Raw genomic sequence first — 461373 nt, 5'->3', positions numbered from 1 at the left:
AAATAAACATGGTCACTACTATCTTGTTGCATTTGTTGATAAATAGCTCTAGCTACAATATCTCGCGGAGCTAATTCAGCCAATTTATGATGGTAGGACATAAAACGAGTTCCTGATTGATCTCTTAAAACAGCTCCTTCTCCCCTTAGTGCTTCAGAAATTAAAAAATTAGGTACTTCTGCTAACTGTAAAGTAGTTGGATGAAACTGAATAAATTCTAGATCCATCATCTCAGCTCCAGCCCGATAAGCCATAGCAACTCCATCTCCAGTAGCTCCTTTAGGATTAGAAGTAGCTGGATATAATTGTCCTGCACCACCAGTAGCCAAAATAACTGCTTGAGCTAAATAAGCAGTTAATCCTTCTTGTTGGTCATAAACTAAAGCCCCATAACATTCTCCGTCAGTAACTAATAGATCAATTACAAATCTTTCCCTTTTTATATTTACTCTAGCAAGGTCTAAGACCTCTTGGGCTAAAAAACTTCTTAACTCTCTTCCCGTTGCATCTCCTCCGGCGTGTAAAACTCTTCTGCAACTATGTCCCCCTTCTTTAGTTAAAGCCAGTTCCTTAGCTTGTTGATCAAACTTCATACCTGATCTAATTAATTCTTTAACTTCTTTTCTTCCTGTGGTTACTAGCTCTTTAACTGCTTTAGGATTACATAATCCTGCTCCTGCTTGCAATGTATCAGCAATATGTAACTTAACAGTATCATAATTACTAATCGCAGCTGCAATTCCACCTTGTGCTTTTTCTGTATTACAATCTTTTAAATCACCCTTAGTAAATAACATTACTTCTCCTTTAGATGATAACTCTAAAGCACTAACTAGACCAGCTATTCCAGTCCCTACAACTATAAAATCTGTCTCTACTTTCTTTATATTATCTAAATTAAAATTAACTAGATATCGTGGAATCATTATTTCCCCTCCACTAATTACTAAGTTCCAACATTTTATCTAATGCTGACTGAGCCTTCAATCTAATCTCATCATCTACAGTTATTTGATATTTCATCTCCTCTAATGCACAAACTATATCCTTAAGAGAAGTCATCTTCATATTTTGACAGATTAATGCTTTGGTTAATAAATAAAAATCTTTATCAGGATTATTTTGCTTAAGATTATATAAGATCCCCATTTCAGTCCCTACAATGATTTTTTCATCATTAGATTCTTTAGCAAACTCCAAAATTTGAGCAGTACTACCTACATAATCAGCTAACTTAACCACTTCTGGTTTACATTCAGGATGGACAATAATCTTAACTTGGGGATGAGCATTCTTAACTTCTGTTATATCCTTAGGTCTTACTCGATGATGGGTTCTACAATAGCCATCCCATAAAATCACTTCCTTAGTGGTCCTATCTGCTACATACTGACCTAAGTTTTGGTCTGGGACAAATAAAATCTGCTCTTTATCAATTGCTTCTACAATCTCTACTGCATTAGAAGATGTACAGCAAATATCACTTTCAGCTTTAACTGCTGCTGAAGAATTTACATAACATACCACAGCTGCTTTAGGATATTGCTTCTTTTTCTTTCTTAATTCTTTTACAGTAATCATCTCAGCCATTGGACAAGCAGCATTTCTTTCTGGTAATAATACCTTCTTATGAGGAGCTAAAATTGCAGCACTTTCTGCCATAAAATCTACCCCAGCAAAAACAATTACCTCAGCATCAGTTTGAGCAGCTGTTCTACTTAATCCTAAAGAATCACCTGTATAATCAGCTATTGCTTGCACTTCATTTATTTGATAATTATGAGCTAATATAATTGCATTTTGTTCTTCTTTTAATTTATTTATTTTATTTATTAAATTGGCCTTCATCTGTGTGCCTCCTTATAATTAGTTTCGTTACTCATTTTACAATTATATTAGTGTAATGTCAAGTGTCTTTACAGGTGTTAATTAATGTTCATAAGTGACTATATTGCAAGTGAACTGTAGTGCTATAAAGTGGCGTTACGCCACTTTATTATTCAGTAAGTAAATAACCTCTTTCTTCTAACTTATCCTTTATCAACTCTAATACCTCTTGATTTAAAGCTTCAATAGTATGTAAATGAATCCCTTTTGTTAAAGAAGACAAAGCTTTTACTTTACTAGTTTGGTACTGTTGCAAGAAAGAATCTAAATCTGACTGGGATTGAATTGTTAATAAACCTCTTAACTGACCATAAATTGGATGTTCAATAATTACATCTTTAATCCTACCCCCATACTTAATTATCGTTGCTAATTCTTCTTTTATCTCTGTTACTGAATCATCATGTTGACAAGCAATTGTTAACTGAGGTAAATTATTTCTAGTTTCATCTTCAATTATATAACCTTGTGAAGTAGCTAGTATTTGTTCGCCCTTGGCCCTAAGTAAAGCTACATCTTGTACAATCACTTGGCGACTAACATCAAATTCTTTAGCTAAAGTTGATCCAGTAATTGCTTGATCGCTTCCTTGCAACCTACTTAATAATTTTTTTCTTCTTTTACCCGCTGACATCATTATCACCTCTATAAAAATCATAAAACAGGGGATAAAATTATCCCCTGTACATATATTCTCTTTAGCCTCTTAAAATCCTGGAAAATTATTCTCGAGCAAAAGATTGGCATTTAGTAGTTTTAGCCCGTCTAGCAAATTGACCATTATCATCTGCTGTAACTTGTATCTCATCTAAGCCACACATACCATCCGCATTATGAGCACAACTATCTACAATGCAATTAATATTAGCCATCCTAACACCCCTTACTCAAAATCATCAGGATTTAAATCACGGTTTTTTTCGAATTGGTCAACATCTTTTACTTGACCTAAAGTACCATTTACTAAGCCTGGTAAAGCTTCTCCTGCTTCTACATCGTCTGGACTAATATCTGTAATCCTCTCTTTATCTCTCCATTTAAGCTCCTTTTTATTTCTTGGTTTCTTACCCATTAATCTACCTCCCTTATATAGTTTCTAATTTTAATATTCCCCTATAGTCCAAAAATATCAAAAATAGTCTCCGTTAATTATTTAGTTGAAATATAAAGATTACCATCTGTTTCTAAAGTTGCTAGTATAACTTCTTGGGGATCATTAATATTTCTCTTCTGTAATTCATTTAATAACCACTTTTTATCTAACTTGGATTTTTCCAAACCTTCTTGATTAATTATTCCATCATCAATTAAAACTCTAGAAATTCCTTCATACTCCGTTTCTATTCCTAAATCTTGAGGAGTTACACCTCTTTTTTGTGATTTAGGTAAGACAGTTAATTGGCCCGAATTTTCTAAAACTGCAAATTCCACATCTGAAATATTAAAAATTCCATTCTCTCTTAACTGAGCTAACAGATCATGAATTGTATAACGTGAACTACGCATCTCTTCTACCATTATTTCACCATTTTTTATCAAAATAGAAGGATTACCATTAATCAACTCACGCATAAAACTACTTTTTAATGTAAAATATGAAATTATAATTTCAATTCCTGCTAAAGTAAAAATAGGAATTAGGCCTTCTAATATAGATGCATCTTCAGTTTCAATAACTAATACACCTAGTTCAGCTATCATTATAGAACCTACTAAATCAAAAGGTGTTAACTCTCCTACTTCTCTCTTACCCATTAATCTCATTGCAAGCAAAATTACAAAATAAATGAATAATGTCTTCCAAAATGTATTCATTTAAATTCCTCCTTAGATTTATTTTTCCTAATTTATAAAATTTCATAACATAATTTTCATAAAATTAATTATCAAAAAATTAAATAAGTACCGGGATATCCCGGTACTTATTTATTAGATCCACTTAATTAAACCTAATTCATGTTTAGTAGTTAATAGTTCATCTTGAGGAATAACTCTAAAAGTATATTTATAATCTCCACTACCTACTAATTGAGATAACTCTAATGTTAAAGAATATTTATAGATATTATCCGATACTTTCTCTTCTAAATCCATTACAAATATTTGTGGTTGCTCTAATTTTTCAGCTACTATATATAACTCAACATCTATATCATCTAATTCTAAACTAGCTAAATCGACTTCTATAGAAAAATTAATATTATCCTCTACTTTATAAACTTCTTTTTTCTCTTTGTTTCGAACCTTAATCTTCAATTCTTCCCAATTCTCTTTTAAATCTTCTTTCCAATTGACTAATTCTTTAGCTAAAGCATACTCATTAGCTTCTACTTCATTTTTACGTTTAACAGCAGGCAGATATAATTTCTTTGTATATTCTTGTACCATCCTATCAGTACTATAAACTGATATATTAGAAATCATTGCTTCTTTCATACTTGCAATCCAATCATTAGCAATCCCTTGACTAATATTATCATAATAAAGTGGAACAATCTCCTCTTCTAATACTTGATATAAAGAATTACTATCTATTTGGTCTTGTTTTTCTTGATCATCATATTCAATCTCATAACCAATAGCCCAACCGTTCTTCTTATTATATCCTTCACACCACCAACCATCAAGTACACTAAAATTCAATCCAGCATTAGCAGCTACTTTTTGACCACTAGTACCACTAGCTTCTAATGGCCTTCTTGGATTATTTAACCAAATATCCACACCTTGAATTAGGTACCGGGCCAAATTCATATCATAATCTTCTAGGATTATTACTTTACCTTTAAATTCTTCACTTTGGCTAATCTCATGAATTTTTTTAATTAACTCTTGGCCCGGTACATCAGCTGGATGTGCTTTCCCAGCAAATATAAATTGAACTTCTTTTCCTGTCTTATTACAAATCTTATTTAATCTATCTAAATCTGCAAAGATTAATGTTGCTCGTTTATAAGTAGCAAATCTACGTGCAAAACCTATAGTTAATTTATCCTTATCTAATAAATTATTATCTAGCTTAGCTAAGGTATTATATCTCTTTCTCCTAGCTAGATCCTTCTCTCTTACATAATCAATCAATTTACTCTTTAATTGATTATGCACTTGCCAAAATTCTTTATTAGGTATATTTCTAACTTGCTGCCACATCTTTTTATCTTCAATCCTTTTTCTCCAATCACTAGGTAAATATTGGTCTAATAATTCTTCCCAGGCAGGAGCTAACCAAGTCAAAGTATGAATTCCGTTAGTAATAGCATCAATAGGATTTTCATCAGTGGGGATACCTTCCCAAATATCTTCCCACATCTGACTAGAAACTTCACCATGTAACTTACTAACTCCATTATTAAACCGGGCCAAACGCAAAGCTAAAACAGTTAAACAAAAACCATCATCTTTCTCCATATCATAGACACAACCTAAGTTCATAAATTCTTCTTTAGTTAGGCCTATTCTTTTCCAATATTCACTAAAATATTTTTCTTTTAATTCAAAGGGAAAAACTTCATTTCCAGCTGGTACAGGAGTATGAGTAGTAAATACACTACTCGCTGCTACAACCTCTAATGCCTCTGTAAAACTTAAACTTTCTTCTGTCATTAACTCTTCAATTCTCTCTAATCCTAAATAAACTGAATGACCTTCATTCATATGCCATACAACAGGGTCATATCCTAAAGCAGCTAATCCTTTTGTACCACCAATACCTAAAATAATCTCCTGCGATATTCTTGTTTCCTCACCTCCACCGTATAAGCGTGAAGTTAATTCTCTATCTTGGCTACTATTTTCTGCAATATTAGTATCTAACAAAAAAACCTTTATCCTACCAACATTTAACCTCCAAATTTTAATTAATACTTCTCTATTCGCTAATTTAACACTGACCTTTAAATCATTTCCTTCTTGATCTTGGACAGCAGTTATAGGTAAATAGGTTTCATCTAAAGTAGGATATAATGATTCTTGCCAACCTTTATCAGTGATCCTTTGTTTAAAATAGCCCTCATGATATAATAAGCCTACTCCAATTAAAGGTAGACCTAAATCACTAGCTGATTTACAGTGATCTCCTGCTAATACTCCTAAACCACCAGAATAGATAGGTATTGATTCATGAAATCCAAATTCAGTAGAAAAGTAAGCAATTACTTCATCCTCAGACCACTGAGGACTAACATCTTTAAACCAAGTATCATCAGTTGTCAAATAATCATTAAACTCACTTATAACTTGGTCATATTCAACAAGAAATTGATTATCACTAGCTAACTTATTTAATCTTTCTTGGTCAACCTTAGAAAGAAGTTTAACAGGATTCCTGTCAAACTCCTTCCACAATTTATCATCAATTTTGGAAAATAAAAGCTCAGCCCTATGGTTCCAACACCACCATAAGTTATAAGCTACTTCTTTTAATTTTTTGATTCTATTAGGTAATTTAGATTTTACTGAAAAACTACCGTGAAATTCCATTATTATCACCCACCTCTAGCATTCTATCAAACTATTACTCAATATTAAGTAGCTATAATCTCTATTTCTTCACACTCCCCCTTAATTTGCACTTGATGATCTTGGCTATAGACTTTATAATCGATTTCTGGAAAAATATTGTCCTTCCACTCCAACTCAGCTAACCAATCTTGGTCAACTGTTCCCGTTTTAATTTGATCATAGAGCTTAGATAAACGATGAATGTGTGCTTTAGTACGATATACAGCGTATTCTACAGTAGTTCCTGTCATCATTATAAATGCCCAATCACTACTTTGGGCCAATAACAATTCTCGAGCCATTTGATTTAAGGCACGTTCTGTACAATGAGCTGGATTATCAATATCTGTAGCTAATTCAATCATCTTTTCTGTCGCTTGGTGCAAATGACGATAAATCCAATCATTACTATCATCTAACCAGACATCATTATAACCATTAGCCCCCCAACTACACATCGGTGGCTGACATACCTGATTTTTAGGGTATTCCTCTAAATAATCAACAGGTGAAATCAACTTAACTTTATCTTGGTCACAAGCTGTCTTTCTAATTAAATAATTTAAGAAATCAGGACCTTCATACCACCAATGTCCAAATAATTCAGCATCATATGGTGATAAAATAACTGGTTTACGATCCATTAAATTATCTAGATGCTCTATTTGCTCAATTCTTCTAGATAAAAAATCACCAGCATGATTTGCAGTCCTCTCAAGAGCTACTTCGTAATCATAAGGCTCTTTATTATCTAAACTAGTCTTATCTCCTGTGATTTTATAATATTTAATACCTGTGTTCATTCTAATTCCATCTGGATTAATATATGGTTCAATATAATCTAGCGGAGCATCAAAACCTATATCACGATAAAACTCACGATAATTATGATCACCTGGGTAGCCTGACTTAGAACTCCAGACTTGACGAGAAGATTCTTGATCTCTAGCAAAAGCTGCTACACCAGATTCAGTATAAATAGGAGAAAAAACACCATATTTAGGTCTAGGTTTAGCATGTAAAATACCATGGGTATCAACTACAAAGAACTTAATTCCATACTCTTTTAGTATTTTATCAACCCCAGGATAATATGCACACTCTGGAAGCCAAATCCCTCTTGGAGCTTGCCCTAAATGTTTTTTATGCGTATTTATTGCTACTTCTATTTGTGCTCTAACAGCCTCTGGATACTGTTGCATTAATGGTAAATAACCATGTGTAGCACCACAAGTTATTATTTCTAAATAACCTAGGTCTTGAAACTTCTTAAATCCTTTAACTAAATTACAATCATAATAATCCGTAAAAATTTCTCGTGATTTTTTAAACCTATTTAAGTAATGATAAGCAGTTTTATTTAACTTAGGTCGATTTTTAGTTCTTGTTATCTCTTTATAAGCTAGCTCGATTAATTTATCAAGGTGCCTTAGATATCTCTTTTGTAATAAAGAATCTGTTAACATGGAAATTAAAGGCGGCGTCAAAGACATAGTCAATCTATAATCTATTCCATCTTTATGTAAACTCTCAAAATGATCTAATAAAGGAATATAAGTTTCAGTAATTGCTTCAAATAGCCACTTTTCTTCCATAAATTCTTCGTGTTCTGGATGACGTACATATGGTAAATGAGCATGTAATACTAGAGATAAATATCCTTTTTCTTCTCCCATAATTATCACTCCTAATTAATACATAATTTTTTAGTAAATAGATTAGTATAATTCAAATGAACTATAATTCTTTTCTAACTCAGCTTCAGATAATGCTAAAATATCAACTTCTTTCAGTTTATTAGCTACCTTTGATGAACTATAGTCTTCAGTACTATAAACACCAGATAACCAATAAATCTGTTTTACTTCTTCTTCTACAGTCATCCATCTTTTATCTAAAATATTGCTGATGGTATTACGAGGTTGTAAGAGTCTATTAGATGTCATGACTGTATAAAAATTACCCTGTCGATCTAATAAGCCTAATTTAACTTGATAAGTATGACCAGGATTTAAATCATTTAAATACCATTGTTTAGCTTTTAAATCGACTGTAACATGGTAGTTATTAGCTGTATCTAACTCAATTAACTTTAAAGTAAATGGTACCTGAGATAAGTTTTGATATCCAGCCTGTTTAGCTATATGCTCTAGTTGGTCTTGATTATAATTCCAATATAAATAAGCTGTTTGAGGATTTTTAACCTGCAGTACTAATTTATTATCCTGATAATCATTAGGCAACTGATAAATACTAGTAATATCTTTTGTTAATTTTTTCTCTTCTTGTTGTTTCTTTTGAACAGTTTGACTACTCTGTCCTCCACTACTATTTACCTCTCCTTGTTGCTGTAATTGATTAATACTAATTTCTTGTACTTCTGACATTAAATTCTCCCTCCTTAAATTATAACCTTATACTCTTAAGTCTACTTCTTCTCTGTCAGAAAAAGAATCTACTTCTTTCTTATCACCAGCTTCTAACTTTCGATATAAATTAAGATATTCTAAAGCGGAGTTTTTCCAACTATAATCTCCTTTCATAGCCTTTTTAACTAATTTGGCCCATACATCAGGTTGATTATGATAAAAATAAATTGCTCTTTGGATAGTATATAACATATCATGGGCATTATAATTAGTGAAACTAAAGCCATTTCCTGCCCCAGTTACTCCATTATAAGACTGGACAGTATCATTTAACCCACCCGTTTCTCTAACTACTGGAATAGTTCCATATCTTAAACTAATTAATTGACCTAGGCCACATGGTTCAAACTCAGAGGGCATCAAGAACATATCACTCCCCGCATAAATTTTACGAGCTAACGCAGCATCATATTTAATATTAGCTGCCATCTTATTAGGGTAAAGTTGACCTATTTCTCTAAACCTTTGTTCATATTTATCTGCCCCAGTTCCTAATAATACGAATTGTATATCTTCTTGTAATAATTCATCAATTACACAAGAAATTAAATCTAATCCTTTTTGATCAACCAATCTAGATACCACACCAATTATTGGTATATCATCACATTGTGGTAAACCCATTTGCTCTTGTAACTTTAGTTTATTCTTTCTTTTTCCTGTTAAATCATTTACATTATAATTAGCATAAATATGCTCATCAGTAGCCGGATTATAATCATCATAATCAATTCCATTAACTATCCCATACAAATCATCATCATTCATTCTCATAGTATAATCCAGTCCTTCTCCAAAATAAGGACTTTTAATCTCTTGGGCATAGGTCTTACTAACTGTATTAATAACATCTGACATATTAATGCCCATCTTCATATAATTGATGCAACCATCATGTCTTATAGCACCAGAATACCAATGATTAGAGTGTAAAGATAACGTATCTTCTAAAATACTTTTATCAAATATTCCTTGGTAGCGTAAGTTATGTATAGTATATACTGTTTTAATATCCTTATAGAAATCATAGATTTTATAATTCTCTTTTAACATCATACTTAATGGGCCAGTCTGCCAATCATTGCAGTGAATAATATCCGGTTGAAAATCAATCTTAGGCAACATCTCCAATACAGCTCGGCAAAAGAAAGAAAATCTGATATGCTTATCTTTACCTTCATACATTGTTGGAGAATCAAAGTAATTTTTATTATCAATAAAATAAGTCGTTACTCCATTATTCTCTAAACTATTAACTCCAACATAATCATCTCGCCAACCAACCTTAGTTCTAAAATGAAGCTTATGTTCTAGTTGATTTAAATATTCATCAGCAATTTGACTATATTCAGGCATTACTACTCGAATATCATGTCCCATACGACTAATTTCTTGTGGTAAAGAACCTGCAACATCAGCTAATCCTCCAGTTTTAGCAAAAGGAACTACTTCAGATGATACAAATAAAATCTTTAACTTATTTTTTTTCATGTTTATCCTCCAGACATTAAAAACATATAATTAGTATTAACTAAAATTAATCCATTATATATTTCTTGAAATCAATTAAATTATAATGCTTTATCCATTAAATGTCAAATATTATCCTGATATGGAAGTTTTAATTTTATTTTACATCCAAAGTATAAAATAAATCAATCTAACTATTAACAATTTAACTAAATTTTTATATAATATAAGTAGAAGATAGTAATTTAGTAGAAGGTCTCTCTTAAATACCTAAAGTATTGAGTAGCCGAGCAAGCAAAAACTTGTGAGGTGATCAGTATGTGCTATGAAGATAGCTTTTATTATGTAAAGTCTAAGCAATTAGAAGAAGAAGTAATGGCCCATCAGGCAGAATTAGAACAAAAAGCTAAAAAAAACAATTCCCAAAAAAATTAGACTGGAGGTTAGCCCTCCAGTCCTTTTTTATCCTGTTAATTTTTCATCATCTGAATCATCTATTACTCTTAACACAGCAGAATTTTCATTAAAATCATCTGTTTGATAATCTTCTTTTATTATCTTAATTAATTTTAAAGTATCTACCTCTTTTAAACACCTTAAAACCTCTGGCGATTCTTTTTTCTCAGCACCTAAGATAAGATACTTAATCCCTTCATTTCCTGACTCTAATAATGCTCTGGCAGCATTACTTCTTACAATTCCACTAGTATCATCAAGCATATAATAAATATAAGATAGAATTTCTGAATTATCTATCTTGCTTAATAACTTAACTATTTGAGCTCTAACATGACAATCTTGATCTTCAAGTGCTACTAACAAACTATTAAACACCCGAGGATAATCTAAAAACTGAGATAAACTTTTGGTAGCCCCTACCCTTATTTCAGGCTTAGAATGTTTCTCTAACAGCTCTAATAAGGGATCTATAATTTCTTCATCTCCAATCTCACCTAACAATTTAACAATCCAATTTAAATGTTTTGTTTCAGAGTCAATTAACTCTAATAATTTAGGCACACATTTAGAACCTAAATTATAAAAAGCTTGTCTTAAAGTTTGTTGGGTTGCTACTTCATTACAATAATCTAAATAATTTACTAAAGTTGTAACTGCTTTAGTATTATTTACCTTAGCTAATTCTTCAATCACTAAATTCTTTATTTCAAGATTATCATCATATAAAAAAGGAATTAAATAATCAACTGTTTGAGGGGTTTTATGCTCCATTAAAATTGAAATTGCCTGTTTTTTAACTTCGCATTCTGAATTGATAGATTTAGCTAACAGCTGTTTAAAAAAATCCCCTTCTATTATTGCTTTTTTTACCTTTAAATAAATTTTCTTTTCTAAATCCTTCTTTCCTTCTAAAAGCAACCTCTGTTTTATATGAATATCCTCTAACTGATCAACTAATGACAATCCTTGTTTAAGATTACTCCTTAACTTAGAAATTAAAGTATCATACTCAACTTCCTCTTCCTCTTTTTTAAATAACAAACTTAGCAACATAATAATTATTAAACCACTAATAGATAGTATAAAATAATTACTATCTTGAACTAATAATTCAAAATATGAAATATTAATTCCTCCCTTCCAAATAAGATACTACTTATTATCTTCGACAGGAATAGTATCTTCCCTTCAAAATCAAACAAATAATTAAAATTTATTAATAAAAATCTTTTATTTCTACTAAATCATTTGAATAATGTAAATAATATTATATAATTATATATTGAATACTAGATATTAGAGAAGGGAGAATCTACATATGTCACAAGAAAACTATATTCAAAATTTATTTGCAGAACGAATCGGAGGAAAAGAATTCGGAAAAGACAATGATATTTATAAGTTTGAGAAAATTAAGAGGGCCAAAAGACAAGCAAAGAAAGAAAATCCTGATGTGGAATTAATTGATATGGGGGTTGGAGAACCTGATTGGATGGCTGATGATAAAGTAGTAGAGATCTTATATCAAGAAGCCCAAAAGCCCGAAAATAGGTTCTATGCTGATAATGGCATCCAGCAGTTTAAAGATGCTGCAGTTAATTATATGGAGGAAGTATTTGGAGTTACTGGATTAGATAATGAAACAGAAGTAAATCATTCAATTGGTTCAAAACCAGCTTTAGCTATGCTTCCTAGTGCTTTTATTAATCCAGGAGATATTACAATTATGACTACTCCAGGTTATCCAGTTTTAGGAACTCATACCAAATGGTATCAAGGAGAAGTAGTTGAGCTACCGTTATTAAAAGAAAATAATTTCCTTCCTAACTTAAATGACTTAACTACAGAACAAAAAGAAAGAGCTAAGTTACTTTATTTAAATTATCCTAATAATCCTACTGGTGCATCTGCAACTCGGGAATTCTTTGAAGAAGTGATCGAATTTGCTAAAGAAAATAATATTGTAGTTATTCATGATGCTGCATATGCTGGTTTAGTATTTGATGATAATGAACCACTAAGTTTCTTATCAATTCCAGGAGCTAAAGAAGTAGGAATTGAGATTCAATCTTTATCTAAATCATTTAATATGACTGGTTGGAGATTAGCCTTTGTAGCAGGTAATGAAAAAGTAGTTAAAGCTTTTGCTACTGTTAAAGATAATAATGATTCAGGTCAGTTTAGAGCTATTCAAAAAGCAGGAGTCTATGCTTTAGAACATCCAGAAATAACAGAAAAAACGGCCCAAAAATATTCTAGACGCCATGAAATGTTAGCTGATGGCCTACAAGAACTCGGATTTGATGCTCAAAAACCTAAAGGTTCTTTCTATTTATATGTTGAAATCCCTAAAGGAACTAAAGGTGGTAAGAAGTTTGCAACTGCTGAAGATTTCTCTCAATTCTTAATTAAAGAAAAATTAATTTCAACAGTACCTTGGGATGATGCCGGAAACTTTGTTCGTTTCTCAGTTACTTTTGAAGCTGAAGATAAAGCTGAAGAAAAGAGAGTTCTTGCAGAAATCAAAGATAGATTATCTGATATAGAATTTGTATTTTAAGATTAAAATAACTATATAGATAATAACTCTAGTAGGGATACGATTTATCGTGTTCCTACTAATTTTTTATGATCCTAAATCAAAGAATTAATTTTGCCATGCATTAACGCAAGTGAAAATTATTTTGATTTAATACTTTACTGATAACTGATAACTGCACCTAAGAAAGGAGTATTTAGGAATGAAGAATGAAAATTCTTTTACAAAAGAAATAACCTATGCAGAAGACACTAATTTATCCTTTAGCTCAGGACTTAAAAAAGGAATTCCTATTGCCCTTGGCTATATTCCAATAGCAATAGCCTTTGGCTTAGTTTCTAAGTCAGCCGGAATACCTAACTCGATTAGTATCTTAATGTCTTTGCTGGTCTTTGCTGGAGCCAGCCAATTTATAGCAGTCAATTTATTAGCCTTACAGACTGGTTATTGGGAGATTGTAATGACTACTTTTATTATCAATTTAAGACATTTTTTAATGTCAGCTTCCATTTCTCAGAAGATTAATAAAGAAGTATCACAAAAATGGCGAGCTATATTGGCTTTTGGAATTACTGATGAAACTTTTTCGGTAGCATCCTTGCGACCTGAAAAAGAATTAACAGCAAAATTTTTATTAGGACTAAATTTAATTAGCTATAGTGCTTGGGTCTTAGGAACTGCAATTGGCGTCTTTTTAGGGGCAAGTTTACCAGAGGTAGTTCAAAATAGTATGGGTATTGCCCTTTATGTAATGTTTATTGGGCTACTTATTCCTAGTCTAAAAAAATCTAAAGTAATATTTGGAATTTTTATAATCGCTATTATAATTAATTCTAGCTTATATTGGATACCTTTGTTTAGTAACATATCCACTGGTTGGTCAATTATAATTACAACCTTATCTACAGCAATGATTGGAGCAATTATCTTTCCTACAGGAGTTGATAGAGAATGAGTTATCTAATATTATTGATAGTTGCCATGGGCATTGTTACCTATTTACCTAGAATGATACCCTTAGCCCTACTTAAAAATATTAAATTACCACCTTTTTTAAAGCGGGTCCTAGAATTCATCCCTTTCGCTGCTTTGAGTGCTCTAATCTTTCCAGGTATTTTAAACTCCACTAATAGTCAGACATCTGCAATTGTAGGAGGACTTATTTCTGTCCTATTGGCACTATTTGAAGTTCACTTATTACTAATAGTAGGTGGAGGAATCCTCGGGGTCTATTTGTGGCAGATAATTTAAATAATAAATAAAAAATCCTCCCCAACTAGGGAGGATTAGCTTTAGGTATTAACCACCTTATTATTAGCAACTTCTAAATCAATTTCATCTTCAGAAGAACCTACAATTACAGTAGCAGCACTATCTCCTGTAATATTAGTTACAGTTCTGGCCATATCCAAAATCCGATCAATGCCTGCAATTAAGGCCACTCCTTCTAAAGGTAATCCCACACTCTTTAAAGTTAAAGTTAACATGATTAATCCTGCTGAAGGAACCCCTGCTGTACCAATAGAAGCTAAAGTAGCTGTTAAAACAACCACCAATTGCTGGGCTATACTAAGGTCTAAACCATATACTTGAGCTACAAACAAGGCACAAACCCCTTGGTATAAAGCAGTTCCATCCATATTAACTGTAGCACCTAATGGTAAAACAAAACTAGTAATTTTATCAGATGCTCCCAAATTTTCTCGACAACACTTAGTTGTAACTGGTAAAGTTCCTGAACTACTACAAGTACTAAAAGCAAAAATTTGAGCACTAGAAATTCCTTTGAAAAACTCTGTTATTTTTAGTTGAGAGAAAAATTTAATTGCTCCACCATAAGTAATCAACCAGTGGATTAAACATCCGATATAAACAGCTATTATAACCTTTATTAAGGGCAGTAAAACAGATAACCCAAAAGATCCAACTACCGAAGCAATTAAAGCTAATACACCATAAGGAGCAAGTTCCATTACCATTGCTGTCATTTTATACATAGTTTCTGCTAAAGAATCAAAAAATTCTAATACTGGTTTACCTTTATCTCCAATTAAAGTAAGAGTAACCCCTAATACTAAAGAAAAAACAATAATTTGTAACATATTTCCTTGTTGTAAAGCCATAATAGGATTTTTAGGAACAATATTTAATAAAGTTTCACTTAAAGCAGGCGGTTCTTTAGCTTGCATTGTTACTTGACCTACATCCATATTTAAATTTACACCTGGCTGTAGAATATTTCCCATTAATAACCCGATTATTACTGCAAAAGCAGTAGTAACTAAATAAAAAGCTATTGTTTTTCCACCAATCCGCCCCAGACTTTTAGGGTCTCCTATACTAGCAGCTCCAACCACTAGAGAAGAAAAGACTAAAGGAATAATTACCATTCTAATTAGTCTAATAAATAGACTACCAAAAGGTTTAAGTGCTTTAGCCGTTGGCCCTAAAATAAAACCTAGTATAATACCTAAAATTAACCCAATTAAAATTTTAGTATGAAGTTCTAAATCAAACCATCTTTTAATCAATTTCATAATATAATATCCCTCCTATTTACTGAATATTATTATTATGAAATTAAAAATATGCCTTTCTGTGCTTCTTATTTTTGCCATAAAGGTAAACCAGTAGTTTCATGATAACCTCTTTTAAACGGCTTTCCTTCATACTCTTCAATTATAAACTCACAAGCAAAAACAATAGTTTCAGAAGCTAAATGGCCACCGTATAATTCTCCTTCTTCATCTCCTAATGAAATATGAGCATGAATTATTGGCTCACCATCCTTTAAAGAAATATTACCTAAGAAACTGATAATTTCTAATGGTTGATTAAATTCTTTTTCATTATACTGTTGTTTTTCTTGGTCATAATACGATAAAGTAGCCTGCTTAACAGCACCAATAGCAGATACTTTTCCTGCTTCAATTCCCTTTTCTTTAACCAGTTTTGTTAGTTCTGCCAATAAATCATCACCAGTCTCTAATCGCCCTTGATAAATATTAGTTACATTATATTCCCTTAACATAAAATCACCTCTGTTTATCTGCTTAATTTATCAACTGCTAAGATAGCATCTTTAACTAGACCAGGAGTTACTTCAAAGGGCATATTATGGATTGTTTCATCTTCGACACAACTAGCTTTAGCTACTTCTAATATACCTTCTTCAGTTGCTTGCTCAATTCCTAAATCAGCTAAAGTTGTTGGTAAACCAACCTCTTTACAAAAATTAATTACTTGTTCAATTACTCGAGGTGGCCTATCTTCTAAAACAAGCTGTACAATGGTAGAATACGCTACTTTTTCACCATGAGTTTTACTGTGTGTCTTCTCTAATACAGTAAATCCATTATGAATAGCATGAGCAGCTGCTAAGCCACCACTCTCAAAACCTAATCCACTTAATAAAGTATTAGCTTCAACAATTTTTTCTACAGCTTCTGTAACCCCCCCAGCTTCTACTGCTTTTTTAGCTGTTACTCCATAATCTAAGAGAGTTTCATAACATAATTGGGCCAAGTTTAAAGCTGCAGCAGTTTGACTTCCTCCAGCAATATTATCTACTCTCGTTACACTACAAGCTTCAGCCTCAAAATAAGTGGCTAAGGCATCTCCTATTCCTGCTATTAAAAACTCTACTGGGGCTTGAGCTATTACTTTTGTATCCATTATTACTAAATTAGGGTTAGATGGTAAAAATAAATACTCTTCAAATACACCTTCCTCAGTATAAATTACAGATAAAGCACTACAAGGTGCATCAGTAGCTGCAATAGTTGGTACAATAGCTACTGGTAAATTAGTATAATAGGAAACAGCTTTAGCTGTATCTAAAGTCTTACCGCCACCGATCCCAATTATAACCTCAGCTTCTTCAGCCTGGGCCAACTCCTTTAACCTATCTATTTCAGCTCTAGAACATTCACCATTAAATTTTCCTAATCGCAATTGCTCATCCTCTAATCCAACTTTAATCTGCTTAGAGAAAGAATCTAAGATAAATTCATCACAAATGGCTAATACATTATTTCCTAAATCCCCTACATACTTACCTAATTCTTTTAAAGTTCCTTTCCCTTGTATATACTTTCCTGGTGCAGTTAATATTTTTGCCATACTATCACTCCTTTCGAAAAATAGTTATCATATATATTATTAAACAAAATTCAAAAATTATCCTGCCTACTTCAAAAATAAAGTAGGACCAGCCTCACGGCTGGGACCTCTTGTCAAACTGCACGTACGGTTCTCCCGTATACAGCTTTCGGTCATTGTTGCTCCTTAACAGAGAGTAAGTTATCGTCTTTGTGTTGCCACAAATGTATATTTTACTCTTGTCTAAAGCACATCGGTAAGCAGTGATTCTAGTCCTAAATCTCTTAATATTTTATTAGGAAGGCGATAATTCTGTCCTTTCGCCTTCTTTCCTTCTATAAAACAACGTACTCTCATTCTTATCCAACCATCTAACTTTTTATATAGTCCTTTAACATTTCCTAGTAGAAAGCTATTACCCCAACCTCTAATAATTAAATTAAGTTCATCAATCATTACAGCTACTCCTATTGATCTATTCCTTTTGGTTTTCTTTCTTACTTTATCCTTGAAACTTTTAATAGAGCTCTCTTTTGGCATTTTATAATCACCATTATAAAATCTAAATTCTAGAAATTTAAACCCATCATCAAAATTCGTAATTACTGTTTTCCGAGGATGTAGTCTTAAGTTTAATTCATTTTCTATAATCTGGCGAGTTACTTCCAAAGCACGTTCTGCTTTAGCTTTACTCTTAGCCATAATTATAAAGTCATCGGCAAATCTAACTATCTTATATCCTCGACGCGTCATTTTCTTATCAAAGTGATGTAGGTAGATATTTGCTAAAAGTGGAGAAATTACGCCTCCTTGTGGAGTTCCCTCCGTTGTTTCTTCTCTTCCTTGCTCAGTCATGACACCTATAGTAAGCCACGACCTAATAATATCTAATATCCAACCATCACTTACTTCCTCTGCTATCAGCTCCATTAAAATTTCATGGTCTATTGTATCAAAGTAAGATTTGACATCTGCGTCTAATACCCAATTATAACCTTGTTCTTTATATTCTTCTACTTTCTTAATTGCATCTTCGGTTGACCTATTAGGTCTAAAACCATAAGAACAGTCGCAGAATATTTCTTCAAAGTGTATCTCTAGAATCTGTTTCACTGCTTGTTGGGCAATTCGGTCTTTAATTACTGGAATACCTAGTGGTCTTTGTTCTCCATTTCCTTTTGAGATATACGTTCTTAGAACTGGTTGTGGCTCATATCTATCTTCTGTTAACTGGCGATATAAAGCACTCATATTCTTAGTGTAATTTTCTCTAAATTCTTCAACTTCTACACCGTCAATCCCTCCACAACCACCATTATTCAAAACTTTCTGAGCTGCACAATGTAAATGTCTTTTCTTAGTCACTAAATCTTTTATACTATATAGCGAACTAATTTTTTTTTTCACCTATCCTACCTCACGACTTACCAGTTCTTCCTATCCTGTCTTAATATCTAAACCCCTATATTCGTAGCATTCCTAAGCACGTCTTCTAAGCTCTCGCCAATCGCACCTCTTAGTTTACTACTACTTAGGTCATGGTTTTTCTTAAATTCATCACGCTTCCAGTTATGATTTTCTGTCCGCTATTTCTTTTAAGACTTATTGTCTTTAACAATGTTTAAACCATTTTGATTTAAATACCATCAACACTCAATTCTAAACTTCAATAACCTGGCTATCCTTCACTGTAATCAACTTTCATTGATTTTTTTTTTTCACTACTATGATAGCTTCTGAACTCTAATATTTCATCGCTTTGACTTTCCCTATTCAGGTTATATCATCACTTATCTTTATAAATTTCTATAAAGACCATATTAGAGCATCCTCTGGTCACCTATGCTATATTCCAATCATTCCGACCATAATCACACTCATTAGCCTAACATATTCCTATGGTCTATAAGTTAGCCTTGGACTTCCCCATTATTTTGGTGAGTCGTCACTAATGAATGCCACCTTCGGTTCACATATTGTTCCGGACTGATTTTTCGCCTCAAACTCTTCAGATTACATCTCACGATGAACACCCTGTTACTGTTGGCTTCATATCCTGTTCTTTATTAACTTAGGTTGACGTTTGTTTTCTCCGTTTGCTCACCCATTTCGTCTGTGAGTGCCACAATATCTCAACCATATTATCCATTCTTCCAGAATAGGCAGGACTTACACCTACTATCATCATAGACTACAGAGCACACAAATTAACAGCCACCCCTTCTGGGATGGCTGAAACTTAGGCACCTAAATACTGCTCTATTCGATTATACTTTTCTTCTGTTGTATGTCCATCCCACTCTTTTCTATGCTCAGGTAAATGCCAACTAACTTGGCCTGTTGGCAACTCAATATAAACAACTGGATACTCTGGCTTGGTATAATCCATCCTAATTCCTGCTTCATATCCTTTTTCCAATGCTAAAGACATCGCACGTAAAACTGCTTTATTTCTAGCTTCATAATCTTTTCGATCTGTCTTCTTTATTTTTTGCAATGCTTCTTCTAAGGTCATTATCTTCACAATCCCTACTTTCTAAATTTGATAACATTACTCATTTACATATTAACATAAAATATATTTAACTTCAATAATACATTTACAAATTATTCTCTAAAATTTCACAAGCAATATCATAATCTACTACTTGAGGATTAGCTGCTAAAGCCTGTAAAATATCATTACTTTCTTGACTTAAAGCAGCTTGAGTTGCTAAATTACGATAATTAGCAGACTGTTGGATTATAGTCTTAATTTCTAATGAAACATTTGGTACTTGTAACGGTTTAATACCTGAAGAATTAATTACTGCTGGAACTTCTACAATCACTTCATCATCCACTCCAGAAATTAGTCCATCATTAGGAAGATTAACTATAAATTTCTTCTCTTGAGGTTGATTTAAAGCAGAGATTAAAGGAACAATTACATCAGAATACCAAATAGCCCCTCGCTGATAAATTAATTCAGGAATTTTAGTTAAATCCTTTTCTAAAGAGTTATTAATCTCATCTTGGGTAGCTAATAGTTCATTAGCCCGTAATTGTTCTTTATTTTTAGCCTTGTTAACCTCTTTTTTATGATGATAATAAAATTTAAGATAAGGTAGTGGAATAGCATTTAATTTCTTAATTAAATTACTATCAATCCCTAATTCTAATTTCTCCACTTTATTTATTAACTCCTCAATTTTATTCTCTCCATCTACATAAACTCCAGTATACCACCCTAAATGATTTAATCCCTGATATTCAACATCTATTTTAGCTGGATCTACTTCTAATAAATTAGCCATTTTTTGTATCATACCAACCGGTAAATCACAAATTCCTATTATATTAAGATTTGTTTTTTCTTCAAGAGCTTGCTGTACTATACTACATGGATTAGTTAAATTCATAAATAAAGCATCAGGAGCATATTTTTCCACTTCTTTAGCTAAATTCAACATAACCGGTACTGTTCGTAAAGCATTAGCAAATCCTCCTGGGCCAACCGTCTCTTCTCCAATAATATCATAAGTAAGCGGGAATTCTTCATCATCTGCTCTAGCCTTCATCCCCCCCACTCTAATCTGACAGAGAACAATATCAGCTCCAGTTAGTGCCTCTTGTCGGTCAGTTGTATAAGTTACATCAAAATCACAATCAGATTTAGCAATTAAATTTTGAGATAGCTGACCTATTCTTTCTAGTTTAGATTTCGTTCTACCATTTAAACAAACTTCATCAAAATCTATCCCTGCTTCATTATTAATTATAGCATCAAATAATAAAGGTGTATATAATCCACTTCCGCCAATAACTGTTAACTTAATTCCCATATTTCTAGCCTCCTATCTACTATCATTATCTTCTCGATGAAAGCTTAGTTCCCTGCATTATTTTTAAATTGATAGAAAATTATATCGATTTATTGTCTTCAACAAACCTCAATTCTGCTTTACTATTTAAAATAGTAATTACATTCATTTTAGTTCCTTCTAGTTCACAAACAAATATCACTCCTCGATGCTCCCTAATCTCCCTTTCTCCATTAGCAAATCCTATTAGTCGACTCCTCTTTACCCCTTCGACTATATTATGAATTGCTTTTTGACGACTAATTGCTTTTTGGCGCTGTTGGTATCTCTCAATAGCATGATCGGTAGCGTAAATATAATAATTCACTTTCTACCACCTCCTAGCTAAAAAATCAATACCTTAATCAATCTATATTCATTTATTAATTAAATTATCAATTTTTCCTAAAATAAAAAGAGCCCCTTTAAAAAGGACTCTTAGAAAATAAAGATTAACTTATTTATTCTTCATAACCTACCATAAATATCTGCCCTTGTATTAAATTAGTAATAAATTGTGCTATCTCTACTATTAATGTAGATCCTCCTGAAACTAAAAGTATTACACTCCATTCTCCTTTATTTAATAATGTAGTTTTAAATAAATCCTGGAAGAATGGAAAATATAATACTATCCAATGCAAACCAAAAGAAAGTAATACAGCCCCTAATAAGTATAGATTACTTAAAGGATTCATCCTTAATAGACTATGTTCTTCAGAGCGACAACTAAAGACAAAGAATAATTGAGCCATTACCAAATTAGTAAATGCCATTGTTCTTGCCTTAGCTAAAGAACCACTAAAGTTTAATCCAAATAAAAAGACTAATAAAGTACCCAAGCCGATTAAAATACCTTGGCCCATTATCTTCCACTTTAGTCCACGAGCAAAAACACTTTCATCTGCATCCCGAGGAGTTCGTTCCATAATATCATCGTCTGCTGGGTCTACTCCTAAAGCTAAAGCAGGTAATCCATCAGTAACTAAATTAACCCATAAGATTTGAATCGGTACCAATGGTAAGGGTAGACTTAATAATGAAGCCATAAACATGGTTAAAATTTCTCCAATATTACATGATAATAAGTATCGTATAAACTTACGAATATTATCATAAATAGCCCTTCCTTCTTCTATAGCAGCCACAATAGTAGCAAAATTATCATCTGCTAAAACTAATGAAGAAGCTTCTTGAGTTACATCAGTTCCTTTTTCCCCCATTGCAATCCCAATATCTGCTTCTTTAATTGCTGGCGCATCATTTACTCCATCTCCTGTCATAGCTACAATATCTCCTTTATCCTGTAATATATCAACTATCCTTAATTTATCTTGAGGAGATACTCGAGCAAATACTGCAATATTATCAATTTCCTGGGCCAAGCTTTCATCACTCATCTCATCTAATTCTAAACCTGTAACTACTCGATCTCCACTTTGTAATAATTTTAACTTCTTAGCAATAGCTACTGCTGTATCTTTATGATCTCCTGTTACCATCTTAGGACTAATACCAGCTCTTTTACAACGCAAAATAGCACCTTTAACCTCAGAACGTGGCGGATCCATCATTCCTACTAAACCTGTAAAGATAATCTTTTCTTCATACTTTTCTAAATTATCCCGATCTAATCTGCCCTTTATTTCTCTGTAACCAAGAGCTAAAACTCTTAAAGCCTGACTAGCTAAGTTATGATTAGCTGCCATAATTTCTTTTTTCTTCTTTTTAGTTAATCTTTTAACCTCTCCTTGATCTAAATAATGAGTACACCGATCAATTAAAACATCAGGAGCACCTTTTATATATAATTGATACTTATTTCTTTGCTTTGCTATGACAGACATTCTTTTTCTTGTAGAGTTAAAAGGAATCTCTAATCGTTCAGAGAAATCATCTTCTAAATCAGCTTTATCTAATCCAATCTTATCTCCTGCTAATAATAAAGCACCTTCTGTAGGATCACCAACAACCTCACGTTTTTTGTTATTATTTAACATAGCATCTTTAATTTCTTTTATTCTCTCAGATAATGAATTTGGCTTCTTAAGTTGGGCATTATTACAGACTACCCCTATTTCTAATGTTTTCTCTAAATTAGGCTGATCAAAACCTTCCGCTTGGCAATAATAGACCTTATTATTAGCATATATTTGCTCTACAATCATTTCATTTTTAGTTAAAGTTCCTGTTTTATCTGAACAAATTACTGTAGCACACCCTAAAGTCTCAACAGCAGGCAGTTTCCTAATAATAGCATTCCTTTTGATCATCTTTTGGACACCAATAGCTAAAGATAAAGTTACAATTGCTGGTAAGCCTTCTGGAATAGCTGCTACTGCCAAACTAACCCCAGCTAAGAACATCTTATAAATTGGTTCTCCTTTAAATATCCCTAAGCCTACTACAGCTAAACAAGCAATTAAACAAACAAAGACTAACCACTTACCTAAATCCTTTAGTCTTTTTTGTAAAGGTGTTAAATCAGTACTTGAGTGCTGCAATAAATCAGCGATTTGGCCCATCTCTGTACCTAAACCAGTAGAAGTTATTACTGCTTTACCTCTTCCTTTGGTAATTGTAGTTCCCATATGCAGCATATTCTTTCTATCCCCTACTGGAGTTTCACCTGATAAAACAGTAGATTCTTTTGTTGCTGGAACTGATTCTCCAGTTAATGAAGCTTCATTAGCTTCTAAATTAGTACCCTCAATAATTCTAGAATCTGCTGGAATTTTATCTCCTCTTTCTATAAGTATTATATCTCCTGGTACTAATTCTTTAGCAGGCACATCTTCTATATCACCATTTCTTAATACTCTAGCATTAGGAGCTGATAACTCTTTAAGTGACTCTAATGATTTTTCTGCCCTAAATTCTTGTACAAACCCCATAATTGCATTTAAAACTATAATCGCCAAGATTGTAATGGCATCAGCCATTTCTCCTAAGGCAAAAGATATTATTGTAGCTGCAATCAAGACTAAGACCATAAAGTCTTGAAATTGTTCTAATAATAAGCTTAGTATAGAATTGCTACCTTTATTAGGTAATTGATTAAATCCTATCCTATCTAGTCTATTATCAACCTCTTTATAATCTAAACCTGCATTTAAATCTGTATTTAATACCTTTTTCAATTCTGAGATTGATAAATTATATAGTCTATTCTCTCCTTTCACTAATTTTCCCCCTTTCTTATCTGGCTACTAATATAAACTATTCAGATTAACGAAAAAAAATAACCTAAAATAAAAATTAGGGATAACTCTATTTAGAGTTACCCCCTGTAACTAAATATATTTAGTTGCTTGGTAATATTAACTTATCTCCTGCATAAATTAAATCTGGATTTTTAATTTTATTTAATTTTATTAATTTAGACATCTTAATCTCTAGCCATAATGATAATTCAGATAAAGTATCGCCCCATTTAATTGTATATTCATAGTGGTTGCCTTCTCGTTCAATAGGAATAATTCTACCATCCTGTTCTAAAGCTACAACACCACGCTCTTTAATATAATCAATCACAATTTCATCTAAACTACCAGCTTCTTGAATAGTCTTAGCCTCTTTAAACATCCTATAACCATCACCACCAGCTGCCATAAAGTCATTAATAGCAACTTTATAATACTGATCTGGATCTATTGGATTATCATTAATCTGTAATGCTAATCCTCGTTTGCCTGCTGGTTGGGAAGGATTAAACATAAAAGATAAACCAGCTACCTGAGGGAATAATCCTTCATGAGCAGGATATTTTGAAATCCCATGTTCTATTGCTTCTAAAATAACCCTACCCTTTACCTTCTTAACTATAACGTAATTATTAAACGGTAGTACTTTAAGCACTTCTCCTTTAGTAATCTTACCCTGTGGAATAGAAGCTCTAATTCCACCACTATTAGTAATTGCTATATCTGCAACAACAGCTTCTAGCATAGCATTAGCAACTAAATCACCTAAATTAGTTTCTCCAGTTCTAATATCTTCTCTTGCTCCATTTAACTTAACTGCTGTTTTACCAATCACAGTAGAAGTGATTTCTTTATTCTTAGCTTTAATATCTGCAATCAATTGTAACATTTTCTTATCCTTTTTTACATTAGCTGCCTCTTCTTTAGTAATTAAATCTGCTCTTCCCTTCACTAACTTACCATCTTTAATAGTTAAATTTACCACACCTAAACTTTCTGTGTACTCTCCTGCCATTACAATTGGTGTATTATTGATAAGCTTACCTTTTTCTAGTTTGGTGTGACTATGACCATCAACAATTAAATCAATTCCTGGTACTTCTTGGGCCAATCTCTTACTAGTATATTTACTACCCTCACTTAAACCTAAATGAGTTAGTGCTATAATCAAATCTGGGTTAGACTTTTTCTTGATTAAATTAACCATCCCTTTTGCAGTTTTAATTGGGTCTTTAAACTCTAACCCAGCTACATTTTTAGGATGAGTTTTATAAGTTGTTTCTGGAGTAGTCAATCCTAAAATAGCCACCTTAACTCCATTAATATTTTTAATTTCACCTGGTTGGAATCTAAAAGCCCTTTGATTATCTGCTTTAACTATATTAGCAGAAATAATAGGAAATTCAGTCATCTTATTTAACTTAGCTAACCTATGATGTCCATAATTAAAATCATGGTTACCAGGAACTAATACATCATAACCTAATTTGTTATAGATTTTAGCGATACTTTTACCTTCATTTAAATTAGCAAAAGAAGTTCCATGAAAAGTATCACCTGCATCTAATAATAATACATTAGTTACTTCTTTACGAGCTTGTTTAACTATAGTTGCAATTTTTGCAAATCCCATTCCAGCATACTTACCTTCTTCTACATGAGCATGAGTATCATTAGTGTGGAAAATAGTTAAATCTATTGTCTTAGCCAATGCAACTGAAGAGACTAAACACAATACCAACAAGACTAAAAACACTGTCGACAATCTTTTTTTCACTCACTCCACCTCCACTTTTGGGATTCTTCTTAGTTATTATTTCTAGATAACTTTATGTAAATCCTGGAAAAATATTGTTAAATTTACACTAATGCTTGATTTAATATCATGAAATTAGTGGCTATACTTCCATATATTTAATTACATAGCATATTCATTTAATCTTATTACTTATATAATAGTATTATTTATACTAATTAAAAAATTTCTTAATCCAAAAAGAAAAGTCACCCCTTAAGGGGGACTAGATTCTAAATTACTTTTCCTTTAATATTTAATTCTAAACTTGTTAAATTCTCCCTTGTATTCTTCATCAGATATTTCAATATCAGTTACTTTACCAAAAGTTGGCCCTTGTTTAGCTATTTTAAGCATCTCTTTTACTTTATCTCTATCACCAGCAAAAACAGCTTCTACACGACCATCAGCTAAATTTTTGACCCAACCTGAAATCTCTAGTAGATTAGCATTTTGATTAATATAAGCTCGACAGCCAACTCCCTGTACTCTACCACTTAAATAAATACGTTTTCTAACTTTTTTAGACATACTATCCCCCTTATATCTGTTTATTTGGTATGTACGATATGTTACTTCTCTCCATAATTATTTTTTCCTGCAAAAAATTACTGATTCCTAAAATTGAAATAAGAGTTAACCTGTAAAGATTAACTCTTATTAAGTCAAATTATTTTTATTTTGGGTTAGCTGGTTCGATATCTATAGACTTACCTTTAATTGTCGTATTTTTCATAATCTTTAATACTTCTTTCCCATGCTCCTTAGGAACTTCCACAAAGGAATATCTATCATAAACATCAATCAACCCAACTAAATCACCAGAGATATTAGTCTCTCCAGCAATAGCTCCTACAATATCTCCTGGGCTTATATGCTGTTTTTTTCCTATATTTATAAATAACCTAACCATGCCTGGCTCTGCTCCAGTATTACCAAAGTATTCAACATTTTCTGTATCTGTTTGCGTTTCTTCTTCCCTAACTAACTTTAATAAAGCTGCTGCTATATCAATAGAAACATAATCCTCTTCAAGTTGTTCTTCAATTAACCTAGTTTCTTTAGTTAAATCATCTGCTTCTATGATATCTGCTACACTATCTAAAACCAACCCTAACTTAACTTCTTCTACATCACTAGCAGAAGGAATCTTCTTTCTTTTAATTTTAGTCTTAGTATACTTTTGAATTGATTTTAACTTATAAATCTCTTTCCCAGATACAAAGGTGAAGGCTTTACCTTTTCTACCAGCTCGACCTGTTCTCCCAATTCTGTGTACATAATATTCCTCATCTTGCGGAATATCATAATTAAATACCATCTCTATATCATTAATATCAATTCCTCGGGCTGCTACATCTGTAGCTACTAAAATTTCTATAGTAGCCGTTTTAAATTTGTTCATTACTCTATCCCTTTGGGGTTGACTTAATCCCCCATGTAATCCATCCACAAAATAACCTCTAGCTTGTAGCTGAATTACAAGTTCATCCACTTGCTTTCTTGTATTACAAAATACCAATGATAATTTAGGATCATACATATCAATTAACCTTGATAAAGCATTTAACTTATTACTTCTGTTAACCTCAAAATAGGCCTGTTCAATATTTGGAACAGTTAATTTTTTGTGCACTACCTTTACTATTTCAGGATTATGTTGATATTTCTTTCTTAATTTTAAAATAGGTTTAGGCATTGTAGCAGAAAAGAAAATAGTTTGTTTTTTTCCTTTAATACCATCTAAAATCGTTTCTATATCATCTCTAAAGCCCATATTTAACATTTCATCTGCTTCATCTAAGATAGCCATCTTCAAGTTATCAAACTTTAGAGTTCCTCTTCTCATATGATCCATTAAACGCCCTGGAGTACCAATTACAACCTGAACTCCCTTTTTTAAGGCTTTAATCTGCCGACCAATAGATTGACCACCATAAATTGGTAAAGTAGTAATCTTATTTTTATACTTTCCTAATCTCCCTAATTCTTCGGATACTTGAATAGCTAACTCTCTAGTAGGACATAAGATTAAAGCTTGTACATCTTTACTATTGGGGTCTACCTTCTCTAAAACAGGAATCCCAAAAGCAGCTGTCTTTCCTGTCCCGGTTTGAGCTTGTCCGATCACATCTTTTCCTGTTAGCAGATGAGGAATTGCTTGAGATTGAATTGGAGTAGCTTCCTCAAATCCCATATCCTCTACTGCTTTATTTATCTCTGGAGATAAATTTAATTCTGTAAACTTTTTCTTTTGCATTATAATTTCACTTCCCTTTTTAAATAACCATCTTATTTATTATATCATTATCTATAGTTTTTTCAAGTTATAACAAACTTTAGTAATAGATTCTCACAATTAACCATTTAATATTCACTTATTTATAAATCTATTCAAATAGCTCATTGGCTAATTCTTTAACCCTCTGTTTTTTATTATTAGTCTCTATTTGATCAATTATTAGTTTAACTACATCTCCTTCTTTAGCTTGCTTAGGAAGTACTGACTTAGGTAAATTAAAGGTTTGATTATTATACTCAATAATAACCTTATCTCCTTCAAATCTATCAATTATTAACAAATTTATTCCTCCTTGTTAAATAAATTATTATTAATAACTTAGATATTTAGAAACTAATTCTCCTTTAGAATTATATAATTTAGCCCCATCGCCATCATTATTCCAGATATACCAATCATCCCAGACTAATTTATCTTCTCCCGCAGTAGCATTTGGCCCTGCAACTACTTTTATAGTAGATTCTTCTTCTATTATTGTTCCAGCTGAAAAAACAAAATTTTGTCCTCCTGTAGTACTTACTAATCTCCAATGAGAAATATCTACTTTGTTACTTCCTTGATTCCTTATCTCAACTACTTCTTCTTCAAGACTTAGATAAGTTATTTTAACACTAGTTGATTTTGTAAGACTGGTATCTTCTCTAGCCTCAACATTAAAGGTTATATCTTCTCCATCACTTATAGCAATAATAGTTCCTTGTTTATCAGTACGATAGATATTGATCCCTCTCTGCTTAAGTCTAGCCACAACTTCAGTAGCTGGATGGCCATATCTATTATTATCTCCTGCAGAAATCACCGCATACTTAGGATTGACAGACTTTAGGAAAGAGATAGTAGTAGAAGAATTACTTCCATGATGAGGCACTTGCAATAGATCAGCTTGCAAATTAATATTTGTATCTATTAAATCAGCTTCTATTTTTGCTTCGGTATCTCCAGTAAATAAAAATGAGTTTTGTTTATATTTAATTTTAGTTATAACAGACCAATTATTTAAATCTTGATAATTATTATTTACTGGGCCAACTATCCTGGCCTGCAGATTGGAACTAGCAATTAATTTAAGACCTACTTGAGTTGCTATAATCTGCTTTCTTTTAGACTTAATTGCTTGTAATAAGTCTAAATAAGTTTCAGTTGTATGAGTAACTTGAGGTAGATAAATTTGACCAACCTTACAGTTATAAATTACTCTATCTAAACCACCAATATGATCCGCATGGGGATGGGTTCCAATTAAATAATCAATTTTTTCTATTCCCTGCTTCTCTATGTAATTAACTACTTTTGGCCCTTGATTATTCTTTCCGGCATCTATTAACATTACTTCTTGATTAGGTAACTGGATTAAAGTAGCATTACCTTGGCCCACATCTATAAAGTGAATCCTTAACTTATTATCTACAGTCAACTTTTTATCTTTAGCAATTAGTATTCCAGTTAGAGCTATAGTTAAATTTAAGACTATTATACTAACTAATAATCCTTTTTCTTTATTGCACATTATCTATTTTCCTTTCTTAATCTGCTATGAATTCTGATTCTAGTAGATTTATATAATGTTTCTAAGTTTACTTTATCTCCTCCTCATTTTTTAGGCTTTATTATAATTTTTATCTATAACTCTCTTTCTTCCTCCATAATATAAAAAATAGGCTATCATCAATTTTTTATAGGTTCATACTTAAAAGTTATTTTACCAATCAAACAATTGTCTTTAAAACTATATTTATGATTAAATTCTCTTTTCCTCTTTGATCTTGTTTATTAAAGCCATTCCTAGATCATTATTAATCATTAATTGTCCAATCTCTTGACTTAACTGTCTAGCTAATTCAATATCATCATCTGTTAATATTGATGTTTTATAGGTGCGAAATTATAAAACCCTGCACTAAAGTGCAGGGCCAACTTTATTTCAAAACTATAGTAAATCAGTCAATTAACTTTTCCTTGCCATGCTTTCATACCGCCAGGCATATTCTTAACCTTCTCATATCCGGCCTTAACTAATTTCTTAGCTGCCTTCTTACTTCTCATTCCAGAAGCACAAACAGTAATGATCTCTTTATTCTTATCTATCTTATTCAAATTACTTTCTATTTTGCTGACCGGAATATTCAGGGATTTAGGAATATGGCCTTGCTTATACTCTCTTTTTGTTCTAACATCTAAAATTTGAATCTGTTTATCATTTAGTTTTCCTTCTACTTCTCGGGGCGAAATATTCTCTATATTACTTCCAAATAAAAAGTCAAACATATTATCACTCCTTTGGGTGTCTGATTCTTAACTTAATTATCGAATAATCCCCTGCTTGTCCTCCTAATAATCTTCCTGTTTCCTCAGTTGGCAAAAGAAGCATATGGTCCTTTTTCAAAGAGAACATAATTCTGTCTCCCTTAAATATTATATTGTGTACCAAAATTTATATTTATATATCTTGATATTATGATATAATAATTTTACGATATTATCAAGGGAAAAATAATTACTTTCAATTGATTTTTGTGAACAAAGTTGTAGCTTAACTTTAAATAAGACAATGTAACTACCTTGTTCAATAAGATAGTTACTTAATATAGCTTTAGTTTATATTATTTGTTCGCTTTGAATTAATATTATTGGCTTTTAGCTGCATATATTATATTATTTTTTTCTTTTTTATCAATGCTTTTACATAATTTTTTCTTATGATATTATTATCTAGATAAGATATTTACTATTAAAGTTAGCTACAATTCTGTAATAAATTGATCATAAGCAACCGTACTAATACAAAAACCATCAGGACCTGTCGCATATTATCAATTCTCCATCATCTTTCCACTCTTTATAACTTTTTATTTCAGCTGAAATTTGATTAAAGACAATAGTAAAAGCTACTGCATCATCTGCAAAACCAGCTATGGGAATAAAATCTGGCACTAGATCAGTCGGTAAAACAAGATAGGCCAAACAAGCTATAATTAATCCTAAAGTACCATCATCAATATAATATCTTTGATCTGAATGATCCTTTAACATAGCAACTAATAACCGCACCTGGTCTAGAAATTCAATCTTACCTTGTTTTTTCTCTAAAAAAGTTTCTACCTTACTTAAAATTTTAGTAATACTATCATGTCCTGTGCCCCATTTATTAGCTAACTTGCCTAAAAATTTTAGTATCTCACCATCAGTAAATTTATCCATTACTAATCACTTCCTCTCATTAATTTTCTCTAAAAAGCGTTGACCATATTTTTTAAACTTAGTGGCACCTACTCCCTTAACTTTTAACATTTCTTCTCCCTTAGTTGGTAACTTATCAACCATATCACGTAGGGTACTATCATGAAAAATAATAAAAGGAGGCACCCCTTCTTCTCTAGCTATCTTCTTTCTTAATTTACGTAAATTATCAAATAATTGATTACTATTAGTAATTTGTTTAGTCTCTTGACGAACTTTATGCCATACTTGCTCCTGTTGTTGTAATATTGGATAAGCTTTGTTAGTCAATTTAGCTACTTGATATTTTCCTTCAGTTAACTTAATATACTTTTCTGCTACTAAGAATTTAATCAGATTCTTAATCTCTTTAATTGTATAATCTTTAATAATTCCATAAGTTGATAATTCATCCAAACCTAACTCTAAAATCTCTTTAGCTTTTGAACCTCTTAAAACCTTAGCTACTTTCGAAATACCATATCTTTCCTTCATTCTATAAATACAAGATAAAATTTTCTGTGCTTCAACGGTAATATCTACTAACTGCTGGTTATCAGCACAGTTACTACAATTATCACAATCATCAGCTATATTTTCTTCGCCAAAATAATTTAATATATATCCTCGTAGACACCGACCAGTATAACAATAATCAATCATCTGTTGCAACTTTTGCTGGGCCAAGGCTTTGCGCTTAGTAGATAGATTAGACTGTTGAATAAAATATTTAGGTAATCTAATATCACTAGGCGAGAATAATAAAACACACTCACTTGCTTCTCCATCTCGACCAGCTCGACCTGCTTCTTGATAATATGACTCTATATCTTGGGGCATATTATGATGGATTACATATCTTACATTTGATTTATCAATTCCCATCCCAAAAGCATTAGTTGCTACCACTATTTTAATCTGATCATACAAAAATTTATCTTGGGTTTCTTTTCTTATCCTTTTATTTAAACCAGCGTGATACTTACCTACTGCCAAGTCCTGGTGTTGTAAAAATTTATGTAGATTATCTACTTCTTTTCTTGTTCCAGCATAGATAATTCCTGCTTCTGTACTATTTTTAGCTACATACTCCTTAATAAAATCCCGTTTATCTTCACCTTTAATTACTTTAAAGGTTAGATTGGCCCGATCAAAACTAGTAATGAATGAATCTTCAATCGCTAAAATGTTACTAATATCTTCTCGTACATCTTCTGTAGCAGTAGCAGTAAAGGCTGCTACTACTGGATTACTAGGTAATTCTTCTAAAAAATCAGCAATCAAAAGATAAGCCGGTCTAAAATCATGTCCCCACTGAGAAATACAGTGTGCCTCATCAACTACTACTAAAGAGACTTCAATTTCTTCTAATAAGCTTAGAAATTGATTAGATTGTAACCTCTCTGGTGCTATATAAAGCAGATCATAGTCTCTACTTTTAACCTTCTTAATTCTAGTTTCTATTTCTGTCTTACTTAAAGAACTATTAATAAAGGTAGCATCAATTCCTACTGCCTGTAATGAATCAATTTGATCTTTCATTAAGGAGATTAAAGGCGAGAAAACAATCGTAATCCCTGCTAAACAAAGAGCTGGAATCTGAAAACAAAGCGATTTTCCTCCTCCGGTAGGCATGACTCCTAAGGTATTATTTTTAGTTAAAATACTAGTTATAATCTCTTCTTGGCCCGCTCTAAATGAATCATAGCCAAAATAATCCTGTAAAACTTGCTTTGGTTCTGTTAACATCTATCTGCCTCCTGTTTACTCTTGATTTATTTGGGCTAGTTTATGAGTCTTAATTAAATCTAAAACAGTATTCCTACTCTGATTAACTTCATTATTTAAAGCCATATAAAAAGCTCTAGCCTGGCCAACAAGATAAACCTTTTCTTTTCCTCTAGTTAACCCGGTATACAAAAGATTTCTATTAAGCATGATATAATGAGAAGTAGATAAAATATAGACTACTATTGGATATTCAGAGCCCTGCATCTTATGAGCTGAACAACAATAAGCTAAAGTAGTGTATTTAATAAAATCCTGCTTAGGATATTCTATCATTCTCTCTTCTAAACCATTATCTAATTTACAAATTACTATTTCTTCTTTATCTGCTGCTCCTTCTCTAGATATTTCAGTATCTTCCTTGGCCCTGTTTTCAATTCTTAAAACTTCTAAAGTATCACCATTTACAATATCTAATTCTTTCATATTCATTGTCTGCATCACTTTATCATGACGTTTAACCTTTTTGTATTTAGTCTCAATTAAATAATCATGAGGATTAAATTCTTCTTGGATTAATTCATTTATAGCATTAATACCTACTATCCCATTATACTGCGGACTAATAATCTGCAAATTACTAAAGTCTACCTCATCACCTTCTAATTCATCTTTAATTAGCCTTGTAATATAATCCAATATCTGCTCATTATCCTTTTTAACTGATCTAATATCCTGATAGTCAATTATCCCCGGGTTAGTTCCTTCCGCTATTTTATTGCAAACCGTTGCTATATGACTATTACTATCTTGCCTTTTAATCTCATCAAGCTCTACAAATAATCCGGCTATAAAGTCACTATTAATCATATTAATAACATCCCTAAAAATATTACCAGGTTGAACAGGAGGAATTTGAGCAACATCCCCAATCAAGACTAAAGTATGATCTTGATTTAATCTCTTCAGTAACATATGCGCTACAGAAGTCGATAACATTCCTGCTTCATCAACCATAATTACATCATAATTACTAAATTCAAGGTTATAACAAGCACTATGGATTGTATGAGCCCGTTTATCTGTTACTTCAATTATTCTTTTGGCTGCTTTACCTGTTGGGGCCAAGTTCAAGACCTTATCTCCATTCTCAGTAAACATATTAATAATCCCTTTAGATACAGTTGATTTACCGGTTCCTGCTTTACCAGTCAAGACTACTAACTTCTCTTTTAGGCATTGCTCTAGTATCTCTCGTTGTTGCTTAGCATATGTAAAACCTTGCTCTTGTTCTTGCTCTTTGATTAACTCTTTAATTTCTGCTGTAGCTAAATTAACAGTAGCAGACCTAGAGTTAATCCTCTTTAACTTATCATAAATATCAACCTCTTGTTGATAGCTTTTTTCAGTCGCTACACATAATTTTTCCTGTTTAGCTAACAAACTGAGATCTTGCTTACTATCCTCAGTTAATGGATCCAAATCATCTTCAGTAAATAATACAAAGTCCTTAGTAAATTTTTTAGTTACTAATTCACCATTTTCTTTAATAGTATAACTTATTTCTTCAAACTGATAGTAAGCTTTTAGGACCTGATTAAAGGCTTGTTCTATCTCTAATTCCTCTTCAATAGTCTCTATTAACTCCTCTAATCTAAAGTAAGTATGTCCCCCTGATTTAGCTGATAAATAATAAGTTAAAAAGCTATTAATACGATAATTACTGTCTTTTTCTAAGCCAATCTCTTGAGCTATTTGATCAGCCTTTTTAAAACCAATCCCTCTTAATTCAGTAATCAAGTAGGGATTTTGTTGTAGGAGATTAATTAATTCTTTACCATACTTTTCATATAACTTAAAAATCATATTTTCAGTAATCTCATACTTAACTGCAAACTTAATTACTTCTTTAATCTTCATTTTTTCTTGAAAAGATTCAATAATAGTAGCCGCCCTTTTATCACCAATGCCTGAGATAGTAGTTAGCTTCTCTGGAGTTTCTCTAAAAACATCTAACGTATCTAAGCCAAATCTATCTACAATTTTAGTCGCAAAATGTTTACCAATTCCTTTAAAAAATTTAGAACTTAAGAAATGAATTAATGCCTGTTTATCAGAGAAAGGTAACTCTTTACTTTGTACTACATTAAAATTTAACCCGTAATCATTCTTCTCAAAATAGCCCTTTAATTCAAGTTGAGTCCCAATAAAGACGGGTGAACTTGAGACACAGGTAAAATCTTCTGCGGTATCTATTCTAAAAACATTAAACCCATCATCCTTATAAACTATACTAGTTACTTCTCCTTCTAAAACCTCTAAATCTTCTTCACTAGCTCCCTTCTCTTCAATCTCGATATTATGCTTATTGACCGTAATCTGATGATTTTTATATTTATCATTCCATACTTTTTGACCTGTTGTACTAACTAGATTTCCTGGTCTTATTTTTTTAGTAATCTCAGTTGGTAAATTCCCCTTAAGGGTTAATTGTTCGTGATTATCTCTTATAATCGAGAAGATATAAAAATTATCTTTATCATAGTATATTTTATTAATCCGTCCCTTAATCATCAGCCAAACCTCCCCAAATGCTACTTTTTACTTAGTATACCACTAATCACCTCTAAAATAAATCTCTTGCTTTAATAATCCTCATTCCTTCTACACTAAATATAAAAAGGGCCAAGCTTGGCCCTTTTTATTGATAGCTTAGTAATTCTTTGATATCCTCCCAACTAATACCTTGTAGTGGACTATCATTATCTTCAATTATTTGTTCAAAAATATCTTTTTTTCGCTGCTTTAATTTTAACATCTTCTCTTCTACTGTCCCAGATGTTATTAACTTATAAATTAATACTTTATTCTCTTGACCAATACGATGAACTCTATCACTAGCCTGACGTTCTACCATTGGATTCCACCATGGGTCAACATGAACTACAATATCTGCTGCAGTTAAATTTAATCCTGTACCTCCAGCTTTTAAACTGATTAAAAATACCTTTCTTTTATAACCTCCTCTAACTGGGCCAAGCTTAAGTCTTTAGATTCTAACTTGAGTTTGAAATTGACCATTGAATCTGCCAGTAGCCCTTTTACAAAATACTTTAAATCAACTTCTTTTTGACTCAGTTCTTTACTTAATGTCACTAGTTTATTAAAATTAGCTTTTTGTAAAGAAGTAGAATCTAACTGTGAATAGTCTTCATTCAAAAACTTATAAGCAACTGCTACCTTATGTTTACAAATTGGCCCCCAATCATAAGGACAGCTACACTGACCAATAAAAACTAATTGATTATTACTTAATTCTAAACTAAGACTAATTCCATAGTGTTTACTTCCGATAACTTGAGCTTTGATATTAACTTGTTTTGGCCCACCAAAAGAATAGTTATAATTAATAACTCGACCTTGCTTATAATACTTCTTCCCTCGCTTATAAATCTTTCTGTCTACTTTATTCTGTAATTGATCGATTAATTTCATTATTTACACCTCAATCTAGCTTAATCTAAATTATTAAATCTTTTCTGAGGATCATCAAATTTCACTTTAGAACTATCAAAATCATCTGGCTTATATGCTCCTCCTAACCACTCTAAAATAAAATCATACTCTTCATGATTAGGATCATCTAATATCCCTACTAATCTCTGATAACCAGGAATACCACCACAATCTTCAGGCGGACATGCTCTATCACCAGCTAGACAAATAGGATAATCGATCTGTTTTTTAGCTAAATTAATCTCCTCTAACTCTATAAGATGCTCCCAGTAATCACCAAAATCATAAATATACTTTGCGCTACTTTCTTCTTTGATAAAGTAATCAGAAATTTTTTCTTCCCAACTGGCAAGAACATGACTATTAAAGTCTTCATCCGGGACACCTATCTCTAAGTTACCCTTATTTATCCTAAATCCATGTAAATGATAGTCAGACCAGCCCATAGCATCTTGAATCGCTACATGTAAATCCCAGAAAGTATAATCAGCAGGAACTTCTATTCTTCTCCAAATTAAAGGTTTCAATCCTGTTAGACTTACTTTAAAACGATAAACCTTATTATAAGATTGGCCTAATCTCTTCTTAAATTGATTTCGCAATTCATCAATTGGATAAACAAACTCTAATTTTAAAATAGGAATCCTATTATTCTCTTTATTTAACTCAATTATATTATGATTATCAGTCGGTATGTAATCAGCTATTCCCTGTTTAATAAATCTTTTTAAATAATTTATTGAAGAGATAATACTACGACTATATGTTTTAGTATATTTTATTTGGTCAATATTCTCTAAATATTCATTTAGATAAAATTCTTTTATTCCTTCAGCTTTAAAATTATCTTTAATAGCATCAAAAATCAATTGACCTAAATTTTTAAAATCTGGTTTCTTTAAACCATATAGAACAATAGCATACCTAGTTTGAACATTCATTAAAACTAAGGTCTTTCTTCTCTTAATAGTAATTAAATGAGCATGCCAATTATAAAAATCATCTCGTTTGGCTTCTAAACTTTCTTCAATCTCAAAATCAATCTCTTTTCTTAACTTTCCAGTACAATTAATTGTTAACATGTTACCCCCCTAAAAACTCATCTGTAGTTAATAAATTATCTTCCCTTTTATTATATCATCTTCTATTAATCTTAACAATACAGCTACAGAAAGCTTTGATCTAATGTTCTCTATTCTACCAGCTTCAAAATAATTTTCTCCTCCTAAAATGACTGCTCTAAGTAAAGAATACCGAGCCAAGCTTGGCCCGGTACAGAATAAATTTAATGATGTGTCTTCTCTTTTATTTCCTTAATTTTTTCTTCTGATAGCTGTGTTGCTTTAGCTATCTGTTTAATATCCATATTCATCTCTAATAAATTTTTAGCTGTTTCCAATTTTCCTTCTCTCTTACCTTCCTTTTTACCTTCCTTTTTACCTTCCTTTTTGCCTTCTTCTCGTAACTTCTCAGCAATAGTCATAATCTTTTCACTCCTTTCAGTAGAAATTTCTTTTGCTACCTCTTCTAGCTCCTCCTCAGTTAAATCATCCTTAGCACTCATAATATACTTAACCACCGTTTCGAAATACTCTAAACCAGTTTCTTTTTCCTCTAATTTATCTAAAACTAATAGTGCTTCTTTAAACCTTTCCTTAAAGTCATCACTAAATATTGCCCTAATTATTTCTAAAAATACTCTTGCCTTGGCTGTTCCTTTAATCTCTTCTTCACTATATGGCGATAAATCATATAACAAATACTCGAAATTAGGAATATATTTTTCTAATTCCTCTGGAATCTCTGTTAATAAACTAGATAAATTTAATCCAACGTTCCATTCCTGCCTACCATGATAGAAGACCATAGGGATGACTAATGGCAATTCTTCTCTTTCTGTCTGCTTTAATTTTAGTTCCCAGATCTTGATTACATATTTTAGCAGCTGAATACTTATCTTCTTATAGGTATAGCTCTTATGTTCAAATAGTAGATATATATATGCATCCTTATTATTTAAGCTGACTTTATATAGTATATCTGAAAATACTTCTTCTAGTTCCTTTTCAATAAAACTATCCTTCTCTAGTTCAATATCATCTAAGTTTATCAAATCCAATATCTCTGTGGGAAGATAATTATTCATAAAATCTTCTGCTACTTCTAAGTCGGTCATTGTTTCTTTAAAGAATTTATCATGGGGATTCTTTATTATGTCCATATCGACTCTCCTTTGTATAAAAACTGCTTCAATTTAATTATAACATACTTTTTATTTTACATAAACAGATACCGGGCCAACTTCCCAGCCCGGTATACAATAATATTAATTTCGAAAATAAACCCTTACATTAGACTGATACAGATTAATTTTAAAAGTCGCTAAATTGACTAAATATAGAACTCTAAGTAAAAATATTATTGTTTTTTCATAATATATCCTCTTTTTTTATTTATCTATACTTATTAAAATATTTATTACTATCAGTTTCAATTTCTTGATCTAAAAACAAAAATATGCCTCCTGGTAATCCAACAAAAATACTAACCATCCAATAATAAATTTCAGTGTTAATTTCTGCTAAAAATCCCATAGTTATAAATGAACAGTAACTAACTAAAACTATTATACTCCCATAGTTTTTTCTCTTAAAAGACAACAACAAACCTAAAAATGATCCAATAATAGTTGAAGATATCATTGTAGATCTCCAATTCCATGAATAAAGTATATCATTATTATATGATTTTATTACACTATTTACATAAAAGTATCCACCTAAACAAACTAATAAAACCCCAATTCCACCTAATATTTTAGCAACTTCATGAAAAAAAAGATAATTATCATTAATTAGTCTACGAAAACCATTATATTCACTATTTTTTAATTCAATTGATTCTTTGTCATAACCAATAGTTTCTCCACAATATGCACATACTTCCCAATCATCACCTACTTTTTTTCCACAACTTGAACAATATCCTTGTTTTTCTTTTGAAGCTTTTTTTCTACTCCGACCGATTAAAAAACTTAATATTATTATTACAATAATCCATGGTCCAACGGTTACAATTAATTTTGACATAATATACCTCCTTTATAAATTAATGAGTTTAATTAATCATTTCCACGATTTTGACCAAGTTTCTTAAAATTTTTTGTATTATATCCTTTTAATTAATCCTTAAAATCATTTATGTTATTTTTGCTTTATCAAAAGAAATAATTTATGTTTATCTTTATTTTAATTGTTAGATAATATTAACACATAGCTACATAGAAAAAGAAATCTAAAAAGTAAAATCGCCATATGGCGATTTTTACTTTAACTCAATTATATTTTCTAATTTTTATTCTTCTGTAGTAATAATTTCTTCTCCACATTTCATGCAAAATTTAACATTTGAATTCACTTCTTGACCACAATTAGAACACTCACTAATTAATTTTTCACCACATTTAACACAAAATTTTGCTTTTTCATCTATTAGTTCTTGACAGTTAGGACATTCCTTTTTATTATCTTCAATTACTCTATTACCACAATTAACACAATAGTTAGTATCTGCTGATACATTTTTACCACATTCTTCACATTTTATTTTTTTAGCTTCTAAAGCTGGGACTGATTTAGTAGTAGCAATTTGATTATCAACTGAAGAACTCCTTTTGGCTCCTGACAATCTATTTTGAATTCTTTCTCTCTCTTGTTCATTATATTTTTGATTAGATTTCACTTCTCGCTTTATATTTTCAGTAGTTTTATCTAATTCATCTATTTTTTCTTCTACACTCATATCTTTCATAACTGCCAAAGCTAATCCTGCTAATAAAGGAGAAATAAATAAAGCTAAGAGTCCCCACAATACTGGATTACGTCCTCTTTGATCAGCAAAATAAGCTACTACTACACAAAAAATTATCCAAAACAAAGACATATTAATATCTCCCTTCTTCAATTATATATAAATTTACCTAAAATATTATTAGAATATCTATTTTTATTAAGCCCTACTTTATTATTTTGATTAGCAACTACAAAATTTATATTTTCTACTAAATTATTAACTTCACCTGTTATGTTTAAATCAATAAATATTTGCTCTGTAGATAATAAAGCAATCATTTCATTTAAATCACCTACAAACTCCTCTAAAAACTCTTCTCCATTTCTAATACCTAATTGTTGCGGAGTATTTAATTCAATATCAATTGATTTAGAACTATAATTAACATTATATTCTAAAAAGTCATACTCCCCTTGAAATTGAGCTAGTTTATCTTTAAATTGCTGATAATTAGTAATTTCAGAGCGATAATTAATCATAGAAGTAGCTCTCAATATGAATTTACCATTTAAGTTTAATCTATAAAAACTTAAAATCTTGTTCCAAATATTGAACTTGATGATTAAATATATTATTAGTATCAAACTACTAAGTATTAAACCACTTATTATAATTTTTGTCACTAAAGCTTTAGTTAAAAACTGTCCAGCTAAATCAAGATTTGATATTTTAATACCAATTAAAATTCCTGTCCCAATTAATAATAAAGTAACTAATACCATTAAAAAGTTTTGTTTATTCATTTTAAACTTCCTTACTGCTATTTTTATTATTAACATCAAAACCACAATCAGGGCAAAAATCAATTCCAAAATTTAATTTGTTTTCACATTCAGGACAAGTTACTATAGCTTTTTCTCCACACTTAGAACAAAATTCAGCTTCCTCATCGATTAATGAATTACAATTATCACATTCCTTCTTTCCTTCTGGAATTACTTTGACACCACAATTTGGACAGAATTCAGAATCTACATCTAATATTTTATTACATTCATTACATTCCACCTTAGAATTATCTAATGCTAACTGTTCTTTAGGGCTAGACACCCTTCTTGGTTTGATATTACCATTATCAGTTAGATTATTTTGCAATTTTACTTTAGGATTTAGCCCATATTGGTTCTCTCCAGGTTTACTATCTTGTATTAAAAATACTAAAAGAATTATAGGACCTACAAAAGGAACAAAACTAATTAAGAACCACCAACCACTACGACCTGTATCATGTAACCTTCTTATATTAGCTCCTAACGATGGAAGAAATATTGCTACGCCATATAAACCAGCAAGACTAGGTTCTACAGCTGCAAGAATAAAAGCAACAATAAAACTGATAAGATTAAACATCCAATATTTCTTTCTTCTTATCCGACCACCAAATTCAGTATACTCTTTTAACACTTCTAAATAATAACTCATTAATTATTCCTCCTAACTTTAAAATAATTATACTTTAGCTAGATTGATAAAAATTATAAAAATAATCTATTATATTCCTACATAGTATTATTTATATAACAAAGTACAATTACCTTCATTTCTATATAAATATTTAAGATTTATCCCATTACTCGCTAAAAATTACATTATAATTACTTGATTCATGCAACTAAATATAAATCATTACCATCCAAGTTTAAGGTATCATAAATTTTGGTTATAGGAATTTCTTCTTTTATAGCATAATAGATAAAACGAATTAAATCTTTAAGAATATAATCTCTAGCTATTATAAGCGTATCACCTAAATTTATATCGTTAGGTGTTAGTACTCTTAAGATTTCTAAATAATTATAAGCTAAATAAACTATATGCCAAAATCTAATAACACCTTGTAATGATTTAATTCTATAATCATTTAATCCTAATGTGTTTTTAAAATAATAGAAACTAGTTTCTATATTCCACCTTTTGGCATAATACTCTAAAATAGTTTGAGTACTTAATTTTGTATCAGTGCTTAAAATGCACTTTGGCGAATCACTATTTGAAAAATCATTTTTCCAGCATAATAAAACAGTAGCATAGTCTATTTTACCAACTTTACCTTGATAGCGATAGACATAGTAATAATCGTCATCTAATTTAACAAAATCTAATTCGTCTTTTTCAATGTATTGATAGAAATCAGAAATTTTAATTGGTATGCCAGCAGGTTTGAGTGTGTAATTACTTCTTAATCCACCAATATAGTGAAATCCTTTAGATAATGAATATTCTATAAGATCTTTAGAAGTATACCAACTATCAGTAAGCACATACATCTTTTGTTTAGTATGGAATAGATACTTTTCCCATTGAGAAATAAGAAGCTGTTAAACAATGAGAATTAACGTATCCCTTTTCAACATGAGAATGATGAAGGTCTAGACCTTCGATATTTAGTTCTGAATTTTTAGGAGTTAAAGTATCATCTATTGTTAGAAATCCAACATCATCTTAATTAGCTTTTTTAGTAGTAAATTCAATACTATTTTTGATTCGAGAAGAATTAACTAATTCATCTAGCCAATTAGACTTATTTAAAAATCGTGAAATAGAGCTTTGATGACGATAATTAAATTCTTCTTTAGAAAGATTAGAAATATTTTTAGAACCATTACAATTAATAATGCCTGATGTTAAGTGCTTTATATGATTTAAATATGATTTTCTTAGAGATAAATTTAAATTATTTAAGTAGTTGGCAACATTAAATTCTTGTGATATAATTTTATCAGGCATAAGTATCATCTCCTTTGTTGATATTAGCGGTCACTAATATTATATCATAAGGAGATTACTTGTGCCTTTTTATATTATATGAAATTGTTAATATTAACAATTAGGTGCATAGAAAGAGATTATAATTATAGATATACTTATATGTTTTTAATTAAATATTAGGCTGTTAAACAAAAGATATTTCCAGTGATAATTTATTTTATCAATATATTTAAACCATTTAGTTAACCTCGTGTTTCCGACGAATTATCGCTTATTAACAGATATAAATCATGGAACTACTGACTCTATTTATAACTTTAATAACCAATGCAAATAAATATTGATTTAAAAAATTAATTTATTTTTTCAACAGAGAAATACAATAAAGTAGGACCAGCCTCACGGCGGGACCTCTTGTCAAACTGCACGTACGGTTCTCCCGTATACAGCTTTTGGTCATTGTTGCTCCTTAACAGAGAGCAAGCTATCGTCTTTGTGTTGCCTCAAATGTATATTTTACTCTTGTCTAAAGCACATCGGTAAGCAGTGATTCTAGTCCTAAATCTCTTAATATTTTATTAGGAAGGCGATAATTCTGCCCTTTCGCCTTCTTTCCTTCTATAAAACAACGTACTCTCATTCTTATCCAACCATCTAACTTTTTGTATAGTCCTTTAACATTTCCTAGTAGAAAACTATTACCCCAACCTCTAATAATTAAATTAAGCTCATCAATCATTACAGCTACTCCTATTGACCTATTCCTTTTAGTTTTCTTTCTTACTTTGTCCTTGAAACTTTTAATAGAGCTCTCTTTTGGCTTTTTATAATCACAATTATAAAATTTAAATTCTAGAAATTTAAATCCATCATTAAAATTCGTAATTACTGTTTTCCGAGGATGTAGTCTTAAGTTTAATTCATTTTCTATAATCTGGCGAGTTACTTCCAAAGCACGTTCTGCTTTAGCTTTACTCTTAGCCATAATTATAAAGTCATCTGCAAATCTAACTATCTTATATCCTCGACACGTCATTTTCTTATCAAAGTGATGTAGGTAGATATTTGCTAAAAGTGGAGAAATTACGCCTCCTTGTGGAGTTCCCTCCATTGTTTCTTCTCTTCCTTTCTCAGTCATGACACCTATAGTAAGCCACGACCTAATAATATCTAATATCCAACCATCACTTACTTCCTCTGCTATCAGCTCCATTAAAATTTCATGGTCTATTGTATCAAAGTAAGATTTGACATCTGCGTCTAATACCCAATTATAACCTTGTTCTTTATATTCTTCTACTTTCTTAATTGCATCTTCGGTTGACCTATTAGGTCTAAAACCATAAGAACAGTCGCAGAATATTTCTTCAAAGTGTATCTCTAGAATCTGTTTCACTGCTTGTTGGGCAATTCGGTCTTTAATTACTGGAATACCTAGTGGTCTTTGTTCTCCATTTCCTTTTGAGATATACGTTCTTAGAACTGGTTGTGGCTCATATCTATCTTCTGTTAACTGGCGATATAAAGCACTCATATTCTTAGTGTAATTTTCTCTAAATTCTTCAACTTCTACACCGTCAATCCCTCCACAACCACCATTATTCAAAACTTTCTGAGCTGCACAATGTAAATGTCTTTTCTTAGTCACTAAATCTTTTATACTATATAGCGAACTAATTTTTTTCCACCTATCCTACCTCACGACTTACCAGTTCTTCCTATCCTGTCTTAATATCTAAACCCCTATATTCGTAGCATTCCTAAGCACGTCTTCTAAGCTCTCGCCAATCGCACCTCTTAGTTTACTACTACTTAGGTCATGGTTTTTCTTAAATTCATCACGCTTCCAGTTATGATTTTCTGTCCGCTATTTCTTTTAAGACTTATTGTCTTTAACAATGTTTAAACCATTTTGATTTAAATACCATCAACACTCAATTCTAAACTTCAATAACCTGGCTATCCTTCACTGTAATCAACTTTCATTGATTTTTTTCACTACTATGATAGCTTCTGAACTCTAATATTTCATCGCTTTGACTTTCCCTATTCAGGTTATATCATCACTTATCTTTATAGATTTCTATAAAGACCATATTAGAGCATCCTCTGGTCACCTATGCTATATTCCAATCATTCCGACCATAATCACACTCATTAGTCTAACATACTCCAATGGTCTGTAAGTCAGCTTTGGACTTCTCCAGCTTTTTGGTAGATCGTCACTAATGAATGCCACCTTCGGTTCACATATTGTTCCGGACTGATTTTTCGCCTCAAACTCTTCAGATTACATCTCACGATGAACACCCTGTTACTGTTGGCTTCATATTCTGTTCTTTATTAACTTAGGTTGACGTTTGTTTTCTCCGTTTGCTCATCCATTTCGTCTGTGAGTGCCACAATATCTCAACCATATTATCCATTCTTCCAGAATAGGCAGGACTTACACCTACTATCATCATAGAATACAGAGCACACAAAAATACCGAGCCAAGCTTGGCCCGGTACAAAATAAATTTAATGATGTGTCTTCTCTTTTATTTCCTTAATTTTTTCTTCTGATAGCTGTGTTGCTTTAGCTATCTGTTTAATATCCATATTCATCTCTAATAAATTTTTAGCTGTTTCCAATTTCCCTTCTCTCTTACCTTCCTTTTTGCCTTCTTCTCGTAACTTCTCAGCAATAGTCATAATCTTTTCACTCCTTTCAGTAGAAATTTCTTTTGCTACCTCTTCTAGCTCCTCCTCAGTTAAATCATCCTTAGCACTCATAATATACTTAACCACCGTTTCGAAATACTCTAAACCAGTTTCTTTTTCCTCTAATTTATCTAAAACTAATAGTGCTTCTTTAAACCTTTCCTTAAAGTCATCACTAAATATTGCCCTAATTATTTCTAAAAATACTCTTGCCTTGGCTGTTCCTTTAATCTCCTCTTTCACTATATGGCGATAAGTCATATAACAAATACTCGAAATTAGGAATATATTTTTCTAATTCCTCTGGAATCTCTGCTAGTAAACTAGATAAATTTAAACCAACGTTCCATTCCTGCCTACCATGATAGAAGACCATAGGGATGACTAATGGCAATTCTTCTCTTTCTGTCTGCTTTAATTTTAGTTCCCAGATCTTTATTACATACTTTAGTAACTGAATACTTATCTTCTTATAGGTATAGCTCTTATGTTCAAATAGTAGATATATATAAGCATCCTTATTATTTAAGCTAACTTTATATAGTATATCTGAAAATACTTCTTCTAGTTCCTTTTCAATAAAACTATCCTTCTCTAGTTCAATATCATCTAAGTTTATCAAATCCAATATCTCTGGGGGAAGATAATTATTCATAAAATCTTTTGCTACTTCTAAGTCGGTCATTGTTTCTTTAAAGAATTTATCATGGGGATTCTTTATTATCTCCATATCGACTCTCCTTTGTGTAAAAACTGCTTCAATTTAATTATAACATACTTTTTATTTTACATAAACAGATACCGGGCCAACTTCCCAGCCCGGTACAAAATAAATTCTACTACAATTACTTTAAAAACATCTTAATATCATCCCTAAAGGACTACTATCATCTATAATATCCTTTATTTCATAAACTGAAATTGGAAAACACGGTAGTCCATAAAAATAAGGAGTAATTTCATATAATTGAAAATAAATTACTAATGTATTATCAGCTACATAATAATCCTGATCTTCTCTAATCCCTTCAAATTCTTCTAAAATAGGAATATCGCGATCTACAATATCCTTAGCAATAATCTGAGATAGCCGTTCTTGATAATTACTATCTGCTTTAAAAAGTTCTTTTAATTGATAGCTTTTCCCTGTATTTAGATCAAAGGTTAAGGACTTAACTATTGTTAAACCATGAGCACCACCAGCATAAGCGTAATTAATTAAAGATAGGCTTAAAACTCTATTTTGGTTATTTTTAATCTGATAAGTAGCATCAATTACAGTCATAGGATTTTCATAATAGCCCTGATCTCTAATCATCTCTTGAACTAAACTATAGATATCTTTATTTATTTTGCGCTGAATAGATAAATCCTTCATTCCTACTACCTTAGGATATAATACTTCTAACTTAGGTCTGATTAAACGTGAGGTCTTAATCTTAACTGGTAAATAACTATACTTATAATCTCTATTTTTCATAATACCCCCCTCTCTTAAAGAGATATATTCTTTATAGTCTATTCATCAAGTTAGGGGGAAGTTACCGAATTAATGGAAAATCATCATCTACTTTGAATATAAAGTAGATGCTTTCTTAGGTTCAAAACCAGCTTTAGCAGCAACTAAATAAGTAATATAATAGTGAAATTCTTTGTTCATAAGATACCACCTTCTTTAGTGCAGTAAATGAAGAAGGGCCAAAAGTTGGCCCGGTTAATTCGAAATAATACTATATACCTAAACTTTAACTGACAGAACAAAAGCTAAAAAATCTATATCTTCTATTCCATTAACTTATTTATGTAAATCAGAATAATCTGCTTTATAATAAACATGATAGTTTTCTTTATCTATTTCATACTTAGCAATCATCTTTTTAATCAAATTACTTGTAGCATTAGCACTTAAATTAGTTTCAACACAAACTTCGGCATCTCCTGATTTTACTCTAACTGGACTTACCATATTTTTATCACTATAAGCAAAGTACTTTCTTTTTCGCCCTTGCAAACTACTATCAGTTATAAAACTTAAAAAAGTTTCTTGCAACATTTCTTTCCAAGTTGTTAGCTTCTTCCCTGTTCCATGCAAAGAAAAACCATAACTACCATCATGTACTTAACTAATTTATCTGTTTGAGATTTATAAAACTCGATTTCTTCTAACTTATCTATATATTCTTTAGCTTTAGTAAATTCTTTTTCTTTATTTAATCGAGAAACTTCAACATTTATTTCCTCTTCAAGCCCAGTTAAAGTCTCTTGTACTAATTCTAAACCATAACCTATCTCTAAAGCTTTATCAGGCTTAATCAAAACTCTAAATAAAAATCATTCACCAATTATATATACCTTTTTTATAATTAATCTTCTTTTTCTAATTTCTTATTAGATACAATAATATTCAGTGAGCAAAATAATTATCTTTTACAATATCCTTTTTAATTTTTCAATTGAATATCTCTCTTCTCTTGCTATATCTATTTCAGAATAATAAACCTGATCCTTTACTAATTTATTAGCTAACTCTTGTTTTAAGATAACATTAACATTATTTTGTTTAGCTAAATTTTCACCTTGGCTAGTGATATCATCTGCAGTTGTAACTACAACTAACTCCTCTACTTCTTTATTTAAACTATTAGAATAAAGATTTCTACCTCCATATACTTCATTAATTGCTTTTCCTGAAAGTTTATTCTTTTTTAGTTGCTTACATTGAATCAAAGTTATTTTTTTATTTTTAATAGCTACTACATCAACACCGTTATCTCCAACTCTGATAGTAGGATAAACTTTATATCCTTTATGCTCATATAATTTAGCAACTAAAATTTCAAATTCATAAGGGCCAACTAACTCAGAAACATTCCCAATATTAATATAATCTACTTGCTCCATTTCATTTTCATCAGCTATTGAATTCCAATCAATAGTTGAATCACCAGCAGCAAAAAAGAAGTTAAGTAATAGATTCTTTTTATTTACTAACAATTTATTCAACTTTTCTTCTGGACTTTTTCCTTTAACATTCTCTGTTAAACATCTATTTATATACTCAACTTCTGACTCAAATTTATAATTATATTCTCTATCTAGAGTTAAAATAGGATAATAAACAGATACATCCTTTTTCTGACCAATTCTATATGCTCTATCAGTAGCCTGGTCTTCTTTAGCCGGATTCCATAATCTAGTATAATGAATAACATGATTTGCTTCTACTAAATCAATGCCAACTCCAGCAACTTCAGGAGATAATATTATTACATTAAATCCTTCACTCTTCCTAAAATTATCTAGTACTCTTTGTCTTTTATTTTGAGCTATATCTCCATTTAAAACACTAGGAGCAAAACCATACCAATAGTTTATAGTTTCAATCAATATTTTCTGCATCTTCTTAAATACAGTAAAAATTAACACTTTTTCATTCTTTTTCTTAATTGGATCGAGAATAGCTTTTATCTTTTTTAATTTAGATGACATTTCTATTAAATCTGAAATACTATTATCAGTAACATCTTTATCGATAAGACTTATATGACTACACAGTGCTACTAATTTTTGAATTAGAGGTAGATGATTTTCACCTTGTTGCCTTAGTTGATTCAACTCCCTAATCTTATTAAGTTCATTCTGGTTAGCTGGAATACCATACACTTTTATTTTCTTTTTAGGTAAATCATCTAATTCTCCTTTCTTATTTCTTCTCAGAAAATTCTGATCAATTTTATCTGTTAATTCATTATTTAATCTTTTTCTTTGCTCGTTTTCATCTTTTCCTAATTTAGATAATTTATTAACATACTTTCTCTTAAATTCTGTTCTAGCATTTAAGATTCCTGGCACAGCATAATCCATAATATTCCATAGATCTAATAGATTATTCTCAATAGGAGTAGCAGTACAAGCAATCTTAAAATCAGCATTTTGAGCTTTCACAGCAACACTAGTTTGAGTTGTAGCATTCTTCACTTTTTGAGCTTCATCACAAACCATTACATTCCAATGAATCTGTCCTAACTTTATATTATTAATTCTTAATGAATTATAGGAAGTAAATACTATATCTGATTGTTTTATTTTATTTACTTCTTTATCATCAATTCTTCCCCTAATCTTATAAGTATTAAAAAAGTCATTTGGAAAAAACTTTTGTATTTCACCTGGGTTGTTAGTACTATTATTATCCCAATCATTAATTAAAGTTGTAGGAGCTACTACTAGGCTTCTATTTAATTCATCCTTTTCTTTAATCCAAGCAATAAAGGTTAATAACTGTAGAGTCTTTCCCAAACCCATGTCATCAGCCAATAGTAATCCATTCACTTTATCATTTTTATACAAAAATTGAAGCTTTCTAACACCAACTTTCTGATGTGGATATAGATCTGCTTCTAAAATACTAGGAACTTCTAAATTCTTTTCTTCATCTTTAATATTAGGATTAATACTAATGTCTTTCTTTTCTAGATTATCTTCAATAATGGTAGTCATTTCTTTATTATCGTCTTCATCTTCTTGATCGATTTTTTTCTCTTCTTTTCTTTGTTTTCGTTTTTCTAATTTTGTTAAGTGATCTTCTAAATATTCTAAACTAAAAAACCTTATAAACCTACCATCAAATTTTATGACTTCTTTATCTTCTTGCTCTTTAACTAATTCTTTAATATTCTTGACAGTTTCAATATTTTTAATCTTATCTATATTGATTGTAGCTTGATTTATCTTATTTATTTCAGCTTTTAATTGGTCCTCATTTAATACCATATTATATTTTTTTCCTTCATTATCAGTAAACCCTACATCAATTACCTCAAGAGAATCTTCTTTAAGTTTTCTTAACTTATCTGCCATCTTCTCTCTATCTTTATATTTTAATTTAAAAGAATCTCCAGACTGAGAATATACCTTTGGAATTTCTGTTTCAACTTCTGCATCAAACCAACTATCATCCCTCTCCTGTCTATCAGAGATAGCATTAGCACGATAATTTAGATAACCAAAACCTCTAACTCGCGGGCCAAAGTTAGATAAATCTAAATTTTCATCTTCCCATAGTTCATTCTCACCCTTATAAAATTTTAGTTCATCTTCTCCAGATAAAGAGCGGTTTTCCTTAATCTTTTTTGCCGAATCCTTATTTTTAAAGATTACTTTTCTCTTTATTCCATCATCATCTACATTATAAAAATTTCTAACTTGATCTCCTCTATCAAACTTATCGACTAAGTCTTGATTAAAGCTATCATCTTTATCTTCAATTTTAGGATATATTTCTAATCCATCTTCCTTTTTATCAAAATCTATAGTTATTTCATCTACTATAATTGGTTTTTCTTCATTACTTAGTCTAGAATTTAATAAAATATTATTTTCATCTGCATAGTCCTTAATCTTTCCGAAAACTTCAAATTGTTTCATCATATCGCCATAATTATTTTGTTTTTTATTATAATCTCTAATGCTAGTTATCAACTCATAAATATCTGGTTGTAATACTCTATACTCTTGGTTATACTGGACTATATTATTTTTATAAATACAAATATCATAATTGGCTTTACTATCTTCAAAATAAAAAGAATACTTTACTTCCTCATCTTGAATAAAATTACCTACATTATCAACTTTAATATAACCTTGATATAAATCAGGTAAACCTAACATTTTATAATCATCTATAAGATCTCCATCAGCAAAATACAAATCATATATTTGATCATAATCAATTTTTAAATAACTATTATCTTGAGCTAATTCTAGATTAGTCATACTAAGTAAAGTGAAGATATTATCACTTTCAGGATCAATTTCAATTTTTTGATTATTTTCATGCAAAAATATTTTTATGCACTTATCATCAGAATAATTTACTACAAATTCTTGTTTTTCTTCTGAATTAAAATTAAGAAAGTCACGAATTATATCTCTAAGAGCCATTATAATCCACCTCACAAACTCAAGTTTTTGACAATATCATTTACAGATATTTCTTTACTTTGATATCTAGATTAATTTTATTTCTTACGGGAACTCTTTTTTACATATCCATGCGTTGAAAATCTATCAAAAAATCTTGGCTCCCATTTCTTATATCCACGATAATTATCCCTATGTTCCAATCTTTCTGTACATTCTTCTTCTTGTGTATCCTTTAATACCTCACTTACCATCTTCGTATTAGAGTAACCACATTCTTTATCTATTAAATTTTGAATGGTTAAATAATCTTTATTATACATATATAAAGCTCCACCACCAGCAAATTCAATAAAGATATGATTACTTGATTCCATCAATATTGCTTGGTCATATTTCTCAAAGTATTCTACTCGATAAAAATAATCAGAGTACTGTTTCCAAAAATCTAATCTCCGTTGGTCTCCAGAAATTTCACCAAAAGTTACAATTATATTTTTATGTGCCTTCCAACGTTTAAATAAATCACGAGCTTCTTGGTCAATATTAGCCCATTTAGCACTATTACTCCCATAAGGTCCACCTAAAGTATTACCTATTAACTTTAACCATCTCTCAAATATATTGCCGATACTATCAAAATTATTAATATCTTTGTTGTCTAATAAGACCTTTTCAAAGAGTTTCTTCTTTTTTTCCAATGGTATATAATCTTTGATTATTTGAATACATAAATCATTATTAATATTTCTTACTCCATTATCTAATATCTGTAACCAATAATAAGATAAAGATTGCTTTAATAAATTATTGTTATTATTCATTAGTAACTTAGATTTTAATTCTTCTATATCAGTTAATGACCGACAATCATTAACTTTGCTAACAATTTTAAAGAAAAACTCATTAGCATTATTAGATTTATATAATAAATTTTTAACAAATTCCATCTCTGATTTCCATTTGTTATTATTTTTAATTACTAAATTAATCAAATTATATAATTCTTTATCCTTAAATTCTTGATAATAACTACTCAATAATGCTTTTAAATGATAATAATATCTTCCTGGACCACTAAAGAAATCTTGAGCTTTAGAAATAAAAAGATTATATAATTTTGGATAATCTTCTTTTAAACTGGATAAGTAATAAGCAAGAATTTTATAGTGTCTTTGCCTCAAATTGCGATTTTCTCGTAGATGACCTAATGTTCTCTCATATCGATTTTTAGAAACACCTGTTGCCGTCAACCGTTTATCAGTTTCTTGTTCTATTCTCTTAGCTGTACGTTCTAACTTCTGTGGTTTATAGAATTTAAATTTAGGCAATGTATATTTTGATTTAGCCACTATAGTTACACCTCACTTATTTCTTAACTTCATGTAAAATTTCTTTAAGTATTTTTTCATTTTTTAATTCAAATTTAAATTCCACTCGACGACTTTTATCCTTAATAACATTGCCTGCTTTATCCTTTATTAAGTCCATTTCACTTCTACCAATTGCTGCTACAAAATCTTCTAAATCATCCTTATATTTACTCTGAACATTATCACTATAAATATACTTGACTACATTAAAGGCTCGAGCTTGACTTAACTCTAAATTATATAAATAACTACCTTGATTATCAGTATGACCTTCTATTACAATTCTAGATATATTCTTTTTGATTTGTTTATCTCCCAACAAAACTTTTAGATAACGTGGCACAAATTTTTGTAAAAACTCTTTTCCTTTAGGTTTTAAATTACTTTGGTCATAATCAAATAATATATTACTTTTTAATTTAATTACACCAGTTTTAGGATCAATTTGAATCTCATTACCAAACTCTTCAACCAGTTTAGTAATTACCATTTGTCGTAACTTAGTTAATTCTTTTATCTTATTTTCTTTCTTTTCTAGAGTTTGATTATAATCTAATATCTTATAAGTAAACAATAAAATAAATATAATTAAAATACTAGCCATTAAATCACTATATGATAGCCAATAATCAATTTCTTCATCTTTTGTTGTTTTCTTTTTTTTAATCGGCTTATTAAACATTATCTAGTTCGCTCCTTACTAACTTTCTCTAACTCATAAAGCATATCATTTAATTCTTCAAGGGTATCAGTAAATTGATTAATAGTAGCATTAAAGTTCTCTAAAACATTTTCAATATGGCTATCATAGTCTCCTAAAATGTTATTAACTCCACTTCGAACATTACTAGTATACTCTACAACCCCTTCTTCAAGTTCTTGATTTAAATTATCAAAGCTATCTTTATATGACTTCCATAAATCATGAGCTTGCTGTTGAGTAGAGGAGAAGTTCTTCAGTGATTCAATTAATTGATTGCTTTGCTGACCAAACTGATTTAATTGCTTTGAAATATGGTCATAGTTTTGATTGATATTATCTAAATAACCAAGTACATTATCTTCTAATTGTTCTACCGTACCATCTAAATCATCTATGGTACTAGCAACTGATGTATTAATATGTTGATAATGGTTTTCTAGATCTGAAATAGAATTTACTAAACGATTATTTATATTTTTAGATAGTTCATCAAACTCAGTCATATTATCTTCTAAACTATTTAAAATTGGATTTAAAGTCTTACTTACTACCTTTAGGTTACTAGTTGCTTGATTGAGATCTCTATTTAATTCTTTTTGTTGTTCAGCCATTTTATAATTATCTTCTAAAGTGGCTGCAATTAATTGATTAGATTTGCTTTGGTGTTCTATATAACCCTTAATATCAGTCATTATTTGCCCAAAACTCTCAATCGTTGATTCTTGAGTAGTAGAGAAATTATTCATTTTTTCTATTGATTTTTCTAATTCACCTACTATATGCATCACATTTTCATTGGTTTTCTTTACATTTGTTGCTGAATTATTAGTCTGTTCAATAACTTGTTGTTGATTATCTATCATCATTTCTACCTTAGAAATTGAGGCAGCAAAATTATTGAATAATGCTTCATTTTGGGCAGTAACATCGCTTAAAGAGTTAGTCAACTTACTTATTTCATCTTGCGTGGCATCACTAATTATTTCTCCAGTATTTTCTACTAATTTCTCAATAGCATTTTGATTAGTATTTTCAGATATATCTGCCAATCTTTCTGCCGACTCTCCCAGTTTTTCTAATGTTGGCCCTAAGTTTTCTTCCAAAGTAGCACTTATTTTTTGATCAACTACTTCTGCAAAATCTGTTGCCATACTTTCCATCGAAGCAGTCTGTTTTTCTAGTTCATTATATAGCTCTTTAACTCCATCCTCTTGAGTATTTTTAGGGAAAATTAAATCAAATTGACTAGCTAAAGAGTTTAATTCTGTAACAATATCACCAATAAATAATTTTTGAAAGAAAGTAACTAAAATAGAATAAGCAATTCCATATAAACTAGTCAAAAAAGATAGATTTACTCCACTAATCAAATTTTTAATACTATTCTGTGTTTGAGAAGCATTTCCTATTTTTAAGCCTTCTAATCCTTGTACTAACCCTAAGAATGTTCCAAAAATACCTAAAGCAATTAATAACTGTGGAATATAATTAAATAACTTGATATTAATTTTGTTAGTTATAAATGCCTCATCGAAAAAATAATCTGCTTCAATAGTAGCAAAATAATTGTTCTTCTGTTCTCCAATAGCATCGTCCTTAATTCTTCTGATAGTATCTTTATATTGTTCCCAAGTGTTCTTTAATTCTTCTTTATCTTGAAAATAATTATCAAGCTTTATAAAATCATTATGTGTAATTGAATTATTATCTTTATCAGCCTTAAATTCTTTTAAAAATTTAATTGCTTCTGTAATCTGTTTTTGTTTCTTATGTAAATTGAAATATAATCTTCCTCCTGTAATTAAAGTAACTCCTACAATCATAACAAACATACTTTGTACAATTATATCTGGTGGAAACTCAAGATATACCACAAAAAACCAAGTTGTTATAATAAATATAATACTAAAAAGTATTGTCCAGATTAATTTCTTCATTTCGTTCCCCTCCATAATTTAATAAACTTCTTTATTATTTATTTCAATTAATTCCTTAAAAATCCTGCAAAACTAATAGATATCTATAAGATAGCCCCTCCTATTATTAGAAGGGGCCAAACTCTAAAAACTATAATAAGTTAATAGAAAATTTAATCTCTTTATAGACTTGATTATTTTCTTGGTCAATCATCACTAGATAATAATCTTCTTCTCTACTATACTCTCGATTCTTAAGAGTAAATTTCTCTTTAAATGATCTTTGATTAGGTTCAGAAGAATTACTATCAGCTATAATAATATTTTCATTTGATATTTTTTCACCAGATTCATCAGTAAAATATAACTTCAAGCGCCTAGGAATTAATTTCTCTGCTACCTTTTCTGTCTGGAAAAAATCAAGGTAGGAAATATTATTAGTAAGTTCTCGTGTAATACTAGTTAATTTGACCTCAACTTTATTGACTTCATTATCACTTTCTTTACTTCTATCATTTCTAAATTGGACTACAGGAATAACTATCTCTTGAAGTGCAGCTCCACCATGGACATAATTTTGACCTGGCCCTTGTAGAGTAAATCTATTAACTCCTCGTGGTACAAGGGCCTGTAGATTACTATCCTCACCAAAGATATAATCTAAATTAACACTTAAAGTTCCATCAGGCTCTACCTGCTGGTCACTAATAATAAATCTTCTTTTGCGCTCAATTAAATCTGACTTTAACCGCTCAGTCTTATCACTAGACTCTAAAGCACGGCGACGATAAATAAAGCCATGATCAGCTGTAATATAGACATGAGTAGCACTTAAACTATGCTTCAAAATCCTTAAAATAGTATCTAACTGGGTAAAAGTATTCTCTACAGCAGAAAAGACTTCTTTTTCTGTAGTAGCATGGTCTCCTTTAGCATCTATCTCATTATGATAGATATAAACTACTTGAGTCCCTTTCATTCTTTCTCTTAGCTCACTCCGACTCAATTCGACTAACTCTTCGTAAGTTATAACAGTTGAATCAGGCTCTTTTTCTGCTAATATTTTTTCCCGATTCTTCAGTCCTTGTGAGCTGATTCCATCTACAGATATCTGCCCCTGCTGATTGATATTAAGCTCTTGATGAGGTAGTAGGCTGGCCATACCTAGCTTAGTATAGCTTGGTAAACTACCCTGCATAGCATATAGTTCAGTAGTTCCTTTTAAGCGATTATTAAGCTTTTGACTAAACTCTTGGGCAACTTCATATCGTAGAGCATCAGAGATAATTACAAAAGTACGTTCACTTTTATCAGCTATAAACTCTTGATAAAACTCCTGCTGTTGAGTAATCCCGCCTAATGGCCAAGACTCTTTTAGTTCTTGGTCAACACTATTAGACCAGTTGATAGATAATTCATGTAAGTAAGAGTTAGTATATAGATTTTCCACTTTATCTCTTAACTCTCGTAACAGACTCTTATTCTTGGCCTGATCATAAGTAGAATAGAATTTACGATAGGCCTGGTCAAATAAATAATATTTTTCAGTATACTTGTTAAAGAAATCTGTTGCTTTTATCTGCCTAATAGATTGTTCTTTAGCTTGTTTGAATAATTCTACTGCCCAATAGATTGCTTCATAGACTTCCTCAAATTCTGGATACCAGTGTTTAGTCCGCCGTAAAGAGATGATATCTTGATAACGCTTAAAGTCATCAATATCATTTAACAAGTTATCAACAATTCGATCAATAATAGCAGTATCAAAAGATTTAAAAGTATCACATTCTAAGAAGTCTTCTAGTTCCCAGTTAGTGATATACTCTTGCAAATTTAATTTAGTTTCAATTTCTGTACTTAAGTTATCATAAACTTCAGCCTGGCTACTGTGATTCATCCAGTGGTCAATAAATACAATACAATTATTATCTTTATAGGATAGATAATCTGACCACTCTTCTGGTAAAGTAACGTTTAAATCATGTTCTAGGTTGGTTACTGTTAATAAAGCCATTAAATCTGCTAAGTCTTTATCTTCTGCTAAATAACCATATTTATTTTCTATTAGCTCCCAGAATTTATCTTCATTAGCAAACTTCTTAATCTTTGTTAACCATTTATTCTGATCATTAGTTAGCGAATTCATTAATACTTTCTTGACTGCCTCTTCTAGGTCAGTTGCTTTCAACTTACAGACAGCAGAGATAATAGCAGTATCTAATTTTCGTTCTGTATAGTCTTCAATATCATAATCAAGTAGCCGATTATAACGTCGTTTATTATTGAAAAACTTCTTATACTTCTTAAATACTGGCCGCAAAGAAGGATCTTCAACTCCAAAGTCCTTCATAATGACTGTCACTTTATCAGCAGTAAAGTCATCTGCATAAGAGGAGATATCCAATAACCAGTCCTCTCGGTAATCAGGTTGGGGATAACTAGCATAGACTAAGTAATTAGACTCTTGATCTTTAACTTCTAGTTGATACTTAGTAGCAAATTTATTATCTCCAGTCAACTTCCAAATCTTAGCGTTAGCTACTTGTAGCCGATCTATATCTTCTTTAAAGTCACCTTCTGCATCATACCAGAAGATAATCTGACGATCCTTTTCTTCAGTTAATGGTTGATTAAATTTCTCAGTTAGTATCTTTTCTATCTGTTCTAACTCCAACTATCACACCTCCGTAACAAAGGGTTACATATTTGCTAGTATATCCGAAAACTTAGGATAATTCTCTTTGACACCATCATCTAAATCAATCTCTATCTGTTGATTGGCTATATGATTTAATTCCTTATCATACTCTGTTAACTCTTCTAAATCCTTCTCTAGTTTACTGATTCTTTTTTTAGCTTTTCCTTTTTCTCGGCTAGATACATCTGATTCTACTGTTCGCTCTAAACGAAGCTTTTCGGCCTCCATCTTCTTCTGTAATTCATGTAAGTAATCTACTCGAATCTTCGATACTGTTCCTTTATCATAACGGTGCATATACATTAAAGCATTAAAGGCTTTACCTCGACTATCAGACTGGAATAACCAATAGATTGGTCGTTTATTATACTTTCTGGTATGGTCTTTATAGAATCTAGACTTAGTAAGAAAGTACCTTCTGATTCTATCTCGTGGATTCTTTCTTCTCCCTGGTAGAGCATCAGCAATAAACTCTAGATTTTCTTCTAAGTGCTCTTCACCAAAAGTTACCTTCAAGAATTCGATAAAGCGAGTTACAATATCATCATCAAAGTATTCATCCTTGCAGATAGGGATAATACCTGCTTGATTAGGTTTGAAAGTTTGGTACTTACTCTCATCAAATTCTCCGCCGGCATAGGCTAGACCTTCTTCGTCTAAAGAATATCTACCTAGCATACAGCCAACTGCATAAGAAACAAAGGATTTAATATCTCGTTCTTTATCTGCCTTTCTGACTGTTATATCTTCTTCAGCTACTTCAGGATCTAGTTCATCTTCTAAACCGTAAATATCAATAAAGATTTCATTTAATTTCTCTTCGTTTTCTTTGAGTTGATAGAATCTATCTTCGGCTACTTCTTGCCAGTTATTGAAGGCTTCTTCAATTTTGGTTGTATCGTTTTTATGTTTTAGTAGTGGATGGCGTTTGAAGTCCCAAGAAGTTTCAAAAGAATCCCAGTCGGCTTTGGATATTTTGATGTTTTTCTCTACTAAATTATTTATATTTTTAAATTGACCTTGAGTATAATCTTTAATAACTGGTATTTTACCTATTACTCCAGAGCTAAAATTCAAAGTTGGATTCAATATATTCAATAAGTTATTAACTATATTTGTATTTAATAACCCTGCAAAAAATAGATACATACTTTCTTCACAAAAAAATGAATGCGATGAAACGTCAAAAAGCATTCCATCTTTAAAACATCTTACTCCAAAATTAGAAGTACTAATTAATGACCAAGTAATCCCCTTTTTAAAATACAAATCTTCACTTGGGCGTACATGACTTTTTAATTTCGACATTCGTGTTCTTGACTCTTCATCGAAGCAAATTGCCATTTCATTATTTCCATACCATTTTCTAAAGCTACCACCTTTATTATATGGTATCCATTTCACATTATTTTCTTTTATTGTCTCATAACTATTCTCCGAAAGAGAGAATTTGTTAATATCTATTTCACTCCAACACTTCACAAATTGTTTTGTATCACCAGTATGAATTCCTTCTCTTGGTTTTCCTAATTCAGACAAAGGAATTCCAGATTCAAATATTTCTATAATACAATTACTAATCCAATAAGCAATAGGGAAATCTGGTATCTTATCAAAGTCACTCATTTTGGATATATATTTATTACCTTTATTAAAATACTCTTGGTGCTTTTTGGAGGCAGTATTATACTTAATCAGCCTAATATATTTACCATTATACTTTCTTTTATTAATATTTCTAAATATAAAAGAAACTGTTTGAACAACTTCTCCTCCTATTTCTTCAAAAGCTTTTGGTCCTAAATGTACCATTGATTCAATTGTAATATTTTTTAATAACTTATTTCTTAAATTCCTAAAACTTTTTAAAAACATCCAAGAATGCATTGTTATCATAGCAGAAAACCCATTACTTTTTGTAAATGAAATACATTTTTCCATAAATACAGCAAATAAATCTTTTTTACTATTTTTAAAATGCTTTTTTAAGTACTTTTTTAATTTAGAATTAATATTCCTATTACCCATATATGGTGGATTAGTAACTACAACTTCATACTGTTGTCCCATTATCTGAGCCTGTTTAATCAAGCTCTGTAACTTATCCTTAATCTTGGTATATGACAACCCTAATTTATCTTTCAACATCTCAAGTTCTTCCTCAATAACCTGATCATCAATGAACTCAATATCTAAAATAGAACCATAATCCTTAGCATCTTCAAAAACATCTATCAAATAACTAATATTTTCTGCTCCACTCTGTTCAATCATCTTTCGTTCAGCCTTATCAATAGTATTACTTTCTTGAATAGCACAAATATTTAACTCTACTGGATCTCTGAATATTCTTCTATTCTTTTCTCTTGCTTTCATCATTACTGCAAAATAAGCTAGTTGAGCTGCTCGGTCATCTATATCTAACCCATACAAGTTATTCTCAAGAATCAGCTTTGGAATATCACTTCTCATATAACCAACTGACTGATAGATTTCATACAAGACATCAAAAGCATAAACTAGAATATGGCCACTACCACAAGCAGGATCTAATACTTTAATCTCTTCTGGTCTAACATCTCTATCTCTAATCTCTTCTAATTCTTCTTTAACCTCTGGCTCCTGCTCTGCCTCTTCTAAGTAGTATTCCCATTCTTCTTGTAGGTCTTCATTAGGATTAGATTCTAACCAATATCTCCCTAAAGAATTCTCTACCATATACTTAACTATCCATTTAGGAGTAAATAATTGAGTAGCAGCTGGTATCTCTTCCTTACTAATTTTGCTCTTACTAGCAAAGACTTCATCCTTCTTCTCTGAAATATAAAACTGATACAACCAGCCAATTATCTCTACTCCCTCTAACCAATCTTCTTCTTCTATCTCTGTTACTAGATCATCAATTACTGAACCTTCGGCCAGTAGATTATCTGGTAGTAACAGTTCTGTATAATCATTAATCTCTTCAAAAATAAAGGGCATAATCTGATGTAGTTCATTACACTGTTGGATTAATAAATACTTATATAACCCATCAGGATCATTATCATCCTGATACTGATAGACCTCTTCTCGATCAATATCTAAATCTACATTTAGAGCCTCTCGCATAATATCAGGGTCAGCCTTGGCCCCTTTAACTGACGATAAGACTCTAACTCCTGTCGGTAGATAATCGTTAACTTCCATATATCTAAGTGCTACAAAACGATTAAACCAAGTATACGCTACTTCCTCTATCACCTGCTGATAATCTTTTTCTTCTATCTCAGCAATTAACTCATTTCTCTGCTCAACTTCTTTCTGATTCAAGTGACGCTCACCAATAGTCAAAGCGTCACTACTACTTGCTGATGCTTCTTTGATTTCATTCTCGGTAATTCCAACTTGATAGGCCTTGTGAGCCACTTGTTCAATTAATTTATTTCTAGCCTGCACGGCAAAATTCTTAATTGCTGTCTTATCCAAAGCATATCCCTCCAGTTTTTAGATACTATCCTAGTCTAACTTGCTTATTATCCTTAATATGGCGCTTTAATTCATCTTTAATCTCAGCAACCACTTCTTCTACTTCTTCCTCTGACTTCACAAAAACTCTATCTTTTATAATATCACTTAATTTGACATCAACAGTCTCTTTATAAGTATCAGTTTCTTCAGCTATTTTTTTAGTCTGTCCAGTATCAGTAGTATCTTCTTCAGGACTATTATTTTCTTGCTCTTCTCGCTTTCTTCTTAGCTCTTCTACTTTACTATCTATTTGAGCAATAAACTTCTCTTCTAACTTCTTAGCCTTTGTTTCCATAGAAAAGATCTCTGTAAAGTCATTAGCATGATTTAATTCCTCTAATAAAGCAGCAAACTTTTCTTTTACTTCTGCTTCAAATTCATCTTGTAGATTATATCCTTCTAAGACCTTAATAACTCTATACTGACAGTTGTTTATGGTTTCAGCAATTGGAGTAGTCTCCTTTTCTAATAAAGCCGTTAATCCATCCTGAAACTCATTTCTTAAAATAGAAAGCTCATGGATTCTACTATATGGAGTCTCCATAGTTAAGATTTCTTGTAATTCTTCTACAATAGAGATAAGTTCCTTATCATTAACATAATTCTTATCTTGTTCATATATATCTAAAGCCTTTAAGGCTCTATCATAATACTTCTGCTGCTGACTATTGAAGAAATCTTTAATTTTGCTAACCTCTTCTTCATAATCTAATAATTGATCCTCTTTATCTGCTAAAGTATTGTAAAACTCAAAAGAATCATTTATCTCCATTAATTCTTCTAATAGACTATCTCCCTCTTCTAAAGTATCTTGGCCAGGATATGTTTCATATTCATTAGCTGGATTAGATTTATAATTATCTAATAGATCTCTAATAACATTTCGCTCATTATAAATTAATCTATCCTGTAGCTCTTCCTTCAAACCGTCTTCATCAGTTGGCAGACCTGACTCATAAAAGACTTCTCGACCTAACTTCTTGGCTTTATTGATTAATCGTTGTTCAACTTTTCTTCTCTTCCGCACAATTAATCTTTCTTTATGTCTAGATCTAGTTAAATATTTAATTAGCTTATTAGTTTGAGAATTTACATTTTGGCTACTATATAATAAATCAATCTCTTGAGCCTTTAATAAATCAATTACTAAAGCAGCAATATCAAATTCTTTCCAACCATAGGGCTTAGAACTGAATCTATCTACTAACTTCTTCATTGTTACCTTCAAGTTACGTTCATTCTGTCGCTCAATATAAGTTCTAACCTCTTCCAGAGCTATACTATTAGCTTGTTGACCACTAAAATTAATCTGTACTTCTTGACTATCTAATTTATCAAGTAAGCCTTGTTTACTTTTAACAAACTCTTCAATTAAATTAAGCTTATTATAGATAGTATCAATTAACCGTTCAAAACTCTGGTTAATATTTTCTACTGGGTCACTAGTCTGCAAATTCATCTTTTCACCTTTAACATAAAAATCAGCCTTCTTCAGATCAGACATAAGTAACTTCTTAATTCGCTTCTGTCTTTCTCTTAATTCTCTACTCTTAGCCGTTAAGATATCTTCCATACTTTCATTTTTAGCTGTTCCACTCTTCTTCTTCAAATAGGTACTTAGCTTTAAAGATTGTTCAATTTCAGACATTAAATTACTTTCACTAGGCAGTTTAATAATTACTTTATCATCTGCAGAAGTCTTAAGTTTTAATTCTTCTTCACTATTAAATTGAGAATAAGGAGTTAAAACCTGAACTCCAATTTCATTCTTTTGACGCCCCCGAGCCTGATCATCAACTAATTTATTAAAGCTAAAATTATACTCTGTAGAATAACTATATCTTTTATCTGGATAAATATCTTCAAATAATATTTCTCCTACTTTTTCTATTGTCTTTTTAACATCAATACTAGTACCTTTAATCTCTCTATTTACATCTTGTTCTTCATTAGTTAAGAACATATATTCTGGCCCATTTTTTTGAATTAAAGTCTCACTAACCAATCTATCTAATGACTCAGCTATTCTTTCTTGTAAAGCCAATTTATCTTCATCAATATTGCTAATCATTAAAGTAGCTATATTTTCAAGGTCTGAAGGAACTTCATCAATATAGCGAATCATAAATAATAACTTTAGTACTTCTACATCCTCTTCTGTTAAACGACTATTCTGTTTAGCTTTAGTAATTACTCGACTAATAGTTGAATCTAAAAAAGTTTCAATTGAATTATAAAAGGCTGAAAATGGAACTAATCTACCTAATTCATCTGTACCATACTTTTGAGCAGATTCCTGAAAAGCACTTAATAATGATCTCTCTCCCTCAGACAAATGCTTACCAGAAGCTCCATGTAATCGGACTTCCTCAAATACCTTCTGTAATAAATCAAATTGATACGGAATAAAAGGATATACTTGAGCAAAATCTTGAGCATTACTATAGTTTTTCATTTCAGCTGTATCACTAGAAAAAGTAATTAAGTTCTTTAAAATAGATTCATTCTCATTATATAGTAACTCCAAACTTTCTCTAGCACTGTCAGTCTTCCTTAAAATCCGTTTCTTAATTACTTCATCTACATTAGCACTAGATAGGCTTAATCTAGTATCAAATCGTCCTTGAATTTTAGAGAAATCACTACCTTTAACTTCAGTAATTGAATCCATATCCTGCTGTGAAGTAACTAATACCCAAGCTTTACCTCCACAATATGTACCCAAGTCTTCTACTACAGTCTGTAAGTTTAACATCAACCCTGTATCATCACCTATATACTGACCAATCTCATCTACTAAAAATACTACATGATGGTCACCAGCTTGCTCTTCAATATATTGATTTACATATTGAGCAAACTGCTCCACACTTAAACTATAATTATCTTCAGCATTATAATACCAGTTCTCTGCTGCCTTTTGACTCATATCAGTAGTGGCAACTAAAGCCTCAATAATTGCATCAGCTTCAAAGTAAGCATCTTGTCTTTTCTCTTCCCAACTAAAACCTACATTACTCTCAAATTCAGCTTTAAAATCTTCGTAAAAACCATTATCTACAAGTTTTCGTTCCATATCAGCTAACCAAGGAATACTACCACAAAAGCCCTGCATTTCATTAAATACCTTCATAAATACTTTAACTATTGCATCCTTATTAGCTTTGCTATCAGAAGAACTTTTAGAATCAATATTAAATAAGACTACATCAGTAGGAACTTGGCCTGCTTCCTTCATTTGAGCTAGTAGTTCTTGCTCAACATGTTTATCATTAAAAAATTCAACTGCAGGTTTGTTATCTACTTGTCTATTTTCTAACAAATAAGATAAAATTTTAATAAAATGAGATTTACCAGAGCCAAAGAATCCTGATACCCAAACACCCATTTTATCAGTTAAACTATTAATCCCCTGTTCATAATTATTATAAAACTCAGAAAAGTGATCTGCTAATTCATTAGTCACTACATATTCTTCTAACTCTTGTTTCATATTTTCTTCATCGGCTTGACCAACCTTAATAACACCTTTAATATCACGGTCAATATCCTTATAAAACATCTCTTTTAAATTCATCTAATCCCTCCTCTATCTTCTACTCAACCAATCTAAAAGCACGATAGTAATTATCATCTTTAATCTTTCCAAATAAAATTAATTCAGAACCACTATACTCACCAGGAAAGAACATAACTACTGGCACACTATCTAAGACTTGGTGTAAATTATTGAGTACAGTATGTGATCTAATTACGGGCCAAGCTTGGCCAACACCAGTTATAAATACAATTTGATCATCAGAAACCTTATCCGTAATATATTTCACCAAAGAATTACTACCACTACTGGTTAATCGCAAACTAGATTTAAGTCCATTTAGAGCTTTATCAGTTCCCCTACTCTCTTCCATCTTCATTATTTTTCTTAAATAACCTTTATCTTCTAATATATCTAACATTACATGATACAGATTAAATTCTATAATATCAGGATATATTTCTTTATTATTCATTTTCTCTTTAACAAATTGTACATGATCCCTAACTAATAATTCATCTTCTGGTTCATAGTCAAATACATAATATCCTACTTCATTACCTAATCCCTTTCCCTCCATAAAACTTTCTTCCTGAATCCGTGGCAATATCTCATCTAAACGATCATGAATCCGAGACATTCAACCCCTCCTTGTTATCTGATTTTAGCTAACATTACTTTTGCATATTCTTGATCTCCTAATTCATTTAAATGTTCAATCAGTTCTTGGTTCATAATTGGCTTAACTATTCTTCGTTCATCCTGATGATTAATAAATCCAGCTTCAAATAAAATTCTAACAATTGTCTGCTTTAATTTATAATATGTATAATCTTTCCACCCAGCTACTTTTTCACTTTGTTCACTTTTTTTATGAAAGAAGATATTAAAGTCTTTATCAGTTAGATATGGATCTTTAATTAAATACTTTTCTCTATATACCTCTCTCATAAATTCAAAAAATAATCGGTCATTTTTTAAAATGGTATATAATGTTATCTGCTTACTGGTATCAAGAACTCCATTTGCTAATTGCTCAAGCAAATATTCATCTACTACTTTAAGTCTTCTAATCATAGCTTTAGCAATAGTCTTTCTTCTATTTACGGTATCAACTTGAAATATATTATCTTCTACTGCTCTAGTCTTTATTTCTTTAGAAGTTAAATTTGGATTTTCTAACTTAAGTCTAGCAACCTTTTTGAACTCTATATACATAAAATCCGTAGATTTAATTCTAGTGCTATATTTCTTCATACACTATCACTTCCTTGTAACTTAATATTACTACATCTATTATTATAACCGAAATTAAGATTTTATTTAAAGACTAACACTACTATTCATACTTCAATACAAATAAGAATTTCCCTACCTAATATAATTAAAAACTATCATTATTCAACTGATATTATAAGATGAATTTAATATACTTTCTTCTTTTTTAAGCTAATACATAAGCATTAAAAAAAGGCCAACTCTTTAAAAATTGGCCTCAGATTAGAAAATACTATTACTTTATTTTATCTTTAATCTTTTTAACCTGTTCTAAAATTTCAATTATATCTTTTAATTCTTTTTTAGAATAATTTTTTTTTGCTGTTCCTCCTGAATGGATCCCCCTATTAGCCTTTTTTTCAACTTTTCTATTCTTTCCCAAAAAGACATATAATGCAACTCCTCCTATTCCCAACAAAAAAACTAATAATAAAACTTCTCTATTAATCATTATTATTTACCCACTCCTAATATTAATCTTCTGCTTTTCTTAGTATTTCCTCTTTATTCTCCACAATTTCATCTATTGCTTCACCTAATGTAAAACTTCTATTTTCTCTAATATCTCCTAAGATATTATGTAATGCCATAATGATATTCTCATTACCTAAACGTTCCTTCACTTTTTTTTCTATTTTTACAGATAACTCTTCTAAATAATCATCATCCTTAAGATCTAGTTTCTCATTTAATAAATCAAGTTGGTTCAATAAACCTTTTAAATCTTCTTTACACAATTTTATAGCACGTCTTAATTCCATATGATAAAATATGATTTTTATCCCTCCCTATACTAACTTATTTTTGAATTCGAATATCATTCCATAATATTTCAAATTCACTTATTTTCTCTTCAACTTCTTGTAAAAATTCAACTTTTTCATCTATCTCTTTTTTTGATAACCTTAAATCATGTTTTATATTTTCAAATATCTGCTTATACTCTTCTACTATTTCATTGGTCTGTTTATTTAAATCTTCTTTTAAATTCTCTAAAGATATAGTTACGTTATTTTTTAATTTAGCAGTTTTTTCTTCCGTATATGCATCTGCTTTTCCTCCATAGTAACCTAGTAACTCATTCTTTTTATCTCGTAATTTATCTTGGTTTACTTCCCATTTTTCACCTCTAAAGATTCTCTTTATAAATTCAAAGAAACCATCTTTCTTTTCTATAGCTTCTCTTAAATTCTGATTTAATTTATTTGAGTCAAAAGGTATTTTATCTTGAAATACATCTGGACGTGAAAAAGAAGCATCTAGCTTTGGTAAAACTATATCAAATTCTTCTAAATTATATTCTTTCTTCAATTCTTGATTAAATTCTTTTATTTTATTCTGTATTTCAATATCGATTTCTTGTAGTTCTTTCTCTTTTTTATCTAATTCACTATTTAAATCTTTTTCAAATTCACCTAAAACATTATTGAATCTATTCTCTATAATCTTCATATCAAAAGGAATAATATCTGCTTTATTATAACCTTTCTTCCTTTGTTGCAACTTATCTGAGTTTTCTTTTTTTATCTTCTTGATTTCTTCTTCAACTATAAATTCTACTCCATCCTTTAATTCTTCAGCAACGAAATTTTTAGTTCGTTCTATATCACCTTCAATTTCAGACTTAATTTCCTGAAAACTAACTTTTTCTTGAATAGCTTTTTTTCTATCCTCAAAAAATTCAATTAATTTATCTATCTTCTCTTCTAATTCTTCTTTCTTATCTTCTAATTTCTGTAATTGAGAGATTAATAATTTATTCTTTAATTCAGAAAATTTTTCATCTATTTTACGCATTAAAGCCTTATATGACTCGGTATTAGCTTTTTCTGTTGCAATATAGTTAGTAAACTCTTTTAACCTAATCATTCCACTCTCTTTTTTTAATGTTTCTAATGTAGCATCTCTAATACCATGAAATCTTTTCAGTTTTCTAAGTTGTCCCTCTATAAAATCTAACAATGTCATTTCTTTTTGACCAATATAATCAGCTATTGCCATATCTAAATTATCCATTAATTCCCTATTATCATCAGTATCTAATCCCTCACACCCCTTAAGTTGAGGAGCTTTCAATGCATAAAAATACTGTAATGCTGATGTGCCTAAAATTCTTATCCCTTCATATCCTAAATCCTTCAATCTAGACCTTAAATAATCTAAAAATCTAATAGCTGATTTGCTTTCTTCACTAGTATACATTTGATCTAACTTATTAACTACAATTATCATTGAATGGAACTTATCATATCTTTCAAAGGTTTTTTTAATGTCCTTTAAGAATTCTTCTTCATTATCTGTTAAATGTTTAGTATAATCTACAACAAATAATACTACATCAGAATTTTTAATCCATTTATACGCAATATCTTTATGTTCTGTTCCTGCTAAATCTGGGCCAGGAGTATCAATAATAGTATAATTAGAAAAAACATTCTCTTTATCTTTATTCTCATATTCAATTTCCATATCATCTAAAGCATATCCATTTTCTTGATCATTCTGTGCTTCCTTAAACTTCTTATGAATAAACTTTTTTATCTTTTTAGGAGTATTAAACTTTTTTTCCTTTTCATTATACCTTAAAGTAATTTCATTTTCTTTCCCTTGCTTATAAATACATGTATTAGGAGTAGGTAATTCCAAACTAGTTGGAGCATATTCCTCTCCTAAAAATGAATTAACAACCATACTTTTACCAGCTTTTTTAGTTGCCATTACAGATATACGTAGATCTCTATTTACCACTTCATCTAGATTTGTTTCAATACTTGCTAAGATATTAATAATATTTTCTTTTTCTTGTTCTATACTTTCAACTTCTATTTCTTCAATTTCAGATCTAGAGTTCTTAACAGCCTTCTCTAGTTCGTTAAATTCTCTTTTAAAATATTCAATCAGTTTTCTTTCTCTTTCCTCTTCCTTTAATAAAACATCAATATCACAGTCTAAGTAAATTAACTGCTGAATAACATCACTAACTACATCTTTATCTTCAGTATATAAAACTAACTTATACTGCTCCAAATTATCTTCATCTACCTCTTCTATAACTTCACTTAATGTCTCAACATCTTCTTTTAATACTTGCTCTTCATCTGTCTTCAATGAAACCTTAAAATCAAATTCAATTTCTTTAGCAACTTTTAGAATATACATATAGTATCCAGAAAGATCTAGTTGTTCTATAAATTCAAAGATTGGCATATCATCTTGTAAGATAAATACATACTCTTCTTTACTCCTGCGTTTCTTATCTAGAGTATCCTTTATAATAGAAGAATCTTCAATATATTCTTTTCCTTTTATTCTTTCTACCTTCATTTCCTATACCTCCAGTTTTCTAGTAGCCTCTTTTATTTTTTTAATTATTTTCTTCCTATTTTTATAAATAGCTTCTTTTCTTTCATTCTCAGAAAACTCATCATATAGAATTTTATTAGTATATTTAGAATAAAAATCACTAAATTCTTCTCCATCACTTTTATCTATTAACCTATATATCTTTTTAGTAACTGTAGAAACAAAAGGCTTTTCTAAAGAAATAGCATTAATAACTGCTTCTTTTAGCAATTCTTTTAGATGACTTATATCTGTATTAATTTCTTGTAAAACTTCATCCTTAGTCTGAGCAGGAGTTAATTGTTTAGTTATCTCTTTTAAATAAGTACCTTCACTAATAAAGTTTTCTTCATTTAAATAGTTATTTAACTTTCTTTTTATAATAGTTTTAGCTATTTCTTTCCTATGATCAGAAAATTCATCCTGGTTAATTTCATCTAAATCTTCTCTTATATCTTTCAGAATAATATCTAAATCCATTCCTGCATCTTCTAATTCATTAGCTACATTATTTATAAATCGTTCATCTGTTTTATCTGAAAACAATCCAGAAGTTGCAGAAACTTGATCCAACGCATCAAATAATCTCTTTTCTATTTTATTTAAAGTAGTACCAGACTTTTTATGAGCTAATATAGTATTAACTAATGGTTGCATATAATAAGGCTTATTTGAATTTTTATCGCTATGATACATAGCTAAACTATAAAAGTCTTCTTTAGCCTCTTTAAATTTATTAAACCTATCTACTGTACCAAAGGGATATTTAATTAAAATATCAAATAAATCTCCAGAGAATCTCTCTATTAATTGAATAAAACTTCTTTTATCATAAGAAACATCAAAGGTTAATTTTTGAATCAAATTTTCTACTTCTTCTTTAACTTCTTCATAATATATATGTTCCTGAGACATATCAAAAATATCCTGCATAAATAACTCTACAATTTCATCATTAATTTCTTCAGCTTTTTCATCTGCTAAATCTACTATTATTGTAGTAAATTTCTCCATAAAATCTTTATATAATTCTTTTCTAACTGAAGAATTTACAGCAGTCGCAGGAAATTCTTCCGTTGAAGTATCACTTTCCTTTTTTCTAACTTCTTCTATTTGATCCTCAGTTATCTGGACAAAAGATTTATCAATCAAATCTTGTAATTTTTCAGAAAAATATCTTTCACTTAAAATATCTGATCTTAATCTATCTCTTAAATCAGACAATAAATCTTTAATCTTTTTCTCAGACTCTGTTATAAAATTTAATAATAATTTTCGATTTAAATAATTTATATTTTCAATATCAAAGTTTTTCTTATTATTTTTTATTACTATATTAAAAATCTGTTTAATCTCTTCTATATTTCTATTAACTCTCTTCTTTAAGATTTCGAATCTCTCTGTTCGATAATAATCTTCTAATGATTCTTTTAATTTTTCTATATTATCACTTAAACCTAATCTTACTAAATCTTTTTCAGCGCCAATTGAAGATAAAATACCTTGTTTTTCTAAATAAGCATAAGCAGATCCAACAAAGAATCTATCTTCTTTTAATATTTTATGTTTATCAACTGCATCAGACCTTAAAGCTGCTATGTTCTCTTTTGCTTCCTTTTCATCATTAACGTTATCTATCTTATTTCCGAATATAAATAACTTCTCATTTAATTTAATTCCATCGTAATCACTTTCTCTATTTAATAAGTTAAGTTGAGTTCCCCTTAAATTAGGAGTACCACCAACATCTGTAATTAAAATAATCCCGTCAGCATTTTTTAATTTTTCTAATGTCTGTTCTTCATGTACTTGAGTAGGTGAATCAAATCCCGGAACATCATAAATAATTATATTCTTCATACTATTTAATTTAGAAGATTTTATTTTTACTTTCTTTACAGCTCGGGACTTTGTCTTATCAGTTATAAAACCTCTTAATTCTTCTGAATTAAGCTCTTTATTTTTAAAAGTACGTGGTCTCTTATCTAAATATCTTGCTATTTGATCTTTACCTTTAATAATTTCTTTAATATCCTCTTCAGTTTTACTTGCAACAGCTTTATATAGATTTGGATCTGTTTCACGTAAGTTATCAAAATATAATTCTACTTCTTTTAATTCTAAAGTATCAAAATTAATCTGATCAGCATTTTCATACTTAATATTATGTAACATTTCTCTAAAAAGCTGATTAAATTCTTCTCTATCATAAAATTCAACTATTGCTTCATCATCACCATACTCTAATTGAGTAGAAGTAAAAGTACATCTAGTAGATTTAGATGGTAATACATCATTGGATATCAACGCATTAGAAAAAGTACTTTTTCCTGCTTTTTCAAGCCCTACAATTGCCAATTCAAATATATCTTTCTCTAATTTCTCTAAATAAAATTTATTTTTTTCATAATACCCTCTTATTTCATCTAAAGTTTCTTGATTAATAATTGCTTCTTTATTACTTATTTTTAATACATATTCTATAACTTCATTACTATTCTCTAGTATAGAAATATATTTTTTCTTTTCTTCTTCCCATTTCTGTTTGTTCATTCCTTTACCTCCCATTCTCTATCATATAATTATTCTATTTACTATATTTATATATATTATATAATATTACCTTTCTAAATTTTAAAATATTTCAAGTTAACATAAATATAGACCAATCCTTAAAAGAATTGGACTCTTTTAATCAATATATTTTTCACCTCTAATCTTGTAAGGATTCTATTACAAAGTTCCTTCAGTTCTAACCTCATCTTGCCACCTAGAATACCAACGCTTATAATCTGGAGTACAGAGATTAACATCCATTGAATACTCTTCTAATACTTTATGATGTAATCTACCATCATCAAAGTCATTAATTACAATTTTGTATTGATAATCTAACTTACGACACTCCTGATATAATTCTTCAAGCTTATCTTCATCAATATCATTATGTAATTCTATCCTATCAGCTGAAAAGTCAGTAAAATACTCATGAGCCAGTTCAAGTAATCTTTCATCTTCTAAGACATAAAGGCCAATCATTAATAAAGCATCCTCTAATATATTTTCCCTAGTAGGAATCCAAGTTATCCTTCTCTGATCTTCTACTTCCTCAGGAAAGATATTTTGAGGAACTAAGGTCAAAGCCTCTGATAAAAATAGATAATGGCTCGGATTAATCCCACCATGATTTGGATGAGCTCTACCTACTAAAATTTGTGCTGTCATTGTACCCACTATAAATCAACTCCCTATTTATACAATCCAATTTTATTAATCCTATCTTATCCTTTCTAGACTTGTATTTAATTACCTGCTAAAAGAATAACAATGCCCTAACTATAAAATAGATTAACTTTAATCTTCACCTATACTTCTAAAAACTCAGCACTAACTTCATAATCAGCAGTCAACTTAGACTCAACTATAGCTGCATAGTTATCTAATTGCTCTTGCTCTTGTGTACTTCCTGTCTTATAATCAACTATCATAACTTCCTGCTTCTGCTGATCTACTAGTAACCTATCAATTCTATAACTTTCATCTCCAGCCATTAACTGATATTCAGTATAGACATCCCATCTCTGGCTAAAGTAATCTTGGTGGCTACTAATCAATCTTTCTACTCTAGTAATGACTTCTTTTATTCTCTCCGGGCCAAGTATATTGCCATACTTGGCTAAGACCATACTTTGGGCATACTCTCTCTCCTCTACTGTAGCATACTTAATATACTCTAAATAATAATGAACAGCTAATCCTTTAATCCTCTTAACCTCTTTATCTATATTCAACTGTAAGTCTTGTGAATTATCTAGCTCCTTAACCTCTTCTACTTGAAAATACTCCTGCAGATTAGGCAATTCAATATGTCGTTGATCCTGCCCCTGATCATTAACTATTAACTCACCAAAAGTCTTTTTCTGGGCCAAATCCTTCAGTAACTCTTGGCCAGTTCCTCTTAAGATTGCATCTTCATAGATTTCATAATCCTTCCCTTGCCATTCCTTAGTAGCCCAGGTACGTTGATAACGACAGGGAGCCTTAATATAAAGAAATAAATTTCTCACTGGTCGGGTCAGTGCTACATAAACGTTATTAATCTCTTCGACAAAGGCCTTCTCCTCTTCTTGCTCTTGAAAATCTAAATCAAGATACTCAAAGAGATGACTATATCTCGAATTAGTCAGGAGATAATCTTCAACCTGCTCAAATTGCTCATCAAAGTCTAGATAAATTTTTAAGTTATCTCCTCTACTGCTATAAGACTTAGGATTCCAGTAGAAGAATTCTGTCTCAAAAGAAAGTCCCTTAGCTTTATGAATCGTCATCAGCTGCACTGCATTAGCATTCTGCACTCCCACCTGTTTTAGTTCTGTGCTGTCTTTATTCTCTTCTATATAAGCCATAAACTTAGCTAGAGATTCAAATTTCTTTAACTCTGCAAAGAAATAATAAATATTCTTAAGTGCACTAGCATTATCTTGATATAACTGTAGCAAACCTAAATCTTCTACTAGATAGTTAGTTAATGAATTAAAATCTAACTCTTTTAAATCTCTAATAGTAGCTAACACTTCAGTTAAAACAGTATCTCTTAATTCTACATCTCTACCAGCCAGATACTCTATAACCTTACTTTTATTTTGAAGCAAATACTTTAATAAGCCATTATTGACACCTACTAACTCACTACGTAAAAACTTAATAAGGGCCAAGTAATCATTATAAGTTAGATAAGTCAATAAAAAATAAAGTGGCTTTACTGCTTGATGTTCGATTAAACTATCTTTACTTTCTAAGATATAAGGAATCCCTTCCTTATCTAACTGATCAGCAATCTCTGCTAGTTCATTATTAGACCGGGCCAAAATCCCTAGCTCATTATAATTATTGAAGTTCTCTTTGATAGTCTCAGCTATTTCAGCCTTTAAATCAGCAGTTATTGTCTGATTAAGTTGATGCAGTTGTTCTTGCTCTTCCTCACTGAGCTTGCTAAAGGCTTTAGTATCAGTATTAATCTTGGCCTCTTGATTACCATATAAAACCTCAACATATCCTCCATCTTTGTTAGATAGATGATTTACCCCCTGATAATCCCAGTTACCATAAATCCCCTCAAAAAAGCGATTTACAAAGTCAATAATCTCTTTGTGGCTCCGATATGAAGTCTGCAGTGATTCACTATCTCCATTTAGTATCTCTTCTAAATTAGCAAATAACTCTTTCTCTCCTCCTCGCCAACCATAGATAGACTGTTTTTCATCACCAACAGCTATTACATTCTCACATTCAGCTACTAAAGGTTGTAGTATTCTCCACTGTAAGATACTGGTATCCTGAAATTCATCAATTAAGAGGTTATTTACCTCACTACCTAACAGCTCAAAAAAATAATCACTAACACTTTCTCCTTCCAATAAATTTAATTCTTCAGAATAGAGGTACTGATATGTATAGTTGCTAATATCAGCATGCGTAAATAGCTTCTCTTTAAATTTAACTCTATCATAGATCTTAAATACTCGCTGAGATAATTTAAATAATTCTCTTTCATAGGGGATCAGCTCTTGATTATAAAAGTAATTAGCTAACTGTTGTCTAAAGTTATCATACCTAACCTCTAAATCCTGTCGTAAACTAGCTACTTTCTTGCCTCGTGTCTTATTACCATTCCAAAACTTATCTTTAAAAAACTGCTTATAATTCTTAATAATATAATCCTTTTTACTAGTCAAACCCTCCTGGTCAAGATACTGCCGAAAATCTTTTTTAAAGTATTTTTCAGAAAAATCATTCCCTTTCTCTACAGCAATAGCCTTTAAAGTATCTACAGCAGATTCAAATTCTGCTACCAAATTACCTATCTTCCGCTGAGATCGCTCCTCTTCCTCAAGCAATAATAACTTCCACCTATTCTTTAGCAATCGCTGTATTAAGGTAAGGTAATTATCTATATCTCGCTCTACATTATCAAGTAGAAACTGCTCCATTAGTCTAAAATCTGATGGATTATCAAGTAAACCTTTAAATACTCGCTCTATTACTTCCTTGTTTTGTTCACCATCCACTATCTGATAGGAATAAATATCAAGATAGGGGGCTATAGCCTGTTTAAAGATACTATTAATAAAACTATCTATAGTATAAATTTTAATTTCATCCTTATTATGTAGCATTTTTCTATAGACTGTCTCTAACTGATTTAAGTCTAATTCAATACTATCATATACTTCCTGTAAATTTTGAAAAACTTGACTTGCACTACCTTGATCTAAGATATCAGCTAAATGCTCAAATATTCGCTCTCGTATCTCAGCTGTAGCCTTACGAGTAAAGGTCATCACTACTATTTCTTCAAAATCTTCTCCATTTAATAAAGCTGCTACATACTCTAAAGATAATCGATATGTCTTTCCTGTTCCAGCACTGGCTTTTAAAATATTAATCACTTTAATCCCTCCTGACAGACATCAAGATAGTTACATCTCTTACACCGTGACTTAAAGTCAGTCTGATACTCTAGACTATTAACAATCTGCTCTTCTAATACTTCCTTTAATGTTTCTGCAAACTTCTCTTCAGAGCCAGGATAAGTTCTTTCAAATTTTCTCTCCATTACATTATACATACTCTTATTAATTATCTCTCCTACTTCAAAATCCGATTCATAAAGTAAGTGATAAAAATCTAACTGGTCTGTATTTCCACTACCAGTCTTATAATCTATAATCTGCTTACTTTTATCTGTTTCAATAATTAAATCAACTCTACCATTTAAGCAAATATCAAATGCTTCATTTTCAATAAAACTTCGCTTATCATTCTGAGAGGGTTGCCATTCTGTAGTAATATCTGTGATAGTTCCTTCAACTCTATTAGATAGCATCTTAAAGAAGTACTCAATAGATTCCTCAATCGACTTAAACATTACTTCTAAATAGTATTGTTCATAATAATCAGGAATTTTCAGATCAAATAATTCTATTTTATTAGTTAATATCTCTTTAACTACTGCTCTATCAAATCGAAGATCATTAGCCTTAATCTTACCTTCTAGCTTATCAATTAGTTCTGCAAAAGTTTGATGAACAAGTATCCCTATGATCTTCGGACTCATCTGTTTACTAAATTCTACCTGTTCTTCTAATCCAACAATATGATCTAAATAAAATCTATAACTACAGTAGCGCTTTAGAGTAGAATACTTATAGTAAGTCATTGATAGTTCTTGATTGGAGAAATCATCGGCTATTATCTTTAATTTATCTCCATCCTCAGTAGTTAAATTGAAATTACTAGCCAGTAAGTCAGAATTAGAATTAAAGATATTCTTCATAATTTCTGGATAATCTTGACTAGTAACCTCTAGCTCTTTACTAGTTAGATTATACTTTAGTTTCAACTCTTCGACAAAAGAACTAGTAGCTATATTGTTAGCTTGATCTTTAATGGCAAAGATTACCACTTGCTTAGAGCTTAATAGATGGCGAAAGAATTTATACTTCATCTCCAAGCGCTGCTGCTGATAGCTTTTTAAACCTAATTGAGTCCTTTGGCTGTCAGTTAATAAAAAATTAGCTTCCTGGGCCAAGGGAACTCTACCTTCAGCTAGATTTAACAGCATAATTTGATCCCGCTGAGCAAAACTGCTAGTCAATAAATCTCTAACTTCAATATCAGCTTCATTACCAGTACCTACCTTTTTAACCTGCTTAAACTTTAAATAATTGAGTATTAATAAGAATAAGCCTTGAGGACTATTAGTAAAATATTGATCCCAGGAGCTGACAACCTCCAACTCTTCAATTGACTGTAACTCTGCTAGTGAACTAAAAAAGGTAGAGAGATCATCTCTATACTGACTATCATTCAACTTTTCTATCTCGATATCTTCTAAATAACTACAAAACTGATTTAAAGTTCTTAATTGACTTAACTCTTCTATCTCCTTTAATATAGCTCTAAAGGAAGTTAATTGGTCAGTAATTAATTCTTCACAGAAATAGACATAATCATCTTGGGCCAACTGCTGAAGACCATCCAACTCACTCCAACCTAAATTATAGTAATCTCTAAAGCTATTTAAATAACTGGCCTCCACTAGATCTTCTAACTTCAATCTAACCTCACCATTACTTAGACTAGCATTCTGTAATAGATTATAAAGAGTTTCTAGAAACCGATACAGCCTAGTCTTAGTAAAACTGATATCTTGATCTATGTTAACCTTAGCACTAGATAATAAGTTATGATAATTACTATTCTGCAGATCAGCATCCAAGATAGTATAACCATCTTCAGCTCTATCTACTTTAGTAAGAGCAGTTACCAATTGCAATAAATCTTCATTAGTCTGATAGATTTCTATCTCCTGTTCTAACTTGTCAGGTAGAGTAACTGACTTTAACTGCAAAGTCTCTTCATCATAGTCTTCTGGTTTGATCTGATTATAAAGCTGCACTCTATGACCTGCTGTTTGTAACTTAGCTATTATCTCTTTCTCTAATGGCGTAAAACTAAGAATACTGACAAAGACTACTTCGGTAAATTTCTGAAGAAATTTTAAATTAAAATTAGCCTCATTATAAGTTAATATTTTGTCTGTATAATCTAACTGCTCCATCTTAGCTATATACCTCTGGCGTAGCCTCTCAAAAATCTGATACTTCTCTTGCTGCCAGCCCTTCAGTCCCTTAATCTCATCAACCTTATATTCAGCTAACTCTCTATAGAAATTAAAAAAGTCATGGGCCAAATTAATTACATCATTATAACCACTGATCTTTAACTGCTTCTTATCTTCCTCAGTTAAAAGTTCATAAAAAATGATAACTAACTTTTCTTCTTTTAAAAGTAGTTTATCGCTAGGAAATAATCTTTCTTTAAATTCAGACATCAATAAAAATGAACTCTCTTCTGCTAAAAAAGGCCTGGTATAATAATTCTCTGCTTCTAATTTACTATCATAATTATTAAAGACATAGACCCTAGACTTACTGCTATCTACTACAGTTTCAAATAGATTATCAGAATAATCTATATAATTCATCTCCATCCTTAACACACTCCTTTATGGAAATCAATCTAATCTGCTACTCATAAAACTGGTTAAACTCTCCTAACCACATATTATTCTCCATAATAAGGATTTAGTTGTCCTAACCAGTTATCATTAAACTGTCCTTTCATTTTCAACAGTCGTGCTTCATGTAGAGTAGTTGGCCCGCCTTTCTCTTTTATCTTAGCTACATCTTTATTTAATTCATCCATCTGCTTACCAACAACTTGACTCTTCCTTCTCCAGCCTCCCTCTTTATCAAAGCCAACTGTCTCTACTCTAATACCTTTTTCAGCCCAGTACTTTTTGGTTTCTACATCAATTAAAAATCTATTCTTCAATAAACCACCTACAACTTCTAAACGTAAATCCCATTCAGAGTCCTGATAGTCCTTAAGTTCTTCTTTCAGTCTAGGATAGATCTCTTCTAGTTTAGGAAAGTCTTGATAAGTACAGAACCCTAAAACATACCAGTCCTTTTTTCTCTCTTCTAGATTACGTGGTCTAAAAGGTTCAACCTTTCTTGCAATAATCATAAAATCTCCTAGTTCTATATACTTATATCTAAGTTGTTGATTCTTATCTCCCTCTTCAATCTCTCGTTGCATTGACTTAATAATTTCCCAATCTTCATCAATCATATAATCAAACATAACTTGATTGGCTACCCTAAATACCTGTTGAGATTTTTCTGATTTTGGATTCTCAATTGCTGTTAATAAATCAAAATCAGCTCCTAAAACCTCTTTAACTACTAAATTAGCACCTTCTTTTAATGAAGTTTCTGACCAGTTAATACTTTCAATTATCTCTTCCATTAATCTCTCCTCCTTACAGTTTCTATTTTAGGCTTTTATTTATCTACTTAATCTGCGAACAGCTTCTACTTCTCCATTCTCATCTCGAATTATTGATTTAGATGATATATCAGGCACCACTAAATCACTTCGATGAGATAATACATTCTTTACGTAGCCACTGACTACATACAATACTCCTGGTTTAGGTGGGGGTAGCTTATTTACTCTACGAGTAGTCTTAGTTGCTATCGGTACTCCTGCAACGTCAACTACATCTTCCATTCTAGTCTTCACTCTAACTGCCCTTTTAGCCGGTTCCAAACTTAAAACAAGATCACCTTCTTCATTTACAACTCTAATTGGATGCGAAGTATAATTAACAAACTTTACTGCTGATGAACTTCGCTCATTAAGTTTAGATATCTCTTCAACTATATTTGATTCTTTATCTAGTCTTTCTTTTTTTCTTTGAAAGACCTTCTTGCTACCTAAATCTACTTCTAAATTAGGATTCTTGATAGTAGTCTGTCCACTAGTCTCCTGACCTTCTAATACGTCTTCAATTGTATCTTCTGCTAACATTTTACCCCTCCATTTTTTACCCATTCAACATATTAATAACTTTATCTTCTGAATATTAACTAATTCACCATACTATCCCTTCATTTCTTGTGTTTATTATACTAATTTTAATTCATTGTGTCAATATTAATACTTAATTATCTTAGTTTTTATAAACTTAATTTTATGCGTTTTTATAAAATAGGTGCTAAAAAATCGGGCCAACTTCCTAGCCCGATTTAATTAGATTTTCACTTACTCAACATACTAATTACTTTTTCTTCTATTTCTTCCTTCTCTTCTTCTAATTGTTGATAACCAGCTTTGATCCGCTTATAAACCTCTCTTAGCTTATTACTTATTCTCTGTTGTATCTCTTTAGGAGGCAGTAATATCTCTAGGTTAGACAGGTCTTGTTTACTAATATTCTGATGCATTGCTCCTCCTATATATCGCTTAAACTGCTTATCCCCTAATATACTATTTAAATAAACAGCTAGATAAAACTGGTCAATTCTTTCTGTTGTTACCAAGCGATAAATATGATTATTAAAGGTAACTCCAGCAGCTTCTTCTGAGACTAAAGCTGTAGTTCCTAATTTACTACCTGCTGTAACTACTACTAGATCTCCTTCCTCTAAAGAAGAAATAGTACCACTTACCTCTGTAGAAGCAAGCTTAGATAGATCGATTTCTAACTGCTCTATATTTTTACTTGTTAAATACTTAGTATCTCCTTCTTTAGAAGCTCTTAAAGGCCGCCCCACTGCTACTTGCTCTACTAATTCTCTTAATCTATAACTTTTATAATCATGCTCTTTAATCTGATTTAATACTACCACATACTCTGGACTATAAAACTTAGGGGCAAAACTAGCAACTTCTATCATCTCTCCAGGCACTTGAAAAGAGTCTCTATCTTCTTCTGTAGTAACTTCAATTGATAACTCTTCTAACAGTATATCTTCTAGTTGAGAGAATAAACTCTGATACTCCTCTACTACTCTCTTCTTCTCTGCAAGATAATAGTCCACTCTACTCTCTAACCTTCTTCTATCTTCTATCCTCTTTGGAATAGGAAGCTTTATCTTCTTAAAATCACGATTAGTAATTCTCTGTCGTAGACCATAAGAGTATCTCTCTAACTGTTTTTTAACTGGTTCTAACTCTAATATAAAAGCAAAGGCCTCTGACGATAAATCCACCTGAGGTCGCAAAACAATAAAGGCATTAGTAGCTACAGAACCTTGATGCTTCTGCTCTACTACAGTTATCATCTTCTCTCCTAACTTAGAGACTAGAATATCTCCTGCTTGGACTATAGTTTTGGCCCGAGAAGGTAGGTCTTGATAATCATACAGCTCTAATTGTTCTGCCTCTTTAATCCTTTTAGTCTCTTTATCTAGTGAACTCAACTCAATATAATGATACCTTTGGCCTGGTTCAGGTTTTCGGTTAACAGTCTCTGCTACTCTACCTAAGGGTTCTAATAAGTCTTTAACAAAGGGATTTTTTCTGTACTTAGGATGATAAAATTCTGCATCAAGTCTATCGATAAACTCCTTTTGATCAGGGTTAACTAAGAAACTATTCTCTGCAACCATTAAAACAATCCACCCCACTCTACTAAGTCAGCTACTACTTCTTCTAATGCTTGATTATCTTCTGGTGTCGCCATAAAGACCTCTGGTTGCTCTTGGGCCAAAGTCTCTTTTTTCTTAAGAATAACTAAACTAGTTCTAACAGAAGTAGCTGGCCGAAAGATAGTTTCTGGTAGACTGATTACAGCCTTTAAGACTGACTTATCTAAGATAAATTCCCTAATATTTTGGGCTCTATTATTAGTCAAGACTCCATCAGGAAGAATAATAGCTAAATAACCTCCTGCAGTAAGTAAGTCTAAATAGAGATTGATATATAACTCTTCTGCTTTAGCTCTAGACTTATCAGTTATCTGATACTCTTTGATCAGTTCTTTATCTTTAATCGGCTTACTAAACTCAGGATTGGAAACTATTAAATCAAATTCAGTTGGTAACTGATCAATTTTCTCTCTCTCTAACTCTAAACTACTGCCTTCTAAAAACTGATTATCTTGTTCTAAAATTAATGATCTTAATTTAGCTATCTCAGTTAAAGTCAAGTCTCGATTCATCCCCCATACCTTAGCCTGAGGCTGTTTGCTTTTACAGGCTGTCAGAAGTTGGCCCATTTTAGCTGACCCATCAAAGATAGTCTCTACTCCTTCTTGCTGAGAAAAGATTTCTCCTAGTGCCTTAACGAGAGGTTGAGGCGTTAAGATTGGCCCTTGCTTACTGCCTAAAGCATCAAAAACAACCTGATTAAATACAGCTAATAGATCTTCTCTTCTAAACTTAGCTAAATTAATGGTTGCAAACTCTGCTAATACCTTATCAGTTACAGAAACCTCTTGAGTTAGATTATAGCCACTAGTTGCAATAATCTCTTGATAAGCTGACTTAATATTTTCTAGTGTCAGATTTTCTTCTAAAGCATTTAATCTACCATTATCAAGTTCAACCTTAACTAGTATAACTTTAAGTACTTCTATAATAGTATCATGTCCTAAAGAACTATTAGCAGTAAACAGGCGAAAGATCTCTTGATACCACTTCTTTACTTCTTCTAGATTAAGCTCTTGCTCCTTTTGTAATACTGGCACTTTCTCTATTTGAGATATGTTTCCTTCAGTCAGTTGATACCAGTTAAATTCTTCAGTAGTAGTATTAAAACTTCCATAATAATTTATCTGCTCACTCTGGCTTAACATAGATAAAATCCCAATCTGCTTTGTATCATTATTATCTTCTGTTATATCGATCCCTACTACTGGCTGCTTATTAATCAAACCTACTAGATCATAAGTAATCTCTTTACCTTCTACTTCAATAGTAGTCTTCTTCTTAATTTCATCACAACCTATTTCTTGTAGTTTATTTCTTATCTTATCCATTATATCACCCTTTCAACTTCTGTGTTTATTATACTTGTTTTAATTTATTATGTCAATATAATATTTAATTATTCGTGTTTTTGATAGTTTTCTATTATTTAAACTGTTGTGTTTTGTGTAATATGCTAAAATAAAAAGACTAACCCCTCTAAGAAATTATAATAATAAGCCATGAGTTTTAAAACTCATGGCTTATTATTCAAGATTTTTAACTACTAATTGTATCGGCTACTGGACGTTGAAACTCAAATTCAAATGTATTCTTACTATCAATCACATTTTTAAGCTCCTTATACATAGTGTAATTACCAATCCCACTTATCTTAACCCAACCCTTGGCCCGAGTTAAAGCTACAAATAACTGGTTACGCAAACTAACATCAGCTTCATTTTTAGCTATCTCGTCTAAACCAATTACATAGACTAGATATGCTTCATTACCCTTAGCTCTAAAGATATTAGCAATTGTTACTGCATCCTGATGCCAAAATTTATTAGGATCTACTTGTGGATACCTAGGATAGATTACATTCTTATCTATTGCTTTAGGAATATAAATATCTATATCATGTTTTTGTAAAAGCTTAGCTGTTTTAGTCTTTAATTTATAACCAGGTCTATGTTCTCCCAAAGCAATAACTAATATATCACGGCTAGGATTAAGACCTTCTTGCTTGATATTCTTCTTTAAATTTTTGGCTAAGGTTTCTAACTCTTCTTCTCTAGTTCTATAATTATTAAACTCTATAGTCTTATCCTCCCATAACTCTGGTACCCGATTAGGAGTAGTCTTCTTAGGGCGATGTAATACAATTTCATTTCCTAGCCTAAAGCTACCTTCTCTAACTTCATAACCTACATTTTCCCAATCTTTTTGTCTAGTAAAACCTCTTAACATACCTTCTTCTCTTAATAAGCCCATTCCAATAGCATGAGCTGCTACTAATATTGGCCCAGGAGTTCGATAACACTTATGCATAATTTCACTTTTTCTAATCCCACCATCATGAAATCCACTAACCATTCTTTTAAACTTAGGATCATCGCCAAATAACTCAGGAGCTGTAGGAATATTTAAGGAAGTTAAACTTTGAGCTTCATCATAAGCCCAGATTAATCGTCTCTGATAATCATCACTAACCTCTTTTAAGACTTTATAAGCTAACCAAAAGAAAGGTTGTTTACCTTCATACTTTAAATCACTATCATCTGCCACTAAATCTTGGGCTTCATCAATTAAAATAGCATCATACAACTGATTTATATTACTAGTTTCCTGTAAAAATATTTTAGCTGCCATAATCAACTTCTGATTAGGATCTCTATCACCTAGTTTATTATTCATAGCTCCTAAAGCTTTGACTCCATGTTCTTCACAGACCTTACGATAAAATCCAGCCTGGTTTTTAGACCCCCAAGCATGTAATACTTCTAAATTTGTATCTTTTTGGGAATCATAACCTTGTTCTCCATTAGTAAACCTTTTCATCCACCTATCTAGTTGCTGAATAGTAGCATCATATAAACTACGAGTAAAGAATACTAAGGCTATCTTCCAGTCAGGATTCTTTAAATGCATATGTGCCGCCTTTTGGGCCAACAATACACTCTTGCCTGATCCAGCTATCCCTCTTATTCGTTGAGGACCTGGTGGAATAGTCTTTCCAATATTCTCTTGCTTAAGATCAATCTTATGTAACTGTTCTTTAATTTCTTTCTTTACTCCAGCTCGAGTCTGTCTATCTTTATTATCATGACTATCCTTCTGTCGATATAGAACTGTACCTGTTAAAACTGAAATTAATGTCTTCCACTTTTGATTATCTAACTTCTGACCTACGGCCATTGGTCTCCATTTATTAATCGCCTCTACTAAAGTTTTTTCTCCTAGTTGATCCCCGAAAATAATCGGGCCAACTTCTTTTACTTCTGGTAAATTGCTATTTTCCCACTCTTTTCGAGTAATATTTGGTAGAGTAACAATTGACCTTCCTGTTACTTTCCTTCTTAATTCTCGTTCTGAATTACAATAACCTAATAAAGCAAATAATTGATCTTCAACTTCTTTAATTGGAGAGCCATAATCTCTAGTAAAGTCTATATATCTCCAATCTCCACCATTAATACTACTAATTTGATCTATAGTTACTTCATTAACTTCTAATACAACTAAACCTAGATCTTTATCAACAAGTAAGACATCAGGTTCACTGCGATCTTCTCCACGCTTAGAAAAGATAGGATACTTCCAATAAGCCAAACACTCTTTATCTCTAAATGATTTCTTAACTGCTTTCCAAACTTTCTTCTCTGCTTTCTTATCTTGAGTTCCAAAAGGATCAGTTGTTATAAATTTTCTATTACTATCTAAAAAAGTCATCATTTTTTCATCTGGTAACTTAAATCCCTCTGGTTCAAAATCCCACTCATCATAAAGTTGCATAAACCAGACTCCAGCTTCATAGGCTAAAGATATTAATCTTTTAGCATCCTCACTACAATCATAAGAATTATGAACAGCTTCATTTCCTGTTTTTCGTAATGAATGAAAAATTTCTAATATCTTATCATCCATTAATTCTTCTTTTTCTAATCTTTTAAGTTTATTAAATTGCCTCTTATCTTTTAATTCTGTTATATTCTCATATTCAAAAATATAATCTACTATTCTTTCTCCAAACTTTCGTAATTTGAATAATGTTGTATTAGGGTCACTATATAGATTCTTTTCTGCTAATTTACCTAATTCATTTAGATCAGGCCACTTATTTTTTAAGAAAGAAAAATTAATTGAATTCATTCTAACTACCCTCCCAATAATACTTTTTATCTATTATTATTGATAAAAAACTTACAAGCTTTTAATTTAATTCTCGGTTTATAATAAATTACCTTTTTTAACTAAAAAACCCCCAAGCTCTTGGCCTGAGGGTAGTAACTTTAAATATAACTTTACAAAAAAACAAGCCCTCGGGATATCATCCCGAGGGCTTAGCCGTACTCTATATTAATTATAGTTTGACGACTGATTCAGCTTGAGGTCCACGATCTCCCTCAACTACTTCAAATTCTACTGCCTGACCATCTTCTAAATTCTTGAATCCTTCTTCTTCAATTGCAGAAAAATGAACGAATACGTCATCTCCTGCTTCACGTTCGATAAATCCATAACCTTTTTCTCCGTCAAACCATTTAACATTACCTTGTTCCATTATACAAACTCCTCCTAAAAAATCTGAAAATTCATCAATTGAACTATTTCATCAATTAATCTATTATTATATTAACACATAATTAAACGATTGTCAAACAACTTCTTTAGCTGGATAGCATCAATTTTTTATAGGTTAATAGTTAAAAATTATTTTCCCAATCAAACAATTGCCTTTAAAGCTCTAGTTAAACCTGTTCTTCTTCCTATATTTATGCTAGGTATATTCTTCTTAGATTGAGCAAACTTCTTTTTTAACTTACTATTTATCGTTTTAGATTCAATCTCTGTTAAAGTTTCTTCTTTTTTATTTTTTCTTCCTTTCTCAAAAACAATTCTTTCAGTTTTTCTTTATTTCCACCATTAAACTTAAATGCTTGTAATCTAGACATTTGATCAACACCAGTCTTTGACCAAGCCATTGGTCTTGAACTTAATCTATCTGCCAATATATGGCTTATATGTCCCTCAGCACTACAACCAATTGCATCTTTATCCTGGGTATAATTCACTATTCCATCCCAATTATTGTAAATATAATGACGTGATTTTCTAATTAAACTCTTTCTTTTCTCATTTTCTTCATTAGATATCAATTCACTAAAAGCTTCTTTAACTAACTCTTGGTCTGGTTCTTCTAATCCACTCCACAGTTTTTCTTTAACTTCTTTTCTTCCATATCTACTAGCTCTCCTAAAATACTTAATTAAATGATATCTATCTAATATGTATTTAGACTTAGGAAGCCACTTTAAGCCGCTTTTAATCCATGGTGCTCCATCCCCTAGTAAAAAGATCTTTTCCACTTTCTCTAACTTATAATTTTCATCTATATAATCCAGTACTTCTAACCACAGCTCTTCTGAATCTTTATATACTCCAGAAAAATAGTATTTATTCTTTAATTCTCTCTTATCTCCAACTTCACTTATTCCTTCATGAATATAAACTAATCTAGGCATTGATTTCTTCCCATTTTGTAAAGCTACATGATCTTCATCTGCTTCTATATACAAACAGTTTACTTCCCGTTTTTCTGTTACTTCATTTAATTCATTGTTTTCTATTTGCCCTAGCTTTCTTACCTTATTCATCACTGTTTGGTCACTTATTTCTAAATCGTCTACTGCCTCTTTACCTACCTTATTATAAGCATTTTCCGATGCTAAATCTACTAATTCAGCTTCTAACGAACTATCCATCCTTTGATATTTCTTTATTCCTAATCTTTCTTCTGCTAAATATTTATACTTATCACTGCTTTTAGAACGATAATATCTTCTTTTATACTTCACTTCCCCAAACTTAGTCATTAATTTTCTTTGTTTCTTTTTTACTATCTTCCATTCTTTTTTCTTTTAGTACTTTCCTTTATTGTTTCATCTACTATTTCTATAACCCATTTAGAAAGCTTTCTACCTAACTCATCAAGATTACTTTTGATTAAATTTATTACTTCTGATATATCCCTTCCTGAATCTAATAGCACCTCTTTTAATATTTTTTCTAATTCAATGCTGATATTTTCCTCAAATTGTTGTATAATATTGTCCATAAGAGCCATCTCCTTTCTTTGGTTTTGTTGTGGTTAACAATACCTTATCAAAAGGAGTGGCTCTTTTCTAATTTTTTGGATAAATTCACCTATACTTTTTTTACGCTATCCTTTAGCTGATGCATTAAAATTCCCCAGCAATTCTTTTCGTCCTTAATGATAATTCAGTAAGCATTTTAAATGATTATAATAAATAAAAAATTCTAGATCATTATTAATTGGCCCAGGATCTTTATAATACTAGAGATCAATATCTTCTTATAAAAAAACAAGCCCTCGGGATAATATCCCGAGGGCTTTAGTCGTAATCTATGTTAATTATAGTTTGACGACTGATTCAGCTTGAGGTCCACGATCTCCCTCAACTACTTCAAATTCTACTGCCTGACCATCTTCTAAACTCTTGAATCCTTCTTCTTCAATTGCAGAAAAATGAACGAATACGTCATCTCCTGTTTCACGCTCAATAAATCCATAACCTTTTTCTCCGTCAAACCATTTAACATTACCTTGTTCCATTACACAAACTCCTCCTAAAAAATTCAAAAAATTTATCAATTGAACTGTCTCATCAATCAATATATTATTATATTAACACATGATTACATGATTGTCAAAATTAATTTTAAAATTTTTATTCATATCTTAAAGTCATCTACCGGATCAAGTTAAGATGCTTGCTAAGCTAAATAAAATCCCAAATATTCCTTCTTATATAATAAACCCCCCGACCAATTGGCCCGGGTATTTTTTAATGGTTTGGATTTTTAGCTACAATTTTTATTGCCTGAATTACTTTTAACTCAAAGTCAACCTGAGGCTGTTCTTCAAATTCATCTAAACGAGTCATAACTTCCCCTTTAGAACTAGTAGTATATTTAGCTGGTAGTTGATTTAAAGCATGAGATGCAATATCGAGTAAACACTGTTCACATGTACATATCTGCTTAAAATTATCTTCTTGTAATAACTCTTCTATTTTTTCTAAAACAACATCTTCAGTATGATTGTGTAATCTTTCTTCTCTTAGTTTCTCTAATTTATCTATCATCTTACCCCTCCAAATGACATGCTACTTTTATTATAACATATTATCCCCAAGTCACAATAAAGAATTGAAATAAAAAAAGAGCCTGCCATTACGACAGACTCCCCTTGATATCCCAAGGAAAATATGTGGTCGGGCTGACTGGATTTGAACCAGCGACCCCTACGCCCCCAGCATAGTGCGCTACCAAACTGCGCCACAGCCCGACAGTAAATAACATCTATTTTTGTACAAAATTATACTATAGATATAACCTTCTGTCAAGAAGCTTCAACTAAATTTTATCTACTCACATTTAGGACAAGTTTCTTTCCTAGATCGATGACCATTTCTTTTTTGATTTGGAGTAATATCTCCACCACATTTTTTACAACGTGGTTTGAACTTATAATCTCCTCCCTGAAATTTAATTGCTTTCCCTTCAATCAAACCTTCGGCAATTTTTTCTCTAGCTTTAGTTAATATCCTCTGAAAAGTTGGTCGAGAAACCTCCATTCGTTCTGCTGCTTCAGCTTGAGTTAACCTCTCTTTATCCTTTAATCTAATTGCCTCTATTTCTTCAATAGTTAACGCCACCTTTTTTAAATCGCATTTAGGAATTCCAGCTGGTTTGAAAAATTTAACTTCTGGTATATATTCTACTCTTCGCTTTTTAGTAGGGCGAACCATATTATCATCTCCATTTTTTCTTAAATTATATCATAGATTATTAGAAGATATCAACTTAGATTAACTACTTGATTTCATTTATTAAAAAATAAACTTTTCTCCTACTTGACCTAACTTTACTTTATCCTTAAATTTCTGCATCATTGCTTTTACAGTTTTAAATCCAGTACAATGTAATGGAACTAATAATAGTGTATTTAACATAGTAGCCATAATATCTTTTCTTACATTTAATTCTACTCTTATAACTTTATAATCTGGTTTTATAATTATTGATTTTTACAACAACTGTTATCTTGATGGTCAACAAAAGAAGAAAGATTTTTAAGTTTATCAGCTAAAGTTACTAATTTTTCATCCTTAGCTGAATAATGAACCCAATATCCCTTCTTTATTCCAATTACTAGACCAGCTTCTCGAAGTTTTTTTAAATGTTGAGAGACAGCCGATTCAGAAATTTCTAATTCCTTAGCTAATGCTTTAACACAATAGTCTTTATTTAATAATAAAGCTAATAATTTTAATCGGTTTGCATCAGCTATCGCTTTTAAATTAGTAACTAATTCTTCCAATTCAATTCCTCCTATAAATAATTTAACAACTATAAGGGCATATTCTATCTAATTCTAATAAAGCAGCAGTCCCAGCAATAGTAGTTCCAAATAAAATTAACTTTTTATTATAATTCTCTGTTAGATTTATAATCTCCTCTAATGAATTATTAACTACTGTTGAACCAGTAGCTAACACAAGATCACTTTCTTTAACTAACTTTTCTGTTTTTTCTTTCCCATCCCAAACTTTAACTCCTGCTATTATAGTATTAATATTATCTGGATTTAAATCAGTAACTCTTACTTTTTCTGCATCAAACATTTGCACAATATTTTCGATAATAGCCGGTTGAAAACCAATAATTCCTATTTTATTATCCACCTTATACTCAGTTGCTATTCTAGTTGCTATTTCTTCTCCACAATTTTCTGGCTCATCATCTTTACAATGAATAGTGTCACAAGTAATATCTAAATACTTAGTAATTGAATTTAAAGTAGCAATTAATAAAGCTCGATTAAAATTATCATTCAATTTAAGATTCAAAATATCATCTATTGTTCCACTAAAACTTTTAGGAGTATCAGTAAATGCTTGACCTAAACAACCTTTAAATTTAGCTTGAATAAGCACTTCTTTTCCAGTTTGTAAGGGGAAGTCTTCTCTAGTAGTTTCTCCAATAGCTTCCTTAGTAGATAATGGTCTAGCAGTAATCTCAATTTCCTTATCTCTTAAATTATTTTCTTCAACTAAATTAATTAGCTTAGTCCTAATCTTATTAATCATTTTTAATATCTCCTTTAAAAAATTATAATTCCTAAAGTACCTGCTCCAACTACTGCTAAAATAGGATGTAATCCTATTAATATACTAATTATAGTCATAATAGTTATTAAAACACTCTTTACTTCCACAAAAGTAGACCTACCTAATTTTATAACTACAGTAATAATTAATCCAATTACAGCAGGTTTAAGTCCTTTAAAAATTTTATCTACAATTTGATTATCCTTATAATCTATATATAACCTAGTAATTATTATTAAAGCAATAATTGGAGGAATAATCAAACCTAAACTGGCTATTATTGCTCCAAAAGTCCCTTTTAATTTAGTACCAACAAAAGTTGCTAAATTAATCATAATTGGCCCAGGAGTCATTTCAGATAAAGAAACAGCATCAGCAAATTCTTCTGCACTTAACCATTGATGAACTTCTACTACCTCCTCTTCTGCTAAAGCCAACATCGCATATCCGCTACCAAAAGTAAATGCTCCTATTTTCATAAAAGTAAAAAATAATTTAACTAATAACATTTCTTATCTTAACTCCCCCCCTTTTACTATTAAATCCTCTTTAATAAAGTTTTTTTATGAAAATAAATACTTAAACTAAATAATAATATACTAAAAACTAATAACATAAAAAAATTATATTCAACTGTAAAGTAATGAGATTGATTTAATAAATACCGCATTACATCAGTAACATAGGTAACAGGAGATAAAGGAGCTATGAGTTTTCCCCAGTAAGGAAGCTGATTAATTGGAATAAAAACTCCACTGATAAAAATTAAAGGTAGTCGAACTAAATTAGAAATCATCATCACATTAGATGGTTTATCAGTAGGTAAAGCAGAAAAAACAGTACCTAAAGAAGCAAAACAAAAAGCAGCTAAAATAATAGCTCCAACTAATAAAACTAAATTACTAATAGTAATCTAAAAAAACAAAACTCCTCCTAATAATATCAAAGCAGAAAAACTAATCCCAAAAATTAAACCACTTGTTATATCACCTAAAATTAATATTGTTACCGAAATTGGCGTGCTTAGCACCCGTTCTAAAGTTTTAGTTCTTGTCTCCCAGGGAGTTATGTAAGGTCCTACAGAAGAACCAGTAAAAAAGAAAATAATACCTAATAATCCAGGTAGTAAACTATTAACCTCTATATTACGCCCTTGAGTAAAGGCTAAAAATAAAAAACCAGGAAATAAAACCCCAAAAATAAGTACTGGGGGCTCCAGATAATAAATCTTCATATTCTTTTTAAAAATTGCCCAAATCAAGATGTTTACATTTACAATCATACATTTACCTCACCTTCATTCAATTAAGTGGTTACTTAATTGAATTATAATATTGTAACTTGAATCAGTCAATGATTAACTAAAATTATCCCAAAAAATAAAACAAATAATTAGAAACCAAATTAACTACATACAGAAAGGCTAGCTTAAAAGCTAGCCTTTCTTAAAATAATTATTCCTCTGTATTTTCTAATTTGGACAATTGATTTTTAATATCTTCTAATTCTTCTTTTAACATTTCTTTTTCTTGCTTAAGATAATTAATTTCATTCTCTTTAGCTGCTTCTTGATTAGTAGATTGAGCAGTTGCATTAGAATTATAGAATCGACGAGGTGCATTTCTTCTACCTCGACCAGCACCTCTTCTTCCTAATCTCATACAAGATGCTACATCATTTGCATAACCTGGTTGATCAAATCCTGCACAGTAACCAGCAGCTCTTCCAGTTCTAGGCCCTAATCCTTCTGGACCTGTTCCATCCTTCTCAGCACTTTCGTGCTGATAATGAAGTTTATTAGTTGCCCATCTTCTATTATTATTAGCTCGAACCTTTTTTGAATAACAAGTCTTTCTTCTAAAAAGCTTGTTATCTCCTCTAGGCATATTAATCACTCCTTTTAATCATTTCGTTTTAAACATATGATAATAACAACTAAACTTTTTAAACATTAATTCTTTTCAATTATATTATATACTTTTTATGATCATATGTCGATAACCATTTAAAAAAGATCTCTCACATTATGAAAAGTCTATTTAAAACTGGGCGCAAACTATACGCCCTTATTTTTTATTCACTAATTTTATCAGCTATTTTATTAAATTCTTGAGTAACTTCAAACTCAGGATTGGAAACAACAATTGGAGCACCTTGATCACTACTTTCTCTTACTTCAGGAACTAAAGGTTCTTTACCTAACAATAATGAACAAAAACTATTTAAGGAAAAACCCACACAATGCCTGATTGAGAAGCGCAACTATATATCAACTAATGATCACAATCATGATCATCATGATCATGGTCACAAATATCTTCTTCTGTCTCTAAACTATTTGCTAAATAAGATTTAATTACTGTATCAATTTCACCAGTTGCTCCAGTTACTACTTCAATATTATTTTCATCAAATAAGTTAACAGCTTTTCTACCCATTCCACCAGCTAAAATAAAATCTACTCCTTTCTCATTAAGAAATCGAGGTAAAAAACCTGGTTTATGTCCGGGATTTTCAATTACTTGCTGCTTAACAATTTCATCACCTTCAATCTCAACAATAGTAAACTCTGGACAACGACCAAAATGTGATGCAACCTGTTCTCCATTGGTAGGAATAGCTAATTTTTGCATATTAATCACTCCTTAATATTAATTTATAATTGAGAATTAACAATTAAAACCTTTAAAATCAATTTAAATTGACTATATTATATTTAATCTACATTGAGAGTTTATTCTTTATCGCTTCCCAAACTTCTTTAATTGCTTTAGCAGAATTACTATTCTCAGCATAATCAATTACAAGTTTACCTTGTTCCATGGCTTCAACAATAGTACCATCAAATGGAATCTTACCTACTATAGATATATCCTGTTCCTGACAAAATTCTATAATCTCAGATGTCAATTCCTGATTTAAATCATATTTATTAATCACAACTAAAACTGGAATAGAAAAATGCTCTATTATTTGAAGCACTCTTTTTAAATCAACTAATCCTGATTTAGTTGGTTCAGTAACTACTAATGTAGCATCTACTCCATTAAGAGAAGCAATTACTGGGCAACCAATTCCTGGGGAACCATCAACTAAAACTAATTTTTTATCCTTTTCTCGGGCCAACTTCTCTGCTTCTTCTTTCACTTGACTAACTAATTTACCAGAGTTTTCAGCACCAATCTTTAATTTTGCATGCACCATTGGCCCGCTTTGAGCTGTAGAATAATAAATCTTTCCTGTATCTTCAGCTATAAGTTCTAAAGCATCGGTAGGACACTTAGCAACACAAAGACCACAACCTTCACACTTGATATCATTTACCTGCTTATCAGAATTTATAGCACCAAAATTGCAGCTGCTAAATTAGCAGTAACAGTAGTCTTTCCGGTTCCTCCTTTACCACTTAAAACTGTTAGTTTCATCTTATCACCTTATTTCATACCAACATGGCCTTGATTAGTTGGCCCGTCTATTTCTTTTAAATTATTATCCTTATAATCAGCTAAGGTTTCTTTAATAGTAGCTTCCTTAGTAATATAAATCTTAATTCCTGCTTTATCTAATCCTCTAAAAGCTTTAGGGCCAACTCTTCCTGAAATTAATGCTTCTACCTCTTCATCTGTTACTAATTGAGCTGCCTTTACTCCAGCTCCACTAGCAGCATTAGCTGCTGTATTATTAATAAATTCTACCTCTTCAGTATCAAGATCAATAATAGCAAAATAAAATGCTCTTCCAAATCTAGAATCAACCTTGGCCTCTAAACCTACATCATCTTTAGCAGTTACTGCTATCTTCATCACTATCAACTCCTTATTTGATGATAAAATTTGTTATTAACATATGATAATAAACTATAAAAAAATAAGTGCTATCTACAATTTTGACAATAACCCTCTATTTGCACACAACAATCAACCACTTGAAAACCAATTTGTACTAATAATCTTTGCTTTAAATCAGCAACAAGTAATTTTTCGGTTTCTATTACTTTACCACACTTTTTACAAACTAAATGATGGTGTTGATTACTCTCAGCAAATACAAATTCATAACAAGCTGAATCAGCCCCTAAATCTCTCTTAGCTACTACTTCTGCTGATTCTAATAAATTTAGTGTACGATAAATTGTTGCTAATCCAACTGATGCTCCTTCAGCTTTAACTAAAGCATATATATCATCAGCACTTAGATGTTGTTCCTGATTATCCACTAATATCTCTATAATTTTTCTATTCTTATTATAAGGAAATTATGAACATATGTCAATAATAAATCAGCCCAAGATTATAAAAAAGATAGTATAAGTTAAAACAAAAGTTGCTTCTGTTCTTAGCTAAGAACAGAAGCAACTTTATTTCTAGTAGTCTTTATTTTTTATTGGTCCGAACTTCATCAAGATAGTTATATATAGTATAACGGGAAACATTTAACTCATCAGCTAAAGTATTAATGGTATCTTTAATATTAAAGGCATTATTATCGTCAAGATATTCAACAATCTTTAGTTTATCATCTTTAGTTAATAAAGGAACAGGTTTATCTACCTCTTCTAAACTATTTCTTATAATTATCTCTAAGAATCGATCTACATTCTCTGGGAATTTATCTCTTAATGAATCTTCTTCTTCTATACTAGAAATCTCACCCAAAAAGTTTTGAGCAATCTTTATATTTGTGAGATCAAGATTAATACAAAACGCACCTATAATTTCACCTTCATTATTTCGAATAAAATATGTTGAAGATTTTAAAGGCCTACCTTCATTAGTTTTAGTTATATAGTTTAATACCATATCTTCATCTTTTTTTATTGAATTTGATATATCTTTTAACAGTTTTGGTGCCTTATCTCCTACCTTTCGATTACTAATATGGGAATTCTCAATGGCTATAATTGAAGCTTCTGCTTCTTCTTGATCAATCTCATATACAATTAATTCAAAATGTTCACCTAATGTATTAGCAAGAAAATGAACCATTGGTATAAAATATTCAAGTTTTTGGGGAATATTTTTATGTTTCAAAGAAATCTCCTCCTCTTTGTTAAATTATTCAGCTATAATTATTATAAATAAAAATTTTACAATAATCTATAAATATGTTTGATTAATAACCTTAAATAATCTTCTTTGGTATCAACATCAAAAATAACTCCTTGATCATCTACCTTAATTAACTTACTTTGCTTACGATATTTATCAATTAAATCTCTAGCTCCTCGATCACCACTAATCTTTAACATTTCTGACTTTAAATCAGCTGAGAACAAGACTGGATTACCTCTGTGTTCTTTATATTCTGGAGCTACTATTAATTCTCCTTCTACCTTAAACTCAGTAATTAATTGATTAATCGTCTCTTTTCTAACTAAAGGCTGGTCTGCTAATACACAAAGAATTGCTTTACAATTACTAGCAATTGATAACAAACCTTTTTTTAAGGAAGTACTTTGACCTAATTTATAATCTTTATTATAACAGATTTTAACTTCCTTACTCTGTATTAAACTCCTAATCATACCTGCTTGATAACCAACAACTACTATTATTTCTTCTACCTCACTAGCTAATAATTTATTTATAACAGTTTCTATAATTGTTTTCTTACCTAGTGAAAGTAATTGCTTAGATTTATCTTTATCTAATCTAGTTGACATCCCAGCAGCTAAAACTATCGCTGAAACCATTTTTATCTCCTCTAATCATCATATATAATTGTTCCTGTCTGCCCTAATAAAGCTTCTTTAGATTTATCTAAAGAAGTTATTAATGCCTTTCTATCTTTTTTACTTTCAGCAAATTTAATTGCTGCTTTAACTTTAGGTAACATACTACCAGGAGCAAAATGACCTTCTTGACAATATCTTTTTGCAGTTTTAATATCCATCTTAGATAACCATTCTTCATTAGTAGTTCCAAAATTAATTGCTACCTTCTCTACAGCGGTTAAAATCAGAAATAAATCTACTTCTAATATTTCTGCAAGTTTTTCACTAGCAAAATCTTTATCAATTACAGCTGAAACTCCTTTTAAACTTCCATTTTCTCTTACTACAGGAACCCCACCCCCACCACAAGCAATTAAAATATGTTCATTCTCTACTAAAGTACTAATCACATCCTTCTCTACTATATCTACCGGCATAGGACTTGGAACAACACGACGATAGCCTCGACCAGAATCTTCTATAAAATCATATCCTTCTTTTTCTAACTTTTTTGCTTCTGTTTTAGAATAAAAACTACCAATTGGTTTAGTAGGATTTTTAAAAGCATTATCATCTTTATCTACAATCACTTGACTAACTACCGAAGTAACAGCTTTATCAATCCCTCTATTATTTAATTCCTCTTTAATACCATTTTGCAAGTGATATCCTATATAGCCTTGACTCATTGCTCCACATTCTGGAAATGGCATCTTAGGAGTTTGGCCCTGGCATTGGGCTGAATTTTCAAAGGCAAGATTAATCATCCCCACTTGTGGGCCATTACCATGCGCTAAAATAACCTCATGACCTTCCTCTATGAAATCAACAATCTGTTTAGCTGTATGTTGTACTATTTCCCTTTGTTCTAAAGGAGTTTCTCCTAAAGCATTCCCTCCTAAAGCCACTACCATTCTAGACATAATATCCCTCCTTAGATTATAATTAAACCAAACTAATTGCTCAGGGATTTTATAGGTTATTAATTATATGAAGCAGTAGGCTATTTTAAATCGCATCATAGTTTTTGGCTAAAATATTTCTTTTCTAATCTAATAATATCCCTAATACAATATTCATTTCTTTCTACTTTTTATATATTGATCAATAGATTGAGCAGCCTGTTTACCTGCTCCCATAGCCTCAATTACTGTAGCAGCACCAGTTACTACATCTCCACCAGCAAAGACACCTTCTTTACTTGTTTCTTTACTCTCATCAGTTTTGATTGTACCCCAATCAGTTGTTTTTATCTCTGGAGTATCCTGTAAAAGAATTGGATTAGGATTTTGTCCAATTGCCATAATTACTGTATCAACATCTATTTCAAATTCAGATCCTTCAATTGCAATCGGACGTCTTCGACCTGATTCATCACGCTCTCCTAACTCCATCTTAACACATTCCATACCTCTTACAAATCCATCTTGATCTCCTAAAATACGAGTTGGATTATTTAGTAACTTAAACTCAACTCCTTCTTCTTGAGCATGATGAATTTCTTCTTCTCGAGCTGGCATCTCTTCTCGACCTCGACGATAAACGATCATTGATTCCTTGGCCCCTAATCTTAATGCTGTTCGAGCAGCATCCATAGCTACATTACCTGCCCCTACAACTGCTACTTTATCTCCAACATGAACTGGTGTTTTGTACTTAGGAAATTTATAGGCCTTCATTAAATTAACTCGAGTTAAAAATTCATTAGCAGAATAAACTCCATTTAAGTTTTCTCCTTCTAAGCCTAAAAACTTTGGTAAACCAGCTCCTGTTCCTACAAAGACAGCATCATAACCTTCTGCAAATAATTCATCGACTCCTTTAATCTTACCGACTACTTTATTAAGCTTAATCTCTACCCCTAAATCCTTAATCTTCTCTACTTCATCTTGAACAATCTCTTTTGGTAGTCTAAATTCAGGGATTCCATAAGTTAAAACTCCACCTGGTTTATGAAAAGATTCAAAGATAGTCACTTGATAACCCATTTTAGCTAAATCAGCCCCAGCAGTCAATCCAGCTGGTCCAGCACCAACAACTGCCACCTTACCTTTATCTTGTTTCACTGGCTTAACTTTTTCACTATCTCGAATATAATCAGCTACAAATCTCTCTAATCTACCAATTCCTACTGGTTCATTCTTAATTCCTACTATACATTCAGCTTCGCACTGCTCTTCTTGGGGACAGACCCGTCCACAGATAGCTGGCAAGTTATTCTTTTCTTTAACCTTCTTAGCTGCCTTTTCAAACTTACCTTCTGCCACTAATTCAATAAACTCTGGAATATCAACCTCTACTGGACATCCTGTTTTACACTTAGGATTAGAGCATTGTAAACAACGCTCAGCCTCTTTAATGGCAGTCTCTTCGTCATAACCTAAAGCTACTTCAGAAAAATTATCAGTTCGTTCTACTGGATCTTGTTCTGGCATCTCATATTTTACTTCTTCTTGTGACATTGGTGCTCACCTCCAGCATGCTCAGACTGTTGCTTAACTTTTGCTTCATGTTCTTTGTAAAATTGTTGTCTTCTCAGCTGTTCATCAAAATCTACTAGATGTCCATCAAAGGCTGGCCCATCTACACAAGCAAATTTAGTTTCTCCAGCAACTGTTACTCGACAACCTCCACACATCCCTGTACCATCAATCATTAAGGAATTTAAGCTAACCATTGTCTCTAAATCATATTTTGCTGTCAATTCAGATACAGCTTTCATCATAATCATTGGCCCAATAGCAATCGCTAATTCAAATTCCTCTCCTGCTTCTAATAACTCTTCTAAAATATCTGTTACAAAGCCTTCTTTACCTTTAGAGCCATCATCAGTTGCTATATATAATTTATCACTCACTTCATTAAATTCTTCTTCTAAGATCAACTTCGCAGCTGTCTGAGCCCCTAAAATACTAACTACTTCTGCTCCATGCTCTTTTAGAGACTTAGCCTTAGGATATAATGGTGCATTACCTAACCCTCCACCAATACAGACTACTTTATCATAATCTTTAGTTTCAATTGGCTCCCCTAACGGGCCAACTAAATCTAAAAAGGCATCTCCTTTATCTAGGTTACAGATCTGACGACTACTAAAACCTACCTCCTGAATAATAATTGTAATTGTTCCTTTATCTCGATTGTAATCAGCTATTGTCAATGGAATTCTTTCTGCCTGCTCATCTACTCTGACAATTAGAAAATGACCTGGCTTCGCTTTAGCAGCTACTTCTGGAGCCTTAACCTCTAACTTTGTTATCATAGGAGCTAAAACTTTATTTTTAATTATCTTATACATCAAATTACTCTCCTTCCTTGTAATTCCAACCTCCCAATTAAACCATATTCCCATTACAAGTACTCCTTAGTTCTAAATTTTCTAACAAATTTAGCATCATCATTTTCTTTAAGTAGTTAAGTTAGCTTTAATAAAATCACCATAGCCTCTCTTTCCTTTAAATTTATTATCCTTAACTATGATCTCTCCTCTAATCATAGTCATAGCTACTTTCCCTTTTACGGCTAGACCCTGATAAGGAGTGTAGCCAGCTTGAGAATGTAGGTTATCATCCTTTAAAGTCCATTCTACTGTAGGGTCATATATCACTATATCAGCATCAGTTCCTTCTTTAAGACTACCTTTTTGCGGATAAAGACCAAAAAGCTTAGCTGGTTTAACAGCAAGCAAATCTACTAATCTGGTTAATGAAATACGTTCGTAGTCTACACCATAAGTATAAATCAAAGGTAACATTGTTTCTACTCCAGGTATACCAGGGAAAATATCCAATGAATCATTACCAATTGCTTTTTGTTCTTTACTAAAAGCACAATGATCTGTAGCAATAACATCTATCATATTATCTATAATCCCTTGCCATAACATTTGATTATCTGCTTCATTTCTCAATGGAGGAGTCATTAAACTTAATCTACCAGTTGGTTTTTCTAACTCATCTCTAGTTAAAGTAAGATAATGAGGAGCTGTTTCAACATATAAGTTTGAATTTGATTTTTTAGCCTCCTTTACTACTTTATACCCTTGTTTAGAAGATAGATGAACTATATAAAGGGAGGTTCCTCTTTTTTTACTAAGCTTATTTAATTTTTCAATTGCCTTCTGCTCAGCTAACCCAGGCCTTATATCAGGATGATAACTAATATCTGTTTTATCTAAATCCTTATACTTTTCTTGTTGTGTTTTAATTATTTGATTATCCTCAGCATGAACTGTAATTAATAATCCACTATCTGCAACAGTTTTAAATAAAATATCTAATTTATCTTCATCTAACATATATAAGTCCTCATACGTAGTAAATATTTTTAAACTTGAAATTCCTAGCCTTTTTAGTTGATATAATTCATTTAGGTGTTTTTCCGGATTAAAATCTTTATTAATAACAAGATGAAAAGTATAATCAACTACTGCTTCTTCATTCGCTTCCTTTTTTCTTTCTTTCAACCCAGCTATAATAGACTCTGTAGTTTGTTCAGCATAATCAATGATAGTTGTAACCCCACCGTAAGCAGCTGATCTAGTCCCATAATAGAAATCATCAACAGTTACTGTTCCTCTAGATTTAAGTTGAAAGTGAGTATGACTATCAATCAAGCCGGGAAAAACTAACTTTCCAGCCAAATTAATAACTTCCTCTTCTTCCTTTGACTTTAACTCATTTTCTATAGCTACAATTTTACTGCCTTTAATCTTAATATCTACCTCTTTTAAAAAATTATTAATAACTACTTTACCATTTTTTAAAATCATATCTTATCGCCTTCCTCAACGCTAAAGTATAATTTTTAATCCCTTTACAATTATTGTAATATTAAATTTAAAATATTTCAAGTTATATTAAAAAATTTTAAGTAAAAGTTTTTAAAAATTAAAATCTACCAAAAGAACACTTAGGAAACTGACATATTTCACAATGGTGACAGTATCCACCATAACTTAACTCTATCAAATCATTTCTTGTTATATGTTCTTCAGTTAAAAGACGAGGATACACTAGATCAAAAACAGTAATTTTTTCAAAAATAACACAGGCTGGTAGTCCTAGTATAGGTATATCATCCCAATAAGCCAACATTAACTTATTTCCTGGTAATACTGGTATGCCATACTTAATAATCTGAGCTCCAGTATTTCTTATTCCTTGGGGCGTCAAATCATCAGGGTCAACTGACATTCCCCCACCAGTAATCAGTATCTCTGCCCCAGATTCTTTTAAACTAGATAAAGCTGCTGTAATTTGATCAACTTCATCAGGAACAATAATAGAATTTAATAATTCTCCTCCCCAGCGCTGAAACTTTTTCTGTAAAGTTGGCACAAATTGATCCTTAATGCGCCCATTATAAACTTCACTCCCAGTGACTACTATGCCTACTTTCTTATTAACAATAGGTTCTATCTTAAAAATGCTTTGATCTCTAATAATATCTTCAACTTTTTCTAACTTCTCTTCTTCAATAGTTAAAGGATTAATCCTCACTCCAGCTATAGAATCTCCAGCCTGTAAAAACATATTATTATGACTAGAAGTTATTAAAATTTGATTACTACTATTAACTTTTAATAATAAATCTTTCTCTACCTTTAAAATACCTTTTTGCTGCGCCTTAAGAGTAATTTTTCCTTCATTAACTTCTGATAAAGCAATATTTTTTCCGATTACATGCTTAGCAATTCGATAAGCTGCATCATCTTCATGGATAATTCCTTCCTCTAAAGTAAGAACATATATATGTTCTTTGCCCATATCCTTTAATGTAGATATATCACTATTATCAATCAGATCCCCTTTTTTAAATCTAGCTCCTTTAAATTTTTCTGGGACAATTTGAGTCATATCATGAGCTACCACTCTACCTACTGCTTCTTCAACAGGTATCTTTTTAATTCCCATTAATAATCCCCTTCCTAATTAAATAGCTTTTAATTTTTCAAACTTCCTCTTCTTAATCAGTAAAACCTGTTAATTACTTACTTTTATAGTTTCAATAAAAATCTCAACTTGGCCCCCACATACTCCCCCAGCTTTAGCCACTTGGTCATTACTCATATCAAATGAATATTTTTTACTCTCCCCAATTTGTATCAACTCTTGGGCTTTTTTAATAGTCTCTGCTTCAGATAAACCTCCTCCAACCGTTCCATAAATACTACCATTAGGATAAACTAATATTTGTGCTCCACTATTTCTTGGTGAAGATCCTGTAGCCGAAATGACAGTAGCAAGGGCCAAATAATCCTCGCCCTTATACTCTATAATTTTATCTACTAAATCTCTATCCATTATTCATTCCTCCTTATAGAAATCATCTCTGCAGTAATTGAAACAGCTATTTCTGCTGGAGTTTCACTAGCAATATCTACTCCTATTGGGGCATAAACCTTATCTATTAATTCTTGACTTATACCTTCTTCTCTTAACTGATCAAATAATATTTTAACTTTACGGCTACTACCAATCATTCCTATATACTTTGCTTTACTTGTAACTACCTCTCGTAAAACCTTATAATCATGTTGATGTCCTCGGGTAATAATCACTAAATAATCATTCTCTCTTATCTTTAAATCTTGTAGATAGTTATCAAATTCAGCACAAACTAGCTTATCAGCCTGAGGATAGCGTTGCTTATTTACCATATCTGCTCTATCATCAATTACTGTCACCTTAAAATCTGCCATTTTACTTATCTGAGCCAAAGGCTGAGCAACATGGCCTGCTCCAAAAACTAATAATCGGGGTTCTTCTATAATTGGCTCAAAATAGATCTCAACTTCAGTCTCCTGACTAATAGCTACTTTTTTTAATGTTGGATGATCTAAATCCATTAGTTGATTAAATGATTCTATATTATCCCTAATTTGTTGCCATAATTCGATTCGATTAGTTGGATAAACTAGTTCATCTTCCTGATATACTAAAATTTTACTCCCTACAGGATCAAACTGAAAATTACTATCCCCTTTAATGGCAGTAATTGTACCGACCATAGCTTTTTCATCCTGTTTATAAGCAACTGCTATCTGTGTATAAAAATCAATTTGTTCCACTGGTAACTGATTCCTCCTTTAGCTTTTTATTAGCCAAATGTAGTATAGCTTCTAAAGTTCCACCACCAACCGCAAGAGCTTTTTCAGAAATTTTGTTATAGTAATCTCTATCATTTCTCGGATCTATATCACCTATCTTCATACCTTTTTTAACATTGACCCCAGGGTGGATTTGGCCCCTAATTACTCCACTAAGCTCTGCCTTTAGTGGTCTATCACCTATCAGTCCAAATAGTTCTCCTTGCTTAATTTTATCTCCTAACTTATTCTTACTTCGAAATATGCCATCACAAGGAGCACGTAAAACCCTCTGTTGACTATAACCCATGATTTTTCCTGGTTGGCCCGTATTAGGAATGGTAGTCCCTTGGTAAATTACTCTCCCTAAATAATGCCCTCTACAAGTTTCAATAACCGCATCTACATCCTCCCCAGCCCTAAACCCTGGTCCTATACCAATAACTATAGAAGCTTCCTTTAAATTAGTCTCTTGTTTCTGCTTTAACATCCGCCCATCTATTATTACCTGTGGCTTAAATCTTTCCTTAAAATAAGATAATTGCTCCTTAATAAATACAGGTATTTCTCCTTGGTCTATAATAGCTTTAAAAAGACTCCATTCTGTAGTAAATTGAGCTTTTATCCCTTCTACTTCATGTTCTCCTTTATAGACAGCCTCAGCAAAAGAAACTGTTCTTCTAACCATCAAGGGCTGTTTAATCTCACTAATTGCTACATTAAAACCACTTTGATATAATCTATAAGCAATCCCAGAGGCTAAATCCCCTCCACCTTTAAGCAATACATTTATTTTAGACATATCATTAAACATGTTCCCCCCTATCATCTTAGCTTTGAATTACCTCTAATACAGGATTATAACCTCGAGTATTAGCAATAATTACTCTTTTGATACCTAGCTCTATTAAATTAAAAGCAATCTTTCTTACTCTTACTAAATTATTCTTTGTAACCTGATTTAAAATAGGAATGTAATCTCTCACTCTTTTTTGATAATAACCATATGAATTGACTGAGGTTAATATTTTTACTATTAATTTCTGATCAACTATACTTTTATCAGTTAGTTTTCTAAGTTGCTGTAAGCGATGACAATATTGCTCATTAAGTTTATTCCCTAGTACACTCATTCCTAAGACTGGAATTAATATATCAGTTTTTTTAGGAACTACGGGTTCATAAGAAGCTGGAGCTTTAATTGGTTTTTTCGCAGCACCATCCCCCTCAACTAATATATTAAAATTAGAAAAGGTAGCTTTAAAATTATCTATTCAACTCGGAGGAATACCTTTGATTTTATCATCAATTCTTTTCTGACCTATAACTATTTTTTGGTTAGGTTGCTCTCTTAAAATATTATTTATCTTTTTTATTAAATCTTCTTGCTTGGAAGTCAAAACCTCCTTATGATAAAATTGCTTAAATTTGTTAAAATGAGTAGTTGTTGTAATTATCAATCGCTTTCTAATTAGCTCTCGTACTAAAGCTATAATGGTAGAAGTTTTACCCCCAGCTCCTACTACTGTAATTACATCTGCTGGTTTAATATCTAAAGATCTTTGTAATGTTTTTCCCATCTTTTTCACTCCTAATTAAATAATTATGCACTATATGATTTCATATAATGCTAACATGTCATGTGTTTATTATAACAAATTATGAATTTATTGTAAATTAGTCATCTTCTATGTTTTTGATAATCTTCATAATAATCAAGATCAACTATAATACTTTCATCATTAATATTAAAATGATATACTCTTTCTGGATATTTATGTAATAAGTTACGTAATCCTCCTTGTTTCTTAAGAAGATGAATTTCAGGAATTAGCCTTTTATTTATAAGTAAAGGATGACCTCTTTTTCCATTAACTACTGGTACCATTATATCCGGTTTTTTTCTTAAACACTCTTTTAGAACCAGATTAAAAATATCAGTAGTTATTAAAGGCTGGTCTCCTAGAGCTAACATAATATATTCTGTAGTAATAGGAATATCTTTTATCCCTTGACGCACGGTAGTTAGCATGCCTTCCTTATAATTGTTGTTTCTTAACACTTTTAATCTCTTTTCGTCCCAGCAACTTAAGATCTTTTCAATTCTATCTGCTTGAGCTCCTAAGATAACTCTAATTTCATCATCAACAAATCTAGTCTCTGCAATATTTTTAATCACTGTCTCCAAAATTGTACTATCTTCCCAAGGTAACAATTGTTTTAAAGTCCCCATTCTACTTCCTTCACCCGCTGCTAATATAACTGCTGTAATCATTAGTTAGAACACATCCTTATTATTTAATTTACAAGGAGAGAAGATCGTCTTCCCTCCTTACTCTTTATTGCTTCTACATCCAAATAAAATAACCTAAAAAGACTACACCCAACAAATAAACCAGCCAATTAACTTCATCCTTTCTCCCAGTAAATACTTTAACCAGTGGATAAAGAATAAATCCAAGTGCTATCCCATGAGAGATAGAATAGGTTAAAGGCATAGCAATCATAGCAATAAAGGCTGGAAATACTTCAGTAAAGTCATCCCAATCAAGATCAACAATATTTGCCATCATCATTGTTCCTATACAAAGTAACGCTGGTGCAGTAGCAGCTGTTGGTACAATAGAAATTAAAGGCTTGAAAAATAAAGCTAGAAAGAATAAAAATGAAACTACTACCCCTGTTAAACCAGTTCTGCCACCTTCAGCTACACCTGATGAAGACTCTACAAAAGTGGTTACTGTTGAAGTCCCAAATAAAGCACCACATGTAGTACCAATAGCATCAGCTAATAAAGCTTTATTAGCTTTTGGCAAATTACCATCTTCATCAATATATCCCGCCTGTTTACTAACACCTACTAAAGTGCCAGCTGTATCAAACAAGTCAACAAATAGAAACGAGAGCAAAACACTGATAATTCCAACATCTATAGCCGCTTTAATATCTAACTTAAATAAAACTGAAGACCACTCTCCAAACTTTGGCATAGCGATTATTCCTTCTAAAGGGGGCGTAACTCCATTAAACCAGCCAATGATTGTCGATATAATTATCCCTAATAAAAGAGCTCCTTTAACCTGTAAGGCATATAATACCCCTGTTACTATCATTCCTATAATAGCTACAAGTGAAGCTCCTGATAATGGATCAGGGCTCATCTTTACCAAAGTAGCTGAACTAGATACAACAAGACCTGCATTCTGTAAACCAATAAAGGATATAAACAAACCTATACCAGAAGAAATACCAGACTTTAAAGACATAGGGATACAGTTAACTATCTTTTTTCTAACCGGGGTTACACTAAGTAGAATAAAGATTATCCCCTCTAAAAATACTACACCTAATGCAGCCTGCCAAGGAACTCCCATATTACCAACTACAGTATAAGCAAAAAAAGCATTCAAGCCCATACCAGATGCTAAAGCAAACGGATAATTAGCTAACAAAGCCATACTTAATGTTCCTACTATTGCCCCAGCAATAGTAGCTATAAAAACTCCTCCAAAAGGCATACCTGCATCACTCAAAATTGAAGGATTGACAAAAATAATATAGGCCATAGTTAAAAATGTGGTAATACCAGCTAACACTTCAGTTTTAATATCTGTATTATGCTCACTTAACTGAAATGTTCTTTCTAGAATGCCACTATTATTAATACTTCCCCCTGTTTTAGGATTAGGGTCACTCATATTTTAACCTCCTTTATTTTAATCGCCTGCCCAACTCCTTAGTTAATAAAATTTATCACCTCCCTAAAATTACTCTACAACCAAAGGAACAAATTGAAATTCTTCTACAGAAAATAAACCCTTATCCGTGATCTTTAATTCAGGAATAACAGGAAGTGACATAAAGGATAGTGTCATAAATGGTTCTTGATAAGTAACTCCTAATGAATGTGCAACTTTCCTTAAGCTAGTTATTTTTTCTGCAACCTTAAGCAAAGGTTTATCTGACATTAAACCAGCAATAGGTAAGGCTAACTGTTCTACTACTTGCCCCTTATTAGTGATAACAATGCCTCCTTGGATCTTTTCTATCTCCTTTACTGCTAATAACATATCTTTAGCATCTAGTCCGGCTACAATGATATTATGAGAATCATGAGCAATAGAAGTAGCTATTGCTCCAGTTTGTAAACCTAAACCTTTTAGTAACCCCAAGGCAACATTCCCTGTCTTTTGATGTCGTTCTACTACTGCTAATTTAACTAAGTTCTTTTCAATTAGTTGCTTAGATGATATTTGTTGAGAAGTTAGCTTAACAGTAGATTGCTTAGTTATTATCTGATCTTTAATTAACTCCATTACCCGATACTTATTACTTACTGGTAAGATAAAATCTGATTTTTCTATTTTACCAATATTGATTGAATTATAAATCTTCTGTTTCTTAATTTCAGAAATCTGGTGTTCTTCTTTAGAATCCAAAATAAATTTGCCATCTTCAGCTACAAGTTTACCATCTTTAAAGACTTGTTTAACCTTTAACTCTTTTAGACCATCAATAACAACTAAATCAGCCTTATACCCAGGAGCTATAGCTCCTGTATTCTCTAAACCTAAAGCAGTAGCTGAATTTATAGTAGCAAACTTTATTGCTTGTAAAGGATTTAGACCATTCTTTATTGCTTTTTTTATTAGAAAATTAATATGGCCTTCTTTAACTAAATCTCTAGGATGGCGATCATCAGTAGCAAATAAAAAACGGTTACTATTTTGTTCATTTACTGCTGGTAGTAATCTTTTAAGATCTCGAGTTACTGACCCCTCTCTAATCATGATATACATTCCTTTACTGATCTTCTCAATAGCTTCTTGAGAAGTTGTACACTCATGGTCAGCTTTAATGCCTCCTAGTAAATAAGCATTTAAATCCTTAGCTGTCAATCCAGGAGCATGACCATCTATAAAATAATCCTTAAATAAATTTAACTTTTCCCAAAGACTCTTTTCCCCATTGATTACACCAGTAAAATTCATAACTTCACCAAGCCCAAAGACTCCATTGGCTGTAATTAATTCCTCTAAATCTTCACTTTTTAGAATAGCACCTGAAGTATCAAATTTAGTTGCAGGAACACAGGAGGGCAACAATAAATTAAAATTCCAAGGAAGAGAAAGGCCTGCTTCTAATAAATACCTAATACCTTCTAACCCCATAACATTTGCTATCTCATGTGGATCAGCTACAACTGTAGTAGTCCCCAATGAAATCACTTGCTGAGCAAAATCCCTTACTTTAGTCATAGCACTTTCAAGGTGTAAATGCCCGTCAATAAAACCAGGTGCAAGTACTTTACCCTGTAAATCTATTTCTTCTTGGCCTTTATAAGACCCAATTCCAATAATTACACCATTAGCTATAGCTACATCTAGCTTTTTTATTTGTTCATTAAAAACATCTACTGCTTTACCATTCTTCAATACTAAATCAGCCTTTTTCTTCCCCCGAGCTTTATTTAATAAATCTAAATTCAAATATACCCCTCCTCTATACCTCTGTTTTTAGCAACTACCTTGTTAAATTAATGAATAAATTAAGATTTAATATTATTCTATAAACTAAGAGCCGCAAAATTACATCTGGTTACACAAAGTCCACAACCTTCACATTTCTTCTCATCAATAACTGCTTTATTCTCTTCATTTAACTTAATAGCATTATAAACACAACTAGTTACACATAAACCACACCCCGTACAAGACTCGTAATTTACATCTGGTGCAATAGTCTCAAAATTAGCAGTCTCTGATCGTTCTTTATGGGCCAAGCCTCTAATCTGATCTAAACTACTATATCCTAACTTAGACATTAAATCCTCCATTTCTTTTACAACTTCACCATATACTTTAGGCCCATCAACAATAGCTGCCGTACAAATTTGTACCGCTTGTGCTCCAGCCATAATCATCTTTAGTGCATCTGCACCAGTCGAAACTCCTCCCACACCAATAACTGGAATATCAACTGCCTCAACCGCTTCAAAAACACATCTTAGCGCTAGAGGAAAGATAGCATCTCCTGATAACCAACCATAACCATTATCACTACCCATTACAGGCTTTCCAGTTTTAAGATCAATATCAAGAGTAGGTCCAAAGGAATTTATTAATACAATCCCATCTGCACCAGCCTCTTCTGCAGCTTTAGCAAATACAGGTATATCAACTTGAGGACTTACTTTAACTATCACTGGAATGTCAGTTGCTTCTTTAGCTGCTTTAATACTATTAACTACTGGTGAAGTATCATCACCCAGATAATGAGTTGATAATTCTAAAGCATCAGCATAAGGTTCTACCTTTTGGGCCAACTCTTTTATCTCTTCTGCTGAATAGCCCAATCCTACAATGACTGGCAAACCAGTTTCTTTTACCTTAGGATATTCTTCTTCTAACCATTGTTCCGGAGATAATTCCGACCATAATTCAGTATTTATAAATCCGCTCTTAACCTCTGCCATATTAGGTCTTGGTACTTGAGCAGCTTTAACAGATATAGTCTTTGTTACGATGGCACCAGCGCCTCCTTCTTTAGCTTTATGGGCTGCTTTACCATCTTTAATAGGTGGCCCTGCGGCTGGCATAACCGGATTTGCAAAGTCAATTCCAAAAAGATCTAAACTTAAGTTTGTCATATAAATCTCCTCCTAAGATTTATTTTATCCTCTTTTCTTTAAAGCCTTCTTTACTCTATCAGGGGTTATAGGCAGTTGATAAAATCTAATTCCTATAGCATCATATATAGCATTAGCAATTGCTGGCGCTGCACCAATAGTAGTTGGTTCTCCAATACCCTTAGCACCAAACGGCCCATCTGAATCTTCATCTTCAACCAATCGAGATTTAAAATTAGGACTATCCATAGCAGTAGGTATTACATATCCACTTAAATCAGGATTAAAAGTTATTCCCTCCTTTATTACTTGTTCTTCCATAAGAGCCATCCCTACACCCTGAACAGTTCCTCCTTCTATCTGACCTTCTGCTCCTTTAGGATTAATAGCTTTACCTAAATCAATAGCTGTATTTACATTTAAAACTTCAACTTCTCCTGTAGTGGTATCTACTTCTACCTCAATCTCTTGGGTCATGAATGTATATGCTACATATACTTTTTTAGCTTGGCCAGTAGCTGGATCTGGTTCATAAGTTTTAGGAAAGTAAGAGGCCTCTGCTTTAAGTTCTTCTCCCTTATCTTTTACTTTATTAGCTAAATCCCAATAACTAATTTTATTATTAGGCTTATCATGTCTAAAGATATAACCATTTTCTACCCCCATTTCAGGGTGATTACTCCTAAATTCTAAGCTAGCATGATGATATATCTTACTTAATAATTCTTCTGCTGCTTCTTTTACAGCATTACCGGTAAAAAAGGTCTGTCTAGTAGCAGAAGTAGAACCTGCATTCTTTGTTAAATGGGTATCCCCCTGGCTAACTTTGATTATATCAGGACTAACTTTTAAAACTTCTGCTGTAATCTGCGCAACTACCGTTAAAACCCCTTGGCCCACATCAGCTGCTGCTGTTTTAACAAGAATAGTTCCGCCAGCTTCGATTTCAACTGAAGCAATAGAATGGTCGGGAAATCCTTCTCCATACCCAAAGCCAAACATTATAGTTGAAATTCCTTTACCGTATTTTTTCACCGATCATCCCCCCTTTTCGACATATCCTTTACTTCTTGAATTGTTCTTTTTACATTTACACTTTTGGTTAGAACCTGACCATTAGGGGTTGTTGACCCTAGCTGATAAGTGTTTTGGAGACGGAATTCAAAGGGATCCATACCTAGTTTTTCTGCTATAATATCTATCTGAGAATCATAAGCAAATCCCATTTGAGTAGCACCAAATCCTCTCATTGCACCTGTATAAGTGTTATTTGTGTAAACAGCATAAGAAACTCCCTTGACATTTTCTACATTATATGGCCCTGTACAATGATATAAACTTTTATGAACTACTGCTGGACTACTTGAAGCATATGCACCTACATCACCTATAACTTCTGTCTGCCAAGCTGTTAGATAACCTTCATTAGTTACTCCAGTTTTATGTCTAATAGTCATTGGATGTCGTTTAGATTGAGAAATCATTGATTCTTCTCTAGTATAACTGAACTTAACTGGTTGTTTTACTTCCATAGCTGCTAAAGCAAGGTGGATATGAACCGAAATATCTTCTTTTTTTCCAAAGGCACCACCTATAGTTGGCTGAATGATCCTTACTTTTTCTTTAGGAAGACCTATAGACTGAGCAATATCTGCTTGTGTATCATGTAACCACTGGGTAGCAGCCCAGATTTTAATTAATCCAGTTTCTTCATCATACAATCCTACTCCAGCTTCTACCTGTAAGGGAACCTGATCTATATGTTGTGTCTTATATTCATTTTCTACTATTAAATCAGCTTGAGAGAATCCTTCTTCTACATCTCCCTTTTTTAGATAATGATCACATAATATATTATTAGAAGAAATATTGTTATCTAAATATTCAGAAATTAGTTCGCTTTCAGCTTCATGAATTGCTGGCACATCTTCTTCCATAGCTTCTAATGGATCAGTTATAATTTCTAATTCTTCAACTTCAACTTCTATCAACTCAAGAGCTTTAGTAGCTATTTCTTCAGTTTTAGCAATCACTATAGCCAAAACATCCCCCATGAATCGCATCTTATCACCAATATCAATTAGGACAGGCTGATCTTTTATAATTAAGCCAAAATTATTTAAATCAGGATAATCCTTAGCAGTAATTATCTTAACTACCCCAGCTAGTTGCTCTGCCTGACTAACATCAAGTTTGCGTAAATAAGCATGAGGTCGTGTAGCCCTCTTGACTTTCACATATAACATATCTTCAAAGTTTATATCACGGGTGTATGGGGCCTGACCAGTTACTTTATCCTTTGCATCAACCTTTTTTATATTCTTCCCGACCACCTTTTTACTCATGTTCTCCCCCCTTTTTACTATTTAATTTTTCTGCTGATATTTTAACAGCATCTATTATCTTTTGATAACCCGTGCAACGACAGATATTACCTGAAATTCCTCTTCTTATTTCCTTTTCATTAGGGTGGGGATTTTTATCTAGTAATTTTTTACTAGCTAGAACCATACCTGGAATGCAAAAACCACATTGAATAGCACCAGCTTCAATATAAGATTCTTGAATAGGATGTAGATCCCCCTCAACATTTAACCCTTCTATAGTCAAGATCTCTGCACCATCTGCTTGTGGCGCCAAAATAAGACATGAGTTTACCAATTCATTATTCATTATCACAGAACAGGCACCACATTCACCTTTTCCACACCCCTCTTTGGCACCAGTTAAGCCTAAATCATCCCTTAACAGATCAAGCAAACGAGTAGTTGGGGTAGTTTCTACCTTCCTTCTATCACCATTTACTGTTAGTGTGATTTTCAAGTTATTTCACCTCCAGTTTGAATTTAATTCCTTTAGAGCACTTATCATAATATCTCTTCCAGTATCTCTACGATATTCTTCAGTTCCTCTTATATCATCAATCGGTGAAATATTATCTGCTATTATTTGGCCCAACTTTTGGTAATCTATTTGTTCTATACTTTTATCTTGTAGTTTACTCTTGAATTCTTTAATCTCTATTGGAGTAGGAGCTACTGCCCCCATACAAGCTCTAGCATCACTAATTAGATTATCCTGATTAAACTCAATAACTAAAGCTAGGGTTATACTTGAGATGGCTAAAGCTTTCCTTTTGCCTACTTTTTTCCAAACACTAAATGTAGTTTCTTTAGGCTTAGGAATTATAATTTTGGTTAATAATTGTTCTGGAGTAATAACTGCCTTTTTAGGACCTGTAAAAAAATCTTTAGCTAATACCCTCTCTTTTCCCTTAATAGAAACCAATTCAAACTCTGCCTTATAGGCTAACAACGCTGGTAATAAATCACCCGCTGGAGAAGCAGTAACAACATTACCTCCAATTGTGCCTCGATTTCTAATTTGAGGAGAACCAACATCTGCTGCAGCCTGACTTAATATAGGTAAATACTCTTTTAAACTAGCTGATTTTTCAATTTCTGTGTGAGTTACCATAGCTCCAATCTCAATATGATCTTCTTTAACATTTATTTTTGATAATTTCTCAATATTTTTTAGATCTAAGATACCATCTAAATCATATAATCTCTCATTATAATCAACTAGTAGATCAGTTCCACCAGCCACTATAACCACTTGGTCTCCATATTCTTCTAATAGATTAATTGCTCCTTCTATACCTTCAGGCGCAAAATATCCTTTAAAATCTTCTCCAGAAATCTTTTGCTTGCTCTTGGCTTTTTCGACATATCTGCTCATAATCTACACATTTCACCTCCCGATTTTCCATAAGGACTTTTCCACCAATAATCGTAGTATCTACCATACTACCTTGTAACCCCATTAGCAGATGAAAAAAGGAGTTATCTTTAGTAATAGGTGTCGGAGGAGTATAATCTACTACAATGATATCAGCAGCAGCCCCTTGCTTTAATTGCCCTAAATCCGGAGCAAAGAAGTTATTAGCAATGAGATTGTTATTTACTAGAGCCATTTTTCTTGCTTCATTAGTACCAGCCCGAGGATCACCTTGTTTGTGTGACTGTAAAAGATTAGCTACTTTAGTACTTGTAAACATATCTGTTGTATAACCATCCGTACCCAACCCTACTGTAAGGCTAGAATCAAAAGCTGATTTAACTGGAGCTACACCAACTGCATTTCCCATATTTGACTGGGGGTTGTGAATTAAATAACATTTTTTATCGGCTAATTTTTCTAGTTCATCTCTACTTAAATAAACCCCATGGATAGCTAATGTTTGAGGCCGCCAGATATTATATCTATCTAATCTATCAATAACTCCTTTATAACCTCTTTGTCTACTATTTTTTACATCAGCCCATCCTTCAGCTGTATGAAGATGAAAAGGAACTTTTAATTCATCGGCTAAATTTGCTGCTTGCTCTAAAGTTTTATCTTCTAAAGTAAATGAAGCATGTAAACCAATAGTCCCTCCTAAATAATTATTCTCTTTACCCTTTAGAGAATTTATAAATCTTTTATTTTCATTTAAAGCTGCCATTGCTTTTTGAAAACCATGCCTATCAGAAACCTCATATGATAAATTAGCTCTTATCCCAGCTTCCTTTACTGCTTTAGCTATTATATCTAAGCTACCATCAATAAAACCAAAACTAGCATGATGATCAAAAATGGTCGTAGTTCCTCGTTTTATACTATCAATAATGGCATATAAAGCACTATAATATATATCATCCTTATTTAATTTGGCATCTAATCTCCACCATAGTTTTTTCAGTATTTCAGTAAAGTTCTTAGGAGAATTATCTGTCTTAAGATCCATCCCCCGAGCAAAAGTACTATATAGATGCATGTAAGTATTAATCAATCCAGGCATTATCAATTTTCCTGATACATCTCTAAAATCAGCCTTAGCATATTCTTCCTTTAATTTATTTGTTTTTCCAACCTTAATAATTTCTTCTCCGTCCACTACCACTCCACCATCACGAATAATCATAGCATCTTCAGTCATAGTAACGACTGTTCCATGGCCTAAAATAAACATATAAATCTCTCCCTGTCTTTAATGAAGAATTTTTTGACTAAATTACTGGTTAATCATTTCTTGAGAAACTTTATTAGCCTTATTAATAATTTCACTTTCATCTACAGCAACTAATTCTCCATTACGAACGACAATCTCTCCATTTACTATTGTCATATCTACTATTTGAGTATCTCCTGTGTTAACTAGAGCAGAAACTGGATCAGATAATCCTCCGGCAAACCCAAGTCTGTTTTTATTTACCATAAACATATCTGCTGCTTTCCCTTCTTCAATACTACCTATCTGAGATTGATTTAGGATATTACGCCCTCCGTTAGTAGCCATAGCTAAAACATCCTCAGCAGTTATACTAGAAATACCTGATACTAAACGGTGTAACAAAAAAGCAGCCTTCATTTCTAATATCATATTAGAAGAATCATTACTTGCACTACCATCAACCGCTAATCCAACTGGAACTCCTTCTTCTAACATATAGGGAACCTTTGCTGCTCCTGATGCTAATTTTTGATTTGATACTGGACAATGAGCTACACCAGTTTTAGTCTCGGCCATCCGCTTTAATTCTTCTTTAGTTAAGTGAATACCATGAGCATACCAAACATCATCACCAATCCAGTTTACTTTTTTCATATATTCAAGAGGACGCATTCCAAATGTTTCTTGGCAAAATTCTTCTTCATCTTTTGTTTCAGCAAGATGGGTATGGCTTTGCACTCCATATCTACGGGCCAATTTAATCGATTCCTTCATCAAATTTTCTGTTACCGAAAAAGGAGAGCATGGAGCAAGTATCACTCGTTGCATAGAGAATGGATCATTATCGTGGTATTTTTCAATTACTCGTTGTGAATCTTGTAAAATTTCCTCCTCTGTCTGTACAACTTCATCAGGAGGAAGGCCCCCATCCTTTTCGCTTAAAGACATACTGCCTCGGGAGCCATGAAATCTAATACCTATTTTATGTGCCGCTCTAAATTGCTGATCAATCAAATTATCTGGTTGGTTATGGGGAAAGACGTAAAACTGATCAACAGCTGTAGTGCAGCCAGTCTTTAGTAATTCTCCACAAGCAACTAAAGTACTATAATAAACTGCCCTAGGGGTTAGATTGGCCCAAATAGGATAAAGATACTTTAACCAATCAAATAATTCTATATTTTGAGCTGCTGCTATATTTCTAGTTAAAGTTTGATAAAAATGATGATGAGTATTAATTAAGCCTGGATAAAGAAAATAATCTGTCCCATCAATTACCTCTTCTGCATCTTGCTTTATCTCCTGATCTATTTTACTAATTTTATTTTCCTCAATTAATATATCATACCCCTGCAATCTATTACGTTTTTGGTCCATAGTTATAATTTCTTTAACATTTTTTATCAAAATGGAAGACATCTCTTTTCCTCCTTACCAAAATATATAGTTTCTATTTGGTTACACTTTCAATAGCTCCAATTATCTGTTCATACCCCGTACAACGACAGAGATTTCCATCAATTGCTGTTTTAATCTCTTCTCTACTAGGATTAGAATTTTTATTTAATAATGCCTTAGCAGACATTAACATACCAGGAGTACAAAAACCACACTGTACTGCTTGATGGTCAATAAAAGCTTGTTGTAAAGGATCCAGTTTCCCACCTATCTCCAAACCTTCAACTGTTAATATCTCACCACCATCTATTTGAGCAGTAAGAATCATACATGAATGGACTGCTTCTCCATCAAGAATTACTGTGCAAGCCCCACATTCACCAACATCGCATCCTTCTTTAACCCCTGTTAAATTCAATTGTTCTCGTAAAGTATCTAATAAGCGTTCATCTGGAGCTACCTCTAAATTTTCTTTCTTATGATTTACTATAAGAGTCACTTCAATTTTATTCATTATGATTTACCTCCTTAATTATCTCCCGTAGGGCGCGTTGTACTAAGGTAGCAATAGCTGGTTTTTTATATGGGGTAGACCATCTTTCTCCTGTAATAGAAACCATTTCTTGATGGGCCAATCTACCAATCTCTTCTAGATTAATATCAGCAATCTTTTCCCCATCAATAGCTGCTTCTAATTTTTCAAATCTTTGTGGAGAAGGGGTAGCTGCACCTGGCACTAGCCTTGTATCTGCAAAAAATTGATTAGCATCCACTTTAGTTACTAAAGCTAGGTTTAATCTAGCAATAGCTAGTGCCTTTCTTCTCCCTATTTTTTGAAAATTACCATATAATTGCTGATTATCTAAAGGAATCTTAAGCTCAGTTAGTATTTCATTAGACTTAATATCCGTTCTATAAGGACCAGTAACTAAATTACTTAAAGGTAAAACCCTTCTTTTGGTTTGGGACTCTAAAACAGCCTTAGCATCTAAAGCTATTAAAGGAGGTAGTAAATCAGCTGCCGGAGAAGCATTAATAATATTTCCTCCGACAGTAGCCCGGTTTCTAATTTGGGTTGAGCCTATTGTACTAGCTGCTTTTGCTAATAAAGGATACTCTTTTTGAATAATTGGATTCTTCATTATATTAGCATGAGTCACAAGCGGGCCAAGCTTAATATATTCTTCCTCTTTCTTTATCTTATCTAATCCCTTAAGATTAGAAATATCTAACACATAATCCAGATTTGAATTATCAAAATCCTGATTATGCATATTAACCAGAACATCTGTACCACCAGCAATTATTTCTACGTTATCATACTCTTTTAAATAATCTAAAGCTTGGTCTAATTCCTTGGTGGTTAAAAACTCATACTTTAACATTATTTATTACCTCCTTTACTCAAAGAGCGACCAATCAAGACTCGTTCTAAATTGAGTGGTAAATCCCTGATTCTTTTACCTGTCGCTTGAGCAACAGCATTACTAATTGCAGCACTACCTAATTCTAAAGTTGGTTCCCCAATAGACTTTGCTCCGTATGGCCCATCAGGATCAGGATTTTCTACAATAATTGGTGTGATATCAGGAATATCTTTAGCGGTTGGAATTAAATATTCATCAAAATTAGTGGTCTTAATATAACCATTCTCAGTCTCTAAATCTTCCATAATACAATGGCCCATAGCCATTACAACACCACCATAAATTTGGCCCCTTACATTAGCTGGATTTATTGCCTTACCTACATCATGAGCTGCTGTCATATTTAAAACATCAACTTGACCTGTTCCAGTATCAACCTCAACTTCTGCTATCTGACAACCATACACATAAGTAAAATATGGACTTCCCTGACCTGTTTCTTCATCCCAACTAATATCTGGACTTTGATACCAACCATAAGCAGATAAAAAGACTCCAGAGCCATAAGCTTGACTAATAATCTCTTTGAAAGAAGCTATTTTTTCTCCAGCAGTAGTATATAGATAATCATCTTGTAAAATAATATTTTCTTCTGCTAAATCATACTCTTTAGCAGTAAATTCTTTAATTATCCCCTTTAGTTTTACAGCAGCATCTTTAACTGCATTACCACCTACTAAGGTACTTCGAGAGGCAACTGTAGAACCACTTTCAGGAGCTACAGAAGTATCAACTTCCATATAATTGATACTATCTAAACTAACACCTAACTCTTCAGCTACCATCTGAGAGAAGACCGTCTTTAAACCCTGACCATTTTCTGCTAAAGCACCATGAATAATCAAGCTTCCATCCTTTTGAATAGATACTATTGCACCAGCAGCATCAACCCCTTCAGCTCCTAAACTAACACCTCGAAAACTAATTGACATCCCAATGCCTCGCTTCTTATCACAAGGTTGATCATTACTATATTTATTATATTTTTCTTGATAATCAATAGCTTCCATAGCCTCAGACATTACTTGCTTTAAACTTACTTCATGTTTATTTAGCTTCTGGCCACTAGCAGTTACTGAACCATTACGATACATATTCTTTTTTCGCAACTCATCTGGCTTTATATCTAATTCTTGGGCCAACTCATCCATTAATGATTCTTGAGCAAAAATAGTTGGAGGTGAACCATAACCACGCATAGCTCCTGTATAAACATTATTAGTATAAAAACCATAAGTATCAGTTTTTACATTAGGAATTTCATAAGGACCAGTAGCTTGAACTACAGAACGCCAAGTAACAAATGGTGTTTGGCAAGCATAAGCTCCACTATCAGCTACTGCTTCAATCTCCATAGCTAACAATTCACCATCTTCACTGGCTCCTACTTTATACTGTAAAGAATAAGGGTGTCTTTTATAACTTTCTAACATAGATTCCTCTCGACTATTAACCATTTTTATTGGGCGCTCAGTTTCTAAAGCTAAAACTGCAGCTCTAGCTGCCATTGAGGACATATTTTCATCTTTTCCTCCAAAAGCTCCTCCCATATTATTTTGATTCACCCGAACATTACTTAAATCAGTCTGTAATACTGAAGCAACAGCATCACGAGTAGCATACGGGTTTTGGATAGAACCATAAATGCTAACTAGACAATTTCTTTCATACGGTACTACTACTATAGATTCAGGTTCTATATAACTATGTTCAATAAACTGAGTTGTATATTCCCGTTCTAAGATAACATCTGCTTTAGCAAATCCTTCTTTTACATCCCCTTTCCGTAGAGGATGATGTACAACCTGATTATTATCTAAGTCAGCATGAATTGACTTAGCATCTGCTTTTCTAGCTACTAAAGGATCATATACTCCTTCTAATTCCTTATACTCTACTTCAATTAACTCAAGTGCTCTTTTAGCAATTTTTTTGCTCTCTGCAGCCACAAGAGCAACTCCATCACCAATATACATAGTTTTTTCTTTAGCTAATACTTGTTGGTTCTCTATAATTACCCCAAATTCATTATTAGGAATATTATCTGCTGTCAATACTGCTTTAACGCCTGGTAGTTCTCTAGCCTGTTTTACATCAATATCCAAAATTTCTGCATGAGGGTAGTCAGACATAAGCACCTTAGCATATAACATATTATGAAAGTAATGATCAGCTCCAAATTTGGCCCTGCCCGTTACTTTCTCATAAGCATCTACCCGCTTAGCAGATTTATTAACTTTATCATATCCCATTCTTCCACCTCCATAATTTAATCTATTATTAATTAGTATTATTCTTAGGTAGAATCAAATTAAGCATAAAGGCAAATAAGGCTCCGACTGCTACTCCCGATGATGCTAAAGCTGATAACCATTGAGGAAGTTGGGCTACAACCTCAGGCTTCATAGTAACTCCTAGTCCAAAACTTAACGCAATAGCTAAAATAAATAACTTACGATCTGTCAAACCATCTTTAACAGCAATCTTCATTCCAGATGTAGCAACCATGCCAAATAAAGCAACTGTAGCTCCCCCTAATACAGAAGCAGGCATTACAGAAATAATGGCTCCAAATTTAGGTAATAAACCAAGTAACACAAGAAATCCAGCTACAGCAACCCCAACCACTCTACTACCTACCTTTGTAATCTGAATCACACCAGTATTTTGACTAAAAGTACTATTGGGTAATGAGTTAAATATAGCAGCAAGAGCACTACCACAAGCATCAGCCAATAACCCACCACTCAAACGTTTGGCATGAAGTTCACCTTCTATAGGTTCACCAGATATATTAGCAATAGCAGTTAAATCACCAACCGTCTCAATACTAGTTACTAAATAGGCCAAAACAAATGGCAATAAATGGTTCCAGTCAAATGCTATTCCGTATTTTAGAGGAATAGGAATAGTAAACCAACCAGCTTCTGCTATAGGGCCAAAGTTAATTAATCCTAAAAAGATAGAAACTATATAACCAGCCGTTATTCCAATAGCAATCGCTCCTGCTTTAATTACCCCTGTACCAAAGCGATTACAAAGAATGATTATTATCAATACAAAGAAGCCTAACATTAAATTTTGAGGACTACCAAAATTTTGAACTCCTTGCCCCCCAGCAAAATCAGTGATTCCTACTTCCATAAGGCTAAGGCCGATCATCATCACTACTGTTCCTGAGACTACAGGTGGAAAATATTTTTTAACTTGTTTGATAAACCTACTTACAATCATTTCTACTGTAGAGCCAACCAAAGACATACCCAAAATCAAAGGTAACCCCCCTGCACTACCTGCAGCAATAGCCATTGGTACAAAAGTAAAACTAGTTCCTTGTACTCCTAACAACCCTGAACCAATTGGCCCTAATTTTGTACATTGTAAATAAGTGGTGATCCCTGATACTATTAAAGTCATACTTACAATAAAACTAGTTTCTATTGCATTAAAACCAACCACACCACAAACAATTAACGGTGGCGTAATAATCCCTACAAACATTGCTAACATATGCTGAAAACCAAGTAGTACCGTCTCCCAAAACGGTGGTTTATTATTCAAGTTATAAACTTCCTCTGACTTGTTAACCTGTCCCTCTAAATTAAACTCCATACTTTAACACCACCCATTTCTTAAGGATTAATTACTAACAACTTCAACTTAAATAGAATCTGGATAGAGAGCATAAAACTTAGCTGCTTTAAGTAAGTGATCTACTGGAACTTGATCATTTACTGTATGAGCATAGATCTCATTTGCAGGGCCAAAACCAATACATGGAATTCCACACCGCCCCATAATAGAAACTCCATTCGTACTAAAGGTCCATTTATCTACTGTTGGTTCTTCGTCAAATAAATCTCTATAAGCACTAACTGCTCCTTGAATATAATCATGATCTTCTTCTAATACCCAAGTAGGATAATACTTTTCAGTTTCATATACTAAACCAGTATAACTGGGGGTATCATAATTTAAAATCTCTACCTTAGCATCCACCCCAACTTCCTCTATTACCTCTTCTACCTGTTGTAGAGCTAATTCCTTATCCTCACCAGCAGTCAAGCGACGGTCAAGATGGATAGTAGATTTATTAGGTACAGCACATAAACTAGGAGTATCATTATAGATATGAGTTACAGTTATAGTCCCTTTCCCTAAGAAATCATCTTTCTTTAATATTTTATTTAATCTTTCAATTCCTGATATAATTGGTGCAATTTTATAAAGTGAGTTTTCCCCTCGATGAGGTGCACTACCATGACAAGAAACTCCCTCAGTTGTTACTTCCATTTCCATTCTACCTCTATGACCACGATAAATATTTAAATTCGTTGGCTCAGTTACAACAACCATTTCGGGTTCTAAATCATCCTCATTAATAATATATTGCCAACACAAACCATCACAGTCCTCTTCTTGAATACTTCCGACAAAATATAGACTAAATTCTTGGTGTAAATTAAGATCCTTAATTACTTTTCCAGCATAGAGCATACTAACCATAGCAGCTTCCTGGTCAGTAGCACCTCGACCATAAATTATTCCATCTTCAAACTTACCTGCAAAAGGATCCCAATCCCATTCATCTGGATTTCCTACACCTACAGTGTCAATATGAGCATCATAAGCAATTACTCGATCACCACTACCTACCCTACCAAGAATATTACCCATTGGATCAATTCTAATCTCATCAAAACCTAATTGTTCCATTTCTTCTTTAATGCGCTGAACTACTTCTCTTTCTTGACAACTCTCACTAGGAATTCTAATCATATCTCTCATAAAATTAATCATATCATCTTGATAATTATCTAATCTCTCTTTGATCTGCTTAATCATTTCTGCTCTTTCCATCAGCTATTACCTCCTTTTTAATAACTTAATCTAATAACTTAATTTAGGATTGATTAACTATAACCAATCCTAAATAATATAATTTTTAACCTTTTCCGCCCATAGTTACAGTCATAACTGCCTTAGCAGTATGCAATCTATTTTCAGCTTCATCATAGACAATAGAATGGGGTCCATCTATTACAGAATCTTCCACTTCGTTCCCTCTATCTGCAGGTAAAGCATGCATATAGCTTACATCATCTTTTGCTAACTCCATCATCTCTTCACTACACTTCCAATCTTTATTGGCTTCTAATAATTCTTCTCCACCATCTGGGTGGTTAACCCAACTACCCCAATTTTTAGGAATAACGATATCAGCATTTTGATATGCTTCTTCCATATTATTAGTAACCTTAAAGGAACCACCATGTTTTTTAGCATTTTCTTCAGCCTGCTTAAGTACCCAATCAGGTAACTCAAAGCCTTCGGGATGGGCCACAGTTACATTCATAGAATAACGCGGGAATAATAAAGCCTGTGTTACTGGAACAGAAATAGGCTTCTTATGACTAGTAGCATAGGCCCAAATAATAGATACATTAAGCTCTTTAGTCTCTTCCTTTTTCTCTTGGATAGTCATTAAATCAGCTAAGCCCTGCATTGGATGATATAAGTTACACTGTAAATTCATAATAGGTACTGGAGCATGCTCAGCTAAACTTCTTAAATATTCATTACCATTTCCTTCTCCCCAAAAACAATTACGACAAGCAATTGCATGGCCAAAACTACCTAAAATAACACCTGTATCCTTAGCTACTTCACCATGATTAACCTGCATAGTACTAGTATCTAAGAAATTAGCATGCCCCCCTAATTGAGCCAACCCAGCTTCCATAGAGTTTCTAGTTCTAGTTGATTCTTCAAAGAACATTAACATAGCAGTCTTGTTTTGCAAATATGGAGTATCTATCCCCATCGCAAACTTACGCTTTAAATCAAATGAAACATCTAATAGTGTATCAACCTCTTCTTTACTCCAATCTTGTAAAGAAATAAAATCCTTTCCTCTAAGTACTGTCTGCATCTTTTATCTCCTCCTTGAAAAATATTTGAATTAAGTTAACATAACAGACAAAAGTAATACATGTTTATCATAAATTAAGTGCTAATGAACCCTTGCCTCCCCAGATTATCCGTTGATAATTAATAGGATCTGTAGCTCCTTCAGTATTAAATAACAAAACAACTGAATCTTCGTTTAAATCTAGTTCCTCTCGTACTTCATTTAACTTAGAATCATTCATTAATAATGTAAGCAAACCTAATCCAACGGCTCCAGATTCTCCAGCAATAACCCTTGGATCATTCCCCAATGGATTGGCTAACATACGCATGCCAGTAGCAGCAACACTATCATCACATTTAACGTTCATCTTACTGAAATCCCTTAAAATCTGCCAAGCTATAGGATTAGGCTCTCCACAAGCTAAACCTGCCATATCAGTCTTTAAATCACTATCCACATTATGTGCTAAACCATCACCAACAAAAGCTGATTTAAAAATACAAGCTGCATCATTAGGCTCAACGATAGTTGTTATAGGAGGTTTTCCATCATAATAATTAGCATAATAACCAAGAACTGAACCTGCCATTGAACCAACACCAGCCTGTAAGAAAAGATGGGTTGGTTTATCAATACCATCTAATTCCATTTGGAGTAATGCTTCATCTGCCATTGTAGTATAACCTTGCATAATCCAACTTGGGATTTCTTCATAGCCTTCCCATGCTGTATCCTGTACAATCAACCAATCTTCTATTTCAGCCTTATTGATTGCATAACTTACTGTCTTATCATAATTTGCATCAGTAACAACTGCCTTGGCCCCAGTTTCTCTAATGGCTTCAACTCTTCTCTTAGCTGAACCTTTAGGTAAATAAACAATAGCTTGATAACCAAGTTGACTAGCAGCCCAAGCCACCCCTCTACCATGATTTCCATCAGTAGCAGTAACAAAAGTTACATCACCAATCTCTTCTTTAACTTCCTTAGATTTTAAATAATTAAAATCAATTTCATCAAGTTCTACTCCTAATTTTTTACAAAGTAACTTAGCAATTGCATAGGCTCCGCCTAATACTTTAAAAGCATCCAATCCAAACCGATATGCCTCATCTTTAATATAAATTTTCTTTACATTTAACTTAGCAGCTAAGTTATCTAAACTTACTAAAGGAGTAGCTTTATAATCAGCAAAAGTAGAATGAAACCTCTTCACCTGTTTTACCTGCTCTTGATCTAAAAAGTCAGGTGTTAGACCTCCTAAACCATCATTTGAGAGAAACTGCAATTTAACTGGCTCCTCTATGTTTAACATATTACTCCCTCCTTCCTTTAAATAATTAGCTTAATTAATCCTCATAGGAAGCTATAGCCTCAATCTCTATCTTAACATCTTTAGGTAAACGAGATACTTCTACACAACTACGAGCAGGATAAGGCTTTTTTAAATAATCTTTATAAACTTGATTAACTTTAGAAAAATCATCCATGTCACTAATAAATATGGTACATTTAATCAACTGATCAACTCCAGAACCTACCTCTGTCAAAATATTCTCAATATTCTTTAGTGACTGTTTAGTCTGTTCTTGAATATCATCACTAATTAACTCTCCATCTTTAGTAAATGGTATTTGACCACTAGTTATTACAAAACCATTGTATTTAATGGCTTGAGAATAAGGGCCAACTGCGGCTGGACTCTCATCAGTAGTGATAACAGCTTTTTCCTCCATCTTATTCCTCCTAACTTTCCATTATTTTTATTACATTTATTTACTTCTCTTACATTATTATTATATTAATAAACTTAAAAAAATTCAAGTTTAATTAAATTTTTTTAAGTTTTATTCCATTAATTGAAAGATCAGACCTCTAACAAGACCACAAAATAAAAAAAGCACCCTTTTAAGAGTGCTTTAACCCATTTCGATGCTTAGTGGTCATTTTAGATAATTCTTCCTGTAGATTCTCAGTTAACATATCCTCTCTGTATCGCCATCTCCAATTTCCTGAAGAGGTCCCTGGAATATTCATTCGCGCTTCACTATCTAAACATAAAATATCCTGTAATGGGGCAATAGCAAAAACAGCCACAGACCCCCATGCTAATTCTAATAAGTCCCAGACTATATTATCATGACGATCTTCTTTAGCTAAATGTTTATCTAAGTACTTAAGCATATCTTTTTTATCTTTCTCAATAGCATCATCTTGGTACCAACCTAGAGTAGTATTATTATCATGGGTTCCTGTATAAACAACACAATTTTCAGAATATTCATGAGGTGTATAATCATTTTCTTCTTTACTATCAAAGGCAAATTGGAGGATTTTCATTCCTGGAAAGCCAAAATAATCTCTTAATTCCTCTACATCTTCAGTTATAACCCCTAAATCCTCTACAATAATTGGTAATTCACCTAATTCATCTTTAATAGTTTTGAACAATTCCTTTCCCGGGCCATCCTTCCATTGCCCATTAATCGCAGTTGTAGCATCAGCAGGTACAGCCCAATACTGAGAAAAACCTCTAAAATGATCAAATCTAATTATGTCAACTAATTCAAGTTGAGATTTTACTCTATTAATCCACCAACTATAATTATTCTTCTCTAATTTATCCCAATCATACAATGGATTTCCCCATAATTGCCCATTTTCATTAAAGTAATCTGGTGGCACTCCAGCAACCTTAGTAGGTTCCTTTTGCTCATTAAATAAAAATAAATGAGGATTAGCCCAAGCATCTGCACTATCAAACGCTACAAAAATTGGAATATCACCAATTATCTGAATATTATTCTGATTGGCATACTCTTTAACATCAGCCCATTGTTTAAAGAAAATATACTGCATGAATTTATGAAAATCCATTTTTTCCTTTAACTTTGCTTTATACTTATCAATTGCAGTAGATTTCCTAAACTTAATATCATCATCCCATTTAGTCCAGGGGCTACCATCAAAGTAATCTTTTAGAGCCATAAATAAAGCATAGTTCTCTAACCATTCAATATTATCTTGACAAAAAGCAATAAATTCATCTTCTTCCTTGGATGGAGCTACTTCTCTAAAGCGTTTAAAAGCCTTATTAAAAAGAGGATACTTAAAGTTAATCACCTTTCCATACTCAACTTCATCATCAGCAAATTCTTGCTCAACATGCAAATCTTCTTTTAATAAATATCCTGCTTCTCTTAATTTTTCTAGATCAATTAAGATTGGATTGCCTGCAAAAGCGGAAAAACACTGGTAAGGAGAATCACCAAAACCGGTTGGCCCTAATGGGCATATCTGCCATAACTTCTGCCCAGATTCATTTAAAAAATCAATAAAATCATAAGCTGCTTGCCCTAATGCCCCTATACCATACTTACTAGGTAAAGAAGTTGGATGTAAGAATATACCACTACTTCTTTCAAACCTCATTAACATCCCTCCTATAAATTGAGAAATAGTTTTACAGTCTTTATCTATGGTAACGTTTGCAAGATAAAGATCATACAATTATATGATACCACTATTAACAATTTATGTAAAGTGCCAATGGGTTTTAATCTCTTCTAAGACTTCAAATTTTAAATATTTATTAAGAAACTTTATTTTTTAAATAATTCTGATTTTTTCAACCACGTTACAACTAATAATATAGTAGGAATAATCATCTGAAATAAAACATGCATATACTCCATAAATCGTTCTATTCTCGGGCCAAAACTATTGATCCATCTATGAAATGGAAATCCAGTAAACGGAGCATAAGAAAATATTAGTAATAATAAACCATATAAAATAGAAATAAAAACTTTATTATCAAATTTAAATCCAGTAGCAACTATTGCTACACTACCATAGAAAAAAGGTACCATCTTATAGAAACCTAATAATAATATTATCAAAACAATTATCACATCTATATTAGCTAACCACTTTATTTGAATCATCTGGCTTACTAGCATATTCGGCACATATGCTCTAATAGCTAAATTAACTCCTAATACAGCTAAAATTATAATTACTGCAAAAGTAATTATTAATCCAGCTATTGTCATACCCCAAAATGAAATCTTAAAAATACTTTTTTTATCATTCACATACTTCCAGAACATTAAAAAAAGAACTAAATCCCCAAAAGGAAATATTATTAGTTCTGGTATTGTAACCTCAATTATAGGCTGGATTCCGTTACTAAGTACTGGTTGCAACCTCTTAAAGTCAACTGCTCCTGAACTAAAAACAAGTATATAGACAATTACTATAGCGAATATAATAAATGGTGTGATTAATTCAGATACTCGGGCTATAACCTCAACCCCTGAAAATATAAGATAAGTAAAATTAAATATAAGTAAGAAACTTATTACAGACTTTGCAACCCCTTGTATAAGATATACCTGAATAAACTCAGTATACATGCTTAAATTTAATAAAGATATGTAAAAAAAGTAAGCTGAATATAAAAGTATTAAACTATAGCCTAACCACTTTCCTGTTATTTTAATAATTATTTGGGCTAAATTATCTTCTGGATAATAATTCTGTAACTTAACATAGATCCATAATAATATATAACTTGAAAACATTGCTAATAATAAAGCAATCCAGGCATCTTGTTTTGCTAACTGAACTCCTAAAGCATATAAACCTGTATTTCCAATTACAAATATTAATACTAGAAAGAATAAAGCTTGGCCCCCAATTACTTGCATTCCACAATCACCTACTATTATCTTTTTACCTATCCATTAAAGTATTATCTCATAAAAATTAACTTTTATTATATCTTTAAATAAATAAAGCAGCCTAAGATTTTCCTTAGGCTGCTTACTTGATCAAATAAATACTAGCGATAAAATAAATACTGTAATAATTGTTGTTACTCCTTGCACTAAAGTAGCCATTGAATGAGTCTTATAAGCAGTAGAAGTATCCATACCTGAAAATTGACTAACTACCCAAAAATAACTATCGTTAGCGTGAGACATAGTCATAGCACCAGCCCCTATGGACATAACAACTAATGCTTTAGCTGCCTCAGTAGTTAAACCTAAATCTCCTAATAGAGGACTTACTAATGATGCAGTAGTAATTAAAGCTACTGTAGAAGAACCTTGAGCTGTCTTTAATGCAGCAGCAATAATAAATGGTAAGAAGATACCAAGATTATACTGGGATAAAATAGATCCTAAATAATCACCAATTGGAGTAGCACCTAAAATAGCACCAAAAGCTCCTCCAGCACCAGTAATCATAATAATTGTAGCTGCATTCTTTAATCCTTCACCTACCCAACCATTAATGTATTCTTCACTCCATTTAGGAATAAGTCTAAAACCAAGAAAAATACCTAAAATTAAAGCTACAATTGGATTTCCAAAGAAATCAAAAAAGGTCTTAACTCCTCCTGTACCAAAAGGATGACTAGGAAAATCAGCCACTGATTTTAAAGCAATTAAGATAATCGGAACTACAATAGGAGCAAAAGCTTCACTTGGACTAGGAAGATTTGTGGTATCATTCTCTTCTATTTCAATATCTGGTTCTATATCATAATTGGAGGCAAATCTTGTAGCCCATAAATAACCAGCGGTAATAGCTGGAATAGCAGTAACCACTCCAAACATAATAACCATTCCTAAATCTGCACCAACCGTTCCTGCGGCTGCAATTGGCCCAGGAGTTGGAGGAACTAAAGTGTGCGTTGCATACAATCCAGAAGATAAAGCAACTGCCATCACTGCCATGGATTTATTCGTTTTCTTAGCTAATGACTTATTTAAGGATGATAAAATTACAAAACCACTATCACAAAACACAGGAATAGAGACAATAGCTCCCGTAACAGCCATTGCTAAAGCAGACCTAGCCCGCCCTACCAAGTTCAATACTGTATTAGCCATAGTTAGCGTTCCACGAGACTTTTCTAATAAAGTACCAATGATTGTTCCAGCAATAATTACAATTCCAATAAAACCTAAAGTTCCACCAAATCCATCAGATATTGTTTCAATAACCTGTAGTGGTGCCATACCTGATGATAATCCTACTCCAAAAGCAGTCAATAATAAGACAAGAAAAGCATGCATTCTAAATTTAGCAGTCATCAAAACTATAAAACCTATAGCAGCCAATAAAATCACAAGTAAGATTGGCCCTTGCACCATCATAACTCCCCCCTTATATCTAAACTTTTTACCAATCGTCCAATATTCTCACCTGTCTTCGCCAATAAAATTGGGGCCCTTTTCATAGCAGTCTCTAATTTCATTGGTCTATCAATTATAGAAAATAAAGCATCAATCCCTGCTTGATAGATTTCATCTGAATTAGAATCTAAACTTCCTGCTATACCTATTACAGGAATAGAATATTTTTTAGCTACTTTAGCCACTCCAATAGGGGTTTTTCCGTATATCGTCTGAGAATCAATCATCCCCTCACCAGTTATAACAAAATCTACATCCTTTACCTTTTTACTAAATGCAATGGTGTCTAATACAATATCTATTCCCGATTTCAAATTAGCATTTAAGAATGCTAATAATCCAGCACCCAATCCTCCAGCAGCACCAGCTCCGGGTATATCATTAATCTCTATTCCTAGATCTAATTTAATTACTTGAGCAACCTTTTGTAAACCTTGGTCTAATTTTTCTATCATTTCAGGAGTTGCCCCTTTTTGTGCTCCATAAACATAAGCAGCTCCTTCTTTACCATATAACGGATTATCTACATCACAAGCTACCTGGATAGTAGTCTCTTTAATTCTAGGGTCCCTATTAGCAAGATCAATTTTTTCTATATTCTCTAACTCTTCTCCTCCAAAACCTACTTCTTTTCCTTTGGCATTAAGAAATTTTACCCCTAAAGCCTGGGCCATACCTACTCCACAATCATTAGTAGCACTACCTCCAATACCAATGATTAAATTTCTGCAGCCTTTGTCTAAAGCATATTTAATCAATTCTCCAGTCCCATAAGTTGTTGTTTTAGTAGGGTCTCTCTTTTCTTTAGGTACTAGAGGTAATCCTGAAGCAGCTGCCATCTCAATTACTGCTGTATTTTGATCCCCTAAAATACCTAAATAGGCTTCCACTTTATCTCCTAACGGGCCAACTACCTCTTTAGTCATAATCTGACCATTTGTAGCATCAACTAAAGATCTAACAGTCCCTTCTCCGCCATCTGCCATAGGAACTTTTTCAATCTCAAATTCTGTGCTAGCTTTTTTGAGCCCTTTTTCTAAACTTTTAGCTACCTCAATAGCAGTTAAACTTCCTTTAAATGCATCCGGAGCTATTAATACCTTCAACTCTTATATCACCTCCATTTTTCTTTTTTAGTTTAATCTTCCATTATAATATTATTATCTTTCAATTGACAATATAACCATTTTATGATAAATTATTGATTTAACAGATGAAATTAAAGACTGCTACTTATATTTTTAATTACTAAGGAGGAAGAAACATGGAGGCTGATTTATCTAATGAACTGTTTATTGTGCTAACCTTACCACAAAAAGATTTATCTGCGGCCTTAAAAATCCAAGAATTAATCTCTAAAGAATATAATTTATACCCCCATAATAATTATCCAGAATTGCATATTACTTTAAATCGGATCAATAAAAAAGAAATTACTACAGGAAAAAAAATCTTAAATGAAATAGCAACAGATATTAATAAAGTTAATATAAATATTACTAATTTAGAGTGCCTTATGACCAAAGAAAGTTTTATCGTACTAGAGGTTAAAGAAACTGAAACTTTAACTAAACTAGCTAATAAATTACATAGTAAATTAACCCAAGCAGGTATTTCTAGTATAAATAATTATAACAATTGGAAATTCCATATCACTTTAATTAGTAATTTTCTCACTGCTAATCCTATCCCTCAACCCGAATTAAAAAAACTATGCCTTAATTTAGATGGGCTTGGCCAACCTATCTCTACTAGCGCAAAAGCTATAGAAATCTGGCGACCTACTTTAGATTCTGATAAAAAAGTTATTACTTCTATAAAATTATAAACCTAAAAAAAATACTAAAGCCAAAAGGCTTTAGTAAATAAACTTAATCTTGGGGAATACATAAAATTTGACCAATTAATAAAGCATTAGGATTTATATTAGGATTGGCTTCTCTTAACTGGTCAACTGTAATTTCATATTCTCTAGCTATTGAATAAAAAGTATCACCACGTTTAACTTCATAAGTTATAGAATCTTCTGGGCATTCAACAGGTGGTGTAGCTAAAGGAATACAAATAATCTCGCCAACCTTGAGATTTTGAGGATCAACTCTTTGATTAGCTTCTTTTAAATCAGCTACAGATATATTATATCTTTGAGCAATTTCATATAAAGTATCTCCAGTTTTAATTTTGTAATAATTCCCTTCAGGACAAGAAGGGTATCTTTCCTGTAAAGGAATACAAATTTTTTGGTCTACTTGTAAATTATCGGGATCTAAATTAGGATTAGCCCCTATAATAGCAGGAACTGTAGTATCAAATTGTTGTGCTAATTCATAAAGAGTATCCCCTGCTTTAATTACATATGCTTTAGTATTAGGAGGACAATCTCGATTAGTAACCATTTGATCACTCCTTTCTACAATACTATATTCAATATTGTTAAATATGTGTTAAATAAAAGGAGTGACCTAAGATATTAATCTTTGTGAGCAACAATTCCATACTGATTAATATTTAAATCTACTTCTTTACTTATTTTTAATCCAATTTCTTTAAATAACTTTTTTATTTCTTGTTTACTAATTCTATGTTTCTTCGTTGGCCCATGAATAGTTTCTTTCTTCTTCCATTCAATTAAGGCTAATCTTCCTTTAGTAGATAACTTAGTTATATATTCTTGCAAAAATTTATTTTTATCCTCTATCTCGTGTAAAACATTAGAGATTAACATAAAATCTATTGCATGATCTGCAATCTCTGCTGAATACTCTGTTCCCTGGACTAATACAATATTCTCTGCTTCTTCTTTTCTTTTTCTTAATTCAGTTAACATTTCTTCAACAACATCAATAGCATAAACCTTTCCCTCATTTCCTACTAACTTAGCTGCTGGTACAGAAAAAAATCCTACTCCACAACCAATATCAGCAACTACATCCCCCTTTTTTAATTCTAACTTCTGTAAAGTCTCTTCCGGTGGTAACATTTGGTGCCTCTTTTCACTTAATAATTTATGCTTTTTCTTAGGATCAAATTTATGTGTCATTTTAATTCCTCCCTTTTTTTATTTATTACTTTAATCTCTTCTTCATTTAAACCATATAAATTATAAACCAACCGATTTATCTTCTCCTGGCCTGATTGTAAATCATTTTTCAATTCTTCTATCTTCTGTTCTAAAGTAATCCATTCTTTAACTAACCGTTCAATCTGTTCTCTAGTGTATTGAGGTAACTTAATCTGCTTTACTTTATCTACTAATCCACCTTCTAAAGTAGTATTGATTTTTTCTAAATCAGCTATGAGTAAATTTTCTAAATGATATTTAATATAATTAGCTAAATAAATCGTTTTAGCTTCAAATTCTAATACTTGGTACCAACCTTTTTTGGCCTTAGCACTAAAGATGGTTACTTTTTTATTATTAATTTCTATTTTTATTTGACGCACTTTATGAGCTTGGCCCTGATAAAGAGGCTTAAGCTGACTACTTAATTGTGCTAAACTGGTCTGTTTTATAAAGGGGGGCAATAAATCTTGCCAAGTAATAGCTTTTAGATGAGTTAGTTCTTTTTGTTTCTCTATCATCAATTCTGCCGCTTTAATAAAGGGTTGTTGTTTAGTAGGTGAAATCAATTTAATTGGTACTTCTGCTAAAGGGCCTTGGTATAATTCTAATAAGTTTCCTTTCTTCTTGCCCTTCCTATATAACCATAAATAGTAAAGGTCAGAGTTTAACAGGGCCAAAATATACTTTAAATTAATTTTGTTCTTAAATTGGGTTATAAAATAAACATCTGCACTAGCATACCAAGCTTCTTCTGTGTAAGCAAACACATTTCTTTTACTCCTTTGGGGAGCAACTATTTTAGGGCCAACAAAAATCCTTTCTTCCCTAGGCCACTGTAACTGCCACCAATTAATTAGCCCTCGTTTAACCTCCCTTCGCTCTTGAAGTACTATTTGCGCAGGTGTTAAATAAGATTTTATTTTCTTAGGAATATCATCTAAGTTATGATTAAGATATAATAAATAATCATCACTTTCAAGCTCTGGTAACCATTTATTTATATCAGAATTTTTAAACCACGACTTTAAAAAAAAGTTAGTCTCTTGATTATAATCTAAAGACTCTACCTCTTGTTTAGCTAAGACAAAAACTCCCCGACCAGCTGGTAAATCAAGGTCATAGCGCTTTAAATGACGATTAGATATTCTATCACATCCTGTTACAATTCCTTGATTAATATTACATACTTGGTCTAATCTAACTCCTTGTTCTTTAACTTTAGTCAATATTGTTTCTAAATCTCCTATTTCTAACCTCAAATAATTATTCTCGCCTTCATATAATAATCTTTGCAAGACAGAATAATAATTAGTCTTATTATCTACACCAGATAGTATTTTAGAGATTGTTTTTATATCTGCTATTCCCTGTCTATAGGTAACAGTCGTTTGAGCGGGAATATCTTCTGAGCCCTTCATTAAAATTGTGATTAAATTATGTTGGCCCATGGCTGTTGGGAATAGTTTCAACTCATTAAAATTAATTAACTGCTTTATTGTGCTTCTTTCCTTTAAATCTGCCCTTAGTTTATCAGCACTTGTAGCTCGCAAATAATAATTAGTAGTAATTAAAGCTAAATGTCCTCTATGTTTAGTTAAATCAAGTCCTAAATGAAAGAAGAAATAAAACAAATCCATCTTCCCTGTATAATACTTATTTAGTGCATATTCCTTTATCTTTCTAAATAACTCTTTATTACCCTTTTCTCCTACATAAGGTGGATTACCAATAATTAAATCAAACCCTGCTTGTTTAGTAAATACTTCACTAAAATAAAAATGAAAAGAAAAAGTTTCACCTAATAATTCTTGTAGTAAAGAATCAATTTCTTGGGCCAATCTTCTTCTCTGGGCCCTATCATTAGTTTGATAGTAGTCTTTTTTTAATCTTTTTAATTTATTTCCCGCTAGATTAAACAAATTATTTTCTCGGGTTAATAATGAATTCCCCTCTACAAACTTATACCTTAGTGTAGATAGTGGTTCAACAAGCTGGTTATCTTTTGACTCAGCTAATAAACAAAACCAGACTCTTAGCTTAGTAATTTCTATTGCCGGCCCATCAAGATCAACTCCATATAAAGAGTTTTTTATCGTCTCTAGTTTAAGTTGATAACTAGTCTTTTGCTCAGTTAAAAGTTGTCTAAGCCTAACAAGCTCCTCTAACATCCCAATAACAAAAGCCCCTGAACCTACTGCTGGATCACAAATTTTAATCTGACTTAGCAACTGATCAACTTGTAAACTATATTCCTTTATTTTAGGGCTTACTTCATTTTTATAGACTAAATTCTGTAACTCTTTTTGAGAAATTTCAATCTCTAACTCAGTTACTAGATAATTAAGTATACTCTCTTGACAGATATAATAGACTATCTCTTGGGGGGTATAAAAGACACCAGTTCTTTTTCGATCACTACTCTTAACTAACCTTTCAAAAAAATCAGCCAAAATTTGCGGAGTTAAACTAAGTTGTTGTTGATAAGGTGTATTTGTCTTGAGTATAAAGTTATATTTTCCTAAAACAGTTGTTATCTCCTGGTGAATCTGATTAGATAAACTAAATTCAGGATTAATCTCAGCCAACAAGCTATTACTAATAATTGGCCCTTTTAAATCTAAAGATAATTTATCTGCAAAATTATCCTGACTAATCAATTGTAAAAAATTAAAAATTAGTATCTGTAATAAAACCTTCCGGGCCAACTTAAATGCCTTATCAACTTGGCCATCTAACTCCTCCTCTAAAATAGAAATTAGCCCTTTACAGTCTATCAAAAACTGATCTATTATTGATTGAGGATTAAAGGCTTGTCTAATTTTAGCTAAAGACGGTGAATTACTTAACCCCCCTACTAACTGCTTAAAAGAATAACTACTCTTCTTTGCTCCTAAAACCCAAGAATAAATCCTAGGGCTTTGAAATCTTAAATCAACAAATGATAACTGCCACTTTCGCTGTTGATAATGGCTAGCTACTATTACCTGCTCGAATTCAAGTTCTACTAATAACTGCCTCATAATCTCTACATCATAATTTTTCAATTTCATTCTAATAATTGGTAATTTATACTGGTTAAGATCATTATATATAGCGATCTGTTGATAACTAACCACTTGTTCTTGATACTTAAGAGGAATTTCTAATCTCTCAGTTTCTTTTTTTAGTTCTCCTCCCCAATGGCTAATTAGCTGTAGTAATTGATTTTGATTAAACTTACTATTATAAATACTTTCTAAATCCATTAGTTCAGTCCTTTCTCTTTCACAATTCATCATTATTATATCAAATCAAGTAAAACAAAAAAAGGCCAAATTTGGCCTTTTAAACAAATTATTAATTTTGTCTAGATGCCCCAAAAGAAAGAAATGAAAATAGGAACTATAATCGATAATAATATTTGTAATGGGGCTCCTACAAGTAAAAAGTCCCGAAATTTATATCCACCAGGACCATACACCATTAAATTTGTTTGATAGCCAATTGGACTTGCAAAAGCAGAACTAGCTGCAAAAGTTACTGCTAAAACAAAAGCAAAAGGGTTGGCCCCGATTTGATTAGCCGCTCCTACTGCTACTGGAATCATTAGTACTACACTAGCATTATTACTTATAACATTAGTTAGTATTGCAGTAAATAAATAAAAGATACCTAAAATTACAACTAAAGGTAAAGATCCAGTAATACTTAATAATTGCGTAGCTATATATTTTGCAGTCCCTGTCTCTTGAATTGCTCCTCCTAAAGGAATTAATCCTGCTAGTAAGAAAAAGACTTCCCAATTTATTGCTTCATACACTTCCTTAGGTTTTACTAAATTAGTAGCTACCAGTGCTATTACTCCTCCTAAAGTTGCAATAGCAATAGAAATAATATTTAATGATGCTAAAGTAATCACGGCACCTACAATACCTAGAGTAATAAAAATTTGTTCCAATTGATAATCAGAAGTTTCAGACCCCTCTTCAATAATAAAATTAGTATTATCATCTAATCTATCCAACGTATCTTCTGTTACTAAAAGAAGTAATACATCTCCTGCTCTTAAAGTAAAATCTTTTAATTCTCCATGTGATGTTCTTTCTCCATGTCTAATAGCAAGCAGACTAGCATCATATCGTTCAAGAAAATTAACATCACTAATAGTCTGTCCAGTTATAAACGAATTATCAGGCACAACCATTTCTATAACCTTTTGACCTTGCACTGCATCTTCTAACTGCTTTTGACTAACCTCAATATCTGGTAAGATCCTGATTCCTTTAGTTTCAATAAAGTCTAATAACGTCTTTTGATTAGCTTTAATCACTAAATGATCTCCAGGTCTAATAGTTTTAACATTCAATGGTTCCATAAACTGTTCTCCTTCACGAGTCATTTGGATTACATCTAAATCTTTATCCAAATCTTTAAAAACCTCTCCAATACTTTTTCCTAGCAAAGGAGACTCTTCTTTAATTTCTACCTCAGTTAAAAATTTATCCATCTTATAACCTTCCATTAGATCTTCCGCTTCATAAATTATTCGTTCTGGAATTAAATAATATCCGATTGTAATTAAGTACAGTAATCCCACTACAAATACTATAATCCCTAATTTAGTAAATTCAAACATTCCAAAAGGATGTTCAATCAGTCGTCCGGATAATTGACTAGCTAAAATATTAGTAGACGTCCCTAATAAAGTTATAGTTCCTCCCAACATAGATGCATAAGAAAGAGGAATAAGTAACTTCGATGGTGATACTTTAGTTCTTCGAGCTAGATTAGTTACCATCGGTACAAAAGCAGCCACTACAGGGGTATTATTAATAATACTTGCAATAGTTCCTGTCAAAGCAGAAATTACCCCTACCTGTTTTCGTTCATTACCACCTGTAACTTCTTCTATTTTACTACCAATAATCTGAACTACTCCACTATTTTGGATACCCTTACTTAACACAAACATGGCCATAACAGTAATAGTAGCATTATTACTAAATCCGGATAATGCTTGATTAGCAGAAACTTCGGTCCATTTATTTAATGATACAAGAATTACTGGTATTGCTAACGCTATAATACCTATTGGTAATGGCTCCCAAATAAATAACACTAAGGTTACTATTATTAACAAACTAACTATAGCTATTTTTCTGTTAAAGTTAAGCTTTACACTTGCCACTTTATTTAAATTAGCTGCTGTAACTACTCCAGATGAAAGAAAAACCAAGACTATACTTGTTATTAATAATATAGAAGTGATTTTTTTAACTTGCTCAATCAAATAGATCCCTCCTTTAATCTGTCTATTCCCTACCGATAAACTAGATTTTATATTCAAAAAAATATATCCCTATCTAGTTAGTAAACTTTTCATTATAAATTTTAGTATACTCTTTATATTTTGTCAAATTAATTAGAAACAATGATACTACCTATTATTTATAGACTCCACAATAGGGATAATTGCTTCCTTATTTGTCCAATCCATAGGAGTATCATAACAATCTAATATCCCTTTTTCATCTGATTTTAACTCTTTAGGGTCTTTGCTTTTTAACTTTAATTTTAAAATCCACATTAAAAATCTATCTATTAAATTTAATCTTTTGCGATTAAAAGCACCTCTGAGCATAAAAAAATCTATCTTTTCTTTCATTTTAGCAGTAAAATTATTATTCAAAACATTATTTTTATCTTCCTCTTTACCACTAGAAGCTCCTACAGCATATACTATTAATTTTTTATCTTTTAACTGTTCAAAATTATTCTTAATTATATCAACCCCAATAATACCTACTGCATAAAGTCCACCACCAAAAATTATAGTATCATATTTAAAAAGATCAGCAGACTTAACTTCAGAACTTTCAAATAAATCTCCTTTAACAGCTTGAGCAATCCATTCTGCATAACATTTTGTACTACCATACTTACTTTTATATACAACAATCACCTTTTGTTCTTCTTTCATTGTTCATCCCCTTTTTATCTATTTTTAATTAATTAAAAAATAACAGATCTCTATATAAATACTTTCTAATTAAACTTTATATTACCTCTATTTTTTATTTCTTCTATAATTAAAAAAACTCAGCCCTTAAGGACTGAGTTTGCTTTCATACTTAAAATTAAACCTCTCCTTTATATGCTTTTAGATATAATCCCTTTATTTCACTAATTAATGGGTATCTAGGATTAGCAGCTGTACACTGATCATCAAAAGCTAATTCAGACATTTCATCGAGTTTACTATAAAACTCCTGCTCTGTAATTCCAAGATCAGCTATACTACTTGGAATATCTAATTCTTGTTTCAATTCAGAAATTGCTTCAATTAATAAATCAACCTTTTCAGCATCACTATTACCTCCTAGACCTAAATGATTAGCTAATTTAGCATATCTTCTTTTTCCTAAAGGATACTTATATTGAGGATAAGAGGTTTGTTTAAGTGGTACATCACTAGCATTATATTTTATTACCTGTTCAATTAATAAAGCATTAGCTAATCCATGAGGTAGATGAAAAGCAGAACCAAGTTTATGGGCCATTGAATGGCAAACCCCTAAAAAAGCATTAGCAAAGGCCATCCCTGAGGTAGTCGCAGCATAGTGCATCTTGGCCCGAGCTTTTCTATCATCTCCACCATTATGATAAGAGCGTGGGAGATACTTAAAGACTAATCTACTTGCTTCTAGGGCCAAGCCCTTAGTGTACTCATTAGATAATACAGATGTATAAGCTTCAATAGCATGTACTAAAGCATCAATTCCTGAGTAAGCAGTTAGTTTAGGTGGCATACTTAATACTAAATCAGGATCAACTATGGCCATACTAGGAGTTAATTCATAATCTGCAATAGGATATTTAATCCCTGATTGATCATCAGTTACTACTGCAAAGGGAGTTACTTCCGATCCAGTTCCAGAAGTAGTAGGAATTGCAACTAGCTCAGCTTTATTTCCCAACTCGGGAAATTCATAAATTCTCTTTCTAATATCCATAAAAGTCATTGCTAATTCCTTAAATTCAACCTCAGGATGTTCATAGATTAACCACATGATCTTAGCAGCATCCATTGGCGAACCTCCACCAAGAGCAATAATTAAATCAGGTTCATAGCTTTTCATCTGCTCTACTGCCTTTTCAACAATATCAATTGTAGGATCAGGTTCAATATCAGAAAAGACCCTAAAGTCTATATTATTCTTATCTAATTCATCTGTAACTTCTTCAGCATAACCAAGATCATATAATTCTTGATCTGTCACTACAAAGGCTCGCTCCTTACCCTTAAGTTCAGTCAAAGCAGTAGGTAAAGAACCATATTTAAAATAAATATCTTCTGGTACCTTAAACCATAACATATTCTCTTGTCTTTGTGCAGTAGTCTTAATATTTAATAAGTGTCTCACTCCTACATTCTCACTAACTGAGTTACCACCCCAACTACCACAACCTAAGGTCAACGATGGTTGTAACTTAAAGTTATAAATATCCCCAATAGCTCCTTGAGAAGATGGCATATTAATTAAGATTCTTCCTGTTTTCATTTTGGAAGCGAAGTAATCCCTGCGCTGCTCATTAATCTGATCTGTATATAAAACTGAAGTATGACCAATTCCTCCAAACTTAACTAAAGCAGTTGCATTATCTACTGCATCCTTAAAATCTTCAGCTCTATACATAGCTAAAGTAGGGGATAATTTTTCATAAGAAAATGGTTCCTCAGTCCCGACATCTTCTACTTCTGCTATTAATACTTTAGTCTCTCGAGGAACTTCCAGACCAGCTAGACTAGCAATATAATGAGCAGGTTGGCCCACAATCTTTGCGTTTATCTTACCATCTTCTACTAAAGTATTAGCTACTTTTTCTTTCTCCTTAGGAGATAATATATAAGCTCCCCGCTCATCAAACTCTTGTTTTACCTCATCATAGACTTCATCTACTACTGTTACTGATTGTTCTGAGGCACAAATAACTCCGTGGTCAAATGTTTTACTCATTAAAATGGAACTAACTGCCATCTTAAGATGTGCAGTTTCATCAATGATAGCAGGAGTATTTCCAGCTCCTACTCCAATAGCTGGTTTTCCAGAAGAATAAGCAGCTTTAACCATACCTGGCCCTCCAGTAGCTAAAATCATATTTACATCATCATGCTTCATTACCATTTGAGATAATTCAATCGAAGGCTCATCAATCCAACCAATAATATCTCTTGGTGCTCCAGCTTCAACTGCAGCTTCTAAAACAGTTTTAGCAGCCTCAATAGTACACTCTCTAGCACTTGGGTGCGGTGAGAATATAATAGCATTTCTGGTCTTAAGAGATAATAATGACTTAAAGATAGTTGTTGAAGTAGGATTGGTGACTGGTACTATTCCAGCAATGACTCCAATTGGTTCCGCTATCTTTTTTATGCCATAGGAATCATCCTCTTCAATGACACCACAGGTTTGATTATCTTTATACCTATTATAAATATACTCAGCTGAAAAATGATTCTTAATTACTTTATCTTCTACAACTCCCATCTGGGTATCCTCTACAGCTAATTTAGCTAACTCAATGCGTTTATCATTAGCAGCTATAGCAGCTTGTTTAAATATCTCATCAACTTCTTGTTGTGAGTAATCACTATATCTTTCTTGAGCTCGCTTAACATTTTGAATTAGTTTATTTAACTCTTCTTTATTAGTAACTTGCACTTCTAGCTCCTCCTTTAAGACTTTTAACTTTAGGATACCTAAAAAATATAAATAATATTAAAAAGAAAAAAGACATCCCGAAGGATGTCTAAATATAATCTATGATTAAAATTTTGCATTACCAGGAGTTCTAGGAAATGAGATAACATCTCGAATATTACTCATACCAGAAATATACATTAAAATTCTTTCAAAACCTAATCCAAAACCAGAGTGGGGTACTGTACCATACTCTCTTGATTCTAAAAACCAATCATACTTGTCTAAATCCATATCCATCTGTTGCATTAGATCAATTAATACATCATATCTTTCTTCCCGTTGACTACCTCCAACAATCTCTCCTACTCCAGGTACTAAACAATCAACAGCCCTAACTGTCTTTTGGTCATCATTTAACCGCATATAAAATGCTTTAATATCAAATGGATAATCAGTAACCATAATTGGTTTTTCGAAATACTCTTCTGTTAGGTAACGTTCGTGTTCAGTCTTAAGATCAATCCCCCACTTAACTGGATATTCAAAATCTTGCTCTGCCTTTTCTAAAATTTCAATTGCTTCTGTATATGTAATCTTACCAAAATCAGTAGCTATAATTTCTTTTAGTGTAGCTATCTTATCTTCAGCTGCAATCTGTTGATTAAAGAATTCCATCTCCTCTTGACATTCCTCTAGAGCATACTTAAATAAATACTTTAAGAATTCTTCAATCACTTCCATATTATCATCTAAATCACAAAAGGCCATTTCAGGTTCAATCATCCAAAATTCTGCTGCATGACGAGAAGTATTAGAATTTTCTGCTCTAAAGGTTGGCCCGAATGTATAAACATCACCTAAACCACAAGCTAAAATCTCTGCTTCTAATTGACCACTTACTGTTAAACCAGTCTTTTCGGCAAAAAAATCTTGCGTATAATCTACTTGACCTGCTTCATCTAATGGAATATCAGCTAAATCAAAATTAGTTACCTGAAAAACTTCTCCTGCTCCTTCAGTATCATTAGCAGTAATAATTGGTGTTTGGATATAATTAAAATCTCTTTCTTGAAAGAATTGGTGGACAGCATAAGACATTTTACTTCTAAATCTATTCATAACTCCAAATGTATCAGTCCGTGGCCTTAAGTGCGCATTCTCCCGTAAAAAGTCAAATGAATGTTCTTTCTTTTGTAATGGATAATCTGCTGGACAATCTCCTATAATCTCAATACTTTCGGCCTTCATTTCTACACTTTGTTCTCTACCTTCTACTTGTTCTATATAACCTGTCACCTTAAGGCTAGTTCCGGTATTAATCTTATCTAACTTAGGAAAATTACTAGGATTTAAAATAACAATCTGTAAATTTTTAAGGCAACTTCCATCATTTAATTCCAGAAAAGCAATATTTTTAGAACCTCGTTTAGTTCTTGTCCAACCGTAGACTGTTACATTTGACATATCCTCTACATTAGTAGCTAAAACATCTTTAATCTTTACCTTATCAAAAAAACTCATCTCCATCACTCCTATTTTAATTTATGTAAAATTAACCTTTAAAACTCCATTTTAATTCCATAATTAATACTACTACTAGATTCATCTTGCTTAGTTATTACTTTCCCACCTAGTACTCCTAAAATACCATTAGCTATCTTACCAGAAATACCAACTTCAGCATCTATCACAGGTTCAGAGCTAGCAATTACATCAAAATTAAAATAAATATCCTTCATTTCCAACTCTTTCTCCACTATAAACCCTGCTTTAAATGATCTAGCAGATTCATTAAAGACAGTACCACTTACCAAACCTAGTTTAAGAGCGTAATTGAGTTTCCTTTTATTTCTTAATTGGTGGGGCAAAAATTGATATTCTAAACCAAGTAATCCTTGTTTAGCACCAGTAAGTACCTCTAAACCATAACCAGTATACTTATCAACACCATACCCGACATCCAATAAAATATAATCTTGCTGCTTAAAACTAAAATTAGTTACTTTAAGATTATTATTCCCTACTCCAAGATTAAAATTAGATGCAACTGTACTACTACTAAATAATAACACAATACCTACTATTAAAACAAATGATTTTCTATTTAACATTCAATCCCTCCTAATTTCTCTATTATTCTTTGTATTTATTCTCTACAAATACATTTTTTCCTGCCTATAATCATTTTCTCTTCTATTAAATAAAAAAAGGATTCTTAAATATAAGTATAGAATACTAATGATGATAAGAATTAATATTTAACTAGCTTATAGAAAGGAGTTCAATAATGCACTTAAATAAAAAACTAGCTTCACTACTTATCATAGGATTAGCAATCATCTGTTACACTACTACAAGTTATGCTACATTTACTACTGGAACAGGAAAACATACCTTTAAAATTGAAAGTTTTAATGCAGGGACTAGATTAAGGTTGCAATCATTTTTAGTTGGTTTTGGACTTAGTAACCAGTCCTCTATTAATTTTAAATTAACCCAAACTAATGAAGTTAAAGATGGGGAGAAACCAATAATGGATTTTATTGTTCCGAGTTATAAGGGAATAGGTGTAAATCATTTTTACTTAGAAGGGCCAATCTTAGATATTGGTTATCAGTATATTCCTAGACACCCTTTATTTGTAACCCCTGATGCTTTAAATGCTATTCAAGTAGGACTCAAAACTTATAGAGGAAATGTAATAAGTCCTAAGAATAATGGAATAGTACAAAATCTAAATAAAATTTATTTTATAGCTGGTGTTTTAAGCCGCTCTCGTTGGGAAAATTATAATTTCTTTTCTAGTGCCAAATTCGCTTATGATCCCGATGAAACTGGTGGTTGGTTATTTAATAGTCAGATTGGATTAGAGGTAAGAATCAAAGGAAATGTAAAAGGAACTATCAGTTATAAAACTATTGGCTCAGCTGTAGGTTCTAAACAAGGTATTTCTCTAGGAGTAAGAGTTCATTACTAAAAAAGAGTCGTGAATTTAAATTCACGACTCTTTTATACTCAACTCTAATTTTTAGGAGTAAGTATTAATTCTTTAACTATATCAAACCACAAATCTTCTTCTTTAACTACTTTAAACCCTACCTCTTTAATATTTTTCATAGTCTTTCGATTAATATTAGCTCCCCACATTAAAAGACTTATCCAATTAATTGAATCCATTAAATAACCAATAGGTTCCTTATTTGATCTCATATGTTCTAACATTAAAATCTCTCCATTAGGCTTACAAACTCTCTTTAACTCTTTTAATCCTTTTATAGGATCAGGTACAGAACAAAAGACACAAGTAGTAATAATCACATCAAAAAAATTATCTTCAAAATCAAGATTCTGAATATCCATTTCAAATAACTTAACCTCTGTTGCTGATTGTTTGGCCTTCTTTCTTGCTTCAGCTAACATCTGCTTACTAAAATCTATTGCATATGCTTTAGTTCCCTCTGGGTAGTAAGGAATATTCTTTCCTGTTCCTACTCCAGCTTCTAATAAATTAACCTTTTTATCACCAGTTCTGTCTGCAACTTGTTGCCATAAATTTTGACGCCAATCCCCCATCTTTCGTTCTTCCATTAATGCTTCACAGCTATCATAAATTGAAGCAATCCGATTATATCTGTTCTTGATTTTTTCAGTTTCAGTCTTTTTCAAAACTACTACCTCCAAACTAACTATACTCTAAATTCTTCCACTTTATTATCTAAATTTTGAGCAAAATCTTTTAACCGATTTGAAGAAATTGCTGTATTTTTAGCACTTGAGGATAAACCTTGAATAATTTCATTAATAGTTTTTGTATTATCTACTATCCTTTCTAGTTTATCTACTTCTTCTCCTGTCACTGACTTAACATCTAACATCTGTTGGGTTATCTCTTCGATATTCTCTTTAATCTGATTAAAATCATCTACTGTTTCTAAAGTACTTGTAGTGCCTTTTTTAATCAATTTATAGTTTTGATTACTATTCTTAACTGCTTTTTTTGTTTTTACCTGCAATTTATTAATTAATTCTTCAATATTTAACGTTGATTTTTTTACATCATTGGCTAGCTTTCTAATCTCTTCTGCAACCACTGCAAAACCTTGTCCTTCTTTATCTGATCTAGCTGCTTCTATTGCAGCATTTAAGGCTAAAATATTGGTTTCTTCAGCTATATCATCTATAGTCTCAATAACTTCATTTATTTCTTGAGCACTATCATCTACTTCATCTATAATCTGGTTTAATTCTAAAGTTCTCTTATCTATCTTCTCCATATCCTGAACTAATTGACTATTATTTTCTACTCCTTTAGTAGCTAAATCACTCGTTTGAGTAGTGATTTCTGTAATATATTCAATATCCTTCTTTGTCTCTTCAATTAAATTATTAAATTCTTGAATCAATTTTAAATTCTCTTCTACACTGACTGCTTGAGTATCTGTGATAGCTGCTACTTCTTGAGAAATTGCACTTAATTCTTGACTAGCACTATTAACCTGCTCAGATTCTTGGTCTATATTAACAATCAATTCTCTTAAGCTTTCTGTCATCCAATTAAAGATATCAGCCAGTTCTTCTATTTCATCTCTAGTATTAACCTCAATAGTTGTTGTTAAATCACCATTAGCAATTTTTTTGGCACCTTTAATTAATCTTTTAATAGGAATAGTAATCAACCATGTAATTACTAAACCTAATAAAATTGTTATTGCTCCCATAATAACTACACTTTTTAACAAAAAACCATTTAATTCAGTAGCTAATTTATCTACCTGTTTAGTATATCGCATCATCTCTAATACAATAGGTTTTAATTCTTGAACAGTAAGTTGATTAATATTTTTTAAATCCTTATGTTGAGCATCTAACTTTTCTAATGCCTGATTTAATTTAGTCAAATGATGATTACCATAATATACTATGCCTCCTAAAAATAAAATAACTATTATAGAACAAGTTAATAGTTTTGTCATTAGATTGATTTTGACTCGCTGCATCATACGTCCTCCTTGCTTTACTATACACTATCTTTGAATGATAAAATAAAGACCAAACACTATAAGTAATATAACTATTAATGAACCAATGGGTATACTAGCTCCAAACCATCCATTTTTTCTATGTACCGACATCCTTCTTTCTCCTTCTTGATTCATGTATTCATCCATATGATCTTTTCGTCTCTCTGGTATTGTCTTTTCATACTCTTCACTAGGTAATTGGTCCGGTTCATTATCATGATCTTCACCATGGGCCAACGCCACAATTGGTAGCATTAAAATAACAATTAAAATCATACTCATTATTTTCTTCATAGTTATGGCTCTTCCTCCTTTTATTATTATTTTATACATTTAAAAATATAATATAGGAGAAGAGTATAATTTTTTATGACTTTAAAATCCTAGACTTAACCTTAGATTAAGACTTGGCCCATTTAAATCAACTAACTTTTCCTTAAAACTATGGGTCATTAGATAACCAGCTGATAAATCCAAACCTATCAGTCTTGCCAGCTGTTGATGAAGATGTAATTTAGGCTCTAGAGCAATAAATTCTTCTTCAAACCTATTAGAATAATTTACCTTAGCCCTACCTAGACCAATTAAAGCACCTATAGCTAAATCGGTCCCTGTTCGAAATGAATTTGCAATCCCTTCTTCATATAATAAACCTGTATAATCTAAAGTTAAACTTGCTTCTTGACCAGATTTATTAATAGATTTAACAGTTCCATTTAATTTATAAATCCCAAATCTGTCATCTATTATAGAACCAATAGTACCTCCAAATCCTTCTAAGACCATATCCTCATCTAAAGTAGCAAAACCTTCTTGAGAAATTTTGTTATTTAATTTAGCTAAATCTAGCCTTAACACACCTATCATTGGGCCAAGATTGGCTCTAAAATCATTTGACCTAGTAAAGATTCTTCTTTCATTTATCATTGGCCCAACTTCACCTGGTCTGCCCACAAATCTTCTTCTATTAAACAATTCTCTATTCATCATATTATGATGTAATCCAAATCTTCCAAAAGCCTCAACTGAATCTAATAAAATAACAGAATTAATTAAAAACACCCCTAAAAATAATATCACTATAACTCTTCCTTTTTTCATAAAATCCCTCCTTGATTTGTTAAAAAGCCACCCTTGCAGGTGGCCTTAGGTCAAAAGTTAGATTGAATAGATACTTTAACTTGATCACTAGTTACTGATAATTGAGGTCTTAATCCTAATTCTTCTTTTAAATTCTTATTGTATTCTTTAGCTGTCTGATAAGAATCTACTGCTTCCCAAGCTTTAGTTGCCAATAATGCAATCCGAGCAAGCATAAATACATTATCTTCTAGCATATACTGATTGTGATAAAATGAATCTACTACTACTTCTTCTAATTTATTAGCTCTAGATATCATAATACCTGCCTCAATTGCTTCAATACCTAAAAAGATTAGACCTCTTTTCCAATTTCCTGAGTAGGCGTGGCCTGATGATGGTAAAACAAAAGACATTCCTGCAGCAGCTAATGGATTTTTCTTCTCTTCTTCATATTTAAAAATCTTCTTTTGAAAATCAATAGTGGCTTCATTAGCAAAGGCTAAAGGAGCTAGCCCAAAATTTAATAAAAGTGTAAAGACTAAAATCAAACTAAATTTTTTCATACTTACCAGCCCATCATATCATTGCCATGCATCATTCCTGGAGCACCCATATGACCTCTAAACCCTTGTGGTCCTCCTCTCATCATACCATAACCATTCATCATACCATATTGGCCCATCATTGGGCTAAAGCCCATCATCCCATAATTATAATTACCCATTACTTCTAATTGTTCACTAGATAAAATATCTCTTAAATCTAATCGCATATTAGTTCTTAATCTAGACATCTTATTTCTTAACTGCATAACTTCATTCTGTAATTTAACTATTTCATCTCGACTAACATTCTTATCTAAATAAACCTCTCTTAATTCATATTGCTTATCTCTTAATTGATAAGCAATATCTCTCATCTGATCATAATAGCTGTCTTGTAGCTCTTCAATTTGATCTTGCTGATTAGCTGATAAACCAAGCTGACCTTGATAATAACCTGCTCCTTCATTAAACCTTGGCCCACCTTGATTTCTGTTAAAACCATATCCACCACCATGAGCAAAAGAAATAGCTGCAAGGCTTATTACTAACACCATCACTGAACCTAAACTTAAAGTTTTTTTCATAATTATCTCCTCCTATTATCTCTTGTACATAGTATATAAAGTGAATGTTAAGAAAATATTAAGAAAATACTAAATTTCTTTAAAACTTCAAATAAATATTAAATTAAAATAACTGCTACTAATAATCATCACGTATATAAAAATTCAGATCGGCTAATAATATATACTGTAATTATTCTTTTGGGGAGGTGGCAATATGTTTGATCGTTTACATATGCGTTATATTATAATGATTTGCTGGATTATTTCTTTTATAGTTTTATGGAGCACATTACAGTTATCATTATCAGTTGAGCCATTTATTAATAACTTAAACGATCTAGAAGAATCAATTGTAAATGAGAACTGGGATTTAACTCATAAAAACCTTAATAAATTAGAAGATACTTGGCAAGCTAACAAATTGATGATACAGATTAGTAATGGATCTACAGAAGTTTATGAATTTGAAAGAACATTAGGCCATTTAAAAACACTAATACAACACAAAGAAGATGATGCACTCGAGTATATAGGAACCTTAAAAGTAATACTAAAAAATTTAACAGATGTTTTCCCAGGACCTTAAAGGAGTGATATAAATGATAGATTTTTTATCTTATGCTACTAGGGTTTTAATAGTTTTTAGCTTTACTTATTTTAGTACTAGATTGCTCTCTAAAAAAGCTATTGCCCAAATGACAGCCTACGAGATGGCAGGAGTAATAATTTTAACAAATGTTGCTACTGAACCACTGAGTACTAGCGTTACTACCAAAGCACTATTTGGAACTGGATTTATTGTTTTTTTAATCATCTTAACTAGTAGATTAGCTCTTATTGATAAATTAACCCCCATTTTAGAGCATAAACCAACAGTATTAATTAAGGATGGACAACTTGATATGCATGCTCTTAAAAATATGGACTTAACTTTAAACCAGATGAAAGGTCTATTAAGACAAAAAGGATATGATAAAGTATCTAGTGTAGAATATGCTCTATTAGAACCCCAAGGACAGCTATCTGTTATTCCCAAATCACAAAAAAGACCTATTCAACCTAGTGATCTAAATATTAATACTCAATATGAAGGACTAACAATCCCTTTAATCATTGATGGAGTAATTATCGAAAGAAATTTAGAACATGTTAATTTGACCAAGGAATGGCTGCTAAATAAATTAAAAAAGAAAGGAATTAATAATTATAAGAATGAAGTTAATCTAGCTGAACTAGATACTTCTGGTAAGTTATCCATATCAAAAAATACTGGATAATCTATACCAAAGTATAAATTTTAATTTCTCTCCTTAACTTCTTGCTCCCACTCATCTAATTCTAGCTTTATTTTTCTTTACTCATTTTTCCACCTCTAATCTTTAATCTGCTTATATAATACCAGAAAAAAAGCCTCTTAAAAAGGGACTTTAACTACATCATACCCATATCAGTCATAGCTCGATGTATTAAATACATCTCACGTAGGGCATGATACATTTCATCATGCATAGCATTAAAAAAGATATCCCGTAAATAATTATTATCAGTCATTAAATAAAAACTTTTATACTTTTTATAATCATTTGTTTCTTCTATAACTCGCTCTTCTAAATACTCAACATAATCATCCGGATTTAGATCAAATTCATACTCATACTCAGAAACAAACGTCTCCCCGGTTAATCTTTCATAAGCACGTTGTAATTGATAGGCATGTTCTCGCTCATCAGCAGCAAATTCTTCAATCATTCCTGCTGCAAACTGATTAGGTGCTATATCAGCTAATGCTCTATAATAAGCAGCAGCCCTCAATTGTTCTTCAATAGATAAATACATCTCCTGTAATAAATGTTCCAATCCATCACCATTTAATCGTTGAGTCTGTGCTCTATCTCGTTTAATCTCCATTAATCTCTTACTAATCCTAAATAAATCTTTGTTAGTAAAGTTATTCATTTAGTCACCTCCTGTTCTGTTACATTATATTCCATACAACCCATTATTGTGAATTAGGTTTACAGCTCCTCAATAATAAAAAAGGGCATCTTCATAGCTTATGTATAATTATTCCTTAAATAAAAGCAATACTACTTTATTGATTTTCTATATCTAAAACTTTATCACAAATTTCAAATCCTAATTTATTATATAAGCTAATTACTCCTTTATTTTCTTCATTAACAAATAATAAGAATGTATTTCTAGTATAATCATTTAATACAGTACTTAAAAACTTTCTTCCTATCCCTTTATTACGTTCAGAAGGAGCAGTATAAAAATTTGATAAAATATAAGTCCTGTTATCTACCTTTTCTAGACAAATATTACTAACAACCTCATCTTCATCATAAACTACTAACCATTCCATATTTCTAGGTTGAAGTGGAGAAAAATATATTCAACTAATTATTCTGAGATTCTTCTTCAATTGTAACTACTGTTTTAGGAATCCAATATTTTTCATTAAATTTATATGCTTTTTCAGTCTCATAAGTGATCTTAAAATATTTACTTTCTATCCTATACTTATCCATATAAGCTTTTAATGGAAGTATAAAGGTTAAATGAAAATTGTCCCTGTCTATAAATTTACCTTTAATTATAAAAATTTTATCCTCATTCTCTTTCTTAATATTTGGCTCGAAACTAACTGTAGATTTAGGAATCCAAAACTTATTATTAATCTGATATGCTTTGTCACTTTCTTTTGTAATTTTAAACTGATTATTATTAAAGTGATACCCCTTATGTTCTATAAGATAAGGTAATTTATTATAATTTCTTCTAATTTCATCATTTTCATTTATAAACCATGCATCTACTATCATTTGTTTGTTTTCCATTTTTACTTCCTTTCTAGTTGATTTAAATTGCTTTTAAATAAATAAAAAATAACCTCCAATATTTTTTCTAAATTCTCTTTATAGCTCTCTTTAGTCTCTTGGTCAACACCTGGAGATGCTGTCTCTTAAAGGCTTCACGTTTTATTTCTTTATCTTTACGTGCTCTTTGTGCTATGCAAGTAAGTTTTGCTCTCACTGATTTCCTAGTTCTGAGTCCAGGCGATATGTCCCTCACTTGCAGTTCCATCTGTTATTAACTCTTTTCCTCCATCAAAATTACTCGATTTCTTAAGTACTATAAAAATATCTGACTTCCTATTGGCTTCTGTCTTCTTTCTAGAAAGACCTAATAGTGTACTGTATATTCTTAATATTTAGCGAGGTAGGAGCTTAGACCACGAAGTATTTAATTATTGTCTTCTGTGAGATAGATTTTAGAGTTGTTAGTTTATAAACTTTATAATCTGCATTTTAATCAAAGGAGTTTTATTTTTCAATAACTTTTTATAAAAAACGATGCAACGCTAGTGATATAATCTCAATTACTATCAATTTTTCTGAGTGTTACTTGAAACAACTTTCTAGGAAGTCCCCCTTCTTTAAATTCATTAATATCAATTATCTTAAATCCTTTTGCTAAATGTTCTACTTTTTCCTCACTAAAGAAATGAACAATAAATCCACCTACTTCATACATATTTTCTCCGCGATGAACTCCTGTACCATAATCAGCATCATTTGTATTTCTAGCTGTATATATATTCAACCCATTTGGCTTTAATATCCTTTTTATCTCATCTGAAATAAATTCCAATTCTGAAGTTGTGAAAGCCATACAATATAACATATGAGAATAACAAGCATCGAATACTTCCTCTGAAAAAGGAAGCGGATCTCTAACATCATGACACTTTACGTTAATTGAATCTGATAAATTCATTTTGTCTGCTTTTTTATTAATAGCCTCAACTCCACTTTTACAATAATCTAATACATAAACTTCAAAACCATTTTGAGCAAAGAAAATAGTATCTCTTCCCTGCCCACCACCAAGTTCAAGAATCTTATTTTTTCCTTCCTTTTTAAACTTTCTTGCTGCTTTTTGAGCAGGAACACTCGCCTCTACACCAAACATATCAGTTTTATTACTAAATTTATTTTCCCAATGTTGACATTGTTTCTTTAAAATTTCTTTTTCTATAGGTTTATCTTTTTTCATAATTTTCTCCTCCTTGATAAATTCAATACTTCTTGAATTCTATTCACACAGTTGACTTTAATACCTTTTTTACACTCACTAGAAATAACGATAGGTAAAATTCTGATACTATCGTTTTCTACTTTTAAACGAAACTTGTTAAGTTCACCTAGAACTTTATCTTCCAATAAACACCATACTCAATGCTTTGTTTTGCACAACAAGTCACACTATATACCCTGCCAGGACGTAGTCGGGTAGATGCCGGGTGCGTTTGTTAAATAATTGTTTAGCTACGTTTCCCAGAGCCCCCCTTTAATCCCGGACAGTCGGTTTTCCCGAATCCGGTTTGCAGTGATAACTTTTTCTAAAGGTTTTTCTTCTGGAGCTTTTATCATTTTCTCCACATTAGAAATAATCTCAGATTTTGATTTTTCCATCATTTCCCTCCTCAAGTCTTGTAAACAAATGGATGCTTTTATCATTTCATCCTTACCTCCTATTTTGTCGGAGAAATTATTAAATAATAGAGCTCCTTTGCTATATGAAGTTATTTTGTCTTCATAATCCCTGCTACTACGAACTCATCCGCCACCCTCTTCTTTTCCAATTCATTTCCTAGGTCTTAGTTATAGAATCTTCTTTGCTCAAGTGATTTCTCACAGGAAGAAGTAGGGCTTCTCCAGTTCCAGACATATCCTTGTATCCATACTACCGCTAATACTCCGTTGGTGTATATAAATGTTTCAGTCATTTTCATTTATATATCCTGTCTTCACCCAGACGTTAAAGGTTCGACCACCAAATTTTACCCCTTTCGAAGCTAGTATGCGTTCACTGGTGTTATAGTCTGAATACTTGCTCGATAATCTTTGTCAATAGACTTCAATGTTTAGATCTCTCACCACACTGCTATTCTACTACAAGTTTTTTACTTTTACCTTGACGGGACTTGCACCCATTTTTATAATGAATAATCTTTCAATATCTCTTTAATTTTAGGCTTAGTTCTAGGTAAATTAACAGTAATAACTTCCCAAATAATATCTAAGTCAATCCCAAAATAATCATGGATAACTATATTTCTTAAACCTATCATTTTACTCCATGGAATATCTTGATAATCAGATCTCATTTCAGCAGAAACTTTATTAGCTGCTTCACCTATAATTTCAATATTTCTTAAAACAGCATCAATTACTAATTCGTTTTTCTTAAATTCTTTCTTATCCATCTCTTTAGTATATTTGAAAATTTTATTCATAGCATCCAATAGATCTTCTATAAACAAATTATCTCTTCTCATTGATAAATCACATCTTTTAATATTTCATCTTTTAATTGAGGCTTTAAAGCATTCATTGTAACTAAATCTACCTCAGTATTTAAATTATTTTCTAAAAGATCTTTTAAATCTAAAAACTCCCAACCTACATCACCAGAAAATTCTACAAGTATATCTACATCACTATCTTCACTAGCCTCATTCCTAGCATAAGAACCAAAATAACCAAGCTTTTTAACTTTATACTGTTTTTCCAATAAAGGTTTTAATTCTTTTAATTTATTTTCTAGTGTTTTTTTACTAATCATAATTATCCCTCACTTTCATTGTCTATTTCTATACTATTATTATAACAATTATAACATTTTTTAACAAAAATATTGGTTTCAAAATATAAAATAAATGATTCTTTAACTACGTTTCCCAAAGCCCCCCCTTTAATCCCGGACAGTCAGTTTTCCCAAATCCGGTTTGCAATGATAACTTTTTCTAAAGAACCTTCCACTAATAATCTTAGATTAAAGTATTAGTTTTAATGAAGAAATATTCCATCCCTGAGTGTAAGAACCCTTACCCCGGCTGTCTTTACAGTGCATTTAGTCGTTTCTTCCTATAAAGCTACGGCCTTCACTAGTTCGGCACTACACAAATTCCCTTTCAACAGTTTCTGAAAGGACATAGTTTTCGAGGCTGCAGTATTCGTTTCCATCCTTCAAACCCTCAGGTTTGCTTGCCATACAGACTGTTCTGACCCTTGCTATGTTCTCACAATATAGGCCACCATGGCGTTTACTTCCAAGCATCATTATGACTCGTTACCTTATCATACGTTGGATATGCTAATCACCCGATTCGACTAATTGGTGATACAAGGACTTACACCTTGTTAGATCATCAGCATTAACGGCCGCTCCCCCGCTAAGCTGCTGTTAGGTGAAGTCAGAATTAATCTATTAATTCCAAATACAAATCTAAACTTCTATTTAATGTTTCTTTTATTATTTTGATAAAATCTGCATAATCACCAGTAGTATGAGCCTTATCTAATGATTCATAATAACTTGCTCTATCTTCATTTCTAATAATAACTGGAGGATATCCGTTCTTCATAAGTTCAAAGTTTAATAGTAATCTTGCTGTTCTACCGTTCCCATCAATAAATGGATGTATCTTTACTAAATCAGTATGCAATCGCGCAGCCCTTTCAACAACATGAAGTTCCTGTCCTTCGTTTTTATACCATTCTATTAAATTCTCCATTTTGGGTTTTATATTAAAAGGTTCTGGCGGTTTATGCTCTGCACCACTGATAACCACTTTCTGATCTCTGTATACTCCAGCATTTTCATCATCTATTCCTTTTAAAATCAAATTATGAATATTTTTTATTTGTCTTTCTGATAATGGTTCTTTTTCTTTAACAATATCCTCTATATATAAAATTGCTTCTTTATGATTTACAACTTCAAGATGCTCTTTTAATGTTTTTCCACCAATTGTTATTCCATCCTCTAAAACTACCTTTGTTTCAGATAAAGTTAATGTATTTCCTTCAATAGCATTAGAATTATATGTCCAATCTAACATTAGCTTTTCTCTTATACTTTCTACAGTTTTATCAGGCAAAGGTCTTTTTTCTTTAATCTTTCTTTTTTTCTCATCAATTTCTTCAAACAAAATTTTCACCCCTTATATTTATAGTTTATCATTAAAATATATAACAAATTTATTCTAAAATTAAATTAACACTTTAAAAATTGCTTCTATATATAAGTATACTATTATCATAGCGGTAGATACAAATTAATATCAGCAATTCTGATTTCACCTAGCTGGTACTTTAATTTAGATTAACATTTATCTATATTAAATTCCCAAACTCCGTCTTTGCAAACCATGCATACGGTTCTCCCGTACACGGCTTTCCTATTAACTTCGTCTTAAATCTTATAAGTATTTACTTCTTAAATTTAAGATATATTTTCCTTCTCAAGTCTTTTAAACTAATGGATGCTTTATCATTTCACCCTTACCTCCTGTATTGTTGGAGAAATTATTAAATAGTAGGGTTCCTTTGCTATATGAAGTTATATTTACTTCATAATCTTCGCTACTACAAACCCGTCCGCCACCCTCTTCTTTTCCAATTCTTCACCCAGACGTTAAAGGTTCGACCACCGAATTTTACCCCTTTCGAAGCTAGTATGCGTTCACTGATGTTATAATCCGAATACTTGCTCGATATCCTAACGATATCTTTGTCAATAGATTTCAATGTTTAGATCTCTCACCACACTGCTATTCTACTACAAGGCTTTGAATTTTACCTTGACGGGACGTCCCCATAAACGCTCTAACTTATAATTAAAGATACCATCCTATAAGTTAGTCCAATTCTTGCATATACTCTATAATTGGGATGTCGCTAAGTTGCTATTATCTGACTTGTTTTGAACTTATTTCTAACGCAATAAATCAAGTAAGTTATAATAATAATACTTTCTATTTCTGACTTTATTATCAGAATATATAATCTGCTCTTCTTCTAAAATAGACAAGTATCTTCTACACGTAGAGTCAGGAATCCCTGCTAATGAACTAATCATTTTTACATTAAAAATAGGTCTCTGAAACATAGTCTTAACTAAATCTACTACATTAGTACTATTAATTAAATCCATTGTTTTCTCTAAATCTTTTTCATAAAGTTTATCAATATCTTCAATAGTATCAATATTTTTTAATGCCTGTTTATTTACACTTTCCAAGAAAAACTTTATCCACTCATTCCAACCTTCTTCTCTTCTTGTTCCATTAAGTAATCTATAATATTTATGCTTATCTTTTTCTAACGTTTCACTTATAAATAAATTAGGAAAATCAATTAAATCAACATCATATAAATATAATGGGATCAAAATTCGACCTATCCGACCATTCCCATCTAAAAAAGGATGAATAGTTTCAAATTGAGCATGAATAATAGCAATTCTAACCAAAGGATGTAAATCATCATTAGGTTCATTTATATATTTTTCTAGATTTGCCATACAATCATCTACTGATTGTGGTGCTGGTGGTACAAAAGTCGCTGTTTCCATTGTACAACCTTCTGGACCAATAAAATTTTGTACTGAACGATATTCACCAGGTGCTCTACTTTCACCTCTTACTCCACCACTTAATAATATTCCATGAAGTTCTTTAAATAATCTTGTTGAAATAGGTAATCTCGATAAAGCTTTCTTACCATATTGTAAAGCATCATAATAATTTAACACTTCTTGAGCCTCATCATTATTTTCTTTTTTATCAATATCAAACTCTAAAACTTCATCAAAAGTAACCTGTGTCCCCTCTATCTTAGTTGATTGAAATGCCTCTTGTAAACTTAAAGGAGTAATAAGGAAATCTTCATTTATTTTAGATTTTTTTAACATTACCTCATATTTTCCAACATTCATATTAGCAGAAATCAATTCATCATAAAATTCCAAAGGATTAATATGGTCTTCTATTGGTAGTTCGAGCGGTTCAAAAGGTTTCATATGAAATCATCTCCCTATTTATTATTTTCAATTTATGCATTTCATTATAATACATATTACTATTATGGTCAATTGTTTTCAAAAAATACATTGTTGAAAATAATTTAAAGGGATAAAATGATTTTAGATGATATGTCAGATGTAGGGTCGAAGCTGGTGCTTTAATTTAGATTAACATTTATCTATATTAAATTCCCAAACTCCGCCTCTGCAAACCGTGCGTACGGTTCTCCCGTACACGGCTTTCCTATTAACTTCGTCTTAAATCTTATAAGTTTTAAGCTGTACTAACTTTCACTATGGTTGATAATAAGCTACTTTATAATCATTAAATAAACCTACTTTATTGTACAACCAATCGCTACTCCATCTCTTCCAGCCATATCCTTGTTTTCCCCGCTGCTTCATTAGATACCTTCTTACTTTCTTTTCTACATAATCTCTGATATAAGAAAAGCAATTTCTTGAATCTCCTTCTTCTAAGTTCACTATCTTAGTCTTTTCTTTGTTTATCTTTACTTGTATCTTGTTAAATTCTTCTTTCAGCCTTTTCATTACTTTTGGAAGCAACCAATTCATACTGTAATGGCTCGATACTGCTATTACAATATCATCTGCAAAGCGGGCATATTCTACCTCTGTATATCTCCCTTTACTCTTTGTCACCTCGGTTGCTCTTTCAAGCATTTTATCAACTTCATTTAAATAAAAATTAGCAAATAATGGAGAAATAACTCCACCTTGAGGTACACCTTCTTTTCCACTAGCTTTTAATATTAGCTTTATCAGATGCATTATATCTTTATCTATTACTCGCTTTCCCACTTTAGCTAGCAGAATATGATGTTTTACTGTATCAAAGTAATTTGATAAATCTAAGTCTATTACTTTTCTTTTCCCCGTTATTATTGCTTTTTCTATTTTCTTTACTGCTTGATGAGCATTCCTTTTTGGGCGATATCCATAAGAACCTTCTTGAAAATCTGCTTCAAATATCGGCTCTAATATTAATTTTAAAGCTCCCTGTACTATTCTATCTTTAATAGTTGGAATTCCTAGCACTCTTACTTTCCCATTTTCTTTTGGTATCTCTTGTTTTCGATTTATCTGTGGTTTATATGTCCTATTTACTAGTTCTTCTCTTATTTCTTTCAGATATTTTGTTACTCCTATTTCTTCAATATCTTCAAATGTCACTCTATCTATTCCTGAAGAACCAGCTTTCTCTTTTGCCATTATATATGCTTTCCTAAGTGTGTCCATTTTGCATACATGAACATACATCCCCCAGAATTTATGAGATTCTTCCTTTTTAGATTTAAGATATATTCTCCTTCTCAAGTCTTGTAAACTAATGGATGCTTTTATCATTTCACCCTTACCTCCTGTATTGTTAGAGAAATTATTAAATAGTAGGGTTCCTTTGCTATATGAAGTTATATTTACTTCATAATCTTCGCTACTACAAACCCGTCCGCCACCCTCTTCTTTTCCAATTCATTTCCTAGGTCTTAGTTATAAAATCTTCTTTGCTCAAGTGATTTCTCACAGGAAGAAGTAGGGCTTCTCCAGTTCCAGACATATCCTTGTATCCATACTACCGCTAATACTCCGCTGGTGTATATAAATGTTTCAGTCATTTTCATTTATATATCCTGTCTTCACCCAGACGTTAAAGGTTCGACCACCAAATTTTACCCCTTTCGAAGCTAGTATGCGTTCACTGGTGTTATAGTCTGAATACTTGCTCGATATCCTAACGATATCTTTGTCAATAGACTTCAATGTTTAGATCTCTCACCACACTGCTATCCTACTACAAGGCTTTGACTTTTACCTTGACGGGACTTTCACCCGTTGGATATGTCCAGCTTCGCTGGACATACAACGTCCCGCAGATTCGCGACGTCCCCGCCAATGCTCCTAATCTTATATAAACCCATAAATCTAATGTAAGTCAGCCCAACCCTCTTTATACATCTAAATTGGGATGTCGCTAACGTGCTGTTATCTGAAGTGTGGCGGGGTTTTCCCAACATATTCATGATATCTCAAAATATTCATGAAAATTCATTTTAGGATTCGCTTATACTTTATTTTTTACAAATTACAAGATTTCTATTTATTGAGTAGAAGAAATCATTTTTTTCATCTATTTCTTTTAAATCATTTAACCAGTTATTCAACTTTTCTTCCTCAATTTCATCTTCATTAACTAGCCAATCTTTCATCATATGAGCAATTTGATAAGAATAATAATTTTTCTCAAAGTTTTCATTAATTACTGTATAAACTAGAGGGGTTATTTCTTTAAAATTAGCTTTTTTACATAAACCTAATAGTTTTCTGCCTATTGTACCATTTGGACCACTATCAGTAAATTTATTAATAATTTTTCTTGTTAAATTCAATTGATTAGTTGTGAAAATCTGGCTATCAAAATCTGTATGCTGTACTATTCCTATTCCGTTGGGTTTTAATACTCTTTTTATTTCTTCTATTACCTTTTTAGGATTATCAACCCATTCTATCGTTTCAGCACATATAATTTTATCAAAAGTCCCATCTTCAAATTCTAAATTACATGCATCCATTTTTTGAAATTCAATCTTTTCTTTATGAAATTTTGTTTCCAATTTCTTTCTTGCATCCTTTAATTTATTTTCATCTATATCTACCCCTATCACTTTTTCTATTTGTGAATTGCTATTTATCATAAAAATTTCTGTATCTCCTCTATTACATCCGATATCCAAAACTTTATCTCCCTTTTTTAACTCTAATAATTCTAAATAAAATTTCCATTGCTCAATAATATCCGGATATACTTCAGTATAAAAATTTTCTTGTGCCATCTTTAATCACTCCCCTAATTTATTTAGCCACATTTCAGATAACTCTTTTATTAACGACATATGTCGTTAATATCCTATATAATTAAATTTACCTTAATACCTAATCAACTCTAAATTCCCTTTATATTTTTAATGATAAATACTACTCTTTATTTTAATATTCTGTCTTAATAAACATATCCCTCCAATATTATACAATAAAAAGTGATATATCCAAATCACATAAACAAAAATAAAGCCTCTGGATAAATTCCAGAGGCTTTAATAAAAAATTTAGTTTTTAAGAATTAATTTCTTTTACTCTACCAACTATTCCACTCTTAAGACGTACCTTAATTCCATGGGGATGTGTAGCAGAATTAGTCAAAATATCTTTAACTACACCATCAGTTAATTTTCCTGAACGCTGGTCTTGTTTTTGGACAACTGAAACACTGAGTCCAGGCTTTATATTTTTTCGCTTCTTGCCATCCATTAATATTACCTCCCTTTATTAAATAATTATACTTCTCATTGTATATTCATCTCAGTCGCAACTCCTGTGAAAACTTACAAAATTATTAAACATCAATATTACTAGCCAAATCAGCATTATTCATGATAAATTCTCTTCTTAAACTAGCTTTTGAGCCCATTAAAGAATGAAATACATCATCAGCTATAATTTCATCATCTACTTCTACTTTCTGTAGTTTTCGGTGTTCAGGATCCATAGTTGTTGTCCATAATTGTCCAGGATTCATCTCACCTAGTCCCTTATAACGTTGGATACTAATTCTATTTCTATTCTTATCCTTTAAATACTCTTTTAATTCTTGGTCAGTATATAAATACTTCTTTTGTCTACCATAAGTGACCTGATACAATGGAGGTTGAGCAATATAAATATGACTGTTTTCAATCAATTGTGGCATGTAACGATAAAATAAAGTTAATAATAAAGTGCATATATGAGCTCCATCTACATCTGCATCAGTCATAATAATTATCTTATGATATCTTAATTTATCTAGATTAAATTCTTCACCTATTCCTGCTCCTAAAGCAGTTACAATTGAAGCAATCTCTTTATTCTTTAATATTTTATTTAATCTAGACCGTTCTACATTCATAATTTTACCCTTTAGTGGTAATACAGCTTGAAAATTTCTATTCCGTCCTTGTTTAGCAGAACCTCCTGCAGAATCACCCTCTACTAAATATAATTCACATTCTTCTGGAGTACGACTACTACAATCAGCCAATTTCCCCGGTAATGAATTACTACTTAATGGTCCTTTTCTTTTTCTAGCTAGCTCCCTTGCTTTTTTAGAAGCTTTACGAGCTCTAACTGCCTCTAATGCTTTATTAATTACTGCCTTAGCTAACTTAGGATTACGCTCTAAATAGGAAGGTAAATAATCAGAAACAACATGTTGAACAGTAGTTCTGATTTCACTATTACCTAATTTAGTTTTAGTTTGGCCCTCAAATTGAGGGTCAGTTAGCTTAACACTTATTACTGCAGTTAAACCTTCTCTTAAATCCCGTCCAGTTAGTTTAGGGTCAGTCTTATTTAAAACATTTTTTTCCTCAGCATATTTATTAAGAGCTTTGGTAATAGCTGTTTTAAAGCCAGTTAGGTGATAACCACCATCATGAGTATTTATATTGTTTGCAAAACTATAAATTCGCTCATTATAGCCTTTATTATATTGAAAGGCAATCTCTACATAAGTATCATCAACTTCCCTTTCAACATAGACAATATCATCTACTAAAGGTGTTTTACTTTTATTTAAATGCTTAATAAATGCCTCTAATCCTCCATCATAACAATACTTAACTTCTTTATCCTTTTCCTTACGCCTATCTTTTAAAATTAAATTTAAATTTTTATTTAAAAAAGCCGATTCTTGTAATCTGTTTTTTAAAGTATCAAATTTAAATTCAAGAGTATCAAAAATTTCTGCATCTGGTTTAAATGCAATCTCTGTTCCTGTCTTACTTGTAGTTCCTTGTTTTTCAAATTCAGTCACTGGATAACCTCGTTCATACTTTTGATGATAAACAGCACCATTACGATAAATTTTTATCTTTAACCATTCTGATAAAGCATTAACTACTGAGACACCTACTCCATGTAAACCTCCTGATACTTTATAACCACTACCATCAAATTTTCCACCAGCATGAAGCGTAGTTAATACTAATTGGGCCGCCGGTAAACCTTTTTTAGGATGTATATCTACTGGAATTCCTCTTCCATAATCTCTTACCTTCACTACTTGGTCAGATTGTAATGTGATTTCAATTTTATCACCATAACCTGCTAAAAACTCATCTATACTATTATCAACCACTTCCCAAATTAAATGATGCAATCCTTTAGTTCCTGTAGATCCAATATACATACCAGGTCTTTTTCTTACAGCTTCTAAGCCTTCTAAAACCTGAATCTGTTCTGCATTATATTTCTTATCTACTGCCATATTAGTTCACTCCTTCGATTACCATCATCTGTAAACAGAATATTACATTTATTATGATAGCACATATAATTTAAGATGACAAATGTTTCTGAAAAATTATAAAGTTATATCTCTAACTTATAAATAATCTCCACTAAAAAAATAAAAGCTATACAAAAAAGAGGATATAAAAATTTTACAACTAATTGTTTAATGATATAATAGACATTGTTAACATAATAATTTTTATAAAATCAAATCTTTTGCTTATAAATTATCTGTTATAAGCTCTTACTAATACTAACATATAAGAAAGGGGAAAAAAATAATGGTACAAGATCAACAAATTAATCCAATAACTATTGAAGATAAAATGCGTAATTCTTACTTAAATTATTCATTAAGTGTAATCATCGGTCGCGCTTTACCTGATGTTAGAGATGGGCTAAAACCTGTACATAGAAGAATATTATATGCTACTAAAAAATTAGGCTTAATACCTGATAAACCACATAAAAAATCAGCCAGAATTGTAGGTGAAGTATTAGGTAAATATCATCCCCATGGTGACCAAGCAGTTTACAATGCTATGGTTAGAATGGCTCAAGATTTTAGCCAAAGGTATAAATTAATTGATGGGCATGGTAATTTTGGTTCTGTTGATGGTGATAGTGCTGCAGCTATGAGATATACCGAAGCTAGATTAGCCTCTATTTCCTTAGAGTTACTTAAAGATATCGAAGAAGATACTATTAATTTTGTAGATAATTTTGATGGTACTTTAGAGGAACCAACAGTTTTACCATCTAGAGTTCCTAATCTATTAGTTAATGGCTCTAGTGGTATTGCAGTCGGGATGAGTACTAATATCCCACCTCATAATTTAAGTGAGGTAATAGATGGATTAACTCAATTACTGGAAAACCCTGATTTAGAAATTGATAAATTAATAGAAACTATTCCAGGACCAGATTTCCCAACTGGAGGAGAAATTGTTGGTAATAAAGGAATTAAAAAAGCATATAAAACAGGTAAAGGAAAAGTTACTCTCCGGGGCAAAAGTACAGTTGAAGATCGTAGTAGAGGTAGAAAAAGAGTTGTAATTACAGAAATTCCTTATCAATTAAATAAAACAAAACTGATTAAAGAAATAGCTGATACTGTTAAGAAAAATAAAATCAATAATGTCAGTGATGTCAGAGATGAATCAGATCGAGAAGGACTAAGAATTGTGATTGACTTAAAACGTAAGGCTGATCCAGATATTATCTTAAATCGTCTATATAAATATACATCATTACAGTCTAAAATTAGAATTAATATGTTAGCTTTAATTAATCAACAACCTCAAGTAATGGACTTAAAAACTATTCTACAACATTTTATTGACTTTAGGAAAGAAGTTGTTACACGTCGCACCAAACATCAACTAAAAGAAACTAAGGACAAGCAACATATTTTATTAGGTTTAAAGAAGGCTATTGATAATCTTGATATAGTAATTGATATCATCCGTAATTCTGAATCTAGCAAAAAAGCTAAAAAGAATTTACAACGAAAATTAGAAGTAACTAAAAGGCAAGCTAAAGCAATTTTAAACATGAAGCTACAACGATTAGTTAGTCTAGAAATTGATAAATTAGAAACTGAACTACAAGAGCTAAAAGAAAAGATTGACTCTTTAGAAGCAATCTTAAATAATGAAGCAAAATTGATTAAACTAATTAAAGAAGAATTAATTAAAGTAAAAGAAGAATATGGTGACCAGCGAAAAACTAAGATTATTGAGGATGATTCTGAAGCAAAATTAAATAAAAAAGATTTAATTAAAGATAAAGAAGCTGTTATTTCACTTTCTTATAATCATAAATTAAAACGAACTGATGATAAAGAGAATGTTAGAGCTGGAAAGAATGATTACATTACTCAAGTACTGTCAGGGCGTAGTCATAATAAACTTCTCTTCTTTACTCAAACTGGTCAAGTTCATTTATTAAAGATTCATAAAATCCCTGAACACCATAGCTTATCAACTGGGGATCATCTATCTGAATTTATTAAGTTCCCTCTAGACGAAAAAATAGTTGATGTGCTTATTTTAAATGAAGAAGTTGAAGATGATTTTATTACTATTGCAACTAAAAATGGGCTAGTTAAAAAGACAGTTGGTAAAGAATATAAAACTAGTGTTTCTTCACTTAAAGCAATTAATCTTGAAGATGATGATGAAGTAATTGGAGTGCAAGTAACTGATGGCAAACAAAAATTACTATTAGGAACTAAAGAAGGATATACTATTTATTTTGCAGAAGAAGAGATTTCTCCTACTGGTAGAAATACTAAAGGAAGAAAAGGAATTAATTTAGAAGATAATGATGAAGTAATTAATCTAAATGTTACCAATAAGGAAGAAGTGGTTATATCTTTAACTGAAAATGGTAGAGGTAAAGCGAGCCCTATCACAGATTATAATTTACAACAAAGAAATGGTAAAGGGCTTAAAACCATGAGTAATGACGATTATCAATTGTTAAATATTATATCAGCTAATGTTAATGAAAAAATAATATTGGTCACAGACAAGGGCCAAGTTATTGAAAAAAATGTATCTGATATTACTACAACAGAACGATTAGGTAATATGTACTCACAAATCAATTTAAAAGATGAGAAACTAGTTCAAATAATCAAATTACCACTTTCCTAAATTAATTAGGGACACGGCATCCCGTGTCCCTAACTTTCACTTATTAACCATTGACACTAATTCATTACTTATCTTATAAATTCTCTTTACACTATCAACTGCTCCTAATTCAAAAGCAACCCTAGGCATTCCATAAACTACTGAAGTAGCTTCATCTTGAGCAATTGTCTGCCCCCCAAACTCTTTAATTAGTTTTAATCCTTTAGCTCCATCCTTACCCATTCCAGTTAGTAATACACCAACAATTTGATTTTGATATTCTTTAACTACTGAACCTATTGTCTTATCAATAGCGGGGCGTACATTATGAACTTTAGGCCCTTTAGTTAACTGAACTTTATTATTCTTTATTAACATATGATAATCACCAGGAGCAACTAAAGCTACTCCAGCTTCTAATCGATCACCTTCTTGGGCCTCTTTAACTTTTAATTGAGATGTTTTATTTAATCTTTGGGCCAAGGACGCCGTAAATCCAGCTGGCATATGCTGTACAATTAAAACAGCAGCATTTAAATCAGCAGGCAACTTGCTAACCACTTCTTTAACTGCTCTTGGCCCACCAGTAGAAGCACCAATTATGACTAGCTTTTCTTGATTATTAGAAATATTTTTAACAGTTGACTCTTGAGAAGCACTAATTTGCTGATTTAACTTTGGTTTCTTCTTTCTTTCACTTCTAAATTGACGTCTTAACTTTCTTTTTACCTTTGTTTGAGCAGCTAATTTAACCTTCTCAATCAAATCATCTTGAACTTTTTCTATATCTAAAGAAATGGAACCTGAAGGCTTGGAGATAAAATCAAAAGCTCCTAATTCTAAAGCCTTAATAGTTGCCTTACTGTCCTCAGTTGTAATACTACTTAACATTATCACTGGAATAGCCTTTTTACCCTTTAACCTTTTTAAAAAATCTAACCCATTCATTTTAGGCATTTCCACATCCAAAGTAATTACATCTGGAGTATGCTTTTCAATTTTTCGTAAGGCATCTCTACCATTTCTTGCTTTATCAATCACTTCTATTTCTCTATCTTCTTCTAATAGTTCGCTAACTACTTTTCTCATAAATGCTGAATCATCTACTACTAAAACTTTTATTTTAGAAGCCATAACTCCATCACCTCCATCTCCACAAAGATATTAATCAACTAAATTCTTTAAAGCTTCTTTTACCTTTTCAGGTTTAATTGGCTTAACTATAAAATCTTTGGCTCCTGCCTCTAGAGCTTCAATAACCATTGGCTTTTGGCCCATAGCACTACAAACTACAACTCTAGCCTCTGAATCTAGTTTCATAATCTCCTTAATTGCCTCAATCCCATCCATTTTAGGCATTGTAATATCCATTGTAACTAAATCTGGTGCTAAATCCTGATACAATTGAACTGCTTCTTCACCATTAACTGCTTCTCCAGCTACTTCATACCCATTTTCTTCAATTAATTTACTTAACATTGTGCGCATAAACTGTGCATCATCTACAACCAAAACGCTTTTAGCCACGATTAAGCCCTCCTTAACCTGTAATAATCTCTTCTGCATTAATAATTAAAGCTATATTACCATCACCTAAGATAGCTCCACCTGCAATTTTTTCTACATTTTCAGATAGATCATTAATTCGTTTAATAACAACTTCTTGTTGTCCAATAATAGAGTCAACTATTAATCCATAGTAATCATCACCAACTTGAACAATTACTGTAGATATCTCATCTTTTTCTAATAACTCATCACTTTCCTTATTCAATTTATCTCGTAAAGAAATTAATGGAATTACAGCTCCACGTCGATAAATAACTTCTTCTTGTCTAATTGTCTCAATTTCATCTGAACTTACATCTATAATTTCTTGAATAGATTCTAATGGAATTACATATTTTTGATTTGCTACTTCCGTTAAAAAGCCTTGAATAATCGATAAAGTCAATGGCAACTTAATAGTAAATGTTGATCCTTTACCCAACTGAGAATCAATCTTAACTGAACCATTCAATGATTCAATTTTATTCTTTACTACATCCATTCCTACTCCTCGACCTGAAACATCACTAACTTCACTAGCAGTAGAAAAACCAGGCGCAAAGATTAAATTAATAATTTCTTGGTCAGACATCGTATCTAATTCAGATTGATCAACTACTCCTTTCTCTAGCGCCTTTTCTTTAATCACTTCTGGATCAATACCATGTCCATCATCTTTAATTTGAATTACCACATTATTTCCTTCATGAAAAGCTGATAATTCTATTAACCCTTTTGGATCCTTATCTGCCTCTTCTCTCTTTTGGGGATCCTCAATACCATGATCAATTGCATTTCTAATCATATGAACTAATGGATCTCCAATTTCATCAATAATTGTTCTATCTAACTCTGTTTCTTCTCCTTCAATTACTAAGTTTATTTCTTTATCTAACTCTTGGGCCAAATCCCGAACTAATCTTGGAAAACGATTAAAGACTAAGCTAATTGGAACCATTCTCATTTCCATAACTGCATCCTGTAGCTCAGTTGTTACCTTACTTAAAGGTTTTAGCTTCTTATTTAACTCATCTAACTCGTACTGTTCTCCAACTGACTCAACTTGAGTCCTTTTAATTACTAACTCTGCTACTAAATTCATTAAAGAATCTAATCTCTCTACATCAACCCTAATAGTACTACTTGACTTTAGTCGCTTTGATAAAGATTTAGTTTTAGAACCTGTAGATTTAACATTATTCTTTGTTTTTTTAGCTTCAGTTTGAGATTTCTCTTCTTTTTGATTAGTTAATTCATTAATATCGCTAACTTGATTAATTTCTACTCTCTTAACTTCAGAAATAGTAGTTAAAGAATTTAATAGATCACTTTTTTCTTTATCAGTTAAAAATAACACCGAAAATTGATTTTCTAATTCTTCATTTCTAATCTTATCTATACTTGGTAGTGACTTAATTAATTCTCCCTCTTCTTCTAAAGCCTCAAAAATCATATCTGCTCGTAAAGATTTAAAGACACAATCATCTTCTAACCTTACTTTAATAGTAACTGGCTCACCTGAAGTCTCAGCTATAATCTTCATTTCATCTTCACTTAAATTGAAGTTAACATCTGTTTCATTGCTGTTACTTTGTTGAGAATTTGATATATCTTGACCAGTACTATCCTCAGAAACTGCTTTAAGTTCTAAGATCAATGCCTGTAACTCTTCTTGTGTTACTTCATCTGGATTACTACTTAATAATTCTAAATTATCCACAGCTTCAAATAATAAATTAATTACTTCAGTAGTAACTACTAAATCACCATCTCTAAATAGATCTAACACATTCTCCATAGCATGGGCCAATTCACTAACCTTATCAAATCCCATTGTCCCGGCCATCCCTTTTAAAGTATGTGCTGCTCGAAATGATTCATTAATCATTTGACTATTTTGCGGATCATTTTCCAAAGTTAATAAAGCATCATTTAATATATCCAAATGCTCACGGGATTCACTAGCATATAATTCCTGAAAATCATTCATATCCATAATCTATTCCTCCTTTCTTAACCAGCCTATTTCTCTATTTTGATATCTTCTTTAGACTCTAATAAATTATCTAAATCTAAAATATTAATCATATCATCTTCAGACTTAGCAATGCCGATTAAATAATTATTCTTAATACTTACCATACTTTGAGGTGGATCATCAATATCTGCTGGGTCAATATGTAATACTTCAGATACCGCATCAACAATTAATCCTACATCCTGACCTTTAAATCCTACTACAATAATTCGAGTTTCATCAGTATCTTCTCTACTCTTAACCCCAAATCTACGCCGCAAATCAATCACTGATATAATATCCCCCCGTAAATTAATAATTCCGGCAAAATATTCGGAGGTATCAGGTAACTCGGTAATTTCCTTCATTCTAATAATTTCATGAACCCGAGTAATTCTAATTCCAAACTTCTCATTTCCTATATCAAAGATTATCATCTGCTCTGTATTAGCCATAAAAATTCCTCCTTCCTAAATGACACTTTTACTTTTATCTATTTCTTGATTTTTATTATTAATCCTGCAAAAATAAGCAAATTATCAGATAAACTCTCTCTGTTTTATAGTAACTTTTATATGTTATTAATTAGATTTATTTTTCTTCATATAAGCTACTATCTTTTTATCTAACTCTTGACTTAATTTATGAACTTCTTCACTGGTTAAATCTTTTCCTTCTACCTCTAAGCTCAATTTTTCCCGACAAGATTCTATTTCTGCTTTTAAATTATCTGTAATAATTTATTCTCCTTTCTTACTAATTATTTTTAAACAAGCTTGTACTACTCTTGAATCATAAAGCACTCCCTGATTTTCTTTAATCTCTTCTTGGGCTACACGAATTCTTTTCGCCGGTCGATACGGACGATGTGAAGTCATAGCCTCTATAATATCAGCTACTGCTATAATTCTAGCTCCTAATAAAATTTCACCTTTTTGTAATCCTTTTGGATATCCTGAACCATCTAAACGTTCATGATGTTGGTATATCATCTCTGCAATAGGCCAAGGAAAATTCAAATCTTTAGTAATCTCATAACCTGTCTGAGGGTGATTCTTAATAATATTAAATTCATTAACAGTTAATTTTGTTGGTTTAGCGAGAATATGCATTGGAATACTTATCTTCCCTAAATCATGAATTAAAGCTGCTAATTCAATACCTCTAATCTCAAATTCCGATAATTTAAGTTCTTTAGCTAGTTTAACCGCTAAATCAGCAACTCGACGTTGATGTTTAGCTGTATAAAAATCCCTTTTATTTATCGTCATAGCTAAAGCTTCTACAGTCTCCTTGGAATATTGAATCTGTTGTTGTGGTTTATTATTTAACTTTATCTTCATCAGTTACTACTCACCCTTTCGACAATTTTATTAACAGAATTAATATTCTGTTAACAAAATTGTCAAAATAAATGCTATAATAGTAATAATTATCGACTTATAGGTTTATTTCTTGCCAAAATAAACCTTGGCTAGTATAATATATAAATAAAATGGGATGTTTTTATATAAAAAGAGATTAATTATTAAATTAGCTTAACAGAATATTAAAATTGTTAATCTTATAAATTGACTTTATCATAAGCTTTATTTACATCTTTTTGTTCAATCCCTAAGTAATGTCTTGTTGTTGAAGTATTAGCATGCTTATATTTAGCTTGAATGGTTTCTATACTTATTCCATTTTTATGAGCATGATAGCCCCAAGTCTTCCTTAAAGTATGAGTGCCAACCGGTAAATTCTTCAATCCTACCTGCTGGCACCATTTCTTAACTAACTTATAAGCTTGAACTCTACTTATATTCTTAGTTTGATCTCTAGTATTATAAATAAGATAATTAGTCTGGTCATTAGTTATCTCTGTTTTTTTATTTAATAATTGAATAGCTTGTTTAGCTTGCTGATTAATTTTAATTACATTTCTCTTATTTGTTTTTTGCTCTACAATTTCAAATGTTTCTCTAATCTCTCCTACTGAATTAATTACATCTTTAATCCTAAGCTTTAATAAATCTCCTATCCTTAAACCAAAGTTAATACCACACACAAATAATACATAATCTCTGTATTTTTTATTTTTTTTAAGCATCTCCTTAATTTCAATTATTTTATCCCGCTCTCTTATCGGTTCCATCCTATTTCCCATTTTATCTCCTCCAACTTCTAGTTAATCCTTTAGCCACTCTTATAGTATTATATATTATTTTACTTAGCAACTTTAATTATTAATTATAAGTAGCAACAAAAACTAAAAACTTCTGCCTAATTAGGCAGAAGTTAAAGTATTATCTTCGCTCTTTTAATTCTTTTAAAATCTCTTCAATCTCAACATCATAGTAGACTAATGCAACAAGTAAATGATAGATTAAATCAGCTGATTCATAAATTAGTTCCCCTTGGTCACTATCTTTAGCCGCCATTACTACTTCCGTGGCCTCTTCTCCAACTTTCTTTAAAAAAGCATTTTCACCTTTTTCATATAAAGATGAAGTATATGAATCAGGCTTAGGATTCTCTTTTCTATCTTTAATCACTTGGTATAATTCATCTAATATTTCTGCATCTAAATTATTATAGACTTCTTCAGGATCAAATTCCTTTTCTGTATCATAATCTCGCTCTATACCGCGATAAAAGCATGATTTATGTCCTGTATGACAAGCACCTCCTGTCTGCTTAACCTTAAGTAATAAGGTGTCACCATCACAATCATATTTAATCTCTTCTACTTCTTGAATATTACCTGAAGTTTCACCTTTCCACCATAGTTCGTCTCGACTGCGACTCCAAAAACAGGTTCTACCTGATTTGATTGTGTTTTCTAAAGATTCTTGATTCATATAAGCCATCATTAATACTTCATTAGTTTCAATATCTTGAATAATAGCAGGAATTAATCCATCTTCATCAAATTCTAAATGATTTACAGACATCTAATATGGACCCCCTCTTGATTTAAATATTTTTTTACTTCTTTAATAGTATACTTCTTAAAATGAAAAATAGATGCTGCTAAAGCTGCATCAGCTTCTCCTTTAGTAAAAACTTCTTTAATATGTTCTAAATTTCCTGCTCCTCCAGAAGCAATTACTGGAATATTTACTGCTTGAGCAACAGCTTTAGTTACTGCTAGATTATAACCATCTTTAGTCCCATCAGCATCCATACTAGTTAGTAGTATCTCTCCAGCACCTAATTGTTCTGCCCTTTTGGCCCATTTAACTACATTAAGTCCTGTTGCTTTACGACCACCATGGATATAGACCTCCCATGAATCTTCTCTTCGTTTAGCATCTATAGCTACAACTATACACTGACTCCCAAATTTCTTAGCTCCTTTTTTTATCAACTCTGGATTCTTTACAGCAGCTGAATTAATAGAGATCTTATCTGCACCAGCATTTAGCAGTTCTCTCATATCTTCTGTTGTTCTAATCCCCCCACCAATAGTAAACGGGATAAATACTTCTTTAGCAGTCCGTCTGACAACATCTATCATTGTCTTACGTTTATCACTAGAAGCTGTTATATCCAAAAAAACAAGTTCATCAGCCCCCATTTTGTCATATAATGCAGCTAATTCTACTGGATCACCTGCATCTTTGATATCAACAAAATTAACCCCTTTAACCACCCGTCCTTGATCTACATCAAGACAAGGGATAATTCGCTTAGCTAACATTTAAATCCCCCTTTATTCAGTTACTTCAATTGCTTCTTTTAAATCTAAACTCTCACTATAAAGAGCTTTTCCTGTAATTGCTGCTTTAACTCCTTGGCCTTCTAACTCTTTTAAACTCCTAATATCTTCTATATCTGAAATACCGCCCGAAGCAATTACTTGTAATCCTGTCTTTTTAGCTAACTTTTTAGTACTTTCAATATTGGGTCCGCTTAAAGTACCATCTCGACTAATATCAGTATATACCACCCACTTAACCCCTTTATTCTTCATTTTAATTCCTAACTCTACAGCTGAAGTATCAGATGTTTCTAACCAACCTTCAGTAGCTACTTGACCATTTTTAGCATCAATTCCTACTACAATTCTTTCTGCACCAAACTTATCAATTGCATCTATTACTAAATTAGGGTTTTTAATTGCTGCTGTACCAATAATTACTCGCTCTACTCCAATATTTAGGTACTGCTTAATTGTTTTTTTATCTCTAATTCCACCGCCAACTTGAACTGGTAGCTGAACCTCATTTATTATTTCCGCAATTAAATCCAAGTTTTGTGGTTGACCATCTAATGCACCATCTAAATCAACAATATGTAACCTGCTTGCTCCTTTATTGGCCCATAATTTAGCCATTTCCACTGGATCTCCATAAACAGTTTTTTCGGCAAAATCACCTTTATAAAGGCGAACACATTCACCATCTTTAATATCGATCGCTGGTATGATTTCCATACTTTTCACCTCTTAATTTATTAATAATCTGGTTTTAAATTTAACTTTTAGATTGCTAAGAGAGGATTTCTCACTAGATAAATTTCTCAAAATTCGTCTAAGCTCACTTCCATAAAAATAAGGTTAAGCTAATCAAAAATAGATGATTAGCTAACCCAAACCTTATTTTTATTCCAGTTCACTAAGACTCATTAATGAAAAATTTAGGAGTCGTTGCGAAACCCTCCCCAGCAATTATTAAAGGTATTGTGGGGCTTTTGGACTGTCTTATAGTTTTTGTTCATATGCTTTGAATGAAGGGTGAATGAAATGAACAAAAACTATTTAAGGAAAAAGCTACACAATACCTGATTGAGAAGTGCAACTAATCCTCAGCTTTTAACTAGTGCTCCAAAATTATTGAGTATTTGCAATCCATCCTGGCTACTCTTTTCTGGATGAAATTGAACAGCATAAATATTATCTTGAGCAATACTAGATACAAACTCTAATCCATAATCAGTTACTGTAGCTATTACTTCATCATCATCTGGCTCTACATAATAAGAATGAACAAAATACTGAAAAACACCTTCCTCTAACCCTTGATAAATTTCTGTTTTTTGCTCTATCTTAAGTTGGTTCCAACCAATATGAGGAATTTTTAGTCCTAAGTCTGTCGGAAACTTCTTTACTGTCCCTGGAATAATATCTAACCCTTTAGTTAAGCCAAATTCTTCACTTTCACTAAATAAAAGTTGTAATCCTAAACAAATACCTAAAAAAGGAACTCCTTGCTCAATTACTTTTTGGATTGGTTCTATTAACTCAAGCTCTCTTAAATTATTCATTGCATCACTAAAAGCACCAACACCTGGTAATACTACACCTCTAGCTGCTAAGATTTCTTGGGGGTCATTAGTAATTTCAACTTGGTAGCCAACCTTTTCAAAGCCCTTGGCTACACTCTTTAAATTACCCATACCATAATCTATAATTTTGATCATCTTTTCACCTCAGCTATTCTAACTTCCCTTTAGTTGACATAACTCCGTTAATCTGATCATCTAACTTTACAGCTTGGGCCAAGGCCCGAGCAAATGACTTAAAAATCCCTTCAATAATATGATGAGTATTAGTCCCAACTAATTGTCTAATATGTAGATTTAACCCAGCATTATAAGCTAGCGCTCTAAAAAATTCCTCTACTAATTCTGTATCAAAATCCCCTACTTTATCCTTTAAATTTATTTCAGAAAAGTTAAGATAAAAGCGCCCACTAAAATCAATAGCAGTATGTAACAATGCTTCATCCATAGGAACAAACTGATCACCATAGCGTTGGATTCCCTTTTTATCTCCAATGGCCTCTTTAAGTGCTTGGCCTAAAACAATACCTATATCTTCTACAGTATGATGTCCGTCAATCTCCACATCCCCACTAGCTTTTAACTTAAGATCAAATAAACCATGTCGGGTAAATAACTCTAACATATGATTAAGAAAAGGAACTGGGGTCTTAATCTCTGCCTGACCACTACCATCTAGGTTCAAGTCTAATTTTATCTCTGTTTCACTAGTCTTTCGTTCTAACTTTACTTGTCTCATTTTCTCCCTCCAACTTAGTCCTCTATTCGCACCCGAATACTATTGGCATGTGCATCTAATCCTTCTACTTCAGCTATCTTTAAGGCTTGATCTTTAACCTTATCTAATCCTTCTTTGGAGTAATGAATAATGCTAGATTTTTTAACAAAATCATCAAGATTTAATGGAGAATAAAATTTAGCTGATCCTCCAGTTGGTAAAACGTGATTAGGACCGGCTACATAATCGCCTATTGGTTCAGCTGCATACTCCCCTAAAAAGATAGCTCCAGCATTCTTTAACTTACCTAAAATAGAGAAAGGTGATTCTACTTTAACTTCTAAATGTTCTGGAGCAAACTGATTGGTTAGTGAAATAGCTTCTTCCATATCCTTGGCTACCAATAAAGCTCCATAGTTCTTTAAGGCCTCTTTTGCTATCTTGGCTCTAGATAGATTTGTTAATTGTTCTTCTAACTCTAGCTTAACTTCTTTAGCTAAATCTTTAGAAGTAGTTACTAAGACTGCAGAAGCCATAGGATCATGTTCTGCTTGAGATAATAAATCAGCTGCTATATATTTAGGATTAGCATCTTGGTCTGCTAAGACTAAAATTTCGCTTGGCCCTGCTAACATATCAATATCTACGTAACCATAGGCTAACTTTTTAGCTAACGTCACATAAATATTACCCGGGCCAACAATCTTATCTACCTTTTTAATCTCTGCTAAGTCTAAACTCAAAGCTGCTATAGCTTGGGCCCCACCTATTTTGTAAATAGTATCTACTCCTACTTCAGCTGCTGCAACTAGAGTATGAGGATTTAAACTCCCATCTTTAGCTGGAGGAGAGACCATCACTATCTCATCTACTCCTGCTACCTTAGCTGGTACTCCATTCATCACTACTGAAGAAGGATAAGCTGCTCTACCACCTGGAACATAGATACCTACTCTAGCTAATGGTTCAAACTTTTGTCCTAAAATTACTCCATCATCCTTAATATCCATCCAATCCTCGCGTAACTGTTGTTGATGAAACTTTCTTACATTTTCAATTGACTTTTGAATTGCGGCTAGAAAGTCTTGATCAACTTGTTTATAGGCAGCTTTAATCTCTGTTTGACTTACTTCTAATTGCTCTAGCTTGGCTCCATCAAAACGAGCCGTATACTCTAAAACAGCTTCAATTCCTCTATTTTGTATATTATCCCAAATATCTTGGACAACATCTATCTGTTCTTGACTATCAAATGAAGAACGATTTAAAATAGTAGCCAATTTTTCTTTAGCTCCCGCTTGGCCCGTATCTAATATATCTAACATATTATCCACTCCTTACTCTTTAACAACTTCTTTTACTTGTTTAATAATCTTTATAATCCGTTGGTCTTCAGTCTTATAACTAACTCGATTAACAATCAATCTAGCAGACGATTTAGCTATCTCACCAATTTCTACTAAATTATTTTTCTTTAAGGTGGTTCCCGTTGAAGAAATATCAACAATCATATCTACTAATCCAATTAAAGGGGCCAATTCAATCGAACCATTTAATTTAACTAATTCCACCTGAAAACCTCTTTTAGTAAAGAATTTTTCAGCTACATTTGTATACTTAGTAGCAACCCGACTAGTCAATGGTAACTCTTCTAAACTAGTAATTCCTGCTTGCTTAGATAAGGCAACAACTAGCCTACACTCTCCAAATCCTAAATCAGCTACTTCATAGACATCAGCTTCTGACTCTAATAATATATCCTTACCAGCAACTCCTAGATCAGCTACTCCATGTTCTACGTAGGTCTGAACATCAACTGCTTTAGAGAGAATAAACTCAACGTCATTTTTTTCATCTGGTAAGACTAATTTTCTTGAATCATCATCTAATTCTCGATTAACTAAGCCAACTTTTCGTAAAATCTCAACTGCTGGGTCAAACATTCTACCCTTAGGTAAAGCAATCCTTAATCTGCCCATCTTACTCCCCCTTTCTTAAGCTAATTTCTTTAACCTTAACTCCTAGTATTTCTTTTCTTTTAAACTCTAAATCTAATTTTTGATCATCTAAAGCTAAAATCCTATCTAATCCTTTAGTACTAGCATACTCAATTATCTCTTTTATCTCTCTCTTTATTAACTCTAATTCAACTTGATATCCACTCTGGCGCAAATCAGCCGCCAAGGCAAAACCTTCCTGTTTATTCTCTGAATTTACAAGTAATAAAACCCCCGCTTTAAAATCGGGAAACTGATAATCTTGTTTTTGTAGTGATAATAATAACCTATCTACTCCAATAGCAAATCCTGTCGCAGAAATAGGATAGCCAAACTCCTCTACTAACTTATCATAGCGGCCTCCACCACAAATAGTATAACCTAAATCTTGACTATAGCCTTCAAAAACAATCCCTGTATAATAATCAAAACTCCTTACAACACCTAAATCAATACAGATATGAGATGCAACTCCAAGTAATTTTAGATTATGATAAACCTCTTTTAAGTTTTCTAATGCCTGTAATGATGCTTGATTAGCAATTAATTCCTTAGCTTCTTTAAGTACACTTGGCCCACCCCTTAATCGGGCCCCTTTTAAAATAGCCTCTTGTTGCTCAAAAGTAAGGTTAGATGCAGTTAATAATTCCTCTAGTTCAACAAAATTTCTAGATGATAGAGCAGTCCGTACTTTATTTTGTAAAGAATTTGGTAAGTTTGCTGCTTCCATAATTCCTGTAAAATAATCCACATCCCCAATATCAATCTTAAAATTCTTTAGTCCTGCCTGCTCAAGAGATTGGGCAGCTATAGCAATTACTTCTGCATCTCCTAAAGGTGTTTTAACACCAAATAACTCAATACCCGCCTGATAAAACTCTCGATAGCGACCAGCCCGTGGTGTCTCATATCTAAAGACATTACTTTGATAAGCTAAACGTAAAGGCAGTGGCTCTTCTTTAAGTTCTGTAGCTACTAAACGAGCAATTGGAGCAGTCATCTCCGGTCGCAAAGCAATTATTTCTCCTTTACGATTAAAAAACTTATACATTTTTGTCTGTAACCCTTCCGTAGCCTCTGATAATAAATCATAATACTCTATTGTAGGAGTTATTATCTTCTCATACCCCCACTTAGTAAATACTTCATTTAGTTGATCTTCTATATATTCTTTCTTAGCTGCTAAATCAGGTAAGAAATCTTTGGTTCCTCCTGGCCGTTGTAACTTATTTATTGTCACACAATCTCCTCCTTAATCCTTTATCGCTTTAAAGTGTTGATTTATTAAAATATAACATATATTATTAACTCTGTCAATCAAATTATCAGTCTATATTCATAATTTATTGTTTGTAATTTAACTAATTAAATAAGTTAAATTTCTATTATTTCAAGCATGGCTGATAAAAAGTGACTAAAATTATATAAAAATAATTCCTAGAACCAACTCTAGGAATTATTTAGCAAAAACATGATTTCCAATTTTAGTAGTTACTTCACGAGTCCTTAACCATTTTAATCCTTCTAAGCTTGAAGTTTTAGGATTATAAAAGTATAAAGCTCCAAAACTTGGGTCTCTACCATTTAAAGCCTCTTTAGCTGCTCGATAAGCACTCGCACTAGGATTTAAATTGATCTGACCATCTTTAACTGAAGAAAATTGACCTTGCTGATAGATTACACTATAGATAGTATTAGGAAATTGGCTACTTGCTACTCGATTAAGAATTACTGCCGCTACTGCTACTTGTCCTAAATAAGGCTCTCCTCTTGCCTCAGCATTAACAGCTTTAGCCAACCAATAAACCTTATCTTGACTATAATTGCCAGTTGTATTCCTTGTTGTTGCTACTTGTGAATCAGAAGTTAACCATTTGATTGTTAAAACCACAATTCCTGTTAGTAACAAACCTTTATAAGCAGTTTCTCGGTCAATTTCTGCAGCCTCAGTTATACTCATAAAAGGGGTCGTTACTGAACCTAACAGTACAAATACTAAACTTAAAGAAATTATCTTAATTACTCTACTATTCATTATCTTTTCTCCTGTTACCTATTGATTAACAATAATAATCCAATACTTAATCCAGCACCTAGCCAATAAAATCTACGCTTAAGGGTTTTAACTTCTGCTGCTCCACCCTTGCTAGCTACTTTAATTTCTAATTGCTGTAACTTCTTTTCTAGTTGTTGATTACTTTTTTCTAACTTAGTAATTCTTGTTCTTAATTTAGTTAGTGCCTCTTCTCTTAAATCATTAATTAAACTTAGTAACTCCTGTCTTAAATTACTTATTTTATGATTAGTCTTAATTATATCTTCTTTTAAAATAGTTTGCTGGTCTGAAAGGGAATCAACCTTCTTTTCAAGTTTATTAGTCTTACTCATTACACTAACTAACTCCGATCGAAATTCTGTTGCTAACTTCTTTAACGTTAGAATATCTTTCTTTTGTAATGAAACTTGTTTTTGTTCTACATTCTGTATTATTTTATTTAACACCTTAGCTAACTGGTACCTTGTAACTGCTTCTTCACCCTTGAATTTATTACCATCATATAAGGATAAGTAGCCTTGATTTATTAATTTAACTACACTTTGATACGCCCAATGATCTTGGGATATATCTTCGATCTTTTTTTGAGCAAAAACAGGTAAACTACCTCCACAAACTAATGCTACTACCAATAGTAGACTAATTAATCTTTGGTTCATCTTGATCCCCTCCGATATCTAACTCTTTTTCTTGTAACTTAACTGATATTAATTCTTTACTATCATTATAAGCATTATATTTAATAAATCTTAGATTACTATCTCCAGCTGATTTAACTTTAAAGTGAATACTAGCTACAATATCTTCTTTAATATCCTGTGGAGTATCCAATGCCCCGTTAATTTCTTTAATCACTCCAATATCTCTTTTAATCTGAGGAGTACTCCAACTCAATAAATTATTATTATCAACAAATAAACTCCCCCGAGAAATATAAATAGGCTCCAAAACTTGCGGATTATAACCAATACTACTATTTATCCTATATAGGTTAGCTATATTATCAACTTTTATTTGAACTGTAATATAATCTCCTACTGTTATTTTAGTCTCTTCTTTGATTTTGAAACCAACTGTAGGTTGACGTTTTTGAACAGTAAGTTTTGTACTCTGAATTTGATTAGCTGCATTCGTACTATCTACACCAATAAAGTAAGGTAAGTCCCCTTTAATTAAGCCTACTGGTTCTATCGTCCAAGGAATCTTAATCGAACTATGAGGTGCTAAAGAACCTATATATTTCTCCGCTCTATCACCAGCACTGATAGTCAAACCTGGTGGTAGGGCAACATAAGCATTAACTCCATAAGCAGTTGAATCACCAGAATTACTTATTGTTCCATAAATTGTAATTGAGTCCTGCTGCAAGTGATTATTCTTTACCTTTATCTTCTTTGCAGTCTTTAATTCTAAGTTTAATTTTGGTGGGCCAACAACCTTTAGACTTCTTGACACCTGATTATCATCAGTATTATCTGCAGTTACCTTAACAGTATAATCTAAATTTTGTGTTTTTAATTCTTTAGGGCGCACCTTCCACATTATCTGGGCTGTTTCTTGAGGATTTAAATCCCCTAAGCTTTTTATTTGACTAGTAGAAAGCAACTCCAATCCAGCCGGGAGATCTAACTTAACCTTTACATCTTTAACTTCAATTTCAGCTGTATTTTGAATATAAGCTATAATCTGTAGACTTTTATCTGGCTTATTCATTATTACTTTAGCTGGTGAAGTAACACCTAAAGATAGTAAGCCTGGTACAATAGTAATTCCACCTAAACCATAATCAGTTATATACTCTCTGGTCTCTCCTGGCTGTAAAGCTTTTGGTTGCCAAAATAAAGCTAGTGCACTATCTAATTCAAACTCTCCTTTTCGTAAAAACTTCTGGCCTGGATTAAAATCAAAATTCCATACTCCATCAGCCAAACTACCCCAATCAGTAAAATAAATCCGGTCTGGCGTAGTTAAAGTTGGCCCTTGAATTGTCCCCTGAGCTGTTACTTGCGGATTATTTAAGGAATCAAACGCCTGCCAAAAAGATGCCAACTCATCTTTAGTATATAGTTTATCACTAGTTACTGCCTGATTTTTAATTCTAAATGGCGCTCCATCATTCTTCCCTAACATCGTATCAAGCATTACTCTAAGGCCAATCTGATGTGCTTTCTTACCTTGGTTAGTTATTCGATACTTAATCCTAGCTGTATCCGGTAAGCCAGTGGTATTACTCTTTACAAAACTTAAAATTTGAGTTACAACTATCTTGCCATATTTATACTTAGTAACAATTTGATTATTCTTTATTTGGGGAGGAGTAATTACTTGCCCATACTTTCCCTTAAGACCAGCCCGTTTATTAGTCTTACCCCCAAAAATATAATTAGTACCATCTATCCTAATTGTAGTATAGGATGTCCAAGGAGCCGGGCGTCCATAAATTAAAGGTTTCCCATCATCCCCATCTCTTAGCGGAGCCCCCCCGGTAACATCAAGAGCAAAACGCCCTTGGTTAAATTGGCCCTGGTTGACAAATATTGAAATATAATTATTCTCTAATACTAAATTACCATGCTCATCAACTTTAGCTATTGCTAATCCAGATAAAGTAATCGTTACTAACATAGTAATCATTACTAACTTGAATTTGTATCTCAACTCCTAACACCTCATTCCTCAACAAATGATAAGTCTATATATTCTACGCTAACCTGGCGTCCTTCTTCTGTCATCTTAAAATGAACCACTAAAATCAATTGATAGTTATTTAATGCACTTTTAAATTCCCAACCATACTTAATTGTATTAACAGCTATATTATCTAATCTAATATCATTGGCTGATTTTAAAATCTTAACCTGGTTTATCTTACCACTAGCACTAATATTGGCCTGTAACTTAACATCACCTTCAACATCAGTATTTGATGCATCCTTGGGATAAGTAGGTGTTACTTGTTTAACAATCATACTCTTAGGTGCTGGAGAAGCAGGTTTTTTATCCTTAGCTGTTACTTGTTTAGTTGGTTGTTCTTTTTTCTTTTCATTTGACTTAACTTGAGATTCTTTCTCTTGCGTTTTAACTTTAGGTTCTTTTTTCTTTGTTGTTGTTTTTATTTCCTTTACCTCTTGCTCCTGCTTTGTTTTTTTCTGACTTACCTTTACTACTTCATCACTCTTTTTACTAGTTAATAATTTATCTTTGGCCTCTTTTGGTTTGTTATTTTTTTGAGCACTAGAATTAGACTGTTTAGTCTCCTGTAGCTTAGCTTCTTTATCTTTAGTTACCTTAGTTACCTTTTTAGTCGGTTTATTATTTTTTGGTTCAGGTCTCTTTTTATCTTGTGGCTTCTTTTGTGGCTTCTCTTGTTGCTTAGTTATTTTTTGCTCCTGTTTAATTACTTGTTCTTCTTTAAACTTTCCTAATTGTTTAGTCTTATCAATCTCTATCATCTTTACCTTACCATAATAGTCTAACTGTTCATTAAAAGCTGGAACTGCCCCTATACCTAACTGGGCCAAAAAGTATAAAATTACTCCATGTACAATCAAAGAAATCAATACATACTTAATTAAGCTATCTTCCGTATTAAGCTCTTTTCTAGTCATAGCATCACCTAATCCATATCTTCTTTATCTGCTGCTAAAGCTAATCGATAACCACCTGCTTGCCGAATTAAATCCATTATCCTAATAATCTTCTTGTACTTTACTTCCTGGTCAGCTTTTATAACGAATAAAGTATTTGCTTGTTTCTTTATTAACTCTTTGACCTTAGCTTTAAGACCTTTAAAAGCAATTAATTGTTCATCAAGAGATAATCGTCCCTCAGCAGAGATATTAATTCTTACCTTTACATCCTGCTGTTGTTTAGTTACAGTCTTAGCCTGGGGAAGATTAATCTCCATTCCTGCTGGTGTTACTTTAAATGTAGTAAATAACATAAAAAAGACTAATAAAAAAAACATGACATCAATCATTGGTAGTAATTTAACATCAAGTCGCTTCTTTAAATTTGATTTAAACATTTTTACCATCCTGACTTAAAAGGTCTACTATATCTACAAACCACTGGTTCATTTCCATTGTTCTTTTCTCTACTAAACTAGTTAAATAAGAATACATTAGCATTGTAGGAATAGCCACAACTAAACCAACCGCTGTACTAATTAAAGCCTCACTAATCCCAGAACTTAAAGCTCTAGGTGAAGCTAAACCTTGAGCAGCCTCTAAAATATTGAAACTGTTAATAATACCTAATACCGTACCAAGCAACCCTAACAAAGGTGCTATTGCAGCAATAAATTCTAAAACTCTTAATCTTTTTTCTAACTTTTTAATTTCATTTTGACCAAGTAATTCTAAGTTATCCCGAATTTCATACTTACTCTTACCATGATGTCTTAAGCCTTGTAATAACATCCCTGCGATGGGCCCTTTTTCTTCTTTGATTATCTCTTTAGCTTTACTGAATTTTCCCTTCTTTAGGACTAATTTTACTTGCTTAACTAAATTATAGTTATTAGACTTTGCTCTTTTTAAATAAATTAACCTTTCTAGACTAACTGCTACACTAACAATAGAACATAAGACTAGAGGAACTATTGTTATTCCTCCTTGTTGTAAAATATTTAGCATATTTATTACCTCCTACCTAACTTCTTTTAATTTCTCTAATAGTGAATAAGGGGCTTTAATCTCTCCAAGTAGCATTCCTGTCTTTCTAGTTGGCCCGTGACAATCGGAACCTCCTGTTATTAATAAATTTTTTTCTTTAGCTAATTGTAAATAATGGTTGATTTCTTCTTGATTATGTTCAGTATGATAAGCTTCTAAACCTTTGGCCCCTGCTGCTACTAATTCTGATAGTAAATCCTGGCGACTTACTAAACCTGGGTGAGCAATAATTGGTATGCCACCTGCTTTTTTAATTAAATCAATTGCTTGAAAGGGAGTCAACTTCTTTCTTTTAACATAAGCAGGAGCAGATCTGCCAATATACTGATCAAAAGCCTCCTCCCATTCTTTAACATACCCTTTATTTAACATAACCTTAGCTAAATGCACCCGACCTAAAGCTGCTTGATCTGCTAAATTAGTTACCTCTTTAAATTGAATCTCTAACCCCAAGTTATTTAGTTTGTTTACCATCTTCTTAATTCTATTAAATCTAGCTTCTTTAAGAGTTGCTAGTTTATCTTTTAAACTTTGTTGCTGATAATCTATATAATAACCTAATACATGAACTTCTGCATCCTGGTAATCTGTATTTAGTTCAATACCAGGTACAAATTCAATTCCTTTTTCTCTTGCTACCTTGGCCCCTTCTTCTAAACCATCTACTGTATCATGATCTGTTATAGCAATAGCACTAAAACCTAACTCTTTAGCCTTAGTCACTAATTCAGTTGGTGTAAAACTTCCATCAGATGCTGTAGTATGTAAATGAAGATCAATATATTTTTTAACCATGATTCACTCTCCTGTTTAATAAATATTAACTATATAATCACTTCCATGTTTATAGTCAAAATTCCTGCTTGATAATTGAAAATAACTATTATCTTAAAAAACTAATTGACAAATGAATATAGTAGCCCAAAAACCTGCTAAATCTGCAATCAAACCTGCTATGATAGCATGGCGTTGATTTTTAATATTGACTGCTCCAAAATAGACTGTTGCTACATAAAAGGTTGTTTCAGTACTACCTTGCATTGTTGAAGCTATTCGACCGATCAATGAATCCGGGCCATATTGTTTAATTAAATCACTCACAAAAGCTAAAGATCCTGTTCCAGATAAGGGCCTTATTAATCCTAAAGGGATAATCTCTTTAGGCACCCCAAGTACTTTTAATGGTGGTTCTAATAAATTTAATAATAAATCTAAAGTTCCAGAAGCTCTAAAAATGCTTATAGCCATTAGCATTGCCACTAAATAAGGTACAATTTTTATTCCAGTATTTAGCCCTTCGACTGCTCCTTCAGTAAAAGCATCATATACATTAATTCCACGCCAGGCTGAAGCTAATAAGATTAAAACTATAATCCCAGGAATAGCCCATTGAGAAAAGATACTAATTAATTCAATCATAATCTATGCACCTAACTTTATAAATACTTTATTAGCTAATACTCCAGCTAAAGTAGAAGCAGCAGTAGCAAATAAAGTAGTGCCTATAATTTCAGTAGGATTACTAGAACCAGCTCCAATCCTTAAAGCTAATACTGTAGATGGAATTAATGTTACACTTGAAGTATTTATTACTAAGAAAGTACACATTGCATCAGAGGCAGTCTTTTTATTAAAGTTAAGCTCTTGTAATTGGTTCATTGCCTTAATCCCTAATGGAGTAGCTGAATTTCCTAAACCTAGTAAATTAGCAGCCAAATTCATCATAATAGCTCCTAAAGCTGGGTGATTTTTAGGTACTTTAGGAAATAAAACTCTTGCTAGTGGTCTAAATAATTTAGCCAATGCTTCTGTTAGATCTGCTTTCTCAGCTACCTTCATTATCCCTAACCATAAAGACATTGGCCCAATTAATTTTATTATTATTTCAATACTATCTTCTGCTGATTGTAAAATAGCAGTTGATACTGCTTGCATTTGGCCCTTAATAGCTGCAACTGAAATACCAATGATTATCATAGATAACCAAATTTTATTAAGCATAATCATCCCCCCTATCTTAAATCTATGTTCTTTATTGGGGGATATGAAAAAAATAGAAATAAAAGGCCCTGACATTAATGTCAGGGCCTTAAGGTATTTAAATTAACTAAATAAATCCTCTAAATCATCTCCAACTAAATCTCCAATAGTAGTTCCATTCTTTTTCTCTTTATCTTGTTGTCTATTATTATTTCTTTTATTAGGTCTAGATTTAGGTTGACGCGCTGGTTGACCTTGACTAGCCGGAGCAGATTCTAACTCCTTGATACTTAGACCAACTCTTCTTTCATTAATATCAATATTAAGGATTTCTGCTTCTACTTCATCTCCTGCTGTAACTACATCTTCTACATTAGCTACATGCTCATGAGACAATTGAGAAATATGAATTAATCCTTCAACTCCTGGCTCAACTTCCATAAAAGCTCCAAAGTCAACTGTCTTAGTAATCTTTCCTGTGACCTTATCTCCCTCATCATACTTATTATCAAATTGCTCCCAAGGATCTGGCTGAGTCTGTTTATAACCTAAAGCAATTCTTTCTTCTGTAGGATTAACTTCTAATACTTTAACTTCAATCTCTTGGCCCTCTTCTAAAACCTTAGAAGGATGTTCAATACGCTGCCAAGAAATTTCTGAAATGTGTAATAAACCTTCCACACCACCTAAATCAACAAAAGCACCAAAATCTACTAATTTAGTAACTTTACCTTCTACTATATCTCCCTTATTAAGAGAATTTAAAATTTCTTCTTTTTTCTTACTAAGTTCTTCTTCTAATATAGCTTTTCGAGAAAGAACTACATTATTATTTTCTTCTTCAACTTCAATTACTTTAAGTTCTAACTCTTGACCTACAAATTGACTTAAATCTTCTACATAATCGACTGCTACATGAGAAGCAGGAATAAATCCTCTTAAACCAATATTAACAACTAATCCACCTTTTACTTCTCTATCTACCTTAGCTGTAATAATTTCTTCATTTTCATAAGCTTCTTTTACTTTGGCCCAAGCAGCTTCTTCATCTACTTTTCTTTTAGATAAAATAGGATGTCCATCTTCACCTTCAGGATTTACTATTTCAACTTCAACTTCTTCTCCTTCACTAAGAATCTCAGAAGAAGCTACTCGTTGAGAACTTATTTCATTATTAGGAATAAATCCTTCCGTCTTAGCACCTATATCTATATAGGCACCATCCTCAGTTAATTGAGCAATCGTTCCAGTTACTCTTTCACCTACTGTTAGTGTAGTACTTTCCTCTGTAGTTTCTTTTTCTTCTACATCTTGCTTTATTTCTGCCATTCGACTAACAACCTCCTTAATTATCCAGTTAGGGGTCGATGCCCCTGCTGTTACACCAATCTTTTTAATATTAGAAAACCAATCTACTTGCAATTCATCTGCTTGCTCAATATGATGAGTTATAGCACCATTTTCACGACAGATTTCTGCTAAGCGATTGGTATTGGCACTATTATATCCACCAATCACTATCATTAGATCCATATCTTGGGCCAATCTAGCTGCTTCATCTTGACGCTGACCTGTAGTAGTACAAATAGTATTGTGCACCTTTAAATCTGATATCTGTGGTAATAAGTAGTCAACTAGTTTTTTAAGTTTATTAAGAGATTGAGTTGTTTGAGCAACAACCCCCACTTTACTTTTTAATTTAACTTCTTTACAATCTGATAATTCTTCAACTACTATTGCTTGGTTATCAGTATGTCCTAAAATACCAATCACTTCTGGATGATCTTTATCTCCACTGATTAAAACCTGATAACCATCTTTATATAATTGTTTAGCCTTTTCTTGTACTCGTTGTACAAAAGGGCAGGTAGCATTAATGATATCTAAGTCTTTATCCTCTGCCTCTTCTATAATACTTGGTCTTACTCCATGAGAACGAATTATTATAGTTCCATCATCTACTTTATCAATCTGATCTATTACTTTAATATCTGCTTTTTTTAATTTGTCAACTGCTTGTGGATTATGTATTAAAGGCCCTAAAGTATGAACTGAATTTTTGCTTTCTTTGCCTTCTTTTAGAGCAAAATCCATTGCTCGGTCAACTCCAAAGCAAAAACCAGCACGTTCCCCTACTTTGATCTCCATTACTTCTACTCCCTCCAAATTAACACTACCAAACATGTGTGTATTATTTCCAAGTACATATTAGTTATACATCTAAATTCTATATTCCATAACTTCCTATAGATATTATAACAGAAATAATAACAAAACTAAAGAGTATTTCCACATTTTTATTTATCCAGTAAGCAAAGAAATAATTGGGGTTATTAATCCCATCATCAAACCTAAAATTGCACCAAACCAAGTAATAGCTTTTAATTCAGTTTCAATTACGTCTAATAATAATCTTTCTACCTCTAATATATTAAATGAATCAATCTTTCTTTTAACCATCTCTTTAAAGTCTATGATAGATAAAATTTCTCCTAATTGGTTTTCTATTATATACTCAAGAATACTTATTACTGCAGCTTCTAGTTCTTCTAATTTAAAAACAAATAAATTAGACAAAAGAAGAGTTAGAGGTTGTTTTAAAAAGCTATCAGTTTGAGTTGTTATAAACTTTTTAATCTTGTTACTCAAAAAGCTTGATTTAGAACAGATTAATTTCTTACTTAAATCCTTAATTTTATCATTTAAATCATCATTATTTATATTTTCTAGAGCCAATTCTTCTAAAGTATCAATCATTACCTCAATTTGTTGGTTAGCAACTATATAATTTGTAATCTTATCAGCTAATTTAGATAAGTTTTCTTCATCTATCTTATTTGCTATAGTAGCTACTTTAGTCTTTAACAAAGAATCTAAAAATTTATTAAGCTCTTTCTTTACCTGCTTTCGATTTTCTGGATCTTCTAAGAATTCAATTAAATAACGTAAGAATTTATCTACAATACTATTTTTAATTCCACCTAACATACCCATTAAAGGATTATCTCCTAATAATCCTTCTAACTTCTGATCTATTTTTTCTTTAATAGAATCTGAAGTAAAAAATTCAATTATTTGTTCTGTAAGTTGGGGTTCATTTTGGGCCAACCATTCTTTTAACTTAATAACTACTTCACTAGGCAAAAGTTCTGCTAACTCTTGCTCACTATTTTTAGCTTCTTCTATATTTGCCTTTAGTAGTAAAAATATTGCCTGTTTAATAGTTGTACTATCTAATTGATCTATTAATTCTTCTTTTAAGTGCAGGTAACTTTCTGAATCCAAATAAGATTCTAGTTGCTCTTTATCTAATCTAGTAAAGAAGTTATCAAGCCAAGATACTAGCTTCTCTTCACTAATCAAATTAGTAGTTAATTTAATAAATAAACCCTCTAAATTACCCTGTAACTTTTCTACTTGGCCCTTAGAAAAGACCTCACTTAAAATTTGCTTTAAGCTCCGTTCCTCTTCTTCTAATAATCTCAACTTTAATCTAATAAATTCTCTTACTTTCTTTTCTACTTCCTTATCTTGTAATAACCGCTGAAAAGCATCAGGAGTCAATAATCGATTACCTACTGCACCACCGATACTTTTAGCTAATTTTTCTCTTCTGCGAGGAATAACCCCTGGTGTAAAAGGAATTTTAATACCAAAGAACTCCTTTTTAGTCAATGGTTTAAATAGCATTTTTATTGCTAACCAATTAGTAAAATAACCTATAATAGCACCTACAATCGGACTAATAATAAATGTTGGATCCATCTTCCTCTACCTCCTATATTTAGTTTTTATTAATTAATCTATTTCTATCCCTATTATTTTAATTAACTTGTGATTGCTTTATATGAGGTATCTAAATTAGAAGTTAATTTATCAACTGCATTTTCTAATTTAATATAAAAGGTTGTCCCTTGTTTATCACTTTCAAACCAAACTTCTCCTTTATATAACTTAGTTATAATATAATAAGTAATTGTTAAACCCAATCCTGCTCCGTTTCTTCCTTTACTAGAAGAAAATACATCAAAAAGATTATCTCTTATTTCTTCTTCTATTGGGGGGCCAGAATTATAAATACTAAAGAGAATATTAGTCCCTTCAACCCAAGACTTAATTTTTATCTCTTTTATACCATTATGACCTTCTAAAAATTCTATAGCATTTTCAATAATATTTAATAAAGCTTGGATAATAATCTTTTTATCAGCCATTATTTTTGTCTTATTATTTTTTGCTTCTACTAATAATTCAATCCCCTTTTGTTGGCATTCTTCTTGAATCAGACCTGTGATTTCAGCTAATAATTCATTAACGTATAATTTAGTAGGTTTTATTCTTTCTCCATCAAATAATTGAAAATTATCATTTAATAAATTATCAATCTTTCTTATCTTACTACTAATTTCTTCAAAGTAAAAGCTTGTATCATCAGTCTGTGACTTTAATCTTCCTATTTCACTTGCAGCCATAATCTCTTGTAAAGGATTTCTAATCTCATGAATTATTCGAAAAGCCATCTCTCTTACCTTTTCTATTCTTTGTGCCTGTCTTAACTTATTACTATACCGCGTTATTTCTTCTATATCTATTACAAATGTTAAAGCACCTATTAACTTATCTGCTAGTTCAAGGGGAAAACTGATTATATCTATTATTTTAGATTCTTCTGTCTTCTGGATTGTGATAAACTTTCGAGCATGAATAAATTTATTTTCTTCCTTAACCTGTCTTTCTATTGTTCTTAAATCATTACTTTTATCTACAGAAGATTTTAAAAATGAATCTACGGATCTTCCAACTACATCTTCTAATTGTAAACCATTATCTTTTAAAAGGGCTTGGTTTATATACTGAACTATATCATTTGCATCTGACAAAATTATACCAACTTGGTGCGTATTCATTAATGAAGATTCCTTTAAAAATGCACTAAGATCACTTACTCCCGTTAACTTCCGATCCATAACTAACCCTACAGTAATAACTCCTTTAGTTTGAGCATCAATTATAGTTGGCAAATTATAATATATTACACCTTGTTCTCTATAAATTTGATAGCCATAAGTCACCTCACCTACAGTTAATGTCTCTAGAATTGATATTTTCTTTAAAAATTTAATTTCTCTTATATTCTTCTCTATCAATTGACCTAACTTTTCATCAATTAAACCCCACTGTCCATTCGTCTTAACTATCTTTCCAGTATCATCTGCTATGATTACAAATCCAGGGTGCTTATCTACTATAAACTCTAGAATATCTCTCATCCCCTATTTAGACCTCCTCTATAGCCCCAATAACACTACATTATTTACTCTATTTGTCAGTAATTCGATAAATTATTAGCTTTTCCTCCTACTAAATTTAATAATTCAAAAATAAAAAGACGGCTCTAACCGCCTAAAAGAATAAATCAACTGCTTTCTTTCCTTTTCCTATATGATACATAGCTTTAAGTATATTTCCTTGCTTATAATAATTAACTCCTAATAAAAAATGTGTATAATCATTATCTTCTATAGTTAATGATTTCTTTAAATTTTTTTCTGCTTGTTCATATTTTTCCTGCTTATATTGAGTGACTGCTAAATAATTATAACTCCAGATATTTTTACTATCTATCTGTATTATTTTCTGAAATAAATCTTCTGCTCTGTTATATTGCTTAGCAATATAATAAGCAAAAGCTAAATAGTTAATCGTCTGTATATCTGGCTTACCTTGCTTCATCTTTTTCTGATAGGTAACAATTACTCCCTTTAATTTTGTTTTCCAGTCTTCTCTACCTAATTCTTTAAATGATTTATTACCTGCTTCAATTTTACCTAAATTAGCATAAGCAACTGCTAACTTGTATTTTTCTTTCATATTCAGACTATCTTTTTGTAATAATCTTTTACTTCTAGTTATAATCTTCTGCCACTGGGGTTTAAATTTACTTTGTGCTTGTATTTGTCCATTGCTTAACAATATAAAACAAATTAGGGCCAAGCTAAATAACTTTCTCTTCATCTTTAGTCCCCCACTCTCAGCCTTAAATAATTTACCTACCACTAAAATAAAAAGGCGAGAATAATTTCTCGCCTTAAGAATTTATAACTTCCAATCTCCAGTAAATACTTCAGTAGCCGGTCCACTCATATAAACATGATTATTATTTGCATCCCATTCAATTACCAAATCTCCACCTAATAAGTGAACCGTTAGCTTATTAGCTGTTAAATTATTTAAAATGCAAGCCACTGTAGAAGCGCAAGCTCCTGTCCCGCAAGCTAGGGTAACTCCAGCTCCACGCTCCCAAACTCTCATTTCAATCTCTGTATCATTAACTACTTCAATAAACTCTACATTTATGTCCTCAGGGAAGGCATCATGAACCTCAACCTTAGGTCCTAATTCTTCTACTGGAGCTTTCTTTATATCATCAACAAAAATAATACAATGAGGATTACCCATTGAGACACATGTAACTTCAACTTCTTGTCCAGCTACATTAATCTCTGCTCCTACAACTTGGTCTTGCTCCTCTCCAACCATAGGTATCCTACTTCTTTTTAACCTAGGTTCTCCCATATCAACTTTAACTAATTCAACTTTATCATTATTAACAATTAATTGAGGTTTAATAATCCCAGCTAAGGTTTCAACATTGATATTTAACTTATCTGTTAAACCTCGTTCAAAAAGATATCTAGCAAAACATCTAATAGCATTCCCACACATTTCTGGTTCACTACCATCTGGGTTAAAGATTCTCATTCTAAAATCTGCTTCATCTAATTGAGAAGGTAAAATCAAAACTAACCCATCTGCTCCTACACCAAAATTACGGTCACAAATCTTAGTAGCTAACTTACTTGGCTCCTCTACTTCTTCTTTAAAACAATTAACTAGTACAAAATCATTTCCTAGACCATGCATCTTAGTAAATCTCACTACTCTTTCCTCCCTTATAACCTTATTCAAATAAATTATCTATTCCTTTAGCTGGAACTACAGTAGAAATAGCATGCTTATAAACTAGTTGTTGGCCCTTATCAGTTTGAACTACTACAGTGAAGTTATCAAATCCTTCAATCATTCCTGATAAACGTACTCCATTTACTAAAAATATTGTTACTTTAATATCTGCTTTACGAGCCTGATTTAAGAACTTATCTTGTAGATTGATTTGCCCAGACATATAATCCCTCCTTTTTTAGTATATTATAAAATTATCTTCTTTATCTTTGTCTAAATTTATACTTTCTATACAACTTAACTTTTTTCCTCCTTTAAAGAAAAATTATCCATCTTATTATTACATAATAAACAATTTCCTTGCTGTAGACTCTGTTGTCTATAAATTAAAGGAGCTGCAAAAAAGCCTTCTTTAAATCCTCTTTTATATCCTAAAAAACGACCTAAAAAATAACCAAATATTAAAGAAACTAATATTGATAAAATAAATAAAAAGTTCAATTGAACACCTCCTAACCTAAGAAAAATGAAACTACTGGAGTAACAATTATTATTATTATAGCTAATTGCCAATTGATAGCTACAGCAATACCAAAGCATAACATTGCTAATAGAAAGGTTCCTACTTTATCTAAATAATTCACAAAGTTACTTTGATTAACATATCTCTCTACATGATAATCAATATAATCATCAACTAATTGAATAAATAAAATTATTGTTAAAGAAAATAAAAAATCTTTAATTCCAAAGATCCAAAAACCTAAACCAGCCATAAATACTGATTCCTGATATCCTCTCATCCCCGAAGGTAATGGATCGCCACTAAATCCCATTCCTATAATATAACTCGCCCAAAATAAAGAAATAGGCACTTTAGAATTAATCACAACTGCAAAACTAAATAATAATAAAGTATAGGGTAAGACTCCTCTTTGTAGCTTAAGCGCTAAAGTGCTTCTATTATTTAATCTATCTATCTCTTGGTCTAGATAATCATCCATCAGTTTTATTACTAAACCAGCTAATAAAGCAGCTACAACTACAGCAAATATACTCCTCCCCTTTCTTTTAAATATTCTTTAGTAGAAATGACTTAACTTCAACAAATCCTTGTTGGTAGAGTGCTGAAATAGGAAAAACTATATTTTCATCTACTAAATCGTGTAATAACTTTAAACTTTGGCCCTGAGTATCTAAATCTACTTTATTAGCTAAAATACTATAACCAGTCTTAAGATTTAAGAAATTATATAATTCCTGGTCTATCTTCTCTAAACCTTCTTCTAAATCTAATTTGCTTAAATCTATCATATGTAAAACAATTTGACTATTAAATATTTGTTGCAGTGTTTGGGACATAGCTTGCCTAGTTTCTTGTTTAGAATGAATGCCAGATACTAATCCACATGTATCAACTAAATGCATTACTTTATCTTGTTTACCAACAGGTAACTTAAGCTTTATACTTTGTAGCTCCTTAGTTGTATGAGAATTAAAAGAAGTTAAATACTGGGAAGCAGTATCTAATTTATAAGTTTCAGTAGCAGTAAATCCTGCTGGTCTTTTAACCAATAATTTAAGCTCTCCAACCCCTAAATATTGGGCAAAATTAATTAAAAAAGATGTCTTCCCTACATTAGGCTGTCCGATTAATATTGCTGAAGTCATTATCCTCCTCCCCAACACAAATATTTTAATAAATTTCATCAATAGTTAACTGATGTAAGTCTGCTTTGGTAATAGTAATTAATTCTTCTTTCTTAATACTCTTTAAATCAGCCAACCTAGTCGCTTGCTTACGAAGTAATCTCTCTATAATATTTCTTACTGTTCTAGCATTCCCACTATCAGTTCCTTTTTCTTGTCTGATTTTAGCCAGTAAACTATAAAATTTAGTTTCCGCTTGAGAAGTCAACTCATATTCTCTATTCTTTAACATTAAGCTAGCAATCTCTACTAATTGATCAAGTGTGTAATCTTCAAATTCAATCTGAATCGGAAATCTAGACTTAAGTCCTGGATTGGTACTTAAAAAATGATCCATCTCTTGTGGATAACCTGCTAAAATAATAATTAAATTATCTTTATTATCCTCCATCTCTTTAACTAAAGTATCAATAGTTTCTTTACCAAAATCTTTTTTTCCTCCCCGGGCCAAAGAATAGGCTTCATCGATAAATAAAATCCCACCTAAAGCTTTATCTATAACTTCTCTAGTCTTTTTAGCTGTATGTCCAATATACTCCCCTACTAAATCAGCTCTTTCTACTTCTTGTAACTCTCCTGTCTCTAAAACCCCTAATTCTTTAAATAACTTCCCAAATATTCTAGCAACTGTAGTTTTTCCTGTGCCTGGATTTCCTTTAAAAATCATATGCAAAACTAAAGGATCTGACTTTAAACCTCTTTGTTTACGCACCTGCTGAATTTTAACAAATGCTTTTAATTCTTTAACTAATTCTTTTATATTATCTAATCCTACTAACTTATTTAACTCATCAATAACTTCTTTAATCCGATCTTGTTGAGAAGAAACCCCTTCTTGTGCCCCTATTTGCTCTACTTCCTCTTCTTTTATAGACTTAAATACCTTAGAAATAGAAATCTGCCCTGCTTCAAAAAGACGAAGTACCTCCTTTCTAGAAGAATTAGTATTATTTAAGGGCATCTAATCCCCCCTTTCTTTTAATATATGTTTCTTAGAAAATAAAAAGAATCAAAAAAATAAAAAGAGGCGTATCTAATACACCTCTAAACAAATTTATAAACTATACTCGATATTTCCCTTTGTATTTTCACACTTATTACATAATAATCTTACTTCTTGATCAGAAGTAAAAATATCATCCTTTAGTATTTTATTAACTAATTGATAATCATTACATAATTCATAACTACAACAAATCCGGCATAAATAACCTTCAATTATTGGACAATAGGTGTAACTATCATGTTCTCTAGCTTGACAAGAACAAGCTTGACAACTAACTTCTTGAGGAGTAACTTTTTCTTTCTCGGCTAGTAAGTCTAAATCGGAAGTTCCATTTAATTTACTAACTAACTTACCTACCTCTTTACTATACTTCATATAAATTTTGGCCTCCTAGCAAAATTACCTAATTAATTAGTTGCTTAACCTCTGTGACTAACTCCTTAAATGAATAGTCCCCTACATCAAACCAATGAATACTATCATCACGCTTAAACCACGTAAGCTGGCGTTTAGCAAAATGACGAGTATTACGTTTAATTAATCGTACTGCCTCTTCTAAATCATATTCATCTTCAAAGTATCCTATGAGTTCTTTATAACCTAATCCTTGCATAGAAGTTAAATCTCGGCTATAACCTTGGTTATATAATTCTCGTACTTCCTTAACTAAACCTTCTTCGATCATTAGATCTACTCGTTTATTAATTCTTTCGTATAATTTTTCTCTATCTCTTTTTAATCCAATTTTAACTGCTTGATAACGAGGAGGCCGCTTTTTAGCTTCTTCCTTAAAATGAGTAATAGTCTTTCCTGTCTGTTGATAAACCTCTATTCCTCTAATCACGCGCCGGATATCATTAGGATGTAATTTATCAGCTAAAGTAGGATCTATTTCTTTTAATTTATCATGGACAAATTGAGTTCCCTTTTCTTTAGCTTCTGCTTCTAATCTATTTCTTAATTCCCAATCCTTTTCCATCTCAGGAAATAGAAAACCTTGAATTAAAGCTTTAACATATAATCCTGTCCCTCCAACTAAAATAGGTAACTTATCTCGCTGACTAATTTGAGGAATTAATTGATCAACCCGCTCTTGAAAATCAGCTACACTAAACTCCTGGGCAGGATCTACTATATCAAGCATATGATGAGGAACTAATTTCTGTTCTTGAGGTGAGGCTTTAGCAGTTCCAATATCCATCTTTTTATAAATTTGCATTGAATCTGCAGAAACAATCTCACCATCTAAATCCTGGGCCAAGGTTAAAGATAATTTAGTCTTTCCTACAGCAGTTGGTCCAACAATTGCTACAATTGATTCTCGCACAATATCCCCCTTCTAACTAATTTTATCTTCTTTTAAATTTCTTTTCTAATTCTTTTTTTCCTAAATGCATCATTACTGGTCTTCCATGAGGACAATTAGTTACATCATACTCTTTAATCTGTCCTAATAAATGATTCATCTCAGTCGTTGATAACTTATCTCCACCTTTAATAGCTGTTTTACAAGCCATCATAGTGATAAATCCTTCTACCAATTGATAATTTTCTGTAACCTCTTGAGCTAATAAATTATCTATACTATCTAAAATCAATTGTTTATCATCTAAATTATAAAGTTGAATTGGTACTCCTCTAACTAAATAACTACTTTCCCCAAATTCCTCTAAATTAAAACCTAATCCCTCTAATCTTTCCTTCCTTTCTTTTAACAATTGGACTTCTTGGTAAGTAAGATCTAATTGCAAGGGTACTAATAATTCTTGAATCTGAATCTCTTGTTTCTTAAACTTACTTAATAATTGGTCATAAATAATCCTTTCATGAGCGGCATGCTGGTCTATAATATACATCCCATCTTGTCCTTGAGCTACAATATAAGTTTGATGGATTTGACCAAGTGCTACTAGATTAAATTTATCATTATAATTATCCGCTTCTTCTTTTATCTTAGACTTTTTATTATTATTCTCTACTTGAGGCTGATCTACTCTAAATAATTTGTCAATTTTTTCAGCCCGCTCCTTTTTAGTATCTCGGCTAGAAACATTACCTGTGTTAGGTTTTGTATTATTTGTGTTACTAGTCTTTAAATTCAATTCATCCTGCTTAAATTCCTCTTTTTTAACCTTCTTTTTTTGGTTAATTTTTTGTTGCTTATCATTTTCTTCTAACTTTAGTTTAGGAACTAAATCACTTTCTTTAATTGCCTTACTAACACCATCTTTAACTAATTCATAAACTACATTCCCCCGACTAAATTTAGCCTGCAACTTCGTAGGATGAATATTAACATCTACATGGACTGGATTTAATTTTAACTTAAGAACTACAATTGGATAACGATCAATGGTTAATAAAGTATGGTAGGCTTCTTTAACTGCTTTACTCATTAAACCACTTTTAATAAATCTATCATTAACAAAATAAGACTGGTGGCGCCTAGAAGAGCGGGTTATAGTAGGTTTAGAGATATAGCCAGTTAATTGCATATAATTATCCTGATAGTCAACCTCAATCATCTCTTTAGCTACATCCCGACCATAAATATTAAAAATTACATCTAATAAATTTCCATTTCCTGTAGTCTCTACAATCTGACGATCATTATGCATTAAAGAAAAACTAATCTTAGGATAAGCTAAACTAAGTCGATTAATGATATCACTTATATGGCCAATTTCAGTCGAAGTCTGCTTTAAATATTTATATCTAACTGGAGTATTAAAGAAAAGATCACGTACTATAATATTAGTTCCTTTTCTACAACCACAACTCTCTCTTGCTTTAACTTCTCCTCCGACTATCTGTAGTCTTGTTCCACTTAAACTATCTTCAGTCTTACTAATCATCTCTACTTTAGATACAGCAGCAATACTTGGCAAAGCTTCCCCTCTAAACCCTAAAGTTCGTAAAGTAAATAAATCATTAGCCCGACTAATCTTACTAGTAGCATGGCGTTGAAAAGCTAATTTAACCTCATCTTCAGCTAAACCTACCCCATTATCAATAATTTGGATTAAATCTTTTCCACCATTTTTTACTTTAACTTCTATTTTGCTACTTCCAGCGTCAATTGAATTTTCTACTAATTCTTTAACTACTGAAGCAGGTCTTTCAACTACCTCCCCAGCTGCTATTTTATTAGCTACTTCTTTTGATAAAATTTGGATTTGGCCCACTAGCTTCACCTCCCAATCTAATTTATAATTAACAATTGACAATGTACAATTAAAACCATATACAGGGCACGCCCTGTCTCTACATTTATTAAATATAATGGTTTATGCTTTTGAACTCTAATTGTAAATTGTTCATTATTCATTATCAATTAACCTCTTCTTGGGCCTTTTGTTGTAATTGATGTAGTTTATTCATTGCTTCTAAAGGAGTTAAAGACATAATATCTAATTTACTTAACTTTTGGACTACCTCACTAGTCTGGCCTTGGAATAGGGCCAATTGTCCTGCTTCTTCTTTAATCTGGTTTTCTTTCTTTTGCGATTGGTTTGTATCTTCTGTAACCTTCTTGTCTTCTTCCTCTTCTAACCAGTCTAAAATCTCTTTGGAGCGATTAGTTACTTCACTTGGTACTCCTGCTAATTTGGCTACTTCAATCCCATAACTTTGGTTGGCTTCTCCTGGGATAATCTTATGTAAAAAGACCACATCATCACCTTCTTCTTTAACAGCTACATTATAATTTCTAACCCCAGGCAGTCTCTCCTCTAGTTCAGTTAATTCATGATAGTGGGTGGCAAATAAAGACTTGGCCCCAATCTTTTCTGGATTAGAAATATATTCAGTTACGGCCCAAGCAATACTTAAGCCATCATAAGTACTTGTCCCACGACCTACTTCATCTAAAATAATTAAGCTATTAGCAGTAGCATTATTTAAAATATTTGCTACTTCATTCATCTCCACCATAAATGTACTCTGTCCTGTAGTTAAATCATCAGAAGCTCCTACTCGAGTAAAAATCCGGTCTACAATACTTAACTTTGCTTTATCTGCTGGTACAAAACTACCTATCTGGGCCAATAAAACAATCAAAGCTACTTGGCGCATATAAGTTGATTTTCCTGACATATTAGGACCAGTAATAATTCCAAACCGATCACTTTGCTGATCAAGATAAGTATCATTCGGTACAAAAACTTCTTCCTCCATCATCTCTTCTACTACAGGATGACGACCAGCCTCAATATCAATTTGATCATCAGTATTTAATTGCGGTTTAGTATAATCATTATTTAAGGCTACTTCAGCTAAAGATAATAAAGCATCTAATTGGGCTAATATAGTGGCAGATTTTTGAATTCTTTCTGTCTCTTGAGCTACTTTATCTCTAATTTCAACAAACAATTTATACTCTAATTCCTTACTATTCTCCTGAGCCCCTAAAATTACTGATTCTTTATCCTTTAATTCAGGAGTAATATAACGTTCACTGTTACTTAAAGTTTGTTTTCTAACGTAATCCTCAGGTACAGCATCTAAATTAGCTTTAGTTACCTCAATATAATAACCATGGACTTTATTATGACCTACTTTTAAAGAGCTAATTCCGGTTCTTTCTCGCTCTTGCTTTTGTAAATCTATAATCCATTGCTTACCATTTTCCATAGCCTCTAATAATTCATCTAACTGATTATCATATCCTTTTTTAATAATACTTCCTTCCGTTAAAGTAGTTGGTGGGTCTTCTTTAATAGAATTTTCAATTAAGCAAGCTACATCTTCTAGTTTATCTAAATTATCTTGTAACTTTTTTAATTTAGGCGTCTTAAATTGGTCTAAAACCTCTTTAACCTCAGGTAAAATATGTAAAGAGCTTTTTAAAGATATCAAATCACGAGCATTAGCAGACCCATAAATAATCTTACCTAATAATCGCTCAATATCATATACTTCTGTTAATAATTCTTTAAGCTCTTCTTTAGCAAAAATATTCTTGGTAATTTCTTCAACCGCATCGAGACGGTATTCAATCCTGTCTAATTCTAATAGGGGTTGTTCAACCCACTTTTTTAGCTTTCGTCCTCCCATAGCTGTTACTGTTTGATCTAGGACCCATAATAGACTGCCTCGTTTACTTTTATCACGCATTGTTTGAGTTAGTTCTAAATTTCTGCGTGTATTAGCATCTAAAACCATATAATCAGTCGTTGAATAAGTTGCTAATTGATTAATATGATTTAAACTTCTCTTTTGCGTTTCAACTAAAAAATCTAAGATTGCTCCAGCAGCCTGGATAGCTAACGGTAACTCTTCACAACCAAATCCTTCTAAATTAACTACATCAAATTGATCAGTTAATAATCTATAAGCTTCTTTGGTTGTAAAGCCTTCTTTAGTCTTAGATAAAATAGGATTTAACTGATTATCAATAAATTCTATAATTTCTTCCGTTTCTTCTACTTTATTATCTAATAATATTTCTGCTGGATTAATCCGTGATAGTTCATCAATTACTTTATTTATTTGGGTTGGCCCGTCTAATTGAGTAGTCACAAATTCACCTGTAGAAACATCAACTACAGCGAAACCAAAACCATCCTGATTTCCTATTATAGCAGCTAAATAATTATTATCCTTATCCTCTAATAAGTCATTATTAACCACTGTACCTGGCGTCACAACCCTTACTACCTCTCTTTTTACTAATCCACTTGTTGCCTTAGGGTCTTCTACCTGTTCACAAATTGCTACCTTATACCCCATCTCAATTAATTGAGCTATATAGGATTCAGCAGATTTACAAGGTACTCCAGCCATTGGAGTTTCTTCTCCACTTCCTTTGTTGCGAGCAGTGAGGGTCAATTCTAATTCTCTTGCTGCTATTTGAGCATCCTTAGCAAACATCTCATAAAAATCACCTAATCTAAAGAATAAAATCTCTTCTTGATAATTATCTTTTATTGAAAAATACTGCTGCATCAATGGTGTTAAATCCGACACTTTTCTCCCTCCTAGTATCCTAATTAACAATATCTATTATGCTAAATTTTAAGCTATAGGCTTTATTATATCATACTCTAGATAAATAAAAAACCTCTAAGCCAATTGGCTTAGAGGTTAATTGATGAGGTTAGCAGCAACCGCCACCGCATCCTTCAGCATCATTTTCTTCTTCTGGACTTAAAGCTCCAGAGATAACTTTATTAACAGTTTCCATTACTTTATTAAACTTCTGTTGCGCATCCATTAGTTCTTTAACTTTAGTATTCTCTTGCATTTTAGCTTGAAGTGCTTGTAGATCATTTTTCATATCTTCATTTACTTCTTGCCCATTCATTTGTGCCATTTGTAATTTTCTTTGTTCAGCTTGATATTGCTGTAGAAGTTGCTGTGCAGACTCATCTTTAGATACTTCTGCTTCAGCATCCCTTAGGTTACTATATTCTTCCGAATTAACAATAGCATCAGCTAAATTTTGTGCTTTTTCCATAATTGCCATAAGTAAAATCCCCTTTCTTAATTTACAATCTTACCAAATAAAGTCCAACTTTGTGCCTTGTTTATCTTAACATTAATTATCTCGCCTGTCAAATCTTGATCCGATTCGATGATAACAATCTTATCAGTTCTGGTTCTACCAGATAACTTATTAGGGTCTTTTTTGCTTGGCCCGTCCACTAAAACTTCTACTATTTCACCTTTTAATTTCTTATTTTCTTCTAATCCAATCTTACTTTGTAAATCTAATAACCTTTGGTGGCGTTCTTTTTTCTTTTCTTCTGGAACTTGTTCTTCCATTTTAGCAGCTGGGGTTCCTGTTCGCTTAGAATAAATAAAAGTAAATGCTCTATCAAATCTTACCTGCTTGTATAATTCCATAGTTTCAGCAAAATCTTCTTCCGTCTCTCCAGGAAATCCAACAATAAGATCAGTACTAATTGCTGCTTTAGGATTTTTAGCTTTTAGTTTTGTCACTAAATCTAAGTATTCCTCTTTAGTATAACCACGATTCATCTTTTTTAAAAGTTTATCACTTCCTGATTGAATTGGCAGATGGAAGTGTTCACAAACATTTTCTAAATTAGTTACAGCTTCAATTAATTTATCACTAAAATCTCGTGGATGTGAAGTCATAAATCTAATTCTAGGTAATCCCTTAATTTTATTTACCGCAGTTAATAAGTCAGCAAAATCTAAATCTTGACCTAGATCTTTTCCGTAAGAATTAACATTCTGCCCCAGTAACATTACTTCTTTAACTCCATCAGCTACTAATTTTTTAATTTCCTTAATAATATCTTCTTGTGATCTACTTCTTTCACTTCCTCTTACATACGGAACAATACAGTAGGTACAATAATTATCACAACCGTGAATAATATTAACCTTAGCTTTGTGATCTTCCTCACGGTTTGTTGGCATATCACCAATTACTTCTCTAGAATCATCCCAAACTTCAACTAAACTTTGATTTTCAGCTTTAATCTCTTGTAATAGCTCAGGAAAACGATGAATATTATGTGTCCCAAAAACAATATCAACAAAATTATATCTTTGCTTTATCTTATTTACTACCTCTTCTTGTTGCATCATACAACCACAAATTCCTACAATCAAACCTGGATTTTCTTTTTTTATCTGTTTTATTTCACCAAGCTTTCCAAAAACCTTAAGCTCAGCATTTTCTCGCACACAACAAGTATTTAAAATAATAACATCTGCTTTTGCTAATTCATCAGCTGGCTTATACCCTATATCCTTTAAAACTCCAGCTAATTTTTCTGAATCATGTTCATTCATCTGACACCCGTAGGTCCTTATGAAATATCTTCCCTCTGTTGACATATGTATCGCTCCTTTTATCCTATCATCTATATAAACTCAAGTTTATTATTTGTTTTAGCCTAAATAATATTATACCATAGAAAGATAACATTGCAAAACTATCTTATTTTATACGCTTTAGCTTTAATAAATAAGCTTGTAACTTAACTTATATCTTTCAGTCTCCTACTTAACGGAGCAAGGTTTGTAACAGAGTTAGACCTACAGAAGTTTGCTAAGGAAGAATTAGCTTTCAGTCTCCTACTTAACGGAGCAAGGTTTGTAACAGAGTTAGACCTACAGAAGTTTGCTAAGGAAGAATTAGCTTTCAGTCTCCTACTTAACGGAGCAAGGTTTGTAACAAGGTGCTTTGACTAATGATGGAGCACGACTCTTAATGTGCTTTCAGTCTCCTACTTAACGGAGCAAGGTTTGTAACAAAGTTTAAAAAAATCAAACCGGAGCTTAAAGCAATAGTCTTTCAGTCTCCTACTTAACGGAGCAAGGTTTGTAACGGCTACTTAATCGAACGAAAAAATCCTAATAATAAATCTTTCAGTCTCCTACTTAACGGAGCAAGGTTTGTAACAGAAGAAAAGCAAAAATTAGAGCTGGAGAATAAAAAGACTTTCAGTCTCCTACTTAACGGAGCAAGGTTTGTAACTCTTGATTGTCTACTGAATAACTTCCTGTCTTTCTAATGGCCTTTCAGTCTCCTACTTAACGGAGCAAGGTTTGTAACCGTCTACGTCAAACTGGTTCCAACTGCTATTCTGATTCCGCTTTCAGTCTCCTACTTAACGGAGCAAGGTTTGTAACAGTTAGCATTAAGTTGAGCTTCCCATGTTAAGTAACCCTTTCAGTCTCCTACTTAACGGAGCAAGGTTTGTAACTCTTGCCAGCTGTCACACTTATTTCATCACTTATTCTTTCAGTCTCCTACTTAACGGAGCAAGGTTTGTAACCAACTATACTAATATTTCTATCACTCATCCCCTGTCGTCTTTCAGTCTCCTACTTAACGGAGCAAGGTTTGTAACGTAGCAGCTATGGCTTACAAAGCTTGGAATGAGAATTGCTTTCAGTCTCCTACTTAACGGAGCAAGGTTTGTAACGTTAAGGCTTTCGTCTGTTCTGATCGCCACTCCTGTACCTTTCAGTCTCCTACTTAACGGAGCAAGGTTTGTAACATTAAAAAAACGGTAATTTTATATATAATGTTATGTAGGCTTTCAGTCTCCTACTTAACGGAGCAAGGTTTGTAACGACGGCAGAAAACTAACATTACAAGTCAAGGAAACAGGCTTTCAGTCTCCTACTTAACGGAGCAAGGTTTGTAACGAAATTGATCTAACCCATTCTTTTGATCATCGCCGTACTTTCAGTCTCCTACTTAACGGAGCAAGGTTTGTAACTTATGTCTGATTGTACTCCCCATCCGCTCATCTAGCTTTCAGTCTCCTACTTAACGGAGCAAGGTTTGTAACCGCGCGATATAAAAATTTCAACCCTATGATACCAAGGGTTTACAGCAGTTACTTGCTTCTAAAGCGTTCTATATTTTCGCAAACCGAATCTTGCACAGAAACCCTAGGAGTTTGCGAAATTACCCTCAACCACTATTATTCTTAGGCTGACCAGCATTTTATATACTAACAATCCAGTCTGAAATTATTACAAAAAAGTCTTTTGAGATAGCTTTGCGAAAATAGCAATCTATCTCTATGCTTAATCTTCTTGATTCTAACCTTAAATCCTGCAACAACCTTAGATTTAATTGCAAATCTATTCTTAAATCTAATTCTTTATTAATTTATAATTCCCTAATCCAAAAACAGTATTCTTACCTACATTAACATATTGGCCTAATATCAAATAAGATAAAAATTTTTCTAAGTTACCTTTATATTCTACTTCTCCTACTAAACCTTTCATTTTTATCCTTTTATTTTGACGATTAGAGTAACGCTCCCAACTCTGCCAACTAGTATTATCTTTAACTAATTCAATTTCTTCAGCTTGATCAAGATAAGAACCAAAGTCAATATCAAGCTGTTCTTCACCATAAAACAAACTTAAACTAGTTAACCTTCTAAATAAATTTCTCATTAATGTATGAAATTCTATCTTATCAACAAATTCTCCTTTATATTTAAGTAATGTTGGAGTAACCAATTTCAAACATATACTATTGGATGTAAAAATATTTTGAAACTGCTTAACATCTTCCTTGGTAATTTTAGCTTCTGTCATCTGATTAAAACCAAAATCCTTAGAATATACTCGCTCTTGCTTACCTGCAACTTGATTTAGATTCCAAACTTCTGATAAAACAAATTTACCTCTTCCAATGCCAATTCCTTGGTTTTCTAAATACTTCCATGCTTTAATAATATAAGGCAAAAATCTATCAAGATAACCAAATAAATTTAATTTAAACTCTATCTGCTCACCTTCTCTAAAAACCTCTTTTCTATTAGTTAAAGGTTTGAAAACAAATGGACGTGGCTTATCTTTAAAACGCTTAGAATTTCTAAACTTTTCTTTACCTACTAAAAATGGATTAAATAATAATGAATAAGCACAACTACTCTTTAAATCACACTCTTTACATTTTGTCTCCTCTATATTACAAGCTATCTCTCGTAAGCCATGCCCAAAAGCACCCCGGAATGTTGAACCAGGATGCTGAGGCAACTTTATTGTATCTTCTGCTACTAAAGTAAATTTCAAACTCATTATTTCTAATTCCATACTAACCCTCCATTTAACTATTAGCTATCTTGTAATATTGATATCCTTCACCTGATAGTGTTTCTTCTAAATTGACTGTAAATATTCTTTTATTATTCTTTCTTTTTAATTTTTCCTCACTATTATATATATTAATTTCTGCAAAAGTAGCCTCTGGAGGAATATCTTCAGTAAGCTGGATAATAGATTTATTAGCTAACTGAACATCTTCTTCTCCCATTAATTGTAAATAACCATTACCTAATTCTTTTGTCTCATTAAAAGATTTAAACTGCATAAATGAAGCTCGTTTACCAAAATAATTAACTCTTACAAATAATCTTTTTAGTAGATTTATTTCTTCCTTAGATAACTCTTCAGCGTCTATTGCTATTTTCAGTTCACCGTTAAAAAATACATATTCTCTATAAGCAGGTTTAGACCTACCTACTTTATTTCTTAAATCAGTTATTCTCCCAAAAGTTTTATTAACCACTGCTTCTTTAGGAATATTAAATCTAATCTTTTTATCCTTGATTAATTTAAATACTTCTTCTCCCTTAGCTAAATCATACTTCTGAATTGCTTCCGAAATTATAGCCATCTTAACTCCAAATGGAGTCGGAAATAAAAGAGACGTGGCAGCAGTATTAGTAGCATTAATATCTTTAAAGGAAAATAATGAAGTAGGTGAATATTCAATTTCTAACCACACAACAACCCCTCCTTACTCCTCTTTAGCACCATAAGGAGCTGTATTATCAATAAGTTCCTTAATTATATTACAAAATTCTGCTATAGATTCGAACTCTTTTAATTCTACTTTCTCTCCTATTCCATTTAAAGTTTCAGTAATAGATTCAATCTGTTGACTATAATCTGGATTTAAAGCACTAACTGTAGGAGCTGGAACTGAACTATAACTAATACTAACTACCCCTTCAAAGCTTGTCATATGAGGTGCTTGAGTATTTCTCATTGCTCCTTCAGGAGAATAATAAGTTAACATAATCGATTTCAATAATGCTTTGTATCTTGTCTCAATATCTTCTTTATCTAGTGCATATTCTTTAGAAATATCATTATAACCAATTCTTGAGATTTCAAGATTATTAACTACAGCATATTGGCCCGAATTAACCGGACGATAAAAGATATTCTGTCCTTCGTTTTTGCCACTACCTTCGCTTTTTTCCAAATCAGAATATTTAACATGGAATAGGTTCTCTGAATTAAATTCTTCTGGGATAGCTACTAACCAACCAAATTCTACAGTAGAATCTCGCCCCACATTCTTTTTATTATTTGTAACTAAGATACCTTCCATATCATCCAAAACACATCTACTTAACATTTCATCTACAATATCAGTTTTAGTATTATCTGAATCCTTAGTAAACTCATCAAAATCATCATCAATTGTGATTCGATTAGCATCAAATTTTTCGCATCCTTGACATAATGGTAAATCTTCATTTTCTTTAGCAGTTTTATAAAGATGACTAGATTGAATATGCTTTAACATATCACCTGATACAGCATTGACTGTAGCTAGTTTTCCTGCGCCATCAGTAATAGTTACATTCCTCGTTGTTAACTGATTTCCTTCTGACTTTTCATTATTTAGATCATGCAAATTCAAACCTACTTTACCATTAATAGAAATAGAATAAACTTCTTTACTCATTATTATCTGCCTCCTCTTTAACTTCTTTTACTTTTTCATCTTTACCAAATCCATAAGCTAATAGCATATTCCCAATAATTTTAGAATCATGCTTATCAATCAGACTTACAATTTCTTCAAAATCACCAGTTGTTAAATTAGATCTCATAGGATTATTATTATGAAAATTCTCTAATCCATTTTCATTATTATAATCTGCCATAAACTCTGATAACTTAGTAATTAATGTATCTTTATTGAGAGCAGCTCGTCTTAATTCCTGTAATAAACCAAATTTAATCTTCTTCTTATCATTGTGATAAATGGGAACTAACGTACTATTTCTAATTGCTTTAGCAAAACTTTTAAATCCTTCATTTTCTAAAATAGATGAATAATTCTTATCAGTAACATTATCTAATTTACTCATAATAAATTTAACACCTCGCTTGGTATATATTTTTGCTCCTTGATCGTTACCCAATCTTTGCATTGCTAAAATTGCATGTTGGTAATAATAATTTAATAAATAATCAACTCTTTCAGTTGTTAAAAAGTTATATAACTCCTGAAATAGTTTTATATCCTCATTTTTATCATCAATCGGCTTAATCAAATCAATAAATTCTTGAAAAACTTCTTTAAACTTTGTTTTATCCTTCTCTTCATCCAGAATAATCCAATTAGGAACGTTAAGATCATAAATATTCTTGATGACATGATTTTGGCCCATATCTACTAAATAAGCATTTTTTAATCCTAAAATATAATTCTTCAATCTAGTCCTTCGTCGCCTACGTCTACGAGTATTAAAATCTTCTAACTTATCTAATAGCTTAATAACAAAATCACTTAAAAACAAAATATTTTGTTTTTCTAATGTATCAGCTGGATAATAATCAGGTTCTACTTGATAATATAAATCATCAAAGTCATCTAATAGCACTTGATTAGGAATAATAACTGAATATAATCTATTCCCAGATTGTAATCTCTTAAATATAAACAACTTATAAAATCCAATTAAGATTAAGAACAATTTGAACCAATCTTCAGATGAATTTTTAGGAGTAATACTAGAATCAGATGATAGATCACCTATATTCAATCCCTTAACTCGCTTAGGCAATAGACTACTTAACGCATTATGGCTATTAGTAAAATCAATCTTTCCCTGGTCATAAATTTCCTTAATATTTTCTGTAATATCTAGTGTAGTTTCTGATTCATCTAACTTATTTTTGATTAACTTCTTTACTTTATTTCGCTTACTCCAATGATAATTATCAAATTTTGCACATAGTTGATCTAATTCTTCTTCTATTTCTAATACTTCAGCAGTAGAAAGTTTAGATTTTACAATTTGCTTAAATTTATTAATCTTTATCTTAGTAAACAATTGATCTAAATCTTCTGCTAATTGATTATAATCACTACTTACTTCACTAAAAAAATCTAAAATTGTAAACAATATCTCTCCAAAATATTCTTTTATCTCATGTAAATCATTCATTATTTTATTTGATAACGGGATTCCAGTAGTTTGTCTAATTAGGCCAGACTTTCTTTCCTCAGCAGTCCAATCTTTATATTCCTTATCGGTAGTGAAATCAACTATATCTTCAGTATAATTTGGTCTTTGGTCCATCTTGTCATAAAAAATTAGAGGATATAAAGTTCTAAAATTTAAATCTGAAAAATAATCTTCTTTTAATTCTTCTTCGGGTTCAATCACATAAAAAGAGCCCACATCTTTAATCAAAATATCCAAATCATCTATTTCATTTTGTTTAAAAACTTGTTTAACAATTTCAGCTACTCCCCTACATAATAAAATATCACTATAATCCCCTTCAGATTTAGGAATAAAAAACTTTTCCATTAATTCACCCCTTCCTAAATATTGTCTTGATTTAACTTTTTAGTTGCTCGTTGATCAGCTAATCTTAAGATCCTAACTAAGACAAAATAGAATAAATATTGATTAATACTTCTTACTCTTATTTCATCTGAAATATCCTCTCCAACTGATAAACTTAAAAGCAATCTATCTGCTCTTTTATTTATAAATTGTGTTAAATCTTTCTCTGTGAAAAAGTCAGCATTTATATTTAATAAATGTTTTTTAACAGTTGTAGAAATAGTATACTTATCAGTTCTATTTAAGTTTAAAGAATGATGTGAAATCATAGCTTTACCAATAATATCAACTATTTTTCCTTCATTCTCTAAGTAATCAAAAATAAAATCTTCTAATAATTCTAATACAATCCAAAAACTCTCTGCTGCATGGCTTGGCGGTTTGCTTTTTCTTTCCGCATGGGCTATAAAATCATATTCATCTCTTTTATGGGCCAACTGCCATTCCTCTTGCAACTTACCCAAATCATGGGCCCAAATAGTAAACTCCACTATATCTCTAAAATCATCAGCACTCAAATCAAATTCATCCTTAATCAATTCAATTGCATAACTCATTTCTCTTTCTAATTCTGGTACTTCCTTGTTCATACTTTCAATATGCTGCAAATAACTTTCTTCTTTATAAGTATTATCATAATCAGGTTCTTGATTTGATATAGGCAATGGGTCAAACTTTTTACCTGTGCCATCAAAAACTAAACCAGTTTCTAAATTATATCCAAAGTAATCTGGATTTAAAATATAAAGATTATTAGGATAAATCTCATCAGCGGTTGTTTCTCCATAAGTATATTTAAAATCACTATCATCATCACGTTCTATTACTTTTTTTACTAACCAATCATCAGTTTCTTTAGCTATTTCTGCTACTTTACTTCGTAATGTCCCAGGTGAAATACTTAAACTCTGATAGTTATAAGGAGAACAATTATCATATACCCAAGGAGAAATTACTATGCTACAGGCAATTACATTTCTGATTAAATTATTAAACCTATCTTTATCAGGAAGTTTCCAACTCTCTTTAATAAATTCATCAGAACTACAGTCTACCTTTTCATTAGCTACAGCATCAACATCTGTTTCTTCACTATAAACTCTATCAATTATTTGTTGGGAAAGTTCAGAGGTTAATACTTCTCCATCAATTTCCTGTAAAGCTGAAAATGTCTTTAATGTAACCTCATCATCATAAGGTAAATATTTATTATCTCCTTCATTTAACACATCGTAAACATATACCTTTCCAGTTTGATTACGATATCTAGCACATCTTCCAATCCGTTGTAAAAAAGAATCTATAGCAGAAATTTCAGTATGCATAATATCAGAAGTAATGTCTATTCCAACCTCAATAACTTGAGTACTTACTAAAATTACATTGCTATCATCATTATCTTTAGCAAATAATTTCTTTATCTGCTTTTCTTTTCTCTTTCGGTCTTCATCTAAAAATCTCGAGTGAATAAGTAACGTCTCTATTCCATCTTCCTTATTAACTAATTTATTTATATCTTCGTATATTTGTTGAGCATTCTCTACTCGATTACACATTACAATACTCTTTTTAGATTGGCCCTCGATTTGATTATGCAGTTTAACTATTTCTTCAGCATCTAAAGAATTATCTTTAGTAAAAATTCTTCGTTCCTTACCTTGTTGAGTAACTATATCTGCTAAATATTCTGAACTATCTGCTCTAATTACTCTAGCATCTAACTTATCAGCTAAAGCATTTATTTTTTCTTCTGAGATAGTAGCTGTCATAACGCAGAAAGGGACTTTATCTTTTAGCTTTTCTAATAACAATACAGTTGTAGTATAAGATCCACTTAAATCAAAGAGGTGAAACTCATCAAAGATTAAATAGGAAGATAGAAATGCTCCTACATTGATATTCCCTAATCTGTTTGATAATGATATTGGCATACTTAGAGCTGACGATAAACTTTGATCAAAAGTAGTAAAAATAATATCCCCATTAAAATATCTATCTTCTTTTTTCTCTCCCGTTTGAATTGTAACATCATACTCTTTAGTAAAATCACCTTTTTTAATCTCATCTAAAATATCAGAATATAAACTATTCACTAAAGTTCTTCTCGGAGTAGAATAAATCAATTTTTTAGGAAAATTCATACCTTCTTCATTAGCAATTATATAAGGCATAGTCGAAGCTAAGGTCTTTCCTGCCCCAGTTGGAGCCTGCAAGATAACATTTTCTCCATTTAATATTGCTTCAGCAACTTCTCTCTGATATTTAAAAGGCTCAAACCCCTCTTTAATTTTTGAATAATATTTAGTAATATCTATGATTCATCCCTCCTTTTATTATTCAAACCTTATGTTATATGTATTATTATAATCATTTCTTATCTTAATTTTAATAATTAATCCAGCTTTTGTCAACCATATAATAAAATAATTTTCAAAACTATTGACAAAATATATTCAACAATGATATATTTTAATTTAGAATAACTCCGTTATTAGGAGACTGTAATTATGTTATATGCATTATAAGTTTATATCTCCATTAGCTAGGAGACAGTATCAAATATAAGAATCAGTTCATAATAAAATGAATTGGTTCTTATTTATTGTATACTTGATTCATCCTCTCAATATCTTCTTTAATCTCATCTCTTAAACTTTGTGGCTCAAGCACCTCTGCATTAGCTCCATACTTCATAACCCAGCCTTTAACTTCATTTAAACTACAGGTAACAAAACTCATTAAAACACTATCACCTTCTAATTCTTCAACCTCTTGGGTAGGATGATAATTATTATCTTTAATCCATCTGGCTATATCACCAGTGAATTTAATCTTAACTTCAACATCATCTCCACTTCTCATTACGCCCCAGGCATTTCCTAAGTATTCTTTTAAGGAGAAATCATCTGGATATTTAAATTTATCTTTAGTAACCTTCATTTTCTTAATTCTATCTAATCTAAACATCCTAGTATCGTTTCTCTTATGGCAATAAGCAATTAAGTACAAGAAACCTTTCTTAAAGTTTAAAATATAGGGTGATACAACTCGTTCACTAATCTTATCTTTATTATAGCTATAATACTGCATCCAAACATTAGTTTCATTTTGAATTGCATCCCTTAATTTATTAAAAATATCTCGACATTCACCATAATCAACCAAAGAATTTAAACTAAAATCAATTTTATCTTCAAACCCAGAAAGCAAATCAGTCATATTATCAGGTAAACTAGCTATAATCTTGGTAATAGCCATATTGGTTTCTTCATAATAAGGCAACTGACTATTATTTAAAATACTATTGCTACTAACTACTAAAGCAAGCGTTTCTGAAAGGGTTAATTGAGGGGGTTTCATATAGTAATCTTGTCTAATTTTATAACCTTTAGTCTTTCTATCATACTTAATAGGAACTTCAACTTCATTATTTAGTTGTTTCAGATAACGATAAAAAGTAGTCTCAGAAATATCTAAGATATCCATTAATTCTTCTCGATCATAAGTCGCATATTTTGTTTCTGTCAAATTAATAAACTTAATCAATTTACTTATTTTCTTTAAATTATCATCCTTTAAATTATTACTCATCTAGCTCCCTCCTAATAAAAGAAACTATATAATTAATTATTCTTGATATAACTTCAGTTTCCTCCAAAAGTATACATTTATTGTCACTTTGACCTAATCTTTCTTAATCCACTACCTACCACCAAATCTAACTTAAAATTAGTATAACACATCCCATTCCCAACTGGGTGGGAATTAACAATAAAAAAATTAGATTTTTATATAAAATGGGGCCAACTTCCCTTAAAAAAGAGAGTTGGCCTCATTTATTCCTATATTTTGTTCTTTCGTCTCCTACTTAACAGAGTAAATAAATCAATTGACAATTTACAATGTACAATTTACAGTTAAAAACAAACACTTATAATTACTCTAAAGTGGTTGCTGTAACCTCCCCGTTCATCATTTTCTTTATCTCTTTTATTAAACTGTTTCAGTCTCCTACTTAACGGAGTAAGGTTTGTAACTAATCTACTGGGGTTCTATAACTAGTTGCATACTTTCCTCTTTCAGTCTCCTACTTAACGGAGTAAGGTTTGTAACTTGTTGCTAAAACTAGCTGATAAGGTAGGTGGTGAGTCTTTCAGTCTCCTACTTAACGGAGTAAGGTTTGTAACTAAAACTTGAATTGCATATCCGTTTTTAATATTAAACTTTCAGTCTCCTACTTAACGGAGTAAGGTTTGTAACTTTATTATATCATATTAGGCTGAAACTATCAATTTTTGCTTTCAGTCTCCTACTTAACGGAGTAAGGTTTGTAACCTATAACTTACATTTGGGAGAATATTTTCAATGCAATCTTTCAGTCTCCTACTTAACGGAGTAAGGTTTGTAACCTTCTTCTGCTGTACGATTATGCAATTCTGAAATATACTTTCAGTCTCCTACTTAACGGAGTAAGGTTTGTAACTATCTAAATCCCTTACTGCTTGTTGTAAGGCGATTGAATCTTTCAGTCTCCTACTTAACGGAGTAAGGTTTGTAACTGAACTACTCCTGCGACTTCATTAACTCCTGCATTGCCTTTCAGTCTCCTACTTAACGGAGTAAGGTTTGTAACCAGTATTAGCCTCTCCTTCAATCGGCAACAAGTTAGTCTTTCAGTCTCCTACTTAACGGAGTAAGGTTTGTAACAAGTAATTATCGTTGCTGAGTCCTTTTTCTCGGTAGATCTTTCAGTCTCCTACTTAACGGAGTAAGGTTTGTAACTTAATGCAGAGGTAGAGTTAGGCGACGTCTCAAGCGTCTTTCAGTCTCCTACTTAACGGAGTAAGGTTTGTAACTTCTGACCCTGTTGACAATACAACTAATGGTAGAATATCTTTCAGTCTCCTACTTAACGGAGTAAGGTTTGTAACTATCCATTGTCTACAATAGTATCTTGTGTTAATGAACACTTTCAGTCTCCTACTTAACGGAGTAAGGTTTGTAACTTCTATAGGAGGTGTAATGTATGTGGGCTAAGGTCAGCTTTCAGTCTCCTACTTAACGGAGTAAGGTTTGTAACATCTTGCCACCTCGAACATTCAGCACCTTGACAGGCGTCTTTCAGTCTCCTACTTAACGGAGTAAGGTTTGTAACTATTCTTCTACTGGTCCACTAGGGTCATCTTCAACTGGATCCTTTCAGTCTCCTACTTAACGGAGTAAGGTTTGTAACGTATCATAAGCTATGATCATGATCTCCAGGAACAACAACTTTCAGTCTCCTACTTAACGGAGTAAGGTTTGTAACTTCAATGCTCAGATATTGGTTGGAGCTGCAAGCTGCCTTTCAGTCTCCTACTTAACGGAGTAAGGTTTGTAACTTAGTATTAAAATCAGTATATTCAATTTTATAGACCTTTCAGTCTCCTACTTAACGGAGTAAGGTTTGTAACCTAAAGATTTATCTATAATCCATTGATTGCTAATATCCTTTCAGTCTCCTACTTAACGGAGTAAGGTTTGTAACAAGTTAATAATATAGATAATGCAGACCTAATATTTACCTTTCAGTCTCCTACTTAACGGAGTAAGGTTTGTAACGACTGACGTAATTAACAATAGCTTTGGTTCTAGTTGGCTTTCAGTCTCCTACTTAACGGAGTAAGGTTTGTAACTTTAATATCGACTTATCTGGTTATAGTTATGGAGTCTTTCAGTCTCCTACTTAACGGAGTAAGGTTTGTAACTATTGTAACTACTGCAATAGATTATCTAACTATTGACTTTCAGTCTCCTACTTAACGGAGTAAGGTTTGTAACTCTTAAAAAAGCCAATGATGGTGGTGGTTTTATAAACTTTCAGTCTCCTACTTAACGGAGTAAGGTTTGTAACATATATTAACGAGCAAGGTTGGATAGGTCAGTTCATCTTTCAGTCTCCTACTTAACGGAGTAAGGTTTGTAACGTACTGATTATTGCAGATTAGATTGGATTAATAATATAACTTTCAGTCTCCTACTTAACGGAGTAAGGTTTGTAACATTATCACCTTTTGAAGAGCCGATTGATATAGTTAAACTTTCAGTCTCCTACTTAACGGAGTAAGGTTTGTAACCTTGTTGAAACTTCGGGAGACGAAGGTGATATAGTCTTTCAGTCTCCTACTTAACGGAGTAAGGTTTGTAACGGAACAACTCAAATAATCAAAGAAGAATTACAAGCTAGCTTTCAGTCTCCTACTTAACGGAGTAAGGTTTGTAACGTCTAATAGCGACGTTAAGACGGTTGAATTAGGTGCTTTCAGTCTCCTACTTAACGGAGTAAGGTTTGTAACAGAAGTCATCAACTACATCTTCAGCAGTTGGCCCGTCATCTTTCAGTCTCCTACTTAACGGAGTAAGGTTTGTAACCGCGCGAAATGAATAATCCCAACCCTATGATTTCAGTGCTTCACAGCACTTCACCTTCTCTAATCTACACCTAAATTTTCGCAAACCGAATCTTACAGCAAACCCCTAGGGCTTTGCGAAACCTTTCTCAACCACTGTTACTACTGGGCTGACGAGTATTTTATGTGTTATCCAGTACTTTTAGAACTTCCATTCAAAATTCTTTTTAGATAGGTTTGCGAAAACACTTTTTCTATCACTAACTTTTTATTTCTATTATTCTTCTTAAATTCCTTTTTTATCAGTAAAATTTTTATAATTTTTTTCCACCATTTTATCTCTCACTGTTAAATTATCATTTTTTAGGCCACCTAAACTGCAAAATGGACAATCAGCTATTTCTTTCTCCCCTTCTGGAGTATAATAATAAACATCACACTTAGCACAATATTTCTCCTTCATCACTAATCCCTTCTTTCTTTGAAATAGTATTTATAATTTAATTGTAAATTGTACATTGTCAACTGATAGTAGCCATGGCTACTTTATATCAGTAACACTGTTCATAATAAGGACAAGTTTGATAACAGTTTTGAGCTACTTCGGGATCAATTTCTTCACAGACCATCCTCATCTTCTCATCTCGCTCTTCAATAAACCACTGGCGTAATTCATCATCAATAATCTCAAACTCTTTTTTGACCACTATTCTATCTCCCCTAAATTCAGGATATACTAAACAACCAACTGATACAGGATAGGAATAGATCGACTCCATTACCAAAGCATAGCCAGTAATCGTTAATTTATGAAAATCTTTTGGTTTGCCAAATTTTAAATCTAAAATCATTGGTTCACAATAATTAAAGGCATCAGCACTTAAATAAGAACTAAGCCCTAAAAATGATCCATCTAGTTTTTGCTCTACTACAATCGGAATAGTTAAGTTAACTAAAGAATCTACTCCAATATAAGGTTGTTTAGCTAATAAACCTTGCATTCTAACTACCAATTGATTATATTCAAATTGCCACATTAACTTAATTTTTTCTTTTAATTCTAGATAAAATTCTTGGTCTAACTTACTCTCCCACTTTTCTAAAGCAACAAAAGATACTTCCTGTAATTTCTCTATGATAATCTTTTGTCCTTCTATTCCATGGCAATACATCAGTTTCTTAGCTTTAACTAATAATTCTGCTAGAGTATCATGTAATACTTTCCCCTGAATCATAGCCTGATTCCATTCTGTCTTTACTCCTTCTACTTTTCTTAAATATAAATCTCTTCCTGTAGGACAATACTTCCCTGCTATTTCATAAAGGGCCAACTTCTCTTCATACATTGCTTCCAAAGGAGGTTGATTCCAGTTCCAACCTCTTAATTCATCTGAAATTTCCATCTGACGGGCCTTAGGCAATAATCCTCGCACCAACTTTTGTCTTTCTTCTGAGGTTAAAAAATACATTACACATCACCACAGAAATTTCTGTATTCGCAATCTCTACATTTGCCCTTTGCTTTTACAGGAGCTGGCATCTGCTCTAGACTTATTAGTTCTTTGATTTCTTTAATTACTTGCTTTACTTTTCTTCTTAAATTGGCAGTAATCTCTACTTCAAAAGTTTCTTTTTTAGGAATCAAATGGATCACTCCTTTCCTAATTGAAGTTTGATACTTGTCTTCAGTTAATAAACAGTAAGCTGCTAATTGATATTTATGATGTAATCCAGGTTTCCTAGTGGAATACTTAAGCTCAATTGGGATATAATTATCATCATCAACTACTAACAGATCCATCTTCCCTCTTAAACCTAATCTTTGCGAAACTAAATCTACTCCAAACTTTTTCTCTCCCTCTTCTAAACCATATCGTTGTAGAGTTCTTCTCGGCTCTAGTTCTTCACTACGCTGATGCTGCTCTTTCCCAAACTTCATCTTATAAGTTTTCTTTCTCTGTAAGGGCATACAATAAGTAAAATAAATTATTCGCTGACAATAGATATACTGCTTAATATCAGTTACAGTAATTAGCATTTTAATCACCTTCTTAAACTCTATTAATCTCATGAACTAATTTTATATCTTTACTACAAATCGGATAAAGTCTAATATTTCCTTCGTTATCACCTAATAACTTACTAATTCTCATCATTAATTCTTCTCTGCGGTTATGATTAAGTTGGCCTAAAAAAGCACTCCATTGAATCCTTTTTAAGCCAAAATCCTTACAAGCTTCGGCAACTTTATTCCTAATCTTATCTTCAGAAATATCATAAATTAATAAGATATGCATCTTACCACCCACTGACAAAAGGAGTATATTTTTTCTTACCCTTAACATAAGAAGCAACCTTACGAGCTTGACGTTGTAAAATGACCTCTAATCTAAATTTCTTCCCTTGGTATCGTTCTTTACTTTTTAATCTATCTAAGATTTTATTAGCTAGTTTTTTCCGATCTTTCTTTGCAATTCTTCCCTCTTCAATTTTAAATTTCATTCCTTGATTAAGTAGTCCAATTACAGTCTTGTCCACTATCGTCTGTCTAAATTCTTCAATTAAATCTAAGGTTAAAGAAGGCTTACCTGGTCTATCAGCATGCAAGAATCCAGCGTATAAATCCAAACCTGCTCTTAAAATAGCTGCTGATACTCGGGAATAAAGAACTCCATAGCCATAATTTAAAAGTGAATTAACTAAATCTTTAGCTCCTTGAGTAGTTCGACCACTAAATCCTAATTCATCTGGTAATATCTCTTTTATTATCTTCCAGTATTTCTTAGCTGCTCTCCCTTCACTAGATAAAATATATTCTCTTACTTGACCAATCTGTTCTCCCTCAATTTCATCTAACTCTTTTTTTATTTCAGTTATCTTATCAATCCCATCATAAATTAAATTATATAACTGCTTGTCCTTAGACTTTCTATACTTGGCTAAATACTTTAGTAAAACTATCTGATTCTCTATCTTCCCCTTAGCAAATGATACTGCTAAATTTACTCCTCGCTGGTCTTCGTAAGCTAACAATTGTTCCCTTCTAGTTTTGATTGTTCCTAACATTGCCGCTGATGATAATTTAGCTAAGTGATCTCCTCGATAAGAAACAAAGTCAATTTGAATTCCAGCTTTAGCACACTCCTGAATTAAATCAGAAGAAAAAGAAACCCCTGAACTAGCAATTAAGATTTCATCCAATTTAAAAAAAGGTATCTCTTCAATCACCTCTTTCTTCTTCTTAACTACCACCCGTTCACTCTTTTTGCCCACAAACATCCCATAATCATCTACTACTAAGGATCGTTGGCCCATCATCTTCCTCCTTTCAAAATCATTTACCCTAATCATAACAAACTAAATTCCCAACAGTATGGGAATGGATACGAAAAAATTTAAATTTCCATAAAAACGGGCCAACTTCTTTTGAATTAAGAAGTTGGCCCGTAAATAAATTTAAATATAATAATCTCCTAATTAACTGCTTTACTTTCTTCTCTTATCGGTATTACTATTATCCACAGGACTACCAACCTTACTCATTTTATCTCCAATCCAGTTTAAGTCTTTATCAACTTGATTAACTTTATCTACTAAATCTTGAATAGTAGTCTCCTCTAAGTCAACTATTCCTACCAAATCTGCCCCTTGCTCTTTAGCAAACTCAATCACCTGGGTAGTTAACTTCATGTTATCCCTCCAAATTTTCACTGTTGCTTTGCAATTTCTTCCTGTAAAGCCTGATGACAGCATTCACCTAAGGGATTTTCGGTTAAACAATGCCCTGTCAATTTCTTAGTAGTATACTCTCTAATCTCCTCAACAGTATTATAGCCCTTAGCCACTGCCTGCTTAATCTCTTTTCTAGTCAATTTAGAACAATAACAGATTGGAGAATCTTCAGTAGAATCCTCTTTAAACCAGACCTGAACTCGCAAATCTGTAGTTTCATAAATAGCTAAATTATTAAAATAAACTACTTCACAATTTTCAGTAAGACAGACTGAATATTTTTTCCCTTCTATCTCTTTTTCTACTAAACTATCTACAGTAGTATAATTAATATCACGCCCTAAATTATCACATTGTGGACATAAATTATTCTTCATTGTTCGCCATCCCTCCACCAATAGTAACTATTATTTTAATCCTCTGGATTCAATTGTAAATATTCATTCACTCTTAGAGCAGCCTTAGCTCCCTCAGCAGCTGCTACAATTATCTGTTTATCCTTAATATCAGTTACATCTCCTGCAGCCCAGATTCCTTCTACAGTAGTCTGGTTATTCTGGTCCACTATAATCTCATTGTGCTGATTAGTAGCTACTAGCTGGTCTACAAACCCACTATTAGGGATTAAACCAATTTCTACAAAAACTGCCTTGATAGAAAGAGTTTGGTACTTACCAGTCTCAGTATCCCGGATTACTATCTCTTCTACTTCTTTAGCACCTGTAATTTCTTCTACTCCATGGCCGGTATAAATCTCGATTAAGTCATTAGCTTGCACCTTCTCTTGGAGAACTTCATCACCAGCTAACTGATCACCAACCTCAATCAAGTTGACTTTACTATCCAGTTTAGCCATATCTAAAGCTGCTTCTAAACCAGAATTACCGCCACCTACCACAGCTACCTCATCACCAGCATATAAATAGCCATCACAGATAGCACAGTAATGAACTCCTTTTCCTTTTAACTCATGTTCTCCTGGAACACCTAGACTACGATTGTGAGTTCCTGTAGCCACAATCACAGAACGGGTTTCAATCTCCTGCTGAGTGGTTTCTACTACTTTTAGTTTATCTTGGGTTCTAATATTAGTTACTTCAGCTCCTAACTTAGCTTGAACATCATACTTTTGGGTATGCTGCCAAAAAGACTCCATTAAATCCCCGCCAGTTATCTCCGGACTCCCAATCCAATTATCAATTATATCAGTTTCAATAACTTGGCCCCCTAAAGATAAGGAAAGGACTAATACTTCTAGACCTTTCCGGGCCCCATAAATAGCTGCACTCAATCCAGCTGGCCCAGCCCCGACAATTACTAAATCCCAGATCTGATCCAAATCAACAGGCTCAAGACCTAACATCTCATTTAATTTACCAGTAGTCTCTAGTTCGATTAAATCATCATAACCACCAATATTTTGCCCATCAATAAATATCTGTGGCACAGTCTTAGCTCCATTACTCCTCTTAGCCATTTCTTCTTTTTTACCCTCTGCTTCATCAATCAAATATTCAGTATAGGCTAGATCTTTGCTACGAAAAAAAGACTTTGCTTTCCGACAGTAAGGACACCAGGTCAAAGTATAAATCTCAATCTCGGGTTGATTATCACTCATTTTATCCACTCCCTATCAATATTAATAATCATTTCTATTCTTATTATATATTATTTTCTAGCTGTATATTATTTTTCCTCGTAATTTTTTCACATTATTAAAACGAATAAAATTAATAATAAAATCTAAATACTACAACCTCTAATTGACAATAGATTGGTTTAATAAATAAAAAGGAGTCGTGCCTAGGCACGACCCCCTTTTATTCTTAATACTTAACTCCCATATCACCTTGCATAAGTAAGATAATTAAGACTAAAACAATTAGTAACATACCATCACCTTGATATTCTCCCATAACTTTTCCCTCCTTTTTTTAATTCAATATATAATATAAGTTCAAAGGGAAATCTGTTAAAGGTAATATATGGATACAACGTTGAACTTGTCCCATATTAAAAATTCCCGGGTGACCCCGAGAAAGATTATAGATCAAAATCCCAAACTATAGCACCAGAATCTTGCTGCTTATCATCTTTTTCTTCTGTTTGTAAGTTATCTTCCCCTTCTATCTTTTTCTCTTCAGTTAAATCTTCTGATTCTTCTGTCTCTAAATCCTGCTCTTTATCCTTTTCTTCTTTTTCTATTAGTTCATCCTCTATTTCTGAAATATCATCTTCGGCTTTCTCGACAACTTCTTCTATTTCTAACTCTTCTGTCTCATTAGTACTCTCCTCTTTTTTAGATTTAGGATTATTTTGCAGTTCTAGATACCTTGCTCCAGACTCAGTTAAATAAAATACTTTTTTACGCCCTTGGACGGAATGGTCAAGAAGTAAGTTAGATTCTAATTCTGCAATGATTTCTTTAATAGCATTTCTATTTAAGGCCGTAGTTTGCTCAAAAACCTGACCAGTTAAACTCACCTCTTCTTCAAATAATGGAGAAAGTTGATTTAAAGTCTGTTGGGCTTGATTAGATAAGCTACCAGCTACTTTTTGAATACAATCATCACATAATCTCATTCTTTTCCCCCCTTCTATCAATACTTACTTTAAAACATCTATTCTATCAAATATATACTGTAACTAGTAGCAAAATATACCCAATAATATTAGATAAAAAGAAAAGCAGTAGGAGCTTAACGCCCCTACTGCTTTTTTTGGTCTTGCTGAGCCATTGCTTCTTCTGTCTTCTCTATTGCTCGCTTAACTAAAGACCCAGCTTCTCTAGTGGTTATATTACCCCAATCACCATCCTTAACTTTGTGGTCAAAACCCAACTCCTCAGCTAACTCATACTTGGTTTTATCGGACATAATACGTCCCATTGGGGAACCACCTCCATTAATAGAATGACCAATAAATAAAAGATTATACGAACTTAGCTTTCCTAATATATCCAAGTTAATTATCACTAATATCTACTTTATCTTTACCTAACTTATCTGCTTTAAAATCAAAATAAAGGCTTTTATCAATTGGATTATAACTTAGCCAAACTATATCTTCTACTTCTACATTTTCTGCACTTACTTTCTGTTTAAGCCACTTTTCTGTCAAGTTATGTTGCTCTAAATTAGACTTGATTATTTTTCCGTCAACTATTAATTCAGTAGCAATTGTCTGCTCTTTAGGTTGAATATTTAAATCAGCTGGTGTGACAGGATTTTGTTTAGCCACAGGCATAACACTTACCTTTCCATTCGTTTCTAATAAGGCAAAATGAACATTTTTAATATCAAATATCTTCCTTTGTCTTAGCTCAGCCATTAAATCTGCCATATTAAATCTGCTTTTCTCCATATTATCCTCTAAAATTTTACCCTTATGGATCAAAATAGTTGGTTCACCCTCTAAAACCTTTCTTACTTTTCTATTTTTAAGGGTAATATATTGAACTAAAAATGTGAATAATGCAAAAACAAATAAAGCCCATAAATAATACCAGGTTGGATTTTTAACATTTGTGGCTGCAGTTGCTGCAATTGAGCCAAACGTAACTCCATTTACATAATCATAAAAGGTTAATTGACTGATCTGCTTTTTACCAAGAACTCTGGTGAGAAGATAAATAGTAAAAAAAGTTAGTGTTGCTTGGATAAAAATTCTTATAATCATATTCATTTTTTAACCTCCTGTAATTTAAAATCAATTTTAGGATATACTAAAATTAAGATTTTTATAAGGAGGTTATCATGAGCTCTCTACTAATTATCTTATTTATAATTATCGGCTTTGCCTTATTATATTATCTATCTGGGAAAGAATTATTATAAAGAGTCTAGGGATATCCCTAGACTCTTTCATTTAATCATCTTTTCTATATATTGGGTGCGGTTTTTTGGCCCGGGGTTGATCTAATATTTCTTTAAAGATAATTCCTTGCATAACTTCTTTTTTACCAAACGAGCTAGTTTGTCTTTTAGCTGAAGTTGCTTTCTTCTTTTTTTGTTCTGTCTTTAATTTTTTAGCTGGCTTTTTACTTTTAACTACTTTGTTGTCTTCTTCAGATTTATTACTTGTCTGAGAAATAGTTTTCTGTGGTATATCTAGCTCAAAATTTTCTGGTTCTGCTTGACTCTCTGTGGTTTCTGATGCAAAATCTCCAGCATTATTTTGTTGATTGACGGACTCATTTATTTTATCAATTAACTTGCTTGCCAATCCCCACAGTATAACAATTGCTGGCCAAAAAGCAAATAAATTATCTAAATCCATATTACCACTCCTAGTCTAGATCTTCATCGACTACACTATCTTGATTATCATAATCATTTGCTTCAAACTGAGATATATTATCCCTCATCTCAGTATCAGCCTTAACATTTTGCATATTTATATAATCCATAACCCCCATATTTCCAGAACGTAAAGCTTCAGCCATTGCTTTAGGAACTTCAGCTTCTGCTGCTACTACTTTAGCTTGATTTTCCTGTACTTTAGCTTTCATTTCTTGTTCTTGAGCTACTGCCATAGCACGTCTTTCCTCTGCTTTTGCTTGGGCAATTTCTTTATCAGCTTCTGCCTGATCTGCTTGTAAATGGGCTCCAATATTATCTCCTACATTCACATCCGCAATATCAATTGATAGAATCTCAAAAGCTGTCCCAGAATCAAGTCCTTTTTCTAATACAGTTTTAGAAATAGAATCTGGATTTTCTAATACCCTTTTATGTTCATCAGCAGAACCAACAGTAGTTACAATACCTTCACCAACTCTAGCTAAAATCGTCTCTTCGCCTGCTCCACCTACTAATTGATCAATATTGGCCCGGACTGTAACTCTAGCAGTTGCCTTAACCTGAATTCCATCTCTAGCTACAGCAGCTACTTCTGGCGTTTGTACCACTTTAGGATTAACACTCATCTGTACAGCTTCTAATACATCCCTACCTGCTAAATCAATAGCAGCTGCTCGCTCAAAAGTTAAATCAATTTCAGCTCTTTCAGCAGCTATTAAAGCATCAACCACATTATCAACATTACCACCAGCTAAATAATGAGCTTCTAATTGATTACTACTTAATTGTAAACCTGCCTTATGTGATTTAATCATAGGACGAATAATCGCTGATGGAATAACCCTTCTTAATCTCATCCCAATTAAATTAAAGAACCCAACCTTTACTCCAGCTGCTAATGCAGAAATCCATAAACCTAAGGGGATAAAATAAAAGAATATAATAAAAAATAAAACTGCCCCACCAATAATTAATAAAAGTATAGGTGTTGTCATATTACTCCTCCTTTGTTATTTCTCTAACTACTATTCTATTTCCAGTTACCTCAATAACTTCTACTAACTTACCTTCTTTAATATAGTTACCTTCACTGACTACATTTAAACGTTGACCTTTAATGTTTACAATTCCAGATGGACGTAAAACATTTATTACCTTTCCTTGAGCCCCTAATAGTTTCTCTGTTTTTAATTTAGATGTTACATAACCTGCTTTTTTAGTTTGATTTTCAGCTAAAGAAACTTTACTCCATAAAGCCGTTGTACCAAATTTTTTAATAATCAACCATATTCCTACAATTGATAAAACTAAAGTAGTAGCTATAACCTTTAGTGCTATATTGGAAGTCGGAAAGACAAAATAAAGACTACTAAATATAGCTACTAAACCACTAATACCAGCTACTCCAAAGCCAGGGATTACTAAAACCTCCAGTAACATTAAAATAATCCCTACCATAAATAAAATAATTAAGCCCCAACTAGCTACTCCATTAATTATATAACCGCTAAAGAAAAGACCTAAACTTAATAAACCAATTGCACCTCCTACTCCCCAACCTGGGGCCAAGGCTTCAAAAGCAAGAGCAATAAAACCAACAGTCAATAAAATTATACTGCTAGCAGGATTAGTAGTTATTTCAGCAAATTTTTCTGTAAGAGTTAATTTTACTTTAAATACTTGTGCTCTACTTAATTTCATTTTAGCTAATAATTCTTTAAAACTTACTACCTTTAAATCTGCTATCTTATGTGATATAGCTTCTTGAACGGTTAAGGTTAACAAATTCCCTTTCTTACTAACCTCAGGAATACTTATCTCTTTATCAACCATTGCTGCAGCTAATTTACCGTTTTTATCTCTTCTTTGTGCCGTTGCTTTAAATTCTTTTCGTAAAGCTGAAATATACTTCTCTTCTTGTGGTCTAGTCTCAGCAGCACCAATACTACTACCTGGAGTCATAGCCAATTCATTTCCGGCTAAAGCAATTAAAGCTCCTGCTGACCAGGCTCTACCTGACACGTAAGTGACAATTGGCAGCGAGGAAGCAAAAATACTATCTTTAATCTTAATTGCAGAATCAACTAATCCTCCATATGTATTAATATCAAGTACAATCAAGTCAGCTCTAGCAGCTTGAGCTTGCTTAATCCCTTTCTTTACTAGATGAACCATGCCAGAATCAATTGTCCCATGAATTGGTATTTTATATACTAACTGAGACGATTTAGCCTGAATAGGAACTGCTAGATAAGAAAATGCAACTAACAATATGAGGAAACTAATTACTAATTTAATTGGTGTTCTAATCAAATTTCACCTTCCTTAGCAAAATAGGCTGTTACTTCATCTAATAGCTGACTAACCTTTAAATTTTGTGGACAAGCTTCTTCACACTGACCACAAGCAACACAAGTACTACTCTTTTGCTTATCCTCCATATTATTATACCTTTTAGCTGTAGCTTCATATTCATCATAAATTTTTGCTTTATTGTATAATGAAAAATTATTAGGAATTGCCACTCCCACTGGACAAGGGACACAATAGCCACATCCTGTACAATCAACAGCAGATAATTTTTGGTATTCTTCGTAAACTTTATCTATCATATCTAATTGTTGCTGAGTTAATGAATCTATTCCTGATTGGTCAGCACTTTCTATATTCTCTTTTACCTGTTGTAAATTGCTCATTCCACTTAGAACCAATGAAACTTCGGGCCGATTCCATAACCACTGTAATGCCCAGTCGACTGGTGTCCGTTCTTCATCAGCTTGATCCCAAACCTCTTGGACTGCTTTAGGTTGTTCATTAGCTAATGTTCCTCCTTTTAATGGCTCCATAACTATTACATCTAATCCTTTATCTGCAGCGTATTCAAGTCCTTTTTCTCCTGCCTGAAAGTCTCTATCTAAATAATTATATTGAATCTGACAAAAATCCCAATCCTGATAAGCATCAACTATCTCAGTAAATAATTTATAATCATCATGAAAAGAAAAGCCAATTTTATCTATCTTACCCTCATTTTGTACCTTTTCTATCCAATCAAAAACATTTAATTGTTGGTAGGTCTTCCAATGATCTTCGTCTAAAGCATGTAATAAATAAAAATCTATCTTATCTACCCCTAATTTTTCTAATTGCTTATCTAAATAATAATCCATATCTTCTTCAGTTTCTAGTTCCCAAGAGGGTAACTTAGTAGCTAATTTAACTTGCTTACGATAGCCATCCTGTAAAGCTTTTTTAACCAATATTTCACTCTCTCCATCATGATAGGGCCAAGCAGTATCAATATAATTAACTCCTTGGTCAATCGCATGTCTAATCATTTTAATTGCTCTTTTCTCATCAATAGCTCCCTCATCAGTCGTAGGAAATCTCATTGCTCCAAATCCTAAAGCTGAAGGTTGCCAATCTGAATTTTTTAGTTTTCTATACTGCATCAATTAACGCCCCCTATTTATAGTAATCCTAATTACATTATACATATTTTTTGAAATAAAAACAAATTATCCATAATTATTTGCAGGATTAACTATTACCTTCTTCTTCCAAACACCTCTTTTAAACCAAATAAAAGCTAATATAGCTCCTAATAAATTAGCTATAAAAACACCCCACCATAATCCTCTAGTTCCCATTTCTAAATAATGGGCCAAAAAGTTAGCCAGAGGAACTCGCAAAACACATAAGCTTAAAGCTGAAAAGACCATAGCCGGAATAGTATCTCCCGCTCCTTTGAAACCACCATTAACTACACGTAAAGTACCCATAAAACCAAAAGAAAAGGCTATTATTTGCAAATAACTAGTTCCTAAGTTTAGTACCTGAGCATTATCATTAAACAATTGAACTATATAAGGAGCCAAACCAAAGACAAGTATAGCTATCCCAGTTAAGATTAAAAAATCAAGTAAAGTACTTATTAAAACGGTCTGTTCTGCTTTTTCTTGATTATCAGCTCCTAAATGTTGACCAACTAGTGTAGTAGTTGCTGCTGAAAAACCAAGCGCAGGCATAAAAACCAAAGATAAAACTCGATTACCTATTCCATAGGCCGCAACTGCTGATGTCCCAAAGGTTGCTACTGTACCAGTCATTAATAACATCCCAACTGCATTCGTTGACTGTTCTAAAGATGCTGGAACTCCAACTGCTACTAACTTCTTAATCGCACCCCACTTTGGCCATAAATCTGCTAACTGTAACTTGACTCCATAGTCACCACTAAATAATATTTTAACCCCTATTATAGCTACTAACACTCGGGCCAAGGTAGTTGCTAAGGCAGCTCCTAGAACCTCTAACTTAGGAAAAGGACCCCAACCAAAGATTAATACAGGATCTAAAATAATATTAATTACTGTAGAAATAAACATTAATTTCATCGGCGTTTTACTATCTCCTAAGCCCCGTAGTACTGAGGTAAATACAAAGTAAATAAACATAGGAGTTAAACCAATAAATAACATATTTAAAAAATCAGTTCCTAATCTTAAAACTCTTCCCTCAGCCCCTAATATCCTTAAAATTTGTTCATTAAAAATAAAACCAACTACTGAAAAAACAATAGAAACTATAGTTACCACAACTAATGTCTGTCCAGTATATTTATTGACCTTTGCTTGTTCTTGGGCTCCTTTATGTTGAGCTATCAAAGAAGTCCCTGCAATAGTAAACCCTAGGGCTAAAGACATCATTAAAAATATAATTGGAAAACCTAATGAAACTGCTGCTACAGCATCAGCTCCTAATTTACCCACCCAAATAGTATCTACAATATTATACGTAGTCTGCATTAAATTACTTAAAATAATTGGCCAAGCTAAAGTTAACAAACTTGTAGTTATTGGCTGCTCTATTAATTTTTCTTTCTTCATACTATCAACCTTCCTAAATCAAATATAACTAGATTTATTTTCTGAGCGCATTAAAATTCTTAAACTTACAAATAATAACTTTAAATATTTATTAAAAGGGAGTGAAAATATGATTAATCAACAATTACTACAAAAAGTAGCTCAAAACTGTCCAGAATATGATCCAATTGCTAACGCGCAAGGATATGGTATCTCTTGGCTAAATAATCCAGAGTCTTTAGATAAAATCGAATGTGATTTATGTGTTAATTGGCAAGAGGGGGCCTGTCATATCTTTCAAGATCATAAAGAAAAATACTAACTAGTCTCTATCTATTATACTGATAGGTTAAATCCTTTAATTGCTCTGCTAAATCCAAGGTCAACATTTTTTCTTGATACTTCCACTGCCAGTTACCACTAGCAACTCCAGGATTATTTAATCTAGCTTGACTGCCTAAAGAAATGATATCCTGTAAAGGAGCAATAGCTAATACTGCTTTAGAAGACCAAGCTAACTCTAGCAAATTCCAAGAGGGTTTATTATATGTGCTTTCAGTTAGATATTTAGTCGTATATTCTTCTAATAAATTCTTTTCTTTAGATTTAGCTTGATTATGATACCATCCCTTAGTAGTATTATTATCATGGGTTCCTGTATAAACAATAGAATTTTTAGAATAATTATGTGGCAAATATTTATTTTCCAGATCTTCATGAAAAGCAAATTGTAATACCTTCATCCCGGGAAAGTCAAACTTATTTCTTACTTCTTTTACTCTTTCATTTATCAAACCTAAATCTTCAATGATAAATGGCAATTTACCTAATTTTTTCTTTACTATTTTAAAGAAGTGTTCCTGAGGGCCAAGCTCCCAGTTACCATTTACAGCAGTTTCTTTCCCATAAGGAACTGCCCAATAAGATATAAAAGCCCTAAAGTGATCAATACGTATAATATCCGTTAATTCTAACATTAAATTAAACCTATCTATCCACCACTGATAATTATCTCTTCTCAGATGCTTCCAATCATATAAAGGATTACCCCATAGTTGGCCTTTAGGGCTAAAATAATCAGGTGGGGTTCCTGCTACTTTGGTTGGTAGCCGATTCTCATCAAGACAAAAAAATTGAGAGTTGGCCCAAGCATCAGCACTATCAAGAGCAATAAAAGCAGGAATATCTCCAATAATCTTAATTCCTTTATTATTAGCATACTTCTTTAAAGCAGCCCATTGTTTAAAGAAAATAAACTGTAAGAAGTAGCGAAACTCAATTTGATCTTTTAATTGCTTCTGATAGCTAACTATAGCTTCTTCTTCTCTAAATTTAATATCATAATCCCAATCCACCCAAGCTTGTCCACCAAAATAATCCTTTAAAGCTCTAAATAAAGCATAATCAGCAAGCCACTTCTTATTTTTTCGACAAAATTTATTAAATGCCTTTTCTTCTATCTTAGAATTTTTAAATACTTTAAAAGCTTTTTTTAATAATGGCATCTTATAATCAATAACTTTACCATATTCTACTCTAGTCTGGTCAAAATCAATTGAGTTATCTAAGTCACTTTTAGCTAATAAACCTTCAGCAACTAACTTATCTAAACTAATTAAATAAGGATTGCCAGCAAAAGCCGAAAAAGGCTGATACGGTGAATCACCATAGCCAGTTGGCCCTAAAGGACACACTTGCCACAAACCTTGATCTGCTAGACTTAAAAAATCTATAAATTGATAAGCTTCTGCTCCTAAACTTCCAATTCCATACTCACCTGGTAAAGAAGTTGGATGCAAGAAGATACCACTCTTTCTTTCAAATTTCATTTAAACCCCTCCCAACCTAAATTATTAACCGTAAACTAATTATTATTATTACCAGGTGTTGCTTATATATATCCATATTTTAGAATAGATTATCCAGATAATAATTTTTACTCGTTCTAAAATGGATAACTAAAACTCATTTCAATTACTTTAGTAACCTGATTATTATTTTTAGTTATAGAGGTACTTAATTCAAAATCTAGATTAGTTCCTAACTGCTTTTGATAGCTTCCCGCTAACATTCCCGTTAAATCATCACTAAGACTGACTATCATATAAGAACTAAAATTAGAAAAATTATTAATTTTATAATTAGCAAATCCAGCTACTAATTGATCCCCCAAACCAATATAACTTCCTGCTTCATTCCTTAAATACTCACCTTGTAAAGTTAACTTATTAAAATCATTAAATTGAAAGCTATAATCAACTCCTACCAAATAAACAGGAACTCCAGCTTTAGAATAATAAGCAATTGCTCCATAAATACCAACAGGGCCCAGGTCTCCTTTACCACTAATTCCAAATCGCCTGTTACCTTGATAATCTTTTATATAATTAGCACTTAAATCATAGCCCTTATAATATGTTCTAGCTCGTAGCCCTTCTTTAACTTGACCTTGCTGGGAAAAGGAAGCTACTCCCGTAAGCCCTGTATTCCAATTAACTGGATAATATATTTCTACTGCATCTACAACTTTAGCCTCTCTTTTTTCTCCCATAGTCTCTGCTCCTAAATTAAAATCAACTGGATTTAATAATGAACCAAAAGACCAGGATATAGGTTGTCTACCGATTGTTAAATCAAACTTAGGAAAATAATGAGCTAGATATAATTTTTTCACTTGATAATCACTTCGATTACTAAACAAATTCACTGCAAACTTAGCCTCTGTAGTACTATTAGCCGGTAATAAAAAGTTTAAATTGATTTTATTCAGTAAGAAACTATCACTACCTTGGTCATTAATCAAGGTTCTAATTTTAGATTCAACTTCTCCTCCTACTTCTACTTTAGCAAGAACAGAAGTAGATAAAAAGACTAATAAAACTAAAATTAATATTATATAATTCTTGCTCTTCATATTATCCCTCTTCTCTTTAAAATAATAAGAGCTTATTGATATCTAACTGCACTTCTTATCTTCTTAAATTACGTAAACTAAACTTACTTTTAGGAATACTAGCATTAAATTCAACTGACTCAACTTTAAAAATAGTCTTAGTCATCCGTTTTAACTTATTATCTACGACTTGATAGGTCGGAAACCACCGCCCTTCAATCTTTTCAACCTTTTTTGTTCTCATCACTTTTAGCAACCTACCACTTCTAGCATATAACTCTACCTTCAATGGTACAAATCTTTTTTTATCAATCCAACTAACTCGTCGATAGTAAGAAGCTTCAGCACCTTCTTTTTTTATCCCTTCTAGTACATAACAGCTTCGTTTATTTAATCTTTCTTTCCTAATTACCTCAAAATTATATAGATCTGTTAACTTAGTCGATTCCATCATATCTTGATAAGAGAAGTCACTGCCCATCATTCCCTGTTCTAACATATGTCCAGAGATTTTAACTATCTCCTCAGCAGTCGGAAAGTACATCCATAAGTCACCATTTCGTTTTAAAAATTTAGTTCCTCTATCCCGAGGATTAGTAAACTTAGTTAAACCATATTTAGAACCTCTAACCAGACTAATCATCTCTTTAGTTATCTTTCTCTCCCCTTTAATAATTGTCATTTTAGACTTCATTCGGGCTGATTTAAGATGTTGATAGTCATCTACCTGCTCCATAATCTCTTGGGGAGTTATCGCCATAACTAGATTTGAAACCAAACTTAACAGCATCACTAAAAGAATTAATTGTAATTTGAATTTATTAATCATTAATTCCACCTCTCTTTAATTATTATCAATTACTTCTTAAGGCATCAGCAGGGTTTAATTTAGTAGCCCGTCTAGCAGGAATAATGCAAGTTACTGTTGTTACTAATACACCTAAAAGGAAAGAATAAATTAATGTTTCACTACTAACTGCAGGTCTAATTACAGGATTCATCATTATATTAGCACTAACTCCTTTTAAAGCATTACTATAATCAATAATACCAGTTAGAGCAGTAATTTTAGTAACAATTCCTCCTATAATCACCCCTGCTAAACTACCTACTACTCCCATCACTATTCCTTCTATAATAAACATGAATAAAATTTCTTGCTTCTTTAAACCTAAAGCAGCCATCATTCCTATTTCTTTAGTTCGTTCCTTAACAATCATCACCATAGTATTAATTACTATAAATCCTCCTAACATAGCTAAGAAAATATAAATCAAATTATAGATCATCTCGCCTACCTTTAACATCCCAATCATACTATAATTATCCCAAGGAATTATAGCATACTCTTTGCTACTTCCTTTATTTTTAAATAATTTATTTACTTTAGCTAAAGTAGGCGCTATATGTCTATAATTAACAGTTTCTAATAGTACTTCTGTAGCCATATTAGGCATTCCTAATATTCTTTGGGCTTGATTTAAAGGAAGATAAAACAACCTATTATCAAGTAACTTTAACCCACTATCTATCCTACCTACTACTTTAAAGGTAGATGCTTTAAGCGAACCAAAAGAAGTTTTATATAAAATAGTGGTCTTATCTCCAACCTTTATCCCTATTTCTTGTAGTAAATCTGTGCCCATTATAATCTCTAGTTGCCCCTTTTTGATCATCCTACCTTCTACTATCTTATTTTCAATATTAGTAAATTCAGTCTCTTTACTAGGCTTAACCCCCCAACCTATCATTCTTATCATTTTATCTTTTTGACTAACCATTGCTCCAAATTTAAGGCGAGGAATAACCAGCTTTACTCCTTCAATTTCTTTTAATTCTTCCTGCATTTGAGTAAGTCCTTGACCTTTAAAACCATCTACTGGAGAGTTTAATGAAAGTAACCTTTGCTTTTGTTTATACTCTTGATCGATTACTTTAATGTGACCTGCTTTATATTGAATATGTAAGGTAAACATATTATCTATCATTCCTACTACTAACCCTTTAACAAATACTACTAAAGCTACTGAAAGAGTAATTGCTAAAATAGAGATAAAACTTCTTAATTTATTACGGAATAAATTCTTCGCTGCTAGATTCCAAAGATACTTCATTTATCTTACCTCCCTAATTATAATCACCAGCTATTGCTTCTACAGGATCTTTACGGGCTGCCCAAAAAGCTGGTAATATACTTGCTATCAATGATACAACCACCCCAAAACTAATTACAAGTATAAAAGCTGAAGGATTCCAATAAGCGTACAGTTGGCCCATCACAGGTAATCCCCAATCTCCTAAATCACTAACAAAAGTAGATAAATTAATTCCGTATATATTAAAGTATAAAATGATAATACTACCTAGCAAAGAACCAAGAATTCCTCCAATTAATCCAATGCCCATTGCTTCTAATACAAAGACTATTACAATTTCTTTTACTCTTAGTCCCAAAGCCTTCATCATCCCAATTTCCTTTATTCTTTCTAAAGATGATAAAAGAATAGTATTAACAATTCCTACAGCAGCAATTATTAATATCAAAAACATTATAGTTGTTTTCTCAGCAGTTTCTGCTTTACTCATAGCAATTACCTCACCTGCAAAGTCGCGCCACGGATGTACAGTTAACTGATTATCCTTTGTAATTAACTTCCTCTCTAGTTCTTTACTTATTTTCTTTGCTATCCCATCTTGATCTAATCTAACTACTAACTGAGTTATTTGTCCCTCTAAATTTAGGGCTTGTTGAGCAATACCTAAAGGAATATAAACCAAATTATTGTTAATTTCAGGATTGTTTGTATGAAATAAACCAGTAATTTTAGCACTAATTGTATTAAAAGTGCCTGTTTTAGTTTTAAATAATAAAGTTAAGTAATCTCCTACTTTAAAATCCATTAAACCAGCTAATTTCTGACCCATAATTACTTGATACTTATCCTTTTTTATCATTCTACCTGCAACTAAATATTCTTCTATAGTAAATACTTGCTGATAAGTTTTAGGAGCTATCCCACAAGCAATCACAGGTAGTTGATTAATCCCATTATTTAGATTAGCAGAAAACTTTAGTTTAGGAGTGACTGCCTTAAAATGTGCAAGGTCGGTTATAGTAGATTTTAACTGTTGCTTTTGGGAAATAAGATGTTTTAGTGGCAATTGATCTCGTTTTGACCAATATTTTTTATTAATTACTTGTAAATGGCCTGTTTCTAAATTTCTGATATTATTAAAAGATAATTTATTCATGCCAATTTGAATAGAATCATAAATTAAAAAAATAGCAATTCCTAAGGCAATTATTGAAGCAGTAATTAAGACCCTCCGCTGATGACGAGTTAAATTTTTTAAAGCTAACTTAACTAAAAACAACTTTTCCACCTCCTCATTTGATATTAAACTGTCTTTTTATCTGCTACGATTTGCCCATCTCTAAGTTTAATTAATCTTTGGGCATAATCCATAATCAACGGATCATGAGTAGAAAAGATAAATGTAGTTTCTAATTTTTTATTCATTTCTAGCATTACTTCTAAAACTTCTTTACTTGTTTTGGAATCAAGATTTGCTGTAGGCTCATCAGCTAATACCAATTTAGGATGTTTAACCAAAGCTCTAGCAATAGAGACTCGCTGTTTTTGACCACCTGATAATTCATTAGGCTTGCGATCTGCTAAATCTTTTAACCCTACAGCATCTAAAATATCCATTACTCGCTCTTTCATCTCTGATTTTTTCATCTGGCCAACAAGATTAAGAGCAAATTCAACATTTTCATAAACTGTTAATACAGGAATCAAGTTAAAAGCTTGAAAAATAAACCCTAAATTATGTCTTCTCACCATAGCTAATTCATCTTCAGATAATTGATCTATCTCTGTATCCTCTAAATAAACTTGGCCCGTACTTGGTTGATCAAGACATCCTACTATATTAAGCAAAGTTGATTTTCCTGATCCAGAAGGACCAGCAATTGATGTAAACTCACCTACTTCTACTGTTAAGTCTATTCCACGCAAAGCTGGAACTTCAACCTCTCCTTGTTGATAAATCTTCTTGATACCTTCTAACTTTAATAAAGTCATCCTTTCTCCTCCTTCACTGACTATTCAGTCATATTCGATTAAAAAACCTCTATTTTAATTATTAGCTAAATTATCAATTAATTCCTTCATTTTATTAGCCTGGGGTTTAGTTATAGCATGATTACTATAAAGAGCCTGTTCTATAAGATCATTTATTGCTACAATTTTCTGACCTCTAATTGAGATATCTTCTTTTACAAATTGCAAAAACTGACTTATAGTTTGATTTTTTCTTCTCCTACAACCTTTTTCTTTAAAAATATTCTCAGCCTGAATATAATAAGCTATTATCTCTTCTCTTGGTGTATCAGGTGACCAGTCTCTCTTAAACTCCTCATTGTGTAGTATCTCTTCTAATTCCTCTTGCTTATAATGCTTCCTGCTAGTCTGTACAGTCATTTGAAGCTTTTTTACACCACTTTTAAGCAATCTACCCCATCCTTTAACTAGATTAATAAAGGTAAGATAAAGTTTAACCAATAAACCTGGCAGCCCTTTTAAATTTTTGTATTCTTCTTTAAGTAAAGTTAAAATAAAACCAATAATTATACTTACTAGAATCATTAAAAATATGATGTACATCATTAGATATAAAACTAGATGCCACGAAAAACTGTCCTGCTGTTGCAATGCCTGCTCTATGCCTTTTTTTAAGCTACCTGCATCGCTAGTTTCTTTCTTTTTAGTTAAAGGAGGTGTCGGAGTTTTAATCTTACTATCAATTGTTAATAACTTATCTTTTAGCCACTGCCAAGGAATAAAATTATTATGACTAGGTAAAATAACTATTATTGCAGAAATAGAAATAATCAGAATTAACAGCCAACCAATCATTTTATTAAATAGTTGAGGTTGAGTTCTATAATTATTTAGTCTCCATAAAATCCTTTTCTTTTGGTAGAAAGCAAATCCTAATAATAAAAATTGCAGTACTAATATAAAAGCTCCGCTAAGAATCAAATTATAATTAATTTGCTGTTTAAAAAGCCAACTTATAACCAATAATCCATCAATTATTATAACTAACTGCTCTAATTGCTTAAAACTATTAGCATATCGTTTAAAAATTGGCCCTTGGCGCTTATAAATTTGTTCTTGCTGATGATTATTCACTTTTAAACTTTCAAAATCAAAATCTAATTTTTGACTCCAATAGGCTAATCTATAAGCCAAATAATAAATCAAGATTATAATAAAAGAAGAAATCTTAAAAGAGGAAGAAGTATAATCGGAATCAACCCCATAAACTAGCAATAACAAACCACTAATAACTATAACTTTTAAAGACTTTGGCCACTTCTTTAAACCTACTAAAACTCTAGCTTCTATAACCCCAATTATAATCCCTAGCAGGGAAATTAAAGTTAACCACTTCCATTGAAGTTGTAAAAAATAACTCTGCATTATCAAAAATGACTGATTAGCCAATAAAACTAAGATCAAACTACTAAGCCCTTTTAAAATTAAATTAATATTATTAACTAATCTATCTTCCCCAGGCATAGATATCTTCCTTTCTGTTTAACTGATAGATTACTAAACTCTCCGTATATGACTTATTTAAATATTGAGGATGAAAAACTTCTCTCCCCAATACAATTAAGACTATATTTAATCCTTGCTTACATAATTGGAGTGCTGTCTTGATTAATTCTTCTGAATCTACCTTGGTAATAATCAATAGAGTAGATCCTGGAGAAACTTGATGACTATACTGACTAATAAAAGGTAAGAAAGATTTATCTTCTGTTGGTTCTACCCGGGCCAACAACTCCATAATCTCCATTAAGTGACCTGATCCTTGACCAGGCTTAATAAACTCTCGCTTTGCTAATGGATCACAACCATTTGTAGCTAAACCTACTGTTTGATTAACCTCAATTAAATATTTAGCCAAAGAAGCAGCTACTTCAATAGCCGATTCTACTTGTAACTTTAATCTTTTAACTCCATAATCATCCTGATTTAAATTAAGCAAGATTAGATTCTTAAGAGTAACTGTAGATTCATATTCTTTAACCATTAACTCTCCTGTACTAGCACTAGCAGTCCAATAGACATCTTTAAGCTGATCTCCCAATTGATACTCTCTAAGTCCTCTAAAACTAGTAGGATCACGATAAATCCGCTGGGGCCAAATTAAATCACCAAAAGCAATTCGAGAGGGTAACCCTAAATCATCTAGAGGCAAAATATTAGGATAGACAATCAATTTTTCTTTAGCATCAAACTTAAGCTCAGTCTCTATAAATCCTAATCCATCACCTAATTTAACCCTCACAGGCCCTAGATCATACATCCCTCGCTGTCTCCCCTGTAAAGTATACTCTAGCCCATACTCTGCAAAAGATCCTAAAGAAATAACTTCTCCCTTTAAAGGTGGATGGAGTTGAATAGGAACTCTTTCCTTATAGCTAAGCCAAAAAATAGGCCAAATCCCTTGGTTAATTAAATTTAATTTAACCTTTGAACTTTCTGTTGCAAAAATACGATCTTTATTAACTACTCTTTCTACTTTAAGGTTCTTAACACCTTGTTTGATTAAAAAGACCAGCACTAAAGGTAAGGCTAGACTAATATAGGCTAAATAGTATAATTCATAGACACCTGATACAGGGGCTAATAAGATTACTATTATAGCAAAGATAAGAAAGTACTTCATTTTATTTAGCCCCTACAGGAACAGAAACTTTATTTAAGATCCCTTTAATTAAGTCATCCGCTTCTTGACCGCGCAATTGACTTTCGGAACGAATACTAATCCGATGTTGTAGTACAAGTGGAGCTAACTTTTTAATATCTTCAGGGATAACAAAGTCTCTGCCCTTTAATAGCGCCCTAGCTTGAGCAGTATGAGCTAAATCAATACTACCTCTAGGACTAACCCCTAAGAGTATATCTGGATGATTACGCGTTTTAGTAACAACCTCTACTAGATATTGATAAACTTCATCATCTAAATGAACCTCCCGGACTTGTGACTTTAATTCTTCAATTTGTTGGGGGGTTACTATAGACTCTATTTTATCAATTGGATGTTCTTGTTTAACTTGCTTTAAAATTTGCACCTCATCATTTTGGTCAGGGTATCCAATACTAGTCTGCATCATAAAACGGTCTAATTGGGCCTTAGGAAGAGGAAAAGTACCATCGAAATCAACTGGATTTTGTGTAGCAATTACAAAAAATGGTGTTGGTAATTTCTTAGTTTCACCACTAATAGTAACCTGACCTTCTGCCATACTTTCTAATAATCCCGATTGAGTCTTAGGCGTTGTTCGATTAATCTCATCTACTAATAAGACTTGAGAAAAGATTGGCCCTGGAGAAAAATCAAAAGTCTCACTTTGTTGATGATAAACAGTAACTCCCGTTACATCTTTTGGTAACAAATCAGGAGTACACTGAATCCTTTGAAAATCTGCTCCACTACTAATTGCTAAAGCCCGAGCTAAAATAGTTTTACCTACCCCAGGAACATCTTCTAATAATAAATGTCCTCCAGCTAAAAAACAAATTAATGCTTCTTCAATCTTATTTCTTTTTCCTACTATTACTTGTTCTATATTATCTATAATTGCTTCACACACCTGTTCAAACCTTTTCACCATATCCCCTCCTTTTAATTATCTATATCTATCACATCTAATTTAGTACATTTAGCTTGACAACCTAGTATTTCAGCTACACTAGGAGTAGTTCTTCCTTCATCACTAGATATTAGTTCTTTAATATAAGCCCCTGCTTCAGCTTTAATTATTAATTCAAACTTTCTTTTAGTAATTAGTTCCGGTTCTATTTTATAAATTTCTCGTTTTCTAACTAAATTTCCTCTACTTTTTTTAACCCTTTGTGGTGTTTTTTGTTCTATAGTTCCAATTATTTGCTCTAGTGTAACTAATTCTTCTTGGGTTGTTTTCTGGTCTAGAGTGACTAAAGCACGATAAGTCTTATCTACTCTCTTTTCTTTCAACTCTTTAATCTTTTCTCTATCAGTAATTTTTAAATTAAAGACTTCTACTTTAGCTTGAGATTGATTCAATTGTTTTTGTAGTTGGGTTAAATTAACCTTCCTTTTTTTAGGATTAACCAATTCTAAAACAAACTCCCGTTTACCAAAACATCTTACATCTGCATCCTCTCTTCCGGCTCCATGAAATTTACTAGCCTCAGCCTCAGTATACTGTATGAAAGGCACTTCAGTTATTTCTTGGATAGAATCTTTTAAATAACTCCATTCCGTTTGAAATAACTCTCGAGAGTATTTATTATACTTCCCATAAATCAATAATGACTTAATTTGTAGCTTTACATCTTCTTGAGCTATATCAATTACTGCTGTAATCTCTGGATTTTTATAATCTACCCCTACTTCTAATCTTTCTTCAACCTCTTTTCCCACTAAACGATTTAATTCTGATTTAAGTGGTTCAGCATAATCATCTCCATACTTATCCCAAATACTTCTTTCTAGCTTTTTCATTTCTTGAGTAGGGCGCGTTCCAATTAACATTGTATTGAATTGGTAATCATTTAAAGTAGTTATTACTAAGTTTATGTAGTTATCCAAATTATTGAATACTCCCTTACACAAAAAACAATCTCCTCCTAGTGAAACTGATTGGGGAATATTAAATCGTATAAAATCCTCTTTGGTTAGTTTATCTTTTTCTCTTAAAATAGCCCCACGCTCATAATTCTCTAATCCTGTCCCTAATCTAGCAAATTGTCTACCAAGACAATGGTTACATAATCCTTCAGCAATTAATTGCTCTCTTTTTTCTTGTAAATTCATCTTTCGCCTCCTTGGTATGATGACACTTTATATCAAAAAGGGCCAACATCACTGTTAGCCCTTTACTATTAATCCAATTTATATTCTTTTAGTACCTCTTTACTCTCTAAAGCAATCAATTTAATCTGCTTTTCATCTATTTGGGCTATTGTAGACACAGCTGGCTTTTGTTTAGGCAATGCAATACTACCAGGATTAAGTAAAATAACTCCATTTACTTCCTCTATTAGTGGTAAATGCGTATGACCAAAAACTAAAATATCTGCTCCTAACTGATGAGCAAAGTTGGCCCGTTCTTCTGCAGTTTCATCTTGATAACCATGATAAATAGCGATCCTTCGGCCATTATCTTCAACTACTGTATACTCAGATAAAGGATAAGGTAGCACCCAATCATCCACTAAAGCATCTACATTACCTTTTACAGCTAAAAAATCTTCTTCCATCTCTTTAAGTTCCTCTAGAACACCTTCTGTATCATAGCCAGCTGGTAGTGGGTTACGAGCACCATGATATAAAATATCCCCTGCTATTAAAAGTAAATCACTATCCTTTAGATAATCTTTAGCCTCTTTAAAAGCAGTTAAACTTCCGTGAATATCACTAACTACACCTAACTTCATAATTACCACTCCTTTTGTCTATAACTTTTAAGCAATATAAGTCTGATCTTTACCTTCATTCTTAGCTTTATATAAAGCCTTATCAGCTATATTAATTAGCTTTTCTGCAGATTGGCCCTCTTGATAAATAGCTACCCCAATACTAACAGTAACATTTAACTCTAAATCATTATACTTAACTTTTTCTTTCCTTACCGCTTTATTAATCCGATTACTTATCTTTAAAACTTTAGTCTTATCTATATTGGGGAGTGCAATAGAAAATTCCTCTCCACCATACCTAGCTACTATATCAGAATCCCTTACATTCTGCTTTAATAACTCCCCCATTTTCTCCAGTACTTTATCTCCTGCTTGATGACCATAAGTATCATTAAACCTCTTAAAATCATCAATATCTAACATCAATAATGATAAATCATTCTTATTCTCTTTAGTATTTTTTAGTAATTCTCTTAAGTGTTCATAAAAGGCACTATGATTATATAACTTTGTTAAACTATCTTTAGTAGCTAGTTTTTCCATTCTATTATACATTCTAGAATTCTCAATTGCAATAGCAGCTTGATTGGCCAAAATAGTAATAAATCTTTTATCAGCACTTGTAAACTCTCTTTCAAAACCAGCTTGAGCTGCCCCAATAGCCCCAATTACCCTTCCTCTAATCTTAAGAGGAACAAATATAACAGATTTAATATCAATTGTATTAAAACTATACTTTTCATCAATTTCATTAATTTTATCATTAATTAAAACCTTTTCCTCTTCAATTACTCTACTAACAACTTCTTTAGCCTCAGCAACTATTGATTCTTGCTCTTGCTTAGGCACCCCTTTAGCAGATACCAATTGTAAAGCTTGATCATCATCAAATAAAAAAAGGCCAGCCATAGATACTCCCATAGTACCCATTACCATATCAACTGTATGTTCAAATACTTGATCCGCATCTAAAGTAGAAGTAATTATGTGACTAGTTCTTTGTAACATGGACAGACCTGCTACATTTCGTTCTAGTTTTTCAAAAATTTCGGCCTTCCTAATTACTAATGGAGCTTGATCAATAATTGTTTGTAATGGCATCAAGTCCTTATTAGAAAAGAAATTATTCTTTGTAGCCATAAAAATAAATAGCCCCTTTAATTGCTCTTTACTAAAAATTGGGGCAATTAGCACAGACTTGATCTCTTTTTTGAAAAAGATCTCATTACCAAAATAAATTACTTCTGGATCATCAATTATAATAGTTTCCTCTTTTTTTAAAGCATCAACCAAACAATCAGGTTGGGGGAGTTTGAATTTATCAATATCTTCTTGGCCCAAATTATACTCTGCCTTTAATTCTAAATGATCCTTTTCTTCATCATACAGTAATAAGCCACCATGTTTAATATCTAATTGCTGACAACTAATCCGTAATAATTCATCACAAGTTTCTGATAGATTAAAATTAGATATCAATTTTTCATTAATTGAATGTAACTCTTCTAAACTATCTCGTGCTTGACAAGCACTTTTTATTTCTAACTTTTGCTCTTGAAATGACTTTAGGCGTAATCTGTAGTTTGTAATAACTGTCAACGAACCATAAAAAGCTATCATATGTAATACAATATTTTGACTTTGCATGGTTATTATAAAACTAATCCCTAATAAAAAAGCAACTATACCATCTTTTAACCTAATATTTAGCTTATCCAATACAGATAACTGATATAAATCACTAATAAGACCTAATAGAATAACTACTTCTTCTAAATTAGTTATTTGACTACCTAATATAAAAAATATAATTCCAGAAAAACTACCATAAGGAAAACCAAATAATCTACCACAGAGAATAATTCCAATAGTATAAATTGCTATCTGATAATCATTAAAAAAATAAAGTAAGGCTGAAGACATTAAAATTAACCCTATACTTAAATAACCTTTCCTCTCCTTACTATAATCATTTACTAATACTTGACTAAAAAGATCTATCCTTATTATCAAATAAGTAATTACTATAAGAGGTGATATTTGTAAAATTAACCTTGGCAGAGACATTCCTTCCCTCCTTTCTCACTTAACTATAGAACTAAATAATAAATTCAATAATCTCTATTAATCTAAATAATACCTCTGCGTATATAATAAAGCTAATACCGCTAAAGAATGATTTATCTTCCCACTATCAATTAATGTATCTATCTCTGTTATAGGCACTAACATAAGTTCTATATCTTCAGTCAAATCTAAGTCCTGTTCCTGAAGCTTTTTAGCCTCTTCAGCTAAATAAAAGTGACAATAGTTATTTTGAATCGCAGGATTAGCAGCCACTTTACCTAAATTAACTATCGTTTCTGCTTGATAACCAGTTTCTTCTCTTAATTCTCTTTGAGCAGCTAATTTAGGCTTTTTCTCTCCAGGATCTAAAGTACCACCAGGTACTTCTAAAGTAACCTTTTCTGTTCCAAAACGATACTGTTTAACCAATACTATCTCATGTTGAGAAGTAACTGGAACTATATTTACCCAATCTAAAAACTCCATTCTAAAAAAGGAATAATTAATTTCTTTTTCTTGATGATAACACAGCTCTTCTTTAAGCTTAACAAAATCCCGTTGATATATCATCTTCTCTTTAATTTTTGACCATTTATTATCCATCACACCCTCCTATTGATACCTAAAATATAATTTATTATAATCTATTGTGTTTTTTTCCATTATATCCCATGTGGGTTTATTTGTAAAGTTATATTCTAAACTTATTATTCAATGTCATATTCATCGTCATCTAAAGTATAATCAGCCTTATCATCTTTAGAATTATAATCACTTAAAATACCATACATATAATTCCAAAGAACCAAACCAATTACCGTATCATCTAACCAACCTAAAATTGGAATTATATCACTCACCAAGTCAAATGGAGCAATGATATAAAATAAAGGAGTAACTAGTAATATTTTTTTTGCTAAAGATGCCTCAGAATCCATTAGATATTCTCCAGCCAATTTAAGACTACCAAAAATTTTCTTGATTTTTTTAAATTGTTGTTTCATCTTTATCACCTATTTTTAGAATGATATAATACTATTTTATCGGTATTAGTTATTGAAATCAAGACTTTAAAATGTTACATTAATATATATAGGTAAATTATGAATACCAAATAAGGAGTTGTTACTATGGCTTTAGACGGTGTTACCTTAGCTGCAATTAAAACAGAGCTGCAAAATAAATTAATTGGAGGACGAGTTGATAAGATTTATCAACCTAAAGAAAACTTATTAACTATTAGAATCAGACAACCCGGTGAAAATATAAAATTATTGATCTCAGCTAATCCACAAAATCCAAGAATTCATATTACTGAACAAGACTTTGATAATCCCTATCAACCTCCTACTTTCTGTATGCTATTAAGAAAGCATTTACAAAGTGGAAGAATTAAAGAAATTAATCAGCCAAATTTTGAGCGAATTTTAGAAATTATTATTCAATATAAAAACAATCAAGGTGAACTGGTAGATAAAAAGTTAGTAATTGAATTGATGGGCAGACACAGTAATATTATTTTAACCAAACCAGATGAACAAATTCTAGATTGTATCAAAAGAGTTACTAAAAAAATTAGCCGTTATCGTGAATTACTGCCAGGAAAGGATTATAATCCACCACCACAGCAGGGAAAGAAAAATCCTTTAACTGCTGACTTTAACCAGTTTAAAGAAGTATTATCAGATAATTTAAATAAGGATAAGATGTATCGCATAATTATGAATAATTATCGGGGCATTGGCCCTTTAATTGGTCAAGAAATAGTTCATCGAGCTGGTTTTAATCCTCAACAAGAATTAATCAAACCTAAAGAAATAGATAATTTATGGTCTGCTTTTAATGATATATTCAATAAAATTAAAAATGAAAAATTTAATCCTACTCTAGTTTTAGATAAAGAAAATAATTTAAAAGAATATGAAGCTTTTAAGCTAAAACAATTTGATTTGCCTCAAGAAAGTTTCACTTCTGTCAATCAATTACTAGACTATTACTTTACTAATCGAATTATCCAGAAAAAAGTTAATAGACTGACCAATAAAATGAATAATATTATTAGAGATAATATAGAGAATATTAAGAAAAAATACAGTAAAGTTAGAGGCCAATTAAAAGGGGCCAAAAACGCTGATAAACATCAACTAAAAGGCGAGTTAATTACTGCTAACATCTATCAATTAGAAAAAGGACAAAACAAGGTAACATTACAAAACTACTATAATAATAATCAAGAAGTTACTATTGAGTTAGACCCAGAATTAACTCCAGCAGAAAATGCTCAACGATATTTTGAGAAGTACGAAAAAGCCAAAAAAAGTGTTAAATATTTAAGAAGAGAAGCCAAAAAAGCTAAAGCTGAGTTTGAATATCTCCAGCAAGTAGAAGTTAATATCAACCAATCTGAAACATTAGCCGAACTACAAGAAATCGAAAAAGAATTAGTACAAGAAGGTTATATTAAAGAACAAAAACAAAATAATAATAAACAAAACGATAAACTACCACCATTAAAGTTTGCATCTACAGCTGGTTATGATATCTTAGTAGGACGTAATAATAGACAAAATGATGGACTAACCAAAAAAATTGCTAATAATCAAGACACATGGGTTCACGTTAAAGACTTACCTGGTTCTCATACAATTATTAGAAATCATACAGGAAAGAAAATACCAGAAGAAACTCTCTTGGAAGCAGCACAAATTGCAGCCTTTTATAGTAAAGGACGAAAATCAAGTAATGTTCCTGTTGATTATACGAAAGTTAAATATGTTAAAAAAGCTAAAGGAGCTAAACCAGGTATGGTTTATTATGAAAATCAAAACACCTTATATGTTACACCAGACAAAAATTTGGTAGAACAGCTAAAAAAAGATAATTAATAAAAAGGCAGGGAGGTTTCTCCCTACCTTAAAACTTAAAAATCCATCTTCATTTCTAATCTTTCATCTTCTCCTTCTACCTGCCAAATATCTGACATATCAAACTGAGACCATAATTGTGTCCTTAAATTAATATGTAAACTCTTAATTCCTTTTTCTAAAGCCAAATTAGAACCATATACTATTAACTTTTCAATAACATCATTTTCTTCAGTTTTATCTTGGGGTAGATAAATTTGTAAGCCAACTCCATCTAGCAAAACTACTCCTTTTATTCCATCAACCTCAACTTGATGAACAAATGGACCCTGATAATTTAATACATCCTCTTGACAAGCCCTAAAAGACTTTATCCAATTATAATTTCTCCCCCATGGACAACCAACAACTACTTCTAAATCTTTTGGCCGTTCAGAAAATGATAACTCTCCAATCTTTTTTACACTAGTCTCTCGCTTATTAATAATTGTTATTTTCAACTGGGGATCTCTTGATAATTCTTTTAACCCTACTTTCTTAAATAGTCCCTTAGACTTATCTACATCTGGCCATGTTACATAACCTTTACAACCTAAATTTTTCATAATAATCGCCGAATAACGAACCAATTCTATGCCAAATTTTCTCCGCCTATAATCATCATGGATATCTAATCTAACTAAATATACTGGCCGTTCCTTAGAATGAGGCAGAACTATTTCAGCATGCCCAATTACTTTATCATTTAACACAGCTACAAAAACTCTCCCATTGGCTTCTTTAATTATCTCATATCTTAATTGATTTAATTCTTTACTCTTCCACCAAGATTTCGGATAATAATCCTGATACATTTCATATACTTTAGGAATATCACTCTCTTTAGCTTCTCGTAATAAGACTTTACCCTCATTTGTATAGACAAACTGCTGCATAACATCACCTCTTTTAAAAATAACTTAACTGAACATATAAGCCTTCAATTAGTTAGTACTTCTTGATAAATTTCTTTTTTCCTTCTTTTTCCCATAATTATCCTATGATTATAATTAGTATAAATCATTTCTGCTAAAATATACATTGCCAAGCCTTATTAAATACTTCTTTGACGAAACTTTTTATACTCTTCACTTTCAATTGCTTGGGCTGATTTACGAATATGGTTTATTCCTTCATAATTATCAACTAAAACTTGAACAACACTACCATCAACCGCTCCATCTTGTACCATATCAGTCAATATTTTGGTTGCTTGTTCCTTTTCCATTCCTGCCCTATAAGGACGGTCTTCTGTAATCGCCGTAAATACATCAGCTACACCCATAATTCTAGCTCCTCTAGATAATTTATCTTTATCTAAACCAAATGGATATCCAGCTCCATCAAGGCGCTCATGATGAAAAGCTGCCCAGTTTTTAATCTCAGCTAACTCTGGTATCCCATCTAAAATCTGATATGTATAAAAAGTATGTTTCTTAATGATATTAAACTCTGTAGCTGTTAATTTACCCGTTTTATTAAGAATTTCTACAGGAATAGCTAACTTCCCTAAATCATGTAAGTAACCAGCAATTCTCATCATACTAAACTTTGCTCTAGAAAAACCAGATAATCTAGCCAGTCTTTGTGCACTAGCAGCTACTCCACTAGAGTGGGTTGCAGTAAAAGAACTCCTAAAGTCTATAATTCTTCCAAATATCTGGGCCAATCTTAACAAAAGTTCAAAATCTAATTTTACACAATTTTTAACTGTACTATTAACTAAAAATTGATCCACCCAAGAAGAAACAATATTAAACCAGAATGCATCCTTGGTAGCTACATCTAAAAAAGCTTCAACTACTTTAGAAAAGAATATGTCAGTTTGGTATTCTTTAATTTGATCTTTTATTCTATCAGTTTGGCTTAAAATCTCCGTTTCAAAATCAATTAAGACATCTATTCGATCAGCTAAATAGAGAATATTGGCGGCTAAAACTACATTACTATTTTTCTTTCTCTCTTTCCAACTAGTATGATGATATCGTATTATTTTAGCAACTCGTTTAAAAGGAGAAAACTTATGCAACGTTTGATAACCCAACTCAGCATGATTTCCTACGTCAGTGGAAGCATTAAAATCAAACATCAAACTACTAAGCTTTTTATTTAATGCTAATGCTCCCACATCATGTAAAGCTCCTGCAATCAAAAGCTCTTCTTTTTCTTGCTGGGATAGATCTAACTTATCAGCTATACTAGTAGCAATATACGCTACTCTTTTGTGATGACCAGTTACTGTTGAACTAATTAAATCTAAAGCATCAGATAAAGAAACGACCATATCAAACAAAGATACTTCTAATTTAAGCTCCATCTGTTTCCTCCTCTATTTTCTTTACACAATGTGATCAGCTACTAAAATTTAATAATCTATTTAAAAATATATTACAAACTATAATAATTATAACCAAGAAAACAACCTTTTTAAAGAGTTTTTCCGCAAAATAAAAAAGCCAACCAGTCAGGTTGGCTTTAAAAGTTATTTATTTAAATGTCGACTACCTGGTTGATTAAACTCAATCTCTTCTTTACACATTGGACACTCTTGTGGTTGATAAGCTTTGACATCGATTTGTAACATTGATTCAATTGGTGCTTTAAAATCAACTTGCCCTGCACTACGATCAACTAAGACACCAACTCCTGCTAAATTAGCTTCGGTTCTATCTAGTACCTCAATAACTTCATTAACAGATTTTCCTGTAGTTAATACATCATCAATAACTAATACTTTATCACCTGGATTTAATCTAAAACCCCTTCTTAAAACCATCTTGCCTGCTTCACGTTCAGTAAAGATAGTCTTTTTCTCTAAAGCAAGTCCTACCGCATAAGATAAAGTTACTCCCCCCATAGCCGGGCCAACTACTACATCAATATCTACCTCAGAAAATTTCTTAGCCAATCCCTTAGCTAACTCTTGTGCATATACAGGGTACTGTAGTACTTGGGCACACTGTAAATACTGATTACTATGTAAGCCTGAACTTAATTTAAAGTGTCCTTCCTGTAATACTCCTGTCTGCTTAAAAATTTCAATTACTCTTTCTTTGTTCATCTTTATCCCCCCCAAATTTTAGTTTATAATTTAGAATTGTTAATTGCATTACCTACTATCTCACTCACATTATCATAATCATTCTCTACTAAATAATCTTCAAGCCCCTCTAAAACTTCCATTGATACTTGTGGATTAACAAAATTGGCCGTCCCAATAGAGATAGCATCTGCCCCTGCTAATAAGAACTCAATAGCATCTTGAGCGTTACTAATTCCTCCCATGCCAATTAAAGGTACATCTACTGCTTGAGCTACTTGATAGACCATTCTAACTGCTACTGGCTTAATTGCTGGCCCTGATAAACCTCCCATCTGATTAGCTAAAATAGGCTTTTGACTATCAATATCTATCTTCATCCCTAATAAAGTATTGATTAAAGAAATAACATCTGTTCCTGCTTCTTCTACTGCTCTAGCAATCTCAGTAATATCAGCTACATTAGGTGATAGCTTTGTAATTAATGGTAAATCCGTTTCTGCTCTTACAGCTTCTACTACTCCAGCAGCCATTTCTGGTTGAGTTCCAAAGGCTAATCCCCCTTGTTTAACATTTGGACAGGATATATTGACCTCTAAAGCAGCTACACCGGCTTGATTTAGCTTACTAGCTAACTTAGCATAGTCCTTAACTGTATTACCTGAGATATTAACAATAGTCTTAAAATCATAATCCTTAATAGTAGGTAAAATTTCTTTTATCAAGTAATCAACACCTGGATTTTGTAATCCAATGGCATTTAACATCCCAGCCTTTGTTTCAGCAATCCGGGGTGTAGGATTACCTTGTTTAGGATGTAAGGTAGTACCTTTTACCATTACTCCACCTAAGCTATCTAAATCTAGATAATCTTGATATTCTTCTCCAAAACCAAAGGTTCCTGAAGCAGTAGTAACTGGGTTTTGTAACTTAAGTCCATTTAAATCAACTGCTAGATTAACCTTACTCACCAAAAATCACCTCACCTAATGGAAAAATTGGCCCTTGTGTACAGGTCTTTTGATACTGCCAATCATCTTTACTTCCTACCTTAATTTTACAGACACACGATAAGCAAGCTCCTGTCCCACAACCCATTCTTTCTTCTAAAGAAGCTTCACCTACAATCTTTTCTTGCTTGGCCCAGTCTTGTACCTTCTCCATCATTATCTCTGGACCACAAGTATAAACATAATCTATCTTTGATAATTCTGTTAATAAATCAGTTATAAAACCTTGTTGCCCACAACTTCCATCTCTAGTAGCAATTTTTAAATTAACATCTAACTTTTGGTACTCAGCTAAATTTATTAATTGTTCCTTAGTATTGGCCCCTAATAAAAGAGTCACTTGCTTATCTAAGTCTAATAATTGATTTACTAAAGGTAACAAGGGAGCAATTCCCATTCCGCCCCCCACTATAGCAATTTTACTAGCAGAATCAGATACAGAAAAACTTTCTCCTAACGGCCCCATTAAATCTATTTCATCTCCTGCTTGAAGACTAGATAACAGCTTAGTACCACGTCCAATTACACGATAGATGATTGTAATCGTTCCTTTAGCTTGATCGATACTATTAAGACTAATCGGACGTCTAAGTAGTGGATCCTGTCCTGTTAAATCATTAACCCATTTTAAGTGTAGAAATTGGCCCGGTTGAGCTTCTTTAGCAATCTTAGGAGCCCTAATCACCATCTTAAAGTGATTAGGAGAGATCTCCTTTTGGGTAACTATCTCTTTGATTACTTGCTGTGCCATCTTAACACCTCTTTCTATTAATTTAGAGTTGATAATTGTCAATTACTTTTTTAAACGTAGTCCTGTAGAGCTTTAGCTGTAATTTTAACTCCTGATTTAATCTCTTGTAAGACATGTAAGATAGCTTCTGTTGTGTCAAGAGAAGTTAAACATGGAACTCCCATCTCTACAGCATTTCTACGAATCTGGAAACCATCTCTAGCTGGTACTTTACCTTTAGTCAAGGTATTAACTACTAAGTCAATTTGATCTTGTTTAATTAGCTCAATTACATTAGGGGAGCCCTCTTCAGATAACTTATTAACCTCTTTTACTTCTACCCCTGACTCTCTTAGAGCTTGAGCAGTACCTTTTGTAGCTATAATCTTAAATCCTAATTTAGCAAATTCCTTAATATAAGGAATGGCTTCTTGCTTATCTTTATCTGCGACTGTAGCTAATATAGTCCCCTCCTCTGGAATATCAATTCCAGCTCCTATAAATCCTTTATAAAGTGCCTTTTCATAGTCTTCATCTAATCCTAATACTTCACCAGTTGATTTCATTTCCGGTCCTAAATTGGTATCTACTTTCGTCAATTTAGAAAAAGAGAAGACTGGTACTTTAACTGCTACATGGTCTTGTTTGGGGACTAATCCAGTTGGATAATCCATCTTTGCTAACTTCTCTCCTAGCATTGCTTTCGTAGCTAACTTAACCATTGGAATTCCTGTTACCTTACTTAAATAAGGAATCGTTCTACTTGATCTAGGGTTAACTTCGATTACATAAACCTCATCTTCAAAGATAACACACTGAATATTAACCAACCCTTTAACATTCATTGCTCTTACTAATTTAGTAGTATATTCTTCTATCTTATTTTCTAATTCTTCTGTTAGTGTTTGGGCTGGATAGACTGCTATACTATCTCCTGAGTGAACCCCAGCTCTTTCTACATGCTCCATAATACCTGGAATAATTACATCTTCTCCATCAGATATAGCATCAACTTCAATTTCTTTTCCAATCATATACTTATCAATTAAAATTGGATGTTCTGGAGAAACTTTAACTGCCGTCTCCATATAATTTAACAGCTCATCTTGATTATAAACAACTTCCATTGCTCTACCACCTAGTACATAAGATGGTCTTACTAAGACTGGATATCCTATATCTTGGGCTATTTTCTTAGCTTCATCCATTGATGCTGCTACATCTCCAATAGGAGTGGCAATCTCTAGATCCTGTAGTAGATTAATAAATTTATCCCTATCTTCTGCTAAATCAATTGCTTCTACACTAGTTCCTAAGATATTGACTCCTGCCTCAGCTAGTGGTTTAGCTAGATTGATTGATGTTTGACCTCCAAATTGGAGAACAACTCCTTCTGGCTCTTCATGTTCTACAATATGCATTACATCTTCTTTAGTTAGTGGTTCAAAGTATAGTCTATCTGATGTATCAAAATCTGTACTTACGGTTTCAGGATTGTTATTAACAATTACTGATTCATAACCTAATTCATCTAAGGCCCAGACTGAGTGGACACTACAGTAATCAAACTCAATGCCCTGGCCGATTCTAATTGGCCCGGAACCTAAAACCATTACTTTATCCTGGTCAGTAGTCTTAGACTCATTAATCTGTTCATAGGAGGAATAATAATAAGGGGTCTCTGCTTCAAATTCAGCAGCACAGGTATCTACCATCTTATAAACTGGCTTAATTTCTTCTTCTCTTCGTAACTCTTTAATCTCTTCTTCTGACTTACTAGTTAATTGAGCAATCTCATGATCAGAAAAACCTAATTCCTTAGCTTCTGTTAATAATTCAGTAGTTATTTCTTCTGCTAATCTTTGTTCACAATCAATAATATTCTTGATCTTATATAAGAAGAAAGTAGTAATCTCTGTGATTTGATAAATATCCTCTACTGTATATCCGCGCCTCATTGCTTCGGCTATTACAAATAAGCGCTGATCAGTAGCATCTTTTAATTGTTTTTCAATCTCCTCATTGGAGAGCTCTTCTATATCTTGATGCTTAAATCCATAAGCACCAATCTCTAAAGAACGAACTGCTTTTAGCAGGGAAGTTTCTATTGTTCTATCTATAGACATTACTTCTCCAGTTGCTTTCATTTGAGTTCCTAATTCTCTATCTGCATAATGGAACTTATCAAAGGGCCAACGTGGAATCTTAGTCACTACATAATCTAGGGCAGGCTCAAAGCAGGCCTTAGTCCGTTGGGTAATAGCATTCTCAATCTCATCTAAAGTATAACCTAGCGCAATCTTAGCTGATACCTTAGCAATTGGATATCCTGTTGCTTTAGAAGCTAGGGCACTAGATCTACTAACTCGAGGGTTAACCTCAATCACATGATACTGGAAGGTATCTGGATCTAGAGCATACTGAACATTACAACCTCCTTCAATCCCTAAAGCTCTAATTATTTTCAGGGCTGAAGAACGTAGCATCTGATACTCTTTATCAGCTAATGTCTGACTAGGAGCAAAGACAATACTATCTCCCGTATGGACTCCTACTGGATCAAAGTTTTCCATATTACAGACAGTAATACAGTTATCATTACTATCACGCATTACTTCATACTCAATTTCTTTCCAACCTTTAATACTCTTTTCAATTAAGACTTGACCAATTAGACTATGCTTAAACCCTCTATTAGCTATTTCTTCTAGCTCATCTGGATTATTAGCTACACCTCCACCAGCTCCTCCCATTGTATAAGCCGGACGAACAATAACCGGATAACCGATATCATTAGCAATATGCTTAGCTTCAACTATATTCTCTGTAATCCGACTTGATAAAACTGGTTCATCAATTTCATCCATCAAAGCTTTAAAGGAATTTCTATCTTCTGCTTGCTGAATAGTAGCAATTGGTGTTCCTAGTAATTCAATTCCTAATTCATCTAAAATTCCTGCCTCAGCTAAGTCTGTCGCTAAGTTAAGTCCCGTCTGACCACCTAGTGTTGGTAATAAACCATCTGGTTTTTCTTGTTCTAAAATCTGTGATACCGACTCAACTGTTAAAGGTTCAATATAAACTCTATCAGCCATATTTTTATCAGTCATAATTGTAGCTGGATTGCTATTGACTAAGACAACTTCTAACCCTTCATCTCTTAGAGCTCGACAAGCTTGGCTTCCTGAATAATCAAACTCCGCTGCTTGTCCAATAATAATTGGCCCTGATCCAATAACCATTACTTTATCTAGATCTTTTCTTTGTGTCATATTTTAACCTCCCAATTTATTTATAATTTACAATTTAGAATTGATTTACTACATCAGTTCTATAAATTCATCGAATAGATAATGTGAATCTTCTGGCCCTGGTGATGCTTCTGGGTGATACTGAACAGAAAAAACTGGATATTCTTTGTGTTTAATTCCTTCTACAGTATTATCATTAATATTTATATGGGTTACTTCTAAATCTAAATCTGCTACTGAATCTGCCTTAATAGCAAACCCATGATTTTGAGACGTAATATAGACTCTCTTTGTAGCTAAATCTTTAACTGGGTGGTTGGCCCCGCGATGTCCAAATTTCAATTTATAAGTCTCTGCTCCACAAGCTAAACCAATAATCTGATGACCTAGACAGATTCCAAAGATAGGGACTTCTCCTAATAATTCTTTAACTGTTTCTACTACATAAAAGACATCTTGTGGATCTCCAGGCCCATTAGAGATCATAACTCCATCTGGATTATAAGATAAAATCTTTTCAGCTGAAGTAGTAGCTGGTACTACTATTACTTCACAACCTCGACCTACTAAAGAACGAACTATATTCTTTTTAGCGCCACAATCTACTAAAACAACTTGATACTCCTTATTTTCTTCTCCCTGATTATAAATTTCATCAGTTGTTACTTCACCTACTAAATCTCTACCAGATAATCCAGGTGCCTCTTTAGCTGCTGTAACTAACTTATTCTCAGCCTTATCTGTAACTGTAATAATTCCTTTCATTGTTCCTTCTGTTCTTAATTTTTTTGTTAAAGCTCTAGTATCTACCCCCGAAATAGCTACAATACCATGCTCTTTCAAATAATTAGCTAATTTTTCTTGATAACGCCAGTTACTAGGTTCCTGACAAAACTCTTTTACAATAAATCCATTCACATGTGAAGTATAAGATTCAATATCCTCTTCATTAGTTCCGTAGTTTCCAATTAAAGGATAGGTCATAGTCACTATTTCACCTTTATAAGAAGCATCAGTTAAAATTTCCTGATAGCCAGTCATTGAAGTATTAAAAACAATTTCACCACTAGTCTCTCTTGCTGCGCCAAAGCTCTGTCCTGTAAAGATTGTTCCATCTTCTAAGACTAATTTTGCTTGTTGCATTTTTTTCCCTCCCAATTTTTTAGTTTATAGTTTACTCCCATGTTAATTTATTAACTTCTTGTAAAGCAGTATTTATATCTTCTTTCATATCTAAAACTGCTTTTTTAGCTGCTTGTTGATAATCATTACTACAGTCTTCCTGTTGATAAGCAAAAATAATCCCTCGTGATGAATTGACTACTGCTCCTAGACCATCCTGATTAAAACAGGGTACTACATCTTTGGCCCCTCCACCTTGGGCACCATAACCTGGTACTAAGAAGTAATTATGCTTCATTATTTTTCTTAATTTTCTAGCCTCTTGTGGATAAGTAGCCCCTATAACTGCTCCTACTGAACTATATCCTTTATCGCCTATACTATCCATTCCCCAATCTTCTACTAGACGGGCCAATTTCTCGTAAACTCTATCTCCATCTTTTAATTCTAGATCCTGTAACTCTCCAGCAGAAGGATTAGATGTCTTAACTAAAATAAAGACCCCTTTATCATTAGCTTGACAATGTGTTATAAAAGGCTTGATTCCATCTGAACCAAGATAGGGAGTAACAGTTAAAGAATCTGACTTACTTGAACTTCCTAAATAGCTATCTGCATAAGCCTTTGCAGTAGAACCAATATCATTTCGCTTAGCATCAGTAATTACTAATAATCCCTGTTTTTTAGCATAAGCTACTGTTTTTTCAAAAGCTTTAATTCCTTGGTAGCCATACTTTTCATAAAAAGCCATCTGAGGCTTAATAATTGCTACATCATCTTTTACAGCATCAATAATCCCTTGATTAAAGGTTAAAAAAGCATCAACTACAGCTTCTTTAGTCTCTCCATATTTTTTAATTGCTTCTTCTCTTATTTTATCTGGAATTCGATCAAGTCTAGGGTCTAATCCGACACAGACATGGCTCTTTTTTTCTTTTACCTTTGCTATTAATCTATCTGTAAAATTCATTTTTTCACCCCATTTAATTAATTACTGTAAATTGTACACTATCAATTAATTGAATAAACTACTTCCCCATCCACTATTGTCATTACTGTCTTCCCCTGTAATTTATAACCCGCAAATGGTGTATTTTGGCCCTTAGAAAGAAATTTAGTTGGGTTTACCTGCCACTGGTCTTCTAAATCAATTACTGTTAAGTCTGCCACTTCTCCAACTTCTAGCCGTCCTTTATTTAAACCTAAAATTTGAGCAGGTTGAATAGTTACCTTAGCTATAGCTTCTTCTAAACTTAAGACCCCTGGCTTAACTAATTCAGTTAAAACTAAACCTAAAGCTGTCTCTAACCCTGAAATCCCAAAAGGAGCATAGTCATATTCTACATCCTTCTCTTCTATAGCATGAGGAGCATGGTCTGTTGCTATTACATCAATAGTTCCATCTTGTAAACCCTCCTTGATTGCCTCTACATCTTCTTGACTTCTTAACGGAGGATTTACTTTAGTGGCTGTAGCAAAAGAAGTAATCTCAGCATCAGTCAAAGTAAAGTGATGGGGTGTCACTTCACAAGTTACTTTCACTCCTCTCTCTTTAGCCTGTCTAACTAGCTTAACAGAACCTTTGGTACTAATATGAGCAATATGTACTTTACTATTTGTTTCTTTAGCTAAATATATATCTCGGGCTACCATTACATCTTCTGCAGAAGCAGGAATCGGATTTAAACCTGTAATTGTAGAATAGTAACCTTCGTGAACCACTCCCTCTCCAGCTAAATTATCATCTTCACAGTGAGAAATAACTGGTAAGTTAAAATCTTTAGCATACTTAAGGGCCAATCTCATTACCTCAGCATTCATAATTGAATTTCCATCATCAGAAATTCCAACGACTCCTGCTTGCTTCATTCTACCAATCTCAGCTAACTCTGTTCCTTTACTCTCCTTAGTAATTGCACCTAGTTGACAAACATTAACTACTCCTTCTTTCTTGGCTGTCGCTAGAACTGACTTAACCAATGATTCTTTATCAATTACTGGATTAGTATTAGGCATTGCTGCTACAGTAGTAAAGCCACCTTTAGCAGCTGCTTTAGTTCCAGTTTTAATTGTCTCTTTATATTCAAAGCCAGGTTCTCTTAAGTGTACATGCATATCAACTAAACCAGGAGTAATTATCTTTCCTGCTATATCAATTACTTGAGCAGTTTCAGACTTTAAATTACTACCTAATTTTACTATTTTATTATCTTCTATTAAAATATCTTCTTTCTTTTTGGTCTGCTTCACTGGATTAATCACTACCCCATTTTTTAATAGTAACTTACTCATCTTCTAACCCTCCTTCTATTAATAAGTATAATAATGCCATTCGAATAGCTACTCCATTAGATACTTGATCTTCAATTACTGATTGATTACTGTAAGCTAATTCTCTAGAAATCTCAATCCCCCTATTAATTGGCCCCGGATGCATAATCAAAGCATCTTTTGTAGCTAACTTCAAAGCTTCTTTTCTTAAACCATAAAATCGAGTATATTCTTTAATTGTAGGAAAGAAGCCTTTATCTTGACGTTCCTGCTGAATTCTCAATAGATAAATCACATCTACATCCTTAATTCCTTCCTCTAAACTAGTATAAACTTTAGCTCCCATTTGTTCTATATTAGCCGGCATTAAAGTAGTTGGCCCTACTAACCTTACCTCTGCCCCTAACTTATTTAAGCCCCAAATGTTTGAGCGAGCTACCCGACTATGTTTAATATCACCAATAATTGCTACTTTTTTATCTGCTATTTCTTCTCTTTTCTTTTGTATAGTGTATAAATCCAATAAAGCCTGTGTTGGATGTTCATGCATCCCATCTCCAGCATTTAAGACTGGGATTTCAACTGTCTCCGCCAGTAATTTAGCAGCCCCAGGTACACCATGTCTAATCACCACTCCATCGGCTCCTAAAGCTCTTAAAGTCTTAGCAGTATCTACTAAGCTCTCTCCTTTTACTACACTACTTTGTTTGATAGATAAGTTCATACCATCTGCACTTAATCTTTTAGCTGCTAATCCAAAAGATGATTTCGTTCTAGTACTTGGTTCATAAAAAAGATTAACTACTAGCTTACCCCTTAATGTTGGTACTTTTTTTATTGATCTATTTAATACTTCTGTCATTGACTGGGCTGTCTCTAAAATCAACTCAATTTCTTCTTTAGTTAGATCTTGCAATCCTAATAAATCTTTTTTTATTAGCCCCATTATATTCCCCCCTCATTCTTTCATCAATTAGTTTAAACCTAACCCCATCTAAAAATTCCTCCTCCAAGTTAATCCTACAAAAAAATAAGACTTCCCCTGCCAGCAACGACTGACAAGGGAAGTCATAATTTATATAGTAAGCTCTAGATATACTAAGAGCTAAAAATATTCATTATTAAACTACGCTACCCTTGTTAGCCTCTCTGGACTAATTTAAAGGATTCTATTTTTAGTAAACAATACTTCTTTTCTAACCTCACAGGGTTATCTTAAAAGAAGTTTCTTAGCTTAGACTAAGATTATCATACTGAAATACTACTGTCAATATTTTTTTCACTTTTAGGAAACCAACAAATAAATTCTGTACCAAATTCTTCTTTACTTTTTACACTAATTGACCCTCCATAATCCTCTATTGTACTTTTTATAATATGTAACCCAAAGCCACTTCCTTTATCTTTAGTTGTATAACCTGGGGTGAAAATATCCTCTTTAATTTCATTAGGAATTATTGGCCCATTATTAAAGACTTTTAAAATAACATTATTTCTTTTAGTAAATAATTCCACCTGCACTTTACGATTCTCTTTTCGTTCTCTAACAGCATCAAAAGCATTATCTATTAAATTAAATAATATTTTAATAAATTTATTATACGGAATAGCAATCTTGTCTGTTTGATATTTTATTTCAGTCTCCAATTGTATATCATTTTCCGTTGCTATTTTTTCTTTGCACAATAAAACCGGTGCTAATCTATTATCATAACTTTTAGTTCCTACTGTTTCACTTAAATCTAAATGTGTATTTTTAATATATTCTCTAGCTTGCTTAAGCTTATTTAACTGGAGCATAGTATAAATTGTCTGCAATTCATTCTTAAAGTCATGCCTTTGAGATCTTAACTCTTTAATCATCCGTTGTTGGTAATTTAATTTAGCATTTTTAATCTTAACTTCTTTTTGAGCTAAAATCCCACTAGTTACTTCTTCACCAAATATATGTCGAAAAAAGTAAACAAAAGCAACTAACTTAAAGATATGAGCTACAAAATAACCAGTACCAAAAATATTTGCCTTAAATAATAAAATTAATTCATTACATAAAGTAAAGATAAATCCTTTTAACAATAAATCTGTATGTTTCTTATTATTTTTATAGTCAGCTAAATAATAAATAATATTTGCTAATAATCCTATTAATAAAACTGCTCTTATAACTATAATTATTCCTGCAAATTCAATCCATAATTTAAATACTAAAATTAATGATCCTATAGAATAAAAAATAGTTGTTAAAATTAAAATATAAAAAGAGTACCTAGACTTTCTATCTTCACTAATCCACCAACTAATTAATATAGCAACTATCACTAACAAACGAGAACTTAAAGCAAACAAATGAGAAATAGAATAGTATGCTAGATGAAACCTTTTAAACACCAGTATTGCATGGCCTAAATTTACTAAACCAGCAAATAAAAAATTGGTTGCTACAAACAAATTTTTTAAGTTATTATTAACACTATAAGTGTAAAACAAAACTAAAAATACATTGAAACAAATAAAAACTATCCCCATTTCCATTATAAATTCTATAATGTATGGCATATTGATCCCAGATGATAAATTAATCAGTGAAAAGTTAATCACATTTGAAAAAAAGTTTTGCTCTACACCAAAACTAATTAATTTTCCTAAAAATATACATACCAATAATTCTAAAATTAAAACTGAAACTAACTTCTCTCTAAAAAAACTATTTTGAGTCCCAATAAATTCACCTCCAATAATACTTATCTAATTACTAATATTTAGATAAACTTGTAAAAAGTCCTGCAAAAAAAATAAAGCTTCTTGTCAATAAAAGTTGACAAGAAGCTTTTATTTACTTCTCCACAAATTATTTTTGCTTAGGTAACAACATATTTAAGACAATCCCTACCATCGCAGCTAAGCCCATTCCTTTAAACTTTAAGATATCAATAGCTTTAGCTGCTTTACCAATTATTTCTATTTTATTTAATTGTAAAAGATCAATTATTTGAACAAAATCTATAGTTAGTGGGATACCACTAATCCCTACTACTAAAATGGTAGATACAATTACTAAGTTTCGATTTACACTTAAATCTACATCATTTTCTATCAATGTCCGCAAGCCAATTGAAGAGATCATTCCAAATAATAAAATAACAATTCCACCCATTACTGCTTGTGGTATAGTCTGAATTAATGCTCCTATCTTTTCAATAAAACTAATTCCTAATACAATTAGTGCTGCTAATTCTACAATTATAGGATTATGAACTCCAGTCAAAGCTAAAACTCCTATATTTTCACCATAAGTTGTATTCGGAGGTCCTCCTAACATAGAAGCAAAAGCAGTTGCTACTCCATCCCCCAGCAATGTTCTATGCAAACCAGGTTCATCAATAAACTCTTCATCTACTGTATTAGATAAAGCTAATACATCCCCTAAATGCTCTACCATAGTTACAATCGCTATTGGAGCAATTAGAGTAATCGCTGAAATTCCATCTCCTAAAGAGCTTAAAGCAAAAATTGACGTAAAATCAGGAATTGCAAACCAACTTGCTTCAGTAAGAGCTGAAGTATCTACGATACCATTAACTAAGGCAAATAGATAGCCACTAATAATTCCTATTAAGATGGGAATTACCTTTACAATTCCTCGTCCTAATACACTAACCATAATAGTTACTATTAAAGTAAAGATAGCAGTAGGTAAATGCTTCATAGCCATACTTTTCGCAGTAGGGGCCAAGCCCAAACCAATCGTCACAATGACTGGACCAACAACTACTGGTGGTAAATAATCATCTATAAAATCAGTTCCTATCTTTTTAATTACTACAGCTGCACTAACATATATTAAACCTGCCACAAAACATCCTAATAACGCTGCTGGTAGCCCATAACTTTCTTTAGCAGCAATAATTGGCCCAATAAAAGCAAATGAAGAACCTAAATAAGCCGGAACTTGTCCTTTAGTAATAAAGTGAAAAATTAGAGTTCCTACTCCCGAACTAAAAAGAGCTACTGCTGGATTTAATCCTGTTAAACTTGGAACTAATACAGTAGCTCCAAACATAGCAAATAAATGTTGAATAGCTAAAATCATTAATCGATTAAATGGTAGATGGCTTTCTTCTATTTTTGTTTTTAATTTCATCATTGGTATCTCTCCTTTATTATTTATTAAATAATTAGTTTATAAACAAAAAACCTCCTTAGCCTAATTAGGCTAAGGAGGTAGTAATTGACTACTTAAATAATTTATAAAATCAACAAGTTTATTTACTAAAGTAGTTTACTCCCCTTCTTAGCCTCACAGGACTAATTTAAAAGGGACTTCTATTTTATTTTTAATCACAATATTCTTTTAAAATAACCGCATCAGATCCATCAGTTTCTTTTAAGTTAACATCAATAACCTCTTGGTGAGACGTAGGAAGATTCTTACCAACAAAATCTGCTCTAATTGGTAACTCTCGGTGACCACGATCAATTAAAATAGCTAATTGTATATTCTGAGGACGTCCTAAATCCATTAAAGCATCCAAAGCTGAACGAACTGTTCGGCCTGTATATAAGACATCATCTACTAATATAACCTTTTTTCCTGTAATATCAAAAGGAATCTCTGTTTTGTGAACAATTGGCTGATTGGCTACTGTAGTTAAGTCATCACGATAGAGTGTAATATCTAAGCTACCCGCTAATACCTCTTCGCCTTCTATATCTGCTAATTTATTAGAGATTCTATTAGCTAAGGGAACTCCTCTCGTCCTAATTCCAATTACAACTATATCCTCTAACCCTTCATTCTTTTCAATAATTTCATGTGAAATCCGGGTTAAGGCTCTTCTAATGCCATCTGCGTCAATTAATTCTTTCTTTTCTTTTAATTCTTCCACCAGTAATCCTCCTTTAAAAAGAAAATCTTCTCACTGAAGCCAGCAAGAAGGAGGGCAAAGTTATGTTTATTATCAATAACTCCCCTTCTTAGTCTCACTGGACTAATTTAAAAGGATAATCTTTATTTACTATTCGCAGTTTATCAGATAATACTTCTAATTGTCAAGCTATTATTCTAAATTATCTAGTACTTGTTTCATATCATCTAGTAAAGGTGCATCAAATTCCATCCAGTCTCCTGTCCGAGGATGATACAAACCTAATTTACGAGCGTGTAACATTTGTCTAGAAACATCCAACTTAGTTTTAGTTAGCTTGGGCCCGTATAATTCATCTCCTACTATAGAATGGCCCATATAATCCATATGTAATCTAATCTGATGGGTTCGTCCGGTTTCTAACTTTACTTCAACTAAAGTATAATCGCTATATCTCTTCTTTACTTCAAAATAAGAGATAGCTTTTTTACTATTTTTACTGGTAACAGCCATCTTTTTACGATCATATGGATCTCTTCCAATAGCCGCATCAACTTGGCCCTTATTATACCTTACTCTACCGTAAACTAAAGTTGTATATATCTTTTTAGTTTCTCTTTCTTTAAATTGACGAGCTAACTCTATATGAGCTTCATCATTTTTAGCTACTACCATTGCTCCGGAAGTATCTTTATCTAATCGATGAACAATACCAGGTCTAATTACCCCATTAATTCCTGATAAATTATCGCAATGATACAATAAAGCATTTACTAAAGTTCCACTTTCGTGGCCTGGAGCAGGATGAACTACTAAATCTGGTTGCTTATTAATTACAATTATATCATTATCATCATAGAGTATATTTAATGGTATATCTTGAGGCTCTAAATCCAATTCTTTAGGCTCAGGAATTATTAACTTAACATTATCCCCCGCAACTAACTCATAACTTTTCTTAATCCTTTGACCATTAACTACTACTTGGTTAGATTTAATTAATTTTTGAATATAATTACGGGATAAATCATCATTTTTATTAGCTAGAAATTTATCTATTCGTTGTTCATTATCTTTATCAGATATTCTAAATTCTTTTTCTTCTTCCATCTTATCACTCCTAATTAATCAACATCAATTACTAACATCCAATAACTAAAAATAGATACTCCTACTACAATAGCCGAATCAGCTATATTAAATACCGGCCAAATTCTAAAATCTAAAAAATCAATTACATAACCTACTCTTACTCTATCAATTAAATTACCAATTGTACCTCCTAATGCCAAACCTAAAGCAAAACGATTCCAAAAATTATCTAATGGCAATTCATGATAAAAATAAATTAATAATCCAATCACTACTATACTTATTACAATAAAGAATGTAACTTGATTCTGTAAAATTCCAAAAGCTGCACCTCTATTCTGAACATAAGTCAAATGAAATACATCTTTTATAATTGGAATTGACTGGTATAAAGTAAAGTTTTTAACTACTAGATATTTAGTTAATTGATCTAATACTAAAGTAACCAAAAAAGCAATTAATATAACCATCTTTTCAACCCCATCCACTATAATATTATAAATAAATCAATCAAACCAACTCATATTTTAGCATAAATAACATCAAAAAACAAGAGACAGAAACCATTAGTCATTAGTCTCTAGAGGTAACACTCCACCAGATTGGATTGATTTGTATATAAAAATAACCTTTTCTGATAAAAATCAGAAAAGGTTATTTTTTATCTCTTATTCTTCCATTTTTTCTTCATAAATTTCTTGATACGATCTTTCATCAGCATCAATATAACTATCTAAAGAACCATGAGCTCCTGGAACATCTGATGGAGTATTAGAAGTCCCCACAGAAGCTAATGATTGCCAAGTATCCTCACCATCAAAAACTATATTTTCACTATCATCTGTTATTCTAAAATGTCCACCTGTATCAAAGTAATCATTAACTATACCTTCCTCAAGAGGTCTATCACTTATTTCTTCATGTTCTTCTAATTTACTTTTACAATCAACACAAATAGTAGTATAAGGCATAGCTTCTAATCTCTCAGAATTAATTTCCTTTTCACAATAATCACACAAACCATAATGACCACTTTCTACCTTCTCTAAAGCATCATCAATCATTATTAATATACTCTTAGCATTATCTTTTAATCCTATATCTTTTCCTCTTTCAAAAGTAGTACTACCTACATCAGCAGGATGATTATCATATTTAGAGAGCTCACCAGTTGAATAACGTTGATTATGCTTCAGTCCCTCATAACCATCTTCATTAAAACCTTCTATCTGGTTTAGAATTCTCTCTTTTTCTTTTAAAAGCCTCTGTTGATAATAATTTAAGTCTGATCTCATTAATTATCACTTCCTAATTAATAAAAGTAATATTTTTTCTTCTAATTTTAATTTCTCCTTAAAACTAACTATTATACAGGTAATTAAAAGTAATATATTAACTTCTATAATTAAAAAGTTATATAAAAAACTACAAAAAATAAATTGGCTCCCCGAGTAGGACTTGAACCTACGACAAAGTGGTTAACAGCCACTCGCTCTACCAACTGAGCTATCGGGGAACGGTATTATATAATTAATTCTGGCAGCGACCTACTCTCCCATAAGGCTGCCCCTATAGTACCATCGGCGCTGGAGGACTTAACTGCTGTGTTCGAGATGGTCCTTCGAACCGGCACATCCTGTGCCACTTAGGACACTAGAACATCCGTGTTCGTCGGGAACAGGTGTTACCCCTCCGCAATCACCACCAGAATATTTTATTACACTTTCAAAACTGCACAATAGTCATTCTAGATTAAACCCTCGCTCTATTAGTACCAGTCAGCTTAATGTGTTACCACACTTACACCTCTGGCCTATCTACCTGATAGTCTATCAGGGATCTTACTGGATTATTCCATGGGATATCTAATCTTGAGATCTGCTTCACGCTTAGATGCTTTCAGCGCTTATCAGTTCCGTACTTAGCTACTCAACAATGCCAATGGTTGACAATTGATCCACCAGCGGTACGTCCATCCCGGTCCTCTCGTACTAGGGATAGTTTCTCTCAAATATCCTGCGCCCACGACGGATAGGGACCGAACTGTCTCACGACGTTCTGAACCCAGCTCGCGTGCCGCTTTAATGGGCGAACAGCCCAACCCTTGGAACCTGCTCCAGCTCCAGGATGCGACGAGCCGACATCGAGGTGCCAAACCTCCCCGTCGATGTGAACTCTTGGGGGAGATAAGCCTGTTATCCCCGGGGTAACTTTTATCCGTTGCGCGATGGCAATTCCATTCTTAGCCATCGGATCACTAAGCCCTACTTTCGTACCTGCTCGACCTGTATGTCTTGCAGTCAAGCTCCCTTATGCCTTTACACTCTACGTGTGATTTCCGACCACACTGAGGGAACCTTTGGGCGACTCCGTTACTCTTTAGGAGTCGACCGCCCCAGTCAAACTGCCCGTCTGAAACTGTCCCAGCACTAGATTATAGCGCTTGGTTAGAATCACGGCACAATAAGAGTGGTATCCCAATGATGGCTCCATCGACACTAGCGTGCCGATTTCAAAGCCTCCCACTTATACTGTACATAGTGTACCAAAATTCAATATCAGACTGCAGTAAAGCTCCACGGGGTCTTTCCGTCCAGTCGCGGGTAGTCTGCATCTTCACAGACACTTCAATTTCACCGAGTCCTTCGTCGAGACAGTGCTTAGGTCGTTTCGCCATTCGTGCAGGTCGGAACTTACCCGACAAGGAATTTCGCTACCTTAGGACCGTTATAGTTACGGCCGCCGTTCACTGGGGCTTAAGTTCGATGCTTTAGAACAAAGTTCCTAACATCTCCCCGTGACCTTCCAGCACCGGGCAGGCGTCAGCCCCTATACTTCGACTTGCGTCTTAGCAGAGACCTGTGTTTTTGGTAAACAGTCGCCTAAGCTTCTTTGTTGCAACCTCTTTGCGCATAACGCTAATGAGGTACCCCTTCTCCCTAAGTTACGGGGCTAATTTGCCGAGTTCCTTGACGAAGGTTCTCTCGCGCGCCTTAGAATTCTCATCTAGTCCACCTGTGTCAGTTTACGGTACGGGTACCTACTAACTTGTTAGAGGTTTTTCTTGGCAGTGGAGAATCAATTACTTCGTTTCCGTAGAAACTCCTGATCACACCTTAGAGTTAATGATGATCCGGATTTACCTAAATCATCCTCCTTGATGCTTCAACCTGATATACCGTTCTCAGGCAAACCTATCTTCCTGCGTCACCTCTTCACTCAAATGCTAATAGGTAGTGTCGGATTTTTAACCGACTATCCATCACCTACGCCTTTCGGCCTTGGCTTAGGACCCGACTTACCCTGAGCGGACGAGCCTTGCTCAGGAAACCCTGGACTTTCGGCGAATAGGATTCTCACCTATTTCTCGTTACTCATACCGGCATTATCGCTTCTATACAGTCCATAGCTCCTTTCGGTACTACTTCTTCCCGTATAGAATGCTCCCCTACCATTGGATTAACCAATCCGCAGTTTCGGTGGTAAACTTAAGCCCCGTATATTTTTGGCGCAAGACCACTCGACCAGTGAGCTATTACGCACTCTTTAAATGAATGGCTGCTTCTAAGCCAACATCCTGGTTGTCTAGGCAGTCTCACTTCCTTTGCCACTTAGTTTACACTTTGGGACCTTAACTGGCGGTCTGGGTTGTTTCCCTCTCGACTATGAAGCTTATCCCACATAGTCTGACTCTTAAGTTCTCTATATCAGCCTTCGGAGTTTGACTGGATTCGGTAGCTTGGGTAAGCCCCTAGTCCAATCAGTGCTCTACAGCCAATATAGCAATCTTAAGGCTAGCCCTAAAGCTATTTCGGGGAGAACCAGCTATCTCCGAGTTCGATTGGCCTTTCACCCCTATCCACAGCTCATCCCATGACTTTTCAACGTCAATGCGGTTTGGACCTCCACATGCTATTACACATGCTTCATCCTGGCCATGGATAGATCACTCGGTTTCGGGTCTATGCTAAGCGACTTACGCCCTCTTCAGACTCGCTTTCGCTTCGGCTTCACCTTTTTGGCTTAACCTGTGCCACTTAACATAACTCGCCGGTTCGTTAAGCAAAAAGCACGCCATCAGGCACATACGCCCTCTGACCGCTTGTAAGCATATGGTTTCAAGGTCTATTTCACTCCCCTCCCGGGGTTCTTTTCATCTTTCCCTCACGGTACTGGTTCACTATCGGTCGCTAGTTAGTATTTAGCCTTAGGAGATGGTCCTCCTTGCTTCCCACGAGGTTCCACGTGACTCATGGTACTCAGGTGCTATTTAGATCCTTTTTAGTTTTCATCTACTGGACTATTACCATCTGTGGTGTAGCTTCCCAACTACTTCAATTAACTAAAAGATATCTATGATACTTTTATGGTAGTATCATAATAGACCTACTACCCTGTAATAGCAATGCCCATAAGCTTATACACTATTACAGTTTGGACTCTTCCCCTTTCGCTCGCCGCTACTTAGGGAATCGATTTTCTTTCTTTTCCTAGGGTTACTAAGATGTTTCAGTTCGCCCCGTTACCCTCTTAGAGTTATTCTAGTTAGCTCTAAGATAACATGGGTTACCATGTTAAGTGCTCTCATTAGGAAATCCCTGGATTATCACTTGTTTGCAGCTTACCAAGGCTTATCGCAGCTTGCCACGTCCGTCTTCGGCTTCTAGCGCCTAGATATCCACCATACGCCCTTACTAGTTTAATCTAGATTAATCGCTATTGTGCAGTTTTCAAGGTGCAATTAAGAAGTACAACCTTCTTAAATTGGTGGAGATAGTCGGGCTCGAACCGACGACCTCCGCCTTGCAAGGGCGGCGCTCTCCCAACTGAGCTATATCCCCATAATTAACTTGGTGGGTCTAAGTGGATTTGAACCACTGACCTCACGCTTATCAGGCGTGCGCTCTGACCAACTGAGCTATAGACCCTTAAAGACTCTTTAGTCTCTCAAAACTAAACAATGTAGGATTGACTATCTTCGTGTTTAACTCCTTAGAAAGGAGGTGATCCAGCCGCACCTTCCGGTACGGCTACCTTGTTACGACTTCACCCCCCTTATCGGGCACACCTTCGGCACTTCCTTCTAAAAGTTAGGTCAGTGACTTCTGGTGCCCCCAACTCGGGTGGTGTGACGGGCGGTGTGTACAAGGCCCGAGAACGGATTCACCGTGGCATTCTGATCCACGATTACTAGCGACTCCAGCTTCATGCAGATGAGTTGCAATCTGCAATCCGAACTGAGGTCTACTTTTGGGGATTTGCTCCACCTTGCGGCTTCGCTCCCCTCTGTATAAACCATTGTAGCACGTGTGTAGCCCAGAACATAAGGGGCATGATGACTTGACGTCATCCCCACCTTCCTCCGCGTTGCTCCCGCGGCAGTCTTCTTAGAGTCCCCATCACTACATGCTGGCAACTAAGAATAGGGGTTACGCTCGTTGCGGGACTTAACCCAACATCTCACGACACGAGCTGACGACAGCCATGCACCACCTGTCATCTGTGTTCCAAAAGGAAAAGTTCTTGTTAAAGAACGATCACAGGGATGTCAAGTTCTGGTAAGGTTCTTCGCGTTGCTTCGAATTAAACCACATGCTCCGCCGCTTGTGCGGGCCCCCGTCAATTCCTTTGAGTTTCAACCTTGCGGTCGTAATCCCCAGGCGGGATACTTAAAGCGTTAACTACGGCACCGAAGGAGTTGAACCTCCAACACCTAGTATCCAGCGTTTACAGCTAGGACTACCGGGGTATCTAATCCCGTTTGATACCCTAGCTTTCGTACCTCAGCGTCAGAGTCAAGCCAGAAGACTGCTTTCGCCATTGGTATTCTTCCTGATATCTACGTATTTCACCACTACACCAGGAATTCCATCTTCCTCTCTTGCTCTCAAGTCTAACAGTTTCAAAGGCACTTCATTGGTTAAGCCAATGGATTTCACCTCTGACTTGCTAGACCGCCTGCGTACCCTTTACGCCCAGTAATTCCGGACAACGCTAGCCCCTTACGTGTTACCGCGGCTGCTGGCACGTAATTAGCCGGGGCTTCCTTTAAAGGTACCGTCAATTCTAGCAGTTATTCACTACTAAAGTGTTCTTCCCTAAAGACAGAGCTTTACGACCCTAAGGCCTTCATCACTCACGCGGCGTTGCTCCGTCAGGCTTTCGCCCATTGCGGAAGATTCCCCACTGCAGCCTCCCGTAGGAGTCTGGGCCGTGTCTCAGTCCCAGTGTGGCCGATCACCCTCTCAGGTCGGCTACCCATCGTTGCCTTGGTGAGCTGTTATCTCACCAACTAGCTAATGGGACGCAAGCTCATCTTTAAGCAATAGTAATACCATCTTTCCTCCAAAGGAGTATATCTGGTATTAGCCCCTCTTTCGAAGAGTTATCCCAGACTTAAAGGTAGATACTTACGCGTTACTCACCCGTTCGCTGCTTTACTTGTTACCCGAAGGTAACTTTCTCGCACAACTTGCATGTGTTAAGCACGCCGCCAGCGTTCGTCCTGAGCCAGGATCAAACTCTCCGAATAAAGGATAAGAGTTTGAAACTGACTTAGATAGTCAAAACTCTACATTGTTTAGTTTTCAAAGACCAAATGTCTCTTGTCTTTTTAAGCGACATTTACTATATTAACAAATTAGTTTATCACTGTCAAGACTTTTTCTGTTTTTTTCTTGCTTGTCCAAAGAAAGTGATTTCTCCTTTCAAGCGACGTTTACTATATTAACATCTGCATTAACTATTGTCAAGAACTTTCTGATTTATATCTTAATAATAAATTTCAATAGATAGTTTATCATTTAATAGAAATCTTATACACTTTTTTAAACTTTTTTTCCTTCAGCCTTTAATTTCAAATATTTATTATAAGCTTTTTTTATTTTCAAAAAGTCCTTCCAGGTAGGTTCCTTTTTATTCTTATCATGTAATAATGCTGCTGGATGAAAAGTAGGTAAAAAATATTTCCCTTCTTTTTCTACCCAAATACCCCTTCTTCTAGTAATACTACCATTAGGATTTAACAGTCCTCTAAGAGCAGTCGAACCTAAAGGAACAATAAGCTTGGGATTAACAAATCTTATTTCCTGGGCCAAAATCCATAAACAACTCTTCATTTCCTCTATAGTCGGCTTTCTATTTCCAGGAGGACGACATTTAATAATATTACTAATATATATTTTATCTCTTCTTATTTCAGCAGCCTCCAATATTTTATTTAATAACTGACCTGCCTGTCCCACAAAAGGAATTCCTCTTTTATCCTCAGTCTTTCCAGGGCCTTCTCCAACAAGCATCAACTCAGCCTTTTTATTTCCAGATCCAAAAACAACCTTCTTACAATTAGTTCTCAGCTGACATCGTTTACATTCTTTTGCTACATCTTTAAGTTCATCAATTGATCTAAGTCCCTTTTTAGATTGCTTAGTAAACAACTGTAACTGAGATTGTGAAGAAAATAACATTTAGAACCTCCTATAAAGCCTAATAAATCAAACTAGCCATTAAATTATTTAAATTAAACATATTAATATCAAAATCAGTAGCCAATCCATCATCTTCACTACTATTAGACTCTTTATTAGCAGCTATACAGTCTAATTTATCATATAATTTGCTAAATTCTTCATTGTCATCTAATAACCTTTGTTCATAAAATTGTCTTCCTAACCTAAGCAAAAAGTTTACATTCTCTTGGTTTAATTGGGATAACTTTTTTTCCTTTCGAACTAAAGATTTATTTAACCTTTTCTTTCTTTTAATTATTTCTTCTCTCATTTCTGAATCATATGGCAATTCCTCTAATTTTTCATTTGATTCAGTAATACCTTCTTCTAAGCCAGAAATCCTATTTTGCAGTTGAGTGCAAATCTGTAGATTATTAACTAATAAAGTTAATTGGCGTTTTAATTCAGGACTTAATTGATCATTATACTTTAGAATAACCTGCGCATAATTTTCAATTATTAAACATCCCACAGAAATAAATAAATTTTTCATATTTCCATCACTACCCTTAGATTTGTGATATTCATTTACTACTGCTAACACATATACCAACTCCTAATAAATTCAATTATGGATAACTCCATACCCAAAAAACCAGATATAAAAAGGTTTATTCAACCAAATAAAGAATATATATATATGATATTTTAAGGGGGCTTAACATGAAAATAAACAAACTATCGACACTAAAACAGTATAACCCAGATAGTGATAAAATGTCAAACTCTATTCCAAAAAATATAAATAAATTTAATTATAAACGGTTAAATATTACTACCTTACTACATAACTTATCCTTGAATACAACAGAATATAACAAATCAATTGCCAAAGAATTATTAAAAGATAATCTTCCTTTTAATAAACAAACTTTTGCTATGATTAATAACTTTCTGCAAAAAACACAAAATAGTCTGCCAGCAACTACTAAGGATAAAATTAAAATAGCAATTTTATTGAAAAAACTAAATTTGCCTCTTAATTCTAAATTTTTTAAACTATTTAAAGAGTATCCATCTTCTCATCAACAACTAAATAATAGATTAAATCAACTCTTAGAGCAAATAAACTTAAAACAAACAAAAGAAACTCAACAACAAAATAATACAAATTCTAAAAGTAGAAAAAAATTAAAAGCAATTCTTAACAAAATAATAATTGATCACCATAAAGCAACTCCTAAGCAAATAAAAAAATCAATAAAGACTTTAAACTTTAACCCACAGCAACAAAAAATAATTAATCTACTAAAAGAACTTAATAATGCTACAAAAAATCAAACTAAAAGCAACAATAAATTAATCCATCAATTAATCAACTTAAAAGCTATTAATTATGAAACAAATTTTTTACACTTATTACTTCCAATCACAATTGGCAAACAAGCCGATTTAGTCCAGATAAAAATTGATCAAGATAATCAAGAATCAGAAAAAGACGATCAACGTTTAAAATTTTCCTTTGCGGTTAATACTGCAAATTTAGGTAATATTGAAGTAAAAGTAAAAATCAAACAAAAAAGTGTTCATACTTTATTTCTAACTGATAATTCAGAAACAAAAAAATTGATTAAACAAAAGTTAAATAGATTGAAAGAAAAACTAAAAGAAAAAAATTATAATTTGAGTTATTCTGACTGTAAATTAGCAGATAAAAATTTTAAAAATAACAAGATGCAAAAACTAGAAATTACTAGTATAGATTTAACGATTTAAAGGAGGGGAATAATGGAAAACAAAGATACTAAAGAAGCTATAGCCTTAAAATACAATATTACTCAAGATAACGCGCCAAAAGTTATAGCTAAAGGCACTGGAAATTTAGCTCAAGAAATTATTAAAACAGCTCAAGAAAATGATATATCAATTAAGGAAGATGATGATCTAGTAAAAGTATTATTACAATTAAAATTAGGTGCAGAAATTCCTGAAGAACTCTATGAAGTTGTCGCTGAAATACTAAGTTTTGTTTTTGAAATAGAAGACTTAAACTAATTAATTATAATAATTACAATATTCATTAATAATACATTCGTCACACTTTGGAGTTCTAGATTTACAAATATTTCTACCATGAAAAATTAACCAGTGATGGGCCAAAGACCATAAATTCTGTGGTATAACCTGCATTAATTCTTTTTCTGTTTCTTCTACATTATCGCTACCTGCCAATCCAATTCTATTAGCTACTCTAAAAACATGAGTATCAACTCCAATAGCATCCTTGTCAAAAGCACAACTTAATACTACATTAGCTGTTTTACGTCCTACCCCACTTAATTTCATTAATTCACTTCTACTTTGTGGAACTTTTCCATCATAATCTTTAATTATCTTTTGTGAAGTCTTTACAAGATATTTACTCTTATTTCGATATAATCCTACCCCTCTAATATAATCTTCTAATTCTTGAGGCTCTAATCTAGCAAAATCTTTTGGGCTTTTTAAATCTTTAAATAAATCCTTAGTCACTTTATTAACCTGTTTATCTGTTGTTTGAGCAGAAAGAATTACTGCTACTAATAATTCAAAGGGATTACTATACTGTAGTTCTGTTTCAGGATCAGGATATATTTGCTCTAATCTCTTTAGTATATCTTTAGTTTCTTCTTTAGTCTTTAACTCTTTCATCTTACTTCCTCCTTGCATTTTATTTATATTGAATAATTAATAGTAACATTAAATTATTACCAGCATATTATAAAACTAGAAAGGAGGGGAAATATGGGAAATTACCACAGAGATAGAAATAGAAGAAGGTATCCAGACTGTCCAAGAGCTGAACATGTGCATAACTATAATGATACTACTTCCTACAATGATCAACATCGCCACGGATATAGAGGAATTACAAGCCCTCCTATTTATACTAATAACACACACTATCATAATTACCAAGGTACAACTACAGTTAATGATAACCACCAACACAGGTACGAAGGAAAAACAGGACCTGCTATTCCAACTCCTTATGGGCACACCCACACTATATATGGTAGAACTAGTCTTGATGATCAGCATAGACACAACTATGAAACTAGAACATCTAGTCCTATACAAGATTAAATCCTCAATTTTGGAAAAGGGCCATCCACTTGGATAGCCCTTTTCTACTAAGAAATTTTAATTATAATTCGCTCATTAAATTTGCCATCTCTAAAGCTCCCATTGCAGCTTCCCAACCTTTATTTCCTGCTTTAGTACCTGCTCTTTCAATAGCTTGTTCAATAGTATCTGTAGTAATAATCCCAAACATAACTGGTAAATCTGTATCAAAACTAGCTTTAGCTATTCCTTTAGATGCCTCAGAACATACATAATCAAAATGAGGAGTATCACCTCTGATTACTGTTCCTAAACAAATAACTGCATCATAATTTCCACTACTAGCCATCTTTCTTGCCACTAATGGAATTTCAAAAGCACCTGGTACCCAAGAGACTTCAATATCCTCCTGAGCAACTTTATGTCGTTTTAAAGCATCTAAAGCTCCAGTTAATAATTTACTAGAGATAAATTCATTAAATCTACCTACTACAACTCCAAATTTTAAACCTGAACCTACTAAATCTCCTTCATATACTTTACCTATGTTTTCCATTATTTATTCCTCCTTAATAGCTCTTGATTTAACATATGACCTAATTTTTCTTTTTTAGTATTTAGATAATCTTTATTAACATCATTGGCTACTATCTGATGGGGAACTCTTTTTGTAACTTCTAAACCATAACCTTCTAACCCTACAATTTTACGTGGGTTATTAGTCATTAATTGAATATTACTTAAACCTAAATCAGCTAAGATTTGAGCCCCAATACCATAGTCTCTCATATCATCATCAAATCCCAATTCTCTGTTAGCTTCAACAGTATCTTTTCCCTCATCTTGTAGTTGATAAGCTTTTAGTTTATTAGCTAATCCTATTCCTCTTCCTTCTTGGCGCATATAAAGAACGACTCCCCTACCTTCTTTTTCAATACGTTCTAAAGCCTTCATTAACTGATCTCGACAATCACAACGTAATGATCCTAAAGCATCACCAGTTAAGCACTCAGAATGAACTCTAACTAATACATTCTCTTTATTTTCTATATCTCCTTTAATAATTGCTACATGACATTTATCATCAATCTTAGTCTCATAACCAATAGCTTTAAATTCACCAAATTTAGTAGGTAAATCTACTTGGGCAACACGTTCTATTAATTTATCTTGCTTCATTCGATATTTAATTAAATCTTCAATAGTAATTATCTTTAAATTATGTTCTTTAGCAAACTCCATCAACTCTGGCACTCTAGCCATTGTACCATCATCAGACATAATTTCACAGATCACTCCAGCAGCTTTAGAACCGGCTAATCTAGCTAGATCAACTGCTGCCTCCGTATGCCCAGCTCTTCTTAATACTCCTCCATCCTTAGCCTTTAAGGGAAACACATGACCTGGCTTATTAAAATCAGATGGGTCTACATTATCAGCTAATAAAGCTTGAATAGTCTGAGATCGTTCAAAAGCTGAAATACCAGTAGTGGTATCTTTATAATCTACTGAAACAGTAAAAGCAGTCTCATGACTATCAGTATTTTCTTCTACCATCTGTTCCAAGTCTAATTCTTGTAAGCGCTGACTAGTCATTGGGGTGCAAATTAAACCACGAGCATAAGTAGCCATAAAGTTAATACTCTCTGGAGTAGCATATTCTGCTGCTAGAACTAAATCACCCTCATTCTCTCTATCTTCATCATCTACTACAATTATCATCTTTCCTGCTTTAATATCAGTAATTGCTTCTTCAATGGTATTAAATTTCATATTATTCACTCCCTAGCTTAAGCTAATAAAAAACCATTCTTTCTTAACAAATCCTTATCTATATCATTACCAGTCTTCTCTTCTTCTTGGTAATCAATCATTCGCTGCACATACTTACCTATCATATCTGCTTCTAAATTAACTTGATCACCTACTCCTTTATTACCTAGCACAGTAATTTCAGCAGTATGGGGAATTAAAGAAACTGAAAAAATAGTATCTTTTAATTCGGCTATTGTTAAACTTATACCATCTATTGCTATTGAACCTTTAGGAATAATATACTTTAATAATTCAGCATTAGGCTTAATAGAAATAATAACTGCCTTGTCTTCTCTTTGCTCTTTAACAATCTCCCCTAAGCCATCAATATGCCCTGAAACTAAATGGCCTCCTAATCTATCTCCTACCTGCAAAGCCCGTTCTAAATTAACTTGATCTCCTGTTTTTAATTGACCAAGACTAGATTTGCGCATTGTCTCAGGCATTACATCTACACTAAATTGCTGTTGATCAAAGTTAGTCACTGTTAAACACACACCATTAGTAGCAATGCTATCTCCTATTTGAACATCATCTAATACCTTATTAGCTTTAATAGTTAATTCAATCGATTTACTACCTCGGTTAATTCTTTTTATTATTCCTAATTCTTCTACTATTCCTGTAAACACACCAACACCTCCTACTTATAATCTGGATAACCTATCATTAATATATCATCTCCAACTTCTTTAATTGTCTTAATATCAAGTTTGACTCCATCTTTAACCTTCTCTACTCCAGCACCTGTTACTACTGATATAGCTTCGCTACCCCCTATAATTTTAGGAGCTATAAAATAATATAACTTATCTACTAAGTTTGCCTCCCAAAAGGAAGCATTAACTTGACTACCTCCTTCTACTAATAAACTGGTAATTTCTTGCTTGCCTAATTCTTCTAGTAATAGCTCTAAATCAACTGCTTTATTACCAACCTTAACTACCTTAACTCCATTTTTTTCTAACTCTTCTTTTTTCTCTAAAGAAGCCTGATCAGTAGTAGCAACTATTGTTTTAGCCTTAGATTCTTGTTTAATAACTTTTGCTTCAGAAGAAATTCGTAACTTACTATCTAAAATAATTCTAATTGGATCTTGACCACCTTGAGATAACCTAGTTGTTAATCTAGGATTATCTGATAAGACTGTTCCAATCCCTACTAAAATAGCATCTACTTGATCCCTTAATTTATGGACAAATTCTCTTGACTTTGTACCGGTAATCCATTTAGAATCACCAGTTTTAGTAGCTATCTTCCCGTCTAAAGTTACAGCATTCTTTAATATAACAAAAGGTCGTTTAGTCGTAATATATTTAATAAAAATTTCATTTAATTCTTTAGCTTCAACTGCTAATAAACCAACATCTACTTCAACCCCTGCTCGTCTTAATCTTTCAACCCCTTGACCTGCTACCTTAGGATTAGGATCTTTCATAGCAATTACAACTCGTTTAATCCCAGCTTCAATAATAGTTTCAGTACAAGGAGGAGTTTTACCATAATGTGTACAAGGTTCTAAAGTAACATACATAGTAGAGCCTACAACCTCTTCTTTAGCATCTTCTAATGCATTGACTTCAGCGTGAGCCCCACCAGCGTAATGATGATACCCCTGGCCTATAATTTCCCCTTCTTTAACAATTATAGCTCCTACTAATGGATTAGGACTTGTCCTTCCTTGCGCCTGCTTTGCTAATCGTAAAGCCTGTTTCATATATTGTTGATCATTCATTCCATCACCCTCCATCAATCAACCATCATTTAATAAACTAAAAAAAGGCTCCCTAAGTTAATACTTCAGGAACCTTAAAATATACTTGATCTTAACTTCTCCTCCCTGCCAGACTATACTGTCGACTCTGGAATTTCACCAGATCAGCTATTCGCTCGCGGGTTATTACCGCCGGTTAGGATTTGCACCTGTTCCCGAAGAAAGTACTATTATTAAATTTTACTTATTTTTATTATACTAGTCTTTATTTAATAAATCAAACCTTATTTTTAACTTTTAAACCAGCAATAACTTGACTTCTATCATCAGCACCAAAAATAGCTGAACCTGCTACCAAAACATTGGCCCCAGCTTCTATAACATCTACAGCTGTAGTACCTGGCTTAACTCCACCATCTACTTGAATATCAATATCTAAATTATGATTATCAATCATTTCTTTTAATTGTCTAATTTTAGGAAGTACTTCAGAAATAAAAGATTGACCACCAAACCCAGGATTAACTGTCATTAATAAAACCATATCTAATTCCGTTAGTACATGCTTAATTGCAGCTAAGGGAGTTGCAGGATTTAACGCAACTGCAGCCTTAACCCCTTGCTTTTTAATATTTTGAACAGTTCGATGCAAATGAGGACAGGCCTCAGCATGAACACTTATAATATCTGCTCCAGCTTCAGCAAAATCTGGAATATACTGATCAGGATTCTCGATCATTAAATGAACATCTAACATTTGATTGGTAATATTTTGAATTGAATCTATAACTAACGGGCCAATGGTAATATTAGGTACAAAATGGCCATCCATTACATCCAAATGAAGGTATTCAGCCTCTTTAACTGTTTCAATTTCTTGCTTTAGTTTACTAAAATCTGCTGCTAAAATAGATGGTGCTACTTTAATCATATTATCCCCTCCACCATTCTGCTTCTTTTTCTTCAATTTCTGATAAAAATTCTAAATAATGATCATATCGATGTTGAGCAATATTTCCGTTATCTACAGCTTCCTTTACAGCACATTGTGGTTCATGACTATGTGAACAAGAGGAAAATTTACACTGATTAATATAATTAAGCATTTCAACAAAGAAATAATGTAACTCTCTAGACCTAATAAAAGTAATATCAAGTGCACTAAAGCCTGGTGTATCAGCTACCCATCCTCCTCTATCCAAAGACAGCAATTCTACTTTCCTTGTTGTATGTCTCCCACGCTTTATTTTATCACTTACTTTACCAGTTCTTAACTTCAAGTCAGGCTGAATAGCATTTAATAAACTTGATTTACCTACTCCAGAAGGGCCTGCAAAAACAGAAATCTTATCTTGTAAAACTTCCTCTAATTGCCCAAGATTTATTTCTTCTTCAGCACTGGTGTATAAAATATTATAACCAATCTCTTTATAATACTCCATTATCTTTCGAGCTTTCTTAATTCCTACTAAATCAATTTTATTGACACAGATTACAATTTCTAAATCAGCTGCCCTACCTAAAATTAATAATCTATCTAATAATTTAAAATGCAAATCAGGATTAGAGATAGAAACAGTAATCACAACTTGTTCTACATTAGCTATTGGAGGACGAAATAAAGAATTCTCCCTAGGTAGCCTCTCTTCTACTATCCCACTCCCATCATTTAAAATAGCAAATTTTACTTTATCACCTGCAATTACCTCAACATCTCTTTGTTTTAATCTTCCTCTGATCTTAGATTGATATACTTTATCTGTTGTAGCATCATAAACAAAAAAGTATCCACCATGTGCTTTAAGAACTCTTCCTTGCTGCATAATCACTCTCCCTTTTAGTAAATTTAGTTATTATAATCTTTTTTCTATATTTAACCGTCCATCAATATATACTCTAATAATTGCTGAACCTACAGTAATAATCTGTTTTTCAATTCTATCTTTAGGTTGATGTACTTTTTGATAAACAATCCTTCTGCCATTATCATCTTTAACTACAATTTTAACCTCTCTTTTTTGACCTGGTGGAATATAAGTTCTAACAACCGAAGTTTTAACCTGAGCATTATATGGATTTCTAATTCCACTACTAACAATTAATTTTACAGTAGAACCTTCCATTAATTTACTTCCAGCACTTGGCTGTTGAGCTATAATTTCCCCTTTAAGATAATTTAAACTCTTCTTATTGATTATTTGACCTAAGATCAAATTACGTTCCCTTAACTTACTAATTCCTTCTTCTTTTCTTAAACCTACTACACTAGGTACTATTACTTTTTTAGGCTTTCTTCCTTTACTAACTACTAATTGAACTTTAGTATTAGACTCCACTTTAGTTTTGGCTTTAGGTGTTTGAGAAATAACCTGTTCTTCAGGAACTTGATTACTATACTTCTTTGTTATAGTGCCTAATTTCAAAGCTGATTTAGATAAACTCACTTTAGCATACCGTAAAGTTTTATTAGTTAGATTAGGAACTTTTACTAGTTTGGCCCCCTTACTAACTACTACCTCTATTATCCGATTTTTTCTAACCACACTCCCTGACTGAGGGCTTTGTGAGATGATATGATCTTGGGCTACTCTATTGCTATAAGTCTTATAATAGATATCAAATCTTAAGCCTTTTTTCTCTAATTCTTCTTTAGCTTCCTGGAGGTCTTTTTTTATAATATTAGGAACAGTTACTTTAGGAACAGTTAAATAGTCCATTAAAAAGTAATAACCAGTTCCTAATACAATAGTTAAAATAAGACCTATTATTCCTAAAGTGAAAAATAACCCTCTACCTTTTTCATTGTTTTCCTCTTTTGATGCCACTTTTGAATCATCCTCTAAATCTTGATTTTCTTCCTTACTATTAATTTTATCTCTAGAAATTACCATTGTTTCTTGATTAGATACTCTTTGAGCAGTATCTAAATCATTAGAAACTTCTTTTAAATCACGCAACATCTCAGCTGCTGAATTATATCTATCCTTAGTTTCTTTAGCCATAGCTCGCAAAATGATTTCTTTCAATTTATCAGGTATATCAGCATTTCTCTTTTTAGGCGAAGGAGGCTCCTCTTCAACATGCTTTAAAGCTATAGATACAGAGCTTTCACCACCAAATGGTACTTCTCCAGTTACTAATTCATATAAAACAATCCCTAGGGAGTAAATATCAGATTTAGTACTAACTTTTTTCCCTTCAGCTTGCTCAGGAGAAAGATAATGAGCAGAACCTAAAATAGAACTAGTCTGAGCCATAGTTGCATCTGTTACTGCCTGTGCAATCCCAAAATCAGTTACCTTCACTGTATCATCTTCTGTTAATAAAATATTATGTGGTTTTATATCACAATGAACAATATTATTGCGATGTGCTTTAATTAAAGCTCGACATACACCCTTAGTAATTTTAACTGCTCGATCTAATTCTAACCTTCCTTGTTTCTTTAAAACCTCTTTTAAATCATAACCAGTAATATACTCCATTACTATATAATGTAGATTATCTTCTTGACCAATATCAAAAATATTAACAATATTAGGATGAGACAAACTAGCTACCGCTTTAGCTTCATGATTAAATCTTCTTACTGCCTTTTTATTATCAGCAAATTGTGGTTGTAATACCTTAATTGCTACTTTACGGTCTAATAATTTATCTTTACCTAAGTAAACAATAGCCATCCCACCGGCACCAATTCTCTCTAATAATTTATATCTTCCATTTAAAACTCTTCCAATCATCCCTGTCACCCCAAAAGTTAAACTGACAATTTTATATGACTAGTACAAATAAATTAACCTACTTAATTTGATAGAACAAGACTGTAATATTATCGTAGCCTCCTGCTTGATTAGCCATATCAACCACTTTATTTGCCTTATCTTGTAATGTAGAATTTTTGTTGATCACCTTAATTAAATCTTGCTTAGATAACATTTCTGTTGCTCCATCCGAACAGAGTAAAACTAAATCTTTATCCTTTAATTCTAGCTCTATTATATCCACTTTAACTTCCTGATTTGTTCCTAAAGCTCTGGTTAATAAGTTTCTCTTAGGATGTTTATCAGCCTCTTGTGAACTAATTATATTCTTTTTTACTAATTCATTTACATACGAATGATCATTAGTAATTTGTTTTAATTGATTTTCAGAATATAAGTAGGCTCTACTATCACCAACATGCCCAATTATTAATATTTTATCTTTAATTATCCCCAAAGTCAAAGTAGTACCCATTCCATTATATTTTAAATTATCATTAGCCTTTTGTAAAATCTTTTTATTAGCTAATTTAATACAATTATCAATATCAGTTTTTAAATTCGATTTGGTAAACTCATAATTCTCTACTACTTCAATAGCTACAGAACTAGCGATTCTACCTCCCTGATGTCCCCCCATACCATCTGCTACCGCAATAACCTTTAAATCATCTTTAGTAGTCATTGTTAAATAATTATCTTCATTCTTATCTCTAACCTTTCCCCGCTCTGATCGAACTCCACAGCTCATAATCTCACCTCACTTAAACATTACCTGAAATTATAGTAATAATATATGTCTACTTAATCTACTTTACTACAACAAAATTCTAATATAGCTTCTCCTAATTTGATTTTATCTCCATCAGTTAATTGCTTTTCTGTTATAAATTCATCATTCACCAACACACCATTAGTACTATTTAAATCCCGCACTAAATAATAATATTTTTTATCGATAATTTGAGCATGAACTCGAGATACACTACGATCAGATATAACAATTTCATTACTTAATTGACGTCCAATGTTAGTTTCAACTGAATCAAGCACAAAAGAAGCTTTTTCTTTATTATCTATTAACAATCTAAGATAAGCTTCTTTACGTTTTAATGGCTTAATTTTAATAGTAGAGGTGTGATCTTCTTTCTTTAAATCAGAAATTCCACCTTGAAATGTTTTAGTTTCATGATTAAATGTTCTATCATTTATCGAAGCAATCCTAAATTCTCCTTTTATAACTATTTTCTTACAATCCTTATCTAATTTAAAATCAAGTCTTAAATTATTGCGCAATTTAAATTCTTCATCTTCAATATAAGATTTAATTGTTTGGTAGACTTTAGATTTTAGTTTGTTATTAATTTGTTTGCTTTGAGATTTTGCAATACTAATTTGGTAATAATCAGGAACATAGATCCCCCTTTTACCTCGTCTTTGTTTATTCTTCATTTCAGATATAATCTTAGTGATTAAACTTTGTCTAAAAGAAGTTCTAGGATCATCTGAGAACATACTTTTTACCTTTCGAGTCAGTTTAGATCCAAACTTCATTTTTAGTCCTCCTTAGCTTGTAATTGACCACAAGCTGCATCAATATCAGCTCCTCTTTCAGTCCTTATGCTGACAGGGATCCCCTGATTATCTAACTCTTCTTTAAATTGTTTAATTGCTTTATTACTAGGATTGCTATAGGAGAGTTTTTCTACTTTATTAATCGGGATCAAATTCACATGAACTAATTTATCAGCTAGTAAAGTAGCTAATTGTTGAGCATGCTTTCGAGAATCATTGACCCCTGCTACTAAAGCATATTCAAATGTTACTCTACGATTAGTTTGTTGAATATAATATACACAGGCCTCCATTAAATCATGAATAGGATATCTATCATTTACAGGCATCATCTTACTACGTAATTGGTTATTAGGTGCATGGAGTGAAATCGCTAAAGTAAGCTGCAACTTCTCTTCTGCTAATCTTCTTATTTCAGGAACTAAACCGCAAGTAGATAAGGTAACTTTTCTCATTCCTATATTTAATCCTAAATCATGATTGATTAGCTCAAGAGCCTTTAAAACTTGCTTATAATTGGCTAGTGGTTCTCCCATACCCATTAGTACTACATTAGTAATTTTAGTTTCTTTAATCCGTTCAACTTCTAAAATTTGATTAACAATTTCACCAGTAGTTAGATTACGACTTAACCCTTGTAACCCTGTAGCACAAAAATTACATCCCATAGCACAACCAACCTGAGTAGATATACAAATGCTCTTTCTTCCCTCTTGCACAGGAAGATAAACCGTTTCAATTTTTTTCCCATCCTCAAGTTCAAACAAATACTTTTCAGTTCCATCAGCCGACTCTTGACTAGCTATCAACTCTAGTTTTCCTATAGTAGTCTTCTTGGCTAATTTATTGCGCAAATTTTTAGATAGATTAGTCATCTGATTAAACTCATTTACTTTTTTATCATATAGCCAACTGAAAATTTGCTTGGCCCTAAAACTAGCTTCACCTAATTCTTTTATTATTTCTTCTAATTCATTAATACTTTTTCCCAATAAATTTATTTTTTCTACCATTACTATTCCTTTCTTTATTCTTTGGTTAATTTAGCAATAAAAAAGCCCTCCCAGCTAGATGTATCAGGAACTATCTTTAAATATCCAGTTTGATAATAATCTTCTAATCCATAAGTAACAGCTTGAGATTTTAGATCAACTATTGAAAAATCTGGATTGTCATTCATAAATTTTTTAACCACTGCTTCTGTCTCTTCAAAAGTAAAAGTACAAACTGTATACAATAACTCTCCACCAGGTTTTAAGAAGGAGGCAGCATTATTTAATAGCTCCAATTGTAATTGTTGTAATTCTTTTAAATCTTGTGGTTTTTTATGCCATCTAATCTCCGGCTTTTTAGCCATAATTCCTAAACCAGAACAAGGAGCATCTACTAATATCTTGTCTGCTTGTTGAGTAAATGAGATCTCTCGTCCATCATCACAATAAAATTCTACATTATTAATGCCTAATCGTTGGCAATTTTCTTTAATTAAATTTACTTTTGCTTTATGGAGTTCAACTGCATTAATTTGACCCCGATTTTCCATTACTTGGGCCAAATGAGTAGTCTTACCCCCAGGAGCACTACACAAATCAACTACTAAATCATCCTCTTGGGGCTTTAATAAATGGGCTACTAACATTGAACTTAACCCTTGTACTATAAAATTCCCTGCTTGAAAACTATCTATACTAGCAATCGCAGGATAGTCTAGTAAATTAACTGCTTCTTTAACTTGGCTAACCTCCTTAGCACTAATTCCTTCCTCTTCTAATTTAGATATCAGTTGTTCACTATCTAACTTAAGAGTATTGGTTCTAATTATCATTGGTGGGATTTGATTAAGGGTTTGACAGATTTTAATTGTCTTTTCTGTACCAAAATATTTTCTCCACCTTTGCACTAACCATTGAGGCTGAGAATACTTATATCTAATATATTGGACTGGATCTTCCTCTAAAGATGGATAAGTAATCTCCGCTAAGTTACGAATAATATTTCTTAAGATACCATTAATAAATTTAATTGCTCCCCGATTACAATGAGCTTTAGCTACTTCTACTGTTTCATTACAAGCTACAGGATTAGGGATTCTATCCAAATAATTAATTTGATAAACTCCAAGCCGTAAAGCATTTCTAACCCAAGGAGTCATCTTCTTAACCTTACGATTAGCGAATTGATTAATTACCCAATCTAAACTATTCCTCCATCTTGTAACTCCATAAATTAACTGAGTTGCTAAACTACGGTCTCTTTTATCTAAATTTGATTCTTGTAATAATTTATTGACTACCAAATTTGAATAAGCTTCTTCTTCATTAATTCGATAAATTCCTTGTAAAGCTACTGACCTTGCTCGCTTCATAATTATCCTCCATAGATTCTTATATTTTAATCTTCATCCATCATCCCAAACATCATTACTAATCTTAATAAATGTCCTATTGCTACTAATGTAGAAGCTACATAAGTTAATGCTGCTGCATTAAGAACCTTTTTAGTTCCTTTAGCTTCATCACGATTTAGAAAGTTATACTGCTGCAGTAATTTCAAAGCCCTATTACTAGCATTAAACTCAACTGGTAAAGTTATAATCTGAAATAAAACAGCACCTAAAAAGAAGAGAATTCCTAAACCAACTAAGAATTGAGATTTAAAAAATAAAAATCCAACAACTGCTAAAATCGGGCCAAGCTGAGAACCAAAATTGGCTACTGGAAATAATGAATGCCGTACTTTTAAAGGACTATATTCAGTAGCATCTTGAATAGCATGACCTGTTTCATGAGCTGCTACCCCTATAGCTGCTAATGAGCTCCCACGATAGACATCTGATGATAAACGAAGTGTTTTAGACCGTGGATCATAATGATCAGATAGTCTACCTTGAGTCTGCTCTACTGTCACATCACTAACCCCTTCTTTTCTTAGTAACTCTCTAGCTATATCTGCTCCACTTTTGTTGGTTCTTGCAGTTACGGATAAATACTTATTAAAAGTCGACTTAACCTTATATTGTGCATAAACACTAAATAAAATAAATGGAATTATAATAATCATCGTCGGATCATAAAAAAATGGAAACATACTATCCCTCCTCTTTTTTAGTTAAGAATCCTTTCTATAGCTTCTTCTATCTTCTCTAACTCTACCTTAGTGTTAAAGCATGGTCCGTTTGGTCGTAAATTAACCACCCCTACAACAGGTAATGGATAAACATCCTGCATCCCACTACTTAAATCACGTTCACAAGCTATCGCTACAATCACCTTAGGTCGAGTTTCCTTAATAATCTTTCTAGCCAATGTTCCACCAGTAGCAATTGCTAAATTAATCCCATACTTTTCTTTTAAATCAATTAAATCTTGCACTTGACATCTACCACAGTGTTGACAATTATCCAAATCACTTGTAACTCGATAACTACATTCAGACCACTGAATACAATGAGGCGTTAAAATTAAAACATCATCAGGCTTAACATCTAACTCCTCTGGATCAATCAATTGGTTACCTACTTTAATAAAGGAAGACATAATTTCTTCCTTTTCAAAACCAATTAATTTCCCTAACTGAATTACCACAGGTAAAAAGTAAGAAAGTACTATCTTAGTAGGAAGCACTAGTATAGGAACTGGACTACCTCGACGACTAGTAAGTAAAATCCCTAACACACCTAACACCAAAATTGCTCCCACTAAAGATATAATAATCCCTAATATAACTAAAACTCCCTGACTTAATATGTTAAAACCAAAAAAATTTAAATACCAAATACCACCTATTAACACTCCAACTACAGTCAATACCAGCAATAATAGTCCGATAAATAGCCGACTAGATTTTTGCATATATTACTTGCCTAATTTAGTCCCTTCCTGTAAATCATATCCTAATAGATAATCAGTAGCTGACATTCTCTGCTTACTTGCTGGCTGTACTTTAGTCAATAGTAGTTGGCCTTGACCTGTTTGAACAATTATTCCTTCTTCAGTATCTGTTTTAATAATAGTCCCTGGTATCATCTCTTTAGATTGATCCTTACTATATACTTGAGAAGCCCATAATTTTAATCTCTCTCCATTAATATAAGTATAAGCTCCGGGCCAAGGATTCATCCCACGAATTAAATTCCAAATCTCTTTAGCCTCTTGATTCCAATTAATTTCTCCTTCTTCTTTCTTAATTTTAGGAGCATACGTAGCCTGGCCATCATTTTGCTTCTTTCGAGGAGCAGTTCCTGCTTCAATTTCTTTTAGCGTTGTAATCAATAAGTTAGCCCCTGTTGTAGCTAATTTATCATGTAAACTTCCTACTGTATCTTGGTCTGTAATTGTTACCTCTTTTGTTAGAATCATATCTCCTGTATCCATACCTTCATCCATATACATAGTAGTAATCCCTGTTTTTTGATCTCCATTAATAATTGCTCTGTGTATTGGTGCAGCTCCTCTATACTGTGGTAATAAAGAAGCATGAACATTTACACATCCCTTTTGTGGTAAATTAAGAACTTCTGTTCCTAGAATTTGACCATAAGCAACTACTACAATTAAATCCGGATCCCACTCTTTTAATTTATCAATTCCTTCTTCTGAAGTTACTTTTTGAGGTTGAAAAACCTCTATATCATACTCCAATGCCTTCTTTTTGACTGGTGTAGGCTGTCTTTTTTGCCCTCTACCTCTTTTTCTATCTGGTTGACTGACAACACCTATTAGATTAGCAACTTCAGATTGACATAAAGCATCTAAACATGGAACAGCAAAATCTGGTGTTCCCATAAAAACAACTTCCATACTATCCCTCCATTCTTAATTAATTCAAATTGTTTTATCAGTAAATAATTTTCCTTCTAAATGATCAATTTCATGCTGTAAAGCTCTAGCTAATAGTCCTTTACCTTCTACTTCGAACTTTTCCCCATCTCGATTTAAGGCCCTAACTGTAACCTCAAAGGCTCGCTCTACCTTCCCAGTTTCACCTGGAATACTTAAACAACCTTCCTGGTCAACATAAGTCTTTTCAGATTTATCTATAATTTGAGGGTTGATTAATTCTACTACACCACTTCCGACATCAATGACAACAATTCTTTTAGAAATTCCAATCTGGGGGGCAGCTAATCCTACTCCCTCAGCATCATACATTGTTTCTACCATATTATCAAGTAACTGTCTTGTTTTATCAGTAACTTCTGTAACTTCTTTAGCTGTTGTTCTTAATACTGGGTCTCCAACTTCTCTAATCTTTAAAATTGACATATCAGCACCTCCATAAATTCTCAATCCTTAATTTAATTATAGCACTCCTATTGGGTCTATATCAATACTAATTTTAACACTTTTAAGCTCTTTAACTTCTTCTAACTCCTGCAAAGACATTTGATTAAGCTGTCTTAACTCTTCTAAATTTCGTCCTTTAAGTAATAACTGCCATCTATATTCTCCTCTGATTTTAGATAATGGAGCTTGTACGGGGCCAAGCAACTGCTTATCTGCTGTATCTTTTAACTTAGCATTAATAATCTCCCCTAATCTTTGAGCTACCTTAATTGTTTTGTCCTCTGATTTATCACTTACAATAATATTGATTAAATGGGTCACAGGAGGATACTCCATTTCTTCTCTAAAGATAATTTCTTGTTCATAAAAACTTTGGTAATCATGTTCTTTAGCTTGTTGAATACTGTAGTGTTCAGGGGTATAACTTTGAATTATTACTTGCCCTGCTTTTGCTCCTCGACCAGTCCGACCAGCTACTTGAGCTAACAGCTGAAATGTCCTCTCACTTGCCCTAAAATCAGGTAGATTTAAAGCAGTATCAGCAGTAATAACCCCGACTAAAGTAACATTAGGATAATCGTGTCCTTTAGCAATCATCTGAGTTCCTACTAAAATATCTATTTCCCCAGCTGAAAACGAGCTTAGAATTCGCTGATAAGCCCCTTTTTTAGTCGTTGTATCTCGATCCATCCGAGCTATATTAGCCTCAGGAAATATTTCCTGTAAAGCTCGTTCTACTTTTTCAGTTCCTACTCCAAAGTATTTAATATAACTACTTCCACAATCAGGACATTCTTCTGGAATCTTTGTTGTAAAATCACAATAATTACACTTAAGAATCTGAGATTGAGAAAAATAAGTTAGTGAAACATCACATTCATCACATTCCATCACATAACCACACTTCCTACACTGCACAAATGTAGAAAAACCACGTCGATTAAGAAAGATAATCACCTGTTCATCTACCTCTAATCTTGCTTTTATTTCCTTTTCTAAGCTGCGACTTAACATCTGTTTATTACCAGCCTCTAACTCTTGGCGCATATCAACTAATTCTACTTTTGGTAAAGGACGATCTTCAATTCGTTTAGATAACTCCAATAGTTTGTACTCTTCCTTTTGAGCCCGATAATAAGATTCTAAAGAAGGAGTTGCAGTTCCTAAAATAGTTACTGCTTGATTTAGCTTGGCCCTTTTAACTGCTACTTCCCGAGCATGATACTTAGGATGATCTTCTTGTTTATAAGTTGTTTCATGTTCTTCATCAATAACAATTAAGCCTAAATTACTAAAAGGAGCAAAAATTGCTGAACGAGCTCCAACAGCAATCTTAGCCTTTCCCTCTTTAATCCTCCGCCATTCATCAAATCGTTCCCCAGAAGATAATTGACTATGTAAAACAGCTACTTGCTTTCCAAAACGTCCTTTAAAGCGGGCAATAGTTTGAGGGGTTAAAGCAATCTCGGGGATTAAGACAATTGCCTCTTGGCCTTGGCTAAGAACCTCAGAAATTGATTGTAAATATACCTCAGTCTTTCCACTACCAGTAACTCCTTTTAATAAAAAAGTTGTATCTAATTGACTATTAATAGCTGCTTTAATTTCAGATAGTGCTACTTCTTGTTCTGGCGTAGGAGCTAAAGGAGTTGTCTTTTTAAAATTAGTATCTTGGTAAGGAATTCTCTTTACTTCTTCTTTATTATAATCTATTAGACCTTTTTTAAATAATCTCCTTATGGTACCAGAACTAGTATTCACTTTTTTAGCTAAATTAGTAGTAATTAATTGTTGGGCTGGATTTTTTACTAAATAAAATAGAACTGCTGCTTGTTTAGGAGCCCTCTTTTCTAACTGAGAGATAATCTCATTCGTCTCTTGATCTGATTGGGCCAAGTTAACAACTCGTTTAGTCTTAACCCGCTGCTTCCCACTAGGAATAATTGCCTTTAAAGCAGAAATCAAATAACATTGATAATAGTTAGCCATCCACTCTGCTAGTTCTAGTAATTCTTGATCAAATAATGAATAATCACTTGCTACCTTAATAATTGGTTTGGTCTCAAATTCAACTTGTTTCTTAATCTCTACTATATATCCTTCAATTTTGCGCGGGCCAAAAGGTACAATTACTTTCTTGCCTAATCCTATTGTTTCCTCTAATTTTTCTGGTATATGATAACTAAAGGTTTGATTGACTTGTTTAACTGGTAAATCAACTATAATAGATACATACTTCATTAGTTTCCTCCTTAACCTCTTGAACCTACTGCAGATTTAGCTAAAATCTTCAATAAAATAATCCCACCTAATCCTAAGACCAAATAAAAAGTTAAAAATCTCCAAACAATGGACAATAAACCAACCAGTCCAGACGGTACAAAACTAGAAAATAAAGAAGCAAAACCTAACTCTGCTACTCCACTTCCACCAGGAGTAGGAATATAAGGTAGAATAAAATAAAAGATTGTTTGTACAATAAAAGAACGTAAAAAGAAAGGCTTGGCCCCTAACCCTAATAAGATAATCGGAGCAATTGTAAAAAACAAACCCCAATAGATTAAAGTACAAAGTGCAGCCCAAATTAAACTATACTTTTTATATTTCGTTAATTGCCATAGACTGTCATGAAATTCTTCTACCTCTTGATAAAATTTTTCAATTAAACTCCTCACCCTCTGGTATTTTAATAAGGGCTTTAATAAAGGAATATCTCTTAGCTTATCAACTACTGATTTAACCTGTTTTGGTTGCCAAATAAAATAAATCATAATTAAAGTAATTCCTGCTGCAACTAAAACAGCAATGTTAAATATCTGGGTTGGAATAAATCCTGGATTAATAAATTCTTTAAAAAATAAAAATAAAATGGGCGTGGTTACACCAAAAAATAGAAGTCTTAGCGCAAATTGAACTACAATTATTGTAGTTGACTTTCCTACAGAAATTCTATCCCTTTTATGTAATAGAAAAATCTGAGCTGGCCCACCTCCAGACGCAAAAGGAGTTACATTAGACACAAAAGCACCCAACAAAAAAATTTTAACAGCCTCTAATAAAGAAATACTCTCCCCTACTGCGTCAGTAACTAATTTAATTCTTAAACCTCCTACTGTCCACATTAGCAAAGTAATAACTACTGCTAAAATTAAATAATAAATATTAATACTTAATACCTTGCCAATAGTATGCTTATCTATAGTAAATAAAATTAATCCTCCTAAAGCTAAAATACTAACAACTAATGATAATTCTAATCCTTTTTTAATGGTCTCTTTATTAATATACCCTTTCACTATTTCGCCTCCTAGATTAAATAAGGTCTCAACTATTACTCTAAATTATAATTTTTAATATTCTCTTTAACTTACCACTATTGTTATTCAAGTTATCAATTAATATTCCTTGTTGGCTTTTGATGAATAACTTTAGCTGTTAACAGAAGTTAATACTTCTTATAATTATCCTTTAATTCTATCCTCCGCTCTCTTAACTTAGTTTGAGCCTGCTTATAATAATCTTGAGGGTTGTTCTCTACCACTTGTGGTCTAGGATAAAATTTTACCTTATAGTTAACTTTTTTATGAATCACATTAGACATTTTAAACCTTCCATCAATATCTGCTTTAAGATTTATTTTAGTTCTCGTATCCAAATTTAAAAAATTACTAGTACTATACTCTAACGTAATCTCTTCTGTGGTTAAGTCTGTTAAAACCCTATTTTTTATTATATCATTAAATTGATTTTGATGAGTAAAATACCACACCAACTCTTCTAATTGATTTAGATTATAATTAGATATTTGATTAAATTCTAAACTCTTTTCTTGCTTAGTATATTTATACCCTCTCTTACGTGCTTTAACTTCTCCCGCAATTATTTGATCAAATAAATTAAAGTCAACCTCACCTGATAAAGATAGTTGTTCAAAATTATGGACTTGATATTTAACTTTTTTAGCTCCTAAAGCAGCCAACAGACTAATTTCTTCATCAATTAAGTCATTACTTATATATTGATCAAATCTATCGCAGGGAATTAAAATCTTATAAAAATAAGGATGCCCTACATATAATTTAGATGTTTGGATTAAATTATTATTTAAAATTTGTAACCCAAATTCATCTAATTGGTCAGGATGAAGATATAATACCCTTACTCCTTCTTGTTCAGTATATTGATTATTAATATAATCGCTTTTAGGTTGAATTAAATAGAATAAGTTGTTACTCAAAGTTGAATCAGTTGTTAAGTACTTATTTAAATCAGTCCCTATAATAGAAACCGCTATCATAATTATAACTAAATCATCCATTAATCCAAACCCTAATATAAAATCAGGAATAAAATCCATTGGATTAAGCAGGTATAATAAAGCTCCTCCAGCAATTGTTTTATTATAATTAGATGCTCCATTGTTTTTAACTAAAGAAAATAATGCTTTAATGTAGTCTTTCACTTTTCTTAATCCAGCTTTATTAGCCTTCTTAGTTATCTTGTTCTCTTTAGCAATCAATTCTTCTAACTTATCTTTATCTACCCTTTTTTGATACTGCTCTAATACTGCTTTAACTCCTTTATTACCTACCTGTAGTTTATTCAATACTTTCTTTTGATACATTTTAGAGCCACAATTAGGACATAAATAATACTTTTGTTCTAATAAATCCAACTGAAAATCACAATCTACACATTGAAAAATCATTCTTACCCCTCCTAACTAATAACTAATTATATGGAGTGGTTATAGATAATATTAACAAATTAAATAAGAGATACCAATATGGTACCCCTTAAAAATTATTTTTTTATTTTTAATAACTTTAATAAGTCATTTTCAGGTAAAGGCAGACTAAGAAAGTATCCCTGTAAGGTATCACAACCTTGCTCCTTTAAACGCTCTAATTGACCATTATTTTCTACTCCTTCAGCTGTCACTTCCAAATTAAGATTATGAGCCATCATAATAATGGTTTCCGTAATAGCAAGATTTTTACTATTGGTGGTTAAATCCATTACAAATGACTTATCAATCTTTAATTTAGTAATTGCAAATTCTTTTAGGTAACTTAATGAAGAATAACCAGTTCCAAAATCATCAATTGCAATTTTAACACCTAATTCCCGAAGTTGGCCCAACATATTGATTGTATGTTCAATATTCTTCATAGTAGCCCTTTCAGTAATTTCTAACTCTAGATAACTAGGGTCTAGTTTAGTTTCTAATAATATACTTTCTACTTTATGTACAAAATCATCGTCACTAAATTGTTGGGGCGCAATATTAATAGATATGTATATATCTTCATAGCCAAGTTGATGCCACTTTTTTAATTGTTTACAAGCCCTTTTTAGTACCCAATCTCCTATTTTAACTATCATACCATTTCTCTCTGCTATGGGAATAAACTTTCCCGGAGAAATCATACCTACTCCAGGTTCTTGCCATCTAATTAATGCTTCTACACCTACAATCTCTTCTGCTTTACTATTAAATAATGGCTGATAATGAAGCAGGAAGTGTTCTTTTTCTAAGCCTTCCTGTAATTTTGCTTCTAATTTTAATCTTTTTGACAATTTTTCTTCCATATTAGCTGAATAAATCTCCATCTTTTGCTCGCTTCTATTTTTAACCAGATGCATTGCCATACTTGCATGTTTGATTAATATTTGATTAGTAGTGCCTGCTTGAGGATAAATTGCAATCCCTAAACTAGCAGTAATATAAATAATCATTCCTTCAATTTCATAAGGTTGATTTATTCTATCCAAAATTTCTCTTCCTAAATTAATAATTTGGCTTCTTTTAGTACTTTCAGTAAAGTAGAGAAAGAACTCATCACCATGTCTTGCTACTACATTATCATCTAAACTTCTTATCAAACGATTAGCTAATTTTTTTATTATTTTATCTCCAGTATGATATCCATAGTTATCATTAATTGTTTTAAAGTCATCAATTCCTATAGTAAATAATACTAATTTTTCATCAGATTCCAAATTATCTAAGGCTAAACTAAGCTTATCTTGAAAATAGCTAAAATTTAATACCCCAGTTAATAAATCACGATATGTTAGTTCACTTATCCTATCCATCATTTGGTTGAAACTATCTGCAACTTCTTTAATTTCAGAACTAGACTTTATAATACTAGCTCTAACTGATAGATCACCTTGAGCTCCTTTAATAAAAATATTCTTTAACTTCTTTAGTGGGTCCGCAAATTTTTTAGCAATTATATAGCTTAAAATCATAGCAATAATTAAGGCTATCAGACCAATTACTATTAATTGTTTATTAACTAAATTTAAGGTATCCCTTAAGTGATTGCTTGCCTGAGAAGTTTCTTTTATAGCTTGGCTTTCTACTGCAAATTGAGTAAATGCCTGGTTAAACAAAGTTAAAGAAAGACTAATTAGAGCTACTATTAATACTAGATTAAAGACCAATATTAATAGAAATATTTTAGTTTTAATATCTAAATACAACTTCATGTCATGTTTACTCCCTTTAAGTCTGTAAAAGAAACTGGATTTTTTTTAACCTCTTGTTTTAATTTATCTCTATCCCACAGCTTAACTTTATTTGAAATAGCTAATTTTTTAGCTGCTGCAGTAAACTTACTATTGGTGATTACCATTGCAGATTTACAATTATAATGTGCTTTAGCTGCTACTACTTCCTGTACAGCACTATTTCCTACATTATTTTTATAACGCTTTGCTTGGATTACAGTTTTATTCTTTCGCCAAAAAAGCTTACTAGATCTTTTAATTAATAAATCTGCACCTTGATCATTAGAAGCTTGTGTCACTTCGGCTTGATAACCTTGCTTAGAGAATAAAACCCCCAAAAACTTTTCAAATTCTAAACCTGTCATTTTATCTATATCTACCATAGTAATTCTTGACTTATCTTTTTTAACTGTAAAAAACTTCATACAAGTTATTCCTATGAACATAATTAAGGGCATCATGGTAAGTACTATTAATTTTCCAAATTTAATTAGTGGGATTATAGACCCCAATAGTAAAAATAATAAAGACCAAATAATATATCCGCTTATTTTAGATTTAAACATATAATTCCATCCCTTCATAAATAACTTACATAATATAATATAGTACAATCATTATATCATTTGCCTTACCTCGTGTAAATTGAATTACAAAATGATCACACCTTAACTATTAGCTTGTAGATAAGAATTACTAAATAAAGTATTCATTAAATTTAAAGAAAACTCTACTATCGGGCCAATTCCTAAAGCAGTAAAAATCGTACCAATACCTACCGGACCACCTAAAAAATAACCTACAACTAAAATAATCAACTCAATTCCATTTCTAATCAAGCCTAGTTTAAAATCTAATTTTTCATCTAAAGCCATCATTAAGCTATCTCTAGGTCCCGTACCACACTGCGCTGAAATATAAGTACCAGCTCCACTACCAAAGATAATTATCCCTGTTGCTAAATATAAATATTTCATAAATATAGTAGTAGGATGTGGAACCAGAGGCATCAGCCAATCAATTAGAAAACCAACTAATAAAATATTAATAATAGTAGCGAAAGTTGGTTTTACACGAGCAACCATAAAACTAATTATAATTACTACTAAACCGGTTATTTGACCAGCTGTTCCTACAGTTAGCGGAAAATACTTAGTTAAACCAATATGAAATACTGTCCAAGGAGAAACTCCTAAATTGGCTTTAATAATTAATACTAGTCCGATACTTACAATAGCTAATCCAACTACAAATCTTGTCCAACTCTTTTTTGTATTCATATCAATAGACTCCTTTCTGTAGCTTGTAACATTATAACAGATAATTAACCTAAATATCAACTCCATCCTATCTAACAATAAAAAAACCAGGTACCATAATTGGCCCTGGTTTTTTATCTTGTTAAAAGAGATGATATTTTATCATCTTTAGCTATTTCTTCAATATCATCAGCACCTAACTCTTCTAAAATCTTAATTAAATTCATATTATCAAATGGGGTCATTATTAGGGAGTCCTCTCCGTATTCATTTACCATATTAGTTGCTTTATCTACCTCAATGTTAGTTCTTGGCCCTCCTACACAACCTCCCTCACAACCCATTCCTTCTATAAAGTTAGCATCAATTTCTTCTTCTTGGGTTAAAGTCTCTAATATTTCTTTACATTTTCCTACTCCATCAACCTTTTTAGCATTAAATTTAATTAATCTTCGGGGGGCTATTCTATTGACTACTGTTTTAACAGAAAAGCTTACTCCACCCGTTCTAGCATAAACCCTTCCTGCAAAAGAAGCTTGGTCCTTTTCATCTCCTGGTAATTGATTAAAATCTATATCAATAGCCTTAAAAATTTCTTCTAATTCATTGAAGGTCAATACAAAGTCAATATCTTCTCTAAACTCTTCCTCTTTAGCCTCTGACTTTTTGGCTATACACGGGCCAATAAAGACTACCTTAGCTTCTGGATAAAGTTCTTTTAAAACCCTACCTGAAGCTACCATTGGTGATAAAGCAGGAGACATATGTTCAAAAAGTTGAGGATAATTATTCTCTACTAAACCAATCCAGACTGGACAACAACAGCTAGTTAAAAAAAAGTCTCCTTGCTTATTGACTAAATCATTAAATTCAAAGGCTTCTTTAATTGTTAGCATATCAGCAAATAAAGCTACTTCTATCATATCCTTAAATCCTAGCATTTTTAAAGCTGTTCTTAATTGGCCCATAGTAATATCATCACCAAATTGCCCTACTATTGAGGGGGCAACTGTAGCATATACAGGGGTCGTTTCATCTTTTAGTAGTTTAAGCAAAGGAACAAATTCTATTTTATCAGCTATAGCACCAAACGAACAACTAGAAACACAATTACCACAACTTAAGCATTTATCATTAACTATAATTGGCCCTTTAGTCCTTTTATACATCTGAGCCTCATACTTACAAGACTCATAACAATCATTTGTTTCAAACTCTTTACCACAATATTGACAAGCTCCCTCTATTTTATTAACTACAGGTCTTTTTACTTGTCCATGATTAAGTGCCGCTTGAGCTTCATTCGAAAAGTTCATATCTTCTTTTGTATCAAGACCTAAAGCTACTCTAATATGATCCTTGATAAAAGTCATATCCTTATCTTGATAATTATACTTTTCTTTTATTTCTTTAGCTAATTCATCTAGATTATAATTACTTAATTTTTCATCCCAGCCTTGCTTTACTATCTCACGAAATATCTCCATTCTTTTCTTTTGAAAATCCTTAAATCTATTTAGCATAATATCTCACCTTTATCACAGTTTCTATTATTGTCCCCTAGATTAGATGAATTTAATACACCCAATTTTATTTTAGTTAATAATAATCAAAAATAATTTATATCATTCTTTAACAAAAAATGTGTTAACTTCATATTATATACAAACAAGAGAAGGAGGTGACAGAATATGGCCCATTATGATGATAATATGGTATTTGTTGTTTTCTTAGTCCTAATCTTGTTACTCTTAAGTGACTAATAAAGAATAACTTTTATAAGGGGGTGTAAAATATGGGAAATGTCTATGATGATGGTGCTTATGTTGTCTTCTTAATCCTTATACTATTGATTTTAGGATCAGATTATTAAATTTATAAAAAGGGTTGGGCAGCCAACCCTTTTATATATGACAAGATCCTGGATTCTTTTTAAGATAATCTTGATGATATTCTTCAGCCTCATAAAAATTAGTAGCAGATATTATTTCTGTTACAATTGGATCATCATATCTTCCACTAGCATTTAATTCTTTTTTTGATTGCTGTGCTTTCTTTTGCTGCTTTTGGTTATGATAAAAAATAGCTGACCTATATTGAGTTCCTACATCTGATCCCTCTTTATTTAAAGTTGTTGGATTATGATTTTCCCAAAAAACTTCTAGTAATTGCTGATAAGTAATTATACTTGAATTATAAATTATTTCTACTGCTTCAGCATGTCCGGTTTTATCTGTACATACTTCTTCATAACTTGGATTATCAATATTTCCTCCAATATAACCCACTCTAGTAGATTCTACTCCCTCTAGTCTATCAAATAAGGCTTGAACTCCCCAAAAACATCCTGCCGCAAAAGTTGCTTTTTCCATTTCTTATTCTCCTTTATTAGTGAAATATTATTGATATCAAGAGCAATTGACAATGGACAATGAACAATTTACAATTAAACTTAAAAATCGTATAAACCCTTGATTTAGAAAGGTTTTAAGGGGTTCTAATTGTCAATTGTCAATTGTTAATTGTAAATTAAAAGTGAAGCTTTATATCACTTAAGTTAAATTTAATCATTTAAATCTATATCTTGAATAAATATAGGTTCTTCAAAATTAAAGTTTAATCTTTCTAACAGGTTGCGATAAATAAATACTGTTGCTCCTAAACTAAGTGGAGTACTGACAAATATCAGACCTAACAATAAACCTGGAAAAATTCCCAATATGTTAAGTGCTACAGTCAATAACCACAAAATAAGCAATTTAAGAACTACTCCCTCAGTTAATACATAACTTAACTGTAAAGCAGTTATCAATGCTAAATCTTTATCTATAATTAAATATCCTGCTAAAAAGAACCTAATAAATAAAAATACCCCTAACCCCATTAATAAGAAACTGGCAATCATACTATTAAATAAGCCTGCTATAGTAGTCAATAAAGCAGAAGTTAAATAAATAACCGCAGATAATAAAAATAAAATAACATAAACTTGCTGATTAAAAATCATATCTTCCCAGCTGACTTTTAAACCATCATATAATTGTAATAATAAATTAGCAATTCCTAATGTAACTAGTAATCTAATGTAACCTGCTATAAAAGATAAAATCGAAGTTCCTCTAGGAATGAATAGTCCTAATAAAAAGACTACCCCCCATAATACCAACGGGCCAACTAATACAGAAAAGTTATTCTTTAGAATTCTCCAAGCAAATTTAAAAGAATCCCGAATTGAAAGTTGATTACTAGACATCTTTATCCCCTCTTTTCTATAAGCAGTCTTATTTTATTATATTAAACTACTAGGGATAAAGTTCCTATTAATAATAATTTTTTAGTATTAATATCCAGCCTTAAAATCTACTACATTCTCTAAAGATTCTTCTGTAATATAATGTCTCAGATTTTTACTAAATATATTAAATAGACGTTGGTAATTAGTCGGGGAATTACCAGAATAATGAGGTGTTAATATTACATTTGATAATTCCCATAAAGGGTTATCTTTAGGTAATGGTTCAGGGGTAGTAACATCCAATCCTGCTCCAGCTATCCACTCCTTTTTTAACGCCTTAATTAAAGCTGGTTGATCAATTAGTGAACCTCGACCAACATTAACAAGAAAAGCATCTTCTTTCATCTGCTTTAACTCTGCAGTTGAAATTATTCCTTTGGTTTCTTCAGTTTGAGGTAGGGCCAAGACAATATAGTCTGACTGAGCTAATAATTGATCGATTCCTGTAGGATCATATAAACAATCTATATAATCTGGTGCTTCTTTTATAGTTCGATTAACAGCAACCACTTTCATTTCCCAAGCTTTAGCCCTTTTAGCAACTTTGCTTCCTAAATCCCCTAGACCAAGTATGCCAATTGTAGACTCCCATAAATCCTTGCGCGTTTCCTTGCGGTGCCATTCTTTCTTTTGCTTTTGTTTTAGATAATGAGGTAGATTTCTATTGAAGGCTAAGATCAAACTAAAAACATGCTCAGCAATTGGTAGACCATACACACCACTAGAATTGGTTACTATAATATCTGAACTATGATATAAATCTTGATTAGCATACTCATCTACTCCTGCACTGGGCAAATGTAACCACTGTAAGTTTTTGGCTTCTTGTAGTTCTTCCTCTGTGGGCCAACCAAAGATAATATCTGCTCTATTTAGCATTTCCACACTAACATTATCATAAGCAACATTATTTACTATTCCATTAGGGATTATTTCTTGTAACTTATTTAATTGCTCAGCAGTAAAATTAGAGTCAAACATAATTAAAATTTCTAATGATTTAGTCATCTTCTCCCTCCTATAAAAAACCCGCCCTTCTAAACTAGAAGCACGGGCAATTTACTTTATTAAAATCCTAACCACTTGACCTTCTCAACTAAATTTGGGTCTTTTCTGGGTGGAGCAGCTGGATCTATATCTGGATACCCAATTGGGATAATACCAGCAATTTTTTTATCTTCAGCTAAATCTATAATCTCTTTAGTTCTATCTGCATGAGCAATGTGACCAGCAATCCAAACTGTTCCTAAATCTTCTTCTAAAGCTGCTAAGCTTAAATTCTGAATAGCAGCACTTGCAGCCATTAAAGATTCTTCAGTCTCAATTTCATCTTCACCAGTTTGATAGGTTACTACAATCTGGACTGGTGCTCCACCAAAATCTTTAGAGTACTCTAACATAGCTTTTTTCTTTTCTTCTGGTATATAATCTGCATTAGGAATATAATCCTTGGCCCAATCATAAAATACTTTACTAATTTTTTTAGCATATTCATCTTTAGCTACAACAAACTCCCAAGGTTGGCTATTACCATTAGAAGGAGCCCAATTTGCAGCTTCTAACACCTTTCTAATCTTCTCTTTTGACACTTCCTTATTCTTATAATTTCTAATAGATCTTCTTTCTTTAATTGGTTCTATAATTCTTCCCATTTTACTACCTCCTTAATTTATTGCTTCTTTTTTAAAATATCAACTTTATCAGTTCTTTCCCAAGGTAAATCTAAATCAGGACGACCAAAATGACCATAAGCAGCTGTTTGACGATAAATTGGCTGACTTAAATCAAGCTCTTTAATAATCTGTCCTGGACGTAAATCAAAGTGTTTATCTACTAATTCTTCAATTTTAGCTTCATTAATTTTAGCTGTTCCAAATGTATCAACCATAATTGAAACAGGATGAGCTACACCAATAGCATAAGATAACTGAACTTCACATTTATCTGCTAAACCAGCTGCTACTATATTTTTAGCTACGTAACGGGCTGCATAAGAGGCAGAACGGTCTACTTTTGTAGCATCTTTACCAGAGAATGCTCCTCCTCCATGACGAGCCATCCCACCATAGGTATCAACAATTATCTTTCTACCAGTTAAGCCAGCGTCTCCTTGAGGACCACCTATTACAAATCGACCAGTTGGATTAATATAATATGTAGTATCACCATCTAATAATTGAGAATCAATCACTGGGTTAACTACATACTTTATTAAATCATCTCTTAAATCCTTTAATTTAATCTCAGGATGATGTTGAGTAGAAATCACAACTGCATCCACTCTAACTGGTTGATTATCTTGATACTCTATTGTAACTTGTGTTTTACCATCAGGTCTTAAATAATCTAATATACCTTCTTTTCTAACTTTAGCCAATCTTTTTGCTAATTTATGGGATAAAGTAATTGGTAAAGGCATTAACTCTTTGGTCTCATTAGTAGCATAACCAAACATAATCCCTTGGTCACCAGCTCCAATCTCTTCTTCTCCACTATCTTTAGCTTCTAAAGATTCATCTACTCCCATAGCAATATCAGGAGATTGTTCATCAATAGATGTTAATACAGCGCAAGTTTCTGCATCAAATCCGTACTTAGCCCTAGTATAACCAATTTCTTTAATTGTTTTACGAGCAATTTTAGGAATATCTACATAACACTCAGTAGAAATTTCTCCTGAAATCAAAACCATCCCTGTAGTAACTGTTGTTTCACAAGCTACCCTAGCATGAGGATCTTCTTTTAAAATTGCATCTAGTATAGCATCTGATATTTGGTCTGACACTTTATCCGGATGGCCTTCTGTTACTGATTCAGAAGTGAAAAGTGATTTGTTCTCTAACATATTATTACCTCCAATAAATTCAATTAATAATCACTTAGTAAGATTATTCTTTGCAATATGCAATATTTTATAGCACAAAATAAAAAATCTCCCCTGTCAGGAGAGATAAGTAATTAAATTATACATCTCCCAGAAAACTCCTGGCAGGAATTAGCACCTTTCCCTTTAAAGGCGGTTGCTGAGCTTCTTTGGGCCTGTCCCTCCACTACTCTCGATGCATTTTCAGTTATTTAATTGACTAAGATAATCATATCATAACTAATAAGTTATGTCAATATTGATAATATTTATCATAATCAGATTACTAAAATTTACAGCTTGCTAAGTTAGTATTATATATGTTATTCTATTCTTGTCCTAAAAGGGGGTGGACTAGTTGTTATCAACTAAAACAAATTTATTTCTTATATTTATACTACTCATCTTATTTTCTACAGCAGGTACTAGTTATGCTTATACTGTTAAAGATGGAGATACATTATTTCAAATCTCCAAAAGATTTAATACTACTATTTCTAAGCTAGTAACACTGAATAATATTAGTCATCCAAATTTAATTTATCCTAATCAATTCCTCAAAGTTCCTGAACAAAAGACTGCTTCATTTAAATCAAACAAAAAAGTATTTCGCAGAGGGCCAACAGTAAAAAAAATTGCTTTAACTTTTGATGATGGACCAGATAAAAAATATACTCCACAAATTTTAGATGTATTGGATGAATACAATGCTAAAGCTACCTTCTTTCTGTTAGGGAAATTAGCTAAGAAAAATCCTAAAATAGTCCAAAAGATAAAAGCTGATGGACATGCAATTGGTAACCATAGCTGGTCCCATGCTAATTTAACTAAATTAAACAAATCTGAACTTAATTCTGAAATAAACAATACTACAAAGACAATCTCAGAAATCATAAATTATGAAACTAATCTTTTAAGGCCTCCTTATGGAGCTATTTCTAATGATTTATTAAACAAATTAGAGCAGACAGATTATAAAATTATTCACTGGTCTATTGATTCCTTAGATTGGAAAGCCAAATCAAAAGAAGAAATCATAAATCGTGTCTTACCTAAAATTCATGATGGAGCAAATATCCTCTTCCATTCTGCTGGTGGGCCAAGCCAAGATTTAACTCCTACCATTAAAGCCTTACCAATAATCATTAAAACCTTAAGACAAAAAGGATATAAACTAGTTACTATCAATAAATTATATTCTCTTTCTGCTTATAAATAAAGAAAGGAGTAGATTTTTAAAAATCTACTCCTTTCCTATAGCTAAAGATTATTTTTCCGTTGTAGGCTTTTTTAGCATAAACATTGCAACTATTATTCCAACTATTGCAAAACCAATTGTTGGGTAAAAGACATATATATAACTACCTAAAACATCCCTAATCTTACCTGAAAGTAAACCTCCAAGTATAGCTCCTACACCATAGGCAGTAAATAAAAAACCATAATTCTTACTATAATTTTTAGGTCCAAAAAAGCTTCCAGTAGCAGTCGGAGCTATAGCTAACCAACCACCTAGATTTAACCAGAATAAAGCAAATGAAATACTATATAAAATAGTATCTCCTGGCCCAGCATTCAACATTAAAATAGAAGCCAAAATTATCAAAGAATAAGAAATCAAAGCTGCCTTCTTAGGATTTAACTTATCTGTAAGTCCACCAAAAATAGGTCGTCCAACCCCATTAAAAATAGCAAAGAAAGATACTAAAAAAGCAGCAGTACTAGCATCTAAATTAACTATTTCTTCTGCTACAGGACTGGAAATCCCAATTGCCATCAATCCTATTAAAGTTCCTATAACATAACATATCCATAATCCATAAAAACTTGATGTTTTTAACATCTCTTTTGTACTTAAATTAACATTTTGTCTTTTACTTTCTGCATCATCACTAGATTCCAAATTATTTTCTGGAAATTTTAATGGAATAGCTAACACAGTAATAATGATAGCAAAGACTATTCCTATAATTTTAAATGTTGCAAAAGGACCATAATTAGTTACCAACCAGTTAGCTACTGGGGCAGTTACAAAAGGTGATAGTCCAAAACCACCTAAAGTTAATCCTACTGCTAAACCTTCTTTATCAGGAAACCACTTAGCAGCTACTGCCATTGGAGCACCATAAGCTATTCCTACTCCTAATCCAGCAATTACACCATAAGTTAAAGACAATACTGTAATACTAGAAGCAAATCCTGATAAAAGCCAACCAACTGAAACAAATAATCCACCAATTATAGTCATGATTCTTGGCCCGTACTTATCAATATACCCACCTGCAATTGGCATCCCTATTGCATAAGATACCAAAAATAACATATATGGTAAACCACTTTCAGTTGCTCCTACATTAAAAAACTCCTGTAATGGTTTCCTAAAAACACTCCAAGAATAAACTGTTCCCATACACATAAATATTATAAGTCCCAATGGAATATAAATCCATCTTTTGCTCTCTTTAGAATTATTCGATTCTACTATACTTGCCAAAATTATTTCCTCCTCATTATCTAATAATTTAATTAATTAAAATTATAATACCATATAAAGCTAAATTCATCAATGTTTATACATAACAAATAATAATTATACCAAGAAATTAATTCTAAAAGTTATCTTCTATATCACCTCTTACATTAATATTATTCTTCAAAACTGCATTAGATTATTATCACCCCTTATTATAGATAATTTTAAGCTAGCTAATTCAAATATAATCAATTTACCTAATAAAACAATTTTGTATCTAACTAAAAAAGGCCAACACCATATTAACTAAAATTAAATTAGTTAACTATGGTGTTGACCTGCATTCGACTGGTATAGTATACCTTTCTTCTACCTGTCAACTCAATTTTTATTTTTATATGATTCTTACTACATACGATATTAAAATCTATAATACTTCTAAACTAAGACTAAATAACTATCATTAGTTATTACTAAATTATATTAGAAGATAATCGATTTATTTTCAACTGCCCTCTAAAATGGACTTTTGAAAATCTCCCGAATCACTCTAATTAAGAATTCAGTTTTTTCTCTAAATCAGAGGATAATCTAAAAACCATAATTCGTTCGCCAGTTTGCGTACTAATATCAGTATGAAACATAACTACTTCCTCACTGGTCTTCTCTTTAATAATTTCACCTAATTGCTCTCTACCTGCTTCTACTAAATTAGCACGAATTTTTTTAACAGATAATAAGCCTTCCTTTGTTTCAGAAAGCTTATGTTCAGCAGGTGTTAATATCCCCTTTAAAACAACAATTATCGTATCCCGAAGAATATCTGTCTTGACCATAACAGATCCTCGACCTAAAAACTCTTTTTCCCATTGTGTTAAGGCATTACTGATTTCTGCTTCTATTTGACCTTTTGTCATAGTTTAATCCTCCCAATTAAAAAAGGGTATATCACATCCTCTTATACAGAATATAGTATACCGTTTTTTAATTTAAAGAATAAATCCTCGCCACTTATTAACCTCTGAATAATAAAATATCATCTTTGAAAGTGCATTGTCAAGTAATTATTAAAAAAATAATCTTATTATGACCTATTGGGCCAATAAAATCCGATCATTAGTTATTTTATGACCGCTAGCTTGATTAAATTGTTCTAATAAATCATTAATAGTCATTGTCGCTCGCTCTTCTCCAGCTACATCAAGTACAATCTGACCATTATCCATCATTATTGTTCGACTACCTAATTCTAGTGCTTGCTCTAAATCATGAGTAACCATTAAAGTTGTTAGATTATGCTGCTTAACTAATTTTTTGGTAATCTTAGTAATCTTTTCTGCTGTTTTAGGGTCTAAAGCAGCAGTATGCTCATCTAATAATAGAACACTTGGTTCTTCAATTGTTGCCATGACTAAGGTTAATGCTTGACGTTGGCCACCTGATAATAGCCCTACCTTATCATCTAATCTATCCTCTAAACCTAATTCTAAAATACTTAACTCTTCTTTAAATTTTTCTCTCCGCTTTTTAGTAACTCCTCTGCTTAGACTTAATTTGGCTTTTCGTTTGATAGCTAGGGCCAAATTCTCTGCAATTGTCATATTAGCTGCTGTTCCTTGTAGCGGATCCTGAAAAACACGACTAACTAAATTGGCCCGTTGATGGTCCGCAGCAGAAGTTAAATCCTGATTATCTATTATGACCTGTCCTGTAGTTAACCCATAGCTACCAGCTACTGCATTTAATAAAGTAGACTTTCCAGCCCCATTACCACCTATTACTGTTACAAATTCTCCTTCATCTAACGTTAAATCTATCCCTCGTAAAGCAACATTTTGATTAATGGTACCTGGATTAAATACTTTCTTTGCCTTGCTTAACTTGAGCATCTGTTAACACCTCTTTTCTACTCCATTTCTCTTTAACAGTAGGTGCTCCTAAAGCAATAATTACGAGTATAGATGTAATTAATTTTAAATCATTTGGATTCAAATTCATTCTTAATGCTAAAGTAATTACCGCTCTATAAACAATTGAGCCCACAATAACTCCTAAAGTAGCCCACTTAATAGTACTATTTTTAACCACTGTCTCACCAATAATAACTGATGCAAGACCTATAATAATCATTCCAATCCCCATTCTCACATCTGTAAAACCTTGGTATTGAGCTACCAAAGCTCCAGCTAAAGCAACAAGCCCATTAGATAAAGCTAGACCTAATATAACTGTATTATCAGTATTAACCCCTAAACTTCTAATCATATCCTTATTATCACCTGTAGCTCGTAAAGCTAAACCCAATTCTGTGCTTAAAAACCAATCAATAGCTAATTTAGTGATTGCTACAGAAACTATAAAGAATAACAAGGTATTTATCCGAGAAGATAAATTCAAAAATTCAAATAATCCAAACACCTTAGGTTGACCTAATAAAGGAATATTAGCCCGCCCCATTATCCGTAAATTAATTGAGTATAGGGCAGTCATCGTTAAAATACCAGATAATAAACCTGTAATCTTTAGCTTAGTATTTAAAATTGCAGTAACACTTCCTGCTAGCATACCACAACCAAAAGCAACAAGTGTTGCTAATAAAGGAGGCTGTCCTGCTAAAATTAACTTAGCAGCTACTGCAGCCCCTAACGGAAAGCTACCATCTACTGTTAAATCAGGAAAATCAAGAATTCTAAAACTAAGATAAACACCTAAAGCCATAACACCAAATACTAGTCCCTGTTCTATAGGATTTAATAGTATATTTAAATTCATAATTGCCACCTCTATTTAATTACTTTCTTAGCTTGCTTAATTAATTTATCAGGCAGATTGATATCCATCTTTTTAGCAGCCTTAAGATTGACCATTAAGTTTGCTTCTTTAATTCTCTCCACTGGTATTTGACTTGGTTTTGTTCCCTCTAATATCTTAACTGCCATTTGACCTGTTTGACGTCCTAATTTATAGTAATTAATTCCTAAAGTAGCTAGTGCTCCAGCTTTAACAGAATTATTATCGCCTACAACTAATGGTAGATTATTTTCATTGGCTACTTTAATAACAGATTGAATAGCAGACACAACTGTATTATCCGTTGGTACATAGATAGCATCAACTCGACCTACCAATGATTGAGCTGCTTGATAAACCCTACTACTAGTAGTAACTGTAGCAGAAACCATCTCTAAACCTAATTCTTTAGCTTCTTGCTTAGCTAGATCAGCCAAAAAGACTGAATTACTTTCACCAGAATTATAAATAATACCAATTTGTTTAATATCTTGATTTAGCTTTGTAAAGAGTTCAAGCTGTTTACCAACAGGACTTAAATCACTAGTTCCTGTAATATTTCCAGTCGGATTTTGATAATTATCTACTAATCCAGCCCCTTTAGGATTAGTTACCGCTGAAAATAAAATCGGTGTATTATTAATCTGGTTTGCTACTGCTTGAGCTGTTGGCGTAGCAATTGCTAATACTAAGTCTAAATTACTTTGGGCCAAATTTGTTGCTATAGTCTGAGCCGTTGACATATTTCCTTGAGCATTTTGATAATCATAAACTACATCTTTCTTTTTATAGCCCTGTTTAGCTAATTCATCCATAAAACCTTTTCTAACCGCATCTAAAGCAGGGTGTTCTACAATTTGAGTAATTCCAATTTTTATTTTATCTCCTTTAGTGGCCTCTTGACTACTACATCCTACTACTTGACCTACTACTAATAATAAAATTAATAAATAAACTACTTTCCTACTCATCTTTTTAACTCCTCCTTTAATAATAAAAACCCACTTCAAAAGAAGTGGGCATAGCTATCCCTTGGTTCCAAGGAATTAATTATAGTTTGCTTCTTTAGCTACTACCCTACGGTTTTTATTTTCTACTAATTACCTTCTACCTTACAACTATACTACCATTAATTATAATTTAACTACTATTAATTGTCAAGAAACTACTCTTTAAACCCTGCTAAAACTTGCTGAGCATATTCTTTAGCTCCAAATAAAGAATGATCCCGATAATTTCCACATTCTTTAGCTGTAGTAGCTTGAACTTCTTTAGTTGCTAATACTTCTTGTAAAGAAGTAACTAAAGCTTCCTCTATTGTTTCAAGGCTAGTCTCTCCAATTTTACTTAAATAAAAACCAGTTCGACACCCCATTGGAGATAAATCAATAATATTATCTATTCTTTGTCTCATATACTTAGCTAATAAATGCTCTAGACTATGCAATGCTGCTGTAGAAATTGCCCCTTGATTAGGCTGCATTAACCTTAAATCATATTTTTTTATTACATCTCCACTAGGGGTTATAATCTTCCCAGCTTCTCTAACATAAGGAGCATCTACCTTTCTATGATCCAATTTAAAGCTTTCTACTTCAACTTCTTTCATTATTTTTCCTCCTCTAATAGCTTACTAACCTCATCTAAAATTTGAGTAGCAATTTTTAGTTTATTAGCCTGAGGAATTTTTCGCTTACTTTTAGTACTAATAATTGTAACTTGATTATCAGAAGCTCCAAATCCTATATCAGCCCCTGTAATATCATTAGCAACTATTAAATCAGCATTTTTAGCCTCTAACTTTTCTTTAGCATACTGCAATAAATTATTAGTTTCAGCTGCAAAGCCAACTAACACTTGCTTAGGCTGCTTTAGTTGACCTAATTTAGCTAAGATGTCTTTAGTCCGCTCTAGCTTTAATTCTAACTTTTCATCATTCTTCTTAATTTTATTAGTTGCCACCTCTGAAATCCTATAATCAGCTACTGCAGCCGCCATGATAATTATATCTTCTTCACTTTGATAATTCATTACTTCTTGATACATTTCAGCAGCAGTCGTTACTTCAATAAGTTCAGTTCCCTTAGGTTGGTTTAAATTTGTAGGAGCAGAAATTAAAGTTACATCTGCTCCTCTAGCTCTTGCAGCTCTAGCTAAAGCATAGCCCATCTTACCAGAAGAGTGATTAGCTAGAAAACGGACTGGATCTATAGTCTCTTTAGTTCCACCAGCAGTAACTAATACTTTCTTACCAGCTAAGTCAACTTGATTTTTAGTTAATAAATAAGCACAACAAGTTTTAACAATCTCTTCCGGTTTAGGGAATCTCCCTCTACCTTCATCTCCACATGCTAAATAACCTTTATCAGCTTCAATTATTTGGTAACCTTTATCTTCTAGATAAGATAAATTCTCTTGTACAATTGGATTTTGATACATATTTACATTCATTGCTGGAGATAAAACAACTTCTGCTTGAGTAGCCATAACGGTAGTAGATAACATATCATCAGCAATTCCGTTTGCTATCTTCCCTATAAGATTAGCAGTAGCAGGAGCTATTAACATTAAATCAGCCCGTTTAGCTAATGAAATATGTTCTACATCCCAAGTTTGAGGTTCAGCAAACATATCAACTGTTACTGGATTATGACTTATTGCCCGAAATGTTAAGGGTTTAACAAATTCAGTTGCTGATTTAGTCATAATTACATGAACCTCTGCCCCTAACTTTTTAAGGCGACTTGTAATCTCTACTGCTTTATAAGCAGCAATCCCACCAGTAATCCCTACCACAATAGTTTTATTTTTTAACATAACTTACACCTATTCTTTATTTAAATTAGGTTCTATTTTACCTGCTGCAACTTCCTGTAAAGCTTTAGAAACATCTTTGATTCCATCATATTCTTCTAATAACGGATCTGCTCCATCCTTCAATTCTTTGGCCCTCTTTGCTGCAACCAAAATATTAGCAAACTTAGAACTACCATTTTTTAAAACTTCACTTAAATGTGGTTCAGATAAATGCATATTAGTACCTCCTTAAATTTATAGCCTACATCTTTCCGCAATAATAATGGCTTCAATTTTCTTAATTGCGTCTTCTACCTGATCATTAACAACTAAATAATCATAATTCTTTTTTTCCTCTAATTCTTTATTAGCATTCTCTAGTCTAGTAGCAATTGCATCTTTAGTTTCAGTACCTCGCTTATTAATTCTGCTTTCTAATTCTTTTAAAGAAGGGGGCGCTAAGAAAATAAAAATGCCACCATCAAACTTATCTCTAACCTGTTTAGCACCTTGAATATCAATTTCTAAAATAACATCTTGCCCAGCTTCTAAAGTTTTATCAACATATTTTTTAGGTGTCCCATAATAATTATTATGTACCTTGGCCCACTCTAAAAATTCATCTTTTTTAACTAAAGATTTAAATTCATCTTCTGAAGCAAAGAAATAATCTTCACCATCAACTTCACCTTTTCTAGGTTCTCTAGTAGTAGTTGATATAGAATAACATATATCATTATAGTCTTTTAATAGAGCATCTAAGACTGTTCCCTTACCTACTCCAGATGGCCCAGATAGAATAAATAAGTTTCCCTTTTGTTCAAGCATTCACTTTCGCTCCTTCCAAATTAATCATCACTGTTAGCGTCATCATTTAAACGTTGAGAAACGGTCTCAGGTTGAACAGCTGATAAGACAACATGATCACTATCAGTAATAATAACAGCTCTAGTTCTTCGACCATACGTAGCATCAATTAACATCCCTCTATCTCTTGCATCCTGAATGACCCTTTTTATGGGAGCAGATTCAGGACTAACAATTGCAATAATTCTATTTGCTGCTGCAATATTACCAAATCCAATATTAATCAATTCGATTGACATAATTATCCCCCCTAAATTAAACCTTACAGTATACTCGATTTTATATGTAATTATCTGTAAAAGTTATATTGATTATTGTTTTTTAAACTACTTAATAATATAACATATTTCTAAGACATTTTTCAAGTTAAGTTCAGGCTTAATATTGATAAAAAAGCAAATAGGCTTGCAATTTGAAATCAAATTGCAAGCCTTTAATTTATTGTAACTCTTTAACAACTTCTAAACATTCTGCACATATATCAGAATGCTCTTCATTCTGACCTACTGTTGGACTATAATTCCAACAACGATCACATTTTTCACCTGGTGCTTGAGTAACTGCTACTTTAATATCTGTATTTTGACCTGTATAAAGATTTTCCTCATTAGCTTCAGCATTTGGTGTAGCTAATGTAAGATCAGAAACTATTAATAATTCAGCTAAATTTCCAAAGTGATCTAATAACTGGTGCTGATCTTCAGTAGGATATAATTTAACTGCTGCATCTAATGAATGGCCTACTACTTTTTCTTCCCGGGCCAATTCGATTGCTTTAGAAATATCCTTTCTAATCTCTAAGAATTTACTCCACTTCTCAGCTAACTCATCATTTAAATATTCTTCATTAACTTCTGGCCAGTCAGTTAAGAAGATACTTTTAGCTTCCTTACCTTCAGGTAGGTTTTGCCAAATTTCTTCTGCTGTATGAACTAAAATTGGTGCTACAATCTTAGTTAGAGTAATTAAAATCTCATACATAGCAGTCTGACCAGATCGACGCACTCGATCATCTTTTGCTAGTGTATATAATCTATCCTTTAGTACATCCATATAGAAAGAGCTCATCTCTACAGTACAAAAGTTATGCACAGCATGATAAACTTTATGGAATTCATAAGATTCATAAGCATCCTCAGCAACTTTTAATAATTCTTGTAACTTCATTAGTGCCCACTGATCAATCTCAGTTAGTTCTTCACTAGCAACTGCATCTTCTTGCGGATTAAAATCAGATAAGTTACCTAAAATATAACGAGCAGTATTTCTGATTCTTCTGTACACTTCAGAATTTTCACTTAAGATTTTATCAGAAATTCTAACATCTTCTTTAAAGTTAGAAGAAGCAACCCATAACCTTAAGATATCTGCTCCATATTGATCAATTACTTCATGTGGGGAAACTACATTACCAACTGATTTAGACATCTTTTTACCATTTTTATCGACAGTAAATCCATTAGTTACAACTGCTTTATAAGGAGCTTCTCCCCTAGCAGCAATAGAAGTTAGTAAAGAAGAGTTAAACCAACCTCGATACTGATCAGTTCCTTCTAAATATAAATCAGCTGGTCGATCTAAGATATCATAATTCTCTAGTACAGAAGCATGGCTCGCCCCTGAATCAAACCAGACATCCATAATATCATATTCTTTAGTAAAGTCATTATGACCACAATCTCCACAACTAATTTCCTCTGGCAAGATTTCATCTACATCTTTTTGGTACCAACTACCAGACCCTTCATTAGCAAATAATTCTTTAACAGCTGCAATACTTTCTTCTGTAATTAATGGCTCACCACAATCATCACAATAAAAGATAGGAATTGGAACTCCCCAAACTCTCTGGCGTGAAATACACCAATCATTGCGATTTTCAATCATATTAGCTAGTCTTCCTTCTCCCCACTCAGGGTACCAATCTACTTCCTTAACAGCATCTAAAGCTTCATCTTTAATATCTTCTACAGAAGCAAACCACTGTTCAGTAGCTCTAAAGATAACTGGATTTTTACATCTCCAGCAATGTGGATAAGAGTGATCAATAAAGTTTAAATTCATTAATAAATCATCTTCTTTTAATAACTCAGTAACCTTAATATTGGCTTTATCATAATGCTTACCAACAAAATCTTCTCCAGCTTCCTCAGTAAAGACACCTTTATCATCCATTGGTGCATATACATCCAAATCATATTCTTGCCCAATTACATAGTCTTCATGACCATGTCCTGGAGCTGTATGAACACAACCAGAACCTTGCTCTAGCGTAACATGATCTCCTAAAATTAATGGTGACTCTCGGTCAAAAAATGGATGATTACAAATAACACCTTCTAACTCTTCACCTTTAAATTCGGCTGCAATTTTATAATCTTCAATATCACAAATTTCCATCATCTCAGCTACTAATTCTTTAGCAGCTACTAATCTTCCCGTCTCAGTTTCAGCTATTACATACTCAAAATCTGGATGAATAGAAATAGCTTGATTAGCTGGAATAGTCCACGGAGTAGTCGTCCAGATTACTACATAATCATCACTTGTTAACTCTTCTCCACCTAGTACTTTACCTTCTTTGACAGGGAATTTAACAAAGATAGATGGACCATTAATATCTTCATATTCAATCTCTGCTTCGGCTAAAGCAGTCTCACAATTTGTACACCAGTGTACAGGCTTTAAACCTCTAAATAATAATCCATCTAAAGCCATCTTACCGAAAACGTCAATTTGCTTAGCTTCATACTCTGGTTGAAGAGTAATATAAGGGTTATCCCAGTCACCCCAGACTCCTAGCCTTTTAAATTGCCCTTTTTGCCTCTCAACATAATTTAGAGCATAATCTTTACACTGGTCTCTTAATTCGGGAATAGATAGTTTTTCTCTCTCATCTTTATCTAATTCACTAGTTACTTTATGCTCAATTGGTAACCCGTGAGTATCCCACCCTGGAACATAAGGACTTTGATACCCTTGTAAATGATAGTATCTAGTTACAACATCCTTTAAGGTTTTATTTAAAGCATGTCCGATATGAATATCCCCATTAGCATATGGTGGACCGTCATGTAAAATAAACTGCTCTTTTCCTTCTCTTTGTTCTAGTGCTGCTTTGTAAATATTATTCTCTTGCCAAAACTTTTGAAATTTAGGTTCACGTTCAGATAAATTGGCCCGCATTGGAAATTCCGTATCAGGCAAATTTAAAGTGTCTTTATAACCCATTTTTTACACCCCTCTTTTTTAATTTAACAATTCCTATTTATTATAAACAAAAAAATAAAAAACCCCTCCCCAGAAGGGACGAGATTATAATCGCGGTACCACCCTAATTAGCATATAATAATATGCCACTCAATACAGGATAACGGTCTGTGGCCGATTCTTTCTACTTGAATTTCAAAAAAATAGCTAAGAGGTGATCTTCAATATTGCTTCTATTCCTAGGCTTCCACCATCCCTAGTTCGCTATAATTTTCACTATATTTACTCTCCTCTATTTTCGCCTATAAACTATATTCATTTTGAACTCATTATATTATAATTACATCTAATCGTCAACTGTTATTTAAGATTAAACATTATAGCCTATCTAACATCCTAGTAACTATCTGGTAAGAATGGCTAGCAGCTACCTTAACAAATTCATCAAAGGAAATATCAGCCTCTTCATCTGCACTATCAGATATAGACCTAATAATCACAAATGGAGTATCATTTAAATAAGCTACTTGTCCTACTGCTGCTCCCTCCATTTCAGTACAGAAACCACCAAATGTTTCTTTAAGCTCCTTTACTTTATTCTTATTAGCAATAAACTGGTCACCAGATAAAATTCGTCCTGTTACCACTTGAATATCCTCTTGTTTAGTTACTTCTTCTCCTATATCTTCTGCTAAAGAAATTAAATTTTTATCAGCTGCAAAAGAAACTTTATCTAGCTCTGGTATCTCCCCCACCTCTCGATGACCAAAAGCAGATGCATCCATATCATGTTGTACTAGATCAGTAGATATTACTATATCCTTAACCTCTAAAGTCGTATCAATAGCCCCTGCTACTCCAGTGAAAATAATCTGGTCTACATTTAATTGATCAATTAAAATTTGAGTACAGATTGCAGCATTTACTTTTCCAATCCCACTTCTAACTAATACAACCTCTTTATCATGCAAAATTCCTTGATAGAAATCCATCCCTGCTTTATGCAATGTATTTTGTAGCTCTAAATCATCTCTTAATAATTCTATCTCTATTTCCATTGCTCCAATAATTCCTAACTTCATCTATCTTCCCTCACTTTAAATTAGTTTATAACTCCGACTTAAGAATGATACTTAATTGATATAAAGAGCAATTGACAATGGACAATGAACAATTTACAATTAAACTTCAAAATCGTATAAACCCTTGGTTTATAAAGGTTTTAAGGGGTTCTAATTGTCAATTGTCAATTGTTAATTGCTTTTAAGTCGCAATCATTGTCTTAACCTTAACTCCTTTTATATTTCCTAACTTTCCTGCTAATGCCCCTAGTTGATCGTTAGTTCCATCCACAATTAAAGAAATAATATTTAAATCTTTACCTTGATAAGGAATCCCCATCCGGCCTACAATTATATCTCCATACTGACTTAAAATATCATTTACTTTTTTGGCAGCTACTTCTCGATTATTAATAATTACTCCTACCACTGCTATTCTTTGGCCCATTTATTATTCCCCCTTCATTTTATCCTTAATAATCTCTAATTCAACTTCTTCATCATCCAATAATTCCAAATAAGAATTTAATAGGGTTTTAAACTTAATCTTAAATAACTTTTTAGATTGAATTAGTTCTTTATACTGTTGATATTCCTCTTGTGCCTTATCTTGAGCATCTTTAATAATTTTATCCGCTTTAATTTCTGCCTCTTCAATAATTAATTCTGCCTTTCTTTCTGCTTCTTCTTTTTTACTGCTTGCTGTTTTCTTAGCTGTATTTATTGTTTCTTGAACTGATTCTTGTAAAGCAATCTGTTCTTGTTTACATCTATCTACCTCTTTTTCTAATTCTTTTACTCTTTTCTCTAATCTTGTATTCTCTTCTAATACTTCTTCATAATAAGTTGCTACCAAATCTAAAAATTCAATAACCTCTTGATCATCATAAGACCATAACCCAAATGTTTTATTAAATTCTTTATTATAAATATCTTCTGGATTTAATGACATTTTTGCTCCTCCTATAGATAACGTTTTAATCTTAATTTAATCCTACCTCGGCGTGATTTACCTAAGATCTCATCTATTTCTACTCTCCCTCTCCCTCTTATAGACAGAATATCATCTGTATCAACCATATAAGAGGTATCATCAACTATCTTCCAATTCACCTTCACACTACCTTTTTCTATCTGTTTACTCATTTTACTGCGTGAAGTAGAGAAACCAGAACTAGCTACAGAATCTAGCCGCAATGAAGCAACAGTATCTCTGATTTCTTTAGTTCTTTGTGGTTCAATTCTCAATTCTGTAGTAGAAATTTCTTCTACTTGTACACCTATTTGGTGCACTTGTTCTAGATTTAACATTATAAAATCTTTTATCTGCTCGGCTATTATAGCTTGACACCCTTTTTTATAAAGGACTAAATCACCTACTTTCTTTCTTTTAATCCCGGTTCCTAAAATAGCTCCTAAAAAATCACGATGACTAACTTGTTGAAACTTGAATTGGCCCGTAATATTTAATACAGTTAAAGGTGGATCAATCATATCAGGTATGTAATAGTCAGGAACTAAAGCCAGCATCTTTCTCTCGGCTTTATTATAACCTCCGTACTCTAAATACTTTAAATCTCTAATCTGGGCCAAAACCGGCTTAGCTATATATAATTGACGTGGATTTAAAAAATCTGTGAAAGTAGGTTTATGATCTATAAGTGCTAATTCAGCTTTATCTAATATCTTATCTACATTACTAGCTTCTTTACTATCTAAATGACTTAATAGTTTCTCTTTATTAAACATTAAATCCCTCCGTTATATAACTTGCATCAGCTATTTATTTTACTTTTTTAATACTTCTTTAAGCTAAATATAATAATAACTGAATTAATCCATCTCTAATAATATCAAGGGCCAAATAAGCAATCAATGGTGATAGATCAATTCCTGGTAAAGGAATCATTTGTCTAATAGGTGCTAAAACTGGTTCCGTTGCTTGGTAGATAAAACGCATAAACTTACGCATAAATTGATGGTCAGTTGGTGGTTGAACCCATGAAGCTATTATTCGAGCTAATAAAATAAAACTATAAGCTTTATAAGCTAGATTAACTAAATTGATTAATACAAACATTTTCTCACTCTCCCCTCAATTCTTTTGACTTAGCTGTTGCTGATTCTACTGCTTGGTATAAACTAGAGCGTAAACCTGTTTTCTCTAATTCTTTTAATCCAGTAATAGTTGTCCCTCCAGGAGATGTTACTAAATCCTTTAATTGCGCAGGATGTTTTTCTAACTCTTGTACCATTTCTCCAGCGCCTAACAACGTCTGAATAGCCAATTTAGAAGCAACTTTTCTAGGTAAGCCTACATTAACACCTGCATCTGATAAGGCTTCTACAATCATATAAATATATGCCGGACCACTACCACTTAATCCTGTTACTGCATCCATTAAATCCTCTTTTACTTCTACTATCAAACCTACAGAACTAAAGATCTCTTTTACCACTCTACTTGCATCTTCAGTAGCTGCTTGACCTAAAGTATAAGCCGTAGCTCCACTACCAATTAAAGCAGGCGTATTAGGCATTAATCTCACTACTGGTACATCAGTAGATAAGTGCTTCTCTAATTGTTTAGTAGTTACTCCTGCTGCAATAGAAAATAGCTTTTGGTAAGGCCTAATCTGTTGTCCTACCCTACCTAATATTTTCTTAACTACTCTTGGCTTAACAGCTAGTACAATATAATCTACTTGCTTAACTAATTCTTGGTTATTGTTAGCTATCTGTACTTGATACTTATTATGTAAACTTTCTACTCTCTCTTGGTTAATATCACTAATATAGACTCTATCTGCTGAAAACAATTCAGCCTCTAAGATTCCTGTTATCAATGCCTCAGCCATTGATCCCGCTCCAATAAATCCTATTTTTTCTACCATAAAAACACCCCTTTAGTCATCATAAGTTATTTGGACTGTAGAAGGAACAAATAAAAATACATCCTTTCCTATCTTTTCTGAACTACCATCTAAAGCATAAACAGCCCCACTAATAAAATCAATAATCTTAACTGCATCCTTAGGCTCAACTTTATATAGTCTAATTATAACTGAATTATTATCCTTTAATTTATCAACTATTTTTTGCACTTCAGCAAATGAGTTAGGTTCTATAATTGTTACATTTTCATTTTCTAAGCTAGTCTTAGTTTCAATCACCTGAGACTCATTCTCTTCTACTGTCGATAGTTGGGGATTAGAAAAGCCAAAGACTTTACCAGCACTAGCTACTACCTCATCTATTAAATCCATCATTTATAATCTCGAGCTCCAAAGATTCCTCTACCAATTCGTACAATTGTAGCCCCTTCCTCAATTGCTATTTCAAAGTCATTTGTCATCCCCATTGATAATTCTTTCATCTTAATTCCTGAAATTTGCCTAGCTTTAATCTCTGTAAATAATTCCCTTAACTCTCGAAAATAAGGGCGTACTTCTTCAGGGTCATCTACGTAGGGCACAAGAGTCATTAACCCCTTTACTTGCAAATAATCTAAAGTCGCTACTTTAGTTAAAAAATCATTTATTTTCTCTGGAGCAAGTCCATATTTATTTTTATCTTTAGCAATATTAACTTGGATTAATACATTCATTTGACGGTCAGCTTTTTGAGCTCGATCTTCTATCTTTTTAGCTAGCCTTAAACTATCTACAGAATGAATTAATTTGCAGTTTTTCATCCGGGCCAAGTACTTAACCTTATTGCGTTGTAAATGTCCAATCATATGCCAATCCAAATGGGGCATTGTTTCATATTTATCTCTTAGTTCTTGCACTCTACTCTCTCCAAAACTTATTATTCCTGCCTGGCTTACTTGTTTTATTTTATCTAAACTATGAGTTTTAGATACAGCTACTACTTTAATATCTTCTGGATTACGTCCAGCTTTTAGAGCAGCCTCTTTAACTCTCTCTTTAATCCTTTTTAGACGTTTTTTTACTTGCTGCATATTACCCCCTCCTCCCTATATTATAAAAGTAGGGGCCAAATAATTCAAACCCCTACAAAGAAATAGCAGCTATTTCAGCTAACTTTGATCTTTCCCCTTTTGATAAAGTAATATGTCCTACTATCTCTTCATCTTTCATTCTCTCTACTACATAAGTTAAACCATTACTATTAGTATCTAAATAAGGATGATCAATTTGATAAGGATCTCCTGTTAAAATGATCTTAGTATCATTACCAACTCGCGTAATAATCGTCTTTATTTCATGAGGAGTTAAGTTTTGAGCTTCATCAACAATTATAAATTGATTAGGAATACTCCTGCCTCTAATATATGTTAATGCTTCTAATTCTATTAGATTCATTTCCTCTAAATCAGCTATCACATCAGAAGGATCTCTTTTATCTCCACGAACTAAATACTCCATATTATAACGATAGGTAAGCTTTTGATGTTATCTCCAGCCTTTCCCCCGTTCCACACCACACATGAAATTTTCATTATCATGTGGCGTTCCATCAAAGTCTTAAGCTACTTCGATACAATCATTTCCTACCTTAGAACGAAATTTATTGAGCTTACTTAGGGTATCATCGTCTAGCCAACTCTCAAGCATTTCTAGGTATTTACAAATTGTTTCCTTATTTTTCGCATGAATTAATTTATGAACATTTCGTGTTACTAGAATCAAATTTCTATAGTTATCTCCACCACCATCATCTCTAGCTTTCTTATGATGGCATTCTATATTTCCAATATTTAATGGTTTTCCTGTTATATAACAACAACCATTTTGCCCTGAATATCTGGCTATACGATTATCATTATATTCTACAGTTTCACCTTTGATAGGGTTTTTAACTAAATAATTTAAAATGTGCGGACTTGCATATTTTAAATTATTATGAATTTTCTCCCTACCCTTTTTAGTGTAATCACATATATCTTGTTGAAAACTGTTCGGTGGTTTTGTGATTACACCTCTAATTGGAAATATTTTAATTCCTGCTATATAATAAGGCTTAAAGTTGTAATGTCCATAGAATTTCTTGTATGTCCTAGAGATGTGTCCCTTTTCACTTAAATTTGTTCTAAGTCGATTCTTTAATGTTCTTGCGACTTGAAAGGCGATGTCTCCAAAATCTAAACTAACATGTGTTGCCATCGAGTAATAGTTGTGCATTCCTAATATCATAGCATTTAATTTTGAGGCTTCTTTAGCTGTTGTATCCTTTTCAATAGATTTAACTTGTTGTTTCAACTTTTTAGTTAATCTATCCTTTGTATGCTGTGTTAAATTAGACTTGCAAACATATCTATTACCCTTTTTAATGGCTTTAAATTTAATCCCAAGAAACTTTGAATAATTAGTTTTGAGATTAGTAATCTTAGTCTTTTTGTCACTAACTTCAAGATTTAATCTTTCATCTAACCATTCTATTATTGCTACTTTCATTTTGCTAGATGTTTCATAGTCCCGACAAAATATCTTAAAGTCGTCAGCATATCTTACTATATAACATTCTTTAAGATTTGTCTTCTTTAATGCTCTATTTTTATGGCATTGTCGTTTATAATTAAAGTCTGTATCAAAGGTTTCCCATTGGTTAGAGACCCACCAGTCTAGTTCATTTAACACTATATTAGCTAAAAGAGGAGAAATTATTCCACCTTGAGGTGTTCCCTTTTCAGGTATTTCTTCACCCTCTATTTCAGCTCTTAGTAAAGCACTAATAATTGATATAAATTTTTTATCATGGATTCCCATAGACCAAATTTGTTTCAATAATTTACCATGGTCAACATTATCGAAGAATCCTTTAATATCAACATCTACTGTATAGTGTAATTTAACTTGGTTGACTAAGAACATACTTCTAGCTATTGCGTGTTTGGTAGAACGATTAGGTCTAAAACCATAACTGTGATTATGAAATTTTGCCTCACAAATAGGTTCTAAAACCTGTTTGATACATTGTTGTACTAGTCTATCCTCCATTGTCGGGATACCTAATGGTCTTTTCCTTCCATCAGGTTTTGGAATATACACCCTTCTTACTGGTTGTGGTACATAATATTCCAATCTATTTCTAACATATTTCACTAACTCATTCGTTTTCCAGCTAGCTATATTATTAATTGTTGTGTTATTTACTCCACTAGTAGTACTTCCTTTATTGTTCTTAATTGTTCGATATGCTAGTAATATATTTTCACGCTTTGTAATTAGCTCTATTAAATTCTTGAAGTTATGACCTTTATTACTTCTTCTATATAGTTCATCAAACATCTCTTGGGTTCCATAGTATTCATTATATCTTAACTTTGCTTTCTTACTCTCAATTCTACTTCCTTCCAAGGTATCCATAAGTCGGTTATTTTCTCCTCCCTTACAGGAAAAGATTTCGCCTTTCTTAGTCTCACAAGAACCTTATGACAAAATGATATATCTAGTAGTTAAGACTTTTGACTATTGGCTATTTAATGCCAACACTATCACCAACATTAAGATATGTTATGAGTTACATATCACTACTTCACAGGTATTAAGACCTCAATATTGTTGGTTTCCCCAGTTCCAAGAGACCTTATCCTTTACATACACCTTTAGATACTTCCTATAAGCCTGTATAGAATAAAATACACCCTTTAAGTGTATTAGGATTTTTCATATACGATATCCTTACTCATCCCTCTATACCCCAGACTTAGCTGATATAACCATTTCTAGTTATTCCCATTTTAGACCCGTACATTCGGAAGTTCGTCAGGTTCTAACGAACCATTCTTATCTTAGGTGTTTTGTGGACATCCGAGGTATCAGTTATACCACCCGACTAAGGTAGCTTTCGTATAATTACGATAACCTTCCCCCGACTTCACCGAGCTTATCACATCATAGTACTTAATTACTATGGTGCAATTCGGAGTATTAATGCCAACCCTTCAGGGCGTTACCCCATCATTTGATTGGTTTGGTCTCTTAGTTCTAACATTATCAAAAGTTAGGTAACTCTTTTCAAGCTACAACTGGTCGCACATCAAAAATGGGTTCCATCCATGGTCTTAGTTTTTCCCTTTCACTACCTGGTAAATAGCCTAGATCTTTACCCATTGGTACAATAGGTCGAGCAACTATTAACTTTTCATAATCCTTTGCCTCAACTACCTTTTGTAACCCAGCAGCTAGAGCCAATAAAGTTTTTCCAGTTCCTGCTTTTCCCACTAAAGTAACTAATTTAATTTGATCATTTAGCAATAACTCCAAAGCACATCTTTGCTCTCTATTACGAGGATGAATGCCCCATACATCATTAGTATTAAAGATAAAGGGCCTAATTATGCCCTGTTTACTATCATAAAATGATAAAGCAGATTGAGAATTGTCTAACTGGGCTGCTAAATTAATAAATTGATTAGGAAATAATTTATCTGTTTTTAAATCATTAACTTTTAATTCTTTTTCAGTGAAGAATTGATCTATCTTTTCAGAAGGAAGTTTTATATCTTTCATTCCTGAATAAAGCTCATCAATATCTACCACATCTGTTTCATAATCTTGAGCTGTTATGCCCCATACATTAGCTTTAATTCTCAAATTAACATCTTTAGAGATCAAGACTACTGGTAGATCAGTTTCTTTACTAATACTTAAAGAATGGGCTAAAATAATATTATCAACTTTATTGATATCTAACTCCGGTGGCAATTCTGAACTTAAATGATGAGATAAATTTGTTTTTAATATTCCTCCACTTTTAAGATTAACTCCTTGAGATAAATCCCCTTTAGTTCTTAATTCATCTAAATACCTAGAAAAGATTCGAGCATTTTGGCCTACCGAATCCTGTCTTTTCTTTTGGTCATCTATTTCTTCAATGACAGCCATTGGAATCATAACTTGATTATCCTCAAAAGAAAATATTGCTCTAGGATCATGTAAAACTACATTAGTATCTAAAATATAAATCTTCTCCATACAACCACCATCCTCCCATTTAATTTAATAAGACTTTATCTCCTGGAAGTACTCCCTTAACTACCACTTTATTATCTATCCTTGCTTTTACTTCTACCTCTTGAAAATAATTTTTAACGTAACCTTGTACCTGAACTCCTAATTGTTGATTTTTATTTCTAATCAAAGCTGATTTAGGAAGTACAAGCCCATAATACTTCTCCTTAATTACTGTAACTTCTGCTCTACGTAACTTTACAAACAGAGGAATAAATTTATCTAGTTTAATAATCATTACATTTTGAGGTTTATCAGGTAAGATCATATCTATTTCCCCTTGAAAGTTTCTAACTTCAAAATTATTAAATTCTATCTCTACCTTATCACCTGTTTCATAACTAATAAGTTTATTTTGCGGTAATAATACAGCTAAATAAATTTTAAAATTATCAATGATTTTAAATAATGGACGTCCTATATTCACTATATCATTTTCTGCTACTTTACTAATAGAGCTTCTTAATTCTTTAAAAGATTTGTAAGTTAATTCATCTCGACTTTTTATAGTCAAAGTAGTTTCTAATCCATCAATTTTATAACTTACAATACCTGCTTTATAATTATAAAGTTCATCCTTTTGTTGACCATTATAAATAGTCAATATCTTGTTACCTGCACTTAGTCTCGTACCCTCTGGTACATTAAGTTCTAACCTTCCAGATTGAGAAGCAAATGTAACTTCTTCATCTTTAATTAACAACCCGTTAGTCTTAAATTCTTTTCTTAACATTTGGTACCTTGCTGTCACCACTTTAGAAGAGTGATAACCTAGTAGATTTATTGCTACTAAAGAAGTTAAACTAGCACAAATTAAAAAGAATATACTCCATACAACAATTCCACGTTTCCTTTTATGATTAACTTTTTCTTGTTTAGGATAACTTATCTGTCCAAAATCTCTCATAATCTACCCTGCCTTTAGTTTATATAATTATTTTATTAGTAATTAATGATATTCTTCTTAAAGGCTATAATACCTCCTAATAATTTGATTAAATTACAACTTATTAATATTCTTCCCTGACTCCTTTTAACATATAAATGGTTTCTTCACAAATATTTGTAGCATAGTCTGCAATACGTTCTAAATAGCGAATAATAAATAATAAGTGATTCTTAGTTGTTAATGACTGAGGATTTTTATTCATCTGTTTTAATAATTTTTCAGTTAGTTCTTGCTCTAATTTATCAATTTCTTTATCCCATCGTGCTATCTTTCGAGCTAACCTAATATTATCTCCAACAAAAGCAGTTAAAGTTTGATAAACCATTTTATATACCATTTCTGCTAACTGTAATAAATCATTTGGTAATCTTGTTGGATTTAATTCTAAAGTTATCTGGGCAATATTTTGAGCCAAATCACCAATCCGCTCTAAGTTACTACTTATCTTAGAGATAGAAACTATTCTCCTTAAGTCTTTAGCTACAGGTTGCTGGAGAGCAATCAACTGAGTACACTCTTCTTCAATGTTTAATTGAAAATCATCTATTTTACTATCATTATTTATTACTTGTTGTGCCAGGTCATTCTTATTGTACCGCAAAGAATTAATAGCATAATAAATAGCTTCTTCAACCATAATTCCTAACTTAACTAAATTATCATTTAGCTCTTTTAACTCTTGCTGAAAACTATGCCGCACTTGTAACCTCCTTTCTATCAGAAATAAATCTCTGATTACCTAAATTTTATTAAGAAAGAAGGTAAAATATGTCTAATATGTTAAAGAACACAAAATAAAAAGGCTCCGGCTAATAGCCAGAGCCTTTCTTATCTATGAAGAAGTAACTTCATTTTCTAATCCTAATTCTACTCCTTGTGGTAACTCTTTTACTGGTTCGCCATCTGCTCCAATGTATCTTCTACCAAGACCAGTAATTGATGCTATAAACATAATAGCAACTAAGAACCAACCATGAAATACATAAGGCCAAATCTGAGTTGTATCAATTAACTTTATAAATTCATATTGTCCAGCCATATTCTCTAAAGTACTATAGCCTAATAATACTGCTGCACTCCATGGGAAAATATAACCTAAAGCTGATGAAGTTGCATCTAATAAATTAGCTCTACGATAAGGATGAATATGAAAATCCTCTCCTACCTCTTTTACAAAAGGTGCAGCAGCAATCTCAGCTGCTGTATTAATTGTGATAAATACATTCAAACCAGCAATTAAAGACCACATAGATAGTTCAGCCCGAGAAGCACTATCTTTAACTTTGTTTGCTAACCATTTTTTCATACCTTGCATTGTACCACCAATCTCCATAATATAGCCAGCTGCTACAATTAATAAGATTAAAATAGCCATTGGGACATATCCCACTACTCCAGATACTATAGCACCTTCAACAACACCTGCTTGGCTATTAACATATAACAAGTCTTGCATCTTAATTAATCCACTGCCTAATCCTAATACAGAAGCAGTAATAATTCCCCAGGTTAAAGAAACAATTAAATGATTTCCACTCATAGCTAAATAAATTACTAATGCAAATGGAATTAAGAATAATAAACCACTAGGATTGGCTGAATTAGCCATATATTCAGCAGCTTTAGCCGCACTAACTCCTGTATCACCACTAGCACCACCAAAAACATATAATAAAATTAATGATGGAATTGCAGCAGAAATAGAATACTTAAATCGAGACCTCACTACTCCTGGTACATCTGTTTCTTGTGTTACAGCAGAAACAATTGTCGTATCAGATACTGGGGCCAAGTTATCTCCAAAAGCAGCTCCACTTAAGATAGCTGCAAATAAAACAATTGGATGGGCCCCCATAATCAATCCAGCTGGATACATTAATGTTGTAAATGCTACTACAGTACCATAACCGGTTCCTACTGCAGTAGAAAATAAAGCAGCTAATAAGAAAGTAACAACTACAAATAATGCACCTTCTACACCAGTAGCACTTGCCACCCAAACTAATCCTTTAACTAATCCACCTTCTTGCAAAATTTGAGCGAAAGTCCCAGCAAAAAACCAAGCTATAATAGCTACTACTCCAACCTCTTGAGACATACCAGTAAAAATTGCTTCACAATAATCATCCCACTTATCTTTAACTAAAAACATACCTAAAGCCAATCCTATTAAAGCTCCTACAATTAATCCATTAGTATCAGCAGCCCCTTGAACAGATATAAAAATAGCCCAAAACACAAAAAATAACATCGGTACTGCTCCACCTAAACTACCTAGTCTAAAATTTAATTTTTCAACTTTTTCCTTCGACATTTTTTCTCCTCCTTGATTTATGTTCGAATAAAACAAACATATGTCTTATATAATTATACTTGATGAAACACATGTTTGCAATCATAAAATATATTTTTTGAATTTTTAGAAAAATCAAAAAAAACAAAAAGAGCCTAGCCTATGCTAAGCCCTAAGATTCTTCTAGTAATGTACTCTTTCTCCAGTAACTATATAAATTACTTCCTCAGCAATATTCTTAGCATTATCTCCAATGCGTTCTAAATGCTTACTGACAAACATTAATTTATTCCCTTGTTTAATTGCCTGAGGTTTCTCCATCATATAAGTTAATAACTCTCTTAAAATTTGATCATCTAATTCATTTACTTCCTTATCTCTTTTTCCTACCTTTTCAGCCAATTCTACATTAGAATTAACAAAAGCATCTAAACCATTTCTTAACATCTGCTGAACTATCTCAGCCATCCTTGGTAAATCAACTAATGGTTTAATTAATTCTTTACCAGCTAATTCTTGAGCAATTTCAGCAATATTTTGGGCCAAGTCGCCAATTCTCTCTAAACCAGTTGCCATTTTAGAAATCATATTAATTCGTCGTAAGTCTTTAGCTACAGGCTGCTGTAAAGCAATCATCTTAATACATTTTTGTTCAATTTCAGCCTCATAGTCATCTAACTCATCATCATTTTCAACTACTTCTGTAGCTAATTCAATATCTTGTTCCTTTAAAGCTGTGATAGCTTGATGGATTCTTTCTTCTACCATACTCCCCATCTTTAACAAATCTTGATTTAACTGCTCTAGCTTTTCTTCAAAATTCTGTCTCATTAATCTATGCCTCCTCTGTACGCAAGTTTTATTATTTTATCCAAATCTACCCGTAATATAATCTTCTGTCTTTTGGTTCTCAGGATTTTCAAAGATCTTTTCTGTGGGCCCATGCTCAATTAGCTCTCCCATAAAGAAAAAAGCTGTGTAATCAGAAATACGAGCTGCTTGTTGCATACTATGAGTTACCATTACGATTGTATAATCTTGCTTTAACTCATCAACTAAATCTTCTATTTTTCCTGTTGCAATTGGATCTAAAGCTGAAGTGGGCTCATCCATTAATAAAACATCTGGATTAATTGCTAATGCTCTAGCAATACATAATCGTTGCTTTTGTCCACCAGAGATCCCAAAAGCTGATGCATCTAATTTATCCTTCACTTCATCCCATAAAGCAGCAGATTTTAAACTCTCTTCTACAATTTGATCTAATTTATTTTTATCTTTAATCCCATGAATTCTAGGACCATAAGCTACATTTTCATAAATAGACTTTGGAAACGGATTAGGATGTTGAAATACCATTCCTACTCTTTTACGTAAATCAACAACATCAACACTAGGATGATAAATATCTTGTCCGTCTACTTTAACCTCACCATCTGTTATGGCAATTTCAATTAAATCATTCATCCGATTAATCGTACGAATAAAAGTTGATTTACCACATCCACTTGGCCCGATTAAAGCTGTAACTTTATTTTCAGGAACCTCAAGTGATATATCCTGCAATGCTTGAAAATCTCCATAGTAAAAGTCTAAATTATTAATTTCAATCTTATTTTTAGACATCTAGATACCTCCTATGATATTTAATTAAACATCAAAATTTTGTAATAAATTATTTAAATCTTCTGCCATACTAGATAGTTTTTCTGCTTCTTGACTAACCTCCTGAGAAATTAATCCAATTTCATCAGTTACATTTAAAACTTGTTGGCTACCTGAAGCAAGTTGCTCAGTAGATGCTGTTGTTTCTTCTATATAACTTACTGTTTCAGCTACAGCATTATTAACTTGATTAAAAGCTTCTCCTGTCTCTTCTATCACTTGCTCTCCTTGATAAGTTACTTTTTTACCTTTACTAATTACTTGATTAGCTTTTTTAGACTGCTGTTGAATATCATCAATTAAACCTTCAATCTTATCTGTAGCCTGCGCAGTTTCAGTAGCTAATTCTCTAATTTCCTCTGCTACTACTGCAAAACCTTGCCCGTGTTCACCGGCTCTTGCTGCTTCAATTGCAGCATTTAATGCCAATAGATTAGTTTGGTCAGCAATCTGATTTATCATTTCAGTGATTTGACCAATTTGTTTAGATTGTTGATTAAATGTATTAATTACTCCTGAAATCTCTTCTACAGTATCATGAATTTGCTCCATTTTAATAGCTGATTTAGTAATCTTGTCATCTCCCTTTTTTGTTATATCAGTTACTGTATGGGAGAACTCCATTACCTCTTGACTGCTCGCTGCAACTTGGTCTACTCCAGAAGACATTTGATCAACTACTGTAGATGCTGATTGAACAGTAGAATTAGCTTCTGTAGCTAAAGCTGATAATTGTTGACTAAAACTAGTAACTTGGTTACTAGTACTAGTTATATTAGATATCAAGTTGGATAAATTATCAACCATAATATTAAATGATTTAGCTAATTCTTCAATTTGATCATTAGTTTTAATCTTTAATTTATCGATATTTAAATTACCACTTGCTAATTCATGACTATAATCTACTAACTTTTGAAGAGTATTAATTAAATTTTTCTCTAACAAAGTAATAATTAAAAAGGCTATTACTATAGTACTTGCTAAAATTATTATAAATGATTTATAACTAGACTTTATATTTTGAGTTAAATCATTTGCAGCCTTCATTCTTTTATCTACAAATATCTCACTTAATTTACTACTAAGATAAATCAAATCATTTCTAATATCATTTACCTTAAACATTGCTAAAGAAAAACTTTGATTACCATTATACGCTGTCTTTTCTCCATTCTTTAGCTTATAAAGAGGAATTAACTGATTAATAAAAGTCTTATCAAAATTATTATTTTCAGAAATTAATCCTCTTAATACTCGTTGCCCTCGTTTACTATTAATATTTTTTTGTAACTGCGCAATCAATTTATCAGTCTGGGCTTTATGCTTTTTAAAATGTTTAATTGCTTGTAGATCATTATTAGATATATCAACAGCATCCATATACTTGGCCCTAATTAAAGCAGACAATCTCAAAATATAATACATATTGTCACCAGAGTTACGTAAAGTAGTAGCATGATTATCAATATTATTTAAAAAGATTATATTGATACTTGACCCTATTACAAAAACTAAAATTACCGCTAAAAACCCTAAAACTAATTTATGCTTAAATTTCAACTGATTAAATCTTTGCTTAATAGATCTAAACTTTTTCAATTTTAACTTTAATAATTTATCTTTAAAATTTAACATTAAATAGTCACCTTCTTTTAATTATTATAAAGCAACTTAAAAATTACTAGATTTAATTATAGTGACTATAGTATAAGATTTTTAATCTATATCTTTTTGGTATTTATTTCTTAATATGATTGCAATACCATTAGCCGTCAATAATACAACTAATAATACAATAATTCCTGCGGAAGCTACATGATGAAATTCAGACTGTGGTCGTAGTGTCCAATTGAAAATTTGAATTGGCAACACAGTGAAGATATCAAATGGTCCTCTTGGTAAAAATGGAACATATCCTGCTGCTCCTATAATTAATAATGGTGCTGCTTCTCCCATTGCTCTAGATAAAGCTAATATTACACCAGTAAAGATACCTGGAGCTGCATAAGGAAATACAACTGCCTTTATAGTTTGCCATTTAGTCATTCCCAATGCGTAAGCACCCTCTTTTAGTGAATCAGGTACTGATTTTATTGCCTCTTGGGCTGCTACAATAATTACTGGTAAAATAAGCAAACTCAATGTTGCTGCACCAGCTAATATACTTCTACCAAAATTAAGCAACTCCACAAAGACAGCTAGTCCTAATAAACCATATACAACCGAAGGAACCCCAGCTAAATTAGCTATATTTAGCTTTAAAATTCGAAAGAACCAAGAATTCTGATCAGCATATTCTTCTAAGTACAATGCAGTTCCTACACCTAACGGAAAAGATATTAAAGCTACTAATCCAATCACCCAAATACTCCCTACAAAAGCTGATTTCAGTCCAGCCTGTTCAGGAAACCGAGAGGGATAACTAGTTAAAAAATCAAAATCTAACCAAGCAAGTCCTTCTTGTAAAACATAAATCAATAATACTGCCAACATAACAATCCCAAAAATAGTGCATAAAAACATTGCACCTTGGAAAAATTTATCTAACATTTTTCTTTTTCTGACTCTTTTATTGGCTTCTTCTTGTGATTGCTCTGCAAAGTAATCTTTCATTAGTACCCCTCCTCTTCCTGCATATAAACAACTACCTTAGCTAATAAATTCATAATTAATGTAATCATAAATAATAATGTTCCTACTGCAAATAAAGTTTTATATTCAAGTGAACCTTGCGAAACATCTCCTAAACTCATATTAGCCATAAACCCAGTCATCGTCTGAATACTTGTTAAAGGATTAAAATTAAGTAAACTATTAGCTCCTGCTGCAATAGCAACAATCATTGTTTCACCAATTGCTCTTGAAATAGCCAGTATAAAAGAAGAAATAATTCCCGATAACGCTCCTGGAATGACAACTTGTGTGGCTACCTCAAATCTAGTTGCCCCTAATGCATATGCTCCATGCCTAACTGAATCAGGAATAGCTTTCATTGCATCTTCACTTAATGAAGCAACCATTGGTATGATCATAACTCCAACTGCAATACTAGCACTTAAAGCATTAAACACCTCTAATTTCGGTATGATTAATTGTAGTGTTGGAGTAATAAAAGTTAAAGCAAAGTAACCATATACAACTGAAGGAATACCAGCTAAGATTTCTAATAATGGCTTAATAATTTTACTTGTTTTTTTAGAAGCATATTCGCTTAAATAAATAGCACTACCTAAGCCAATAGGTAACGCAAGCAGACTAGATAAAATAGCAATCATTAACGTTCCAGTAACTAATGGTAATACTCCAAATTCACGTGGCTTAATAATAGGAGTCCATCTAGTACTCGTCATAAACTCAACAATAGAAACCTGCTGAAAAAAAGTATAAGCCTCTTCAAATAAAGTAAAAACAATTCCAATTGTCGTTAAGATAGAAATAGCAGCAAAGAAAGTTAAGATTGCCTTAACGATTTTTTCTTTAAGATAACTTCTCTGAACCTCTTGTGTTGAATTACTCATTAAATTCCTCCTTATCTAGTTTTATAATTTGTGTATTTTATAATTGCATTCATAAATAGAATGGCCTCCATCGCAATATTATATTATATTTATAGCTCTTTGTCCAAAAATATTTGCTGAGTTCGATATTTTTATCTATTTTTCAACACATCACAACATTACAGCACCTCCGATAATCGGAGGTGCCTAAAAAATTTATAAAACTAAAAAGAAATTAGTTGGCAACTTTATCAAGTTTGTCAAGTTGAGATTGATATTTAGCTTTAGAAAGTGGTACATAACCTATTTGTGGTACAATTTCTTTAGCATTTTTCATATAAAATTTCACAAACTTTTCTACTGCCTTTTTATTCTTTAGTGAAGCATTATTTACATAGAAGAACAAAGGTCTAGCCAATGGCTTATAAGTTCCATTTCCAATCGTCTTCATTGACGGTTTAACTGGTTTACCTGCTCCATTATCAATTGCCACTACATCTAACTTACCTTTGTTTTCTTTATAATAAGCATAACCAAAATATCCTAAAGCATATTTATTTCCTGCTACACCCTGGACTAATACATTATCACTTTCACTTGGTGTATAATTGGCTCGACTTGCTCCTTCTTCTCCATTAATTGCTTCTGTAAAGTAATCAAATGTACCTGAGTCACTACCTGGCCCATATAAATCAATTTCTTTATCTGGCCAATTTGGTCTAATATCACTCCATGTCTCAACATTACTTCCTGGCTTCCAAATCTGATGTAATTCTTTAACAGTCATACTTTGTGTCCAATCATTTTTAGGATTAACAATTACAGAAATTCCGTCATAAGCTACTGTTATCCTAGTAGATTTAATTCCATTTTTATTAGCTAAAGCTTTTTCTTTAGGGCCAATTGTACGAGAAGCATCATTAATATCTGTTTCTCCTACTACATACTTTTCAAATCCACCACCTGTTCCAGAAACACCAACTGTTACTCTCACACCTGGGTATTCTTTCATAAATTCCTCAGCAATTGCTTGAGTAATCGGATAGACCGTAGAAGAACCATCAATTATTACTCTTCCTGTTAATTTATCTTCCTCTTTATCATCACCAAAGATCCACCATGCTCCTGCTTTGTTTGTTACAGTAAATACTACTCCTAAAGTCAAGACTAATACTAAAGATAAAACTAAAGTTTTTTTGTTAAACATTAATATTCCTCCTTGTGTAGTCTTATTTCAGGGAATATAGTAGTTAGATTTATGTATTCCCTGTTCTCTTATCTTACACCTATAGTATAACATCAGTTCTTTACAAGAGTATTAAATTAATGTTAACATTTTGTTAAAATGAATATTTAAATAAAAACACCTCCTAACAACTTAAGGAGGTGTTTTTAATATTAAATTACTCTGCTAATTTATCAAGTTTATCAAATTGAGATTGATACTTAGCTTTAGAAAGTGGTACATAGCCGACCTGTGGTACAATTTCTTTAGCATTTTTCATATAAAATTTCACAAACTTTTCTACTGCCTCTTTATTCTTTAGTGAAGCTTTATTTAAATAAAAGAATAATGGGCGAGCTAACGGTTTATAAGTGCCATTTCCAATCGTCTTCATTGATGGTTTAACTGATTTTCCTGCTCCATTATCAATTGCTACTACATTTAACTTATCTTTATTTGCTTTATAATATGCATATCCTAAATATCCTAAAGCATATTTATTTCCTGCTACACCCTGAACTAATACATTATCACTTTCACTTGCTGTATAATTGGCTCGGCTTGCTCCTTCTTCTCCATTAATTGCTTCTGTAAAGTAATCAAATGTACCTGAATCAGTACCTGGACCATATAAATCAATTGGTTTATTTGGCCATTCCGGTCTAATATCACTCCACTTTTTAACAGTACTCCCAGGCTTCCATATTTGACGTAATTCCTTTACTGTCATACTTTGTGCCCAATCATTCTTGGGATTAACAATTACAGAGATCCCATCATAAGCTACCGTGACCGGAATAGATTCAATTCCGTTCTTTTTAGCTAATTTCTTTTCTTTTGGGCCAATTGGACGGGAAGCATCATTAATATCTGTCTCTCCTACCACATACTTTTGGAATCCTCCACCTGTTCCTGAAGAACCAACTGTAACTCTAACACCTGGATATTCTTTCATGAATTCCTCAGCAATTGCTTGTGTAACTGGATAGACTGTAGAAGAACCATCAATCACAACTCTTCCTGTTAAACCTTCTTGATTATTAGCACAACCTGAAATAAATACTGCACTCATTGCTAAAATTATTACTAAAGATAAAGTTAAAATTCTTTTGTTAAACATTAATATTCCTCCTATTATTTAAATATTAATTGCTAAATATAAATCATCTTTAAATTATCTTTCTTTTGTGCCAAAGATATTATATCAGCAGGCTATTTATATATCAAGCAAAACAATGTTAACATTTTGTTAAAATTAGTACTTCCCAGGATTATCTGTTATTATTCCATCCACCCCATAACTCTGCAATTTATCAACCTCAACTTGATTATTTACCGTCCACACATTAAGAAAATATCCTTTCTTTTGCACCTTAGCTACTAATTCTTTAGTAACTACAAGATGATGAGGGTGAATCCCATCAGCAGTAGCATCTTCAATCATTTTTACTGGGTTAATTGGTAAAGAGGCTATTAAAATAGCAGTCTTTATAGTAGAATCAATCTCTTTGAGGTCTTTTAATAACCAATGATTAAAAGAAGAAATTATTACTTTATCTTTAAATTGCTCCTCTTCTAATAAAACAACTAACTTGCGAAGTAATACTTCTCTATTAGCTACTCTAGGTTTAAGCTCAATATTAAGTTTTACTTGCCCTTTAACTAATTGAATTACTTCTTGTAAAGTAGGAATTCTTTCCTCTTTAAAATCCTTATCAAACGAGCTTCCTATATCAAATTCTTTTAATTTAGCTAAAGTCAGCTCTTCTACTCTAGTATTCACTCCGACAATTCTACTTAAATCATCATCATGAAAAACTACTAACTGATTATCCTTTGTTAATTGAATATCTAACTCTATCATATCTACCCCACAAGTTATTGCCTGCCTAAAAGAGGCTAAAGTATTCTCCGGGGCCAATATCGGGGCTCCTCTATGACCGATTTTTAACATAAGTACCACTCCTTCTTCTAAGTTATACCTATCTACTATTATTATTAATTAAAACAATGTCTTTAATAAATTATTTCTGGACCAATGTAAAAAACACTCCCTTGATCAAGGGAGTGTTCTAAATAATTATGCTGCTACTTCTTGCTTTCCTTTTTTTGCATCTAATATAACTCCTAATATCATTTCCAACAAAATTATTCAAGATTCCACTTAGTAACTTTTTTAAGAGTAACTTGACCATCTTGAGCAAAAAATTTAATCCCCTGACTCTCTTTACTTGGATAAAGTCGACTACTAAAGACTTCCTCTCCCTCATTAGCAAACAACTCTAAAGAAGAAGTATCAATAAATAGATGTAATTTGACCATGCTATCACTCTCTAATAAACAACGTCGAATTCCACTCTCACCTCGACCAGATTTATTTCTATTAAGTGATAATTTCTGGTTATTAGTATCATATTTAATCACTGTCTCTTCACTACCATCTTGTGCACATCTAACCTTTATCCCAAATTCACTTGCATCTTCTATTTCAAATTCAGCAATTAATTCAACTACATCTCCACAAATTTGATCAAGCTCTAGCTCTTCATCTTTAATCTTTACTTTTTTATAATCTATTTTTTCTTGACGTAATTGCTTTAATTCTGGAACTGGTTTTTGAATTAATTTATTATCTTCACGTAGTTCTAATACTCTAGGCAACGTCATTGCATGAATCCAACCATTTTCCCTCTCAGCATATTTCTCATCTTCTTCAGGCATTCCCATCCACGCAATCATTATTCTTCGTCCTTGCTGGTCTAAAGTAGTCTGAGCAGCATAAAAATCAAATCCTCTATCTAACTCAATAAACTCTCCATGATTAAATTCTCCTGTCTCATAATCTAGTTCTCCAACTAAATAACCAGCTTGATAGATATTATTATATAGATCACCCTGTGCTTCTAATCCTTGAGGTAATACAATTAATACTTCTTTCTCCCCTAATGTAAAAAGATCTGGGCACTCCCACATATAACCAAAATTATCTAATCCATTTAAATTACTACCTACAACTTCTCCTATTAAATCCCATTCTTTTAAATTAGCTGATTTATACAGTAATACTCGTCCTTCTTCTGCAACAGTTTGAGCCCCAATTACTAAATACCAAGTTCCATCTTTCTTCCACACCTTTGGATCCCTAAAATGAGCTGTGTAACCTTCAGGTTGCTTATCAATTACTGGATTCCCTTCACTCTTTTTAAAGTTGATTCCATCTGCACTAGTAACTAAACATTGATAAGAACTTCTAACTCCATCATCTTTTACATTTCCAGTATACATCAAAGTAAGAACCCCATCATCATCTACTGCACTACCAGAATAACACCCATGCGTTTCATACCATTTACTAGGTGTTAAAGCAATAGGTTGCTCTTCCCAATTAACTAAATTTTGACTTGTATAATGTCCCCAGTACTTTAAACCACTCTCTGGAGCCCAAGGATGAAACTGATAAAATAAATGATATACTCCATCAAATTGAATAAAACCATTAGGATCATTTAACCAACCTGCTGGTGGCATAACATGATATTGCAATCTATAATAATCGTTCTCTACTTTATCCTTTTTCTCTGCAATAGATTGATAAGCTTTATCTAGCAGTTCTTTCCTCTTTTCTTGACTCATTATAACCCCTCCACTCTTAATTATCCATAATATAATTGATTTTTGCAACTTAATTGCTATATATATATAATTAAAGAAGGAGGCCTCCCCCCTTCTTTAAAACTTTCATATTTAATTATTACTTCTCTTCAAATCCGATTATCCAAGTAGCAGCAAATGCTCCACCAAATGCTATTACTAATCCAATTAAATAATTAACTATGTCTCCAGAAGCTGCAATACTAATTGCTGGGATTCCAGTTAACCCTAATCCAGTAAAACCTACATTTGTAGCTACCACATAAGCCCCACCTAAAGCACCACCAATAGCACCTGCAATAAATGGCTTCATTAATCTTAAATTAACACCAAAAATAGCTGCTTCAGTAATTCCTAATAAACAAGATGTTGCAGCAGGTAATGAAATTTGCTTCATATTATTATTACTTGTCATAAAGTAAACTGCAAATGCTGCACCACCTTGAGCAACATTAGCCATAGACCAAATTGGTAATAAGAAGTTAACTCCAATGTCTGGGTTAGACAATAAGCCTGCCTCGATAGCATGGAAACTATGGTGAATACCTGTTACAACAATTGAAGAGTATAATCCACCAAAGATTAATCCTGCTAATGGGCCAGCAGTGCTATAAAGAGCTTGTAATCCAAAGGAAATACCGTCTCCAATCAATCTAGCAAACGGGCCAATTACAACAAGGGAAATAAATCCAGTACTTAAAATAGTTAAAAACGGAGTTACAATTATATCTAAAATATCCGGTACGATTCTTTGTAAACCACTATGAATATACTTCATAATCCATACAGCTAATAAAATGGGCAATACTGTACCTTGATAACCTACCATTCCAATCTCTAAACCATATAAGTTAATAGTCTTTTCTATACCATGACCGATCGTCCAAGCATTCTGTAAAGCTGGATGAATCATAATTCCACCAAGAACAGAAGCTAAATACGGATTAGTATCAAGTTCTTTAGCCGCACTAAAAGCTACTATAATTGGTAAGAAAACAAATGCTGCATTAGAGAACATATTTAATAAAGTAAAAGCAGGACTATCTCCACCAATAATTCCATACGCTTTAAGCATTCCTAAAGTTCCCATTAAAACTCCACTAGCAACAATAGCTGGAATAATAGGAACAAAAATGTTAGATAAAATTCTTGCAAAACGTTGCAATGGATTTAAATTCTTCATTGCTTCCTTCTTAGCTTCACCTTTACTTACTTCTGAAACATCACCAACTGCAGTAAACTCTTTATAAACCTTATCAACTGTACCTTGGCCAATAATAATCTGAAACTGTCCAGAGTTAACAAAAGCTCCTTTAACTCCATCAATATTTTCAACTGCTTCCTTATCAGCTTTATCATTATCTTTAAGAACTAACCGAAGTCTAGTTGCACAATGAGCTGCACTGTCTAAATTATCTTTACCACCAATTGCTTCAATAATCTCTGTGGCTGCTTTTTTGTAATCCATTTTTCTTCCCCCTTTTTATTTTACTCTACTAATAGATCATAAAGAGGAACTTATATGCTTATTATTTGTTAGAATAGACTTATCCTACTATCTTATATCCTCCATTAATAAATACATTTATAAATTCAACCTTTATACATTTTATTGTTTTGGGAACCTTCCCAGGATAACATTAAAAATATTCCTTTGGGAACCTTCCCAAGCAAAAATCTACCCTTAACTACACATTTTTCACACTTTCTCTTTCTATTATCTGAGAATTCATAACTAGTTTTTCTGTTACTTCTTGCTTGTTAATATAATTCAATAAAATTTGGGAAGCTTTTGCTCCAGCTTGTAAATGGTCATAACGAACCGTTGTCAATTCAGGAGTGATTAAAGGACTTATATCAGAGTCACCTATTCCTACTATAGATACATCTTCTGGAACTTGATAACCTTTATCTTTAAGACACTTTATAGCCCCAATAGCTAACCGGTCAGTTGCAGCAAAAATAGCTGTCGGCAACTTTTGAGAATTATTGATTATTTCAAGCATACCTTTATACCCTGATTCCATACTAAAACCATCTTTATATATCTGTTCTTCATTTATTTCTAAGTTGTTTTCTGTTAATACTGCTTCGTATCCTTTTTTTCTAAGTTGGCCCACAGCAATATCATATTCTTCAACACCTATATAACCAATATTCTTATGACCATGAGCTACTAAATATCCTACTATATTTTGGGCTGAAACAAAATCATCATGAATAACACAAGGAAAATCTAAAATATCGCTTGTATCCTGCCCTAATATAACGACTGGAATATCTATTCTTTCTAATGTTTCTATATGCTCTTTTGTAACCTCTGTAGCAAAGAACAAAATCCCTCTTACTCTTTTTTCTTTTAGTAACTTAAGATGATTTATTTCTTCTTTAGTATTTAATCTAGTATTGGTCAATAAGATATTATAACCATTCTCATGCATTGTATCACTTATACCTTCTACTGCTGAAGAAAAGGTGCTAGTATTTATTTTGGGTAAAATAACTCCGATTGTATTTGTCTTATTCCTTTGTAAATCTTTAGCCAAAGAATTAGGAATATATCCTGTCTCTTCTATAACCTGTTGAACTTTTTTTCTTGCTTCATCACTTACATGTTCAGAATCATTAATAACCCTTGAAACTGTAGACTTTGAAACATCAGCCAATTTAGCTATTTCTTTAATCGTTATCCCCATATACTAACAACTCCTTTCTCTAACTGGTAACGTTCCCAAAGCTATCTCTAACTAAATTATACACAATATCAAACTAAAAATCAACTACTCCAGTTTACTTATTCTTTACAATCTCTTCCACTTTATCTAAATTAGGCAGTGCTGACATAGCTCCTTTTTGGGAAGCAGCTAAAGCTCCAGAAACACTAGCAAACTCTGTTACATAATTTAAAAACTCAGTATCTAACTTAGATATATCTATATCCATTTCATTAAGATTATAAAGAATACCAGATACAAAAGCATCACCTGCACCAGTTGTATCAACTGTATCGACTTTCATGGCTGGTACAAACTTTAAATCTTCTTGATAATAATAGTAAGCTCCTTTACTACCAAATGTCACATAAATTAATGGAATATCATACTCTTTCTTTAATTCACTAACTCCTACTTTTACTTCTTGAGTACCAGTAATAAATTCTAATTCTTCTTCTGATATCTTAAGAATATCTGTTTCTGCTAGCATAGAAATAATACTTTCTTTTGCTTGAGCAGCATCATCCCACAAGCTTAAACGTAAGTTAGGATCATAAGAAATTAACATCTCATTTTTTTTAGCTGCTTTAACAGCATATTTAGTAGCACTACGAGCTGGCTCATTAATTAAAGAAATAGAGCCAAAATGCAATATTTTATTATGACTAAACATTTCTTCTTTAATATCTGATTTACTTAAAAACGTATCAGCACTAGGATCGATATAAAAGCTAAAACTTCGTTCTCCTGCTTCATCTAAAGTGACAAATACCAATCCAGTTCTAGCTTCATCTGTTAATAGCATTCCATCAGTATTAACACCTTTATTAGCTAAAGTATCTTTTAAAAAATTTCCTAACACATCATCCCCTACTTTGCCTATAAAACTAGACTTGGCCCCTAATCTACTAAGTCCTACTGCTACATTAGCGGGAGCTCCACCAGGATTCTTTTTATACTTAATATTATTCTTATCTAAAGGAATAAAATCGATTAATGCTTCACCTAAAGTAATGACTCCATTCACTTTTATTTCACCTCCTTGTTTTAACTTTTATACTTATCTACTTATATTCTTATATGTATACCTTTAATTTATCTATCGCTAATATTATATCTATATCGACAATGTTTGTCAAATTAAAAAATGTTAAGGATAGCATCAATTTCTCTTTACTTCCTCCGTTAAACTTAAATGCTCGTAATCTAAACATTTGATCAACCCCAGTCTTTGACCAAGCCATTGGTATGGTACTTTATTCACTAGTAAAAAGATCTTTTATACTTCAGTTCCCCAAACTTAGTCATTAATTTTTTTGTTTCTTTTTTACTATCTTCCATTCATACAATAAATCTTAGAAAAGACGATTGATATAATCTCATATAATTAAATTTATCATAAATCTAATAGATATCTTATCTTTTGAGGACTATCAAATTCATATTATTTAAAATTTGGAGCTATAAAAGGTAAAACTGAAATAAAATAGTTGTTTATTCACAATTTAATTTTAATAAGAAGTATAATCTATCTTTTAATAAACAAAGGTGTTTTTATTATATTATGGAATTATATTGCTATGTTACATATAAAAAGAGAAATAGTTTATGTCAAAAAAATCATTATGAAATTTACTTCATGGGCTGTGAAACATTATACATATATATTTTTTAAAATAATTACAAATAATACTTAGTAGAGTATTTGTCAAATTCAAGGGGGTTATTATAATGAAAGAGCAAGTATTAAAAATCATTAAAAATCAAGAATTAGAACAATATCAAAAGATAATTTCTCTGGCCCGGACAGCTGAGAATAGCCTTGATGTATTGGGTTTGAATGAAGGTGAAAAACATCTTTTAGAAGAAGGGATCATTTGTGATCTGGCTGAAGGTAATGCTCCTTTTAAACCGCGTTATAATTTAGTTAATTTTGAAAAATTCATGGAACATGGTAGTGATTTCCTTGATCTGAAACCACCTCAGAACCTGGCTGAAGCAATCAATAGTCTACTGATATTATATAAACATATTCCATCAGTTACGACTTTTCCTGTCTATCTGGGCAAAATTGATCAACTTTTAAATCCTTTTATAGATGATATTGAAGATGAAGAAAAGGTTTTATCGCAAATCAAATTATTTTTAACCCATATTGATAGAACATTAACTGATTCATTTGTTCATGCCAATATAGGTCCAGAAGAGACTATAGCAGGTAGGTTGATTTTACAGGCAGAAAGGGAGCTTGAAAATCCAATTCCAAACCTTTCTTTAAAATATAATAAGGAAATTACGTCAGATGAACTTGCCTTAGAGGCAGTTAAAACAGGGTTGGCTGTATCTAAACCATATTTTGCTAATCACAAGATGTTTGTTAAGGATTTTGGTGAGCGATATGGAGTAGCTAGTTGTTATAATGGTCTACCATTGGGAGGGGGAAGTTTTACTCTGGTCAGACTTAATCTAAAAGCATTGGCTGAAACAGCAGAGAGTAAAAAAGATCTTTTAGCTAAAAAGCTACCACATGCAATTGAGATAATGACCGGTATTATGGATAAACGAATTAGATTTATTGTTGAAGAAAGTGGTTTTTTTGAGTCCAACTTTTTAATCAAAGAAGGATTATTAAATTTAGATAACTATACGGCAATGTTTGGTGTTTTTGGCTTGGCGGAAGCAGTTAATTATTTCATGAATCAGGAAAATTCGGAAGAAAGATACGGACAGGGGGATAAGGCTGATGAACTGGGCTTAAGTATAATGGAAGAAATAGCAGATAAAGTTGCAGATCATAAGAATCAATTTTGCAATGGTTCTAATCAAAGGTTCCTTTTACATGCCCAGTCGGGAATAGGGTCAGATAAGGGAATAACTCCAGGTTGTCGGATACCAATCGGTGAAGAACCTGTTATGCACAAACACATCTTACATGCAGGGCAATATCATCATTTTTTCCCGACAGGAGTAAGTGATATATTTGCTTTTGATAGTACAAATAAACGCAATCCTGAAGCAGTGCTTGACATTATCAAAGGAGCAATGGAGTCTGGTTTGAGGATGTTTGCTTTTTACACGGCTGATAGTGAATTAGTTAGAATTACAGGTTATCTAGTTAAACGGTCAGAGATGGAAAAATTGAAGGAAGGTAACTCTGTTTTGAGAGATACCACTGCATTAGGACTGGAAACGATGAAAAACCGAGACCTGGATGGGAGAAAATTAAGAAATAATGACTGAGAAAAAGGAAAAAAACACAGAAGTACTCGTTAATAAAATAATAGCGTTTAGTTCAGTAGATGGACCTGGTAATAGAACAGCGATATTCTTACAAGGTTGCAATTTTGACTGCTACTACTGTCATAATCCAGAGACGATAAATCTTTGTAATCATTGTGGGCACTGTGTATCGGTCTGCCCGGTCGGTGCCCTTGATATGTCTGATGGATTTGTCAACTGGAATGAGGAACTATGTCGTTCCTGTGATAAATGTATAGAGGTCTGTGAACAAAGTAGTTCTCCCCGTATTAAAAGAATGAATGTTGATCAAATTGTTAAAAAAGTAAAAAAGACAAGACCCTTTATTTCAGGTGTAACTGTTTCTGGGGGAGAAGCTTCATTACAGACTGATTTCTTAGAAGAGTTTTTTGGTGAAATTAAGAAATTAGAGTTAAGTACTTTTCTGGATACAAATGGATCAATCCTATTAAAAGATAAGAAGAAATTATTAAATAATCTTGATATGGCCATGATTGATTTGAAATCATTTAGATCATCAGAACATATGAGGTTAACTGGGATTGACAATAGCAATGTTATAGAAAATATTAAGTTTATGGCTAGAATAGGTAAATTATATGAAATAAGGACTGTTATAGTTCCGGGAGTCCTTGATAATGAGTTTAATGTTGATCACACAAGTAAATTACTGGCCGGTCTTGATCAGAAAATTAGATATAAGTTGATTAAATATCGTCCTGTAGGTGTTCGATCTGAACGAATTGAGAGTTATTCACCTGAACAAGAATATATGGAGAGGTTGGGTTCCCTGGCTAGAGCAAATGGTTGTAAAAATATTGTATTAGTTTAATAATAGTTTCCTGTTTCATACCTCTAGCTGTAATAATTTTCTGTTAAATATTTAGTCTAAAGAAACTTATGGATGCATAAAGACTATATTAATTAGAATACTTATTACAGTAGGTAGTCAAGAAATAGAAGGGCTAAAGGGGCAAGGAACAGGATTTTTAATTGAAGGAAAGGCTAACTTTATAGAATCTGGTGAAGAATTCAACACTATAGAAGAGAGATTTCCTTGGGCAAGAGCAGCAGTAGAGATTACTATTGATTCTGTAACTCAAACCCTATAAAGTAAGGATGTATTTCATATGGATCTTGAAGCTATTAAAGAAAAAGTAGACACTAACATCTATCATATTCCTGCCGATAAGGAAGTACCTTTGCATAAGCATACAAAGGAAGATGAGATTTTTTATTGTATTAAGGGAGCTGGTGTTGGAATATTAGAAGAGGAAGAGATTGAGTTAGAAGTTGGAGATACATTTGTTGTTCCAGCTGGTAAGATGCATTCTGTAAAGACTAATAATGAAATATATCTTACCTCTTTTCTGGTTCCAGTTATTGAACAGTAATTATTATTGGAAATATATTACCTCTACTCCTTTTAATTATGTTAAGATTTTAAAAGGAATGGTTGTCGTATTTAATTAAAAATTTCTTTGAATACTCCCCATCCAGAACTTCAATTAGGATTTCTGTTGGTTGATATATTTTTCTACTTCGTCTTTTTTCATTGGACTGCCATTATCAGAGTGTAAAACCAACGGTTTATCTTTCTTGGATCTTTTTTGACGCCACCATCTTTAGTCCACCTTTGATAGGGGCGAGAACTAATTCCAAGCTCTCTGCAAGCTGGTTCTAATCTAGAACCATTTTCTCTTGCTTCATTGATCAGCTTTACTGCTTTTATGCGATCTGAATTACTGATCAGTCTTCCTTGGGCTCCCCCCAAATCACATTTGCCTTTTTTCTAAGTACCAGTAAAGCTGCGGTTTCTGCGAGAGCTTTTTCTTTATACCTTAGTTCTTTTTCAAGTTCTTTATTTTTCTGTTGCTCATTTTTTAGACTTTTTTTAAGTTTCTGGGGATCTGTAATTTTAGTATCATTAGCATTTTGACATTGTTTTATCCAACTATTTAGTTCTTTAAGATGAATTCCTTTACTTCGGCAATACTTAGACGTTTCCAATTCAGATAAACTAGCAGTCTCTAAAATAGCCTGGAACTTATCTTTAGAACTCCATTTACTTGCTTTTTTACTGGTAGTTGAGCTTCCTTTTAAAACTTTAGTTCTCCAGGTGTAAAGAGTATTTTTAGGTATGTTTAACTCTTTAGCTAATGCAGGTGCTTTTTCACCATTTGTAAGTCTTTTCAGAGATGTGAAATGAAATTAAAAATAAAAATTGAAGCCTATTGTAATCATTTACCAACAGACTTCAATTGCAGCACAGATGATTTATCACAACATTAATTAAAGAGCCAATCTTTTAAATGTTTCTTAAACTTTTTAAAAAAACTATTATATGAATGTGGATAAAAATACATAAAAAGAACATTAAATACTATCAATACTATCAATACTATCACTATATTCCATTTCATATTTTTCAACTCCACTATGTTAATAATTTTAAATGTAAGCTAACCTCTAAAATATATAATAACAAATTGGCCTAGTTAAATTTACAAGCAAAAAACTATTCCTATTCTATTCCAAAAATCAGAGATTTAAAAGTCTTTTAAAAAACTTATTTCTAAACTGAGAAGAAAAGCTGAAACCTCCTGTTTAAGTTGTTCTTTTTCAGGATCACGCTTGTTCTTATGTTGAAATACAGTATTAGCTGAATCTAACATTTTTTCTTTCCACTGATAAAACTGGTTTTCATAAATTCTATGTTTACGACAGGTTTCAGAAATATTACTACTTTGTAAGGCTTCGAGTACAATTTGCATTTTCTCTTGAGGAGATCTTCTCTTGTGTTCATCCATTAATATCTTCCTCCTTCTGGTTATATTTTGAAGGAAGAAAACGACATTGTCAAAAAGAAGACTATGAAAATCATTGTCAAATTTACTTCATGGGCTGTGAAACATTATAGGAGTGGCTCTTTTCTAATTTTTTGGATAAATTTACCTATACTTTTTTTACGCTATCAATGTTAAGCCAAATCTAGTCTCTTTAAATTTTCAAAACTTGTTTTAACACTTTCAATAGCAGATCCTTTACATTCGTCTTGTTCAACAATCAACCATTTAGCTCCTGCTTCTTTTGCTGTTAAAATAATCTGATCTATCTTCATTATTCCATTTCCTATTTCCAAATAATCTTTACTTTCTGCTTCCATATCTTTTAGATGAATTAAAGGACATCTATTAGAGTATTTTTTTATATAAGACACTACATCTAAACCTGCATACTTTATCCAAAATGTATCCAATTCAGCTTGCACTAACCTTGAATTAGTCTCTTCATAAATTAAATCAAGGCCATATTCTCCATTAAATTCTTCAAATTCATGATCATGATTATGATAACATAATTGAAGCCCTTCTGCTCTACATTTTTTTCCAATTTCAGTTAATTGCTGAGCCATATTTATATAATCGGTTCGCTCTTCATATTCAGCCCAAGGACATACAAGATAATCTGTTCCTAGCTTTTGATTAAAAGTAATAACTTCTTCTAAATTATTTGTTAATTCTTCAATTCCTACATGACTACCAACAGATTTTAATCCTAGTCGATCAAGATGAAGTTTTAATTCTTCTGCTGTTAATCCCCCATAACCGGCAAATTCTACACCTTGATAACCCATTTGGGCTATCTCTTCTAAAACACCAATAAAATCTTTTTCAGTCTCATCACGCAAAGTATACAATTGAACTGCAACTGGTAATTTCACTGTTAGCCTCCTTTAGATTAAAATATTATTTTTTTATTAAAGAGTGACTTATTCTTCTGTTTTAACTGATTTAATGTTAATTTTTTATTAAATGACCCGACTATACTGGGCCTTATATAATTCATAATAGGCCCCTTTACTCTCCATTAACTGCTCATGATTGCCAGTTTCAATAATCTCACCATCCTCAATAACCATAATTCGGTCTGCATTTCTAATTGTTGATAACCTATGAGCAATTACAAAAGAGGTTCTACCTTCCAAAACAGCTTCAGTAGCCTTTTGAATAAGAATCTCTGTTTGAGTATCAATGCTTGAGGTTGCTTCATCTAGAATTAAAATACTAGGGTTTGACAAGATAGTTCGTGCAAAAGAAATTAGCTGTCGTTGGCCTACTGACAACCTTGAACCTCGTTCATTAACTTCAGTTTGATAAGCATCTTCTAGCTCAGTTATAAAATCATGAGCATAAACTGTCTTTGCTGCCTCTATCACTTCTTCTTTAGAAGCATCAAGGTTACCATATTTTATATTCTCCATAATTGAACCAGAAAAAATAAAAGTGTCTTGCATCATTATACCAATCTGTTCTCTAAGAGACTTAAGGGTTACACCCTGAATATCAATGCCATCTATTAAAATACTACCGTTATCTATCTCATAAAACCTAGTTAATAGATTAATGATAGTACTTTTCCCAGCACCTGTCTCACCAACAAAAGCTATTGTCTCTCCTGGATCAACCTTAAAGCTCATATCCTTTAGTATCTTTATATCTTCTTCATAACTAAAGGTAACATCTTTAAACTCTATTTTCCCATCAATCTTAGGAAACGGAACAGCCTGTGGTGCATCTACAATATCTACTTCTGTATCAAGTACATCAAATATCCTTTCCGCTGCAGAACCTGCAATTAAAAGTTGATTATAGAAGTTGCTTAAGTTAATAATTGGTTGCCATAATCTCCAAACATACTGGAGTAATGCAATTAAAGTACCAATTGTAATTATACCTTGCGTTAAATAGTTCATACCTACTACATACATCAAAATTATACTAATTGCATTAATAATCAGCACAATTGGAAATACACTATGAGATAACATAACTGCATGCATCCAAGATTTACGACTATCATCAAGTAAATCTGTCATTATATTACTATTTCTATCTTCTCTAATGAAAGCTTGAGTAAGTTCCATGCCAGTAATACTTTCGTGAATATAGGCATTTAAATTGGAATTCTTTTTCTGAACCTTCCGCCAACCAAGTCTAATCTTTTTCTTCATTAAAAAAACAGTTAATATTAATAAAGGCATTACCCCTAACGCCATCATTGTTAACTTAAAATGAAGATTAAACATTATAATAAGTATAGCTACAAATCTAAAAAGATCTGTTATAACGTTAATCAATCCATTCTCTAATACATTCTTTAGTGAGTTTACATTATTCATAACCCGAACAATAATCTTACCTGCTGGCTTGGAATCAAAATAACTAAAAGATAACTTTTGAATATGTTCAAAAACTTCTTTTCTAATATTCTTAATAACTTTATGCCCGGTTTTACTCATTAGCAATACTCTATACCTTACACAAATAGCACTTATCATTAACAAAGCAATATAACCTAAACTAATCCATAGTAACCCCTCTAAATCACCACTGCCTATATATCTATCAATTGCTACTTTAGTTAAATAAGGACCCGTTAAATTAGCAAATGCTGCTATTGCCATAAGTATAATTGCCATTAAAACTTTAAATTTATAGGGCTTTAAATATTTTAGAAGTCGCCTAATATGATGTGGATTAAATGATTCTAATTTCTCATCTTCAAAATATCTATTTTTAGCCATTATGAAACCTCCAATTCTCCTTTAAAATATCCATCATCATCAATTAATTCTTTATATTGTTCCTTGAAGATCTTATAATACTCACCCTTTAATTTCAGAAGCTCTTTATGGCTTCCTCTTTCTGCTATTTCACCATTTTTTAGGATGATAATCTCATCGGCATTTCTAACTGATGAAATTCTATGAGCAATAATAAACAATGTAGTCTTATCTTCCATTTCTTCTAGTGCTTTTTGAATCTTATATTCTGTCTCCATATCTACTGCTGAAGTAGCATCATCTAGTATTAAGATTGGAGCCGCTTCCAATATAGCTCGTGCTAAAGATATACGCTGTTTTTGTCCACCTGATAGCCCCATACCTCTCTCTCCTACAACAGTTTTATATCCCTCATCCATTTCTTTAATAAAACCTTTGGCCCCTGCAATCTCTACTGCTTCTTCTATTTCATCTAATGAAGCTTCCGGACTACCATAAGCAATATTCTTTCTTAATGTTTCAGAAAATAAAAAGACATCCTGCATTACTATACTGACCTGTTTTCTTAAACTTTTTAGATCAAAGTCTTTAACATCTATACCATCAATATAAATTTCACCTTCAGTAGCATCATAATAACGAGCAATCAAGTTAATTAAAGATGTTTTACCACTGCCCGTTGCTCCCATTATTGCTACTGTATTACCTGGTTTAGCATGAAGGTTTATATCCTTTAGTATATATTGATCATCATATTTTAAAGAGACATTTTTAAACTCTACTTCTCCTTTAGCTCTATTAGCATAAACTGGATTTTCTTTATTTTTTATTTCCGTCTCTGTTTCTAAGATCTTAAATATCCTTTCCCCAGAAGCAATAGCTCTACTTATCATATTTACTATATGACCTAACATTCTCATAGGCATAATCAACATCCACAGATAACTATTAAACTGCATCCAAACTCCTATTGTTATCTCTCCTTGAATTACTAATCTACCACCAAAATATAATAAAAATACTGTGCTAACTCCACCTAAGAATTCAATTATTGGGAAATATTTGGCCCAAACTTTAGCTGCCTTATAATTTTTTATAAAGTACTCATTATTTTCTTCATCAAACTTTTCCATCTCATAGCCTTGCTGGTGAAAAGCCTTAACTATTCTAATTCCTGATATATTCTCTTGTACAGTAGAATTCAAATCAGAAAATTGCTCTCTAATCTTACTAAAAACAGGTTTGATTCTTTCAGAAAGCCTATAAGCGAAAAAAGCAATAAAAGGGCTTACTGCTAAAGAGATTAAAGTCAACTGAATATTCTCTCTTATTAAAACAAAGCCTACAAATAAAATATAGAAAATACATCTAACTAATTGAATTATACCTTCAGCAATAACAACTCTAATTGCCTCCATATCACCTGTCATCCTAGACATTAATTCCCCAGTCTTATTTTTATTAAAAAAATCAAAAGACATCTTCTGTAAATGATCATAAACCGACTGTTTTAAATCCCTTAGGGTCTTTTGCGAAAGACCTTCAATACAATATCTTTGGATCGCAATAAATAAAGAACGTAAAATAGTAACTCCCATATAAGCTATTAATAACCTTGTTAATAACTCAACCTGACCATTAGTGATCACATCATCAATAATTTTCCTATTAATATAGCCTGGCACCATTGATACTCCAACATTTAAAATAACAAATAGTATGCCACCATAAAACAAATAATGGTACCGACTGATATATGGCCATAATTTTTTAAATACTTTCACCAGCTTCTTCTCCTCCTTATAAATACCCTAATCTTTCATATTATTATCAGTTCTCTAGATAAAATTATTATTATTTACTCTAAAATATAACCTATACTACTGATTTATTTCTTAATAATTATTTAAAACTCCTTTAAATTAATAACTATTAATGATTAAATTTAGAACCATATTATTATATTTGCAAAAATAGATAAATCATTTCCAATATTTATCTATAATCTAACGATAAATTTAGTACCTTTCTCTAGTTCGCTCTCTACTTCAATTATACCTTGATGTTGTTCTACAATATGTTTTACAATTGATAATCCTAGTCCAGTACCTCCCAACTTACGACTTCTAGCCTTATTAACTCGATAAAAACGTTCAAAAATACGAGAAATATCTTCTTGAGGAATTCCTATCCCATTATCCTCAACTTCTATTACTATATTATTATCTTCAGAATAGCTTCTAACCTCTACTTTTCCTCCAGAAGGAGTATATTTAATGGCATTATCAACTAAATTGATCATTAATCTAGAGAGCTGATCTTTATTTCCTTTTATTATCGGCAATTTAGCTGGGACATCCAAGTTTAAAATAATATTTTTTCTTTGTGCCTTAGGTTCTACCACAGGGATAATACCATTGACCACTTCTACCATATCTACATTTTCTTTTAATAAACTATCGCTTGATTCTATCTTAGATAAGTCTAGTATGTCATTAATTAAGTGTTCAAGACGTTCAGCTTCATCATTAATTACCTTTAAAAAAGAATTATAGGTTCCACTTTCTAATTCACTTTCCATTAAAGTCTCTACATAACCTTTAATCGAAGTAAGAGGTGTTTTTAGTTCATGAGAAACATTACTAACAAAATCTTTTCTCATTTGTTCTAATTGTTTTATATCAGTTATGTCTCTTAAGCTCACTACTACTCCTGCTGCTTGTTCTTCTCTTTCAATAAGGGCCAAGCGCACCCTGAAAATTCTTTCTTCTGGTAATAAAAGTTCTATTTCTTCAGTTAAAGATTCTCCCTTTATTAACGCTTTATTTATTAACTCATCTAACTTATAACTTCTAGTCATCTGAATTACTGATTTACCTAACATTTCTTCTTCTTTAACTGCAAATAATTCTTCTATGGTTAAATTAATTAAAATAATTTCTCCGTGCTCATTAGTAGCAATAATCCCATCTCCAATACTAGTCACAATTGCTTCTACTTTACTCTTTTCACTAGAAATTTGTTGCATTTTATTCTTTAATTTCTTGACCATATGATTAAACATTTGGGCCAATCTCCCAATCTCATCTTCAGTTCTAATCACTAACTTTTGATCTAAAAAGCCGTTAGCTATTCTTTGCACCGCAGAAGTCATTTCACCAATCGGATTAGTAATTTGGCTAGAAAACTTAAAAGAAAGAATAATAGAAATTATAAAAGCAATTACTCCTGTTTGCAATAATACTTTCCAAATTCCATAATAAAACCGGTTTAATTTATCTAAACTGATAGCAAATCTAATAATCCCTAGCACTTGTTTGTTACTTTCAATAGGTAAAGCAACATACCTCATATCAATATCTAAAGTTGCACTATGTCTTATCTCTTTCCCAATCCCCCTACGACGCAAAGCTTCCTGAATCTCAGGACGATATAAATGATTATCCATTTCAGTTGGATCTTCTCTAGAGTCTGCTAAGACTTTACCACTATCATCAACTATTGTTATTCTGGTTTCTAACTGTTTACCATATTTATTAATCATTTTATCTAAAACTGGTCTATTTTCTGCTTTGACTAATGGTTTAATAATTCCAACTAGTAACTTCATTTCTCCAACTAACTGTCTATCTAACCAATGAGAAAAATAATTTTTTAAAGAATCCTGCAATAAATACCCTGAAAAAACTAAAGTTATAATTAATAACATCAAGTACAAGGATATAATCTTCCATCTAATACTCTTTAATTTATGTAACATAATTCTCTCCCTACTTAAAATCTTTAAATTTATAACCTACTCCTCTAACAGTTATAATATAATCTAGTTCACTATATTCCTCTATCTTTTTACGCAATCTTCTAATATGAACATCTACAGTTCTAGTATCTCCTTGATAATCATAACCCCATATTTTCTTTAATAAATATGCCCTAGAAAAAACTTGATCAAGATTACTCATTAAAATACTTAATAATTTAAACTCCTTAGGGGTTAAATTGATTTCATTTTCAGCTACCTCAACCCGATATTTATTTAAATTTATTTTAACATCCTTAATCTCAATTACATCTTTTTCTTTTTTATCTATATTCGAATCTACTCGCCGCAAAACAGCTTTTACTCTAGCAATTAGTTCTCTGGGGCTAAAAGGTTTAGTTACATAATCATCTGCTCCTAACTCTAATCCCAATATTTTATCTACTTCTTCTTCCTTAGCAGATAAAATAATAATTGGCAAATTTTTAATGTCCTTATCTTCTCTAACTTGACGGCAAATATCAAAACCATCTACTTTAGGTAACATTAAATCCAAGACCATTAAATCTGGATTCTTTTTCTTTATCTTCTCTAAAGCTTGCTGGCCATCATAAGCAGGAATTACCTCATAACCTTCCTGCTTAAGATTAAAGTTAATTAATTGGACTATATTTTCTTCATCATCCACTACCAAAATTTTTTCAGCCATCACTAATCCCCCATTACTTTAATTTTATTAAACTAGCCATTCTACCAGTCTCTCCATTATCTCTACGATAAGAATAAAACAAATCCGAATTACAAGCAGTACATAAATCACTATCTATAATATTCTTGGGGTTAACTCCTAACTCCTCTAATTGAACTCGATTAGCTAAACTTAAGTCTAGCCACCATTCTTTAGCATTTATTTGTTTAACTAAAACTTTCCAGTCATCAAATTGCTCTTGTAAATGATTAAGCACATGCTCATCAACTTTATAACAGCACTTACCAATACTAGGGCCAATCGCTACTAATAGATTATTCACTTTGCTTCCATAAACTTCCTTCATCTTTAAAACTGTCTGTTGAGTAATCTTTTTAACTGTTCCTTTCCAACCAGCATGCACTAGACCAACAATCTCTAAAACTGGATCTAATAAAAAGATAGGTGTACAATCAGCATAGTATGAAGTTAATAAAACCCCTTTCTGATTAGTTAACAACGCATCAGTATTATCTAAAGCAGAGTCATAATTTAGTGCCCCTTTTCCTTGGTCTTCCTTACTAATAATTTCAATTCGATCATTATGTAATTGCTTTCCTGCCACTAACTGTTGATGATCACTATTTAATAAATTACAAATTTGCTTTCTATTTTCAATTACAGCTTCCTTATCATCAGCCACATGTAAACCCAAATTCAAACTAGTATACTCATCTTGACTTACCCCACCTACTCTAGTACTAAAAGCATGTTCTACTAAACCTGTTTTAGCAAACTCTTCAATAATATAATATTTGATACCGTTTGTTTCCTTTAACTTAAAAATTTTAATCACCTCGCTAGATATTAATTATTTTTAACCTTCTCTAATACTTCTGGAAACTTCTCTGTAATCTCCTCTTTGGGATAATCTTTCTCTAAAGGTAAGAAAGATACCTCCCCTTCAGGTCTAATAATAATAATTGCAACCGGAGTTAAAACTCCTCCCCCTCCACTAGCATCATTACTACCTCCTCCCCCCACTAAAATATCTAAAATAGGAACTAAAGTTACTCCTTCGATTTGATAAGGCTCACCTATCACTTGTTGGTAATCTATTCTATCTTTTAAATAATTAACTATTTCTTCTTGCATAATATTACCTCCAGATAATTAAGTAGTTTTACTATTATTTTATCCTCATTTTGCTAGAGTATATTCTTTAATAAGTCATATAATATTTTAAAGACCAAAAAAATAAAAGAAGAGGTAGATTGATCCACCTCTTCTTAATCTATTATTGTAACTCTTCCTTTATTTCTTCAAATTCTGCCTTACTTATCTCTCCTTTAGCATAACGTCGTCTAGCAATTTTTAAAGCATCATCTTCTGGTGTTGTACCTATTCTTGACCTATTATTAACAGGATTATTTGACTTATTAATTAAATAAAATGCTCCAACGATAATTACAATCCAGAAAATTCCCATCATAATCATCTCACCTCCTAAAAATCCACCACCAAAAGAACCCCGCATTGGAAAACCCCAACCTCTCATCATACCATGCATTCTAATCACTCCTCTTTAAACCACTCTCAATTGATTTATTTCTACTTTTACATTTATAGTATACACTTTAATTATTAAGAAATTATTAAGAAAATTATAAGATTCTATGAAATAAGGACATGAAAATTCATGTCCTTAGGCCATTAGCTTAACCATTACTCCTTTTTGCAAATGCAATCTATTTTCAGCCTGATCAAAAACAACTGATTGTCGACTATCAATTACATCTGCTGTTACTTCTTCACCACGATGAGCCGGAAGACAATGCATAAAAATAACTTCTTCATTAGCTAAGTCCATAATTTCTTGGTTAACCTGATAATCAGCAAATTTTAATTTTCTTTCTTCAGCTTCATCCTCATCTCCCATACTAGCCCATACATCTGTATAAATTACGTCCGCACTCTTGGCTGCCTCCTTAACATCTGTTAATAGTTCAACTTGACTACCATTTTGCTGAGCAAATCTTTTAGCAATTTTGACAACCTCGTTTTGAGGAGCATAGTCCTGAGGAGTAGCAACTGCAATATCCATTCCTACTTTAGTAGCTGCCAATAACAAAGAATGAGCCATATTATTACCATCACCAACATAAGCTAGTTTTAATTCATTTAGTTTCCCTTTTTTCTCTTTGATAGTAAATAAATCTGCTAAAGCTTGACACGGATGATATTTATCTGTTAAACCGTTAATTATAGGAATAGAACTAGCAGTAGCTAATTTTTCTACTTCATGTTGATCAAATGTACGAATCATGACTCCATCTATATAACGACTTAATACTTTAGCAGTATCTGCTATTGATTCCCCACGCCCTAATTGAATATCCTGAGAACTTAGAAAAATCCCTTGGCCCCCTAATTGATAGATCCCTGTTTCAAAAGATACTCTAGTTCGAGTTGATGACTTAGCAAAAATCATACCTAAACTCTTTCCTTTAAGATATAATTCTCTGTCTTTTTCTTGCTTTAACTTTTCTGTAATCATAAGTAATTCTTTTATATCAGCTAAACTTAAATCTTTAATTGTAAGTAAATTCTCCATTTTTATCCCCTCCTTTCTAATAATTATACAATACAAAGAATAATTATTCAATAATTTTATTTATTCAAATTCTACAGTTGCCTCAGGATTAAAAGGGTTAGTTCTAACAGCTAGTGAAAATAAGTATGGATAATCTTCTTGTAGATGTCGCATATAAAGTAGCCACTGTTTAACTAATTCAATATAAGCCCGCTCTATATCTTTTAATATATGATCCTTATCCTCATCAGAAAGATTTTGCAAATCACTTCTATACATCAATTCTTCTGTCAAATGAAAAACTGCCCATAATAAGTCAGTAAATGTATCATGTTCAATGAGATTTGGGTTATCTAATAAATGAAGTAAAAAAGTTTTTTCTTCTGATAGAAACTTCTTTAAATTTACAAGATCATGACAATCAGTTACATTTGTCTCCAAGATGAATTTTTTATCTACCAATTTATTAGTAGCTTTTAAAAATTTTTCTTTGGTCCACTCATCATCTACTTGAAGTATACTTTGTTTAGCTTTAAAGTTAGAATCAAAGAGCAAAAAATGTGAAATTAACTGATTCCCAACCTCACTGTAAAACGTTCCAATGATCATATTTAATTTCTTCATTTTAACTTCTTTTTCTCTTTCATCTAATAAACGATGAATAATTAATGTTACTAATAAAACCTCTATGGGTATAAAGGCAATATCTTCAACTAAGAATATTAAAATATGGTGTAGATCTTCAAATATTTGAAAATGAATAAAATACAAAACAGCTGAAATTATAATTAAAACTAGAGCAAATTCAACTTGCCAACTAAAAACATAGTTAAAAACTGATTTATCTTCATCTTTTATTTGCTTCATTATTTCAACTCCTTCTTTACTATAATTTCCTAATTACTTGTCTATTATTCTTATTTTAGTTAACAATTGCTATTGTATTTAAACTAATCATAGTATATGATTTTCTTAGAGAAAGGAGATAAAATTTAATGGTAGATATTAATTTTAGAAATGGCTACTTTTACGGTATCTGTTTAATTTGTATTATTATCTTTATCTTTTCTACTACTTCTTTAGTTAATGCAGTAATAGACTTTATTTATCCACCACAACATATAAAACCTCACCCTTTAATTGAAAAAAATTTACACTATCACAAAGAATACCCTAATCTATCAGATAAAGAAATAACTAAATTAGTAAAAAAAGAAAAACAAGAAGAGAAAAAAAGAGAAGATTACAGAAGAAGAAGAAGGTTTATTATAGAATTAACTGAATCTTTAACTTTTTTAGTATTAGTAATTCCAATTTACTTCTTTCATTGGAGTAAAGTTGAAGGGTAATTAAAATCGCCGGAGGATATCCCCCGGCGATGATTTAAATTGCTTTTTGACCACGCTCACCAGTTCTAATTCTAACTGTTTCCTCAATAGAATAAACGAAAATTTTACCATCACCGACTTCATCAGTTCGAGTCGTCTCAATAATAACATCTATTAAATCATCAACCTTATCTTTTGCAATTACCATCTCTACTTTTAATTTTTCTTTTAACTTAACCTCATATTCTACACCACGATAAACATCTTTTTTCCCTCTTTGCTTTCCGTAACCAGCAATTTGTGTAATATTCATACCATTAATTCCTAACTCTTCAACAGCGACTATTAACTCTTCTAATTTAGTAGGCCTAATAATACACTCTACCTTCTTCATGCTCATCTCCTCCCGCATAATTAGTTTATAATCTATTCACTCTTAGTTCCATTCTCCACTTTAACACTCTTCCAGTGTAATGGCACAAAATCTGGATAAGATACAGAACCGTGTTCAGTAATATCTAATCCTTCTAACTCTTCTTCTCGAGATACTCTTAAGCCTATAACTGCATCAATAGTTCTAAACAAGATATATGCCGTTACAAAAGTCCAAATTGCTACTACAACTACACCTTTAATCTGAGTCATTAATAAAGCTGCTCCACCACCATATAATAAACCACCTTCAGTAGCAAAGAAACCAACTAACATAGTACCAAATGATCCACAAACACCGTGTACTGCTACCGCCCCAACTGGGTCATCAATATGCAAGTGATCAATAAATTCAACAGCAAAAACAATTAATACTCCTGATAATGCTCCAATAGCTACTGCTCCATAATTATTTACTGCAGCACATCCAGCAGTAATACCAACTAATCCTGCTAAAGCACCATTTAATGTCATACTTACATCAGCTTTACCATACTTAAACCAACTTGTAATCATTGCCAAAGTAGCACCTGCTGCTGCAGATAAATTAGTAGTTACTGCAATCGAAGCAATACTTAGATCTGTTCCTGCTACTGTACTACCTGGGTTAAATCCAAACCAGCCAAACCATAAAATAAAGACACCTAAAGCAGCCATTAATAAGTTATGACCTGGCATAGCATTAATAGAACCATCCTCATTATACTTCCCAATTCTTGGCCCTAAAACAAGAGCCCCTGCTAGAGCTGCCCAACCACCTACAGAGTGAACAACTGTTGAACCAGCAAAATCAACCATACCTGATAACCAGCCACCACCCCAAATCCAGTGACCTACTACAGGATAAATAATTCCAGTAATTACAGCACTATAAATTAAATATCCACTATACTTAGTTCTTTCAGCCATTGCTCCTGATACAATTGTTGCTGCTGTAGCTGCAAATACAGCTTGGAAAATCCAATAAGCCGATAAGGGAATACTCAATCCTAAGTGCTCAAAACTGCCACTTAAAAAAAATCCATTAGTCCCTATAAATGTATTACCTGCTCCAAACATAAAGGCAAAACCACAAATCCAATAAATCAAAGATCCTAAAGAAAAGTCCATTAAGTTCTTCATAATAATATTTCCTGCGTTCTTAGCTCGAGTGAAACCAGACTCTACCATAGCAAAACCAGCCTGCATAAAAAATACTAAAAATGCTGCTAATAAAGTCCACATTGTATCAATTGCTACTGCATTGCTCTTTGCTGTCGGTTCAGCTGCCCACCCTACTGTTGATAAAGATAAGACTATGATCATTGTCAATAATACTACTCTACTTCTCATTTTAAATCCCCTTCCTTATAATGAAATTATATTAATTATAAACTAGTAAACCAATTTACAATGCTACCTGAAACCATCTTAGAGGCATCAATTACTCTTACTTTTGGAGCCTCAATATAATCACAGCTTTTAATAATCTGTCCATCTTTAACAGCTACACTACCTTTATGACTTCCATTACTAGTAGTGACATTTCCATTTTTAATAATGTAACACATTATTATCACCTCTAAAGTCAGATTTTGTGTTATCCATATGTTAACTATGTGTTAAGTATATGTTACTTATTACGAAATGTCAACCTTTTTCAATTTATATTTATTTATCTTTCATAAAGTTAACACGAAGTGATGGGATATCTAGCATTATTTTTAACTTAGGAGGAGTTCAGATAACGCCTTATGATATTACAACTAGAATACAAGTTTTTATCCAAAATTTAATTTTTGGTTTAACAACAGCTTATCTAATTATTAAATGGGGTAATTTAAAATAAAATCTGAATATTATATTCTTCTAGCCAAATATTAATTTGAATTAAATAAGCAAATAACTGAGGTAACCTCATTAACTGCCCAAACCAGGGAATATCAAAATCCTGGTCTACTTTAGTAAATTGTCGTACTGTATCCTGGTCAATTAAATCATGTAATGGAGCATTAGGATTATTTAATATATCTAATAACCAACTTCTTGTAGCTTCAAAGTATGCTGGATCAAAGGTCTTAGGATAAGGATTCTTAGGTCTAGTTCTTATATCTTCAGGCAACAAACCTTTAAGAGCAGCTCTTAAGATTCCTTTTCTCATTCCTCCATAGTTTTTCATCTCCCAGGGAATATTCCAAACATACTCTACTAAACGGTGATCACAGAATGGAACTCGAACTTCTAAACTAGTATACATACTCATTCGATCTTTTCGATCTAATAAAACTGGCATCCAGCGGGTTAAATTAAGGTAGAACATTTCTCTCATCTTAGCATTTTTTGCATCCTCACCTGGTAAACGAGGGACTTCATCTAATGCCTCTTGATATCTTTGATCTAAATATTTACTTGGTTTAACCTCTTTAAGCAACTCAGAATCAAAGATCTGCAATCTATCATCTATTCTTCGAGACCAGGGGAAAGTATTAGCTTGTAGTGCTTCTGCTCTATGGTACCATGGATAACCTCCAAATATTTCATCAGCACATTCTCCCGACACTGCCACTGTAAAGTCCTGCTCAATTTTTTTACAAAAGAGATAGAGAGATACATCTATATCAGCCATACCTGGTAAATCACGGGCATAGACTCCTTCTTTTAAAGCTTCAACTAACTGAGAATTAGGTAGTACTATATCATGATGCTTGGTGCTAGCATAATCAGACATTAAGCCAATCCACTTACTATCAGGATCTGGCTGGAATTCATTTGCTTCAAAATGTTCATCATTTCCTTCATAATCTACAGAATAGCTATGAAGTTGGCCCTTTTCAGCTTCTTGTAGGGCATTACTAGCCACTGCTGTAATAGCACTAGAATCAAGACCACCAGATAACAAAGTACAGATTGGTACATCAGATACTAACTGGCGTTGAACAGTATCAACAAATAATTCTCGCACCTTCTTAATTGTCTCTTCTGTACTATCTTGATGAGGCTTACTTTCTAATTCCCAATATTTTTCCTTGCATAGACCATGCTGGTCATAGACTAAATAATAGCCTGGTTTAAGCTCTTCAATTCCTTTAAAAACACCATGCCCTGGTGTTCTACCTGGGCCAATAGCCAAAATTTCAGCTAATCCTTCCCGGCCAATCTTTGCTTCTATTTTAGGATGGGCCAATAATGACTTTAACTCAGAAGCAAAAACCAGACTAGAGCCAAAGCGAGAATAAAACAAAGGTTTAACTCCAATTCTATCCCGAGCCATATATAGTTTTTTTCTACCCACATCCCAAATACCAAAGGCATAAATTCCATTTAAATGCTTAACACATTCTTCACCCCATTTAATATAAGAAGTTAATAAAACTTCTGTATCAGAATGCCCTTGGAAACTATAACCATGTTGCTTTAGTTTCTTACGTAATTCAGAAGAATTATATAGTTCACCATTATAAACCATAACATAAGTATTACCATTTTTCTTCTTAATCATTGGTTGCTGACCACCTTCAGGATCAATTACAATTAATCTGCGATGAACCAATCCTACATCTTCCCTAATCCATTCTCCACTCTCGTTTGGCCCGCGCAATTTCATAGTCTCTTGCATTTGCTCTAAAACATTTCTTTGCCTCGTTAAATCTCTTTCCCAATCTATCCAACCTGCTATACCACACATATTTTTCCCTCCTATTCAATCTTGATATTAAGTATCAACCTCATCTATAACTCAATATATCATATGCAAGAAAATGATATTCGTTATCATTTTCCAAAAAATAAAAAAAGACGTCCTAAGGACGCCTTTAATTAACTTAATTATTATAAATAACCTTTAATATCTGCCCAATCTTTGATTCTTTTAATGACCTTGTCACATCTTTTATCAATAGCAGAGAAATCCATAGCTTCAATATAATATTCTTCTAATTCATCATGTAGCTTCTTCGCTTTTCTTAACTGCACTGTAGCATCATCAATAACTTTTTTATACTGCTTTTTAGTATCTTCTATCTGTTCTCGATTTAAATCTACGATTTGAGGGTCTACACACTCTAACATATCAATTGCTTCATCTCTAGTCTCACTTACTGGATCAACAATATGAGGAGCAGTCCCATCAACTAAAGCTACACTAAGTTCTGGTACAGTAATCATATCTACACTATCTGGATCAAAAGAGCAGTGGAAGTAATTAACTGCAAATCCTTTTTCTCTAATAGCTTTAGCAACTTTTTTAGTCATAGTTGATTTACCTGTTCCAGGTCTCCCTTTAACAATATATCGAGTTTCTAAATCAGCTGTTATTTCCTTAAAGTAATCAATCACACCACTTGGAGTAAAAGCACTAGCAAAAAGATGTCTCTCTTTGCCTAAACTATCTGTTAACTCCCACTCACCTACAATTTCATCAATTAATTCTTCTGTCTTTTGATTGGCCTGCTGAAAATCCATCCCCTCTAAATAATAATCTTCCCAGCGGTCATGAATTAATTTTGCTTCCTGTAAGTAAGCATAGGCCCGATCAAATAATTTCCAAATAACATCATTTAAAGTAACAATCTGCTCTTTATATTGTTCTAAGATAGTTCTATCCCAATAACGACCTAAGTTAATAATTTCTTCTACAGCTCCTGGATACTCGGGATCTATTAAATGAGGAGCAGTACCATCTAATAAAGCAACTTTTAAATCACGAATAACTAATCCATCAAGCGATCCACTATCTGAAGAACACCAATGGAATTCTATATCATAGCCTTCTTCAACAAACTCTTGACCTATAGTCTTCATAAAGGTAGACTTACCTGTCCCAGGCCCACCCTTAATTACAAATATCAATTCTGCCCCATCAGGAAGATAGTCATAAAATGAATAAAACCCTTGGCATGTATTTCCACCAGGGAAATAATTACTAATATTTCCTTTAGCCATCTATATTACCCCCTATATCAGCTTTCTACTATGATAATTATGCTACTAGATGAACTACTATTAATAAAAATTTATTTTTTTAACTTACGTGAGCTAACTCACAGAAGAAAACAGAGTAGTAAGGTATGATTTAAACAGTGAAGTTAAAACCAATTAAACAAGGAGGAATAATTATGTTTGGTATTTTTAAGAATGAAGATGGTACTGTAGAACAAAATAATGAAATGTTCTGTTATCAATGTGAACAAACTCCTGACGGAGGATGTACTAAATTTGGAGTCTGTGGTAAAGATCCTAATATTGCTAGTTTACAAGATACAATTATTTATGGTTTAAAAGGAGTAGCTGCTTATGCTACTCACGCACGAGAATTAGGCTATAGTGATGATGAAGTAGATAAAATTACTCAAGAAGCTTTATATACTACATTAACTAATTCTAACTTTAATTTAGATGAACATATTGAAATGGCTATGAAAGTTGGAGAAGCTACTACTCGAGTAATGGATCTATTAGATCAAGCTCATACAGATAGCTTAGGAGTTCCTGAACCAGTTGAAGTTTCTCAAAATAAAGTAGAAGGAAAGTGTATTTTAGTAACTGGACACAATTTATATGCTTTAGAAGAGTTACTAAAACAGACAGAAGGTAAAGGAATTAATGTCTATACTCACTCTGAAATGTTACCAGCTCATGGTTATCCAGAATTAAATAAATATGAGCACTTAAAAGGGAATGTTGGTAAAGCATGGTTTGACCAACGACAGCTATTCGCAGAATTCCCAGGAGCAATTTTAGGAACTACTAATTGTCTAATGCCAATCAAAGGCGATTATGCTGATAGATTCTTTACCTATGGTACTGCTGGATTAGAAAAGGCTACTAAGATTGAAAATGATGATTTTACACCATTAATTGAAAAAGCATTAGAATTACCAGCAGCAAATAAGGAATCTGATGAAACATTAACTACTGGTTTCCATCACCAAACAGTATTAGGAATCGCACCTCAAATTGTTGAAGCAGTTAAAGAAGGTAAAATCAGTCGTTTCTTTGTTATTGCTGGTTGCGATGCACCAACTAAAGGTAGAGACTATTATCGGGAATTAGCAACTTCTTTACCAAAAGACTGTGTTCTTTTAACTACTTCTTGTGGTAAATTCAGATTTAATGATGTTGATTATGGTACTGTACCAGGTACAGATATCCCACGTTATATTGATTTAGGTCAATGTAATAACTCTGGCTCTGCAGTTAAGATTGCTCTAGCATTAGCTGAAGCATTTGACTGTGAAGTAAATGAATTACCGTTAAGTATTGTTCTATCTTGGTTTGAGCAAAAAGCTGTAGCTATTTTATTAGGGCTATTTAACTTAGGAATTCAAGATATTCATGTTGGCCCAAGTGTTCCAGAATTCTTATCAGAAAATGTAGTAGAAGTATTACAAGATAACTTTAATTTACAGACTATCGGAGACCCACAAGAAGATTTAGAAAAAATGTTAGGTTAATTAACAAAAACCTCCTGGTTTAAACCAGGAGGTTTACTTATAAGACTTTAGTAATTTTCTCCACCTAATATTAACAGAATCAAAATCAAGAATACAACAAATGCATAGTTGTCATCAAAAGCCATTCTTTATCCCCCCTCCTTTATTTGATTCAATACATAATATTAATTTTTTTAGAAAAGTGTTCATCAAAGAGGGTGGTAAATAACTAAAAAATATAAAATTTATACCAATCATAAATTCCAGTAACTTCAAGTCAACTAGTTAAGAAAAAATCATATAGTGTAGTAGATATTATTTGAAAAGACCAGCTACATAATCAGAAGTTGGATTGGAAATCAACTCTTGCGAATCACCTTGTTGAACTATTCGCCCATCTTTTAAAACTACTATTTTATCTGCTATACTTATAGCATCTTCTTTATCATGAGAAACAAAAATGGAAGTTATTCCTGTTCTTTTAATGATCTTTCTTAACTCTTCTCTGATTTTAGATTGGAGATTTGCATCAAGACTACTAAAAGGTTCATCCATCACTATCAAAGAAGGGCCAATTGTTAATGCTCGAGCTAGAGCTACCCTCTGTTGCTGTCCCCCACTAATTTGATGGGGATATCTATTTTTTAGCTCTTCTAAGCCAATCAATTTCAACACTTCAGCCAATTTTTTCTTTTTATATTCTTTACTTTTACCTTTTACACCAAATAATATATTCTCTGCTACTGTCATATGTGGAAATAAAGCATAATCCTGAAATACCATACCTACTTCTCTTTCTTCAGGAGAAACAAAATTATTATCATTAACCACAATATCATTATTGATCTTTATAGTTCCTTGATTAGGTTCCTCAAGTCCAGATATTAATCTTAATACAGTACTTTTCCCACTCCCACTTTCTCCTAAGATACAGACTATATCTCCCTCTTTTACACTAAAGGTAAAATCATTTAGAATGTCTTCTGCTGAATTTTTATATTTAAAATTTAAATTTTCAATCTCAACGAACATCTTTATCCTCCTTGCCTCCTAATTTGTGAATATAATAGATAGCAATTCCACAAATTAATATTATAATTATAGATGATAAAGCAGCCTCATGTATCATTTCATTCCCTGCATATTCAAAAGCTTTACTAGCCAATGTATCAAAATTAAAAGGTCTTAAAATTAAAGTCAGAGGGAGTTCCTTTAATACTTCAATTAAAACAAGTAAAAACCCACTAATTACTGCTGGCTTAATCATAGGGAAATCGACTTTAAAAAAAGTTTCAGTAATTCCTCTACCAAGGGTACGTGATGCTTCAAAGAAACTGTCACCAACTTTATCAAATCCTGATTCAACAGAGTTATAACCAATACCTAAAAACCTTATTACATAAGCAAAAATAAGCATTATTATACTTGATCTTAATACAGTGTTCAAGGCATTATCTAAAATTATAAAAAATAATAAAATCCCAACAGCTATGACTGCCCCAGGAATTGAATAACCAAGTAAAGCAATCTTTGCGTATAACTTAGATAGTATATTATCATTAATTCTAGCAGTATTAGCAATAATTACTGCTAGAACAATAATCAAAGCGGAAGAAAATAAAGCAACAGATAAAGAATTAAGGGTAAAAACAATAAACTCCAAATCTAGTATTTCAGCATAGCTTAACCAGCTCCAATGTAATAATTGCAATGTAGGTACTAAAAAACCAATACTAAAGATTAAGGAACAAAACCCCGAAATTAAATAAGCCTTTACCCCAGATAATTTCTGACGAGAAACAGGCCTTACTTTCGTAGTACTGTAACTAAATCTTCTCCCGCCCCGTGAAAACTTCTCAATTAATAAAACAGTAAAAACAAATAACATCAATAAAGCCGATAGTTTGACTGCCGAATTTAAATCTCCCATTGCAAACCAAGTCCTAAAGATAGCAGTACTAAAGGTTGAAATACCAAAATATTTGACAACTCCATAATCATTCAAAACCTCTAAGATTACTAAACTCACTCCGGCAACAATAGCTCCTCTAGAAATTGGTAACACTACATGCCAAAAAATCTCAAAAGGACTTCTGCCTAAAGTTCTAGCTGATTCTATTAAAGAAGCGGACTGCTTTGCTAAAAATGACCTTGTTAAAATATAAACATAAGGAAACAAAAAGATTGTATAAATAAAGATTGCACCTTCTATTGTCATTATATCAAAATAAGCTTGGTTTAATTCTATACCATTATCTCGTAAAAATGTCTGTATAACTCCTGTATAATTTAATAAACCAGTATATGTATAGGCACCAATATAAGGTGGAATAGCTAAAGGCAAAATTAATCCCCAGTTGAAAAAATCACGTCCAGGAAAATTATATTGGGTAACAAACCAAGCTGGTATCAAGCCCATAAAAATGGAAAAAACACCTGTAAATAAAACTAAAATAGTTGAACTTATTATATAGTCTTTTAGCAGATATTCCTTTATATGTTGCCAATTTTCATTTACTGGTTTAAAGATATTTAGCAAAATATTAAGATTAGGAATTAAAACTAGCAAGACAATAATAAAGCTCAAAACAGACCATATATTAAACAAAGATTTAATATCTCTTTTCTTCAACACTTGTAATCACCTACCTGTTATAAAAAGCAGCCAATCAATCGGCTGCTTTTGTCAAATTAATTATTGCCACCCTACTTCACTGAAGATTTTAACTGCTTTCTGGTTGTATTTTCCTAGTTTAGTTAAATTAATATCTTGAGTTTCAAAATCTCCCCATGATTTTAATAGATCTGAAGCTTCTACCTCTGGGTTTGCCGGATATTCATAATTAGCATTAGCAAAAATCTTTTGTGCCTTTTGACTTGATAAGAATTCCATTAATTTAATAGCATTCTCTTCATGTTTAGCATACTTAGTAAGTCCAACTCCACTTACATTAATATGGGTCTTTTTAGGAAAGAAGACTCCTAGTTTTTGGGCTAATTTTACTTCTTTTAGATTAGATGAATTTAACATTCTACCCAAATAATAAGTATTCATAATGGCTAAGTCACCAACACCTGCAGCAACAGCTATGGCTTGATCTGTATCATTTCCTTTTGGGCGTCGAGCCATATTATTCACAATTCCTGCTGCCCATTCTCTAGCAGCTGCCTCACCTTTTAAAGCTATGAAAGAAGCTAATAAAGACTGATTGTAAATATTTAATGAAGTCCTAGCTAAAATTCTACCTTCCCATCTTTTATCTGTTAAGTCTTCATATGTAGACAGTTTAGAGATATCCACTCTATCCTTAGCATAAACTATAATTCTGGCTCGAACAGTCAACCCAAACCATTGATTATCCCGATCCCTTAAATTAGCTGGTATATTATTAAATAATTTCTCACTCTTGACAGATTGCAATAACCCTTTCTTTTTAGCTCTATATAATCTACCAGCATCAGAAGTAATTAATAGATCAGCTGATGTAGATTGACCTTCTCTCTCTATTCGTTCAATTAACGCATCAGCCCGACCTTTTAATACATTTACCTTAATCCCCGTTTTTTCTTCAAATTGTTCATATAATTTTTCATCAGCTTCATAATGCCTACTAGTATAAACATTAACAACACCTTTATCTTCTCCTAATAAAAAATCAAAAAAACCAGCTGATGCTGTTGAAACTGTAACTGTACTCAAAATTACTGCTAAAGTAAATATTAGTAGTACTTTTTTCATATACCTCATCATCTCCTCTAGATTTTGTTATTTGGTTTTTATTCTTACTACAATAGTGCACATAATCTTATAGATGAAATTGATAATAATTATCACCTATGTAATAAATTATAGTAAGATATGTATAACCTGTCAAGGCTTTATTAAAATCATTTTACTTAATATCTTATATAATCATACAGCCTCTCCTTAGCCTGATACAAAATTATCTGGTTATAGACTGGATATAATAATCTTTTTCCACCCCACTTTTGAATTGGAACTAATAATTCTTGTAGCTTATCATCTTGTTTAACTAAACTATTATATACAGAATTAGTCATTAGTATATTCTCTGGTTGATTAACTAAAGATAATAATGAATGATAAAAATCTTTTTTATTTCTAACCTGCTTGATAATAAAATTAGGGTAATAATAATTAATGACCCTCTCTTCTTCAAAAGTATAGATTATCGTTTTTCGAGTAGAGAAGTTGTTATTCAAATAATGGCTTAATTTAATTACAGGGGGTAAATTAGACTTATATATTGTTACTAAAGGTAGAGACGTGATAATTAAGATTATAATTATAATTCCTGAAAGATAAATAAGCTTTTTTAACTTATTTAATAGCGATTGCCAACCAATAAATATTGATATTACAAATAAAGGAATTAAAGTGATTACATGTCTAGGCTTAGCTATATTCTGTCCAAAAAAGACCCAGATAGAGTAAGGTATGAACCAACTAGCAATAAATAATTTATCCCTACTAAATAAGTTCTTATAAGCACTTATGAACCCAAACAAACCTAATAAAATAAAACTAGCTAATAATACTTTAACTAAAGAATCGCCTACTTGATAAAAACCCAATCCAGCTACTAAAATATTATGATAAATTAATCTAATTAATCTAGTAACTAAGGTATTATCAGTTACTACTGTTCCACCCCAATCATTAAAATGGCCTGCAGTAAAATTTATTGCAATCTGAAAAAAATTTAATCCTCCCGCCCTAATAATTTGCCATCCTAACCATACTAAATTAGTTGCTGTAAAGCTAATTATAGCTACTAATAAAGTTGATACCTGTTTAGTATCTTGATACCATAAGCCAAGACTAATTAAGAATATAATAAGATACGGAAAATAAGATACTCTAACTCCTAAAGCAATCCCTAAGACAATAGCACTACTAACTAAATATTTTTTCTTCTTTTCTCCATCCTGCCAACTTAAATAAGTTAGATATAAAAATACTAATATAAAGAAAGTTCCTGGCATATCGGACATTATCTTAGCACTTAATATTAAATGTAATGGAGTAAACATTAAATAAACTCCAGCTAATAAAGCTATAGTCTGATTAGTCAGCTTCTTTACTAGCATATAGAAAGGTAAGACTGACAAACCACCAAAGACAGCACTTAATAAAGCTAAAGTATATGCCTCATCTCCTACCCACTGATTAATAATCTTGCCCAGCCAAATATAAATTGGATACCCAGGAAAATGTGGTTGCATTAAAGATAAATCATAATAGTCAATCCCTAAAATAAAATCAACTGCATCCCAACCGTGGGGATAGGGACTCAAAAAAAACAAGCGTAATCCAACCGCAATGATAGTTATTATTAATCCGTAGATAATTATTCACTCCCTCTTGTAATTTTATATCAATTAAAGTGAAAGAGTAAAGACTGCCCAAATAGGCAGCCTATCTCTTTAAATTTGACCAATATAGTTTCTTAATTGAGATTTAACTTTAGCTTCTAACTCCTTTACTTTTATCTTATCCCCATTGGCAACTGCTTTAGTTAATGTGCGTAAATCAGTTAATAAATTTTTAGCTTTATCAGCACCTAATTTTTCTTTAACATTATCATGGACTATATTATAGTATAATAATGCTTCCCAAGCCTTAACAGAAGCCTCTGGTTTGCCCCATTCTTCTTCTACTTCTTCTAATTCATGAAATACTTTTGCTACAAAACCTCGATTTAATTCATTAGATATTGGATTATATTTTACTTTAATACTTGGTCCAGTTAATTGCTTCTCAATCATTTTACTTCCTATCTTATTACCTGGCTTTACTTTATCTTTAATTGCTTGATAATAATATAATCCTTCTAGTTTTTCTATTTTTGCTTCAGCAGGGTCAGTAGAATCATACTCTTCTACTTCTTCTACTTCATGTAAGATTACATCATGATAAGCTTTAATTATATTTTTATCTACAATTTGAGCTGCAATCCTTAACTTACCAGGATTATTTTTATTTATAGCTTGCCGAGCAGTCTTTAAGCCGGATATAATATTTTGGTTTACTTTTTTATTTTCTTCTTTAATCATATTAGATAAAACTTGATAGTAAACAATTGCCTCGTCTAATTTATGATGAGCTTCTTTACTTTCTTCAATCTCTTTAATTGCCTCAACTAACTCATGTTTTACTGTCAAGTAGAAGGCTTTTTTTAGTGTCTTATCAATAATCTGGGACCCTATTTGAGGGGCTCGACCATTTTTAACGCCATTAAAAGCTGCCTCAATATATGGGTTCATTGTTTGATTGAATTCTTTATCTCTACTTTTAACCATTCCTTCTAAATACTTATCATAGATTTTTTCAATTTTAATAAAATTAATATCTTCTTCATGTCTTAATTGATTAATCCTTTTATAAGCTTTAACTCGATTTATCTGTTTAGTTACATCAGTCTTTAGTGGTAATGTTAGCTTAACTCTAACTTCTTTTACACTTACTGTATTCTCAGCTTCATTACTACCAAAGTCAAATAATCCAAAGAAAGAAAAAGCATAGGTAGTACTACTTAAAGAAACTACTGTGGCTAAAGCCAGTACCATAACTAACAAACTGCTTCTTTTACTAATTTTAAACATTTTATTTCCTCCCTAAACTTTGATTTAAAAAGTTGTCTAAGAGAACCTCAGACAACTAATTTTTACTTACAATTGAACAAAATAAGATTGAATATCATCTTCAATTTGTTCTATCAATTCTTTAGCTATTCCTTTATCTTCGGACTTAGTTGCTTTAGTTAATTGACGTAAGTTAACCAGTAACTCCTCTGCTTTCTTAACACCTAACTTATCTTTAACATCATTTTGGAAAATATTATAGTATAATAAACCTTCCCAAGCCTTAACAATTGCTTCTTGTTCGCCCCAATCTTCTTCTACTTCTTCTAACTCATGTAATACTTTTGCTACAAAACCTCGATTTAGCTCTTCAGCAATTACATCATAATCTACAGCATCAATTGGCCCCTTTAACATACCTTCGATTACAGCATTTCCAATTTTATTCCCAGTTTTTACTTTACCTTTAATTGCTTGATAATAAAGTAATCCTTCTAATTTTTCTATTTTTGCTTCAGCAGGGTTAGTAGATGCATACTCCTCTACTTCTTTTATTTCATGTAATATTACATCATAAAAAGCATTGATTATATTTTTATCTACAATCTGAGCTGCAATCTTTAATTTACTTAGATTTTTATTCTTTATCGCTTGCCGAGCAATCTTTAAACCAGATATAATATGCTGATTTAATTGCTTATCTTCTTCTTTGACAGTACTAGCTAAAACTTCATAATATACAATAGCTTCATCTAACTTATGATGAGCCTCTTCAGTCTTTTCAATCTCCTCAATTGCTTCTATTAACTCATGCTTGACTGTTAGATAAAAAGCTTTTTTAAGGGTCTTATCAATAATCTGGGCAGCTACTTGAGGGTCTTGACCATTTTTAGCTCCATTAAAAGCTGCTTTAATATATTGATTCAGACTTGTTCCAAATTCTTCATCTCTTGCTTCTACCATATCTTTTAATATCCCATCATATAATCTCTCTATATCACCAAAAGCAAGTCTTCCTTGTGGATTAGCATTTCTTATTTGCTTATAAGCTTCTACCCTTCTTTGCTGCTTAGAAACGTCAGTCTTTAATGGTAAAGAAGCTGCAAAAACACTACTAGTTCCCAACATAAATAATGCTACAAATACAAAAGCAATTGTTCCCTTTTTAACTCTAATATTCATCTTTTTGGCCCTCCTTAAGAGTGTTTAGTTATTTGTAAATATCAGGCAAGGATTGAACTTACCTGATATTTAATTCTACTACTTAGCAACAACTTCAGTTAAAACGTTAAGAACAACTTCTTTATTAGCTTTATACTTCTCTAAATTAGGTTCTTGGGCTCCAAAGCCAAACATACCTGGGTTTCCTAATGAACTTAAGCAATTTCTTAAAGCTTCTTCAGCTTTTTCATTCCCTTCTGGATTATTTGCTTTAATAGTTAATTCTAAGGCTTCATAAAATCCTTTTGCCTTCTTCACTAAAGCTTTAGCAGTCTTATACTCTGAAATTTCCTTTTGAGCTGATTCTAATCTACGCTCTACATTTCCTGCTAGTGCTAACTGAAAGTTATGAATAATTTTCTCTTTATCTTTAGCCTCAATTCCTGATTTAATATTAGCTATGTAATCAGTAATGAATGGACTTGCTGCATTAATTTCAGTTAACTCTTTTTGTAAAAATTCTAACTTATCCTCTATCTTTTCTGTTTCTTCTTTTACTTCTTCCCAGTCCTGATCACTCTTATTTAAACTAAATACAACTTCTTCATAGGCTTTCACTAAAGGGTCTTTCTCTTTAGTACCATAAGAATAACCTAAAGCAACACTTGACAGACCTACTACCAAAGCCAACATAAGAACTAAAGTTCCAACTTTTCTTGTAGATTTTAACATATTAACCCCTCCTTATATAATTAACAATTGACAATGTAGAATTGATAATTAAAAACATTGTCAATTATACTTAATAACAATTTTAATCAACAGTTACTTGTTCACTACCTTTTATTAATTGTTGATTATTAACTTCTTTTTCTGGTGCAGTAGTCATCTCCTTAAAAATAGCAGGGACTACTTTAGTCATATACTCCCTAAATTTAATAAAAGAATCTCCAGTCTGTCTTACTGAATAACTAATAGGAACTTGGGCCAACCTATAACCTTGTCGCAAAATATTAAGAGTAATTACTTGAGCATAATTATAATCATGAATTATTCTAAAATCCCTCATTACTTCTTTACTAAAGGCCCTCATTCCCGTCTGTCCATCAGTAATCCACTTTCTTAATAACATAGACTGTAATAAGGTGAAACAATAGTTACCAATTCTTCTGATGGGTACCATACCTCTAACCTGCTTCATAAATCTAGAACCTAATACATAATCAGCCTTATCATCTAAAATAGGTTCAATTAAATTATCAATTTCTTGGGCTGGATACTCATTATCAGAATCAATCATTACACCAATATCTGTACCTTGTTGGTAGGCCCAATTTAAACCTTGTCTAATTGTAGCCCCTAATCCCCAATTTTCTTGGTGCGAAATAATATATTCTGCTCCAGCTTCTTTAGCAACTTGAACTGTTTTATCAGTTGAACCATCATCTATAACTAAAATGTCAAATTCAACATCTGTTACTTCTCCTCGCGGTACTTTCTCAATTACTTTTCCTACTGTAGCTTCTTCATTTAAAGCAGGAATAATGACTGTAACTTTCTTCACTGTATCCTTCCTTTCTTACTTATATAGTCATAACTTATAGCTTATGACTTATCAATTGCTTCTGTTAGCACTGGCCCTCGAGAATAATCAGGATAATCTACCCCTAATAAATAACTAATCGTTGGTGCTACTGAAACTATACTTCTTTTATCCTCTATTCTTAATCCAGCTTTAATCTGGGGTCCATTTATAATGAACGGAACATATCTTTCACCTTCATCTAAATGGCCATGTCCACCAATCCCATCACTCTGTCCATGATCAGCAGCAATAATTAAAGTAGTATTTTCCATGAAACCTTCTTCTGTTAACCAATTGACAAAACCACTAATATGTCTATCAGCTTCTTCAATCTTCTCTTTATATTCAGAGTATAAAGCACCACGACTATGTCCTGTCTGGTCAGTACTGATTAACTGAGTAATCAATAGCTCAGGTGCTTCCTGCTTCATAATATCCTTGGCCCGCTTAATTATGTGACCATCTGCCTGATCATTATCCATTACAGCTGTTATTGCTTCTACATCTTCTTCGCCAAAAGCATCAATTAAATGAGCTATACCTAATAACTTCCCTTTTTTATCCTGCTGTCTTAATTTATCAAAGATACTTTCAGTCTTAATTCCTAAATCCAAAACTAAATTACTCTTAATCCCATGCTCATCAGGATAAGTACCTGTAAATAAAGATGAGAAACAAGTTACTGTTCGAGCTGGATAGATAGTCTCCATCTGTGTATACTCTGTTCCTTCTTCTCTTAGTTGATCAATAAATGGAGTATCTGCTTGGGCCAAGCGATCCTTCCTACAACCATCAATAATAATCATTATCACTCTATTGGTAAGAGGTTCTGTCACTTGAGCATTATTAGTCAACTCTTGATACTGCTCAGGCTTCCAATTAAATAATTTATGGTGAATTATAATTGCACCTACAACAGTAATTAAAAAGAATATTATATATTTAATAACAAATGTCGATCTTCCTATTGGTAATTGTCCAGTTAAATATAGATAACTATAATTTAAACTTAAGATTGTAACCAACGTCTTAGGAACTTGTTCTTGAAAATTTCCACTAGTCGAGTCACTATTCTTTAAAACCAACTTCCAAAAACGAGTAAAATTAGTCAAAGTAGTTCCAATTCGTAAATGATAATAAATTGTCCCCCAAAAGATAACAGTAAAGAATAAATAAACTCCTAAATCTAATCCGACTAATTTTAAATTCCAATAATTAAAAGCAATTATAAATCCAATTAGTGGCACCCATAAAAACCATCTTAATTTAAGAGGAAAATCATATCTAATATAAGTAATAAGTAATGGTAGATTAATCAATATAACCAGTAAAGTAGACTGCCAGAAACTAAAACTACTCCATTGCTGATAATGGTATAATAAAAAGATACCTACTGAAAATATAGGATAAAAAGACTTTCCTTCATTTAATAAATTCCAAGCTCTGGCTGCCCAAACTTCAAAATCTGAGGCCTTCTTCATAAAATTCTCCTTTCTAAGAAGCTAACTTTTTCTTAAATCTTACTATATCCATTAAATTAATTGACTCTCGTAAAGTAAATAGACCACCTACTAAATAAGAATAAACAAATTTTAAGCTATGGGTTAAGACTGCAATTGTTAATCCAGTTTCTAAATCAACTCCATAAAGACTCAAAGCAAAAGACATACTTGCCTCATAAGTACCTACTCCTCCTGGAGTAATATGAAATACTTGAGCCATAATAGTAAAACTATTAACTACAAGCAAAGGAATTAATCCTATCTCTAAATTCAATGCCTTAACTACTACTGCCAAAGCACTAACTTCTAAAACCCAACTAGGAATAGTAAGTAATATAGCTTTAATCAACTGCTTAGACTTAATCTCTTTTAAAGCTATCTGTAGCTGTGCTAAATAATCAAAGAGCTTAGCTTCAAACTTCTTAATCCATTGCCAACGGCTAAACCAAACTATACTAATACAAATAGTTAAGATTATAATTGCAGGTAAGATAAATAACTTCCAGTCAAAACTGATATGCTTAATTGATAAACTAACAAATAAAAACAAATTAATTAATAACGAAATTAAATCAATTACCCGGCTATATAAGACTGTTGAAGTTGCTTTTTGACTAGTATACCCCTCTTGGCCTAACAGATAAATCTTAGCTACTTCACCTAGCTTGGTAGGAAAGAGATGATTAACTAATAAAGAGACCATATGTAAAGAATATAAGTTGCTAACAGTCACTCTTTTTTTATTAAATAATCCCAGCCATGCAACTGATCTTAACCAGAAAGCTAAAGAATAACCTACTGCAAAGACTAATAATAAATCAGGATGAGCCATTAATAATTTACCTGCTTTTAATAACTCCTCAACTGCCAAGTCTTTCACCTAACCTACTTTTAGCACTTTGATACCAATCAGTAAATTTTCTAATTCCAACCTCAATATCTACTTGAGGTCGATAATTTAACTTATTCTTAGCTTTAGTAATATCAGCATAAGTAACTGGCACATCTCCCTCTTGTTCTGGAAGTTCCTTTAGCTTAGCTTTCTTGCCTAAATTACTACTAATTAGATTAATTAAATCTAAAAGTTTAATTTGGGAACTAGAACCTAGATTAAATATTTCAAACTCTGGATTATTAATTAACACTAATCTAATTCCTTTAATTATATCTGTAATATATGTATAATCTCTTTTACTAGAACCATCACCAAACATAGGAATAGGTTGCCCTTGGTCAATCAATCGAGTAAATTTACTAATGGCCATATTTGGTCTTTGTCTTGGCCCGTAAACAGTAAAAAACCTTAGAATAGAAATATTTAAATCGTATAAATTATGATAATTGCGACAAAATAGTTCAGCCGATTTTTTAGCAGTTGCATAAGGAGAAGCTTGTGAATCAAGTTTCATATCTTCTCTAAAAGGCACTTCACTTCTAGTTCCATAAACTGAAGATGAAGAAGCAAAAACAAACTGCTTAATATTATATTTATTAGCTAGGTCTAATAAGTTAATTGTTCCTTTTATATCTACATCTACATATAGATTAGGTCGTTGAACAGAATTACGCACTCCTGCCATAGCTGCTAAATGGATTACCTTATCTATTTTTTCTCTCTTAAAGATCCTATTTAAAGCAATTTGATTTAAAATGTCAGTTCGATATACCTTAAAATTATCTCTTTTCATAAATTGAAGAATATTTTCTTCTTTAAGCTGAGGATTATAATAATCATTAAAGTTATCTACTACTACTACCTGATGTCCTGTAGCTAATAAATCTTCTACTAGATGTGACCCAATAAACCCTGCTCCACCTGTCACTAAAATTTTCACTTCTAACACCTCTTCTAATTAAAAAATAACAATAACTATCTTTTTTCCTTAAACAAAAGTTAATTTTAAATTAATAATAGTTCTTATCACACTATAAATTATAATGAAAATCATTATCATTGTCAAGGAAAAATAGCTACTCTAGCAAGATAGCGTAAAAAAAGTATAGGTGAATTTATCCAAAAAATTAGAAAAGAGCCACTCCTTTTGATAAGGTATTGTTAACCACAACAAAACCAAAGAAAGGAGATGGCTCTTATGGACAATATTATACAACAATTTGAGGAAAATATCAGCATTGAATTAGAAAAAATATTAAAAGAGGTGCTATTAGATTCAGGAAGGGATATATCAGAAGTAATAAATTTAATCAAAAGTAATCTTGATGAGTTAGGTAGAAAGCTTTCTAAATGGGTTATAGAAACAGTAGATGAAACAATAAAGGAAAGTACTAAAAGAAAAAAAGAATGGAAGATAGTAAAAAAGAAACAAAGAAAATTAATGACTAAGTTTGGGGAAGTGAAGTATAAAAGAAGATATTATCGTTCTAAAAGCAGTGATAAGTATAAATATTTAGCAGAAGAAAGATTAGGAATAAAGAAATATCAAAGGATGGATAGTTCGTTAGAAGCTGAATTAGTAGATTTAGCATCAGAAAATGCTTATAATAAGGTAGGTAAAGAGGCAGTAGACGATTTAGAAATAAGTGACCAAACAGTGATGAATAAGGTAAGAAAGCTAGGGCAAATAGAAAACAATGAATTAAATGAAGTAACAGAAAAACGGGAAGTAAACTGTTTGTATATAGAAGCAGATGAAGATCATGTAGCTTTACAAAATGGGAAGAAATCAATGCCTAGATTAGTTTATATTCATGAAGGAATAAGTGAAGTTGGAGATAAGAGAGAATTAAAGAATAAATACTATTTTTCTGGAGTATATAAAGATTCAGAAGAGCTGTGGTTAGAAGTACTGGATTATATAGATGAAAATTATAAGTTAGAGAAAGTGGAAAAGATCTTTTTACTAGGGGATGGAGCACCATGGATTAAAAGCGGCTTAAAGTGGCTTCCTAAGTCTAAATACATATTAGATAGATATCATTTAATTAAGTATTTTAGGAGAGCTAGTAGATATGGAAGAAAAGAAGTTAAAGAAAAACTGTGGAGTGGATTAGAAGAACCAGACCAAGAGTTAGTTAAAGAAGCTTTTAGTGAATTGATATCTAATGAAGAAAATGAGAAAAGAAAGAATTTAATTAGAAAATCACGTCATTATATTTACAATAATTGGGATGGAATAGTGAATTATACCCAGGATAAAGATGCAATTGGTTGTAGTGCTGAGGGACATATAAGCCATATATTGGCAGATAGATTAAGTTCAAGACCAATGGCTTGGTCAAAGACTGGTGTTGATCAAATGTCTAGATTACAAGCATTTAAGTTTAATGGTGGAAATAAAGAAAAACTGAAAGAATTGTTTTTGAGAAAGGAAGAAAAAATAAAAAAAGAAGAAACTTTAACAGAGATTGAATCTAAAACGATAAATAGTAAGTTAAAAAAGAAGTTTGCTCAGCCTAAGAAGAATATACCTAGCATAAATATAGGAAAAAGAACAGGTTTAACTAGAGCTTTAAAGGCAATTGTTTGATTGGGAAAATAATTTTTAACTATTAACCTATAAAAAATTGATGCTATCCTCTAGCAAATAAAAATTGATAATCTAATCATTTAATAGTATTATAATGTTATAGTATCAAAAAAGGAGGCAAATTATGGATATTCAGTTAAATGGATTAGAAATCTTAAAAATGGCTATGAATATTGAACAACAAGGGAAAGAATTTTACCAAAGATGTGCAAAAGTTAATTCTAAACCAAAAGTTAAAAAACTATTTACTCAACTAAAAGATGACGAAGAAGAACACTATCAATACTTTAAGAGGCTACTAAATAATTTAAATGAAGAAGATAAATCTTTGAGTAAAGATTATTTATATAATGAAGAAGTTAGTGGCTACTTAAGATCTTTGGTTGATAGTAAAGTGTTTCCAGAAGATGAAAAAGTCATAGACGAGATTGCTCATAACTTAGAAGAAGCACTTAAAATAGGTATCAAAGCAGAAAAAAACTCCTTATTACTTTATCAAGAATTAATCCAAGTTGAAGAAAATTCTAATGCTATTAAAGCCTTAGAAAAATTAATCTTAGAAGAAAAACGACATCTCATTAAACTTCAAACAATGCGCGGAGAACACTAAAAAAAACCCCCATTAATGGGGGTTTTTAATCTAACTCAATATTTAAAATCCTTGTGAAAGAATTTAGACCAGCAAATAATTGAATCACAGTTACTAATTCTAATAATTCCTCTTCTGTAAAATGCAATTCTGTAAAATCTGGTTCTTGCAATTGATAGTTTTGATCAAGACACTTGTCTATAAATCTTAATACTCTAGCTTCTATTTCAGTTAAATACTCATACTCTCCAACCTTTACCCTCTCTAATACATCAGTAGAATACCCTATTTGTTGCAAACTTTGATAATGCTTATCAATGCAGTAATCTGCTTGATTTAAAATGGAAACTCGCAGAGCAACTAATTTTTTTAATTTTCTGGGTAATAAATCATCCTTCATTACTGACTCCATCAATTCCCACGTAGCCCGTAAAGTATCAGGCTTGTGTCCTAAAGTTCGAAAGAGATTAGGCACACTTCCTAACTTATTTTCAATCTTATTAAATACATCCTTAGTTAAATTCATTGCTTCATCTTCTTTAAGTCTACTCACCCTATCAACGGTAGATATAGGCATTTTTGCTCCCTCCTAATCTTAAACTACCCTAAATAGAGTTTTCAAATTCTTAAGAAATCAATTTATTATAAACTATTTCTCCTTCTATTATAGTCATTTGAGTATTAAATTGATCATCAAAAACAACTAGATCTCCGTCTTTTCCTACTTCAATACTTCCTTTTTGATTAGCAATATTTAATCTACGAGCTGGATTAATAGTTGCCAACTTAATAGCTTCAACTAAATTCAATTCTGTTATCTCAATGACATTCTTTACTGCTTGCTTTAAATCAATGGTACTGGAGGCTAAATTACCAGATTTCAATCTTGCCACCCCGGATTTTATAATAACTTCTAAACCACCTAAATTATATTCTCCATCCCCCATACCAGTAGCCGCCATAGCATCTGTAATTAATATAATATCCTCGAAATTTTTATTTTGTAACACTAAATTAATAACCGCAGGATGAATATGTTCTTTATCAACAATTAGCTCAACTGTTGTATCATTACTATTTAAAAAAGCACCCACTACTCCAGGTTCTCTATGATACAATCCTTTCATTCCATTAAATAAATGTGTAGCATGACTTACTCCCCATTCAAAAGCTTTTTGCATTTGTTCCCAACTAGCATTTGTATGCCCAGCAGAAACAACTATATTATTTTCTAAAGCATAATTAATTACTTCTTTAGAATTATTGTTCTCCGGGGCCAAGGTTATAATCTTAAGCTTATCCCCTAAAATATCAACTAAAGTTGCTAACTCCTCTATACTAGGTTCTTTAATGTAATCTGGATTTTGTGCTCCTTTTTTATCAGGATTGATATAGGGTCCTTCTAAATGAAGCCCTAACATATTTCCAATATGTTCTTCTGACTTTATATATGATACTAAGCTTTGACTAATATCTATTAATTTCTCTTGGCTAGCTGTTAAAGTAGTTGCCAAAAAACCTGTTGTCCCTTTACTAGCTTTATAATTAGCAATCGTAGAAAAAGCTTCTTTGTTACCATTCATAACCTCTTGGCCCTTGGCCCCATGAATATGGATATCTATAAAACCAGGGGCCAAGTAATCTCCCTTTAAATCTATTACTTGCTCTTGATTTATATTATTTAGCTTAGACATTTGACCTATTTTCTTTATAACCCCATCTTTAATTCTTACAAATCCATTCTTTATTATCTTATCTTCTGTAATTATCCTTCCCTTCTTTAATAGTAAAGAATTCATTTTTCACCTCCTCTAACCTATTTCTCATTTTTCTACCTCAATTGATTGCTTTTGCTGCTGCCTCATCAACTACAATAGTAACATCAGTATGCAATTGCAGTAAAGAAGCAGGAACTTCTGTTGTTATCTTCCCACTAATTGTTTTTTTAATAGCTTGAGCTTTTTGTTCACCACTAGCTAATAATAAAATCTTTTGAGCTCTCATAATAGAACTCATCCCCATAGAAATCGCCTGTCGTGGTACCCCTTTTTTAGTAGCAAAAAAACGGCTATTTGCTTCAATAGTCTCTTTAGCTAAATCAACTACATGAGTACCTGTCTTTAGTTTATGATCTGGTTCATTAAATCCTATATGACCATTAACTCCAATACCTAAAACCTGTAAATCAATCCCGCCAGCTTTTCTTATTCTTCGATCATATTTTAAACAAACTTCTTCTAAATTTTCTTTATTCGCTGGAGGAATATTAATATTTTCTGAAGCAATATTAATATGATCAAAAAAATTATTGTACATATAATGATGATAACTTTGTGGATGTTCTAAAGGTAAATTTAAATATTCATCCAAATTAAAAGTAATGACTTCAGAAAAATCAACAGATCCTCGTTTATGCATTTCTACTAAATTCTCATACATCCCTAAAGGAGTCGAGCCAGTAGCTAATCCTAAAACTGAATTAGGTTTTAAAATAATCTGACTAGAGACTATATTAGCTGCTTTAGCACTCATCTCCTTATAATCTTCTACAACATGAAGTCTCATCTTGGCCCTCCTTATAATTAATTAAAATTATTATAAATGTTTAATTCTACCACCATATTTCTCAACCAATTTGTGGTTTTTTTCATCTGCCCCATCAATATTTCCACTTCTATATACTGGCAATTCCATTTTTTTCTTCTCCATAAGTGTTAAAGATTCTGCAATAATACTATTAATTATTAACGCACCACTAATAGTTGAAACAGGAACTGCTTTAGTTTCCTCAAATTCAAGAACAGCATCTCCAAAAGGAGCTTCATTATCAATCACTAAGTCTACCACTTCAAACAAACGTTTTCCACTGTGGTGTCTAGATTCACTAGCTTTAGAATACTCTAATGAAGTTATTCCTATTATTTCTAATCCTTTTTTCTTAGCTTTTAAAGCTACTTCAACAGGTACAGGATTACGTCCTGAAGTAGATACTACAATTAATAAATCATTCGATTTAATGTTATAATTATCTAGAATAACTTCTCCAATACCTTCCATCTTTTCCATTTCAGTGCTCCTGATAGCACCTTCATCTAACATTATACTTGAATCAAGTATTGGATTCATTACTGCTAATCCACCTGCGCGATAGAATACCTCTTCAGCTAACATATGAGAATGGCCACATCCAAAAACATGAATAATTCCATCATTTTGTATGGTGTTAACAAACTTTTTAGATATCTCTTCTATTTTTTTAATTTGATTAGATTCAATCTCATTAATTATCTTTGTAATAGAATTAATATAATTTATAGCAGACATTTAAAGTACCTCCCTTTTAAATTCTTTAATAATTTTTTTCATTTCTTTAACAATTCCATTTAACAATTTTCCCCCTTTAACTTCTGTAGCTTTAGTAGGATCTCCTAATACTGCATCTTCAGTAATTTGATCCCAGAATAATGGATAATTAGAAAAATAACTAGGAAACTGAGGATATGATGGATGTGCTTCTTTCATATTTACCAAATCTGGATTTATATTTAACATTAAAGACGTTTCTATTTCTTCAGCATGGAGATAATTAGAGTGAGCTCGTTTACTATCTATAAGATCATTTTCTAACGATTTTAATCCTGGATGGGTTAAATGTAAAATTTCAATCTCATTATTGGCACTAATGTTTCTTGCTGCTTTTTTCAAGCTTTGATTATTACCAAAATGAGCATTTACAACAACTAAACATTGCACTTTATGTCTTTCTAAACTAATAGCAATATCTTCAATAATAGAAATCAAAGTTTCAGTTTGCAAAGATATCGAACCAGGGAAATTCCTTAATGACCAAACTTGCCCTAAAGGTAATAAAGGTAATAGTATTCCATTGATTTGCTTAGTTAGTCTTTCCGCTAATTCTTGAGCTATATAATTATCTGTTCCTAATGGCAAATGAGATCCATGGGCTTCTAAAGCCCCTATAGGTAAAATAACTACTTTATCTTTCAATTCCTCTTCTGCATATTGCCATTTCATTTTACTCATCTTATTCATATTTACACCTCTAAAGAAATAATAAAGGGAGTTTTAAAACTCCCCTTATCCTATTTTATATTCCCAAACAATATTATCCAAATAAACCTACTACCCATTTTAATATTGTTCCAAACACAAACATATCAGTATCTCCACCCCATAAAATAAAATCAGGTATTGTAGTTGGAGTTATATATTTAACAAATATTGCTTGCCCTAAAGTAATTATAATACCAATAATCACTCCACTAGCTATAGCTCCTTTAACTCCACCAGTAGCATTACCAAGCACACCAGCACCCGCAGCATGGAAGAAAATTGCTATCATTGGTGGAACAAAAACATAAAATCCAGATAATCCCATAATCAACATTAAAATAACCATAGTGACAAAAGAAGCTATAAAACTAACAATAGTAGCTATCGGAGCATATGGATATAAGATTGGTACATCTAAAGCAGGTTTAGAATCTGGAACAAGTTTATTAGAAATACCTTTAAAGGCAGGTACTATTTCTCCAATTAATAATTTAACTCCATGAAGAACCACAGCAATTCCTGCTCCAAACTTTAACCCTTGTAAGACACCATAAATGATATGATTTTTATCTCCTGCATATTTAGTCATAAATTCTGGTCCAGCTAATATAGCACCAATTACATAAGCCAATACCATAACAGCAACAATTACAACATTACTGTCTTTCAAAAACTTTAATTTATTCGGTAGCTCTAAATTCTCAGTACTATTTTCTGGATCTCCAATTAATTTACCTACAACTGCACCTAACCATGCCCCCGAAGCAACAGTATGACCAAGAGCTATATTATCTTTTCCAGTAGCTTTTTTTACATACTTTTGTAAAAACGCTGGTTGAAGAGTCCAATATAGACCAAGTATAATAGCTCCAGAAAGCACTAATTTAAATTGAGAAATTCCAGTTCCAAATACCTCTACCATTATTCCTGTATAAACAAAACTAACCCAAAACATCATATGTCCAGTTAAATAAATAAATTTGAATCGAGTAAATCTAGCTAATGCTACATTAACTAAAAATCCAAGAGTCATAATCAAAGTAATACTACTACCAAATTGGGAAATGAACTCTTGAGTTCCTATAATCCCAGTCATCTGGCTATGTTTCATTCCAAAAACCTCTTGCCACATTGGACCAAAACCTTTTAAAGCCCTTACTATTATTCCAGACCCTGCTCTTATAATTACAAAACCAAGTACCGTTTTAATTGTTCCTGAAATGATTTCACTAAAACTTTTTTGCTGAACAATTAATCCAAGAAAAGCAATTAGAGCTATTAGACTAGCAGGCTGTCTGAAAATATTACTAGCTACCCATTGGCTAACATTTATTAAAACTTCCATTAGTTATTCCCCCTTCTTTAAAAATTCTTCAAGTTTATGTTTGATTTCTTCCTTATCCATAAAATCTTCAACTGTAATTACTGGCTTTTCTAATTCTTCTGCATTTTCAGCATGATACTCCCCTGCTAAAATTAGGTCTGCATTAGCAGTTTTAGCAGTACTAATACTAGTATTATCAACCTCTACATCTAAATCTAATTCATCTGCTATCTCCTGAATATTCATTTTCAATAACAAACTAGTTCCTTGGCCAGCTCCACATACTGTTAATATCTTCATTATTTTTGACCTCCTTTATCATAATTTTGAATGTAACTAATTAATTTATCTTTATTATTCGCCTCCTTTAAATATTGAAGATTCTTATTAGCATTTAAGAATGTAACTAATTCTCTCATCATCTCAACATGTGATGAATCATCAGAAGCACAAAATGCAATTACTACTTTAACAGGGTCATTTTTAGAGTGCCCAAATTCAACTGGAGTCTTTAAAGTTATTAGACTAATTCCTGGTTCTAAAACTCCCTTTTCAGGGCGCGCATGGGGAATAGCTAAACCAGGTGAGATAACTACATACGCTCCTTCCTTTTTTATCATATCCTTCATCGATTCAATATAAGATGGTTTTACTAAACCATTATCAACTAACATACTACCAGAGATTTCTACGGCTTCTTCCCAATCATTTACTTCTACACTAGTTTTTATATTTTTTGAGTTTAAGTATTGTTTTATCATATTATCCCTCCTCAAAATTAAAATGCTAAAAATCTCTTAGGATTCTCAATAAAAATTTGTTTGATTTGAGATTTATTAAACCCTTCTCTTAATAACCGAGGAATAAACTTATTATGCAAATACTCCCAACCAGGACCTCCCCCATAAGACTTTAAATAAGATTTCCTTCCCATATCATTTGAAATAAAAAGCTGATTAATAAATCCATCATTAGCTAATTTCTTTAAATTAATAATTCTTCGTTCATCCGTATAATATTTTATCTTCGACGGACCATCATACATAATATTAGCTCCTCGCTCTAAAATCGATTTATGATATCCATAGTCCAAATTGCGATCTATATGAATCAAAACTATCTGAGAAAAATCCACTCCTTCTTCAGCAAAAATATCTAATTGCTCATGCCCCATAGTACCCATTTCTGTATGAGTTTTAATAGGTGCACCAGTTACTGAGTGAGCCCGAGCTACTGCTCTAATAGTTTTTTCTTCCACTTTAGTGATTCGATTATAATCACTTCCAGCTTTTAAAATTCCAGCTTTTAAATTAGTTCCTTCCATTCCCTCAGTAATTTCTCGAATTAATAAGTCAGTTAATTCATCTAAAGAATAATTATGAATCCATTCTTCAAAGAAAATACCACGATTGAATCCAGTAGTAGCTATAATGTTTAAATCTGTAGTTTTTGCTATTTCATGCATTCCTCTAACATTACGCCCATAATCAATTGCAGTACCATCTACTAATGTTTTGACTTCAGTATTAGTACCTAACTTTCGCAATTCCTCTGTAGCTTTTCTAGAACTGTCTAATACTAAATCTGGATCTTCTTTTGCTACAAATTGAGGTGGGTCTGTTAACAAATGCTCATGCATACGAACTACTCCTAAATCATCTGAAGAAATTTCCCCATTAAGTGTATTAATAGTTTCCTTCAATTTAACATACCTCCCTCTTGTAAGTTAAATTAACTCTCTTATACTCACTCATTCTTAGAATTTGAGTTTTTAATAAACATTTTTCCATTAGACAAATAGATATTAATTGAAGATAAATAAATATTTGGAATATCTTTGATAAACTATCCCTAAAAGAAAATTTAGCATTTTTAAATATGGTCGCCAAATTAGATCTCCACAAATACCATGGCAGTTTAACCTCCCATATCTCGCAGGGTCTACGCCCCTAAATTCCTTCGTTCTACCTGTCCATGGGTGGAGGCTGGATATGCTCCTTTACTGGGTCTATGCCCTTATGGAAAAATTCTTTCCAGCTTCTCCTGGCTTCGTTTATTAAAGTACAATTCTTATAATGAATAAAGCTAAAAGAACCAATATATAAATTTGATTTACTTACCTTTAAGCAGCATTCTTCACATTAGATCTTTTTATGTCATTCAACATCTTTTTGCCATCGTATTCTACTTGCTTTCTACCTAAGGTAAAAAGAACTCGGATTAATTTACAACACAAAACTATCAGAGATTGTTTTTTCTTAAGCGGGTTTTCACGACGAGTAGTGTAATATTTATGCAATTGTCTAAATTCATCATTCTGAGCCACCAGAGGCATTGCCACCCTGTACAACAAAGCTCTTAATTTAGGACGCCCTCGCTTTGTTATTTTGGTTTCACCCTTATGCTTACCTGAGCTATTTTCTTTTAAGGTTTAAACCCACCAAACTTATAATTTACTTTGGATGTTCATAATCCCACAAATCACCTACTTCTGAGATGAAACCTGCTATTGTTTTAACTCCTACTCCATCTACTGTCAGCATTTTTTCAACCCCTGGTATCTTTTCTAAAAGCTTTTCTACTTTTCTCATTAAAACTTCTAATTCTTCGTTTATAAAACAATATTGTTTTATATGATAGTCAATCTCTTCTTTCCCCATCTGGGTTCCTTCTGTTACACCTATTGACCTCACAGCTGCTTTTCTTAACCTCTTAGCTCTCTTTATTCCTACACCTCTTTTAATACCTTCCTCTCGCCATTTAGCTACTATTTCTTCTGCTTCCATCTCAGCTATTTGATCTGGATAAGGAAAGTATTTTAAAGTAACTTTGGATTATTATCATCTAACTCTTTCGATTTCTTTACATGATGAGGATTTACTAGTACTAGTTTTATTTCCTCTTCTGTGATGAATTGAGCTATATTTAGCCAATAATGACCTGTTGGCTCCATTCCTATAACTACTTCTTCTTTCTCATTTTCTGCTTTAACTTTCTTAATCCAATTTAAAAGTTTTTCTAAACCACTCTGAGTATTCTTAAATTTTAATGGTTTATCATATTCAATCCCCCGATAGTCTTGGGCTCTCGCTACATGTTTCTTCTTGGCAATATCGATTCCAATTACTAAAGTTGTCGATTTAATTTGCTTAATCTTCTTATTTTGGGTATAATTCATTTGTTGGCCTCCTTGGTATTTGGTCTGTCCAACCAAAATTATACCAAGGAGTTATTTTTTTGTCGAATGTCATCTTTAAACCTAACAGGAATGCTCCTTTTATAATAAGCATTATCACATTTATATAATATAAAAAGCCTACTTTACCTATAAAATTAAATATAAGTTCTAGTAGGCTTGTAAAATTATAATCTTATTTATAAAAATACTTAATTTTAATGAAAATGAAAACTTTTAATATCTTATTTTTCTTTCTTTTTTAAGTAGCTTTTATGGAAAATAAGTTTAAATCACTTATTATATACTTAAAAAACACTCTAATTATAATTTAAAAATTATTTAAAATCACTTCATGCTTATATTTATCAGTTCTATAAACAGATTTAACATACTCAATTATTTTATTATCTGAAAGATAAGTTTTTCTCCTATAAAGCAAAGCTAAATCTTTCTCACTTACTTTTAATAGGTCACTTTCATATTCAGACAACATTATTGGTTCTACTGTTTGCTTAGCATGGTCTAATTCATAATTATAATCTTGTTGGAAAATTTCATAAAGTGAACTCCCCGCTACCTTTTCTTTACTTAAGTTTGGGCATAAATAGTAAGGTACCCATACTGTTTCTATAGCAAATGGTTCATTTTCTACAATTCTTAATCTCCTCATTTTTATTACTTTTGTATTCTCATTCAATATTTTTAAATAATCTTTGATACCTTTTGTTGCTTCTTTTAACTCAAAAAGTAGTATTTTAGTTTCAATCTCTAATCCTTTTTCTTTCATTTCCTTAGTAAATCCTTTAAGTCTCGATAATTCATGTTTCATTTTAGGTTCAGGCTCTGCTACAAAAGTTCCTCTACCTTGTTCTCTGTATACCAATCCTTCATTTACTAAAGCCATAATTGCTTTTCTAGCAGTCATTCGACTTATATCATGTTTCTCACATAGCTCCCTTTCAACAGGCAGACGATCTCCGGGAGTTAATTCATCAGTTTCTATCTTTTGGCGTAACAATTCTTTTAATTGATAATATAAAGGAGTTGGTTTATCTTTTGAAATTTTATCCAATTAAATCCCTCCTACAATTATAAACTTATAATATATATTCAATATAATGTATATACCAATCTTTCTTTATAAATATTATATTAATAATTAACGCTCTTGTCAAGATTAAATAAACTTTAAATAAAATTTCTACACTCCTGCTAAAAATTAATAACAACCTTAATAAGATAAATAATTATAATTATAGAAGTAGGCCCCTTAAATATATTTTTCGGGCTTCAACTGCTTTAATATATTTGAAATAAGCCTAGAGCATCATCATAGCCCTAGGCTTACTAACTACAGTGCTTTTTCTACTATTTTCATTGCACAGAAAGAACCACACATTGTACAAGCATCTTCTTCTTTTAAGTTTTGATTATGATCTACCCTAGATTCCTTAGCCTTTTGCGGATCAATTGCTAATTCAATCTGTCTATCCCAATCTAAATTCTTTCTTGCTTGTGCCATTTGTCTATCTTTCTTCTTAGCTTGGGTTAATCCTTTAGCTACATCTGCTGCATGAGCAGCAATCTTAGTAGCAATCACTCCTTCTTTAACATCTTCAACACTTGGTAAGCCAATATGTTCAGCTGGAGTTACATAACATAAAAAGTCAGCTCCACAAGTAGCAGCCAGTGTACCACCAATTGCTGCATTAATATGATCATATCCTAAAGCAATATCTGTTACTAATGGCCCTAAAACATAAAAAGGTGCATCTTTACATAATTCTTTTTGCAGCTGCATATTAGTCTCTATCTGATTATAAGGTACATGTCCAGGCCCTTCTACCATAACCTGTACTTCAGCTTCTCTAGCTTTATCTACCAATTCACCTAAAATTAATAATTCGTGAATCTGCGATCGGTCAGTAGCATCTGCTAATGAACCAGGTCTCAGTCCATCTCCTAAGCTTAATGTAACATCATGCTTATAAGCTATATTTAATAAGCGGTCATAATATTCATAAAGAGGATTTTCTGCTCCATTATGTAGCATCCATCCAGCCATAAAAGAACCTCCTCGACTAACTATATCAGTTACTCGTCCTTCTTCTCTTAAATGGCGTAGTGTCTCTAGTGTTAGACCACAATGGACTGTAATAAAATCAACTCCTTGTTGGGCCTGGTCTTCAATTACGGCAAAAATATCATCTACAGTTAAATCAACGATAGCTTTATCCGCACTTAAAACCTCTACAGTTGCCTGATATAAAGGAACTGTACCTAAAGGGAGCTCACTCATAGCTAAAATCTCTTTTCTAGTCTGATTAATATCACCTCCAGTTGATAAATCCATTACTGCGTCAGCTCCTGCTTTAACAGCAACTTTTAACTTTTCTAATTCTTTATTAAGATTAGGATAATCTTCAGAAGTACCAAAATTAGCATTAATCTTTGTGGCTAATCCCTTACCAAAACCATTAGGAGATAAGTGTTGATGATTTTTATTAGCTGGGATTACAATAGTACCTTCTGCAACTCCTTGGCGAATAAATTCAACGTCAACCTCTTCTTTACTAGCCACTTGTTTCATCTCAGTAGTAATTTCTCCTGCTCTTGCCTTTGTCATCTGTGTTGTCATATTCTTAGCCTCCCCTATATAATTTACAATTAACAATTAATCATATAAACATAAAGCTAAAATTAATTGATATATAGTGGCACTTCTCAATTAGGCATTGTGTGGCTTTTTCCTTAAATAGTTTTTGTTCATTTCATTCCAGGAAAAATGAGATAAACCAAATCATAGATTTGCTTACTTATATCTATTTTACCTTTCATTCAAACCATATGAACAAAAACTATAAAACAGTCCAAAAGCCCCACAATACCTTTAATAATTGCTGGAGAGGGTTTCGCAACGACTCTTAAATTTTTTGTTAATAAGTCTTAGTGAACTGGAATAAAAATAAGGTTTGGGTTAGCTAATCATCTATTTTGATTAGCTTAACCTTATTTTTATGAAAGTAAGCTTAGACTTATTTTGAGAAATTTATCTAGTGAGAAATCCTCTCTCAGCAATCTAAAAGTTAAACTATATATCACTAATGTTACTCCTCGATTGATACAAAATGATCAACTGGGTTATTTCCTGCTCCTACTTGACAGCCTGATTTGATAGCCTTAGTAATATATTTCTTGCTCCTTTTAACTGCTTCTTCTATCTGATAACCTAAAGCCAGATTACAAGCTATAGCTGAAGACAAAGTACAACCTGTCCCATGAGTATCTGCTGTCTTAATTCTTGGTGTACTAAATTCATTAAATTTTACGCCATCATATAATAAATCTCTAGCAACCTTTTGCTTTTGATGGCCTCCCTTAACTAAAACATACTGTGCACCCAACTTATGTAATTCACTAGCTAACTCCTCTAAGCTGATATCTTCAGATAAATCTTTTCCTGTTAGCACTTTAGCTTCATTTAGATTAGGAGTAATTACTTTAGCTAAGGGGATTAAATCTTCTTTTAAATAATTAATCGCTTCTTTAGCTAATAATAAATCTCCACTAGTAGCTACCATTACTGGATCAACAACTAAATTAACAAGTTGATATTCCTTCACCTTTTGGGCAACAGTTTGTATAATCTCACTATTAGCTAACATCCCTGTTTTAACAGCAGAAAAATCTAAATCACTAACTACTGAATCAACTTGTTGGCCCACAAACCCTCCGCTTAATGTTTCAATACCTTGTACTCCTAATGTATTTTGAGCAGTCACAGCAGTAATTACAGAAGCTCCATAAACATCAAAAGCAGTTATGGTTTTTAAATCAGCTTGAACTCCAGCTCCCCCACTAGAATCAGAACCAGCAATTGTTAATACTTGCTTCATAATTAACACCTCCCAAACCTTAATCTTTACCAAAAAAATAAAAACACAGTCCCCTAAGGAACTGTGCCTTTGATTACAAAAAAGATATAGTAGACCTGTATACTAATCAAAAGCCACTTCCCTACGCTAGTATTATCTAGATCAGGTAGAAGGGACTAAAGTCTATACTCTATCTCAGCCCTAACGAGCGCCCCTAGTGGTAAGAATATGTAGTTGTTATTATCAGTATAATAAATTAATTTTACTTTTTCAATAAATTTTTGCTAAAAAGATTGATTCTTTACCAGGAATTATTATTACTTTAAAGAATAACTTATACAGCGGATTAAAAGCACAACCATCTTATATAGGGAGGAAATAAAAAATGGAAGCAATAAAAATAACTGATAATATCTATTGGGTAGGAGGTATTGATTGGGATCTTAGAAACTTTCACGGCTACTCAACCCAACGTGGTTCTACATATAATGCTTATTTAATTGTAGATGATAAAGTAACATTAATTGATACTGTTAAACATTACTTATATGATGAAATGATAGAGCGTATCTCGAAAGTAATTGATCCAGCAGAGATTGATTATGTAGTCTCTAATCATGTGGAGATGGATCACTCAGGTGGGTTATCTAAATTAATGAAAGTAGCTTCTGATGCTACAATAATTACTTCACCTAAAGGAAAGTCTGGGCTGCAAAAACACTATCAAGGAGATTGGGACTTTCAACTTGCTAAGCCCGGAGAAGAATTAGATTTAGGAAGTAGAAGCCTAAACTTTGTCTTTACGCCAATGGTTCACTGGCCGGATAATATGGTTACTTATTTACCAGAAGAGAAGATTTTATTCTCTAATGATGCTTTTGGACAACATTTAGCTTCTTCTGAAAGGTTTGATGATCAATATCCACTTGACATTATTCTTGAAGAAGCTAAGAAATATTATGCTAATATTGTTTTACCTTATGGTGCTCAAGTACAACGAGCTTTAGATACAGTTAGTGATTTAGATGTAGAGATGATTGCTCCATCTCACGGAATTATCTGGCGGGATAATATTACAAAAATTATTAAGCAGTATCAAAAATGGTCGGCTAATAAAACAGATGAAAAAGCAGTAATCATCTATGGTACTATGTGGGATTCAACAGAAGAGATTGCTTATGCTATTCAGGATGCTTTTGAAGAATCAAAGATTAAGACCCAAATGTTTAATTTAGAAACAAATGATAAATCTGATATTATGACAGAAGTAGCTACAGCTAAATATATCTGTGTTGGTTCACCAACATTAAATAATAATTTATTACCAAATGTATCAGCCTTCTTAACTTATATGAAAGGGTTGGCCCCTAAAGACAGATTTGGATTAGCTTTTGGATCTTATGGTTGGGGAGGACAAAGTATCAAACAAGTTAGTGAGATCTTAGAACAAGACTGTAATTTTAACGTACTTGATCAAATTAAAGTTCAATATATCCCTACAAAAGATAATCTAACAAAAATCACCAAACAAGTAAAAGAAAAAATAACTAAATAAAAATTTAAATTAAAAAGGGGAGGACTATTAATAGTCCTCCCCTAATAACTACAATTATTAATAATTCTTTTCTTTTAATTCAAAGTAATCTTGATCATGAGCACAAGCAGGACATTCTTTTGGAGCTTCAGATCCTTCATGAACATAACCACAATTACCACACTTCCATCGTACCTCACTATCTTTTTTAAATACCTTTTCTTCTCTAACATTTTCCAATAGTTTTAAATATCTTTTTTCATGCTCTACCTCTACCATAGCTATTCTTCTAAAGACTTCTGCTATTTTAGAGAAACCTTCTTCTTCAGCTACTTTAGCAAACTCAGGGTACAATTCAGTATGTTCTTCATTTTCACCAGCAGCAGCAGCTTCTAGATTTTCTTCAGTCGTAGCAATTACTCCCGCAGGATAAGTAGCTTCAATTTCTACATCTCTACCCTCTAAAAATTTAAAAAAACGTTCAGCATGCTCCTTCTCATTTCTAGCTGTTTCTAAGAAGATATTAGCAATCTGTCTATAACCATCCTTCTTAGCTTGAGAAGCAAAATAAGTATATCGATTTCTAGCCTGCGATTCACCAGCAAATGCTTTAAGTAGATTTTTTTCTGTTTTAGTACCTTTTAATTTCGACATAACTAAGCCTCCTTGTTAATTCAATATCTAAACTTACGCCTTCCATAAATCATGGACAGTGCAGTATTCTCTAACCTCAACTATCTTTGATTTATCAATATTAAACTTTGCTTGAGGCTTATCACCTGGTTTTAATTCAGCTCTAAGCACTTTATCTTCTGTTAATACCTCAATAAAGGCAATGTAGTGTTTATCCTCCATTGGATGTAAAGTTGTTCCTACTACTATCTCTACTCCTTGGTCAAGTTCATTAATTACAGGTACGTGTTTTTCATTGCTAGCATCATCAGTCTGCGCCTCTAGTCGATTCATCGTCTTACCACAACAAACTACATCAGGAGCATCAGCATTAACACCCTCTACTACATTAGCACATGTTTGACACTTGTAAATACCTCGCTTTTTCATAGATACACTACCTCCTTGACTAAAGTATTACTCTTCTGGTTCAAACATATCTTTTCCTACACCACATAATGGACACTCCCAATCTTCAGGCAATTCTTCAAAAGGAGTCCCTGGTTCTATTCCTGCATCTGGATCTCCTTCCTCTGGATCATATACATAACCACAAACTGTACAAACGTACTTTTGCATAATTAAACCCTCCTCTTATTTTTAAAACATTATAGATTATTTTGAGTTCCTATTATATATAATAACATATACTGCTATCTAATCTATAACAATTAACTTACAATATTGTTACAAATAAATATTATTTTAAATTCCAATTTAAAATAATAATAAACTTACAGCCATAACTGCCATTCCTGCCACAAAGCCATAAATTTCTTGATGACCTTGGCCATAATTTCTAGAGGTTGGCAATAATTCATCAATAGAAATAAAGACCATAATCCCAGCTACCATGCCAAATAAAATACCAAATACTAAATCATTAAAAAATGACCTTAACAGAAAATAACCTATAAAAGCACCTATTGGCTCAGATAAGCCAGATAAAAATGAATAGAAAAAAGCCTTCTTCTTATCCTTAGTAGCATAGTAAACTGGAACTGATACAGAAATTCCTTCAGGAATATTATGAATTGCTATAGCTATAGCAATCGGGATACCTAAACTAGGATCTTTTAAAGCAGAAGCAAAAGTAGCTAAACCTTCTGGGAAATTATGTATAGCAATTGCTAAAGCTGAAAAAGCCCCCATTCTTAATAACTGGGCATCCTCATCAACTCCTCTCTCTTGTTCTAAATTATTAGCCCCATTTTGATTATGAGCATGATGGGGATTTTCTATATCAGGGACTAATTTATCAATTAAACCAATCATTAAAACTCCTAAAAAAAACGAAACAACTGTTACTATCTTACCATTTCTAACCCCTAAATAAGAAACTAATGATTCTTGGGCTTTAAAGAATATTTCAATAAAAGATACATAAATCATAACCCCCGCTGAAAAACCTAACGAAATAGATAAAAAAGACTTCTTTACATCTTTGATAAATAAAACTAACACACTCCCAATACCTGTTGCTAATCCTGCAAATAAAGTTAATAAAAAAGCTATAGAAAAATTATTCATTAACAATACCACCTTCTTTATTAATAGTTATTTTTATTTTCATAAAACTTTATTATTTCTTTATCTAATTGTCTACTTAATTGCTGTACTTCATCATCAAGTAAACTTTCTTTTTTAAACGCCATATCTTTCATATCATTTTTTAATTGGGTTATTTTATCTTTTGAAACTTGATTATTTGCCACAGCAATCATCTCCTTTTTTCATAATAAAAAAAGAAATAAATTAATAGCTAAAATGTATTTTTATGAAACTAATAGACTATAATATTGTTCTATATTATTACTAGGGGCCAAGTTTAGCTCTTCTTTTAATGTTTTTTTACAGTTATAGTAGGTCTTTATAGCATATTCTCTTCTACCTAACTGAAAATATATTTTCATTTTATAAAGATAAGCCTGTTCATAACATTTATTTTGCTTTAAGATTTTATCTATTACTTCTAGACTAGTTTCATAATCTTGTTGTTGATAGTAGTATTTTAATAATTCTTCAGCTATCTCTAAAAATAACAACTCTAATCTATTATTCTCTTGTTGTATCCAATCTTTATCTAAACTATTTTTTAAAAAACCACCCTGATAGAGATCTAAAGCTTGGTGGTAATAATTTATCTTAACTACCATTTTATTAGTTTCTTTTCCTTGGTTAATTATTTCTTCAAAATAGTTAACATCATAAAAGTAAGCTGCTTGTTGATTTAAACCATATGAATTCCCCTTTTTAATAATAAAAAATGGAGTTTCTCGTCTCCTTCTACTGGGCTCTAAGACCTTATTTAAAAAACTTAAAGTTACTGAAAAATTTCTTTCAGCAGCTTCTTTATCCTTATTAGGCCATAATAGATAACATATTCTATCTCTAGGAATTAATTGTCCTTGCTTTACTAATAATAATTCAAATAAATCCTTAGCCTTTTTACGCTTCCACTCATCTGAACTGATTTTTTCTTGCCCACGATAAATCTCTAAACATCCTAAAGCACTAATTCGTAATGAATAACCTGGGTGTCTTTTTATATCTTTAAAATTCATCTGCTTTAATATTTTATCGCTGTAATCAATTTTAATTTCTTTTTCTCTAGCCTCCAATAATAATGGAATTAATTTACCATAATCTTTGCTACCTAGTATCCCTTCTGGTCGTAATAACAAATGACCATATGACTCTTTTTGGGCCAAAGTCAATAATTCATCCATATCCGTTATAAATTGATTTTCAGCCTTGATTTTATAACTAATCTTAGATAACCACAACAATATATAAAATAAGTAAACCTGATTATTACACTTAGAAAATATACTCTTAGCTTCTTCTAAATATTGATAAGCTTTCTCTAATTGGTCTAGCTTATAATAGTTAATTCCTAAACCTATTAGTAAATTACCTCTATAAAATTCACTTTTAACTTTTTTAATATAATCTAATCCCTTTTCTCCGTATTTTATCCCCTGCTTAGGATTACCATAAAAAGCTTCCCACACAACAATATAAGTTAATAAATGAATCCTATACCAATTAAAACCAAAATCAGAAACGACTTCTATTAACTTAGTGTATTCGTCTTGGTAACTAGACTTATTAACTCCTAGAAAACTTTGTATCCCTAAAAGATAATACTCAGCTATTTCTTTTAATTCACTATTGGAGACTGAAAAATTACTCCACACATACTCTTGGCTTTTATAAATTTGGCCCATAAATAAGTTAATATATATAGGTAAAAAAGGAGTATATATTATCCAATAATCAAATAATCTATTTTCAGTTACTGTTATTTGTTTTATAAACTTTTTACTTTGCTTAAACTCTCCTGTACTAAATGCAATTATAGCCTTTAGCTCATAGTAAAGGTTACTTTCTTCTAACTCCCTTAATAACCATTTAGTCTCTGCTATATTTCCTTGCATAAACTCAGCAATAATATTTAATTTTTTTACTTTTCTCTTTTGACTTGAAGACAATTTAAGCTCTTTTACTTGCTTAAGATACTTTAAACCCTCTGGAGAATTTAAAAATAAATAAAGCTTAGCAATTTTAATTAAAACATTAACTAAATCTTTACTATCAACTTGCAAATATCTTTTAGCATTCAAATAACTTTCAAGAGCTAAAAAAAACTTTTCTAAATAACAATATATATCTCCTTGACAGATAAATAATCTTGGATAAGCTCTATATACTTCATCTGATAAAGTATCTAAGGTTTGTTTTAAAAGATCAACTTTCCCTTGCTCTATTAATTTCTTATACTGCTTAATAATTAATTTTACCACTGCTTCTTCTCTATTATTATTTAGATTATAATAGATAGCTTCTTCCCACAGATTATTTTGTTTATATATTTTTTCTACTTGCGGATATAATAAGTCTAAATCATAGACTTTAGCAGCTTGGTCTTTTAATAATTCAGCAAATAATCTATGGTACCGATAACTTTTATCATCAATTTTATAGACAAATCCAATTCTTTTAGCTAAATAATCTAATATTTCTTGACTATTATTAATATTTAATAATTGATTACAGACCTTAACCTTTAACTTCTTAAGCACTGAGGTTTTAAGAAGAAATTCTTTAGAAACTAATTCTTCTTTAACTATTTTATCTAATAAATCATAGCGCAAATAATCAAATACTCCGGTGAATTCTTGATTTTTATTAGCTATAACCTCATCTAAATCATTACCTGCTTGTAAAGAAGCACCAATAATATCAAGGGCCAATAACCATCCTTCACTAACTGTAAATACTTTCTTGGCTTCAACTAGTGAAATAATTAAATTATATTCACAGTTAAAAAAATCCTTTATTTCTTCAGGTTGAAAAATAAAATCTTTGTCATCAACTATTAATAACTTATTTTGTAATTTTAAATAAGACAATCTAGGCAGGTTAACTTTAGTTCGACTTATAATTATCAAATGTAAATTTTCTGGTAAATTAGCTACAAAATAATAAAAAGAAGCTAATAAATCATTATTTTCTTTTATCAAATCAAAATCATCTATAACTAAAAAAATATCTCTATTAAATTTTTCTATTAAGGAATTAATTGCTAGATTAATCAACTCTTTAATCTCTAAAGAATCATCAAACTCTATATCATCTTTGTAAGCTCCCATAAATTCAAGCCAAAATTTCTGTTGACTAACTAACTTATCTTGAATATTACACCAGTAAAAACTATCCTTATAATTCTCATTTAAAAAATTAGCAATACTATTACTTTTACCTGAACCTAATTGAGCCTGAATTATTGTTAAAGATATATCTTTAATCTGCTTATATTTTTGTACTAAACTTTGCTTTTGTAGCGAGTTACTATACACTCTCGGGGGAGTATACATCTTATCTTTCATTAAAGAATCCTCCTTAATGGTATTAATTACTATTATTAATCATATCATAAATCTCTCAGTTTTCCAACCATATCTAGTTAAAAAAGTACCCTACTAAAGGGTACTATTAGACACTTATTATTTGATAATGTTTTTGTAATTTGGAATTAGGCTCTACACCTAATTCTTGTTTTAAAATCTTTTTACATTCTAAATAAGTCTTAATCGCTAAATCACGTCTTCTTAATTGAATATAAGATTTTACTTTATAAAGATAAGCTTTTTCAAAATAATTATCTATTTGTAAAATCTTATTAGCTAATTCAATCACTGTCTTATAACCTTCCTTTTGATAATAATATTCTATTAACTTAGCTGCAATATCTAAAAACAAATTTTCTAATCTCTCTCGTTCTCTTATTGTCCATCTAGCATATAAATTATGCTCCAAGAATTGACCTTGGTATAACTTGAGGGCTTGTTTATAATAATTAATCTTAACTGATTCAGTATTAGAATTCTTGCCCCTTGTAATTAATTCCTCAAATAATTCAACATCATAAAAATAAGTAATAGCAGTATTTAGTTTATATGATGAATCATTTTTAATAACAAAGAAAGGAGCTTCTCCTTTAGTTCTATTTGGCTCTAAAATTTTATTTAGTCTATTTAAAGCTACATAAAAATTCTGTTTAGCTGTTTTTAATGCTTTATTAGGCCATAGTAATTCACATATCCTATCTCTAGCTATAAACTTATTTCTTTTAACTAATAATAATTCAAATAATTCCCTTGCTTTCTTTCGTTTCCACTCTTGAGGAGCAACCTCTTTTTGACCACAATAAAGCTTAAATTCTCCTAATGCTCTAACCTTTAGTGAATAACCGGGATGGCTATCTGCTCTATTAATTTCTAACTTATTTAATAGTTTATTAACATACTCTGCTTCAATTTTTAAGCTTGTGGCTGTAGTTAATAGTGGTACAATCTTATTAGGGTCTCTAATCCCTTCTATTGTAGGCTTTAAAAATAAATAATCATAGTTATTCTCCCTAGCAACTTGTAAAGATAATTTGATATGCTCCTTAAATTCTTTCCTTTGATCTTGCTTATAATAAATTAAGGCTAATAATAATTCTGTTACTACTAAATTGAAATTGTTATTTATTTTATTAAATATATTCCTAGCTTGTTGCAATAAACTTATTCCCTCTTTTTCTTTCCCATTATAATAGTAATTAAGACCTAATCCCTTCTTAAAGATAGCTTCATATAAATTATCTTCTCTTTGTTTAATAAGTTTTAAACCTTGCTTAAAATAGTTAATTCCCGTTTTATAATCACCAATAAAAGTAGCAGTATGAGCTAATCTAGATAATAACTCCATTCTATACCAAGAAGCTGAAAAAGGACAGCTTTCAATCTGCCTAAAAAATCTTGTGTACTCTTTTTTATATTTATCTGAATCTTCTATTTGTAATAACTCCTCTGTCTGTAACAAATAGTAATTAATAAAAGTCTCCATTAGCGGAATATTTTCATTTAATTCATTCCAAATATATTCTTGAGCTTGATAGACCTCTCCAGTAAAGAGATTATTAAAAACAGGTAGAAAAATAGTATTATAAAGTAAATAATCGGCTAACTGATTATTTGCTAATTTATCTGCTAACCTCCTAGCCTTTGTTAAATTCCCCTGCATAAAAGATAAATTAGCTTTTAATTCTAAATAAATACTATCTGCAAGTACATAACTTTCTAATAAAGAATTGGCTTTTTTAAATTCACCTCTAATCATCTTAGCAATAATCTTTAAGTAAGATAATTCTCTTTTTTCTTTTAGAGAAAGCTCTGCTTTATAGTCTCTTATTTTTTTAAGATAAATAAATAATTTATTGGAATTAGCCCAGGCATAAAGTTTAGCTATTTTTAGCCATAGAGAAATTAAATCCTCTGGGGTAACCAATAAGTCTTCTGCCTGTTGATAACAATCCAAAGCAGAATGAACCTTTAATTGATAAAAATATAAATCCCCCTGATAAATAAACAATCTGGGATACTCAAAAAAACTTTCTTTTGGCAAATATGATAAGCTCTCATCCATTAATTTATATTTATTACTTGTTAACCAATTTTCCCCCTGGTCTAAAACTAATTCTATAATCTTATCCTTGCTATCATTATTTATAATATAATAAACTAATTGTTCAAAAGAGTTAGTCTGATAAGATATCTTTTTTAACTTGTTATAAATTTGATTAAAATCATATACTTCTTTTGCCTCTTGTTGTAAACAATTATGTAAAATAGGATGATACTGATAATTACTTTTTTCTTTCGTAATTAAACCAGTCTTATCTATCAGTTCTTCTAACAACTGGCTACTATTATTGATCTTTAATAATTTATCACAGATATCTACTTTAATATCCTTTAATAAAGAAGTTTTAAGTAAAAACTCTTTTGAATTAGGTACATCCAAAGCCAATTTATCTAAAAATTCTACCCTTAAATAATTAAATAACAGCTGGAAATTTTCTTGGTTAGTAATTATCTCTTCTAAACTAATTCCTGCCTTCATCTTTTTAGCAATTAAATCTATTACTAAGGGCCAACCTTGACTAAGCTCATTTATCTTTTTTATTTGTGATGGGCCAAGATTAAGCTGATATTGATTTAAAAATAGAGCTTTGATCTGCTCTTGATTCAATAAAAAATCTTTATCTTCAATCAATATTGCTTTCTTTTTTATCTTCCAGTACGGTAACTTAGGTAAATCAACTTTAAGTCTACTAATAATTACACAATGTAGATCTTTAGACATCTGTTCAATAAAATAACTTAATGTATTTAGCAAAGATGGCTTATTATTAAGCACATGAAAGTTATCAATAACTAATATAGCATCACCATTTAGCTTGGCCCGTAAAGTATCAAGCAATCTATTTATAACTTCTTTAACCTTTAGCTTACCTGCTGTTAATTTAGAAACCAAATCAGTCGTTGCTTCTTTAATTTCTAAATCATTAAATCTAAAGGCTTCAATTATACTCCGCCAAAATTTAATTTTATCTTCATTTTTATCATTAATACTATACCAATAAATCTTCTCTTCATAATTTTGCTCTAAAAAATATGATAAACTAGTCGTTTTTCCTGCTCCTAATCTTCCTTTAATAACCATCAAATTATAATCATTAATACTCTTATATTTATAAAGCAGATCTTGCTTGATCCAAACTTGATCTTTAACTTTAGGTTGAATAAAATTTGACTTAAGTACTATTTTCATCACCCCACTAATCAATAATTAAGCTTTCTAAAAAATACGAAAGCTAGCCTCTAAAAATAAAGACTAGCCACTTAAATTCTTATTGCTGTTTTTGAATGTGCTCTCCAAGTTTTTGATCAATACCTTTTACATGATCAATCAACCACTGAGTAATCCGTTTATTAAATTTCATCATACTAGCTGTATCTATTCTTCCTGCTTCAAACTCAACCTTGAAATCTTTTATATCTTGAACAAACTTATCATGAAGCTCTTTATGAGCATCATAATGTGGATATTCATATTCTTGTTGTAACTCTTCCTCATCATTAAAATGTTTAACTGTATAATCAGCTAAAAATTCTATCGTTTTCCCGATTTCTTCCTTACCTTCATTTAACTTATTAGCTTTAATTAAATCATTAATTCGTTTAAATAGCTCTTTATGTTGATCATCAATCAATTCTACTCCAACTAAATAACTATCATCCCATTGAATTAAATTCGTTTCATCATCAGCATCAACCCTAGCCTTATTTACTAACTTATTTATATTATTACTCATGTTAGCTAGTTCATCTGAAGAATTAGAAACAACATCAAAAATATCTGAAATAACTCGTGCATCATCCATTAATTCCTCACTATTTTCAGCAATCTCTTGCGCTGCTACAGCTGTCTGTTCAATCATTGTAGCTGTTTCTTGACTCGTCTGTTCTATTTGGGCAAATACTTGATCAGTCTCCTGAGCAACTTCTTTACCTTCTTTAGCTTTACTATCTACTTTCTGAAAAGAATTTAAAACCTGATTCGATTTATTTTGTGTCTCTTGAACTATATCAATAATATCATCTGTAGCATTAGCTGTTTCTTCTGCTAACTCTCTAATTTCATCTGCTACTACTGCAAACCCTTGACCATGTTCTCCCGCTCTAGCAGCCTCTATTGCTGCATTTAAAGCCAATAAATTAGTTTGGTCTGCTATATTAGTAATTAATTCTATAATTTCTCCAATTTCCTGAGAGTTATGATTTAATTCCTTCATTGTTCCTATTGTTTCATCTACTGCTTGATTAATCTCCTCTATACTATCAATCGTCTCTTTAATATTATCTCTTCCTAATTTTGTTTTAGAAGTTGATTCTTGGGCAAAACTAGTTACTTCTTGAGCGCTAGCTGAAATTTCTTCAATACTAGCTGTCATATTCTCAATCATCTCCGTTGTATCTCCTACCTTGGCCTTTCCTTCTTGCGATGAGGCCGCTAATTCATGACCGTAAATTAATAAATTGCTAATTTCATGTCCTATGTTTTTAATAATTCCTTTTGTATCTTCCTCACTATCATCAACCGCTATTTCATCATCTTCAATTTGGTTAACTTGTCTATTAACAAGCTGGTATAATAAAGCTTCAGCTAAAATCAAACTAACCGTAATTTTAATGATAACGATTATATTAATTCCATTATAAATATAATTATTTATTAACTGATTAATAAACTCAGCAATAGGAGAACTAATTAATAAAATTAAAATTAATCCTAAACCAAATTTTAACTCTAACCCTAAATTAGATAACTTATTATACGTTTTCGAATATTTATCCATCTTATCAGCTCCTTTTAATACTATCTATATTTTTATTTTATACAAAACTACATATTCTCCTGCTTATTAATAAAAATTATTAATTGTTTTTAATAGCTAAATTAATAAAAAGACTACTCCCTAAACCAGGAAGTAGCCTGTAACAAAATTATTTAACTTGATAAGAACCAGCATCTTCAATAGCTGCTTTCAAATCAGCTTCACTTACTGTATCATCAAATTTAACTGTAACTGTAGCTGCATCTAAATCTACTGTAGCATTATTAACACCAGCTAAGTCATTTAAAGCTGTCTCTACAGAATTTTTACAATGTCCACAGGACATTCCTTCTACGTTAAATAGCACTTCCTTCATTTGTATCCCTCCCTTCATTATAAGATTTGAGGCATTGTTACAACTTATTTATTAGTAAATTTAAAGATTACCTCCATTAATTCTTCAATAACTTCATCACTATCGGCTTTAGACTCAATAGTATCACTAACACAACCTTTAGTATGTGACTCTAAAACAGTCATTCCTACTTTATTTAAAGCTCCCTTGACAGCACTTATTTGAGTTAAAACATCAACACAGTATTTATCTTCTTCTATCATTTTTTTAATACCACAAATTTGTCCTTCAACTCTATTTAAGCGGGATAATAAGTTATCTTTTTGGTCTTGATATGAGCTCATTTATTTCACCTCAGTTTCTTAATCCAATTTATAGTTAGGCTTGAAGTTCTTTAATCTTAATGCATTAGTTAAAACAGAAACTGAACTTAATGACATTGCTCCAGCAGCAATCATTGGATTAAGCATTGGCCCACCAAAGATATATAATAAACCTGCTGCAACTGGAATACCGGCTGAATTATAAGCAAAGGCCCAGAATAAATTCTGCTTAATATTTCTAATTGTAGCTTTACTTAATTGAATCGCTGTTATTACATCTAGAATATCATCCTTCATTAATACTATATCAGCTGATTCCATAGCAACATCTGTTCCCGAACCAATAGCCATTCCAATATCAGCTTGGGCCAAGGCCGGGGCATCATTAATGCCATCACCAACCATAGCAACCTGGTTACCTCCATCTTGTAACTTTCTTACCTCATTTGCTTTATCTTCAGGTAATACTTCTGCTCGCACAATATCGATACCTACTTGTTTGGCAATAGCATTAGCTGTTCTTTGGTTATCACCTGTAATCATAGCAACTTCAATCCCCATATCATGAAGCTTTTCAATTGCTTGAGCACTATTTTCTTTAACAGTATCAGCTACAGCAACAATTCCTGCTAATTTACCTTCAACGGCCATAAACATTGGTGTTTTCCCTTCATTAGCTAATCTATCTGCTTCATCTTGTAAATCGATCTCTATATTATTATCATCCATTAACTTTTGATTTCCAAATAGGATATTCTGACCTGCAACTTCTACTTTAATTCCATGACCAGGTATAGCCGCAAAATTATTAATATCTTTAAATTCTAATTCTTTTTCTTCAGCATCTCTTACAATTGCCTCACCTAATGGATGTTCAGAACCTTTTTCTGCTGAAGCTGCTAAGCTTAATAATTGATTATCACTATATTCTGCAGTAGTTATAACATCTGTAACCTCTGGCTTTCCTTCAGTAATGGTACCAGTTTTATCAAAAATAATTCTTTCTATCTTATGAGTTGTTTCTAAAGGAACTCCACCTTTGATCAAAACACCATTTTCTGCTCCCTTACCAGTACCAACCATAATAGCTGTCGGTGTAGCTAAACCTAGAGCACAGGGGCAAGCAATAACTAATACAGAAATAAAGATAGTTAAGGCAAAAACTCCACTAGAACCAGCTAGATACCAAGCCAAACTAGATACAATAGCAATTCCAATTACAGTTGGTACAAAGTAACCGGCAACAATATCAGCTAGATCAGCTATTGGGGCTTTAGAACCTTGAGCCTCTTCTACTAATTTAACAATTTGGGCCAAGGCTGTATCCTTACCTACTTTTGTAGCCTTAAATTTAATAGTTCCATTCTTATTAATACTTGCACCTACTACCTTATCGCCTTCTTCTTTTTCAACTGGGATACTCTCACCAGTTAACATTGATTCATCAACAGAGGTATGTCCTTCAACTACAATACCATCAACTGGAATCTTCTCACCTGGTTTTACTACAATAACATCTTCTTCTTCAACTTCCTCTACAGGAATAGTCATCTCTTCTCCATCCTGAATTACAGTAGCAGTTGTTGCTTGTAAGTCCATTAACTTCTTAATTGCTTCTGAAGTCTTACCCTTAGAAACTGCTTCTAAGTAGTTTCCTAATAAAATTAAAGCAATAATAACTCCTGCACTTTCAAAGTATAGATTATTAGTATACTCTACATTACCAGTATAAATCTGTACTATCCCATATAATCCATAGACTATAGCAGCCGAGGTACCAATGGCTATTAGAGAATCCATATTAGGATTACCTTTAAATAGTAACTTAAACCCATCTGTATAAAATTTATAACCTGCTATTGCTATAGGAATAGTTAATAATAACTGAATTACTGCAAAGTTTAGTGGATTAACTTCTGGATTTACGATTTCAGGAATTGGCAACCCCATCATATGTCCCATTGCTATATAGAGTAATGGGACTGCAAACACTGATGAAGTAATAAGTTTCTTTAATAAAGTCTGTATCTCATTTTGTCTTCGTTCCTGTTCAGCATCAACTTGTTGACCTGTCTCAACCTCTAATGGTTCATATCCAGCATCAGTAATTGCTGATTTAATCTCTGAGATTCTAGTCTCCTCAGAATTATACTTTACATTTGCCTTCTCTGTTGCAAAGTTAACATTTACTTCCTCTATTCCATCTAACTTATTAATTTCTTTTTCTGTTGCTGCTGCGCACGAAGCACAACTCATACCTCCTATAGGAATTGTAACCTCTCTTAATTCTATATCCTCTTCTGCTTCATAACCGGCATCTTTTACTGCTGCTTTAATATCACTTATATCTAACTTTGATTTATCAAACTCAACACTTAGTTTTTCAGTAGCAAAGTTAACATTAGCATTTTTTACACCATCTAATTCAGCTACACTATTTTCAACAGCTTGAGCGCATGAAGCACAACTCATGCCTATAATTTCTAATGATTCTTTACTTAGTGCTTTAGCAGTTGTCATTTTATCCCTCCTTAAAATTTATGATTACCTTAAAGACTAAATAATATTTCTATTATATACTTTTGTTATACCCTTACCCCCTATGTGTATCTGTTGTATAAAATATTAACATAGCTTAGTAGTTTTGTCAAGATTATAAAGAAAAAATTAATATTCCAATCTAAACTAATCCATAATATAAATAATGAGGTGATAGAATGAATGAAACTCTAGTCATACTATTTAGATCAGTAATTGGCTTTATTACTTTACTTATCTTCACTCGAGTCCTTGGCAAGCAACAAATTGGACAACTTACCTATTTTGATTACATCATCGGAATTACTATTGGGTCTATTGCCGCTTCTTTGACCACAGATTTAATTACTGGCACTTGGCCCCAATGGATTGGACTAGCAGCTTGGACAGCAGGTAGTTTACTTATGCAATTTATTACACTAAAATCAAGGCCAGCCTCTAAATATATTGATGGTGAATCTACCATAGTAATCATGAATGGCAAAATAATGGAGGAGAATTTAGCTAGATTACGCTATAGAGTTACTGATCTTTTAGAAATGCTTAGAAATAAAGGGATTTTTAATCCTTCCGAAGTTGAATTTGCTATTATGGAGACCAATGGAAAGTTATCAGTTTTAAAAAAATCACAATATCAAACTGTAACAGCAAAAGATATGAATCTTTCTACAGATTATAAGGGTTTAAGTGTTGAAATAATTTATGATGGGGCACTTATTGAACAAAATCTTAAACAAGTTAACCTTGATCAAAAATGGCTACAATCACAATTAAATAATTTAGGAATTAGTGATATTAAAAAAGTATTCTTAGCAACTTTAGATACTAGTGGAAAGTTGTATATTGATACTTATCAAGATGATAACTTAGAAGTACCAATTAATATTAGTGATTATCCAGGGGCCAACTAAGCGAGGAGGAAAACAATGAAAAAAACTACTGCCTATTTAATTCCAGTTATTATACTTATAACTTTTATTATACTGATGAATGCTGGTGCCTTCTTAAAACAATCACTAACTAAAGAAGATAATGTTAGTAAATATATTTCTGCTGTAAGAAAAAATATTCTCCATAATAATTGGCAAGAAGCTTCTAAAAATGCAAAAAAACTAGAGAAAGCATGGCAAACAGTGCTTACTCGCATCCAATTTAATATTGAAAAAGATGAAGTTGTTAATTTAGATATAAGTATTAATCGTCTCCAAGGTGCAGTTACCGCCCAAAATAAAACTACTTCTTTAGTAGAAATAAATACAGTAGATACTATGTGGCAAAAAATAGGTAGATAAAAAAGGTGGTATCCCACTGTAAGATACCACCTTAATAATTTAATATTGATCTAAACTTAACGCTTTAAACTCTTTAATATCTTGATCTAGAATTTGTAATAAAGCCTTCATTGTACCTAAAGAAGTTAAACACGGAATATTATACTCAACGGTCGTTCTTCTTAACTTAAAACCAAATCGCTTAGAGATTTTACCTTTAGTTGGAGTATTAAGTACTAGATCAATCTCTCCACCTGTAATAACATCTAAGGTATCTTCTTTAGCTACTTCTTTAACTGTAACTCCTTCTTGTTGCAGATAATTAGCTGTATTAGAAGTGGCTATTAAATTAAATCCTAACTCTTCTAATCTCATAGCTAGATTAATAGCTTCTGGTTTATCCCGATCAGCTACTGATAATAAAACTTTACCTTCTTTAGGTATCTCAAAGCCAGCTGCTAACATAGACTTATATAAAGCTTTAGGATAAGTTTCATCAGTACCCATTACCTCTCCAGTTGATTTCATCTCCGGGCCAAGGAAGATATCCACATCTGATAGTTTAGAAAAAGAAAATACAGGTGATTTAACTGTTATTAAATCTGATTCTGGTACTACTCCAGTCTCATAACCTAAATCAGATAAATCTTCTCCTAACATAGCTTTAGTAGCTAGCTTAACCATTGGTACTTTAGTAACCTTACTTAAAATTGGAATTGTTCTACTAGCTCGTGGATTAACTTCTAGTACATAAGGGTTATTATCCTCATCAATTACATACTGAATATTAACTAGGCCCTTAACTTCTAATGCTTGGGCTAACTTAATTGAGTATTCTTCAATTTCAGCCTTTAAATCATCACTTAAATTCTGGGTTGGATAAACTGCCATACTATCCCCAGAGTGAACTCCAGCCTTTTCTATATGCTCCATAATACCAGGAATTACAACAGTCTCTCCATCAGCTATTGCATCAACTTCTGCTTCTTTCCCAATAATATACTTATCAATTAAAACTGGATGGTCTGGAGATACTTTAACAGCTCGTTTCATATAATCTACTAATTCTTCTTTATTATAAACAACCTCCATTGCTTGCCCGCCTAATACATAAGAAGGTCTAACCAAAACTGGATAACCAAGTTTTTTAGCTACTTTAACTGCTTCTTCTTCTGTAGTAGCACTAGCCCCGGGAGGCGAAGGAATCTCTAATTCCTGTAATAAATTTAGAAATTTATCTCTGTCCTCTGCTAAATCCATATTCTCCATCGAAGTACCTAAGATAGGAGCACCCTTATCTGCTAAACCTTGGGCCAAATTAATTGAAGTTTGGCCACCAAACTGTAAAATCACTCCATCTACATCTTCATTTTCTACTATATTCATTATATACTCTAAGTTTATCGGCTCAAAATAAAGAGTATCTGAGGTATCAAAGTCTGTACTTACTGTTTCAGGATTATTATTAGCAATAATCGCCTCTACTCCCGCTTCTTTAAGTGCTTGCACACAATGGACACTACAATAATCAAATTCAATACCTTGGCCAATTCTAATTGGCCCGGCTCCTACTACTAACACCTTTTGCTTAGCACTAGGCTCAGTTTCATCTTCTAATTCATAAGTAGAATAATAGTATGGTGTCTTAGCCTCAAATTCAGCCGCACAAGTATCAACCATCTTATAAGCTGGTTTTAAATTTAAGTTATTTCTCATCATCTCAATTCGCTCTGGCTTACTATCAGCTAGCTTGGCAATATAGTCATCACTCATTCCTAAAGCTTTAGCATCCTCTAATAAATCAACACTTAAACTATCTGCTGTTTCTATTTGCTGCTTTAAATCAACTATTTTAGCCAACTTATGAAGAAAGAAAAGATCAATTCCTGTTAGATCAATTAACTCTTGTATTGTTATTCCTCTATCTAAAGCTTCAACTAATAAGAATAATCTTTCATCTGTTTTAGCAGTAATCAATTCCTTTAACTCTTGGTCGGACAAATGACTAAAATCAGCACTAGTTAAATCAATATCACTATCTAAAGAATCAATTGCTTTTAACAGTGACTCTTCAAAATTACGGCCAATAGCCATTACTTCTCCCGTAGCTTTCATCTGGGTACTTAGATTTCGGTCAGCAGATGAAAACTTATCAAAGGGCCAACGAGGAATCTTGCTGACTACATAATCAAGGGCTGGCTCAAAGCAAGCTGTTGTCTCTCCTGTAATTGAATTTTCAATCTGGTCTAAGGTTAGTCCAATAGCAATTTTAGCTGCTACTTTAGCAATTGGATATCCCGTTGCCTTAGAAGCCAAGGCACTAGATCGACTAACCCGGGGATTAACTTCAATTACTGAATACTCCATACTATCTGGGTTAAGAGCAAATTGAATATTACAGCCCCCCTCAATTCCTAAAGCCCGAATAATCTTTAGTGAAGCTGAACGTAACATATGATACTCTTTATCCCGTAAGGTCTGGCTCGGTGCTACTACAATACTATCACCTGTATGAATCCCTACCGGATCAAAGTTTTCCATATTACAGACTATAATACAGTTATTATTCTTATCTCTTAAAACCTCATACTCAATCTCTTTCCAACCTGCAATACTTCTTTCTACTAACACTTGACTAACCGGACTATTTTTAAGTCCTCTGCTAACAACCTCTGTTAATTCTTCTTTATTATCAACGATTCCACCACCAGCACCACCCATAGTATAAGCCGGTCTAATAATTAGGGGGAATCCTTTTCGCTGAGCAAATTTAAGTGCTTGATCAATATTCTCAACAATATTACTTTCTGTAATTGGCTCATTGACTTCGTTCATTAATTGCTTAAATTGATCTCTATCCTCAGCCTGTTGGATAACATCTAAAGGAGTTCCTAAAAACTCAACATCTTTATCAGCTAAAAAGCCATCTTCAGCTAATTCGACTGCTAAATTAAGTCCTGTTTGACCTCCTAAAGTTGGTAATATTCCATCTGGCTGTTCCTGTTCAATTACTTTTTTAACAAAATCTAATGTTAATGGCTCAATATAAACCTTATCTGCAATATCTTGGTCTGTCATAATCGTAGCTGGATTACTATTAATTAAGACCACTTCTTTTCCTTCTTCACGTAATGCTTTACAGGCTTGTGTACCTGAGTAATCAAATTCTGCTGCCTGACCAATTATAATTGGCCCAGATCCGATAACTAATACTTTATTTGCTTTCTTCTTCATTCTCTAACTCCTCCCGTATTATTTAAATTTAAGCTGCTTCTTCTTGCTTCATTACTTCTAAAAAATCCTTAAAAATATACTTAGAATCCATTGGCCCAGGTGCTGCTTCGGGATGATACTGCACTGAAAAGATAGGTAGATTCTTATGCTTAAGCCCCTCGACTGTATCATCATTTAGATTTCTATGCGTCACTATAATATCCTGAGATAAACTATCTTCTTTAAGAGCATAACCATGATTTTGAGAAGTAATATATACCCGTCCAGTCTCTAAATCCTTCACTGGTTGATTACTTCCCCGATGACCAAACTTTAATTTATAAGTATCTCCACCTAAAGCTAACCCCAAAACTTGATGACCCAAACAAATTCCGCAAATCGGAAGCACTCCTACTAATTCTTCTACTGTCTCTACTACTTGTGGTATATCTTGAGGATCTCCTGGCCCATTAGAGATTAATAACCCATCAGGTTGCAAAGCCTTTATCATATCTGCTCCACTACTAGCAGGTAAAACTGTAACCTTACATCCCTGCTCTACTAATGAATCCAAAATACTTTGTTTAACTCCTAAATCCAGCACAGCTAAATGATACTTCATTGCTTGTGGTTCTAAAGTATAAATCTTATGTGTACTTACTTGACTAACTAGATTAGAAGACATTTTACTTGTTTTTGCTTTATTAACTAATACTTCTGGGTCATACACTTCTGTAGAAATAACCCCTTGCATAGCTCCTTTTTCTCTAATATGCTTAGTTAAGGCTCTAGTATCAATTCCTTTAATCCCAATAATATTTCGTTGAGCTAAATAATCTTCACTAGTTTTCTCCATCTTCCAGTTATTTGGTACTTCACAATTTTCCCTAACAATAAATCCTGACACTTGAACATCATCCGCTTCTTCATCTATATCATTAACACCATAGTTTCCAATTAAAGGATAAGTCATAGTTACTAATTGACCTTTATAAGAAGGGTCAGTCATCACCTCTTGATAACCTGTCATACTTGTATTAAAAACAACTTCTCCTGTTACTTCACCACTAGCACCTAAAGACTCACCAATAAAATAACGACCATCTTCTAAAGCTAAAATTGCTTTCATCTATCTCAACCTCCTGCATTATTATCAGCTGTTATTTATAATTATACATAAGTGCGTATTTTTATTCAAGGAAGAATTTAATTTTTTATATTGAATAACTATAATAGACTACGTACAATCATAATAAATCAAAACTAAGGAGGCACTATATAATGAATAAAAAATTATTCCTTGCTTTACAGAACTGGTTTAATAATTATGTTGATCAGTACTCATTTTCAAATCCCAAAGATCAGGAAAATATAGATCTAAAATTTAAACATAGTTATAAAGTCTGTAATAGGATGACCGATATAGCTAAAGAAATCTTACCACCAGAAGAGTTATACACTGCTAAAACAATAGCTTTATTTCATGATTTAGGTAGGTTTGAGCAATATAAACGTTATAAAACTTTTGCAGATGCTAAATCTGAAGATCACGCAGCACTAGGCGTAAAAATTTTAAAAGATAATAATATTTTCACTGAAGTTGATCAATCTACAACTGAATTAATCTTAAAAGCTATTACCTATCATAATCAAGCTACTTTACCACAGACTGAGAGTAAAAAATGTCTAGTATATAGCAAACTAATTCGTGATGCTGATAAATTAGATATTTGGAGAGTAGTACTTAAGGAATATAATAGCCCGTCTAATAATAGTACAGTTGGATTGGGATTAGCTGATAAACCAAAAATCTCAGATGAAATTTATCAACAACTAATGCGTGAAGAAGTAATTAACTATCAAGACTTAAAAACCTTAAATGATTTCAAACTACTACAAATGGGTTGGGTATATGATATTAATTTTAAGGAAAGCTTTAGAATTATAAAAGAAAAAGACTATATTGATAGATTATTTAAAACACTACCTGATACTAAAAAAGCAAAGAGAGTTTATGATAAAATCAACTCTTATCTAAATCAAAAACTGTAAAAACAAAAAAGGGAGAAGCTTTAGCCTCTCCCTTAGAACTAAACTATTAAAATGTTCGGATATCAACTGATTGCTTAGACTTCTTTTGGCCCTCAATAGTTACCGTTAATTTAACAGGCATACTAACAATCATTTCATAAGGCTTACTAATCCAACCCATTTGAGCATGAATTGGCAATGGAGAAATCTCACTACTTAATCGTTCTAACCTTACTTTGCCCTCTTTCATTCTCAGAACACCTTGATATTCTTTACCTTTAATAGTAAATTCAAACTTGATCCTTTTTAGTTGCTGATTATTGGTTAATGGATAACGAGCAATCTCTTGTTGGTCTAAAGTCACAACTACCTCTTTAGCTCCACTTGTTTCTCCGGCAATAATCTTAGGAGTTAAAAAAATTAACATAATACTAACTGATAATACAATTAAAGCTACAATCTTATCAGCTACAGTCATTAGTTGATTTAATTTATTCAAACCTAATTTTTTAGTCACTCTATCACCACTTCATAAAAGTATTAAACTTATCCATCTACATTATAACAGATTTCAACCCAAAAAATTAAGTATTTTCTTATGAATCTGATCCTTTTCCGGGCCAAGAGTACAAACATGGCCTGACCTCTCTAACCACATTATCTCTTTATCTAAACTCATAATCCCATCATAAATTAGCTTAGCGCTAATAGGCTTAACTGTTTCATCCTGATAGGACTGAACTATTAAAGCAGGAGAATCTATTTGGCCCAAATCTTGTTTAGCTAATCTCATCAACTTCAATAAATCTTGAATAGACTTAACAGGCATTCCTAAATAACCAATATCATATTTATCCTTCTCTTCTGACTCTTCCCAGTGTTCAAAACGTTTAAAGTACTTTAAGATTGGTGCAAGATAAGCCTTTTTATCAAAAATTTTAATTGGAGCTGCAATAGGAATAATCTTATCTACATTATATTCCTCTGCCAATAATAAAGTTAATGCTCCCCCCATTGATAAACCCATCACATAAACCTGATCATATGCCTGATCTAATCTTTCGTATTCTTCTCTAGCAGCCTGTAACCAATCACGCCAAGTACTCTCTTCCATATCCTCCATAGAAGTACCATGTCCTGGTAATAAAATGCCACTTACAGTGTAGTCTCCCTTTTGATATAAGAACTCACCTAGTTGTCTCATATGAGCTGGAGTCCCCGTAAATCCATGAATAATCAGACAAGCTTTATTACCTGCTTCCCAGAAAAAAGGCTTAGCCAATTGATCCAGATATTTCATTACTCATCCTCCCTTTTATTTAAATTCTCCTAAAGTATTAGTTCTTTGCTTTTTATTATCCATATCAAATATTTGAGTATTAATTTCACTACCACTAACATCCTTAAGCCATGGTGCATCTTGTCGGGAATTCTGCTGTACTTCTTCCCAAGATACAAATCTCCAGTTAACCTTGATATATCCATCACCACCTAAATAATTCATTGCTTCTGGCGAAATATCAAGTCCAGCTCCATTAGTTTTACGTACTTCTCCACTCCAGCCCGTATCTTCTCTTTTTCTTTCAGCGTATGGTCTTACATCATTAGTACTAAATACATACTCAGGATCATAGACATTCCACGGGCCAACATCCTCCCATTGAACATAAACATACTTTTCATTCTTGGGATAATAAACCTCAACCCAACGATCTTTCACATATTCTTTTGTAAAGTTTTGATAGACTCTACCATCGTACCCAGGTTTATAAGGCAAGGCACAGTAATAATCATTTTCCTCTTTTAAATTATTACCCCAAGCAGCATATAAGGCATTTCCATCGCTATCAGTATCTTCAAAATAGGTAGTTATAATATTAGTATGCAAGTTAGCTACTAAAGTTGGATTAGAACGAGTACTAGTTTTGACTGTAAATACCCCATCTTTAATTAACTTTAATTCAAAATAAATATTATCACTAACCTTTTCTAAATTAATTCCTGTAAAAGAAAAAGGTTGGTTCTTATTAGACAGTTCAATACTCTTTCTATATAACTCTTTTTTACTACTTAATTCTCTGATAGATAAAATAACTTTCATATCTTTAGCTTCAGCATTAAAAGTTAGAAATTTTGCTTCCACTGTAAAAGATTCGTTTTCATTCATTATTTGAGGGTAATCAGTAAATTGTAATTGAAAATTGGGCTTACTACATCCAGTTACAGTAATTATTAGTAATACAAGTATAAGAAATATTCTTTTCATCTTAATTTAAACCTCCAGTTAACTAGTTGATTTAATTTATAACTTCTAGATTATTTAAAAAATTCCTCTATCTAAAGATAAAGGACACGGTTTCCCGTGTCCTAAAAATAAATTTTATTTTTCCTGTGCTTGTTCGTAATCATGTGCTTCTCCTGCTTGAACAATAGCATACTTAGTAGCTAACGGGCCAAAGACTTCCGTTAAAGCCGCTGTAAATAATAAAGTGTTAAAAACTAACAAGCCAACTTGTGGAGCATTAGCAAAATCACTTTGTACTGTATAAGCTAAAGCAATGGCCACTCCACTTTGAGGTAATAATCCTAATCCAACATATTTTTTAATCTTGGATGGAGCATTGCCTAGCCAAGCTCCTAGAGAAGCTCCTCCTATCTTACCAACAATTCTAGCTAATGTATAAGTTAAGGCAATTATTAAAAAACTACTAGAACCTAAACTAGAAAATTCAATTTCTGTACCAGCCAAAATAAAGAACATAGCATATAAAGGAACAGTTAACGTATCTAAATACTCCGCTATCCCTAGATTTCTTTTGGCAAAATTACGGTAAGCAAACCCTACTGCCATATTAGTAATTAGAGGCGATAAATGACCTAAGATAGCTAACGCTGAACTACCTACTACTGTTGTCCCTAAAGTTAAAATCATCTTTGTCTTATCTTCTAATCCATTCATAAATCGTTGAGAAATATAACCAATTATTAATCCTATAACTATTGAACCTATTATCTCAACTAAGGGCACCACTAAAATATTAGTTAAAGCTAAATCACCTGTCCCAGAATATAAGATCAAAGCTAAAGGCTCCACTAGACTAAAAATAATCAAAGCTACCGCATCATCAATTCCTACAATCGCTAAAATCATAGACGTTAATAATCCTTTAGCATTATACTCTTGTAAAACCATTACTGTAGCCGCTGGAGCAGTAGCAGACGCAATAGCCCCTAGTAACAAAGCTAAATATAAAGGTTTTCCTATAGTATAAAGTGTTAAAGTAACTAAGATAAAAGAACCAAAAGCCTCTAATAACACAATATAGACAATATTTTTACCTAAATTCTTAAATATTTTAATTGATAATTCACTACCAATTGTAAAAGCAATAAATGCTAACGCCAATTGAGGAATATAATCCAGACTACCAATCACAAAAGCATACCAAGCCTTCTGTCCTACTGATAAAAAAGGTAATTTTTCTACTAAATCAACACTTAATAAGATCCCTAAAAAAACATACCCTACTACAATTGGAACTTTATATTTCTTAGCCATTAAAACAATAAATAAGGCTGCAAACAACAGCCCTCCTATAATATAAATCACTTTGTTTCCTAGCTGATTAATTAGCAGCCATTCTTCAATCTCATATATTCTTTCCACAAAATTCAATTCTTTTGCTGCTTTCATCTTTATCTAACCACCTTTAAAGTTCTAAATCGCTAACTACTAATTATGCTCTTTCTAAAGCGGGACAAAGTTATAAACTTATTTATCCTCTATCTCTACTGAGTTCACCACTTTTAGCTTCTCCAGCTTTAGTAATAGCATACTTAACAGCTAACGGGCCAACCACTTCTGTGATTGCAGTTGTAAATAACAAGATATTAAAGACTAATAGACCTACTTTAGGCATTGCAGCAAAATCTCGTTGTACTGTATAAGCTAAAGCAACAGCAACTCCAATTTGAGATAATAAACCTAATCCTATATATTTTTTTACCTTTTCTTCAGCTTGACCTAATCGAGCTCCCAAAGAAGCACCACCTATCTTCCCAGTAGCCCTTGTTAGTGTATAAACTAAAGAGGTAATTAAAAAGGTTGTTGAAGTAACAGCAGTGATTCTAATCTTAGTTCCTGCTAACATAAAAAAGAAAGCATAAATAGGAATAGTTAAAGTCTCTAAATCTTCTGCAATTCCCAAATTCTTTTTAACAAAGTTACGGTATGCAAATCCTACTGCCATATTAATAATTAAAGGAGATAATTCAAATAAAACTGCAAGAGAAGAAGCTCCTAATACTGTAGCTGTTAAAGTCAATACTTTTTTCGTCTTATCTTCAAAATTAACCATTAACTTAACAGAAAGATAACCGATTGCTAAACCACAGACAATCGAGCCTACCACCTCCAACAAAGGATGTAAAAAAGCATTAGTAAATGATAGGCTTCCTGTTCCTTGAGCTCGGATTAAAGAAATAGGTTCAGCAAAACTAAAAATAGTCAACGCCACCGCATCATCAATTCCTACTACCGCTAATAAAGTAGAAGTTAAGCTACCTTCAGCATTATACTCTTGTAACACCATTACTGTAGCAGCAGGTGCAGTAGCAGATGCAATAGCTCCTAAAATTAAAGCCAAATAAAATGGTTTTCCTAAAGCCAATAAACCTAAAGTTACTAATGTAAAAGCTCCAAAAGACTCTAACAGAACAATAAATAAAATCTTCTTACCTAAACTCTTTAAAATTTTAATTGATAATTCACTACCTATAGTAAAAGCAATAAATGCTAAAGCTACATCAGCCACATAAGAGAAATTCTCTATTATTAACGTATACCATTCTGTCTGAAGATTTGATAAAAACGGAAAATACTTAACCACACTACCACTAAAAAGTATCCCCACAAAAACATATCCCACAACAATCGGTACTTTTAATTTTTTAGTTGCTAATACAATCAGTAAAGCAGAGACAGCAAAAAATCCAATTATATATAATGATTTACTACTTAATTGATTAGTTAATAACCAGTGTTGTAATTCTTGTAGTGTATTTACTGCTTCTAAATTCATCTTCTATCCTCTCCTACATCTAATAAATAACAAAGCAAATCAGCCCGAGAAATATAACCTCTTAGTTTATTATCTTCATTGATTACAAATAAATAGGACTCATCATTATGGAGCATAATATCAGCTAAATTATCCATCTTAGACATTTCCTTAATTGGCACTGTATTTGTTGACATATATTCTTTTACCTTTTTATCCTTAATTTCATCAAGGTTTTCTGCTGCCTGATTGACTTCATATAATAAGCGATGACTCTCTAAAAATCCATATTCTTCTGGAATAATATTTCTTAGGATATTTTTCCCATAAATTGTACCCAAAAATTCATTTTCATAACTAACCACAGGCAAAACAGACATTTCAGTTCTATGCATCACTTCAATTACATCTTCTAACTTATCACTAGCACAAACTGAATTTAGAGTTCGCATCATATACTTCTTAACTATACTCATTAACTTACACCTCCAATTTCTCAACTTCAATTTGATCTAAATGTTCTTCAATTTCTTCTTTATTCTCAAGAAAAACACTTTTTCTTTCAGCTATATCTAAGGCTGCTGCCCCAGCATACTTATTAGCTTCAATAAAATCAAATCCATGTTGATTTACATAATCAAAAAAAGCAGCATTATATGCTTCTCCTGCCCCTAACCAGTTTCTTAAACAGAAATTTTTAGGTGATAAAGAGTACACGCCTGTATCATCAAATAATAACCGATCACAATGATAAGGCAACATTACATACTGCGCCCCTCCTTCTAATAATTTTTTACCAGCCCAAATATAGTCTTCAAAATCAGAGACTGGCTTATCTAATATTTTATTAGTATGCTTAAAATAAGGTACAACCACTTTAGGTTTTGCTTCTAAAGCACGATTTAAAGCTTCTCCACTAGCATGCAGATAAACTTCTTTATCTAAATCATGACAAATTTCAATTAATCGTTGATAGATACTAAAATTCACTCCTTCAGGGATTGAACCTGAAATCATAATAAAATCGCTATCAGTAATTCCCCTTTTAAAACGCTTAATTAATTCTTCAACCTCACGTGGTTCAACTCGATAAGTGTAATCATTATAATGAGTGTAAGTAACAGGATCTTTTCCAATCACAAAAATATTATTTCTAATCTCATTTTTCGTATAAACATAATTAGTTGTAATTTTATGTTCTTGAATCATCTTCTCAAAGAAAAGACCTTGTCTTCCTCCTACAAAACCAATATTTTGCACATCAGAGTGACCAAGGTGTTTCAGATTAATACTACTTAAAACCCCTTTACCACCTGGAGTAACATTAATATCTTTATCAGTATAAATATACTGATGCTCTTTTGGTTTATTCTCCGGTACAAAATACTCCCTGTCAATAGCAGGGTTTAAAGTTACTGTTGTAATCATTTTACCCCTCCCTATCTTATAGTTATTGTTGCACTTATTATACCACTTTATAATTAGATTTTAAAGTTAAAATCACTATTATATTTAATTATTAAGATATACAAATATTAAATTTAGTTCAAAAATTAAAATAGCCAATTCATCCCACCCTAGTTTAAGAGCAAGACTATCTTGGCTAATTTCCTTTAAATTAAAAATTAATCTAATTCAGATAATATTTGATCTAGTGTTTCTATTAGCTTAGTTACATGATCTTTGTTAATAATTAATGGTGGTAAGAATCTTAAGACATTTTCCCCTGCATTTAAAATTAGTATATTTTCTTCTCTAACCTGCTTTATAATTTGTTTAACCGAAACTCTTAATTCAACACCTATCATTAAGCCTTTTCCTCTAACATCTTTAATTATTGCATATTTATCCTCTAACTTTGCTAATTCTGTCTGGAAATAATTTGCTACTTCTTTTACTTGGTCTATAATATTCTCTTCTAAGATTATTTTTAAAGTAGCATAAGCTGCTCGACAGGCTAATGGATTACCTCCAAAGGTAGAAGCGTGATCACCAGGTTCAAAAGCTTCTGCTACATCTCCACAAGCTAATATAGAACTGATCGGCATTCCATTACCCAACGCCTTAGCTAAAGTAAATATGTCTGGCTTGACTCCATATTCCTGATAAGCAAATAAACTACCTGTCCGACCTACTCCTGTTTGCACTTCATCAAAGATTAGCAAAATTTCTTTTTGGTCACATAACTCTCTTAATCCCTGAAGATACTCTTTAGTAGCAGGATTAACTCCCCCTTCACCCTGAATCGGCTCTACTATTATTGCTGCTGTTTTTTCATCAATCAGGTCTTTAACAGCTTCCAAATCATTATACGGAGCAAAATCAAAACCTTGGGGCAAAGGAGTAAATGGCTTTTGGTATTTTTCTTGTCCAGTAGCTGCTAAAGTAGCTAAAGTTCGACCATGAAAAGAATCTTTAGTAGCTATTATTTTATACTTATCCTTACTTTGTTTTGTAAAGTATTTTCTAGCTAATTTTATTGCTCCTTCATTAGCTTCTGCCCCACTATTAGCAAAAAACACTTTATTAGCACATGAATTCTCAACTAGTAATTTGGATAACTTACTTTGAATCTCAAAATAATATAAGTTTGATGCATGTAGTATATTTTCTGCTTGCTTTTGAATAGCTTTTGTTACCTGAGGATGATTATAGCCTAAAGCATTGACTGCGATCCCAGCAGTAAAATCTAAATATTCTGTTCCATCCTTATCATATAAGTAAACTCCTTGGCCCTTCTTAGCTACTACAGGAATACGATCACCATATACATTCATATGATACTTCTTATCAGCTTGCATAACTTCTTTCTTTTTCATACTCAACACTCCTTACATTTGTTAATTATTTTGTTATCATTGAACCAATACCATGATCAGTAAAGATCTCTAATAATAAAGCATGATCTACCCTTCCATCTAAAATATGAGTTCGATTAACTCCTTTTTGCAAAGCATTTACACAAGATTTAACTTTAGGAATCATCCCTCCTACAATTTGGTCTTGGGCAATCATTTCTTCAACTTCACTAGTCTTAAGTCGAGAAATAAGTGAATCTTCATCTTCAGGGTCAGATAAAATTCCTTCTACATTAGTTAATAAAATTAGTTTTTCTGCTTCTAAGGCAGCAGCTATTTCTCCAGCTACTGAGTCTGAATTAATATTATAACTGGCACCATGCTTACCCACTCCAATAGGAGCTATAATAGGCAAATAATCATTCTCAATCACTGTTTTTAATAATTGAGGATTAATCCTTTTAACATCTCCTACATACCCTAAATCAAATTGCTTTGCTAAGTGGTGTTTCTTAGCTTGGATTAAATTGCTATCTACCCCTGATAATCCAACTGCATCAACCCCAGCTTGATTAGCTAATGATACTATTTGACTATTAACCTTTCCTACTAAAGTTTGCTCTACAACCTCCATAATTTCTTTTGTGGTTACTCTTAAACCACGATGAAACTTTGTCTTAATCCCTAATTGATCTAAATTTTGGCTAATTGCAGGGCCACCACCATGAACTAAAACTGGATTAACTCCTACATACTTTAATAAAGTGATATCTTCTAATACAGAAGCCATAATTTCTGGATTTACCATAGCATTACCACCATATTTAATTACTACTGTTTGATTATAAAATTCTTTCATATAAGGTAAAGCTTCAATTAAAGTATCAGCCTTTTTAATTAATTCTTGCATCTTAGCACCACCTTTATTTAATTTTAATTATGCAACTTTATATCAATTACGTATGATATTCAGCATTAATCTCAATATACTCATAACTTAAATCACAAGTCCAAACCTGAGTCTCATATTCTCCTAAATTCAATTTTATAGTTATATCCACTTCCTTTGCTTCTAACAGATTATTGGCAGTTTCATATTTTTGCTCTTGCGGGCCAAAAATAGACTGCCCATTAATTTCAACCTCTAATTTATCTAACTCAACTTTTATACCTGTAGAACCTAATGCTGCTACTATTCTACCCCAATTAGGATCTTCTCCAAATAAAGCAGTCTTAACTAGATTAGAATTAGCAATCTTCTTCCCTATTTCATCAGCATCTTTTTTATTTAAAGCCCCCTTTACATTGACTTCAACAAATTTAGTAGCACCTTCTCCATCTTTAACAATTTGTTGGGCCAATTCTTGACAGATATATTCTAATGCTTGATAAAATTTATTATATCCATCATCTTCTTTACTCACTATTTTATTCTTAGCTTGCCCATTAGCTAAAATAGCTACTGTATCATTTGTACTCTGGTCTCCATCAACCGTAATTTGATTAAAAGAATTATTTACAGCTTCTTCTAATGCAGCATCTAATAACTCCTGTTTAATAGCTAAATCAGTAGTAATAAAAGATAACATCGTTGCCATATTAGGCTCAATCATCCCTGAACCCTTAGCAATTCCACCTAATTTAATCTTCTCTCCTGCAACTTCAAATTCTACAGCTAATGCTTTAGCATAAGTATCAGTCGTCATAATTGCTTCAGCTGCTTGATTATTAACATCCAAACTAGAACAAGCCTGTTTAATCCCTGCAGTTAGTTTACCCATTGGTAACTTCTTACCAATAATTCCTGTAGATGAAACTAAGACCTTTTCTGAAGCTATATTAAGCTCATTAGCGGTTAAATCAATCATTTTTTTAGCATCTTCTCCACCTTGTTGACCTGTACAAGCATTAGCATTACCACTATTAATTATAATTGCTTGGGCCAAACCATCCTGACAGTTTTGTTTGCTCAATTTAACTGGTGCAGCTGCTGCTTGATTAGTAGTAAATACAGCTGCTACTTGAGCTATAGTCTCACTATAAATTAATGCTATATCTTTACCTGTCTCCTTAATTCCTGCTCTTACTCCTGCAGCTAAAAAACCCTGCGGGCTAGTAATTCCTCCTGAAATCTCTTTCATATTTATCTCTCCTTTCTACTACTTCTATAAATAAAGTCCTACCTTTTTTAAACCTAAATCTTCTTCCCAACCAGCCAATAAATTTAAATTCTGTACCGCCTGTCCTGCTGACCCTTTAATTAAATTATCAATAGTAGCTACAATAATTACTTTATTTCCATCAGTCACCTTTAGAGAAATATCACAATAGTTAGAACCAGCTACATACTTAAGTTCAGGCATATTATCTTCTCTAACCCTTACAAATAATTCTTCTTGATAGTGATTTTGATATTGCTTAAATAATTCTAATTCAGCTATATCATCTGTTAAATCAGCATAAATAGTAGCTAAAATACCACGTTTAACTGGTAATAAATGAGGAGTAAAGTTTAATTTCACCTCTTGCTTAGACCAGATAGATAACTTCTCTTCTATCTCCGAACGATGACGATGTTGTCCTACTTTATAAGCTTTAAAATTATTATTTACTTCACAAAAATGCGTTCCTAAAGACAATTTCCTTCCTGCACCAGTTGCACCTGACTTAGCATCAATAATAATACTTTGAGGATCAATTAAACCAGTCTTTAATAAAGGAGCAAGGGCCAACAAAGAAACCGTTGGATAACAACCAGGATTAGCTACTAAATTACTATCTTTTATCTTTTTTCGATTTAATTCTGGTAAGCCATAAACTCCTTGGCTTAATAATTGAGGACTAGCATGCTTTTGATAATATTCTTCATAAGTAGCTAAAGTCTGATAGCGATAATCACCACTTAAATCAATCACTTTAACTCCTCTATTGACTAACTTAGGAACTATATCCATCGATACTCCATGCGGTAAAGCAGTAAATACTACCTCGGAATTGGTAACTATCTGCTCAATATCTAGCTTGTGACATATAATCTCTACTTCTTCTTTTAGATGAGGGTAAATCTCATCTATTTTATTTTCTGCAAAACTATTTGAAGTTAAAAGACTAAGTTCTATATTAGGATGTTCATTTAATAATCTAACTAACTCAACACCTGTATATCCAGTAGCACCAATTACACTTACTTTCATAAGTTGCCTCCTTAAACGATAACTTTTTTATAATTATACAAAACAAAGTATAAAAATACAAATATTTTCTACATAAAATAAAGAAACTTAATCCATAATATAAACTAGGAGGTTATATTATGAATATAAAAGATAATCCAGAACAGATAAAAGAGCAAATAAAAAAAGTAAAGAAAAAATTAAACCAAACAGTAAAAACAAAAGATGATTTCTCTAGAGATGAAGTAATCAATTTAAGTCAAAAGTTAGATGAATTAATCAATAAACTATTAAGAAATACTTAGACCTTTAAGGAGGATTTAATGATATGGAATCCTGGAGAGCCTTATTACCTTTTTTAATTGTTATTCCTATTTCTATCTTAACTAAACAAGTAATCCCTGGCTTATTTTTAGGGTTACTTACTGGAAGTTATCTCATTGAACCAACTCCTTTAGGGGGCATTAAAAAATTATTATACTATAGTATTAATAACCTTACTAAAAGTAATAATATCAGAGTTATTATCTTTCTTTATTTATTTGCAGGCTTAATCAATATAATTAAATTAACGGGAGGCATTAAAGGTTTTGTCCATTTAATTAGTAACAAGATTAAAACAAAGAAAAGTGCCTTTGCAATTATTTGGCTTTCAATTTTAGGAACTTTTAGTGCTCCTAACTTACGAATTATAACTGTTGCTCCGATTATTAAATCTTTACAAAAAGAGTTAAACTTATCTTCAAAAAGACTTGCTTTTGCAATCGGGGCTAGTAGTAGTCCTGTAGTTGCTTTAGTACCTATAGCTACAGCCTTTGTAGGTTATATGGTATCTGTTGTCCAGTTTCCTTTGCAAAAAATAGGAGTAGAGCAAAACCCTTATGCAATCTATATTAGGAGTATTCCCTTTAATTTCTTCTCCTTTGTAATAATTCTAGTAGGTCTTTATTTTAGCTTTTTTAAAGAAAATAACAATAAACAAAAAACAGAAAAACAAAATAAAGATCCCAAAGAGAAATGTCTCCAAGAATGTAAACATGCTTACACAAAAGAAACTCCAGTTAAACCTTGGAATCTTATCTTACCACTAATTACTACTTTATTTTTAACTATTTTCTTAACCTGGTGGGATGGATACCAAAAAGCTCCTACTTTTTTAGGGGCTTTTATTGCTAGTGATGTTTTAGGTGCCATGTTACAAGGATTAGTTATTGCTTTATTGTTATCTATAATCTTTTTTAAACTACAAAATTTCTCTCTTAAAAAAATTATTACTTCTTTTATTGAAGGAGGTAATAATTTGATGTCAGTTATTATTCTTCTAACACTTATCTGGGGATTAACTGAAGTATCAGGAGATTTAGGATTTTCTAAATACATTATAGCTAATATCGGTGATTTGATCCCAACTTATTTTGTTGCTCCGGTAATCTTCTTATTAGGAGCATTAATCTCCTATTTTATTGGTTCATCTTGGGGAACCTGGGGCTTATTAATGCCTCTAGGAGTTACTTTGGCCCATAACTCAGGCACAAATATTTTACTTACTATTGGTGCCGTATTTTCTAGTGGTACTTTTGGTGCCTTTGCTTCTCCTTTAAGTGATAATGCTAATACACTTTGTACTATCTTAAATATACCAATTATTGAGTACACCAGATATAAATTAATACCTGCCCTTACAGCTGCTGGAATAACAGCCATTTTATTTGGGGTTGCCTCATTTATAGTTAGCTAAAAAATTTATTTTTCCCTTGCATTTATGAACAATATAAGTTATAATTTTCTATGGAAGTAACGCAGGGGAATAGCTCAATTTGGCTAGAGCGTCGGACTCCAAATCCGAAAGTTGTAGGTTCAAGTCCTATTTCCCCTGCCAATTTTATTTTTTGCAATTATTTTTCTTGTAGTAAATCTTCTCCTAACTTATCCAACTTATTATCTATTTCCTTTTCATCATTAGCTTCAGCTAAAATTTCTAAAATACTACTTTCTAAATTACTGTTAGTTCGATCTACTACTAAGTTATTTAATCCACCAATTACAGATTCAAATAAATTTATCTTTTTGTCTAATAAATCAATTATTTTCTCTTCAATAGTATTTTTTGTAGCCAAATTATAGATTAGAACATCCTTATCTTGACCTAAGCGGTGGACTCTACCAATTCTTTGTTCTATCTTCATCGGATTCCAAGGTAAATCATAATTAATAATTGTATTACAAAACTGAAGATTTATTCCTTGACCGCCTGCCTCAGTACTAATTAAAACATCTCCATCCTTCATAAATCTACTTTTGGCCCATTCTTTTTGACTATCTGATAACCTACCATTAAAGAAGACTGGATTATATCCCTGTTCATTTAAATAATAACCAATATAGCTTTGAGTCCCCTGATACTCTGTAAAAATAATAGCTTTTCCTGGATTATCATCCAGTATTTTTTCTACTTCTTTCATCTTTTGATTATTCTGAATACTGACAGCTAATTGATATAACTCTTCTAATTGATCATGAATTGAATCATAACCATCTTCATACATTTTTTCTAGTGTTTTAGCTACTGCAAAAGAACTACTACATACTTCACGTTGTAGTGTTAATAAATGAAAAATGCTTTTATTCTTATTTACACACTTTTTATACTCTGTAGTTACTAAATCAGTAATCCGCTGGTATAGCTCTTGTTCTGGCGGGGTTAAGTTAACTGAAACTAATTTTACTCGTCTATCAGTATATTCTAAGTCAATTTTTGATCTTCTATTTCTAACCATTACCTCAGATAATTGATCTTGTAAATTATCTAAATTCTGCACTTCATGTTTCCCCTGAATATATTTTTTCTTAAAAGTCTTATAATCACCAAACAACTTTGGTTGTACTAAACTAACTAAATTATACAATTCTTTTAGGTCATTTTGAATTGGGGTAGCAGTTAACAACAATAAATAGTCCTTAGGAATTTTATTCACAAAATTCCAATTCATTGTCTTACTATTCTTTAACTTATGGGCCTCATCAACAATTACCATATCAAAACCTCTCTCATAAATATGATCACAATGAGGAGAACGCTTAGCCTTATCTAATGAAGAAATAATTACATCAAAATAATGCCATCCTTTCCCTTTACGATTATTAAATGCATCTATTTGAAATTTATCAGTTAGTTCATTCCACCATTGGAATCCTAATGAAGCAGGTGTTAATACTAAACAAGTTTCTATCTCTCCCCGAGCTAAATACTCCTTTAAAATCATCCCCGCTTCTATTGTTTTCCCTAATCCTACTTCATCAGCTAACAAAGCTCTTCCTTGCATCTCATCCACTACTCTTTTTACAGTCTGATATTGATGTGGTAACAATGAAAATTCTTTTTCATTCCAATAATTATCAAGTTCCTTCAGAGCTACTAATTCTTTGTCGATTTCTGTTTCAGTTATTGCCATAACTGTCACCTCGTTTGTTATTCTATTAGTTATTAATATAACTACATTTTAGGTTTTTAGTTGCTCCTTACTTGTTAAATAATAGGCTAAAGCGGAATGAATTACTACTGCTAATAAAAAAGTGGAATAAATATTCCAATTAAGATACTTTCTATATCCCATTAATAAAAATAAATATTCTAATAAGGTAGATACTATAGCAAAAAATAATATATACATAACTCTTGTCAGCTTTGTCTCTAACGAGGGCCAAAAATAACCAAAAACGATTTCAGGTGGAACCCAAGCTAGTCCAACTCCTAAAGGAAACCCAGCTAAAGGCACTAAGGCATAATTAAATTCCCATAATCTAAATATATTAACTGCTAAATATTGAATAATTATAGCTACTAAAAAACCACCTACTAAACCAAAAGGTAACAGATCTCTTATCTTCTCTGTAGGAACTACTAAGATCATTCCAACAGCTAAAATTAAAAATAAGTAAATCCAAACTAAACTTATTATCATTTTACACCACCTTATCATTAGTATTAATCTTCTCACATTTTTATATACACCAAAATAAAAAAAGCACCTTACTGGTGCCTAATAACTATCTTGTTGCTTCCAATCTCCAGTTGAATCTAACACAAAAGTAATTTGATTTAAATTCTGTTTATGAGGTATAGATTTAAGGAGTCCATCTAAATTCTTTAGGGCATCTTTAATTTTTTTTCGGTCATTATTATTAAATTTAGCTATTATCTTTACTCCTTTATAACTAAATTGAATTTCAAAGCTTGGCATCTCCTTTTTCTCTTCTGCTTGGGAAAAATATTTTTTTAACCCCGCCCAAATTTGACTACCTATTGCTTTTAAAAAACCAACTGTAATTGTACCAAAAATAAAGCTAATAATTGGTAACCAACTAATCTCTTCTATAAATTGAGTTTCTAAACTTTGCTTCTCCTCTCTTCTTTTTTTCCACTCTAGCAAAGAATTATAAACTAAATTAGAAATCTCACCTTTAGATTCATCCCTAAATATAACTTCTAATTTCTTAATTGATACCTCCCCCTAAATAATATTAATTCCAATTATTCCTCCCAATGCCGATACAATAAAAGCAATTAGTATTTTTAATGCTAGAAGCAAAGATAAGTTAAAGGGATACCATAACAATCCCAATAAAACTATTGCCACCATATAAATCAACCCCACCAAACCTCCATTTAACCAGCCATTATTTTCAGCAGAATAAGCAGCAATAGCTCCACCAATAAAGATAGCTATATAATGAAAGATAGTTATCCACCTACTAGTTAAAGAAATAGCAATACTTGTATAGCTAGTAACTATTCCTAATATTAAATTGCTAATTAATAATAAAGCTATGCTTATTATTAAGCCTCGAAAAACTCCAACTACCTTAACTTTAGACATTAAATCCCCTCCTTACATTTTCTTAGCTTTAGTATAAGCTATTCAGTAAGAAGAGGAATAATTACTACAGATCCCAGGTTCTAAGTTCTTCCAGTTTATCATTAGCAGTTAAATCAACTCTAAGAGGAGTAATAGAAATATAATCATCATTGACAGTTACTAAATCAGACTCTTGGTCAGTCCCTTCTTCTATTTCCCCTACTAACCAATAATATCTTTCTCCTCGAGGGTCAAATCTTTTTTCAAAAGTATTATGGTAACCATGGTCTCCTAATTTAGTAATTTTGACTTCGGCGTCACTTTTAGCTGGCAAATTAATATTTAATAATATATTTCGATCCAACTCATGCTGGCTATATTTTTTTACAAATCCTTTCATAAACTGAGCACCAGGACTAAAATCCCACTCATCATAAGTAGCTAAAGAAACCGCTACAGAAGGAATCCCTACCATTAGCCCTTCTATCGCTGCAGATACAGTTCCCGAGTATAATACATCATGGGCCAAATTAGGTCCTGCATTTATACCTGAGACAAGCAAATCCACTTCTTCCTCTAATAACGACTCAACAGCTATTTTAACACAATCAGCTGGAGTTCCATCCACTGCAATACATTTAGATTCAATTTCTTCAAACTTCATTTCCTTGGCCCGTAACGGATGATGAATAGTAATTGCATGTCCTGTAGCACTCCTTTCTCTATCAGGTGCTACTACTAATACTTCATGTTCTTTTTCTAACTCTTTGCATAAAGCTTGAATTCCTGGAGCAAAAATACCATCATCATTAGTTAATAAAATCCTCATTTTAATCCTCCTAAAATCATTCTATATATTCAAAAACAGTTCTAGGTCTACCAATTAAAAATCCAACAATACCTCCAATTACTACTGGTAGAACAGAATTTAAATTAAATACCTCAGTAAAGAGAATTATTGTAGCTAATGGAACATTAGCTATAGAAGCAATAGTAGCTGCTGAACCAACGATCATCAAGGTTGGTAAAGGGATACTAGAAAAAATATGATATAACATATTACCTGTAATAGCTCCACTTAATATAGCTACATTTAATACAGCAGCACTACCACCGCTACTAATAACTACAATTGTTAATAAAATCTTTAGTAACAATAATGTAACTGCTAGCTTAATGGGTAATGGATCAGAGAATAATTCTGTTACCTCAGTTATATTAATCTTCAAATCTAGATTGGCCCTTGTATAAAATAATATAATTATACAACTTACAAGCATAGGTTTAAATAAATTTTGGATTGGTAAAGTACTAAACAAATTATTAGTCCAGTTAAATAATGAAATAAAAAATTGCCCTAACAAACCACAGATTAAAGCAACCACTACTAAGAGCATTAAATCAGCAACTTGAAATTGGGGAAAATTAATAATTATCTCCGATTGACTTGTGGGACTAATAAATTTATAAAAAAAGTAACCAAAGCTGCTACTTAGTATAGCTGGAAAAAGCTCATTATAGTCTAAGGCAGACTTATATAGTATCTCACTAGCAAAAATCCCTCCACCCAAAGGAGCTTTCAATAGTGAACCAACTGTTGCTGCTGCTCCACAAGCACTTACTACTCTGGCTTCTTTATATAACCTAATTCTAAATAATTCTAGTATCTCTCTAATAAAAAAAGCTAGACTACTGCCTAGCAATAATAAAGGGCCAACTAATCCACCAAACCCTATCAAACCTAATGTAGCTTGAGTAGCAAGTATCTTACTTAAAAATAATTTAATTGGCTGATGTATATTAGTATTTCCTTTAGTATAAGAAATATAAATATTAGTTCCTAAACCGGCAGCTCTAGAATCAATATAATAAATAATTAAACCAACTATTCCCCCTCCAATTAAAGGAGTTAATAAGTAATGCACCTTCCTTATTTGAGCCAATACAGTGACAAACTCTTCCATACTATAAACTAGACAAGCCCCTAAAAAACCTACTATTAGACTAAATCCAGTCCATTTTAATATATATTGGCTAATCTCTTTATAAAAAATCCGACTTGACATAATATCACCTTTTATTCTATAGCATCTCCAAATTAAATTAAAAAATTCCTGCTTTCCAAATAATAAAAATCAATAATACAATAATTAAATTCCAAACTCCATGAGCTAAAATTGATGAATACAATGAATTAGTCCGTTCATAAATCCAAGCTAAAATTATTCCACCCAAAAAAGTTGGTATAAAAACCCAAATGCTAAAGTGAGCTAATCCAAAAATAACTCCGTTTAATAATATTCCTTTAGTTATGCCTAATTTACTCTTACAATAAGAATAAATAAACCCCCGAAAAAAAATTTCCTCTGATATAGGGGCTATAATAACAATTAAACAAGTATGTAATATAAATATCCAGTTATTATTGGATTTTAATAAATCCTTAATTACTTGTTGAGTAGGAGGATTTATACCATAGATTTTACTTACTACTGCATGTATTAAGTTATTAATTAATACCACAAAAATACAAATCACGATTCCTCCTACTACTCCATACTTTAAAATAGAATCGATATCTATTTTTTTTAAACCAAAATTACTAACAGACAGATAATAATTTCTTGTAACTACTATTAAGGTTAAACTTCCTAATAAAACCGCCTGAATTAAATTTAAAATCAACAACCTAATTTGCATCAAAGAATCTAAAGCAAGTATTTGATCTAGCCCCCACCATACTACATGAAATAAAATTGGAGTTACAGTAAGGGTGAAAAATAACACTAATATAATATCAGCTAACTGCCAATCTATTTGCCTATTAATTGAGTTATCCCCCATCAAATTACCGCCTTTCCAGTATCAGAAAAAGCTTTTATTAAACTATATTCTTGCCTTTAATTTATTATTCATTTAACGAAGCAGAAAAAACTTTAGTTATAACTTCCCCCTCTTTACCAAATGGACCATATACTTTATTATTTTTAACAACTTTAACCCCAGCTGCATTTCCAATCTTCAACTTTATTTTTTTTCCAGAAAAGCGCTTTACTTCTCCTTTATTTACTATCCCTTTAAACTTAGATTCACCATCAATTTGTATAGAATACCAGGTTTTATCAATTGTCTGCACTTCAATAGTTATTTTCTCTTTCTGTTGTGTTTTATTTACTTTAACTGCTTCTTTAGTTACAGTTGCCTGTTTATTAACATTACCTTGCTGTTGTTTAGGAGAGATATCTTCTTTTTCTTTATTCTTCTCTTCTATTACAAATTGATTACTCTTTTCTTCTTTAGTATCTTCTTTATCTTTAGTCTGGTTTACATACTGATTAACCTGTACCATTGCCTGTTCAACCCTTGTTTTTAATTTACCACTTTGCCATTGGTCATAAACTATGCTTCCTAAATACCCAACAGTAAATAATATACTAAAAGTTACTAAAACTATAATACCATTCAAACACTTATTTTGATTATTGTCAATAATCATTGATGTAGAGTTTCCCCATTTTTTCAAAAATAATAAATTAGAACTTATTGATAATAAAATTGTGGATAACTTTTGGTAAAACAGATAGTAACTGCTCTAAAATAAAAAAAGGTGAAATGAACTCCTAAATTTGGTATAATTAGTTTGGCAACCAAAACCAAATAGGAGGTCATTTCACCATGATTAATTATACCAAACTTATCTATCAATTGAAACGAAAATTATCAACTTTTTCAGATAAAATCACTAAAAATTTATCAAAACCAAAATCTAAATTCATTTTTCAAATATTATATGGTCTATTAGAAAGTCAATCTATATTATTAAGTGAAATTTCTAGAGCTTTAAAAGAAGATATAACATTAAAAAAAGTAATTGATCGTTTATCTCGCAATTGTAAAAATTTTGATCAAAGATCAACAGTTATGAATAATTATATTAATTCAGTTAAAACATGCATTAACGAAAACACAATTTTTTGTTGTGATAAATCTGATATAGTTAAACCTGCAAGCAAAAAATTAGAAGCATTAGACCAAGTTCGTGATGGAAGCACTGGGAAAATTAACGATGGTTATGATACTTTTGAAATTGCAGCATTAACAGAAGAACATGAGATGCCGCTTTCTGTATATTCTCGGGTTTATTCTACTAAAGAAAAAGGATTCAAAAGTCAGAATATAGAGACTATCAAAGGTCTTGATTTTGTTAAATCACACTTTGGGAATCAAGGTATTTATGCCTTAGATCGTTGGTACGATAATAATCGTTTTTATAAATATTTTACAAAAAACAATGATGAATGTAATTTTGTTATTAGAGCTAAAAAAACTAGAAATGTTATTTATAAAGGGCAAACAATGAATATATTAGATGTAGCAAAGTTTTACAAAGGTAAATATGTTGCTAATTTTAAAGATAAAAACAATAATCCCCAAAAAGCAAAGTATAGTTATGCTGAAATAAAACTTCCTGCTATGCCAGATAAAGATTTAACTATGGTTATAGTAAAAGGGCTTGGGCTAACCCCTATGATATTAATTAGTAATTTAGCTCCTGAATCAAAAAAACTTACTAAAACTATATTTGAAGCATACTTAAAAAGATGGAAAGTAGAAGAATACTTTCGATTTAAAAAACAACAATTCAATTTAGAAAATATTAGAGTCAGATCTTTAAATAGTATTAGAACTATGGATTTGCTACTTAGTATTTTAATTGGTTTTATTGCTATGCTGTCAGAAAAGCGAAATAAAACTAAATTAAATATGTGGATAACTAAATTATCTGAAAGAATTTATGATATCCCCGAATTTGATTATTATGCAATAGCTACTGGAATTTATAATATTTTCAAGAAAACCCGAACAGGTATCCAAAGTTTTATTAATAAAAATATCAAATACCAACAATCACAACAATTAATGTTGTCTAAACTATTGCTATAATAGCAATGTTGGCTTGCTGGTATTATAATTTTGGGGAAACTCTATTCATTGATAATTTATCAGCTAATGAATCTTGGTCTTCACTGTCTAGATTATAGTCGGATTTAGCTGCTTCATACTCTGCTATAATTTCTTTAGTATCTAGGTTTAAATAATCAGAATAAATCTTTAAAAACCCCTTTAAAAAAACTTCTTGTCCAATATTACTAAAATTACCACTTTCAATAGCTTGTAAATATTCTAATCTGATTTTCGTATCCTTTGCAGCTTCTTTTAAGGTGATTCCCAATTGCTCTCTTTGGTTTTTTAGTTTAGTTGCTATTTCTTCCACGCTTATTCCCCCTTTATGTTATATTTCTCTATTATTAGACAATTTACCTCCTCTAAATATAAATAAACCGCAGGAAAACCTGCGGTTAAAAATTTATCTCTTTCCTTTTTCAAATGGTTCACCACTCGCAGCTGGAGGCGTAGCTCGACCAATTGCTCCAGCTAAAGCAATTACTGTAAATATATAAGGGAGCATTTGAATAAATGCATTAGGGATAGGAAGTACCCCTTGTAATCTAATCTGGATAGCCTGGAAAAAACCAAATAATAAACTAGCACCTAAAGCTCCAAATGGATGCCATTTTCCAAATATCATAGCTGCTAAAGCAATAAATCCTCGCCCAGCAGTCATTCCTTCACGAAAAGAATCTAAAACTCCTAATGATAAATGAGTTCCTGCTATTCCAGCTAACATACCACTTAAAATCACACAAATATATCTAATTTTATTTACATTTATACCTACAGAATCAGCGGCATGAGGATGTTCTCCAGTCGATCTGACCCGCAAACCAAAAGAGGTATAATATAAAACATAATATGAAACTCCAACTATTAATAATGCTAAATAAACCGTAGGCTTAAAGATACCCCAATAAGGTAACGCATTAACTGAAGGGGAAGTTCCAGAAGTATTAAAGAAAATATTTAACAAAAATACTGTCCCACCTGCTGCTAACATATTTAGTGCTACCCCACTAACTACCTGGTCAGCATGATATCTAATACTTACCACGGCATGAATTAAAGCAAATAATCCACTAAAAACTATGGCACCTAACAACCCTAACCAAGCACTACCAGTAAAACTACTAATAGCTACTGCTATAAATGCACCTGCCAACATCATACCTTCTAAAGCAATATTAATTACCCCTGATCTTTCAGAAAAAATACCCCCAATTGCTGCTAACATTAATGGAGTTGCCATTCTTAAAGTTGATCTAAGGGTTCCCAAATCAAAAATAGCAGTTAAAAATTCCATTATTCCTTCCTCCCTTCAGAACCCATTGCTAATAACCTTCTAAATAATAGATCTGCAGCTACAAATAAAATAATCACAGCCTGTAAAATATTAACTAAGTCAACTGGTACACCAGCCATCATATTCATATAGGTCCGTCCATTAGCTAAAGCTCCAAATAATAAAGCAGCCAAAAATACACCTACAGGATGATTTCTACCTAATAATGCTACAGCAATTCCTGTAAAACCATATCCAGCTGAAAAACCACTACGGTAATTATGGAATAGACCTAATGCTCTTTCTGCACCACCTAAACCGGCTAAAGCACCACTAATTAACAAAGCTAAAATAATATTTTTAGTAGAATTAATCCCTCCATATTCAGCCGCATTAGGATTAATCCCTACAGCTCTAATTTCATAACCAATTGTAGTCTTCCACAATAGATAATAAATAATCCCTATAACAACTAAAGCAATTATAAAGCCTAGATTAAGATAAGAATACATATCTATTATATTAGAAAAACGCCATAAATAGGCTGATGGTTCAATATTAGGGGTTTGAATATTACCAGGTTTAGCCAACACCTTTAAACTATAATAAGCAGTAAAACTATAAGCAATATAGTTAAACATAATCGTTGTAATTACTTCATGAACACCTAACTTTGCTTTTAAAACAGCAGGTATAGCTATCCATAATGCTCCTGCTAACATAGCTACAGTGATAGTTAAAGGAAGATGAATAACCATTGGCATTCCTTCCCAAGTACCTACCCAAGCAGCCGCTAAACCTCCAACTAATAATTGACCCTCTCCACCAATATTAAATAGACCAGCTCTAAAAGCAATAGCAACAGCTAATCCTGTAAAGATTAATGGTGTTGCTTGCAATAATGTATTTGCTACACTATTTAAACTACCAAAAGCCCCCTGAAATAAAGACATATAGGTAGCAACAGGATCATAACCAGATGATAAAAGTATAATTGCTCCTATAATAAAAGAAGAGACTATAGCTAATAAAGGAATCAATAATTCCTTAAGTATATTTTTAACGTTAATATCTTCAGGCATTCACATTACCTCCCTAAATGTTTAGCTAGTTTGTTCAGCTTTTCCTCCAGTCATTAATAGACCAATTTCTTCTTCAGTTGTTTTATTAGCATCTACAATATCTACTATTTCTCCTTCATACATCACTGCAATCCGATCACTTAGTGACATAATTTCTGACAATTCAGCCGAGACTAATAATACTGCTTTACCAGCATCACGTTGTTCGATAATTCGCTTATGAATAAATTCAATTGCCCCAATATCAACTCCACGTGTAGGTTGAGAAGCAACTAAAAATTCTGGATCTAAATCAAATTCACGAGCCACAATAATCTTTTGTTGATTACCTCCAGATAATGAACGGGCCAAAGCATTTTTATTTCTAGGCCGAATATCATACTCAGGAATTAATCTTTGGGCGTGCTTGTCTAAAGCATTAAAATTTAAATTTATTCCTTCAGCAAAAGGAGCTTGATAATGATAACCTAAAATCAAATTATCCTCAATGGTATAATCTAATACCAAACCATGCTTATGTCTATCCTCTGGAATATGAGCTACTTTAGCTTCTTTTATTTCTCGAGCAGACTCATTAAATAGTGATTGCCCCTCTAAACTAAAACTACCTGCCTTAGCCTTACGCAACCCTGTTAACACTTCTACTAACTCCGTTTGTCCATTACCCTCTACACCAGCAACACCTAATATCTCTCCACCATGGATTTTAAAAGAAACTCCACTTAAAGCTGGCATTCCTCTATCATTGTCAGCTGTTAAATTATCAACCTCTACTTTAACCTCTTCTCTTTCAGCCGGTGTTTTATCAACCTGTAGTACAACCTCACGGCCTACCATCATCTCAGCTAATTCAGTCTTTGATGTGTCAGCTGTCTTAACCGTTCCGATTGATTTTCCATCACGTAAGACAGTCACCCGCTTAGAAACTGTTAAAACCTCATCTAATTTATGAGTAATAAAAATAATAGACTTTCCTTGGTCAACTAAAGTATTCATAATTTTATACAGACCTTTTACCTCTTGAGGAGTCAATACAGCTGTTGGTTCATCTAAGATTAATACTTCAGCTTCTCGATAAAGAGCCTTTAGAATCTCAACTCTTTGTTGCATTCCTACAGAGATATCTTCGATCTTGGCTCTGGGATCAACATTTAAGCCATACTCTTGAGATAAATTTTCAATTTTTTTAATTGCTTTAGATAAATTCAAATTTCCAAAACCTGTAGTAGGTTCCTCACCTAAAATAATATTCTCTGCCACTGTTAAAGGAGGCACTAACATAAAATGCTGGTGTACCATTCCAATCCCAAGATCAATAGCATCATTAGGATTATCTATATTAAGTGGATCACCCTTATAGAAGACTTGTCCTTCCTCTTGTTGATAGATCCCAAACAAAACATTCATTAAAGTTGATTTTCCTGCACCATTTTCACCTACTAAAGCATGAATTTCACCTTTATTTAAATCTAGATTAACGTGATCATTAGCTAATACACCAGGAAATTTCTTAGTAATATCCCTCATCTCTAAAATTGGTGCCATAATAATCCTCCTTTCTTATAATTAGATAGCTGCCAGATAAACTGGCAACTATCATTTATAATCTATTTATTTTGCTTTAAATAATTAGGTACTTTAATTTCACCAGCAATGATTTTTTGCCGAATTTCTTTAATTTTTTCTTTGACTTCATCTGGAATTCTAGCTTTCATTTCTTTAATTTTAGTTATACCTTCCTCAGAAATATCTCCTAGATCCTTAGCTATCTTAGTCATTGGCCCTAAACCACTTAAACTAGTTAAAGCAACTCCACCTTCTTTTAGCCCGTATACTTTAAGCCCAGTAGTAAAGTTATCATTTTTAAGCTTTTTGACTATTTTATAAACTGCATTATCTACTCTTTTTTGCATACTAGTTAAGATATGACCTGGCTCAACCCAATCCTGATCAGAGTCAACCCCAATAGCATAATGTCCTGTCTTCTTAGCTGCTTTAAATAAACCTCCACCAGTTCCACCAGAAGCATGATAAATAATATCTGCGCCTGCACCATACTGAGCTAAAGCAATTTCTTTACCTTTAGCTGGGTTATTAAATGCAGCTGGTGTATTTCCAGCATAAGCAATCTTAACATTTACATTAGTACCTTCTGTTTTATTAATATACTTAACTCCAGAAGTATAACCTAGCTCAAACTTATGAATTAGTGGTACATCCATCCCACCTAAGAAGCCTACTACTTGCTGTTGATTAATACCTTTAACTTCTTCATGTGTAGTCATTAAAGCTGCTAATGCTCCAGCTAAGAAAGAACCTTCATGCTCTTTAAATGTCAAAGATGCTACATTATCATTCTTAACTACAGAGTCAATAATTGCAAAGTTAGTATCAGAAAAATTACTTGATACTTTCTTTACAGCATCATGTTGCATAAATCCTACTCCAATTACTAAATCATAATCTCTTTTGGCTAAAAATCTTAGCCCTTTTTCAACAGCTGATACTTGTTTAGGTTCTATATACTTATAATCAGCAATAATTCCTTCTTCTTTAGCTCTATCTAAACCTCTTAAAGCAGAGTCATTAAATGATTTATCTCCTTTACCTCCACTAGATAAAACAATTCCTACTTTTAACCCTTCTTTAGCCTGTTGATCTTTTGCTTCCTGTTGTTGGTCTCCTCCAGCACAGCCAACTACTAAAGCCATCATTAATAAAACTGAAAGAGCTAATAGACTTTTCTTTTTCATAATTAATCCCTCCTATATTTATTAAATCCCTTATAGGCTTATAATTTTATAGATTTTATTAACTTCTATTTCGCAACACATGAAACTCAAACTTATCATTTCTAAAGTAATTCTCAGAATATAGTATTGGTGTATCTCGATCATCATAATGCATTTGTTTAAGCAATAATAAAGGACTGCCCAGTTCTACATTTAATTTCTCTGCTAACAATCTATCAGCAGTAACAGCCAAAACATCTGCTACAGCATAAGTAATATATAAGTTACATTCTTCTTGTAGATAATCAAACAAAGAAGCATCAAAGTTATCATCTGTAACTTCCTCATTTAAAAATTTCTGAGGCAAAAAATCTCTACAATAAGCAACAGGTTCTCCATTAGCTGTTCTAGTCCGTTGCAAGCTAACCATCTTGCTTTGGGCATCTATTTCAAACTCCTTGGCTAAATCCGGAAACCTTTGGTTTGATTTTACAGCTAATTCAATTGTTCCAGCTTCTAAATCCATTGCTTCAATAGTTTCAGTAATACTTGCTAACTCTTCAATCCCACTTCTAAATAAAGCAGCTTTGTCTGCAATAAAAGTACCTACCCCTTGTTTTCGATTAATTATTCCTTCCTTTTCTAAAACCCTTAATGCTTCACGCAAAGTAGCCCGACTAACACCAAACTTTTCAGCCAATTTGGCTTCAGAAGGTAATCTATCTCCGGATTGATAAGTACCATTTTCAATCTGTTCATCCAATTTCTCTTTTACTAAAATATATAGTGGTCTAGAATCTTTCCTTATTAAACTCATAATTTCCTCCTATCCCTGTATGATTGTAAGAGGTCTAACCTTTACCTACTACTAATATATCATTTTTTTTCAGAAAATTCAATACGTTATTCTTTTAACATCTGATTTAATTCTTCTTTACTAATTAAAACTTCTCTTGCTTTACTGCCACGGTGCGGGCCAACAATATTTTCCTCTTCCATTTTATCAATCATACGTGCAGCTCGATTATAACCAATACTTAATTTTCTTTGTAAAAAAGAGATAGAAGCCCTGTTATTTACCACTAATTTAACTGCTTCTTCATATAAGTCATCTTTTTCATCATCTAATTCAATTTCTACATTACTGTCCTTAATATCAGCAATCTGATCAGCAAAATTAGGTTTAGCTTGTTCTTTAACAAACTTAACCATTTTTTTAACTTCATCCTCTGAGATAAAAGCCCCCTGTAATCTAATAGGTTGATTAGAACCAACAGGTGCAAATAACATATCACCTTGACCTAATAACTTCTCTGCTCCTCCTGTATCAAGAATAGTCCTTGAATCTGCCTGTGAAGAAAGAGAAAAAGAAACTCGGGTTGGAATATTTGCTTTAATAACACCTGTTACTACATCTACTGAAGGGCGTTGAGTAGCTAAAATCATATGTATTCCTGCAGCTCTGGCTTTTTGGGCCAATCTACAGATAGCATCTTCTACTTCACTAGCTGAAACCATCATTAAGTCAGCTAACTCATCAATAATTACTACTACATAAGGTAATGGATCATCATCTATCTTCTGGTTATAACTTTCTATTCCTCGAGCATTACTACCAGCAAATAACTCATAACGATTCTCCATTTCTTTAACTACCCAGCGAAGAGCAGTAGCAGCCTTTTTAGCATCTGTTACCACTGGAGAAACTAAATGTGGGATCCCCTGATAAGCTGTTAATTCCACCATTTTAGGATCAACTAATAAGAATTTAACTTCTTTAGGAGTAGCTTTACGCAAAATACTATTAATTATACTATTGATAAAAACACTTTTTCCAGAGCCTGTAGCTCCTGCTACTAACATATGAGGCATTTTCGCTAAATCAGCAGTCATTGATTCACCAGCAATATCATTTCCTAACCCAATAGTTAATTTAGAATCTTCTGCTTTGAATTTATCAGATGCTAGAACCTCTCTTAGAGTTACTAGAGTTTGTTCATTATTAGGTACTTCAATCCCCACTGCAGCTTTTCCAGGAATTGGGGCTTCAATTCTTACATCAGAAGCTGCCAAAGAAAGAGCAATATCATCAGCTAAGTTAACTATCTTACTAACTTTAACCCCAGGAGCAGGTTGAATCTCATAGCGGGTAATTGTTGGCCCACAGTGAACATCAGTTATTTTAGCATTTACTCCAAAATTATCTAAAGTCTGCTGTAAAATTTGGGTTTTATCTACAAAAGTAGCCTCTTTATCAGTGACTTCATTTAATAGAGAAAGAGGTGGCAGTTGATAATCCTCGTTATTCTTAGCTTGTTTAATTATTTCTTGTTGCTTTTTAGTCTTTTTATTCGGCTTTCTTTTTTTAGATCTAGTCTTTTCTTGCTTAACTTTTTTATTTGTTTTTTTTCGTGAAGATTGACTGACTGCTACTTCTTTTTTAGCACTCTTAATTTGTTCCTTAGAATTCTTTTTCTGCTGGGCTTCAGACTTTAATGTTAAATTATTGCTATCTTTTATCTCAGATTTACCCTTCTCTTCCTCATTTTTCTTGGTAGAAGAGGATTTATCCTTCTTGAAATAATTAGTAATTTTATTTATTAACCCCTTCTTTTTCTTAAACTTAGTCTTTTTATTCTTTAAATCAAATAATTGCTTTTTAAAATTAAATATCTTGTTTACAAACAAATGATACTTATCTCTAAACCACTCTATAACATTAGCTAATAATATATCCATAACTAATAAAAAACCAATTATGCCTAAAGATAATAAAATAATCTTACTTCCTAAATCCGCAAAACCTTTACGCAATAGATACAATAAAAAACCACCAATTAATCCCCCGCCTGTTTCACCTGCTAAGGCCTGTTTTAACTCATTAGGATGCTTTATTCCTAGATGACAGATAGCCAAAAACACTATAAATAAGATCATAGTACCAACATATCTAGAACTAACTCTTATCTTTACTTGTGATTTATAAATAATAGCTATGCCCCACCATGAAATAAAAATAGGAATAAAAAAACGCCCTTGTCCAAATAATATATTCAGACTATAAGCTATCCAACTACCTATTACTCCAACATTAGTAAAGAAACTTAATTCAGCCAAAATTCCTACTACAAATACTATAAATCCCGCTAATTCAAACTTTCTTTTTTTAATAATAATGTTTAGAGCTTCTTTCATACTACTCACCTCCTATAAAATTTTCTCTTGGGTTAACCTCGATTTAATATAATAGTTATAACTCCTAATATCCAACAATAATAAGCAAAGATACTTAATTTTTCTTGATTGATTAGCTTCAGTAATAGTTTAATTGCTAAGTAACCTACAATCATTGCTGTTAAAGTTCCTACAACTAAGTAAGTGATACTTTCTTCTCCAACCCCTACCTTAACTAAATCTAATGTTTTCAATAAAGTCGCACCTGCAATTACTGGAACTGATAATAAAAAAGAATACTTAGCAGCTAATTTCCTCTCTAATCCTCTAAATAAGCCCCCTACAATAGTAGAACCCGAACGAGAAATACCAGGAATAATAGCAAAAGCTTGAGCAGATCCTACTACTAATGCATCCATTAAATTCATTTCTTCCATCTTGCGGTCTGTTCCATCAAATTTATCTGAAAGCCAGAGTAACAAACCAGTAATCAGTAGCATAAATCCAACTGCTGTTGGAGTAAACAAACTAGTAATAAAATCTTCAAATAAAATACCTATTACCCCAGCAGGTACAGAACCTAAAATTAAATAAATAGTAAATTTACGATACTTCGGTTTAAAAGTAATTATATCTAAAACATCATCCCAATAAACAATACAAACCGCTAACAAAGTACCAAAATGTAAGAAAACATTTAAAACTATATTCTTTTCTAAACCTAATAAGCTACGAAATAATACTAAGTGACCGGAACTGCTAACAGGCAAGAATTCAGTTAACCCCTGCACAGCTCCTAAAATAATTACTTTAATCAATGACATCTTTCTCACTCCCTATTTTTAGTAACCTTAACTACTAAAGCAACAAATTGATCTCTAACCCCTAAAATAAGCCCTGTATTAACCAGATTAAAGATGGTATGAGCATTAGCAATTTGACGTGTTAATTGTTCACTAGTCAAAAGAACTACTCTAGTAAATATAGGTAATAATGGTAACCAAACAATTGCTCCTAACATATTAAATAATAAATGCATTATAGCAGTTCGTTTAGCTGCTAGTGAGGATCCCATTGCTGCTAAAAAAGCAGTAATACAAGTACCTATATTACTTCCCAAAGTTAGACTAATAGCAGCAGGTAAACCTATCAAATTAACCTTAGCCAAAGCTACAACTAATCCCGTTAAAGCACTACTACTTTGAATAGTAGCTGTTACTAAAATACCTAACAAAAGTCCTAATAAAGGATTACTTGATAATTGGGCCAAGAAGTCAATAAACCACTCTACATCTTGCCAATAGGTCATTATATTACTTAGCATCTCTAATCCAATCCATAGTATACTAAATCCTAATAAACCTCTACCAAGATATTTCAATAATCTCTGTTTAGTTAACCAATAGATAATATTAATAATTAAACTAGCTATTATTATCCAACCTATATACTGTCCTAAACTAAAAGAAATTAACTGTACAGTTACTGTAGTTCCAATATTGGCCCCCATAATTACTCCTAAAGCCTTGCGTAAAGATAAAACTTCAGCATTAACCAGACTAATAATAATTACAGTTGTAGCACTACTACTTTGGATTAACATTGTAACTACCATACCTGTTAAGATTCCAGTAATAACATTAGTTGTTAATAACCTAATTATAGTAGTTAATTTATCACCAGCTGCTTGATAAAAACTATCTTTAACTGCTTGTAAACCGCCAAGAAATAAGATCAATCCTGCAATTAATTGCACTACAGAAAAAAAGATCATTTACCGACCCCTTTCAATTTTATTTACTGTAGTACAACATATTACAACCAATTCTATATTATAACATAAGTTAAATAATTTATATAGTAAAAATTAAATTAAATTAGTACTCTAACACTAAAATAACCGCCCTTACGGACGGTTATTCTTTACTCAAAATCAGGGCCAAACTTCACTTTAGTTCCTAATTGATTATTTAAATAATCCTGTGGGTTAGAACTAATAATTCTAGTTACCTTACCCGAATAAGGATTATCTAGATCAACTTCCATAGTTACCCCATTGATTTCCACTTCTTTTTTCTGTTTCATTTCATCTTCTTCTACTATATTATCTTCTGAAATAATAGAATAAAGCATTATACATCACCATCTTGATTCATTGATTCAATCATTCCTTGCTCTTTGGATATAGCTTGCATTACACTCTCTCTAGGATTAGGTTGCTGTTGATTTTTAGGAGGAGCTTGCTGATACTTACTAGGATTTTGTTTCTTATCTTCAGCAATCAACGTATTAAGCTTTTTAATAGCATTACCTAAACCTCCTACTTCTTGAATAACTCCCTCTTTTACTGCTTCATCTCCAATCAATACTGTTCCTACGTCCCTTACTAATTCTCCTGTCTCAAACATTAATTCTTCAAATCTTTTTCCAGAAACACTAGAGTTTTCAGCAACAAATTGAGTAATTCTTTCTTGCATCTTATTTAAATAATCATAAGTTTGTGGCACACCGATTACCATCCCTGTTAATCTTACAGGATGAATAGTCATAGTAGCAGATCCAGCTATAAATGAATAATCAGTTGCTACAGCAATTGGTACACCAATACTGTGTCCACCACCTAAAACTAAAGAGACAGTTGGTTTAGATAAACTATTAAGCATCTCTGAAATAGCTAGACCAGCTTCAATATCTCCTCCTACTGTATTTAAAATAACTACTACTCCTTCAATCTTAGGACTTTGTTCAATAGCTATTAATTGTGGCAGTAGATGTTCATACTTAGTTGTTTTGTTTTTAGGCGGTAAGACCTTATGCCCCTCAATTTGACCAACAATTGTTAGAGCATGAATATTACTTTCACCCTGAGGTAAATTTAATTGTCCTAATTGCTTTAATTGGTTCATTTTCTGCTTAGCCTGTTTAGCTTGCTGTTGTTGCTTTTTTTTCTTTTGCCCTCGATTTGGATTCGGCTGGGTTCCAATATTAGGTGAGTTTTGAATATCCTGATTAACTGATTTATTATCTTGATCCAACAAGATCACTCCCTTTGGTATTTTAGAAACTATTCTATTAGTTAGTATAGGAAAAATCTAGATTTATATTACTGGCAAAAAATACTTTATTATTTGGCAAATATCAGTTTTGAAAGTTGAATAATAATAATTGGAATAATAGACCCTGATAAAACTATCATCCATAAATTCCATGGCAAAGGTACTGTATTTAAAATTGGTTGAAAGAAAGGTAGATAAACAGCTACCAGTTGCAATGAAATTGTTATTACAATAGCACCCCATAAATAAATATTCTCAAACATTGTCTTATCAAAACCTAATCCTTCTTCTCGTCGAGCATCGAAAACATGAAATAATTGCACAAAAGCAAGGGTCACAAAACTCATAGTCCGACTTGTAGCTAGTGGTAATTCGATATTAAGAGCATATAAATAAACTAATAGTGGACCTAAAGAAACAATCAAAGCATGTAAGCCAATTCTTTTCTTAAAATCAGCGGTTAAAATTCCTTGCGTAGGATTACGTGGTGGTTGCTCCATTACTTCTTCTTCAGGTGGTTCCCAGGCTAAAGTAAGTGCCGGGAAGACATCAGTAACGAGATTTAACCACAGAATCTGTAAAGTAAGCAATGGAATAGGAACCTGTAAAATAATCCCTAAAAAGATAAGAAGAATCTCACTTAAGTTACAAGAAAAAAGATAATAAATAAACTTTTGAATATTATCAAAAATTACTCGACCTTGTCTAACAGCTTTTACAATAGTAGCAAAGTTATCGTCTAGCAAGATCATATCTGATGCTTCTCTAGCTACTGCTGTACCACGTTGGCCCATTGCTACTCCAATATTAGCTCTTTTTAAGGCAGGTGCATCATTAACACCATCTCCAGTCATTGCTGTAATTTCATCTTCTTCATTTAGAGCCTTAATAATATCTAATTTGTTTTCTGGAGACACCCGAGAAAATATTGAGTTATTTTTAATCTTTTGGATTAAATTTGCTAATGAAAGACCCTCAATTTCTTCTCCCGTTACTGCTCCTTTATTTTTATCAGCAATCCCTACCTTACGACCAATTGCTTGAGCAGTATCACGCTGGTCACCAGTAATCATAACTGTTTTAACCCCTGCTCTACTTGCTTCTGTAATTGCTTCCTTAACATCAGGCCGTGGTGGATCTACCATTCCTACAAATCCTAAAAAGATAAGTCCTGATTTGACACTACTTTCTAAAGGAGAATTTTGTTCTTCACTCTTTTGATAGGCTAGGGCCAAGACCCTTAAACCTTTTTGGGCCATAGCTTCATTTTTTTCTCTAAGATTCTCTTTAGTACTCTCGGCTAAAGATTTAACATCTCCTTGCGTACTAATCTGATCACACATATCAATAATTACACTAGGCGCTCCTTTAGCTACTACTAACTCTTTTTCTTCTGGAGTTTGATAAGATACTGCCATGTATTTTGCGTCCGAAGTAAAAGGAATTTCTTCTAACTTTTCATATCCGCCTTCATGTTGCATTTCTTCTCGATCAAAACCTGCTTTTTGAGCTGCTGTAACCAAAGCACCCTCAGTAGGATCCCCTACTACATTCCATAGAGAATCTTCTTCTTTAACTACCGCATTACTACATAATGTTCCACCTTTTAAAATAAGTGATAACTTCTCATTCTCTTGTGGATTAATGGTTTCTTCTCCTATTTTAAATTCACCTTCTGGTTTATAACCTGTTCCTGTAATCTCTACTACATCTTCATCTTGACCAAGATAAATCTCCTTTAAGGTCATCTGATTCTCAGTTAAAGTTCCTGTTTTATCTGTACAAATAACTGTTGTAGAACCTAATGTTTCTACTGCTGGTAATCGTTTAACTAAAGCATTATACTGGGCCATCTTTTTCATTCCAATTGCTAGAGTTATTGTAGCTACTGCTGGTAAACCTTCTGGCACAGCAGCAATGGCTAAAGCAACTCCTGTTTCAATCATCTCCATTACTTCTCGACCAATAAAGATCCCAACTACTGATACAATAGCGGCAATCACTAAAGTAACTACTATTAATGATTTACCCATTTTATCTAATCTTTCTTCTAATGGAGTTGCTTCTGATTCAGTTTCATGTAACATATCACTAATTTGGCCCATCTGTGTATCAGTTGCTGTACCAGTTACCACAGCAACTCCATTACCTCTAGTAACCGATGAACCCATAAAGACCATATTACTACGTTCAGCAAGAGGTATATCCTCTTTTTTTAAAGTATCAGTATTCTTATCTACAGGCTCTGCTTCACCTGTTAAAACAGCCTCAGCAATAGCTAAGTTATCAGCTTTGATTAATCTCCCATCTGCTGTGACCTTATCTCCTTCATCTAAAACTAATAAATCACCTGGTACAATCTTATCAGCATCGACTTCCGTTAAACTACCATCCCGAATCACTTTAGCCTTTGTCGTTACCATCTCTTTAAGGGCTTGAACGGATTTTTCAGCTTTATATTCAGTAAAAAAGCCGAATATAGCATTGATAATAATTACAGCTAAAACTGCAACTCCTTCTAAAACATCACCAATCACAAAAGAAATTCCAGAAGCAATAATTAATAAAATAACAATAATATTTTTAAACTGTTCTACTAAGATCTCCCAAGGAGAGATAGCTGACTCCTGTTTTAGTTGATTTGGCCCGTAATCATCTAATCTCTTTTTAGCTTCACTCTCAGAAAGTCCCTCTTCTTGCTTAGTGTTAAACTCATCAGTTATTTGGTCAATCGATTTATGATAAGTTATTGATTCTTTGTTCTCTGAACTGATAATCTCCACACTCCTTTCTCTACCCTGATTTTATTTTTACAGTAATATTTTTAGTTTTATCAGAAATTTTAAACTAAATTTAGTTAAATATTATCAGTAAATATTTACCATAAGAGTCTCTGCTTCAAAAATATAAAACTAAAACAAGGACTTTTTACTATAGCCTTGAATAATACAATGACAGAAGGAAAAATTAAGAATACGTAAAAATAGAAAGGAGATGGCTAAGATTAACTCTAAACTAATTGCTAAAATAGGAATTCTAGCTGCTATATATACAGTAATTACTCTATTATTTGCGCCTATTTCATATGGCCAAATTCAAGTTAGAATCTCTGAAGCACTAACATTATTACCTTTTTACTTTGGCCCGTGGGCTGCTATAGGATTATGGATTGGTTGCATGATAGCTAATATATTTGGTGGATTAGGCTTAATTGATATTATTTTTGGTAGTCTATTAACATTAATCGCAGGGTTATTAGCTACTAGAGCACATAATAAATGGACAGCAGGACTCTATCCTGTACTTATTAATGGCTTGGGAGTAGCTTTAATTCTAAAATTTACGATTGGACTTCCCTATTGGATTACTAGCCTCTATGTAGGTCTTGGAGAAGCAATTTCTGTTTATATCATAGGAATTCCACTAGTTGGTTATCTTGCAGAAAAATGGGGAGATCAGATTCGAGGTTAACTACTATTAAAAGAGCAACGTTTCGGCGTTGCTCTTTATATTTCATACTAAATATTGTCTTTTATTTCACCTTCTATCTCTTTTTCAACTCCATTTTTATCCATCTTTTGCAGCCTATTTATAAAAATTTGCCTTTCAGTCATCCTTTCTTTTACCCCAGTTAAATCTATATACATTATAATCACCTCTCATTTTTAGTATGTCCATTTTAAATTATAAATATAAAAAAACCGCCTTTTTAGGCGGTTGAAATTATTGCTGATATGATAGCATTTTCAATTTTCCCTTTATTGCACCAATAAAATGTTCTTTTATATAATCATCTGTTTCTTCTACATTTTCTTCTATATAATCTAGCATTTCGTCAGCTGAATTCTTCCATGTCACTCCATTATAAGGTGAGTTAATATTATTATTCTCTATTCCATACCGCTCTTCATCCCTTAATAAGGCATAACTATTGTTGAGATTATCAGCATCAGTAATTTCTAATAAAACCTCATAATCCCCCTTTGATCTTCTCATATCTCCCTCCTTTATACCTTTTATTTTTATTATAATATATGTGTTATAGATTTAACAAGTGTTTCTTTATTTGTTTCATTATCTAAAAAATAATTCATTATTAATTTTAATTAATTACTTAATAATCTGTTTACTCTTTTTAAATTAATCTGAGCCTTTTGATAATTAGACTTTAACTTTAGTGCTTGTTGATAAGCTTCTTGAGCTTCTAACAGTTGGCCTGTATTCTCATAAGCAATTCCCAGATTATTATATAAATAAGATAGTTTAGAATCTAATTTAGCTCCTAGTCTTAAAATAGAAACTGCTTTTTTATACTGACTAATTCGAATATAAGCCAAACCTAAATTATTAATAGCATAACAATTTTTCTTATTTTTATGTACTGCCTGTTTATAATACTTGATTGATTTTTTTAATAATCCTTGTTTCATATAAGCTCTTCCTAATATATTATAAGCTTCATCTTGATCTTGCTTAACTTGAATCGCTCTCTTTAAAACTTTTATCGCTTCTTTTATTTTTCCTTGGTCTAGATAAACTCGCCCTAAGTTAATTAATACCCTATAATGCTCGGGATTAATTTGATGAGCCTTCTCTAACTGAGTTTCAGCAAAACTATATTTTTCTAACCTATCATAACTTAATCCCAGTATGTAATGAGGATATAACAAATCAGGATCTATAGAAATTGATTCTATTAAATTCACAACTGCTTGTTGGTAATTACCATTTCTAAAATTATTCAATCCTAGCTTGTATTCTTGATAAGCTGTTTTAGAATTTGCTAAACTAATAGTACTAGAGACTAATAAACCCACCACTAAAACGAAGAATACTAATACTTGTAGTTGTTTTTTCATTATAACAACTCCTTTTAAGTTCTTCTAGTTTATTATATTCTTGTTAGATAAATTAAATTCCTACAAAAAAATAAAATTAGGGTGGCATTTAACCACCCTAACCTTTATACTTCCATGATAATTGGCATAATCATTGGATTACGCTTAGTTCGTCTATATAAATAACTATCTAAGGCATCTCTAATCTTAGATTTTAATACTGACCATTCAGTAATATGCTTTTCCTCACATTTAGACAATACTTTTTCTACTCTTTCAGTAGCATCATTAATTAATTTTTCTGAACCTCTTACATAAACAAAACCACGTGTAATAATATCTGGACCAGCTACCACTTGCCCTTTACTATTAATTGTAACTACTACCATCAATATTCCATTTTCAGATAATAATCTTCTATCCCGTAGTACAATACTACCTACATCACCAACACCTAAACCATCTACTAGTATTCTCCCTGCAGGAACTGTACCTTGGGTATAACCTTTATCTTCTGTTAAAACAATCCGATCTCCTAAATCAGGAAGAAAGATATTATTTTTAAGAACTCCTACTTTCTTAGCTAAATCAGCATGCAAATGTAAATGTCTGTACTCTCCATGAACCGGGAAGAAATATTTAGGACGAGTTAAGTTTAACATTAATTTTAATTCTTCTCGACTAGCATGACCTGAAACATGTACTCCAGATAATGCTTCATAAATTACATTTGCTCCCTGCTTAAATAATTGATTAATTGTATGACCAACAGCTTTAGCATTACCAGGAATAGCAGTTGCAGAGACAACAACTGTATCTCCTTTATTTAAACTTATTCTATGGTCTCCTCTTGACATTCTAGTTAAGGCTGCTCTTGGTTCTCCTTGACTACCAGTCATTAATAATACTACCTTATCAGGTGAAAAATTATTGATCTCATTTATATCAATAATTAAATTATCGGGAACCTCAAAATAACCTAATTCTCTACCAATTTTTACATTATTGAGCATACTCCGACCACTTAAGGCTACTTTACGATTATATTTAACTGCCATATCAAATACTTGCTGAATCCGATGGAAATTTGAAGCAAAACTAGCTACTAATATCTTTTCATTTGCATTTTCAAAAGCATTATTCAAAGTTTGACCTACTTGCCTTTCTGAATTAGTGTATCCTTCTCTTTCTACATTAGTACTATCTGAGAATAAAGCTAGAACTCCTTCATCACCTAATTCAGCAAATTTATGGATATCAGTCATTTCCCCTTTAATCGGAGTTTGGTCAAATTTAAAATCACTAGCATACACAATTGCACCTAATGGTGTATGAATTGCTAAAGCACATGCATCAGCAATACTATGATTGACTCGAATAAAATCAACTTTAAAAGAACCTACTTTAGTAGAATTACCAGGATTTACTTGTCTTAAATAAGACCTAGATAGTAGATTATGGGATTTTAACTTCTCCCTTAAAAGTCCTAAAGTTAATTTAGTTCCATAGATTGGAACATTTAATTTCTTTAAAATAAATGGTAAAGCTCCAATATGATCTTCATGTCCGTGAGTTAAAACAATTCCTTTTACACGCTCCCTATTTCTTAATAAATAAGAAATATCTGGAATCACAAGATCAACACCATGTAAATCTTCTTCAGGAAATTTTACTCCAGCATCTACTACCAAAATTTCATCATTCATTTCCACTAGCATCATATTCTTACCGATCTCTCCGATTCCTCCTAGTGGAATTATTGAAACCGAATCATTATTTTTTTGTGACATTTAATAATACCTCCGTATAAAATTTTACCCGTCCTAATTGTTTAATATTCCGAATTTTAATACTTTGTAGACTCAAAATTAATTCAAAACTGATTTTTATAAGCGAAGTTTAATTCGGCGTTAAAACTTCCCCGTGATTAGTTCTAATTTATATTATAAAGGATTTTTTCTATAAATACAAGATAAGATTTTAACCTAGGGCCAATCACTAAAAAAAGAAGCTACCTAACTAAAGGTAGCCTAACTTATAATAATTTATAATTAACTAATACTTCTTTTAATTTTCTTTCTAAATCAGATGGTAATTCAATCAATGGAGCACGTAATCCACCTACTGTTGGCCCAGTTAAATTTAATGCCTTCTTTACTGGAATTGGATTAGTGGTCATAAATACAGCTTCAAATAATTCATTTAACTTTGCATTCTTTCGTGCAGCTAATTCCACTTTTCCTTCTTTATAAGCAGTAATCATCTCTTTAATTTCATTTCCAGCTAAATGAGAGGCTACACTAATTACTCCGGTACCACCAATCGATAGAATTGGTAATGTTAATCCATCATCACCACTATAGATCATAAAACTGTCATCTGTTAGTGCCCTAATTTTAGCTGCTTGCTCTACACTGCCACTTGCTTCTTTAACTGCTACAATATTATCAATTTCAGCTAATTTAGCAACTGTAGCTGGTTCTATATTCCTACCTGTTCGACTAGGCACATTATACAAAATAACAGGTAACTTGGTAGCTTGAGCTACTGCTTTAAAATGATTCTCTAATCCAGCTTGAGGTGGTTTATTATAATAAGGAGTTACTAACATGACTCCATCTACCCCTATTCTCTCTGCTTTGTTAGTAAATTCAATACTTTTAGCAGTTGAATAACAGCCCGTTCCAGCAATAACTGTTGTTTCTTCTCCTACTTCATCAATTATTATCTCTAATAAATTTAATTTTTCTTGTTGAGATAAGGTTGGTACTTCACCAGTTGTCCCTAATACCAACAACCCATCTGATCCATTATCAATTAAATATCGAGCCAATTTAATTGCCTGTTCATAATCAACTTCCTTATTCTCATTAAAGGGTGTTACCATAGCAGTTAATACTTCACCAAATTCCATTAACAAGACACCTCCATTAGTCCCCTAACTTAAAATAATCATGTAGGGCACATAAACTTATTTCTTCATCCTCAGCTTCAATTAAACAGGAAATAGTAGTATGAGAATCTGTAGTTTGGTAGATAGAAACCTCATTATCTGCTAAGGCTTTAACAACCTGAGCCATTACACCTGGTATTCCTGTCATCCCTGCGCCTACTATAGAAACTTTAATATAATTATTAAATATTTCATAATTATAATTTTCTTCATCTAATAACTCGGCAGCTTTGTTCTGTAAACTATCATTAATCATAAAACTAATCAAATCTGGCCTAACATTAATAAAATCAACACTTACTTCAGCATCAGCTAAAACTTTAAAACAACCTAAAGCAGTAGCATCTTTTTGTTGTGCCTTTGGATAAATCTTAATCAATACCAAATTGTTCCTGCTTGTAATTCCAGTCACCGGCTTATCTCCTTTAATCTCTATTTCTTCTTGCTCAAAAGCATTAGAAATCACAGTTCCTTCTGCATCACTAAAAGTAGAACGAATAATAACTGGAACTCTTTCTCGTTTAGCTATTTCTGCAGCTCGAGGATGGATTACTCTCGCTCCTTGATAAGCAAGCTCACAAACTTCATCATAACTAATATGTTTTAGTGTCTTAGCATTAGGTACAATTCGAGGATCAGCTGTCATTATTCCCTCAACATCAGTATAGATCTCTACCATTTCAGCATGTAAAGCAGCTCCTAGGGCACAAGCTGTAGTATCAGAACCCCCTCTACCTAAAGTTGTTATCTCTCTATTCTTTGATACACCTTGAAACCCAGCTACTACTGGTATCTTATTTTCATCCAATATTTCTTGTATCCGATGAGTATTGACCTCTTTAATCTTAGCATCTCCAAATTCCTCATTAGTAATAATTCCAGCTTGAGCTCCTGTTAATGGCTCAGCTTCATATCCTCTAGCCTTTAAAGCTTGAGTAATCACTGTTGTTGAAATAACTTCTCCACAAGACATTAATAAATCTTGTGCTCTAGAATCTATTCTTTCGTGTACATTTTCAGCAAAATCAATTAAGGTATCTGTAGCATAAGGATCCCCGTCTCTACCAATAGCAGAAACGACAAGAACAGGTTTATAACCTTGATTAAGAGACTCTAAAACTTTATCAATTACCTGTTCTCGCCTCTCAGAAGTTGCTACAGAAGTCCCTCCAAATTTCTGTATGACTATCCCAAGACCTTAATCACCTCACTTTTCTTCAATCATCTTCTCCGCAATTTGAATCGTATTTAAAGCAGCACCTTTCCTTAAGTTATTAGCTACAACCCATAAATTTAAACCATTATCGATACTGTGGTCTTCACGAATCCTCCCTACTAAAACATCATCAATTTCAGTAACTTGATTTTGTAGAGGATATTTTAATTTATCTGGATCATCTTCAACTCTAACGCCTGGAGTATTTGCTAATAACTCTTTAGCTTCTTTAACAGTTACTCTATCATTAGTTTCTATATTTATTGATTCAGCATGCCCATTAAAGATTGGAACTCTAGCCGCTGTAGCAGTAACCTTAATATTATTATCATTCATAATTTTTTGAGTTTCATTAACCATCTTCATTTCCTCTTTAGTATAGCCATCATCAAAGAAAATATCAATATGCGGTAATACATTAAAAGCTATTTGGTGAGGATAAATCTCTGGATTGGCTTCTTCACCATTTAGTACCGCCTTGCTTTGTTGTTCTAATTCATCCATAGCATCCTTACCAGTTCCTGATACCGCCTGATAAGTAGAAATGACTAACCGTTTGATTCCTACTTGATCATAAATAGGCTTTAAAGCCGCCACCATCTGAATTGTAGAACAATTAGGATTTGCAATAATCCCTGTATGCTCAAAAATATCTTCAGGATTAACTTCAGGTACTACCAATGGCACTTCATCATCCATTCGGTAAGCACTACTATTATCAACTACTACCGCTCCTCTTTTAACAGCTTCAGGAGCTAATTTTTTACTAGCACCAGAACCAGCACTAAATAAAGCAATATCAATATCCTCAAAAGAATCTGGGGTCGTCACTTCTACTACATACTCCTCACCTTTACAAGTCATCACTGTTCCAGCAGAACGCTCTGTTGCTAATAACCTTAAATTAGCAAATGGAAAATCCCTTTCCTCTAAAATACTAACCATTTCACGACCTACAGCTCCAGTTGCACCTACTACCGCTACATTATACTTCTCCATACTCAATACCTCCTAAATTAGTTTGAGTTAAAATTATAAATTGATTTTTAAACTCCTTTGTATTCAATAATAACAGGTTGTAATTGTTTACCTTCTAGTGCATACCTAGCAGTATCAACAATCAAATCCATTCTAGCTACTAAAGAATTGGGTTTTCCTATAGGATTATCCTGCCCTAAAGGGACAAAATAAATATGTGGTGTATTAAGTATCATGCCGATATTTTTCCCATTATTGCCCAATGCATCATTAGTAGCTACTGCCAATACTACTGGCCTACTATTTCTTAATTGAGCTTTAACTGCCATCGTTACAGGTGTATCTGTGATTCCATTAGCAATTTTAGCTAGAGTATTTCCTGTACATGGAGCTACCACTAGTATATCAAATAATTTTTGCGGACCAATTGGCTCTGCTTCTGGAATAGTTGTTATTGGTTGATTACCTGTTATTTCTACTACTTCCTTACGCCACTCTTTAGCTGTCCCAAATCTAGTATCATTTTCTTGTACTGACTTAGATATGATAGGATAAACATCTGCTCCTGCTCCTACTAATTTCTCCATAGTAGGAATAACCTTAGCTAATGTACAATGGGAACCAGTTAAAGCAAAACCTACTTTTTTGCCAGCTAAATCCACAAACAAGCACCTCCCTAAAAGACTACATTTTATGATTCTTCTAGAATAAAACGAGGGATAACATTACCTAGAATCTCTCCAGCACTGGTAGGAGCTACTTTACCAGGTAATCCTAAAGCTAACTCAGCTTGAATACCTAGTTGTTGGGCAGTTTCAAAGTCTGTACCTCCAGGAGCCGAAGCTAAATCAATAATTAAAGTATTAGGATTAACTTGCTCTAAAAGCTTTCTATCCAGAACCTTTACAGGTACTGTATTAAAGATAAAATCAGCTTTATTTATCTCACTACTTAAATTTTTAAAATTAACTGGCGTAAGCCCCATTTCTAAAGCACGGGCCAAATCTTTATTTTTTCTAGCTACTCCAAAAGTATTACTGCCTAATCCTTTTAACATTCTAGCTACAGTCAAACCAACCCGCCCTAAACCTAATACGAATGAATTGTTATTGTGTAAGTTAATTGAAGCTTCTCTAATAGCAAGTTCAATAGCTCCTTCAGCAGTAGGAACTGCATTTAATATAGCTACTTCATCTAAAGCAGCTAATTCAATCAATTCTAAATCATACTTAGTACACCACTTCTTAAGTTGAGGCTTAGCAAACCCAATAAAGAATTTAGTAGCGGGCTGTAATTTTGCAAAGAATTCTTCTGTTAAGGTTATATCTTTGTCTACAAAAGTCTTTTTAATTTGATAGTCTTGATTAATACCAGTCATAGGGGCTATTACAGCATCTACTTTATTATCAATCTCGGTTAATGAGTTAACTACTTTAATACCTTCTATTTTAGTAACCTCTCCTAATACTTGTAACTTAGCTCCTGTTTCTTTTAACATAGATAACAATTTAACTTCCCTATCATCTCCACCTAGTAAAGCTATACTTTTATCTTGTAATTTATAACTCAATGACTATCCCCCTTTCCTCAAAATTATTATATGTAACCTTACTCTAGGAAGTGCTTGTTTAATTTAAATAATTTTAAAGATCAATTAAGTTCTCTAAACCATAAACTACTCCATCGATATCAACTAACTTTTTAATAGCTAATTCAACTCCTGGCATAAATGACTTACGATTAATAGAATCATGTTTTAAACTCAAAGTCTGACCCTCTCCACCAAAAATTACTTCTTGATGGGCTACTAAACCTGGTAAACGTACACTATGAATATTAATTTTATCTTGTAGACCACCACGAGCTCCTTCTAATTTTTCTATCTCTTCTACTTCTTTATCAGGTTTATCTAGATTCTTACCAATTAACTCTGCTGTTTTGATAGCTGTCCCTGAAGGAGCATCTATTTTATTATCATGATGTAGTTCAATAATCTCTACATCATCCATAAACTTAGCAGCTTTCTGAGCAAAATTCATCATTAAAATTGCTCCAATAGCAAAATTAGGAGCAATCACAATCTTACTTTTATCTTGGTTCCACTCTTCAATCTTAGTTAAATCAGCTTCTGTAATTCCTGTTGTACCAATCACAATATCTATATTATATTCTAGAGTAGTCTGAATATGCTCCATCACTACTTGAGGATTAGTAAACTCTACAACTACATCAGGTTTAACCTCTTCTAAGGTTTCAGCTAAGTTTTCTGTTATCTTAACAGGATCTTCATCTAACCCTAATAGTTGATGAATATCTTTACCTACTTCTGTTACATCAACTGCTCCTACCAATTTAAAATCATCTACTTCAGAAATCATTTCTACTACTGCTTGGCCCATTCTGCCATTGGCCCCGGAAACTACAATACTAGTTTTCACTTTATCACTCCCTTACTTTAAATAATTAGTATATTTTCTATTAACTATAACAAAAGCGATTGGTAGCTACCAATCGCTTCATAATCGAAACGATAAGATAGCCCTTCACTAAAAATTAGTGACAGTTCTGTATTTATTAAATACAGCCCCAATCTAACCTAGCAGCCACTAGGATAGACTTCGGCAATAATTCCTTTCATTATAGATTATAGCTGGCTAACCCTCTATAACTACTGATAATTATTGCTCCTCAATCTTATCTTTACTCTTTATTATACTGTCTATTATATTTTCTAATATTTAATTCAATTTGTCAAGGGTTTAAAACAATTGATCTTCCGCATCAATGGATAAATTTACAATAACTATTTCATCACCAATCTTAACTACTGATTCCCACGGAATTATTAATTCTTCATTTCTCCCACCAAATCCAAACATCCCCTGCTGATTAGGTATCAAAATAGATTCTAAGCTACCAGTATTAGGGTTAAAAACCATTTCCGTCTCATCAATTAAACCTAATCTTCCTCCATTATGCAAATTTACAATTTCTTTTCCCTCTAGTTCACTTAATCTCATTTAACCACTCCCTATTTTGACGGTACTAGATTAATACCTAATTATACTTATGGTGAATTAATATAAAATATCAAAATATCTATAAAAAACCTCTAACTTTGTTCTACTTTAAATTTAGCTACTAACCCTTGTAACTTTTCTGCCATTTGGGCCAACTCTTGAGAAGAATTAGTTATCTCATCAGACATACTATTAATCTCTTGAGAAGCACTCTTAGCCTGCTCACTATTTTGAGCTAATTCTTGGGCTACAACTGCTATCTCTTCCATTTGACTTGATGTGTTCTCAATAGCAGCTTCAATCTCATCAAATACTGCTCCTGTTTCTTGAGCAACTTCTTTTCCTTCTTTAACCTTAGCCTCTACCTGATTTATAGACTCCAAGCCAGCACTTGATTTATCTTGAGTCTCCTTAATCAAATCTTCTATCTGATTAGTTGCTTGAGCTGTCTCTTCAGCTAATTCTCTGATTTCATCAGCTACTACTGCAAAACCTTGACCTGCATTCTTACTGGTAGAATCTGCCCTAGCTGCTTCAATAGCCGCATTTAAAGCCAATAAATTAGTTTGTTCAGCTATATTTTGGATTAACTCTACAATTTTGCTAATTTGTTGTGATTTATTATCTAAGCTATTAAGCACCTTAACTGTTTCTTCTACAGCTTGATTAATCTCTTCCATGCTAGAGACAGTCTCTTGGATATTTTGACTACCAATCTTAGTTTGAGAATTAGCTTCCTGAGCCAAACCACTTACTTCTTGACTACTAGCCGAAATCTGCTCTACTCCAGCCGATACTTCCGATAAGTTTTGATCATTAGCTTCTATAATTGCATTTCCCTCTTCAGCTGAAGCTGATAATTCTTCACTATAAGCTGATAGATTATCTATTGTATCTAATAAATCAGATACCAATTTCCGGTGTTGTTCAGTTCCTTGACTAAAAGTATTAGCTAACATTCCTAATTCATCATCTCTATCCAAATTTAAATCAACAGTTAAATCTCCTCGTGCCTTTTGTCGCATTGCTCCTACTAATTTTAAAATAGGCTGACTAAAATTATGGGCCAACCAAGTTGAGATTCCTACTGCCAATAAAGTAGCAACTAAAATTGTTAATAACTTACTAAATAAATTTTCTTTTAATACTTTAAATGCTACCCCTGTTGGTTGTTGAGCTACTAAGGCCCAATTTAACCGTTGTAAAGGTTCATAGGTAGCTAACATTTCGGTACCCTTGTTAGTTACATATGTTATCGTTCCTACTTTACCAGCTAAAGCCTTCTGAACAGGTTTTAACTCTTCTTTCTTTACCTGTTTTAAAACCATATCTTTATAATTAGGGTGAACAATGACTACTCCCTGACTATCAGTTAGATAAACCTGGCCTGCTTGTCCCAATTTGACTCCCGTAACCATTGATTGTAAAGCCATCAAACTAATATCTGCTCCTAAAACTCCTGTTATCTGACCATTGTTATTTTTTATCGGGGTAGATATAGTAAGACAAAGAGACTTAGTTGTAGTAGAAATATGAGCATTAGAAATATAAGAATAGCCTCTCATTGCTCCTTTAAACCACGAACGATGACTAAAATCATTGCCTAATTGGTCAGTATCTGCACTAAAAGTAATTAATTGCCCTTCCTCATTAGTAACATATAAATACTGAAATATAGGATACTTTTGTTTAAACTTATTAAATATTTGTTGGTGCTTTTTATTCTTCATACTTTCAATGCCCTCTAAATCAGCTATTACATTAACAGTCTTAGTTAAAACAGACATCTTTTCTTGAACTCGTTTAGCTAATTGATTAGCTAGCAACTCATTTTCTTTAATTACTTGTTCTTTAATTAAATTTCTGTTACGAGTATAACTAATAATTCCAGAAATTAAAACTGGAATTACTGCTAAAGCAATCATACTTATCATTAATTTTTGTTTTAAATTTAATTTACTTAACATTATGCACTTACCCTCCTTATAGATTAAAAGTCTACTGCTTAAGCAGTAGACTTGGTTATTATTTTCCTGTATGCCCAAATCCACCACTACCTCGTGTAGTAGTATCTAGCTGTTGGACTATCTTCCAAGTTACTTTTTTATACTCTTCTATAATTAACTGAGCTATCCTATCCCCTGTTTCTATTTGATATGGTTTAGCCCCTTGATTAATTAATACAATCCCTATCTCACCTCGATAAGCAGGATCGATAGTTCCTTCAGCATTAAGTACAGTTACTCCATGATC

Annotated in this window: 427 protein-coding genes, 5 tRNA genes, 3 rRNA genes, 4 pseudogenes, 2 CRISPR repeat arrays, 4 riboswitches and 1 other annotated feature (2 of these 446 running past the window's edge); of the genes and pseudogenes, 30 read left to right on the top strand and 409 right to left on the bottom strand. The window is 32.1% G+C overall.

What is annotated here, in order from left to right; genetic code table 11:
- The 11 genes from nadB to HALHA_RS05605 all read right to left on the bottom strand — a co-directional run.
- Positions 1 to 926 carry the 5' portion of an L-aspartate oxidase gene (nadB, locus tag HALHA_RS05650; protein ID WP_015326825.1) on the bottom strand. The gene continues 688 nt to the left of window position 1, outside the view, so the window shows 926 of its 1614 coding nt (coding positions 1–926); its start codon is at positions 924 to 926; its stop codon lies off the left edge, out of view.
- Between the two features lie 13 nt (positions 927 to 939).
- Complete coding sequence (nadA, locus tag HALHA_RS05645; RefSeq protein WP_015326824.1) at positions 940 to 1848, bottom strand: quinolinate synthase NadA; 909 nt, start codon at positions 1846 to 1848, stop codon at positions 940 to 942.
- A gap of 148 nt (positions 1849 to 1996) precedes the next feature.
- Positions 1997 to 2521 (bottom strand): transcription repressor NadR, encoded by a 525-nt coding sequence (locus HALHA_RS05640; protein ID WP_015326823.1) that lies wholly within the window; start codon positions 2519 to 2521, stop codon positions 1997 to 1999.
- Positions 2522 to 2609: 88 nt separating this feature from the next.
- Positions 2610 to 2759: a DUF1540 domain-containing protein gene (locus HALHA_RS13285; protein ID WP_015326822.1), complete on the bottom strand. Its 150-nt coding sequence runs from the start codon at positions 2757 to 2759 to the stop codon at positions 2610 to 2612.
- Between the two features lie 11 nt (positions 2760 to 2770).
- Positions 2771 to 2959 (bottom strand): hypothetical protein, encoded by a 189-nt coding sequence (locus HALHA_RS05635; protein ID WP_015326821.1) that lies wholly within the window; start codon positions 2957 to 2959, stop codon positions 2771 to 2773.
- Between the two features lie 77 nt (positions 2960 to 3036).
- Positions 3037 to 3702 carry a DUF421 domain-containing protein gene (locus HALHA_RS05630; RefSeq protein WP_015326820.1) on the bottom strand — a complete coding sequence of 222 codons (666 nt, stop codon included), beginning with the start codon at positions 3700 to 3702 and terminating at the stop codon, positions 3037 to 3039.
- A gap of 114 nt (positions 3703 to 3816) precedes the next feature.
- Positions 3817 to 6366, bottom strand: a complete 2550-nt coding sequence (glgP, locus tag HALHA_RS05625) for an alpha-glucan family phosphorylase (RefSeq protein ID WP_015326819.1) — start codon at positions 6364 to 6366, stop codon at positions 3817 to 3819.
- 44 nt (positions 6367 to 6410) lie between these two features.
- Positions 6411 to 8063 (bottom strand): glycoside hydrolase family 57 protein, encoded by a 1653-nt coding sequence (locus HALHA_RS05620; protein WP_015326818.1) that lies wholly within the window; start codon positions 8061 to 8063, stop codon positions 6411 to 6413.
- 42 nt (positions 8064 to 8105) lie between these two features.
- Positions 8106 to 8774 carry a DUF4912 domain-containing protein gene (locus tag HALHA_RS05615; RefSeq protein WP_015326817.1) on the bottom strand — a complete coding sequence of 223 codons (669 nt, stop codon included), beginning with the start codon at positions 8772 to 8774 and terminating at the stop codon, positions 8106 to 8108.
- 27 nt (positions 8775 to 8801) lie between these two features.
- The gene (gene glgA, locus HALHA_RS05610) at positions 8802 to 10307 is read right to left on the bottom strand and encodes a glycogen synthase GlgA (RefSeq protein ID WP_015326816.1); all 1506 of its coding nucleotides are present in this window, start codon (positions 10305 to 10307) and stop codon (positions 8802 to 8804) included.
- A gap of 441 nt (positions 10308 to 10748) precedes the next feature.
- Positions 10749 to 11798 (bottom strand): HEAT repeat domain-containing protein, encoded by a 1050-nt coding sequence (locus tag HALHA_RS05605; RefSeq protein ID WP_015326814.1) that lies wholly within the window; start codon positions 11796 to 11798, stop codon positions 10749 to 10751.
- A gap of 265 nt (positions 11799 to 12063) precedes the next feature.
- Here HALHA_RS05605 and HALHA_RS05600 point away from each other — a divergent pair, with 265 nt between their 5' ends.
- The 3 genes from HALHA_RS05600 (at position 12064) to HALHA_RS05590 (ending at position 14535) form a co-directional block, all read left to right on the top strand.
- Positions 12064 to 13305, top strand: coding sequence for an LL-diaminopimelate aminotransferase (locus HALHA_RS05600; RefSeq protein ID WP_015326813.1), 1242 nt, complete (start codon positions 12064 to 12066; stop codon positions 13303 to 13305).
- Positions 13306 to 13486: 181 nt separating this feature from the next.
- Positions 13487 to 14239: an AzlC family ABC transporter permease gene (locus tag HALHA_RS05595; RefSeq protein WP_015326812.1), complete on the top strand. Its 753-nt coding sequence runs from the start codon at positions 13487 to 13489 to the stop codon at positions 14237 to 14239.
- Positions 14236 to 14535: an AzlD domain-containing protein gene (locus HALHA_RS05590; RefSeq protein ID WP_015326811.1), complete on the top strand. Its 300-nt coding sequence runs from the start codon at positions 14236 to 14238 to the stop codon at positions 14533 to 14535. The genes HALHA_RS05595 and HALHA_RS05590 overlap by 4 nt, the downstream gene beginning before the upstream one ends.
- A gap of 41 nt (positions 14536 to 14576) precedes the next feature.
- Here HALHA_RS05590 and HALHA_RS05585 read toward each other — a convergent pair whose 3' ends face one another.
- The 108 genes and pseudogenes from HALHA_RS05585 to HALHA_RS05080 form a co-directional block, all read right to left on the bottom strand.
- Positions 14577 to 15821, bottom strand: a complete 1245-nt coding sequence (locus HALHA_RS05585; RefSeq protein WP_015326810.1) for a dicarboxylate/amino acid:cation symporter — start codon at positions 15819 to 15821, stop codon at positions 14577 to 14579.
- A gap of 68 nt (positions 15822 to 15889) precedes the next feature.
- Positions 15890 to 16315, bottom strand: coding sequence for a PPC domain-containing DNA-binding protein (locus tag HALHA_RS05580; RefSeq protein ID WP_015326809.1), 426 nt, complete (start codon positions 16313 to 16315; stop codon positions 15890 to 15892).
- A 14-nt stretch (positions 16316 to 16329) separates the two neighbouring features.
- On the bottom strand, positions 16330 to 17406 hold the full coding sequence (locus HALHA_RS05575) for a glycerol dehydrogenase (RefSeq protein ID WP_015326808.1): 1077 nt from the start codon (positions 17404 to 17406) through the stop codon (positions 16330 to 16332).
- Between the two features lie 222 nt (positions 17407 to 17628).
- The gene (ltrA, locus tag HALHA_RS05570) at positions 17629 to 18792 is read right to left on the bottom strand and encodes a group II intron reverse transcriptase/maturase (protein WP_015326807.1); all 1164 of its coding nucleotides are present in this window, start codon (positions 18790 to 18792) and stop codon (positions 17629 to 17631) included.
- Between the two features lie 832 nt (positions 18793 to 19624).
- Positions 19625 to 19900 (bottom strand): hypothetical protein, encoded by a 276-nt coding sequence (locus HALHA_RS05565; protein WP_015326806.1) that lies wholly within the window; start codon positions 19898 to 19900, stop codon positions 19625 to 19627.
- A gap of 85 nt (positions 19901 to 19985) precedes the next feature.
- Positions 19986 to 21209 (bottom strand): family 4 glycosyl hydrolase, encoded by a 1224-nt coding sequence (locus HALHA_RS05560; protein WP_015326805.1) that lies wholly within the window; start codon positions 21207 to 21209, stop codon positions 19986 to 19988.
- Positions 21210 to 21288: 79 nt separating this feature from the next.
- On the bottom strand, positions 21289 to 21555 hold the full coding sequence (locus HALHA_RS05555) for a hypothetical protein (protein WP_015326804.1): 267 nt from the start codon (positions 21553 to 21555) through the stop codon (positions 21289 to 21291).
- 133 nt (positions 21556 to 21688) lie between these two features.
- Positions 21689 to 24409 (bottom strand): calcium-translocating P-type ATPase, SERCA-type, encoded by a 2721-nt coding sequence (locus tag HALHA_RS05550; RefSeq protein WP_015326803.1) that lies wholly within the window; start codon positions 24407 to 24409, stop codon positions 21689 to 21691.
- Positions 24410 to 24530: 121 nt separating this feature from the next.
- A complete protein-coding gene (locus HALHA_RS05545; protein WP_015326802.1) occupies positions 24531 to 26207 on the bottom strand; it encodes a 5'-nucleotidase C-terminal domain-containing protein in 1677 nt (558 codons plus the stop codon).
- Positions 26208 to 26474: 267 nt separating this feature from the next.
- The gene (locus tag HALHA_RS05540; protein WP_015326801.1) at positions 26475 to 26756 is read right to left on the bottom strand and encodes an acylphosphatase; all 282 of its coding nucleotides are present in this window, start codon (positions 26754 to 26756) and stop codon (positions 26475 to 26477) included.
- A gap of 145 nt (positions 26757 to 26901) precedes the next feature.
- Positions 26902 to 28485, bottom strand: coding sequence for a DEAD/DEAH box helicase (locus tag HALHA_RS05535; RefSeq protein WP_015326800.1), 1584 nt, complete (start codon positions 28483 to 28485; stop codon positions 26902 to 26904).
- Positions 28486 to 28615: 130 nt separating this feature from the next.
- Positions 28616 to 28807, bottom strand: coding sequence for a DUF3006 domain-containing protein (locus tag HALHA_RS05530; protein WP_015326799.1), 192 nt, complete (start codon positions 28805 to 28807; stop codon positions 28616 to 28618).
- A gap of 30 nt (positions 28808 to 28837) precedes the next feature.
- The gene (locus tag HALHA_RS05525; RefSeq protein WP_015326798.1) at positions 28838 to 30034 is read right to left on the bottom strand and encodes an MBL fold metallo-hydrolase; all 1197 of its coding nucleotides are present in this window, start codon (positions 30032 to 30034) and stop codon (positions 28838 to 28840) included.
- A gap of 434 nt (positions 30035 to 30468) precedes the next feature.
- Positions 30469 to 30792 carry a rhodanese-like domain-containing protein gene (locus tag HALHA_RS05520; protein WP_015326797.1) on the bottom strand — a complete coding sequence of 108 codons (324 nt, stop codon included), beginning with the start codon at positions 30790 to 30792 and terminating at the stop codon, positions 30469 to 30471.
- Between the two features lie 525 nt (positions 30793 to 31317).
- Complete coding sequence (locus HALHA_RS05515) at positions 31318 to 31725, bottom strand: YkvA family protein (RefSeq protein WP_015326795.1); 408 nt, start codon at positions 31723 to 31725, stop codon at positions 31318 to 31320.
- Positions 31726 to 31731: 6 nt separating this feature from the next.
- A complete protein-coding gene (gene recQ, locus HALHA_RS05510) occupies positions 31732 to 33492 on the bottom strand; it encodes a DNA helicase RecQ (RefSeq protein ID WP_015326794.1) in 1761 nt (586 codons plus the stop codon).
- Positions 33493 to 33507: 15 nt separating this feature from the next.
- Positions 33508 to 36045, bottom strand: a complete 2538-nt coding sequence (gene recD2, locus HALHA_RS05505; RefSeq protein ID WP_015326793.1) for an SF1B family DNA helicase RecD2 — start codon at positions 36043 to 36045, stop codon at positions 33508 to 33510.
- A gap of 127 nt (positions 36046 to 36172) precedes the next feature.
- Positions 36173 to 36481: pseudogene (locus HALHA_RS05500) on the bottom strand (helicase-related protein); the annotation flags it as partial.
- Complete coding sequence (locus tag HALHA_RS05495) at positions 36469 to 36966, bottom strand: SWIM zinc finger family protein (protein WP_015326792.1); 498 nt, start codon at positions 36964 to 36966, stop codon at positions 36469 to 36471. The gene HALHA_RS05495 and the pseudogene HALHA_RS05500, both read right to left, overlap by 13 nt.
- Before the next feature lie 20 nt (positions 36967 to 36986).
- Entirely contained in the window at positions 36987 to 38069 is a 1083-nt protein-coding gene (locus tag HALHA_RS13280; protein WP_015326791.1) for a plasmid pRiA4b ORF-3 family protein, read from the bottom strand.
- 203 nt (positions 38070 to 38272) lie between these two features.
- On the bottom strand, positions 38273 to 39208 hold the full coding sequence (locus tag HALHA_RS05485; RefSeq protein ID WP_015326790.1) for an Rpn family recombination-promoting nuclease/putative transposase: 936 nt from the start codon (positions 39206 to 39208) through the stop codon (positions 38273 to 38275).
- A 232-nt stretch (positions 39209 to 39440) separates the two neighbouring features.
- Positions 39441 to 40076, bottom strand: a complete 636-nt coding sequence (locus HALHA_RS05480) for a zinc ribbon domain-containing protein (RefSeq protein ID WP_015326789.1) — start codon at positions 40074 to 40076, stop codon at positions 39441 to 39443.
- A 265-nt stretch (positions 40077 to 40341) separates the two neighbouring features.
- Positions 40342 to 40929 (bottom strand): zinc ribbon domain-containing protein, encoded by a 588-nt coding sequence (locus HALHA_RS05475; RefSeq protein WP_041607689.1) that lies wholly within the window; start codon positions 40927 to 40929, stop codon positions 40342 to 40344.
- Between the two features lie 17 nt (positions 40930 to 40946).
- Positions 40947 to 41582 carry a hypothetical protein gene (locus tag HALHA_RS05470; RefSeq protein WP_015326788.1) on the bottom strand — a complete coding sequence of 212 codons (636 nt, stop codon included), beginning with the start codon at positions 41580 to 41582 and terminating at the stop codon, positions 40947 to 40949.
- Between the two features lies 1 nt (position 41583).
- Positions 41584 to 42261 (bottom strand): DUF805 domain-containing protein, encoded by a 678-nt coding sequence (locus tag HALHA_RS13550; RefSeq protein WP_015326787.1) that lies wholly within the window; start codon positions 42259 to 42261, stop codon positions 41584 to 41586.
- Between the two features lie 182 nt (positions 42262 to 42443).
- Complete coding sequence (locus HALHA_RS05460) at positions 42444 to 43100, bottom strand: transposase (protein WP_052326463.1); 657 nt, start codon at positions 43098 to 43100, stop codon at positions 42444 to 42446.
- A 181-nt stretch (positions 43101 to 43281) separates the two neighbouring features.
- Positions 43282 to 43566, bottom strand: a complete 285-nt coding sequence (locus tag HALHA_RS05455; RefSeq protein WP_041607688.1) for a hypothetical protein — start codon at positions 43564 to 43566, stop codon at positions 43282 to 43284.
- A gap of 508 nt (positions 43567 to 44074) precedes the next feature.
- Positions 44075 to 45226: a group II intron reverse transcriptase/maturase gene (ltrA, locus tag HALHA_RS05450; RefSeq protein WP_015326786.1), complete on the bottom strand. Its 1152-nt coding sequence runs from the start codon at positions 45224 to 45226 to the stop codon at positions 44075 to 44077.
- Between the two features lie 842 nt (positions 45227 to 46068).
- A complete protein-coding gene (locus tag HALHA_RS13615; RefSeq protein ID WP_052326462.1) occupies positions 46069 to 46512 on the bottom strand; it encodes an RpnC/YadD family protein in 444 nt (147 codons plus the stop codon).
- Positions 46478 to 46981, bottom strand: a complete 504-nt coding sequence (locus HALHA_RS13610; protein WP_052326461.1) for an Rpn family recombination-promoting nuclease/putative transposase — start codon at positions 46979 to 46981, stop codon at positions 46478 to 46480. The genes HALHA_RS13615 and HALHA_RS13610 overlap by 35 nt, the downstream gene beginning before the upstream one ends.
- 120 nt (positions 46982 to 47101) lie before the next feature.
- Positions 47102 to 47731: a DUF3298 and DUF4163 domain-containing protein gene (locus tag HALHA_RS05440; RefSeq protein ID WP_015326785.1), complete on the bottom strand. Its 630-nt coding sequence runs from the start codon at positions 47729 to 47731 to the stop codon at positions 47102 to 47104.
- Between the two features lie 87 nt (positions 47732 to 47818).
- A complete protein-coding gene (locus HALHA_RS13890; protein WP_342662847.1) occupies positions 47819 to 47911 on the bottom strand; it encodes a DUF6765 family protein in 93 nt (30 codons plus the stop codon).
- A gap of 135 nt (positions 47912 to 48046) precedes the next feature.
- Positions 48047 to 48301, bottom strand: coding sequence for a hypothetical protein (locus tag HALHA_RS05435; RefSeq protein WP_156801218.1), 255 nt, complete (start codon positions 48299 to 48301; stop codon positions 48047 to 48049).
- 17 nt (positions 48302 to 48318) lie between these two features.
- Positions 48319 to 48567 carry a hypothetical protein gene (locus HALHA_RS05430; protein ID WP_015326784.1) on the bottom strand — a complete coding sequence of 83 codons (249 nt, stop codon included), beginning with the start codon at positions 48565 to 48567 and terminating at the stop codon, positions 48319 to 48321.
- A gap of 111 nt (positions 48568 to 48678) precedes the next feature.
- Entirely contained in the window at positions 48679 to 52197 is a 3519-nt protein-coding gene (locus HALHA_RS05425; RefSeq protein WP_015326783.1) for an SNF2-related protein, read from the bottom strand.
- A 77-nt stretch (positions 52198 to 52274) separates the two neighbouring features.
- Positions 52275 to 53528, bottom strand: coding sequence for an EH signature domain-containing protein (locus HALHA_RS05420; RefSeq protein ID WP_015326782.1), 1254 nt, complete (start codon positions 53526 to 53528; stop codon positions 52275 to 52277).
- A gap of 16 nt (positions 53529 to 53544) precedes the next feature.
- Positions 53545 to 54231 carry an OmpA family protein gene (locus HALHA_RS05415; RefSeq protein ID WP_015326781.1) on the bottom strand — a complete coding sequence of 229 codons (687 nt, stop codon included), beginning with the start codon at positions 54229 to 54231 and terminating at the stop codon, positions 53545 to 53547.
- Positions 54231 to 56189, bottom strand: a complete 1959-nt coding sequence (gene zorA, locus HALHA_RS05410; RefSeq protein WP_015326780.1) for an anti-phage ZorAB system protein ZorA — start codon at positions 56187 to 56189, stop codon at positions 54231 to 54233. The genes HALHA_RS05415 and zorA overlap by 1 nt, the downstream gene beginning before the upstream one ends.
- 130 nt (positions 56190 to 56319) lie before the next feature.
- Complete coding sequence (pglZ, locus tag HALHA_RS05405) at positions 56320 to 58842, bottom strand: BREX-1 system phosphatase PglZ type A (RefSeq protein ID WP_015326779.1); 2523 nt, start codon at positions 58840 to 58842, stop codon at positions 56320 to 56322.
- Between the two features lie 24 nt (positions 58843 to 58866).
- Positions 58867 to 62334 (bottom strand): BREX-1 system adenine-specific DNA-methyltransferase PglX, encoded by a 3468-nt coding sequence (gene pglX, locus HALHA_RS05400; protein WP_015326778.1) that lies wholly within the window; start codon positions 62332 to 62334, stop codon positions 58867 to 58869.
- A 25-nt stretch (positions 62335 to 62359) separates the two neighbouring features.
- Entirely contained in the window at positions 62360 to 65953 is a 3594-nt protein-coding gene (gene brxC / locus HALHA_RS05395) for a BREX system P-loop protein BrxC (protein ID WP_015326777.1), read from the bottom strand.
- Between the two features lie 19 nt (positions 65954 to 65972).
- Positions 65973 to 66554 carry a DUF1788 domain-containing protein gene (locus tag HALHA_RS05390; RefSeq protein WP_015326776.1) on the bottom strand — a complete coding sequence of 194 codons (582 nt, stop codon included), beginning with the start codon at positions 66552 to 66554 and terminating at the stop codon, positions 65973 to 65975.
- A gap of 14 nt (positions 66555 to 66568) precedes the next feature.
- Positions 66569 to 67171: a DUF1819 family protein gene (locus HALHA_RS05385; RefSeq protein WP_015326775.1), complete on the bottom strand. Its 603-nt coding sequence runs from the start codon at positions 67169 to 67171 to the stop codon at positions 66569 to 66571.
- Positions 67172 to 67427: 256 nt separating this feature from the next.
- A complete protein-coding gene (locus HALHA_RS05380; RefSeq protein WP_015326774.1) occupies positions 67428 to 67643 on the bottom strand; it encodes a hypothetical protein in 216 nt (71 codons plus the stop codon).
- Positions 67644 to 67665: 22 nt separating this feature from the next.
- The gene (locus tag HALHA_RS05375) at positions 67666 to 67929 is read right to left on the bottom strand and encodes a hypothetical protein (RefSeq protein WP_156801217.1); all 264 of its coding nucleotides are present in this window, start codon (positions 67927 to 67929) and stop codon (positions 67666 to 67668) included.
- Between the two features lie 61 nt (positions 67930 to 67990).
- Positions 67991 to 70516, bottom strand: a complete 2526-nt coding sequence (locus HALHA_RS05370; protein WP_015326772.1) for a dynamin family protein — start codon at positions 70514 to 70516, stop codon at positions 67991 to 67993.
- A gap of 3 nt (positions 70517 to 70519) precedes the next feature.
- Positions 70520 to 73087: a dynamin family protein gene (locus HALHA_RS05365; protein WP_015326771.1), complete on the bottom strand. Its 2568-nt coding sequence runs from the start codon at positions 73085 to 73087 to the stop codon at positions 70520 to 70522.
- A gap of 180 nt (positions 73088 to 73267) precedes the next feature.
- On the bottom strand, positions 73268 to 73768 hold the full coding sequence (locus HALHA_RS12995) for a hypothetical protein (protein WP_015326770.1): 501 nt from the start codon (positions 73766 to 73768) through the stop codon (positions 73268 to 73270).
- 131 nt (positions 73769 to 73899) lie between these two features.
- Positions 73900 to 76983, bottom strand: a complete 3084-nt coding sequence (locus HALHA_RS05355) for a UvrD-helicase domain-containing protein (protein WP_015326769.1) — start codon at positions 76981 to 76983, stop codon at positions 73900 to 73902.
- On the bottom strand, positions 76980 to 79589 hold the full coding sequence (locus HALHA_RS05350; RefSeq protein WP_015326768.1) for a PD-(D/E)XK nuclease family protein: 2610 nt from the start codon (positions 79587 to 79589) through the stop codon (positions 76980 to 76982). Before HALHA_RS05350 ends, HALHA_RS05355 begins: the two co-directional genes overlap by 4 nt.
- Before the next feature lie 74 nt (positions 79590 to 79663).
- Complete coding sequence (locus HALHA_RS05345; protein ID WP_015326767.1) at positions 79664 to 80410, bottom strand: hypothetical protein; 747 nt, start codon at positions 80408 to 80410, stop codon at positions 79664 to 79666.
- A gap of 39 nt (positions 80411 to 80449) precedes the next feature.
- Entirely contained in the window at positions 80450 to 80974 is a 525-nt protein-coding gene (locus HALHA_RS05340; protein ID WP_015326766.1) for a hypothetical protein, read from the bottom strand.
- A 230-nt stretch (positions 80975 to 81204) separates the two neighbouring features.
- Complete coding sequence (locus HALHA_RS05335) at positions 81205 to 82557, bottom strand: restriction endonuclease subunit S (protein WP_015326765.1); 1353 nt, start codon at positions 82555 to 82557, stop codon at positions 81205 to 81207.
- Entirely contained in the window at positions 82557 to 83927 is a 1371-nt protein-coding gene (locus tag HALHA_RS05330; RefSeq protein ID WP_015326764.1) for an HsdM family class I SAM-dependent methyltransferase, read from the bottom strand. The genes HALHA_RS05335 and HALHA_RS05330 overlap by 1 nt, the downstream gene beginning before the upstream one ends.
- Before the next feature lie 208 nt (positions 83928 to 84135).
- Positions 84136 to 86727, bottom strand: coding sequence for a DEAD/DEAH box helicase (locus tag HALHA_RS05325; protein ID WP_015326763.1), 2592 nt, complete (start codon positions 86725 to 86727; stop codon positions 84136 to 84138).
- A 211-nt stretch (positions 86728 to 86938) separates the two neighbouring features.
- Entirely contained in the window at positions 86939 to 87139 is a 201-nt protein-coding gene (locus HALHA_RS05320) for a cold-shock protein (RefSeq protein WP_015326762.1), read from the bottom strand.
- Positions 87140 to 87428: 289 nt separating this feature from the next.
- Positions 87429 to 88433, bottom strand: a complete 1005-nt coding sequence (locus HALHA_RS05315) for an ISLre2 family transposase (RefSeq protein ID WP_245547395.1) — start codon at positions 88431 to 88433, stop codon at positions 87429 to 87431.
- A gap of 41 nt (positions 88434 to 88474) precedes the next feature.
- On the bottom strand, positions 88475 to 88693 hold the full coding sequence (locus HALHA_RS13690) for a hypothetical protein (protein ID WP_245547393.1): 219 nt from the start codon (positions 88691 to 88693) through the stop codon (positions 88475 to 88477).
- A 318-nt stretch (positions 88694 to 89011) separates the two neighbouring features.
- Positions 89012 to 89212 (bottom strand): cold-shock protein, encoded by a 201-nt coding sequence (locus HALHA_RS05310; protein WP_015326761.1) that lies wholly within the window; start codon positions 89210 to 89212, stop codon positions 89012 to 89014.
- A gap of 232 nt (positions 89213 to 89444) precedes the next feature.
- Complete coding sequence (locus HALHA_RS05305; RefSeq protein WP_015326760.1) at positions 89445 to 89744, bottom strand: late competence development ComFB family protein; 300 nt, start codon at positions 89742 to 89744, stop codon at positions 89445 to 89447.
- 126 nt (positions 89745 to 89870) lie between these two features.
- Positions 89871 to 89947 (bottom strand) — tRNA-Pro (locus HALHA_RS05300).
- Positions 89948 to 90026: 79 nt separating this feature from the next.
- Entirely contained in the window at positions 90027 to 90410 is a 384-nt protein-coding gene (locus HALHA_RS05295) for a DUF134 domain-containing protein (RefSeq protein ID WP_015326759.1), read from the bottom strand.
- An 81-nt stretch (positions 90411 to 90491) separates the two neighbouring features.
- Entirely contained in the window at positions 90492 to 90623 is a 132-nt protein-coding gene (locus HALHA_RS13825) for a hypothetical protein (RefSeq protein ID WP_281098765.1), read from the bottom strand.
- Between the two features lie 56 nt (positions 90624 to 90679).
- Positions 90680 to 90982: an ArsR/SmtB family transcription factor gene (locus HALHA_RS05290; RefSeq protein WP_015326758.1), complete on the bottom strand. Its 303-nt coding sequence runs from the start codon at positions 90980 to 90982 to the stop codon at positions 90680 to 90682.
- Positions 90983 to 91004: 22 nt separating this feature from the next.
- Positions 91005 to 91751 carry a Rossmann-like domain-containing protein gene (locus HALHA_RS05285; protein ID WP_015326757.1) on the bottom strand — a complete coding sequence of 249 codons (747 nt, stop codon included), beginning with the start codon at positions 91749 to 91751 and terminating at the stop codon, positions 91005 to 91007.
- 14 nt (positions 91752 to 91765) lie between these two features.
- Complete coding sequence (locus HALHA_RS05280) at positions 91766 to 92281, bottom strand: chromate transporter (RefSeq protein ID WP_015326756.1); 516 nt, start codon at positions 92279 to 92281, stop codon at positions 91766 to 91768.
- A gap of 29 nt (positions 92282 to 92310) precedes the next feature.
- Complete coding sequence (locus tag HALHA_RS13920; RefSeq protein ID WP_425402047.1) at positions 92311 to 92679, bottom strand: ABC transporter permease; 369 nt, start codon at positions 92677 to 92679, stop codon at positions 92311 to 92313.
- Positions 92680 to 92685: 6 nt separating this feature from the next.
- Complete coding sequence (locus HALHA_RS12985; RefSeq protein ID WP_052326459.1) at positions 92686 to 93054, bottom strand: hypothetical protein; 369 nt, start codon at positions 93052 to 93054, stop codon at positions 92686 to 92688.
- Positions 93055 to 93226: 172 nt separating this feature from the next.
- Positions 93227 to 93658, bottom strand: a complete 432-nt coding sequence (locus HALHA_RS05270) for a DUF5320 domain-containing protein (RefSeq protein WP_015326755.1) — start codon at positions 93656 to 93658, stop codon at positions 93227 to 93229.
- Between the two features lie 187 nt (positions 93659 to 93845).
- Positions 93846 to 94010, bottom strand: a complete 165-nt coding sequence (locus tag HALHA_RS13450) for a hypothetical protein (protein ID WP_156801216.1) — start codon at positions 94008 to 94010, stop codon at positions 93846 to 93848.
- Positions 94011 to 94045: 35 nt separating this feature from the next.
- Positions 94046 to 94405 (bottom strand): NifB/NifX family molybdenum-iron cluster-binding protein, encoded by a 360-nt coding sequence (locus HALHA_RS05265; RefSeq protein WP_015326754.1) that lies wholly within the window; start codon positions 94403 to 94405, stop codon positions 94046 to 94048.
- 88 nt (positions 94406 to 94493) lie between these two features.
- Positions 94494 to 94976 (bottom strand): P-loop NTPase, encoded by a 483-nt coding sequence (locus tag HALHA_RS05260; protein WP_245547391.1) that lies wholly within the window; start codon positions 94974 to 94976, stop codon positions 94494 to 94496.
- Positions 94977 to 95110: 134 nt separating this feature from the next.
- The gene (locus HALHA_RS13680; RefSeq protein WP_245547425.1) at positions 95111 to 95197 is read right to left on the bottom strand and encodes a P-loop NTPase; all 87 of its coding nucleotides are present in this window, start codon (positions 95195 to 95197) and stop codon (positions 95111 to 95113) included.
- A gap of 9 nt (positions 95198 to 95206) precedes the next feature.
- Positions 95207 to 95575, bottom strand: coding sequence for a NifB/NifX family molybdenum-iron cluster-binding protein (locus tag HALHA_RS05255; RefSeq protein WP_015326753.1), 369 nt, complete (start codon positions 95573 to 95575; stop codon positions 95207 to 95209).
- A 71-nt stretch (positions 95576 to 95646) separates the two neighbouring features.
- Complete coding sequence (locus tag HALHA_RS05250) at positions 95647 to 96000, bottom strand: Fur family transcriptional regulator (protein WP_281098775.1); 354 nt, start codon at positions 95998 to 96000, stop codon at positions 95647 to 95649.
- A gap of 145 nt (positions 96001 to 96145) precedes the next feature.
- On the bottom strand, positions 96146 to 96802 hold the full coding sequence (locus HALHA_RS05245) for a helix-turn-helix transcriptional regulator (RefSeq protein ID WP_015326751.1): 657 nt from the start codon (positions 96800 to 96802) through the stop codon (positions 96146 to 96148).
- Between the two features lie 56 nt (positions 96803 to 96858).
- Positions 96859 to 97464, bottom strand: coding sequence for a nucleotidyltransferase family protein (locus HALHA_RS05240; protein WP_015326750.1), 606 nt, complete (start codon positions 97462 to 97464; stop codon positions 96859 to 96861).
- A gap of 11 nt (positions 97465 to 97475) precedes the next feature.
- Positions 97476 to 98408, bottom strand: coding sequence for a carbamate kinase (gene arcC, locus HALHA_RS05235; RefSeq protein ID WP_015326749.1), 933 nt, complete (start codon positions 98406 to 98408; stop codon positions 97476 to 97478).
- Between the two features lie 153 nt (positions 98409 to 98561).
- Positions 98562 to 99947 (bottom strand): NADPH-dependent glutamate synthase, encoded by a 1386-nt coding sequence (gene gltA / locus HALHA_RS05230; RefSeq protein ID WP_015326748.1) that lies wholly within the window; start codon positions 99945 to 99947, stop codon positions 98562 to 98564.
- Positions 99929 to 100783 (bottom strand): sulfide/dihydroorotate dehydrogenase-like FAD/NAD-binding protein, encoded by an 855-nt coding sequence (locus tag HALHA_RS05225; protein ID WP_041608047.1) that lies wholly within the window; start codon positions 100781 to 100783, stop codon positions 99929 to 99931. The genes gltA and HALHA_RS05225 overlap by 19 nt, the downstream gene beginning before the upstream one ends.
- Positions 100784 to 100891: 108 nt before the next feature.
- Positions 100892 to 102256: a dihydropyrimidinase gene (gene hydA, locus HALHA_RS05220; protein ID WP_015326746.1), complete on the bottom strand. Its 1365-nt coding sequence runs from the start codon at positions 102254 to 102256 to the stop codon at positions 100892 to 100894.
- A gap of 118 nt (positions 102257 to 102374) precedes the next feature.
- Complete coding sequence (locus HALHA_RS05215; protein WP_015326745.1) at positions 102375 to 103400, bottom strand: molybdopterin-binding protein; 1026 nt, start codon at positions 103398 to 103400, stop codon at positions 102375 to 102377.
- 69 nt (positions 103401 to 103469) lie between these two features.
- A complete protein-coding gene (locus HALHA_RS05210) occupies positions 103470 to 103790 on the bottom strand; it encodes an XdhC family protein (RefSeq protein ID WP_015326744.1) in 321 nt (106 codons plus the stop codon).
- Positions 103790 to 104557, bottom strand: coding sequence for an XdhC family protein (locus HALHA_RS05205; RefSeq protein ID WP_015326743.1), 768 nt, complete (start codon positions 104555 to 104557; stop codon positions 103790 to 103792). The genes HALHA_RS05210 and HALHA_RS05205 overlap by 1 nt, the downstream gene beginning before the upstream one ends.
- Positions 104544 to 105389: a selenium-dependent molybdenum cofactor biosynthesis protein YqeB gene (gene yqeB, locus HALHA_RS05200; RefSeq protein WP_015326742.1), complete on the bottom strand. Its 846-nt coding sequence runs from the start codon at positions 105387 to 105389 to the stop codon at positions 104544 to 104546. Before yqeB ends, HALHA_RS05205 begins: the two co-directional genes overlap by 14 nt.
- Before the next feature lie 16 nt (positions 105390 to 105405).
- Positions 105406 to 106155 (bottom strand): annotated as a pseudogene (gene yqeC / locus HALHA_RS13675) (selenium cofactor biosynthesis protein YqeC).
- A 101-nt stretch (positions 106156 to 106256) separates the two neighbouring features.
- The gene (locus HALHA_RS05185) at positions 106257 to 106850 is read right to left on the bottom strand and encodes a nucleotidyltransferase family protein (protein WP_015326741.1); all 594 of its coding nucleotides are present in this window, start codon (positions 106848 to 106850) and stop codon (positions 106257 to 106259) included.
- A 73-nt stretch (positions 106851 to 106923) separates the two neighbouring features.
- Entirely contained in the window at positions 106924 to 108273 is a 1350-nt protein-coding gene (locus HALHA_RS05180; RefSeq protein WP_015326740.1) for an NCS2 family permease, read from the bottom strand.
- Positions 108274 to 108342: 69 nt separating this feature from the next.
- Positions 108343 to 110064 carry an adenine deaminase gene (gene ade / locus HALHA_RS05175; protein WP_015326739.1) on the bottom strand — a complete coding sequence of 574 codons (1722 nt, stop codon included), beginning with the start codon at positions 110062 to 110064 and terminating at the stop codon, positions 108343 to 108345.
- Positions 110065 to 110141: 77 nt separating this feature from the next.
- Positions 110142 to 111224 carry a 4Fe-4S binding protein gene (locus HALHA_RS05170; RefSeq protein ID WP_015326738.1) on the bottom strand — a complete coding sequence of 361 codons (1083 nt, stop codon included), beginning with the start codon at positions 111222 to 111224 and terminating at the stop codon, positions 110142 to 110144.
- Between the two features lie 24 nt (positions 111225 to 111248).
- The gene (locus tag HALHA_RS13820) at positions 111249 to 112238 is read right to left on the bottom strand and encodes a xanthine dehydrogenase family protein molybdopterin-binding subunit (RefSeq protein ID WP_015326737.1); all 990 of its coding nucleotides are present in this window, start codon (positions 112236 to 112238) and stop codon (positions 111249 to 111251) included.
- Positions 112235 to 113548: a xanthine dehydrogenase family protein molybdopterin-binding subunit gene (locus HALHA_RS13815; protein ID WP_015326736.1), complete on the bottom strand. Its 1314-nt coding sequence runs from the start codon at positions 113546 to 113548 to the stop codon at positions 112235 to 112237. Before HALHA_RS13815 ends, HALHA_RS13820 begins: the two co-directional genes overlap by 4 nt.
- Positions 113541 to 114026 (bottom strand): (2Fe-2S)-binding protein, encoded by a 486-nt coding sequence (locus HALHA_RS05155; protein WP_015326735.1) that lies wholly within the window; start codon positions 114024 to 114026, stop codon positions 113541 to 113543. The genes HALHA_RS13815 and HALHA_RS05155 overlap by 8 nt, the downstream gene beginning before the upstream one ends.
- Positions 114027 to 114032: 6 nt before the next feature.
- Positions 114033 to 114944, bottom strand: a complete 912-nt coding sequence (locus HALHA_RS05150; RefSeq protein ID WP_015326734.1) for an FAD binding domain-containing protein — start codon at positions 114942 to 114944, stop codon at positions 114033 to 114035.
- Entirely contained in the window at positions 114886 to 116217 is a 1332-nt protein-coding gene (ssnA, locus tag HALHA_RS05145) for a putative aminohydrolase SsnA (protein WP_015326733.1), read from the bottom strand. The genes HALHA_RS05150 and ssnA overlap by 59 nt, the downstream gene beginning before the upstream one ends.
- A gap of 42 nt (positions 116218 to 116259) precedes the next feature.
- The gene (locus HALHA_RS05140) at positions 116260 to 117618 is read right to left on the bottom strand and encodes an 8-oxoguanine deaminase (protein WP_015326732.1); all 1359 of its coding nucleotides are present in this window, start codon (positions 117616 to 117618) and stop codon (positions 116260 to 116262) included.
- A 31-nt stretch (positions 117619 to 117649) separates the two neighbouring features.
- The gene (locus HALHA_RS05135; RefSeq protein WP_015326731.1) at positions 117650 to 118111 is read right to left on the bottom strand and encodes a (2Fe-2S)-binding protein; all 462 of its coding nucleotides are present in this window, start codon (positions 118109 to 118111) and stop codon (positions 117650 to 117652) included.
- Positions 118104 to 118982: an FAD binding domain-containing protein gene (locus tag HALHA_RS05130; RefSeq protein WP_015326730.1), complete on the bottom strand. Its 879-nt coding sequence runs from the start codon at positions 118980 to 118982 to the stop codon at positions 118104 to 118106. Before HALHA_RS05130 ends, HALHA_RS05135 begins: the two co-directional genes overlap by 8 nt.
- Positions 118982 to 121276 carry a xanthine dehydrogenase family protein molybdopterin-binding subunit gene (locus HALHA_RS05125; protein WP_015326729.1) on the bottom strand — a complete coding sequence of 765 codons (2295 nt, stop codon included), beginning with the start codon at positions 121274 to 121276 and terminating at the stop codon, positions 118982 to 118984. The genes HALHA_RS05130 and HALHA_RS05125 overlap by 1 nt, the downstream gene beginning before the upstream one ends.
- A gap of 28 nt (positions 121277 to 121304) precedes the next feature.
- A complete protein-coding gene (locus tag HALHA_RS05120; RefSeq protein ID WP_015326728.1) occupies positions 121305 to 122636 on the bottom strand; it encodes a uracil-xanthine permease family protein in 1332 nt (443 codons plus the stop codon).
- A gap of 48 nt (positions 122637 to 122684) precedes the next feature.
- Complete coding sequence (locus tag HALHA_RS05115) at positions 122685 to 123884, bottom strand: YgeY family selenium metabolism-linked hydrolase (RefSeq protein ID WP_015326727.1); 1200 nt, start codon at positions 123882 to 123884, stop codon at positions 122685 to 122687.
- Positions 123885 to 123969: 85 nt separating this feature from the next.
- A complete protein-coding gene (locus HALHA_RS05110; RefSeq protein WP_015326726.1) occupies positions 123970 to 124956 on the bottom strand; it encodes an ornithine carbamoyltransferase in 987 nt (328 codons plus the stop codon).
- 67 nt (positions 124957 to 125023) lie between these two features.
- Complete coding sequence (gene dpaL / locus HALHA_RS05105; RefSeq protein ID WP_015326725.1) at positions 125024 to 126253, bottom strand: diaminopropionate ammonia-lyase; 1230 nt, start codon at positions 126251 to 126253, stop codon at positions 125024 to 125026.
- Between the two features lie 34 nt (positions 126254 to 126287).
- Positions 126288 to 126674 (bottom strand): RidA family protein, encoded by a 387-nt coding sequence (locus HALHA_RS05100; protein ID WP_015326724.1) that lies wholly within the window; start codon positions 126672 to 126674, stop codon positions 126288 to 126290.
- Positions 126675 to 126846: 172 nt separating this feature from the next.
- On the bottom strand, positions 126847 to 128370 hold the full coding sequence (gene malQ / locus HALHA_RS05095; RefSeq protein WP_015326723.1) for a 4-alpha-glucanotransferase: 1524 nt from the start codon (positions 128368 to 128370) through the stop codon (positions 126847 to 126849).
- 170 nt (positions 128371 to 128540) lie between these two features.
- On the bottom strand, positions 128541 to 129650 hold the full coding sequence (locus HALHA_RS05090; RefSeq protein ID WP_015326722.1) for a GerAB/ArcD/ProY family transporter: 1110 nt from the start codon (positions 129648 to 129650) through the stop codon (positions 128541 to 128543).
- Positions 129651 to 129773: 123 nt separating this feature from the next.
- Positions 129774 to 131105: a GntP family permease gene (locus tag HALHA_RS05085; protein WP_015326721.1), complete on the bottom strand. Its 1332-nt coding sequence runs from the start codon at positions 131103 to 131105 to the stop codon at positions 129774 to 129776.
- Complete coding sequence (locus HALHA_RS05080) at positions 131105 to 132253, bottom strand: glycerate kinase (protein ID WP_015326720.1); 1149 nt, start codon at positions 132251 to 132253, stop codon at positions 131105 to 131107. The genes HALHA_RS05085 and HALHA_RS05080 overlap by 1 nt, the downstream gene beginning before the upstream one ends.
- Before the next feature lie 158 nt (positions 132254 to 132411).
- On the opposite strand from HALHA_RS05080, the gene HALHA_RS05075 reads away from it, so the two are divergent.
- Positions 132412 to 132975 carry a 2'-5' RNA ligase family protein gene (locus tag HALHA_RS05075; protein WP_015326719.1) on the top strand — a complete coding sequence of 188 codons (564 nt, stop codon included), beginning with the start codon at positions 132412 to 132414 and terminating at the stop codon, positions 132973 to 132975.
- Between the two features lie 43 nt (positions 132976 to 133018).
- Here the strand turns inward: HALHA_RS05075 and HALHA_RS05070 are convergent, their stop codons facing one another.
- From HALHA_RS05070 to HALHA_RS05035, 8 genes are all read right to left on the bottom strand, one after another.
- Positions 133019 to 133543 carry a LysM peptidoglycan-binding domain-containing protein gene (locus HALHA_RS05070; protein WP_015326718.1) on the bottom strand — a complete coding sequence of 175 codons (525 nt, stop codon included), beginning with the start codon at positions 133541 to 133543 and terminating at the stop codon, positions 133019 to 133021.
- A 74-nt stretch (positions 133544 to 133617) separates the two neighbouring features.
- Positions 133618 to 134187 carry a class I SAM-dependent methyltransferase gene (locus HALHA_RS05065; RefSeq protein WP_015326717.1) on the bottom strand — a complete coding sequence of 190 codons (570 nt, stop codon included), beginning with the start codon at positions 134185 to 134187 and terminating at the stop codon, positions 133618 to 133620.
- Entirely contained in the window at positions 134184 to 137456 is a 3273-nt protein-coding gene (locus HALHA_RS05060) for an Eco57I restriction-modification methylase domain-containing protein (protein WP_015326716.1), read from the bottom strand. The genes HALHA_RS05065 and HALHA_RS05060 overlap by 4 nt, the downstream gene beginning before the upstream one ends.
- Positions 137457 to 137557: 101 nt before the next feature.
- Positions 137558 to 139480, bottom strand: a complete 1923-nt coding sequence (locus HALHA_RS05055; protein WP_156801213.1) for an SLC13 family permease — start codon at positions 139478 to 139480, stop codon at positions 137558 to 137560.
- A gap of 147 nt (positions 139481 to 139627) precedes the next feature.
- Complete coding sequence (locus HALHA_RS05050) at positions 139628 to 140170, bottom strand: flavodoxin domain-containing protein (RefSeq protein ID WP_015326714.1); 543 nt, start codon at positions 140168 to 140170, stop codon at positions 139628 to 139630.
- Between the two features lie 157 nt (positions 140171 to 140327).
- Positions 140328 to 142913: a bifunctional acetaldehyde-CoA/alcohol dehydrogenase gene (adhE, locus tag HALHA_RS05045; protein WP_015326713.1), complete on the bottom strand. Its 2586-nt coding sequence runs from the start codon at positions 142911 to 142913 to the stop codon at positions 140328 to 140330.
- 105 nt (positions 142914 to 143018) lie between these two features.
- Positions 143019 to 144416, bottom strand: a complete 1398-nt coding sequence (asnS, locus tag HALHA_RS05040) for an asparagine--tRNA ligase (protein WP_015326712.1) — start codon at positions 144414 to 144416, stop codon at positions 143019 to 143021.
- Between the two features lie 38 nt (positions 144417 to 144454).
- Positions 144455 to 145006 (bottom strand): hypothetical protein, encoded by a 552-nt coding sequence (locus HALHA_RS05035; RefSeq protein ID WP_015326711.1) that lies wholly within the window; start codon positions 145004 to 145006, stop codon positions 144455 to 144457.
- 176 nt (positions 145007 to 145182) lie between these two features.
- Between HALHA_RS05035 and HALHA_RS05030 the strand changes: the two genes are divergently transcribed.
- On the top strand, positions 145183 to 145872 hold the full coding sequence (locus HALHA_RS05030) for a hypothetical protein (RefSeq protein ID WP_015326710.1): 690 nt from the start codon (positions 145183 to 145185) through the stop codon (positions 145870 to 145872).
- A 44-nt stretch (positions 145873 to 145916) separates the two neighbouring features.
- Here the strand turns inward: HALHA_RS05030 and HALHA_RS05025 are convergent, their stop codons facing one another.
- The 6 genes from HALHA_RS05025 to HALHA_RS05000 form a co-directional block, all read right to left on the bottom strand.
- Entirely contained in the window at positions 145917 to 146561 is a 645-nt protein-coding gene (locus HALHA_RS05025) for a class I SAM-dependent methyltransferase (RefSeq protein WP_015326709.1), read from the bottom strand.
- Positions 146562 to 146581: 20 nt separating this feature from the next.
- The gene (locus HALHA_RS05020) at positions 146582 to 147892 is read right to left on the bottom strand and encodes a methyl-accepting chemotaxis protein (RefSeq protein WP_015326708.1); all 1311 of its coding nucleotides are present in this window, start codon (positions 147890 to 147892) and stop codon (positions 146582 to 146584) included.
- A gap of 27 nt (positions 147893 to 147919) precedes the next feature.
- A complete protein-coding gene (locus HALHA_RS05015; RefSeq protein WP_015326707.1) occupies positions 147920 to 148210 on the bottom strand; it encodes a hypothetical protein in 291 nt (96 codons plus the stop codon).
- Positions 148211 to 148291: 81 nt separating this feature from the next.
- Positions 148292 to 149017: a hypothetical protein gene (locus tag HALHA_RS05010; protein WP_015326706.1), complete on the bottom strand. Its 726-nt coding sequence runs from the start codon at positions 149015 to 149017 to the stop codon at positions 148292 to 148294.
- A 50-nt stretch (positions 149018 to 149067) separates the two neighbouring features.
- Positions 149068 to 149562 (bottom strand): hypothetical protein, encoded by a 495-nt coding sequence (locus HALHA_RS05005; protein ID WP_015326705.1) that lies wholly within the window; start codon positions 149560 to 149562, stop codon positions 149068 to 149070.
- Between the two features lie 2 nt (positions 149563 to 149564).
- Positions 149565 to 150128: a Spy/CpxP family protein refolding chaperone gene (locus HALHA_RS05000; RefSeq protein WP_015326704.1), complete on the bottom strand. Its 564-nt coding sequence runs from the start codon at positions 150126 to 150128 to the stop codon at positions 149565 to 149567.
- A 196-nt stretch (positions 150129 to 150324) separates the two neighbouring features.
- On the opposite strand from HALHA_RS05000, the gene HALHA_RS04995 reads away from it, so the two are divergent.
- Positions 150325 to 150696, top strand: coding sequence for a DUF4363 family protein (locus HALHA_RS04995; RefSeq protein ID WP_015326703.1), 372 nt, complete (start codon positions 150325 to 150327; stop codon positions 150694 to 150696).
- A 13-nt stretch (positions 150697 to 150709) separates the two neighbouring features.
- The gene (locus tag HALHA_RS04990; RefSeq protein ID WP_015326702.1) at positions 150710 to 151387 is read left to right on the top strand and encodes a DUF421 domain-containing protein; all 678 of its coding nucleotides are present in this window, start codon (positions 150710 to 150712) and stop codon (positions 151385 to 151387) included.
- Positions 151388 to 151541: 154 nt separating this feature from the next.
- Here HALHA_RS04990 and HALHA_RS04985 read toward each other — a convergent pair whose 3' ends face one another.
- The 13 genes from HALHA_RS04985 to gyrB form a co-directional block, all read right to left on the bottom strand.
- Positions 151542 to 152066, bottom strand: coding sequence for a ferritin-like domain-containing protein (locus tag HALHA_RS04985; protein WP_015326701.1), 525 nt, complete (start codon positions 152064 to 152066; stop codon positions 151542 to 151544).
- A 136-nt stretch (positions 152067 to 152202) separates the two neighbouring features.
- The gene (locus tag HALHA_RS04980) at positions 152203 to 152478 is read right to left on the bottom strand and encodes a GNAT family N-acetyltransferase (RefSeq protein WP_015326700.1); all 276 of its coding nucleotides are present in this window, start codon (positions 152476 to 152478) and stop codon (positions 152203 to 152205) included.
- A gap of 34 nt (positions 152479 to 152512) precedes the next feature.
- On the bottom strand, positions 152513 to 152953 hold the full coding sequence (locus HALHA_RS04975; RefSeq protein WP_015326699.1) for a hypothetical protein: 441 nt from the start codon (positions 152951 to 152953) through the stop codon (positions 152513 to 152515).
- A 538-nt stretch (positions 152954 to 153491) separates the two neighbouring features.
- Positions 153492 to 154172, bottom strand: coding sequence for a class I SAM-dependent methyltransferase (locus HALHA_RS04965; RefSeq protein WP_015326698.1), 681 nt, complete (start codon positions 154170 to 154172; stop codon positions 153492 to 153494).
- 272 nt (positions 154173 to 154444) lie between these two features.
- Entirely contained in the window at positions 154445 to 154591 is a 147-nt protein-coding gene (locus HALHA_RS13445) for a hypothetical protein (RefSeq protein WP_156801212.1), read from the bottom strand.
- Positions 154592 to 155115: 524 nt separating this feature from the next.
- On the bottom strand, positions 155116 to 155457 hold the full coding sequence (locus HALHA_RS04960) for a HepT-like ribonuclease domain-containing protein (protein ID WP_015326696.1): 342 nt from the start codon (positions 155455 to 155457) through the stop codon (positions 155116 to 155118).
- Positions 155454 to 155744, bottom strand: coding sequence for a nucleotidyltransferase family protein (locus HALHA_RS04955; protein WP_015326695.1), 291 nt, complete (start codon positions 155742 to 155744; stop codon positions 155454 to 155456). The genes HALHA_RS04960 and HALHA_RS04955 overlap by 4 nt, the downstream gene beginning before the upstream one ends.
- Positions 155745 to 156381: 637 nt before the next feature.
- Positions 156382 to 157113, bottom strand: coding sequence for a Fic family protein (locus HALHA_RS04950; RefSeq protein ID WP_015326694.1), 732 nt, complete (start codon positions 157111 to 157113; stop codon positions 156382 to 156384).
- Positions 157114 to 157898: 785 nt separating this feature from the next.
- Positions 157899 to 158984, bottom strand: a complete 1086-nt coding sequence (locus HALHA_RS04945; RefSeq protein WP_015326693.1) for a Fic family protein — start codon at positions 158982 to 158984, stop codon at positions 157899 to 157901.
- Positions 158985 to 159281: 297 nt separating this feature from the next.
- Positions 159282 to 160355, bottom strand: a complete 1074-nt coding sequence (locus HALHA_RS04940; protein ID WP_015326692.1) for a reverse transcriptase domain-containing protein — start codon at positions 160353 to 160355, stop codon at positions 159282 to 159284.
- A gap of 722 nt (positions 160356 to 161077) precedes the next feature.
- The gene (locus HALHA_RS04935; protein WP_015326691.1) at positions 161078 to 161839 is read right to left on the bottom strand and encodes a methyltransferase domain-containing protein; all 762 of its coding nucleotides are present in this window, start codon (positions 161837 to 161839) and stop codon (positions 161078 to 161080) included.
- Positions 161840 to 162119: 280 nt separating this feature from the next.
- Positions 162120 to 162314 carry a YwbE family protein gene (locus HALHA_RS04930; RefSeq protein WP_015326690.1) on the bottom strand — a complete coding sequence of 65 codons (195 nt, stop codon included), beginning with the start codon at positions 162312 to 162314 and terminating at the stop codon, positions 162120 to 162122.
- 85 nt (positions 162315 to 162399) lie between these two features.
- Positions 162400 to 164310, bottom strand: coding sequence for a DNA topoisomerase (ATP-hydrolyzing) subunit B (gyrB, locus tag HALHA_RS04925; protein ID WP_015326689.1), 1911 nt, complete (start codon positions 164308 to 164310; stop codon positions 162400 to 162402).
- A 307-nt stretch (positions 164311 to 164617) separates the two neighbouring features.
- Between gyrB and gyrA the strand changes: the two genes are divergently transcribed.
- Positions 164618 to 166996: a DNA gyrase subunit A gene (gene gyrA, locus HALHA_RS04920; protein WP_015326688.1), complete on the top strand. Its 2379-nt coding sequence runs from the start codon at positions 164618 to 164620 to the stop codon at positions 166994 to 166996.
- 36 nt (positions 166997 to 167032) lie between these two features.
- Here the strand turns inward: gyrA and HALHA_RS04915 are convergent, their stop codons facing one another.
- From HALHA_RS04915 to HALHA_RS04620, 62 genes are all read right to left on the bottom strand, one after another.
- On the bottom strand, positions 167033 to 168109 hold the full coding sequence (locus tag HALHA_RS04915) for a protein-glutamate methylesterase/protein-glutamine glutaminase (protein ID WP_015326687.1): 1077 nt from the start codon (positions 168107 to 168109) through the stop codon (positions 167033 to 167035).
- Between the two features lie 30 nt (positions 168110 to 168139).
- Positions 168140 to 168502, bottom strand: a complete 363-nt coding sequence (locus HALHA_RS04910) for a response regulator (RefSeq protein WP_015326686.1) — start codon at positions 168500 to 168502, stop codon at positions 168140 to 168142.
- 13 nt (positions 168503 to 168515) lie between these two features.
- Entirely contained in the window at positions 168516 to 170519 is a 2004-nt protein-coding gene (locus HALHA_RS04905; RefSeq protein WP_015326685.1) for a chemotaxis protein CheA, read from the bottom strand.
- A gap of 26 nt (positions 170520 to 170545) precedes the next feature.
- Positions 170546 to 170995, bottom strand: coding sequence for a chemotaxis protein CheW (locus tag HALHA_RS04900; RefSeq protein ID WP_015326684.1), 450 nt, complete (start codon positions 170993 to 170995; stop codon positions 170546 to 170548).
- Positions 170996 to 171121: 126 nt separating this feature from the next.
- Positions 171122 to 171253, bottom strand: a complete 132-nt coding sequence (locus HALHA_RS13270; RefSeq protein ID WP_281098774.1) for an aspartyl-phosphate phosphatase Spo0E family protein — start codon at positions 171251 to 171253, stop codon at positions 171122 to 171124.
- Positions 171254 to 171280: 27 nt separating this feature from the next.
- Positions 171281 to 171883, bottom strand: a complete 603-nt coding sequence (locus HALHA_RS04895) for an HD-GYP domain-containing protein (protein WP_015326683.1) — start codon at positions 171881 to 171883, stop codon at positions 171281 to 171283.
- A gap of 221 nt (positions 171884 to 172104) precedes the next feature.
- On the bottom strand, positions 172105 to 172689 hold the full coding sequence (locus HALHA_RS04890; RefSeq protein ID WP_015326682.1) for a tyrosine-type recombinase/integrase: 585 nt from the start codon (positions 172687 to 172689) through the stop codon (positions 172105 to 172107).
- A gap of 139 nt (positions 172690 to 172828) precedes the next feature.
- Positions 172829 to 173476, bottom strand: a complete 648-nt coding sequence (gene hisIE / locus HALHA_RS04885) for a bifunctional phosphoribosyl-AMP cyclohydrolase/phosphoribosyl-ATP diphosphatase HisIE (RefSeq protein WP_015326681.1) — start codon at positions 173474 to 173476, stop codon at positions 172829 to 172831.
- A complete protein-coding gene (gene hisF / locus HALHA_RS04880) occupies positions 173467 to 174225 on the bottom strand; it encodes an imidazole glycerol phosphate synthase subunit HisF (RefSeq protein WP_015326680.1) in 759 nt (252 codons plus the stop codon). The genes hisIE and hisF overlap by 10 nt, the downstream gene beginning before the upstream one ends.
- A 12-nt stretch (positions 174226 to 174237) precedes the next feature.
- Positions 174238 to 174960, bottom strand: a complete 723-nt coding sequence (hisA, locus tag HALHA_RS04875) for a 1-(5-phosphoribosyl)-5-[(5-phosphoribosylamino)methylideneamino]imidazole-4-carboxamide isomerase (RefSeq protein ID WP_015326679.1) — start codon at positions 174958 to 174960, stop codon at positions 174238 to 174240.
- A 371-nt stretch (positions 174961 to 175331) separates the two neighbouring features.
- Positions 175332 to 175946, bottom strand: a complete 615-nt coding sequence (gene hisH, locus HALHA_RS04870) for an imidazole glycerol phosphate synthase subunit HisH (protein WP_015326678.1) — start codon at positions 175944 to 175946, stop codon at positions 175332 to 175334.
- 13 nt (positions 175947 to 175959) lie between these two features.
- Positions 175960 to 176547, bottom strand: a complete 588-nt coding sequence (gene hisB / locus HALHA_RS04865) for an imidazoleglycerol-phosphate dehydratase HisB (protein WP_015326677.1) — start codon at positions 176545 to 176547, stop codon at positions 175960 to 175962.
- Positions 176548 to 176561: 14 nt separating this feature from the next.
- Positions 176562 to 177851: a histidinol dehydrogenase gene (gene hisD, locus HALHA_RS04860; protein WP_015326676.1), complete on the bottom strand. Its 1290-nt coding sequence runs from the start codon at positions 177849 to 177851 to the stop codon at positions 176562 to 176564.
- Positions 177852 to 177863: 12 nt separating this feature from the next.
- A complete protein-coding gene (hisG, locus tag HALHA_RS04855) occupies positions 177864 to 178505 on the bottom strand; it encodes an ATP phosphoribosyltransferase (RefSeq protein ID WP_015326675.1) in 642 nt (213 codons plus the stop codon).
- 1 nt (position 178506) lies between these two features.
- Positions 178507 to 179763 carry an ATP phosphoribosyltransferase regulatory subunit gene (gene hisZ, locus HALHA_RS04850; RefSeq protein WP_015326674.1) on the bottom strand — a complete coding sequence of 419 codons (1257 nt, stop codon included), beginning with the start codon at positions 179761 to 179763 and terminating at the stop codon, positions 178507 to 178509.
- A 216-nt stretch (positions 179764 to 179979) separates the two neighbouring features.
- A complete protein-coding gene (locus HALHA_RS04845) occupies positions 179980 to 180558 on the bottom strand; it encodes a cell wall hydrolase (RefSeq protein WP_015326673.1) in 579 nt (192 codons plus the stop codon).
- Between the two features lie 14 nt (positions 180559 to 180572).
- On the bottom strand, positions 180573 to 181238 hold the full coding sequence (locus HALHA_RS04840; protein ID WP_015326672.1) for an S-layer homology domain-containing protein: 666 nt from the start codon (positions 181236 to 181238) through the stop codon (positions 180573 to 180575).
- Complete coding sequence (locus HALHA_RS04835; protein WP_015326671.1) at positions 181219 to 183237, bottom strand: cohesin domain-containing protein; 2019 nt, start codon at positions 183235 to 183237, stop codon at positions 181219 to 181221. The genes HALHA_RS04840 and HALHA_RS04835 overlap by 20 nt, the downstream gene beginning before the upstream one ends.
- An 11-nt stretch (positions 183238 to 183248) precedes the next feature.
- Positions 183249 to 184187: a TonB family protein gene (locus HALHA_RS04830; RefSeq protein WP_015326670.1), complete on the bottom strand. Its 939-nt coding sequence runs from the start codon at positions 184185 to 184187 to the stop codon at positions 183249 to 183251.
- 8 nt (positions 184188 to 184195) lie between these two features.
- Positions 184196 to 184606: an ExbD/TolR family protein gene (locus HALHA_RS04825; RefSeq protein WP_015326669.1), complete on the bottom strand. Its 411-nt coding sequence runs from the start codon at positions 184604 to 184606 to the stop codon at positions 184196 to 184198.
- Positions 184599 to 185216 (bottom strand): MotA/TolQ/ExbB proton channel family protein, encoded by a 618-nt coding sequence (locus HALHA_RS04820; protein WP_015326668.1) that lies wholly within the window; start codon positions 185214 to 185216, stop codon positions 184599 to 184601. Before HALHA_RS04820 ends, HALHA_RS04825 begins: the two co-directional genes overlap by 8 nt.
- A 12-nt stretch (positions 185217 to 185228) precedes the next feature.
- Positions 185229 to 186050, bottom strand: coding sequence for a PHP domain-containing protein (locus tag HALHA_RS04815; RefSeq protein WP_015326667.1), 822 nt, complete (start codon positions 186048 to 186050; stop codon positions 185229 to 185231).
- 93 nt (positions 186051 to 186143) lie between these two features.
- Positions 186144 to 186674 (bottom strand): spore maturation protein, encoded by a 531-nt coding sequence (locus HALHA_RS04810; protein ID WP_015326666.1) that lies wholly within the window; start codon positions 186672 to 186674, stop codon positions 186144 to 186146.
- Positions 186675 to 186677: 3 nt separating this feature from the next.
- A complete protein-coding gene (locus HALHA_RS04805; protein ID WP_015326665.1) occupies positions 186678 to 187256 on the bottom strand; it encodes a nucleoside recognition domain-containing protein in 579 nt (192 codons plus the stop codon).
- A gap of 102 nt (positions 187257 to 187358) precedes the next feature.
- Positions 187359 to 189383, bottom strand: a complete 2025-nt coding sequence (locus tag HALHA_RS04800) for a bifunctional 4-hydroxy-3-methylbut-2-enyl diphosphate reductase/30S ribosomal protein S1 (RefSeq protein ID WP_041607669.1) — start codon at positions 189381 to 189383, stop codon at positions 187359 to 187361.
- 153 nt (positions 189384 to 189536) lie between these two features.
- Entirely contained in the window at positions 189537 to 191000 is a 1464-nt protein-coding gene (locus HALHA_RS04795) for a DUF445 family protein (protein ID WP_015326663.1), read from the bottom strand.
- 62 nt (positions 191001 to 191062) lie between these two features.
- Positions 191063 to 192505 carry an ATP-binding protein gene (locus tag HALHA_RS04790; RefSeq protein WP_015326662.1) on the bottom strand — a complete coding sequence of 481 codons (1443 nt, stop codon included), beginning with the start codon at positions 192503 to 192505 and terminating at the stop codon, positions 191063 to 191065.
- A gap of 133 nt (positions 192506 to 192638) precedes the next feature.
- Positions 192639 to 193250, bottom strand: a complete 612-nt coding sequence (locus HALHA_RS04785) for a tetratricopeptide repeat protein (RefSeq protein WP_015326661.1) — start codon at positions 193248 to 193250, stop codon at positions 192639 to 192641.
- A gap of 81 nt (positions 193251 to 193331) precedes the next feature.
- Positions 193332 to 194174 (bottom strand): diaminopimelate epimerase, encoded by an 843-nt coding sequence (gene dapF / locus HALHA_RS04780; protein WP_015326660.1) that lies wholly within the window; start codon positions 194172 to 194174, stop codon positions 193332 to 193334.
- A 22-nt stretch (positions 194175 to 194196) separates the two neighbouring features.
- Entirely contained in the window at positions 194197 to 194421 is a 225-nt protein-coding gene (gene hfq / locus HALHA_RS04775; protein WP_015326659.1) for an RNA chaperone Hfq, read from the bottom strand.
- Positions 194422 to 194495: 74 nt separating this feature from the next.
- A complete protein-coding gene (locus tag HALHA_RS04770; protein WP_015326658.1) occupies positions 194496 to 194699 on the bottom strand; it encodes a hypothetical protein in 204 nt (67 codons plus the stop codon).
- A gap of 11 nt (positions 194700 to 194710) precedes the next feature.
- Positions 194711 to 195202, bottom strand: coding sequence for a hypothetical protein (locus tag HALHA_RS04765; RefSeq protein ID WP_156801210.1), 492 nt, complete (start codon positions 195200 to 195202; stop codon positions 194711 to 194713).
- 67 nt (positions 195203 to 195269) lie between these two features.
- Positions 195270 to 195869: a GTPase domain-containing protein gene (locus HALHA_RS04760; protein WP_015326656.1), complete on the bottom strand. Its 600-nt coding sequence runs from the start codon at positions 195867 to 195869 to the stop codon at positions 195270 to 195272.
- Between the two features lie 25 nt (positions 195870 to 195894).
- A complete protein-coding gene (locus HALHA_RS04755; protein WP_015326655.1) occupies positions 195895 to 196869 on the bottom strand; it encodes an AAA family ATPase in 975 nt (324 codons plus the stop codon).
- Between the two features lie 93 nt (positions 196870 to 196962).
- Positions 196963 to 197289 carry a hypothetical protein gene (locus HALHA_RS04750; protein WP_015326654.1) on the bottom strand — a complete coding sequence of 109 codons (327 nt, stop codon included), beginning with the start codon at positions 197287 to 197289 and terminating at the stop codon, positions 196963 to 196965.
- Between the two features lie 28 nt (positions 197290 to 197317).
- On the bottom strand, positions 197318 to 198241 hold the full coding sequence (gene miaA / locus HALHA_RS04745; protein WP_015326653.1) for a tRNA (adenosine(37)-N6)-dimethylallyltransferase MiaA: 924 nt from the start codon (positions 198239 to 198241) through the stop codon (positions 197318 to 197320).
- 22 nt (positions 198242 to 198263) lie between these two features.
- Positions 198264 to 200099: a DNA mismatch repair endonuclease MutL gene (gene mutL / locus HALHA_RS04740; RefSeq protein ID WP_015326652.1), complete on the bottom strand. Its 1836-nt coding sequence runs from the start codon at positions 200097 to 200099 to the stop codon at positions 198264 to 198266.
- Positions 200100 to 200244: 145 nt separating this feature from the next.
- Positions 200245 to 202881 carry a DNA mismatch repair protein MutS gene (gene mutS, locus HALHA_RS04735; RefSeq protein WP_015326650.1) on the bottom strand — a complete coding sequence of 879 codons (2637 nt, stop codon included), beginning with the start codon at positions 202879 to 202881 and terminating at the stop codon, positions 200245 to 200247.
- Positions 202882 to 203011: 130 nt separating this feature from the next.
- The gene (locus HALHA_RS04730) at positions 203012 to 203380 is read right to left on the bottom strand and encodes a YlbF/YmcA family competence regulator (RefSeq protein WP_015326649.1); all 369 of its coding nucleotides are present in this window, start codon (positions 203378 to 203380) and stop codon (positions 203012 to 203014) included.
- 17 nt (positions 203381 to 203397) lie between these two features.
- Positions 203398 to 204726: a tRNA (N6-isopentenyl adenosine(37)-C2)-methylthiotransferase MiaB gene (gene miaB, locus HALHA_RS04725; RefSeq protein WP_015326648.1), complete on the bottom strand. Its 1329-nt coding sequence runs from the start codon at positions 204724 to 204726 to the stop codon at positions 203398 to 203400.
- Between the two features lie 154 nt (positions 204727 to 204880).
- A CRISPR array of direct repeats spans positions 204881 to 206192; the repeat unit is 37 nt; unit sequence CTTTCAGTCTCCTACTTAACGGAGCAAGGTTTGTAAC.
- 310 nt (positions 206193 to 206502) lie between these two features.
- The gene (gene cas6, locus HALHA_RS04720) at positions 206503 to 207459 is read right to left on the bottom strand and encodes a CRISPR system precrRNA processing endoribonuclease RAMP protein Cas6 (protein WP_015326647.1); all 957 of its coding nucleotides are present in this window, start codon (positions 207457 to 207459) and stop codon (positions 206503 to 206505) included.
- A gap of 13 nt (positions 207460 to 207472) precedes the next feature.
- The gene (locus HALHA_RS04715; protein ID WP_015326646.1) at positions 207473 to 208153 is read right to left on the bottom strand and encodes a hypothetical protein; all 681 of its coding nucleotides are present in this window, start codon (positions 208151 to 208153) and stop codon (positions 207473 to 207475) included.
- Between the two features lie 12 nt (positions 208154 to 208165).
- On the bottom strand, positions 208166 to 209125 hold the full coding sequence (locus HALHA_RS04710; RefSeq protein ID WP_015326645.1) for a DevR family CRISPR-associated autoregulator: 960 nt from the start codon (positions 209123 to 209125) through the stop codon (positions 208166 to 208168).
- Positions 209118 to 210986, bottom strand: coding sequence for a hypothetical protein (locus HALHA_RS04705; RefSeq protein WP_015326644.1), 1869 nt, complete (start codon positions 210984 to 210986; stop codon positions 209118 to 209120). The genes HALHA_RS04710 and HALHA_RS04705 overlap by 8 nt, the downstream gene beginning before the upstream one ends.
- Before the next feature lie 14 nt (positions 210987 to 211000).
- Positions 211001 to 213313 (bottom strand): CRISPR-associated helicase Cas3', encoded by a 2313-nt coding sequence (gene cas3, locus HALHA_RS04700; protein WP_281098773.1) that lies wholly within the window; start codon positions 213311 to 213313, stop codon positions 211001 to 211003.
- A gap of 307 nt (positions 213314 to 213620) precedes the next feature.
- Complete coding sequence (locus tag HALHA_RS12980) at positions 213621 to 214616, bottom strand: helix-turn-helix transcriptional regulator (RefSeq protein ID WP_015326642.1); 996 nt, start codon at positions 214614 to 214616, stop codon at positions 213621 to 213623.
- Between the two features lie 409 nt (positions 214617 to 215025).
- Positions 215026 to 217436: a CRISPR direct-repeat array (repeat unit 37 nt; unit sequence CTTTCAGTCTCCTACTTAACGGAGTAAGGTTTGTAAC).
- Positions 217437 to 217700: 264 nt separating this feature from the next.
- Positions 217701 to 217877, bottom strand: a complete 177-nt coding sequence (locus HALHA_RS13440) for a hypothetical protein (RefSeq protein WP_015326641.1) — start codon at positions 217875 to 217877, stop codon at positions 217701 to 217703.
- 88 nt (positions 217878 to 217965) lie between these two features.
- Entirely contained in the window at positions 217966 to 218883 is a 918-nt protein-coding gene (gene cas4a, locus HALHA_RS04690) for a type I-A CRISPR-associated protein Cas4/Csa1 (protein WP_015326640.1), read from the bottom strand.
- A complete protein-coding gene (cas4, locus tag HALHA_RS04685) occupies positions 218883 to 219452 on the bottom strand; it encodes a CRISPR-associated protein Cas4 (RefSeq protein WP_015326639.1) in 570 nt (189 codons plus the stop codon). Before cas4 ends, cas4a begins: the two co-directional genes overlap by 1 nt.
- A gap of 13 nt (positions 219453 to 219465) precedes the next feature.
- Entirely contained in the window at positions 219466 to 219711 is a 246-nt protein-coding gene (gene cas2 / locus HALHA_RS04680; RefSeq protein WP_015326638.1) for a CRISPR-associated endonuclease Cas2, read from the bottom strand.
- Between the two features lies 1 nt (position 219712).
- Entirely contained in the window at positions 219713 to 220729 is a 1017-nt protein-coding gene (gene cas1 / locus HALHA_RS04675) for a CRISPR-associated endonuclease Cas1 (RefSeq protein WP_015326637.1), read from the bottom strand.
- A 171-nt stretch (positions 220730 to 220900) separates the two neighbouring features.
- Positions 220901 to 221104: a hypothetical protein gene (locus HALHA_RS04670; protein ID WP_015326636.1), complete on the bottom strand. Its 204-nt coding sequence runs from the start codon at positions 221102 to 221104 to the stop codon at positions 220901 to 220903.
- Positions 221105 to 221121: 17 nt separating this feature from the next.
- Positions 221122 to 221523 carry a (2Fe-2S)-binding protein gene (locus tag HALHA_RS04665; protein ID WP_015326635.1) on the bottom strand — a complete coding sequence of 134 codons (402 nt, stop codon included), beginning with the start codon at positions 221521 to 221523 and terminating at the stop codon, positions 221122 to 221124.
- A 35-nt stretch (positions 221524 to 221558) separates the two neighbouring features.
- Entirely contained in the window at positions 221559 to 222764 is a 1206-nt protein-coding gene (grxC, locus tag HALHA_RS04660; protein WP_015326634.1) for a glutaredoxin 3, read from the bottom strand.
- A gap of 425 nt (positions 222765 to 223189) precedes the next feature.
- Positions 223190 to 223729, bottom strand: a complete 540-nt coding sequence (locus HALHA_RS04655; RefSeq protein WP_015326632.1) for a hypothetical protein — start codon at positions 223727 to 223729, stop codon at positions 223190 to 223192.
- 125 nt (positions 223730 to 223854) lie between these two features.
- Complete coding sequence (locus HALHA_RS04650) at positions 223855 to 224034, bottom strand: small, acid-soluble spore protein, alpha/beta type (protein ID WP_015326631.1); 180 nt, start codon at positions 224032 to 224034, stop codon at positions 223855 to 223857.
- A gap of 76 nt (positions 224035 to 224110) precedes the next feature.
- Complete coding sequence (locus tag HALHA_RS04645; protein ID WP_015326630.1) at positions 224111 to 224830, bottom strand: DUF421 domain-containing protein; 720 nt, start codon at positions 224828 to 224830, stop codon at positions 224111 to 224113.
- Between the two features lie 183 nt (positions 224831 to 225013).
- Positions 225014 to 225424, bottom strand: coding sequence for a hypothetical protein (locus HALHA_RS04640; protein ID WP_015326629.1), 411 nt, complete (start codon positions 225422 to 225424; stop codon positions 225014 to 225016).
- Between the two features lie 10 nt (positions 225425 to 225434).
- Positions 225435 to 226442 (bottom strand): flotillin-like protein FloA, encoded by a 1008-nt coding sequence (gene floA, locus HALHA_RS04635; RefSeq protein WP_015326628.1) that lies wholly within the window; start codon positions 226440 to 226442, stop codon positions 225435 to 225437.
- 1 nt (position 226443) lies between these two features.
- Positions 226444 to 227760: an NfeD family protein gene (locus HALHA_RS04630; protein ID WP_015326627.1), complete on the bottom strand. Its 1317-nt coding sequence runs from the start codon at positions 227758 to 227760 to the stop codon at positions 226444 to 226446.
- Positions 227757 to 228899 carry an aldo/keto reductase gene (locus HALHA_RS04625; protein WP_015326626.1) on the bottom strand — a complete coding sequence of 381 codons (1143 nt, stop codon included), beginning with the start codon at positions 228897 to 228899 and terminating at the stop codon, positions 227757 to 227759. Before HALHA_RS04625 ends, HALHA_RS04630 begins: the two co-directional genes overlap by 4 nt.
- Before the next feature lie 66 nt (positions 228900 to 228965).
- Complete coding sequence (locus HALHA_RS04620) at positions 228966 to 230336, bottom strand: MATE family efflux transporter (RefSeq protein ID WP_015326625.1); 1371 nt, start codon at positions 230334 to 230336, stop codon at positions 228966 to 228968.
- A gap of 109 nt (positions 230337 to 230445) precedes the next feature.
- Between HALHA_RS04620 and HALHA_RS04615 the strand changes: the two genes are divergently transcribed.
- Positions 230446 to 230637, top strand: a complete 192-nt coding sequence (locus HALHA_RS04615) for a hypothetical protein (protein WP_015326624.1) — start codon at positions 230446 to 230448, stop codon at positions 230635 to 230637.
- A 7-nt stretch (positions 230638 to 230644) separates the two neighbouring features.
- Here the strand turns inward: HALHA_RS04615 and malQ (HALHA_RS04610) are convergent, their stop codons facing one another.
- The 14 genes from malQ (HALHA_RS04610) to HALHA_RS04545 all read right to left on the bottom strand — a co-directional run bounded on the left by malQ (HALHA_RS04610) (position 230645) and on the right by HALHA_RS04545 (position 245767).
- Positions 230645 to 232144, bottom strand: a complete 1500-nt coding sequence (gene malQ / locus HALHA_RS04610) for a 4-alpha-glucanotransferase (protein ID WP_015326623.1) — start codon at positions 232142 to 232144, stop codon at positions 230645 to 230647.
- Between the two features lie 116 nt (positions 232145 to 232260).
- The gene (locus tag HALHA_RS12975; RefSeq protein ID WP_015326622.1) at positions 232261 to 233229 is read right to left on the bottom strand and encodes a hypothetical protein; all 969 of its coding nucleotides are present in this window, start codon (positions 233227 to 233229) and stop codon (positions 232261 to 232263) included.
- 55 nt (positions 233230 to 233284) lie between these two features.
- Positions 233285 to 234037 carry an outer membrane lipoprotein-sorting protein gene (locus tag HALHA_RS04600; protein ID WP_015326621.1) on the bottom strand — a complete coding sequence of 251 codons (753 nt, stop codon included), beginning with the start codon at positions 234035 to 234037 and terminating at the stop codon, positions 233285 to 233287.
- 25 nt (positions 234038 to 234062) lie between these two features.
- Positions 234063 to 235322: an ABC transporter permease gene (locus HALHA_RS04595; RefSeq protein ID WP_015326620.1), complete on the bottom strand. Its 1260-nt coding sequence runs from the start codon at positions 235320 to 235322 to the stop codon at positions 234063 to 234065.
- 13 nt (positions 235323 to 235335) lie between these two features.
- Positions 235336 to 236592, bottom strand: coding sequence for an ABC transporter permease (locus HALHA_RS04590; RefSeq protein WP_156801209.1), 1257 nt, complete (start codon positions 236590 to 236592; stop codon positions 235336 to 235338).
- 14 nt (positions 236593 to 236606) lie between these two features.
- Complete coding sequence (locus HALHA_RS04585; RefSeq protein ID WP_015326618.1) at positions 236607 to 237296, bottom strand: ABC transporter ATP-binding protein; 690 nt, start codon at positions 237294 to 237296, stop codon at positions 236607 to 236609.
- A 54-nt stretch (positions 237297 to 237350) separates the two neighbouring features.
- Positions 237351 to 238799 carry a hypothetical protein gene (locus HALHA_RS04580; protein ID WP_015326617.1) on the bottom strand — a complete coding sequence of 483 codons (1449 nt, stop codon included), beginning with the start codon at positions 238797 to 238799 and terminating at the stop codon, positions 237351 to 237353.
- Positions 238783 to 239958 (bottom strand): DUF58 domain-containing protein, encoded by a 1176-nt coding sequence (locus tag HALHA_RS04575; protein ID WP_015326616.1) that lies wholly within the window; start codon positions 239956 to 239958, stop codon positions 238783 to 238785. Before HALHA_RS04575 ends, HALHA_RS04580 begins: the two co-directional genes overlap by 17 nt.
- A 1-nt stretch (position 239959) precedes the next feature.
- Positions 239960 to 240907 carry an AAA family ATPase gene (locus HALHA_RS04570; RefSeq protein ID WP_015326615.1) on the bottom strand — a complete coding sequence of 316 codons (948 nt, stop codon included), beginning with the start codon at positions 240905 to 240907 and terminating at the stop codon, positions 239960 to 239962.
- 11 nt (positions 240908 to 240918) lie between these two features.
- The gene (locus HALHA_RS04565; protein WP_015326614.1) at positions 240919 to 242091 is read right to left on the bottom strand and encodes a tRNA pseudouridine(54/55) synthase Pus10; all 1173 of its coding nucleotides are present in this window, start codon (positions 242089 to 242091) and stop codon (positions 240919 to 240921) included.
- A gap of 68 nt (positions 242092 to 242159) precedes the next feature.
- Positions 242160 to 242714, bottom strand: coding sequence for a phosphodiesterase (yfcE, locus tag HALHA_RS04560; protein WP_015326613.1), 555 nt, complete (start codon positions 242712 to 242714; stop codon positions 242160 to 242162).
- A gap of 27 nt (positions 242715 to 242741) precedes the next feature.
- A complete protein-coding gene (locus HALHA_RS04555; protein ID WP_015326612.1) occupies positions 242742 to 244763 on the bottom strand; it encodes a sensor domain-containing diguanylate cyclase in 2022 nt (673 codons plus the stop codon).
- 57 nt (positions 244764 to 244820) lie between these two features.
- The gene (locus HALHA_RS04550) at positions 244821 to 245366 is read right to left on the bottom strand and encodes an NUDIX hydrolase (RefSeq protein WP_015326611.1); all 546 of its coding nucleotides are present in this window, start codon (positions 245364 to 245366) and stop codon (positions 244821 to 244823) included.
- A gap of 104 nt (positions 245367 to 245470) precedes the next feature.
- Positions 245471 to 245767 (bottom strand): YkvA family protein, encoded by a 297-nt coding sequence (locus HALHA_RS04545; protein WP_015326610.1) that lies wholly within the window; start codon positions 245765 to 245767, stop codon positions 245471 to 245473.
- 126 nt (positions 245768 to 245893) lie between these two features.
- On the opposite strand from HALHA_RS04545, the gene HALHA_RS04540 reads away from it, so the two are divergent.
- On the top strand, positions 245894 to 247648 hold the full coding sequence (locus tag HALHA_RS04540; RefSeq protein WP_015326609.1) for an Rqc2 family fibronectin-binding protein: 1755 nt from the start codon (positions 245894 to 245896) through the stop codon (positions 247646 to 247648).
- Positions 247649 to 247683: 35 nt separating this feature from the next.
- Here HALHA_RS04540 and HALHA_RS04535 read toward each other — a convergent pair whose 3' ends face one another.
- From HALHA_RS04535 to HALHA_RS04420, 24 genes are all read right to left on the bottom strand, one after another.
- Positions 247684 to 248562, bottom strand: a complete 879-nt coding sequence (locus tag HALHA_RS04535) for a GNAT family N-acetyltransferase (RefSeq protein WP_015326608.1) — start codon at positions 248560 to 248562, stop codon at positions 247684 to 247686.
- A 158-nt stretch (positions 248563 to 248720) separates the two neighbouring features.
- Positions 248721 to 249983, bottom strand: a complete 1263-nt coding sequence (locus HALHA_RS04530; RefSeq protein WP_015326607.1) for an HD-GYP domain-containing protein — start codon at positions 249981 to 249983, stop codon at positions 248721 to 248723.
- A 165-nt stretch (positions 249984 to 250148) separates the two neighbouring features.
- Positions 250149 to 250727, bottom strand: coding sequence for an orotate phosphoribosyltransferase (gene pyrE / locus HALHA_RS04525; protein WP_015326606.1), 579 nt, complete (start codon positions 250725 to 250727; stop codon positions 250149 to 250151).
- A 23-nt stretch (positions 250728 to 250750) separates the two neighbouring features.
- Positions 250751 to 251677, bottom strand: a complete 927-nt coding sequence (locus HALHA_RS04520; protein WP_015326605.1) for a dihydroorotate dehydrogenase — start codon at positions 251675 to 251677, stop codon at positions 250751 to 250753.
- Entirely contained in the window at positions 251670 to 252467 is a 798-nt protein-coding gene (locus tag HALHA_RS04515) for a dihydroorotate dehydrogenase electron transfer subunit (protein WP_015326604.1), read from the bottom strand. The genes HALHA_RS04520 and HALHA_RS04515 overlap by 8 nt, the downstream gene beginning before the upstream one ends.
- Positions 252468 to 252517: 50 nt before the next feature.
- Positions 252518 to 255718, bottom strand: a complete 3201-nt coding sequence (gene carB / locus HALHA_RS04510; RefSeq protein WP_015326603.1) for a carbamoyl-phosphate synthase large subunit — start codon at positions 255716 to 255718, stop codon at positions 252518 to 252520.
- A 48-nt stretch (positions 255719 to 255766) separates the two neighbouring features.
- The gene (carA, locus tag HALHA_RS04505) at positions 255767 to 256840 is read right to left on the bottom strand and encodes a glutamine-hydrolyzing carbamoyl-phosphate synthase small subunit (protein ID WP_015326602.1); all 1074 of its coding nucleotides are present in this window, start codon (positions 256838 to 256840) and stop codon (positions 255767 to 255769) included.
- 31 nt (positions 256841 to 256871) lie between these two features.
- On the bottom strand, positions 256872 to 257789 hold the full coding sequence (pyrF, locus tag HALHA_RS04500; protein WP_015326601.1) for an orotidine-5'-phosphate decarboxylase: 918 nt from the start codon (positions 257787 to 257789) through the stop codon (positions 256872 to 256874).
- A gap of 41 nt (positions 257790 to 257830) precedes the next feature.
- Positions 257831 to 259111 (bottom strand): dihydroorotase, encoded by a 1281-nt coding sequence (locus HALHA_RS04495; protein ID WP_015326600.1) that lies wholly within the window; start codon positions 259109 to 259111, stop codon positions 257831 to 257833.
- A complete protein-coding gene (locus HALHA_RS04490; RefSeq protein WP_015326599.1) occupies positions 259104 to 260036 on the bottom strand; it encodes an aspartate carbamoyltransferase catalytic subunit in 933 nt (310 codons plus the stop codon). The genes HALHA_RS04495 and HALHA_RS04490 overlap by 8 nt, the downstream gene beginning before the upstream one ends.
- Before the next feature lie 302 nt (positions 260037 to 260338).
- Positions 260339 to 261622: a sensor histidine kinase gene (locus HALHA_RS04485; RefSeq protein WP_041607660.1), complete on the bottom strand. Its 1284-nt coding sequence runs from the start codon at positions 261620 to 261622 to the stop codon at positions 260339 to 260341.
- 316 nt (positions 261623 to 261938) lie between these two features.
- Positions 261939 to 263234, bottom strand: a complete 1296-nt coding sequence (locus HALHA_RS04480) for a uracil-xanthine permease family protein (protein ID WP_015326597.1) — start codon at positions 263232 to 263234, stop codon at positions 261939 to 261941.
- Positions 263235 to 263424: 190 nt separating this feature from the next.
- Positions 263425 to 263976 carry a bifunctional pyr operon transcriptional regulator/uracil phosphoribosyltransferase PyrR gene (pyrR, locus tag HALHA_RS04475; protein WP_015326596.1) on the bottom strand — a complete coding sequence of 184 codons (552 nt, stop codon included), beginning with the start codon at positions 263974 to 263976 and terminating at the stop codon, positions 263425 to 263427.
- A 171-nt stretch (positions 263977 to 264147) separates the two neighbouring features.
- A complete protein-coding gene (locus HALHA_RS04470) occupies positions 264148 to 265065 on the bottom strand; it encodes an RluA family pseudouridine synthase (protein WP_015326595.1) in 918 nt (305 codons plus the stop codon).
- A gap of 14 nt (positions 265066 to 265079) precedes the next feature.
- Positions 265080 to 265517 carry a signal peptidase II gene (gene lspA / locus HALHA_RS04465; RefSeq protein ID WP_041607658.1) on the bottom strand — a complete coding sequence of 146 codons (438 nt, stop codon included), beginning with the start codon at positions 265515 to 265517 and terminating at the stop codon, positions 265080 to 265082.
- Positions 265518 to 265715: 198 nt separating this feature from the next.
- Positions 265716 to 266342: a TraR/DksA C4-type zinc finger protein gene (locus HALHA_RS04460; protein WP_015326593.1), complete on the bottom strand. Its 627-nt coding sequence runs from the start codon at positions 266340 to 266342 to the stop codon at positions 265716 to 265718.
- Positions 266343 to 266487: 145 nt separating this feature from the next.
- Positions 266488 to 266563: transfer RNA gene (locus HALHA_RS04455), tRNA-Asn, on the bottom strand.
- An 18-nt stretch (positions 266564 to 266581) separates the two neighbouring features.
- Positions 266582 to 266705, bottom strand: a 5S ribosomal RNA gene (gene rrf / locus HALHA_RS04450).
- 90 nt (positions 266706 to 266795) lie between these two features.
- A 23S ribosomal RNA gene (locus tag HALHA_RS04445) occupies positions 266796 to 269752 on the bottom strand.
- Between the two features lie 60 nt (positions 269753 to 269812).
- Positions 269813 to 269888, bottom strand: a tRNA-Ala gene (locus HALHA_RS04440).
- Positions 269889 to 269898: 10 nt separating this feature from the next.
- Positions 269899 to 269975 (bottom strand) — tRNA-Ile (locus HALHA_RS04435).
- A gap of 68 nt (positions 269976 to 270043) precedes the next feature.
- Positions 270044 to 271579: ribosomal RNA gene (locus HALHA_RS04430) — 16S ribosomal RNA — on the bottom strand.
- Together the 16S, 23S and 5S rRNA genes with 3 tRNA genes alongside form the textbook arrangement of a ribosomal RNA operon.
- A 295-nt stretch (positions 271580 to 271874) precedes the next feature.
- The gene (locus tag HALHA_RS04425) at positions 271875 to 272513 is read right to left on the bottom strand and encodes a uracil-DNA glycosylase (protein WP_015326592.1); all 639 of its coding nucleotides are present in this window, start codon (positions 272511 to 272513) and stop codon (positions 271875 to 271877) included.
- Positions 272514 to 272532: 19 nt separating this feature from the next.
- Positions 272533 to 273099: a hypothetical protein gene (locus HALHA_RS04420; RefSeq protein WP_015326591.1), complete on the bottom strand. Its 567-nt coding sequence runs from the start codon at positions 273097 to 273099 to the stop codon at positions 272533 to 272535.
- 119 nt (positions 273100 to 273218) lie between these two features.
- On the opposite strand from HALHA_RS04420, the gene fliK reads away from it, so the two are divergent.
- Together fliK and HALHA_RS04410 are read left to right on the top strand one after the other, a co-directional pair.
- Complete coding sequence (gene fliK, locus HALHA_RS04415; protein ID WP_015326590.1) at positions 273219 to 274271, top strand: flagellar hook-length control protein FliK; 1053 nt, start codon at positions 273219 to 273221, stop codon at positions 274269 to 274271.
- 12 nt (positions 274272 to 274283) lie between these two features.
- Entirely contained in the window at positions 274284 to 274550 is a 267-nt protein-coding gene (locus HALHA_RS04410) for an EscU/YscU/HrcU family type III secretion system export apparatus switch protein (RefSeq protein ID WP_015326589.1), read from the top strand.
- On the opposite strand, the gene nth is transcribed toward HALHA_RS04410, so the two are convergent.
- Positions 274551 to 275186, bottom strand: coding sequence for an endonuclease III (gene nth / locus HALHA_RS04405; protein ID WP_015326588.1), 636 nt, complete (start codon positions 275184 to 275186; stop codon positions 274551 to 274553).
- Positions 275187 to 275279: 93 nt separating this feature from the next.
- On the opposite strand from nth, the gene HALHA_RS04400 reads away from it, so the two are divergent.
- Positions 275280 to 275621 (top strand): YmaF family protein, encoded by a 342-nt coding sequence (locus HALHA_RS04400; protein WP_015326587.1) that lies wholly within the window; start codon positions 275280 to 275282, stop codon positions 275619 to 275621.
- A gap of 61 nt (positions 275622 to 275682) precedes the next feature.
- Here HALHA_RS04400 and ribH read toward each other — a convergent pair whose 3' ends face one another.
- From ribH to metK, 27 genes are all read right to left on the bottom strand, one after another.
- Positions 275683 to 276156, bottom strand: coding sequence for a 6,7-dimethyl-8-ribityllumazine synthase (gene ribH, locus HALHA_RS04395; RefSeq protein WP_015326586.1), 474 nt, complete (start codon positions 276154 to 276156; stop codon positions 275683 to 275685).
- On the bottom strand, positions 276156 to 277373 hold the full coding sequence (locus HALHA_RS04390) for a bifunctional 3,4-dihydroxy-2-butanone-4-phosphate synthase/GTP cyclohydrolase II (RefSeq protein WP_015326585.1): 1218 nt from the start codon (positions 277371 to 277373) through the stop codon (positions 276156 to 276158). The genes ribH and HALHA_RS04390 overlap by 1 nt, the downstream gene beginning before the upstream one ends.
- A 17-nt stretch (positions 277374 to 277390) precedes the next feature.
- The gene (gene ribE, locus HALHA_RS04385; RefSeq protein WP_015326584.1) at positions 277391 to 278047 is read right to left on the bottom strand and encodes a riboflavin synthase; all 657 of its coding nucleotides are present in this window, start codon (positions 278045 to 278047) and stop codon (positions 277391 to 277393) included.
- A gap of 11 nt (positions 278048 to 278058) precedes the next feature.
- Positions 278059 to 279150 carry a bifunctional diaminohydroxyphosphoribosylaminopyrimidine deaminase/5-amino-6-(5-phosphoribosylamino)uracil reductase RibD gene (ribD, locus tag HALHA_RS04380; protein WP_015326583.1) on the bottom strand — a complete coding sequence of 364 codons (1092 nt, stop codon included), beginning with the start codon at positions 279148 to 279150 and terminating at the stop codon, positions 278059 to 278061.
- Positions 279151 to 279242: 92 nt separating this feature from the next.
- A riboswitch (FMN riboswitch) is annotated at positions 279243 to 279356 on the bottom strand.
- Positions 279357 to 279406: 50 nt separating this feature from the next.
- A complete protein-coding gene (gene rpe / locus HALHA_RS04375; protein ID WP_015326582.1) occupies positions 279407 to 280060 on the bottom strand; it encodes a ribulose-phosphate 3-epimerase in 654 nt (217 codons plus the stop codon).
- Between the two features lies 1 nt (position 280061).
- Complete coding sequence (gene rsgA, locus HALHA_RS04370; protein ID WP_015326581.1) at positions 280062 to 280952, bottom strand: ribosome small subunit-dependent GTPase A; 891 nt, start codon at positions 280950 to 280952, stop codon at positions 280062 to 280064.
- A 30-nt stretch (positions 280953 to 280982) separates the two neighbouring features.
- Positions 280983 to 282872, bottom strand: coding sequence for a Stk1 family PASTA domain-containing Ser/Thr kinase (gene pknB / locus HALHA_RS04365; protein WP_015326580.1), 1890 nt, complete (start codon positions 282870 to 282872; stop codon positions 280983 to 280985).
- A 58-nt stretch (positions 282873 to 282930) separates the two neighbouring features.
- The gene (locus HALHA_RS04360; RefSeq protein WP_015326579.1) at positions 282931 to 283644 is read right to left on the bottom strand and encodes a Stp1/IreP family PP2C-type Ser/Thr phosphatase; all 714 of its coding nucleotides are present in this window, start codon (positions 283642 to 283644) and stop codon (positions 282931 to 282933) included.
- A gap of 53 nt (positions 283645 to 283697) precedes the next feature.
- On the bottom strand, positions 283698 to 284447 hold the full coding sequence (locus HALHA_RS12970) for an FHA domain-containing protein (protein ID WP_015326578.1): 750 nt from the start codon (positions 284445 to 284447) through the stop codon (positions 283698 to 283700).
- Between the two features lie 2 nt (positions 284448 to 284449).
- The gene (gene rlmN / locus HALHA_RS04350) at positions 284450 to 285481 is read right to left on the bottom strand and encodes a dual-specificity RNA methyltransferase RlmN (RefSeq protein WP_015326577.1); all 1032 of its coding nucleotides are present in this window, start codon (positions 285479 to 285481) and stop codon (positions 284450 to 284452) included.
- Between the two features lie 14 nt (positions 285482 to 285495).
- Positions 285496 to 286833, bottom strand: a complete 1338-nt coding sequence (gene rsmB, locus HALHA_RS04345; RefSeq protein ID WP_015326576.1) for a 16S rRNA (cytosine(967)-C(5))-methyltransferase RsmB — start codon at positions 286831 to 286833, stop codon at positions 285496 to 285498.
- 26 nt (positions 286834 to 286859) lie between these two features.
- Entirely contained in the window at positions 286860 to 287555 is a 696-nt protein-coding gene (locus HALHA_RS04340; protein ID WP_015326575.1) for a zinc metallopeptidase, read from the bottom strand.
- A gap of 17 nt (positions 287556 to 287572) precedes the next feature.
- On the bottom strand, positions 287573 to 288319 hold the full coding sequence (locus HALHA_RS04335; RefSeq protein WP_015326574.1) for a DUF116 domain-containing protein: 747 nt from the start codon (positions 288317 to 288319) through the stop codon (positions 287573 to 287575).
- A 3-nt stretch (positions 288320 to 288322) separates the two neighbouring features.
- On the bottom strand, positions 288323 to 289267 hold the full coding sequence (gene fmt, locus HALHA_RS04330; RefSeq protein WP_015326573.1) for a methionyl-tRNA formyltransferase: 945 nt from the start codon (positions 289265 to 289267) through the stop codon (positions 288323 to 288325).
- A 24-nt stretch (positions 289268 to 289291) separates the two neighbouring features.
- Complete coding sequence (gene def / locus HALHA_RS04325; protein ID WP_015326572.1) at positions 289292 to 289732, bottom strand: peptide deformylase; 441 nt, start codon at positions 289730 to 289732, stop codon at positions 289292 to 289294.
- Positions 289733 to 289768: 36 nt separating this feature from the next.
- Entirely contained in the window at positions 289769 to 291994 is a 2226-nt protein-coding gene (gene priA / locus HALHA_RS04320; RefSeq protein WP_015326571.1) for a primosomal protein N', read from the bottom strand.
- An 11-nt stretch (positions 291995 to 292005) separates the two neighbouring features.
- Positions 292006 to 293049, bottom strand: coding sequence for a lysylphosphatidylglycerol synthase transmembrane domain-containing protein (locus tag HALHA_RS04315; RefSeq protein ID WP_015326570.1), 1044 nt, complete (start codon positions 293047 to 293049; stop codon positions 292006 to 292008).
- A 149-nt stretch (positions 293050 to 293198) separates the two neighbouring features.
- A complete protein-coding gene (locus HALHA_RS04310; protein ID WP_015326569.1) occupies positions 293199 to 294461 on the bottom strand; it encodes a YkvA family protein in 1263 nt (420 codons plus the stop codon).
- Between the two features lie 95 nt (positions 294462 to 294556).
- Positions 294557 to 296251, bottom strand: a complete 1695-nt coding sequence (locus tag HALHA_RS04305) for a putative bifunctional diguanylate cyclase/phosphodiesterase (protein WP_015326568.1) — start codon at positions 296249 to 296251, stop codon at positions 294557 to 294559.
- Positions 296248 to 296697, bottom strand: a complete 450-nt coding sequence (locus HALHA_RS04300) for a restriction endonuclease (protein ID WP_211205042.1) — start codon at positions 296695 to 296697, stop codon at positions 296248 to 296250. Before HALHA_RS04300 ends, HALHA_RS04305 begins: the two co-directional genes overlap by 4 nt.
- Before the next feature lie 243 nt (positions 296698 to 296940).
- On the bottom strand, positions 296941 to 297552 hold the full coding sequence (locus HALHA_RS04295; protein WP_015326566.1) for a YczE/YyaS/YitT family protein: 612 nt from the start codon (positions 297550 to 297552) through the stop codon (positions 296941 to 296943).
- A gap of 113 nt (positions 297553 to 297665) precedes the next feature.
- Positions 297666 to 299054 carry a [Fe-Fe] hydrogenase large subunit C-terminal domain-containing protein gene (locus HALHA_RS04290; RefSeq protein WP_015326565.1) on the bottom strand — a complete coding sequence of 463 codons (1389 nt, stop codon included), beginning with the start codon at positions 299052 to 299054 and terminating at the stop codon, positions 297666 to 297668.
- Positions 299055 to 299435: 381 nt separating this feature from the next.
- Positions 299436 to 299903, bottom strand: a complete 468-nt coding sequence (gene msrA / locus HALHA_RS04285) for a peptide-methionine (S)-S-oxide reductase MsrA (protein ID WP_015326564.1) — start codon at positions 299901 to 299903, stop codon at positions 299436 to 299438.
- A 191-nt stretch (positions 299904 to 300094) separates the two neighbouring features.
- A complete protein-coding gene (locus HALHA_RS04280) occupies positions 300095 to 300784 on the bottom strand; it encodes a hypothetical protein (protein WP_015326563.1) in 690 nt (229 codons plus the stop codon).
- Positions 300785 to 300871: 87 nt separating this feature from the next.
- Complete coding sequence (locus HALHA_RS04275) at positions 300872 to 301834, bottom strand: D-2-hydroxyacid dehydrogenase (RefSeq protein WP_015326562.1); 963 nt, start codon at positions 301832 to 301834, stop codon at positions 300872 to 300874.
- Positions 301835 to 301893: 59 nt separating this feature from the next.
- Positions 301894 to 302478: a nitroreductase family protein gene (locus tag HALHA_RS04270; RefSeq protein WP_015326561.1), complete on the bottom strand. Its 585-nt coding sequence runs from the start codon at positions 302476 to 302478 to the stop codon at positions 301894 to 301896.
- A gap of 17 nt (positions 302479 to 302495) precedes the next feature.
- Positions 302496 to 303671 (bottom strand): methionine adenosyltransferase, encoded by a 1176-nt coding sequence (metK, locus tag HALHA_RS04265; protein ID WP_015326560.1) that lies wholly within the window; start codon positions 303669 to 303671, stop codon positions 302496 to 302498.
- 119 nt (positions 303672 to 303790) lie between these two features.
- A riboswitch (SAM riboswitch) is annotated at positions 303791 to 303892 on the bottom strand.
- Between the two features lie 155 nt (positions 303893 to 304047).
- Between metK and HALHA_RS04260 the strand changes: the two genes are divergently transcribed.
- Complete coding sequence (locus HALHA_RS04260; RefSeq protein WP_015326559.1) at positions 304048 to 304908, top strand: polysaccharide deacetylase family protein; 861 nt, start codon at positions 304048 to 304050, stop codon at positions 304906 to 304908.
- A 48-nt stretch (positions 304909 to 304956) separates the two neighbouring features.
- Here HALHA_RS04260 and HALHA_RS04255 read toward each other — a convergent pair whose 3' ends face one another.
- From HALHA_RS04255 to HALHA_RS04075, 37 genes and pseudogenes are all read right to left on the bottom strand, one after another.
- Complete coding sequence (locus HALHA_RS04255) at positions 304957 to 306183, bottom strand: L-lactate MFS transporter (RefSeq protein ID WP_015326558.1); 1227 nt, start codon at positions 306181 to 306183, stop codon at positions 304957 to 304959.
- Between the two features lie 533 nt (positions 306184 to 306716).
- Positions 306717 to 307079 carry a Na-translocating system protein MpsC family protein gene (locus HALHA_RS04250; RefSeq protein ID WP_015326557.1) on the bottom strand — a complete coding sequence of 121 codons (363 nt, stop codon included), beginning with the start codon at positions 307077 to 307079 and terminating at the stop codon, positions 306717 to 306719.
- Between the two features lie 174 nt (positions 307080 to 307253).
- A complete protein-coding gene (locus tag HALHA_RS04245) occupies positions 307254 to 308051 on the bottom strand; it encodes an ABC transporter ATP-binding protein (protein WP_015326556.1) in 798 nt (265 codons plus the stop codon).
- Positions 308017 to 308934: an ABC transporter permease gene (locus tag HALHA_RS04240; RefSeq protein WP_015326555.1), complete on the bottom strand. Its 918-nt coding sequence runs from the start codon at positions 308932 to 308934 to the stop codon at positions 308017 to 308019. The genes HALHA_RS04245 and HALHA_RS04240 overlap by 35 nt, the downstream gene beginning before the upstream one ends.
- A gap of 11 nt (positions 308935 to 308945) precedes the next feature.
- A complete protein-coding gene (locus HALHA_RS04235) occupies positions 308946 to 309923 on the bottom strand; it encodes an ABC transporter substrate-binding protein (RefSeq protein ID WP_015326554.1) in 978 nt (325 codons plus the stop codon).
- Positions 309924 to 310117: 194 nt separating this feature from the next.
- Positions 310118 to 310561 carry an S-ribosylhomocysteine lyase gene (locus tag HALHA_RS04230; RefSeq protein ID WP_015326553.1) on the bottom strand — a complete coding sequence of 148 codons (444 nt, stop codon included), beginning with the start codon at positions 310559 to 310561 and terminating at the stop codon, positions 310118 to 310120.
- On the bottom strand, positions 310561 to 311769 hold the full coding sequence (gene coaBC, locus HALHA_RS04225) for a bifunctional phosphopantothenoylcysteine decarboxylase/phosphopantothenate--cysteine ligase CoaBC (RefSeq protein WP_015326552.1): 1209 nt from the start codon (positions 311767 to 311769) through the stop codon (positions 310561 to 310563). The genes HALHA_RS04230 and coaBC overlap by 1 nt, the downstream gene beginning before the upstream one ends.
- Before the next feature lie 9 nt (positions 311770 to 311778).
- Positions 311779 to 311985 carry a DNA-directed RNA polymerase subunit omega gene (gene rpoZ / locus HALHA_RS04220; RefSeq protein ID WP_015326551.1) on the bottom strand — a complete coding sequence of 69 codons (207 nt, stop codon included), beginning with the start codon at positions 311983 to 311985 and terminating at the stop codon, positions 311779 to 311781.
- Between the two features lie 18 nt (positions 311986 to 312003).
- Positions 312004 to 312576 (bottom strand): guanylate kinase, encoded by a 573-nt coding sequence (gmk, locus tag HALHA_RS04215; protein WP_015326550.1) that lies wholly within the window; start codon positions 312574 to 312576, stop codon positions 312004 to 312006.
- A gap of 20 nt (positions 312577 to 312596) precedes the next feature.
- Positions 312597 to 312854, bottom strand: coding sequence for an extracellular matrix/biofilm regulator RemA (gene remA, locus HALHA_RS04210; RefSeq protein WP_015326549.1), 258 nt, complete (start codon positions 312852 to 312854; stop codon positions 312597 to 312599).
- A gap of 199 nt (positions 312855 to 313053) precedes the next feature.
- Positions 313054 to 315846: an isoleucine--tRNA ligase gene (ileS, locus tag HALHA_RS04205; protein WP_015326548.1), complete on the bottom strand. Its 2793-nt coding sequence runs from the start codon at positions 315844 to 315846 to the stop codon at positions 313054 to 313056.
- Positions 315847 to 315917: 71 nt separating this feature from the next.
- Positions 315918 to 316133: a binding site (T-box leader), on the bottom strand.
- Between the two features lie 69 nt (positions 316134 to 316202).
- On the bottom strand, positions 316203 to 316907 hold the full coding sequence (locus HALHA_RS04200; RefSeq protein WP_015326547.1) for a 5'-methylthioadenosine/adenosylhomocysteine nucleosidase: 705 nt from the start codon (positions 316905 to 316907) through the stop codon (positions 316203 to 316205).
- A 181-nt stretch (positions 316908 to 317088) separates the two neighbouring features.
- Complete coding sequence (locus HALHA_RS04195) at positions 317089 to 317334, bottom strand: TM1266 family iron-only hydrogenase system putative regulator (protein ID WP_015326546.1); 246 nt, start codon at positions 317332 to 317334, stop codon at positions 317089 to 317091.
- A 3-nt stretch (positions 317335 to 317337) separates the two neighbouring features.
- Positions 317338 to 317838, bottom strand: coding sequence for a DivIVA domain-containing protein (locus HALHA_RS04190; protein WP_015326545.1), 501 nt, complete (start codon positions 317836 to 317838; stop codon positions 317338 to 317340).
- An 11-nt stretch (positions 317839 to 317849) separates the two neighbouring features.
- On the bottom strand, positions 317850 to 318635 hold the full coding sequence (locus HALHA_RS04185) for a photosystem II electron transport protein, Sll1252 family (RefSeq protein WP_015326544.1): 786 nt from the start codon (positions 318633 to 318635) through the stop codon (positions 317850 to 317852).
- 58 nt (positions 318636 to 318693) lie between these two features.
- A complete protein-coding gene (locus HALHA_RS04180; protein ID WP_015326543.1) occupies positions 318694 to 318966 on the bottom strand; it encodes a YggT family protein in 273 nt (90 codons plus the stop codon).
- 4 nt (positions 318967 to 318970) lie between these two features.
- Complete coding sequence (gene proC, locus HALHA_RS04175; RefSeq protein ID WP_015326542.1) at positions 318971 to 319780, bottom strand: pyrroline-5-carboxylate reductase; 810 nt, start codon at positions 319778 to 319780, stop codon at positions 318971 to 318973.
- Positions 319781 to 319792: 12 nt separating this feature from the next.
- The gene (locus tag HALHA_RS04170) at positions 319793 to 320155 is read right to left on the bottom strand and encodes a cell division protein SepF (RefSeq protein ID WP_015326541.1); all 363 of its coding nucleotides are present in this window, start codon (positions 320153 to 320155) and stop codon (positions 319793 to 319795) included.
- Complete coding sequence (locus tag HALHA_RS04165) at positions 320152 to 320850, bottom strand: YggS family pyridoxal phosphate-dependent enzyme (RefSeq protein ID WP_015326540.1); 699 nt, start codon at positions 320848 to 320850, stop codon at positions 320152 to 320154. Before HALHA_RS04165 ends, HALHA_RS04170 begins: the two co-directional genes overlap by 4 nt.
- Before the next feature lie 52 nt (positions 320851 to 320902).
- Positions 320903 to 321280, bottom strand: a pseudogene (locus HALHA_RS04160) (PhoH family protein); the annotation flags it as partial.
- 96 nt (positions 321281 to 321376) lie between these two features.
- Positions 321377 to 323218 (bottom strand): group II intron reverse transcriptase/maturase, encoded by a 1842-nt coding sequence (gene ltrA, locus HALHA_RS04155; RefSeq protein ID WP_041607653.1) that lies wholly within the window; start codon positions 323216 to 323218, stop codon positions 321377 to 321379.
- A 651-nt stretch (positions 323219 to 323869) separates the two neighbouring features.
- Positions 323870 to 324829: a PhoH family protein gene (locus HALHA_RS04150; protein WP_052326456.1), complete on the bottom strand. Its 960-nt coding sequence runs from the start codon at positions 324827 to 324829 to the stop codon at positions 323870 to 323872.
- 19 nt (positions 324830 to 324848) lie between these two features.
- Entirely contained in the window at positions 324849 to 325772 is a 924-nt protein-coding gene (locus tag HALHA_RS04145) for a biotin/lipoyl attachment domain-containing protein (RefSeq protein WP_015326539.1), read from the bottom strand.
- Between the two features lie 103 nt (positions 325773 to 325875).
- A complete protein-coding gene (gene phoU / locus HALHA_RS04140) occupies positions 325876 to 326514 on the bottom strand; it encodes a phosphate signaling complex protein PhoU (protein ID WP_015326538.1) in 639 nt (212 codons plus the stop codon).
- 132 nt (positions 326515 to 326646) lie between these two features.
- On the bottom strand, positions 326647 to 328128 hold the full coding sequence (locus HALHA_RS04135) for a Na+/H+ antiporter NhaC family protein (protein WP_015326537.1): 1482 nt from the start codon (positions 328126 to 328128) through the stop codon (positions 326647 to 326649).
- Positions 328129 to 328290: 162 nt separating this feature from the next.
- On the bottom strand, positions 328291 to 328938 hold the full coding sequence (phoU, locus tag HALHA_RS04130; protein ID WP_015326536.1) for a phosphate signaling complex protein PhoU: 648 nt from the start codon (positions 328936 to 328938) through the stop codon (positions 328291 to 328293).
- A 36-nt stretch (positions 328939 to 328974) separates the two neighbouring features.
- Positions 328975 to 329733 (bottom strand): phosphate ABC transporter ATP-binding protein PstB, encoded by a 759-nt coding sequence (gene pstB / locus HALHA_RS04125; protein WP_015326535.1) that lies wholly within the window; start codon positions 329731 to 329733, stop codon positions 328975 to 328977.
- Between the two features lie 24 nt (positions 329734 to 329757).
- Positions 329758 to 331410 carry a methyl-accepting chemotaxis protein gene (locus HALHA_RS04120; protein ID WP_015326534.1) on the bottom strand — a complete coding sequence of 551 codons (1653 nt, stop codon included), beginning with the start codon at positions 331408 to 331410 and terminating at the stop codon, positions 329758 to 329760.
- 81 nt (positions 331411 to 331491) lie between these two features.
- Positions 331492 to 332388, bottom strand: a complete 897-nt coding sequence (gene pstA, locus HALHA_RS04115; protein WP_015326533.1) for a phosphate ABC transporter permease PstA — start codon at positions 332386 to 332388, stop codon at positions 331492 to 331494.
- Positions 332388 to 333293 carry a phosphate ABC transporter permease subunit PstC gene (pstC, locus tag HALHA_RS04110; RefSeq protein WP_015326532.1) on the bottom strand — a complete coding sequence of 302 codons (906 nt, stop codon included), beginning with the start codon at positions 333291 to 333293 and terminating at the stop codon, positions 332388 to 332390. Before pstC ends, pstA begins: the two co-directional genes overlap by 1 nt.
- A 214-nt stretch (positions 333294 to 333507) precedes the next feature.
- Positions 333508 to 334479: a PstS family phosphate ABC transporter substrate-binding protein gene (locus HALHA_RS04105; RefSeq protein ID WP_015326531.1), complete on the bottom strand. Its 972-nt coding sequence runs from the start codon at positions 334477 to 334479 to the stop codon at positions 333508 to 333510.
- A 196-nt stretch (positions 334480 to 334675) separates the two neighbouring features.
- Positions 334676 to 335617, bottom strand: coding sequence for a PstS family phosphate ABC transporter substrate-binding protein (locus tag HALHA_RS04100; protein WP_015326530.1), 942 nt, complete (start codon positions 335615 to 335617; stop codon positions 334676 to 334678).
- Between the two features lie 135 nt (positions 335618 to 335752).
- Positions 335753 to 336451, bottom strand: coding sequence for a glycerophosphodiester phosphodiesterase (locus HALHA_RS04095; protein ID WP_015326529.1), 699 nt, complete (start codon positions 336449 to 336451; stop codon positions 335753 to 335755).
- A gap of 194 nt (positions 336452 to 336645) precedes the next feature.
- Positions 336646 to 338130, bottom strand: coding sequence for a glycoside hydrolase family 32 protein (locus tag HALHA_RS04090; RefSeq protein ID WP_015326528.1), 1485 nt, complete (start codon positions 338128 to 338130; stop codon positions 336646 to 336648).
- Between the two features lie 118 nt (positions 338131 to 338248).
- Entirely contained in the window at positions 338249 to 339616 is a 1368-nt protein-coding gene (locus HALHA_RS04085) for a sucrose-specific PTS transporter subunit IIBC (protein WP_015326527.1), read from the bottom strand.
- A 220-nt stretch (positions 339617 to 339836) separates the two neighbouring features.
- On the bottom strand, positions 339837 to 340844 hold the full coding sequence (locus tag HALHA_RS04080; protein WP_015326526.1) for a LacI family DNA-binding transcriptional regulator: 1008 nt from the start codon (positions 340842 to 340844) through the stop codon (positions 339837 to 339839).
- Positions 340845 to 340938: 94 nt separating this feature from the next.
- A complete protein-coding gene (locus HALHA_RS04075) occupies positions 340939 to 341889 on the bottom strand; it encodes an aminoimidazole riboside kinase (RefSeq protein WP_015326525.1) in 951 nt (316 codons plus the stop codon).
- A 704-nt stretch (positions 341890 to 342593) separates the two neighbouring features.
- Here HALHA_RS04075 and HALHA_RS04070 point away from each other — a divergent pair.
- The 3 genes from HALHA_RS04070 (at position 342594) to HALHA_RS04060 (ending at position 345514) form a co-directional block, all read left to right on the top strand.
- Positions 342594 to 344102: a YjjI family glycine radical enzyme gene (locus tag HALHA_RS04070; RefSeq protein ID WP_015326524.1), complete on the top strand. Its 1509-nt coding sequence runs from the start codon at positions 342594 to 342596 to the stop codon at positions 344100 to 344102.
- Positions 344095 to 344952 carry a YjjW family glycine radical enzyme activase gene (locus HALHA_RS04065; protein WP_015326523.1) on the top strand — a complete coding sequence of 286 codons (858 nt, stop codon included), beginning with the start codon at positions 344095 to 344097 and terminating at the stop codon, positions 344950 to 344952. The genes HALHA_RS04070 and HALHA_RS04065 overlap by 8 nt, the downstream gene beginning before the upstream one ends.
- Before the next feature lie 298 nt (positions 344953 to 345250).
- On the top strand, positions 345251 to 345514 hold the full coding sequence (locus HALHA_RS04060; protein WP_015326522.1) for a cupin domain-containing protein: 264 nt from the start codon (positions 345251 to 345253) through the stop codon (positions 345512 to 345514).
- Positions 345515 to 345869: 355 nt separating this feature from the next.
- On the opposite strand, the gene HALHA_RS13915 is transcribed toward HALHA_RS04060, so the two are convergent.
- From HALHA_RS13915 to HALHA_RS04000, 12 genes are all read right to left on the bottom strand, one after another.
- Positions 345870 to 346262, bottom strand: a complete 393-nt coding sequence (locus tag HALHA_RS13915; RefSeq protein ID WP_425402046.1) for a transposase — start codon at positions 346260 to 346262, stop codon at positions 345870 to 345872.
- 407 nt (positions 346263 to 346669) lie between these two features.
- Complete coding sequence (locus HALHA_RS04050) at positions 346670 to 346930, bottom strand: transposase (protein ID WP_015326521.1); 261 nt, start codon at positions 346928 to 346930, stop codon at positions 346670 to 346672.
- Positions 346931 to 347100: 170 nt separating this feature from the next.
- Positions 347101 to 347844, bottom strand: a complete 744-nt coding sequence (locus HALHA_RS04045) for a sugar phosphate isomerase/epimerase family protein (protein WP_015326520.1) — start codon at positions 347842 to 347844, stop codon at positions 347101 to 347103.
- A gap of 87 nt (positions 347845 to 347931) precedes the next feature.
- On the bottom strand, positions 347932 to 349707 hold the full coding sequence (locus HALHA_RS04040; RefSeq protein WP_015326519.1) for an ABC transporter ATP-binding protein: 1776 nt from the start codon (positions 349705 to 349707) through the stop codon (positions 347932 to 347934).
- Positions 349707 to 351470 (bottom strand): ABC transporter ATP-binding protein, encoded by a 1764-nt coding sequence (locus HALHA_RS04035; protein ID WP_015326518.1) that lies wholly within the window; start codon positions 351468 to 351470, stop codon positions 349707 to 349709. Before HALHA_RS04035 ends, HALHA_RS04040 begins: the two co-directional genes overlap by 1 nt.
- A gap of 215 nt (positions 351471 to 351685) precedes the next feature.
- Entirely contained in the window at positions 351686 to 353446 is a 1761-nt protein-coding gene (gene pnpS / locus HALHA_RS04030; RefSeq protein ID WP_015326517.1) for a two-component system histidine kinase PnpS, read from the bottom strand.
- Positions 353447 to 353456: 10 nt separating this feature from the next.
- Positions 353457 to 354155 carry a response regulator gene (locus tag HALHA_RS04025; RefSeq protein WP_015326516.1) on the bottom strand — a complete coding sequence of 233 codons (699 nt, stop codon included), beginning with the start codon at positions 354153 to 354155 and terminating at the stop codon, positions 353457 to 353459.
- A 13-nt stretch (positions 354156 to 354168) separates the two neighbouring features.
- Positions 354169 to 354990 carry a peptidoglycan editing factor PgeF gene (gene pgeF, locus HALHA_RS04020; RefSeq protein WP_015326515.1) on the bottom strand — a complete coding sequence of 274 codons (822 nt, stop codon included), beginning with the start codon at positions 354988 to 354990 and terminating at the stop codon, positions 354169 to 354171.
- An 11-nt stretch (positions 354991 to 355001) separates the two neighbouring features.
- Positions 355002 to 355289, bottom strand: a complete 288-nt coding sequence (locus tag HALHA_RS04015) for a GerW family sporulation protein (RefSeq protein ID WP_015326514.1) — start codon at positions 355287 to 355289, stop codon at positions 355002 to 355004.
- A 142-nt stretch (positions 355290 to 355431) separates the two neighbouring features.
- The gene (locus tag HALHA_RS04010; RefSeq protein WP_015326513.1) at positions 355432 to 355704 is read right to left on the bottom strand and encodes an SHOCT domain-containing protein; all 273 of its coding nucleotides are present in this window, start codon (positions 355702 to 355704) and stop codon (positions 355432 to 355434) included.
- Positions 355705 to 355839: 135 nt separating this feature from the next.
- A complete protein-coding gene (gene argF / locus HALHA_RS04005) occupies positions 355840 to 356748 on the bottom strand; it encodes an ornithine carbamoyltransferase (protein ID WP_015326512.1) in 909 nt (302 codons plus the stop codon).
- 60 nt (positions 356749 to 356808) lie between these two features.
- Positions 356809 to 357594: a hypothetical protein gene (locus HALHA_RS04000; RefSeq protein ID WP_015326511.1), complete on the bottom strand. Its 786-nt coding sequence runs from the start codon at positions 357592 to 357594 to the stop codon at positions 356809 to 356811.
- Positions 357595 to 357722: 128 nt separating this feature from the next.
- On the opposite strand from HALHA_RS04000, the gene HALHA_RS03995 reads away from it, so the two are divergent.
- Positions 357723 to 358076 (top strand): hypothetical protein, encoded by a 354-nt coding sequence (locus HALHA_RS03995; RefSeq protein ID WP_015326510.1) that lies wholly within the window; start codon positions 357723 to 357725, stop codon positions 358074 to 358076.
- A 34-nt stretch (positions 358077 to 358110) separates the two neighbouring features.
- Here HALHA_RS03995 and HALHA_RS03990 read toward each other — a convergent pair whose 3' ends face one another.
- From HALHA_RS03990 to HALHA_RS03965, 5 genes are all read right to left on the bottom strand, one after another.
- Entirely contained in the window at positions 358111 to 358449 is a 339-nt protein-coding gene (locus HALHA_RS03990; RefSeq protein ID WP_015326509.1) for a P-II family nitrogen regulator, read from the bottom strand.
- 32 nt (positions 358450 to 358481) lie between these two features.
- Entirely contained in the window at positions 358482 to 359819 is a 1338-nt protein-coding gene (locus HALHA_RS03985) for an ammonium transporter (protein ID WP_015326508.1), read from the bottom strand.
- Positions 359820 to 359854: 35 nt separating this feature from the next.
- Positions 359855 to 360037 (bottom strand): hypothetical protein, encoded by a 183-nt coding sequence (locus HALHA_RS03980; RefSeq protein ID WP_015326507.1) that lies wholly within the window; start codon positions 360035 to 360037, stop codon positions 359855 to 359857.
- Positions 360038 to 360306: 269 nt separating this feature from the next.
- Positions 360307 to 362151, bottom strand: coding sequence for an asparagine synthase (glutamine-hydrolyzing) (gene asnB, locus HALHA_RS03970; protein ID WP_015326506.1), 1845 nt, complete (start codon positions 362149 to 362151; stop codon positions 360307 to 360309).
- Positions 362152 to 362294: 143 nt separating this feature from the next.
- Positions 362295 to 363407, bottom strand: a complete 1113-nt coding sequence (locus tag HALHA_RS03965) for a PRK06851 family protein (RefSeq protein WP_015326505.1) — start codon at positions 363405 to 363407, stop codon at positions 362295 to 362297.
- A 173-nt stretch (positions 363408 to 363580) separates the two neighbouring features.
- Here HALHA_RS03965 and hcp point away from each other — a divergent pair, with 173 nt between their 5' ends.
- A complete protein-coding gene (gene hcp, locus HALHA_RS03960; RefSeq protein WP_015326504.1) occupies positions 363581 to 364918 on the top strand; it encodes a hydroxylamine reductase in 1338 nt (445 codons plus the stop codon).
- A gap of 294 nt (positions 364919 to 365212) precedes the next feature.
- On the opposite strand, the gene HALHA_RS03955 is transcribed toward hcp, so the two are convergent.
- The 11 genes from HALHA_RS03955 to HALHA_RS03905 all read right to left on the bottom strand — a co-directional run bounded on the left by HALHA_RS03955 (position 365213) and on the right by HALHA_RS03905 (position 377586).
- A complete protein-coding gene (locus HALHA_RS03955) occupies positions 365213 to 365929 on the bottom strand; it encodes an ABC transporter ATP-binding protein (protein ID WP_015326503.1) in 717 nt (238 codons plus the stop codon).
- Complete coding sequence (locus tag HALHA_RS03950) at positions 365919 to 367532, bottom strand: ABC transporter permease (RefSeq protein WP_015326502.1); 1614 nt, start codon at positions 367530 to 367532, stop codon at positions 365919 to 365921. Before HALHA_RS03950 ends, HALHA_RS03955 begins: the two co-directional genes overlap by 11 nt.
- A gap of 60 nt (positions 367533 to 367592) precedes the next feature.
- Positions 367593 to 368636 carry a Fe(3+) ABC transporter substrate-binding protein gene (locus HALHA_RS03945; RefSeq protein WP_041607648.1) on the bottom strand — a complete coding sequence of 348 codons (1044 nt, stop codon included), beginning with the start codon at positions 368634 to 368636 and terminating at the stop codon, positions 367593 to 367595.
- 158 nt (positions 368637 to 368794) lie between these two features.
- Complete coding sequence (locus HALHA_RS03940) at positions 368795 to 370225, bottom strand: ArnT family glycosyltransferase (RefSeq protein WP_041607647.1); 1431 nt, start codon at positions 370223 to 370225, stop codon at positions 368795 to 368797.
- 120 nt (positions 370226 to 370345) lie between these two features.
- On the bottom strand, positions 370346 to 371524 hold the full coding sequence (locus tag HALHA_RS03935; RefSeq protein WP_015326499.1) for a hypothetical protein: 1179 nt from the start codon (positions 371522 to 371524) through the stop codon (positions 370346 to 370348).
- A gap of 66 nt (positions 371525 to 371590) precedes the next feature.
- On the bottom strand, positions 371591 to 372685 hold the full coding sequence (locus HALHA_RS03930; RefSeq protein ID WP_015326498.1) for a hypothetical protein: 1095 nt from the start codon (positions 372683 to 372685) through the stop codon (positions 371591 to 371593).
- A 78-nt stretch (positions 372686 to 372763) separates the two neighbouring features.
- The gene (locus tag HALHA_RS03925) at positions 372764 to 373396 is read right to left on the bottom strand and encodes a hypothetical protein (RefSeq protein WP_015326497.1); all 633 of its coding nucleotides are present in this window, start codon (positions 373394 to 373396) and stop codon (positions 372764 to 372766) included.
- An 82-nt stretch (positions 373397 to 373478) separates the two neighbouring features.
- Positions 373479 to 374228 carry a glycosyltransferase family 2 protein gene (locus HALHA_RS03920; protein ID WP_015326496.1) on the bottom strand — a complete coding sequence of 250 codons (750 nt, stop codon included), beginning with the start codon at positions 374226 to 374228 and terminating at the stop codon, positions 373479 to 373481.
- Between the two features lie 41 nt (positions 374229 to 374269).
- Complete coding sequence (locus HALHA_RS03915; RefSeq protein WP_015326495.1) at positions 374270 to 375730, bottom strand: alkaline phosphatase family protein; 1461 nt, start codon at positions 375728 to 375730, stop codon at positions 374270 to 374272.
- Positions 375731 to 375743: 13 nt separating this feature from the next.
- Positions 375744 to 376631 carry a lysylphosphatidylglycerol synthase transmembrane domain-containing protein gene (locus HALHA_RS12960; protein ID WP_015326494.1) on the bottom strand — a complete coding sequence of 296 codons (888 nt, stop codon included), beginning with the start codon at positions 376629 to 376631 and terminating at the stop codon, positions 375744 to 375746.
- Entirely contained in the window at positions 376612 to 377586 is a 975-nt protein-coding gene (locus HALHA_RS03905) for a GDP-mannose 4,6-dehydratase (RefSeq protein WP_015326493.1), read from the bottom strand. Before HALHA_RS03905 ends, HALHA_RS12960 begins: the two co-directional genes overlap by 20 nt.
- Before the next feature lie 258 nt (positions 377587 to 377844).
- Here HALHA_RS03905 and HALHA_RS03900 point away from each other — a divergent pair, with 258 nt between their 5' ends.
- A complete protein-coding gene (locus HALHA_RS03900; protein WP_015326492.1) occupies positions 377845 to 379239 on the top strand; it encodes an ISLre2 family transposase in 1395 nt (464 codons plus the stop codon).
- A gap of 124 nt (positions 379240 to 379363) precedes the next feature.
- On the top strand, positions 379364 to 379849 hold the full coding sequence (locus HALHA_RS03895; RefSeq protein WP_015326491.1) for an Mlp family lipoprotein: 486 nt from the start codon (positions 379364 to 379366) through the stop codon (positions 379847 to 379849).
- Positions 379850 to 379874: 25 nt separating this feature from the next.
- Here HALHA_RS03895 and HALHA_RS03890 read toward each other — a convergent pair whose 3' ends face one another.
- The 13 genes and pseudogenes from HALHA_RS03890 to thiD form a co-directional block, all read right to left on the bottom strand.
- Positions 379875 to 380405, bottom strand: coding sequence for a carboxymuconolactone decarboxylase family protein (locus tag HALHA_RS03890; protein ID WP_015326490.1), 531 nt, complete (start codon positions 380403 to 380405; stop codon positions 379875 to 379877).
- A gap of 49 nt (positions 380406 to 380454) precedes the next feature.
- Entirely contained in the window at positions 380455 to 381627 is a 1173-nt protein-coding gene (gene nagA / locus HALHA_RS03885; RefSeq protein ID WP_015326489.1) for an N-acetylglucosamine-6-phosphate deacetylase, read from the bottom strand.
- 37 nt (positions 381628 to 381664) lie between these two features.
- A complete protein-coding gene (nagB, locus tag HALHA_RS03880; protein ID WP_015326488.1) occupies positions 381665 to 382393 on the bottom strand; it encodes a glucosamine-6-phosphate deaminase in 729 nt (242 codons plus the stop codon).
- A gap of 30 nt (positions 382394 to 382423) precedes the next feature.
- Positions 382424 to 383152: a sugar isomerase domain-containing protein gene (locus tag HALHA_RS03875; protein ID WP_015326487.1), complete on the bottom strand. Its 729-nt coding sequence runs from the start codon at positions 383150 to 383152 to the stop codon at positions 382424 to 382426.
- Positions 383153 to 383881: a creatininase family protein gene (locus HALHA_RS03870; RefSeq protein ID WP_015326486.1), complete on the bottom strand. Its 729-nt coding sequence runs from the start codon at positions 383879 to 383881 to the stop codon at positions 383153 to 383155.
- Between the two features lie 73 nt (positions 383882 to 383954).
- Entirely contained in the window at positions 383955 to 385247 is a 1293-nt protein-coding gene (locus HALHA_RS03865; RefSeq protein ID WP_015326485.1) for a PTS ascorbate transporter subunit IIC, read from the bottom strand.
- Positions 385248 to 385250: 3 nt separating this feature from the next.
- Entirely contained in the window at positions 385251 to 385526 is a 276-nt protein-coding gene (locus HALHA_RS03860) for a PTS sugar transporter subunit IIB (RefSeq protein ID WP_015326484.1), read from the bottom strand.
- Positions 385526 to 385987, bottom strand: a complete 462-nt coding sequence (locus HALHA_RS03855) for a PTS sugar transporter subunit IIA (protein WP_015326483.1) — start codon at positions 385985 to 385987, stop codon at positions 385526 to 385528. The genes HALHA_RS03860 and HALHA_RS03855 overlap by 1 nt, the downstream gene beginning before the upstream one ends.
- A 17-nt stretch (positions 385988 to 386004) precedes the next feature.
- Complete coding sequence (locus tag HALHA_RS03850) at positions 386005 to 386928, bottom strand: phosphotriesterase family protein (RefSeq protein WP_015326482.1); 924 nt, start codon at positions 386926 to 386928, stop codon at positions 386005 to 386007.
- Between the two features lie 420 nt (positions 386929 to 387348).
- Positions 387349 to 388404, bottom strand: a pseudogene (locus tag HALHA_RS03845) (IS110 family transposase).
- Positions 388405 to 388732: 328 nt separating this feature from the next.
- Positions 388733 to 389476 carry a GntR family transcriptional regulator gene (locus HALHA_RS03840; protein ID WP_015326481.1) on the bottom strand — a complete coding sequence of 248 codons (744 nt, stop codon included), beginning with the start codon at positions 389474 to 389476 and terminating at the stop codon, positions 388733 to 388735.
- 279 nt (positions 389477 to 389755) lie between these two features.
- Entirely contained in the window at positions 389756 to 391042 is a 1287-nt protein-coding gene (gene thiC / locus HALHA_RS03835) for a phosphomethylpyrimidine synthase ThiC (RefSeq protein WP_015326480.1), read from the bottom strand.
- 469 nt (positions 391043 to 391511) lie between these two features.
- Positions 391512 to 392300 (bottom strand): bifunctional hydroxymethylpyrimidine kinase/phosphomethylpyrimidine kinase, encoded by a 789-nt coding sequence (gene thiD / locus HALHA_RS03830; protein WP_015326479.1) that lies wholly within the window; start codon positions 392298 to 392300, stop codon positions 391512 to 391514.
- Positions 392301 to 392401: 101 nt separating this feature from the next.
- A riboswitch (TPP riboswitch) is annotated at positions 392402 to 392505 on the bottom strand.
- Between the two features lie 159 nt (positions 392506 to 392664).
- On the opposite strand from thiD, the gene HALHA_RS03825 reads away from it, so the two are divergent.
- Entirely contained in the window at positions 392665 to 393834 is a 1170-nt protein-coding gene (locus HALHA_RS03825; protein ID WP_015326478.1) for an FprA family A-type flavoprotein, read from the top strand.
- Between the two features lie 57 nt (positions 393835 to 393891).
- Here HALHA_RS03825 and rbr read toward each other — a convergent pair whose 3' ends face one another.
- From rbr to HALHA_RS03775, 11 genes are all read right to left on the bottom strand, one after another.
- Positions 393892 to 394467, bottom strand: a complete 576-nt coding sequence (gene rbr, locus HALHA_RS03820; protein WP_015326477.1) for a rubrerythrin — start codon at positions 394465 to 394467, stop codon at positions 393892 to 393894.
- A 33-nt stretch (positions 394468 to 394500) separates the two neighbouring features.
- Positions 394501 to 394875 carry a desulfoferrodoxin gene (locus tag HALHA_RS03815; protein WP_015326476.1) on the bottom strand — a complete coding sequence of 125 codons (375 nt, stop codon included), beginning with the start codon at positions 394873 to 394875 and terminating at the stop codon, positions 394501 to 394503.
- A gap of 27 nt (positions 394876 to 394902) precedes the next feature.
- Positions 394903 to 395064 carry a rubredoxin gene (rd, locus tag HALHA_RS03810; RefSeq protein WP_015326475.1) on the bottom strand — a complete coding sequence of 54 codons (162 nt, stop codon included), beginning with the start codon at positions 395062 to 395064 and terminating at the stop codon, positions 394903 to 394905.
- A gap of 138 nt (positions 395065 to 395202) precedes the next feature.
- A complete protein-coding gene (gene zupT / locus HALHA_RS03805) occupies positions 395203 to 396015 on the bottom strand; it encodes a zinc transporter ZupT (protein WP_015326474.1) in 813 nt (270 codons plus the stop codon).
- Positions 396016 to 396035: 20 nt separating this feature from the next.
- A complete protein-coding gene (locus HALHA_RS13260) occupies positions 396036 to 396200 on the bottom strand; it encodes a Spo0E family sporulation regulatory protein-aspartic acid phosphatase (RefSeq protein WP_015326473.1) in 165 nt (54 codons plus the stop codon).
- 60 nt (positions 396201 to 396260) lie between these two features.
- Positions 396261 to 399377 carry an AfsR/SARP family transcriptional regulator gene (locus HALHA_RS03800; protein ID WP_015326472.1) on the bottom strand — a complete coding sequence of 1039 codons (3117 nt, stop codon included), beginning with the start codon at positions 399375 to 399377 and terminating at the stop codon, positions 396261 to 396263.
- Between the two features lie 106 nt (positions 399378 to 399483).
- Positions 399484 to 402648, bottom strand: coding sequence for an AfsR/SARP family transcriptional regulator (locus tag HALHA_RS03795; RefSeq protein ID WP_015326471.1), 3165 nt, complete (start codon positions 402646 to 402648; stop codon positions 399484 to 399486).
- Between the two features lie 79 nt (positions 402649 to 402727).
- The gene (locus HALHA_RS13805) at positions 402728 to 404236 is read right to left on the bottom strand and encodes a bacteriohemerythrin (protein ID WP_015326470.1); all 1509 of its coding nucleotides are present in this window, start codon (positions 404234 to 404236) and stop codon (positions 402728 to 402730) included.
- 148 nt (positions 404237 to 404384) lie between these two features.
- Positions 404385 to 404591, bottom strand: coding sequence for a copper ion binding protein (locus HALHA_RS03785; RefSeq protein ID WP_015326469.1), 207 nt, complete (start codon positions 404589 to 404591; stop codon positions 404385 to 404387).
- A gap of 44 nt (positions 404592 to 404635) precedes the next feature.
- On the bottom strand, positions 404636 to 404914 hold the full coding sequence (locus HALHA_RS03780; RefSeq protein WP_015326468.1) for a metal-sensitive transcriptional regulator: 279 nt from the start codon (positions 404912 to 404914) through the stop codon (positions 404636 to 404638).
- Positions 404915 to 404932: 18 nt separating this feature from the next.
- A complete protein-coding gene (locus HALHA_RS03775; RefSeq protein WP_015326467.1) occupies positions 404933 to 407413 on the bottom strand; it encodes a heavy metal translocating P-type ATPase in 2481 nt (826 codons plus the stop codon).
- 197 nt (positions 407414 to 407610) lie between these two features.
- Between HALHA_RS03775 and HALHA_RS03770 the strand changes: the two genes are divergently transcribed.
- Together HALHA_RS03770 and HALHA_RS03765 are read left to right on the top strand one after the other, a co-directional pair.
- Entirely contained in the window at positions 407611 to 408342 is a 732-nt protein-coding gene (locus HALHA_RS03770; RefSeq protein ID WP_015326466.1) for a DUF421 domain-containing protein, read from the top strand.
- A 15-nt stretch (positions 408343 to 408357) separates the two neighbouring features.
- Entirely contained in the window at positions 408358 to 408723 is a 366-nt protein-coding gene (locus HALHA_RS03765; protein WP_015326465.1) for a DUF4363 family protein, read from the top strand.
- 39 nt (positions 408724 to 408762) lie between these two features.
- On the opposite strand, the gene carB (HALHA_RS03760) is transcribed toward HALHA_RS03765, so the two are convergent.
- Together carB (HALHA_RS03760) and carA (HALHA_RS03755) are read right to left on the bottom strand one after the other, a co-directional pair.
- Positions 408763 to 411936, bottom strand: coding sequence for a carbamoyl-phosphate synthase large subunit (carB, locus tag HALHA_RS03760; protein WP_015326464.1), 3174 nt, complete (start codon positions 411934 to 411936; stop codon positions 408763 to 408765).
- A 28-nt stretch (positions 411937 to 411964) separates the two neighbouring features.
- A complete protein-coding gene (carA, locus tag HALHA_RS03755; protein ID WP_015326463.1) occupies positions 411965 to 413044 on the bottom strand; it encodes a glutamine-hydrolyzing carbamoyl-phosphate synthase small subunit in 1080 nt (359 codons plus the stop codon).
- A gap of 152 nt (positions 413045 to 413196) precedes the next feature.
- Here carA (HALHA_RS03755) and HALHA_RS03750 point away from each other — a divergent pair, with 152 nt between their 5' ends.
- The gene (locus tag HALHA_RS03750; RefSeq protein ID WP_015326462.1) at positions 413197 to 413967 is read left to right on the top strand and encodes an HD domain-containing protein; all 771 of its coding nucleotides are present in this window, start codon (positions 413197 to 413199) and stop codon (positions 413965 to 413967) included.
- A 46-nt stretch (positions 413968 to 414013) separates the two neighbouring features.
- On the opposite strand, the gene HALHA_RS03745 is transcribed toward HALHA_RS03750, so the two are convergent.
- The 11 genes from HALHA_RS03745 to argC all read right to left on the bottom strand — a co-directional run bounded on the left by HALHA_RS03745 (position 414014) and on the right by argC (position 424998).
- Complete coding sequence (locus tag HALHA_RS03745) at positions 414014 to 414463, bottom strand: NusG domain II-containing protein (protein WP_015326461.1); 450 nt, start codon at positions 414461 to 414463, stop codon at positions 414014 to 414016.
- A gap of 54 nt (positions 414464 to 414517) precedes the next feature.
- Complete coding sequence (locus HALHA_RS03740) at positions 414518 to 415246, bottom strand: alpha/beta hydrolase (RefSeq protein ID WP_015326460.1); 729 nt, start codon at positions 415244 to 415246, stop codon at positions 414518 to 414520.
- Between the two features lie 15 nt (positions 415247 to 415261).
- Positions 415262 to 416212, bottom strand: coding sequence for a hypothetical protein (locus HALHA_RS03735; protein WP_015326459.1), 951 nt, complete (start codon positions 416210 to 416212; stop codon positions 415262 to 415264).
- A gap of 114 nt (positions 416213 to 416326) precedes the next feature.
- Positions 416327 to 417640, bottom strand: a complete 1314-nt coding sequence (locus HALHA_RS03730; protein ID WP_015326458.1) for a cation:proton antiporter — start codon at positions 417638 to 417640, stop codon at positions 416327 to 416329.
- 82 nt (positions 417641 to 417722) lie between these two features.
- Complete coding sequence (locus HALHA_RS03725) at positions 417723 to 419027, bottom strand: cation:proton antiporter (protein WP_015326457.1); 1305 nt, start codon at positions 419025 to 419027, stop codon at positions 417723 to 417725.
- The gene (locus tag HALHA_RS03720) at positions 419024 to 419482 is read right to left on the bottom strand and encodes a CBS domain-containing protein (protein ID WP_015326456.1); all 459 of its coding nucleotides are present in this window, start codon (positions 419480 to 419482) and stop codon (positions 419024 to 419026) included. The genes HALHA_RS03725 and HALHA_RS03720 overlap by 4 nt, the downstream gene beginning before the upstream one ends.
- A gap of 4 nt (positions 419483 to 419486) precedes the next feature.
- Positions 419487 to 420434, bottom strand: a complete 948-nt coding sequence (locus tag HALHA_RS03715) for a 1-phosphofructokinase family hexose kinase (RefSeq protein WP_015326455.1) — start codon at positions 420432 to 420434, stop codon at positions 419487 to 419489.
- 197 nt (positions 420435 to 420631) lie between these two features.
- Positions 420632 to 421825 (bottom strand): aspartate aminotransferase family protein, encoded by a 1194-nt coding sequence (locus HALHA_RS03710; protein WP_015326454.1) that lies wholly within the window; start codon positions 421823 to 421825, stop codon positions 420632 to 420634.
- 25 nt (positions 421826 to 421850) lie between these two features.
- The gene (argB, locus tag HALHA_RS03705; protein ID WP_015326453.1) at positions 421851 to 422714 is read right to left on the bottom strand and encodes an acetylglutamate kinase; all 864 of its coding nucleotides are present in this window, start codon (positions 422712 to 422714) and stop codon (positions 421851 to 421853) included.
- Between the two features lie 46 nt (positions 422715 to 422760).
- Positions 422761 to 423945: a bifunctional glutamate N-acetyltransferase/amino-acid acetyltransferase ArgJ gene (gene argJ / locus HALHA_RS03700; RefSeq protein ID WP_015326452.1), complete on the bottom strand. Its 1185-nt coding sequence runs from the start codon at positions 423943 to 423945 to the stop codon at positions 422761 to 422763.
- 24 nt (positions 423946 to 423969) lie between these two features.
- Positions 423970 to 424998, bottom strand: a complete 1029-nt coding sequence (argC, locus tag HALHA_RS03695) for an N-acetyl-gamma-glutamyl-phosphate reductase (protein ID WP_015326451.1) — start codon at positions 424996 to 424998, stop codon at positions 423970 to 423972.
- 119 nt (positions 424999 to 425117) lie between these two features.
- Here argC and HALHA_RS13255 point away from each other — a divergent pair, with 119 nt between their 5' ends.
- From HALHA_RS13255 to HALHA_RS03685, 3 genes are all read left to right on the top strand, one after another.
- Positions 425118 to 425282 (top strand): aspartyl-phosphate phosphatase Spo0E family protein, encoded by a 165-nt coding sequence (locus HALHA_RS13255; RefSeq protein WP_015326450.1) that lies wholly within the window; start codon positions 425118 to 425120, stop codon positions 425280 to 425282.
- Positions 425283 to 425305: 23 nt separating this feature from the next.
- Positions 425306 to 426715, top strand: coding sequence for a Na+/H+ antiporter NhaC family protein (locus HALHA_RS03690; protein WP_015326449.1), 1410 nt, complete (start codon positions 425306 to 425308; stop codon positions 426713 to 426715).
- 63 nt (positions 426716 to 426778) lie between these two features.
- Positions 426779 to 426856, top strand: a tRNA-Trp gene (locus tag HALHA_RS03685).
- Positions 426857 to 426872: 16 nt separating this feature from the next.
- Here the strand turns inward: HALHA_RS03685 and HALHA_RS03680 are convergent.
- From HALHA_RS03680 to HALHA_RS03645, 8 genes are all read right to left on the bottom strand, one after another.
- Entirely contained in the window at positions 426873 to 428429 is a 1557-nt protein-coding gene (locus tag HALHA_RS03680; protein ID WP_015326448.1) for a DEAD/DEAH box helicase, read from the bottom strand.
- Positions 428430 to 428477: 48 nt separating this feature from the next.
- Entirely contained in the window at positions 428478 to 428939 is a 462-nt protein-coding gene (locus HALHA_RS03675) for a hypothetical protein (RefSeq protein ID WP_015326447.1), read from the bottom strand.
- A 78-nt stretch (positions 428940 to 429017) separates the two neighbouring features.
- The gene (locus tag HALHA_RS03670) at positions 429018 to 429407 is read right to left on the bottom strand and encodes a hypothetical protein (RefSeq protein ID WP_015326446.1); all 390 of its coding nucleotides are present in this window, start codon (positions 429405 to 429407) and stop codon (positions 429018 to 429020) included.
- 81 nt (positions 429408 to 429488) lie between these two features.
- Positions 429489 to 429854 (bottom strand): TIGR04086 family membrane protein, encoded by a 366-nt coding sequence (locus HALHA_RS03665; RefSeq protein ID WP_015326445.1) that lies wholly within the window; start codon positions 429852 to 429854, stop codon positions 429489 to 429491.
- A gap of 64 nt (positions 429855 to 429918) precedes the next feature.
- On the bottom strand, positions 429919 to 430662 hold the full coding sequence (gene surE, locus HALHA_RS03660) for a 5'/3'-nucleotidase SurE (protein WP_015326444.1): 744 nt from the start codon (positions 430660 to 430662) through the stop codon (positions 429919 to 429921).
- A 16-nt stretch (positions 430663 to 430678) separates the two neighbouring features.
- Positions 430679 to 431899, bottom strand: coding sequence for a chloride channel protein (locus tag HALHA_RS03655; protein WP_015326443.1), 1221 nt, complete (start codon positions 431897 to 431899; stop codon positions 430679 to 430681).
- A gap of 37 nt (positions 431900 to 431936) precedes the next feature.
- Positions 431937 to 432677 (bottom strand): CPBP family intramembrane glutamic endopeptidase, encoded by a 741-nt coding sequence (locus tag HALHA_RS03650; RefSeq protein WP_015326442.1) that lies wholly within the window; start codon positions 432675 to 432677, stop codon positions 431937 to 431939.
- Between the two features lie 64 nt (positions 432678 to 432741).
- A complete protein-coding gene (locus HALHA_RS03645; RefSeq protein WP_015326441.1) occupies positions 432742 to 433329 on the bottom strand; it encodes a DUF4115 domain-containing protein in 588 nt (195 codons plus the stop codon).
- 179 nt (positions 433330 to 433508) lie between these two features.
- Between HALHA_RS03645 and HALHA_RS03640 the strand changes: the two genes are divergently transcribed.
- Positions 433509 to 434777 (top strand): transposase, encoded by a 1269-nt coding sequence (locus HALHA_RS03640; RefSeq protein ID WP_015326168.1) that lies wholly within the window; start codon positions 433509 to 433511, stop codon positions 434775 to 434777.
- A gap of 22 nt (positions 434778 to 434799) precedes the next feature.
- On the opposite strand, the gene HALHA_RS03635 is transcribed toward HALHA_RS03640, so the two are convergent.
- The 12 genes from HALHA_RS03635 to HALHA_RS03580 form a co-directional block, all read right to left on the bottom strand.
- Positions 434800 to 435108, bottom strand: a complete 309-nt coding sequence (locus HALHA_RS03635; RefSeq protein ID WP_015326440.1) for a helix-turn-helix domain-containing protein — start codon at positions 435106 to 435108, stop codon at positions 434800 to 434802.
- A 93-nt stretch (positions 435109 to 435201) separates the two neighbouring features.
- Positions 435202 to 436092: an ABC transporter permease gene (locus HALHA_RS03630; protein WP_015326439.1), complete on the bottom strand. Its 891-nt coding sequence runs from the start codon at positions 436090 to 436092 to the stop codon at positions 435202 to 435204.
- A complete protein-coding gene (locus HALHA_RS03625) occupies positions 436092 to 437153 on the bottom strand; it encodes an ABC transporter permease (RefSeq protein WP_015326438.1) in 1062 nt (353 codons plus the stop codon). The genes HALHA_RS03630 and HALHA_RS03625 overlap by 1 nt, the downstream gene beginning before the upstream one ends.
- Before the next feature lie 21 nt (positions 437154 to 437174).
- Complete coding sequence (locus HALHA_RS03620; protein ID WP_015326437.1) at positions 437175 to 438698, bottom strand: ABC transporter ATP-binding protein; 1524 nt, start codon at positions 438696 to 438698, stop codon at positions 437175 to 437177.
- A gap of 62 nt (positions 438699 to 438760) precedes the next feature.
- Positions 438761 to 439906 carry a BMP family lipoprotein gene (locus HALHA_RS03615; RefSeq protein ID WP_015326436.1) on the bottom strand — a complete coding sequence of 382 codons (1146 nt, stop codon included), beginning with the start codon at positions 439904 to 439906 and terminating at the stop codon, positions 438761 to 438763.
- Positions 439907 to 439964: 58 nt separating this feature from the next.
- The gene (locus HALHA_RS03610; protein WP_015326435.1) at positions 439965 to 440702 is read right to left on the bottom strand and encodes a GntR family transcriptional regulator; all 738 of its coding nucleotides are present in this window, start codon (positions 440700 to 440702) and stop codon (positions 439965 to 439967) included.
- Between the two features lie 86 nt (positions 440703 to 440788).
- Positions 440789 to 443080 (bottom strand): FtsK/SpoIIIE family DNA translocase, encoded by a 2292-nt coding sequence (locus HALHA_RS03605; protein WP_015326434.1) that lies wholly within the window; start codon positions 443078 to 443080, stop codon positions 440789 to 440791.
- Positions 443081 to 443112: 32 nt separating this feature from the next.
- Positions 443113 to 443883, bottom strand: coding sequence for an undecaprenyl-diphosphatase UppP (gene uppP, locus HALHA_RS03600; protein ID WP_015326433.1), 771 nt, complete (start codon positions 443881 to 443883; stop codon positions 443113 to 443115).
- Between the two features lie 5 nt (positions 443884 to 443888).
- Positions 443889 to 444833 (bottom strand): Na/Pi cotransporter family protein, encoded by a 945-nt coding sequence (locus HALHA_RS03595; RefSeq protein WP_015326432.1) that lies wholly within the window; start codon positions 444831 to 444833, stop codon positions 443889 to 443891.
- A 149-nt stretch (positions 444834 to 444982) separates the two neighbouring features.
- The gene (locus HALHA_RS03590) at positions 444983 to 445192 is read right to left on the bottom strand and encodes a YlzJ-like family protein (RefSeq protein ID WP_015326431.1); all 210 of its coding nucleotides are present in this window, start codon (positions 445190 to 445192) and stop codon (positions 444983 to 444985) included.
- Positions 445192 to 446094: a ClpP family protease gene (locus HALHA_RS03585; protein WP_015326430.1), complete on the bottom strand. Its 903-nt coding sequence runs from the start codon at positions 446092 to 446094 to the stop codon at positions 445192 to 445194. The genes HALHA_RS03590 and HALHA_RS03585 overlap by 1 nt, the downstream gene beginning before the upstream one ends.
- Positions 446095 to 446183: 89 nt before the next feature.
- Positions 446184 to 448898 (bottom strand): cation-translocating P-type ATPase, encoded by a 2715-nt coding sequence (locus tag HALHA_RS03580; RefSeq protein WP_015326429.1) that lies wholly within the window; start codon positions 448896 to 448898, stop codon positions 446184 to 446186.
- Positions 448899 to 449109: 211 nt separating this feature from the next.
- On the opposite strand from HALHA_RS03580, the gene HALHA_RS03575 reads away from it, so the two are divergent.
- A complete protein-coding gene (locus HALHA_RS03575; protein ID WP_015326428.1) occupies positions 449110 to 449586 on the top strand; it encodes a QueT transporter family protein in 477 nt (158 codons plus the stop codon).
- 47 nt (positions 449587 to 449633) lie between these two features.
- On the opposite strand, the gene HALHA_RS13800 is transcribed toward HALHA_RS03575, so the two are convergent.
- From HALHA_RS13800 to dut, 13 genes are all read right to left on the bottom strand, one after another.
- Positions 449634 to 449762 carry a hypothetical protein gene (locus HALHA_RS13800; protein ID WP_015326427.1) on the bottom strand — a complete coding sequence of 43 codons (129 nt, stop codon included), beginning with the start codon at positions 449760 to 449762 and terminating at the stop codon, positions 449634 to 449636.
- Between the two features lie 76 nt (positions 449763 to 449838).
- On the bottom strand, positions 449839 to 450111 hold the full coding sequence (locus HALHA_RS03570; RefSeq protein WP_015326426.1) for a hypothetical protein: 273 nt from the start codon (positions 450109 to 450111) through the stop codon (positions 449839 to 449841).
- Between the two features lie 110 nt (positions 450112 to 450221).
- Positions 450222 to 450974, bottom strand: a complete 753-nt coding sequence (locus HALHA_RS03565; protein WP_015326425.1) for a tetratricopeptide repeat protein — start codon at positions 450972 to 450974, stop codon at positions 450222 to 450224.
- Positions 450975 to 451078: 104 nt separating this feature from the next.
- Entirely contained in the window at positions 451079 to 452743 is a 1665-nt protein-coding gene (locus HALHA_RS03560) for a ribonuclease J (RefSeq protein ID WP_015326424.1), read from the bottom strand.
- 245 nt (positions 452744 to 452988) lie between these two features.
- Complete coding sequence (dapA, locus tag HALHA_RS03555) at positions 452989 to 453867, bottom strand: 4-hydroxy-tetrahydrodipicolinate synthase (RefSeq protein ID WP_015326423.1); 879 nt, start codon at positions 453865 to 453867, stop codon at positions 452989 to 452991.
- Positions 453868 to 453883: 16 nt separating this feature from the next.
- Positions 453884 to 455095: an aspartate kinase gene (gene dapG, locus HALHA_RS03550; RefSeq protein ID WP_015326422.1), complete on the bottom strand. Its 1212-nt coding sequence runs from the start codon at positions 455093 to 455095 to the stop codon at positions 453884 to 453886.
- 18 nt (positions 455096 to 455113) lie between these two features.
- A complete protein-coding gene (locus HALHA_RS03545) occupies positions 455114 to 456121 on the bottom strand; it encodes an aspartate-semialdehyde dehydrogenase (protein WP_015326421.1) in 1008 nt (335 codons plus the stop codon).
- Positions 456122 to 456168: 47 nt separating this feature from the next.
- Positions 456169 to 456762, bottom strand: coding sequence for a dipicolinate synthase subunit B (locus HALHA_RS03540; protein ID WP_015326420.1), 594 nt, complete (start codon positions 456760 to 456762; stop codon positions 456169 to 456171).
- 29 nt (positions 456763 to 456791) lie between these two features.
- Positions 456792 to 457670 (bottom strand): dipicolinate synthase subunit DpsA, encoded by an 879-nt coding sequence (gene dpsA, locus HALHA_RS03535; protein ID WP_015326419.1) that lies wholly within the window; start codon positions 457668 to 457670, stop codon positions 456792 to 456794.
- A gap of 73 nt (positions 457671 to 457743) precedes the next feature.
- Positions 457744 to 458538, bottom strand: a complete 795-nt coding sequence (gene dapB, locus HALHA_RS03530) for a 4-hydroxy-tetrahydrodipicolinate reductase (RefSeq protein ID WP_015326418.1) — start codon at positions 458536 to 458538, stop codon at positions 457744 to 457746.
- Between the two features lie 90 nt (positions 458539 to 458628).
- Positions 458629 to 458800: riboswitch (Lysine riboswitch) on the bottom strand.
- A gap of 59 nt (positions 458801 to 458859) precedes the next feature.
- A complete protein-coding gene (locus HALHA_RS03525; protein ID WP_015326417.1) occupies positions 458860 to 459120 on the bottom strand; it encodes a YlmC/YmxH family sporulation protein in 261 nt (86 codons plus the stop codon).
- Between the two features lie 92 nt (positions 459121 to 459212).
- A complete protein-coding gene (locus tag HALHA_RS12955) occupies positions 459213 to 461087 on the bottom strand; it encodes a methyl-accepting chemotaxis protein (protein WP_015326416.1) in 1875 nt (624 codons plus the stop codon).
- A gap of 58 nt (positions 461088 to 461145) precedes the next feature.
- A protein-coding gene (gene dut / locus HALHA_RS03515; RefSeq protein ID WP_015326415.1) for a dUTP diphosphatase crosses the window boundary here: on the bottom strand, positions 461146 to 461373 show its 3' portion. Its footprint extends 207 nt past the window's final position; 228 of the gene's 435 nt are visible here — the last part of the coding sequence; its start codon lies beyond the right edge, outside the window — the gene reads right to left on this strand; it ends in the stop codon at positions 461146 to 461148.

It is taken from the genome of Halobacteroides halobius DSM 5150 (genome assembly GCF_000328625.1).
Classification (GTDB): Bacteria; Bacillota; Halanaerobiia; order Halobacteroidales; family Halobacteroidaceae; genus Halobacteroides; species Halobacteroides halobius.
The sequence above is the reverse complement of the archived record's forward strand: the minus strand, read 5'-3'. Positions and strand labels throughout refer to the sequence as shown.

Excerpts from the sequence above, each read along its gene's own strand:
- nadA (WP_015326824.1), bottom strand. The coding sequence starts at position 1,848 with ATGAAGGCCAATTTAATAAATAAAATAAATAAATTAAAAGAAGAACAA.
- HALHA_RS05640 (WP_015326823.1), bottom strand. The coding sequence starts at position 2,521 with ATGTCAGCGGGTAAAAGAAGAAAAAAATTATTAAGTAGGTTGCAAGGA.
- HALHA_RS13285 (WP_015326822.1), bottom strand. The coding sequence starts at position 2,759 with ATGGCTAATATTAATTGCATTGTAGATAGTTGTGCTCATAATGCGGAT.
- HALHA_RS05635 (WP_015326821.1), bottom strand. The coding sequence starts at position 2,959 with ATGGGTAAGAAACCAAGAAATAAAAAGGAGCTTAAATGGAGAGATAAA.
- HALHA_RS05630 (WP_015326820.1), bottom strand. The coding sequence starts at position 3,702 with ATGAATACATTTTGGAAGACATTATTCATTTATTTTGTAATTTTGCTT.
- glgP (WP_015326819.1), bottom strand. The coding sequence starts at position 6,366 with ATGGAATTTCACGGTAGTTTTTCAGTAAAATCTAAATTACCTAATAGA.
- HALHA_RS05620 (WP_015326818.1), bottom strand. The coding sequence starts at position 8,063 with ATGGGAGAAGAAAAAGGATATTTATCTCTAGTATTACATGCTCATTTA.
- HALHA_RS05615 (WP_015326817.1), bottom strand. The coding sequence starts at position 8,774 with ATGTCAGAAGTACAAGAAATTAGTATTAATCAATTACAGCAACAAGGA.
- glgA (WP_015326816.1), bottom strand. The coding sequence starts at position 10,307 with ATGAAAAAAAATAAGTTAAAGATTTTATTTGTATCATCTGAAGTAGTT.
- HALHA_RS05605 (WP_015326814.1), bottom strand. The coding sequence starts at position 11,798 with ATGTTGCTAAGTTTGTTATTTAAAAAAGAGGAAGAGGAAGTTGAGTAT.
- HALHA_RS05600 (WP_015326813.1), top strand. The coding sequence starts at position 12,064 with ATGTCACAAGAAAACTATATTCAAAATTTATTTGCAGAACGAATCGGA.
- HALHA_RS05595 (WP_015326812.1), top strand. The coding sequence starts at position 13,487 with ATGAAGAATGAAAATTCTTTTACAAAAGAAATAACCTATGCAGAAGAC.
- HALHA_RS05590 (WP_015326811.1), top strand. The coding sequence starts at position 14,236 with ATGAGTTATCTAATATTATTGATAGTTGCCATGGGCATTGTTACCTAT.
- HALHA_RS05585 (WP_015326810.1), bottom strand. The coding sequence starts at position 15,821 with ATGAAATTGATTAAAAGATGGTTTGATTTAGAACTTCATACTAAAATT.
- HALHA_RS05580 (WP_015326809.1), bottom strand. The coding sequence starts at position 16,315 with ATGTTAAGGGAATATAATGTAACTAATATTTATCAAGGGCGATTAGAG.
- HALHA_RS05575 (WP_015326808.1), bottom strand. The coding sequence starts at position 17,406 with ATGGCAAAAATATTAACTGCACCAGGAAAGTATATACAAGGGAAAGGA.
- HALHA_RS05565 (WP_015326806.1), bottom strand. The coding sequence starts at position 19,900 with ATGACCTTAGAAGAAGCATTGCAAAAAATAAAGAAGACAGATCGAAAA.
- HALHA_RS05560 (WP_015326805.1), bottom strand. The coding sequence starts at position 21,209 with ATGGGAATTAAGTTAACAGTTATTGGCGGAAGTGGATTATATACACCT.
- HALHA_RS05540 (WP_015326801.1), bottom strand. The coding sequence starts at position 26,756 with ATGTCTAAAAAAGTTAGAAAACGTATTTATTTAAGTGGTAGAGTACAG.
- HALHA_RS05535 (WP_015326800.1), bottom strand. The coding sequence starts at position 28,485 with ATGCAAAAGAAAAAGTTTACAGAATTAAATTTATCTCCAGAGATAAAT.
- HALHA_RS05525 (WP_015326798.1), bottom strand. The coding sequence starts at position 30,034 with ATGTGCAATAAAGAAAAAGGATTATTAGTTAGTATAATAGTCTTAAAT.
- HALHA_RS05520 (WP_015326797.1), bottom strand. The coding sequence starts at position 30,792 with ATGTTTGACTTTTTATTTGGAAGTAATATAGAGAATATTTCGCCCCGA.
- HALHA_RS05515 (WP_015326795.1), bottom strand. The coding sequence starts at position 31,725 with ATGGATAAATTTACTGATGGTGAGATACTAAAATTTTTAGGCAAGTTA.
- recQ (WP_015326794.1), bottom strand. The coding sequence starts at position 33,492 with ATGTTAACAGAACCAAAGCAAGTTTTACAGGATTATTTTGGCTATGAT.
- recD2 (WP_015326793.1), bottom strand. The coding sequence starts at position 36,045 with ATGATTAAGGGACGGATTAATAAAATATACTATGATAAAGATAATTTT.
- HALHA_RS05495 (WP_015326792.1), bottom strand. The coding sequence starts at position 36,966 with ATGAAATTAATCGATCAATTACAGAATAAAGTAGACAGAAAGATTTAT.
- HALHA_RS13280 (WP_015326791.1), bottom strand. The coding sequence starts at position 38,069 with ATGTTAACAATTAATTGTACTGGAAAGTTAAGAAAAGAGATTGATTTT.
- HALHA_RS05485 (WP_015326790.1), bottom strand. The coding sequence starts at position 39,208 with ATGGACATAATAAAGAATCCCCATGATAAATTCTTTAAAGAAACAATG.
- HALHA_RS05480 (WP_015326789.1), bottom strand. The coding sequence starts at position 40,076 with ATGTCAAAATTAATTGTAACCGTTGGACCATGGATTATTGTAATAATA.
- HALHA_RS05475 (WP_041607689.1), bottom strand. The coding sequence starts at position 40,929 with ATGTCTTTGTTTTGGATAATTTTTTGTGTAGTAGTAGCTTATTTTGCT.
- HALHA_RS05470 (WP_015326788.1), bottom strand. The coding sequence starts at position 41,582 with ATGAATAAACAAAACTTTTTAATGGTATTAGTTACTTTATTATTAATT.
- HALHA_RS13550 (WP_015326787.1), bottom strand. The coding sequence starts at position 42,261 with ATGAGTTATTATTTAGAAGTGTTAAAAGAGTATACTGAATTTGGTGGT.
- HALHA_RS05455 (WP_041607688.1), bottom strand. The coding sequence starts at position 43,566 with ATGCCTGATAAAATTATATCACAAGAATTTAATGTTGCCAACTACTTA.
- HALHA_RS13615 (WP_052326462.1), bottom strand. The coding sequence starts at position 46,512 with ATGACTTATCGCCATATAGTGAAAGAGGAGATTAAAGGAACAGCCAAG.
- HALHA_RS13610 (WP_052326461.1), bottom strand. The coding sequence starts at position 46,981 with ATGGAGATAATAAAGAATCCCCATGATAAATTCTTTAAAGAAACAATG.
- HALHA_RS05440 (WP_015326785.1), bottom strand. The coding sequence starts at position 47,731 with ATGAAAAATAGAGATTATAAGTATAGTTATTTACCAGTTAAGATTAAG.
- HALHA_RS13890 (WP_342662847.1), bottom strand. The coding sequence starts at position 47,911 with ATGAACAAAGAATTTCACTATTATATTACTTATTTAGTTGCTGCTAAA.
- HALHA_RS05425 (WP_015326783.1), bottom strand. The coding sequence starts at position 52,197 with ATGGCTCTTAGAGATATAATTCGTGACTTTCTTAATTTTAATTCAGAA.
- HALHA_RS05415 (WP_015326781.1), bottom strand. The coding sequence starts at position 54,231 with ATGTTTAATAAGCCGATTAAAAAAAAGAAAACAACAAAAGATGAAGAA.
- zorA (WP_015326780.1), bottom strand. The coding sequence starts at position 56,189 with ATGAAGAAATTAATCTGGACAATACTTTTTAGTATTATATTTATTATA.
- brxC (WP_015326777.1), bottom strand. The coding sequence starts at position 65,953 with ATGAATTTAAAAGAGATGTTTTATAAGGATATTGACCGTGATATTAAA.
- HALHA_RS05390 (WP_015326776.1), bottom strand. The coding sequence starts at position 66,554 with ATGTCTCGGATTCATGATCGTTTAGATGAGATATTGCCACGGATTCAG.
- HALHA_RS05385 (WP_015326775.1), bottom strand. The coding sequence starts at position 67,171 with ATGAAGAAATATAGCACTAGAATTAAATCTACGGATTTTATGTATATA.
- HALHA_RS05380 (WP_015326774.1), bottom strand. The coding sequence starts at position 67,643 with ATGATTAATAGAGAAGTTTTATTATTAGTTTTTTTGTTGGGAATAGGA.
- HALHA_RS05370 (WP_015326772.1), bottom strand. The coding sequence starts at position 70,516 with ATGAAGGTAGAAAGAATAAAAGGAAAAGAATATATTGAAGATTCTTCT.
- HALHA_RS05365 (WP_015326771.1), bottom strand. The coding sequence starts at position 73,087 with ATGAACAAACAGAAATGGGAAGAAGAAAAGAAAAAATATATTTCTATA.
- HALHA_RS05350 (WP_015326768.1), bottom strand. The coding sequence starts at position 79,589 with ATGGAGATGAATTATATAGATTATTCTGATAATCTATTTGAAACTGTA.
- HALHA_RS05345 (WP_015326767.1), bottom strand. The coding sequence starts at position 80,410 with ATGGAAGAGATAATTGAAAGTATTAACTGGTCAGAAACTTCATTAAAA.
- HALHA_RS05340 (WP_015326766.1), bottom strand. The coding sequence starts at position 80,974 with ATGTTAGCAGAAGATACAATTGAAGACGTATTAGAAGGTCAGGAGACT.
- HALHA_RS05335 (WP_015326765.1), bottom strand. The coding sequence starts at position 82,557 with ATGGTTGCAGAGAATAGTTTCTTAGTTAACCCTGATCAAAAGGAGTTT.
- HALHA_RS05330 (WP_015326764.1), bottom strand. The coding sequence starts at position 83,927 with ATGGATAAGATAAGAAATAAACTACAAGAAATAGGTTGTGATGAAATT.
- HALHA_RS05325 (WP_015326763.1), bottom strand. The coding sequence starts at position 86,727 with ATGAATTCAATTAATTTTTCTTTCTTAAAAAATAAGTGGCCTGATCTA.
- HALHA_RS05320 (WP_015326762.1), bottom strand. The coding sequence starts at position 87,139 with ATGGAACAAGGTAATGTTAAATGGTTTGACGGAGAAAAAGGTTATGGA.
- HALHA_RS13690 (WP_245547393.1), bottom strand. The coding sequence starts at position 88,693 with ATGGACAATATTATACAACAATTTGAGGAAAATATCAGCATTGAATTA.
- HALHA_RS05310 (WP_015326761.1), bottom strand. The coding sequence starts at position 89,212 with ATGGAACAAGGTAATGTTAAATGGTTTGACGGAGAAAAAGGTTATGGA.
- HALHA_RS05305 (WP_015326760.1), bottom strand. The coding sequence starts at position 89,744 with ATGATAGATAAATTAGAGAAACTAAGAGAAGAAAGATTACACAATCAT.
- HALHA_RS05295 (WP_015326759.1), bottom strand. The coding sequence starts at position 90,410 with ATGGTTCGCCCTACTAAAAAGCGAAGAGTAGAATATATACCAGAAGTT.
- HALHA_RS13825 (WP_281098765.1), bottom strand. The coding sequence starts at position 90,623 with ATGGCTACTATGTTAAATACACTATTATTAGTTCCATTACATTGTACT.
- HALHA_RS05285 (WP_015326757.1), bottom strand. The coding sequence starts at position 91,751 with ATGATTAATAAGATTAGGACTAAGCTAATTAATTTAGTTGAAGAAAAT.
- HALHA_RS05280 (WP_015326756.1), bottom strand. The coding sequence starts at position 92,281 with ATGTTATTAGTTAAATTATTTTTTACTTTTATGAAAATAGGAGCATTT.
- HALHA_RS12985 (WP_052326459.1), bottom strand. The coding sequence starts at position 93,054 with ATGATTGTAAATGTAAACATCTTGATTTGGGCAATTTTTAAAAAGAAT.
- HALHA_RS05270 (WP_015326755.1), bottom strand. The coding sequence starts at position 93,658 with ATGCCTAGAGGAGATAACAAGCTTTTTAGAAGAAAGACTTGTTATTCA.
- HALHA_RS05265 (WP_015326754.1), bottom strand. The coding sequence starts at position 94,405 with ATGCAAAAATTAGCTATTCCTACCAATGGAGAACAGGTTGCATCACAT.
- HALHA_RS05260 (WP_245547391.1), bottom strand. The coding sequence starts at position 94,976 with ATGGTGCATGCAAAATTAAAGATTGGTGCTGAAAACTCTGGTAAATTA.
- HALHA_RS13680 (WP_245547425.1), bottom strand. The coding sequence starts at position 95,197 with ATGAAACTAACAGTTTTAAGTGGTAAAGGAGGAACCGGAAAGACTACT.
- HALHA_RS05255 (WP_015326753.1), bottom strand. The coding sequence starts at position 95,575 with ATGAAGATAGCAGTAACTGCTAAAGATGATGTAGGTTTAGAGGCCAAG.
- HALHA_RS05240 (WP_015326750.1), bottom strand. The coding sequence starts at position 97,464 with ATGGTTTCAGCGATAGTTTTAGCTGCTGGGATGTCAACTAGATTAGAT.
- arcC (WP_015326749.1), bottom strand. The coding sequence starts at position 98,408 with ATGTCTAGAATGGTAGTGGCTTTAGGAGGGAATGCTTTAGGAGAAACT.
- gltA (WP_015326748.1), bottom strand. The coding sequence starts at position 99,947 with ATGTCACAAGAAGAAGTAAAATATGAGATGCCAGAACAAGATCCAGTA.
- HALHA_RS05225 (WP_041608047.1), bottom strand. The coding sequence starts at position 100,783 with ATGTATAAGATAATTAAAAATAAAGTTTTAGCTCCTATGATAACAAAG.
- hydA (WP_015326746.1), bottom strand. The coding sequence starts at position 102,256 with ATGATTTTAAAAAATGGTAAAGTAGTTATTAATAATTTTTTAAAAGAG.
- HALHA_RS05215 (WP_015326745.1), bottom strand. The coding sequence starts at position 103,400 with ATGGGAATTAAAAAGATACCTGTTGAAGAAGCAGTAGGTAGAGTGGTA.
- HALHA_RS05210 (WP_015326744.1), bottom strand. The coding sequence starts at position 103,790 with ATGGATAGAGATTTAGTAGATAAAATTATAGAGTATAAGGGCGAGGAT.
- yqeB (WP_015326742.1), bottom strand. The coding sequence starts at position 105,389 with ATGTTTAATGATATGTCTAAAATAAATGTATTGCTTAAAGGTGGAGGG.
- HALHA_RS05185 (WP_015326741.1), bottom strand. The coding sequence starts at position 106,850 with ATGATTACAGCAGTTATATTAGCAGCGGGTGAAGGAAGTAGAATGGGG.
- HALHA_RS05180 (WP_015326740.1), bottom strand. The coding sequence starts at position 108,273 with ATGAGTGACCCTAATCCTAAAACAGGGGGAAGTATTAATAATAGTGGC.
- HALHA_RS05170 (WP_015326738.1), bottom strand. The coding sequence starts at position 111,224 with ATGACAAACTTAAGTTTAGATCTTTTTGGAATTGACTTTGCAAATCCG.
- HALHA_RS13815 (WP_015326736.1), bottom strand. The coding sequence starts at position 113,548 with ATGAGTAAAAAGGTGGTCGGGAAGAATATAAAAAAGGTTGATGCAAAG.
- HALHA_RS05150 (WP_015326734.1), bottom strand. The coding sequence starts at position 114,944 with ATGAGCAGATATGTCGAAAAAGCCAAGAGCAAGCAAAAGATTTCTGGA.
- ssnA (WP_015326733.1), bottom strand. The coding sequence starts at position 116,217 with ATGTTTATTTTAGGCCATGGAACAGTCGTTACTATGACTGAAGATGCT.
- HALHA_RS05140 (WP_015326732.1), bottom strand. The coding sequence starts at position 117,618 with ATGTCTTCCATTTTGATAAAAAATGTTAAAGAAATTATAACTATGGAC.
- HALHA_RS05135 (WP_015326731.1), bottom strand. The coding sequence starts at position 118,111 with ATGAATAAAATTGAAGTGACTCTTATAGTAAATCATAAGAAAGAAAAT.
- HALHA_RS05130 (WP_015326730.1), bottom strand. The coding sequence starts at position 118,982 with ATGTTAAAGTATGAGTTTTTAACCACCAAGGAATTAGACCAAGCTTTA.
- HALHA_RS05125 (WP_015326729.1), bottom strand. The coding sequence starts at position 121,276 with ATGGGATATGATAAAGTTAATAAATCTGCTAAGCGGGTAGATGCTTAT.
- HALHA_RS05120 (WP_015326728.1), bottom strand. The coding sequence starts at position 122,636 with ATGGAGTTTAATTTAGAGGGACAGGTTAACAAGTCAGAGGAAGTTTAT.
- HALHA_RS05115 (WP_015326727.1), bottom strand. The coding sequence starts at position 123,884 with ATGGAAAGAGCAGAAATGATTAAGCAGATCAAAGAGAGATTAGATAAT.
- HALHA_RS05110 (WP_015326726.1), bottom strand. The coding sequence starts at position 124,956 with ATGCAGACAGTACTTAGAGGAAAGGATTTTATTTCTTTACAAGATTGG.
- dpaL (WP_015326725.1), bottom strand. The coding sequence starts at position 126,253 with ATGTTAAACATAGAGGAGCCAGTTAAATTGCAGTTTCTCTCAAATGAT.
- HALHA_RS05100 (WP_015326724.1), bottom strand. The coding sequence starts at position 126,674 with ATGGAGGAAAAAGCTGTTATCACTACTGATGAGAGTCCAGCCGCAGTT.
- malQ (WP_015326723.1), bottom strand. The coding sequence starts at position 128,370 with ATGAGGTTTGAAAGAAGTAGTGGTATATTCTTACATCCAACTTCTTTA.
- HALHA_RS05090 (WP_015326722.1), bottom strand. The coding sequence starts at position 129,650 with ATGCAAGTAATTGGGGGCCAAGCTTTATTCTTTCTAGTATTAATATTT.
- HALHA_RS05085 (WP_015326721.1), bottom strand. The coding sequence starts at position 131,105 with ATGGTGCAAGGGCCAATCTTACTTGTGATTTTATTGGCTGCTATAGGT.
- HALHA_RS05075 (WP_015326719.1), top strand. The coding sequence starts at position 132,412 with ATGGAGGCTGATTTATCTAATGAACTGTTTATTGTGCTAACCTTACCA.
- HALHA_RS05070 (WP_015326718.1), bottom strand. The coding sequence starts at position 133,543 with ATGGTTACTAATCGAGATTGTCCTCCTAATACTAAAGCATATGTAATT.
- HALHA_RS05065 (WP_015326717.1), bottom strand. The coding sequence starts at position 134,187 with ATGACACATAAATTTGATCCTAAGAAAAAGCATAAATTATTAAGTGAA.
- HALHA_RS05060 (WP_015326716.1), bottom strand. The coding sequence starts at position 137,456 with ATGGATTTAGAAAGTATTTATAATAGTAAGTTTAATCAAAATCAATTA.
- HALHA_RS05050 (WP_015326714.1), bottom strand. The coding sequence starts at position 140,170 with ATGAAAGAAGAACAAAAGGTGATTGTTGTATATAAAAGTAAGTATGGT.
- asnS (WP_015326712.1), bottom strand. The coding sequence starts at position 144,416 with ATGAGTTTTTTTGATAAGGTAAAGATTAAAGATGTTTTAGCTACTAAT.
- HALHA_RS05035 (WP_015326711.1), bottom strand. The coding sequence starts at position 145,006 with ATGTTAAATAGAAAATCATTTGTTTTAATAGTAGGTATTGTGTTATTA.
- HALHA_RS05030 (WP_015326710.1), top strand. The coding sequence starts at position 145,183 with ATGCACTTAAATAAAAAACTAGCTTCACTACTTATCATAGGATTAGCA.
- HALHA_RS05020 (WP_015326708.1), bottom strand. The coding sequence starts at position 147,892 with ATGCAGCGAGTCAAAATCAATCTAATGACAAAACTATTAACTTGTTCT.
- HALHA_RS05015 (WP_015326707.1), bottom strand. The coding sequence starts at position 148,210 with ATGAAGAAAATAATGAGTATGATTTTAATTGTTATTTTAATGCTACCA.
- HALHA_RS05010 (WP_015326706.1), bottom strand. The coding sequence starts at position 149,017 with ATGAAAAAAGGAAGAGTTATAGTGATATTATTTTTAGGGGTGTTTTTA.
- HALHA_RS05005 (WP_015326705.1), bottom strand. The coding sequence starts at position 149,562 with ATGAAAAAATTTAGTTTGATTTTAGTCTTTACACTTTTATTAAATTTT.
- HALHA_RS05000 (WP_015326704.1), bottom strand. The coding sequence starts at position 150,128 with ATGAAAAAAACTTTAAGTTTAGGTTCAGTGATGGTGTTAGTAATAAGC.
- HALHA_RS04995 (WP_015326703.1), top strand. The coding sequence starts at position 150,325 with ATGTTTGATCGTTTACATATGCGTTATATTATAATGATTTGCTGGATT.
- HALHA_RS04990 (WP_015326702.1), top strand. The coding sequence starts at position 150,710 with ATGATAGATTTTTTATCTTATGCTACTAGGGTTTTAATAGTTTTTAGC.
- HALHA_RS04985 (WP_015326701.1), bottom strand. The coding sequence starts at position 152,066 with ATGAATAACTTTACTAACAAAGATTTATTTAGGATTAGTAAGAGATTA.
- HALHA_RS04980 (WP_015326700.1), bottom strand. The coding sequence starts at position 152,478 with ATGGAATGGTTAGTAGTTTATGATGAAGATGAGGTTGTTAGTAATATT.
- HALHA_RS04975 (WP_015326699.1), bottom strand. The coding sequence starts at position 152,953 with ATGGAAAACAAACAAATGATAGTAGATGCATGGTTTATAAATGAAAAT.
- HALHA_RS04965 (WP_015326698.1), bottom strand. The coding sequence starts at position 154,172 with ATGAAAAAAGATAAACCTATAGAAAAAGAAATTTTAAAGAAACAATGT.
- HALHA_RS13445 (WP_156801212.1), bottom strand. The coding sequence starts at position 154,591 with ATGGAAAAATCAAAATCTGAGATTATTTCTAATGTGGAGAAAATGATA.
- HALHA_RS04960 (WP_015326696.1), bottom strand. The coding sequence starts at position 155,457 with ATGAGAAGAGATAATTTGTTTATAGAAGATCTATTGGATGCTATGAAT.
- HALHA_RS04955 (WP_015326695.1), bottom strand. The coding sequence starts at position 155,744 with ATGATTAGTAAAAAAACACTAGAAAATAAATTAAAAGAATTAAAACCT.
- HALHA_RS04945 (WP_015326693.1), bottom strand. The coding sequence starts at position 158,984 with ATGAAACCTTTTGAACCGCTCGAACTACCAATAGAAGACCATATTAAT.
- HALHA_RS04940 (WP_015326692.1), bottom strand. The coding sequence starts at position 160,355 with ATGATAAAAGCATCCATTAGTTTACAAGACTTGAGAAGGAGAATATAT.
- HALHA_RS04935 (WP_015326691.1), bottom strand. The coding sequence starts at position 161,839 with ATGGCACAAGAAAATTTTTATACTGAAGTATATCCGGATATTATTGAG.
- HALHA_RS04930 (WP_015326690.1), bottom strand. The coding sequence starts at position 162,314 with ATGGATGGCAAGAAGCGAAAAAATATAAAGCCTGGACTCAGTGTTTCA.
- gyrB (WP_015326689.1), bottom strand. The coding sequence starts at position 164,310 with ATGGCAGTAGATAAGAAATATAATGCAGAACAGATTCAGGTTTTAGAA.
- gyrA (WP_015326688.1), top strand. The coding sequence starts at position 164,618 with ATGGTACAAGATCAACAAATTAATCCAATAACTATTGAAGATAAAATG.
- HALHA_RS04915 (WP_015326687.1), bottom strand. The coding sequence starts at position 168,109 with ATGGCTTCTAAAATAAAAGTTTTAGTAGTAGATGATTCAGCATTTATG.
- HALHA_RS04905 (WP_015326685.1), bottom strand. The coding sequence starts at position 170,519 with ATGGATATGAATGATTTTCAGGAATTATATGCTAGTGAATCCCGTGAG.
- HALHA_RS04900 (WP_015326684.1), bottom strand. The coding sequence starts at position 170,995 with ATGGCTAATACAGAGCAGATGATAATCTTTGATATAGGAAATGAGAAG.
- HALHA_RS04895 (WP_015326683.1), bottom strand. The coding sequence starts at position 171,883 with ATGAAGATAAAGTTAAATAATAAACCACAACAACAGATTCAATATTCC.
- HALHA_RS04890 (WP_015326682.1), bottom strand. The coding sequence starts at position 172,689 with ATGGGAAATAGGATGGAACCGATAAGAGAGCGGGATAAAATAATTGAA.
- hisIE (WP_015326681.1), bottom strand. The coding sequence starts at position 173,476 with ATGTCTGTAAATCATTTAGAATTTGATGAAGATGGATTAATTCCTGCT.
- hisF (WP_015326680.1), bottom strand. The coding sequence starts at position 174,225 with ATGTTAGCTAAGCGAATTATCCCTTGTCTTGATGTAGATCAAGGACGG.
- hisA (WP_015326679.1), bottom strand. The coding sequence starts at position 174,960 with ATGGAAATCATACCAGCGATCGATATTAAAGATGGTGAATGTGTTCGC.
- hisH (WP_015326678.1), bottom strand. The coding sequence starts at position 175,946 with ATGATCAAAATTATAGATTATGGTATGGGTAATTTAAAGAGTGTAGCC.
- hisB (WP_015326677.1), bottom strand. The coding sequence starts at position 176,547 with ATGAGACAAGTAAAGTTAGAACGAAAGACTAGTGAAACAGAGATAAAA.
- hisD (WP_015326676.1), bottom strand. The coding sequence starts at position 177,851 with ATGTTAGATATATTAGATACGGGCCAAGCGGGAGCTAAAGAAAAATTG.
- hisG (WP_015326675.1), bottom strand. The coding sequence starts at position 178,505 with ATGGGCAGATTAAGGATTGCTTTACCTAAGGGTAGAATGTTTGACCCA.
- HALHA_RS04845 (WP_015326673.1), bottom strand. The coding sequence starts at position 180,558 with ATGAATAGTAGAGTAATTAAGATAATTTCTTTAAGTTTAGTATTTGTA.
- HALHA_RS04840 (WP_015326672.1), bottom strand. The coding sequence starts at position 181,238 with ATGAACCAAAGATTAATTAGTCTACTATTGGTAGTAGCATTAGTTTGT.
- HALHA_RS04830 (WP_015326670.1), bottom strand. The coding sequence starts at position 184,187 with ATGACTAGAAAAGAGCTTAATACGGAAGATAGCTTAATTAAGTATGTA.
- HALHA_RS04825 (WP_015326669.1), bottom strand. The coding sequence starts at position 184,606 with ATGTTTAAATCAAATTTAAAGAAGCGACTTGATGTTAAATTACTACCA.
- HALHA_RS04820 (WP_015326668.1), bottom strand. The coding sequence starts at position 185,216 with ATGCTAAATATTTTACAACAAGGAGGAATAACAATAGTTCCTCTAGTC.
- HALHA_RS04815 (WP_015326667.1), bottom strand. The coding sequence starts at position 186,050 with ATGGTTAAAAAATATATTGATCTTCATTTACATACTACAGCATCTGAT.
- HALHA_RS04810 (WP_015326666.1), bottom strand. The coding sequence starts at position 186,674 with ATGATTGAATTAATTAGTATCTTTTCTCAATGGGCTATTCCTGGGATT.
- HALHA_RS04805 (WP_015326665.1), bottom strand. The coding sequence starts at position 187,256 with ATGCTTAATAAAATTTGGTTATCTATGATAATCATTGGTATTTCAGTT.
- HALHA_RS04800 (WP_041607669.1), bottom strand. The coding sequence starts at position 189,383 with ATGGAGATCAAAGTAGGGGAACGTGCTGGTTTTTGCTTTGGAGTTGAC.
- HALHA_RS04795 (WP_015326663.1), bottom strand. The coding sequence starts at position 191,000 with ATGGATCCAACATTTATTATTAGTCCGATTGTAGGTGCTATTATAGGT.
- HALHA_RS04790 (WP_015326662.1), bottom strand. The coding sequence starts at position 192,505 with ATGAGAGATATTCTAGAGTTTATAGTAGATAAGCACCCTGGATTTGTA.
- HALHA_RS04785 (WP_015326661.1), bottom strand. The coding sequence starts at position 193,250 with ATGAAGAGAAAGTTATTTAGCTTGGCCCTAATTTGTTTTATATTGTTA.
- hfq (WP_015326659.1), bottom strand. The coding sequence starts at position 194,421 with ATGTCTGGGCAAATCAATCTACAAGATAAGTTCTTAAATCAGGCTCGT.
- HALHA_RS04765 (WP_156801210.1), bottom strand. The coding sequence starts at position 195,202 with ATGGATGATTATCTAGACCAAGAGATAGATAGATTAAATAATAGAAGC.
- HALHA_RS04760 (WP_015326656.1), bottom strand. The coding sequence starts at position 195,869 with ATGACTTCAGCAATATTAATCGGACAGCCTAATGTAGGGAAGACATCT.
- HALHA_RS04755 (WP_015326655.1), bottom strand. The coding sequence starts at position 196,869 with ATGCCCTTAAATAATACTAATTCTTCTAGAAAGGAGGTACTTCGTCTT.
- HALHA_RS04750 (WP_015326654.1), bottom strand. The coding sequence starts at position 197,289 with ATGAAGTATAGTAAAGAGGTAGGTAAGTTAGTTAGTAAATTAAATGGA.
- HALHA_RS04730 (WP_015326649.1), bottom strand. The coding sequence starts at position 203,380 with ATGGCAATTATGGAAAAAGCACAAAATTTAGCTGATGCTATTGTTAAT.
- miaB (WP_015326648.1), bottom strand. The coding sequence starts at position 204,726 with ATGTCAACAGAGGGAAGATATTTCATAAGGACCTACGGGTGTCAGATG.
- cas6 (WP_015326647.1), bottom strand. The coding sequence starts at position 207,459 with ATGGAATTAGAAATAATGAGTTTGAAATTTACTTTAGTAGCAGAAGAT.
- HALHA_RS04710 (WP_015326645.1), bottom strand. The coding sequence starts at position 209,125 with ATGAGTAAAGAAGTTTATTCTATTTCTATTAATGGTAAAGTAGGTTTG.
- HALHA_RS04705 (WP_015326644.1), bottom strand. The coding sequence starts at position 210,986 with ATGGAAAAGTTTTTTATTCCTAAATCTGAAGGGGATTATAGTGATATT.
- HALHA_RS12980 (WP_015326642.1), bottom strand. The coding sequence starts at position 214,616 with ATGAGTAATAATTTAAAGGATGATAATTTAAAGAAAATAAGTAAATTG.
- HALHA_RS13440 (WP_015326641.1), bottom strand. The coding sequence starts at position 217,877 with ATGAAGGAGAAATATTGTGCTAAGTGTGATGTTTATTATTATACTCCA.
- cas4a (WP_015326640.1), bottom strand. The coding sequence starts at position 218,883 with ATGTATTTTTTAACCTCAGAAGAAAGACAAAAGTTGGTGCGAGGATTA.
- cas4 (WP_015326639.1), bottom strand. The coding sequence starts at position 219,452 with ATGCTAATTACTGTAACTGATATTAAGCAGTATATCTATTGTCAGCGA.
- cas2 (WP_015326638.1), bottom strand. The coding sequence starts at position 219,711 with ATGCATATCTTATTAATTTATGATATTTCTGAAGATAAGATTAGGAAT.
- cas1 (WP_015326637.1), bottom strand. The coding sequence starts at position 220,729 with ATGGGCCAACGATCCTTAGTAGTAGATGATTATGGGATGTTTGTGGGC.
- HALHA_RS04670 (WP_015326636.1), bottom strand. The coding sequence starts at position 221,104 with ATGAAGTTAACTACCCAGGTGATTGAGTTTGCTAAAGAGCAAGGGGCA.
- HALHA_RS04665 (WP_015326635.1), bottom strand. The coding sequence starts at position 221,523 with ATGAAGAATAATTTATGTCCACAATGTGATAATTTAGGGCGTGATATT.
- grxC (WP_015326634.1), bottom strand. The coding sequence starts at position 222,764 with ATGAGTGATAATCAACCCGAGATTGAGATTTATACTTTGACCTGGTGT.
- HALHA_RS04655 (WP_015326632.1), bottom strand. The coding sequence starts at position 223,729 with ATGAGATTATGTGATGATTGTATTCAAAAAGTAGCTGGTAGCTTATCT.
- HALHA_RS04650 (WP_015326631.1), bottom strand. The coding sequence starts at position 224,034 with ATGGGACGTATTATGTCCGATAAAACCAAGTATGAGTTAGCTGAGGAG.
- HALHA_RS04645 (WP_015326630.1), bottom strand. The coding sequence starts at position 224,830 with ATGAATATGATTATAAGAATTTTTATCCAAGCAACACTAACTTTTTTT.
- HALHA_RS04640 (WP_015326629.1), bottom strand. The coding sequence starts at position 225,424 with ATGGATTTAGATAATTTATTTGCTTTTTGGCCAGCAATTGTTATACTG.
- floA (WP_015326628.1), bottom strand. The coding sequence starts at position 226,442 with ATGACAACACCTATACTTTTATTAATTATTGGTGGGGCAGTTTTATTT.
- HALHA_RS04625 (WP_015326626.1), bottom strand. The coding sequence starts at position 228,899 with ATGCAGTATAGAAAACTAAAAAATTCAGATTGGCAACCTTCAGCTTTA.
- HALHA_RS04620 (WP_015326625.1), bottom strand. The coding sequence starts at position 230,336 with ATGAAGAAAGAAAAATTAATAGAGCAGCCAATAACTACAAGTTTGTTA.
- HALHA_RS04615 (WP_015326624.1), top strand. The coding sequence starts at position 230,446 with ATGATTAATCAACAATTACTACAAAAAGTAGCTCAAAACTGTCCAGAA.
- malQ (WP_015326623.1), bottom strand. The coding sequence starts at position 232,144 with ATGAAATTTGAAAGAAAGAGTGGTATCTTCTTGCATCCAACTTCTTTA.
- HALHA_RS12975 (WP_015326622.1), bottom strand. The coding sequence starts at position 233,229 with ATGAAGAGCAAGAATTATATAATATTAATTTTAGTTTTATTAGTCTTT.
- HALHA_RS04600 (WP_015326621.1), bottom strand. The coding sequence starts at position 234,037 with ATGATTAATAAATTCAAATTACAATTAATTCTTTTAGTGATGCTGTTA.
- HALHA_RS04595 (WP_015326620.1), bottom strand. The coding sequence starts at position 235,322 with ATGAAGTATCTTTGGAATCTAGCAGCGAAGAATTTATTCCGTAATAAA.
- HALHA_RS04585 (WP_015326618.1), bottom strand. The coding sequence starts at position 237,296 with ATGACTTTATTAAAGTTAGAAGGTATCAAGAAGATTTATCAACAAGGA.
- HALHA_RS04580 (WP_015326617.1), bottom strand. The coding sequence starts at position 238,799 with ATGCCTGGGGAAGATAGATTAGTTAATAATATTAATTTAATTTTAAAA.
- HALHA_RS04575 (WP_015326616.1), bottom strand. The coding sequence starts at position 239,958 with ATGAAGTACTTTCTTATCTTTGCTATAATAGTAATCTTATTAGCCCCT.
- HALHA_RS04570 (WP_015326615.1), bottom strand. The coding sequence starts at position 240,907 with ATGGTGAAAAGGTTTGAACAGGTGTGTGAAGCAATTATAGATAATATA.
- HALHA_RS04565 (WP_015326614.1), bottom strand. The coding sequence starts at position 242,091 with ATGAATTTACAAGAAAAAAGAGAGCAATTAATTGCTGAAGGATTATGT.
- yfcE (WP_015326613.1), bottom strand. The coding sequence starts at position 242,714 with ATGAAGTTAGGTGTAGTTAGTGATATTCACGGAAGTTTAACTGCTTTT.
- HALHA_RS04555 (WP_015326612.1), bottom strand. The coding sequence starts at position 244,763 with ATGTCTCTGCCAAGGTTAATTTTACAAATATCACCTCTTATAGTAATT.
- HALHA_RS04550 (WP_015326611.1), bottom strand. The coding sequence starts at position 245,366 with ATGGATAATAAATGGTCAAAAATTAAAGAGAAGATGATATATCAACGG.
- HALHA_RS04545 (WP_015326610.1), bottom strand. The coding sequence starts at position 245,767 with ATGAAACAACAATTTAAAAAAATCAAGAAAATTTTTGGTAGTCTTAAA.
- HALHA_RS04540 (WP_015326609.1), top strand. The coding sequence starts at position 245,894 with ATGGCTTTAGACGGTGTTACCTTAGCTGCAATTAAAACAGAGCTGCAA.
- HALHA_RS04535 (WP_015326608.1), bottom strand. The coding sequence starts at position 248,562 with ATGCAGCAGTTTGTCTATACAAATGAGGGTAAAGTCTTATTACGAGAA.
- HALHA_RS04530 (WP_015326607.1), bottom strand. The coding sequence starts at position 249,983 with ATGGAGCTTAAATTAGAAGTATCTTTGTTTGATATGGTCGTTTCTTTA.
- pyrE (WP_015326606.1), bottom strand. The coding sequence starts at position 250,727 with ATGAACAAAGAAAGAGTAATTGAAATTTTTAAGCAGACAGGAGTATTA.
- HALHA_RS04515 (WP_015326604.1), bottom strand. The coding sequence starts at position 252,467 with ATGGCACAGCAAGTAATCAAAGAGATAGTTACCCAAAAGGAGATCTCT.
- carB (WP_015326603.1), bottom strand. The coding sequence starts at position 255,718 with ATGACACAAAGAAAAGATCTAGATAAAGTAATGGTTATTGGATCAGGG.
- carA (WP_015326602.1), bottom strand. The coding sequence starts at position 256,840 with ATGCAACAAGCAAAATTAGTCTTAGAAGATGGAACAATCTTTACAGGA.
- pyrF (WP_015326601.1), bottom strand. The coding sequence starts at position 257,789 with ATGAATTTTACAGATAGATTAATAGCAAAGGTAAAAGAAAAAAAGAGC.
- HALHA_RS04495 (WP_015326600.1), bottom strand. The coding sequence starts at position 259,111 with ATGAGTAAGTTACTATTAAAAAATGGGGTAGTGATTAATCCAGTGAAG.
- HALHA_RS04490 (WP_015326599.1), bottom strand. The coding sequence starts at position 260,036 with ATGGGGCTAATAAAAAAAGATTTATTAGGATTGCAAGATCTAACTAAA.
- HALHA_RS04485 (WP_041607660.1), bottom strand. The coding sequence starts at position 261,622 with ATGGAAATGGGGATAGTTTTTATTTGTTTCAATGTATTTTTAGTTTTG.
- HALHA_RS04480 (WP_015326597.1), bottom strand. The coding sequence starts at position 263,234 with ATGATGAAATTAAAAACAAAAATAGAAGAAAGCCATCTACCATTTAAT.
- HALHA_RS04470 (WP_015326595.1), bottom strand. The coding sequence starts at position 265,065 with ATGGAAGAAGAAAAAGAATTTAGAATATCTGATAAAGATAATGAACAA.
- lspA (WP_041607658.1), bottom strand. The coding sequence starts at position 265,517 with ATGGTTATATTAATTGCTTTTTTGGTTACTTTAGTATTAGATCAATTA.
- HALHA_RS04460 (WP_015326593.1), bottom strand. The coding sequence starts at position 266,342 with ATGAGATCAGACTTAAATTATTATCAACAGAGGCTTTTAAAAGAAAAA.
- HALHA_RS04425 (WP_015326592.1), bottom strand. The coding sequence starts at position 272,513 with ATGTTATTTTCTTCACAATCTCAGTTACAGTTGTTTACTAAGCAATCT.
- fliK (WP_015326590.1), top strand. The coding sequence starts at position 273,219 with ATGAAAATAAACAAACTATCGACACTAAAACAGTATAACCCAGATAGT.
- HALHA_RS04410 (WP_015326589.1), top strand. The coding sequence starts at position 274,284 with ATGGAAAACAAAGATACTAAAGAAGCTATAGCCTTAAAATACAATATT.
- nth (WP_015326588.1), bottom strand. The coding sequence starts at position 275,186 with ATGAAAGAGTTAAAGACTAAAGAAGAAACTAAAGATATACTAAAGAGA.
- HALHA_RS04400 (WP_015326587.1), top strand. The coding sequence starts at position 275,280 with ATGGGAAATTACCACAGAGATAGAAATAGAAGAAGGTATCCAGACTGT.
- ribH (WP_015326586.1), bottom strand. The coding sequence starts at position 276,156 with ATGGAAAACATAGGTAAAGTATATGAAGGAGATTTAGTAGGTTCAGGT.
- HALHA_RS04390 (WP_015326585.1), bottom strand. The coding sequence starts at position 277,373 with ATGAAATTTAATACCATTGAAGAAGCAATTACTGATATTAAAGCAGGA.
- ribD (WP_015326583.1), bottom strand. The coding sequence starts at position 279,150 with ATGAATGATCAACAATATATGAAACAGGCTTTACGATTAGCAAAGCAG.
- rpe (WP_015326582.1), bottom strand. The coding sequence starts at position 280,060 with ATGATTAAAGTAGCACCATCTATTTTAGCAGCAGATTTTAGTAAACTA.
- rsgA (WP_015326581.1), bottom strand. The coding sequence starts at position 280,952 with ATGCAGCAAGGAAGAGTTCTTAAAGCACATGGTGGATACTTTTTTGTT.
- pknB (WP_015326580.1), bottom strand. The coding sequence starts at position 282,872 with ATGATTGGAAGAGTTTTAAATGGAAGATATAAATTATTAGAGAGAATT.
- HALHA_RS04360 (WP_015326579.1), bottom strand. The coding sequence starts at position 283,644 with ATGAGCTGTGGAGTTCGATCAGAGCGGGGAAAGGTTAGAGATAAGAAT.
- HALHA_RS12970 (WP_015326578.1), bottom strand. The coding sequence starts at position 284,447 with ATGAAGTTTGGATCTAAACTGACTCGAAAGGTAAAAAGTATGTTCTCA.
- rlmN (WP_015326577.1), bottom strand. The coding sequence starts at position 285,481 with ATGGTAGAAAAAATAAATTTATTGGGAAAAAGTATTAATGAATTAGAA.
- rsmB (WP_015326576.1), bottom strand. The coding sequence starts at position 286,833 with ATGAAGCGAGCAAGGTCAGTAGCTTTACAAGGAATTTATCGAATTAAT.
- HALHA_RS04340 (WP_015326575.1), bottom strand. The coding sequence starts at position 287,555 with ATGTTTCCATTTTTTTATGATCCGACGATGATTATTATAATTCCATTT.
- HALHA_RS04335 (WP_015326574.1), bottom strand. The coding sequence starts at position 288,319 with ATGCAAAAATCTAGTCGGCTATTTATCGGACTATTATTGCTGGTATTG.
- fmt (WP_015326573.1), bottom strand. The coding sequence starts at position 289,267 with ATGGAAGTTGTTTTTATGGGAACACCAGATTTTGCTGTTCCATGTTTA.
- def (WP_015326572.1), bottom strand. The coding sequence starts at position 289,732 with ATGTCAATTTTAAAGATTAGAGAAGTTGGAGACCCAGTATTAAGAACA.
- priA (WP_015326571.1), bottom strand. The coding sequence starts at position 291,994 with ATGAAGTATGTATCTATTATAGTTGATTTACCAGTTAAACAAGTCAAT.
- HALHA_RS04310 (WP_015326569.1), bottom strand. The coding sequence starts at position 294,461 with ATGATTTTTCAATGTGTAGATTGTGATTTTCAGTTGGATTTATTAGAA.
- HALHA_RS04305 (WP_015326568.1), bottom strand. The coding sequence starts at position 296,251 with ATGAAGTTGTATTTAGATATTAAAACTAAAATATTTCTATTAATATTG.
- HALHA_RS04300 (WP_211205042.1), bottom strand. The coding sequence starts at position 296,697 with ATGAAGTTTTTTACAGTTAAAAAAGATAAGTCAAGAATTACTATGGTA.
- HALHA_RS04295 (WP_015326566.1), bottom strand. The coding sequence starts at position 297,552 with ATGAATACAAAAAAGAGTTGGACAAGATTTGTAGTTGGATTAGCTATT.
- HALHA_RS04290 (WP_015326565.1), bottom strand. The coding sequence starts at position 299,054 with ATGCTAAATAGATTTAAGGATTTTCAAAAGAAAAGAATGGAGATATTT.
- msrA (WP_015326564.1), bottom strand. The coding sequence starts at position 299,903 with ATGGAAAAAGCAACTTTTGCGGCAGGATGTTTTTGGGGAGTTCAAGCC.
- HALHA_RS04280 (WP_015326563.1), bottom strand. The coding sequence starts at position 300,784 with ATGTCTAGTAATCAACTTTCAATTCGGGATTCTTTTAAATTTGCTTGG.
- HALHA_RS04275 (WP_015326562.1), bottom strand. The coding sequence starts at position 301,834 with ATGACTAAATCATTAGAAATTTTAATTATGTTTGACTCTAATTTTACT.
- HALHA_RS04270 (WP_015326561.1), bottom strand. The coding sequence starts at position 302,478 with ATGGGAAGAATTATAGAACCAATTAAAGAAAGAAGATCTATTAGAAAT.
- metK (WP_015326560.1), bottom strand. The coding sequence starts at position 303,671 with ATGTTAGAGAACAAATCACTTTTCACTTCTGAATCAGTAACAGAAGGC.
- HALHA_RS04250 (WP_015326557.1), bottom strand. The coding sequence starts at position 307,079 with ATGACAAAAGGTCAAATAGAAGCAGAAATCAGTAATGCCTTAACACAA.
- HALHA_RS04245 (WP_015326556.1), bottom strand. The coding sequence starts at position 308,051 with ATGCTCAAGTTAAGCAAGGCAAAGAAAGTATTTAATCCAGGTACCATT.
- HALHA_RS04240 (WP_015326555.1), bottom strand. The coding sequence starts at position 308,934 with ATGAATTTAAATATACTATTAAATCCTATAGAACAGGGACTAGTATTT.
- HALHA_RS04235 (WP_015326554.1), bottom strand. The coding sequence starts at position 309,923 with ATGAGTAGGAAAGTAGTTTATTTATTAATTTTATTATTAGTAGTAGGT.
- HALHA_RS04230 (WP_015326553.1), bottom strand. The coding sequence starts at position 310,561 with ATGAAAGAAGTTGAAGTAGAAAGCTTTAAATTGGATCATAGAAAGGTA.
- coaBC (WP_015326552.1), bottom strand. The coding sequence starts at position 311,769 with ATGTTAAAAAATAAAACTATTGTGGTAGGGATTACTGGTGGGATTGCT.
- rpoZ (WP_015326551.1), bottom strand. The coding sequence starts at position 311,985 with ATGCATTTATCTGAACCACATTTAAGTGAAGTTTTAAAAAATGGTAGT.
- gmk (WP_015326550.1), bottom strand. The coding sequence starts at position 312,576 with ATGCTTGAACAAAAGGGAAACTTATTTATTCTATCTGGGCCATCTGGA.
- remA (WP_015326549.1), bottom strand. The coding sequence starts at position 312,854 with ATGTCAATCGAATTGATTAATATTGGATTTGGTAATATTGCAGCAGCA.
- ileS (WP_015326548.1), bottom strand. The coding sequence starts at position 315,846 with ATGGGTTATAAAGACACTTTAAATTTGCCTGATACGGAATTTCCAATG.
- HALHA_RS04200 (WP_015326547.1), bottom strand. The coding sequence starts at position 316,907 with ATGAAGTTAGGAATTATTGGAGCAATGGAAATAGAGATAGAATTATTA.
- HALHA_RS04195 (WP_015326546.1), bottom strand. The coding sequence starts at position 317,334 with ATGGGCCAAAGAATAGCAGTGGTAGGAGTAATTATTAATAATCGAGAA.
- HALHA_RS04190 (WP_015326545.1), bottom strand. The coding sequence starts at position 317,838 with ATGTCATTAAATCCAGAAGATATTTATAATAAAGAATTTAATAAAACA.
- HALHA_RS04185 (WP_015326544.1), bottom strand. The coding sequence starts at position 318,635 with ATGTTTAATAAAGAGAAACTATTAAGTCATTTAGATAGTAAAGAAGCT.
- HALHA_RS04180 (WP_015326543.1), bottom strand. The coding sequence starts at position 318,966 with ATGTTTGTATTAATCAATTTAGTTAATCTAGCTTATAAAGCTTATAGT.
- proC (WP_015326542.1), bottom strand. The coding sequence starts at position 319,780 with ATGGTAGAAAAAATAGGATTTATTGGAGCGGGATCAATGGCTGAGGCA.
- HALHA_RS04170 (WP_015326541.1), bottom strand. The coding sequence starts at position 320,155 with ATGATGGATTTAATAGATGAGGTAGTAGCTAGTGCTGGTAAAGTCTTT.
- HALHA_RS04165 (WP_015326540.1), bottom strand. The coding sequence starts at position 320,850 with ATGCAGCAAGTAAAAAAACGTCTAAAAAGGATTAAAGAGAGAGTTAAA.
- ltrA (WP_041607653.1), bottom strand. The coding sequence starts at position 323,218 with ATGGATACCTTGGAAGGAAGTAGAATTGAGAGTAAGAAAGCAAAGTTA.
- HALHA_RS04150 (WP_052326456.1), bottom strand. The coding sequence starts at position 324,829 with ATGGAGAAGATTTATATTTTAGATACTAATGTAGTTTTACATGATCCT.
- HALHA_RS04145 (WP_015326539.1), bottom strand. The coding sequence starts at position 325,772 with ATGAGAGATTTTGGACAGATAAGTTATCCTAAACAAGAAAAAGTTAAT.
- HALHA_RS04135 (WP_015326537.1), bottom strand. The coding sequence starts at position 328,128 with ATGTCGAAGGAAAAAGTTGAAAAATTAAATTTTAGACTAGGTAGTTTA.
- phoU (WP_015326536.1), bottom strand. The coding sequence starts at position 328,938 with ATGAGACAGAATTTTGAAGAAAAGCTAGAGCAGTTAAATCAAGATTTG.
- pstB (WP_015326535.1), bottom strand. The coding sequence starts at position 329,733 with ATGTCTAAAAATAAGATTGAAATTAATAATTTAGACTTTTACTATGGA.
- HALHA_RS04120 (WP_015326534.1), bottom strand. The coding sequence starts at position 331,410 with ATGTTAAATTTTAAAGATAAATTATTAAAGTTAAAATTGAAAAAGTTT.
- pstA (WP_015326533.1), bottom strand. The coding sequence starts at position 332,388 with ATGAAAGATTACTTTGCAGAGCAATCACAAGAAGAAGCCAATAAAAGA.
- pstC (WP_015326532.1), bottom strand. The coding sequence starts at position 333,293 with ATGAGTAATTCAACACAAGAGGTTCAGAGAAGTTATCTTAAAGAAAAA.
- HALHA_RS04105 (WP_015326531.1), bottom strand. The coding sequence starts at position 334,479 with ATGTTTAACAAAAAAACTTTAGTTTTATCTTTAGTATTAGTCTTGACT.
- HALHA_RS04100 (WP_015326530.1), bottom strand. The coding sequence starts at position 335,617 with ATGTTTAACAAAAGAATTTTAACTTTATCTTTAGTAATAATTTTAGCA.
- HALHA_RS04095 (WP_015326529.1), bottom strand. The coding sequence starts at position 336,451 with ATGTTAAAAATCGGTCATAGAGGAGCCCCGATATTGGCCCCGGAGAAT.
- HALHA_RS04090 (WP_015326528.1), bottom strand. The coding sequence starts at position 338,130 with ATGAGTCAAGAAAAGAGGAAAGAACTGCTAGATAAAGCTTATCAATCT.
- HALHA_RS04085 (WP_015326527.1), bottom strand. The coding sequence starts at position 339,616 with ATGGATTACAAAAAAGCAGCCACAGAGATTATTGAAGCAATTGGTGGT.
- HALHA_RS04080 (WP_015326526.1), bottom strand. The coding sequence starts at position 340,844 with ATGGGGATAACGATTAAAGAAATAGCTAAATTGGCTGATGTTTCAAAG.
- HALHA_RS04070 (WP_015326524.1), top strand. The coding sequence starts at position 342,594 with ATGAAAGAGCAAGTATTAAAAATCATTAAAAATCAAGAATTAGAACAA.
- HALHA_RS04065 (WP_015326523.1), top strand. The coding sequence starts at position 344,095 with ATGACTGAGAAAAAGGAAAAAAACACAGAAGTACTCGTTAATAAAATA.
- HALHA_RS04060 (WP_015326522.1), top strand. The coding sequence starts at position 345,251 with ATGGATCTTGAAGCTATTAAAGAAAAAGTAGACACTAACATCTATCAT.
- HALHA_RS04050 (WP_015326521.1), bottom strand. The coding sequence starts at position 346,930 with ATGGATGAACACAAGAGAAGATCTCCTCAAGAGAAAATGCAAATTGTA.
- HALHA_RS04040 (WP_015326519.1), bottom strand. The coding sequence starts at position 349,707 with ATGGCTAAAAATAGATATTTTGAAGATGAGAAATTAGAATCATTTAAT.
- pnpS (WP_015326517.1), bottom strand. The coding sequence starts at position 353,446 with ATGTTACATAAATTAAAGAGTATTAGATGGAAGATTATATCCTTGTAC.
- HALHA_RS04025 (WP_015326516.1), bottom strand. The coding sequence starts at position 354,155 with ATGGCTGAAAAAATTTTGGTAGTGGATGATGAAGAAAATATAGTCCAA.
- HALHA_RS04015 (WP_015326514.1), bottom strand. The coding sequence starts at position 355,289 with ATGCAAGAAGAAATAGTTAATTATTTAAAAGATAGAATAGATTACCAA.
- HALHA_RS04010 (WP_015326513.1), bottom strand. The coding sequence starts at position 355,704 with ATGCATGGTATGATGAGAGGTTGGGGTTTTCCAATGCGGGGTTCTTTT.
- argF (WP_015326512.1), bottom strand. The coding sequence starts at position 356,748 with ATGGAGAATTTACTTACAATTAAAGATTTAAGTTTAGCTGATATAAAA.
- HALHA_RS04000 (WP_015326511.1), bottom strand. The coding sequence starts at position 357,594 with ATGAAGCAAATAAAAGATGAAGATAAATCAGTTTTTAACTATGTTTTT.
- HALHA_RS03995 (WP_015326510.1), top strand. The coding sequence starts at position 357,723 with ATGGTAGATATTAATTTTAGAAATGGCTACTTTTACGGTATCTGTTTA.
- HALHA_RS03990 (WP_015326509.1), bottom strand. The coding sequence starts at position 358,449 with ATGAAGAAGGTAGAGTGTATTATTAGGCCTACTAAATTAGAAGAGTTA.
- HALHA_RS03985 (WP_015326508.1), bottom strand. The coding sequence starts at position 359,819 with ATGAGAAGTAGAGTAGTATTATTGACAATGATCATAGTCTTATCTTTA.
- HALHA_RS03980 (WP_015326507.1), bottom strand. The coding sequence starts at position 360,037 with ATGTGTTACATTATTAAAAATGGAAATGTCACTACTAGTAATGGAAGT.
- asnB (WP_015326506.1), bottom strand. The coding sequence starts at position 362,151 with ATGTGTGGTATAGCAGGTTGGATAGATTGGGAAAGAGATTTAACGAGG.
- HALHA_RS03965 (WP_015326505.1), bottom strand. The coding sequence starts at position 363,407 with ATGGCTAAAGGAAATATTAGTAATTATTTCCCTGGTGGAAATACATGC.
- hcp (WP_015326504.1), top strand. The coding sequence starts at position 363,581 with ATGTTTGGTATTTTTAAGAATGAAGATGGTACTGTAGAACAAAATAAT.
- HALHA_RS03955 (WP_015326503.1), bottom strand. The coding sequence starts at position 365,929 with ATGTTCGTTGAGATTGAAAATTTAAATTTTAAATATAAAAATTCAGCA.
- HALHA_RS03945 (WP_041607648.1), bottom strand. The coding sequence starts at position 368,636 with ATGAAAAAAGTACTACTAATATTTACTTTAGCAGTAATTTTGAGTACA.
- HALHA_RS03935 (WP_015326499.1), bottom strand. The coding sequence starts at position 371,524 with ATGTTTAAAATTAGTAAAAGAAGCAGTTTGTTAGTTATGGTACTGGCT.
- HALHA_RS03930 (WP_015326498.1), bottom strand. The coding sequence starts at position 372,685 with ATGAATATTAGAGTTAAAAAGGGAACAATTGCTTTTGTATTTGTAGCA.
- HALHA_RS03925 (WP_015326497.1), bottom strand. The coding sequence starts at position 373,396 with ATGTTAAAATCTACAAGAAAAGTTGGAACTTTAGTTCTTATGTTGGCT.
- HALHA_RS03915 (WP_015326495.1), bottom strand. The coding sequence starts at position 375,730 with ATGAAGAAGGCCTCAGATTTTGAAGTTTGGGCAGCCAGAGCTTGGAAT.
- HALHA_RS03900 (WP_015326492.1), top strand. The coding sequence starts at position 377,845 with ATGGACAATATTATACAACAATTTGAGGAAAATATCAGCATTGAATTA.
- HALHA_RS03895 (WP_015326491.1), top strand. The coding sequence starts at position 379,364 with ATGGATATTCAGTTAAATGGATTAGAAATCTTAAAAATGGCTATGAAT.
- HALHA_RS03890 (WP_015326490.1), bottom strand. The coding sequence starts at position 380,405 with ATGCCTATATCTACCGTTGATAGGGTGAGTAGACTTAAAGAAGATGAA.
- nagA (WP_015326489.1), bottom strand. The coding sequence starts at position 381,627 with ATGAATTCTTTACTATTAAAGAAGGGAAGGATAATTACAGAAGATAAG.
- nagB (WP_015326488.1), bottom strand. The coding sequence starts at position 382,393 with ATGAGACTTCATGTTGTAGAAGATTATAAGGAGATGAGTGCTAAAGCA.
- HALHA_RS03875 (WP_015326487.1), bottom strand. The coding sequence starts at position 383,152 with ATGTCTGCTATAAATTATATTAATTCTATTACAAAGATAATTAATGAG.
- HALHA_RS03870 (WP_015326486.1), bottom strand. The coding sequence starts at position 383,881 with ATGAATAAGATGAGTAAAATGAAATGGCAATATGCAGAAGAGGAATTG.
- HALHA_RS03865 (WP_015326485.1), bottom strand. The coding sequence starts at position 385,247 with ATGGAAGTTTTAATAAATGTTAGCCAATGGGTAGCTAGTAATATTTTC.
- HALHA_RS03860 (WP_015326484.1), bottom strand. The coding sequence starts at position 385,526 with ATGAAGATATTAACAGTATGTGGAGCTGGCCAAGGAACTAGTTTGTTA.
- HALHA_RS03855 (WP_015326483.1), bottom strand. The coding sequence starts at position 385,987 with ATGATAAAACAATACTTAAACTCAAAAAATATAAAAACTAGTGTAGAA.
- thiC (WP_015326480.1), bottom strand. The coding sequence starts at position 391,042 with ATGACAACACAGATGACAAAGGCAAGAGCAGGAGAAATTACTACTGAG.
- thiD (WP_015326479.1), bottom strand. The coding sequence starts at position 392,300 with ATGAAGCAAGTATTAACAATTGCTGGTTCTGATTCTAGTGGGGGAGCT.
- HALHA_RS03825 (WP_015326478.1), top strand. The coding sequence starts at position 392,665 with ATGGAAGCAATAAAAATAACTGATAATATCTATTGGGTAGGAGGTATT.
- rbr (WP_015326477.1), bottom strand. The coding sequence starts at position 394,467 with ATGTCGAAATTAAAAGGTACTAAAACAGAAAAAAATCTACTTAAAGCA.
- HALHA_RS03815 (WP_015326476.1), bottom strand. The coding sequence starts at position 394,875 with ATGAAAAAGCGAGGTATTTACAAGTGTCAAACATGTGCTAATGTAGTA.
- rd (WP_015326475.1), bottom strand. The coding sequence starts at position 395,064 with ATGCAAAAGTACGTTTGTACAGTTTGTGGTTATGTATATGATCCAGAG.
- zupT (WP_015326474.1), bottom strand. The coding sequence starts at position 396,015 with ATGAATAATTTTTCTATAGCTTTTTTATTAACTTTATTTGCAGGATTA.
- HALHA_RS03800 (WP_015326472.1), bottom strand. The coding sequence starts at position 399,377 with ATGAAAGATAAGATGTATACTCCCCCGAGAGTGTATAGTAACTCGCTA.
- HALHA_RS03795 (WP_015326471.1), bottom strand. The coding sequence starts at position 402,648 with ATGAAAATAGTACTTAAGTCAAATTTTATTCAACCTAAAGTTAAAGAT.
- HALHA_RS13805 (WP_015326470.1), bottom strand. The coding sequence starts at position 404,236 with ATGGATAAATATTCGAAAACGTATAATAAGTTATCTAATTTAGGGTTA.
- HALHA_RS03785 (WP_015326469.1), bottom strand. The coding sequence starts at position 404,591 with ATGAAGGAAGTGCTATTTAACGTAGAAGGAATGTCCTGTGGACATTGT.
- HALHA_RS03780 (WP_015326468.1), bottom strand. The coding sequence starts at position 404,914 with ATGAGCTCATATCAAGACCAAAAAGATAACTTATTATCCCGCTTAAAT.
- HALHA_RS03775 (WP_015326467.1), bottom strand. The coding sequence starts at position 407,413 with ATGACAACTGCTAAAGCACTAAGTAAAGAATCATTAGAAATTATAGGC.
- HALHA_RS03770 (WP_015326466.1), top strand. The coding sequence starts at position 407,611 with ATGAATGAAACTCTAGTCATACTATTTAGATCAGTAATTGGCTTTATT.
- HALHA_RS03765 (WP_015326465.1), top strand. The coding sequence starts at position 408,358 with ATGAAAAAAACTACTGCCTATTTAATTCCAGTTATTATACTTATAACT.
- carB (WP_015326464.1), bottom strand. The coding sequence starts at position 411,936 with ATGAAGAAGAAAGCAAATAAAGTATTAGTTATCGGATCTGGGCCAATT.
- carA (WP_015326463.1), bottom strand. The coding sequence starts at position 413,044 with ATGAAAGCAATTTTAGCTTTAGAAGATGGTCGTTATTTTATTGGTGAG.
- HALHA_RS03750 (WP_015326462.1), top strand. The coding sequence starts at position 413,197 with ATGAATAAAAAATTATTCCTTGCTTTACAGAACTGGTTTAATAATTAT.
- HALHA_RS03740 (WP_015326460.1), bottom strand. The coding sequence starts at position 415,246 with ATGAAATATCTGGATCAATTGGCTAAGCCTTTTTTCTGGGAAGCAGGT.
- HALHA_RS03735 (WP_015326459.1), bottom strand. The coding sequence starts at position 416,212 with ATGAAAAGAATATTTCTTATACTTGTATTACTAATAATTACTGTAACT.
- HALHA_RS03730 (WP_015326458.1), bottom strand. The coding sequence starts at position 417,640 with ATGAAAGCAGCAAAAGAATTGAATTTTGTGGAAAGAATATATGAGATT.
- HALHA_RS03725 (WP_015326457.1), bottom strand. The coding sequence starts at position 419,027 with ATGAATTTAGAAGCAGTAAATACACTACAAGAATTACAACACTGGTTA.
- HALHA_RS03720 (WP_015326456.1), bottom strand. The coding sequence starts at position 419,482 with ATGAGTATAGTTAAGAAGTATATGATGCGAACTCTAAATTCAGTTTGT.
- HALHA_RS03715 (WP_015326455.1), bottom strand. The coding sequence starts at position 420,434 with ATGATTACAACAGTAACTTTAAACCCTGCTATTGACAGGGAGTATTTT.
- HALHA_RS03710 (WP_015326454.1), bottom strand. The coding sequence starts at position 421,825 with ATGAAAAAGAAAGAAGTTATGCAAGCTGATAAGAAGTATCATATGAAT.
- argB (WP_015326453.1), bottom strand. The coding sequence starts at position 422,714 with ATGCAAGAATTAATTAAAAAGGCTGATACTTTAATTGAAGCTTTACCT.
- argJ (WP_015326452.1), bottom strand. The coding sequence starts at position 423,945 with ATGAAAGAGATTTCAGGAGGAATTACTAGCCCGCAGGGTTTTTTAGCT.
- argC (WP_015326451.1), bottom strand. The coding sequence starts at position 424,998 with ATGAAAGTAAGTGTAATTGGTGCTACTGGATATACAGGTGTTGAGTTA.
- HALHA_RS13255 (WP_015326450.1), top strand. The coding sequence starts at position 425,118 with ATGAATATAAAAGATAATCCAGAACAGATAAAAGAGCAAATAAAAAAA.
- HALHA_RS03690 (WP_015326449.1), top strand. The coding sequence starts at position 425,306 with ATGGAATCCTGGAGAGCCTTATTACCTTTTTTAATTGTTATTCCTATT.
- HALHA_RS03680 (WP_015326448.1), bottom strand. The coding sequence starts at position 428,429 with ATGGCAATAACTGAAACAGAAATCGACAAAGAATTAGTAGCTCTGAAG.
- HALHA_RS03675 (WP_015326447.1), bottom strand. The coding sequence starts at position 428,939 with ATGATAATAAGTTTAGTTTGGATTTACTTATTTTTAATTTTAGCTGTT.
- HALHA_RS03665 (WP_015326445.1), bottom strand. The coding sequence starts at position 429,854 with ATGTCTAAAGTTAAGGTAGTTGGAGTTTTTCGAGGCTTAATAATAAGC.
- surE (WP_015326444.1), bottom strand. The coding sequence starts at position 430,662 with ATGAGGATTTTATTAACTAATGATGATGGTATTTTTGCTCCAGGAATT.
- HALHA_RS03655 (WP_015326443.1), bottom strand. The coding sequence starts at position 431,899 with ATGTCAAGTCGGATTTTTTATAAAGAGATTAGCCAATATATATTAAAA.
- HALHA_RS03650 (WP_015326442.1), bottom strand. The coding sequence starts at position 432,677 with ATGGGGGATAACTCAATTAATAGGCAAATAGATTGGCAGTTAGCTGAT.
- HALHA_RS03645 (WP_015326441.1), bottom strand. The coding sequence starts at position 433,329 with ATGATTATTGACAATAATCAAAATAAGTGTTTGAATGGTATTATAGTT.
- HALHA_RS03640 (WP_015326168.1), top strand. The coding sequence starts at position 433,509 with ATGATTAATTATACCAAACTTATCTATCAATTGAAACGAAAATTATCA.
- HALHA_RS03630 (WP_015326439.1), bottom strand. The coding sequence starts at position 436,092 with ATGGAATTTTTAACTGCTATTTTTGATTTGGGAACCCTTAGATCAACT.
- HALHA_RS03625 (WP_015326438.1), bottom strand. The coding sequence starts at position 437,153 with ATGCCTGAAGATATTAACGTTAAAAATATACTTAAGGAATTATTGATT.
- HALHA_RS03620 (WP_015326437.1), bottom strand. The coding sequence starts at position 438,698 with ATGGCACCAATTTTAGAGATGAGGGATATTACTAAGAAATTTCCTGGT.
- HALHA_RS03615 (WP_015326436.1), bottom strand. The coding sequence starts at position 439,906 with ATGAAAAAGAAAAGTCTATTAGCTCTTTCAGTTTTATTAATGATGGCT.
- HALHA_RS03610 (WP_015326435.1), bottom strand. The coding sequence starts at position 440,702 with ATGAGTTTAATAAGGAAAGATTCTAGACCACTATATATTTTAGTAAAA.
- HALHA_RS03605 (WP_015326434.1), bottom strand. The coding sequence starts at position 443,080 with ATGAAAGAAGCTCTAAACATTATTATTAAAAAAAGAAAGTTTGAATTA.
- uppP (WP_015326433.1), bottom strand. The coding sequence starts at position 443,883 with ATGTCATTGATTAAAGTAATTATTTTAGGAGCTGTGCAGGGGTTAACT.
- HALHA_RS03595 (WP_015326432.1), bottom strand. The coding sequence starts at position 444,833 with ATGATCTTTTTTTCTGTAGTGCAATTAATTGCAGGATTGATCTTATTT.
- HALHA_RS03590 (WP_015326431.1), bottom strand. The coding sequence starts at position 445,192 with ATGCTTTATTCTATTATTTCAGAAGATAATATAGTAGAAGAAGATGAA.
- HALHA_RS03575 (WP_015326428.1), top strand. The coding sequence starts at position 449,110 with ATGGCTAAGATTAACTCTAAACTAATTGCTAAAATAGGAATTCTAGCT.
- HALHA_RS13800 (WP_015326427.1), bottom strand. The coding sequence starts at position 449,762 with ATGTATATAGATTTAACTGGGGTAAAAGAAAGGATGACTGAAAGGCAA.
- HALHA_RS03570 (WP_015326426.1), bottom strand. The coding sequence starts at position 450,111 with ATGAGAAGATCAAAGGGGGATTATGAGGTTTTATTAGAAATTACTGAT.
- HALHA_RS03565 (WP_015326425.1), bottom strand. The coding sequence starts at position 450,974 with ATGAAAAAACAACTACAAGTATTAGTATTCTTCGTTTTAGTGGTGGGT.
- HALHA_RS03560 (WP_015326424.1), bottom strand. The coding sequence starts at position 452,743 with ATGTCACAAAAAAATAATGATTCGGTTTCAATAATTCCACTAGGAGGA.
- dapA (WP_015326423.1), bottom strand. The coding sequence starts at position 453,867 with ATGGAATTTGGTGAAGTATTAACTGCTATGGTAACACCCTTTAATGAG.
- HALHA_RS03545 (WP_015326421.1), bottom strand. The coding sequence starts at position 456,121 with ATGGAGAAGTATAATGTAGCGGTAGTAGGTGCAACTGGAGCTGTAGGT.
- HALHA_RS03525 (WP_015326417.1), bottom strand. The coding sequence starts at position 459,120 with ATGAGATTAAGTGAACTAGAGGGAAAAGAAATTGTAAATTTGCATAAT.
- HALHA_RS12955 (WP_015326416.1), bottom strand. The coding sequence starts at position 461,087 with ATGTTAAGTAAATTAAATTTAAAACAAAAATTAATGATAAGTATGATT.